The 457213-nt window shown below is 61.8% G+C and carries 423 protein-coding genes, 5 tRNA genes and 4 pseudogenes (2 of these 432 only partly in view); 224 read left to right on the forward strand and 208 right to left on the reverse strand.

From position 1 onward, the window contains the following. The 6 genes from BLS60_RS00265 to BLS60_RS00290 all read right to left on the reverse strand — a co-directional run. Positions 1-238, reverse strand: partial view of a ribose-phosphate pyrophosphokinase gene (locus BLS60_RS00265; RefSeq protein ID WP_070881187.1) — the start only. Its footprint begins 704 nt before the window's first position; the window shows 238 of its 942 coding nt (coding positions 1-238); it begins with the start codon at positions 236-238; its stop codon lies off the left edge, out of view. 44 nt (positions 239-282) lie between these two features. Continuing rightward, positions 283-357 (reverse strand) — tRNA-Gln (locus BLS60_RS00270). 59 nt (positions 358-416) lie between these two features. Next, positions 417-491, reverse strand: a tRNA-Gln gene (locus BLS60_RS00275). A 25-nt stretch (positions 492-516) separates the two neighbouring features. After that, positions 517-1389, reverse strand: a complete 873-nt coding sequence (gene ispE, locus BLS60_RS00280) for a 4-(cytidine 5'-diphospho)-2-C-methyl-D-erythritol kinase (protein WP_092363384.1) — start codon at positions 1387-1389, stop codon at positions 517-519. Positions 1390-1602: 213 nt separating this feature from the next. After that, positions 1603-2223, reverse strand: coding sequence for a lipoprotein insertase outer membrane protein LolB (gene lolB / locus BLS60_RS00285; RefSeq protein WP_070881189.1), 621 nt, complete (start codon positions 2221-2223; stop codon positions 1603-1605). Further along, the gene (locus BLS60_RS00290; RefSeq protein ID WP_092363387.1) at positions 2223-3953 is read right to left on the reverse strand and encodes a tetratricopeptide repeat protein; all 1731 of its coding nucleotides are present in this window, start codon (positions 3951-3953) and stop codon (positions 2223-2225) included. The genes lolB and BLS60_RS00290 overlap by 1 nt, the downstream gene beginning before the upstream one ends. Before the next feature lie 378 nt (positions 3954-4331). On the opposite strand from BLS60_RS00290, the gene hemA reads away from it, so the two are divergent. The 6 genes from hemA to BLS60_RS00320 all read left to right on the forward strand — a co-directional run bounded on the left by hemA (position 4332) and on the right by BLS60_RS00320 (position 9991). Beyond that, positions 4332-5612, forward strand: a complete 1281-nt coding sequence (gene hemA, locus BLS60_RS00295) for a glutamyl-tRNA reductase (protein WP_070881191.1) — start codon at positions 4332-4334, stop codon at positions 5610-5612. A 10-nt stretch (positions 5613-5622) separates the two neighbouring features. Further along, positions 5623-6705 carry a peptide chain release factor 1 gene (prfA, locus tag BLS60_RS00300; RefSeq protein ID WP_070881192.1) on the forward strand — a complete coding sequence of 361 codons (1083 nt, stop codon included), beginning with the start codon at positions 5623-5625 and terminating at the stop codon, positions 6703-6705. 119 nt (positions 6706-6824) lie between these two features. Continuing rightward, a complete protein-coding gene (gene prmC / locus BLS60_RS00305; protein WP_092363389.1) occupies positions 6825-7658 on the forward strand; it encodes a peptide chain release factor N(5)-glutamine methyltransferase in 834 nt (277 codons plus the stop codon). Next, positions 7651-8418 (forward strand): molybdopterin-synthase adenylyltransferase MoeB, encoded by a 768-nt coding sequence (locus BLS60_RS00310; RefSeq protein ID WP_092365214.1) that lies wholly within the window; start codon positions 7651-7653, stop codon positions 8416-8418. Before prmC ends, BLS60_RS00310 begins: the two co-directional genes overlap by 8 nt. Continuing rightward, the gene (murI, locus tag BLS60_RS00315) at positions 8411-9199 is read left to right on the forward strand and encodes a glutamate racemase (RefSeq protein ID WP_092365211.1); all 789 of its coding nucleotides are present in this window, start codon (positions 8411-8413) and stop codon (positions 9197-9199) included. The genes BLS60_RS00310 and murI overlap by 8 nt, the downstream gene beginning before the upstream one ends. Positions 9200-9472: 273 nt before the next feature. Further along, the gene (locus BLS60_RS00320; RefSeq protein ID WP_070881196.1) at positions 9473-9991 is read left to right on the forward strand and encodes an acyloxyacyl hydrolase; all 519 of its coding nucleotides are present in this window, start codon (positions 9473-9475) and stop codon (positions 9989-9991) included. 73 nt (positions 9992-10064) lie between these two features. Here BLS60_RS00320 and BLS60_RS00325 read toward each other — a convergent pair whose 3' ends face one another. From BLS60_RS00325 to BLS60_RS00360, 8 genes are all read right to left on the reverse strand, one after another. Next, complete coding sequence (locus BLS60_RS00325; RefSeq protein ID WP_070881197.1) at positions 10065-10382, reverse strand: YkgJ family cysteine cluster protein; 318 nt, start codon at positions 10380-10382, stop codon at positions 10065-10067. Between the two features lie 39 nt (positions 10383-10421). Then, positions 10422-10928: a DUF2878 domain-containing protein gene (locus tag BLS60_RS00330; protein ID WP_070881198.1), complete on the reverse strand. Its 507-nt coding sequence runs from the start codon at positions 10926-10928 to the stop codon at positions 10422-10424. 123 nt (positions 10929-11051) lie between these two features. Continuing rightward, a complete protein-coding gene (locus BLS60_RS00335; RefSeq protein ID WP_092363392.1) occupies positions 11052-11783 on the reverse strand; it encodes an SDR family NAD(P)-dependent oxidoreductase in 732 nt (243 codons plus the stop codon). A 142-nt stretch (positions 11784-11925) separates the two neighbouring features. Beyond that, complete coding sequence (phrB, locus tag BLS60_RS00340; RefSeq protein WP_092363395.1) at positions 11926-13377, reverse strand: deoxyribodipyrimidine photo-lyase; 1452 nt, start codon at positions 13375-13377, stop codon at positions 11926-11928. Between the two features lie 8 nt (positions 13378-13385). Continuing rightward, entirely contained in the window at positions 13386-14330 is a 945-nt protein-coding gene (locus tag BLS60_RS00345) for a MerR family transcriptional regulator (protein WP_092363399.1), read from the reverse strand. Then, complete coding sequence (locus BLS60_RS00350) at positions 14327-15295, reverse strand: YbgA family protein (RefSeq protein WP_092363402.1); 969 nt, start codon at positions 15293-15295, stop codon at positions 14327-14329. Before BLS60_RS00350 ends, BLS60_RS00345 begins: the two co-directional genes overlap by 4 nt. A gap of 130 nt (positions 15296-15425) precedes the next feature. Beyond that, the gene (locus BLS60_RS00355) at positions 15426-15653 is read right to left on the reverse strand and encodes a TIGR02450 family Trp-rich protein (RefSeq protein WP_092363405.1); all 228 of its coding nucleotides are present in this window, start codon (positions 15651-15653) and stop codon (positions 15426-15428) included. Then, positions 15650-16642, reverse strand: coding sequence for an NAD(P)/FAD-dependent oxidoreductase (locus BLS60_RS00360; protein ID WP_092363407.1), 993 nt, complete (start codon positions 16640-16642; stop codon positions 15650-15652). The genes BLS60_RS00355 and BLS60_RS00360 overlap by 4 nt, the downstream gene beginning before the upstream one ends. A gap of 273 nt (positions 16643-16915) precedes the next feature. Between BLS60_RS00360 and BLS60_RS00365 the strand changes: the two genes are divergently transcribed. Beyond that, complete coding sequence (locus BLS60_RS00365; RefSeq protein ID WP_092363410.1) at positions 16916-17815, forward strand: TIGR01777 family oxidoreductase; 900 nt, start codon at positions 16916-16918, stop codon at positions 17813-17815. A 14-nt stretch (positions 17816-17829) separates the two neighbouring features. Next, positions 17830-18852, forward strand: a complete 1023-nt coding sequence (gene hemH / locus BLS60_RS00370) for a ferrochelatase (RefSeq protein ID WP_092363413.1) — start codon at positions 17830-17832, stop codon at positions 18850-18852. A gap of 33 nt (positions 18853-18885) precedes the next feature. Here hemH and BLS60_RS00375 read toward each other — a convergent pair whose 3' ends face one another. Then, a complete protein-coding gene (locus tag BLS60_RS00375; protein ID WP_070881207.1) occupies positions 18886-20163 on the reverse strand; it encodes a uracil-xanthine permease family protein in 1278 nt (425 codons plus the stop codon). Positions 20164-20166: 3 nt separating this feature from the next. Next, positions 20167-20805 (reverse strand): uracil phosphoribosyltransferase, encoded by a 639-nt coding sequence (gene upp / locus BLS60_RS00380; protein ID WP_070881208.1) that lies wholly within the window; start codon positions 20803-20805, stop codon positions 20167-20169. Between the two features lie 326 nt (positions 20806-21131). Between upp and BLS60_RS00385 the strand changes: the two genes are divergently transcribed. Beyond that, positions 21132-21689, forward strand: coding sequence for a hypoxanthine-guanine phosphoribosyltransferase (locus BLS60_RS00385; protein ID WP_070881209.1), 558 nt, complete (start codon positions 21132-21134; stop codon positions 21687-21689). On the opposite strand, the gene dauA is transcribed toward BLS60_RS00385, so the two are convergent. Next, positions 21686-23392, reverse strand: coding sequence for a C4-dicarboxylic acid transporter DauA (dauA, locus tag BLS60_RS00390; RefSeq protein WP_092363416.1), 1707 nt, complete (start codon positions 23390-23392; stop codon positions 21686-21688). The two genes, BLS60_RS00385 and dauA, sit on opposite strands and share 4 nt — an antisense overlap. A 177-nt stretch (positions 23393-23569) precedes the next feature. Here dauA and BLS60_RS00395 point away from each other — a divergent pair, with 177 nt between their 5' ends. Then, positions 23570-23857 carry a PA4642 family protein gene (locus BLS60_RS00395; RefSeq protein ID WP_070881211.1) on the forward strand — a complete coding sequence of 96 codons (288 nt, stop codon included), beginning with the start codon at positions 23570-23572 and terminating at the stop codon, positions 23855-23857. Positions 23858-23908: 51 nt separating this feature from the next. On the opposite strand, the gene BLS60_RS00400 is transcribed toward BLS60_RS00395, so the two are convergent. The 22 genes from BLS60_RS00400 to BLS60_RS00505 form a co-directional block, all read right to left on the reverse strand. Continuing rightward, positions 23909-24214, reverse strand: coding sequence for a DUF2845 domain-containing protein (locus BLS60_RS00400; protein WP_092363419.1), 306 nt, complete (start codon positions 24212-24214; stop codon positions 23909-23911). Then, entirely contained in the window at positions 24211-24501 is a 291-nt protein-coding gene (locus tag BLS60_RS00405; protein ID WP_092365217.1) for a DUF2845 domain-containing protein, read from the reverse strand. Before BLS60_RS00405 ends, BLS60_RS00400 begins: the two co-directional genes overlap by 4 nt. A 7-nt stretch (positions 24502-24508) precedes the next feature. Continuing rightward, positions 24509-27451, reverse strand: a complete 2943-nt coding sequence (locus BLS60_RS00410; protein WP_092363422.1) for a DUF748 domain-containing protein — start codon at positions 27449-27451, stop codon at positions 24509-24511. Positions 27452-27528: 77 nt separating this feature from the next. Next, positions 27529-28545: a class I SAM-dependent rRNA methyltransferase gene (locus tag BLS60_RS00415; RefSeq protein WP_092363425.1), complete on the reverse strand. Its 1017-nt coding sequence runs from the start codon at positions 28543-28545 to the stop codon at positions 27529-27531. Positions 28546-28595: 50 nt separating this feature from the next. Beyond that, positions 28596-29471, reverse strand: coding sequence for an oxygenase MpaB family protein (locus tag BLS60_RS00420; RefSeq protein ID WP_092363428.1), 876 nt, complete (start codon positions 29469-29471; stop codon positions 28596-28598). 253 nt (positions 29472-29724) lie between these two features. Next, the gene (acs, locus tag BLS60_RS00425) at positions 29725-31662 is read right to left on the reverse strand and encodes an acetate--CoA ligase (RefSeq protein ID WP_092363431.1); all 1938 of its coding nucleotides are present in this window, start codon (positions 31660-31662) and stop codon (positions 29725-29727) included. 136 nt (positions 31663-31798) lie between these two features. Then, positions 31799-33463, reverse strand: a complete 1665-nt coding sequence (pgi, locus tag BLS60_RS00430) for a glucose-6-phosphate isomerase (RefSeq protein WP_092363434.1) — start codon at positions 33461-33463, stop codon at positions 31799-31801. Positions 33464-33587: 124 nt separating this feature from the next. Continuing rightward, positions 33588-34448 carry a pantoate--beta-alanine ligase gene (gene panC, locus BLS60_RS00435; RefSeq protein WP_092363437.1) on the reverse strand — a complete coding sequence of 287 codons (861 nt, stop codon included), beginning with the start codon at positions 34446-34448 and terminating at the stop codon, positions 33588-33590. Further along, positions 34445-35245, reverse strand: a complete 801-nt coding sequence (gene panB, locus BLS60_RS00440; protein WP_070881219.1) for a 3-methyl-2-oxobutanoate hydroxymethyltransferase — start codon at positions 35243-35245, stop codon at positions 34445-34447. The genes panC and panB overlap by 4 nt, the downstream gene beginning before the upstream one ends. Positions 35246-35474: 229 nt before the next feature. Continuing rightward, positions 35475-35954: a 2-amino-4-hydroxy-6-hydroxymethyldihydropteridine diphosphokinase gene (gene folK, locus BLS60_RS00445; protein ID WP_070881220.1), complete on the reverse strand. Its 480-nt coding sequence runs from the start codon at positions 35952-35954 to the stop codon at positions 35475-35477. A gap of 4 nt (positions 35955-35958) precedes the next feature. Continuing rightward, the gene (locus tag BLS60_RS00450; RefSeq protein ID WP_092363440.1) at positions 35959-37353 is read right to left on the reverse strand and encodes a polynucleotide adenylyltransferase PcnB; all 1395 of its coding nucleotides are present in this window, start codon (positions 37351-37353) and stop codon (positions 35959-35961) included. A 664-nt stretch (positions 37354-38017) separates the two neighbouring features. After that, a complete protein-coding gene (locus BLS60_RS00455; RefSeq protein WP_070881222.1) occupies positions 38018-39442 on the reverse strand; it encodes a sigma-54-dependent transcriptional regulator in 1425 nt (474 codons plus the stop codon). Positions 39443-39538: 96 nt separating this feature from the next. Next, entirely contained in the window at positions 39539-42493 is a 2955-nt protein-coding gene (locus tag BLS60_RS00460) for a sensor histidine kinase (RefSeq protein ID WP_164090923.1), read from the reverse strand. Continuing rightward, positions 42477-42653 carry a hypothetical protein gene (locus BLS60_RS00465; protein WP_042556252.1) on the reverse strand — a complete coding sequence of 59 codons (177 nt, stop codon included), beginning with the start codon at positions 42651-42653 and terminating at the stop codon, positions 42477-42479. Before BLS60_RS00465 ends, BLS60_RS00460 begins: the two co-directional genes overlap by 17 nt. Before the next feature lie 211 nt (positions 42654-42864). After that, positions 42865-43158, reverse strand: a complete 294-nt coding sequence (locus tag BLS60_RS00470; protein ID WP_143024560.1) for a hypothetical protein — start codon at positions 43156-43158, stop codon at positions 42865-42867. A gap of 244 nt (positions 43159-43402) precedes the next feature. Further along, positions 43403-44734: a DUF58 domain-containing protein gene (locus tag BLS60_RS00475; RefSeq protein ID WP_092363445.1), complete on the reverse strand. Its 1332-nt coding sequence runs from the start codon at positions 44732-44734 to the stop codon at positions 43403-43405. A 25-nt stretch (positions 44735-44759) separates the two neighbouring features. Next, the gene (locus tag BLS60_RS00480; protein WP_092363448.1) at positions 44760-45806 is read right to left on the reverse strand and encodes an AAA family ATPase; all 1047 of its coding nucleotides are present in this window, start codon (positions 45804-45806) and stop codon (positions 44760-44762) included. After that, the gene (locus tag BLS60_RS00485; protein WP_092363450.1) at positions 45803-47017 is read right to left on the reverse strand and encodes a DUF4350 domain-containing protein; all 1215 of its coding nucleotides are present in this window, start codon (positions 47015-47017) and stop codon (positions 45803-45805) included. The genes BLS60_RS00480 and BLS60_RS00485 overlap by 4 nt, the downstream gene beginning before the upstream one ends. Further along, positions 47014-48594 carry a DUF4129 domain-containing protein gene (locus tag BLS60_RS00490; RefSeq protein WP_092363453.1) on the reverse strand — a complete coding sequence of 527 codons (1581 nt, stop codon included), beginning with the start codon at positions 48592-48594 and terminating at the stop codon, positions 47014-47016. Before BLS60_RS00490 ends, BLS60_RS00485 begins: the two co-directional genes overlap by 4 nt. Further along, the gene (locus BLS60_RS00495; protein WP_092363456.1) at positions 48581-49561 is read right to left on the reverse strand and encodes a stage II sporulation protein M; all 981 of its coding nucleotides are present in this window, start codon (positions 49559-49561) and stop codon (positions 48581-48583) included. Before BLS60_RS00495 ends, BLS60_RS00490 begins: the two co-directional genes overlap by 14 nt. After that, a complete protein-coding gene (locus BLS60_RS00500) occupies positions 49558-50283 on the reverse strand; it encodes an RDD family protein (RefSeq protein WP_092363459.1) in 726 nt (241 codons plus the stop codon). Before BLS60_RS00500 ends, BLS60_RS00495 begins: the two co-directional genes overlap by 4 nt. Positions 50284-50370: 87 nt before the next feature. Then, positions 50371-51159 carry a DUF975 family protein gene (locus tag BLS60_RS00505; protein WP_092363462.1) on the reverse strand — a complete coding sequence of 263 codons (789 nt, stop codon included), beginning with the start codon at positions 51157-51159 and terminating at the stop codon, positions 50371-50373. Between the two features lie 189 nt (positions 51160-51348). Between BLS60_RS00505 and sbcB the strand changes: the two genes are divergently transcribed. Next, on the forward strand, positions 51349-52779 hold the full coding sequence (sbcB, locus tag BLS60_RS00510) for an exodeoxyribonuclease I (protein ID WP_092363465.1): 1431 nt from the start codon (positions 51349-51351) through the stop codon (positions 52777-52779). A gap of 155 nt (positions 52780-52934) precedes the next feature. Here sbcB and mvaT read toward each other — a convergent pair whose 3' ends face one another. Continuing rightward, positions 52935-53315, reverse strand: a complete 381-nt coding sequence (gene mvaT, locus BLS60_RS00515; RefSeq protein ID WP_070881232.1) for a histone-like nucleoid-structuring protein MvaT — start codon at positions 53313-53315, stop codon at positions 52935-52937. A 334-nt stretch (positions 53316-53649) separates the two neighbouring features. Between mvaT and purU the strand changes: the two genes are divergently transcribed. From purU to BLS60_RS00530, 3 genes are all read left to right on the forward strand, one after another. Next, a complete protein-coding gene (purU, locus tag BLS60_RS00520) occupies positions 53650-54501 on the forward strand; it encodes a formyltetrahydrofolate deformylase (RefSeq protein WP_070881233.1) in 852 nt (283 codons plus the stop codon). Positions 54502-54564: 63 nt separating this feature from the next. After that, a complete protein-coding gene (locus tag BLS60_RS00525) occupies positions 54565-54747 on the forward strand; it encodes a hypothetical protein (RefSeq protein WP_092363468.1) in 183 nt (60 codons plus the stop codon). A 175-nt stretch (positions 54748-54922) separates the two neighbouring features. Beyond that, complete coding sequence (locus tag BLS60_RS00530; RefSeq protein WP_092363471.1) at positions 54923-56407, forward strand: helicase HerA-like domain-containing protein; 1485 nt, start codon at positions 54923-54925, stop codon at positions 56405-56407. Positions 56408-56461: 54 nt separating this feature from the next. On the opposite strand, the gene BLS60_RS00535 is transcribed toward BLS60_RS00530, so the two are convergent. Both BLS60_RS00535 and BLS60_RS00540 read right to left on the reverse strand, forming a co-directional pair. Further along, the gene (locus BLS60_RS00535; protein WP_070881236.1) at positions 56462-56680 is read right to left on the reverse strand and encodes a hypothetical protein; all 219 of its coding nucleotides are present in this window, start codon (positions 56678-56680) and stop codon (positions 56462-56464) included. Positions 56681-56887: 207 nt separating this feature from the next. Beyond that, positions 56888-57760: an aldose 1-epimerase gene (locus BLS60_RS00540; protein WP_092363474.1), complete on the reverse strand. Its 873-nt coding sequence runs from the start codon at positions 57758-57760 to the stop codon at positions 56888-56890. 114 nt (positions 57761-57874) lie between these two features. Here BLS60_RS00540 and BLS60_RS00545 point away from each other — a divergent pair, with 114 nt between their 5' ends. Continuing rightward, positions 57875-58630 (forward strand): FadR/GntR family transcriptional regulator, encoded by a 756-nt coding sequence (locus tag BLS60_RS00545; RefSeq protein WP_070881238.1) that lies wholly within the window; start codon positions 57875-57877, stop codon positions 58628-58630. A 167-nt stretch (positions 58631-58797) separates the two neighbouring features. Here the strand turns inward: BLS60_RS00545 and BLS60_RS00550 are convergent, their stop codons facing one another. From BLS60_RS00550 to BLS60_RS00580, 7 genes are all read right to left on the reverse strand, one after another. After that, a complete protein-coding gene (locus BLS60_RS00550) occupies positions 58798-59709 on the reverse strand; it encodes an EamA family transporter (protein ID WP_070881239.1) in 912 nt (303 codons plus the stop codon). Positions 59710-59829: 120 nt separating this feature from the next. Continuing rightward, positions 59830-61110 (reverse strand): TRAP transporter large permease, encoded by a 1281-nt coding sequence (locus tag BLS60_RS00555; protein WP_070881240.1) that lies wholly within the window; start codon positions 61108-61110, stop codon positions 59830-59832. Then, positions 61110-61637, reverse strand: coding sequence for a TRAP transporter small permease (locus BLS60_RS00560; RefSeq protein WP_070881241.1), 528 nt, complete (start codon positions 61635-61637; stop codon positions 61110-61112). Before BLS60_RS00560 ends, BLS60_RS00555 begins: the two co-directional genes overlap by 1 nt. 61 nt (positions 61638-61698) lie before the next feature. Next, positions 61699-62673 (reverse strand): TRAP transporter substrate-binding protein, encoded by a 975-nt coding sequence (locus BLS60_RS00565; protein ID WP_070881242.1) that lies wholly within the window; start codon positions 62671-62673, stop codon positions 61699-61701. Between the two features lie 89 nt (positions 62674-62762). After that, positions 62763-63650 carry an SMP-30/gluconolactonase/LRE family protein gene (locus BLS60_RS00570; RefSeq protein WP_092365220.1) on the reverse strand — a complete coding sequence of 296 codons (888 nt, stop codon included), beginning with the start codon at positions 63648-63650 and terminating at the stop codon, positions 62763-62765. A 42-nt stretch (positions 63651-63692) separates the two neighbouring features. Continuing rightward, positions 63693-64520, reverse strand: a complete 828-nt coding sequence (locus BLS60_RS00575; RefSeq protein ID WP_092363477.1) for an NAD-dependent epimerase/dehydratase family protein — start codon at positions 64518-64520, stop codon at positions 63693-63695. Between the two features lie 275 nt (positions 64521-64795). Beyond that, positions 64796-65788: an NAD(P)-dependent oxidoreductase gene (locus tag BLS60_RS00580; RefSeq protein ID WP_092363480.1), complete on the reverse strand. Its 993-nt coding sequence runs from the start codon at positions 65786-65788 to the stop codon at positions 64796-64798. Positions 65789-66040: 252 nt separating this feature from the next. Here BLS60_RS00580 and kdgD (BLS60_RS00585) point away from each other — a divergent pair, with 252 nt between their 5' ends. From kdgD (BLS60_RS00585) to BLS60_RS00605, 5 genes are all read left to right on the forward strand, one after another. Then, positions 66041-66952, forward strand: a complete 912-nt coding sequence (kdgD, locus tag BLS60_RS00585) for a 5-dehydro-4-deoxyglucarate dehydratase (protein WP_070881245.1) — start codon at positions 66041-66043, stop codon at positions 66950-66952. Between the two features lie 202 nt (positions 66953-67154). Continuing rightward, on the forward strand, positions 67155-68285 hold the full coding sequence (locus BLS60_RS00590) for a mandelate racemase/muconate lactonizing enzyme family protein (RefSeq protein ID WP_092363483.1): 1131 nt from the start codon (positions 67155-67157) through the stop codon (positions 68283-68285). Positions 68286-68329: 44 nt separating this feature from the next. Then, positions 68330-69316, forward strand: coding sequence for a TRAP transporter substrate-binding protein (locus BLS60_RS00595; protein ID WP_167357632.1), 987 nt, complete (start codon positions 68330-68332; stop codon positions 69314-69316). A 56-nt stretch (positions 69317-69372) separates the two neighbouring features. Beyond that, complete coding sequence (locus tag BLS60_RS00600; RefSeq protein ID WP_092363489.1) at positions 69373-69858, forward strand: TRAP transporter small permease; 486 nt, start codon at positions 69373-69375, stop codon at positions 69856-69858. A gap of 28 nt (positions 69859-69886) precedes the next feature. Further along, on the forward strand, positions 69887-71164 hold the full coding sequence (locus tag BLS60_RS00605; protein ID WP_070881249.1) for a TRAP transporter large permease: 1278 nt from the start codon (positions 69887-69889) through the stop codon (positions 71162-71164). An 88-nt stretch (positions 71165-71252) separates the two neighbouring features. Here BLS60_RS00605 and BLS60_RS00610 read toward each other — a convergent pair whose 3' ends face one another. Genes BLS60_RS00610 through BLS60_RS00625 form a run of 4 tightly spaced genes read right to left on the reverse strand, consistent with a single transcriptional unit; the run spans position 71253 to position 75251 of the window. Beyond that, entirely contained in the window at positions 71253-72191 is a 939-nt protein-coding gene (locus BLS60_RS00610) for a 2-hydroxyacid dehydrogenase (protein WP_092363492.1), read from the reverse strand. A gap of 14 nt (positions 72192-72205) precedes the next feature. Then, positions 72206-73711 (reverse strand): tripartite tricarboxylate transporter permease, encoded by a 1506-nt coding sequence (locus BLS60_RS00615; RefSeq protein WP_092363495.1) that lies wholly within the window; start codon positions 73709-73711, stop codon positions 72206-72208. Positions 73712-73721: 10 nt separating this feature from the next. Further along, positions 73722-74222 carry a tripartite tricarboxylate transporter TctB family protein gene (locus BLS60_RS00620; protein WP_092363498.1) on the reverse strand — a complete coding sequence of 167 codons (501 nt, stop codon included), beginning with the start codon at positions 74220-74222 and terminating at the stop codon, positions 73722-73724. Positions 74223-74279: 57 nt separating this feature from the next. Continuing rightward, positions 74280-75251, reverse strand: a complete 972-nt coding sequence (locus BLS60_RS00625) for a tripartite tricarboxylate transporter substrate binding protein (protein WP_244153337.1) — start codon at positions 75249-75251, stop codon at positions 74280-74282. Between the two features lie 503 nt (positions 75252-75754). Between BLS60_RS00625 and kdgD (BLS60_RS00630) the strand changes: the two genes are divergently transcribed. The 5 genes from kdgD (BLS60_RS00630) to BLS60_RS00650 all read left to right on the forward strand — a co-directional run bounded on the left by kdgD (BLS60_RS00630) (position 75755) and on the right by BLS60_RS00650 (position 82087). Further along, positions 75755-76666: a 5-dehydro-4-deoxyglucarate dehydratase gene (kdgD, locus tag BLS60_RS00630; protein ID WP_070881253.1), complete on the forward strand. Its 912-nt coding sequence runs from the start codon at positions 75755-75757 to the stop codon at positions 76664-76666. 177 nt (positions 76667-76843) lie between these two features. Then, positions 76844-77887: a LacI family DNA-binding transcriptional regulator gene (locus BLS60_RS00635; protein ID WP_092363501.1), complete on the forward strand. Its 1044-nt coding sequence runs from the start codon at positions 76844-76846 to the stop codon at positions 77885-77887. A gap of 415 nt (positions 77888-78302) precedes the next feature. Further along, entirely contained in the window at positions 78303-79658 is a 1356-nt protein-coding gene (locus BLS60_RS00640) for an MFS transporter (RefSeq protein WP_092363504.1), read from the forward strand. Between the two features lie 77 nt (positions 79659-79735). Then, the gene (gene garD / locus BLS60_RS00645; protein ID WP_092363507.1) at positions 79736-81292 is read left to right on the forward strand and encodes a galactarate dehydratase; all 1557 of its coding nucleotides are present in this window, start codon (positions 79736-79738) and stop codon (positions 81290-81292) included. A gap of 348 nt (positions 81293-81640) precedes the next feature. Further along, positions 81641-82087, forward strand: a complete 447-nt coding sequence (locus BLS60_RS00650) for a YybH family protein (protein WP_070881257.1) — start codon at positions 81641-81643, stop codon at positions 82085-82087. A gap of 6 nt (positions 82088-82093) precedes the next feature. Here BLS60_RS00650 and BLS60_RS00655 read toward each other — a convergent pair whose 3' ends face one another. Beyond that, positions 82094-82654 carry a tetratricopeptide repeat protein gene (locus tag BLS60_RS00655; protein WP_092363510.1) on the reverse strand — a complete coding sequence of 187 codons (561 nt, stop codon included), beginning with the start codon at positions 82652-82654 and terminating at the stop codon, positions 82094-82096. Between the two features lie 290 nt (positions 82655-82944). Between BLS60_RS00655 and BLS60_RS00660 the strand changes: the two genes are divergently transcribed. Both BLS60_RS00660 and BLS60_RS00665 read left to right on the forward strand, forming a co-directional pair. Beyond that, the gene (locus tag BLS60_RS00660; protein WP_092363513.1) at positions 82945-83502 is read left to right on the forward strand and encodes a helix-turn-helix domain-containing protein; all 558 of its coding nucleotides are present in this window, start codon (positions 82945-82947) and stop codon (positions 83500-83502) included. A 19-nt stretch (positions 83503-83521) separates the two neighbouring features. Continuing rightward, entirely contained in the window at positions 83522-84862 is a 1341-nt protein-coding gene (locus BLS60_RS00665) for a glutamine synthetase family protein (RefSeq protein WP_092363516.1), read from the forward strand. A gap of 51 nt (positions 84863-84913) precedes the next feature. Here the strand turns inward: BLS60_RS00665 and BLS60_RS00670 are convergent, their stop codons facing one another. After that, positions 84914-85525 (reverse strand): Yip1 family protein, encoded by a 612-nt coding sequence (locus BLS60_RS00670; RefSeq protein ID WP_083328635.1) that lies wholly within the window; start codon positions 85523-85525, stop codon positions 84914-84916. Between the two features lie 430 nt (positions 85526-85955). Here BLS60_RS00670 and BLS60_RS00675 point away from each other — a divergent pair, with 430 nt between their 5' ends. The 8 genes from BLS60_RS00675 (at position 85956) to BLS60_RS00710 (ending at position 92604) form a co-directional block, all read left to right on the forward strand. Beyond that, positions 85956-86258, forward strand: a complete 303-nt coding sequence (locus tag BLS60_RS00675) for a hypothetical protein (RefSeq protein ID WP_092363519.1) — start codon at positions 85956-85958, stop codon at positions 86256-86258. Further along, entirely contained in the window at positions 86258-86866 is a 609-nt protein-coding gene (locus tag BLS60_RS00680) for a DUF6436 domain-containing protein (protein WP_092363522.1), read from the forward strand. The genes BLS60_RS00675 and BLS60_RS00680 overlap by 1 nt, the downstream gene beginning before the upstream one ends. A gap of 451 nt (positions 86867-87317) precedes the next feature. Next, the gene (gene cyoA / locus BLS60_RS00685; RefSeq protein ID WP_070881263.1) at positions 87318-88214 is read left to right on the forward strand and encodes a ubiquinol oxidase subunit II; all 897 of its coding nucleotides are present in this window, start codon (positions 87318-87320) and stop codon (positions 88212-88214) included. Between the two features lie 3 nt (positions 88215-88217). Beyond that, entirely contained in the window at positions 88218-90191 is a 1974-nt protein-coding gene (gene cyoB, locus BLS60_RS00690) for a cytochrome o ubiquinol oxidase subunit I (RefSeq protein WP_070881264.1), read from the forward strand. A 3-nt stretch (positions 90192-90194) separates the two neighbouring features. Beyond that, entirely contained in the window at positions 90195-90818 is a 624-nt protein-coding gene (cyoC, locus tag BLS60_RS00695) for a cytochrome o ubiquinol oxidase subunit III (protein WP_070881265.1), read from the forward strand. Then, positions 90818-91150 carry a cytochrome o ubiquinol oxidase subunit IV gene (locus tag BLS60_RS00700; RefSeq protein WP_070881266.1) on the forward strand — a complete coding sequence of 111 codons (333 nt, stop codon included), beginning with the start codon at positions 90818-90820 and terminating at the stop codon, positions 91148-91150. Before cyoC ends, BLS60_RS00700 begins: the two co-directional genes overlap by 1 nt. A gap of 10 nt (positions 91151-91160) precedes the next feature. Next, positions 91161-92105, forward strand: coding sequence for a heme o synthase (cyoE, locus tag BLS60_RS00705; RefSeq protein WP_206353754.1), 945 nt, complete (start codon positions 91161-91163; stop codon positions 92103-92105). A gap of 112 nt (positions 92106-92217) precedes the next feature. Beyond that, complete coding sequence (locus BLS60_RS00710) at positions 92218-92604, forward strand: 3-phosphoshikimate 1-carboxyvinyltransferase (protein WP_338061629.1); 387 nt, start codon at positions 92218-92220, stop codon at positions 92602-92604. Here BLS60_RS00710 and BLS60_RS00715 read toward each other — a convergent pair. Beyond that, positions 92591-93529: a class I SAM-dependent methyltransferase gene (locus tag BLS60_RS00715; protein ID WP_092363525.1), complete on the reverse strand. Its 939-nt coding sequence runs from the start codon at positions 93527-93529 to the stop codon at positions 92591-92593. The genes BLS60_RS00710 and BLS60_RS00715 overlap by 14 nt on opposite strands. Positions 93530-93681: 152 nt before the next feature. After that, on the reverse strand, positions 93682-94959 hold the full coding sequence (locus BLS60_RS00720; protein WP_092363528.1) for an OprD family porin: 1278 nt from the start codon (positions 94957-94959) through the stop codon (positions 93682-93684). Between the two features lie 538 nt (positions 94960-95497). On the opposite strand from BLS60_RS00720, the gene BLS60_RS00725 reads away from it, so the two are divergent. Beyond that, entirely contained in the window at positions 95498-95854 is a 357-nt protein-coding gene (locus BLS60_RS00725) for a 5-carboxymethyl-2-hydroxymuconate Delta-isomerase (protein ID WP_092363532.1), read from the forward strand. A gap of 41 nt (positions 95855-95895) precedes the next feature. Here BLS60_RS00725 and gcvT read toward each other — a convergent pair whose 3' ends face one another. The 5 genes from gcvT to BLS60_RS00750 all read right to left on the reverse strand — a co-directional run bounded on the left by gcvT (position 95896) and on the right by BLS60_RS00750 (position 101801). Next, a complete protein-coding gene (gene gcvT, locus BLS60_RS00730) occupies positions 95896-97017 on the reverse strand; it encodes a glycine cleavage system aminomethyltransferase GcvT (protein WP_092363535.1) in 1122 nt (373 codons plus the stop codon). 98 nt (positions 97018-97115) lie between these two features. Further along, positions 97116-99968 carry an aminomethyl-transferring glycine dehydrogenase gene (gene gcvP, locus BLS60_RS00735; RefSeq protein ID WP_092363538.1) on the reverse strand — a complete coding sequence of 951 codons (2853 nt, stop codon included), beginning with the start codon at positions 99966-99968 and terminating at the stop codon, positions 97116-97118. A 9-nt stretch (positions 99969-99977) separates the two neighbouring features. Continuing rightward, complete coding sequence (gene gcvH / locus BLS60_RS00740) at positions 99978-100361, reverse strand: glycine cleavage system protein GcvH (RefSeq protein ID WP_092363541.1); 384 nt, start codon at positions 100359-100361, stop codon at positions 99978-99980. A gap of 268 nt (positions 100362-100629) precedes the next feature. Next, positions 100630-101433, reverse strand: a complete 804-nt coding sequence (locus BLS60_RS00745) for a SirB1 family protein (protein ID WP_092363544.1) — start codon at positions 101431-101433, stop codon at positions 100630-100632. A gap of 104 nt (positions 101434-101537) precedes the next feature. Then, entirely contained in the window at positions 101538-101801 is a 264-nt protein-coding gene (locus BLS60_RS00750; protein ID WP_092363547.1) for a YebG family protein, read from the reverse strand. Positions 101802-102088: 287 nt separating this feature from the next. Between BLS60_RS00750 and BLS60_RS00755 the strand changes: the two genes are divergently transcribed. Continuing rightward, positions 102089-102562 (forward strand): phosphate-starvation-inducible protein PsiE, encoded by a 474-nt coding sequence (locus tag BLS60_RS00755; RefSeq protein WP_070881277.1) that lies wholly within the window; start codon positions 102089-102091, stop codon positions 102560-102562. Between the two features lie 9 nt (positions 102563-102571). Here BLS60_RS00755 and BLS60_RS00760 read toward each other — a convergent pair whose 3' ends face one another. From BLS60_RS00760 to yaaA, 7 genes are all read right to left on the reverse strand, one after another. Next, complete coding sequence (locus BLS60_RS00760) at positions 102572-105205, reverse strand: DEAD/DEAH box helicase (protein ID WP_092363550.1); 2634 nt, start codon at positions 105203-105205, stop codon at positions 102572-102574. Positions 105206-105316: 111 nt separating this feature from the next. After that, entirely contained in the window at positions 105317-105562 is a 246-nt protein-coding gene (locus BLS60_RS00765; protein WP_070881279.1) for a hypothetical protein, read from the reverse strand. 65 nt (positions 105563-105627) lie between these two features. Beyond that, entirely contained in the window at positions 105628-107046 is a 1419-nt protein-coding gene (locus tag BLS60_RS00770; protein ID WP_092363553.1) for a GGDEF domain-containing protein, read from the reverse strand. Between the two features lie 65 nt (positions 107047-107111). After that, positions 107112-107498, reverse strand: coding sequence for a hypothetical protein (locus BLS60_RS00775; RefSeq protein ID WP_070881281.1), 387 nt, complete (start codon positions 107496-107498; stop codon positions 107112-107114). Between the two features lie 53 nt (positions 107499-107551). Continuing rightward, on the reverse strand, positions 107552-108382 hold the full coding sequence (locus tag BLS60_RS00780; protein WP_092363556.1) for an SDR family oxidoreductase: 831 nt from the start codon (positions 108380-108382) through the stop codon (positions 107552-107554). A 36-nt stretch (positions 108383-108418) separates the two neighbouring features. Beyond that, a complete protein-coding gene (locus BLS60_RS00785; protein ID WP_070881283.1) occupies positions 108419-108883 on the reverse strand; it encodes a multidrug transporter in 465 nt (154 codons plus the stop codon). 95 nt (positions 108884-108978) lie between these two features. Next, positions 108979-109758: a peroxide stress protein YaaA gene (yaaA, locus tag BLS60_RS00790; protein WP_092363559.1), complete on the reverse strand. Its 780-nt coding sequence runs from the start codon at positions 109756-109758 to the stop codon at positions 108979-108981. 422 nt (positions 109759-110180) lie between these two features. Between yaaA and BLS60_RS00795 the strand changes: the two genes are divergently transcribed. The 4 genes from BLS60_RS00795 (at position 110181) to moaE (ending at position 112862) form a co-directional block, all read left to right on the forward strand. After that, positions 110181-111572 carry a PhoH family protein gene (locus BLS60_RS00795; RefSeq protein ID WP_092363562.1) on the forward strand — a complete coding sequence of 464 codons (1392 nt, stop codon included), beginning with the start codon at positions 110181-110183 and terminating at the stop codon, positions 111570-111572. A gap of 111 nt (positions 111573-111683) precedes the next feature. Beyond that, entirely contained in the window at positions 111684-112163 is a 480-nt protein-coding gene (gene moaC, locus BLS60_RS00800; RefSeq protein ID WP_070881286.1) for a cyclic pyranopterin monophosphate synthase MoaC, read from the forward strand. Then, positions 112160-112402, forward strand: a complete 243-nt coding sequence (locus BLS60_RS00805; protein WP_092363566.1) for a MoaD/ThiS family protein — start codon at positions 112160-112162, stop codon at positions 112400-112402. The genes moaC and BLS60_RS00805 overlap by 4 nt, the downstream gene beginning before the upstream one ends. Before the next feature lies 1 nt (position 112403). Beyond that, positions 112404-112862 (forward strand): molybdopterin synthase catalytic subunit MoaE, encoded by a 459-nt coding sequence (gene moaE, locus BLS60_RS00810; protein ID WP_092363569.1) that lies wholly within the window; start codon positions 112404-112406, stop codon positions 112860-112862. 3 nt (positions 112863-112865) lie between these two features. On the opposite strand, the gene BLS60_RS21425 is transcribed toward moaE, so the two are convergent. Then, complete coding sequence (locus BLS60_RS21425) at positions 112866-113030, reverse strand: hypothetical protein (protein ID WP_013790147.1); 165 nt, start codon at positions 113028-113030, stop codon at positions 112866-112868. Positions 113031-113311: 281 nt separating this feature from the next. Between BLS60_RS21425 and purT the strand changes: the two genes are divergently transcribed. Next, positions 113312-114493 carry a formate-dependent phosphoribosylglycinamide formyltransferase gene (purT, locus tag BLS60_RS00815; protein ID WP_092363572.1) on the forward strand — a complete coding sequence of 394 codons (1182 nt, stop codon included), beginning with the start codon at positions 113312-113314 and terminating at the stop codon, positions 114491-114493. A 100-nt stretch (positions 114494-114593) separates the two neighbouring features. Here purT and BLS60_RS00820 read toward each other — a convergent pair whose 3' ends face one another. Then, a complete protein-coding gene (locus BLS60_RS00820; protein ID WP_092363575.1) occupies positions 114594-115889 on the reverse strand; it encodes an HlyC/CorC family transporter in 1296 nt (431 codons plus the stop codon). A 20-nt stretch (positions 115890-115909) separates the two neighbouring features. Next, positions 115910-116710 (reverse strand): cytochrome C assembly family protein, encoded by an 801-nt coding sequence (locus BLS60_RS00825; RefSeq protein ID WP_092363577.1) that lies wholly within the window; start codon positions 116708-116710, stop codon positions 115910-115912. 192 nt (positions 116711-116902) lie between these two features. Between BLS60_RS00825 and ffh the strand changes: the two genes are divergently transcribed. The 10 genes from ffh to thrC all read left to right on the forward strand — a co-directional run bounded on the left by ffh (position 116903) and on the right by thrC (position 125719). After that, a complete protein-coding gene (gene ffh, locus BLS60_RS00830) occupies positions 116903-118279 on the forward strand; it encodes a signal recognition particle protein (protein ID WP_070881292.1) in 1377 nt (458 codons plus the stop codon). 144 nt (positions 118280-118423) lie between these two features. Then, the gene (rpsP, locus tag BLS60_RS00835; protein WP_042555419.1) at positions 118424-118675 is read left to right on the forward strand and encodes a 30S ribosomal protein S16; all 252 of its coding nucleotides are present in this window, start codon (positions 118424-118426) and stop codon (positions 118673-118675) included. Between the two features lie 7 nt (positions 118676-118682). Beyond that, a complete protein-coding gene (gene rimM, locus BLS60_RS00840) occupies positions 118683-119219 on the forward strand; it encodes a ribosome maturation factor RimM (RefSeq protein ID WP_092363580.1) in 537 nt (178 codons plus the stop codon). Between the two features lie 4 nt (positions 119220-119223). After that, positions 119224-119976 (forward strand): tRNA (guanosine(37)-N1)-methyltransferase TrmD, encoded by a 753-nt coding sequence (trmD, locus tag BLS60_RS00845; protein WP_070881294.1) that lies wholly within the window; start codon positions 119224-119226, stop codon positions 119974-119976. 41 nt (positions 119977-120017) lie between these two features. After that, on the forward strand, positions 120018-120368 hold the full coding sequence (gene rplS, locus BLS60_RS00850) for a 50S ribosomal protein L19 (protein WP_070881295.1): 351 nt from the start codon (positions 120018-120020) through the stop codon (positions 120366-120368). A 291-nt stretch (positions 120369-120659) separates the two neighbouring features. Continuing rightward, on the forward strand, positions 120660-121067 hold the full coding sequence (locus BLS60_RS00855; RefSeq protein ID WP_092363583.1) for an acyl-CoA thioesterase: 408 nt from the start codon (positions 120660-120662) through the stop codon (positions 121065-121067). Between the two features lie 42 nt (positions 121068-121109). Further along, a complete protein-coding gene (gene xerD, locus BLS60_RS00860) occupies positions 121110-122006 on the forward strand; it encodes a site-specific tyrosine recombinase XerD (protein WP_070881297.1) in 897 nt (298 codons plus the stop codon). 106 nt (positions 122007-122112) lie between these two features. After that, entirely contained in the window at positions 122113-122838 is a 726-nt protein-coding gene (locus BLS60_RS00865) for a DsbC family protein (protein ID WP_092363586.1), read from the forward strand. Positions 122839-122949: 111 nt separating this feature from the next. After that, positions 122950-124254 carry a homoserine dehydrogenase gene (locus BLS60_RS00870; RefSeq protein ID WP_092363589.1) on the forward strand — a complete coding sequence of 435 codons (1305 nt, stop codon included), beginning with the start codon at positions 122950-122952 and terminating at the stop codon, positions 124252-124254. A gap of 55 nt (positions 124255-124309) precedes the next feature. After that, positions 124310-125719: a threonine synthase gene (gene thrC, locus BLS60_RS00875; protein ID WP_070881300.1), complete on the forward strand. Its 1410-nt coding sequence runs from the start codon at positions 124310-124312 to the stop codon at positions 125717-125719. 244 nt (positions 125720-125963) lie between these two features. Here the strand turns inward: thrC and BLS60_RS00880 are convergent, their stop codons facing one another. The 6 genes from BLS60_RS00880 to BLS60_RS00905 all read right to left on the reverse strand — a co-directional run bounded on the left by BLS60_RS00880 (position 125964) and on the right by BLS60_RS00905 (position 132635). Beyond that, positions 125964-126686 carry an endonuclease gene (locus BLS60_RS00880; RefSeq protein ID WP_070881301.1) on the reverse strand — a complete coding sequence of 241 codons (723 nt, stop codon included), beginning with the start codon at positions 126684-126686 and terminating at the stop codon, positions 125964-125966. A 243-nt stretch (positions 126687-126929) separates the two neighbouring features. Continuing rightward, complete coding sequence (locus tag BLS60_RS00885; protein ID WP_092363592.1) at positions 126930-127970, reverse strand: DUF2157 domain-containing protein; 1041 nt, start codon at positions 127968-127970, stop codon at positions 126930-126932. 121 nt (positions 127971-128091) lie between these two features. Further along, complete coding sequence (gene rhlB, locus BLS60_RS00890) at positions 128092-129516, reverse strand: ATP-dependent RNA helicase RhlB (protein ID WP_092365226.1); 1425 nt, start codon at positions 129514-129516, stop codon at positions 128092-128094. A gap of 102 nt (positions 129517-129618) precedes the next feature. Next, entirely contained in the window at positions 129619-130782 is a 1164-nt protein-coding gene (locus BLS60_RS00895) for a dipeptidase (protein WP_092363595.1), read from the reverse strand. 60 nt (positions 130783-130842) lie between these two features. Next, entirely contained in the window at positions 130843-131781 is a 939-nt protein-coding gene (locus BLS60_RS00900) for a GGDEF domain-containing protein (protein WP_070881304.1), read from the reverse strand. A gap of 200 nt (positions 131782-131981) precedes the next feature. Further along, positions 131982-132635: an alpha/beta hydrolase gene (locus BLS60_RS00905; protein WP_092363598.1), complete on the reverse strand. Its 654-nt coding sequence runs from the start codon at positions 132633-132635 to the stop codon at positions 131982-131984. Positions 132636-133116: 481 nt separating this feature from the next. On the opposite strand from BLS60_RS00905, the gene BLS60_RS00910 reads away from it, so the two are divergent. The 8 genes from BLS60_RS00910 to BLS60_RS00945 all read left to right on the forward strand — a co-directional run bounded on the left by BLS60_RS00910 (position 133117) and on the right by BLS60_RS00945 (position 140185). Next, positions 133117-134145: an amino acid ABC transporter substrate-binding protein gene (locus tag BLS60_RS00910; RefSeq protein WP_070881306.1), complete on the forward strand. Its 1029-nt coding sequence runs from the start codon at positions 133117-133119 to the stop codon at positions 134143-134145. A gap of 64 nt (positions 134146-134209) precedes the next feature. Next, complete coding sequence (locus BLS60_RS00915; RefSeq protein WP_092363600.1) at positions 134210-135388, forward strand: amino acid ABC transporter permease; 1179 nt, start codon at positions 134210-134212, stop codon at positions 135386-135388. 12 nt (positions 135389-135400) lie between these two features. Next, entirely contained in the window at positions 135401-136498 is a 1098-nt protein-coding gene (locus BLS60_RS00920; protein WP_070881308.1) for an amino acid ABC transporter permease, read from the forward strand. An 11-nt stretch (positions 136499-136509) separates the two neighbouring features. Then, on the forward strand, positions 136510-137271 hold the full coding sequence (locus BLS60_RS00925; RefSeq protein ID WP_070881309.1) for an amino acid ABC transporter ATP-binding protein: 762 nt from the start codon (positions 136510-136512) through the stop codon (positions 137269-137271). 276 nt (positions 137272-137547) lie between these two features. Beyond that, positions 137548-138054: a nuclear transport factor 2 family protein gene (locus BLS60_RS00930; protein ID WP_092363603.1), complete on the forward strand. Its 507-nt coding sequence runs from the start codon at positions 137548-137550 to the stop codon at positions 138052-138054. A 105-nt stretch (positions 138055-138159) separates the two neighbouring features. After that, positions 138160-138870: a phosphatidylcholine synthase gene (gene pcsA / locus BLS60_RS00935; RefSeq protein ID WP_070881311.1), complete on the forward strand. Its 711-nt coding sequence runs from the start codon at positions 138160-138162 to the stop codon at positions 138868-138870. A gap of 9 nt (positions 138871-138879) precedes the next feature. After that, positions 138880-139185: a GIY-YIG nuclease family protein gene (locus BLS60_RS00940; protein WP_070881312.1), complete on the forward strand. Its 306-nt coding sequence runs from the start codon at positions 138880-138882 to the stop codon at positions 139183-139185. 64 nt (positions 139186-139249) lie between these two features. Then, entirely contained in the window at positions 139250-140185 is a 936-nt protein-coding gene (locus BLS60_RS00945) for a glutathione S-transferase family protein (RefSeq protein WP_092363606.1), read from the forward strand. A gap of 6 nt (positions 140186-140191) precedes the next feature. On the opposite strand, the gene eutC is transcribed toward BLS60_RS00945, so the two are convergent. The 4 genes from eutC to exaC form a co-directional block, all read right to left on the reverse strand. Beyond that, positions 140192-141004: an ethanolamine ammonia-lyase subunit EutC gene (eutC, locus tag BLS60_RS00950; protein WP_092363609.1), complete on the reverse strand. Its 813-nt coding sequence runs from the start codon at positions 141002-141004 to the stop codon at positions 140192-140194. A gap of 30 nt (positions 141005-141034) precedes the next feature. Next, positions 141035-142429, reverse strand: coding sequence for an ethanolamine ammonia-lyase subunit EutB (locus BLS60_RS00955; protein WP_092363612.1), 1395 nt, complete (start codon positions 142427-142429; stop codon positions 141035-141037). Positions 142430-142474: 45 nt separating this feature from the next. Then, complete coding sequence (gene eat, locus BLS60_RS00960) at positions 142475-143920, reverse strand: ethanolamine permease (protein ID WP_092363615.1); 1446 nt, start codon at positions 143918-143920, stop codon at positions 142475-142477. A 75-nt stretch (positions 143921-143995) separates the two neighbouring features. Continuing rightward, a complete protein-coding gene (gene exaC, locus BLS60_RS00965) occupies positions 143996-145516 on the reverse strand; it encodes an acetaldehyde dehydrogenase ExaC (protein WP_092363618.1) in 1521 nt (506 codons plus the stop codon). A gap of 343 nt (positions 145517-145859) precedes the next feature. Here exaC and qhpR point away from each other — a divergent pair, with 343 nt between their 5' ends. The 12 genes from qhpR (at position 145860) to BLS60_RS01025 (ending at position 158744) form a co-directional block, all read left to right on the forward strand. Next, a complete protein-coding gene (qhpR, locus tag BLS60_RS00970) occupies positions 145860-146951 on the forward strand; it encodes an AraC-like transcriptional regulator QhpR (protein ID WP_092363621.1) in 1092 nt (363 codons plus the stop codon). A gap of 311 nt (positions 146952-147262) precedes the next feature. After that, the gene (locus BLS60_RS00975; RefSeq protein WP_092363624.1) at positions 147263-147847 is read left to right on the forward strand and encodes a DUF1349 domain-containing protein; all 585 of its coding nucleotides are present in this window, start codon (positions 147263-147265) and stop codon (positions 147845-147847) included. Between the two features lie 444 nt (positions 147848-148291). Continuing rightward, the gene (locus BLS60_RS00980; RefSeq protein WP_092363627.1) at positions 148292-149155 is read left to right on the forward strand and encodes a LysR family transcriptional regulator; all 864 of its coding nucleotides are present in this window, start codon (positions 148292-148294) and stop codon (positions 149153-149155) included. A 122-nt stretch (positions 149156-149277) separates the two neighbouring features. After that, the gene (locus BLS60_RS00985; protein WP_092363630.1) at positions 149278-150318 is read left to right on the forward strand and encodes a putative 2-aminoethylphosphonate ABC transporter ATP-binding protein; all 1041 of its coding nucleotides are present in this window, start codon (positions 149278-149280) and stop codon (positions 150316-150318) included. An 11-nt stretch (positions 150319-150329) separates the two neighbouring features. After that, positions 150330-152024 (forward strand): putative 2-aminoethylphosphonate ABC transporter permease subunit, encoded by a 1695-nt coding sequence (locus BLS60_RS00990; RefSeq protein WP_420848381.1) that lies wholly within the window; start codon positions 150330-150332, stop codon positions 152022-152024. Positions 152025-152038: 14 nt separating this feature from the next. Continuing rightward, positions 152039-152866, forward strand: coding sequence for a phosphonoacetaldehyde hydrolase (gene phnX / locus BLS60_RS00995; RefSeq protein WP_092363636.1), 828 nt, complete (start codon positions 152039-152041; stop codon positions 152864-152866). Positions 152867-152932: 66 nt separating this feature from the next. Further along, positions 152933-153952 carry a putative 2-aminoethylphosphonate ABC transporter substrate-binding protein gene (locus tag BLS60_RS01000; protein ID WP_092363639.1) on the forward strand — a complete coding sequence of 340 codons (1020 nt, stop codon included), beginning with the start codon at positions 152933-152935 and terminating at the stop codon, positions 153950-153952. Between the two features lie 86 nt (positions 153953-154038). Next, complete coding sequence (locus BLS60_RS01005; RefSeq protein ID WP_092363642.1) at positions 154039-155196, forward strand: TIGR03364 family FAD-dependent oxidoreductase; 1158 nt, start codon at positions 154039-154041, stop codon at positions 155194-155196. After that, a complete protein-coding gene (locus tag BLS60_RS01010; RefSeq protein ID WP_092365229.1) occupies positions 155193-155807 on the forward strand; it encodes an HD domain-containing protein in 615 nt (204 codons plus the stop codon). Before BLS60_RS01005 ends, BLS60_RS01010 begins: the two co-directional genes overlap by 4 nt. A gap of 90 nt (positions 155808-155897) precedes the next feature. Then, the gene (locus BLS60_RS01015) at positions 155898-156578 is read left to right on the forward strand and encodes a TetR/AcrR family transcriptional regulator (RefSeq protein ID WP_092363645.1); all 681 of its coding nucleotides are present in this window, start codon (positions 155898-155900) and stop codon (positions 156576-156578) included. Further along, positions 156571-157815, forward strand: coding sequence for an alpha/beta hydrolase (locus tag BLS60_RS01020; RefSeq protein WP_092363647.1), 1245 nt, complete (start codon positions 156571-156573; stop codon positions 157813-157815). The genes BLS60_RS01015 and BLS60_RS01020 overlap by 8 nt, the downstream gene beginning before the upstream one ends. Next, on the forward strand, positions 157812-158744 hold the full coding sequence (locus BLS60_RS01025; RefSeq protein WP_092363650.1) for an NADP-dependent oxidoreductase: 933 nt from the start codon (positions 157812-157814) through the stop codon (positions 158742-158744). Before BLS60_RS01020 ends, BLS60_RS01025 begins: the two co-directional genes overlap by 4 nt. Positions 158745-158831: 87 nt before the next feature. Here the strand turns inward: BLS60_RS01025 and BLS60_RS21555 are convergent. Continuing rightward, positions 158832-159044, reverse strand: a pseudogene (locus BLS60_RS21555) (LysR family transcriptional regulator); the annotation flags it as partial. A gap of 14 nt (positions 159045-159058) precedes the next feature. On the opposite strand from BLS60_RS21555, the gene BLS60_RS01035 reads away from it, so the two are divergent. After that, positions 159059-159922, forward strand: coding sequence for an aldo/keto reductase family oxidoreductase (locus BLS60_RS01035; protein WP_092363653.1), 864 nt, complete (start codon positions 159059-159061; stop codon positions 159920-159922). 120 nt (positions 159923-160042) lie between these two features. Here the strand turns inward: BLS60_RS01035 and BLS60_RS21695 are convergent, their stop codons facing one another. From BLS60_RS21695 to BLS60_RS01075, 7 genes are all read right to left on the reverse strand, one after another. After that, positions 160043-161347, reverse strand: a complete 1305-nt coding sequence (locus BLS60_RS21695; RefSeq protein WP_092363656.1) for a methyl-accepting chemotaxis protein — start codon at positions 161345-161347, stop codon at positions 160043-160045. Positions 161348-161724: 377 nt separating this feature from the next. Further along, positions 161725-163044 carry an MFS transporter gene (locus BLS60_RS01045; RefSeq protein ID WP_092363659.1) on the reverse strand — a complete coding sequence of 440 codons (1320 nt, stop codon included), beginning with the start codon at positions 163042-163044 and terminating at the stop codon, positions 161725-161727. 107 nt (positions 163045-163151) lie between these two features. Further along, positions 163152-164204, reverse strand: a complete 1053-nt coding sequence (locus tag BLS60_RS01050; RefSeq protein ID WP_092363662.1) for a lactonase family protein — start codon at positions 164202-164204, stop codon at positions 163152-163154. A 347-nt stretch (positions 164205-164551) separates the two neighbouring features. Then, complete coding sequence (locus BLS60_RS01060) at positions 164552-165439, reverse strand: LysR family transcriptional regulator (protein WP_092363668.1); 888 nt, start codon at positions 165437-165439, stop codon at positions 164552-164554. A gap of 425 nt (positions 165440-165864) precedes the next feature. Beyond that, the gene (locus BLS60_RS01065) at positions 165865-167376 is read right to left on the reverse strand and encodes a tripartite tricarboxylate transporter permease (RefSeq protein WP_092363671.1); all 1512 of its coding nucleotides are present in this window, start codon (positions 167374-167376) and stop codon (positions 165865-165867) included. Positions 167377-167379: 3 nt separating this feature from the next. Continuing rightward, positions 167380-167835 (reverse strand): tripartite tricarboxylate transporter TctB family protein, encoded by a 456-nt coding sequence (locus BLS60_RS01070; RefSeq protein WP_092363674.1) that lies wholly within the window; start codon positions 167833-167835, stop codon positions 167380-167382. 88 nt (positions 167836-167923) lie between these two features. Continuing rightward, positions 167924-168904, reverse strand: coding sequence for a tripartite tricarboxylate transporter substrate binding protein (locus BLS60_RS01075; protein ID WP_092363677.1), 981 nt, complete (start codon positions 168902-168904; stop codon positions 167924-167926). Between the two features lie 203 nt (positions 168905-169107). Between BLS60_RS01075 and acnA the strand changes: the two genes are divergently transcribed. Continuing rightward, on the forward strand, positions 169108-171738 hold the full coding sequence (acnA, locus tag BLS60_RS01080) for an aconitate hydratase AcnA (RefSeq protein WP_092363680.1): 2631 nt from the start codon (positions 169108-169110) through the stop codon (positions 171736-171738). A 68-nt stretch (positions 171739-171806) separates the two neighbouring features. Beyond that, positions 171807-172550, forward strand: coding sequence for an ABC transporter substrate-binding protein (locus BLS60_RS01085; protein ID WP_092363683.1), 744 nt, complete (start codon positions 171807-171809; stop codon positions 172548-172550). Between the two features lie 13 nt (positions 172551-172563). On the opposite strand, the gene BLS60_RS01090 is transcribed toward BLS60_RS01085, so the two are convergent. After that, positions 172564-173457 carry a GntR family transcriptional regulator gene (locus BLS60_RS01090; protein ID WP_092363686.1) on the reverse strand — a complete coding sequence of 298 codons (894 nt, stop codon included), beginning with the start codon at positions 173455-173457 and terminating at the stop codon, positions 172564-172566. A gap of 417 nt (positions 173458-173874) precedes the next feature. Continuing rightward, positions 173875-175668, reverse strand: coding sequence for a sensor domain-containing phosphodiesterase (locus BLS60_RS01095; protein ID WP_244153338.1), 1794 nt, complete (start codon positions 175666-175668; stop codon positions 173875-173877). 272 nt (positions 175669-175940) lie between these two features. Between BLS60_RS01095 and BLS60_RS01100 the strand changes: the two genes are divergently transcribed. After that, positions 175941-177860 (forward strand): ATP-binding protein, encoded by a 1920-nt coding sequence (locus tag BLS60_RS01100; protein ID WP_167357634.1) that lies wholly within the window; start codon positions 175941-175943, stop codon positions 177858-177860. Between the two features lie 140 nt (positions 177861-178000). Here BLS60_RS01100 and BLS60_RS01105 read toward each other — a convergent pair whose 3' ends face one another. The 3 genes from BLS60_RS01105 to yjeH all read right to left on the reverse strand — a co-directional run bounded on the left by BLS60_RS01105 (position 178001) and on the right by yjeH (position 180740). Next, entirely contained in the window at positions 178001-178324 is a 324-nt protein-coding gene (locus BLS60_RS01105; RefSeq protein ID WP_092363692.1) for a glutaredoxin family protein, read from the reverse strand. A gap of 40 nt (positions 178325-178364) precedes the next feature. After that, on the reverse strand, positions 178365-179372 hold the full coding sequence (yejK, locus tag BLS60_RS01110; protein WP_070881328.1) for a nucleoid-associated protein YejK: 1008 nt from the start codon (positions 179370-179372) through the stop codon (positions 178365-178367). Between the two features lie 105 nt (positions 179373-179477). After that, positions 179478-180740, reverse strand: a complete 1263-nt coding sequence (gene yjeH, locus BLS60_RS01115; RefSeq protein ID WP_092363694.1) for an L-methionine/branched-chain amino acid transporter — start codon at positions 180738-180740, stop codon at positions 179478-179480. Positions 180741-180910: 170 nt separating this feature from the next. Here yjeH and BLS60_RS01120 point away from each other — a divergent pair, with 170 nt between their 5' ends. Further along, the gene (locus BLS60_RS01120) at positions 180911-181330 is read left to right on the forward strand and encodes an Lrp/AsnC family transcriptional regulator (RefSeq protein ID WP_070881446.1); all 420 of its coding nucleotides are present in this window, start codon (positions 180911-180913) and stop codon (positions 181328-181330) included. 162 nt (positions 181331-181492) lie between these two features. Next, a complete protein-coding gene (locus BLS60_RS01125) occupies positions 181493-181810 on the forward strand; it encodes a hypothetical protein (RefSeq protein WP_092363697.1) in 318 nt (105 codons plus the stop codon). A gap of 90 nt (positions 181811-181900) precedes the next feature. Here the strand turns inward: BLS60_RS01125 and BLS60_RS01130 are convergent, their stop codons facing one another. From BLS60_RS01130 to BLS60_RS01145, 4 genes are all read right to left on the reverse strand, one after another. Then, the gene (locus BLS60_RS01130; protein WP_092365235.1) at positions 181901-182596 is read right to left on the reverse strand and encodes a lipopolysaccharide kinase InaA family protein; all 696 of its coding nucleotides are present in this window, start codon (positions 182594-182596) and stop codon (positions 181901-181903) included. Further along, complete coding sequence (locus BLS60_RS01135; RefSeq protein ID WP_092363700.1) at positions 182596-183273, reverse strand: class I SAM-dependent methyltransferase; 678 nt, start codon at positions 183271-183273, stop codon at positions 182596-182598. The genes BLS60_RS01130 and BLS60_RS01135 overlap by 1 nt, the downstream gene beginning before the upstream one ends. 79 nt (positions 183274-183352) lie before the next feature. Next, positions 183353-184624 (reverse strand): sensor histidine kinase, encoded by a 1272-nt coding sequence (locus BLS60_RS01140; protein WP_208597269.1) that lies wholly within the window; start codon positions 184622-184624, stop codon positions 183353-183355. Then, positions 184614-185297, reverse strand: coding sequence for a response regulator transcription factor (locus BLS60_RS01145; RefSeq protein ID WP_070881333.1), 684 nt, complete (start codon positions 185295-185297; stop codon positions 184614-184616). The genes BLS60_RS01140 and BLS60_RS01145 overlap by 11 nt, the downstream gene beginning before the upstream one ends. A 105-nt stretch (positions 185298-185402) precedes the next feature. Here BLS60_RS01145 and BLS60_RS01150 point away from each other — a divergent pair, with 105 nt between their 5' ends. The 4 genes from BLS60_RS01150 (at position 185403) to BLS60_RS01165 (ending at position 188072) form a co-directional block, all read left to right on the forward strand. Beyond that, positions 185403-186068, forward strand: coding sequence for a dual specificity protein phosphatase family protein (locus BLS60_RS01150; protein ID WP_092363706.1), 666 nt, complete (start codon positions 185403-185405; stop codon positions 186066-186068). Between the two features lie 7 nt (positions 186069-186075). Further along, a complete protein-coding gene (locus BLS60_RS01155) occupies positions 186076-186450 on the forward strand; it encodes a hypothetical protein (protein ID WP_420848383.1) in 375 nt (124 codons plus the stop codon). A 134-nt stretch (positions 186451-186584) separates the two neighbouring features. Continuing rightward, on the forward strand, positions 186585-187781 hold the full coding sequence (chrA, locus tag BLS60_RS01160; protein WP_244153339.1) for a chromate efflux transporter: 1197 nt from the start codon (positions 186585-186587) through the stop codon (positions 187779-187781). A 60-nt stretch (positions 187782-187841) separates the two neighbouring features. Next, on the forward strand, positions 187842-188072 hold the full coding sequence (locus BLS60_RS01165) for a DUF6434 domain-containing protein (RefSeq protein ID WP_092363712.1): 231 nt from the start codon (positions 187842-187844) through the stop codon (positions 188070-188072). Between the two features lie 66 nt (positions 188073-188138). On the opposite strand, the gene BLS60_RS01170 is transcribed toward BLS60_RS01165, so the two are convergent. From BLS60_RS01170 to BLS60_RS01180, 3 genes are read right to left on the reverse strand one after another with little or no spacing between them, the layout of a single operon-like run. Then, entirely contained in the window at positions 188139-188825 is a 687-nt protein-coding gene (locus BLS60_RS01170) for an HAD family hydrolase (RefSeq protein ID WP_070881337.1), read from the reverse strand. A 49-nt stretch (positions 188826-188874) separates the two neighbouring features. Further along, positions 188875-190224, reverse strand: coding sequence for an APC family permease (locus BLS60_RS01175; protein ID WP_092363715.1), 1350 nt, complete (start codon positions 190222-190224; stop codon positions 188875-188877). Between the two features lie 3 nt (positions 190225-190227). Beyond that, on the reverse strand, positions 190228-191019 hold the full coding sequence (locus tag BLS60_RS01180; RefSeq protein ID WP_070881339.1) for a 50S ribosomal protein L11 methyltransferase: 792 nt from the start codon (positions 191017-191019) through the stop codon (positions 190228-190230). Between the two features lie 234 nt (positions 191020-191253). On the opposite strand from BLS60_RS01180, the gene sbcD reads away from it, so the two are divergent. After that, a complete protein-coding gene (gene sbcD / locus BLS60_RS01185) occupies positions 191254-192468 on the forward strand; it encodes an exonuclease subunit SbcD (RefSeq protein ID WP_092363718.1) in 1215 nt (404 codons plus the stop codon). A 59-nt stretch (positions 192469-192527) separates the two neighbouring features. Here sbcD and BLS60_RS21925 read toward each other — a convergent pair whose 3' ends face one another. Together BLS60_RS21925 and BLS60_RS01195 are read right to left on the reverse strand one after the other, a co-directional pair. Further along, on the reverse strand, positions 192528-194162 hold the full coding sequence (locus BLS60_RS21925; protein WP_092363721.1) for a methyl-accepting chemotaxis protein: 1635 nt from the start codon (positions 194160-194162) through the stop codon (positions 192528-192530). A gap of 293 nt (positions 194163-194455) precedes the next feature. Next, a complete protein-coding gene (locus BLS60_RS01195; protein WP_092363724.1) occupies positions 194456-195193 on the reverse strand; it encodes a GntR family transcriptional regulator in 738 nt (245 codons plus the stop codon). A 174-nt stretch (positions 195194-195367) separates the two neighbouring features. Between BLS60_RS01195 and BLS60_RS01200 the strand changes: the two genes are divergently transcribed. Continuing rightward, the gene (locus BLS60_RS01200) at positions 195368-196198 is read left to right on the forward strand and encodes an amidohydrolase family protein (protein WP_092363727.1); all 831 of its coding nucleotides are present in this window, start codon (positions 195368-195370) and stop codon (positions 196196-196198) included. Positions 196199-196230: 32 nt separating this feature from the next. Continuing rightward, the gene (locus BLS60_RS01205; protein WP_092363730.1) at positions 196231-197532 is read left to right on the forward strand and encodes an SLC13 family permease; all 1302 of its coding nucleotides are present in this window, start codon (positions 196231-196233) and stop codon (positions 197530-197532) included. Between the two features lie 116 nt (positions 197533-197648). On the opposite strand, the gene BLS60_RS01210 is transcribed toward BLS60_RS01205, so the two are convergent. The 3 genes from BLS60_RS01210 to BLS60_RS01220 all read right to left on the reverse strand — a co-directional run bounded on the left by BLS60_RS01210 (position 197649) and on the right by BLS60_RS01220 (position 200814). Beyond that, positions 197649-198776 (reverse strand): PQQ-dependent sugar dehydrogenase, encoded by a 1128-nt coding sequence (locus BLS60_RS01210; RefSeq protein WP_092363733.1) that lies wholly within the window; start codon positions 198774-198776, stop codon positions 197649-197651. A 344-nt stretch (positions 198777-199120) separates the two neighbouring features. Continuing rightward, positions 199121-199609 carry a cyclophilin-like fold protein gene (locus BLS60_RS01215; protein WP_206353751.1) on the reverse strand — a complete coding sequence of 163 codons (489 nt, stop codon included), beginning with the start codon at positions 199607-199609 and terminating at the stop codon, positions 199121-199123. 311 nt (positions 199610-199920) lie between these two features. After that, positions 199921-200814, reverse strand: a complete 894-nt coding sequence (locus BLS60_RS01220) for a LysR family transcriptional regulator (protein ID WP_092363736.1) — start codon at positions 200812-200814, stop codon at positions 199921-199923. Between the two features lie 158 nt (positions 200815-200972). Here BLS60_RS01220 and BLS60_RS01225 point away from each other — a divergent pair, with 158 nt between their 5' ends. From BLS60_RS01225 to BLS60_RS01295, 15 genes are all read left to right on the forward strand, one after another. Further along, the gene (locus tag BLS60_RS01225; RefSeq protein WP_092363739.1) at positions 200973-202172 is read left to right on the forward strand and encodes an MFS transporter; all 1200 of its coding nucleotides are present in this window, start codon (positions 200973-200975) and stop codon (positions 202170-202172) included. A gap of 45 nt (positions 202173-202217) precedes the next feature. Next, a complete protein-coding gene (locus BLS60_RS01230; protein WP_092363741.1) occupies positions 202218-203246 on the forward strand; it encodes an alpha/beta hydrolase in 1029 nt (342 codons plus the stop codon). Positions 203247-203403: 157 nt separating this feature from the next. Then, positions 203404-206817, forward strand: coding sequence for an AAA family ATPase (locus BLS60_RS01235; protein WP_092363744.1), 3414 nt, complete (start codon positions 203404-203406; stop codon positions 206815-206817). Next, complete coding sequence (locus BLS60_RS01240; protein WP_143024561.1) at positions 206807-207340, forward strand: ankyrin repeat domain-containing protein; 534 nt, start codon at positions 206807-206809, stop codon at positions 207338-207340. The genes BLS60_RS01235 and BLS60_RS01240 overlap by 11 nt, the downstream gene beginning before the upstream one ends. Positions 207341-207475: 135 nt before the next feature. Continuing rightward, positions 207476-209113 (forward strand): glucan biosynthesis protein D, encoded by a 1638-nt coding sequence (locus BLS60_RS01245; RefSeq protein ID WP_070881351.1) that lies wholly within the window; start codon positions 207476-207478, stop codon positions 209111-209113. A gap of 108 nt (positions 209114-209221) precedes the next feature. Then, positions 209222-209773 carry a YaeQ family protein gene (locus BLS60_RS01250; protein WP_070881352.1) on the forward strand — a complete coding sequence of 184 codons (552 nt, stop codon included), beginning with the start codon at positions 209222-209224 and terminating at the stop codon, positions 209771-209773. 62 nt (positions 209774-209835) lie between these two features. Continuing rightward, the gene (gene recJ / locus BLS60_RS01255; protein ID WP_092363750.1) at positions 209836-211548 is read left to right on the forward strand and encodes a single-stranded-DNA-specific exonuclease RecJ; all 1713 of its coding nucleotides are present in this window, start codon (positions 209836-209838) and stop codon (positions 211546-211548) included. A 392-nt stretch (positions 211549-211940) separates the two neighbouring features. After that, positions 211941-212672 carry a tellurite resistance TerB family protein gene (locus tag BLS60_RS01260; protein WP_092363752.1) on the forward strand — a complete coding sequence of 244 codons (732 nt, stop codon included), beginning with the start codon at positions 211941-211943 and terminating at the stop codon, positions 212670-212672. 344 nt (positions 212673-213016) lie between these two features. Further along, entirely contained in the window at positions 213017-214639 is a 1623-nt protein-coding gene (locus BLS60_RS01265) for a methyl-accepting chemotaxis protein (RefSeq protein ID WP_070881450.1), read from the forward strand. A 4-nt stretch (positions 214640-214643) separates the two neighbouring features. After that, on the forward strand, positions 214644-215159 hold the full coding sequence (locus BLS60_RS01270) for a chemotaxis protein CheW (protein WP_276325634.1): 516 nt from the start codon (positions 214644-214646) through the stop codon (positions 215157-215159). Next, entirely contained in the window at positions 215156-216406 is a 1251-nt protein-coding gene (locus BLS60_RS01275) for a CheR family methyltransferase (RefSeq protein WP_092363755.1), read from the forward strand. Before BLS60_RS01270 ends, BLS60_RS01275 begins: the two co-directional genes overlap by 4 nt. Next, complete coding sequence (locus tag BLS60_RS01280; protein ID WP_092363758.1) at positions 216396-217073, forward strand: chemotaxis protein CheW; 678 nt, start codon at positions 216396-216398, stop codon at positions 217071-217073. Before BLS60_RS01275 ends, BLS60_RS01280 begins: the two co-directional genes overlap by 11 nt. Next, complete coding sequence (locus tag BLS60_RS01285) at positions 217070-219361, forward strand: hybrid sensor histidine kinase/response regulator (protein WP_092363761.1); 2292 nt, start codon at positions 217070-217072, stop codon at positions 219359-219361. Before BLS60_RS01280 ends, BLS60_RS01285 begins: the two co-directional genes overlap by 4 nt. Continuing rightward, positions 219358-220359, forward strand: coding sequence for a chemotaxis response regulator protein-glutamate methylesterase (gene cheB, locus BLS60_RS01290; RefSeq protein WP_070881359.1), 1002 nt, complete (start codon positions 219358-219360; stop codon positions 220357-220359). The genes BLS60_RS01285 and cheB overlap by 4 nt, the downstream gene beginning before the upstream one ends. 63 nt (positions 220360-220422) lie before the next feature. After that, complete coding sequence (locus tag BLS60_RS01295) at positions 220423-221454, forward strand: response regulator (protein WP_070881360.1); 1032 nt, start codon at positions 220423-220425, stop codon at positions 221452-221454. Position 221455: 1 nt separating this feature from the next. Here the strand turns inward: BLS60_RS01295 and BLS60_RS01300 are convergent, their stop codons facing one another. After that, on the reverse strand, positions 221456-223108 hold the full coding sequence (locus BLS60_RS01300; RefSeq protein WP_092365244.1) for a sensor domain-containing diguanylate cyclase: 1653 nt from the start codon (positions 223106-223108) through the stop codon (positions 221456-221458). Between the two features lie 163 nt (positions 223109-223271). On the opposite strand from BLS60_RS01300, the gene prfB reads away from it, so the two are divergent. The 5 genes from prfB to BLS60_RS01325 all read left to right on the forward strand — a co-directional run bounded on the left by prfB (position 223272) and on the right by BLS60_RS01325 (position 228374). After that, positions 223272-224367, forward strand: a protein-coding gene (gene prfB, locus BLS60_RS01305; RefSeq protein WP_122983025.1) for a peptide chain release factor 2 whose coding sequence is annotated in 2 segments (ribosomal slippage) — positions 223272-223343 and positions 223345-224367 — 1095 coding nt in all. Because the reading frame shifts where the segments join, the coding sequence is not laid out codon by codon here. Between the two features lie 61 nt (positions 224368-224428). Further along, positions 224429-225931, forward strand: coding sequence for a lysine--tRNA ligase (gene lysS / locus BLS60_RS01310; protein ID WP_092363764.1), 1503 nt, complete (start codon positions 224429-224431; stop codon positions 225929-225931). A 150-nt stretch (positions 225932-226081) separates the two neighbouring features. After that, positions 226082-226633, forward strand: a complete 552-nt coding sequence (locus BLS60_RS01315; RefSeq protein ID WP_070881363.1) for a hypothetical protein — start codon at positions 226082-226084, stop codon at positions 226631-226633. 54 nt (positions 226634-226687) lie between these two features. Continuing rightward, positions 226688-227983, forward strand: a complete 1296-nt coding sequence (locus BLS60_RS01320; RefSeq protein ID WP_092363767.1) for a flavohemoglobin expression-modulating QEGLA motif protein — start codon at positions 226688-226690, stop codon at positions 227981-227983. Between the two features lie 91 nt (positions 227984-228074). Further along, a complete protein-coding gene (locus BLS60_RS01325; protein WP_092363770.1) occupies positions 228075-228374 on the forward strand; it encodes a PA3694 family proteiin in 300 nt (99 codons plus the stop codon). A gap of 292 nt (positions 228375-228666) precedes the next feature. On the opposite strand, the gene lptF is transcribed toward BLS60_RS01325, so the two are convergent. From lptF to BLS60_RS01340, 3 genes are all read right to left on the reverse strand, one after another. Then, entirely contained in the window at positions 228667-229452 is a 786-nt protein-coding gene (gene lptF, locus BLS60_RS01330; RefSeq protein ID WP_092363773.1) for a lipotoxin F family OmpA-related lipoprotein LptF, read from the reverse strand. 43 nt (positions 229453-229495) lie between these two features. Next, positions 229496-229930 (reverse strand): DUF4398 domain-containing protein, encoded by a 435-nt coding sequence (locus BLS60_RS01335; protein ID WP_092363776.1) that lies wholly within the window; start codon positions 229928-229930, stop codon positions 229496-229498. A gap of 250 nt (positions 229931-230180) precedes the next feature. Continuing rightward, positions 230181-230525 carry a pilin assembly protein gene (locus tag BLS60_RS01340; protein ID WP_092363780.1) on the reverse strand — a complete coding sequence of 115 codons (345 nt, stop codon included), beginning with the start codon at positions 230523-230525 and terminating at the stop codon, positions 230181-230183. Between the two features lie 199 nt (positions 230526-230724). Between BLS60_RS01340 and ppc the strand changes: the two genes are divergently transcribed. The 6 genes from ppc (at position 230725) to BLS60_RS01370 (ending at position 237688) form a co-directional block, all read left to right on the forward strand. Beyond that, complete coding sequence (gene ppc / locus BLS60_RS01345) at positions 230725-233361, forward strand: phosphoenolpyruvate carboxylase (RefSeq protein WP_092363783.1); 2637 nt, start codon at positions 230725-230727, stop codon at positions 233359-233361. 344 nt (positions 233362-233705) lie between these two features. Further along, positions 233706-234353: an adenylate kinase gene (gene adk / locus BLS60_RS01350; protein WP_070881370.1), complete on the forward strand. Its 648-nt coding sequence runs from the start codon at positions 233706-233708 to the stop codon at positions 234351-234353. Between the two features lie 264 nt (positions 234354-234617). Further along, positions 234618-235403: a 5'-nucleotidase, lipoprotein e(P4) family gene (locus BLS60_RS01355; RefSeq protein WP_070881371.1), complete on the forward strand. Its 786-nt coding sequence runs from the start codon at positions 234618-234620 to the stop codon at positions 235401-235403. 189 nt (positions 235404-235592) lie between these two features. Beyond that, positions 235593-236285, forward strand: coding sequence for a tRNA (adenosine(37)-N6)-threonylcarbamoyltransferase complex dimerization subunit type 1 TsaB (tsaB, locus tag BLS60_RS01360; protein WP_092363786.1), 693 nt, complete (start codon positions 235593-235595; stop codon positions 236283-236285). Positions 236286-236412: 127 nt separating this feature from the next. Further along, complete coding sequence (locus BLS60_RS01365; RefSeq protein ID WP_070881372.1) at positions 236413-236754, forward strand: hypothetical protein; 342 nt, start codon at positions 236413-236415, stop codon at positions 236752-236754. 70 nt (positions 236755-236824) lie between these two features. Next, positions 236825-237688: a DUF72 domain-containing protein gene (locus BLS60_RS01370; protein WP_092363789.1), complete on the forward strand. Its 864-nt coding sequence runs from the start codon at positions 236825-236827 to the stop codon at positions 237686-237688. Between the two features lie 159 nt (positions 237689-237847). Here the strand turns inward: BLS60_RS01370 and BLS60_RS01375 are convergent, their stop codons facing one another. From BLS60_RS01375 to BLS60_RS01410, 8 genes are all read right to left on the reverse strand, one after another. Then, a complete protein-coding gene (locus tag BLS60_RS01375) occupies positions 237848-238942 on the reverse strand; it encodes a DUF1513 domain-containing protein (RefSeq protein WP_070881454.1) in 1095 nt (364 codons plus the stop codon). A gap of 9 nt (positions 238943-238951) precedes the next feature. Beyond that, complete coding sequence (locus BLS60_RS01380; RefSeq protein WP_092363792.1) at positions 238952-240013, reverse strand: imelysin family protein; 1062 nt, start codon at positions 240011-240013, stop codon at positions 238952-238954. 10 nt (positions 240014-240023) lie between these two features. Beyond that, positions 240024-241442 carry a di-heme oxidoreductase family protein gene (locus BLS60_RS01385; RefSeq protein ID WP_092363795.1) on the reverse strand — a complete coding sequence of 473 codons (1419 nt, stop codon included), beginning with the start codon at positions 241440-241442 and terminating at the stop codon, positions 240024-240026. 158 nt (positions 241443-241600) lie between these two features. Further along, positions 241601-242938 (reverse strand): imelysin family protein, encoded by a 1338-nt coding sequence (locus BLS60_RS01390; protein WP_092363798.1) that lies wholly within the window; start codon positions 242936-242938, stop codon positions 241601-241603. Between the two features lie 151 nt (positions 242939-243089). Next, the gene (locus BLS60_RS01395; protein ID WP_070881377.1) at positions 243090-245153 is read right to left on the reverse strand and encodes a putative bifunctional diguanylate cyclase/phosphodiesterase; all 2064 of its coding nucleotides are present in this window, start codon (positions 245151-245153) and stop codon (positions 243090-243092) included. 289 nt (positions 245154-245442) lie between these two features. After that, complete coding sequence (locus tag BLS60_RS01400; RefSeq protein WP_092363801.1) at positions 245443-246024, reverse strand: superoxide dismutase; 582 nt, start codon at positions 246022-246024, stop codon at positions 245443-245445. A gap of 200 nt (positions 246025-246224) precedes the next feature. Further along, on the reverse strand, positions 246225-247064 hold the full coding sequence (locus BLS60_RS01405; RefSeq protein ID WP_092363804.1) for an EamA family transporter: 840 nt from the start codon (positions 247062-247064) through the stop codon (positions 246225-246227). A 72-nt stretch (positions 247065-247136) separates the two neighbouring features. Beyond that, positions 247137-247739: a LysE/ArgO family amino acid transporter gene (locus BLS60_RS01410; RefSeq protein WP_092363808.1), complete on the reverse strand. Its 603-nt coding sequence runs from the start codon at positions 247737-247739 to the stop codon at positions 247137-247139. A 153-nt stretch (positions 247740-247892) separates the two neighbouring features. On the opposite strand from BLS60_RS01410, the gene BLS60_RS01415 reads away from it, so the two are divergent. From BLS60_RS01415 to BLS60_RS01425, 3 genes are all read left to right on the forward strand, one after another. Beyond that, positions 247893-248786, forward strand: a complete 894-nt coding sequence (locus tag BLS60_RS01415; RefSeq protein ID WP_092363811.1) for a LysR family transcriptional regulator ArgP — start codon at positions 247893-247895, stop codon at positions 248784-248786. A 203-nt stretch (positions 248787-248989) separates the two neighbouring features. Further along, entirely contained in the window at positions 248990-249976 is a 987-nt protein-coding gene (locus BLS60_RS01420; RefSeq protein ID WP_092363814.1) for an NAD-dependent epimerase/dehydratase family protein, read from the forward strand. Between the two features lie 166 nt (positions 249977-250142). Then, positions 250143-251015: an ATPase gene (locus tag BLS60_RS01425; protein ID WP_092363817.1), complete on the forward strand. Its 873-nt coding sequence runs from the start codon at positions 250143-250145 to the stop codon at positions 251013-251015. 67 nt (positions 251016-251082) lie between these two features. On the opposite strand, the gene BLS60_RS01430 is transcribed toward BLS60_RS01425, so the two are convergent. Genes BLS60_RS01430 through BLS60_RS01440 form a run of 3 tightly spaced genes read right to left on the reverse strand, consistent with a single transcriptional unit; the run spans position 251083 to position 253658 of the window. Further along, on the reverse strand, positions 251083-252132 hold the full coding sequence (locus BLS60_RS01430) for an alkene reductase (protein WP_070881384.1): 1050 nt from the start codon (positions 252130-252132) through the stop codon (positions 251083-251085). A gap of 17 nt (positions 252133-252149) precedes the next feature. Continuing rightward, complete coding sequence (locus BLS60_RS01435) at positions 252150-253316, reverse strand: MFS transporter (protein WP_092363820.1); 1167 nt, start codon at positions 253314-253316, stop codon at positions 252150-252152. Positions 253317-253346: 30 nt separating this feature from the next. Continuing rightward, complete coding sequence (locus tag BLS60_RS01440) at positions 253347-253658, reverse strand: ArsR/SmtB family transcription factor (protein WP_092363823.1); 312 nt, start codon at positions 253656-253658, stop codon at positions 253347-253349. A gap of 156 nt (positions 253659-253814) precedes the next feature. On the opposite strand from BLS60_RS01440, the gene BLS60_RS01445 reads away from it, so the two are divergent. Continuing rightward, a complete protein-coding gene (locus BLS60_RS01445; protein WP_092363826.1) occupies positions 253815-254396 on the forward strand; it encodes an acyl carrier protein phosphodiesterase in 582 nt (193 codons plus the stop codon). Positions 254397-254402: 6 nt separating this feature from the next. On the opposite strand, the gene BLS60_RS01450 is transcribed toward BLS60_RS01445, so the two are convergent. After that, entirely contained in the window at positions 254403-255356 is a 954-nt protein-coding gene (locus BLS60_RS01450) for a GntR family transcriptional regulator (RefSeq protein ID WP_244153340.1), read from the reverse strand. On the opposite strand from BLS60_RS01450, the gene BLS60_RS21430 reads away from it, so the two are divergent. Both BLS60_RS21430 and BLS60_RS01455 read left to right on the forward strand, forming a co-directional pair. Then, positions 255349-255501: a hypothetical protein gene (locus BLS60_RS21430; protein ID WP_167357635.1), complete on the forward strand. Its 153-nt coding sequence runs from the start codon at positions 255349-255351 to the stop codon at positions 255499-255501. The two genes, BLS60_RS01450 and BLS60_RS21430, sit on opposite strands and share 8 nt — an antisense overlap. A 219-nt stretch (positions 255502-255720) precedes the next feature. Next, positions 255721-256767, forward strand: coding sequence for an AbrB family transcriptional regulator (locus BLS60_RS01455; protein WP_092363829.1), 1047 nt, complete (start codon positions 255721-255723; stop codon positions 256765-256767). A gap of 6 nt (positions 256768-256773) precedes the next feature. Here the strand turns inward: BLS60_RS01455 and BLS60_RS01460 are convergent, their stop codons facing one another. Together BLS60_RS01460 and olsB are read right to left on the reverse strand one after the other, a co-directional pair. After that, a complete protein-coding gene (locus BLS60_RS01460; RefSeq protein WP_092363832.1) occupies positions 256774-257553 on the reverse strand; it encodes a lysophospholipid acyltransferase family protein in 780 nt (259 codons plus the stop codon). A gap of 120 nt (positions 257554-257673) precedes the next feature. Beyond that, positions 257674-258432, reverse strand: a complete 759-nt coding sequence (olsB, locus tag BLS60_RS01465; RefSeq protein ID WP_070881390.1) for an L-ornithine N(alpha)-acyltransferase — start codon at positions 258430-258432, stop codon at positions 257674-257676. A 242-nt stretch (positions 258433-258674) separates the two neighbouring features. On the opposite strand from olsB, the gene BLS60_RS01470 reads away from it, so the two are divergent. Both BLS60_RS01470 and BLS60_RS01475 read left to right on the forward strand, forming a co-directional pair. Beyond that, positions 258675-258968, forward strand: coding sequence for a hypothetical protein (locus tag BLS60_RS01470; protein WP_070881391.1), 294 nt, complete (start codon positions 258675-258677; stop codon positions 258966-258968). A gap of 124 nt (positions 258969-259092) precedes the next feature. Then, positions 259093-260250: a phospholipase D-like domain-containing protein gene (locus BLS60_RS01475; protein ID WP_092363835.1), complete on the forward strand. Its 1158-nt coding sequence runs from the start codon at positions 259093-259095 to the stop codon at positions 260248-260250. Here the strand turns inward: BLS60_RS01475 and BLS60_RS01480 are convergent. From BLS60_RS01480 to BLS60_RS01510, 7 genes and pseudogenes are all read right to left on the reverse strand, one after another. Next, positions 260225-261538: a sensor histidine kinase gene (locus tag BLS60_RS01480; RefSeq protein ID WP_092363838.1), complete on the reverse strand. Its 1314-nt coding sequence runs from the start codon at positions 261536-261538 to the stop codon at positions 260225-260227. The genes BLS60_RS01475 and BLS60_RS01480 overlap by 26 nt on opposite strands. 118 nt (positions 261539-261656) lie before the next feature. After that, entirely contained in the window at positions 261657-262832 is a 1176-nt protein-coding gene (locus BLS60_RS01485; protein WP_092363841.1) for an MFS transporter, read from the reverse strand. Further along, positions 262829-263368: a TetR/AcrR family transcriptional regulator gene (locus BLS60_RS01490; RefSeq protein ID WP_092363844.1), complete on the reverse strand. Its 540-nt coding sequence runs from the start codon at positions 263366-263368 to the stop codon at positions 262829-262831. Before BLS60_RS01490 ends, BLS60_RS01485 begins: the two co-directional genes overlap by 4 nt. A 161-nt stretch (positions 263369-263529) precedes the next feature. Next, positions 263530-263889, reverse strand: a complete 360-nt coding sequence (locus BLS60_RS01495; RefSeq protein ID WP_092363847.1) for a hypothetical protein — start codon at positions 263887-263889, stop codon at positions 263530-263532. Continuing rightward, positions 263886-264215: pseudogene (locus tag BLS60_RS01500) on the reverse strand (FAD-dependent monooxygenase); the annotation flags it as partial. The gene BLS60_RS01495 and the pseudogene BLS60_RS01500, both read right to left, overlap by 4 nt. A 39-nt stretch (positions 264216-264254) precedes the next feature. After that, on the reverse strand, positions 264255-266879 hold the full coding sequence (locus BLS60_RS01505) for a bifunctional diguanylate cyclase/phosphodiesterase (RefSeq protein WP_092363853.1): 2625 nt from the start codon (positions 266877-266879) through the stop codon (positions 264255-264257). A 267-nt stretch (positions 266880-267146) separates the two neighbouring features. After that, positions 267147-268238 carry an NADH:flavin oxidoreductase/NADH oxidase gene (locus tag BLS60_RS01510; RefSeq protein WP_070881398.1) on the reverse strand — a complete coding sequence of 364 codons (1092 nt, stop codon included), beginning with the start codon at positions 268236-268238 and terminating at the stop codon, positions 267147-267149. Between the two features lie 54 nt (positions 268239-268292). Here BLS60_RS01510 and BLS60_RS01515 point away from each other — a divergent pair, with 54 nt between their 5' ends. The 8 genes from BLS60_RS01515 to BLS60_RS01550 all read left to right on the forward strand — a co-directional run bounded on the left by BLS60_RS01515 (position 268293) and on the right by BLS60_RS01550 (position 279077). Further along, the gene (locus BLS60_RS01515) at positions 268293-268628 is read left to right on the forward strand and encodes an ArsR/SmtB family transcription factor (RefSeq protein ID WP_083328638.1); all 336 of its coding nucleotides are present in this window, start codon (positions 268293-268295) and stop codon (positions 268626-268628) included. Positions 268629-268794: 166 nt separating this feature from the next. Beyond that, the gene (locus tag BLS60_RS01520; RefSeq protein ID WP_070881399.1) at positions 268795-269232 is read left to right on the forward strand and encodes a hemerythrin domain-containing protein; all 438 of its coding nucleotides are present in this window, start codon (positions 268795-268797) and stop codon (positions 269230-269232) included. 414 nt (positions 269233-269646) lie between these two features. Further along, entirely contained in the window at positions 269647-271251 is a 1605-nt protein-coding gene (locus BLS60_RS01525; RefSeq protein WP_092363856.1) for a histidine kinase famiy protein, read from the forward strand. A 198-nt stretch (positions 271252-271449) separates the two neighbouring features. Then, positions 271450-271680: a hypothetical protein gene (locus tag BLS60_RS01530; RefSeq protein WP_092363859.1), complete on the forward strand. Its 231-nt coding sequence runs from the start codon at positions 271450-271452 to the stop codon at positions 271678-271680. A 142-nt stretch (positions 271681-271822) separates the two neighbouring features. Then, on the forward strand, positions 271823-272362 hold the full coding sequence (locus BLS60_RS01535; RefSeq protein WP_092363862.1) for a thioesterase family protein: 540 nt from the start codon (positions 271823-271825) through the stop codon (positions 272360-272362). A 418-nt stretch (positions 272363-272780) separates the two neighbouring features. Continuing rightward, a complete protein-coding gene (locus tag BLS60_RS01540; RefSeq protein WP_092363865.1) occupies positions 272781-273875 on the forward strand; it encodes a DUF3182 family protein in 1095 nt (364 codons plus the stop codon). Further along, positions 273859-274629, forward strand: coding sequence for an alpha/beta hydrolase family protein (locus BLS60_RS01545; protein WP_092363868.1), 771 nt, complete (start codon positions 273859-273861; stop codon positions 274627-274629). The genes BLS60_RS01540 and BLS60_RS01545 overlap by 17 nt, the downstream gene beginning before the upstream one ends. 317 nt (positions 274630-274946) lie before the next feature. Then, positions 274947-279077: a CheR family methyltransferase gene (locus BLS60_RS01550; RefSeq protein WP_092363871.1), complete on the forward strand. Its 4131-nt coding sequence runs from the start codon at positions 274947-274949 to the stop codon at positions 279075-279077. Positions 279078-279271: 194 nt separating this feature from the next. On the opposite strand, the gene BLS60_RS01555 is transcribed toward BLS60_RS01550, so the two are convergent. Together BLS60_RS01555 and BLS60_RS01560 are read right to left on the reverse strand one after the other, a co-directional pair. After that, positions 279272-279736 carry a hypothetical protein gene (locus BLS60_RS01555; protein WP_070881406.1) on the reverse strand — a complete coding sequence of 155 codons (465 nt, stop codon included), beginning with the start codon at positions 279734-279736 and terminating at the stop codon, positions 279272-279274. 238 nt (positions 279737-279974) lie between these two features. Beyond that, a complete protein-coding gene (locus tag BLS60_RS01560; protein WP_070881407.1) occupies positions 279975-280193 on the reverse strand; it encodes a hypothetical protein in 219 nt (72 codons plus the stop codon). Positions 280194-280741: 548 nt separating this feature from the next. Between BLS60_RS01560 and BLS60_RS01565 the strand changes: the two genes are divergently transcribed. Both BLS60_RS01565 and BLS60_RS01570 read left to right on the forward strand, forming a co-directional pair. Continuing rightward, a complete protein-coding gene (locus tag BLS60_RS01565; RefSeq protein ID WP_244153358.1) occupies positions 280742-283567 on the forward strand; it encodes a PAS domain-containing hybrid sensor histidine kinase/response regulator in 2826 nt (941 codons plus the stop codon). 194 nt (positions 283568-283761) lie between these two features. Then, positions 283762-284418 carry a hypothetical protein gene (locus tag BLS60_RS01570; RefSeq protein ID WP_092363879.1) on the forward strand — a complete coding sequence of 219 codons (657 nt, stop codon included), beginning with the start codon at positions 283762-283764 and terminating at the stop codon, positions 284416-284418. Positions 284419-284509: 91 nt separating this feature from the next. Here BLS60_RS01570 and BLS60_RS01575 read toward each other — a convergent pair whose 3' ends face one another. Continuing rightward, on the reverse strand, positions 284510-285121 hold the full coding sequence (locus tag BLS60_RS01575) for a TetR/AcrR family transcriptional regulator (RefSeq protein WP_244153341.1): 612 nt from the start codon (positions 285119-285121) through the stop codon (positions 284510-284512). Positions 285122-285214: 93 nt separating this feature from the next. On the opposite strand from BLS60_RS01575, the gene BLS60_RS01580 reads away from it, so the two are divergent. Next, positions 285215-286219 (forward strand): saccharopine dehydrogenase, encoded by a 1005-nt coding sequence (locus BLS60_RS01580; protein WP_092363882.1) that lies wholly within the window; start codon positions 285215-285217, stop codon positions 286217-286219. Positions 286220-286283: 64 nt separating this feature from the next. On the opposite strand, the gene BLS60_RS01585 is transcribed toward BLS60_RS01580, so the two are convergent. After that, positions 286284-288098, reverse strand: coding sequence for a monovalent cation:proton antiporter-2 (CPA2) family protein (locus BLS60_RS01585; RefSeq protein ID WP_092363885.1), 1815 nt, complete (start codon positions 288096-288098; stop codon positions 286284-286286). Positions 288099-288222: 124 nt separating this feature from the next. Further along, positions 288223-289239, reverse strand: coding sequence for an alpha/beta hydrolase (locus BLS60_RS01590; RefSeq protein WP_092363888.1), 1017 nt, complete (start codon positions 289237-289239; stop codon positions 288223-288225). 154 nt (positions 289240-289393) lie between these two features. Here BLS60_RS01590 and BLS60_RS01595 point away from each other — a divergent pair, with 154 nt between their 5' ends. After that, complete coding sequence (locus BLS60_RS01595) at positions 289394-290278, forward strand: LysR family transcriptional regulator (protein ID WP_092363891.1); 885 nt, start codon at positions 289394-289396, stop codon at positions 290276-290278. 69 nt (positions 290279-290347) lie between these two features. On the opposite strand, the gene BLS60_RS01600 is transcribed toward BLS60_RS01595, so the two are convergent. Together BLS60_RS01600 and BLS60_RS01605 are read right to left on the reverse strand one after the other, a co-directional pair. Then, positions 290348-291220 carry a phosphate/phosphite/phosphonate ABC transporter substrate-binding protein gene (locus BLS60_RS01600; protein ID WP_092363895.1) on the reverse strand — a complete coding sequence of 291 codons (873 nt, stop codon included), beginning with the start codon at positions 291218-291220 and terminating at the stop codon, positions 290348-290350. Next, the gene (locus BLS60_RS01605; RefSeq protein ID WP_092365253.1) at positions 291208-293532 is read right to left on the reverse strand and encodes a putative bifunctional diguanylate cyclase/phosphodiesterase; all 2325 of its coding nucleotides are present in this window, start codon (positions 293530-293532) and stop codon (positions 291208-291210) included. The genes BLS60_RS01600 and BLS60_RS01605 overlap by 13 nt, the downstream gene beginning before the upstream one ends. A 210-nt stretch (positions 293533-293742) precedes the next feature. Between BLS60_RS01605 and BLS60_RS01610 the strand changes: the two genes are divergently transcribed. Next, positions 293743-294459, forward strand: a complete 717-nt coding sequence (locus BLS60_RS01610) for a tRNA (adenine(22)-N(1))-methyltransferase (RefSeq protein WP_092363898.1) — start codon at positions 293743-293745, stop codon at positions 294457-294459. A 46-nt stretch (positions 294460-294505) separates the two neighbouring features. Here BLS60_RS01610 and BLS60_RS01615 read toward each other — a convergent pair. Beyond that, positions 294506-294743: pseudogene (locus tag BLS60_RS01615) on the reverse strand (LysR substrate-binding domain-containing protein); the annotation flags it as partial. On the opposite strand from BLS60_RS01615, the pseudogene BLS60_RS01620 reads away from it, so the two are divergent. From BLS60_RS01620 to BLS60_RS01645, 6 genes and pseudogenes are all read left to right on the forward strand, one after another. Then, positions 294739-294942: pseudogene (locus BLS60_RS01620) on the forward strand (VOC family protein); the annotation flags it as partial. The pseudogenes BLS60_RS01615 and BLS60_RS01620 sit on opposite strands and share 5 nt — an antisense overlap. An 11-nt stretch (positions 294943-294953) precedes the next feature. Then, on the forward strand, positions 294954-295325 hold the full coding sequence (locus BLS60_RS01625) for a glutathione S-transferase family protein (protein WP_092363901.1): 372 nt from the start codon (positions 294954-294956) through the stop codon (positions 295323-295325). A gap of 268 nt (positions 295326-295593) precedes the next feature. Then, on the forward strand, positions 295594-296022 hold the full coding sequence (locus BLS60_RS01630; protein WP_092363905.1) for a DUF2231 domain-containing protein: 429 nt from the start codon (positions 295594-295596) through the stop codon (positions 296020-296022). Further along, positions 296019-297311: a PQQ-dependent sugar dehydrogenase gene (locus tag BLS60_RS01635; RefSeq protein WP_092363908.1), complete on the forward strand. Its 1293-nt coding sequence runs from the start codon at positions 296019-296021 to the stop codon at positions 297309-297311. Before BLS60_RS01630 ends, BLS60_RS01635 begins: the two co-directional genes overlap by 4 nt. Positions 297312-297514: 203 nt before the next feature. Further along, positions 297515-298339 carry an AraC family transcriptional regulator gene (locus tag BLS60_RS01640; RefSeq protein ID WP_092363911.1) on the forward strand — a complete coding sequence of 275 codons (825 nt, stop codon included), beginning with the start codon at positions 297515-297517 and terminating at the stop codon, positions 298337-298339. A gap of 49 nt (positions 298340-298388) precedes the next feature. Further along, entirely contained in the window at positions 298389-298772 is a 384-nt protein-coding gene (locus tag BLS60_RS01645) for a cupin domain-containing protein (protein WP_092363914.1), read from the forward strand. A 56-nt stretch (positions 298773-298828) separates the two neighbouring features. On the opposite strand, the gene BLS60_RS01650 is transcribed toward BLS60_RS01645, so the two are convergent. From BLS60_RS01650 to BLS60_RS01665, 4 genes are read right to left on the reverse strand one after another with little or no spacing between them, the layout of a single operon-like run. After that, a complete protein-coding gene (locus tag BLS60_RS01650; RefSeq protein ID WP_092363916.1) occupies positions 298829-299905 on the reverse strand; it encodes a polyamine ABC transporter substrate-binding protein in 1077 nt (358 codons plus the stop codon). A 41-nt stretch (positions 299906-299946) separates the two neighbouring features. After that, positions 299947-300288 (reverse strand): cupin domain-containing protein, encoded by a 342-nt coding sequence (locus tag BLS60_RS01655; protein ID WP_092363919.1) that lies wholly within the window; start codon positions 300286-300288, stop codon positions 299947-299949. Positions 300289-300319: 31 nt separating this feature from the next. Continuing rightward, the gene (locus BLS60_RS01660; RefSeq protein WP_092363922.1) at positions 300320-301726 is read right to left on the reverse strand and encodes an NAD(P)/FAD-dependent oxidoreductase; all 1407 of its coding nucleotides are present in this window, start codon (positions 301724-301726) and stop codon (positions 300320-300322) included. A gap of 45 nt (positions 301727-301771) precedes the next feature. Beyond that, positions 301772-302587 carry an AraC family transcriptional regulator gene (locus BLS60_RS01665; RefSeq protein WP_092363925.1) on the reverse strand — a complete coding sequence of 272 codons (816 nt, stop codon included), beginning with the start codon at positions 302585-302587 and terminating at the stop codon, positions 301772-301774. Positions 302588-302784: 197 nt separating this feature from the next. Here BLS60_RS01665 and metE point away from each other — a divergent pair, with 197 nt between their 5' ends. Further along, positions 302785-305082, forward strand: a complete 2298-nt coding sequence (gene metE / locus BLS60_RS01670; RefSeq protein ID WP_092363928.1) for a 5-methyltetrahydropteroyltriglutamate--homocysteine S-methyltransferase — start codon at positions 302785-302787, stop codon at positions 305080-305082. Positions 305083-305178: 96 nt separating this feature from the next. Here metE and BLS60_RS01675 read toward each other — a convergent pair whose 3' ends face one another. Next, positions 305179-305727: a cysteine hydrolase family protein gene (locus BLS60_RS01675; protein ID WP_092363931.1), complete on the reverse strand. Its 549-nt coding sequence runs from the start codon at positions 305725-305727 to the stop codon at positions 305179-305181. Positions 305728-305820: 93 nt separating this feature from the next. Here BLS60_RS01675 and BLS60_RS01680 point away from each other — a divergent pair, with 93 nt between their 5' ends. After that, complete coding sequence (locus BLS60_RS01680; RefSeq protein ID WP_092363934.1) at positions 305821-306792, forward strand: GlxA family transcriptional regulator; 972 nt, start codon at positions 305821-305823, stop codon at positions 306790-306792. A gap of 263 nt (positions 306793-307055) precedes the next feature. Here BLS60_RS01680 and BLS60_RS01685 read toward each other — a convergent pair whose 3' ends face one another. Next, on the reverse strand, positions 307056-307730 hold the full coding sequence (locus BLS60_RS01685; RefSeq protein ID WP_070881425.1) for a DUF1028 domain-containing protein: 675 nt from the start codon (positions 307728-307730) through the stop codon (positions 307056-307058). A gap of 156 nt (positions 307731-307886) precedes the next feature. Here BLS60_RS01685 and BLS60_RS01690 point away from each other — a divergent pair, with 156 nt between their 5' ends. The 3 genes from BLS60_RS01690 (at position 307887) to BLS60_RS01700 (ending at position 311972) form a co-directional block, all read left to right on the forward strand. Further along, the gene (locus BLS60_RS01690) at positions 307887-308474 is read left to right on the forward strand and encodes an RNA polymerase sigma factor (protein WP_070881461.1); all 588 of its coding nucleotides are present in this window, start codon (positions 307887-307889) and stop codon (positions 308472-308474) included. Then, a complete protein-coding gene (locus tag BLS60_RS01695; RefSeq protein ID WP_092363937.1) occupies positions 308471-309451 on the forward strand; it encodes a FecR family protein in 981 nt (326 codons plus the stop codon). Before BLS60_RS01690 ends, BLS60_RS01695 begins: the two co-directional genes overlap by 4 nt. A gap of 106 nt (positions 309452-309557) precedes the next feature. Next, positions 309558-311972 carry a TonB-dependent siderophore receptor gene (locus BLS60_RS01700; RefSeq protein WP_092363940.1) on the forward strand — a complete coding sequence of 805 codons (2415 nt, stop codon included), beginning with the start codon at positions 309558-309560 and terminating at the stop codon, positions 311970-311972. 288 nt (positions 311973-312260) lie between these two features. Here BLS60_RS01700 and BLS60_RS01705 read toward each other — a convergent pair whose 3' ends face one another. Further along, positions 312261-313784, reverse strand: a complete 1524-nt coding sequence (locus BLS60_RS01705) for a fumarate hydratase (RefSeq protein ID WP_070881427.1) — start codon at positions 313782-313784, stop codon at positions 312261-312263. A 224-nt stretch (positions 313785-314008) separates the two neighbouring features. On the opposite strand from BLS60_RS01705, the gene BLS60_RS01710 reads away from it, so the two are divergent. Together BLS60_RS01710 and BLS60_RS01715 are read left to right on the forward strand one after the other, a co-directional pair. Then, positions 314009-315136, forward strand: coding sequence for a GGDEF domain-containing protein (locus BLS60_RS01710; protein ID WP_092363943.1), 1128 nt, complete (start codon positions 314009-314011; stop codon positions 315134-315136). Beyond that, positions 315129-316067 (forward strand): iron-sulfur-binding ferredoxin reductase, encoded by a 939-nt coding sequence (locus BLS60_RS01715; RefSeq protein ID WP_092363946.1) that lies wholly within the window; start codon positions 315129-315131, stop codon positions 316065-316067. The genes BLS60_RS01710 and BLS60_RS01715 overlap by 8 nt, the downstream gene beginning before the upstream one ends. Positions 316068-316128: 61 nt before the next feature. On the opposite strand, the gene pyk is transcribed toward BLS60_RS01715, so the two are convergent. Beyond that, positions 316129-317580, reverse strand: a complete 1452-nt coding sequence (gene pyk, locus BLS60_RS01720; protein ID WP_070881430.1) for a pyruvate kinase — start codon at positions 317578-317580, stop codon at positions 316129-316131. Between the two features lie 478 nt (positions 317581-318058). Here pyk and BLS60_RS01725 point away from each other — a divergent pair, with 478 nt between their 5' ends. From BLS60_RS01725 to BLS60_RS01735, 3 genes are read left to right on the forward strand one after another with little or no spacing between them, the layout of a single operon-like run. Continuing rightward, positions 318059-318436: a tetratricopeptide repeat protein gene (locus BLS60_RS01725; protein WP_070881431.1), complete on the forward strand. Its 378-nt coding sequence runs from the start codon at positions 318059-318061 to the stop codon at positions 318434-318436. A gap of 30 nt (positions 318437-318466) precedes the next feature. Beyond that, a complete protein-coding gene (locus BLS60_RS01730) occupies positions 318467-318889 on the forward strand; it encodes a DUF4124 domain-containing protein (protein ID WP_092363949.1) in 423 nt (140 codons plus the stop codon). Positions 318890-318949: 60 nt separating this feature from the next. Continuing rightward, positions 318950-319306 carry a PilZ domain-containing protein gene (locus BLS60_RS01735; RefSeq protein ID WP_070881433.1) on the forward strand — a complete coding sequence of 119 codons (357 nt, stop codon included), beginning with the start codon at positions 318950-318952 and terminating at the stop codon, positions 319304-319306. Between the two features lie 567 nt (positions 319307-319873). Here BLS60_RS01735 and fdxA read toward each other — a convergent pair. After that, a complete protein-coding gene (fdxA, locus tag BLS60_RS01740) occupies positions 319874-320197 on the reverse strand; it encodes a ferredoxin FdxA (protein WP_070883870.1) in 324 nt (107 codons plus the stop codon). Positions 320198-320339: 142 nt separating this feature from the next. Next, positions 320340-322913 (reverse strand): DNA mismatch repair protein MutS, encoded by a 2574-nt coding sequence (gene mutS / locus BLS60_RS01745; RefSeq protein ID WP_092363951.1) that lies wholly within the window; start codon positions 322911-322913, stop codon positions 320340-320342. A gap of 266 nt (positions 322914-323179) precedes the next feature. Between mutS and BLS60_RS01750 the strand changes: the two genes are divergently transcribed. From BLS60_RS01750 to recX, 4 genes are all read left to right on the forward strand, one after another. Continuing rightward, the gene (locus tag BLS60_RS01750; protein WP_070883868.1) at positions 323180-323374 is read left to right on the forward strand and encodes a YqaE/Pmp3 family membrane protein; all 195 of its coding nucleotides are present in this window, start codon (positions 323180-323182) and stop codon (positions 323372-323374) included. A 199-nt stretch (positions 323375-323573) separates the two neighbouring features. Then, positions 323574-324086, forward strand: coding sequence for a CinA family protein (locus BLS60_RS01755; protein ID WP_092363954.1), 513 nt, complete (start codon positions 323574-323576; stop codon positions 324084-324086). 83 nt (positions 324087-324169) lie between these two features. Further along, complete coding sequence (recA, locus tag BLS60_RS01760; RefSeq protein WP_070883866.1) at positions 324170-325213, forward strand: recombinase RecA; 1044 nt, start codon at positions 324170-324172, stop codon at positions 325211-325213. Between the two features lie 10 nt (positions 325214-325223). After that, a complete protein-coding gene (gene recX, locus BLS60_RS01765) occupies positions 325224-325691 on the forward strand; it encodes a recombination regulator RecX (protein ID WP_092363957.1) in 468 nt (155 codons plus the stop codon). Between the two features lie 110 nt (positions 325692-325801). Here the strand turns inward: recX and BLS60_RS01770 are convergent, their stop codons facing one another. Next, complete coding sequence (locus BLS60_RS01770; protein WP_092363960.1) at positions 325802-326872, reverse strand: LOG family protein; 1071 nt, start codon at positions 326870-326872, stop codon at positions 325802-325804. 71 nt (positions 326873-326943) lie between these two features. Then, a complete protein-coding gene (locus BLS60_RS01775) occupies positions 326944-327345 on the reverse strand; it encodes a quorum-sensing-regulated virulence factor family protein (RefSeq protein WP_070883863.1) in 402 nt (133 codons plus the stop codon). Positions 327346-327593: 248 nt separating this feature from the next. Here BLS60_RS01775 and BLS60_RS01780 point away from each other — a divergent pair, with 248 nt between their 5' ends. Beyond that, positions 327594-328304, forward strand: coding sequence for a tRNA-uridine aminocarboxypropyltransferase (locus BLS60_RS01780; protein ID WP_092363963.1), 711 nt, complete (start codon positions 327594-327596; stop codon positions 328302-328304). On the opposite strand, the gene BLS60_RS01785 is transcribed toward BLS60_RS01780, so the two are convergent. Then, the gene (locus BLS60_RS01785; protein ID WP_092363966.1) at positions 328288-329184 is read right to left on the reverse strand and encodes a DMT family transporter; all 897 of its coding nucleotides are present in this window, start codon (positions 329182-329184) and stop codon (positions 328288-328290) included. The genes BLS60_RS01780 and BLS60_RS01785 overlap by 17 nt on opposite strands. Before the next feature lie 156 nt (positions 329185-329340). Here BLS60_RS01785 and erdR point away from each other — a divergent pair, with 156 nt between their 5' ends. Together erdR and BLS60_RS01795 are read left to right on the forward strand one after the other, a co-directional pair. Beyond that, the gene (gene erdR, locus BLS60_RS01790; protein WP_070883860.1) at positions 329341-329991 is read left to right on the forward strand and encodes a response regulator transcription factor ErdR; all 651 of its coding nucleotides are present in this window, start codon (positions 329341-329343) and stop codon (positions 329989-329991) included. A gap of 77 nt (positions 329992-330068) precedes the next feature. Beyond that, complete coding sequence (locus tag BLS60_RS01795) at positions 330069-330434, forward strand: diacylglycerol kinase (protein ID WP_092363969.1); 366 nt, start codon at positions 330069-330071, stop codon at positions 330432-330434. Here the strand turns inward: BLS60_RS01795 and BLS60_RS01800 are convergent. Further along, on the reverse strand, positions 330431-331357 hold the full coding sequence (locus BLS60_RS01800; protein ID WP_092363972.1) for a LysR family transcriptional regulator: 927 nt from the start codon (positions 331355-331357) through the stop codon (positions 330431-330433). The genes BLS60_RS01795 and BLS60_RS01800 overlap by 4 nt on opposite strands. 120 nt (positions 331358-331477) lie before the next feature. Between BLS60_RS01800 and fpr the strand changes: the two genes are divergently transcribed. Continuing rightward, positions 331478-332257 (forward strand): ferredoxin-NADP reductase, encoded by a 780-nt coding sequence (fpr, locus tag BLS60_RS01805; RefSeq protein ID WP_092363974.1) that lies wholly within the window; start codon positions 331478-331480, stop codon positions 332255-332257. A gap of 209 nt (positions 332258-332466) precedes the next feature. Here fpr and bfr read toward each other — a convergent pair whose 3' ends face one another. From bfr to pyrC, 5 genes are all read right to left on the reverse strand, one after another. Further along, positions 332467-332937, reverse strand: a complete 471-nt coding sequence (gene bfr / locus BLS60_RS01810; RefSeq protein WP_092363977.1) for a bacterioferritin — start codon at positions 332935-332937, stop codon at positions 332467-332469. A 203-nt stretch (positions 332938-333140) separates the two neighbouring features. Continuing rightward, the gene (locus tag BLS60_RS01815) at positions 333141-333359 is read right to left on the reverse strand and encodes a bacterioferritin-associated ferredoxin (protein ID WP_070883855.1); all 219 of its coding nucleotides are present in this window, start codon (positions 333357-333359) and stop codon (positions 333141-333143) included. A 301-nt stretch (positions 333360-333660) separates the two neighbouring features. Further along, the gene (gene argC / locus BLS60_RS01820; protein ID WP_092363980.1) at positions 333661-334593 is read right to left on the reverse strand and encodes an N-acetyl-gamma-glutamyl-phosphate reductase; all 933 of its coding nucleotides are present in this window, start codon (positions 334591-334593) and stop codon (positions 333661-333663) included. 5 nt (positions 334594-334598) lie between these two features. After that, positions 334599-335273, reverse strand: a complete 675-nt coding sequence (rnt, locus tag BLS60_RS01825) for a ribonuclease T (RefSeq protein ID WP_070883853.1) — start codon at positions 335271-335273, stop codon at positions 334599-334601. Further along, a complete protein-coding gene (gene pyrC, locus BLS60_RS01830) occupies positions 335270-336316 on the reverse strand; it encodes a dihydroorotase (RefSeq protein WP_092363983.1) in 1047 nt (348 codons plus the stop codon). The genes rnt and pyrC overlap by 4 nt, the downstream gene beginning before the upstream one ends. A gap of 150 nt (positions 336317-336466) precedes the next feature. Here pyrC and BLS60_RS01835 point away from each other — a divergent pair, with 150 nt between their 5' ends. Further along, entirely contained in the window at positions 336467-337399 is a 933-nt protein-coding gene (locus BLS60_RS01835; RefSeq protein WP_070883851.1) for a flagellar protein MotY, read from the forward strand. Positions 337400-337498: 99 nt separating this feature from the next. Beyond that, entirely contained in the window at positions 337499-338716 is a 1218-nt protein-coding gene (locus tag BLS60_RS01840; protein WP_070883850.1) for an argininosuccinate synthase, read from the forward strand. Between the two features lie 219 nt (positions 338717-338935). Here the strand turns inward: BLS60_RS01840 and BLS60_RS01845 are convergent, their stop codons facing one another. From BLS60_RS01845 to BLS60_RS01870, 6 genes are all read right to left on the reverse strand, one after another. Beyond that, positions 338936-339277: a HopJ type III effector protein gene (locus tag BLS60_RS01845; RefSeq protein WP_092363986.1), complete on the reverse strand. Its 342-nt coding sequence runs from the start codon at positions 339275-339277 to the stop codon at positions 338936-338938. Then, the gene (locus tag BLS60_RS01850; RefSeq protein ID WP_070883848.1) at positions 339274-339576 is read right to left on the reverse strand and encodes a DUF1244 domain-containing protein; all 303 of its coding nucleotides are present in this window, start codon (positions 339574-339576) and stop codon (positions 339274-339276) included. The genes BLS60_RS01845 and BLS60_RS01850 overlap by 4 nt, the downstream gene beginning before the upstream one ends. An 87-nt stretch (positions 339577-339663) precedes the next feature. Beyond that, on the reverse strand, positions 339664-340035 hold the full coding sequence (gene folX, locus BLS60_RS01855; RefSeq protein ID WP_092363989.1) for a dihydroneopterin triphosphate 2'-epimerase: 372 nt from the start codon (positions 340033-340035) through the stop codon (positions 339664-339666). Positions 340036-340037: 2 nt separating this feature from the next. Further along, positions 340038-340598 (reverse strand): GTP cyclohydrolase I FolE, encoded by a 561-nt coding sequence (gene folE, locus BLS60_RS01860; RefSeq protein WP_208597271.1) that lies wholly within the window; start codon positions 340596-340598, stop codon positions 340038-340040. A gap of 20 nt (positions 340599-340618) precedes the next feature. Beyond that, positions 340619-341329: a dihydromonapterin reductase gene (gene folM, locus BLS60_RS01865; RefSeq protein ID WP_092365259.1), complete on the reverse strand. Its 711-nt coding sequence runs from the start codon at positions 341327-341329 to the stop codon at positions 340619-340621. A gap of 154 nt (positions 341330-341483) precedes the next feature. Next, positions 341484-342056, reverse strand: a complete 573-nt coding sequence (locus BLS60_RS01870; protein ID WP_070883845.1) for an antibiotic biosynthesis monooxygenase — start codon at positions 342054-342056, stop codon at positions 341484-341486. A gap of 388 nt (positions 342057-342444) precedes the next feature. Between BLS60_RS01870 and BLS60_RS01875 the strand changes: the two genes are divergently transcribed. Beyond that, complete coding sequence (locus BLS60_RS01875; RefSeq protein WP_092363995.1) at positions 342445-343398, forward strand: MerR family transcriptional regulator; 954 nt, start codon at positions 342445-342447, stop codon at positions 343396-343398. A 10-nt stretch (positions 343399-343408) separates the two neighbouring features. Here BLS60_RS01875 and BLS60_RS01880 read toward each other — a convergent pair whose 3' ends face one another. Together BLS60_RS01880 and BLS60_RS01885 are read right to left on the reverse strand one after the other, a co-directional pair. Further along, on the reverse strand, positions 343409-343996 hold the full coding sequence (locus BLS60_RS01880) for a hypothetical protein (protein ID WP_143024563.1): 588 nt from the start codon (positions 343994-343996) through the stop codon (positions 343409-343411). A 76-nt stretch (positions 343997-344072) separates the two neighbouring features. Then, entirely contained in the window at positions 344073-344525 is a 453-nt protein-coding gene (locus BLS60_RS01885; RefSeq protein ID WP_070883842.1) for a PAS domain-containing protein, read from the reverse strand. Between the two features lie 139 nt (positions 344526-344664). On the opposite strand from BLS60_RS01885, the gene BLS60_RS01890 reads away from it, so the two are divergent. Beyond that, positions 344665-345117 carry a flavodoxin gene (locus BLS60_RS01890; protein WP_092364001.1) on the forward strand — a complete coding sequence of 151 codons (453 nt, stop codon included), beginning with the start codon at positions 344665-344667 and terminating at the stop codon, positions 345115-345117. Positions 345118-345235: 118 nt separating this feature from the next. Continuing rightward, on the forward strand, positions 345236-345619 hold the full coding sequence (locus BLS60_RS01895) for a hypothetical protein (protein WP_092364004.1): 384 nt from the start codon (positions 345236-345238) through the stop codon (positions 345617-345619). Positions 345620-345682: 63 nt separating this feature from the next. Here the strand turns inward: BLS60_RS01895 and BLS60_RS01900 are convergent, their stop codons facing one another. Further along, the gene (locus BLS60_RS01900) at positions 345683-347215 is read right to left on the reverse strand and encodes a sigma-54-dependent transcriptional regulator (protein ID WP_070883839.1); all 1533 of its coding nucleotides are present in this window, start codon (positions 347213-347215) and stop codon (positions 345683-345685) included. Between the two features lie 191 nt (positions 347216-347406). Here BLS60_RS01900 and mdcA point away from each other — a divergent pair, with 191 nt between their 5' ends. Genes mdcA through madM form a run of 9 tightly spaced genes read left to right on the forward strand, consistent with a single transcriptional unit; the run spans position 347407 to position 354692 of the window. Beyond that, the gene (mdcA, locus tag BLS60_RS01905; protein ID WP_092364007.1) at positions 347407-349068 is read left to right on the forward strand and encodes a malonate decarboxylase subunit alpha; all 1662 of its coding nucleotides are present in this window, start codon (positions 347407-347409) and stop codon (positions 349066-349068) included. After that, on the forward strand, positions 349068-349946 hold the full coding sequence (locus tag BLS60_RS01910) for a triphosphoribosyl-dephospho-CoA synthase (protein WP_092364010.1): 879 nt from the start codon (positions 349068-349070) through the stop codon (positions 349944-349946). Before mdcA ends, BLS60_RS01910 begins: the two co-directional genes overlap by 1 nt. Before the next feature lies 1 nt (position 349947). Beyond that, positions 349948-350247, forward strand: coding sequence for a malonate decarboxylase subunit delta (locus BLS60_RS01915; RefSeq protein WP_092364013.1), 300 nt, complete (start codon positions 349948-349950; stop codon positions 350245-350247). Beyond that, positions 350240-351094 (forward strand): biotin-independent malonate decarboxylase subunit beta, encoded by an 855-nt coding sequence (locus BLS60_RS01920; protein ID WP_092364016.1) that lies wholly within the window; start codon positions 350240-350242, stop codon positions 351092-351094. Before BLS60_RS01915 ends, BLS60_RS01920 begins: the two co-directional genes overlap by 8 nt. Further along, on the forward strand, positions 351094-351900 hold the full coding sequence (gene mdcE / locus BLS60_RS01925; RefSeq protein ID WP_092364020.1) for a biotin-independent malonate decarboxylase subunit gamma: 807 nt from the start codon (positions 351094-351096) through the stop codon (positions 351898-351900). The genes BLS60_RS01920 and mdcE overlap by 1 nt, the downstream gene beginning before the upstream one ends. Positions 351901-351910: 10 nt before the next feature. Further along, on the forward strand, positions 351911-352543 hold the full coding sequence (locus tag BLS60_RS01930; protein ID WP_092364023.1) for a malonate decarboxylase holo-ACP synthase: 633 nt from the start codon (positions 351911-351913) through the stop codon (positions 352541-352543). Then, positions 352540-353466: a malonate decarboxylase subunit epsilon gene (gene mdcH, locus BLS60_RS01935; protein ID WP_092364027.1), complete on the forward strand. Its 927-nt coding sequence runs from the start codon at positions 352540-352542 to the stop codon at positions 353464-353466. Before BLS60_RS01930 ends, mdcH begins: the two co-directional genes overlap by 4 nt. A gap of 30 nt (positions 353467-353496) precedes the next feature. Then, positions 353497-353922: a malonate transporter subunit MadL gene (gene madL / locus BLS60_RS01940; protein WP_092364030.1), complete on the forward strand. Its 426-nt coding sequence runs from the start codon at positions 353497-353499 to the stop codon at positions 353920-353922. A gap of 5 nt (positions 353923-353927) precedes the next feature. Beyond that, the gene (gene madM / locus BLS60_RS01945) at positions 353928-354692 is read left to right on the forward strand and encodes a malonate transporter subunit MadM (RefSeq protein WP_070883830.1); all 765 of its coding nucleotides are present in this window, start codon (positions 353928-353930) and stop codon (positions 354690-354692) included. Here madM and BLS60_RS01950 read toward each other — a convergent pair. Further along, positions 354670-355614, reverse strand: coding sequence for a LysR family transcriptional regulator (locus tag BLS60_RS01950; RefSeq protein WP_092364032.1), 945 nt, complete (start codon positions 355612-355614; stop codon positions 354670-354672). The two genes, madM and BLS60_RS01950, sit on opposite strands and share 23 nt — an antisense overlap. A 67-nt stretch (positions 355615-355681) precedes the next feature. Then, complete coding sequence (locus BLS60_RS01955; RefSeq protein ID WP_092364035.1) at positions 355682-355993, reverse strand: I78 family peptidase inhibitor; 312 nt, start codon at positions 355991-355993, stop codon at positions 355682-355684. A 281-nt stretch (positions 355994-356274) separates the two neighbouring features. Here BLS60_RS01955 and BLS60_RS01960 point away from each other — a divergent pair, with 281 nt between their 5' ends. The 5 genes from BLS60_RS01960 to BLS60_RS01980 all read left to right on the forward strand — a co-directional run bounded on the left by BLS60_RS01960 (position 356275) and on the right by BLS60_RS01980 (position 359393). Next, positions 356275-357201, forward strand: coding sequence for an ABC transporter ATP-binding protein (locus BLS60_RS01960; protein WP_092365262.1), 927 nt, complete (start codon positions 356275-356277; stop codon positions 357199-357201). Beyond that, complete coding sequence (locus BLS60_RS01965) at positions 357198-357959, forward strand: ABC transporter permease (RefSeq protein WP_070883827.1); 762 nt, start codon at positions 357198-357200, stop codon at positions 357957-357959. The genes BLS60_RS01960 and BLS60_RS01965 overlap by 4 nt, the downstream gene beginning before the upstream one ends. Before the next feature lie 93 nt (positions 357960-358052). Then, the gene (locus BLS60_RS01970; RefSeq protein WP_070883874.1) at positions 358053-358655 is read left to right on the forward strand and encodes a CoA pyrophosphatase; all 603 of its coding nucleotides are present in this window, start codon (positions 358053-358055) and stop codon (positions 358653-358655) included. A gap of 22 nt (positions 358656-358677) precedes the next feature. Further along, positions 358678-359202: a gamma carbonic anhydrase family protein gene (locus BLS60_RS01975; RefSeq protein ID WP_092364038.1), complete on the forward strand. Its 525-nt coding sequence runs from the start codon at positions 358678-358680 to the stop codon at positions 359200-359202. Continuing rightward, positions 359202-359393 (forward strand): DUF1289 domain-containing protein, encoded by a 192-nt coding sequence (locus BLS60_RS01980; protein WP_092364041.1) that lies wholly within the window; start codon positions 359202-359204, stop codon positions 359391-359393. Before BLS60_RS01975 ends, BLS60_RS01980 begins: the two co-directional genes overlap by 1 nt. A 258-nt stretch (positions 359394-359651) precedes the next feature. On the opposite strand, the gene BLS60_RS01985 is transcribed toward BLS60_RS01980, so the two are convergent. Continuing rightward, a complete protein-coding gene (locus BLS60_RS01985; protein WP_092364044.1) occupies positions 359652-360323 on the reverse strand; it encodes a COG3650 family protein in 672 nt (223 codons plus the stop codon). Between the two features lie 66 nt (positions 360324-360389). Here BLS60_RS01985 and BLS60_RS01990 point away from each other — a divergent pair, with 66 nt between their 5' ends. Continuing rightward, positions 360390-360785 (forward strand): DUF488 domain-containing protein, encoded by a 396-nt coding sequence (locus BLS60_RS01990; protein ID WP_092364048.1) that lies wholly within the window; start codon positions 360390-360392, stop codon positions 360783-360785. Positions 360786-360788: 3 nt separating this feature from the next. Here the strand turns inward: BLS60_RS01990 and BLS60_RS01995 are convergent, their stop codons facing one another. The 3 genes from BLS60_RS01995 to BLS60_RS02005 form a co-directional block, all read right to left on the reverse strand. Further along, positions 360789-361103 carry an NIPSNAP family protein gene (locus BLS60_RS01995; protein ID WP_092364051.1) on the reverse strand — a complete coding sequence of 105 codons (315 nt, stop codon included), beginning with the start codon at positions 361101-361103 and terminating at the stop codon, positions 360789-360791. Between the two features lie 71 nt (positions 361104-361174). Next, positions 361175-361486 carry a putative quinol monooxygenase gene (locus tag BLS60_RS02000; protein ID WP_092364054.1) on the reverse strand — a complete coding sequence of 104 codons (312 nt, stop codon included), beginning with the start codon at positions 361484-361486 and terminating at the stop codon, positions 361175-361177. A 71-nt stretch (positions 361487-361557) separates the two neighbouring features. Beyond that, positions 361558-362433, reverse strand: coding sequence for a LysR family transcriptional regulator (locus BLS60_RS02005; protein ID WP_092365265.1), 876 nt, complete (start codon positions 362431-362433; stop codon positions 361558-361560). 86 nt (positions 362434-362519) lie between these two features. Here BLS60_RS02005 and BLS60_RS02010 point away from each other — a divergent pair, with 86 nt between their 5' ends. From BLS60_RS02010 to guaA, 4 genes are all read left to right on the forward strand, one after another. Beyond that, positions 362520-362984, forward strand: coding sequence for a multidrug/biocide efflux PACE transporter (locus BLS60_RS02010; RefSeq protein ID WP_092364058.1), 465 nt, complete (start codon positions 362520-362522; stop codon positions 362982-362984). A gap of 118 nt (positions 362985-363102) precedes the next feature. Then, positions 363103-363639 (forward strand): sugar ABC transporter ATPase, encoded by a 537-nt coding sequence (locus tag BLS60_RS02015; protein ID WP_092365268.1) that lies wholly within the window; start codon positions 363103-363105, stop codon positions 363637-363639. 257 nt (positions 363640-363896) lie between these two features. Further along, the gene (gene guaB, locus BLS60_RS02020; protein WP_070883818.1) at positions 363897-365366 is read left to right on the forward strand and encodes an IMP dehydrogenase; all 1470 of its coding nucleotides are present in this window, start codon (positions 363897-363899) and stop codon (positions 365364-365366) included. Positions 365367-365577: 211 nt separating this feature from the next. Further along, complete coding sequence (gene guaA / locus BLS60_RS02025; protein WP_070883817.1) at positions 365578-367155, forward strand: glutamine-hydrolyzing GMP synthase; 1578 nt, start codon at positions 365578-365580, stop codon at positions 367153-367155. Positions 367156-367308: 153 nt separating this feature from the next. Here the strand turns inward: guaA and BLS60_RS02030 are convergent, their stop codons facing one another. After that, entirely contained in the window at positions 367309-369255 is a 1947-nt protein-coding gene (locus BLS60_RS02030; protein WP_092365271.1) for a putative bifunctional diguanylate cyclase/phosphodiesterase, read from the reverse strand. Between the two features lie 592 nt (positions 369256-369847). On the opposite strand from BLS60_RS02030, the gene BLS60_RS02035 reads away from it, so the two are divergent. Continuing rightward, entirely contained in the window at positions 369848-371995 is a 2148-nt protein-coding gene (locus BLS60_RS02035) for a TonB-dependent siderophore receptor (protein WP_070883815.1), read from the forward strand. A 176-nt stretch (positions 371996-372171) separates the two neighbouring features. Here BLS60_RS02035 and BLS60_RS02040 read toward each other — a convergent pair whose 3' ends face one another. Continuing rightward, complete coding sequence (locus BLS60_RS02040; protein ID WP_092364061.1) at positions 372172-372543, reverse strand: PH domain-containing protein; 372 nt, start codon at positions 372541-372543, stop codon at positions 372172-372174. 355 nt (positions 372544-372898) lie between these two features. On the opposite strand from BLS60_RS02040, the gene BLS60_RS02045 reads away from it, so the two are divergent. From BLS60_RS02045 to BLS60_RS02065, 5 genes are all read left to right on the forward strand, one after another. Further along, on the forward strand, positions 372899-373918 hold the full coding sequence (locus BLS60_RS02045; RefSeq protein ID WP_092364064.1) for an extracellular solute-binding protein: 1020 nt from the start codon (positions 372899-372901) through the stop codon (positions 373916-373918). Positions 373919-373920: 2 nt separating this feature from the next. Beyond that, positions 373921-375495 carry an ABC transporter permease gene (locus BLS60_RS02050; protein WP_070883812.1) on the forward strand — a complete coding sequence of 525 codons (1575 nt, stop codon included), beginning with the start codon at positions 373921-373923 and terminating at the stop codon, positions 375493-375495. A 274-nt stretch (positions 375496-375769) separates the two neighbouring features. Further along, the gene (locus BLS60_RS02055) at positions 375770-377146 is read left to right on the forward strand and encodes a multicopper oxidase family protein (protein WP_092364067.1); all 1377 of its coding nucleotides are present in this window, start codon (positions 375770-375772) and stop codon (positions 377144-377146) included. A 29-nt stretch (positions 377147-377175) separates the two neighbouring features. Next, positions 377176-377652, forward strand: a complete 477-nt coding sequence (tadA, locus tag BLS60_RS02060; RefSeq protein WP_092364070.1) for a tRNA adenosine(34) deaminase TadA — start codon at positions 377176-377178, stop codon at positions 377650-377652. A 122-nt stretch (positions 377653-377774) separates the two neighbouring features. Further along, the gene (locus tag BLS60_RS02065) at positions 377775-378425 is read left to right on the forward strand and encodes a tetratricopeptide repeat protein (RefSeq protein WP_092364072.1); all 651 of its coding nucleotides are present in this window, start codon (positions 377775-377777) and stop codon (positions 378423-378425) included. Positions 378426-378525: 100 nt separating this feature from the next. Here the strand turns inward: BLS60_RS02065 and BLS60_RS02070 are convergent, their stop codons facing one another. After that, positions 378526-378978, reverse strand: a complete 453-nt coding sequence (locus BLS60_RS02070) for a bleomycin resistance protein (protein WP_092364075.1) — start codon at positions 378976-378978, stop codon at positions 378526-378528. 161 nt (positions 378979-379139) lie between these two features. Next, positions 379140-380603: a membrane-bound lytic murein transglycosylase MltF gene (mltF, locus tag BLS60_RS02075; RefSeq protein WP_092364078.1), complete on the reverse strand. Its 1464-nt coding sequence runs from the start codon at positions 380601-380603 to the stop codon at positions 379140-379142. 211 nt (positions 380604-380814) lie between these two features. On the opposite strand from mltF, the gene purL reads away from it, so the two are divergent. Both purL and BLS60_RS02085 read left to right on the forward strand, forming a co-directional pair. After that, a complete protein-coding gene (gene purL, locus BLS60_RS02080; RefSeq protein WP_092364081.1) occupies positions 380815-384711 on the forward strand; it encodes a phosphoribosylformylglycinamidine synthase in 3897 nt (1298 codons plus the stop codon). 267 nt (positions 384712-384978) lie between these two features. Further along, the gene (locus BLS60_RS02085; RefSeq protein ID WP_092364084.1) at positions 384979-385296 is read left to right on the forward strand and encodes a YqfO family protein; all 318 of its coding nucleotides are present in this window, start codon (positions 384979-384981) and stop codon (positions 385294-385296) included. A gap of 81 nt (positions 385297-385377) precedes the next feature. On the opposite strand, the gene tatC is transcribed toward BLS60_RS02085, so the two are convergent. From tatC to tatA, 3 genes are read right to left on the reverse strand one after another with little or no spacing between them, the layout of a single operon-like run. Next, positions 385378-386127 (reverse strand): twin-arginine translocase subunit TatC, encoded by a 750-nt coding sequence (tatC, locus tag BLS60_RS02090; protein WP_092364087.1) that lies wholly within the window; start codon positions 386125-386127, stop codon positions 385378-385380. Then, positions 386124-386414 carry a Sec-independent protein translocase protein TatB gene (gene tatB, locus BLS60_RS02095; RefSeq protein ID WP_092364090.1) on the reverse strand — a complete coding sequence of 97 codons (291 nt, stop codon included), beginning with the start codon at positions 386412-386414 and terminating at the stop codon, positions 386124-386126. The genes tatC and tatB overlap by 4 nt, the downstream gene beginning before the upstream one ends. Then, positions 386414-386650: a twin-arginine translocase TatA/TatE family subunit gene (gene tatA, locus BLS60_RS21780; protein ID WP_208597279.1), complete on the reverse strand. Its 237-nt coding sequence runs from the start codon at positions 386648-386650 to the stop codon at positions 386414-386416. The genes tatB and tatA overlap by 1 nt, the downstream gene beginning before the upstream one ends. Before the next feature lie 144 nt (positions 386651-386794). Here tatA and gspK point away from each other — a divergent pair, with 144 nt between their 5' ends. Next, on the forward strand, positions 386795-387760 hold the full coding sequence (gene gspK, locus BLS60_RS02105; RefSeq protein ID WP_092364095.1) for a type II secretion system minor pseudopilin GspK: 966 nt from the start codon (positions 386795-386797) through the stop codon (positions 387758-387760). A 440-nt stretch (positions 387761-388200) separates the two neighbouring features. On the opposite strand, the gene BLS60_RS02110 is transcribed toward gspK, so the two are convergent. After that, positions 388201-390243 carry a PhoX family protein gene (locus BLS60_RS02110; protein WP_092364098.1) on the reverse strand — a complete coding sequence of 681 codons (2043 nt, stop codon included), beginning with the start codon at positions 390241-390243 and terminating at the stop codon, positions 388201-388203. Positions 390244-390485: 242 nt separating this feature from the next. Here BLS60_RS02110 and BLS60_RS02115 point away from each other — a divergent pair, with 242 nt between their 5' ends. From BLS60_RS02115 to BLS60_RS02170, 12 genes are all read left to right on the forward strand, one after another. Next, the gene (locus BLS60_RS02115) at positions 390486-392123 is read left to right on the forward strand and encodes a bifunctional UDP-sugar hydrolase/5'-nucleotidase (RefSeq protein ID WP_092364100.1); all 1638 of its coding nucleotides are present in this window, start codon (positions 390486-390488) and stop codon (positions 392121-392123) included. Next, on the forward strand, positions 392120-392545 hold the full coding sequence (locus tag BLS60_RS02120) for a pilus assembly protein PilZ (protein ID WP_092364103.1): 426 nt from the start codon (positions 392120-392122) through the stop codon (positions 392543-392545). The genes BLS60_RS02115 and BLS60_RS02120 overlap by 4 nt, the downstream gene beginning before the upstream one ends. A 21-nt stretch (positions 392546-392566) precedes the next feature. After that, on the forward strand, positions 392567-394501 hold the full coding sequence (gene gspD, locus BLS60_RS02125) for a type II secretion system secretin GspD (protein WP_420848418.1): 1935 nt from the start codon (positions 392567-392569) through the stop codon (positions 394499-394501). A gap of 5 nt (positions 394502-394506) precedes the next feature. Continuing rightward, the gene (locus tag BLS60_RS02130; RefSeq protein WP_092365274.1) at positions 394507-395955 is read left to right on the forward strand and encodes a GspE/PulE family protein; all 1449 of its coding nucleotides are present in this window, start codon (positions 394507-394509) and stop codon (positions 395953-395955) included. Between the two features lie 2 nt (positions 395956-395957). Then, positions 395958-397160: a type II secretion system inner membrane protein GspF gene (gspF, locus tag BLS60_RS02135; RefSeq protein WP_092364109.1), complete on the forward strand. Its 1203-nt coding sequence runs from the start codon at positions 395958-395960 to the stop codon at positions 397158-397160. A 14-nt stretch (positions 397161-397174) separates the two neighbouring features. Then, positions 397175-397609 carry a type II secretion system major pseudopilin GspG gene (gene gspG / locus BLS60_RS02140; RefSeq protein ID WP_092364112.1) on the forward strand — a complete coding sequence of 145 codons (435 nt, stop codon included), beginning with the start codon at positions 397175-397177 and terminating at the stop codon, positions 397607-397609. 91 nt (positions 397610-397700) lie between these two features. After that, a complete protein-coding gene (gspH, locus tag BLS60_RS02145; RefSeq protein ID WP_092364115.1) occupies positions 397701-398180 on the forward strand; it encodes a type II secretion system minor pseudopilin GspH in 480 nt (159 codons plus the stop codon). Beyond that, on the forward strand, positions 398177-398542 hold the full coding sequence (locus BLS60_RS02150; protein WP_092364118.1) for a type II secretion system protein: 366 nt from the start codon (positions 398177-398179) through the stop codon (positions 398540-398542). Before gspH ends, BLS60_RS02150 begins: the two co-directional genes overlap by 4 nt. Beyond that, on the forward strand, positions 398539-399129 hold the full coding sequence (locus BLS60_RS02155; RefSeq protein ID WP_092364121.1) for a prepilin-type N-terminal cleavage/methylation domain-containing protein: 591 nt from the start codon (positions 398539-398541) through the stop codon (positions 399127-399129). The genes BLS60_RS02150 and BLS60_RS02155 overlap by 4 nt, the downstream gene beginning before the upstream one ends. Then, the gene (locus BLS60_RS02160; protein ID WP_092365277.1) at positions 399126-400232 is read left to right on the forward strand and encodes a GspL/Epsl periplasmic domain-containing protein; all 1107 of its coding nucleotides are present in this window, start codon (positions 399126-399128) and stop codon (positions 400230-400232) included. The genes BLS60_RS02155 and BLS60_RS02160 overlap by 4 nt, the downstream gene beginning before the upstream one ends. Continuing rightward, positions 400229-400615, forward strand: coding sequence for a type II secretion system protein GspM (gene gspM / locus BLS60_RS02165; protein WP_092364124.1), 387 nt, complete (start codon positions 400229-400231; stop codon positions 400613-400615). Before BLS60_RS02160 ends, gspM begins: the two co-directional genes overlap by 4 nt. Beyond that, positions 400612-401271, forward strand: a complete 660-nt coding sequence (locus tag BLS60_RS02170; protein ID WP_092364127.1) for a general secretion pathway protein GspN — start codon at positions 400612-400614, stop codon at positions 401269-401271. The genes gspM and BLS60_RS02170 overlap by 4 nt, the downstream gene beginning before the upstream one ends. Before the next feature lie 6 nt (positions 401272-401277). On the opposite strand, the gene BLS60_RS02175 is transcribed toward BLS60_RS02170, so the two are convergent. From BLS60_RS02175 to BLS60_RS02185, 3 genes are all read right to left on the reverse strand, one after another. Then, positions 401278-401781, reverse strand: a complete 504-nt coding sequence (locus tag BLS60_RS02175) for a L,D-transpeptidase family protein (protein WP_092364130.1) — start codon at positions 401779-401781, stop codon at positions 401278-401280. 282 nt (positions 401782-402063) lie between these two features. Further along, entirely contained in the window at positions 402064-402786 is a 723-nt protein-coding gene (locus BLS60_RS02180; RefSeq protein WP_070883801.1) for a pirin family protein, read from the reverse strand. A 127-nt stretch (positions 402787-402913) separates the two neighbouring features. Further along, positions 402914-403801, reverse strand: coding sequence for a LysR family transcriptional regulator (locus BLS60_RS02185; protein ID WP_092364133.1), 888 nt, complete (start codon positions 403799-403801; stop codon positions 402914-402916). 106 nt (positions 403802-403907) lie between these two features. On the opposite strand from BLS60_RS02185, the gene BLS60_RS02190 reads away from it, so the two are divergent. Together BLS60_RS02190 and BLS60_RS02195 are read left to right on the forward strand one after the other, a co-directional pair. Beyond that, entirely contained in the window at positions 403908-405056 is a 1149-nt protein-coding gene (locus tag BLS60_RS02190) for a pyridoxal phosphate-dependent aminotransferase (RefSeq protein WP_092364136.1), read from the forward strand. 172 nt (positions 405057-405228) lie between these two features. Further along, on the forward strand, positions 405229-406011 hold the full coding sequence (locus BLS60_RS02195; protein WP_092364139.1) for an amidohydrolase: 783 nt from the start codon (positions 405229-405231) through the stop codon (positions 406009-406011). Between the two features lie 269 nt (positions 406012-406280). On the opposite strand, the gene BLS60_RS02200 is transcribed toward BLS60_RS02195, so the two are convergent. The 3 genes from BLS60_RS02200 to BLS60_RS02210 all read right to left on the reverse strand — a co-directional run bounded on the left by BLS60_RS02200 (position 406281) and on the right by BLS60_RS02210 (position 409623). After that, positions 406281-407228: an aldo/keto reductase gene (locus BLS60_RS02200; protein ID WP_092364142.1), complete on the reverse strand. Its 948-nt coding sequence runs from the start codon at positions 407226-407228 to the stop codon at positions 406281-406283. A gap of 150 nt (positions 407229-407378) precedes the next feature. Continuing rightward, the gene (locus BLS60_RS02205; RefSeq protein ID WP_092364145.1) at positions 407379-408443 is read right to left on the reverse strand and encodes an NAD(P)-dependent alcohol dehydrogenase; all 1065 of its coding nucleotides are present in this window, start codon (positions 408441-408443) and stop codon (positions 407379-407381) included. Positions 408444-408744: 301 nt separating this feature from the next. Further along, positions 408745-409623 (reverse strand): LysR family transcriptional regulator, encoded by an 879-nt coding sequence (locus BLS60_RS02210; protein ID WP_070883796.1) that lies wholly within the window; start codon positions 409621-409623, stop codon positions 408745-408747. A gap of 168 nt (positions 409624-409791) precedes the next feature. Here BLS60_RS02210 and BLS60_RS02215 point away from each other — a divergent pair, with 168 nt between their 5' ends. From BLS60_RS02215 to BLS60_RS02230, 4 genes are all read left to right on the forward strand, one after another. Then, positions 409792-411174 carry a glutamine synthetase family protein gene (locus BLS60_RS02215; RefSeq protein ID WP_070883795.1) on the forward strand — a complete coding sequence of 461 codons (1383 nt, stop codon included), beginning with the start codon at positions 409792-409794 and terminating at the stop codon, positions 411172-411174. Positions 411175-411249: 75 nt separating this feature from the next. Continuing rightward, positions 411250-412527: an NAD(P)/FAD-dependent oxidoreductase gene (locus BLS60_RS02220; RefSeq protein WP_092364148.1), complete on the forward strand. Its 1278-nt coding sequence runs from the start codon at positions 411250-411252 to the stop codon at positions 412525-412527. Positions 412528-412733: 206 nt separating this feature from the next. Beyond that, positions 412734-413489: a gamma-glutamyl-gamma-aminobutyrate hydrolase family protein gene (locus BLS60_RS02225; RefSeq protein WP_070883793.1), complete on the forward strand. Its 756-nt coding sequence runs from the start codon at positions 412734-412736 to the stop codon at positions 413487-413489. 167 nt (positions 413490-413656) lie between these two features. Next, the gene (locus tag BLS60_RS02230) at positions 413657-415189 is read left to right on the forward strand and encodes an APC family permease (protein ID WP_092364151.1); all 1533 of its coding nucleotides are present in this window, start codon (positions 413657-413659) and stop codon (positions 415187-415189) included. 299 nt (positions 415190-415488) lie between these two features. On the opposite strand, the gene leuA is transcribed toward BLS60_RS02230, so the two are convergent. The 5 genes from leuA to xseA all read right to left on the reverse strand — a co-directional run bounded on the left by leuA (position 415489) and on the right by xseA (position 422120). After that, positions 415489-417165, reverse strand: a complete 1677-nt coding sequence (gene leuA, locus BLS60_RS02235) for a 2-isopropylmalate synthase (protein WP_092364154.1) — start codon at positions 417163-417165, stop codon at positions 415489-415491. 334 nt (positions 417166-417499) lie between these two features. After that, positions 417500-418750 (reverse strand): mechanosensitive ion channel family protein, encoded by a 1251-nt coding sequence (locus tag BLS60_RS02240; protein WP_092364157.1) that lies wholly within the window; start codon positions 418748-418750, stop codon positions 417500-417502. A 224-nt stretch (positions 418751-418974) separates the two neighbouring features. Next, positions 418975-419643 (reverse strand): glutathione S-transferase, encoded by a 669-nt coding sequence (locus BLS60_RS02245; RefSeq protein WP_092364160.1) that lies wholly within the window; start codon positions 419641-419643, stop codon positions 418975-418977. A 102-nt stretch (positions 419644-419745) separates the two neighbouring features. Continuing rightward, positions 419746-420567, reverse strand: a complete 822-nt coding sequence (locus tag BLS60_RS02250) for a M23 family metallopeptidase (RefSeq protein WP_092364163.1) — start codon at positions 420565-420567, stop codon at positions 419746-419748. A 173-nt stretch (positions 420568-420740) separates the two neighbouring features. Next, on the reverse strand, positions 420741-422120 hold the full coding sequence (xseA, locus tag BLS60_RS02255) for an exodeoxyribonuclease VII large subunit (protein ID WP_092365280.1): 1380 nt from the start codon (positions 422118-422120) through the stop codon (positions 420741-420743). 184 nt (positions 422121-422304) lie between these two features. Here xseA and BLS60_RS02260 point away from each other — a divergent pair, with 184 nt between their 5' ends. After that, complete coding sequence (locus BLS60_RS02260; protein WP_092364166.1) at positions 422305-423057, forward strand: response regulator transcription factor; 753 nt, start codon at positions 422305-422307, stop codon at positions 423055-423057. A gap of 29 nt (positions 423058-423086) precedes the next feature. Beyond that, positions 423087-424412, forward strand: a complete 1326-nt coding sequence (locus tag BLS60_RS02265; protein WP_092365283.1) for a sensor histidine kinase — start codon at positions 423087-423089, stop codon at positions 424410-424412. A 156-nt stretch (positions 424413-424568) separates the two neighbouring features. Here the strand turns inward: BLS60_RS02265 and BLS60_RS02270 are convergent, their stop codons facing one another. Beyond that, positions 424569-425468, reverse strand: a complete 900-nt coding sequence (locus tag BLS60_RS02270) for a LysR family transcriptional regulator (RefSeq protein ID WP_092364169.1) — start codon at positions 425466-425468, stop codon at positions 424569-424571. Positions 425469-425723: 255 nt separating this feature from the next. Between BLS60_RS02270 and BLS60_RS02275 the strand changes: the two genes are divergently transcribed. Further along, positions 425724-426680 (forward strand): SDR family oxidoreductase, encoded by a 957-nt coding sequence (locus BLS60_RS02275; protein WP_244153360.1) that lies wholly within the window; start codon positions 425724-425726, stop codon positions 426678-426680. A gap of 22 nt (positions 426681-426702) precedes the next feature. Beyond that, positions 426703-428070 (forward strand): NTP/NDP exchange transporter, encoded by a 1368-nt coding sequence (locus BLS60_RS02280; protein WP_244153343.1) that lies wholly within the window; start codon positions 426703-426705, stop codon positions 428068-428070. Between the two features lie 100 nt (positions 428071-428170). Here the strand turns inward: BLS60_RS02280 and BLS60_RS02285 are convergent, their stop codons facing one another. The 3 genes from BLS60_RS02285 to BLS60_RS21240 all read right to left on the reverse strand — a co-directional run bounded on the left by BLS60_RS02285 (position 428171) and on the right by BLS60_RS21240 (position 431413). Beyond that, entirely contained in the window at positions 428171-430135 is a 1965-nt protein-coding gene (locus tag BLS60_RS02285; RefSeq protein ID WP_092365286.1) for a TonB-dependent receptor domain-containing protein, read from the reverse strand. A 270-nt stretch (positions 430136-430405) separates the two neighbouring features. Continuing rightward, positions 430406-430810, reverse strand: coding sequence for a hypothetical protein (locus tag BLS60_RS21235; RefSeq protein ID WP_143024564.1), 405 nt, complete (start codon positions 430808-430810; stop codon positions 430406-430408). A 261-nt stretch (positions 430811-431071) separates the two neighbouring features. Beyond that, entirely contained in the window at positions 431072-431413 is a 342-nt protein-coding gene (locus tag BLS60_RS21240; protein ID WP_143024565.1) for a hypothetical protein, read from the reverse strand. Positions 431414-431576: 163 nt separating this feature from the next. Here BLS60_RS21240 and BLS60_RS02295 point away from each other — a divergent pair, with 163 nt between their 5' ends. Further along, a complete protein-coding gene (locus BLS60_RS02295) occupies positions 431577-432620 on the forward strand; it encodes an IS110 family RNA-guided transposase (RefSeq protein WP_092364178.1) in 1044 nt (347 codons plus the stop codon). A 276-nt stretch (positions 432621-432896) separates the two neighbouring features. On the opposite strand, the gene BLS60_RS02300 is transcribed toward BLS60_RS02295, so the two are convergent. After that, on the reverse strand, positions 432897-433586 hold the full coding sequence (locus BLS60_RS02300; protein ID WP_143024566.1) for a competence protein CoiA family protein: 690 nt from the start codon (positions 433584-433586) through the stop codon (positions 432897-432899). Positions 433587-433733: 147 nt separating this feature from the next. Between BLS60_RS02300 and BLS60_RS21930 the strand changes: the two genes are divergently transcribed. The 3 genes from BLS60_RS21930 to BLS60_RS21940 are packed head-to-tail and all read left to right on the forward strand — an operon-like array spanning position 433734 to position 434622. Beyond that, positions 433734-434240 (forward strand): phage integrase N-terminal SAM-like domain-containing protein, encoded by a 507-nt coding sequence (locus tag BLS60_RS21930; protein ID WP_143024567.1) that lies wholly within the window; start codon positions 433734-433736, stop codon positions 434238-434240. Between the two features lie 2 nt (positions 434241-434242). After that, positions 434243-434470: a hypothetical protein gene (locus tag BLS60_RS21935; RefSeq protein ID WP_167357630.1), complete on the forward strand. Its 228-nt coding sequence runs from the start codon at positions 434243-434245 to the stop codon at positions 434468-434470. Continuing rightward, the gene (locus BLS60_RS21940; RefSeq protein WP_476742258.1) at positions 434467-434622 is read left to right on the forward strand and encodes a tyrosine-type recombinase/integrase; all 156 of its coding nucleotides are present in this window, start codon (positions 434467-434469) and stop codon (positions 434620-434622) included. Before BLS60_RS21935 ends, BLS60_RS21940 begins: the two co-directional genes overlap by 4 nt. Positions 434623-434693: 71 nt before the next feature. On the opposite strand, the gene rimO is transcribed toward BLS60_RS21940, so the two are convergent. Next, positions 434694-436019 (reverse strand): 30S ribosomal protein S12 methylthiotransferase RimO, encoded by a 1326-nt coding sequence (rimO, locus tag BLS60_RS02310; RefSeq protein WP_070881741.1) that lies wholly within the window; start codon positions 436017-436019, stop codon positions 434694-434696. Positions 436020-436226: 207 nt separating this feature from the next. On the opposite strand from rimO, the gene BLS60_RS02315 reads away from it, so the two are divergent. Further along, on the forward strand, positions 436227-437567 hold the full coding sequence (locus tag BLS60_RS02315) for a short-chain fatty acid transporter (RefSeq protein ID WP_092364184.1): 1341 nt from the start codon (positions 436227-436229) through the stop codon (positions 437565-437567). A 41-nt stretch (positions 437568-437608) separates the two neighbouring features. Here the strand turns inward: BLS60_RS02315 and BLS60_RS02320 are convergent, their stop codons facing one another. From BLS60_RS02320 to BLS60_RS02340, 5 genes are all read right to left on the reverse strand, one after another. Beyond that, entirely contained in the window at positions 437609-438877 is a 1269-nt protein-coding gene (locus tag BLS60_RS02320; RefSeq protein WP_092364187.1) for a virulence factor family protein, read from the reverse strand. Further along, complete coding sequence (mprF, locus tag BLS60_RS02325) at positions 438877-441507, reverse strand: bifunctional lysylphosphatidylglycerol flippase/synthetase MprF (RefSeq protein WP_092364190.1); 2631 nt, start codon at positions 441505-441507, stop codon at positions 438877-438879. The genes BLS60_RS02320 and mprF overlap by 1 nt, the downstream gene beginning before the upstream one ends. Before the next feature lie 242 nt (positions 441508-441749). Then, positions 441750-441826, reverse strand: a tRNA-Met gene (locus BLS60_RS02330). Positions 441827-441946: 120 nt separating this feature from the next. Beyond that, positions 441947-442023 (reverse strand) — tRNA-Met (locus tag BLS60_RS02335). A 119-nt stretch (positions 442024-442142) separates the two neighbouring features. Then, positions 442143-442219, reverse strand: a tRNA-Met gene (locus tag BLS60_RS02340). A 277-nt stretch (positions 442220-442496) separates the two neighbouring features. On the opposite strand from BLS60_RS02340, the gene dinB reads away from it, so the two are divergent. After that, positions 442497-443567, forward strand: coding sequence for a DNA polymerase IV (gene dinB / locus BLS60_RS02345; RefSeq protein ID WP_070881737.1), 1071 nt, complete (start codon positions 442497-442499; stop codon positions 443565-443567). A 146-nt stretch (positions 443568-443713) separates the two neighbouring features. Here the strand turns inward: dinB and BLS60_RS02350 are convergent, their stop codons facing one another. The 4 genes from BLS60_RS02350 to BLS60_RS02365 form a co-directional block, all read right to left on the reverse strand. Further along, entirely contained in the window at positions 443714-444115 is a 402-nt protein-coding gene (locus BLS60_RS02350; protein ID WP_092364193.1) for an META domain-containing protein, read from the reverse strand. Continuing rightward, the gene (locus BLS60_RS02355; RefSeq protein ID WP_092364196.1) at positions 444115-444552 is read right to left on the reverse strand and encodes a hypothetical protein; all 438 of its coding nucleotides are present in this window, start codon (positions 444550-444552) and stop codon (positions 444115-444117) included. The genes BLS60_RS02350 and BLS60_RS02355 overlap by 1 nt, the downstream gene beginning before the upstream one ends. A 79-nt stretch (positions 444553-444631) precedes the next feature. Beyond that, entirely contained in the window at positions 444632-445225 is a 594-nt protein-coding gene (locus tag BLS60_RS02360; RefSeq protein WP_070881734.1) for a biliverdin-producing heme oxygenase, read from the reverse strand. Between the two features lie 72 nt (positions 445226-445297). Further along, positions 445298-448048: an ATP-binding protein gene (locus BLS60_RS02365; protein ID WP_092364199.1), complete on the reverse strand. Its 2751-nt coding sequence runs from the start codon at positions 448046-448048 to the stop codon at positions 445298-445300. Positions 448049-448191: 143 nt separating this feature from the next. Here BLS60_RS02365 and BLS60_RS02370 point away from each other — a divergent pair, with 143 nt between their 5' ends. The 7 genes from BLS60_RS02370 to BLS60_RS02400 form a co-directional block, all read left to right on the forward strand. Then, complete coding sequence (locus BLS60_RS02370) at positions 448192-448899, forward strand: response regulator transcription factor (protein ID WP_092364201.1); 708 nt, start codon at positions 448192-448194, stop codon at positions 448897-448899. A 1-nt stretch (position 448900) separates the two neighbouring features. Continuing rightward, entirely contained in the window at positions 448901-450256 is a 1356-nt protein-coding gene (locus BLS60_RS02375) for a HAMP domain-containing sensor histidine kinase (protein WP_092364204.1), read from the forward strand. Between the two features lie 147 nt (positions 450257-450403). Beyond that, positions 450404-452695, forward strand: a complete 2292-nt coding sequence (locus BLS60_RS02380) for a TonB-dependent siderophore receptor (RefSeq protein WP_092364207.1) — start codon at positions 450404-450406, stop codon at positions 452693-452695. 65 nt (positions 452696-452760) lie between these two features. Then, complete coding sequence (locus tag BLS60_RS02385) at positions 452761-454263, forward strand: class I SAM-dependent methyltransferase (protein ID WP_208597272.1); 1503 nt, start codon at positions 452761-452763, stop codon at positions 454261-454263. Then, entirely contained in the window at positions 454263-455216 is a 954-nt protein-coding gene (locus BLS60_RS02390; protein ID WP_092364210.1) for an alpha/beta hydrolase, read from the forward strand. Before BLS60_RS02385 ends, BLS60_RS02390 begins: the two co-directional genes overlap by 1 nt. A 172-nt stretch (positions 455217-455388) precedes the next feature. Beyond that, on the forward strand, positions 455389-456312 hold the full coding sequence (locus tag BLS60_RS02395; RefSeq protein WP_092364214.1) for an ABC transporter substrate-binding protein: 924 nt from the start codon (positions 455389-455391) through the stop codon (positions 456310-456312). Beyond that, positions 456309-457213 carry the 5' portion of a FecCD family ABC transporter permease gene (locus BLS60_RS02400; RefSeq protein WP_092364217.1) on the forward strand. The gene runs 109 nt beyond the window's last position, so the window shows 905 of its 1014 coding nt (coding positions 1-905); it begins with the start codon at positions 456309-456311; its stop codon lies beyond the right edge, outside the window. Before BLS60_RS02395 ends, BLS60_RS02400 begins: the two co-directional genes overlap by 4 nt.

The following is a 457213-nucleotide window of genomic DNA, read 5'->3' on the forward strand; positions in this document are numbered from 1 at the left end:
AGCGGCGGAAGGCATCGGCCATCACTACCAGTTCCATCAGGTTGTCATTGGTTGGCGCGCACGTCGGCTGAATCAGGAATACGTCTTTACCGCGGACGTTTTCGTTGATTTCAATCATGATTTCGCCGTCGGAAAACTTTCCGACAGAGGCATCGCCGAGGGGGATGTGCAGCTGACGAACGATACGTCGCGCCAGATCGGGGTTAGCGTTCCCCGTAAAGACCATCATCTTGGACACGCGCAGTACCTGCCGGCTGAGGGTAACCTGGATGAGTATAAAAATGGCAGGGGCGGCTGGATTCGAACCAACGCATGCCAGGATCAAAACCTGGTGCCTTACCGCTTGGCGACGCCCCTGTATCGTGTGTGACGCAATGCTGCTCAATTCGGTAGTACGAGCCACCCTTGGGTGGTTATGGCAGGGGCGGCTGGATTCGAACCAACGCATGCCAGGATCAAAACCTGGTGCCTTACCGCTTGGCGACGCCCCTGTAACGTATAACCGATGCTACGCATTCACTTCCTGGCCAGTTCTTGCAACCTGTGATGCAACATCGAAACGTTGGCACCGCGTGCGACAAAACTTGGCAGTGTGGCTGGAAGTTGGCGGGCGACTTTATCAGCATCGTCCTTGTTTGGGAAGCTCCCAAACACACAAGCTCCAGTGCCGGTCAATCTTGTTGGAACAAATTTGTTCAGCAAGATCAGTGCGTTACGTACAGCTGGGTAACGCTTCTCGACGACCGGCTGGCAGTCATTACGACCACCCCCCTCAAGAAGGCTGCGAACTTTAATGGGCGGCGTATCGCGTGTCAACTCGCCATCGGAGAAAACTTCTGCTGTGCTGACAAGCACTTGCGGTACGGCAACGAGAAACCAGGGCTCGGGCAGCTCGACCGGTGTGAGTTTCTCACCGACGCCTTCGGCGAATGCGGCGCGGCCGCGCACGAATACCGGCACGTCCGCGCCCAGGCTCAGGCCCAGCGCTGCCAGGCGATCTTCACTCCAGTCCAGCTGCCAGAGGTGAGCGAGGCCGAGCAGGGTGGTGGCCGCATCCGAGCTGCCGCCGCCTATACCGCCGCCCATCGGCAGGCGTTTGTCCAGCCAGATATCAGCACCCAGCCGCGTGCCGCTGTGTTCCTGCAATTGCCGCGCCGCGCGTACGATCAGGTTGGCGTCGTGAGGTACGCCGTCGATCTCGGTGTGCAAGCGGATAACGCCATCATCGCGCTGGCTGAACCCAAGCTCGTCACCGTGGCTAAGAAACTGGAACAGGGTCTGCAGCTCGTGATAACCGTCATCGCGCCGGCCGAGGATATGCAGCATCAGATTCAGTTTGGCCGGAGCGGGCAGGACGAGTTCGGCGTGAGCAGGTATGGCGTCGGTCATGGGAGCAATGGCTGGCGAGGGGAGATAAGAGGTAGCGCAGGCTAACGCAGCCCGATGCCTGGGTCGAGCGCAGCGACATCCGGGAATACGCTCTGGGCATCGCTGCGTTCAACCGCAGGCTATGCGTGATGTAGGGTGATGACGCTTCACCCATCCACCATCGCCATATGCATGCATTTACCCAGGGCGCCATCCGCCCTGGCTGCAAGCGCTTTACTGGCCGAGCTGGCGCGGTTGCCAGTCCTTGATCACTAGCGTCACCTGGATGTCGTGGCCTTCGAGGCGCAGGCGTTCTGGCAGCCAGTAACCATTCTGTTCGACATAGCGGGTGTAGCTGACTTCCCAGCCGTCCTGGCTCAACTGTGCGAGCCGGCTGTCGGCATCGAGCGTCAGGCGGCTTTTGCTGTCCGGCGCGGGCAAGCCGCGAATCCACCAAAGCAAGTGGGAAACCGGCAAGTTGAGGCCCAGTTGCTGTTGCAGCAATTCCTCGGGGGATTCGGCCTGGTAGCGGCCCTGATTGGCGACCTCCAGTTGCACATCACCTGGCCGCCCGGTGAGGCGCGCCGCACCGCGACCCAGCGGGCCGGACAGGCGGATGTCCGCATAATCCTGGCGTTGCAACCAGAACAGCGTGCCGCTTCCGGAATCGCGCGGTGCGCGGATGCCGACCTTGCCGTTGATCTGCCAGCCATCGATGGTGCCGATCTGCTGTTTGTGCGCCTGCCAGCGAGCCGGGTCACCCAGGCCTTGTTCCACCGCCTCATGGGTTGCCAGGCCGGAACAGCCGGCCAGCAGGGTTACCAGAGCGAGTACGAGTAAGGGGCGAAACTGCATCAAGGCCTCTCTGATCCGGTCAGGCGCAGCACTGTGCTGCGCAGGATTTCACTGTCTGGTTGTTCCTTGAGCGCGTCGCGCCAGATTTTCCTGGCCTCGCGCTGCTTGTTCTGCGCCCACAGGGTTTCGCCCAAATGGGCCGCGACTTCATGGTCCGGGAAGCGCTCGAATGCCTGGCGCAGCAGTTTTTCCGCTTCGGCCAAGTTGCCCAGGCGAAAGTTTGCCCAGCCCAGGCTGTCGAGAATTGCCGGGTCTTCAGGGTTGAGATCATGTGCCTGCTGAATCAGCTGCAGGCCTTCCTGGTGGCGATCGGTGCGGTCAACCAGCGTGTAGCCGAGCGCGTTGAGGGCCATGGCGTTGTCAGGTTGGCGCTCGATGATGGTGCGCAGATCACGCTCCAGCTGCTTCAAGTCATTACGTGGCTCGGCGAGCATGGCGCGTGTGTACAGCAGATTCACGTCGCCAGGGTATTGCTTGAGCGCATCCTGGATGAGCGCCCAGGCCTGGTCCGGCTGGTTCTGCTTGGACAGTGCCTCCGCCTCGATCAGGTACAGCTGCAGGGCGTATTCCGGCTCGCTGTCACGAGCTTCTGCCAAGTGCTTGGAGGCTTCGGCGCCACGGCCGTTGGCGACCAGTAGATCGGTCAGGCGCGCCTGGGCGGGCAGGTAATCGTTGCCCCCACCCACCAGCGAGTAGGCGAGTAGCGCTTCGTCGACATTGCCGAGGGCTTCATGGGCACGGCCAAGGTTGTACTGCGCCGGATCGACGTGTGCGTCGCGCTGGATCAGCTCCTCCAGGTAAACGATGGCCTCGCGCCAGGCTTCGGCTTCCAGGCACACCAGTGCCAGGGAGAAACGCAGGTCGTCGTCTTCGGGAAACTGCTGCAGCAACGAGGAGAATTCGCTGCGTGCGTCGTCCATGCGGCCCAGCTCGACCAATTGGCGGGCGTAGGTCAGGCGCAGGCGCTTGTCGTTGGGGCTGCGCTCCATGCCTTTCTTGAGCAGTGGCAATGCTTCTTCGCCGCGACCCAGGCTCTGCAGCAGGCGCGCACGGAGTAGCAGCGGCGCCGACTGGTCATGCTTGGCGGTACTGGTTTCGAGCAGCTTCAGGGCTTCTTCGGGGCGGCCGTCCTGCTGCAGGAGCAGTGCCTTGCCGAACAGCAACTGGCCGTCGTTCGGGTACTTGCCAAGCAGGCGGTCGAAGCTTTGCAGCAAGCCGGCACGGGTGTCCGGGTCGGTGTCCGCTGCAGACAGCGCGAGGAAGTCGAAGTGGGTGTTGCCTTGGCGCTGCAGCACGCGCTCCATGTACACCATGGATTCGTCGTAGCGGCCGGCGCGCGCCAGTTGCAAGGCGGCGGCGCGTTGCGCGTCGACACTGGTAGGCGCGTTCTTGGCCCAGACCAGCGAGGTGTCCAGCGCTTCCTGCTCGGCACCCAGGTACTCGGCGATGCGGAAACCGCGCTCGGCGATGCCAGGGTCCTGCGTCGAGTTGGCCTGCTGGACGTAATTGTTCAGGGCAATGTCGAAGCGGTTGCGCTGGCCGGCCAGTTCGGCGGTCAGCAAGGCCAGCATGGTTTCCTGGCTGAACGAGCCGTACGCCTCAGGCGCCTCGGCCTGTGCTTCGCTGCCCGGTTCTTCAACAGGCACGTTGCCGTCCGGAGCGGACGGCGAGAAAGTCTGGCAACCGCCCAAAAAGGCAAGGGCGGTCAGCAACGCGATGGGTCTATTCATAAGGGAAAATGCGACTAACCTGCGGTTTTGGCCATCATGACACAAGCCGTTGGGCAAGCCCATGGGCAGGCCGTGTGTCCTGGCGATGAGAGCTTTGACTGTCTCAGGCGGGCTGTGTTGCATCGGATAAATGTCTGTCGTTTAACAGCAGTGGGCTGGCCGCGATGGCGGATTGATGGTGCCTTGCGCCGATACGTTCCCCGAGCCGCACTTACCGGTGTTGAGAGCTACCTGTAAAGCGCTGGCGTCAGCCAGGTTGAGTAATTCTCATTGCCTGCGATCAATGCGGACTATCGTCGCCATGCGCTGGCCAATGGTTGTCCTGCACCGATCGAAGTAGGACAATTACCGGCTTCCACCCCCCTGTCAGCGACGTGCATGGCCTTTATCGCCCTCGGTATCAACCACAAGACCGCTTCGGTGGACGTCCGCGAGCGCGTGGCGTTTACCCCAGAGCAGCTGGTGGAGGCCCTGCAGCTGCTGTGTCGGCACACGCCAAGCCGTGAGGCGGCGATTCTGTCGACCTGCAACCGCAGCGAGTTGTACCTCGAACAGGACGGGGAGGGTGTCGATGCGGTGCTCGGCTGGCTGGCCGATTATCACCATTTGAGTGTCGATGAGCTGCGTGCCTGCGCTTATATCCATGAAGACGATGCGGCAGTTCGTCACATGATGCGCGTGGCTTCCGGCCTCGACTCGATGGTGCTGGGCGAACCGCAGATTCTCGGCCAGATGAAGTCCGCCTTTGCCGTTGCCCGTGAGGCCGGCACCCTGGGCCCATTGCTCGGCCGCCTGTTTCAGGCCACCTTCAGCACCGCGAAGCAGGTGCGCACCGACACCGCCATCGGCGAAAACCCGGTGTCGGTGGCTTTTGCTGCCGTGAGCCTGGCCAAGCAGATCTTCACCGACCTGCACCGCAGCCAGGCGTTGCTGATCGGCGCCGGCGAGACCATCAGCCTGGTCGCCCGGCATCTGCATGACCAAGGCATCAAACGCATCGTCGTGGCCAATCGTACCCTTGAGCGCGCCAGCAGCCTGGCCGAACAGTTCGGCGCGCACGCCGTGCTGCTCTCGGATATTCCTCAGGAGCTGGCGCACAGCGATATCGTCATCAGCTCCACTGCCAGCCAGTTGCCAATTCTCGGCAAGGGCGCGGTGGAAAGTGCGCTGAAACAGCGCAAGCACAAACCGATTTTCATGGTCGACATCGCCGTGCCGCGGGACATCGAACCCCAGGTTGGCGAGCTGGATGACGTGTATCTGTATACCGTCGATGACCTGCATGAAGTGATCGCCGAAAACCTCAAAAGCCGTCAGGGCGCTGCTCAGGCCGCCGAAGAGCTGGTCGCCGTGGGCGCCGACGACTTCATGGTGCGCCTGCGTGAGCTGGCCGCGGTGGATGTGCTGCGTGCTTACCGTCAGCAGGCCGAGCGCTTGCGTGATGACGAGCTGGCCCGCGCCCAACGCATGCTCGCTAACGGCGCCGCTGCCGAAGAGGTATTGGCCCAGCTGGCCCGCGGCCTGACCAACAAGTTGCTGCATGCGCCCAGCGTGCAGCTGAAAAAATTCTCTGCCGATGGGCGCGTCGATGCGCTCGGCGTGGCCCAGGAACTTTTCGCCCTCGAAGAAGGCGCGTCGTCCGGCTTGGTCAATAAATAGAAGGCATGCAATGAAAGCTTCGCTGATCAATAAACTCGACGTGTTGCAGGATCGTTTCGAAGAGGTCACGGCCCTGCTCAGTGATGCTGACGTGATCGGTAATCAAAGCCAGTTTCGCGCCTATTCCAAGGAATACGCCGAGATTGAACCGGTGATCATGGCGTTTCGCGAGTTCCGCAAGGTGCAGGCCGACCTGGAGGCTGCCCAGGCGCTGCTCAAGGACAGCGACCCGGACATGCGTGAAATGGCCGAGGAAGAAGTCGACACCGCCAAGGCGCGCCTCCTCGAACTGGAAGACAGCCTGCAGCGCATGTTGCTGCCCAAGGACCCTAACGACGGGCGCAACGTGTTTCTCGAAGTGCGCGCCGGTACCGGCGGCGACGAGGCGGCGATTTTCTCTGGCGACCTGTTTCGCATGTATTCGCGCTATGCCGAGAAGCAGGGCTGGCGCGTCGAAGTGTTGTCCGCCAACGAGGGCGAGCACGGCGGTTTCAAGGAGGTGATTGCCCGGGTAGAGGGTGACAATGTGTTCGCCAAGCTCAAATTCGAATCCGGTGCGCACCGTGTGCAACGCGTGCCGGAAACCGAATCCCAGGGGCGCATCCACACCTCGGCCTGCACCGTGGCAGTATTGCCGGAGCCAGACGAGCAGATGGCCATCGAGATCAACCCTGCCGATCTGCGCGTCGATACCTACCGCTCTTCGGGCGCCGGTGGTCAGCACGTCAACACCACCGATTCGGCGATCCGCATCACCCACATTCCCACCGGCACTGTGGTGGAGTGTCAGGAAGAACGCTCGCAGCACAAGAACCGCGCCAAGGCCATGGCCTGGCTGGCGGCCAAGCTCAAGGATCAGCAGGAGTCCGCTGCGCACAAGGAAATATCCGACACGCGCAAGCTGCTGGTCGGTTCCGGTGATCGCTCCGAGCGCATCCGCACCTACAATTTTCCCCAGGGCCGGGTCACCGATCACCGCATCAACCTGACGCTGTATTCGCTCAACGAAGTGATTGCCGGCGGTGTCGACGCGGTGATCGAACCGTTGCTCGCCGAATACCAGGCCGACCAGCTGGCGGCACTCGGCGATTGAGCCGCGGCAGCGCAGGTCTGTTAGCCGTCGGATGATGAGGCGCGTAACCGACGCGTTTTTCGTCCGCCGCTGCTAGCGATCTGCGGCACGTCTCACCCGAGCTGCCCCGAGAGAGAACCATGGCGACCATCGAATCCCTGCTCCACGCCGCCTACCTGCCGGACTCGCCCAGCGCCCGTCTGGACGCCGAGCTGCTACTGGCCGATGCCCTCGGCAAGCCGCGCAGCTATCTGCGCACCTGGTCTGATCGTGAGGTCGAGGCCGATGCGGCTGCGCGATTCGCGGCCAGCCTGGCTCGCCGCGGCAACGGCGAGCCGGTGGCTTACATCCTCGGCCGGCAGGGGTTCTGGAGCCTGGACCTGGACGTCGCGCCGCACACTCTGATTCCGCGCCCGGACACCGAGTTACTGGTGGAGACCGCGCTCGCGCTGTTGCCTGGCAGCCCGGCCCGTGTGCTCGATCTGGGAACTGGCAGCGGCGCCATTGCTCTCGCGCTGGCCAGCGAGCGCCCGGTTTGGCAGGTGACCGGCGTCGACCGGGTCAACGACGCCGTGGCTTTGGCGGAGCGCAACCGCGTACGCCTGGGGCTGAGCAACGCCGTGCTGAAAACCAGCAACTGGTTCGACGCGCTGGCCGGCGAGCGTTATGGATTGATCGTCAGCAATCCTCCTTATATAGCCAGCGACGACCGCCACCTCGGCGAAGGTGACGTGCGTTTCGAGCCGAGCAGCGCATTGGTTTCCGGCCGCGATGGGCTGGACGATATCCGCTTGATCATCGACCAGGCGCCGGCGCATTTGGCCGCGCCGGGCTGGTTATTGCTCGAACATGGCTTCGATCAGGCCGAAGCGGTGCGCGAACTGCTTGTCACGCGCGGTTTCAGCGAGGTTCACAGCCGGCGCGATCTGGCCAATCATGAGCGCATCAGTGTGGGACGGTGGCCGCATGAATGAACAATTGAGTGACGACGAACTGCTGCGCTACAGCCGGCAGATCCTGCTGTCGCAGATCGATATCGATGGCCAGCTGCGCCTCAAGGGCAGCCGGGCGCTGATCGTCGGCCTGGGTGGCCTTGGCTCGCCAGTGGCGCTGTACCTGGCGGCCGCAGGGGTGGGCGAGTTGCACCTGGCGGATTTCGACACGGTCGACCTGAGTAACCTGCAGCGGCAGATCGCCCATGACACCTCCAGTATCGGCCAGAGCAAGGTGGACTCGGCACTGGCGCGGCTGGCCGCGATCAATCCGAGCATCACCCTGCGTGCTCATCGTCATGCATTGGACGCGGATTCCTTGGCCGGGGCAGTAAGTGCCGTCGACCTGGTGCTCGACTGTTCGGACAATTTCACCACCCGCGAAGCGGTCAACGCGGCCTGTGTGGCGGCCGGCAAACCGCTGGTCAGCGGCGCGGCGATCCGTCTGGAAGGGCAGTTGTCGGTGTTCGATCCGCGCGTCCAAACCAGTCCCTGCTATCACTGCCTGTATGGTCATGGCAGTGAGGCTGAGCTGACCTGCAGTGAAGCTGGCGTTGCCGGACCGCTGGTCGGCCTGGTCGGTAGCCTGCAGGCGTTGGAAGCCTTGAAGTTGCTGGCCTGTTTTGGCGAACCGCTGGTGGGCCGACTGCTGCTGATCGATGCCCTGGGCTCGCGCTTTCGCGAGCTGCGGGTCAAGCGCGATCCCGGGTGCGCCGTGTGCGGACACCATGCCGATGAGTGAGGCGCCGATCGGGGTTTTCGATTCCGGTGTGGGTGGCCTCACGGTGCTGCGAGAAATCCGCACATTGTTGCCCAACGAGTCGCTGCTGTACGTCGCGGACAGCGGACACGTGCCTTATGGCGAGAAAAGCGCCGAGTACATTCGCGAGCGTTGTCGGGCAATCGCCGAGTTCCTCCTTGCGCGGGGTGCCAAAGCGCTGGTGCTGGCATGCAATACCGCAACCGTGGCGGCTGTGGCAGAGCTGCGCGCGCTCTATCCACAACTGCCCCTGGTCGCCATGGAGCCAGCAGTCAAGCCGGCGGCTGCGGCAACTCGCTCCGGCGTGGTCGGTGTGCTGGCCACTACCGGCACGCTGAAAAGCGCGCGTTTCGCTGCGCTGCTCGACCAGTTCGCCAGCGATGTGCGAGTGGTCACGCAGCCCTGCCCAGGGCTGGTTGAATTGATCGAGGCGGGGGATCTGCACAGCCCGGCGTTGCATGCGCTGTTACGCGGTTACGTCCAGCCGCTGTTGGATGCCGGTTGCGACACGCTGATTCTCGGCTGTACCCATTACCCTTTTCTCAAGCCGCTGCTGAGGGAGTGGCTGGATCCGTCCATCAGCCTGATCGACACCGGTGCGGCCGTGGCGCGGCAGCTTCAGCGGCTGTTGAGCGAGCGCCAGCTACTGGCCAACGGCCCGGCCGCTCCTGAGCATTTCTGGTGCAGTGGCGAGCCGTTGCTGATGCAACGGGTACTGCCCACGCTTTGGGGCAGTGCTGCGTCTGTAAGCCGATTTTCCTGACGTGTCTTTGGAACGAGCTGCCAGGCAGGCGGCTAATCTTGCAAGGCTTGCTTGCCGTCCTCATCGATGCACTTCACTCAGATCCACTATGCGCAGCTAGCAGCGTTTGGCACGACGTTCGCTTGGCACTCTATATCCGTGGCGGGAGTAATGAGCGGAGCCATTGGCCATCAAATATTTTTAGAACAAATGGAACTTGGCTAAAGTCTGTAACTGTAGTTTTCACATGCACACACTTAACAAATCCCTGATCCATATAAAAAGGATATTTCGATGAAGAAGCTGGTTGGCTTGGCCGCTGCAGTTGCGTTGTCTTTTGGCTCGGTATCAGCAGTTCAGGCCGCAGGCTTGACCTTTTCCGTAGGTCAGTCTGGCGACTCCACCATGGTTTACCGCATCGGTACCCAGTTCGATTTCAACACTCGCTGGTTCGAAAGCAGCGTTGGCCATTTGGGCGGCTACTGGGATGCTGGCTACACCTATTGGCAGGGCGACGATACCGCCACTAACCATAGCGTGTCCTTTGCGCCGGTCTTTGTTTACGAATTCGCCGGGCAGAACGTCAAACCCTATCTGGAAGCAGGCATCGGCGTGGCGGCATTCTCCAGCACGCGTCTGGAGTCCAATGATTTGGGCTCGTCGTTCCAGTTCGAAGACCGTATTGGCGCTGGCTTGCGTTTCACCGGTGGCCACGAGATCGGTATTCGCGCCATGCATTACTCTAATGCGGGTATCAAACAGCCTAACGATGGTGTCGAGTCCTACGCGGTGCACTATCGCCTGAATTTCTGACCGTAACGCGCGGTTGGTCGCTTGCTGAGCCGGGCCTTGTGCCCGGTTTTTTATTGCGTGCGATAACCCGGGTTCAGCGGTAGATGTCAGCGATGCCGCGGCGTTCCTCGAGACACTCCGGGGCGCCCATTTCGAATTCACGGCAGATCAGAGGGCGCACCGCGTAAATGGTGCAGCGCATGGTGTCGCGATCCAATGCCGCGCACCAGCCATCGTCGAGTCGGCGCATCACTTCACCACCCCATTCGTCATTGTCGATAAAGCGCTCCGGCACGCCGGTATCGGTGATCAGCATCACTTCCAGCTGGCAGCAACAGGCCGCACAAGTGCTGCAGGTAACTTCGCTGGTTTCGGGGATCTGCGTGTGGGGAATATAGGGGCTGGCGCTCATGGCGTTAGTGTACGTCAGCTGGCGTTGCGTTGAGGGTATTCAAGCTGGGCGGTTATCTGGCGAGTACAACGTGGCGAAGCCATGCAGCACGGGCAGCAGCGCCGCCCAGATCAACCCCATCAGGAGCAATGTTGGCGCTGTGCCGTGAGGGAAGCTGAGGTCGGCAAAGATCGCGTTGGCATAGTAAGAAAGCGGTGCGCCGATGGCGCCCAGCACGCTTGCGCGCCACCAGGGCCGTGCTGACCAGGCCAGGCAGTGGCGCAACGTGGTGCCAAGCAACAGCCACTGTAGTGCCAGCGATGCCGGGACGAGCTGGCGGTGCTCGCCAAAATCGAACACGCCGAGCTGCAGCAGAAAACTGTCCAGTGCACTGCCGGCAAGAAACACGCTCACCAGCAACTTGCCTTCACGTTTCCAACTGCCGAAATACAACAGATGCACCAGCATGATCGCCGCGATCAGCCACAGCCAGGCGCCGCCACCCAGCACACAGACCGACCAGCCGATTACAACGAGCAGAGCGTTTAGCAGATTTTTCTTGGCCACAAATATTCCACAACACGATGAGCGAGCTTTTGCTTTGCTCGACAATTCGAAGGCCGCGATGGTGCCTGCCCAGGCATGATCCGCGCAACTGCAACGCACCCGAGGGTGTCTTCAGCGATCCGCTCAGGTCTGCTTCGAACGGCTTAACGCCTCTCGCAACCGGCGTAGAACATCCAGCGCGCCGTTGACGCGGGCAGGACAGACGATTTCCAGTGGTCGTGCCTCGAGCTTGCTGACGATACGGTTGGCAATCTGGCTTGCCGAGCGGTGCCTGGGCGCAAAAAAGGCTCTCTTCGCTCTAGGGGCAGTACCGATCACGCCGGGTTTGACCACGGTGACGGCGATGCCTTCGTGAGCAAGGTCCACGCGCAGGGATTCGAGCAGGTAACGTAGCGCGCGATCACTCGCGCCATGGTCGCCCGTGAACGACGGCATGGATGGGTCTGCGGGACTGGCGATTCCAACCAAGTGCCCTGACTTGGCCTGACGCAGCAGCGGCAGCGCGGCGATGATGCAGCGGCTGGCCGAGAACAGTTCACTGCGTACGGAGGGTTCGAGCGAGTCGGCCTGATCAGGTACCTGGCTGGCGCTGTCGACGTTGAGAATCATGCAATCGAGAGCACCCCATTGCTCGGCCAGATGAGCGCTGATGGCGGTAATCTCGAGTGTGTCATTGAGGTTACCGGGCAGGATCAGCGCCCGGCTCGGATAACGCCCGGCCAGCGCCTGTAGCGATGTGCCGTCGCAGGCGCTCAGCGCCAGGCAATGGCCGTCGCGCAACAGGCGCTCGGCAAGTGCCTGGCCTAGCGCGCCGGCTGCGCCGGTGAGCCAGATCCGCTTGCTGAAGGCGCTCATGGATGTCGGCCCTGGTGGTCAAGGCTTTCATCGCGCTGAGAGATGGCCATGCCAGGCACTGAATCACGTGTACCCAGCCAACCGGGCAGCGCACGCGGCATCTTCAGCAGACAGGAGCTGGCGAGGCGCCCACAGGCGCTGTTCATGCGAGCTGGCTTGCTGACGGCAGGTTCTTGAATGCATCCAGGGCGTGCTGACGGCTGGCGCGCAGGTCGACGATAGGCAGCGGATAGTCAGGGCTTGCACCGAACAGGCTGCTCTGGCCCTTACGCCCGGCGTGAGGATCGTGAATGGCTTTGTCACTGAGCGCTGCCAACTCCGGCAGCCACTGGCGGATAAAGCGGCCGTTCGGGTCGAAGCGCTGGGACTGGCTGACCGGATTGAAAATGCGGAAGTAGGGCACCGAGTCTGTCCCCGTCGACGCACTCCATTGCCAGCCGCCATTGTTGGCGGCGAGGTCGCCATCGATCAGGTGACGCATGAAGAAGCGCTCACCCTCGCGCCAGTCGATCAGCAAGTTCTTGGTCAGGAACATCGCCACCACCATGCGCAGACGGTTGTGCATCCAGCCGGTTTCCAGCAACTGACGCATTGCCGCATCAATGAGCGGGATGCCGGTACGCCCTTCCTGCCAGGCCTGCAGATCCTCGGCGGCATTACGCCAGGGCAGGGCTTCGGTTTCCGGACGGAACGCGCGGTGCATGGAAACCCGCGGATAGCCAACCAGGATGTGCGTGTAGAACTCGCGCCAGATCAGCTCGTTGACCCAGGTAACCGCGCCCTGGTTGCCGCTCTCGAACTCACCCTGATTGTGATTCAACGCGGTGTGCAGGCATTGCCGTGGCGATACCACGCCGGCTGCCAGGTAGGCGGATAGTTGGCTGGTACCCGGCCGGGCCGGGAAATCGCGGGCCTCGTGGTAATCCTCGATCCATTCATCGGCGAAGCGCTGTAACCGCTCGCGGGCGGCCTGTTCGCCGGCCGGCCAGGCATCCCGTAGTGCCTGGCTCGGCGGCTCGAAGCCGGTAGCGCAAGTGGGCACTTTGTCAGCGACGATGTCTAGCGCAGCCTGCGCTTTGGGCAGTGCCACAAGTGGCGGCAGGGCGCTGTGCAAGCGTTGGTAGCAAATGCCCCGAAACTGGCTGTACACCTTGAAGTAAGTGCCGGTGCGCGTCAGCACGCTGCCGGGTTTGAACAGCAACCGGTCGAGGTGGCTGCGAAACGCCACGCCAAGATCGTCCAGCGCCGCCGCGACCTGCTGATCACGGCGGGTTTCATGGACGCCGTACTCCTCGTTGGCGTGCAGCGCGGTCGCTTGCAGCTCTTCGGCCAACTGGCACATCACCTTCGGCGCCTGGCTCCAGCTATCCGCCTCGCGAATCAGCAACGGGACGTTGAGGCGTTGCAATTGCTCGCTCAGCTCAGCCAGGTTGCGCAGCCAGAAGTCCACCTTGCTCGGTGCATCATCATGCTGGCGCCATTGGCCGGGGCTCATCAGGAAGACCGCTACCGTCGGGCCAGCCTGCATCGCTGCGGCCAGTGCGCTGTTATCGGTGACGCGCAGGTCGGTGCGAAACCACATCAGTTGAAGCATGAGTCGTCCTATTCGAGCAGATGGCGATCGGCGAGCGTTTGCAGCGCGGCGAGAGGGTCGGCCATGAATGTGATATCGGCCCCGTTGGGTGCATTGGCCACCAACTGGCGGCCGCGCATTTCGTCTTCGATGCCGACCAACAGGCACGGTATGCGGTGATCGCTCAGCCAGTGGTGCAGCGACGACTCGGCGTTGGTATTGGAGTCCGCTTCGCAGAACAGCAACAGTGCACGCGGCTGCAGGCGGGCGATGGCCAGCGGCAGTTCGTTCACCGGAATCGGCCCGTCGAAGGCATCGACCGGGCAGCCGGCGGTGGCGATCAGCCAGGCGCACAGCCACAGCTGAGGCGACATCGGCATCTGGCACAGGTTGATCAACAGCAGCGGTTTGCCGGTGTGCTGGCGATTGTCGTGATAAACCCGAGCGCCGAGCTTGCTGCGCAGCCAGCTATGCAGGAACAGCCGTTCGGTGGTCGCGCCGGGGCGCTGCGACCAACGTTGTTCCAAGGTCACCAGCAGTGGCAGCAGCAGATGCTGGCAGAGGATTTGCGGTGGATAAAGCGCCAGCTCAGCGTTGAAGCGTTCGTCCAGCTGACGCTCGTCGAGCAGATGAATGGCGTGGCACAGCTGTTCGCGTTTCTCTTGCCATTGCGAGGCCTGGTCGGCAGGCAATGGCTGATCCGCACGCAGCAGCCCCTTGACCTGGCCCACCGAAACACCGCGGTTGAGCCAGCCCAGTACGGCGTGGATGGTCTGCACCTGATCCGGTGAATACAGGCGATGGCCTTTGGCGGTGCGATGAGGCACCACCAGGCCGTAGCGGCGTTCCCAGGCGCGCAGGGTGACCGGGTTGACGCCCGTCAGGCTGGCAACGTCGCGAATGGGCAGGTAACCGCCAGCCAGTGCGTCGCGATAGGCGTCCGCATCCGGCTCGGGAGAGGTTGGCTGGTTCATAGGGCGTTCCGCAGGCTGAGGTTTTCCGGGTGCGGTTGCAGGTAGACCTGCTGGGCGATATAGCGATCAGGGTGCTGACGGAAGTGGTGCTTGAGTAAGGTCAATGGCACGACCAGCGGCACGATGCCTTGGCGGTATTGGCCGATGAGCTGCTGCATCTCCTGCTTTTCCGCTGCGCTCAAAGCGCCTTTCAGGTAACCACTCAAATGCTGCAGCACATTGCTGTGGGTGCCGCGCGTGGCGCAGCGCTTCAAGGCAATCATCAGTTCGCTGATGTAGTGGGCTGCGAGGCTCTGCAGGTCTTCCCCGGACAGGTCACCCAGCAGCCGGCCAAGGCGCTTGTAGCGCAGCGGGTCAGTGGCCATCAGCAAGTATTTGTGGCGGGCGTGAAACTCGATCAGCTTGCCGCGGCTTAGCCCGGACTGGCAAAGCGTCTGCCACTGGTAGTAGGTGAACACGCGGGTCATGAAGTTCTCGCGCAACACCGGGTCGTTCAGGCGACCATCTTCCTCGATCGGCAGGTCAGGGTGACGCTCGCAGAGCACCGCGGTGTATAGGCCGCGGCCCTTGGGCTCACTCGGGTGGCCATTGTCCTGATAGACCTTGACCCGCTCCAGCCCACAGGAGGGCGACTGTTGCATGACGATGTAGCCGCTGATGGGCGGCAGCTCCGCCGCCACCTGCTCGCCATAGGCGATCAGCGCATCGGTATGGTCCTGATCAGGGTGTACGGTGCCCACCGCGCGCGGGGCGTCGGGGTCGCCAACAAGGCGAATCGGTTCACGCGGAATACCGAGGCCGATAGCAACCTCGGGACAGAACGGCACGAATTCGAAATATTCGCTCAGTTGATCCATGCACAACCGCGAGGCTTTATGCCCGCCGTTGTAGCGAACCTCTGCACCCAGCAGGCAGGCACTTACGCCAAGCTTGGGTTTGTCGCGGTGGGACAGGATGACTGACATGGACGCACCTTTGAAAAGATCTTGTACAAGGATTTATTTTTGTACAAGTTTGATTTCATCTTAAGCACGTTCTTGTACAAGTCAAATGCTATGTACAACAATTTCCGGGGTCGGCGGATGTGGCTGAGCGTCAACGCCAGCCCATTTTCCAGGCCTCGGCATTTTGAAGAACGCGCCAGTCGAGGCGCTGGACGCGCTTGCTAAGTACCGCCTGCAGTTCTATTTCCAGGACAGTGCCTTCTTCGTCGCAGAACAACTCGGTGACAAGAAAGTGCTTTTCGCGGTTTTGCGGCACGGCTGCGGTCCACTTGGACAGCAGCAGTTTTCGCGGGGTGAGGCGGTGCTTGGCGTTACTCACTGGTTATGCGCGATCAATTTGCGGGCCGCTTCCTGGCCGCTGAGCCAGGCGCCTTCGACACGGCCGGACAGGCACCAGTCGCCGCAGGCATACAGACCCAGGTCGGCATCCGCCAGTGCGCCGAGCTGGTGCGCCGCGCTCGGCCGCGCGTACAGCCAGCGGTGGGCGAGACTGAAGACTGGTGCGGGCACGGCGCAGCCGATCATTTCCGCAAAGGCGCCGTGCAAGTGTTCGATCACCTGTTCCTTGGAGAGATCAAGGTGCTGACGACTCCAGCTGCTGCTGGCGTGCAGCACCCAGGTGTCCAGCGTGGTGTCGCGGCCTGGTTTGCTGCGATTGCGTGCGGTCCAGTCCAGCACGTCATCCTGCACGAAGCAGCCTTCGAGTGGCGTATCCAGCGGCTTTTCAAATGCCAGGGCCACCGCCCAGGTCGGGTCCATGCTCACGCTGGCCACCGTGCCGGCAAGTTTCGGCGCGGCGGCTAATAGCGCGCTGGCCTGAGGTGCTGGTGTGGCAACGATGACGTGGCTGAACGGGCCGTGGCTCTCGCCCTCGGCATCGAGCAGGTGCCAGTGCTGCTCGCCGCGAAACACCTCGGCGATGCGGCAGGAAAATTTCACCGGCAGGGCACCCAGCATGGCGCGGGTAATGGCGCTCATGCGCGGTTTGCCGACCCAGCGAATCTGCTCATCTGCAGAGGGGTTGAGTGTGCCGTTGGCAAACTGATAGAGGCTGGGCGTCCACTCTTCGACCCATCCGCGTGCCTGCCACTGTTGGACGGTTGCGGCGAAACGGCGATCACGGGCGGTGAAATATTGTGCGCCCAGATCCAGGGCGCCCGCGTCGCTGCGCTTGCTGGCCATACGGCCACCGCTGCCACGACTCTTGTCGAACAATTGCACCGAATAGCCGGCGGCATGCAGCGCCTCTGCGGCAGAAAGCCCGGCGATGCCGGTGCCGATGATGGCGATGGGAGCTGTACTGGTCATCTCTACCTCTTGTGCTGTCGGGGCGCCGTCACTGCATCGGCATCCGCTGGGCCAAGGCTACGCTCTGGACATGGCTCGTACAATGTACAATTTCTGTATAAGCTCGCGTCCCGTGTCGACGGGTAACTGTGGCCAGGGCATCTATTCTTCAGAATAGGCACGGGCCGCAATAGTTTCCCCGTTTCTGTCGGCCGGCTGCTGGCCTGCATGAAGGTGCTGCAATCGTGCCATCCACAGCGTCGACCCCGGACATCACACAGTGAGGAATCTGCCATGCATATCCTGATCACCGGCGGCACTGGCCTGATTGGCCGCGCGCTCTGTCATTACTGGATCGAGCAGGGGCACCAGCTGACGGTATGGAGCCGCCGCCCCGAGCAGGTTGCGGTGCTGTGCGGCACCCGCGTGCGCGGTGTTGGGCGTCTGGAGGAAATTGGCGATGAGCCACTGGATGCCGTGGTCAACCTGGCGGGCGCGCCGATTGCCGATCGCCCCTGGAGCAAGGCCCGCAGGCAATTGCTGTGGGAAAGCCGTGTTCACCTGACCGAGACATTGCTGGCCTGGCTACAGGCCAGCGAGCAGAAACCGGGCGTGCTGCTGTCCGGTTCGGCGGTCGGTTGGTACGGCGATACCGGTGAGCGGCATGTTGATGAGCAGGCCGCCCCCGGTGCGGATTTCGCTGCGCAGCTCTGCGTTGCCTGGGAAGACACTGCGCAGCGGGCCGAAGCGCTGGGCATCCGGGTAATTCTGTTGCGCACGGGGCTGGTGCTGGCGAAAGACGGTGGCATCCTCAAGCGAATGGTCACGCCATTTCGTTTCGGTCTGGGCGGGCGCATCGGCAACGGACGCCAATGGATGCCATGGATTCATATCGCCGATCAAATCGCCCTGATTGATTTTCTCTTGCAGCAGGAGCAGGCACGCGGTCCTTATAATGCCTGCGCGCCGCAACCGGTGCGCAACGCCGAGTTCGCCAGCGAACTGGGCCACGCCGTGAATCGCCCCGCCATCGTGCCGCTACCGGCCTTCGCCTTGCGTGCCGGGCTCGGTGAAATGTCGCTGCTGTTGCTAGGCGGCCAGCATGCCCAGCCAGCCAGGGCGCTGGAGGCCGGCTTCGAATTTCGCTTCACGCATCTGGACGTGGCTCTAGTGGATTTGCTGAGCCTTCACTAACAGGACAACATTGCATGACCGATCACGCCTTACTGCTGGTCAACCTTGGCTCTCCAGCTTCCACGGAGGTCGCCGATGTGCGCAGGTATCTCAACCAGTTTCTGATGGACCCTTACGTAGTCGACCTGCCATGGCCGCTGCGACGACTGCTGGTGTCGCTCATCCTGATCCGTCGCCCTGCGCAGTCTGCCCATGCCTACGCATCAATCTGGTGGCCGGATGGCTCGCCGCTGATCGTGCTCAGCAAGCGCTTGCAGGAGGCGATGAAAACGCAGTGGACTCAGGGCCCGGTGGAGCTGGCCATGCGCTATGGCGAGCCGTCGCTGGAAACCGTGCTGACCCGCCTTGCCGGCCAGGGCATCAAGCAGGTGACGCTGGCACCGCTGTACCCGCAGTTTGCCGACAGCACCACCACCACCGTCATTGAAGAAGCCAAGCGCGTGGTACGCGAGCGCAAGCTGCCGATTCGCTTCTCGATTCTGCCGCCGTTCTTTCAGGACCCCGATTACATCGACGCCCTGGCCGATAGCGCCCGGCCGTACCTGGAGAAGGATTTCGATCACTTGCTGCTGAGCTTCCACGGCCTGCCGGAGCGGCACCTGCGCAAGCTTGACCCGAGCAACCATTGCTTGCGCGGCCCCGACTGCTGCCGTACGGCTTCGGCGCAAGTGCTTGCCACCTGCTACCGCGCCCAGTGCATGCGCAGCGCCGAAGCATTCGCCGCGCGCATGGGCCTGCAGCGCGAGCAATGGTCGGTGTCGTTCCAGTCGCGCCTTGGCAAGGACAAGTGGATCGAGCCCTACACCGAAGCGCGCCTCGACGAGCTGGCTGCTCAGGGCGTGAAGAAGCTGCTAGTGATGTGCCCGGCCTTCGTGGCCGACTGCATCGAGACGCTCGAGGAAATCGGCGATCGTGGTCGCGAACAGTTTCTGCAGGCGGGCGGCGAAAGTCTGGAGCTGGTGCCTTGCGTGAACGACCACCCGAGCTGGGTGGCAGCGCTCAAGCGACTGTGTGAGCGAGCGCCACAAAGCCTATGAAAAATGCCCGGCTAGAGCCGGGCATTTTCTTTCTCAGATGTCAGGCGCCTCGTCGGCGCTTTTCTTCTTCCAGCCATCGTTACCCGGCAGGATCAGGTTCAAGGCAATGGCGACGATGGCGCACAGGGCGATGCCCTTGAGGCCGAAGTCATCCGGACCATCACCGGTGCCGACCAGCACGCCGCCGATGCCGAATACCAGCGTTACCGAAACGATCACCAAGTTGCGCGCTTCGCTGAGGTCGACGCTGTGGCGGATCAGGGTGTTCATACCGACTGCCGCAATCGAGCCGAACAGCAGGCAGAGAATGCCGCCCATCACTGGCACCGGAATGCTCTGCAAGATGGCGCCGAACTTGCCGATGAACGCCAGGCTGATGGCGAAGATCGCCGCCCAGGTCATGATCTTCGGGTTGTAGGCCTTGGTCAGCATCACCGCGCCAGTAACTTCCGCGTAAGTGGTGTTCGGTGGGCCGCCGAGCAGGCCGGCCGCCGAGGTAGCCAGGCCGTCGCCAAGCAGGGTGCGGTGCAGGCCCGGCTTTTTCAGGTAATTCTTGCCGGTGACGCTGCCCACGGCAATCACACCTCCGATGTGCTCGATGGCCGGCGCCAGTGCTACCGGCACGATGAACAGAATCGCCTGCCAGTTGAACGCCGGAGCGGTGAACGCCGGCATCGCCAGCCAGGGAGCCGCGGCCACGTGGGCAAGGTCAAGGGCGCCGAAATAGATCGATAGTGCGAAGCCCACCAGAATGCCGGAGATGATTGGCACTAGACGGAAGATCCCGCGACCGAACACCGCGACAATTACCGTGGTGAGCAGCGTCGGCATGGAAATCCACATCGCCGTGCTGTAAGGCAGCAGCACGCTGCCGTCACCGGCTTTGCCCATCGCCATGTTGGCCGCGATAGGCGCCATGGCCAGGCCGATGGAGATAATCACCGGGCCGATGACCACGGGCGGTAGCAGGCGGTCGATAAAGCCCGTGCCCTTGATCTTCACGGCAAAGCCGAGAAAGGTGTAGACGAAACCTGCAGCGATGACCCCGCCCATCGTTTCGGCGAGGCCGAATTGGCCCTTGGCGAGGATGATCGGGGTGATAAACGCGAAGCTGGACGCCAGAAAAACCGGCACCTGGCGGCCTGTGACCATCTGGAACAGCAGCGTGCCCAGGCCAGCGGTGAACAGCGCCACGTTGGGGTCGAGGCCGGTGATCAGCGGCATCAGTACCAGTGCGCCGAAGGCCACGAAGAGCATCTGCGCGCCAGACAGCACCTGACGCCACAACGGGTCGTTGAATTCGTCGCGCATCGATCAGGCGTCCTTCTGCTTGGTGCCGAAGATCTTGTCGCCGGCATCACCAAGCCCAGGAATGATGTAGCCGTGTTCGTTGAGGCACTGGTCGATGGACGCGGTGTAGATCTGCACGTCCGGGTGCGCGTCGTTCACCGCCTTGATCCCCTCTGGCGCCGCGACCAGCACCATGGCGCGGATCTCCTTGCAGCCGGCCTTCTTGAGCAGATCGATGGTGGCGACCATGGAGGCGCCAGTGGCGAGCATCGGGTCGATGATCATCGCCAGGCGCTCGTTGATTTCCGGCACCAACTTCTCCAGGTAGGTGTGCGCCTGCAGCGTTTCCTCGTTGCGGGCAACGCCGACGGCGCTTACCTTGGCACCAGGAATCAGGCTGAGCACGCCGTCGAGCATGCCGATGCCTGCGCGCAGGATCGGCACCACGGTGATCTTCTTGCCGGAGATCTTCTCGACCTGCACGGGGCCTGCCCAGCCTGCGATCTCGTAGTTTTCCAGGCGCAGGTCCTTGGTTGCTTCGTAAGTGAGCAGTGCGCCCACTTCCTGGGCCAGTTCGCGGAAATTCTTGGTGCTGATATCCGCGCGGCGCATGAGACCGATCTTGTGGCGAATCAGCGGATGGCGGATCTCGAGGACTGGCATTGCGGTGGGTCTCCGGCAAAAGTGGGCAAAAAACACGCTAGATTAAAGCATTGCGCGGTGCTGTGGGCGCTGTAACGGCGGAACTTTTTGTTCTTGCCGATGATCCGCAGCCATTGCTGGGCTGTCTCGAGCATGGTCACGATCGGTACCCGCGGGCAACGTGCGCCGCGTGTCGAGCGCGCTCGGGCGCTTGCGCCACAGCGGCCGGATGCGTAACGTTGCGGCCTTTTTTCTGACCGGTGATGCGCTTGCGCGCCGGTGCCATCAACACCGCGGGTCGAGGCTCTCGTAGAGCCAACACTGTCACCCGCCAATGAGGACCTGATATGCCTGCCGATCTCGCTCACATCCGCCAGGTAATGGCCGAAGCCGATTGCCTGTACAGCGAAGCCGAGGTGGAGGCCGCCATCACGCGTGTGGCCGCTGCCATTAACGCTGAACTGGCCGACCGCAACCCGGTGGTGTTCTGCGTCATGAATGGTGGGCTGATCTTTTCCGGCAAGCTGTTGACCCAGCTCGACTTCCCGCTGGAAGCGTCTTACCTGCATGCCAGTCGTTATCGCAACCAGACCAGCGGCGGTGAGCTGTTCTGGAAGGCCAAACCGGAAGTTTCGTTCATCGACCGCGACGTGTTGATCATCGATGACATCCTTGATGAAGGGCACACCCTCGGCGCGATCATCGACTTTTGCCATCACGCTGGCGCCGCCAACGTGCATACCGCCGTGCTGATCGACAAGGATCACGACCGTAAGGCACGCCCGGATCTGAAGGCCGACTACGTGGGGCTGCCGTGCATCGACCGTTACATCTTCGGCTACGGCATGGACTACAAGGGTTACTGGCGCAATGCGCCGGGTATCTACGCGGTGAAGGGGCTTTAACCCACAGCACCCCAGACCTCGCAGATGGTTCGGGCGCGGCGTAGGTCGCGAGCGTAGCTCAAGCGATCATGGGCACTCTGCAGGCCGGCACGGCGCAGTTTCAGGCGCAGCGATGGCGAGGCGCCGCTGATGATCAGGGCGATGCCATGCCGGCGGTACTCCAGCACGATGCTGTGCAAGGCCGCTAGCGCGGTCATGTCGAGCATCGGCACGGCGCTGAGGTCGAGAATCACCACGCGAATATGCGGGTCGAGCCTACGTAGTGCGCCGAGCGTGCGTTCTGCCGCGCCGAAAAACAGCGGGCCGCGGATGGCCAGCGCCAGCACATGCTCTGGCAAGTCGTTCAAGGCTTGATAAGCGTGCCGTGGCAGGTTGCTGGTATCGGTCAGCTCACTCATGCGCTTTATGAACAGCCCGGCGGCCAGCAGCAGGCCGACACCCACTGCCAGCACCATGTCGAACAGCACCGTGAGCAGCAGGCAGGTCAGCAACACCAGCACGTCGCCGCGTGGTGCGATGCGCAGGGTGTGAACTACGTGGTGCGCCTCGCTCATGTTCCACGCGACCATCAGCAGCAGGGCGGCTAGCGCGGCCATCGGCAGGTAGCTGAACAGCGGGGCGAGAAACAGGATCGCGGCCAGCACCACCCCAGCATGGATGATCGCCGCCAGCGGCGAGCGCGCACCAGCCCTGACGTTGGCGGCGCTACGGGCGATGGCGGCGGTTGCGGTGATGCCGCCGAACAGCGGCGCGAGCAGATTGCCGATGCCTTGGCCGAGCAATTCCGCGTTGGGGTCGTGCTTGCTGTCGGTCATGCCGTCAGCGACTACCGCGCAGAGCAGCGATTCAATGGCACCCAGCATGGCGATGGCAAAAGCCGGAGCCAGTAGCTGGTGGATCAGTTCGAAGGACAGCACCAGAGGCTGGCCGTCCGCACCGGGCAACTGCCAAGGCCAGGCGAATGTTGGCAGGAAGGGCGGGATGCCGGGGTAATTAACGCCATCGACGCTGTAACTGAAACGCTCGCCCAGGGTTGCCACCGACAGGCCGCCACGCTCCAGCAACACGCCCAGCAATGCACCGACGGCCAGCGCCGCTAAGTGCCCGGGAACGCGCGGCACCAGCTTTGGCCATAGCAGCAACACGCCAAGGCTGGCCAGCGCCACCAAGCTGTCGCCAAGTTGGAGGCCCGGCAGCGTCTCGACCAGCAACTGCAACTGCTGCAGGTAATGGCTCGGCTGGGTTGCCAGGTGCAGGCCGAGCAGATCCTTGACCTGCAGCGTGGCGATGACGATACCGATGCCGGCAGTAAAACCGAGGGTGACGGGGTAGGGCACAAACTCGATCAGGCGGCCTGCTTTGAGCAAGCCCAGGGCGATCAGAATCACCCCGGCCATCACCGTACACAGCAGCAGGCCGCCGATGCCGAACTGCTGGGTGATGGGCAGCAGAATCACCACGAACGCCGCGGTAGGCCCGGAGATGTTGAAGCGTGAGCCACCGCACAGGGCGATCAGTGGGGCGGCCACCAGCACCGTGTACAGCCCATGCTGCGGCGCCACCCCGACGGCGATCGCCAGCGCCATGGCCAGGGGAATGGCGATGATACCGACGGTAATGCCAGCAGCCAGGTCACCGCGCAGGCTGGCCCAGGAATACCCGCCGCGCAGGCTTTGGCGGAAAGCGGCAAACAGGGTCGGCATCGGGGCGCTTCCTGAAAGGTTGCTGCCAGTATAGGAGCTGCAAGCGGGGGGCGATGTTGACTTAAGTCGCGTACCGAAGCGATGTGGCCGGTGCTAGAAAGGCCGGCCTGCGTTGAGCGCTTGTGGCGCCGGCGTTACACTGCCGGCCCCGTGTAGGCTGGTTTGCTGGAGTGAGCGATGCGTAAAGACAAGAAGCAGGTGATTGGCGATGACGTGAGCGATGAGCAGATCAAACTGTTTCTCGCTGTAGAGCCGGCTGATGCTACGCCGCCCTCGCTGCACAAGCTGGTCAAGGCCTATCGCGGCTTGCGCGACCATGACTTCGAGCGTTTCATTGGCTTCTTCGTCGAAGCCGGCTTTGACCTCGACGCGAAGGATGCCGACGGCAATGACTTCGTTGCCCTGATCAAGGATCAGCGTCAGGCCGAGCCCTATATTCAGGCGGTCAACGCCGCTCGCGGCTGATCGCTCTGATACCCGGGTAGCGGTGTCCTGCCGCTGCCCAGCGCGGACCGGCTAGTTGCCGCGTTTGCTGTCGATCTTCTCCAGGCGATTGCCCTCGAAGCGCAGAAAGTAGCTCATGCCGTTGCGCGGGCCGTAGCTCCATTCTTCCACCTGCACCTCATTGACGAACCCATACTGATCAGTGACTTCCTTGTAGCCGAGGAAGGCGCGGTTGTTGGGATCGCCGCATTTGGACTGGACTTCGCCCGAGCTGTCACCGGTGCTGACCAGCGCGCTGCCGCAGCGCCAGCTAGCCGCGTTTGCCGTGCCAGCCGCGAGCATAATCAGGATGCAGGAGAGGAGTGCTTTCATCGTCATTGGCGGCGTTTGCGCTCGATGCGCGTCAACCGATTGCCCTCGAAGGTCAGGATGGTGAACATACCGTTGCTGGGCTCATAGGCCCATTCCTCGATGTTCGTTTCACGCCGATTGTAGGGGCCAACGGTGTAACCCACCGGGTCGCGAAATGCCGGTTCGCCGCATTTCTGCATGACCTCGAAAGTGCGGTCACCGAGGTTCACCAGCTTGCTGCCACAACGCAGCGTATCGGCATGGCTCAGCAGCGGGCTGGCGCACAGCACCATTAGCAGACTCAATCGCTTCATACCCATTTCACTCACTGTCCAGGTGCAGCGGAGTTGCCACGTGACCATCCTTCTCGGCTTCGCCAAAGATGACGTCGAGCAGATAAAGGCGTTCACCTGCCAGTTGGCCACGGTCGACCAGATAACCCTTGATCATCGCCGCGCGGTCCTGGGCCAGCTGGCGCTGCAGGGCGCGGCTGTCGCCCCAGGATTGCAGCACCGCATCGCGCAGGCGCACCGTTCGCTCATCGTCGTCCAGGTCTGCCCATTCGGCCGGCGGTTGCTGTTTCAGGCGCGCGCGATAGATGCCTTCCAGCAGCGGCGCTTTGTCGTCATCCGGCACTGCCAGCAGATCGGCGCTGGCCGGCACTTCATCACCACGGCGCTGCATGATGCGGTACAGATAATTCTGGTACTCACGCTCCAGGCGCTGCTGGGCAAGGAGTGGGCCATCGCTGCTCTGGGCGCTGAGGCCTTCGATCTCCAGACGCAACGCCGGGCGTTCACGCAGTGCGTCGGCAAGCAGGTCCAGGGATTTCTGCGCCTGGCCATCAAGCTCCGCACTGCCGGGAGCGAACACCACGGAGCTCAGGTCCATTTCGCTGCCGCCGCTGACCAGGCCGCCGATGAATTTGAATGGCGCCTGGGCGGCACGCAGCACCAGGTTACGCAGGGTTTGCCAGACAATCGGCATCACGCTGAATTCGGGATTATTGAGATCGCCCTGCAGCGGCAGCTCCAGGGAAATCCGCCCCTGGGTGTCCTTTAGCAACGCCACGGCCAGGCGGATAGGCAGGTCGACGGCATCCGGGCTGTCGACCTTCTCGCCGAGCTGCAGCTGCTCGACCAAGACCTTGTTCTGCGCGTTCAGCTTGCCGTCGTTGATACGGTAATGCAGGTCGAGATTCAGCCGGCCCTTGCGGATGCGGTACCCGGCGAACTTGCCAGAGTAGGGCGTCAGGGTGGTCAGCTCGACCTGCTTGAACTGGGTTGCAATATCCAGGCTCTGCAGCGGGTCGAAGGGCGTCAGGCTGCCCTTGATGCTGACTGGCGCGTAGCGGTCGACCTTGCCACTGACATCAACGGTGGCCGGCTTGCTGCTGGTGCTGTCGAGCGTGCCGATCCGCCCGTTGAGTTGCTGCACGGCGGTGGCGAAGTTGGGCCTGAGACTGAAGTCGGCGAAGTTTGCCGAACCATCCTTCAGGTTGATCCCGCCGACACGAATGGCCAGCGGCTTCTCGGCAGCGGCTGAAGCCTGTGCTTCGCCGGCGTTGCCAGCGGGCTGCTTGACGATCAGCTCGTTGACGTTGGTGCTCAGGTCCTCGTTGATGATGAATCGGGCATAGGGCTGTTGCAGGTCGATGCGTTCGATATCCAGCCGATCGCCATGGCGGTAATCGACACCGCCGAGATCGAGCTGCTGCCAACGCAGGAAATCCCGGCCCTTGAGCGTGTCGAGGGTATGCAGTTGAGTGACCTGGGCCTTGCCATGTACACGCAGACCCAGAGGCTCGGTGGAGGCCAGTTCGACATCCAGGTCGCTGTTCAGCAGGCCGCTACGCAGCTCCAGGTGCATGAAGGGAGTGATGTAGGCCTGAGCCACGCGCAGGTCGATGTTGCGGGTAGTTACCTTGAGGGCCGCAGTGGTCGGGCTCATTTGCACCTGGCCTTCGGCCTGCAGCTTGCCCTGCTTGCCCACGCCGGTATCGACTTTCAGGGCGAAGGGCGAGGTGCCCAGGCTGTCGAAGTTCTGCACGTCGACGTTGAGTGGGCCGAGTTCTAGCGCTACTGCTTCGCTGGGTACCCGGTCGACGAGGTGCGCGTGATACTCACGCAGTTGCATGTCTTTGACCTGCACGCGCCAGGGCTTCGCCGGCTCGTCCGGCGTGCGTTGTACCGTAGCGGTCGAGTCGCCGGCAGGCTCCGCCGGCTCACCTGTGTGTGCTGGCGTCTGCGCCGGTTGATCGCCCGGCTTGCCGGCCAGCAGCTTCTGCCAGTCAAGCTCGCCATCGTTTTCTCGGGCGGCCCAGGCCTCCAGCTTCTGCCCACGCACCTTGCCGATCACCACCTGTTGCTTGGCAAAGTCGAGCGAGGTGTCGCTGACCTCGAAAGACTCCAGCTTGATCAATGGCTTGCCATCCGGCGACTGCATGGCGAAGGGCGCGATCTTGACGCGGGCATTGCTCAGTAACAGCTCGGTACCGTCACGCAGGTTCAGCTGGTAGTCGGTCGACAGGCTGACAGCGCCTTTCTCCAGGACTAGCGGTACGGCGTCGCGTACGTACGGCCAGAACGCCTGCATCGGCTCGTCGGTGATTTTCAAGGTGCCGCGGGAGCTGATCGGGCTCAGGCTCAGCTCGCCGATCCAGTCGATACGCCCGCCCGCCGGGCCGGTGGCGACCAGGGTCATGTCGGCGTTGTCGTCGGGTAGCGTGCTGAGGTTGTGCAGCTCCAGGTTGAGATCGTCGTAATGGATATCGATCGGCTCCTGCGGGCGCAGGTCCTGAAAGTGCAGATTGCCGCCCAGCAGCTCGATGCGATCGATGCGCAGCGCGAACGGCTCGCCGGGCTCCGGCTCGGGCTGCTCACTGGCGGGCAGCTTGAACAGCTGCGTCAGGTTGAGGGTGCCGTCCTTGCTGAAGCGCACCTCGGTATGCGGCTTCACCAGCGTGACGTCCGCCAGGTGCAGCGCGCCGCTCCACAGGCTGTCGATCTGCAGGTCCACGGCCAAGTGCTCGAAGGCTAGCTGTTCCTTGCCGGGCTCACCGATGTGCAAGCCCCACAGGTCCAGCTGCAGCGTGAAAGGATTGACTTGCAGGCGATCCAGCCGCGCCGGCTGTGTCGCGTACTGCTCCAGCTGCTGGTTGGCAATGCGCAGCGCGATGCCGGGCAAGACGAGAAAGCCGATCAGGCTGTACAGGCCGATGGCAATCAGCAGGGCGGTAACGGCGCGTCGCAATCCTTTGAGCATGGTCTTGCTTCATCTTCCTGGCGAGAGTGCCTTGGATTATGGCATGAGCCCCGGGTTCCGCGTGACGATGCGCCCGCTCAAAAATGCAGGACGAGGGTTTTTAGCGGAGGATTGTTATCCGACGACGGGAAATCCGCGGCAGGCAGCAGCTGTTCATGCTCGCGCACCGGTCGCCCGAGCTTGCTGGCGCAGCGCAGCACGTGCTCGCGCCACTCGGCCATTGGCACCTTTGCCAGGTTGTTGCAGCACACCAGGGTGCCATTTTCGGCGGTGGCGAGAATCGCCGGCTTTAGCAGGCTCTGGTAATCGCGCAGCAGATCGACAGTGCCAAAGGCGCTCTTGGCCCACGCGGGCGGATCGAGAAACACCAGGTCGAACTGGCGCTGTTCGAGGCGCGGGTAACTCGGCAGCTTCTGTCCGCGGCGCGCGGCGATGGGCAGTCCGGCCCACTGGCGGATCGCCGGGAAATAATCGGACTGCACGAATTGCATCGGCGCTAGCGCGGGGTTGAGCGCACCGTTCTCGCGGCCGACAGCCAGGTTGCCTTCGGCGAAGTCCAGGTTGATCACTTCGCTCGCGCCACCGGCCGCGGCATTTAGGCCGACACCGCAGGTGTAGGCGAACAGGTTAAGCACACGCTTGCTGGCGCTGTGGCGCTGGATCCAGCCGCGTGCGTTGCGCAGGTCGAGAAACAGCAGCGGGTCCTGACCTGCGTGGCGACCGCGTACCCGGTAGCTGAGGCCCCACTCGCGGCCAACCAGGTCAGCCAACGCCTCGTCGCTGGCGCTGTGCACGGCATCGTTGCGGTCGACCCGCGAATTACCTTTGCAGCGGTCGTTGTAGACCAGCAATGTTTGCACAGCGAGTGTTTCGTTGACCTGCTCATGCAGGGCCAGCAGCTCATCGCGGGTCAGCGACTGATGAAAACTCTGCACCATCAATTGTTGGCCGTAACGGTCAACGGTCAATCCGCCGGCCCCTTCCTGGCTGCCATGGAACAGGCGATAACAGTCGGTGTGCTGTTCATGCAGTTCGGCGATCAGGGCGTGGCGATTGGCAAGTGCGGCGCGCACTGCCTGGTCAAGAGACGGCATGCGCGGCGACTCGAATATGAGGGGCGCGCAGTTTATCACCTCTGCAGGCGTCAGTAGGGCGGCAGCCCCATGCGGATGCGCGAGCGGTGCAGCGAGCCGCTACGCACTGCCCAGCGGATAACCGGGGCGATGCTGTGCACGCCGGCGCGGGTCAGGCGGCTGCGCACGGGTGTCATCTGCTGATCCAGAAGGGCCTGCGCCCAGTCCGGCAGCAGGTCGATACCTGCGAGCAGAAACAGCTTGCCGACCGGCGCTGCCAACGCGCTTGGCGCCGGGGCGGCCAGCAGGATGCGCAGGATTTCCCGGGAGCGGTCATCGCACAGCAGCTGACCTTGCATGGCGCCAAGGTAGGCATCGATCTCTACCCGGCTGCGCGGGACGTCGCGTGCCCCCAGGCGTTCGGCGACCAGCGCGATCTCCGCGTAATAGCGATCCTGGTCGGCTGTGCTCAGCCGTGGGTTGAGGTAGCGCAGGTGCGCCTGCATGAAACTGTGTACTTCGGCGACGTGTACCCAGGTCAGCAGATCCGGGTCGCTGGCGGCATAGGGGCGGCCGTCCGGGGCGGTGCCAACCACCTGCAGGTGGATGCGCTTGACCTTGTCGATCAGCCAGTCAGCATCGGCGCGGCTGGCAAAGGTAGTGCCGGAGACGAACTGGCCGGTACGGCGCAGGCGGCCGAGCAGGTCGTCGCGGAAATTGGAGTGATCCCACACTCCTGCCAGTGCCAGTGGATGCAGGGCCTGCAGTAGCAGAGCGCTGACCCCGCCAATGAGCATGCTGGTGAAGTCGCCATGAATGCGCCAACAGACCGAATCCGGCCCGAACAGGCCGGGGTCGCCCTTGGGGTTTTCAAAATCGATCTGGCCCAGGGCGATGCCACTGAGGCTGAGGACCTGGCTTTCGATACGGCGGCGGATGACTTCCATGGCGCGAGCCTAAAGCGCCGGGCTGCGCACCACAAGTCATTGATGGCTCTCTCGCCTGGTGGCGCAGAGCGTCCTGAATGCATTCGACGCGGAGCGTGAGCAACGATCTGCATTCAGGGTTCGGGCCTAACGCGCCGGGCTGCTGTGATGCTGCTCGGGAATGCACCCGGGTATCGCTTCGCTCAACGCCGGGCTACAGGTCGTTGCCTGGCGTAGCCTGTGGTTGAGCGTATCGATACCCAGGGAGCCTGCGTCAGCTGTTGAGCCGTTCTGCCACCAGGCTGTCGACCACTGCCGGGTCAGCCAGGGTCGAGGTATCGCCGAGGCTGTCCAGTTCGTTGCAGGCGATCTTGCGCAGGATGCGGCGCATAATCTTGCCCGAACGGGTCTTGGGCAAGCCCGGCGCCCACTGGATCAGCTCGGGTTTGGCGAAGCTGCCGATCTCCTTGCCGACCAGGCTGAGCAGCTCCTTCTTCAGCTCGTCGCTCGGCTCCACGCCATTCATGGTGGTGACGAAGGCATAGATGCCCTGGCCCTTGACGTCGTGGGGGTAACCCACCACGGCCGCCTCGGCCACGGCCTCGTGCAGCACCAGCGCGCTTTCCACTTCGGCGGTGCCGATGCGGTGGCCGGAAACGTTGATCACGTCATCGACACGCCCGGTGATCCACCAATAGCCGTCCTCGTCGCGGCGGGCGCCGTCACCGCTGAAGTAGTAGCCGGGGTAGGCGGTGAAATAGGTTTCCAGCATGCGTTTGTGGTCACCGTAAACGCTGCGGATCTGGCTCGGCCAGCTGGCTTTGATTGCCAGCACACCCGCGCCCGCGCCGTGGATTTCCTTGCCTTGTTCGTCCAGCAGCACTGGTTGCACGCCAAAGAACGGACGAGTCGCCGAGCCGGGTTTGAGGTCGGTGGCGCCGGGCAATGGGGTGATCATGATGGTGCCGGTCTCGGTCTGCCACCAGGTGTCGACGATGGGGCAACGTTGTTCGCCGACCACATTGAAATACCACTCCCAAGCTTCCGGGTTGATCGGCTCGCCGACGCTGCCGAGCAGGCGCAAGCTGCTGCGCGAGGTTTTCTTCACCGGCGCTTCGCCTTCGCGCATCAGCGCGCGCAAAGCGGTGGGGGCGGTATAGAAAATGTTCACTTGATGCTTGTCGATTACCTGCCAGAAACGCGAGGTGTCGGGATAGTTCGGCACGCCTTCGAAGATCAGGCTGGTGGCGCCGTTGGCCAGCGGGCCATAAACGATGTAGCTGTGCCCGGTGACCCAGCCGACGTCGGCGGTGCACCAGTAGATGTCACCGTCGTGATAATCGAACACGTATTTGTGCGTCATCGCCGCCTGCAGGAGATAGCCGGCGGTGCTGTGCAGCACGCCCTTGGGCTTGCCGGTGCTGCCAGAGGTGTAGAGGATGAATAGCGGGTCTTCGGCGTCCATCGGCTCGGCCGGGCAGTCGGCGCCCACCTGTTGCACGGCCTCGTGGTACCAGAGGTCGCGCTTTGCTTGCCAGTCGACCTCTTTGCCCGTGCGCCGTACCACCAATACAGTGGACACGTTAGGGCAGCTGTTCAGGGCTTTGTCGACGTTGCTCTTCAGTGGAATCTGTTTGCCGCCGCGCACGGCTTCATCGGCGGTGATTACCGTGCGGCAATCCGCATCGAGAATGCGGTCACGCAGCGCATCCGGCGAGAAGCCGCCAAACACCACCGAATGCACAGCGCCGATGCGCGTGCAGGCGAGCATCGCATAGGCCGCCTCCGGCACCATCGGCATGTAGATGCACACCCGGTCGCCTTTCTTCACGCCGCGGTCTTTCAGCACGTTGGCCAGGCGACAGACCTGCTCGTGCAGTGCTTTGTAGGTGATCGTGGCGGATTCGTTAGGGTCGTCGCCCTCCCAGATCAGCGCGACCTGGTCGCCGCGCTTGGCCAGATGACGATCGATGCAATTGTGGCTGATGTTCAGTTCACCGCCGGAGAACCAGCGAATGTCGCCCTTGCTCAGGCTGCCGCTGCAGACCTCGTCCCAGGGTTTGAACCATTCGAGAAAAGCTTTGGCCTGCTCGCCCCAGAACGTTTCCGGATCATCGACGGATTGCCGATAGAGGCGCTGATAATCAGCGTCATCGAGATGAGCGCGCTGGCGTACGTCGTCACTGACCGGGTGGCGGCTGATCGTGAACATGGGCGGTTCCCCTTTTGTTGTTTGTCCGCATAGGACAATAAGGGTAGCAGCCAAGTTTTATAGGGCGACTCCAGCGACCCCCGGAGTGCCGCAAAGTATTGCAGGCGCCCGGCGGACAGCGGGCACCTGCACTCGATCAGCCGCGGTGACGGCCGCGGAAGTAGTTGATCAGCCCTTGGGTGGAGCCGTCTTCGGCGCCGCTGTGGTCGCTGCCGACCATGCGCGAATAGACCCCTTTACCCAACTCTTTGCCAAGCTCCACGCCCCACTGATCGAAGGCATTGATGCCCCAGATGGCGCTCTGGGCGAAGACCTTGTGCTCGTACATCGCCACCAACGCGCCAAGGCGACGTGGGCTCACGCGCTCCATGACTAGCGTGTTGCTTGGTCGGTTACCTGGAATCACCTTGTGCGGAGCGAGGCGCTGTACGTCATCCTCGCTCATGCCCTTGGCGCGCAACTCCACTTCGGCTTCTTCGCGGGATTTGCCGAGCATCAGCGCCTGGCTCTGCGACAGGCAGTTGGCATACAGCCATTGGTGATGGTCAGCGACCGGGTTGAAGCTGACCACCGGAACGATGAAGTCCGCCGGAATCAGCTGGGTGCCCTGGTGCAATAACTGGTGATAAGCGTGTTGGCCGTTGCAGCCGACGCCGCCCCAGATTACCGGCCCGGTTGCGCCGCTTACCGGGCTGCCGTCCTGGCGCACGCTCTTGCCGTTGGACTCCATGTCCAGCTGCTGCAAATGCTTGGTGATGTTACGCAGGTAGTGATCGTACGGCAGGATGGCCTGGCTCTGCGCCTCCCAGAAATTGCCATACCAGATGCCGAGCAGGGCCAGCAGCACCGGCATGTTCTGTTCGAAGGGAGCGGTCTTGAAGTGCGTGTCCATGCTGTAGGCGCCGGCCAGCAGCTCCTTGAAATTGGACATGCCGATCGACAGCGCAATCGGCAGACCAATCGCCGACCACAACGAATAGCGGCCGCCGACCCAGTCCCACATCGGGAAGATGTTCTCTTCGCGAATGCCGAACGCGACCGCCGCCTCGCGGTTGCTCGACACCGCGATGAAGTGACGATAAAGCTCGGTTTCCGAACCACCCTGAGCCAGGTACCAACCCCGCGCGGCCTGGGCGTTTTTCAGGGTTTCCAGGGTGCCAAAGGACTTCGACGAGACAATGAACAGGGTGGTCTCGGCGCGCAATTTGGCCGACAGCTCGTGGAATTCGCTGCCGTCGATATTCGCCAGATAGTGACAGCGTACGCCGCGCTGGGCGAACGGCAGCAGGGCCTCCGATACCAGCTGAGGGCCGAGGAAGGAACCGCCGATGCCGATGTTCACCACGTCGGTGATCGGCTTCTCGGTGTAACCGCGCCACAAACCATCGTGAATACGCCCGACCAGTTCGGTCATCTGCTGCAGTACGCGCTGCACGTGGGGCATCACGTCGACGCCATCGACCAGCACCTTGTCGCCCAGCGGCCTGCGCAACGCAGTATGCAGGGCCGGGCGGCCTTCCGAGGCATTGAGCTGCTCGCCGTCGAACATGGCGCGGATCGATTGCTCCAGGCCGACTTCGCGGGCCAGCGCCATCAGCAGGGCGATGGTCTCGTCACTGGCCAGGTTTTTCGAGTAATCGAGGAACAGGCCGCAACTGCTCAGGGAGAACTGCTCGAAACGCTGCGGGTTGCCTGCGAATGCCTCGCGCATGCTGAAATGCTGCATCGCCTGGCGATGCCGTTGCAGCGCCTGCCAGGTGGGGAGGGCGAGGACATCGAGCGGCTGCTGGTAATACGCCATGGGGCTTCCTTGTTGAGGCATCGGTGGGCAGGCTGCAATAGTGAAATGTCAGATACCAAAAAGCCCGGCGAATTGTCCGGGCTTTTGCAGTGTATCCGGGTTCTGAGGCCCTGTGCAGCTATCCTCAGTAGCCCTGATCCAGGGTGAAACTCAGGTTGTCGATCAGCCTGGTATTACCGAGGTAGGCTGCGACGAGCACCACCAGCTCACGATCACCGGCGCTGACCTCGCGCAGACTCTGTGCTTCGCGCACCTCCAGATAGTCGGCGCGCAACCCTGCCTCGGCATGCTGGCGCTGGGCATGCGCAATCAGCTCCGGCAGGTCCCGGCGGCCTGCCTGAATCGCCAGCGCGATGTCCTGCAGCGAGCGATACAGTACTGTGGCGGTATCACGCTGCTCATCACTCAGGTAACCATTGCGCGACGACAACGCCAGGCCGCTGTCGGCGCGTACGGTCGGCTCGCCAATGATCTGGATCGGCATGTTCAGGTCGCGTACCAAAGTACGAATGACTGCCAGCTGCTGAAAGTCCTTCTGGCCGAAGACGGCGAGATCGGGCTGCACCATGTTGAACAGCTTGGCGACCACAGTAGCCACGCCTTCGAAGTGACCGGGGCGGCTGGCACCGCACAGACCCTCGGAGACGCTGGGCACGGTGATACGGGTCTGCTCGCCCATGCCGCCCGGGTACATCTCCTCGACGTCCGGGTGAAACAGCAGGTGGCAGCCAGCATCGATCAGACGCTGTTGATCGGCTTGCAAGGTACGCGGGTACTTGTCGAGGTCTTCCGCCGGGCCGAACTGCATCGGGTTGACGAAGATACTGGCGACCACGAAGTCAGCCCGCTGGGCCGCTTTTTCCACCAGCGCGGCATGGCCGGCGTGCAGGTTGCCCATGGTCGGCACCAGGCCGATCTGCTTGCCTTCGGCACGCGCCTGGGCGACGGCAGCGCGCAACTCGCGCACGGTCTTTACGGTGTTCATGCGGAAAATCCATGCTCGGCGGCAGGGAAGGTCACGGCCTTGACCTCGTTCACGTAGGCGGCGAGGGCGTCCTGGATGCTTGCCTGGCCGGCCATGAAGTTCTTCACGAACTTGGGCACCCGGCCGCTCAGCGACAGGCCGAGCATGTCGTGCAGTACCAGGACCTGCCCGTCGGTTTGCGAGCCGGCACCAATGCCGATTACCGGCACCTTCACTGCGCGACTGATTTCGCCAGCCAGGTCGCTCGGCACGCATTCGAGCAGCAGCATGGCCGCGCCAGCCTGCTCCAGGGCTATGGCATCTGCCACCATCTGGCGTGCCTGAGCCTGTTCGCGACCCTGCACCTTGTAGCCACCCAGAATGTTCACCGCCTGAGGCGTCAGGCCCATGTGCGCGCACACCGGAACACCGCGTTCGGCAAGGCGGGTAATGGATTCGGCGAGCCACGCGGCGCCTTCGACCTTGATCATGTGCGCGCCAGCCTGCATCAGCAGGCCGGAATTGTGCAGCGTCTGATCCAGCGTGGCATTGGCCATGAACGGCAGGTCGGCAACGATCAGCGCGCCCGCATTGCCGCGTTTCACGCTGGCAGTGTGGTAAGCGGTGTCCGCCATGCTCACTGGCAGGGTGCTGTCATGTCCCTGGAGCACCATGCCCAACGAGTCGCCGATCAGCAGCACTTCGACGCCGGCCTCGCAGCAGGCACTGGCGAAGGTGGCGTCGTAGCAGGTCAGCATGGTGATCTTTTCACCCTTCTGCTTGAGCGCTCGCAGGGTGGTCAGGGTTACATCAGGCATGAACGTATCCTCACTCGGAACCGGTGCGGGCCTGTCGATTGCAGGCTCTTTGATGCAGGTTCTCTGGCATTCGAGAGGCGGCAAGGCTGCCTCGATTCGGCCTGTTTAGCGGCCCTTTCTCCCCGTTTGGGGGCAATGGGTGGCTATAGTCCCGATGGCGGGAGGGCAAGTCAATCGAAGTGTTACCGCATGGTTACGTGGCTGCCGTCTTCTACCGGAGTCGTCCGCTTCAGGGCGTCAGGCGTTCCAGGCCTTCGAAGGGGCAGGCCGCCAGCAGCGCGTCGAGGGTGCGGCCGTCGGGCAACTCGAGGCCCGTGGCGATTTCCGCGAGCGGGTAGAGCACGAAGGCGCGTGCCTGCAGGTGGTAATGCGGCACGCGCAGGCGAGGCTCGTCGATCAACCGTTCGCCGAACAGCAGAATATCCAGGTCGAGGGTGCGCGGGCCCCAGCGCTCGTGACGCTCGCGACCCTGGCCGAGTTCGATGGCCTGCAGGGCATCCAGCAACTGCAAGGGCTGCAGGTTGCTGTCCAGCGCGGCGACCGCGTTGGTGTAGCGCGGCTGGCCGGGGAGCAGCGAGTCGCTGGCATAGAATGAAGAGCAGGCCAGCAGGCGCGTGAGCGGCAGTTGTTCCAGCGCGGCGAGCGCCTGACGCAACTGCTCGGCAGGCTCGGCGAGGTTGCTGCCCATACCGATGTAGATGCGTTCCATGGGCTTACTCGGCGGCGCCGCCCTGAGGGCTGCGTTTGCGCTTGCTACCGCCACTGCGGCGACGTTTGCGCGGGGCGCCTGGACCATCGTCCTTGCTGGTGAGGTTACGGATCATCACGCGGCGATCACTGTCGCTGGCATCCTGGTACTCCGTCCACCAGTCGCCCAGGCCGTCGGTTTCCTCGCCGGCGCTTTCACGCAGCAGCAGGAAGTCGTAACCGGCACGGAAACGCGGATTCTCCAGCAGCAGGTCGGCGCGTTTGCCGCTGCGCCGTGGCAGGCGCTCCTGCATATCCCAGATCTCGCGGATCGGCAGGGTGAAACGCTTCGGCACGGCGATGCGCTGACACTGCTCAGCGATCAGTTCGTGAGCCGCTTCCTGCATCGCCGGGATTGCCGGCATGCCGCGTTCCTGCAGGCGAATTATCCGCGCGGGTAGTGCCGGCCAGAGCAGCGCCGCGAACAGGAAGGCCGGGGTGACCGGCTTGCCTTGTTGAATGCGCAGGTCGGTGTTGTCCAGCGCGTTGCGGATCAGCGTGTCGGTGTATTCGGGGTTGTGTTTCAGCGCTGCCGCGCTGGCCGGGAACAACTGGCCGAACAGGCCGTAGTCCACCAGCAGGTCATAGGTATAGATGGCATAACCGCTGAGAAACAGCTTGAGCACCTCGTCGAACAGGCGCGCCGCAGGAATGCCACCCAGCAGCGGGGCCAAATCGTAGATCGGGTCGGCGCTGTGCTTTTCGATATCGAAATCCAGCTTGGCCGCGAAGCGCACCGCGCGCAGCATGCGCACCGGGTCTTCCTGGTAACGCTGGGTCGGGTCACCGATCAGCCGCACCAGGTTGTTGCGAATGTCGTGCATGCCATTGGCGTAGTCGAGAATTCGCTCGGAAACCGGGTCGTAGTACAGCGCGTTGATGGTGAAGTCGCGGCGCTGCGCATCGTCTTCCAGCGTGCCGTAGACGTTGTCACGCAGGATGCGACCGCTCTCGTTGCGCGAGGACTGATTGGTGTCCTCTTCCTCGTCACCCTGAGGGTGATTGGCGCGGAAGGTCGCGGTTTCGATGATCTCGCGGCCAAAGTGCACGTGGACCAGCTTGAAGCGACGGCCAATGACCCGCGCGTTGCGGAATTCGGCACGCACCTGTTCCGGGGTGGCGCTAGTGGCGACGTCGAAGTCCTTGGGCTCGATGCCCAGCAGCAGGTCGCGAACACAGCCGCCGACCAGATAAGCCTCGTAGCCTGCGTTCTGCAGACGCTCGACCACGCTGATGGCGTAGCGGCTTATCTGCCCGCGCTGGATCGGGTGCTGGTTGCTGTTCAGCACGTGCGGCTTGCTATGAGGCTGGTGCGCGCGGCGCAGCGGAGAACGAAGGGACTTGAACAGCTTTTTCAGCATGGAGTGCACTGTATGACGAAATGAGTGGCCAGAATAATGTAAAGGCGCAGAAATAGCGCGGATTCTAGCATTGAGTCGTGCGAGGGTGTAAGCGGGGAGGGAGGCAGGCCGGGGTGGAAGCTACTGGGGGAGCCGAAGCTCCCCCATAAATGTTGCTGTGCGTTTTTCTTGTTATGCAGGCTGTTGTTTTTGTTTTCGCCTGTTCCGGTATCCATGCTGTCCGGAAATCTCCCGATACCGGGAGCAAGAGCAAACGGATTGCTTTGGATGCTGATGCTACCTCGGGCCCATGGCCCAACCAGAACGGGTGCTGTCTGCTGACAGTTTTATTGTTCTCTATCTGGCCACAGGGCGATGCCCGTGAGGCGATCCTTTCCAAAAAAATCAGTTAGCTGCGTCTCCTGCCATCTTGTTCTTATTGTGCTGGAGCCGTTACGTCTTATTTTTATTGTCGTGGGTCTTACTTGTTATTGTTGTTGTGCCAGACATGAAGCATTCGCCGTGCCAGTTTTATTTTTTCATTTAAAAACAAAGGTTTGAATGTGCTGCGTATTTTTGCGAGCAAAAAAAAGCCGGGATTCCGTTACCGTAAACCCCGGCTTTGTTACGTCTTGTCGTAAAGGCGGTAACACCCGCTCTAGAGCCCTCGCGGCTCCTGTCTTGGTTATTCGCTGGTGACGCTCGATTTGCGCCGTGGAATACCCAGGCGCTGACGACGCTCCCACAGGCACTTGCGGCTTATGCCCAGTTTGCGGGCCAGCTCCGTCTCGGTCATGTGATCCTGGTGTTCGAGCACGAAATGCTGGAAATAGTCTTCGAGCGACAGGTCCTCATTGGGGTCCTGGCTGGTGGCACTGACCGCGCCGCTCTGTGGTGGCAAGCCGGCAAAGGCATCGTCGTCCAGGTCTTCCAGTTCGATATCGATGCCCAGCAGCTCAGCGTTGATGGTGCTGCCTTCGCAGAGAATCACTGAGCGTTCGATGGCGTTTTCAAGCTCCCGCACGTTACCGGGCCAGCTGTAGTGATGGATCGCTTGTTCGGCATCCGGCGCGAAGTGCAGGTCATTGCGGCCCATACGAGTGGATTGGCGCAGCAGAAAGACGCGGGCAATTTCCAGCACGTCGCTGCCGCGCTCCCGCAGGGGTGGCAGCTTCAGGGCGATCACGTGCAGCCGATAGTAGAGGTCTTCCCGGAACTGGCCGGTTTTCGCCAGGGTTTTCAGGTCGCGGTGGGTCGCTGCGATCAAGCGTACGTCGACCTTCTGTGACTGCACCGAGCCGACCCGGCGAATCTCACCCTCTTGCAACACCCGCAGCAGGCGTGCCTGGGCTTCCAGAGGCAGTTCGCCAATCTCGTCGAGAAACAGCGTACCGCCGTCCGCAGCTTCGACCAGCCCGGCACGGCTGGCGCTGGCTCCGGTAAACGCGCCTTTTTCATGGCCGAACAATTCGGACTCGATCAGGGTTTCCGGAATCGCCGCGCAGTTGACCGAAATCAGCGGCGCTTTGGCGCGCTTCGACAGATTGTGCAGCGCGCGGGCGACCAGTTCCTTGCCGGTACCGGACTCGCCCTGCACCAGCACATTGGAGTCGGTGGGCGCGACCTTGCGGATCTTGCTGTACAGCTCCAGCATCGCCGGGCTTGAGCCAATGATGCCGATTTCACCGTTGCTGGCCTTGTCGCCTTTCTCGGCTGCGCGAGGCGCAGCGGGTGCACCGCCGGCCTGCGTGCGAAGCGTTTCGCGGTCACGCAGAATGCGCGCTACGGCTTGCAACATTTCGTCATGATCGAAGGGTTTGGCGATGTAGTCGACGGCGCCCATTTTCATCGAGTCGACGGCCGAGCGCAGGCTCGCGTAGCTGGTCATGATCAGCACCGGCGCGCCCTGGGCCAGCTTGATCAGCTCGGTGCCCGGTGCGCCAGGTAGGCGCAGGTCACTGACCACCAGGTCGAACCCGGGAATATCGAAGCGTTCCTGGGCTTCCTGCACCGAACCGGCCTCGCTGACCTGGTATTGGTTGCGCTCGAGCAGGCGGCGCAGGGCAGTGCGGATGATGGTTTCGTCTTCGACGATCAGGATATGAGGCATGTAATCGAATTCTCTCGACGGTCTCGGAACCTGCTTCCATGGTGCCCGTAGCCAAGCCGGGCCACGTGCGTCACCGGGAATGCGGTTCTTCGGTGTTTAGGTTGCCAGTGGCATTGCCTCGATATGCCGGGGCAGCGTCACCCGAATGCGGGTGCCACGTTGCTGCTCAAGGTCTATCGGGCTGTCGATTGTTATCTGTCCATAATGCTCTTCCACGATGGAATAGACCAGTGCGAGGCCGAGCCCGGTCCCTTTTCCAGGATCTTTGGTAGTGAAGAACGGCTCGAATAACTGATCCATTACACCCTTGGGAATACCGCTGCCTTCGTCCTCGACGATCAGGTCGACGGTATGCTCCGAGGCTTCGCTGCGCACGCGAATGGCGCCGCCGGCTGGTGTCGCGTCGCGCGCATTGCTCAGCAGGTTGATCAACACCTGAGCGAGGCGCTGCGGGTCGCCGTCCACCCAATGCTCGGGTGTGCAGAGGTTGAAGAACTGAACGTCCACGCTGCGCCGGTTGAGGGCCAGCAAACCAATGGCTTCCTGGGCAATTTCGGCCAGACACACCGGCTCATCGGTGTGCTGATGGCTACCGGAGTGAGCAAAGTTCATCAGCGAGTGGACGATGCGTGTAACCCGCTTGGTCTGTTCGAGTATCTGCTCACTGATTTCGGTCAGCTCGACGTCGCCTTCGCGTTCTTCGCGCAGGTTCTGCGCCAGGCAGGCAATACCGGTGATCGGGTTGCCGATTTCATGGGCCACCCCAGCAGCGAGGCGTCCGATGCTGGCCAGGCGCTCGGAGTGCACCAGCTTATCTTCGAGCATCTGGGTGTCGGTGAGGTCCTCGACCAGCAGCACCAGGCCGCTGTTACCGGGGGCCAAAGGCTCGTCGATGGCAGCTTTGTGCAGGTTGAGCCAGCGGGTTTGTCCGTCGAGGGCCAGGCGCTGTTTGTGCAAATGTTCGTCGGGGATTTCGGTAAAGCGTTGCAGCAGGTCGCGCCAGGGCTCGGCGAGGGTCGACAGCCGTGAGCCGACGATGCGCTGCGCAGGGATCTCGGTGAGTTCTTCCATGGCCTTGTTCCACATCAGGATCTCGTGATCCTTGGCCAGCGAGCAGACGCCCATGGGCAGCTCCTGCAGGGTCTGGCGGTGGTAGCGGCGCAGGGCATCGAGTTCGGCCGCGAGACCGGTGAGGCGCGAGTGATAATCCTCGAGGCGGCTCTCTATGAAGTGAATGTCCTCGGTCACGTAGCTCTCGCTGCCGGACTTATAGGGCAGGAAGGACTCGACAATATCCTGAGCCACGCTCGGCCCCATCAGGCCTGACAGATTGGCTTCCAGACGATCACGCAAGCGGCGAAGCGCGTAGGGGCGTCTTTCATCGAAGGGCAGATGCAGGTCGCGCAGGGCCTGCTCGACCTCGCGTTGTGCGGTTTTGGCGCCCAGCGGCTTGGCCAGCTGGGTGGCGAACTCCTGCGGTGACAACGCCAGCAGTTCACGGCGTTGAGGCCTGCGCACATTGTCCACTGCACAGGCTTCGGCGGCGCTGTCTTCCTCCTGGCTCGAGTCGGTGAATACCGAGACCAGGGTGAATACCAGCACGTTGGTGGCCAGCGAGGCGATGGCGGCAAGGTGCCAACTGCTGTCGTCGAGTACATAGACCAGATCGAGGATGGGCACATAGAGGCCGGGCAGCGTACCTAGCAGCGGCATGAGCATGCTCACCGCCCACACCGCGATACCTGCCAGCAGGCCGGCAATAAAGCCGCGCCGGTTGGCGGTCGGCCAATAGAGCACCGAGAGCACGCCCGGCAGGAACTGCAGGGTGGCGACGAACGAGACGATGCCCAGGTTGGCCAGGTCCTGCTGGGCGTCGAGCAGCGTGTAGAAGGCGTAACTGGCGAAAATGATCGCGACGATCAGCGCGCGGCGTGTCCATTTCAGCCAGCGGTAGATATTGCCCTCTGCCGGCGGCTGATAGAGCGGCAGCACCACATGGTTGAGCAGCATGCCGGACAGCGCCAGGGTGGTGACGATGATCAGGCCGCTGGAAGCCGACAGGCCGCCGATGTAAGCAATCAGCGCCAGCGTCGGGCTGTCGACGGCGATCCCCAGGCCGAGGGTGAAGTACTCCGGGCTGGTGGTCGATCCCAGGCGTAGGCCGGCCCAGAGAATCAGCGGAACGGCGAGGCTCATCAACAGCAGAAACAGCGGCAGGCCCCAGCTGGCGCTGACCAGCGCACGGGGATTGAGGTTCTCCGTGAAGGTCATGTGGTACATGTGCGGCATGACGATGGCCGAGGCGAAGAACACCAGCAGCAGGGTGCGCCATGGGCCTTCCTGCAGCGGTGTGTGCAGGCTGGCCAGGGCCGCCTGGTTGAGCACCAGCCATTGTTCCAGATCGCGCGGGCCGTCGAACACGGCGTACAGCGCATAAAGGCCAATGGCTGCCATGGCCGCCAGCTTGACCAGGGACTCGAAAGCGATAGCCAGTACCAGGCCCTGGTGTTTTTCCCGAGTGGCCAGGTGGCGTGCGCCGAACAGGATGGTGACCAGGATGAACAGCCCGCAGAACGCCAGGCCGACTTCTGGCTGCACCGGCTCGCGGGTGAGGATGCTGATCGCGTCGGTAACCGCCTGGATCTGCAGGGCCAGCAACGGCAGTACGGCGATCAGCATGCACAGGGTGCTCAGCGCGCCCGCCCAGGTGCTGCGAAATCGGAAAGCGAACAGGTCGGCGAGTGAGGAAAGCTGGTAGGTACGGGTGATGCGCAGGATGGGGTAGAGCAATACCGGCGCAAGCAAGAAGGCGCCGGTCACCCCCAGGTAGCTGGCGAGAAAACCGTAGCCGTACTGATAAGCCAGGCCGACGGTGCCGTAGAACGCCCAGGCGCTGGCATATACACCCAATGACAGGGTGTAGGTCAGCGGGTGACGAATCAGCTTGCGAGGGATCAGGCCGCGGTCGGCGCACCAGGCGACGCTGAACAGAACGAGCAGGTAAGCGGCACTGATCAGCATCAGCCCGCTGAGGCTAAAGCTCATCGGCATCACGTTGGCTCTGTAGGATGAAGGTCACCACGATAAGGATCAGCCACAGCATGTATGGCCGGTACCAGGCGCCGTTGGGGTCGATCCACCAATCCATGATGGCAGGCGAAAACAGGTAGATGCCCACTACCAGGATCAGAACCAATCGATAGATATACATGCCGCGTCTCGCTGCTGAGTGTGCCGATGGTAACGGAAGCGCTCCGCGCTGGCTAAAGAACTGCTCGGCTCCTTGCCGTAGCGATCAGCCCTTGCAACACGACTGATTGAGCAGCAGATAAGCGTCGCATCTGGCGCTATTGTCGGCCCTGCCTGGGCACGCAGCAGCATCCGATGCGCTGCGCGTTCTGCCGTTCGACGAGCCGCCTGCCTCAGCCGACTATTACCCGAATTACCGCGATCAGTTGAAAGGCACAGAAGAAACCCAGCGCGATACGCATCGGCTTCGACAGGTTGCTGCCCAGGCTTTCGCGCAACGGCTGCAGCATGAACCGCGGCGTTAGCGCCAAACCGATCACCAGAGACACCACCGCAAACATCGAAAAGAATTCGCTGCTCAACGGCGGTACACCCGAGGTGAAACCGTACAGCAGGCAGCCGATGGCCACGGCGAAGAATGCCCCGGAAATCAGGCGCTCCCTGGGTGTCCAGGAGGAAAAATTCACAGGCATGTGCTCCACAGGCGAAAAACGATGGAGCGCAGTATAAGGAATGGCGCGGCCGTAGGCAGTAGCTGGAAACAAACAGGCGATGGCCTCTGGCATCGACGATGCTAGGCTCCAGGCCAATGCCGCTGCGCTCGCCCCAGGCTACTGGGGTACTTGGAGCGCCGCAGCCTGCGGTCGAGCGCAGCGATATCCAGGACAAAGTTTTTGGGATATCACGGCAGCCAAACTACAGGGGCGCCGCTTACAGCACCCCAGCTTTTTTCCATGCGAGATAACGGTTTACCAGCTCGGGGCCAAGCTCGCCCGGCCGTGCGTCGAGCACCGGCACGTTGTGGGCAACCAGGCGCTCATGCAGCGTGTTGCGTGCGTTGAGGTAGTCCACGGCGCCGCAGTAGTTGAGGGCCGACTCGTAATCGCGTACCGGGGCGTGGCGCAGGTTGTCGAGGACGTCCTCACGCAGGCTGGCGATCAGCACCCGGTGGCGCCGTTCCAGGCGCTTCACGGCACCCAGCAGCTCTTCGTCGTCTTCGTCACGCAGGTTGCTGATCAGCACCACCAGGGCGCGGCGGCTTTGCCGGCTGAGCAGGGCATCTACCGCGGCAGCGTAGTCGGCGGGGCGCTGGGTACTCTGCAGGTCATACACCGCGTTGAGTAGCACGTTCACCTGCGCCTGGCCTTTCACCGGCGCCAGGTAGCGGCTGTGCTCGCCAGCGAAGGTCATCAGGCCGACGGCATCGCCCTGGCGCAGGGCCACGTAACTGAGCAGCAGGCTGGCGTTGAGGGCGTGATCGAAATGCGACAGCTCGCCATCCTGGCTGCGCATGCGCCGGCCACAGTCGATCAGGAAAACGATTTGTTGGTCACGTTCGTCCTGATATTCACGGGCGATTGGCATGCGCTTGCGGGCGGTGGCTTTCCAGTCGATCTGGCGAAGGGTGTCGCCGTCGCGAAACTCGCGCAACTGGTGAAATTCCTGACCCAGGCCGCGACGCTGCTGCTGGCGCACACCCAACTGGGCGAGCCAGTCATCCACGGCCATCAGCTGTGCGCCGTACAGGCGCGCGAAGTCCGGGTACACGCGGGCCTCGTCGTGGACTTCCAGGTAACGCCGTGACTGCCACAGGCGCAGCGGGCTGGGCAGGCTGATTTCACAGCGCGCAAAGACGAAGTGACCACGCACCAGTGGCCGCACACGGTAGCTGAAGGTGGTCTGTTCGCCTGGGCGCAGTTCGACCTGTTGCGGCAGGTGTTCGACGGCCATGCCCTGTGGCACGTGATCGATGACGCCGAGCTGCAACCCGCGCGAGTAGCTGTGATGAGCGGCCAACTGCACCTCGCTCCAGCGGCCCAGCGGCAGGTTGCCAGGCAAGTGCCGCTGCAGACGCGGCGAGGGGCGCCGGGAAAGCCGCAGGGCATCGACCAACGCAGCGCTTGCCAGCACCAGCAGGGCGCCCCACCACAGCGCGGTGAGGCGCTCCGGGACGGCGACCGACAGGGCATCCAGCGCGCCAAGGACGATGGCAACAAACAGCAGCCCGGTCAGCAAGCCGAGCAGAATGGAGGAGGGCTTCATGCCGCGCTATCCAGAGTCGAGGCGTTCATAGACGGGGCGCGGGAACCTGATCGAGCAACTGCAGCAGTACCTGATCGATGGACAGTCCTTCGATATCCAGCTCCGGCGACAGGCGCACACGGTGGCGCAGCACGGCCAGGGCACAGCCCTTGACGTCGTCGGGCAGCACGAAGTCGCCGCCGCGCAGCAAGGCGCGCGCCCGGGCACCACGGACCAGTGCAATCGAGGCGCGAGGGCCGGCACCGATGGCCAGGCCCGGCCAGCTGCGCGTGGCGCGGGCCAGGCGCACGGCGTAGTCGAGCACCTGCTCGTCGAGCGGTAGGTCGCTGGCAATTTTCTGCATGATCAGTACGTCTTTAGCCTGCAGCAGCGTGCGCAGCGGCGTGACCTCGAGCATGTCTGCCTTGGTCGAGCGGCTAACCTGGCGAACCATGCTCAGCTCCTCGTCCTGCTCGGGGTAGTCCATGTGCAGCTTGAGCATGAAGCGGTCGAGCTCGGCTTCCGGCAACGGATAGGTGCCTTCCTGCTCGATCGGGTTCTGAGTGGCCAGCACCATGAACGGCAGCGGCACTGCAAGCGGGCGGCCCTCCAGCGTTACCTGGCGCTCCTGCATGACTTCCAGCAGGGCTGCCTGGGTCTTCGCGGGCGCGCGGTTGATTTCATCAGCCAGCAGCAGGTTGGTGAAGATCGGGCCCTTGCGCAGCTTGAACTGTTCGCTCTGCAGGTCGTACACGGCGTGGCCGGTGATGTCGCTGGGCATCAGGTCCGGGGTGAACTGGATGCGTGCGAACTCGCCGCCGAAGCAGCGGGCCAAGGCACGTACCAACAGGGTTTTACCGAGGCCCGGCACGCCTTCGAGCAGCACGTGACCGCCGGCGATCAGGGCGGTGAGCACGTCGTCGATCACCGCTGTCTGCCCGATCACGGCTTTCTGCAGCTCCTGGCGCAGCGCCTGGGCGAGCTGGCTGGCACGCTGGCGCTGCTGGGCGATATTGCTGACGGCTGGTGCGGAGGTGCTGCTGGCAGGCTCGCTGATCGGATTGCTCGGCTGGTCGGGCGTATGTTCGCTCATAGGGCATTCCTGAGTGTTTGCAGGTGGGCGACCTGACGGGTGAAGTCGCTGGCGGAAAGGCGTTTCTTGCTCAGCGGGCGCATGGCCTGGCTGATGGCTGCGGAAGGCTGGCGGCTGAGGCGGCCGAGAATCTGCCACTGATCGGCGACGCCCAGGCGCTCGAAGCCGGGATGACGGCGTCGGGCGCGGCGCAGGATATCCTGCTGCAGGTTGCTCAGCAGGCGCTGCTGGCCACCGTGGCGGAGCAGGAAGTCGGCCGCGCCGCGCAGGTGTTCCTGTAGCTGTCGACGGCTGGCCGGCTGCGGTTGTAGCAGCGGCCCCTGGCGCTGGCCGACGTGCCATAGGACCAGCACCAGCAGCACGCCGAGAGCCAGCAGCGCGGGCGTGAAGTGGCGCTGCAGCAGGGTCAGCAGGTTGTCGCGATCGGCGTTGTACACCAGGGTCACGGCGCTGTCCTGGGTGAGGTACCAGAGCAACCAGGCGTTATCGACATTGCCGAGCTTGTCGTTCTGCCAGATCCAGGCGTCGGTGACGATGCTGATCAGCCCGTCGCCGTGATAGATCTGCAGCAGATGGGTGGCTTCGCCGCTGTTGGCCCAGACATGAGCCAGGTTGTTGGCGTCGTAGAGGTGGAAGTCGGTATCGAAACCGATGTACGCCGGGGCCTGTTCATTTTCCAGGTACAGCTTGGTCAGCTCGGGATAGGCATCCGGCGCTTCGTCAGTGCTTTCTTCGCCGCTTGGTTCAGCCGTTTGCGCATCGGCGGCACCGTCCGCTTCGTCCTCGTCGAGGGTTTCGACCGGATACTGCTGCACGTTCAGGGTATCGAGCAGCCGGTCGCCGCTCTTGCCTTCTTCCTCGTCCCACATGCGTTCGGCGATGAACAGCAGGTGGCCGCCCTTGGCCGTCCACTTCAGCAGGCGCTCGTTCTGCTGCGGCGTTAGATTGCTGCGGTTGGCGAGCAACAGCAAGGTCTGCCCGCGGCTGGGCAGGGTAGCGAGGCCTGCAAGATTATCGGCACGCGTTACCTCGATGCCCCGTTTGCGCAGGTAATATTCGGCGGCCAGGTATGGATTGGCCCGGGCTTCGGGGGACGGGCCGTGGTTTACCACCTCTTCGTAGGATTCGGCGCGGCTCAGTAGGTAGCTGCCCAACAGGCCAAGGCCCAGTACCAGCAGCGCGCCAAGGGCGAAACGGGTAGTGCGGTTCATGGCTGACCACCGTGTTCGATCAGCCGTCGCCAGTCATCGCATAGCAACGTGCGCAGCTCGGCCGGCGGCAGGCGATGGCCGTAGGCGAGATTCTGCCAATGGCGGGTGAGCGTCTGGCTGAAGTTGCTCAGCTCGGGGTCGTCGAGGCCATCAACCAGCGGCAATACTTCGGCTTCGGTGTGGGAGCTCTTGAGCGGCAGCTTGTGGTCATGAATCAGGCGGCTCAGCAGGGCGCGGTAGAGCAGACCTAGTGCGGCGCGGGGATCATCCAGCCAGAGGCGTTCCGCGGTGCTGGCAACGTCATCGGGCAGGCTCTGCGGTAGCACTTCCAGGCCAAACAGCTGGCTGGGAAGCTCGTGGTGCGTCGGTTTGCGCAAGCGAACCCGGCCGGCGAAGGTGCTCAGCCATTCACGGTAGCGCCAGATCACCAAGGCGATGATGCCAATGACCAGCGCCCACAAGAGGGCTTCGAAGAACAGGGCAAGGCCTTTCAGTGCGCTCCAGTTCTCGATCATTTCGAGCAGCGCCTCGACGGCCTTGGTTCTGTCTGCCGATGATTCGCTTTGGGCCTGTTCGGTGTCATCAGCAAAGCGCCAACGGGTTACCGTCTCGCGGTTCTCGAACGGCGGCTCGTCGAGAATCGCCAGCACCGACGTGCGCGAGGCCTCGCTGGTCAGCGGTTGGGCGAGCAGCCGCGCCGCTTCCGGGCCATGCGGGTCATTGTTGGGCAACGGGCAACTGTGCGACGTATCGGTATCGGCGAGCGCCGGTGTGGGCGCGTGCAACAACAGCATGCCGAAGCCCAGCAGCAGGGCGTAGGCAACGCCGGTGAGGCGTTGGCGCAGGCGGCGGAACGTTAGCTCGATGTCCCAGCCTTCCAATGCGGTGCGGCGGTTCAAGTACAGGGTAAACCCGCAGGCGACGTAGATCGGCTCCCAGAAGATCAGCAGCAGCACGTAGAACAGGTTGGACAGGTGCTCAAGCCAGAGCCACTCGCTGGTGTCGCCATTGATCAAGCTTTGCCAGTCCCAGTCCAGTTCCATCTGAGCGGGCAGAAACAGGTAGACCAGGCTGCCGAGGCCGATCCATAGGGCAATTTCCAGGTTAACGCCTATCAGTGTCAGCCAGGTCGCGGCGCCTGCGTCGCGCTGCGCCAGCACGTTCAGTCGCTGCGTGCGTGCCTGGCCCTTGAGGCCTTCGAGCTGCAGCACCGGCAAGTCGAAGCTGCGCGTCGGGCTGAAGCGGCGCCAGGTCAGGCTGGCCAGCAACTGCGGTTTGAGCAGACCGGGAAACGCCCTGAGGGCCTGCTTCACTGTTGGCGTATCGCCAAATAGCGAGCGCGACAGGACGTACAGCGGCAGCCGCTCATAGGCTGGCTTCAGCCACCAGAACACGAACATCGCCCAGGACGGGTACTGCCACAGCAGTGCACTGAGCAGAGCGAATACCGGCAACGTGACGGCAGCCCAGCTGGCCATCAGCAGGCCACGATGACGGGCCGCCATGAGCACACCCAGGTCGATGGCTTCCCAGGGGGTACGTGGGCGGATCGCCACGCTGGCGTCAGTCAGGCGCATGTTGCTCCCTACCGGCCAGGCACAGGTAAGCCAGCACCAGCGCCCAGAGCCCGGCGCCTACGGCATATTTGATATGAGGCGTGGCGAATGTCATGGAGGACCAATAGGCCTCTATAAAAGCCGCAATCAGCAAAAACAGCGCCGCGCCGCCGAGCAGCCGTATCGCGCGGACGGCAGCAAGGCGCAGCGCTTCGCCCCGGCGCAGGCGGCCAGGGGCGAGCAGTGCCCAGCCGAGTTTGAGGCCGGCAGCGCCGGCCAGGGCGATGGCCGTCAGCTCGAAGGCGCCGTGACCGATCACGAACGACCAGAAGGTTTCGCTGTAACCCAGTTGCGTCAGGTAACCGGCCACGGCGCCAATCATCAGGCCGTTGAACAGCAGGAAGAACAGGCTGCCGACGCCAAACAGCAAACCGCTGGCAAAGGTCTGAAAGGCGATGCCGATGTTGTTCATGATGTAGTAGCCGAACATCATCCAATCGTCACCGGAGTCGCGCTCGCCGAAACGGCCCAGGCGCGTGGTGTCCGGATCGTACATGAGCTCCATCTCGCTGACGCGGTCAGGATCCATGACGCTGTAGACCAGATCGGGGAACAGATAGACGAGGGTGCCCATGACGGCCAGGCTGCCGAAGAACAGCAGGCTGGCGAGGGTCACCAGGCGCCACTCCTCGCGAACCAGACGCGGAAAACCGGCCAGTATGAAGCCAATCAGCTGCGGACCAATGGCGCTGCGGTGCCGATAGAACTGCTGATGCCCGCGCAGGGCCAGCTGTTGCAGTTCGTCGATCAGGTGGTTGCTGTAACCACGCTCCCGGGCCAGGGCAAGGTGCTGACACAGGCGTCGGTAGTCGGCTGCGAAGCTGCGACTTTTTTCCGCATCGGCGTTGCCAGCCTCGAGGCGCTGGAGGTGCGTATTGAACGCTTGCCATTGAGTCTGGTGTCGGGCTTCGAAAAGGCTCTGTTTCATGTCGGCCCCAATAAGCCGCGGGCGATGCCGTTGATGTGGCGTTCGGCGTGCTCGGGATCGACGTGCAGCGGCTCGGCGAGAATGGCTGCCAGCTCTGCCCGGCGTGCGGTGGAAAGGCTTTCACCCCGTTCGGCGAAAGCGAGCATGGCGCGCTGTTCGGCAAAATCAAGAACGATGGGCGCGCGCAGCGCCTCGGCTTCGGGCAAATTGGGGCGCTCTATGGGCTGGTCCCGATACACCACCAGGGTGCCGGCGGCTATGTCACCGAGTCGTTTGAACGCGCGGTTGCTCAGGCAACTGATGATGCCCAGGGTATAGGCGAATGGCAGCAGGTCGACAAAGCGCAACAGGTTGCGAGTCAGCGAGGCGGGCCAGCCAATGGGTGTACCGTCGTCATGCACGACCCGCAGGCCGAGCATTTGTTTACCTGGCGAACGTCCCTGGTTGAGGACCTCGAACAGCACCATGTACCACCAGGTCACCAGAAATAGAATGATGGTCGCCAGCCCCATGCCGAATTGGCCGAGAAAGCCGAGCACAAGGTAAACGACGCCGAGAATCACGCCGCGTATCAGCAGGTCGATGGTGAACGCCAGGGCGCGCGGCACCAGGCCCGCCGGGCGTAATGCCAGGTCGATGCCTTCTGGAGTTTCCACCTGATAGCGCGTATCCAGCATGGGCTGCTGCAGTCGGTTGAGAGGCGAAGAGGAGGAGGGCGGCATCGTCACGTCATATGAGCAAAGCCCGATGCTAGCCAGCAGCGAGGCAGGAAGCAACTTGACCGCGCAAGCGTGGTCAGGTGCGAGGGATCAACGTGCGATAGAGCGCACACCAAAGATCGTGCGATACAGCACGCCACAGGCGATTACAAACAGCGGCATGCTCCAAATCAGGCCAATACCCAGCGGAATCGCGCTGATCAGGATGATCAGACCGAGCAACAGGAACAGGCCGAACGCCTTGAACCAATGCTGGGTGATTGCCTTGCGCGAGGCTTCAAGTGCTTGCCAAGGCGACAGACCACGCTCCACCACCAGTGGAATGGCCAGCATGTAGGCGACGCAGAGGTACGTGAAGGGGATGAAGATAAGGCCAAAACTGACGCTGCCAAGTGCAATGGCAAGAAGGGTCAGCACGAGGTAAACAACGCCAATGACCAGCAATGGCAAGGTCGAATTGAAGTGATTGAATATCTCGTTGAAGCTGAACGGCTGGCCGGCGGCGCGTCGAACTCCAATGATGCTGAGCCCAGCCAGAATAGGGTAGGTCACCAGTGACGAAATGATCCCGGAGAGAAGCTGGGAAGTAATGAAAATGATCAGGGCATTAGTCGTCAGCACATTGAAGAGCAGGCCGAGCACGAGATTGGCAATGAGCGATGTTACGAACATCGCCACATAGAACACCAAGAAACCCGCAACGATGATTCCTTTGGTGCCCTTCACCATAATCCATGCTTCGTTGATCAGCAGACCGATACTGAAGGTGTAACCACGGCTTAGCGCCTGTTCGATGCTCAGGTGCTCGCTCTCGGTAGCCTGCTCCTGCAGGTTGCTGGCGGGTACGGCGTAGGGGTTTTGCGACGTGGCGTCACTCATGGCTCTTCCTTGATGAGTGTGGATAAGATTGTTTCGCAATATTAATGACGTAGGGTGAATGCTACAAGCGGCGTGCATCTTGTGCTTAACCAGGTGTGCGGGCGATCAAGCTTTTGATCAGCCTTTGGTTTGTGATCAGGCAGTTTCAGGCCATAGACTGCGGCATCCATTCTTCACAGGGAGCTACACGTGCCTTCGAGCCTGTTCTGGTATGACTACGAAACCACTGGAATCGACCCGCGCCGCGATCGGCCGTTGCAGGTCGCAGGCATCCGCACCGACGAGCAGCTCAATGAAATCGAGGCGCCGCTCAACCTCTACTGCCAACCCAGTGACGACATCCTCCCGCATCCTGCGGCTTGCATGATCACCGGCATCGGTCCGCAGCGTCTGGCACGTGAGGGTCTTGGCGAAGCCGAGTTCATGACCCGTGTGCATGCCGAACTGGCGCGTCCTGGTACCTGTGGGGTGGGCTACAACAGTTTGCGTTTCGATGACGAGGTCACGCGCTACAGCCTGTATCGCAACTTCTTCGATCCCTATGCGCGAGAGTGGCAGGGCGGCAATAGTCGCTGGGACCTCATCGACATGGTGCGAACCGCCTATGCCCTGCGCCCGGAAGGCATCGAGTGGCCCCGGGACGATGCGGGTGTGAGCCTCAAGCTCGAACGCCTGACTGCGGCCAATGGCATCGACCATGGCCAGGCGCACGACGCGTTGTCCGATGTGCGTGCGACCATCGCGCTGGCGCGCCTGGTGCGAGAGCGCCAACCCAAGCTCTACGATTATCTGTATGGCCTGCGCAGCAAACAGCGAGTGCTCGATCAGATTCGTTTGCTGCAACCCCTTGTGCATGTATCCGGGCGTTTCGCCGGGGCGCGGCATTATCTGGGTGTGGTGCTGCCGCTGGCCTGGCACCCGCGCAATCGCAATGCATTGATCGTTTGCGACCTGCACCTCGATGCCGCACCACTGCTCAACGAAGACGGCGAGACGCTACGACGCCGGCTGTATACCCGACGCGATGACCTGGCGGCCGGAGAACTACCGGTGCCGCTCAAGCTGATACATATCAATCGCTGTCCGGTGGTCGCCCCGTTGAGCGTATTACGCGCGGAGGATTGCCAGCGGCTGCAACTGGACAAGACGGACTATCTGAATCGCGCCCGGATGCTGAGCGATTGTCAGTCAGAATGGCAGGACAAATTGTCGCAGGTATACCAGGAGGAAAGTTTTTCTGCAGTTAACGATCCCGAGCAGCAGTTATATGAAGGCTTTATCGGAGACCGTGACCGTCGATTGTGTGAACAAGTCCGCAGCGGTGATCCCCAGCAGTTCGATACGCAAAGCTGGCCCTTCGATGATCCTCGGTTACCCGAGTTATTGTTTCGTTATCGAGCGCGTAACTTTCCCGCCACCTTGAGTGCCGATGATCAGCAGCGCTGGCAACAATTCTGTCGGCAACGCCTCAGTCAGCCAGAATTTGGTGCGCCGAATACCTTGGCGAGTTTCCAGACAGACATGGCGCATTACCTGACCACTGCGACCGATGCGCAGCGAGTGATATTGCAGGCATGGGCCGAGCACGCCCAGCAAGTGGGTCAGCGTTATGGTTTGTAGATCAGAGTGATAGGGTGAAAGAAATCACTGTAAGACGAGGCGCGCCGGATTCACGGCGCTTGCGGTGCTGCTGATCATTTCCAGCCATTATGAGCGCCCATAAAAAACGCCAGCAGTGCTGGCGTTCTTCATGGACTCACAGCCCCGATTTTGTATCAGCCCAGCAGGGTAGCCCAGCCTTCAACAACGTCAGCGCCCCACTTGGCTTTCCATTCCTTGAGGGTCTTGTGATTGCCACCTTTGGTTTCGATGACTTCACCAGTGTTCGGATTCTTGTACTGCTTAACTTTGCGAGCACGCTTGCTGCCAGTCGGGGCCGCTTTGCTATTGCGTGCTGCTTTGCCTGCCTTGGCTTCTGGATCCAGCAGGGCAATGATGTCGCGCAGCGACTTCTGGTATTCGCCCATCAGGCTGCGCAGCTTGCCTTCGAACTCCAGTTCTTTCTGCAGCTTGTCGTCTTGCGACAGGCTTTTCAGACGCTCTTGCAGTTCTTTGATGTTTTCTTCGAGAGTACGGTATTCGCTAACCAGGGACATGTGTTTACCTTTAATGCGGTGGGGTGATAGCCATGTGTTGCTTATAGTAGACATCGCTAAGTTATAAGTAAACAGCTTTGCAAACCTGACGTTGTTTAGTAATTGAAGTTTCACTGCGTAACAGGAATTTACCTTTTTAGTGCCACTTCAAATTGGGTGGGAATTAATCGTGTTGGTGGCCGCTACAGAAAATTCAGCTAACAGTCCGCATTAGCGGTTCCAGTGGCTGGCGCATGCCATGTGCAGCGAAGGTGCAGCGAGGGGCGTCGAACTACTGCAGTTTTCCGGTAGTGCAGCTAAAATGCGCGCCTTCGCTAATTCTCTGGAGTTGTTCATGCGCACTTTTCGGCTGGTCATCGCCTGCCCTGACCGTACCGGCATCGTCGCCAAGGTCAGTAACTTTCTGGCGACCTACAACGGCTGGATAACCGAGGCGAGCCATCACTCGGACACGCAGAGCGGCTGGTTCTTCATGCGCCACGAGATCCGCGCTGATTCGTTGCCGTTCGATCTGGACGGCTTCAATCAGGCGTTCTCGCCGATCGCCCGGGAGTTCTCCATGGAGTGGCGGATCACCGATTCGGCGCAGAAGAAGCGTGTCGTGCTCATGGCCAGCCGCGAGTCCCATTGTCTGGCCGACCTGCTGCATCGCTGGCACAGCAATGAACTCGACTGCGAAATTCCCTGCGTGATTTCCAACCATGACGACCTGCGCAGCATGGTTGAGTGGCACGGCATTCCGTTCATTCACGTTCCGGTGGATGCACAGAATAAACAGCCGGCATTCGATGAAGTCGCACGTCTGGTTGCAGAGCACCGCGCCGATGTAATCGTGCTGGCCCGCTACATGCAAATCCTGCCGCCCGCGCTGTGCCGGGAATATGCCCAGCGCGTGATCAACATTCATCACAGCTTTCTGCCGTCCTTCGTGGGCGCCAAACCGTATCACCAGGCGTCGTTGCGTGGTGTGAAGCTGATCGGCGCGACGTCCCACTATGTAACCGAAGAGCTGGATGCCGGTCCGATCATCGAACAGGATGTCGTGCGTGTCAGCCACCGCGAGAGCATCGAAGAGATGGTGCGCCTCGGCAAGGACGTAGAGAAAATGGTGCTTTCCCGCGGCCTGCGCTATCACTTGGAAGACCGGGTATTGGTGCATAACAACAAGACGGTGGTCTTCGACTGATCCAGCGGGTCTGGTCCCGCGATGATCAGCGGTTCGCTTAGGCCAGGCCTGATGGAGTTAATGATGAGCAACGACGATCTGCCCGAGCCTGGCACGGCAACGCCGCCACCCACGTTGGGTGAGGGGTGCGTCAGGCGCTACGATTCCGAGGCATTGAGCGAGGAAGACGGTACCGAATTCGAGGGTGCCGAAGCGCTATGGCAGCGTCTGCAGCGTGAGCGACTAGACAAGTCAGGCGGTGAGTGAAGCTGAGAGGGCGCCATTGGCGCCCTTTTTATTGCGTCGATTTAACTGAGCAGGCAGTTGCCTCGACGCATCGCTGCCAGGTCCCTTTAGCTGGATGTATGCTGCTACGCTGAGGCTGTCGTTGGGCAGGCTGAATGCACCGAGGCGGTGAGGCTTTAATCCAGAGGATGGCGTTATGTCTGTGAACCGGCAATTCGTGTTGGGCGCTGCCAGCAATGGCCAGCCGATCGAGCAATCACTGCGCCTGGCCAACCGCCACGGTCTTATCGCGGGCGCTACGGGCACCGGCAAAACGGTAACGCTGCAGCGCCTTATCGAGAGTTTCAGCGATGCGGGTGTGGCGGTGTTCGCCGCCGACGTGAAGGGCGACCTATGCGGGCTGGGCGCTGCTGGCGTACCCCAGGGCAAAATCGCCGAGCGCATCGCCAGCATGCCTTGGCTGGCGCATAGCCCGGCGGCCTATCCGGTGAGCTTGTGGGATGTGCACGGGCAAAGCGGTCACCCGTTGCGCACCACCTTGAGCGAAATGGGGCCGCTGCTGTTAGGTGCCTTGCTGGAGCTCACCGACAGCCAGCAGGCGGCACTGTATGCCGCCTTCAAGGTCGCTGATCGTGAAGGGCTGCTGCTGCTCGACCTCAAGGATCTCAAGGCACTACTCGCTCACCTCAAAGCGCAGCCCGACGTGCTGGGCGCCGACAGCGCGCTGTTTACCAGCACTTCCGCACAGGCACTGCTGCGGCGCCTGGCCAGCCTCGAACAGCAAGGCGGCGACGTACTGTTTGGCGAGCCGGCCTTGCAGCTCGAGGACATCCTCCAGCCAGACCGTGATGGTCGCGGGCGTATTCACCTGCTCGACGCACGTCGGCTGGTTCACGAGGCGCCCAAAGTCTATGCGACCTTCCTGCTGTGGTTGTTGGCAGAATTGTTCGAGCAGTTGCCCGAGCGCGGAGATGCCGATAAGCCCGTGCTGGCGCTGTTTTTCGACGAGGCGCATCTGCTCTTCGCTGACACGCCCAAGGCGCTGCAGACGCGGCTGGAGCAGGTGGTGCGGTTGATCCGCTCGAAAGGTGTGGGCGTCTATTTCGTGACCCAGTCACCGAGCGATCTGCCGGACGAGGTACTCGCCCAGCTTGGGCTGCGCATTCAGCATGGCCTGCGCGCCTTCACCACACGTGAGCAAAAAGCACTGCGTGCGGTGGCTAGCGGATTTCGACCCAACCCGGACTTCGATTGCCTGTCGGTGCTGACCGAACTGGGCATTGGCGAGGCATTGGTGGGTACGCTGGAAGATAAAGGCACGCCGGCGATGGTGCAGCGCGTAGCCATTGCGCCGCCGCAATCGCGTGTCGGGCCGCTGTCGGATGCAGAACGGGCGATGCTGATTCGTCAGTCGCCATTGGCCGGCCGTTACGACAAGGCATTTGATCGCGAATCGGCCTATGAGGTGCTGACCGCACGTGCCACCGCGGCAAGCGAGCAGGTACAGGCGGGCAAGGAAACACCTTCCACCGTCAGTGTGGCAGGCGAGTTTCTCGGTGGCTTGGCTGGCCAGGCGGTAAAAAGCGCGGTGCGCCAGGTTGCCAATCAGCTGGGTAGGCAACTGGTGCGCGGCTTGCTGGGTTCTCTGCTGGGCAGTAAGTCGGCTTCCAAGCGTCGTTAGCGTAGGCGTGATTAATCACGTGCTAGTGCGGGTTGGTTGCGCTCGAGCGAAGGCTCAGGCGCTTTCGGCTCTGGCATCTGCCTTGCTGGATAGGTCTTTCTCGATCTTCTCGATTTCTTTATCGAATGCCTGATCGAGCAGGCTGGCTCGCTTGCGCCACGGCTTGCGTTCCGGATCCGGTTGAGCGGCGTAGGTGATGACTTCACCGCCGTATACATCCTTGTAACGCTGCGCCTGGCGCTCGAGTTCGGCGCGCAGTTCGTCTTTCGTCACGATAGTTTCCATAGTTTCTAATAGGAGAGGGCAACAACGTAAGACCGGGCGGTCTTACTGATACGGTTGCCACACCTGCTTTGAAGCGTTTGCCCCCATTAAAGTTCCGGCTATTCACTCACGTGCAGCTGGCAATGGGGGCAGACGGCTGATTATCACCAACGCGCCGCGAAAGTCCAGCGCCGTTGCAGGCCGCGATCGGACGTATCAGTGCATCGAACGGTATTGCAGGCTGAAGGTCAGGCTGTGGCTCTGGCCCTGATGAAGCAGAACCAAACCGGGCTTGCCAGGCATATGGTGGGCATTGACCGGATGGCTGACCGGTTCAAAGCAGAAGAATGGTTTCCGTTCGGGGCAGAACAACAAGTACAGCTCGCAGCCTTCGGCACTGATGTCCAGGCGGTAACCGGCATCGGGCTGGAGGATACTTGCCTGAGCGTTCCAGTTGGTAAAGGCATTGTCGGTGTGCCGTTCTGGCAGCTCGTTGGGTTCGGCGAACGTCCAGTCTGCCGGCAACTCGCTGAGCTGGGTTGGCATGCTGTCGCTGCCGCATTCCCAGACCTTTTGCGCACCTGCCTGCAGGCGCGTGTTGGCGAGCCTCGGGAAATACGGGTGCAGACCCAGGCCATGCCACATCGGTGTATCGGCCTGGTGGGTCACTTGCAGATGAATGTCCAGGCGGCCTTCATGCAGGCGAATGCGCTGTTCGGCGACATAGGCGAACGGTACGTGGCTATCGAGGCGCAACAGCGCTGAGTTGTCGCTGTGCTCAACCACCTGCCACGCTTGCTGCCAGGCGCTGCCGTGGATGGGCAATGGCGAGTTTTCCGCGTTGGCTTGCAACGCCAGCCAGCCGTCTGGATTGGCGAAGCCGCCGTCACTGATCCGGTTCGACCAGGGCGCCAGTGGATAGCAGCCAAGTTGACGAGGTGTACCCGCCAGCAAGGCCTGCTCATCGTTGTGGCGCAGCAGTGGTTGACCGGTGTCGATGGCCGTCCAGTTGGCGATGCTGCCGCCGATTTTCGGCGCCAGGGTAAGGCGAGTCAGGCGGTCCTGCAGGAGCAAGGTGTCGAGCGACATGGGAGGCGATACCTGTGGAGTTGGCGGTGACTTTTGAGAGACAACTAACAGCGTGTCATCATACAACCGCTGATATATGATGTGTTTTGGCCGTCCAGACGATAACGATCTTTTATGGAAAATCAGAATACGCAGCCACGTGCACGCCGCAAGCACCGCAGCCTGGCGCAAGAATTGGTTGCCGAGCTGTCCCAGCGCATTCGCGATGGCGTGATCAAACGTGGTGACAAGTTGCCGACCGAGTCGGCGATCATGGAAGAGCAGGGCGTCAGCCGCACTGTTGTGCGTGAAGCCTTGTCGCGTTTGCAGGCTTCGGGTCTGGTAGAGACCCGCCACGGGATCGGCACCTTCGTGCTGGACACGCCAAATCCCGGCGGTTTCCGTATCGATCCGGCGACCATCGTGACACTGCGTGAAGTGCTCGCGGTGCTCGAGCTGCGTATCAGTCTGGAAGTCGAATCCGCGGGCCTGGCAGCGCAGCGTCGCACCCCCGAACAGCTGGCGTCGATGCGCTCTGCCCTGGATGCTCTAAATGAAGGCGCGGCTCACGAAAGCGATGCGGTGTCGTCTGATTTCCAGTTTCACCTGCAGATCGCGCACGCCACCGGTAACCGCTACTTCACTGACATCATGAGCCACCTGGGCACCAGCATCATTCCACGCACCCGACTCAACTCGGCGCGTATTGCCCATGATGATCACGCCCATTACATGGCACGCCTGGAGCGCGAGCACGAGCAGATTTTCGAAGCCATTGCTCGCCAGGACTCGGATGCCGCTCGCGCCGCCATGCGTCTGCACCTGACCAACAGCCGCGAACGCCTTCGCCAGGCTCACGAGTCGGCGGAAGTTGCTGTCAAGCAAGCCTGAGCTGTTCATCCCGTTCACAGGCGTCTTTTGAATCTGTTTACGATCTTACACGCTAGAACACTGCAAAGCAGGAACAGGCTCGGACGCGGCGTTTACTTTCGTAAATAAGCGTCCGAGCCTGTTTCTAGCACAGCAGGGCTGACGCGCGGCTGCTTGTAGATGGATTCTCAGGCGTCTTTGCGATAGGTCAGCAGCACAATCCCCGCCAACACGATCGCGCCGCCGATCATCTGCATGCCGCTCAATACCTGATCCAGCAACAACCAGCCAAACAGCAGCGTGGCGATGGGCTCCATGTTCATCACCGGCGCGTTCTTGGCCATGTTCAGTCGTGGCACGGTAACGAACAGCATGCAGAAGGCGATGCCGTAGAGCAGCACCAGGGCGCCCAGTGCCAGCCAGCCAGTCTCGTTGCTCGGCAGGTTCATGCCGCCGGGAATCAGGTCGGCGCTGCCCGCCAGCGCCATGCTGCTGAACACGATCATCAGAGTCAGCATGCTGCGTACCGAACCGCGCAGGCTCGACAGCTTGTGGTCGGTGATCCACAGCGCACAGGCGAATACACAGGCTGCCAGGAACGACACGCTGACGCCGACGATCCACTCAGGGCCGGCTGGCTCGCTGGCGCCAAGGCGCGCCGGCAGGTCGAGGGCGAACACCAGGCCGAGCAGGATCAGCCCCATGAGCATCACCGTACGCCGCGTCGGCGCCGAGCCGCCCAGTGCCCAGGTGAGCAGGGCGAGCAGGATCGGGAAGGTGTTGCCAATCAGCAGCGCCAGCGCTACCGGAATACGTGCTACCGCTGAATACAGACAGATGCTCTGCGTGGCGATCAGCAGGCCTAGCAGCAACTGCCAGCGCCAGGCGCCAGCCGGCATCTGCAACGCCTGACGCTGCCAGAGCACGATGCCGACAAGCACCAGCATGGTCACGCCAGAGCGGCACAGAATCGCCAGTAGCAAGCCGGTGTCGTTGTCGAAGGCAATACGTGCAGCAATGTGGTTGCCGGCGAAGGAGCAGGCCAGCAAGGCCAGTAGCATTACAGCGATATGACGGGGAAACAGGGCAGGAGAAGTCATGGCAGCAATTTCCGTATCGGGTTTAGCCTAAAGCGCCTGACGGTCTGTTGGCCGTTCTGGTTGCGCTAAAAAAAACGGCGGATCGCGTTATGCACGCGACCCGCCGCGGGTGTAGCAGTATCAGAGTACGACGCTAGGCAACCACAGCGAGATTGCCGGGATGTAGGTAACGGCCATCAGTACCATGAACAGCGCTGCGTAGAACGGCAGCAGTGCTTTTACGGTTGCCTCGATGGTCACTTTACCGATCGCCGCACCGACGAACAGCACTGCGCCTACCGGTGGCGTGATCAGACCGATACCCAGGTTGACCAGCATGATCATGCCGAAGTGCACAGGATCGACGCCGAACGACGTCACCACTGGCAACAGGATCGGGGTCAGGATCAGGATCAGCGGCGCCATGTCCATCAGGGTACCGAGCACGAGCAGCATGAAGTTGACGCACATCAGGATCACGTAGCGGTTGTCCGAGAAGGTCAGGAACGCGGTGGTGATCTTCGACGGAATTTGCATCAGCGTCATGATGTAGCCGAACGCCGCAGCGAAGGCGATGAGTATCATCACGATCGACAGCGTACGGACGGTGCGATGCATCATCTTCGGCAACTCGTGCCACTTGTAGTCGCGGTAGATGAACATGGTCACGAAGAATGCCCAGATCACAGCCACGGCCGCCGACTCAGTGGCGGTGAATACGCCAGAGAGAATGCCACCGAGGATGATGAACATGGTCATCAGGCCCCACAACGCGTCAATACAGATCTTGATCGCCTGACGCAGCGGGATCACTTCGCCTTTCGGGTAGTTGCGCTTCTTGGCGAACCACAGGCACAGCGTCGCCATAGTGGCGCTCATCAGCAGGCCTGGACCGATACCCGCCATGAACAGCGCGGCAATGGACACAGTGCCGCCAGCGGCGAGGGAGTAGATCACCGAGTTATGGCTAGGCGGTGTGAGCAGCGCCTGCACCGAACCGGAAACGGTCACGGCGGTGGCGAACTCGCGTGGATAGCCCTTCTTCTCCATTTCCGGAATCAGTACCGAACCCACCGACGCGGTGTCGGCCAGGGACGAGCCGGAAATCGCGCCGAAGAAGGTGGACGCTGTGATGTTGACCAGTGACAGACCGCCGCGCACGAAACCAACCAGCACGCCAGCAAAGGCGACCAGACGACGAGCCATGCCGCCTTCGGCCATGATCGCACCCGCGAGCACGAAGAAAGGGATGGCCAGCAGGGAAAACTTGTTCACGCCACCCGCGATCTGAATCATCACGGCATGGAGTGGAATATCGATCCACCAGGCGCCAATCAGCGCCGAAATGCCAAGGGAATAGGCGACGGGGACGCGCAGCAGAATCAGGACGATGAAACTGCCTACGAGAATGGCGGCATCCATTACACGGCCTCCTTGGAGTCTTCGACCGCTTCGAAATCAACGACGCGACGCTTGTTCTGGTCGCCGTAAAGCAACTGTTCGATGACGAACATGAGCGTGATGAAACCCCCCAGCGGAATCGGCATGTAGCTAATGCCAACGCTGACCGAGGGGAGGGTGCTCAGGTACTGATGCCAGGTAGCAACGCAGAGTTTGTAGCCCCAGATCAGCATGAAAAGTGCGACTGTTCCCATGGTCAGGCGCACAAAAAGGGTGATCACCGGTGCGGTAACTTGCGGCAGGCGATCGGTCAGCGAAGTCACAGCCATGTGAGCGCCCGCGCGGTAGCTGGCGGCAGCACCAATGAAGGTGAACAGCACCATCAGCAGGATGGAGATGGGCTCGGGCCAGCCCAGTCCTTGTCCCAGCACATAACGGCTGAAGACGCCCCAGGGGATTATCGTGGCCATGATCACGATTGCCAGACCGGCAACTATGATGCAGGCGCGGTAAATGGCGTCGTTGACGCCTAGAACCAGGTTTTTCATGAGACTTCACCGGATGGCATGGAGCCGGCAGCAGCCGGCTCCATGCGCTTGCGCGAGAGGATTACTGGACGGCTTCGATGCGCTTGATCAGATCGGCGTACTTGGCACCGTACTTCTCACGAACCGGAGCGGTCGCTTCGTAGAACGGCTTGGTGTCAACTTCGATGAACTCGACGCCTTCGGCTTTGAGTTTCTCGTCGCTGGCCTTTTCTTTGGCTACCCACAGGTCACGCTCTTCCAGCTGTGCTTCCTTGGCCAGTTTCTTGACCAGGGTCTGCTGCTCAGGCGTCAGCTTTTCCCAAGCGGTCTTGGACATCAGCAGCGGCTCAGGCAGGATCAGGTGGTGAGTCTGGGTGTAGTACTTGGCTACACGGAAGTGGTTGTGCTCGAGCAGGGTTGGCGAGTTGTTCTCGGCACCGTCGATAACGCCGCTTTGCAGGGCGCTGAAGATTTCACCGGTATCCATGGCGATGCCGTTGGCACCCATGGCATTCAGAGTGTCGATGAACAGCGGGTTGCCGATCACACGGATCTTCATGCCCTTGAGGTCTTCCAGCTTACGCACTGGCTTCTTGGTGTAGAGGCTGCGGCTACCGGCTTCCATCCACGCCAGGCCGACCATGTTGAAGTCGGAGTTGGTGATGGCGTCGAGAATTTCCTGACCGATTTCACCGTCCACCACTTTGCGCATGTGGTCAATATCGCGGAACACGAAGGGCATGTTGAAGACGTTGGTGGCCGGAACAACTGGGCCGACCGAGCCGAGGCTGACGCGAGTCAGTTGAACGGCACCGATCTGGGTCTGTTCGATCACTTCCTTCTCGGAGCCCAGAACGCCACCGGCGAACATGCGGCCCTTGATTTCGCCGTTGGTGGCGGCTTCCAGTTTCTTGCCGAGGTTTTCCATGGCCACTACGGTTGGGTAGCCTGCCGGGTGGATTTCCGCAATTTTCAGGGTGGTGTCAGCCTGAACCAGGCCCGACAGGCCGATGGCCAGCGGGAGTGCAGCAATGAGCAACTTGCGCTTGAAATTCATGTGAATCTCCATTTTGTTGTTGTTGGTGTGCAGCGTTATGAAGCTCCAGAGTGACCCCGCGGGTAGCCGGGTTCCCCAGATGTTGGTAGTCAGAGTGGGAACGCGCTTTCCTCGAGGCCGCTAACACCGGGCTGCAGCGCGAACACGCCGCCTGCCAGCGGTTGATCGTCGAGATTGCCGCCCGGGCGAATCGACGTCACGTACAGGGTATCGAGGTTAGGGCCGCCGAAGGCGCACATGGTCGGCTTCTTCACCGGCACGGTCAGCGAACGGTCCAGCCGGCCATCTGGCGTGAAGCGGTGTATCTGGCCGGCGTCATTACCGCAGATCCAGTAGCAGCCATCCACGTCCACCGCGGCGCCATCGGGGCGGCCGGGGTAGTCGTTCATGTCAACGAACAGGCGACAGTTATGTGGGGTGCCGCTGTCGATGTCGTAATCGAAGGCCCAGATGGCCTGCACCGATGGGTGCGAGTCGGACAGGTACATGGTGCGGCCGTCCGGGCTGAAGCCCAGCCCGTTGGGGACGATAATGTCATCGAGCAGTACCGGGAGGGTGTTCTGCTGGGCGCCATCATAGCGATACAGCGCGCCGACATTGGCGCCTGCCGCCATGTCCATGAGCATGGTGCCGGTCCAGAAACGGCCCTGGCGATCGCAGCGGCCGTCGTTGAAGCGCATACCCTCGCGGGCATGGGCGACGTCGACCAGGCGCTTGCCGGTCAGCCGGCCGTCAGCAGTGGTGGTCAGCTGGAAAATTCCGCTTTCCATGCCGGCGATCCAGCTGCCGTCCGTCCCGCGGGCGATGCAGGCGAGCATTTCGTCCGCTTGCCAGCTTTGCGTGGTGGCATCGGCAAGGTTCCAGCGATACAGGCGCTTGTCGGGGATGTCGGCCCAGTAAAGGGCCTGTTCCTTTGCGCTCCACACCGGGCTTTCGCCCGTTGCGTTGCGGGCGTCGAGAATCAGTTCGGCTTGCATGGGCATGTCCGATCTCTTGTTATTGTTATCGAGCGTTGGTTATCAGTTGTCGCCGAACGGGCCAGCTGCCGTGAACGCACCGCCGTGATAGAGCGCGTTAGGGTCGTCGGCAGCCACTGGCGGCTGGGCTTCGACCTTGTCGCGGAATACCTCGGAGCTGTCTTTGGGCTCATAGCCCAGGTGAGCGGCTTTGCTGTTGTCCCACCACACGGTTTTGTTGGCCGATGCGCCGTACACCACGGTGTGGCCAACGTTCGGGGTGGTCAGGCCGCGCTCGATCAGCTGCATCAGGTCATCGTAGCTGAGCCAGGTGCTCATCATGCGACGGTTCAGCGGCTCGGTGAACGAGGAGCCAATGCGGATGCTTACGGTTTCGATGCCATAGCGGTCGAAGTAAAAGCTGGCCATGTCTTCGCCGTAGGACTTGGACAGGCCGTAGTAGCCATCCGGGCGGCGTGGGGCATTGGCGTCGATGGTGTCGGTCTGCTTGTGGAAACCGATAACGTGGTTGGAGCTGGCGAAAATGACGCGTTTCACGCCATGGCGACGCGCAGCTTCATAGATGTGGAATACGCCGCTGATATTCGGGCCGAGAATCTCTTCGAACGGACGCTCTACGGAAACGCCACCGAAATGCAGGATGGCGTCAACGCCTTCCACGAGCTGATGAACGGCCTGTTTGTCGGCCAGATCGCAGATTTGCACTTCGATGTGCTCACCTTCGGCAGGTGCCATTTCGGCGATGTCCGACAGGCGCAGAATCTTGGTTAGGGGTTGCAGGCGTTCGCGCAGCACCTTGCCCAGTCCACCTGCAGCGCCGGTGAGCAGCAGGCGATTGAAGGGAGGTTGGGTGTTGGAGGTTGTAGTCATGGGCGGGGCCTGTTCTCTGCTTGTTTTTATTTAGAGACTGTCATCTGTTGTCGTATGACATCGCTCGATTATCGACATCCTCGGATTCATTTGTCAACGCGCTCACAAAACACCGAGGACACTGTCGAAGATTGTTCAACAAGCCTATAAAGGGCAGATTAGACGGCTCGAGTGCTCAGGCTAGCAACAAACGAAGGCCGGCAGCGGAGCACCCTGCTTAAGTCTAAGGTTGTCTGATGACATCGCTTGGCCAGTACTGTCAGGTTGCTAATGCCCTACGGTGTTTGTCTCGCGAGGCGCCACGCATTCTCCGGGTTCACTGCACCCTCGGGAACACGTCCGGCGAGTATCGAACGTGCCTGCTCAACGGTGCGGTCTACCTGATAGCTAATCGCTTGCGGCACCATGCCGCCAATATGCGGGGTGGCGAGCACGCCGGGCTGGCGGGCCAGATCAAGGGTTGGCTGGTCATCATGGCCACGGCCGACATCGATTGCCGCTCCGGCCAAGTGACCGCTGGTCAGGGCTGCGGCTAGCGCGCGTTCATCCACCAGAGCGCCGCGTGATGCGTTGATGAAAAAGGCGCCGGGTTTCATTTGTGCAAGAAAGCGGGCGTCGACCATGTTTTCGGTCTCGGCGCTGTGGCGGGCCAGGCAGATAACGTGATCCGCCTTCCTCAGCAAGGTGGCAAGGTCCACTGCGGTCACGCCGTCTGCTGGCTGCGTCAGGTACGGATCATGGACGAGCACCTGGATGCCCAGCGCCCTCAGCACAGGCGCAAGCGTGGTGGCGATGGCGCCGAAACCGATGATGCCCGCCGTGCTGCCTGCCAATTGGCGGCCCATGCGCGGGGTGGCCTGCTGGCCATCTTGGTAGGTGCGGAAATACTGCGGCAGGCCGCGCGTGAGGTTGATCATCTGCGCCACAATCAGTTCGCTGACGGCGTGGACGAAGCCCGGCCCGGCCTGTGTGACCAGTACGCCGTGGCGCGACGCAGCCTCGATATCGATGCTGCGGGTATCCATGGCGCAGCGTATGAACGCGAGCAGGGCAGGCCTTTCTCTGAACAGCCGTTCGGTGCCCGCGGTGGGTTTGTCCGAAATGATCAGCTCGCACCCTGCGGACAGTTCGATCAGTTGGTCTTCACTGAGATCATCGTCCTGTTGGCGCAGGATCACTTCGCCAAGTTCGGCCAATTGCGCCAAAGCGTTTTCGCCGTACCAGGTATGCAGTTCAGACGGCGGGTAGGTGATCAGGATGCGTGCCATGGGTAGCCTCCAGAGTCATTTGCATAGCCATAAGCCGTTGAAAAATAGCCTGCCGTTATCGGTTGTCATATAACGGGGGAGATGATCGAATTCGACGTCCCTAGCGTCTTGACGCCAGGCTGAAGATCCCTGATATAGAGCGTCCGCCTCATTGTGGCAAGAAAAGTATGGCTTTCAATAATGTCGTACGATAACGTATCTCTCACAGCCTAGGCTGCTCCTTTTTCCATACGCGTTACAGGTGTTCGAAGAATGACCCCACAAGAATTAAAAACTGTCCTCTCCTCCGGTCTGCTGTCTTTCCCGCTGACCGATTTCGATGCCCAAGGCGAATTCAATCCAGAAGGCTACGTTCGTCGCCTCGAGTGGCTGGCCCCGTACGGCGCCACCGCCCTGTTCGCCGCTGGCGGTACCGGTGAGTTCTTCTCCCTGGCAGCTGACGAGTATTCGTCGGTGATCAAGACTGCCGTCGACACCTGCGCCGGTAGCGTGCCAATCCTCGCTGGCGTCGGTGGTTCCACGCGCCAGGCGATCCAGTACGCACAGGAAGCCGAGCGCCTGGGCGCCAAGGGTCTGCTGCTGCTGCCGCACTACCTGACCGAAGCCTCGCAGGAAGGCGTTGCCGCTCACGTCGAGCAAGTCTGTAAGTCGGTGAAGATCGGTGTGGTTGTGTACAACCGCAACGTCTGCCGCCTGACCGCTCCGCTGCTGGAGCAGCTGGCTGAGCGCTGCCCGAACCTGATCGGTTACAAGGATGGCCTGGGCGACATCGAGCTGATGGTGTCGATCCGTCGTCGTCTGGGCGACCGCTTCACTTACCTGGGCGGTCTGCCGACTGCTGAAGTGTACGCAGCTGCCTACAAGGCCCTGGGTGTGCCGGTTTACTCCTCGGCGGTGTTCAACTTCATCCCGAAAACCGCGATGGACTTCTACCACGCGATCGCCCGTGAAGATCACGCCACTGTTGGCAAGATCATTGACGACTTCTTCCTGCCGTATCTGGATATCCGCAATAAGAAATCCGGCTACGCAGTGAGCATCGTCAAAGCTGGCGCCAAGATTGCCGGTTACGACGCAGGCCCGGTCCGCGCCCCGCTGACCGACCTGCTGCCGGCCGAATACGAGCAGCTGGCTGCGCTGATCAAGGCGCAGGGCGCTCAGTAATCTCCGCGTGATGCTGTAACCCGAGGTGCCGCCCACACGCGGCGGCACCTCGGCGCTTCACCCGCTAAATCCCTGTCAAAAAGAAAAACCGGGGACACACCATGCTTCCTTTCTTTTGCCATGCCGCTCGCCGGGCAGGCTTCGTCGCACCTGCCATTTCTTTTTTCGGCGTTAACGCCCTCCAGCAGGGAGCGTGCCGCACATGACCATCCAGCGTATCGAGATCATCCGCGTCGCCATTCCGTTCTCGGCCGGTGGGCGCGTGAACGAGTCCGTCGAGGACGACGATGCCTTCAATGCGGCATCGCCGAATATCAGCCGCATGGAAAGCCTGCTGGTTCGCCTGCAAACCGATGATGGTCGGGTCGGTTGGGGCGAGGCCTTTGGCCACGGGCTCAATCCGGTCACCTTCAGCGCATTGCGCGATCTGGTCGGGCCATTCTTTCTCGGCACATTGCTGGCGGACCGTGAGGCCACCATGGAAAAGGCCATGCGCGCGTTCCACGGTTTCGGTCGTACCGGCGCAGTGCTGTACGCGTTGTCAGCCATCGATATCGCCCTTTGGGATCTGGCCGCTCAGCAAGCGGGCTTGCCGCTGTGCCGCTTCCTGGGTGGCGAGTCGCGGCAGCTGGAGTTGTACGCCAGCCTGGTCAGTTACGGTAACGACCCTGAGGAAGTGGCGCGCCAGGTTCGCCGCGTCTACGACCTCGGCTATCGCCGCCTGAAGCTGCACGAAACCGCACCCGCCGCGATTGCCGCCGCACGCGAGGCATTGCCAGCGGATGCCCAGTTGATGGTAGACACCAACTGCCCGTGGCGCGCTGACGAAGCGGTGCAGGTCGCCGAATCGCTGCGCGGCCTGAACCTCACCTGGCTCGAAGAGCCGGTATGGCCGCCGGATGACTTCGCTGGCCTGGCCCGCGTGCGGCAGACCGGCGTGCCGATTTCCGCAGGCGAAAATGCCTCCGGTATCGAAGGCCTGCGCCAACTGCTGGCCGCTGGCGCGGTGGATGTGGTGCAGCCCAGCGTCGCCAAGATCGGCGGGGTCAGCGGCATGCTGCAGGCCTTCGCCATGGCGCGCGATGCTGGCGTGCACCTGGTGCCGCACTGCTTCTATTACGGGCCGGGGCTGATGGCCGCTGCGCACCTGACCGCGACGCTGGGTGCCGATGTCGCGCTGGAAGTGCCACTCATCGAGTTCGAGCGCAACCTGCATGCCTGGCTCGACTTCCAGCCGCACATGCACCTGCCTGACCGACCCGGTCTGGGCTTCGAGCCCGATGCTCAGGTGCTGCGCGAAGCGACTATCGATAGCTACACGCTGACGCTGTAACAACACTAACCGACAACAATAAAAGGGCTTTACCTATGACTTCCATGAAGTGGATCCCAGCGCTCGGCCTGGCTGCGCTGTTCGCCGTGGGCAGCACTGCCGCTCACGCTGCCAAAACCATCAAGGTCGGCAACTTTTTCCCGGACAGCCATCCGGTCAATATCGCCCTCAACGAAACCTTCAAGAAGGAAGTGGAGGCGCGCTCCAACGGCGAACTGAAGGTACGCATCTTCTCCAACGCCGTGCTCGGCGGCGACGAGAAGCTGTACAACTCGGTGCGCGGTGGCACGCTGGAAATGGCCATTATCGGCAACATCATGGAGAACGAGGTCGAGCATGTCGGCATCATCCAGCTGCCGTTCCTGTTCAACAACTACGCCCACGCACAGGCCGTATTCGCCAGCCCGATCGGCGAAACCCTGGTCTCGGACATGACCGAGAAAACCGGCCTGCATTTCCTCGCATACGGCGTGCAGGGTTTCCGTGTCATCGCCAGCAATCGCAGCATCCAGAGCATGGATGACTTCAAGGGCCTGCGCCTGCGCTTTCCCGGCATCGAGAACATGATCGCCATCGGCAAGGGGCTGGGTGCCAACATCACTCCGCTGCCGATCTCCGAGGTGTTCAGCGCGCTGGAACAGCGAGTAGTCGATGGCGTGGAAAACCCCTACCCGAACATCGTGGCGTCCAAATGGTACGAAGTGACCAGCCATATTCTGGAAAGCAACCACGTGTTCACTCCGAACCTGTACATGATGAATGACAAGTTCTGGAATGGTCTGAGCGAGAGCGAGAAAACCATCGTCAGCGAAGCTGCCAAAGCCGCCGCAGAGCAGGAGTGGAAACTGCTGATCGCGTCCGAAGAGAAGGACAAGCAGGTGCTGAGCGACGCCAAGGTCGAGATCATCGTGCCGGACGCAGCCTTCAAACAGCAGATGATCGACGCTGTGCAAGGCTCGTACGACAACTTCTACTCGGGCCACCCGCGCGCCCGCGAGATCGTTGAAGAAATCCGCGCAATCAAACCCTGAACCAATGACGAGCGCCCACGACGGGCGCTTGTTCATTTCCTGTGAAGGTACGTTCGATGACTGAGCAAAAGATCACCCCGTTGCAGCGGCTTCTCGCCGTGTGCATGGCGGCCTGCCTGAGCGTCATGGCGTTGCTGGTATTCGGCAATGTGGTGCTGCGCTACGTGTTCAATTCCGGGATCACCTGGTCCGAGGAAATGTCCCGCTACCTGTTCGTGTTCATGATCTTTTTCGGTGCGGCGCTGGCGCTGATCCAGCACAAGCACCTGGCCGTGGACATGCTGGTGGAACGCCTGCCGCAACCGCTGCGCAAGGCGTGCATCCTGATCAGCAGCGCGTTGATGCTCTACGCCCTGTGGTTGATGGTCGATGGCGCCTGGACGCTGGGCTGGATCAACCGCAACAGCTACGGCCCGGCAACCGGGTTCCCGATCTGGGCCTTGTACGCCGGCTGCCTGGTAATGGGCATTCTCATGGCGGGCAGCATCCTCATGAGCCTGGTGCGCCAACTGGCCACCGAGCGTAACGACAGCGCCGACTAGCCGGACAACTCCGCAAGGTATAACAACCATGGAACTTGCACTCTTTCTTCTCGTGCTGCTGGGCTGCATCGCCATCGGCATGCCGATCGCCTTTGCGCTGCTGATGACCGGCATCGCGCTGATGCTGCAGATGGACATGCTCGACAGCCAACTGGTGACCGAGAACCTGGTCAGCGGCGCGAACAATTTTTCCCTCATGGCCATCCCGTTTTTCATCCTCGCTGGCGAGTTGATGAATGCCGGCGGCATCACCCGGCGCATCATCAACCTGGGGCTGGCCATCCTTGGGCACAAGCAGGGCGGAATGGGCTATGTGGCGATCGTCGCGGCCATTCTGTTCGCGTCGCTGTCCGGCTCGGCCGTGGCCGATACCGTGGCGCTGGGGCTGGTGATGATTCCGCTGATGGTCAAGGCGGGCTATGACCTCAACCGCTCCTGCGGGTTGATCGCCACCGGCGGCATCATCGCGCCGATCCTGCCGCCGAGCATCCCGTTGATTCTGTTCGGCGTGACCAGCGGTGTGTCGATTTCCAAGCTGTTCATGGCCGGTATCGCGCCCGGTTTGATGATGGGCGTGATGCTGGCGTTCACCTGGTGGCTGGTGACCCGCCGCGAGAAAACCGTGCTGCTGCCCAAGCGTGATCGCAAGGAAGTGCTGCAGGCAGCGCGCGATTCGATCTGGGCGCTGTTCTTGCCGGTGATCATTGTTGCGGGGCTGCGTTTCGGTATCTTCACGCCGACTGAGGCCGGTGTGGTTGCAGCGTTCTATGCGCTGTTCGTCAGCACGGTGATCTACCGTGAGCTGAGCCTGGTGGCGTTGTATGAAGTATTGGTGTCGTCGGCGAAAATGACCGCAGTGATCATGTTCCTGGTGGCTGCTTCGGCCGTCACGGCCTGGATGATCACCATGGCCGATGTCTCCGGTATCGTCACCGACATGCTCAGCGGGCTGACCAGCAACCCGATTCTGCTGCTGCTGGTGATCACCGCGCTGGTGCTGATCATCGGTACGGTGATGGACCTGGCTCCGGTGATCCTGATCCTCACGCCGGTGTTGATGCCGGTGGTGATGAAGGCCGGCATTGACCCGGTCTATTTCGGCGTGTTGTTTGTCCTCACGCTCAGCATCAGTCTGCTGACGCCGCCGGTCGGCACTGTGCTGGCTGCCATCAGCAGTGTCGGTAACAGCACCATGATCGCGGTGTTCCGCGGCATGTGGCCGTTTCTGATCGCGCAGCTGATCCTGCTGCTGCTACTCATCGTGTTTCCGCAGCTGGTGCTGTTTCCGTTGGGGCTGTTGCACTGACGCAGTAGGGAAGGGCGGGTGAGCGGGCGCAGATGCTCCGGCTCACCCGCAACGAGCGGCAGCCCCGGTGTGCGGGGCTGCTTCACGCTCAGAAGGCAGGAGTGCGCACCTGGCCCTCGTTGAAGAATGCACGCAGGTTTTCCAGTACCAAATCCTCCATCGCCTCGCGCGTTTCCACGGTGCCGCTGCCCATGTGCGGGGCCAACACCACGTTGTCCAGGCTCAAAAAAGCCTGCGCAATGTTCGGCTCGTGCTCGAATACGTCGAGCCCGGCGCCGGCGATTCTGCCCTCGAGCAAGGCCTCGAGCAGCGCCGCTTCATCGACCACCGAACCGCGAGAAACATTCACCAGATAGCCATTGGGGCCAAGGGCCTCTAGCACGCGCGCATCGATCAGGTGATGGGTGTCGGCACCGCCTGCCGCGGCAATCACCAGAAAGTCGCTCCAGCGCGCCAGCTCGACCAGTTCCGGCTCGAAGCGATATGCCACGCCGTCGGCGCGGCGGCGGTTGGTGTAGGCGACCTGCATGTCGAAGCCGCTGGCGCGCTTGGCCACCATGCGCCCGATCTGACCGAGGCCGACAATGCCCAGGCGTTTGCCGCTCAGGCGGGTGGTCAGCGGGTAGCGCGCTTGCTGCCATTTTCCGGCCCGTACGTAGCGATCAGCCGCGCTGAGTTGCCGAGCACAATCGAGAAGCAGCGCAAAAGCCAGGTCGGCGACGCAGTCGCTAAGGGTGCCAAAGGTGCCGGCGACCTGGATGCCACGTTGCTGCGCGGCCTCCAGGTCAATCTTGTCGAGGCCGACGCCGCGGCAGGAAACCACTTGCAGCGCCGGCAGGGCAGCCATGATCGAGGGCATCACACCGGTTGGCGCAGCGGTGGCGACCCCGGTGATTCGCTGCCCGTGTTGCTCGAGGTAGCCCGGCGCATCCGCCTGTTCCCACAGGCGGTGAATCTGGAAGTCGGCGGCCAGAGCGGCATCCAGTTTGGGAGAAAGCGGGCACATCTGCAGAATTTCAGGGGGCATGCGTGTTCCTCCGCTCAGGAGCCGATAACGGCGCGGTTGTTGGGGTTGCGGGACTTTGCAAATTCCTTGTAGGCGGTTACAGCCACGACAATCAGGGTGCCCAGGAGCACGAATCCGGAGATCGGCTCGGTGATGAATGGCATCAGGTCACCCTGGCTGCTCATCAGGCCACGGCGCAGGTTGACCTCGATGATCGGCCCCAAGATGAAGCCCAGCAGCAGCGGGGTCACCGGAATCGAGGCCTTCTTCATCAGCCAGCCGATCAGCCCGAACAGCAGCATGCAGCCCACGTCGAACAGGCGATTGTTGATCCCGTAGGCACCAATGACGCAGAGCATCATGATCAGCGGCAGGAGAATGTGCTTGGGCACCGAGAGCAGGCGCACGAAACCGCGCATGAAGCTGAACAGGCCTACCACCATTACCAGGTTGGCGATCACCAGCGCGGTGAAGATCCCGTAAACCAGCAATCCCTGGGTTTCGAACAGCATGGGCCCTGGGGTGATGCCATGGATCATGAAGCCCGCCAGGAGGATGGCGGCGGTGTTGTCGCCGGGGATGCCGAGCGTCATCAACGGCACCAGCGCGCCGCCTGTCGAGGCATTGTTGGACGACTCGCTGGCCACCAGGCCTTCGGTGACACCCGTGCCGAATTTCTCTGGGTGCTTGGAGTACTTCTTGGCAGCCCCGTAAGCCAGCAGGTTGCACACCGAACCACCCAGGCCGGGCAGAATGCCGATCGCGGTGCCGATGACCGAAGAGCGCAGCCAGTTACCAAAGTGGCCAAAGCCTGCGCGCAGTGAAAAGCCCATCTGACGCAGGTTGAAGTTGGCCGTGGCGGGCGCCTGGCTGCTGTCGCGAGATTCCGCTTCTTCCAGCACCTGCGACACCGCGAACAGGCCGATCAGTGCGGGGAGCAGGGCGATGCCGCCATCGAGCTCGGCCCAGCCGAAAGTAAAGCGCGGGAACGCGGTGATGGGCGCCATGCCGACGAACGCGATCACCAAGCCAATGGCCGCCGCGCCGAGGCCGCGGGCCAGCGAGCCGCCGCTGAGCCCGGCGACCAGTGTCAGTGAGAACAGGGCGATGGCGAAGTATTCGTAGGGGCCGAATTGAAGCGCCACCTCGGCGAGCTTCGGTGCGATCAGGAACAGCACGCCGAGGCTGAAAACACCACCGAAGAACGACGACAGGATCGACACCGACAGTGCTTTGCCAGCCTGGCCCTGCGCAGCCATCGGGTGGCCGTCGAAGGTGGTGGCGATGGAGGACGGCGTGCCGGGAATTTTCAGCAGGATCGCTGAAATCAAGCCACCGGAGGTGCCACCGATGTACAGGCCCATGAGCAGCGACAGGCCATCTACCGGAGACATGGCGAATGTCACGGGTAGGAACAGGGCGACGCCCATGGTCACCGTCAGGCCGGGTATCGCACCGATGATGATCCCCAGCAGCGTGCCGCCGGTAATCAACAGCAGGGTCTGCATGTTGAGTACGGAGAGAATGCCTTCTATAAGCATGTGGTGCTCCTCAGCCCAGGATTCCCGCGGGCAGGCTGATATCGAATAAATTGACGAACAGGTAGTAGAAGCACGTCGCCGGCAGCGCGGCGATCAGCGCGAACTTCAGGTAGGCACGCTTGGCATCCTTGGCCAGGATCAGCATCTGCGCGAACCCGTACAGCGCGGAGGCGGGCAGAAAGCCCAGCGGATCGAGCAGGGCCATGTAGATGACCATGCTGATGACGCTGGCCGCCACGGCGGGCAAACCCACTAAACCGGATGAGGTGGTCTGTTGTGATTCGGTCGTTTCGGCTTCGGCGGCGCGGGGTTGCCGCCAGCTATCGATCAGCAGGGCCAGGCCCACCACCAGCAGGAGCCCAGCGGTGAGGCGCGGCACGAAGGCCGAGCCGACGCCGATGGCTGCGAACTCCTTGATGTTCATGCAGGCCCAGAACAGCAGGGCGCTGATGGTCAGAAAAAAGATGCCGGTATACCGGTCCGGGCTGGGTAGTCGTTTCGCTACACGCATGTTTTCTTCCTCGTCATGACGGCCGCCTGGCCCACGGAGCCCAGGCGGCACGGCGCATCACTGCCCAGTGAACAGCTTCTGGAACTGCTGGAAGTAGCTGTACTGCTTGTCCGCGTAAGCGGTCGCTGCAGCCGGCGCCATGTAGGTAGGCGTGAGGAAGAATTTCTTGGCTTCCTGCTGATACTCAGGGTTCTCCACGACTCGTTTCACCGCCGCCGAGAACTTCTCGACAATTGGCTGCGGTGTGCCCTTGGGCATGGCGAAGAAGAAGAACTTGTTGAATTCCAGCGGGAAGCCCGCTTCGCCGGTCGTCGCGACATCGGGCATCAGCGGATTACGCTCCGGCGAGAGCAGGCCGAGGTTGATGAAGTCGCCGGAGCTGAAATAGTCCTTGGCGATGCCGTACTGCACGTTGATCAGGTTGATCTTGTGGCCACGCAGCGCGACGATCTTCGCCGAGTTGCCGCCGACGTCGACTAGGTTCATGTCGATGCCCAGTTGCTTCTGCATGGCAACGCCGACCAGGTGCGGATAGCCGCCGGTGAGCATGCCGAAATCCACCTTGCGTGGATTGGCTTTGGCGTACTCGACGAGCTCGGGCATTGTCTTGAACGGCGCGTCTTTATGGGTCGCCAGCACGGTGGTGTTGTCGAGCAGGGCGATGGCGACCATTTCCATGGAGTCGATGCCAACATCGACCAGCCCGGCGAGCTTGGGAACCATGGCCTCGCCATGGAAGAACATCGCGGTGTAGCCGTCTTTCTTGGCCGACATCACGCGGCGCATGCCGATCGTGCCTCCGCCGCCGTCGACGTTGACGACCACCAGCGATTGGCCCAGCTCTTTTTCCAGGTACTTGTTGAACAGCCGAGCATTGGTGTCGGTGTCCCCACCCGGAGCGACGGGGACCACGACCTGGACGGTTTTGTTGGGGTATTTGTCATCAGCCTGCACATAGCCGGCTGATGCGCTGAAGGTGAGGGCGGCCAGCAGGCCGAATGTGGTGAGTAGGGCATTGTTTCGCATCATCGTATTTTCCTTCTCTTGTTATTGTGCAGCGAGGATGGCGCTGAAGCGGGTTTCTGAATGGGCGGTTTACAGCAAGATTTTTGGGTGTTTTATCGGCTGCCTCTTCGAGGCGTTAGTGGGTGGAAGCAGGGGGCTTGCTTGACCAGATGGCGGTTGGCATTTGTGCTGAAGCGCCCCTCCGAATGTTCAATCTGCGATTGTTGTCATACGACTGGCAGGTCGCCGATGACTGCTTTAGCAGCCGCTACCTGCCATTTACTGGTTGGCGATAAGCAGCTTTCAGTCAATCTAAAGTAAGGATTTGCCAATGTAATTGGACATTTGCGCAGGTTTTTGCTGTTTTTTGGACAATTCATTGGATTCTGCAGTTATCCGCAGGACGACCCGGTAGCGACAATAAAAATGTCACAGAGGCTTGGATTATTTTTAGTTGTACGATAACGTATGACTTCAGGGCCAGCGTTGGCCGCCTCAAGCATTTGTCTCGAAAGGGTGTAAGAAGAATGACTCCACAAGAACTAAAAACCGTCCTCTCCTCCGGCCTGCTGTCCTTCCCGCTGACCGACTTCGATGCCGCTGGTGAATTCAACCCGGCTGGCTACGTTCGTCGTCTCGAGTGGCTGGCCCCATACGGCGCCAGCGCTCTGTTCGCAGCCGGTGGTACCGGTGAATTCTTCTCCCTGGCTGCTGACGAGTACTCGTCGGTGATCAAGACTGCCGTCGACACCTGCTCCGGTAGCGTGCCAATCCTCGCTGGTGTGGGTGGTTCCACTCGCCAGGCGATCCAGTACGCACAGGAAGCCGAGCGCCTGGGCGCCAAGGGCCTGCTGCTGCTGCCGCACTACCTGACCGAAGCTTCGCAGGAAGGTGTTGCCGCTCACGTCGAGCAAGTCTGTAAGTCGGTGAAGATCGGTGTGGTTGTCTACAACCGTAACGTCTGCCGCCTGACCGCTCCGCTGTTGGAGCAACTGGCCGAGCGTTGCCCGAACCTGATCGGTTACAAGGATGGCCTGGGCGACATCGAGCTGATGGTGTCGATCCGCCGTCGTCTGGGCGACCGACTCACTTACCTGGGCGGTTTGCCGACTGCTGAAGTCTACGCAGCGGCCTACAAGGCACTGGGCGTACCGGTTTACTCGTCGGCGGTGTTCAACTTCATCCCGAAAACCGCGATGGACTTCTACCACGCGATTGCCCGTGAAGATCACGCCACCGTGGCCAAGATCATCGATGACTTCTTCCTGCCGTACCTGGATATCCGCAACCTGACAGCCGGCTACGGCGTGAGCATCGTCAAAGCTGGCGCGAAGATCGCCGGTTACGACGCAGGCCCGGTTCGTGCACCACTGACCGATCTGCTGCCTGCCGAGTACGAGCAACTGGCTGCGCTGATCAAGAAGCAAGGTCCGCAGTAAGCGTTTAGCCTTTTCAGGCTGCACCGCAAAGCCCAGGCGCCATCGCCTGGGCTTTCTGCTTTCTGCTTTCTGCTTCTGGAGCTGGCGCTGATGACTCGGCGGTGAATGCCTGCCGCTAGTGGGTGGGGCGCTTGGCTGGTTAAGATGCAGTTTCTCTCACGCAACCCACGGCCCCTCATGGCAAAGAAATCCTCCCGCTCTGCATCCTCGTCCTCGCCAGTGAACAAGGGTGCGAGCATCACGCTGATCGACGTGGCCAAGGTGGCCGGCGTTTCGCCGATCACCGTGTCGCGCGCCCTGCACCGGCCTGACGTGGTCAGCGAGGATGCACGCAAGAAGGTCCTGGAAGCGGTGCGCGTGACCGGCTATGTGCCGAACATGCTGGCCGGCGGCCTGGCGTCGAACAAGAGCCGCCTGATTGCCATCTTCGTGCCGACCATCGCGCACTCGATCTTCGCCGAAACCGTGCAGTCGCTGATGGATCACCTGACCGCTGCCGGTTACCAGACCATGATCGGTCTGACGGGTTATTCCGCCGAGCAGGAAGAGCGATTGCTCGGCGCCGTGTTGGGTCGCCGGCCTGACGGCATCGTACTGACCGGTACGCTGCACACCGAGGAAAGCCGCCTGCGTTTACAGGCCGCTGGTATTCCGGTTGTCGAGGCGTGGGAGCTGGGGGTATCGCCGATCGACATGCAGGTGGGCTTCTCCCATGAGAAGGTTGGTCAGGCGATTGCCAGCCACCTGCACGGCAAGGGGTATCGACGTTTCGCCATCGTTTCGGTCGACGATTCGCGCGCGCTCAAGCGCGGCAGCAGCGTGGTCGCGCAGCTCAACGCGCTGGGCGTGGAAGAGGTGCCGATGGCGGTTCTGGCAGCACCGGCCACCTTGCAGAGCGGTAGGGAAGGGCTACGCCAGTTGCTCGACGCCGGGCATCAGCCGCAGGTGATCGTCTGCAGTTCGGACACGGTGGCCCAGGGAATCCTGGCCGAGGCGGCATGCCAGGGCATCGACATTCCCGGGCAACTGGCGGTGATGGGCTTTGGCGACCTGTCCAGCGCCGCTCATTTTCACCCGGCGCTGTCGACGGTGAATGTGGATGGTGCGCGCATGGGCAAGCTGGTCGCCAGTGCCCTGTTGCAGCGTTTTCGCGACGACTCGGAGCTGCAGCCGGTAAGCCTCGATACCGGGTTTACGCTGGTCGATCGGGCCACTACCTGACCTCTCATCAGACAACTGACAACGTAACAAGAAATTACTTGAATGATTGCGCAATCATAGTACAGTCGGCTCTGTAGCGAACTGCGTGGTGCCTTTTTAACTGCCGGATTGATTGCGCAATCATAGAATTGCCGGTTACCGAGCGGGGGCGCCGTCAGCCAATAAGGATAATAAAGCCGTGAATATCAGTATCCGCACACCGTCTCCATGCCCCGCCGCGGGCCGTTTCCGTCTGCGCGCGTGCGCGCCACATGCCTTGAGACCCAGCCCCGGTTTCAGGATGGCTGCTGCCGCGGGCTAACCCGCCAGCCGCGACCCTTTCAAGCATTCACGATCCGCCCACGGGCGGCCGGCGCGTCCGTACGCGCCTGTCGGCAACCGTTAGCAATAAAAACAACACTTGAGGTGAATCTCCATGGGAGACGCTAAGAAGACCCACGTCCGTTACCTGATACTGCTGATGCTGTTTCTGGTCACGACGATCAACTACGCGGACCGCGCGACCATTGCGATCGCGGGCTCCAGTATGCAGAAGGATCTGGGCATCGATGCGGTAACCCTCGGCTATGTATTCTCGGCGTTCGGCTGGGCTTACGTGATCGGTCAGATTCCAGGCGGTTGGCTGCTCGACCGTTTTGGCTCCAAGCGCGTATATGCCGCCGGCATTTTCATCTGGTCGCTGTTCACCCTGTTGCAAGGATTCGTCGGCATGATGCCGGTGGCCTGGGCCGTGGTGACGCTATTCGTGCTGCGCTTCATGGTCGGCTTTGCCGAAGCGCCCTCGTTCCCCGGTAATGCACGCATCGTCGCGGCCTGGTTTCCAACGGCAGAGCGGGGCACCGCTTCGGCCATCTTCAACTCCGCGCAATATTTCGCCACCGCGCTGTTCGCGCCGCTGATGGGCTGGATCGTCTACGCCCATGGCTGGGAGCACGTGTTCGTGGTCATGGGGGTGTTCGGTATCCTGTTCGCCGGGCTGTGGATGAAGACTATCTACAACCCCAAGGAACACCCACGCATCAGCGCCGCGGAGATCGAACACATCGCCAGCAATGGCGGCCTGGTGGACATGGACCAGACGAAAAAGAGCGACGGCGGGCCGAAGTGGAATTATATCGCCCAGTTGCTCACCAACCGGATGATGATCGGCGTTTATCTGGGCCAATACTGCATCAACGGCATCACCTATTTCTTCCTCACCTGGTTCCCCGTTTACCTGGTGCAGGAGCGTGGCATGACCATCCTCAAGGCCGGCTTCATTGCTTCGTTGCCGGCGATCATGGGCTTCGTGGGCGGCGTGCTTGGCGGGGTGATCTCCGACTGGCTGCTGCGCCGTGGCCACAGTCTGACCCTGGCGCGCAAACTGCCGATCATCGGCGGGTTGCTGTTGTCGACCAGCATGGTGCTGTGCAATTACGTGTCGGCCGAGTGGATGGTCGTCGGTTTCATGACCCTTGCATTCTTTGGTAAAGGTCTCGGTGCACTCGGCTGGGCCGTGGTATCGGATACTTCGCCAAAGCAGATCGCCGGCCTGTCCGGTGGCCTGTTCAACACCTTCGGCAACATCGCGTCGATCACCACCCCGATCGTCATCGGCTACATCATCAGCGCCACCGGTTCGTTCAAGTGGGCACTGGTGTATGTCGGTGCCAACGCGCTGGTGGCGGTGTTCAGCTACCTGTTCATCGTCGGCCGTATCCAGCGCGTCGTGCTGAAGGATGAAAACGGTCTGGCGATCAACGATCAGGCGTCGCCTACGCTGGCAACCTGACTCCGCTTATGGCCTTGCCTGGCACCGGCAGGCGAGGCCTCGAACATGTCAAGACAACAAGAAAAGGATTAGCCCCCATGGAACTCATTCAACATCTGGACTCCCCGCGTTACATCCGCCTGCACCCCGAAGACAACGTCGGCGTGGTGGTGAACGAGCAGGGCGTGGCAGCCGGTGGCCGCTTCGCCGATGGTCTGGAAGCGCTGGAAGGTATCCCGCAAAGCCACAAGGTGTCGCTGGTGGCGATTCCCGAAGGTGGCAACGTGGTGCGCTATGGCGAGGTAATCGGCTACGCCCTCAAGCCGATCGCCGCTGGCACCTGGGTGACCGAGGCCGTGCTGCGCATGCCCGAGCCGCCTGTGCTGGACAACCTGCCCAAGGCGACGATCAAGGCCCCTGCGCCGGCGCCGCTGGAAGGCTACACCTTCGAAGGCTTCCGCAACCCGGATGGTACGGTCGGCACGCGCAACATCCTTGGTGTGACCACCACCGTGCAATGCGTGGTCGGCGTGCTCGACCATTGCGTGGACCGCGTGCGCAAAGAACTGCTGCCCAAATACCCCAACGTCGACGACGTGGTCGCGCTGTCGCACAGCTACGGCTGTGGTGTGGCGATCAACGCGCCTGATGCCGTGGTGCCGATCCGCACCCTGTACAACATCAGCCGCAACCCCAACCTCGGCGGCCAGGCGCTGGTGATCAGCCTGGGCTGCGAAAAGCTGCAGGCCAACCAGTTGATGGATGGCGACCAACTCACCAACGGCATGAACGAGGAGGACTGGCTGTTCCGCCTGCAGGACTCCAGCACCGGCTTCACCGGCATGGTCGAAGAAATCATGGCGATGATCGAGACGCGCCTCAAGGTGCTCGATCAGCGTCGCCGTGAAACCGTCCCGGCCTCAGAGCTGGTTGTCGGCATGCAGTGCGGCGGCAGCGATGCGTTTTCCGGCATCACCGCCAACCCGGCGCTCGGTGTGGCATCGGACCTGCTGGTGCGGGCCGGCGCCACGGTGATGTTCTCGGAAAACACCGAGGTGCGTGACGGTATTCATCTGCTGACGCCACGGGCCGCGACCCCGGAAATCGCCGATGCGCTGATCCGCGAAATGGACTGGTACGACCGTTATCTGGAACGCGGCATGGCTGATCGCAGCGCCAACACCACGCCAGGCAACAAGAAAGGCGGCCTGAACAACATCGTCGAAAAGGCCATGGGTTCCATCGCCAAGTCGGGCAACAGCCCTATTGTCGGCGTCGTCTCGCCCGGCGAGCGGATTCGCGGCAAGGGCCTGTACTTCTGCGCCACACCGGCCAGTGACTTCATCTGCGGCACGCTGCAACTGGCGGCGGGCATGAACCTGCACATCTTCACCACCGGTCGCGGCACGCCCTACGGCCTGTCCATGGTGCCGGTGATCAAGGTGGCGACCCGCACGCAACTGGCCGAGCGCTGGCCGGACCTGATCGACGTCGATGCCGGGCAGATCACCTCGGGCCGCATGACCCTGGATGAAATGGGCTGGCACATCTTCCAGCTGTACCTGGATGTCGCCAGCGGCAAGAAGCAGACCTGGGCAGAGAAGCATCGCCTGCACAATGATCTGGTGCTGTTCAATCCGGCTCCTGTAACCTGATTACAGGCAGGCCTAAGACCCGTTACACCGCTGCTGCGGTGTAACGGGTTTCTGTTTATAGGCCGCAGTGGCATGCCGCTCGGCTTAGGCGCGATGGGTCAGAAGCCCTGATGCGTTCTCTACCTTGAGCAATACCCGGTGCGCCACAAGCGCGCCGGTCCTTCCTTATTACCGCCTCTTGCCGGTACGCGCGTTGAAAGCGCCTTGCCGTTCTGCAAGTCATCTGTACCGATCCCGGCCCGAGAGGGCATTGGTCGCCTTGAGCTATCCCGGTCACCCATAGGGCTAGAGTTGATTTACCTCGGAGCGAACATGCGCCCGAGCGTAATCAACGACTGGAGGATAGCGATGAATACCATCACCCAGAATGCGGCGGATCACGTCAGTATCGAACAGACGCTGAACCGTTGGAGCCAGGCCGTCAGCGACAAGGATCTGCCCCGTATCGGCGAGCACTACAGCAGTGATGTGTTGGCGTTCGATGCGGTAGGGCAATTGCAGTTCAAGGGCCGCGACGCCTACATGGCTCATTGGCAGGCGTGTATGGCCACGTGCCCGGGCCCGACCTTGTTCGATATGCAGCAACTGCATGTCGAGTTGGGGCAGGATCTTGGTTTCGGCCATTTTCTTTGCCACTGCGGCGGGACAAACGAGCAGGGCGAAATGCAGTCATCGTGGCTGCGGGTCAGCCAGGGCTATCGAAAGCAGAATGGCCAATGGCTGATCGCCCATGAGCATTTCTCCCTCCCTTTCGACATGCTCACGGGGCAGACGGCGTTCAATTTGCAGCCTTAAAGGCGGTCAGGCGCCTGGTTTGCTGTCCAGCGCTTTGCAGCTGGCCGCGTAGTTCTGCCGGCAAGCACTTTGGAACAGGCGGCGCGCCTGATTCGGGTCGCGCTCAACGCCCTGAATGCCGCGCATATAAAGGTTGCCAAGAATATGCTGGGCCATGGGGTTGCCGCTGCTGGCGGACTGGTTCAAGTACTTGAGCATGGCCTGCGGATTACCGAACTCCGGGTTGTCGCGCCCGGTGTACAGGTAGGCCAGGCTGACAGCCGCCTCGGCATGGCCGCGATCTGCCGCCTGCTTCCACCAATATTCGGCCTGCTTGAGGTCCTTCTGTGGCTTGCCCACGAAGTAGAAGCTGCCAAGCTTGAACTGGCTGTCCAGATCGCCGCGCTGTGCCAGGCTGCTCAGGCGCTGAAAATCGTCCTCGCTGGCCTGCTGTTCAGGAGTGGCGCCAGTGGCGGGCCCCTGGGTGGTGGGCGTTGTGGCAGCATCATCGCGGCTGGCGCAGCCGGCAATCAGAAACGTGGCGAATGCCAATAGCAAGGCGGTGGCGAGATGGGAAAGTCGGGTCATGCGAGGGCTCCTGGGCAACGCGAGCTGCGTTTTATCTGGCCGGTTACGTCATGTGCTGGCCAGCGTTTCGATTGTTGTCGATGTTCGACCCGTTCGCCGCTTAACCGTTCGTTCGCTTCGTAGCGGAGTCGTGACAGGCGATCCATGCCTTGCCTAATGAAATTAATGCTGTATTTTTTCACGGATGATAACGGCGCAGTCAGAGGCATCGGTTGGGGCAAGCTGATCGACCGATGGCCCCGTGCAGGGGCGTATTGTGAGGCTTGCGACAGCACAGCCAGGATGGTGGCATGGACATGCAGGAAGAAATCGAAGGTTTGGCGATCCTGATTCGCGACCTTCGCAAGCACAAGAACCTGACCCTGGGTGAGCTGGCGGCGCGGATCGGGCGTTCGGTAGGCTTTCTGTCCCAGGTGGAGCGCGGTTTGTCACGCCCGACCGTGGCCGACCTGACCGCCATTAGCGAAACCCTTGGCGTGCCGACTACTTACTTCTACAGCCCCAGCAAGCCGCGGGCGCTGCCCTGGGTCACCCGTCCCGCTGAGCGCCGAACGCTTTATTACGCCGGAGGCATCACCGATGTCCTGGTCTCGCCCAGCATGTCGGCCGGCTTCGCCATGCTGGAAAGCCATCTGGCACCCGGCGCCACCAGTGGCGAAGGCCACCTGGACGACAGCTCGGAGCAGGGCGGTTTCGTACTTGAAGGGCATTTGAGCATCTGGCTGGACGACCAGCCAGAGCCGGTCACCCTCGGCCCCAACGACAGTTTTCAGCTGCCGCGTCACAGCCATTTTCGTTATGCCAACCTTACCGACCAGCCCGCACGGGTACTCTGGGTGTTCCGCTGAGCGGGCACAGGATCTCCACATGACCACCGATAACCTGCTCGATGAAGTCCGTACCTTTCGCGCCGCACACCCTGACGTGCGTTATGTCGATCTGATATGCCTGGACATCCCAGGGCACTTCTACGGCAAACGCTACCCAATCGACATGCTCGAGAAAGTGGCGGCCGGCGGTCTGCTCAAGCTGCCGCAAAACTGCGTGCTGCTCGGCGCCCAGGGCGGCCTGCATCCGATTGGCGACTACTGCTTCAACGATGGTGACCCCGATGCGACCCGCCGTCTGATTCCCGGTACGCTCAAGCGTGTGCGCTGGGACAGCCAGCCGCTGGGGCAGATGCTGATCAGTTCCGACGGCACCGAGTCGCCAATCGAGTTCGAGCCGCGTGAGGTGCTTTCGCGGGTTTTGCAGCGTCTGGCCAGGAAGGGCATTCGCCCCGTCGTTGCCTTCGAGCTGGAGTTCTATCTGTTCGACCGCGTGCTCAAGGACGGGCTGCCGCAATACCCCCGTGACCCGCTGTGTGGCGACGAGGACGACCAGCCGAACCTGCACATCGATCGGTTATCGAAGTTTTCTGCTGTGCTGCACGAGATTGTCGAGGCTGCCAACGAGCAGGGCATCGACGCCAACGTGATCACCGCCGAAATCGGCCCAGGGCAGTTCGAAATCAACTTCAGCCATTGCGATGATGGTCTGCTGGCTGCCGACTGGGCGGCACTGTTCGGTCGGCTTACCCGTGGCGTCGCACTCAAGCATGGTCATCGCGCCAGCTTCATGAGCAAACCGTATCTGGATGCGCCCGGTAGCGGCATGCATGTGCACGTCAGCCTCTACGACGAGCAGGGCAATAATGTCCTGGCGCTCGACGAACAACGCCCATTGCGCCATGCGGTAGCCGGTTGTCTGGAATGGCTGCCGCATTGCATGCCGATCTTCGCCGCTCACCACAATGCCTATCGCCGTTACGGCTCTCGGGTGAATGCGGCGAGCCGTGCCAGCTGGGGATACGAAGACCGTGATGCCTGCGTGCGGATTCCTGATTCGGACGCTCGCAATCTGCGTATTGAACATCGCCTGGCGGGGGCCGATTCCAATCCCTATCTGGTGCTGGCGGCAATTCTGGCGGCTATGGAGCAGGGCCTGGAACAGCGGCTCGAACCCATCGCGCCGCTTAACGAGGACCGCCAGAGCGGCATCGACTTCCCCATGGACATACTCTCGGCAATCGCCGCGATGCGGCATCATCCGGCCGTGAACAGCGGGCTTGGCGAAGAGTTCGTAATGGTCTACTGCGAAAACAAGCGCCACGATCATCTGGCATTCATGGACAGCATCAGTGCCCGCGAGTATCGATGGTTTCTGTGAGCCGTAAAAGAAAACCCGCCAGCGGCGGGTTTCTTGTCATTGCAGCTGCGCTTATCGGAACAGCGACCAGCTCACCGCATAGTCGTCGAAGCCGAGGCCCCACAGGGCGACCGTCAGCGCGATTATCAATTCGAGTACCAATACGCCGATGGCCAGGGTGCCACCTGAAATGGTCAGCCCTTCATTGACTGGAATACGCAGGAATGCCGGCATGCCTACATAAAGCAGGCGGGCGCTGTAAGCCAGGGCGATAATGCCGACCATCAGCAACAACCAGGCTTTCGGATACAGCAGCGCAATACCTGCAATAAAAAGTGGCGTAGCCACGTAGCCGGCGAAAATGATGCAGCGACGACGGCTCGGGCGGCTTGCAAATGAATCCGACATCCAGTGAATGACGTTACCCATGATCGCGACGCCGATCAGCATCAGGATGTAGAACACGATGCCTAACGCCGCCGCCGTCGGCATTGCCACCTTGTACGCTTCGCCACCGAGGTGCCAACCGATTTGGGTGGTACCGATAAACGCACTGACGACCGGGATAAGCGCCATCAGCAGAACATGATGAGCATAGAGGCGAGTGATGCTCTCCTTTTCTCGGTCGATATTGCGCCACTCGCGGCCCGGATGGGCCAGCAGTCCCCAAATGTGATTGATCATGACTCTTCTCCTCTGGCTCCAGCTTTCCCGCTGGCATGAGTACCCGAGAGCTGATCAGCCATCAACGTGCGGCCATCATTACAATTCAGCCCTCACAGGATATGAGTGAAGCTCACCGCAATAGGTTTGACTAGAAATTTGCCGCTTGCCCCGTTCGGCTCTTTCACGGCAGGCATCCGGTTGAGCGAATGCGGCGGCTGACGGGCCGCTGGAGCCGTTGCGCCTGTCGCTGAGCGCCTCGTAACCGAGTATGTCGGAGCGGGAGTGATGTCGTATTTATCATGTATCGGCAGGGTGCAGTGTTGCTGGTCTAGACGGCCCCAGGGCAGGGGAGGGCTATAACCACTATTTTTGTATGTGCTTTTTTGGCCCTGCCGCCGTAGGGGCAAAAATGCTATGTTCCGCACCCTCTTCGGCGGGGGTGTAGACCATGAGCGACGACCAGGCATGCAATCAATCCACAGATCGAGCAGACACCGGCAAGCGCGGCGGCTGTCTGTGGCTGACGCTGCTCGGGCTGGCCTTTATCGTGCTGGTCTTCGGCATCATCATCTATTCGATCACCCGTGAGCAGACTGCTGATATCCAGGCCAACGAACTGGGCGCCATCCAGACGTGCTGGGACAAGGCTAACGACCCGTCTGCCACGCTGACCTCGCGCTCCTTCGCAACCGACAGCTGCAAGGAAATGGAAAAGCAGTTCCGTATCAAATACGGACGCGAGCCAAAATAATGAGCAAGATACAGACGGCCCCGTCCAAGCGCTTTCTTATAATCCTCTGCCTGCTGGCGTTGGCAGTCATGCTGGCAATCGGCGCCTGGGCCTGGGCACGTTTTGGTGTGGCCTATCTGCGGCCATTCAGCGATCAGGAGCAGGCGGTGTTCTTTCAGGGAGGCGGGCTCAAGCTTCCGGCCGAACTGGCCGGGCCGGGCAATATTCGCGTGGTGCATTTCTGGGACCCCCAGTGCCCTTGCCACAAGGAAACCGATGCCCACCTCAATTACCTGATCAGCCTTTACCGTTTCTCCGGGGTCGAGTTCTACAGCGTGCAGAAGCCGGGAAGCGAAGGTGAGATGCTGCCTTTTCTGCGCGGTAAGTTAACGCCGCTGGAGGCTCTGGAAGGGATGGAGTCAATCCCGGCCAGCCCGGCTATCGCCATTTGGGACCAGCAGGGCCGTCTGGCTTATGCCGGACCTTACAGTGAGGGCCTGGTGTGCAACTCGTCGAACAGTTTCGTGGAGCCGATTCTTGATGCGCTTTCCGACAATCGTAGCGTGTCTGCCGCCAACACTATGGCCGTTGGTTGCTACTGTGACTGGGAGCCTGTTGAAGGATCTTGATTTGTTGCAGTAGCGCTCATTGTCGAGCGTTTCGGCTCGTGCGACATATTGCCGCGCAATTTGTTCGATATGAGCCACTATTATAGGTCGCAACTCTCCTGTTTATTGGCAACCCGTCAGCTGGCCGAGGTATCACCTCGCGCTACAGGTACGGCCATCCGGGGGCTTTGCGAGCTTAGCGAGATGTCGTCAGTCGCAGGGTTGCGACTGGTGGTGTAGGGCTGGGGCAAGCCGGGGCAAGAGACACACCCCGACTATTTGTAGGCCCATCGTCGTTATGCGGTTGGTTTTTTTGGCTGCGTAACCGAAAATGACGCCCCCTCCGTTTAGTAGTTTCGATGCAGAAACGATTTCGGTGTGCGAATGCACCGTTTTCCTGGCATGCCCTGCGTATTGGGTATCAGGCTGAACAGAACGCTATGTGGGATATCACTTTGCTGAAGGTCGTGAAATGAGAGAAGAGAAGTACCACCGCTTGTTCCGCACGCTTCTGACGATTGTCGTGGCCGTCTCCCTGAGTGGCTGCGATTGGGTTCTTTTCGATTCGAAAGGACAGATCGGCATCGAGCAGCGCAACCTCATCATTACCGCCACCCTGCTGATGCTGATCGTGGTGGTTCCTGTCATCTTCATGACCATTCTGTTCGCCTGGCGCTATCGCTCCTCGAACAAGGACGCGACCTACGCGCCCGAGTGGGCTCACTCGCACAAGATCGAGGCCATCGTTTGGGGTGTTCCTTGCGTGATTGTTGTCGTGCTGGCAGTCATCACCTGGAAAACCACCCACGAGCTCGATCCGTACAAGCCGATCGAGTCCGAAGTCAAACCGCTGGTCGTCGAAGTGGTTTCGCTGGACTGGAAATGGCTGTTCATCTATCCGGAGCAGGGCATCGCGACCGTCAATGAGCTGTACATCCCGGACAACACGCCGGTCAGTTTCCAGATCACCTCGCAGTCGGTGATGAATACCTTCTTCATCCCTCAGCTGGGCGGCATGGTTTACGCCATGGGCGGCATGCGCACCCAACTGCACCTGATCGCCAACGAGCCAGGCGAGTTCTTCGGCCTGTCGGGTAACTACAGCGGTCACGGTTTCACGGGCATGAAGTTCGCTGTTCACGCGACCAGCAATGAAGAGTTCGAGCAATGGGTGGCCAAGGCCAAACAGTCGCCGAACACGCTGGACTTCAATGGCAGCTATCAGATGCTGGCCAAGGCGAGTGAAAACAACCCTGTCGAGTACTTCAACGCTCAGCCCGGTCTGTTCCGGCAGATCCTTGGTCAGTACATCGACTACAAGAGCACACATGTGAGCGGAGCCGCGCACGATTCAGGTGCGGAGGAATAAACGATGTTCGGAAAGCTGACACTAGACGCAATACCCCTGCACGAGCCCATCCTCGTGGTCACGATGATTGCCGTGGCCTTGGGCGGGTTCGGTTTGGTTGCCGCACTGACCTACTTCAAGAAGTGGGGTTACTTGTGGACCGAGTGGCTGACTTCGGTCGACCACAAGAAAATCGGCGTGATGTACATTCTCGTCGCCCTGGTCATGCTGCTGCGTGGCTTCGCTGACGCCATCATGATGCGTACGCAACAGGCGCTCGCGCATGGCGGCTCCGAGGGCTACCTGCCACCGCACCACTACGATCAGATCTTTACCGCTCACGGTACGATCATGATCTTCTTCGTAGCGATGCCGATGGTTATCGGGCTGATGAACATCGTCACGCCGCTGCAGATCGGTGCGCGTGACGTTGCCTTCCCCTTCCTGAACTCGCTGAGCTTCTGGCTTTTCGCGATCTCCATGGTGCTGATGAACATGTCGCTGTTCATCGGTGAGTTCGCCATGACCGGCTGGGTTGCGTATCCGCCGTTGTCAGGGATCGAGTACAGTCCGGGGGTAGGGGTCGACTACTACATATGGGCGCTACAGATATCCGGTATCGGTACGCTGCTCACAGGTGTCAACTTCTTCGTAACCATCATCAAGATGCGTGCCCCTGGCATGGGCCTGATGAAGATGCCGATCTTCACCTGGACCATCCTGTGCACCAGCGTGATCATTTGCGGCGCGTTCCCGATCCTGACCGTCACTTTGGCGATGCTGACCCTGGACCGCTATCTGGATTTCCACTTCTTCACCAATGAAGCCGGTGGCAACCCGATGATGTACGTCAACCTCATCTGGGCCTGGGGCCATCCTGAGGTGTACATCCTGATCCTGCCGGCCTTCGGTGTGTTCTCCGAAGTGACAGCAGTGTTCGCTCGCAAGCGTCTGTTCGGTTATGCCTCGATGGTCTGGGCTACCGTGGCCATTACCGTACTGTCGTTCGTGGTATGGCTGCACCACTTCTTCACCATGGGCTCTGGCGCCAGCGTCAACGCCTTCTTCGGTATCGCGACGATGATCATCGCCATCCCGACCGGTGTGAAGATCTTCACCTGGCTGTTCACCATGTACCGCGGTCGCCTGGAATTCACCACGCCGATCTTGTGGACCCTGGGCTTCATCATCACCTTCTCCATCGGTGGTATGACCGGCGTACTGCTGGCTGTCCCGGGCGCAGACTTCCTGCTGCACAACAGCCTGTTCCTGATTGCCCACTTCCACAACGTTATCATCGGTGGTGCGGTATTCGGCTACCTGGCAGGTATTACCTACTGGTTCCCGAAAGCCTTCGGTTTCAGGCTGCATGAGGGTTGGGGCAAGGCGTCGTTCTGGTGCTGGATCATCGGTTTCTACCTGGCGTTCATGCCGCTGTACATCCTCGGCTTCATGGGTATGACTCGCCGTCTGAATCAGGTGACCAACCCAGAGTGGGTGCCGATGACCTACGTGGCCGTTTGTGGTGCCGCGCTGATCGGTATCGGTATCCTGTGCACCCTGATCCAGTTCGTCGTATCGGTGATCAAGCGCAAGGAACTGGCCGACGTGACCGGCGACCCGTGGGACGCTCGTACGCTGGAATGGTCGACCTCGTCGCCACCTCCGTTCTACAACTTCGCGGTCACCCCGCGTGGTAATCGCATCGACGAGTTCCACGAGATGAAGCGTGACGGTCTGCCACCTGCGCCGACCAAGTACGCGCCGATCCACATGCCGAAGAACACCGGCGTTGGCCTGATCATGTCCATGGGCGCTCTGGTCTTCGGTTTCGCCCTGATCTGGCACATCTGGTGGCTGGCGGGATTGAGCTTCGTGGGTATCTTCGCCGTCCTGATCTACAACAGCTACAACACGGACGTCGATTACTACGTGCAGCCCGATGAAATCGAACGCATCGAGAAGGCACACATTCAAGCAAAGGCTAAGCAGGCGTAAACCATGTCCAGTGAAGTTTTGAGCAACCACGCTGCTCATGCCGATGAGCATGAGCACGAGCATCACCACGACGCGGGTGAGATGAAGGTCTTCGGGTTCTGGATTTACCTGATGACCGACTGCATCCTGTTCGCGACCTTGTTTGCTGGTTACGCGGTGCTGAGCACCGCGTACGCTGGCGGTCCTACACCGAAGGATCTGATCGACCTGAAACTGGTTCTGGTCGAGACCTTTGCCCTGCTGTTCTCCAGCATTACCTACGGCATGGCCATGTTGGCCATGTACCGTGGTGACAAAGGCAAGGTACTGGGCTGGCTGGCGGCGACCTTCCTCTTTGGTGCGGTGTTCCTCTCGATCGAGCTGTATGAGTTTCATCACCTGATCCACGAAGGCGCCGCTCCGCAGGTCAGCGCCTACTGGTCCGCGTTCTTCACGCTGGTCGGGACCCACGGTCTGCACGTCAGTGCCGGCCTGGTGTGGATGGCGGTGATGATGCACCAGGTCGCCAGCCGCGGCCTGACGCCAGTCACTCAGACCCGTCTGAGCTGCCTGAGCCTGTTCTGGCACTTCCTGGACGTGGTCTGGATCTGCGTGTTCACCGTTGTCTATCTGATGGGGGCTCTGTAATGGCTCATGATCACCACACTGCCGCTGGCGCTAGCCACGGCAGCACCAAGGATTACGTTGTCGGTTTCGTACTGTCAGTAATCCTCACCGTGATCCCGTTCGCGATCGTGATGAACCCCGTCATGTCGAAAGCGGCCACGTTGTTCACCATCGTCGCGTTCGCGGTCGTGCAGATCTACGTGCACCTGGTGTACTTCCTGCACATGAACACCTCGTCCGAGCAGCGCTGGAACACGGTTGCCTTCGCGTTCACCGTCCTGATCTCCATCATCGTCGTAGCGCTATCGGTCTGGATCATCTGGAGCATGCACTACTACATGATGGTCAACTAAAGAGAGCAGCCTGATGTTCAAGCAATACCTGCTCCTGACCAAGCCGGGCATCGTCTTCGGAAACATGATTTCTGTGGCCGGTGGCTTCTTCCTGGCTTCAAAGGGGGATATCGACCTGATGCTGTTCCTGGCAACAGCATTCGGCGTCGCTCTGGTGATTGCTTCCGGTTGCGTGTTCAACAACTACATCGATATGGACATCGATGTAAAAATGGAGCGGACCAAGAACAGGGTGCTGGTAAAAGGCCTGGTTCCGCCGACTTATGCCATTGTTTACGCCTGCCTCCTCGGGATTGCAGGCGTTGCCTTGCTCTATAAAGCCACGAATCTGCTTGCAGTCGCCTTGGTCCTGATGGGCTTCGTCGTCTACGTCGGGCTGTACAGCCTGTACCTCAAGCGCAATTCGGTTTATGGAACGCTGGTTGGCAGTCTGTCGGGCGCCGCTCCGCCTGTTGTGGGCTATTGCGCTGTAAGCAACGAGTTCGACATGGGGGCAGCCATCCTGCTGCTGATTTTCAGTCTCTGGCAGATGCCCCACTCGTACGCTATTGCCATCTTTCGCTTCAATGACTACCAGGCCGCCAACATTCCGGTGTTGCCGGTGATCAAGGGCATTCCTGCTGCCAAGCGCAGCATCGTCCTGTACATCGCCGCGTTCCTGGTCGCAACGCTGATGCTGACCCTCAGTGGTTACGCCGGCTACAGCTACTTTGTCGTAGCTGCGGTCAGCGGTGCCTACTGGCTATGGATGGGTGTGTCGGGCTACAAGGCAGTCGATGACAAGGTCTGGGCACGCAAGTTGTTCGTGTTCTCCATCGTCACCATTACCGCCCTTAGCGTGATGATGTCGGTGGATTCTCAGTCCACGCCTAGCCAGCTGCTGATGACATCGGTCAACCACATCTGTGGTGCCGATAATGTCAGTGGGTTCTGCGCGGCGTTCGCCTCGCGCTGAGCCTCGGCAAGCGAAACGAGCGGGCCCGGTCATCCTCGATGACCGGGCCCGTTTTCGTTCAAGGCTGCTAAGGTGTCTGCCATGAGGCATTCAGCTATTTGGAGAAGTAACCGTGAGTGAGCAAGATGCCTTCGTAAAAGGCCTCAAGGAACGTCTGCCTGATGATCTCAGGGATTCCTTTAGTAACGAGCAGCTCAGCGCGCTGAAGGTGGCTTTTGGGGCACGCCAGTGGGGACGCCATCCGGTGGATCTGCGCGGTACGCTCAAGCTGTGGCGTTGGCGCTATTATTTTGTACTGCTGGCCGGGCGTAACCAGCGCGATCTCAGCAGGGCACAGCAAGAGCTGTCGCTGACAGCCAAGGCGCTGGGCGTCAGCGTCTTTCTGATGATTTCGCTGCTGGTGGGGCTGCTGTTTCTCTATCTCATCAAGTCAGCCCTGGGTATCAATCTGTTTTCCGGCTATTCGCTGGGCCTGTGGGACTGGTTCAAGAGCGGCTGAACAGCAGCGCTTTGAGCCCGCCCTCGCGATCGGCATCCGGGAACTCGGGCGGGTTGTCCAGACGCCGCTCGAAGCGCAGCTCCGGCGCTTCGGCAGCCATACCGGTGATCAGGAAGTCGCTGCCGGTGTTTGGGTCATTGACGCAGGCCAGCACGCGACCTGTCGGGCTGAGCAGTTCAGGGAGCTTGCGCAGAATCTTCTGGTAGTCGCGAGTGAGGGCGAAGCTGCCTTTCTGAAAGGAGGGTGGATCGATGATGATCAGGTCATACGGGCCGAGCCGTTTCACCTTGCCCCAGGATTTGAATAGCTCATGGCCAAGAAAGCTGACCCGGCTCAGGTCGTGCTCATTAAGACGATGGTTATCGCGCCCGCGGCTCAAAGCCGCTTTGGCCATGTCCAGATTGACCACCAGCTCGGCGCCGCCAGCAATAGCCGCTATCGAGAACCCGCAGGTGTAGGCAAACAGATTGAGTACCCGTTGACCGTCGGCGTTCTCGCGCACCCAGTGCCGGCCCATGCGCATGTCCAAGAACAAGCCGGTGTTCTGTTTGCGGCCCAGATCGAGAAGAAAGCGCAAACCACCTTCCGTGATAACCCACTCGTCCGGGAGCTTTCCCACCAGGCACTGCATCGGGCTGTCGGCCTGATACCGATACTGCACCAGAAGGCTGTGGGCCTGGCTGCGCTGCCATTCGCCCGATTGGCTCAGCTGCTGCAGCATGGCTTGCAACGCTTCCAGCTCGTCTATCGGGGGTTCTCTGAACAGACAAACCAGCACGACGCCCTGTAGCCAGTCGACGGTAATGTGTTCAAGCCCTTCCCAGCAGCGGCCTCGGCCGTGAAACAGCCGCCGGGTTTCTGCTGGTGCCTCATTCAAGGCACGGGTCAGGTGTTGCTGAAGAAAGGCGAGGTTGGCGGGAGTCATGGAGGGATCTTTCGTTTGCCGAGGCCCAGCAGTTTAAAACAAAGCAGCGACCGCTGATGCCTGCAGTGCTTTTGCAGGGGGCATAAAAAGGCCCGTCACGAGGACGGGCCAAAGGTGTCATTACACTGGGGAAAAACGATGCGATGTAACGCTTACAGGATCGACAGCGGGTAGTTGATGATCAGGCGGTTTTCTTGTGCGTCGACGCCCACGCCCGTGTCACGACGGACGTCGGAGTTACGCCAGCGGATGTTCAGGTTTTTAAACGTACCGTCTTGCACGGTGTAGGCCAGTTCGGTTTCACGAGCCCATTCTTCGCCATCTTTATTGGTGGCGCTTACACGGACGTTGTCGCCTTTGGTGTAGCGGTTCATCAGGCTCAGGCCTGGAACGCCGAGAGCGGCGAAGTTGTAGTCGTGACGAATTGCCCAGGAGCGCTCGTTCACGCCGTCAAACGCACTTGTGAAACCATCGTTGACCAGCAAACCGCCGCTCGTGCCATCGACTTTGATGAACTTGTTGTCACCGCTTAGCTTTTGGTAGTTAACGGTGAAGGTGTTCATGCCGGTCTTGGCGGAGAAGCTGCCCTGGTAGACCTTGTTGTCGAGGTCGCCAGCTTTCGAGGAACCGTCGTCTTTGGTATTGACGTAGCCAAGGTTGGCGCCCAGCACCCAGTCACCGACTGGTTGGCTGTGGGTCAATTGTAGGTAGTTCTGCCGATAGATGTCGTTCAGCTCACCGCGCCACAAGCCAACCATAGTGCGTTTTTCGTTGAACTTGAACTCACCGCCTGCGAAATCGAAAGCGTTGGTATTGACACCGGAGTAAGACATGCGCTCAAGGCTGGCATCGTTACGCTGGCTGTTACCGTTGAAGCGACCGCCATACAGGGACAGGCCTTCAATTTCGTTGGAGGTGATCTGGCCGCCCTTGAACGTCTGTGGTAGGGCACGGCCGTCATCGGCGCGCAGGACCGGCAGTACGGCGAACCACTCACCAACCTTCAATTCGGTTTTCGACACCTTGGCTTTCGCAGCTACAGCTGTGCGACCAAACTCATCTGCGGCATGTCGATCGTTTCCGGCGCCGTGCGTAGGTAGCAAGCCGCTGCCGATTGTGCCCCGGCCGCCATCCAGCTTGACAGCGTACATGCCCAATACGTCGATACCGAAGCCGACGGTGCCAGCGGTATAACCGGAGCGTGCATCAAGAATGAAGCTCTGAGTCCACTCAGCTGCCTGGCCTTGATCATCGCCTTGGACGCTTGGGCCGGTGTGGTTGAGGAAGTTGCGGTTGTAGTAATAGTTACGCAGATTAAGGTTGACCTTGGCATCGTCAACAAAGCCTTCGGCGTGGGCCGTGAAGGGCAGGGCGAGGGCCATGCTGCCGGCGCTGATGAGGCCCAGCGAGATGATTTTGCGTGGTGTCATTGTTGTTGTGCTCCCGTTTTTTGAACAGACCGTTCTCTGCTGAGTAGTTATCAACATGCCGTGAGGACGGTATTAAAAGCCCTGTGCAGGGCGACAGACCAACGTGCGAACACGCGGGACTCTGCCTCAGGCCCTAGCCGTCGGCGAATAAGTGGCGCGCAGATATTGAGATGAGTGCGACCCGTTGGGCGAGGAAGCCCGGGTGAGATGACACGGTGCAAAGACGATGATTGTCTTCATGGTGCGACCTTTTTTGTTTTTATAAGGCTTTGTTGTCATACAACATTGCGCCGATTATCTGCAGCTCTGAATCGGCTTGTCAACGCACTCCGATGAAAAGTTCCTTCACCATCGATATTTAGCGCTCTGTCGAGCGCTCGACGGGCAAGAGGCCGCGGCGTTGCAGGCCGTGTGGCCAAGGTAATAATTCATTTTTACGCATCGCTATCGGGTTGCGTATACGACCTTGGCCGCAGACCATGCACGAGCCAAGTCGTGTGATAACGTATGACGATTATTCAGAGCTGTGAGGTTGCCCATGCCACATTGTCTTATCGAAGTCTCGCGCGCCTTGGAAAATGTTCTCGATCCGAAGGAGTTGGTGGCCTTGGTGCACGAGGCTGCGATGGGCAGCGAGCTCTTCAAGCCAGGCGAAGTGAAAGTCCGGCTCAGCCTCTATGACCACTACAGCGTGGGGGGCAGTCAGAGCGATTTCATCCACGTGATTTTCTATCTGCTGGCGGGGCGCACGGACGAGCAGAAGAAGGCGCTGTCGATGGCGGTCGTGGGGGCATTGGTGGAGCGTCTGCCCGACGTGGAAAGTGTGTCGATGGACGTGCGCGATATACGCCGCGAAGCCTTCAGCAATCGGCGCCAATACCTGGACGCTCGCTGATGGGAAACTTCGGGGCGGCAGAGCCACCGCCCCGATGCAACTTAACCGCGGTAGTAGCGCTGTTCCACGAACGGCGTCTTGCTGACTTTCATCGCTACGCGCTTGCCGCGTACCACGGCCCACACGTCACTGCCGACCGCCATGTGACTGCTTTGCACATAGCCCAGTGCCAGCGGCGCGCCCAGGCTCGGACCGAACCCGCCGCTGCATACCTGACCGATGCTCTCGCCGTCGGCATTCACCAACTCGGCGCCCTCTCGCACCGGTGTGCGTTCCTGCGGCAGCAGTCCGACACGCTTGCGGCTCACGCCCTCGCGTTGCTGCGCGAAGATCCGCTCGGCACCCGGAAAGCCGCCTGGACGTGCTCCATCAGCACGGCGAGCCTTGGAAATGGCCCACAGCAGGCTCGCTTCGATGGGCGTGGTTGCCTCGCTCATGTCATGCCCGTAGAGGCACAGGCCGGCCTCCAACCGCAGCGAGTCGCGGGCCCCCAGGCCAATCGCCTCGACTTCTGGCTCGGCCAACAGGCTGCGCGCCAGTGTTTCAGCCTGTGCGGCAGGTATCGATATTTCGAAGCCATCTTCGCCGGTATAGCCGGATCGGCTGACATAGCAGTCGACGCCGAGCAGGCGCACGGCCTGGAATTGCATGAAGGTCATTTTCGCCACTTCCGGTGCCAGGCGGGTAAGCACGTCGACGGCCTTGGGGCCCTGCAGCGCGAGCAGGGCGCGGTCGAAACGCGACTCGATCTGGCACTGGTTGGCGATGTGCTGCTGCAGGTGCATCAGATCCTGATGCTTGCAGGCCGCGTTAACGACCAGAAACAGGGTGTCATCGCCCAGGTTGGCGACCATCAGGTCGTCAAGGATGCCGCCGTTGTCGTCGGTGAACATGGCGTAACGCTGCTGGCCGACGGGCAGGTCGATGATGTCGACCGGTACCAGGCTTTCCAGCGCTTTGGCAGCGCCTGCGCCACGCAGAAGGATCTGGCCCATGTGCGAGACATCGAACAGACCTGCGGCCTCACGGGTGTGCAGGTGTTCCTTCATCACGCCCAGCGGGTATTGCACCGGCATCTCGTAGCCGGCGAACGGCACCATGCGGGCGCCCAGCTCCAGGTGCAGCGCGTGGAGTGGGGTTTTAGCGAGAATCTCGGAAGTCATTACGCTCTCCTGTATAGGTTGCGAGCGGCCTGCCGCAGCGGGCAGGCAGTTACGAGTCGGGGCTACGGCTGCCGAATCGACCGGCAGCCCTATAGCGATCAGGCGTCCTGGTACGCCTCGATTGGCGGGCAGGCACAGACCAGGTTGCGGTCGCCGAAGACGTTGTCGACACGACCGACTGGCGGCCAGTATTTGCCATCGATCAGACTGCGCGTCGGGTAGACCGCCTGTTCGCGGCTGTACGGGTGCGTCCACTCACCGACCAGTTCGGCGGCAGTGTGTGGCGCATTTTTCAGCGGGTTGTCATCGGCGTTCAGTTCGCCACGCTCTACGGCGCGAATTTCTTCACGGATGGCGATCATGGCGTTGCAGAAGCGATCCAGCTCTTCCTTGGATTCGCTCTCAGTCGGTTCGATCATCAGCGTGCCCGCCACCGGGAACGACATGGTCGGCGCATGGAAGCCAAAGTCGATCAGGCGCTTGGCCACGTCGTCGACGCTGATGCCGCTGCTGTCCTTCAACGGACGCAGATCAAGAATGCACTCGTGTGCCACCAGGCCGCCTTCGCCGCTGTACAGCACCGGGTAATGTTCTTCCAGGCGGCGGGCGATGTAGTTGGCATTGAGAATCGCCATCTGCGAGGCCAGGCGTAGGCCGGTGCCGCCCATCATGCGGATGTACATCCAGGTGATCGGCAGGATGCTGGCGCTGCCGAATGGCGCAGCACTCACCGCGCCTTCCTTGCGCTGCATGTGCGCGTGACCGGGCAGGAACGGCGCCAGGTGGGACTTCACGCCAATCGGGCCGACGCCCGGGCCGCCGCCGCCATGCGGGATGCAGAAGGTCTTGTGCAGGTTGAGGTGCGAGACATCGCCGCCGAACTTGCCGGGTGCGCAGAGGCCAACCATGGCGTTCATGTTGGCGCCGTCGATGTACACCTGGCCGCCATTGTCGTGGACGATGGCGCAGATCTCGCGGATGCCTTCCTCGAACACGCCATGGGTGGACGGGTAGGTGATCATGATGGCGGCCAATTGATCGCGGTGTTGCTCGGCCTTGGCGCGCAGGTCGTCAATGTCGACGTTGCCACGTGCGTCGCAGGCGGTCACTACCACGCGCATACCTGCCATATTGGCAGTCGCCGGGTTGGTGCCGTGGGCCGATTGCGGGATCAGGCAAATATCGCGCTTATCGTCGCCACGGCTGTGGTGATAGGCACGGATTGCCAGCAGGCCGGCATATTCGCCCTGGGAACCGGCGTTGGGCTGCAGCGAAACGGCGTCGTAGCCGGTTGCAGCGCAAAGCATGGCTTCCAGCTCGTCGGTCAGCTCCTGATAGCCGGCGCTCTGCTCGGCCGGCGCGAAGGGGTGCAGGTTGCCGAACTCGGCCCAGGTCACCGGAATCATCTCGCTGGCCGCGTTGAGTTTCATGGTGCAGGAGCCCAGTGGAATCATGCTGCGGTCCAGGGCCAGGTCCTTGTCGGCGAGCTTGCGCAGGTAGCGCATCAGCTCGGTTTCCGAGTGGTAGCGATTGAATACCGGATGCTCGAGGATCGCCGACTGGCGCAGTTGCGCCACTGGCAGGCCGCTGTCTGCCGTGTTGGCCAGGGCCTGGAAGTCCGGCAGGGACTTGTCGTTGGCGAACAGGCTCCAGAGCTGCTCGATGTCCGCCTGGGTGGTGGTCTCGTCGAACGACAGGCCGATGCGCTCGGCATCCATTTCACGCAGGTTGATCCCGGCTGCGCGGGCTTTTTCATGCAGGGCGGCGGTTTGCGCAGCGGTGCGCAGGGTCAGGGTGTCGAAGAACGCCTGCTGCTCGACGTGCAGACCTAGTGTCTGCACGCCGCGGGCGAAGATACGCGTCAACTGGTGAACGCGTTTGGCAATCCGGATCAGCCCCTCTGGGCCGTGGTAGACGGCGTACATGGCAGCGATGTTGGCCAGCAGCACCTGGGCGGTGCAAATGTTACTGGTGGCCTTCTCGCGGCGAATGTGTTGTTCGCGAGTCTGCATGGCCAGGCGCAGGGCCGGGTTGCCGAAGCGGTCCACCGAGAGGCCGACCAGTCGACCCGGCATGTCGCGCTTGAACGCATCGCGGGTGGCGAAGTAGGCCGCGTGCGGGCCGCCGAAACCCAGTGGCACGCCGAAGCGTTGCGCGCTGCCCAGGGCCACGTCAGCGCCGAACTCGCCTGGTGCCTGCAGCAGGGTCAGGGCGAGCAGATCGGCTGCGACAGCGACCAGGGCGTTGGCGCTATGGAAACGCTCGACCACCTGACTGTAATCAAAAATGTCGCCATTGCTTGCCGGGTACTGCAGCAGGGCGCCGAAGAAGGCGCTGGCGTCGTCGATGGCGGCTTCGTCACCGACCACCACCTCGATGCCCAGCGGCTCGGCGCGGGTGCGCAGCACGTCGAGGGTTTGCGGGTGGCAGTGCTGGGAGGCAAAGAAGGCGTTGGCGGCCTTGTTCTTCGACAGGCGTTTGCAGAAGGTCATCGCCTCGGCGGCGGCGGTACCTTCATCGAGCAGTGAGGCGTTGGCGATCGGCAGCCCGGTGAGATCGCTGATCAGCGTCTGGAAGTTCAGCAGTGACTCCAGACGGCCCTGGGAAATTTCCGGCTGGTAGGGCGTATAGGCGGTGTACCAGGCGGGGTTTTCCAGCAAATTGCGCAAGATCGGCGACGGCGTGTGGGTGCCGTAGTAACCCTGGCCGATGTAGTTGCGAAACAGCTGGTTCTTGGCTGCGATGGCTTTGATGGCCGCCAGCGCGTCGGCTTCGCTCTGGCCATCGCCAGCCGGCAATACGTTGGTGTTCTTGATGCTGCCCGGGATGACGCTGGCGGTCAGCGCGTCGAGGTCGCTGAAGCCCAGGGTTTCGAGCATCGCAGCGGTGTCTTGGTCACGCGGGCCGATATGGCGCGCGATGAATTCGTTACGGGTGGTCAATTCAGTCATGGTTCTCTCTCAAGCGTCGGCTTTGGCGTTGAGCAGGCGCTCGTAGGCGTTCTGATCGAGCAGGCTGGCCAACGCATTGGCGTCGGCAGGGCGGAAGCGGAAAAACCAGCCCTGTCCGAGCGGTTCGGCGTTGACCAGCTCGGGGCTGGCTTCGAGGTCTGCATTGACTTCGACCACTTCACCGTCGATGGGCATGCCGATGTTGCTGGCGGCTTTCACAGATTCCAGCACGGCCACTTCGTCACCTGCGACATAGGCCTGCAGGTCGGGCAGCTGAACGAACACCACGTCGCCCAGCGCGTCTTGAGCGTAGGCGGTGATGCCTAAAGTGACCAGCCCATCGGCTTCTTGACGCAGCCATTCGTGCTCGACGGTAAAACGCAATTCGCTCATGGAGACTCCTACGTGGTCGTTGTGCCCATCTATGCGGGCGCGGCTAATGGGTAAGCCGTTAGCAAGGGCAGTGCCAGTTTATTTTTATGTTATAAAACAATGGCTTACATGTATTAATGGAGATGCTTGCGAATCATCTGTATCGATATTGATACGCCAAAGATAGCGGTATACCGCAATGGCAGACGACGCGGGGATGTCGGCTTTAAGATATGGCGTGTCGTATTGAATACGATGTATTGAAATCAGTACGATTGGTGAGGGGCTTTCAATGCAACGCGGTTGCTGCGGTTAGCTGGCGCAGTCGGTCAGCGAGCCGCACGCGCAGAGCGGGGTCGTCGCACAGCAGCAGGGCGCGTTGTAAATCGAAACGCTCCGCTTGTGGGCAGTCGACCCGCTGGTACAGGTCCGCCCGGGCCAGGTGGTCAGCCACGTTCGGCGTGGCCAGTTGCAGCACGCGTTCGGCATCTTTCAGCGCGTACAGATAATTTTCATCCTGCAGGTGCAGGTGACGCAGGTTGCGTGACAGGCGAACGATCATGCTGCGTGCGTCGCACGCCTGCATGTGTTCCGCACCGAGCTGGGCCTGGGGGCCGATGTAGCGCAGCAACAACTCCCGGCAGTCACGGGTATACAGCCGGCGGCCGCCACAGGGGTCGAGCAAATGATCGGCGCCGGGCACGCGCAACAGAAAGTAACCGGGAAAGTTGACGCCTTGCAGTGGAATGTTCAGCCGCCGTGCCAGCTCCATAGCGATCAGCGCGATGCTCAGCGGTTGGCCGCGGCGTCGTTGCAACACGGTATGCAGCAGTGCAGCCTGGGGTCGCACCGGGCTGTCGTCGTCTTCATGGAAATCCAAGTCGTTGAGGCGGCGCAACAGCGGTTGTGCGAGCTCTTGCGGGGGCAGGCTGGGAAGACCGGAATCGACCTGATGCTTGAGACCGTCCAGTTCGTGCAGCAGTTGCTTGGGTTGTACCGTGGGGTCATGTTCGGCCGCGACCCACAGTGCAGCTTCAAAAAGGGCCGGCTGTTCGCTGTTCAGACAGGCAAGGCAGTGGTCGCGCGCACTCATGGTCACCTCCGATGGGTGACCCCTGTTTTAACTGTGCGCGCGCCTGCCGTCCAGAGCCTGTGGCGCAGATATGTTGCCGGCGATTTTCAGCTGCCGGCCAGCGGTCATTCGGCTTGCGGGTCGCTGCCTAGCTCCCCAAGCGCATCGGGCTGGTTCTTGAAGGCCTTGGCGAATACGTCGCGATTGCGAGCCATGTAGATGCCCAGCTCCTCTCCCTGCTCTTCACTGAGCGATGGCACGGCCTTTTGCAGCACATCGCTGAGCAGCTCGGCGAGCTCCAGCATCTTGTCGTGACGGTCGGCTTCGGCTTTATCCATAAATAAACGCTCCGGATCGCGACTGCTGCGGTACACCACTTCGACGGCCATTCATCACCTCTACGCCTTCACGCTAATGAGTAAAAATACTGTTCATGCATACAGTTTCGCCAAGCATAATCAACCCGGCTGCATTTGAACAGGGTAAACGCGATTGCCGAGGCGCGCGGCATCTTGTCACGTACCGCAATCGGGTATGAGCGTGCCTTTTCGGCAGCGCAAGGCTTCTCTGTGGCGTGGTAGCCATTCACGCTGGTCTTGTTCCTGCATGGGACTGTCATGCGGGCGCGCCATGATGGCTGCGTTTCGGCTGCATCAATCGTCAGAAGGGGAAGGGTATGAAGTGGATAGATAACGGCCGGAAGCAGATGCACAAGGGCGCGAACTCGATTGGTAATCTGTTCGTCGAAGGCTTCCACTATCTGGGCTTGTTCGTCATCGGCGGGGCGACGGCCTGGGCGTCGGTCGCGGCCTTTCTCGGCATGCTGGAAAAAGGCAGCGCCAGCGTGGACGACATTCTGCTGCTGTTCATCTACCTGGAGTTGGGTGCGATGGTCGGCATCTACTTCAAGACCAATCACCTGCCGATCCGCTTTCTGCTGTACATCGCCATCACCGCATTGACGCGCTACCTGATCGGCGACGTATCCCACCACAAGGCGCCGGATATCGGTCTGCTGTACCTGTGTGGCGGAATCTTCTTCCTGGCGCTCTCGGTACTCGCGGTGCGATTCGCCTCGCACAGATTTCCGTCCAGCAAAGCTATCGATTCCACCGGTGAAGTAGTCGGAGAAAACTATTCAGAGAAGTGAGGGTGCCGTTCAGTCACTCAGCGGAGCGAACAGCGCCTGCAGGTCGTCTTCGCTGAGTTGCCACTGCGCCTGGCTGCCGCCTTCCTCCAGCAGGCCGCGAGCTAGACTGGCCTTGGCGTGCTGCAATTGCTGGATTTTTTCTTCCACGCTGCCACGGGCGATCAGCTTGTAGACAAACACCGGCTTGTCCTGGCCGATGCGGTAGGCGCGGTCGCTGGCCTGGGCCTCGGCAGCCGGGTTCCACCAGGGATCGAAGTGGATCACGGTGTCCGCAGCGGTGAGGTTGAGGCCCGAGCCGCCAGCTTTGAGGCTGATCAGGAACACCGGAAACTGCCCCGCCTGGAACTGCTGCACCGGTGTGCGTCGGTCGCGCGTGCTGCCGGTCAGCTTGGCGTAGGCAATGCCGCGTGCCAGCAGTTCGGTTTCGATCAGCGCCAGCATCGAGGTGAACTGCGAGAACAGCAGCACGCGGCGGCCTTCGCCAATCAGCGCTTCGAGCATTTCCAGCAGGCTGCCGAGCTTGCCGGAATCGCTGCTGGCAAGGTCTTCTGGCGCGTCGTTGAGCAGGCGCAGGTCACAGCACACCTGGCGCAGCCGCAGCAGCGCCTCGAGAATCACGATCTGGCTGCGGGCCAGGCCCTGGCGGGTAATTTCCTCGCGCACCTTGCGGTCCATGGCCAGGCGCAGGATTTCGTAGCGGTCACGCTGCGCCGGGGTGAGTTCCACCCACTGAATGATCTCGGTCTTTGGCGGCAGTTCGCGGGCCACCTGTTCCTTCTTGCGGCGCAGCACGAAGGGCTTGATGCGTCCGCGCAGGTGCGCCAGACGCTGCTCGTTGCCGTGCTTTTCTATAGGCGTGCGGTAGTCGCGAGTGAAGCCTTTGCTGTCGCCGAGCCAGCCCGGCATCAGGAAATTGAACAACGACCACAGCTCGCCCAGGTGATTTTCCAATGGCGTGCCGCTCAGGCACAGGCGTTGGTTGGCAATGATCTGCCCAGCGGCGAGGGCCGCCTTGCTGCGTGGGTTCTTGATGCTCTGGGCTTCGTCGAGAATCAGGAGATGGAAACGCTGCGCGGCCAATGCCTTGAGGTCGCGTGGCAGCAGGGCGTAGGTGGTCAGCACGATGTCGTGCTCATCGATCCGTTTGAACAGGCTGCGCCGCTTGCTGCCGTGCAAAGCCAGCACCTTGAGCGTGGGGGCGAAGCGTGCAGCTTCGTCCTGCCAGTTGGGGATCAGGCTGGTGGGCATGACGATCAGGGCCGGCTGTTGCAAGCGCCCGTGCTGTTTTTCCAGCAGGATGTGCGCGAGGGTCTGCAGGGTTTTGCCCAGGCCCATATCATCGGCCAGTACGCCGCCCACGTTGAGTTCACGCAATGCCTGCATCCAGCCCAGCCCCTGGAGCTGATAGGGGCGCAGTTGTGCCGCCAGATCGTCCGGCGCGGTGACCGTCTGTACCGTGGTGTGCTGCAGGCGCTCAGCGAAATCGCGTAGATCGGCGCCGCCCTGCCAGCTCAGCGCTGGGCCTTGCTGCAGCACATTGAGCCGCGTTGCGTCTGCGCGTGGTAGGCGCACGCGCGTGCCGATATCGTCGCCGTCGCCTATGAACAGTTCGCCCAAGGCTGCCAGCAGTGGCTTGAGTCGCGCATAGGGCAGTGCTACGCGGCGCTGGCTGTGGGGCAGGGTGACCAGGAGCATTTCTTCGTCCTGGCGCTGGGCCAGGGCTTCTCCAGACAGAAGCCAGGGCGTGCGACGAATGGCCACCAGCAGAATCGGCAGCAGGCTGATGCGCTGCCCTTCGACTTCGATGCCCAGCTCCAGGTCGAACCAGCCGTGCTCCGGCACCTCGTCGACATCGGCGTACCAGTCATCGATCTGTGCCAGGTTGTAGTGGAAGTCAGGCTGCACCTCAATCCGCCAGCCTTCTTCGCGTAATGCGAGTACCTGCTGTTGCATGAAGGCCAGCCAGGCAGCGTCGCCCTGCAATTCGAAGTGCTCACCGGGATGCTGGGCCAGTGCCTCACTCTGCCGCAGAGCGGTACGCAGACCTGTATCCTCCAGGCGATGACGCAGCTCGGCTTCACGGCCGGCATCGCGGACGATGCGCAACTGATGGGTGGGTCCCAGGCGATACAGCAGGTCCTTGGCCGGCTTGCCCGCGGCGCTGTGGCCCTGGTAGTCGAAGGCCAGCGCTGCGCGGTGCTGGGTCTGCTCAAGCATACGGCCCTTGCGTGCATCGAAGTGCACACGCACATGGCTGCCCAGCGTCAGCACCGGAATCGGTGGAACATCGTCGATGCGGGTTTCTTCCATCGGTTTTTCGACGACGATCAACGAGCCGAGGTCTTCGCCGGAACGCTGACGGGCTTCCAGCGTGAGCAGGGCGGCGGCGACGTGCTTGCAGTTGAAGCCGACCGGGCAGCTGCAATGGCCCGTCACGCCCCAGCCCTGGCCATAAGGGTGCAGGGTGATGCGCTGCTGGTAAGGGCGCTCGCCGCTGCCCAGGCAACTGGCGAGCAGCGATAGGTCCTTGAGGCTGAGCAGGCGGCTGAGGCCTCGTGTGGCGTAATCCTGGCCGCGGCGCATTGCACCGTCATCGAAGTCGCCGCGCCAGTCGGCCTGCTGCAGGTGCAGGATGTCTGGCATCAGGCAAGCTCTCTGAAGTCAAAAACGCGGTTCGGCATGGCAGGACAGAAACGATGGCAAGCCGCCGATAGTCTCATAGCCCGGTGCCGATTGGCAGCACTGGGGTGGCCGTTACGCCGCTCGCTTATCGGTTTCAGTCTTGATCGCGCCGCGAATGTTCATCGCGCCCAGGCACAGCTGCAGCACGATCAATGCGTACGCGTGGCTGTACAAACCCCAGATGATCCACAACACATTGCTGACCATGAACACCCAGAAACCCAGGTTGCGACGTCGCAGCTGCTTGGACGCGACCAGCCAGGCCGCGGCGACGGTGATCAGCATGGCCGGCCATTGCAGCCAGTCGATGTACTCCATGAAAGCGCCCGTTTAACGAGGATGACAGGGAGTGCGACTGGTCTGGCGAGCGAGCGTTCGACCTTTCAGACCGGCTCACTCTCGCGCTGGGCCTTGTCGGCGTACATCTCGGCATCGGCCATGCGCAGCAGCTCGCTGGCGGTTTCACCGTCCTGAGGGGCGATGGCGATGCCGACGCTGATACCGATTTGCAGGGTGTGCTGGTTGAACGTGATGGGCTCGCTGAGCGCTTCCTCGATACGCTGGCCGAAACGAATCGCCGCGGCGCGATCGAGGCCGGGTAGCAGGACGGCAAACTCGTCACCGCCAAGCCGCGCCGGCATGTCGATCCGCCGGAGCAGGCTGCGCAAACGATTGGCGCTGATCTTGAGCACTTCATCGCCAGCGGCATGGCCGTAGCGGTCGTTGATCAGCTTGAATTGGTCGAGGTCGATCATCATCAGTGCGAACGGCGTGCTGCGTCCTTTGTCGCTCAGGGCATTGGCGACGCTGCGGTCGAAGAGACGGCGATTGGGCAACTCGGTCAGCGAATCCAGATGAGCCAGGGCGTTGAGCGGGCGCAGCAGATGGCGGCTGATCAGCACAATCACCAGCGCCGAGAGCAGCAGGCTGGCGATTAGCAGGTAAAGCTGCAGGGTTTCGATGCGCTGGTAGGCAGCCACGCTCTGGCCCAGGGATTTGCCCATGATCAACAGCACCTCGCGGGTGCCTTGGGCATTGACGCGGCTGAGCGATACCGAACGCATCTGATAGTCACCGCGCTCGTCCTGTAGCGTCCATGTGGCGCCATCGGTCAGTGCTGCCGGGTTGCCGAGCAGCCGGTCGAAGGTGCTGCTCAGGGTGTTGCCATGCAACTGCCAGGCGCCATTTTCACCGCGCGAAAGCAGCACGAATTCGGTGTCGGTAACCCGCTTCAGCTCTTCGGCCAATGCATCGTCAATGGCGAAGCCCAGAGTCAGTTCGGCCTGGGGAGTCGGCATGTTCACCACGCTGTGGACCAACTGATAGAGCATGCCGCTCTGGGTGCGCAGCATGGCGATGGGCATCTGGCCGTCGACGCTGCCGGACAGCGCTGCGGCTTTGAGCAGCGGGGCTATGTCCGCCTGCTGCAACTCGCGGGGCACGCTGGCGATCAATTGGCGATCGAGGGTGTTGAGCACGGCGATGTCGGCCTGCAGGCGGCTGCCGTGGTTCTGCAGCATCGACTCGATGGTCGCCCGTTCTCCAATGGCGATGGCTTCCTTGAGGCCATAATCTGCGGCCAGTACGGCAGCGCCCTGGGTGAGCTGGCGCTGGCGCAGTTCGAGCAGTTGGTCGACCACTTGGGCGGTGGTCTCCAACTGGGTGCTGACGGTGTCTTCGACGATACGGCGGTTGCTTTGCACACTCACCAGATAAATCACCACCTGAACTGTCAATAGCGCAGCGAGCAGGGCCAGAATGATGCGCCGCTCCTGGTTTTTGATGTGCCGGCTGATTCTCATCTACTACCCGATCAGGTTTATTAATGTCGAGTGTAGAACAGCGTTTTCCCCGCAAGTGCCGCAGGCTATGGCATTCGCTTGAATATTCGCTCCGAAAACAGCAGCTGCGCGAGCAGCGGATAGCTCAGGTAATGCAGTGCGAAGATCACCACGCCCATCGGGCTGGGCTCGTTCTGCAGGGTCATCATGGCCAGCAGGCCGGCGTACAGGATGGCCAGCATGCCGCCGTATAGCCATACCAGCCGACGGCGTTCACCGCGCGTCGGCGGGCGGCGCTGTTGCCAGGCGAACAGCAATGCCATCAGCGCGGCGACGCTGGCGGCGATCACCAGCGTTGCCAGCACCCCGCCGAGCTTGACGAAACTGCGCAGCAGCAGGTTGATCAAGATGGCTGCCACGACCCCGACGACAGCGTAGCGGGTCATGGCGACGGGTACGGGAGATGCAGGCATGGCGGTGCTCGGTCAAGAGGTTGATAGCTGAGTCTCGCCGCTGATGCTGGCTTCTACAAGTTCCGATCAAGGCCAAAGCGACGGCTCAGCACACGGTCCAGCAGTGCGCCAGGCAGAAGCGCAGCGAGCAGCGGCAGGGCACGGCTGCCATTGCCGATGCGCAGCACCCGCGGGTGCTTGCCGCTGCTGACCGCAGCGAACACATTGCGCGCGACGTGGCTGGCCGGTGTCGGGTTGTCCTGAGACGCGGTGGCACGCGCGCGGATACCGTCGCGCATCGGCCACCAGGGCGAATGCTCGCTGATCAATTGTTCGGCCTGGTGGCTGGCATGGCGGCCGAAACTCGACTCGATGGCGCCGGGCTGCACCTCCAGCACGCCGATACCGAAGGGCGCGAGTTCCAGACGCAAGGCATCACTGAGCGCATGCACGGCGGCCTTCGAGGCGCAGTAGGCGCCGGCGAAGGGGGTGACCAGCAGCGCCGAGACGCTCCCGATGTTCACCACCTGCCCCTTGTTCTGCCGCAGCAGTGGGAACAGCGCGCGCGTTACGCTGACAAGCGAAAACACATTGGTTTCGAACTGTTGGCGCATCGCTATGGCGCCGCCATCTAGCAGCGGGCCCATGGCACCATAGCCCGCATTGTTGATCAGTATGTCCAGGCCACCGATGTCGTCCTTGAGTCGTGCGGCCAGCCGCTCGACTGCTGCGTCGTCGTTCACGTCGAGCAGCACGGCGTTGAACCCAGCTGCGCTCAGGCGTGCCACGTCTTCCTCGTTACGGGCACTGGCCCAGACCTGATAGCCCTGTTGCGCAAAGGTATCAGCCAGCGCCCGACCGATACCACTGGAGCAGCCGGTGATCAGAACCGAGGGAGAACTCATGGGCGAATCCTTGTGCTTGTTGTCATCGGATCTGATTTAGCGGCTGAACGTGCCCTGCAGTTTCTCCGCACGGAACTCCAGCGTGCTGGCGCGATAACCGCTACGCAGGGTAGGCAGAGGCAGGCACGTTTGCCAGTCGGCGCCTGGCAGCAAATCACCGGGGCCGCTATAGCGTGGGGTTTCATAGAACCGCTGCGCCAGGTTGACGCTGTCGCCGGGGCGGTAGGCGGCGACCTGCCAACGCAGGTCGACCAGCGCCGAGTCACTGCCGTTGTGCAACTGCACGCTTAGCGGGCGATCTGCCGGGCAGCTTTCGGGGGCGTGTGACAGGCGTATCTCGAGGTGGGCAAGATGACGATTTTCACGACTTTCCTGCCACAGCACCCAACTCGCCACCAGACCCAGGCCGACCAGCGCGGCGAGGGAAATGGGCAGGGCCTTGGCGGGGTAGCGAATCAGCAGGATGAACCAGCTGAGCACCAGAATCGCACCGAAAATCATCTCAATTCCTTGGGCAACAGAATGTCCGGTAATCCTACACAAGCCAGGTTGTGTGGGCACGCATGCAGGGATTGGCGGATGTTTCCGGCTATCGGTCAGTCTGGCGCGTGGTCGCGCAAAAACACCAGCTTGTCGACGCTGGAATCCTTGGCCGAGAAGCGATAGCCCTGGTCGTCGAACGCCTTGAGGTCCTGTGGGTTTTTCACGCGTTCCTTAATCACATGGCGGGCCATCATACCGCGGGCCTTTTTGGCGTAGAAGCTGATGATCTTGTATTGGCCGTTTTTCAGGTCCCTGAATTCGGTATCGATGACGCGCGCCTTGAGCACCTTGCGTTTCACCGCCCCGAAGTACTCGTTGGAGGCCAGATTGAGCAGCACATCGTCGCCCTGAGCCTGCAGCGCCTCGTTCAGCCATTCGCTGATGTGCTCGCCCCAGAATGCATAAAGATCCTTGCCGCGCGCGTTGGCCAGCTTGGTGCCCATTTCCAGGCGGTAGGGCATCATCAGGTCCAGTGGACGCAACAGGCCGTAGAGGCCCGAGAGCATGCGCAGGTGCTGCTGGGCAAAGTCGAAGTCCGCTTCCTTGAAGCTCTCTGCGTCCAGGCCGGTGTACACGTCGCCCTTGAAGGCCAACAGCGCCTGTTTGGCGTTGTGCAGATCGAAGGCCGGCGTCCAGCTGCCGAAACGCGCGGCATTGAGGCCGGCGAGTTTGTCCGACAAGTGCATCAGTTCGGCGATCTGCGCGGGAGAAAAGTCGCGCAGTTGGGCAATCAGCTGCTGGGAGTGGTCGAGGAATTCGGGTTGGGTGAAGCGTGACGTCACCGGCGCGGTGTCGTAGTCGAGGGTCTTGGCGGGTGAAATCACCATCAGCATGAGTCGTCTCCTTCAGCGAAGCGCCGATTCTAGCCGATTCGATAACTGGAGCAGTGTCCCGGTTGAGCTGAGAGCGAAGCGCTTCGCCTGGCGGCGCGATGCTGCAGAACTTCTGACTGTAGCGGTGGGATGCAGGAGCGCCAAGGGTCATTCGTCTAACCGAAAAATAAACTTCAAAAATCTGAAAAGATCATTTTCCTGTCATATCTTTTGGAGTATCAACACGGTGTGGTTTGCCGCGAATCGATCAGTTTGATCGTCGCCGCAGGCCTCGTCTGAATGACCGCCGAACCCTGCAGACAGGTGGCGGCCCTTGGCCCTCATCGGTGTGCACCTCTCCGCTCAGGCGGGGAGTCGGTGGCCCTGTGTGGCGGAGCGCCGTCCTGGCATTCCGTCGCTGGATCCGACCTGAGGTGACGAGTATGGATGACCACGGACGCATCAAGCCCACCGCCCCAACCTTGTATGCCCTCGACACCAATGTCCTGATTCACGACCCCAACGCGTTACTCAACTTCCAGGAGCACCACGTCGCCATTCCGATGACGGTGCTGGAGGAGCTCGACAAGCTGAAAACCGGCAAGCAGGGCGTTGCCGCCGAATGCCGTCAGGCGATCCGCCTGATCGACAAGATCCTCGACGGTGCCAGCCCTGAGGAAGTCGAGCACGGCGTGCCGATTCAGCGTGGCAAGGGCGATCCCAGCGGTTTTCTGTCGATTCTCATGAGCAAGAGCGCGGCGCCGGTTACCTGGCTGCCGGAAGACCTCAATGACAACAAGATCATCAACCAGCTGGTCGAGCTGAAATCACGCCGGCCGGGCATGTCCGTGGTGCTGGTGACCAAGGACATCAACATGCGCCTGAAGGCGCGCGGCTGCGGGCTGGATTCGGAGGATTACCATACCGATCAACTGGTCGACGATATCTCGCTGCTCTCCAAGGGCTACCACAACGTCGAGGGTGCTTTCTGGGATCGCGTCGCCAAGGTCGATACCCGCCAGGGGCACGGCCGCACCTGGCACCGCGTGCAATTGAGCGAGGAGCTGCCAGGGGTCAACGTCAATGAGTTCATCATCGACGAGCAGGGCTTCGTCGGCTGGGTCAAGGAGGCCGAAGGCGGCGAGCTGCTGATTCTCGATCTGCACCAGGAGCCGCTGTTGCACCAGGAAGCCTGGGGCCTCAAGCCGCGCGATATCTACCAGGCGCTGGCGCTCTACGCGCTGCTCGACCCGGATATCCACCTGGTCAACCTGACCGGCGCTGCCGGTTCTGGCAAGACCATTCTGGCTCTGGCGGCGGCCATCGAGCAGACCATGGTCAACAAGCGCTATCGGCGCATCATTGCCACCCGCTCGGTGCAAGGGCTGGATCAGGAGATTGGCTTCCTGCCGGGTACCGAAGCCGAGAAGATGGAGCCCTGGCTGGGCGCCATCACCGACAACCTCGAAGCCCTGCACATGGACGACGAGAACACCCACGGCAGTGTCGATTACATCCTGCAGAAGGTGCCGTTGCAGTTCAAATCGCTGAACTACATTCGCGGGCGCAGCTTTCAGCAAAGCCTGATCCTTATCGACGAGTGCCAGAACCTCACCCCGCACCAGATGAAAACCATCATCACCCGCGCGGGTAGCGGCTCCAAAGTCATTTGTCTGGGCAACCTGGCGCAGATCGACACGCCCTATCTGTCCGCGCCCAGCTCCGGCCTGACTTACCTCACCGAGCGTTTCAAGGGGTTCGAGCACGGCGTGCACATCACCCTGCAGGGCGTCCCGCGTTCGATCCTCGCCGAGTACGCAGAAAGCCACATGTAACCCCTATGTCCGGAGCCGCTGAGCGGTTCCGGGTGTTTCTCTCCGCGCTCGCGGTTTGCACGGGCGGGCGCGGGGCCTACAATCGCCAGGTTTTCTACTTGGAGATTGCCCGTGCTGACCCATCTCGATTCCCAGGGACGCGCCAATATGGTCGACGTCAGCGACAAGGCGCTGACCGTGCGCGAAGCCGTGGCCGAGGCCCGTGTGCGCATGCGCACCGAGACCCTGCAGATGATCGTCGACGGCGAGCATCCCAAAGGCGATGTGTTCGCCGTGGCGCGTATCGCCGGCATTCAAGCGGCGAAGAAAACCTCGGACCTGATCCCGCTGTGCCATCCGCTGATGCTGACCAGCGTCAAGGTCGAGCTGCAAGCCGACGGTGACGACGCCGTGCTAATTCGTGCGCGCTGCAAGCTCACCGGCCAGACTGGCGTGGAAATGGAAGCGCTGACCGCTGCCAGCGTCGCCGCGCTGACCCTCTATGACATGTGCAAGGCGGTTGATCGCGGCATGGTCATCGAGCAGGTGCGCCTGCTGGAAAAAGTTGGCGGCAAGAGCGGCCATTTTCTGGCTGAAGAGGGCGAGCGATGATCCGCGTGCAGTACTTTGCCCGCTATCGAGAAGCTCTTGGACTGGACGCCGAAGAGCTGCAGCTGGGCTTTGCGACCCTTGATGAACTGCGTCAGCACCTGCTGGCGCGTGGCGGCGCGTGGGAGGTGCTCACCGAGCGTGGTTTGATGTGCGCGCGCAATGAAGAGCTCTGCGCGCTCAGCGAGCCACTGGTCGACGGTGATGCAGTGGCGTTCTTCCCGACCGTCACCGGAGGCTGAGATGGGCATTCGCGTGCAACAGGCGGTGTTCGATCCGGGGCTGGAAACCAATGCCGTGCATGCGGCCAATACCGGAGTGGGCGCGGTGGCCTGTTTCGTCGGCTATGTGCGTGATTTCAACGATGGCCAAGACGTGTCCGGCATGTTTCTCGAACATTTTCCCGGTATGACGGAAAAGGCGCTCGCCGGCATCGAGGTTCAGGCACGAGAACGCTGGCCGCTGCTCGGCGTCGAGGTGATTCACCGTGTCGGCCGGCTGGAACCGGGCGAGCCGATCGTCTTCGTCGGTGTGGCCAGTGCCCACCGGCAAGCAGCCTTCCAGGCATGCGAATTCATCATGGACTACCTGAAAACCCGCGCGCCGTTCTGGAAGAAGGAAGACACCGCCGACGGCCCCCGCTGGATCGAGGGGCGCGACAGCGATCAGGCTGCCCTGCAGCGCTGGCAGGCCGGCAGCTAGGGCTTAGCCAAACTCGATAAATACCTTGAAGAACAGCGGCGCGAACATCGACAGCGCGCCGAGGCCGGTCAGCCAGATGCCCCACTCCTGTTCACGGTTATTGAAGCCGATGCCCAGCAGCAAAAAACCGCTGATCAACAGCACGATCATGATGTGGAACGCGTCCATGGCGACCCCTCCTTTGCAAATGTGCCAGGAGCTGCGCCGCTGCATCTGCGGATGATGCCGCGACGACATCTACCTTGAGCGTAGTCGAGGCCTCGCCACGGCGCCCTGATCCACGGCAATTCGCAGCATCAATAATGGGCGCTCGGAGCTGTCGTCGTCGGCGCCCTGGAGTACCGCGCGCCGATGAGTGTGATGGCTGGCGCGCCGATTTAAGTCGCGGTCGGCGCCCGCGGTGATTAAAATCCCCGCCTGAATTCTTCCTGCTACCCAAGGATCCTGTTATGCCCCGTATCGGAACCCCCCTGTCGCCCAGCGCGACCCGCGTGTTGCTGTGTGGCTCGGGCGAGCTCGGCAAGGAAGTGGTGATCGAGCTGCAGCGCCTCGGCGTCGAAGTCATCGCTGTCGACCGTTACGCCAACGCGCCGGCCATGCAGGTGGCCCATCGCAGCCACGTGATCAGCATGCTCGATGGCGCAGCGCTGCGTGCCGTGATCGAGCTGGAGAAGCCGCACTACATCGTGCCGGAGATCGAAGCGATTGCCACCGCGACTCTGGTCGAGCTGGAGAACGAAGGCTACGCCGTGATCCCCAGCGCTCGCGCCGCTCAGCTGACCATGAACCGTGAGGGCATCCGTCGCCTGGCGGCCGAAGAGCTAGGTGTGCCGACTTCGCCGTATCAGTTCGCTGACTCCTTCGAAGAGTTTCAGACCGCCGTCAGCGCCATCGGCTTCCCCTGTGTGGTCAAGCCGATCATGAGCTCGTCGGGCAAGGGGCAGTCGGTGCTCAAGGGCGCCGATGACGTGCAGAAGGCCTGGGATTACGCCCAGGCTGGCGGTCGCGCCGGCAAAGGTCGGGTGATCGTCGAAGGCTTCATCGACTTTGATTACGAAATCACCCTGCTGACCGTGCGCCACGTCGGCGGCACCACCTTCTGTGCGCCGGTTGGTCACCGTCAGGAGAAGGGTGATTACCAGGAATCCTGGCAGCCCCAGGCAATGAGCCCGGCGGCACATGCAGAGGCCGAGCGTATTGCCCTGGCGGTTACTGGTTCGCTGGGCGGGCGTGGCTTGTTCGGCGTCGAACTGTTCGTCAAGGGCGATCAGGTGTGGTTCTGCGAAATTTCGCCGCGTCCTCATGACACCGGCCTGGTGACGCTGATTTCTCAGGATCTGTCCGAGTTCGCCCTGCATGCGCGGGCCATTCTCGGTCTGCCGATCCCGGCGATCCGTCAGTTCGGCCCGTCGGCTTCCGCAGTGATTCTGGTGGAAGGTGAATCGCAGCAGGTCAGCTTCGGCAACCTGGGCGCGGCACTCACCGAGCCGGATACCGCGCTGCGTCTGTTCGGTAAGCCGGAAGTCAGTGGTCAACGCCGCATGGGCGTGGCGCTGGCACGCGACGAGTCGCTGGATGCTGCGCGGGCCAAAGCGCTGCGTTCGGCGCAAGCGGTCAAGGTCGAGTTGTAACTGCTGGGCGCGGGCTGCGGCCCGCGCCTGATGCTCAATGCGCCAGGCGATGCCCGATCTGGGATTGCCTGAGCGCTGACAGCAGCTGACTAGCCTTCGCTCAGTCGCTCACATCAGTCGGCGCATGGTTTTCCGGCAGGTCACTGGCCTTCCAGATGCGCACGCTCTTCACCCGGTTTTCCGACGATTGCAGAATCTCCAGCCGGTAGATACCCATTTTCAGGCATACCGCACTTTCCGGAATGCTTTCCATGGCTTCGGTGATCAGCCCGTTGAGGGTCTTGGGGCCGTCGACCGGCAGATGCCAGCCCAGTGCCTTGTTGATCTCGCGAACATAAGCCGCACCGTCGATGACTTGAGTGCCGTCGTCCTGGGGCTGGATCTCCGGGCTGCGCGAAGTGTCCTGTTCGTTGAAATCGCCGACGATCTCTTCAAGGATGTCTTCTAGGGTGACGACGCCAAGCACATCACCGTATTCATCGACGACCATGCCGATGCGCAGCTTCTGCTTCTGGAAGTTGAAAAGCTGGGTCGACAGCGGTGTGCTTTCCGGGATGAAGTAGGGTTCGCTGCACGCGCGCAGCAGCGACTCTATGGTGAGTTCATCGTGGGTCAGCAGCTGCGTAAGCTCTCGCATGTGCACGATGCCTTCGACCTGATTGATGTCCTGCTTGAACACCGGCAGGCGGGTGTGGGTCGTCGTGCGCAGCTGTTCAATGATGGTCGTCAAGTCATCCTGCAGGTTGATACCCACGACCTCGTTGCGCGGGATCATGATGTCGTTGACCGTGACCCGCTCCAGGTCGAGGATGCCCAGCAGCATGCTCTGGCGATTTTTTGGCAGCTCATGGCCCGATTCTCTCACCACGCTGCGCAGCTCCTCGGTGGTCAAGGCGTCATCGCTTTTACTGGCCGGGTCGACACCCAGCATGCGCAGCAGCCCATTGCTGATCCAGCCGAGCAGAATCACCAGCGGATAGAACACCTTGAGCAGCAGTTGCAGCGGCAGGCTGGCGGGGTAGGCGACCTTTTCCGGGTGCAGTGCGGCGAGGGTCTTGGGGGTGATTTCGCCGAAGATCAGCAGGACGATGGTCAGGCCGATTGTGGCAATGGCGATGCCCGCTTCGCCATATAGCTTGATGGCCAGTACCGTTGCGATCGATGAGGCGAGGATGTTGACGAAGTTGTTGCCAATCAGAATGGTGCCCAGCAACCGGTCGGGGCGGCTGAGCAGGCTGCTAACGCGCTTGGCGCCGCGGTGCCCTTCCTTGGCCATGTGGCGCAGGCGGTAGCGGTTAAGGCTGAGGATGCCGGTCTCGGAACTGGAAAAGAATGCCGAGCAAGCCAGCAAGAAAATCAGCAGGCCGATCAGCAGGCCAGGGTGTACGTTATCCACGAAATTGCCTCGTGCTCGGATCAGACGTGCAGGATGAATTCGCGGACCAGTTTGCTACCGAAGAACGCCAGCATCAGCAGGCAGAATCCGGCAAGCGTCCAGCGAATCGCCTTTTGCCCGCGCCAACCAAGCTGATGGCGGCCCCACAGCAGCACGGCGAAAACTACCCATGCAAAGCAGGACAGGATGGTCTTGTGCACCAGATGCTGAGTGAACAGGTTATCGATGAAGATCGCCCCGGACAGCAGCGACAGCGACAGCAGCGCCCAGCCGCACCACAGGAAGCCGAACAGCAGGCTTTCCATGGTCTGCAGGGGCGGGAAGTTGCGGATCAGCCCGGACGGATGCTTGTGCTTGAGCTGATGGTCCTGCACCAGCAGCAGCAGCGACTGGAACATGGCGATGGTCAGCATGCCGTACGCCATGATCGACAGCAGAATATGGGCGAGGATGCCTGGGCCTTCCTCCAGGGGCTGAGTGGTGCCGCTGGGCATGAACTGCGCGCACAACACCGTCAGGCCGCCGAGCGGAAACAGGAACAGCAGCAGGTTATCGACCGGCATGCGCTGGCTGGCCAGCAGGATGAGCACGATGACGGTGTAGGCGATCAGGCTGGCGGCGTTGAAAAAATCCAGGGTCAGGCCGACGCTGTCATACATCTGCATGAACAGGCTACCGCCATGAAAGAAGATGGCGATCACACCAAGCAGCGCCAGCAGGCGTTTGCTGGGCGTGCTGCGACGGGTCAGGTGCAGGCCTTGATAGCTGGCGGCGCCAAAATAGAAAACGGCCGCGGCGAGGCTGGGCAACAGAGGGTGCATAGATCCTGGATTACAAGGCCTGAAAGGCGCTGAGTGTGGCACACAACCGTGGCCGTCAAAAGACCGCAAGTGCTATCAGCTCTCATATGTCGCAGGGCTCCGATAAAGAAGCCTCAACAGCGCGACAGTCTCCGTTATAATCCGCCGTTTGCTGCCAGCCCATCCCGGCCCGACGGCCTGAAAGGAACGCGCATGTTCGAAAATCTAACAGATCGCCTCTCGCAGACCCTGCGCAGCGTCACTGGCAAGGCCAAGCTGACCGAGGACAATATCAAGGACACCCTGCGCGAAGTGCGCATGGCGTTGCTCGAAGCCGACGTGGCATTGCCCGTGGTGAAGGACTTCGTTTCCCGCGTCAAGGATCGCGCGGTCGGCACTGAAGTGTCGAAAAGCCTGACCCCAGGCCAGGCGTTCGTGAAGATCGTGCGTCTGGAGCTGGAAAGCCTCATGGGCGCGGCCAACGAAGACCTCGACCTGAGCACCACGCCACCGGCGGTCGTGCTGATGGCCGGCCTGCAGGGCGCGGGCAAGACGACCACGGTCGGCAAGCTGGCGCGCTTCCTCAAGGAGCGCAAGAAGAAGAGCGTGATGGTGGTGTCTGCGGACGTCTACCGTCCTGCGGCGATCAAACAGCTGGAAACCCTGGCGGGCGACATCGGCGTGACGTTCTTCCCGTCCGACATCAGCCAGAAGCCAGTGGCCATCGCTGAAGCGGCCATCCGTGAAGCCAAGCTCAAGTACATCGATGTGGTGCTTGTGGATACCGCCGGTCGCCTGGCTATCGATGCCGAGATGATGGCTGAGATCCAGGCCCTGCACGCGGCGGTCAAGCCGGTGGAAACCCTGTTCGTGGTCGACGCCATGACTGGCCAGGACGCCGCCAATACTGCCAAGGCCTTCAACGACGCACTGCCGCTCACTGGCGTGGTGCTCACCAAGGTCGACGGTGATGCTCGTGGCGGTGCGGCGCTGTCTGTTCGCGCGATTACTGGCAAGCCAATCAAATTCATTGGTATGGGCGAGAAGAGCGAAGCGCTCGAGCCGTTCCACCCCGAGCGGATCGCCTCGCGCATTCTCGGCATGGGCGACGTGCTCAGCCTGATCGAGCAGGCCGAGCAGACTCTCGACCGTGACAAGGCCGAGAAGCTCACCAAGAAGCTCAAGAAGGGCAAGGGCTTCGACCTCGAAGACTTCCGCGACCAGCTCGTGCAGATGAAGAGCATGGGCGGCCTCGGTGGCCTGATGGACAAGCTGCCGCAGATGGGCGGCGTCAACCTGTCGCAGATGGGCGGCGCTCAAGGTGCAGCGGAGAAGCAGTTCAAGCAGATGGAGGCGATCATCAACTCGATGACGCCCGCCGAGCGCCGCGACCCAGACATCATCAGCGGCTCGCGCAAGCGGCGCATCGCCATGGGTTCCGGCACGCAGGTGCAGGACATCGGCCGGCTGATCAAGCAGCACAAACAGATGCAGAAGATGATGAAGAAATTCACCGCAAAAGGCGGCATGGCCAAGATGATGCGCGGCATGGGCAGCATGATGCCGGGCGGCGGCATGCCGAAATTCTGACCTGTCTGTGGCGGCCTATCGACGGTCGGCGGAAAAAGAGATTTGCAAACAGTCGCATAATCCTTAGAATATGCGGCCTTTCGGGCCTAGGCCCATTTTTGATGTGTGCCTCAAGTTAGCACCGACTACAGGAACGATGTTCACATGGTAACTATTCGTCTCGCTCGTGGCGGCTCCAAAAAGCGCCCCTTCTACCACCTGACCGTGACCAACAGCCGCAATGCGCGCGATGGTCGCTTCGTAGAGCGTATTGGCTTCTTCAATCCGGTCGCTTCGGGTGCTGAAATCAAGCTGTCCGTGAATCAAGAGCGCGCTACCTACTGGCTGGGCCAGGGCGCACAGCCGTCTGAGCGTGTTGCTCAGCTGCTGAAAGAAGCTGCCAAGGCTGCTGCCTAAGCACTTTATGAGCACGACGCCGGCTCCCGCCGAGGATTTCATCGTTCTCGGCAAGATTGTCTCGGTGCATGGCGTCAAAGGTGAGGTGAAGGTGTTTTCCTTTACCGACCCTATCGATAACGTGCTCGATTACCCTCGCTGGACGCTACGGCGCGACGGTGAGGTGAAGCAGGTTGAACTGGCTGGTGGACGCTTGCAGGGCAAGGTTCTGGTCGCCAGGCTGAAAGGGCTCGATGATCGTGAAGTGGCGCGTACTTATGCGGGCTTCGAGATCACCGTTGCGCGCAGTCTGCTGCCCGAACTGGACGACGGCGAGTTCTACTGGTACCAGCTGGAAGGTCTCAAGGTTATCGATCAGGCGGGGCAACTGCTCGGCAAGATCGATCATCTGTTCGAGACCGGTGCCAATGATGTGATGGTGGTCAAGCCGTGCATCGACAGCCTCGATGATCGCGAACGCCTGTTGCCGTATACGCAGCAGTGTGTGTTGTCGATCAGCCTCGAGGCTGGCGAGATGCGGGTCGACTGGGATGCGGACTTCTGACGCCATGCCGAGCTTGCGCGTCGATGTCATTACGTTGTTCCCGGAAATGTTCGCCGCCATCGGCGATTACGGCATCACCAGCCGTGCGGTCCGCCAGGAGCTGTTGCAGCTTACCTGCTGGAACCCACGCAGTTACACCACGGATCGTCATCACACGGTTGACGACCGCCCCTTCGGTGGTGGTCCTGGCATGGTGATGAAGATCAAGCCGCTCGAAGATGCTCTGGCTGATGCCAGGCAGGCCAGCGGCGGTCAGGCGAAGGTGATCTACCTCTCGCCGCAAGGCCGCCCGCTGACGCAGGCGGCGGTACGCGAGCTGGCGAAGGAGGAGCGTTTGATCCTCATCGCCGGCCGCTACGAAGGCGTCGACGAGCGTTTCATCGAAACGCATGTCGACGAGGAATGGTCGATTGGTGACTACGTCCTGTCCGGCGGTGAGCTGCCGGCCATGGTGCTGATCGATGCGGTAACGCGCCTTTTGCCTGGTGCATTGGGTCATGCAGATTCGGCCGAGGAAGACTCCTTCACGGATGGCTTGCTCGACTGCCCGCACTACACCCGTCCGGAGGTGTATGCGGATAAACGTGTTCCTGAGGTGCTGCTTGGCGGTAACCACGAACACATCCGGCGCTGGCGTTTGCAGCAGTCCCTGGGACGTACCTGGGAACGCCGTGTCGATCTTCTGGATAGCCGCTCGCTTTCTGGAGAAGAGAAAAAGCTGCTGGAGGAATACATCCGCCAGCAGGACGATAACTAAATATCGATGGCCGGCCTGACGGCCCGTCTTAGGAGCGCAGCATGACCAACAAAATCATTCAGCAGATCGAAGCTGAGCAGATGAACAAAGAGATCCCGACCTTTGCACCGGGCGACACCGTAATCGTCCAGGTAAAAGTAAAGGAAGGTGACCGTCAGCGTCTGCAGGCGTTCGAAGGTGTGGTAATCGCCAAGCGTAACCGCGGTCTGAACAGCGCTTTCACTGTGCGTAAGATCTCCAGCGGCGTCGGCGTTGAGCGTACTTTCCAGACCTACAGCCCGCTGGTTGATAGCCTGTCCGTGAAGCGTCGTGGTGACGTTCGCAAGGCCAAGCTGTACTACCTCCGCGACCTGTCCGGCAAGGCAGCACGCATCAAGGAGAAGCTGGCTTAAGCCACGCTTCCCTCTCGAAAAAAGCAGCCTTGAGCTGCTTTTTTCGTTTCTGGTGTTTGTTCGTTCGATCATCGAGGTGTCGTTTCATGAGTCCCAGAGAGCAGGAAATCCAGTTCGTAGGGTGGACGACGCCTCATCCGTCCACCGCTCTACTATCGCAATGGTGGACAAAAAGAGCGTTGTCCACCCTACGGGGATGAAAGGCTGCTTCCGCCTTGTAGAGGCCCTTCTTATTAGGTGCGATTTTTGTATCTACTACGCACGACCAAAGTCGTGAGCAGGTTCTGAGTGATGACTCCCAGAGAGCAGGAAATCCAGCGGCGTACCGAGCTGTCGGAAACACGGGTGGCCAAGGCAGTATTCCCACCGACTACCAATCATCACAACACGCTGTTTGGCGGCACGGCCATGGCCTGGATGGATGAAGTCTCTTTCATCGCCGCCACGCGCTTCTGCCGGTTGCCGCTGGTCACGGTTTCGTCCGACCGTATCGACTTCAATCATCCGATTGCGGCCGGCACCATCGTCGAGCTGGTTGGTCGCGTCAGCGCGGTCGGCAACACCAGCATGAAGGTGCAGGTAGACGTGTTCGTCGAGGACATGTACGGCGCGGGCCGCGAACTGGCCATCCAGGGTGCCTTCAGCTTTGTCGCCATGGGCGAGGATGGCAAGCCGTTAGCGGTGCTGCCGGGTTTCTAGGCGCACATGCCGCTCACCGATTCGCAGTTGCAGGGGTAACCGATGTCCGCAGTCGACCATCCGCTGATCGAGCGTTTTATCGAGACGCTCTGGCTGGAGAAGGGCTTGTCTGTCCACACCCGTGCGGCGTACCGCAGTGACTTGGCGTTGCTCAATGGCTGGCTACAGAGTCGCGGCGTCGAGCTTCCCTCGGTGGGCCGTGAGGTGTTGCTCGATCATCTGGCCTGGCGCATGAATGAAGGCTACAAAGCGCGCTCCACGGCTCGGCTGATCTCCGGCATGCGCGGCTTCTATCGGTTTCTGCTGCGCGAGGGCGTGATCGAAACCGACCCCACCTTGCAGGTGGACATGCCGCAGCTGGGGCGACCGCTGCCCAAGTCATTGTCCGAAGCGGATGTCGAGGCGCTTCTGGCAGCCCCCGATCTGGATGATCCCATCGGCCTTCGTGACCGTGCCATGCTCGAGGTGCTGTATGCCTGCGGGTTACGGGTCAGCGAGCTGATCGGCCTGACGCTCGAGCAGGTCAACCTGCGCCAAGGTGTGCTGCGTGTGTTCGGCAAGGGCAGCAAGGAGCGCCTTGTGCCGATGGGCGAGGAGGCGATCAGCTGGGTCGAGCGCTATTGCCGCGACGCGCGCCCATTGTTGTTGGCCGGCCGTCCGGGCGATGTGCTGTTTCCCAGCTTGCGCGGCGAGCAGATGACCCGGCAGACCTTCTGGCACCGCATCAAGCACCAGGCCAAAGTGGCCGGCATCGCCAAGTCGCTGTCGCCGCACACACTGCGCCACGCTTTCGCGACCCATCTGCTCAACCACGGCGCGGACTTGCGTGTGGTGCAGATGCTCCTGGGGCACAGCGATCTGTCCACCACACAGATCTATACCCATGTGGCGCGGGCGCGTCTGCAGGCGCTCCATGCCCAGCATCATCCGCGTGGATAATTGCCCGCCTGCGGTCCTCGCTTTGCGTTGTCGGTCTAAGGCCCGGGCCGCCGGTTATGGTAGTCTTCGCTCTTCCCTCGTTACCCGTCGCTCGATAGGAGTACTCATGCGTGTGACCCGCATTTTCGCGGCCATGGCCCTCGGTCTGGTCAGCACCCTCGGCCACGCTGCCGATCCGGACAAGACGATCCGCGAGAACCTGTTGTCGATCCAGCCTGATCTGCCAATCGAAGCCATTGCCGAAAGCCCGATGCCTGGCGTCTATCAGGTGCAACTCAAGGGCGGGCGTCAGCTGTATGCCAGCGCTGACGGGCAATTCGTCATGCAGGGCTACCTGTTCCAGTTCAAGGACGGCCAGGCGGTGAACCTCACCGAGGTCGAAGAGAGCCGCGCGGTGGCCAAGCAGATCAACGCCATTCCTGCCAAGGACATGGTGGTGTTCGCGCCCAAGGAGCCGAAGGCCCACATTACCGTCTTCACTGACACCGACTGTGGTTACTGCCAGAAGCTGCACAGCGAAGTGGCGGAACTCAACAAGCAGGGCATCGAAGTGCGTTACCTGGCCTTCCCGCGTCAGGGCCTGGGCAGCAAGGGCGCCAAGGATCTGGCCAGCGTCTGGTGCGCGAAAGATCGCCAGGCAGCCATGAATCAGGCCAAGTCGCGTCAGTCGGTGGCCGAAGCCACCTGCGATAACCCGGTAGCCCAGCAGTATCAGCTCGGCCAGACGATTGGGGTCAATGGCACGCCGGCAATCATCCTCGAGAACGGCAAGATGATTCCGGGTTATCAACCCGCCGCGCAGCTGGCAAAGCTGGCGCTGGAAGCCAAATGATTTGAACGGCTAGTCGATTGACTATCCATTGGCCGCTTCGTAATGTGCGGCCTCTTTTTCACGGCTGGCGCCGGCGCTAGCCGTTTACGCAGTGCAGTTTGGGAGTCTAGTGTGAATCCGGTCAAAGTAGGCATCTGTGGGCTGGGCACCGTCGGTGGCGGTACCGTTAATGTGCTCAAGCGCAACGCCGAGGAAATCGCGCGTCGTGCCGGGCGTGGCATCGAGGTGGTACAGATTGCCACCCGTACACCCAAGCCCCAGTACCAGACGACCGGCATTACCATGACCGATGATGTCTTCGCGGTGGCCAGCAACCCCGAGATCGACATCGTCGTTGAACTGATTGGCGGTTACAGCGTGGCCCGCGAGTTGGTGCTCAAGGCCATCGATAACGGCAAGCATGTAGTCACCGCTAACAAGGCGCTGATCGCTGTGCACGGCAACGAGATTTTCGCTCGCGCCCGCGAGAAGGGCGTCATCGTCGCCTTCGAAGCTGCGGTAGCCGGCGGTATTCCGGTGATCAAGGCGATCCGCGAAGGGCTCGCCGCCAACCGCATCAACTGGCTGGCCGGGATCATCAACGGCACCGGCAACTTCATCCTCAGCGAAATGCGCGAGAAGGGTCGCACCTTCGAAGACGTGCTGGCCGAAGCCCAGGCGCTGGGTTATGCCGAAGCCGATCCGACCTTCGATGTGGAAGGTATCGACGCCGCCCACAAGCTGACCATTCTGGCGTCCATCGCCTTTGGTATTCCGCTGCAGTTCGACAAGGCCTACACCGAAGGCATCACCAAGCTGACCACCGCCGACGTCAACTATGCCGAAGCGCTGGGCTACCGCATCAAGCACCTCGGCGTGGCGCGTCGCACCGACGCCGGCATCGAACTGCGCGTGCACCCGACGCTGATTCCGGCCGACCGCTTGATCGCCAACGTCAACGGCGTGATGAACGCGGTGATGGTCAATGGCGACGCCGCAGGCAGCACGCTGTTCTACGGCGCTGGCGCCGGCATGGAAGCCACCGCTTCGGCGGTCGTCGCCGACCTAGTGGACGTGGTGCGGGCTTTGACCACCGACCCGACCAACCGCGTGCCGCACCTGGCCTTCCAGCCGGATTCGCTGTCGGATCATCCGATCCTGCCGATCACCGATTGCGAAAGCGCCTACTACCTGCGCATTCAAGCCAAGGATCGTCCCGGCGTGCTGGCCCAAGTGGCAAGCATCCTGTCGGAACGCGGCATCAACATCGAATCGATCATGCAGAAAGAAGTCGAAGAACAGGATGGCCTGGTGCCGATGATCTTGGTCACTCATCGCGTTGCCGAACAGCGCATGAACGACGCCATTGCCGCGCTGGAAGCGTTGAACGACGTGGTTGGCAACGTCGTCCGTATCCGCGTCGAACAACTCAACTAATTCAGCCGCACGCCGCGATTTGGCGGCGTGACGCTCAACCGAAGGTTTGCAGACAATGCGTTATATCAGCACTCGCGGCCAGGCACCGGCCCTGAATTTCGAAGAGGTTCTGCTGGCAGGCCTGGCTACCGATGGTGGCTTGTACGTGCCGGAAAACCTGCCGCGCTTCACCCAGGAAGAAATTGCTTCTTGGGCCGGCCTGCCGTATCACGAGCTGGCTTTCCGGGTGATGCGCCCATTCGTTACCGGCAGCATTCCGGATGCCGATTTCAAGAAGATTCTCGAAGATACCTACGGCGTGTTCGAACACGCCGCCGTGGCGCCATTGCGCCAGTTGAACGGCAATGAGTGGGTGCTCGAGCTGTTCCACGGCCCAACCCTGGCGTTCAAGGATTTTGCCCTGCAGTTGCTCGGCCGCCTGCTTGATTACGTGCTGGCCAAGCGCAACGAGCGCGTGGTGATCATGGGTGCGACCTCCGGTGACACCGGCTCGGCGGCCATCGAAGGCTGCAAGGCCTGCGATAACGTGGACATCTTCATCATGCACCCGCACCAGCGTGTGTCCGAGGTGCAGCGCCGGCAGATGACCACCATCTTCGGCGACAACATCCACAACATCGCCATCGAAGGCAACTTCGACGACTGCCAGGAGATGGTCAAGGCCAGCTTCGCCGACCAGGATTTTCTCAAAGGCACCCGCCTGGTCGCGGTCAACTCGATCAACTGGGCGCGGATCATGGCCCAGATCGTCTACTACTTTCATGCGGCCTTGCAGCTTGGCGGGCCGGCACGTTCAGTGGCCTTCTCGGTGCCGACCGGCAACTTCGGCGACATCTTTGCCGGTTACCTGGCGCGCAACATGGGTCTGCCGATCAGCCAGCTGATCGTCGCCACCAACCGCAACGACATCCTGCACCGCTTCATGAGCGGCAATCAGTACGCCAAGGGCGAGTTGTACCCGACGCTGTCGCCGTCGATGGACATCATGGTGTCGTCGAACTTCGAACGTTTGCTGTTCGACCTGCACGGTCGCAACGGCCCGTCGATCGCCGCGTTGATGACCGAATTCCGCCAGACCGGCGGCTTTACCGTCGAAGATGATCGCTGGACCGAAGCGCGCAAGCTGTTCGATTCGCTCGCGGTGAGCGACGAGCAGACCTGCGCCACCATTGCCGACGTGTACGCCGCCACTGGCGAGCTGCTCGACCCGCACACGGCTATCGGCGTGCGGGCTGGCCGCGAATGCCGCCGCAGCCTGACGGTGCCGATGGTGGTACTGGGCACCGCGCACCCGGTCAAATTCCCGGAAGCGGTGGAGAAGGCTGCTGTCGATCAGTCGCCTGCACTGCCGCCGCACCTCGCCGATCTGTTCGAGCGTGACGAGCGCTGCACCGTGTTGGCCAATGACCTGGCGACTGTGCAGCAATTCGTCGCCGCACACGGGAACCGCGGCAAGCCGCTTTAAGCGATAGCGCTGCAGTTCGAAAGGCCGGTCACCGTGAGGTGCCGGCTTTTTGCGTTTTCAGAGGTAAACAGATGGCGGGTGTAGAGCTGAGTAGAGGTGCACCGTCGTAGCCTGTGGTCGAGCGAAGCGATACCCAGGTTGTATTTGCGGTGCAGCCGGCCTTGTGATCGCTCCCGGGTTTCGCCTCGCTCAGCACGGGCTATAAAGGCGAGACGCGGGGATCGTCTGTCACGTCGCGACGCGTTCAGTGCCGGTTGAGTGCGGCCATCGGCGCTTGCTGGCAGAGGCGCTTGTCGAGCTGCCCGACGTAGGGGTTGGCCCAGCCCATCACACAGCCCACCAATTGATTGCGCTGGCGTTCCCAGGCCTGAGCCGGGTAGGTCTTGTTCCAGGCGGCGAAGAGCTGCCGATTCTGCTTCGACAGGCGCAGCCCGTAGCGGTCACCCATGTACAGGTAGGTGCGGGCGATCATGCCGCGAATTTCCTTGCGCGGCATGACCTTGCGCGCCTTGAAGTCGACTACCGTCGGGCAGGCGCCGTACTGGCTGGGCGCTTGAGGTAGCCAGCCGAAGTCATAGTTGCTGCGATCGCCATTGACCTCGCCGATTGCCGGCACCAGATTGTGCAGATCAGCCTCGGCACGGCGATAGACACTGTCATTCTTGCTGCAGTTCTTGCGCCCGCCATTCTGCCAGCACTGTCGCTGGTGGCCGATTTGCCAGGCCGGCACGATGTGCTCCCACTCGATACGCGCTGCACGGTTGGCGTTCTTGCGTGGGGTGTAGCCGCAGCTTTTCAGGTCGACGCGATTGCCATTGAAATTGCAGCCGCAGTAAAACTCTACCGACTGCCGCTCGTAGAGCTTCCAGCCGATTTTCTTGGCCTGGCTGAACGATTGTGGTGGTGCTGCGGCGAGAGGCGTGGAGAGGAAGAGGCAGAGCAGAACGAGGAGGTGGCGAGACAGCATGCGACTTTCCGGAAAAGTGCCGCATCATACCGATTCGCTTGCAGATGCCAAGGCTAGCCATTTGATGGCTCGGCGTGGCCGTGTGCTTTCTCTAACTCATTGTTTGCGGGGGCAATTTAACTATCAGCTCGATACCCGCTCAAGCGGGTACCCGAAGCCCGCGACCTGCTGACGACCTGGGCCTGGTTGTCGATGATGTAGATGCATCGCACACCCTATGCGCCCGCTGCCCACTCGCTGTTATCAGCGCCGTAGTGCGGGCAGGATCGCTTGCCAGCTAGCCGGGATGCGCTGGCGCAGGGCGTGGGTCATGGACTCACGATGTTTCTGGTAGAGCATGCCCATGCCGATCACGCCCAGGCCGATCAGGCTGACCACCACCGGGAACAGCAGCGAATCCTCGAACACATCGTGGGCCAGGTAGCCGAGGTAGCCCGCGACCCCGATGGCGCCGAATACCATGAACAACGGTCGGCGTAGCAATACGGCGAGACCGATCAGCCCCAGATTGATCAGGCAATAGAGCGCCTTGCCCAGCTCGCTGCCGCTGTCCATCAGGCTCAGGCCGCCCCAGAAGGCAATGAGGCCGGCCAGGTAGCCCCAGAAAGCGAAGTCCTGTTTGCTGCGGCCGTCGACCAGAAGGCTGCCGAGGAGGATCAGCAGGCCGAACCACAGAGACACCTCGCGGCGCTGTTCCCAGTTGAAATACTCGCCGTGAAGCAACTCGCTGAGGTCCATCGACATGAACCAGAGAGCCACAGCCACCGGCATGACGATGAAGGGGAAGGGCGTTAGTCGCAGCACCAGTAGACCAACGATGACAGTAGCCACCTCCATCACCAGCCAGCCGCCTTGTACGTACCGGTAGTAATCGACGTAGTTGGTTTGCGTGTCGTCCATCGGCCAGAGACCGAACACGCGTTGTACAGCGAACGCCACCAGTGGCGTGAGACTTACCGCCACGGCTGCCAACAGGCCGCCGGGAATTGTCTGGCCGCGTTGCCAGAGGCTGCGGCCACCGAGCAGGAACAGCAGCAGATAGGCACCGCTGATCAGCAGCAAGGCGACGTCGCCGATGCTCATCCAGGCTTCGGTCATCAGCCAGCCCATAGCGCCAATGATCAGCAGGGCGCCGAAATAGTAGGCCACGTGAGACAGCTGAAAACTCGGGCGGTCGTGTGGGGCATGCTGAAGGAAGTCGAGCAGCGCCTGGTCCTGACCCGGTTGCAGAACGCCGGCCTGTACGGCGCGGGTCAGGTCACTGCTGTCGATCTTGAGTGTCATGCACGAGTCCCTGTTATGGCAACGCCCTGTCGGCCATTCCCGGACAGGGCGTTAAGTGGTGGCGCTGTGGTTGGGTCAGTGGCTAGAGCCTGACCAACGCGGGGCGGCAAACGGCATGCCGTCAGTGTTTACGCGGCACAGGCCTGAGCAGCGTTTCGGGCGGCATTTCGCACTGGATCTTGCGGCCCATCAAGGCTTCGATGGCGGGCAGGGCATAGGCGTCGTCTTCACCCGCGAAACTGATCGAAGTACCGCTGGTGCCGGCACGACCCGTACGGCCGATACGGTGCACGTAGTCATCCGGAGTTTCTGGCAAGGTGAAGTTGATCACGTGGCTGATCGCATCGACGTGGATGCCACGGCCAGCCACATCGGTGGCGACCAGTACGCGAATGCTGCCCTCGCGGAAGCCTTCCAGCACCTTGATGCGCTTGTGCTGCGGCACATCGCCGGACATCTGCGCGGCGCTGATGCCGTCGCGGGTCAGGCGCTCCTCGATGCGACGTACTTCGTCCTTGCGGTTGGCAAAGACCATCACTCGAATCCAGTCGTTCTGGGCAATCAGGTTGTAGAGCAACTTGTACTTGTCGGCCGAAGCGACGGCGTAGACGTGCTGTTCGACGGTATCGCTGGCGACGTTTTCCGGTTCGATCTCGACGATGGCTGGGTCGGTAGTCCACTGCTTGGCGAGGTTCATCACGTCCTCGGTGAAGGTCGCGGAGAACAGCAGAGTCTGGCGTTCACCTTTCATCGGCGTCTGGCGAATGATCTGCCGGACCTGCGGAATGAAGCCCATGTCGAGCATGCGATCGGCTTCGTCGAGCACCATGACCTCGACCATGTCCAGGTGGACCTCACCGCGCTGGTTGAAGTCCAGCAGGCGGCCCGGTGTTGCCACCAGGATGTCGCAGAAGCGCGATTCGAGCAGCTTGAGCTGCTTGTCGAAATCCATGCCGCCGACGAAGCTCATGACGTTGAGGTCGCAATACTTGGTCAGCTCGGCAGCGTCCTTGGCAATCTGCACCACCAGCTCGCGGGTCGGCGCGATGATCAGCGCACGCGGCTCGCCCATGTAGCGGTCTTTCGGCGGCGGGGTTTGCTGCAACTGGGTGATGATCGAGATTAGGAAGGCTGCGGTCTTGCCGGTGCCGGTCTGGGCGCGGCCAATGGCGTCGCGGCCCTTGAGCGTGTAGCCCAGTACGCCGGCCTGGATCGGCGTGCAGTAAGGGAAACCCAGATCATGGATGGCGTGCATCAGCTCCGGCGACAGTTTGAAGTCGTGGAAACGCGTCTTGCCGGGGGCGGGCTCGACGTTGAAATCTTCGAGTTTCCAGGTGTCGACCGGCTTGGGGGCGCGTTCTCGGCGCGGTTTTGCGGGCTTGTTGTGGGGCTTCTGGGCCGCAGGTGCCGGCTCTTGCGGCGGCATTGGCTGGCGTTCCTCGCGAGCCGGGCTGGCGCTAGGCGAAGTGGGCTCGATGGCCGCGGAGACTGAGCTGTGTGGCTCATTTTCGGTTTTGCCGAATATTTTTTTGAGTGCTTTGAGCACGGTCATCTCGTCGGTTGGCTAAGGGATTAACGACGATCAGTGTAAAGCAAGACGCGCGCAGGGCGAAGTACCCGGCGGGCGCCGCGATTACGGGGCTCACGATCAGCCTGGTGGCAGGCTGGCGAGCAACAGACGCTGGACGTTGCCGCCCATTATCGCGGCGATATCTGCATGGCTGAAACCTGCGCCGAGCAGCCCGTCGGTCAATTGGGCGAGCCCGGTGACGTCGAAGGGCGCATGAATGGTGCCGTTGAAATCGGAGCCGAGGGCTACGTGATCCAGGCCCACCAGATCCACGATGTAGCGAATCGCTTTGACGATAGCGGCAACCGAGGTGGCGCAGACGGCGGTGTCCCAATAGCCGATGCCGATCACCCCGCCGGTGGCGGCTATCGCGCGTAGGTGCCTGTCGCTCAAATTGCGGGTGCCAGGGCAGGTGCCTTCCACGCCGCCGTGAGACACCAGCACCGGACGCGTGGCCATAGCCAGTACGTCGTCCATCAACGGGCGCGAGGCGTGGGCGAGGTCGATCAACATGGATTTCTCTTCGAGACGGGCAATCACCTGCCGACCCAGCGGCGTCAGGCCTCCCTTCTTCAGGCCGTGGGCTGAACCACCCACCTCGTTGTCGAAGAAGTGGGTCAGGCCGGCCATGCGAAAGCCTGCGTCATACAGACGATCGAGGTTTGCCAGTTGCCCTTCCAGTGGATGCAGACCTTCGGTCGCCAGCAGGGTCGCGACGCGCCGTGGATCTTCATTCCAGGCATGCAGGAAGTCAGTCAGGTCGGCTCGCGTTCTGATCAGCACCAGGCGGCCATCGCTGCCGTCAGCGGCTTCACGCAACTTGTCGGCCTGATACAGGGCGCGCTGCAAGAGGCTGCTCCAGGTCGCGCGCGGCCAGCGCTGGGCCATGGCAAGCAGGGTGATGGTGTCGCTGTCGGCGCCGTTGCTCTCATAGTTCAGGCCGCGCGGTGACTTGGTTACGGTGGAGAACACCTGCAACCCGACTCGGCCATCGAGCATGCGCGGCAAATCTGAATGACCGTAGTCATAGCGCTTGAGCAGGCCGCGCTCCCAGAGCAGCGCGTCGTCATGCAGATCGGCGATGAACAGCGTGTCGTGCAGGCGGGTGGCGGCTTGGCTGGCTGGGTAGGGCGCCGGTGACTCGACGCTGTTCATGTGCCGGTCGAGCAGGCTGGGTAGGGTGAAGAAAATGCCCGCGGCGACGATCAGGAGGGTGGCAACGATGAGCAAGCGCTTACGCATGAAGACGGTATCCGCAGTGGACGGCAAGGTTTCAACAGCGTGTCATGTGGCCGCGGCATTTCAATGACAGAGGCGGTTGCGACCTTCGTCCTTGGCCCGATACAACGCCTGGTCGGCGCGTGCGATCAGGCTGTTCAGGCTGTCCTTCGGCATCATCTGAGTCAGCCCGAGGGAAATGGTCACGCCGGGTTGGGCGCCCAGCGGCGAATAGAAAGCGCCGATTCTTTCCAGGCTTTCGCGCAACCGTTCGGCCACGTCCGCCGCTTGCTGCAAGGTCATTTCCGGCAGCAGGACGACGAATTCCTCGCCACCGAAGCGCACCAGGCTATCGCGGGCACGCAACTGCCGGCGCAGGGTGTGGGCGACCAGGCACAGCGCATAGTCGCCAGCCAGGTGGCCGTGCAGGTCGTTGTAGTCCTTGAAGTAATCGACGTCCAACATCAACAGGCTGAGCGGCTGGCAACTGAACAGACAGCGCGTGCGCTCGCGCTCGAATACATGCTCCAACCAGCGTCGATTGAAGGCGCCGGTGAGTTTGTCGATATTGGCGTTCTGTTCGCTGTCGATCAATTGCCGATTGCCTTGGCGAACACGGCTGCAGAGCATCTCCAACAGGTTTTGCATCAGTTGCGGAGACTGCTGAAACAGCGTGCTCAGCGCGTCACGGTGCAGGCGCAAGGCACTGCTCGGCTCGTTTGCCACGACGTAAGCGCAAGGGTGTTCGTTGTCGATAAAGCTGACCTCCCCAGCGCAATCGCCGACTCGCAGGGTCGTGACCGGCTGATTGTCCAGGGAGCCGAGGTACACCTTGAGGCTGCCGGTGATCACTATATAAAGGTATTGATTGCGGTCGAAGGGTGACAGCAGCACCTCGCCGGTATCCAGTTCGCAAGGCCGAAAAGAGTCGAGTAGCTTTGCCAGGCTGCCGAGGGCGACGTTGTTGAACAGTCGCAGATGACGGATCTGGTGGAGGTCGGTTTGCCAGTGGGCTGCCTTCATGGCATCAGCATCCTTGCGTGAAAAGCTTAACGATTGGCACCGCTAACGCTCTCATGGGCGATAACCCGACTTGGGGCCTCAGTCGCGAAACAGTATCCGTAGGTCTTGAAGCTTACAATGCTCTCATGTTACAGCGACGACAGACGGCATGCACGGTGGTAATAGGTGGGCACCATCCGGCATGCCGCCACCATTTGCCCTTACAGACGGGCTGCCAACCAGTTGCCGATATCGCGTATCTCCTCCGGTAACACTTCGTGGCCCATGGGGTATTCCTGCCATTTCACGGTGACCTCATGGCTCTGCAGCCAGTCATGAGCGGCGCGGCCCATGCTCGGCAGCACCACGCCATCCTGATTGCCGTGTAGGCACAACACGGGTATTGCGCGTTGCAAGTCGCTCAGCTGCGCCTGATCTGAAAAGGTTGGGGCGTAGGTCGACAGCGCCAGAACACCGCCCAGCGGGCCTTGCCAGCGCAGAAAGCCGGTGTGCAGCACGACCGCGCCACCTTGCGAGAAGCCCGCCAGGAAGATGCGCGACGGATCGACGCCGGCGTCGCGCTGCGCTTCGATTATGTCGATGACCTGTTGCGCGGACTGCTCCAGTTGCTCGCGATTGATCGCTCTGGCAGGGCTCATTGCCAAAATGTCGTACCAGCTCGGCATCTGATAGCCGCCGTTGATGCTCACTGCTCGTGTCGGCGCCTGGGGCAACACGAAGCGTGTGCTGCCTAGCGACTGTTGCAAGGCTTCGGCTACCGGCTGGAAATCGAAACGGTCTGCACCCAGGCCATGCAGCCATATGACACAGGCGTCTGCGGGAAGTGGGGGCTCAAGTACCAATGTGGTGTCCATGTACTGCTCCAATGTGGGGCTGTTGCTCTGTTTTGGTGCGGCACGATTTTAATGTGCCATGCGAATCCGTGAACAAGATGTCGCAAGGTTACAAGTTCTGCCCTTGACCTGCCCATGCTGCAGGCCAAATTCAAGGATGGTATGGGCTTTGCTATAAACATAAAGACTGATGTCGTTGGCCGTGGGCGGTAACACCGCTTACGGTTACGGAGCAGACGGGGAAGCCGATTTGATGGGGTTTCCAAAAGGTTCGTTGGGGCGCTGCATGCCTCCGCGATGTGCAAATTAGCTATCCGTCTCAGGCTCGTCTACCGACGGGCTGGTGCGAGAGTTGATGACCCACGATCGAATAGGTCGCTACACTCGTGCCGAGGTCTGGTCACCGGTCACACCGTTGCTGCCGACAGTGCTGACATGCCCCAAAAGAGTACGGCGATCCGTCCGAGACTCCAACACAACAAAAGCAACCGGAGAATGTTCAATGAAGATGGTTAAAACCACCCTGGCGATGTTGACCGCCGCTGCTGTACTGGGCGTAGCTGGCATGGCCAACGCAGGCGCCACCCTGGACGCCGTGCAGAAGAAAGGTTTCGTACAGTGCGGCGTCAGCGATGGCCTGCCTGGTTTCTCGGTTCCCGATGAAAAAGGCAACTACCAGGGCATCGACGTCGACATCTGCCGCGGCGTAGCTGCAGCGGTATTCGGTGACGCGACCAAGGTCAAGTACAGCCCGCTGACCGCCAAAGAGCGTTTCACCGCGATCCAGTCCGGTGAAGTCGACATGCTCTCGCGCAACACCACCTGGACCAGCTCCCGCGACGGCGGCATGGGCCTGGTATTCACCGGCGTGACCTACTACGACGGCATCGGCTTCCTGGTTAACAAGAAGCTGGGCGTTGCCAGCGCCAAGGAACTGGATGGTGCGACCATCTGTATCCAGGCCGGCACCACCACCGAGCTGAACGTCTCCGACTACTTCCGTTCGAACGGCCTGAAGTACACCCCGATCACCTTCGACACCTCCGACGAGAGCGCCAAGTCGCTGGAAGCTGGCCGTTGCGACGTGCTGACCTCCGACCAGTCGCAGCTGTACGCACAGCGCATCAAGCTCGGCGCGCCGGATGATTGGGTAGTACTGCCGGAAGTGATCTCCAAGGAGCCTCTGGGCCCGTTGGTTCGTCGTGGCGACGAAGACTGGATGGCTATCGTCAAGTGGACCCTGTTCGCCATGCTCAACGCCGAAGAACTGGGTGTCGACTCCAAGAACGTCGAAGCCCTGTCTAAGGAAACCAAGAACCCTGACGTCGCCCGTATGCTGGGTGCCGATGGCGAGTACGGTAAAGATCTGAAGCTGCCGAAAGACTGGGTCGTCCAGATCGTCAAGCAGGTCGGTAACTACGGCGAAGTCTTCGACCGTAACATCGGCAAAGGCAGCGAGCTGAAAATCGAGCGTGGTCTCAACGCTCTGTGGAACAAAGGCGGTCTGCACTACGCTCCTCCAGTGCGTTGATTGACCTGTCGCCCGGCAGTGCACTGCCGGGCGATTTTCGTTCCGTTATACCTGGGGCATTCCCATGCAGAAAAACATCGGCGCACCGCAGGGGTTCTCCCTTAGCGATCCACGTGTGCGTGCCTGGCTATTTCAGATCCTCACCGTCGTTGGGGTGGTCGCGCTAGGCTGGTTCCTGTTTCACAATACGCAAACCAACCTGCAACACCGGGGCATCACGTCCGGTTTCGACTTTCTCGAGCGCAGTGCCGGTTTCGGCATCGCCCAACACCTGATCAGCTACACCGAAGCGGACAGCTATGCCCGCGTCTTCGTTATTGGCCTGCTCAACACCCTGCTGGTGTCCATCATCGGCATCGTGCTGGCGACCATCCTCGGCTTTATCATCGGTATTGCCCGGCTCTCGCCAAACTGGATGATCAGCAAGCTGGCAACCGTCTACATCGAGGTTTTCCGTAACATCCCGCCATTGCTGCAGATTCTCTTCTGGTACTTCGCCGTGCTGTTGCCGTTGCCCGGCCCGCGGGCCAGTATCAATGTTGGCGATAGCTTCTTCCTCAGCAACCGTGGCCTGAACATGCCGGCAGCCGAAGGGACGGGCGCGTTCTGGCCGTTCGTGGTGGGGCTTGTGCTGACCGTGGTTGCCATCGTGCTGATGACCCGCTGGGCCAACAAGCGCTTCGAAGCTACTGGCGTGCCGTTCCACAAGTTCTGGGCAGGTCTGGGCCTGGCAATCGTCATCCCGACGCTGTTCGTGTTGATTTTCGGCAGCCCGCTGCACTGGTCGTTCCCGGAGCTCAAGGGCTTCAACTTCGTTGGCGGCTGGGTGATGATCCCGGAACTGCTGGCGCTGACCATCGCGCTTACCGTCTACACCGCGGCCTTCATCGCCGAAAACGTGCGCTCCGGGATCAACTCGGTCAGCCACGGTCAGACTGAAGCGGCCCGCTCTCTGGGCCTGCGCCCGGGCCCGACGCTGCGTAAGGTGATCATTCCTCAGGCCATGCGGGTGATCATTCCGCCGCTCACCAGCCAGTACCTGAACCTCGCGAAGAACTCGTCTCTGGCGGCCGGTATCGGCTATCCGGACATGGTATCGCTGTTCGCCGGTACGGTACTCAACCAGACGGGGCAAGCCATCGAAGTGATTGCGATCACCATGAGCGTGTACCTGGCGATCAGTATCAGCATTTCCCTGCTGATGAACTGGTACAACAAGCGCATCGCGCTGATCGAGCGGTGAGGACCTAGCGCAATGAGCACACATATTTTCAAACCTGACCAGCCACCACCCAGCGCCAGCGTTGGCGTGGTGGCCTGGATGCGCGGCAACCTGTTCTCCAGCTGGCTCAATACCCTGCTGACCTTGTTCGCCATCTACCTCATCTGGCTGATAGTGCCGCCGCTGCTCAAATGGGCGTTCATCGACGCCAACTGGGTAGGCAGCACTCGCGCCGATTGCACCAAGGAGGGCGCCTGCTGGGTGTTCATCCAGGCGCGCTTCAGCCAGTTCATGTACGGCTTCTACCCCAGCGAGCTGCGCTGGCGTGTCGACTTGACTGCGGTTCTGGCCATCATCGGTGCCGCACCGCTGTTCATTTCACGCTTCCCGCGCAAGGCGGCGTACGGCATTGGTTTCCTGGTGATCTACCCGGTCGTCGCCTGGTGCCTGCTGCACGGTGGCGTGTTCGGCCTGGAAACCGTGCCGACCAGCCGTTGGGGCGGGCTGATGCTGACGCTGGTGATCGCCGCCGTCGGTATTGCTGGCGCGCTGCCGCTGGGCATTCTGCTGGCGCTGGGGCGACGCTCCAACATGCCCGCGGTGAAAGTGGTCTGCGTGACGTTCATCGAGTTCTGGCGTGGCGTGCCGCTGATCACCGTGCTGTTCATGTCATCGGTCATGTTGCCGCTGTTCCTGCCGGAAGGCATGAGCTTCGACAAGCTGATGCGTGCGCTGATCGGGGTGATCCTGTTCCAGTCGGCCTATATCGCCGAAGTGGTACGCGGTGGTCTGCAGGCGATTCCCAAAGGGCAGTACGAAGCAGCCGGTGCCATGGGCCTGGGCTACTGGCGGATGATGGGTCTGGTGATCCTGCCGCAGGCGCTCAAGCTGGTGATTCCGGGTATCGTCAATACCTTCATTGCTCTGTTCAAGGACACCAGTCTGGTGATCATCATCGGCCTGTTCGACCTGCTCAACAGCGTCAAGCAGGCGGCTGCCGACCCGGCTTGGCTGGGCATGGCCACCGAAGGCTACGTGTTCGCCGCCCTGATTTTCTGGATTTTCTGTTTTGGTATGTCGCGCTACTCCCTGCACTTGGAGAGAAAGCTAGACACTGGCCACAAGCGTTAGGAGTCACTTAGATGAGCGAAGCAAACAAGCAACCCAGCGCCGAGCCGATCATTCAGTTGCAGGGCGTGAACAAATGGTACGGGCAGTTCCATGTACTCAAGGACATCAACCTGGACGTGCGCCAGGGTGAGCGTATCGTGCTGTGCGGGCCGTCGGGTTCGGGCAAGTCCACCACCATCCGCTGTATCAACCGTCTGGAAGAGCATCAGGCCGGGCGCATCGTGGTCGATGGCACCGAGCTGACCCGTGACCTGAAGCACATCGAAACTGTGCGCCGCGAAGTGGGTATGGTGTTCCAGCACTTCAACCTGTTCCCACACCTCACCGTGCTGCAGAACTGCACGCTGGCGCCGATGTGGGTGCGCAAGATGCCCAAGCGCAAGGCCGAAGAAATCGCCATGCACTTCCTCGAGCGCGTGCGTATTCCGGAGCAGGCTCACAAGTTTCCGGGGCAATTGTCCGGGGGCCAGCAGCAACGTGTGGCCATCGCCCGCGCGCTGTGCATGAAGCCGAAGATCATGCTGTTCGATGAGCCGACCTCGGCGCTCGACCCGGAAATGGTCAAGGAGGTACTCGACACCATGATCGGTCTGGCGCAGGACGGCATGACCATGCTCTGTGTAACCCATGAAATGGGCTTCGCGCGGACCGTGGCGGATCGGGTGATCTTCATGGACAAAGGCGAGATCGTCGAGCAGGCCGAACCCAACGCCTTCTTTGATAATCCACAGAACGAGCGTACCAAGTTGTTCCTCGGTCAGATCCTGCACTGAGAACGCGCTTACGATCTGCTGCGCGTCGGCCCTGCGGCGTTAAAAACAGGCGAGGAAGCGGCGTGTACTTTTGCACATGAGCATTCCGAGCCAGTTTTTGCCTTGCAGGCCTCTAGCTCGCTGGATCAAAAGTGCGTTCTTGATGATGGGCGCGTATTAAAAGGGAGCCTTCGGGCTCCCTTTTGCATTTTGATGTGAACGTATCAATGGCCGATATGCCCATCGTCGGCGCGGTGTTTTGCGGCGATACTTGGCGCCTTGCCAAGGAGGTCAGCCATGTCCCACCCGAATGTCGATGTGATCACTCGTTTCTACCAGGCTTTTCAGCGGCTGGACGCCGAGGAAATGGCGCGCTGCTACGCGCCGGATGTGCGTTTCAGCGATCCGGCCTTCGGTACCCTGATCGGTAACGATGCAGCTGACATGTGGCGCATGCTGACCACCCGCGCAAAGAACTTCTCGCTGACCTTCGATGATGTGCAAGCCGACGCCAATGGCGGCAGTGCCAATTGGGTGGCCACCTACCTGTTCAGCCAGACCGGCCGCACGGTGGTCAACCGCATCCACGCCTCCTTTGTGATTCGTGACGGGCTGATCGTCGAGCACCACGATCACTTCGATATGTGGCGCTGGTCCAGCCAGGCATTAGGTTTCAAGGGCATCCTGATCGGCTGGACGCCGCTGCTGAAAAACGCCGTGCACAAGCAGGCCAGAAGTGGCCTACGGCAGTTTCAGGCTGCCCGCGCGTCAGACGGGCTGCACGGCGTAGAAGCGCGCGGGTGAACGGAGTGGTAGGCTCTCCGGTCTCAATCTTCATCGACGAATAGCCGAGCCTATGTGAAGGCTGCATTCGTTGCGTGAAAGTCCGTCCGTCAGAGTATTTCGATCATGAGTGTTATGTCGCTATCACCCAGTAAAGCCAAGGCATGGAGCGTGCACGCAGTAACCGCCAGTGGAGTGATCCTCGGCATGTTGGCCTTGCTTGCGCTCATCGATGGGCGGGCCGAAAGCTGCCTGCTTTGGTTGGGGCTGGCACTATTGGTCGATGGACTGGATGGCACCCTGGCACGCAAATATGACGTCAAGGTGGTGTTGCCGCATTTCGACGGCTCGACCCTCGACCTGGTGATCGACTACCTCACCTACGTGTTCATTCCGGCGATCTTCGTCTACCGCTTCATTCCATTGCCCGAATACACGCTGCTGCTATCGGTCGGCATCATTCTGCTGTCGTCGCTGTTCTGCTTCTGCAACACCAACATGAAGAGCAAGGACAACTACTTCGTCGGTTTCCCGGCGGCGTGGAACGTGGTGGTGGTGTACCTCTATCTGCTCGACTTCGAGCCGTGGGTGACGTTCCTCGTCATTCTGGTGCTGGCGGCTCTGACGCTGACCCGCATGAAGTTCCTTCACCCATTCCGGGTCAAGCAGTTCATGCCGTTGAACATTGCCGTGACCATGGTGTGGATGTTCGCCTGTGCGCTGCTGATCGTGCAGTTCCCGACCCAGCCGCTGTGGCTGCTGGCGCTATGGGGGCTGTCATCGGCGTATTTCGTCGGCATGTGCGTATGGCGCTCTGCCCGCGAATGGTTCGCCTGATCGTCGGCAATGAGCGTCACGCCGGATAAAACCTGGTTTGTCTACCTCGTGCGCGCCGCCAATGGCGCGCTTTATTGCGGGATCAGCGATGACCCGCAACGCCGCTTCGCCCAACATCAGAGCGGCAAAGGTGCGCGTTTCTTCTTCTCCAGTCCGGCAGTGGCCCTGGTCTACAGCGAACGCTGTGCCGGCAAGGGCGACGCCTTGCGCCGTGAGCGGGCTATCAAGCGACTCGGTAAAGGCGCCAAGGAAGCAATGGCCGCCGCAGGAAGCCTGATGCACCTGCCTGATGAGTTGCCATCACCGACAGGCTGACGGGCTGGGCCGCAGGCTTTATGGGGCGTAAGCTGCGCCTTCATTCGGTTGCCGGAGGCCCACCATGCACGATTTGATTCTGCACCATTACCCCACGTCACCCTTTGCCGAGAAGGCACGCCTGCTGCTGGGCTTCAAAGACCTGGCCTGGCGTTCGGTGCAGATCCCGCCGGTGATGCCCAAGCCGGACCTGACCGCCCTGACTGGCGGCTATCGCAAGACACCGGTGCTGCAGATCGGTGCCGACATTTACTGCGACACCGCATTGATCGCCCGTCGCCTGGAAGCGCATCAGGCGCGGCCGGCTCTGCTGCCCGATGACCGCAGCTTTGCTATCGCTACGTTCGCCCAGTGGGCCGATTCCGTAGTGTTCCAGCACGCAGTCAGCCTGGTGTTCCAGCCGGAGTCGATTGCTGTGCGCTTCTCCAAGGCGTCGCCTGAATTCCTGCAGACGTTCGTCGCCGACCGCTCCAAGCTGTTCTCTGGTGGTCAGGCCACCCGCATGCCGGCCGAGCAAGCCAAGCATCAGTGGCCCGTCTTGATGGCGCGCCTGCAGGCGCAACTGCAGGCCGGTGGTGGCGAGTTCCTGTTCGGCGAGGCGAGCCTGGCCGATATCGCCATGGCGCACCCGCTGTGGTTCCTGCGCGGCACGCCAGTGACCTCGCCGCTGGTCGATGATTATCCGGCTGTCGCCTCTTGGCTGGATCGCGTGCTGGCGATCGGGCATGGCAACGCCGAGCCGATGAGCAGCGAGGACGCCGTCGAGGTGGCGCGTCAGGCGAGCCCCGCAGCGCTGCCGGACGATACGACCAGTGACCCCAATGGTTTCGTCGCCGGCCAGGCTGTGGCGATTTCCGCTGTGGATTACGGTGTGGAAGCTGTTGAAGGCGAGTTGCTGTTCGCCGGCGTGGAAGCGCTGATTCTGCGCCGTGAGGATCCCCGTGCCGGGATCGTGCACGTGCACTTCCCGCGGCTGGGGTTTCGTCTCGAGGCGCGCTAAGCCGACTCAGCTATTGTCCGGCAGTAGGAAGTTGCCCGGCCCGGCGTTGTCCAGGGTCGGCACTTCGGCTTCATCCTTGAGGTCGACACCCGACAGCTGGCGCCGGCAGGCCTCACGCATCAGGTACAGCAAGCGGAAGGTCGCCATGCTGTAGCTGAGGCCCTCCAGGCGCACATTGGAGATGCAGTTGCGGTAGGCGTCGTTGAGGCCGACCCGGGGCGCATAGGTGAAGTACAGGCCCAGGCTGTCGGGCGAACTCAGGCCTGGGCGTTCACCGATCAGGATCACCGTCATCTTGGCGCCCAGCCGCTCGCCGACTTCGTCCGCCACCGCGACCCGGCCCTGTTCGACCAGGGTGATGGGTGCCAGCTTCCAGCCTTCTTCGCCAATCTGTTCGAGCAGTCGTTCCAGAAATGGCAGGCTGTGGCGGCGCACGGCCAGGGACGACAGGCCGTCGGCGATGACGATGGCCAGGTCATAACCGCGGCCCTTCTCGCTGGCGTAGTCATCCAGGGCCTGTGCCGATTCCTCGTTGAGGCGGCGGCCCAGATCCGGGCGCTGCAGGTAGATATGCCGGTCCGCTGCCGCGCTTTGCACCAGCAGGGTGTCGAGCCCGCGCCCCTGCAGCTCCTCGCGCAGACCTTCATGGTCGAACGGCAGGTGCACGGCGTCACGGGCCTGGGCGTGGGCGAACTGGAAATCCAGCTGGGCAGCGGTCGGCAGGCTGGTACCCGCCCGCCCCAGGGCGATACGCGCCGGCGTGAGTTGCCGCAAGTGTTGCCAGGGGTTTTCGGTAGCAGGGGATTTGTCGTCTGGCATGGAAACCTCGAGGCGAGCGAGAAGGGTGAGTCAGGCGAGTTGCGCCAGGGCCTTGCGGAAGGCCGGCGGCAGTTCATCGCCCATGCGCAGGCGGCCACCCTGTTGCTGGAAGATGCCCATGCGCGCCAGCCACTCTTCAAATTCCGGGGCGACGTGCAGGCCAAGCACCTTGCGCGCATACAGCGCGTCATGGAACGAGGTGGTCTGGTAGTTGAGCATCACGTCGTCGGAACCGGGAATACCCATGATGAAGTTGATGCCGGCGGCGCCGAGCAATGTCAGCAGTGTATCCATATCGTCCTGGTCGGCCTCGGCGTGGTTGGTGTAGCAGATGTCGCAACCCATCGGCACGCCAAGCAACTTGCCGCAGAAATGATCCTCCAGGCCCGCGCGGATGATCTGTTTGCCGTTGTACAGGTACTCCGGCCCGATGAAACCGACCACCGTGTTGACCAGAAACGGATTGTAGTGGCGGGCCACCGCATAGGCGCGGGTTTCGCAGGTCTGCTGGTCGACGTTGTGGTGAGCGTTGGCGGACAGAGCACTGCCCTGGCCGGTTTCGAAGTACATCAGGTTGTTGCCCACGGTGCCGCGCTTGAGGCTCAGGCCAGCTTCGTAACCCTCCTGCAGCACCTTGAGGGTGACCCCAAAGCTGGCATTGGCCGCCTCGGTGCCGGCGATCGACTGGAACACCAGGTCCAGCGGCGCACCACGCTCGATGGCCGCGATGGAACTGGTGACGTGGGTCAGTACGCACGACTGGGTGGGTATTTCATAGCGCTGGATGATCGCGTCGAGCATCTCCAGCAGGGCGCGGATCGAGCTTGCGCTGTCGGTGGCCGGGTTGATGCCGATCATGGCGTCGCCATTACCGTACAGCAGGCCATCGAGGATGCTGGCGGCGATGCCGGCCGGGTCGTCGGTGGGGTGGTTGGGCTGCAGCCGCGTGGACATCCGTCCGCGCAGGCCAACGGTGTTGCGAAAACGGGTAACCACCCGGGTCTTTTGAGCCACCAGTATCAGGTCCTGCACGCGCATGATCTTCGACACCGCGGCTGCCATTTCCGGCGTCAGCCCGGGAGCCAGGGCGCTCAGGCTGGCCTCGTCGGCGGCTTCACCGAGCAGCCAGTCGCGCAGGCCGCCCACCGTCAGGTGGCTAACGGGGGCGAAGGCGGCGATATCGTGGGTGTCCACAATCAGCCGAGTGACTTCATCCTGTTCATAGGGAATCAGCGCTTCCTGCAAAAAATGTTTGAGCGGCACGTTGGCCAGCGCCATCTGCGCCGCGGCGCGTTCGGCATCGCTCTGCGCGGCGACCTCCGCCAGGTAATCGCCGGAGCGTGCCGGGCTGGCCTTGGCCATCAGCTCGCGCAAGCTGTCGAAGCTCCAGGTCATATTGCCGATGGTATGGGTAAAGCGAGCCATAGCATGTCTCCTGTCGTGGCCGCCGGAGCGGCCACTTGGGGTGGATCAGCGCAGGGAGCGTTCGGCGGCCTGGATGGCAGCGAACTCTTCCTCCGGCGTGCCGGAAACCAGATGGTGACGGCTGTACAAAGCGAAGTAAGCGATAAACAGCGCGTAAATGACCGCAGCGCCGATCACGACCCGTGGGTCGACCAGGAAGCCGGCGACCAGTGCCACGGCAGCCAGTACCAGTGCCACACCCGAGGTCAGGGCACCGCCAGGCGTGCGATATGGGCGCGGCATGTCCGGGCGACGCACGCGCAGGGTGATGTGCGCAGCCATCATCAGGACATACGACAGCGTTGCGCCGAATACCGCCACCAGAATCAGCAGATCGCCCTGGCCGCTCAGCGACAGGCCGAAGCCGACGATGCCCGGGACGATCAACGCCATCACCGGCGCCTTGTTGCGGTTGGTCAGCGACAAGCCGCGTGGCAAGTAACCGGCGCGCGACAGGGCGAAGATCTGCCGCGAATAGGCGTAGATGATCGAGAAGAAGCTGGCGATCAGGCCGGCCAGACCAACCAGGTTGACGAACTGGCTCATCCACGTCGAGCCGCCGTAGACCTTGACCAGCGATTCCACCAGCGGGTTGCCCGAAGCGATCAGCGACTGGGCGCCGGCCGCGCCAGGGCCAACCAGCAGGATCAGGCCGGCGAAGGCCAGCAGCACCAGCATGGCGCCGATCAGGCCGCGGGGCAGGTCGCGTTTCGGGTCTTTGGTTTCTTCAGCGGCCAGGGGCACGCCTTCGACGGCCAGGAAGAACCAGATCGCGTAGGGCAGGGCAGCCCAGATGCCCAGGTAGCCAAACGGCAGGAAGCTGCTGGCGCCGGTGGCCTCGGTGGCCGGGATGTCGAACAGGTTGGCAACCTGGAAGTGCGGAATCATGGCAACGATGTAGACGCCCAGCGCGATTGCCGCCACGGCGGTGATGGCGAACATCAGCTTCAGGGCCTCACCGGCACCGAGAATGTGAATGCCGATGAACACCACATAGAAGACCAGGTAGATGATCCATCCGCCGATGCCGAACAGCGACTCGCAGTAGGCGCCGATAAAGCAGGCGATGGCTGCGGGGGCGATGGCGTATTCGATGAGGATCGCCGTACCGGTCAGGAAGCCGCCCCAGGGGCCGAACGCGGTACGGGTGAAGCCGTAGCCGCCACCCGCTGTCGGAATCATCGAAGACAGTTCGGCCAGCGAGAAGCACATGCACAGGTACATCGTCGCCATCAGCAACGTGGCGATGAACATGCCGCCCCAGCCGCCTTGCGCCAGCCCGAAGTTCCAGCCGGCATAGTCGCCGGAAATCACATAGGCCACGCCGAGGCCGATCAACAGGATCCAGCCGGCGGCGCCTTGCTTCAATTGCCGGTTGGCAAAGTAGTCGGCGCTGACTGCTTCGGTTTCCACACCGCCCTGAGAGGGTGTGGTCAGTGTCTCTTTGGACATTTCAGACTCCTTCATGCCCGCCACGCGGTGGCGGGCTCTGCTTTATGGGTTGGCTAGCTAGGGCAAATCGGCAGATCAGAAGAAGCCCAGTGGGTTGATGTCGTAGCTGATCAGCAGGTTCTTGGTCTGCTGATAGTGGTCGAGCATCATCTTGTGGGTTTCGCGCCCGACCCCGGACTTTTTGTAGCCGCCAAAGGCAGCGTGCGCCGGGTACAGGTGATAGCAGTTGGTCCATACGCGGCCGGCCTTGATGCCACGGCCCATGCGGTAGGCGCGGTTGATGTCGCGCGTCCACACGCCGGCGCCCAGGCCAAACTCAGTGTCGTTGGCGATGGCCAGAGCCTCGGCTTCGTCCTTGAAGGTGGTCACGCCGACCACTGGGCCGAAGATCTCCTCCTGGAATACGCGCATCTTGTTGGTGCCCTTGAGCAGGGTCGGCTGGATGTAATAACCGCCTGCCAGGTCCCCTTCGAGTTTCTCGGTGGCGCCGCCCGTGAGCAGCTCGGCGCCCTCCTGCTGGGCGATCTCCAGGTAGCCGAGGATCTTGTCGTACTGCTGCTGCGAGGCCTGGGCGCCGACCATGGTTTCGGTGTCCAGCGGGTTGCCGCGCTTGATGGCCTTGATCTTCTTCATCACTTCGACCATGAACGGCTCGAAGATCGACTCCTGCACCAGCGCACGCGACGGGCAGGTGCACACCTCGCCCTGGTTGAAGAAGGCCAGCACCAAGCCTTCGGCAGCCTTCTCGATAAACGCCGGCTCGGCCTGCATGATGTCTTCGAAGAACACGTTCGGGCTCTTGCCGCCCAGCTCCACGGTGCTCGGGATGATGTTGGCGGCGGCGCATTTCATGATGTGCGAGCCGACCGGCGTGGAGCCGGTAAAGGCGATCTTGGCGATGCGCGTGCTGGTGGCCAGGGCCTCGCCGGCCTCACGGCCAAAGCCCTGGACGATGTTCAGCACGCCCGGCGGCAGCAGGTCGCCGACCAGTTCGGCGAACACGCTGATCGACAGCGGCGTCTGCTCGGCGGGCTTGAGTACCACGCAGTTGCCGGCAGCCAGGGCCGGAGCCAGTTTCCAGGCGGCCATCAGCAGCGGGAAGTTCCAGGGGATAATCTGCCCGACCACGCCCAGCGGCTCGTGGAAGTGATAAGAGGCGGTGTGTTCGTTGATCTCTGCGGCGCTGCCTTCCTGAGCGCGGATGCAGCCAGCAAAGTAGCGGAAATGATCGGCAGCCAGCGGCACGTCGGCATTGAGGGTTTCGCGTACGGCCTTGCCGTTGTCCCAGGTTTCGGCCACGGCGAGCAGTTCGAGGTTGGCTTCGATGCGGTCGGCAATTTTCAGCAGCACCAGCGCACGGTCCTGCACGGAGGTTTTACCCCAGGCATCGGCGGCGGCATGGGCGGCGTCCAGGGCCTTGTCGATGTCCTTGGCGTCGGAACGGGGAAATTCACCGATCACCGACGCATCCACCGGGCTGGTGTTGGTGAAGTACTGGCCGGCGACCGGCGCGACGAACTCACCGCCGATGTAATTGCCATAGCGCGGCTTGAGGGTGACGACGGCGCCTGCGGTACCGGGTTTGGCATAGATCATAAAATTCTCCCAAGGACGATTTCTTGTAGTTGTGCCGCCGAGCAGGCCGGCTGGGGTCTCGCTCGAACTATGAGACGAATTCATGTGGCCGACTTGACGCTAGGCGAGGCTGGCTGTTCTGCAAAGTCAAATTTCACTTATGACCTGCACCGTGTCGTGGTGGGTCAATTGGTGTGCGCCGTTTCGGTGCGAGTGTTTCCGAACGACTCGTTTTAGGGCCATAAATCGCGTCGCTGTTTACTGCCTGTCGCCCGCTGTTGCTCCATCAGCGGCCATGCGGGCATCTTCGGAGTAGCGGCGTGTTTCTTGCTTCAAGACATAAATTGTCACGAAGGAGGCGCCGATGAGCTCCGTTCTCACCCAGCCTGATTGCTCTGCCGGCTTGTCGTTTCTCGCGGGCGGGCAGACCAATACGGGCGTACTGGCGGCAGCCGCCAGCGGCCTGTGTGGTTTCATCGAAAAGCACGGCGGCGACCCGGATCGCATCCTCGGCGTATCGGGCATTGACCCGGAGTCCTTGCGCCACCCGACGCTGAGCCTGGCCCTGCCCAATTACTGCCAAGTGCTGGAAGAGGCCTCGCGGCAGTCCGGCTGCGACAACTTCGGGCTCTATTACGGGCAGCAGTTCAAACCACAGGCGCTGGGGCTGCTGGGCTATATCGGTTTGTGCTCGGCGACTGTCGAGCAGGCGTTGATCAACTTCGCGCGCGCTTTCCCGCTGCATCAGCGCAACAGCCTGATCCGCCTGGTGGACGAGGGCGAGTGCTACCGCTTCGACTATCAGGTTCGCCACGGTGCGATCCTGTGCCGCCGTCAGGACGCCGAGCTGACCCTGGGCATGGCCCTCAACCTGGTGCGTCACGTACTGGGCAGCCAGTGGGCGCCGCGCGCGGTGCACTTCGAGCATCCGCGGCCCGAGCACTGGCACGAGCACTGCAAAGTCTTCGATGCACCGGTGTATTTCGAGCAGCCATTCAATTCCCTGGTCATCCCCAAACGCGGCCTGGACCGCGCCATGCCCCAGGGTGACGCGGTATTGCTGCTGGTGATGCAGGACTCCCTCAGCCAGCTGAGCAACCTGAGCGGTCGCGGTACGCGGGATATCGTCGATGACGTGCGCGAGCAGATTCGCCAGCAATTACTGTCTGGCGAACCCGTGCTCGAGCAGGTGGCCGAGCAGTTGGGCATGAGCAACTGGTCATTGCAGCGGCGGTTGCGTGAGCAGGGGCTGAATTTCTCCGCGGTGGTGGACAAGCTGCGCTGCGAGCTGGCTACGCATTACCTGCGCCAACACCAACTGCCCATCTCCAACCTGGCGCCGCTGCTCGGCTACTCGGAAGTCAGCGCATTTTCACGCGCTTTCCGCCGCTGGTTCGGCGTCAGCCCGCGGCAGTGGAGACACGACAGCGATGGCGTAGGTGGGCGCCGGCACTGAGTGACTGGCTGTGTGGCCCTCCGATGGGCATCTCGCAAAAGAGCTGGCTTGGTTTTGGCTGCTAGTGACCAGAAGGCCAATACGCCAGCCCCCTCTATATATGGCACCCGTTACAAACGGTGCATCTAACCGGCTCCCGTCCAGAAGTGGGAAAGGAAGTCCCCTTGCCTCGAGTCTGAACCCTGCTCGGCAAATGTTGGCAGCGAGTCTTGACCGAAGTGCGCCGTTCAGCCGGCTTTGCGATGGCTTACGGGTCGCTTTTTCGAGCGTCGCGATCAACGCCGTTATCTCGTGGCCCATGGAGCCTGCGCATGAATATCGATTTTCGACGTGGCGAATGGCTGAATCGTCCCGACACCTCAGAGGTTTCGGAACACAGCCTGACGATGACCACCGAGCAAAAAACGGATTTCTGGCGCGAGACCCATTATGGCTTTACCCGCGACACGGCGCATTTTCTAGGTATTGCTACCACCGACGGATTCACGGCGACAATCCGCATTCAGGGCGAATTCCGCTCCTTGTACGACCAGGCCGGCCTGATGGTGCGGATCGACGAGAAACGTTGGGTGAAGACCGGGGTGGAGTTCACCGACGGGCAAGCGTTTCTCAGCACTGTCGTCACCGACGGAAAATCGGATTGGTCGGTCTCGCAGCCATTCAAAGAGTTGGAAGACTTCTATATCCGCGTCACGCTTTCCAATGGCGCGATGCGTATCCAGGCATCCCGCGACGCAAGCTTCTGGCCACTGCTGCGGCTGGCCCCGTTCCCGCTTGCCAATACTTACCAGGTTGGCCCCACGGCCTGTACCCCGGAACGAAGCGGGCTTGTCGTGCGCTTCTCGGAATTTGCAATTGACCCGGCCACCAGCAAAGATCTTCACGACCTGACGTGATGGCTCCGTGCGGCCACCGCGACCCTTTACGCCTAGAAAAGCGAGCAGATTATTTATTGGCACTGTCGGCTCTTGGCGCGAGGCGCGAGGCGCGTTTCATGACCGGCAGTAAACGGCCAAAAACGGGCCAAAGTAGGGGCTGCAGGGCTGGGCGAACGTCTACTCGACGCAGGCATTGGATGATGAAGGTTGCGGTTTGGGAGTCTGCTCGCATCTGCGTGCCATACCCTCAGGCTGCAAACAACTGGGGGAGATAGCCCGAAGGCGGACGGTCGCAGGGTTTGCTCAGTGCTGTCCTGCCGTTATGCCATCGGTGCCTCGCCCACTCACCGAGGTTTGTCGCGGCCACTTCTATGTCATTGCCACTGCGCTGTTGTGTCAACATTGGTTAATGTCGCCTCACTTATTGCCTGTCAGATGATCCGCCTCCATTAGGGCCTGTGCATGCTATCAGCTGAACTCAAGTCGTTTCACATGGTGGCCCGCGTGGGGAGCATCACTCACGCGGCGAAGAAGCTCGGACTCAGCCAGCCCACCGTCACTACGCAGATTCGTAACCTCGAGTCGCAGTATGGGGTCGAGCTGTTCTACCGCGGCGGCAGACGGCTGACCGTCAGCGAGGAAGGCGCACGCTTGTTGCCGATGGTGCAGAAGCTGTTGGAGCAGGAAGCCGATATCGAATTTTTCCTGCGCAACAGCGGACACATGCAGGGCAGTTTGCGCCTGGCGGCCACGGCTCCATATTACGTGCTGGATCTGGTGCGTCGCTTTCGCGAAGCCATGCCGCAGATTCAGGTGACATTGGAGATTGGCAACTCCCAACAGGTGATCGAAGCGCTGGAGGAATACCGGGTCGACCTGGCCGCCTCGTCGCAACTGGAAGAGGATGCACGCTTTAGCCGGCTGACACTCGGCCACGACCCCTTGGTGCTGGCCGTCCACCGCAGCCACCCGCTGGCGATCCATTCGCGCTTGCTGCCATCGGCATTGGCGGGGCATGCCCTGCTGATGCGTGAAGCCGGCTCGACGACGCGCACGCTCACCGAGGGGATACTCCAGCGGGCGGGCGTCGCTCCTGGCCCGCTGCTTGAGATTGGCAGTCGCGAGTCGATTCGCGAGGCGGTGTTGCGCAATATCGGAATCAGCGTCATTGCCCGCCATGAAGTGCCGGACAACCCAGATCTGCGGGTTATCGAACTCGAGGATGCGCCGGTGATACCGGAGTATCTGTATTGCCTGCGGGAGCGAAAGCAGGCTCGCCTGCCAGCCGCGTTCCTTAGCATCGCCCGTGAGGTGGCTGAGGGCTGAGTCGGCCTCCATCGGTCACAAATATACTGATGCCACTATCGGCAGCTTTTGCCCAACTGCCATAAAGCCTTAGTACACCTCGCCCAATATGGACCTCGTTCGAATCAAACGAGGTTCCGCTGATGGCCACCGTCGATCTGCAACTGCACGATATACAAAAGGGCTTCGGCACGTTCAAAGCACTCGATGGCGTCTCGCTGGATGTGGCCGCAGGTGAATTGGTCTGTCTGCTCGGCCCGTCCGGCTGTGGCAAGACCACGCTGCTTCGCTGTATCGCCGGCCTTGAGCGGCAGGACCAGGGTCGCATCCTTTTCTCCGGCCGTGACGTCTCCCTGCTGCCGCCACAAGCGCGCGATTACGGCATCCTGTTTCAGTCGTATGCGCTGTTTCCGAATCTGACCGTCTCCCAGAACATTGCCTACGGCTTGACTGCGCTGGGGCGCGAGGCGAGTAGAAAGCGGGTTGCCGAAATGCTCGATCTGGTTGGCCTGACCGGCAGCGAGCACAAATATCCCGCGCAGCTCTCCGGCGGCCAGCAACAACGGGTAGCGCTGGCACGCGCACTGGCGCCAAGCCCGTCTCTGCTACTGCTCGACGAACCCATGTCTGCGCTTGACGCACAGGTGCGCGAGCACCTGTGCGGTGAGCTGCGCAGCCTGCAACGCCAGCTCGGCATCACCACCCTGATGGTCACGCACAATCAGGATGAGGCCATGCTGATGGCCGACCGGATCGCGGTGATGAATCAGGGCCGGGTCGAGCAGTATTCAACGCCTCAGGCGATCTACGATGCGCCGGCGACGCCCTTCGTCGCCGAATTCGTTGGCCAGGGTAACTGGCTGCCGTACCAACGTGATGGTGCCCATGCGCGTGTCGGCGGGCTTAGCCTGCGCCTGACCACACCCGGGCAGAGCGAGCAAGGTCGCCTTTTCTGCCGGCCTGAGGCGGTGCTGGTCAACCCCGTGTCGGAACAGGACAACCTGTTCTCGGCGCGGATGCGGGACATAACTTTTCTGGGCAACCGCTGCCGCCTGAGCTTCGAGCTGGATGATCTGCCAGGCCATGCCCTGTTAGCCGAAATGGCGCCCGAGGCCATGCCGCCGCTGCACGGCAAGCAGATTCGCGTCGCCCTGCCGCCGCACTCCCTGCAAGTGTTTGCCTGATGGAACAGGTGATGGCGATGATTCGCGGCTCGGCACGCCAGCGCCCGGCAGATCGGGCTGATAGCGTGTTCGTTCAGGGCGGCCAGTGGCTGATGCTCGCGTTGCTGTTGTTGGCGGTGCTGCTGCCGTTGCTGGCCATGCTCTGGCGCGGCATTTTCGGCGACCCGTCACAGGGCGGAGGGCTTGCCGCCGCTGCCGAGTTGTTCGGCAGCGCCAATTTCCGTTGGTTGCTGGGCAATAGCCTGAAAAGTGCCTTGGCGGTTGTATTGATTGTGGTGCCGCTTGCTTACGGGTTCGCTTATGCACTGCAGCGTACGTGTGTGCCGGGTAAAGGTGTGTTCCGTGGCATCTCCCTGCTGCCTCTGTTTGCGCCTTCGATGCTGCCCGGCATCGCGCTGATCTACCTGTTCGGCAATCAGGGCGTGCTGCGGGAAATCTTCCCGGACAGCATTTACGGTTTCTGGGGCATCGTTCTGGGGCAGGCTATCTACACCTTTCCTCACGCACTGATGGTGCTGCTCAGCGCCTTGGCGCTGGCTGATGCTCGTTTGTTCGATGCGGCATCAAGCATGGGTGCCTCACCCTGGCGTGCCTTTCGCAGCATCACCTGGCCGGGCAGCCGCCAGGGCGTATTCGCCGCCGGGTGCCTGGTGTTCACCCTGTGCATCACTGACTTTGGTGTGCCGGTGGTGGTGGGTGGTGACTATCAAGTGCTTGCACTGGAAGCCTACAAAGCAGTGCTTGGCCAGCAGCAGTTCGGGCGAGGCGCGCTGATCGGGCTGTTCCTGTTGTTGCCAGCCCTGTTGAGCTTCACGGTCGACCTGTGGCTGCGACGTCGCCAGCGCGATGCCATGGGCGGTCGTGCTCAAGCCTATGTTGCCAAGCCGCATCGCAGGCGTGACGGCGCCTTCATGCTGCTGGTGTTGTCCGTGTGCGCCGTGCTGCTCGGGGTTTTCGGCATGGCGGTGTATTCATCGCTGGTGAAGTTCTGGCCCTACGATCTGTCGCTTTCGCTGCACAACTATGCCTTTTCCGAGCTGCCTGGCGGTTGGCTGGCCTACCGCAACAGCCTGACGCTGGCGATTGCGTCTGCCGTGTTCGGCAGTGCCTTGATCTTCACCGGCAGCTACCTGCTGGAGAAGACCCGGCAGAGCCCGCTGACGCAAACCCTGCGTCTGCTGTGCTTCATCCCCATGGCGGTACCGGGCTTGGTGCTTGGGCTTGGCTACGTGTTCTTCTTCAACCTCCCGAACAACCCGTTGAACGGTCTGTACGGCAGCCTGACGCTGCTGGTGATCTGCACCGTTGCGCATTTTCTGACCACAGCGCAGATGACCGCCGCCACCGCCCTGCGCCAGCTCGACAGTGAATTCGAGGCCGCCGCCCTGTCGCTGAAGGTGCCGCTGTTCAGCCACTTTCTGCGGGTGACCTTGCCGATGTGCCTGCCGGCCTTGCTGGACATCGTCCGCTACTTGTTCGTCTCGGCGATGACCACCGTGTCGGCGGTGATTTTCCTCTACAGCCCAGACAGCCTGGTGGCCTCGGTCGCCGTGCTGAACATGGACGACGCCGGCAACGTTGGCGGTGCCGCGGCCATGTCCACCCTGATCCTGCTCACGTCCACTGGCGTCTCGCTGCTGCTGGCCGGGGCCTCGCGCGGCTTGCTGCGCCGGTCCCAGGCCTGGCGCGGCGCTGCCAATCATTGATCCCGGAGAATCCCATGCGCTATCAGCACCCTGACCGGCTACAAGCCGCCATCCTCGATTGGGCCGGCACCGTCGTGGATTTCGGCTCCTTTGCGCCGACCCGCATCTTCGTTGAAGCCTTCGCTCAGTTCGATATCGAGATCAGCCTGGAAGAGGCACGGGGGCCCATGGGCATGGGCAAGTGGGATCACATCCGCACGCTGTGCGACCAGCCGGCCGTGACCGAGCGCTTCATGCATCGCTTCGCTCGGCTGCCGACCGACGAGGATGTCACCGCGATCTATGAGCGCTTCATGCCCCTGCAGATCGAAAAAGTCGGTGAGCATTCGGCGCCCATACCTGGCGCGCTGGAAGCGGTGGCGGATCTGCGCGAGCGCGGTTTGAAGATTGGTACGTGCTCCGGCTATCCGCAGGTGGTGATGCAAAAGGTCGTGGAACTGGCCGCAGCCGCCGGCTACCAGCCCGACCACGTGGTCGCCACCGACGAGGTACCCAAAGGGCGCCCCAGCCCGGCACAGGCGCTGGCCAACGTCATCGCTCTGGGGCTCGACGATGTCGCCGCCTGCGTCAAGGTCGACGATACCGAGCCCGGCATTCTCGAAGGGCGCAGTGCCGGCATGTGGACCGTGGCGCTGCGTTTTTCCGGCAACTTCCTCGGGCTGAGCTGGGCGCAATTCCAGGCGCTGCCTGCTGAGCGTCTGGCCGCTGAGCGCGAGCGCATCGATGCGCTGTTCGAGGACAGCCGACCGCATTACCTGATCGACACCCTGGCGGATCTGCCGCCGGTGGTGGATGCCATCAACCAGCGCCTTGCACGGGGGGAAAGCCCGCAAGGCTGCTGACCTGATTCATGGGCCGTCTCTGAGCCGGCCTACCCAGACAACCAACGCCGTTCCAGGAGCTTCATCATGTCCAAATTCACTGTACTGGCCGCCGCATTGCTCGCCGCCGGCGCACTGCACGCTCAGGCCGCAACCGAGCTGACCGTTTACACCGCTTTGGAAGTGGAGCAGCTGAACACGTACCAGAAAGCCTTCGAAAAGCAGAACCCGGACATCCGCATCAAGTGGGTGCGTGACTCCACGGGCATCGTGACCGCCAAGCTGTTGGCCGAAAAAGACCGTCCGCAGGCTGACGTGGTATGGGGGCTGGCTGGCTCCAGCCTGGCCGTGCTCAAGCAGCAGGACATGCTCGTGCCCTACGCGCCGGCCAACCTCGACAAGATCGGCGCAAACTACCGCGACCCGGCCAACCCACCAGCCTGGGTGGGCATGGACGTCTGGGCTGCGACCATCTGTTTCAACACCATCGAGGCTGAAAAGCAGGGCTTGCCCAAGCCGGTCAAGTGGGAAGACCTGACCAACCCTGTCTACAAGGGCAAGATCGTCATGCCCAACCCGGCGTCGTCCGGCACTGGCTATCTGGATGTCAGCGCCTGGTTGCAGACCTTTGGAGAGGACGGCGGCTGGGCCTACATGGACAAGCTGCACCAGAACATCGGCCAGTACACGCACTCCGGCTCCAAGCCCTGCAAGCAGGCGGCGGCAGGTGAATTTCCCATCGGAATTTCCTTCGAGTACCCGGCCGTGCAGCTCAAGCGCAAAGGCGCGCCGCTGGACATCGTGCTGCCTAAAGAAGGCTTGGGCTGGGAGATCGAGGCCACTGGCATCGTCAAGGGCACCGATAAGCTTGAAGCCGCCAAGAAGCTTGCCGATTTCTCGGCCAGCCGCGAGGCAATGGACCTGTACAAGGTCAACTTTGCGGTACTCGCCCAACCGGGCATCGCCGAACGCTTCCAGGAGCTCCCTGCCGACTACGAGCAGCGCCTGATCAACAACGACTTTGCCTGGGCCTCGGAGAACCGTGAGCGGATTCTGGCCGAGTGGCGCAAGCGTTATGACGGCAAGTCCGAGCCCGTCGCCAAGTAACCGTACCGGGCGGTATCTGCGGGTACCGACACGGTTTTGTAGCGGGCCGCTCATTGCGGCCTCTGGTTTGGATTCAGGAGTTTTCTATGAGTCAGCAAGATTGTGACCTGCTGATCGTTGGCGCCGGCATGCTGGGGCTCGCCCACGCCTGGGCTGGTGTTAAACGCGGCCTCAAGGTTCGCGTGTTCGAGCGCACCGACACGCCACGTGGCGCATCCATTCGCAATTTCGGTCAGGCATTGGTCACTGGCCAGGCACCGGGTGTAATGCTCGATCTAGCCCGTCAGTCACGGGGGCTATGGGGCGATTTGGCCCAGGCAGCGGGTCTGTCGCTCAAGCAGAAAGGCTCGCTGCTATTCGCCCGCAGCGAGGCTGAAGAGGCACTGCTCGACGCTTTTTGTGCCGGCCGCGCTCGGGAAATGGATTACCGTGTCGACCTGCTGCGCGGTGCTGAGCTGGAGCAACTGTACGACGGCCGTTTTGCTCACCATCGGGCTGCGCTGCATGGGCTCGATGATCAGCAACTCTACTCACGCGAGGCGCTGCCGCAAATCGTCGAGCACCTGAGCAGCCTGGGCGTGCAGTTTCACTTTTCGACCCTGGTGCGTGACGTCGAAACGGGAAGCGTACTGACCACCGCAGGCCGATTCCGCGCGCCACGGATCCTGGTCTGCTCGGGGCATGACTACCAGACGCTGCTGGCCGAGCCCTTGGCGGCGCTCAAGCCGCAGGTATGTCGTTTGCAGATGCTGCGTGCGCGCCTCAAGCAGCCGCTGGCGCTGGAGCACGCCGTGCTCACCGGGCTCAGCTGCGTGCATTACAACGCCTTCGCCGACCTGCCGGAAGCCGAGGCGATACGTGCCGAGATCCGCCGCCAGCAGCCGGCCTTGGAAACCTACGGCATTCACTTGTTGGTCAGCCCAACTCCCTATGGTGAACTGATCATCGGCGATTCTCATGATTACGGCAGTGATGTAGGGCCGTTCAACGGCGAAGAAGTCGACCGTATGCTGATCGACCTCGCTGAACAAACGTTTGCAGGCGAACTTGAGGTAGTGGAGCGCTGGCAGGGCGTTTACGGCGCTCGCGGGCCAGGGCCGTTCAGCGTGCTCAAGGCAGCCGAAGGCGTTGCTGCCGTTCTGATGCACACCGGCGTCGGCATGAGCGTTGGTCTTGGCTTGGGCGAGCGAACCGTTGCTGCGCTGCTGGGCGAAGGCCAATGGCCAAACGCGCAGGCCGCATGACTGCCGAGGCGGCGGTGGCCGAGCTGTTCGCGCTGCGCCGTCTGCAAGCCGACCTGGATTACATCGGTGAGCCGATCAGCCAGCTCGAACATATGAGCCAGGCTGCCGAGTTGGCCCTGGCAGAAGGGGCAGATGATGAGCTGGTGCTGGCTGCCTTTTGCCACGACATTGGCCACTTCTGCACCCCGCCGGCGGATCACATCAACATGGCTGGGCTCGGCCGCGTGGGGCATGAGCACGTCGGCGCCCATTGGCTTCGCCAGCGGGGTTTCCCTGACCGGCTCTGTGGTCTGGTCGCGCGGCACGTCGATGCCAAGCGCTACCTGTGCCTGCGCGAAGCAGGTTATCTGGCCAGGCTGAGCCCGGCTAGCTGCCAGACGCTGGCATGGCAGGGTGGGGCGATGAGTGATGCCGAAGCGGATGCCTTCGAGCGCAACCCGTTATTTAACGACAGGCTACAACTACGCCGTTGGGATGAGGCCGCGAAGATGACTGGCAGACCCTTGCTGGATCTTTCTGATTTTGAGCGCACAGCGGTGAAGGTTTTCATTTGTGCTGCCAGAGGCGGGTCAGCCGATCTTGCAGCGCTAGCGTCAAATTCCTCTGACTGATTGCCAAACATTGCAAGGCAGTGAAAATCTCTTTTCATCCTAAAAAGGTATGATACGGTACCGTACCAATTGAGGTGAGGAGCCTATTGAATGTCTGTCAGATTGGTTCAGCAAAGCGCTGCTCATCGCACCGCCAAAGGGGCGCAGCGAATTAACGACTTGGTGGTGATCGCCGCGCAGATGTTTCTCGACAAGGGCTTTGAGGCGGTTGCCGTTGATGACCTGATTGCACGAGCAGGTGGCTCGAGGCGCAACGTGTACAGCCATTTCGGTGGCAAGGAGGGGCTGTTTGAAGCAGCGATGTTGCATGTCTGCGCTGAAATGGCCAAACCTTTGGAAAACCTCAATATCAACGGACTGGACCCGGCCGATGTGCTCCCGGAGTTCGGTCGGGAGCTAGTAGCAACCGCGCTCTCGCCTCGCACGCTTGCGGTGCACCGGCTGCTTACCACCGAAGGCAAGCGTTTCCCGAAAATTGCCCAGGCGATGCTGGCGGCCAGCTACGAGAAAGTGATCGATATTCTGGCGACCTGGATTACCGCGCATCAGCAGTCGACGAACCGCAAACTCACTGCCGAAATACCAGCCAAGGTGCTGGCGGTGCAGTTCGTGAGCATGATTTCAAGCGATCTCAAATTGCGCGCCATCGTCGGTTTGCTCGGTGACGACCTGCCCGCTGCGAAAGTGGATGAAGTGGTGTCTAGCGCCGTGCATACGCTTTTGTACGGAGCCGCCTCGCGCCCGCCGGTATCCGGGTCCCGCAATGCGTAGCGATAACTCCCGGGTCAGGATAGTAGCGCTGGTGCGGGCGTTGCTGACCCTCAGCGTTGCCGTGCTACTTGGCGCGTGTGTGTTGCCGCAGAAACAGGCCAACGCCGCTACGGATTTTGCCAACTATCGGCTTGCAACCCTCGAGCAGCTGCGCCTGAAACGTAATTATCAAACCGCAGATCCTCGGGCCGAAACGGAGTGGAATGCACCACGGGAATGGCGCGCGGCAACTAATGTCCTTCCCAGCAGGGGCATCCTGTTGGTTCACGGTTTGGGAGACTCGCCATGGTCGTTCAATGACCTCGCTCCGGTGCTAGCTGCTCAGGGCTTTCTGGTGCGCACGGTGTTATTGCCCGGTCATGGGACCCGCCCGGAGGACTTACTGGATGTCGACATTTCGCAATGGCGCGACGTGGTCCGTGAGCAGGCGCAAATACTTCAGCGCGAAGTCGAGCTCGTGTACCTGGGTGGCTTTTCCACGGGCGCCAATCTGGCGCTCGAGTATGCCTACGCCAATCCCGATATCGCTGGACTCCTGCTGTTTTCACCGGGGTTTCGCTCGTCCAGCCAGTTGGACTGGCTGGCGCCGATGGCCGTTCACTTCCGGTCCTGGCTGATCGCGCCTGATGAACAACGGCCGATGCAGAACAGCGTTCGTTATCTCAATACCCCTACCAACGGCTTCGCTCAGTTCTACCGCAGCAGCCACGCGGTACAGCGACTGCTTGATGAGCGCTTTTACGACAAGCCAGTGTTGATGGTGGTTGCTCAACACGATTCGGTGCTCGACACGCGGTATCTGCTGGAAGAATTCCAGCATCGCTTCACCCACCCCGCCAGCCGGCTGGTCTGGTATGGAACAGAGCCTATCGAGCTGTTCGACCGCAGGCGAGTATTGGTGCGTGAGGACCACCTGCCATTGCTGCGTATCAGCCAGTTCTCCCACATGAGCCTGCTTTTCGCGCCAAGCAATCCGTTGTACGGCGAACGGGGCAGTTTGCGGATATGCCTGAATGGCCAACTGGCCGAGGTGACGCAAGCCTGTGAGGAGGGTGCTCAGTCGTGGTACTCGGATTGGGGCTACCGCGAGGAAGGCAAGATTCACGCGCGGTTGACGTTCAATCCCTATTTCGATTGGCAGGCCTCGGTCATGGCAACCGTGCTCGCTGTGCAACCTGCTGACTCTTCGTCGGAGTTGGCGCTTTCTTCCCGTTCCTTACAAGAGAGCCAACCATGAAAGCTGTCCGTATTCACGCTTACAAGCAAACCCCTGCTGTGGAAAACATACCCATGCCCGAGGTCGCTGCGGACCAGGTGCTAGTGCGTATTGAAGCAGCCGCGCTAAATCCACTCGATGCTCTGGTGGTATCCGGTGGGGCCGCGCAATTCTTCAATATCCAGTTGCCGATCACGCCGGGTACCGATTTTGCGGGCATGATCGTCGAGGTAGGTTCCGCCGTGGAAAACTGGCAAGCAGGTGACCGGGTCATCGTCTGGACGGATGCCGGCTCGGGCGGAGGCTTCGCTCAGTTTGCCGCCGTGCCTGCTAGCGCCTGTGTGACATTGCCGCTGAAGCTTTCCGCCGCTGAAGGCGCGGCCATTCCCATCGCTGCAACAACCGCGTGGCATTCGCTATTTTCCACCGCTGGCCTGAAGGCTGGCGAGACGGTGCTCATCCATGCAGCAGCCGGAGGTGTGGGGACCTTTGCGATTCAATTCGCCAAACGTGCTGGTGCTCGGGTGATCGCCACTGCGTCGGGCGACGGTATCGAACTGGCGGCGCGGTTGGGCGCCGATCAGGTGATCGATTACACGTCGCAGGATTTCGTGGAGCTTGTGCATGATGTCGACCTAGTGCTGGATCTGGTCGGAGGTGAAACGCAGCTGCGTTCCTTTGAGGTGCTGCGCAGAGGCGGGCGGCTGATATCTACCGCCATGCCTCCGGATACCTCGATTGCACAATCTTTCGGCGTCTCGGCAAGCATCTTCTATGCAGCGCCTTATGCAGAGCGGCTAGGGGAGCTGGTCTCGGCAGTCATCGAGCAGGAGGTAACGGTGGTCATTGATCGTGAGGTGCCACTGACTGCCTTTGCTGACGCATGGGCACGGCTGACCTCCGGACATGCACGAGGAAAGATCATTCTCAAATCCGAAATCTTCAACTGATTTGTGGGTTCGTGACGGCTGATCGTTAGCCAGCCGGAGGGCGTAGAGGCACGCCCTCTTTTCATCGATACTCGACTGCGCAAGTTTTCACCGCGAGCCGTGCGGTTCTAGTTTGATGTAGTCAATCAGTGCTTTAAGAGGCGAGGGTAGGTGCCGTCGGCCCGGGTAGTAAAGATAGGGCCCGGAAAAGTCCTGCCACCAGGGCTCCAAGATCGGCACCAGGGCTCCGCTGTCAATGTGTGGACGCAGCCACTCTTCGAAAAGATAGATGATACCCAGGCCGTCTATAGCGGCATAAACTTGAGGCATACGGTATGAGTAACGCGGAAATAGCCGGTACGTTCAAATTAGGCAATCGGATGGTCAATCGTATGGGTTACGGCACCATGCAGTTGGCCGGCCCCCATGTATACGGCCTCCCGAAAGACCCAGAGGCAGCTGTTGCTGTGCTCCGGGCGGCGATTGATGCGGGCGTTAACCACATCGATACAGCCGACTTTTACGGCCCTCACGTCACCAATCAGTTGATCCGTGAAGCGCTGGCTCCTTATGCGGAGCAGTTGGTTATCGTCACCAAAGTGGGTGTGTCACGCGGTACGGATGGCTCCTGGAATCCGGCACTGACCCCTGAAGCCCTTGTCAGCAGTATCCACGACAACCTGCGCAATCTGGCTTTGGATGTGCTGGACGTGGTGAACCTGAGAGTCTGGGGTACGCAGGGCGCGCCTTGTGAAGGATCTATCGAAGAGGCTTTCACCGCACTAGCCGAATTACAACAGCAAGGTCTCATACGTCACCTGGGTGTGAGCAACGTTACTGCAAATCAGGTCAGGGAGGCTCAGGCCATTGCCCCAGTCTCCTGCGTGCAGAACCATTACAACCTTACCCATCGCGACGATGAGGCGTTGATCGCCGAGCTGGCGAAGCAGGCCATCGCCTACGTGCCGTTCTTTCCATTGGGTGGGTTCAGCCCGCTGCAATCGGATGCGCTTTCAGCGGTGGCCAAAGAGGCTGCTGCTTCGCCCTTGCGAGTCGCGCTGGCATGGCTGCTACAACGCTCGCCCAATATCTTGCTGATTCCGGGTACGTCCTCGATTGCCCACCTTCACGAGAACATATCCGCAGCTCAATTGACGCTTACCCCCGAGTGGTTGGCCAGACTCGACGGTCTTGCTTGAGGGCTTGGCTACACGACCGCAGAATGGCAGCAGGTTGACTGCCTGGAAGGACGTGTGCGGAAGGCCAGCCGATAGGCGGCGCGGGCTTTCCCTGCCGCCAGTGCTGCGTTAAGACTCGGTTTAGCGATTGATCATGCTGGTTGCTTGCAGTGTGGCTTCTGTAGTGCGCGTGGCGAGTTTGCGCACCTCGTCGGCCACGACTGCGAACCCGCGTCCTGCTTCGCCGGCCCGTGCTGCTTCAATAGCAGCATTGAGTGCCAGCAGGTTCGTCTGGGTGGCGATGCTCTGAATGGTGCTGACTATCTGAGTCAGTTTGGTGATGCTTTCTTCAAGCGTGCGTTGGTGTTCGGCCTCTTGCTCACGCCTGGCCTCCTGCTCGTGCAGAAGATTGATGTCGACGAGCGCACCAACCACGCGCAACGGCGTGCCTTGGCGGTCTCGGCGAGTTTGGCCGCGGGCTCGGAACCACCTATATTCGCCGCTTTTCATCTTGAGCCTGTACTCGATATCGAACGGCGTTTTACCGCTACGATCAGTCAGGTGCGCGCCGAACGCGGCCAGGCTTCGTTCCTTGTCGTCAGTGTGCAGGCGTGAGGCCCAGCTATCCAGAACATCGGGGAATTCTTCGACCGTTTCAAATCCCAGAAGGCGCCTGAACTGCGGAGACCACCAGAAGGGATTGCGGGGGTTGATCGGGTCCCCGGCGATGACTTCCATGTCCCACAAGCCGTCCGACAGCATCTCCCGAGCAAGTTCGAACCGGGTGAGCATCACCTCATGTTCGGCGTTTCGCTCCAGCTCGTCGTGGATATCGCGCAGGGAGCCAGCCACCCTCAGAGGTACGCCCCTCGAGTCGCGTAGCGTCTCGCCCTGCGCATAGAACCAGCGATACGTGCCGTCCTTCATCATCAGTCGGTTCTTCACGCGGTAGGGCGTCATGCCGGACTTATCATTCAAGTGCCTGGCAAATGCATCGAGCGAGCCCTGCTTATCTTGAGGGTGCAGACGATCGGCCCAGCTCGCCAGGACGTTGGGGAAGTCCCTTTCGTCATGGAAACCCAGCAAGCTACGAAACTGCTGGGACCACCAGAAGCGATTCCTGGGGTTGATAGGATCGCCCGCGATAACCTCCATGTCCCACAGACCTTCACTCGAGGCTCTGTTCACCAGGTCAAAACGAACTTCCGCGGTAGCGGTAGATGAAGCGGCTTCGCCAAGCTGACTCTGGGCTGCCTGGAGCTGGTGTTCAAGCTCCTCAATGCGAGTCTGTTGACTCTGCTCGCGCGATTGCAAGGCCCGCCATGCCTCATTGACTGCGGGTTCTTCAACGCACCCTTCAAGATGCATCTTCTCGCCGCTGGTGAGACTCTTTAGAAGTTGCTGCAGTGCTCGCCGGTCGTTGCGCGGGCGGAAAATGCCAAGCATGGGTGTGCTCTCTGGATGGACTGGGAGGCTCGATCATGGGGCCTTGACACGTATATCGTCAGAGCCTGGGAAACCTGTACAGCTCCTATACAAAAATAAATCAGTGGATTTAACGGCGCGATTCTCTATCTGCACGCAACTCAACGATTGCCTACACAGGACGGTGGTGGAAAGGGTTGCTGCGTACGCGTCTACTGGCTTTCTGAATAGGGCTAAGCAGCGGTTGAAGCAGGCTGCCTGAAGAGCGTCGGCATTTCCTCGGTAGCTGTCGACTGTAAAGAGCTTGCATAGGTTTGGGCGTTTCTATGGCAATACAAAAATGCCCAGCCACTTTAGGGATGGCTGGGCATTGCGAGTATCGGCACGGCTGGGCGTGGTCAGGACTGCTGTGCTGCTCCAGCGGTCTGCTCGTCATCCTGACTGTTGATGCGCATCATCAGGGTCATGATGAAGGCTATGGCCAGTAATACGCTGAGGAACATCAGGCCAGCGGCTGCGCTGTTGGTTGTGCCTTTAACCATCCCGATCACGAACGGGCCAACGAAGCCACCCAGGTTACCGATGGAGTTGATCACAGCAATGGAAATGGCAGCGGTGGATCGGCTCAGAAACAGTGTCGGCAGTGCCCAGAAGGGTGATTTGAAACTATACAGGCCGGCCAGCGCCAGGCTGATCATGGTGATGGCAATTACCGGGCTGGTGACCAGGCCGGCGCCAAGCATCGCCACGGTGGCAACCGCCAGTGGGATGGCCGAGTGCAGCTTACGCTCACCGTGACGATCCGAGCTGCGTGACCAGCCAATCATCACAACGGTCGCAACGATGTACGGCACCATGGCGATAAGGCCAATCTGCGTATGGGTCAGCGATTCCGAGAAGCCTTTGATGATCTGCGGCATCCAGTAACCGACACCCAAGCTGCCGCACTGATACACAAAGTAGATGAAGGAGAGATACAGCACCTTCGGGTTAGTCATCGCCTTCATGACCCCGAAGTGCTTGACGTTTTTGCGCGATGTGCGATCACGCTCGAGTTCCGCGAGCAGCCACTCGCGTTCCTCACCCTTGAGCCACTTAGCCTGCTCTGGCTTGTCGGTCAGGTAGAAGAAGCACACCACGCCCAAAAAGACGGCGGGAATACCTTCGAGAAACAACATCCAACGCCAGCCACTCCAGCCGTACCAGTGAATGTTATCCATGATCCAGGTGCTCAGTGGTGCGCCGATAATGTATGAGACCGGGATTGCTGCAGTGAACAGCGCTACTGTGGTCGCCAGCTCCTTGGAGCGGAACCAGTAGGTCAGGTAAACGATGATGCCTGGAAAAAAGCCCGCTTCTGCGACGCCGAGCAGGAACCGAAGAATGTACAAGTGCGTGGCGGTTTCCGCAAAGGCGGTAGCTGCGGCAATTACCCCCCAGGTCACCAGGATTCTGGCTATCCACACGCGTGCACCGTAGCGATTGAGTAGTACGTTGCTAGGCACTTCGAAGAGGAAGTAGCCAATGAAGAATATTCCTGAAATGAACCCGAACGCCTCGGCACTCAGAGCGAGCTCGGCATTCATCTGCAGGGCCGCGTAGCCGATATTGGCGCGGTCCAGATAGGACACGATGTACAGCAGGAAAACGAAAGGGATGATGCGCAGAGTAACCTTGCGTACCACGGTCTTTTCCAGACCGTAACTCTCAGTTGTCATACGGGCCTCGCTTGGCCGTTGGACGCGGCCAGTATTGTTATTGTGGGTTAGTTGGTGCCGAATCGTGATGAACGCCTGTTAGGCAGGCAGGTGCTTGGAAGCCTTGATCAAGGCGCGAATACCATGCAGACGGGGCTGCCGCTGATGGTCTCGAACCCGGTCGCTTCCAGCGTGCCGAACTCCTGATTGACTGCGAATGCGGCAATGCTGTCGCTGTCCTCGTTAAGGGCAAACAGATAGCGGCCGTTAGGCGTCAGGGTGAAGAAGCGCGGTGTTCGTCCGGCGCTTGGTGTTGCCTCGATGAAACTAAGCAACGCGGTTTGTGGGTCGATGGAAAACACCGCAATGCTGTCGTGTCCCCGGTTCGATGCGTACAGAAAGCGCCCTCGTTGATCGACCTGAATGCCTGCGGCTCGGTTGTTCCCGGTGTAGCTCGCTGGCAGCGAAGATAAGATCTGAAGCGCTGACAGCTCACCGGTTCTGGCCTGATAACGGTAGGTGGTCACTGTCGAGTCCAGTTCGTTGATCACGTACGCCATGGCTCCTTGCGGATGAAAAGCCATATGGCGTGGCCCTGCAGTTTCACGCGTAGCAATCGATGGCTCGTCTGCAGCACTCAGGTGACCGGCATCGAAGCGAAAGCTGAAAATTTGATCTAGACCTTTATCGGGCACCAAGACGTGCTGTCCATCGACCGAGAAAAGGTTGTAATGCGGTTTGGCATGTGGCTGCTCGATACGATGCGGACCAGGCTCGCCGCTGAGTTCGAGCAACTGGCTCAGTTCTCCTAGACAGCCATCGCTGTTGATTGGAAAGACGGCGAGGCTGGCACCGATGTGATTGGTCACGACCAGATGCTTCCCAGCTGGTGCGATGGCCAGGTGGACCGGATTCTTGCCCTGGGTGTCCTGGGTGTTCAAAAAACTCAGGCGGCCGCTGCTGCTATCGATGCGAAACGCACTGACATCGCTCTCGTCACCGTGTACGGCATACAGCACGTCAGCTCGTTCATTGAGGGTCAGGTATGAAGGATTGACGTGCCCCTTGAGCAGCTGCACCAGCTCCAAGATGCCGCGTTCCTGATCCAACCAATACACGCTGATTCCTTCACCGCGCGCATTGCGGTCGCGGGTTGTGCGGCTACCGACGTAGGCGTACATAGCATTCTCCGCAGTCATATTGATAAAAGGTCAGGCGCTGCCGCGGTGCTCAGGGAGCTCGGTCAGCCTGGTGTCGCTGGAGGGTCGGCAGGATTGGAGGAGGCTGTCTTGCTTGAAACGCTGCTGAAGATGGCGAGCGACTGAGTCCGCTGCGGGCGCGTTGCAGCTGATGGTCCTGGCCTGCATGCCGATGTAGAAGACGTTCACGGTCATATCGCTCCAGGTTCTTATTGGACGCGCCGGCAGATCACGCAGCGCTCTATGGCCAACATCCTAGGGCGATAGCAGGTAAGGGGAAATTGACGATTCGGCAAGCTAGCGTTCTTGAAGCGAGAACGCTGTTGGCGCTATCGGCCTTGTTCGAGGTGCTCCACGAGCGTTCTGACAGTGGGCGACAGCAGACTCATATTGCGCACGCCGATGACCAGCTTGCGTGTTGCCCAGTCTTCGTCGAGCAGTGTCATCTTCAACTTCAGGGGTTGCAGATACTGACCGATCGCAGCCTTGGGGAGGATCGCGATTCCAACTCCGGCCGCCACCAAACGGCACATGCACTCGAAGCTGCTTACCCGAATGCGCACGCGCATCACCGCTCCTGACTCCGCCTGCTTTTGCGCGAACAGGGTGTACAGCGAGCTATCCAGGTGCGGGCCGATGAACTCATGGGCGAGGGCATCGCGGAAAGAGACCTTGGCATTGCCAGCCACCAGGTGATCGCGGGAAGTAACCACTACCAACTGGTCCTGACGGTAGGGCCGCACCTCCAGCCCTGGAGCCTGGGTGTGCTCAGCAAATATGCCGAGGTCTGCCCTACCTTCGATTACCGCTCTGGCGACGGCAGAGCCGACCCGCTCTTCAATATCGAAATTGATCAGCGGGTAGCTGGCCAGGAAACGCTCGAGATCGGAAGGTAGAAACTGCGCGAGTACCGACGTAATCGCGTGGATGCGAATGTGTCCTTTGACACCCGCCGCGTAGCTGGCCAGTTCATCTTCCATCTGTCCCAGCACCAGCCGCAGTTCGTGAGCGTAATGAAGCAGCGATTGGCCCGCAGGCGTCAGTTCTACACCGCGGGCATAGCGCAACAGCAGAGGCGAGCCGACCTGTTCTTCGAGCTCGGCAATCCGCTTGCTCACTGCAGATACTGCGAGATGTAGGCGCTCGGCCGCTCGGGTCAGGTTGCGTTCTTCGGCGACGACGATGAAGACATCGAGTGTGATCAAGTCATAGCGCATGAGTTAGCTCTGGCAAGGGGCATGCTCGAGGATTCCGGTGCAGTGGTGCAAAGATGGTGGAGCCTGTTTATGGCTTCGCAGATACCAACCCCCGTAGACATCTATGTACCGGCTCCAAGCCAATGGCACTATCTGGCTGCGGTGATTGATCTTTATGCGCGTCGCGCAGTGGTCTGGAATCTCCCAAAGCCAGATGCCGACTTGGCTATCAGGGCGCTAGACATGGTCCAACGCGTCGCTGGCGCAACAGCGTGTCAATCGCCATAGCTGGTCGAAAACTACCTCTTACAGGAAGCCCTCTAAGATCACCGCTTTGAGCAGCATCGTCAAAAGTGCGCTGCGCTTATTCTAAGATTGCAGTATGCAAAGGTCGGCTCTTACAGCTGACCTTTGCACCCTGACTTGGAGATCTCGATCCCGACCTTTTACAACACCGCGTCGGCTTTGCGCTGAGCGCGCTTACGCCAGGTGCGGTAGAAGGGAAGGGCGATCATCAGCACGATCAGTGCCCACACACCCCAGGTGATCGGGCTTGCGAACAGGATGCCCAGCTCGCCGTTGGAGATCGACAGCGCACGGCGCAGGTTCTGTTCCATCAGACCGCCGAGGATGAACCCGAGCAGAATCGCCGAAAGCGGGAAGTCCATCTTGCGCAGGATGTAGCCAGCCACCCCGATACCGATCATCAGGAACAGATCGAACGCCGTGGCATGCACCGCGTAGACGCCGATCGAGGTGATGATGGCGATAGCCGGCACCAGCGCCCAGTACGGCACGGCAAGGATCTTGGTGAAGATCTTGATCATCGGCACGTTAATGACGATCAGCATGATGTTGGCCACGAACAGCGAGGCAATCAGACCCCAGACGATATCCGGTTGATCGCGGAACAACAGCGGGCCGGGCGTGATGTTGTACAGCGTCAGCGCGCCGAGCATCACCGCCGTGGTGCCGGAGCCGGGCACACCCAGCGTCAGCATCGGCACCATGGAGCCACAGGCCGATGCGCTGTTGGCGGTTTCCGGTGCGGCCAGGCCACGCAGGTCACCATCACCGAACTTGTTGTCTTTGACCGCCAGGCGTTTCTCGGTCATGTACGACACAGCACTGGCCAGGGTTGCGCCGGCGCCGGGAAGAACACCCATAAAGAAGCCCATGACGCCGCTGCGCAGGTTGGTCGCCAGTACCGACATGCCTTCCTTGAGGTTGAACAGCATGCGGCCGCTGGTATCGAGGGCCTTCTGGCCGTGGTGGGTACGCTCCAGCAGAACCAGAATTTCGCTCACCGAGAACAGGCCCAGCACCAGCACCACGAACTGAATACCATCGGCCAAGCCCAGGCTGCCGAAGGTGAAACGGTACACGCCGCTGTTGGAGTCGATGCCGACACAGGACAGGAACAAGCCGATACAGGCGGCAATCGCGGTCTTCATCGGTTTGTTGCCGGCCATGCCAGCCAGGCAGACGATGGCGAACACCATCAGCACGAAATACTCAGCCGGCCCAAATGCTACAGCCCATTTGGCCAGCAGAGGGGCGAAGATCACCACGCCGCATGTGGCCATAAGACCGCCGACGAACGAGCTCCACGCCGAGATCGACAGGGCCACGCCAGCTTTGCCCTGACGGGCCAGTGGGTAGCCGTCGAGGGTGGTCATCACCGCCGAGGCTTCGCCCGGGATGTTCAGCAGAATCGAGGAAATACGACCGCCGTATTCACAACCCAGGTACACAGCCGCGAGCAGGATCAGCGCGGTTTCCGGCGGCAGGCCAAGGGCGAAGGCGATCGGGATCAACAGCGCCACGCCGTTGATCGGGCCCAGGCCCGGCAGGAGGCCGACGACGGTACCGATCAGGGTGCCGCACAGGGCGGTGAACAGGTTGTAGGGGCTCAGGGCAACACCGAAGCCCTGGCCGAGGTAGCTAAAAGTATCCACGGATCAGATCTCCAGGCTGGAAAGGATGCCGAGCGGCAGCGGGACATCGAGGATCTTGTCGAACAGCACGAACAGGCCAACGGCCAGCACCACACCAGAGATCACGCTGGTCTTCCAGGTGCCCTCGTAAAGGCGTGCCATGGCGATACCGAAGATCAGGCTGGCCGGAATGAAGCCCAGCGGTTCGAACAGCGCGGCGTAGACGGCGAAGATCACCACGCAACTGGCCACTTTGCGGACCACGTGGCGGTCCAGTGGTGGCTCGTCATCCTGAGAAACGCTGCTGGATGGTTTGATCAGCAGGTAGATGGCGCCCAGGCCCATGAGCGTCAGCAGTAACAGCGGGTAGGCACGTGGGCCGACGGGCTCGTAGGAGAAAGGCGCGTGATAGCCCCAGGCGACGATGCCCAGCCCGGCACACGCCAGCAGCAACACCACGCCGAAAATGCGTTGAGACATGAGGAGGTCCTCGTAATGTTGCCGGCCTCGCTGCAGGGCAAGGCCGGTGGTAGTGCCCTCGCCTAATAGGGGGCGGGGCTGCTTGCGTTTACTTGACCAGCCCGAACTCTTTCGCCAGTTCCGTATATTCAACGGTTTGCTTTTTCACGAACGCGTCGAGTTCTTCACCCGTCATGGCGAACGGGTAAAGCTGACGCTGCTTGCGCAGCTTGGCGAAGTCCTCGGAGGCGAGCAGTTGATCGAAAGCGCTTTTCCACCAGTTGTAAGCCTCGTCGCTTACATCTGGCCCCACGTAGAAACCGCGGATCACCGGCCAAGTGACGTCATAGCCCTGCTCCTTGGCGGTAGGAATGGCTGATACCACATCACCTTCGAGGCGCTCGTCGGACAGCACAGCGAGAATGCGCATGTCGCCGCTCTCGATATAAGGAACAGAGTCAGCGATGTCGGTACTGCCAACCTGGATATGCCCGCCCAGGAGCGACGTTGCGATCTCGCCACCACCTTCCATCGCGACGTTGCGCATCTTGCCAGGGTCGACCCCGGCTGCGCGGGCAATCAATGCAGTCTGCATCCAATCCTGCCCACCCACCGAGCCGCTGGTACCAATGACCACTTTGCTGGGATCGGCCTTGAACGCAGCGATCAGGTCGTCGAGGTTTTTCAGCGGTGAGTCGGCACGCACAGCCAGCGCCCCATAACTGGTTCCCAGCCCCACTAGCCACCTCACCGAATTGACGTCGTAACGGCCGTATTTGCCCTGCGCCATGCTCAGTAACGAACCGCTGGAAAAAGCGGTGATAGTGCCGGGCTCGGCAGAACGTTGAGCCGCTACGGCGTTATAGGCGACCGCGCCACCACCGCCTGGCATGTAGGTCACGCGCATAGGCGATTTCAGCAGTTTGCTTTCTACCAGCGCGCTTTGCGCCAGCTTGCAGGTCAGGTCAAAACCACCGCCCGGCGCAGCCGGGGCGATGCATTCGGGGCGACGTGGCTCATCCGCCATCACCGGCCCAGCGAGCAGCAGACAGGATGCGGTGAGCAGAAGGGTACGCAGGGATGTTTGCATGGGTGTTCTCCAGTGGAGTCTTTATTGTTCGGTGCTGGCGAGCAATCCTTCTGCATCCATATCGATGCGGTGTTCATGGCCTCACTGCCAGCATTTGCGTTCACTGATCGTTGTCTTATCAGGTTGAAAACAGATGATTGATCTGTGCCTTCAATCCCAATAGGATTACATTTCTATCACAAGAAATGTAATCCTGGTATCCCATGGAAAACACAAATAGCTATCCGAGCGAGCATCTTGATATCGGCGCAGACCGGTATCGATACATCGATTTGCCTGCTATCTGCGGGGATCGCCTAGAGAAATTGCCGGTGGTTCTGCGCCTGATGCTGGAAAACGTTGTGCGCAACAACGACGGTGCAGAGCGCGATGCTTACGTAGCAGCCATTTTCGACTGGCTCGAAACCGGCACCAGTGAGGCTGAGATTGCATTTCGCCCTGCACGAGTGCTCATGCACGACACCACAAGCACGCCTGCGCTGGTCGATATTGCTGCAATGCGTGATGAGCTAGCGGAGGCGGGCGCCGATCCTGCGCTACTCAATCCGACCCTGCCAGTCGATGTATCGATTGATCACTCGCTGGCGGTGGAAGCGTATGGTCGCCCCGATGCCGCAACCATCAACATGAGCTACGAGATCCGCCGTAATCAGGAGCGCTACCGATTTTTGCGTTGGGCATCGCAATCGCTCGACGGCGTTCGCATCAACCCGCCAGGTACCGGGATCATGCACACCATTAACTTGGAACAACTGGCGACCGTGGTGTGCACCAGCAGAGCCGCGAGTGGCGAACTCTGGGTGATGCCAGACATGATGATCGGCACCGACAGCCACACGCCGATGATCAATGGTATTGGCGTATTGGGCTGGGGCGTGGGCGGGCTGGAAGCGCAGACCGTAATGTTCGGCATGCCGACAATGCTGCGTGTGCCGGATGTAATCGGTGTCGAGCTGACCGGACGCCTACCTCCAGGTGTGTTGGCAACCGATCTGGCGCTAACAGTGACTCATCTGCTGCGCGGTATAGGCGTATCCGGTGAGTTCGTGGAGTTTTTTGGCACCGGTGTACCCACTCTGAGTGCTGGAGAAAGAGCGGTGGTCGCTAACATGGCCCCCGAATACGGAGCCACTACTGGCTACTTCCCGGTAGATGAACGGACACTCGATTACCTGCGGCAGACGGGGCGCAGCGAGCGGGCTATCGAACTCGTTCGCACGTACCTGCAACGCAACGGGCTGTGGCTGAACCCGCAGGCTCGCCCGCGATACACCAAGTTGCTGCATATCGACCTGAACAGCATCGGTATGCATGCCGCCGGGCCTCGCCGGCCTCAGGATCTCCTGGCCTACAGCGATATTCCAGCTTCCTTGGAGACGCTGAATTTTCATCCCAGCAGCACTTCACAATTACCGCGGTACCCGGTTGCGGTCGCCGCGATCACCAGTTGCACCAATACGTCCGATCCTGCCTTGTTGATCGCCGCCGCGCTGGTCGCACGCAAGGCCAGGGCATTTGGACTGAAGGCCCCCGCTTGGGTGAAGACTTCGCTGGGCCCGGGTTCTCCAGCGGCGGCGGCCTATCTGGAGCGCGGTGGTTTTCTCGAGGATCTGACAGCAACAGGCTTCGACATCGTCGGTTATGGCTGCACCACCTGCATAGGTAACTCGGGGCCGTTGCCCGAGGTGATCGTCGATGAGGCAAAGGCTGGCCGCATCCATCCCGTCGCGATGCTTTCGGGAAATCGTAATTTTACCGGGCGAATTCACCCTGATCTTGATCTGGGCTTTCTAATGTCTCCTCCCTTGGTGGTTGCCTACGCCTTGGCGGGTGATGCTCTGCGCAACTTGGAGAACGAGCCTGTCGCGCATGGTCCTGACGGACAACCGGTATTTTTAAAGCAGTTGTGGCCATCGCACGAGGAGGTCGCTGATGCACTGGCGCAGTCTGTTGTGCCGGAGGATTTCAAGCGGTGTTTCGAGGCTGCGCAACGTAATCCTTTATGGCATCAGCTGATTGTCGGCAACACGCCACAATTCCCTTGGGAAGAAAAATCCACAACCTTGCGCCGCCCGCCCTTCGCTTCGCTGAAGTACGGCTCGCAATTGGGTGACTACAGCGCCACCCCGTTAATGGTCTTGGGCGACGACGTAACCACTGACCATATTTCGCCGGCCAGCGCTATTCCATCTGACAGTCTGGTAGCGGACTTTCTGGTCGAGCGCGGTGATGCTCGTAACGATCTCAACGTATTCGCCTCACGCAGAGGCAACTGGGAAGTCATGTTGCGCGCTGCCTTTCACAGCAAATCGCTGGTCAACCTGCTGGCGCCTGAGGCCGCGGTTGCACATACCCTGCACGCGCCCTCAGGGCAGCTAATGCCGATCTGGGAGGCGGCGCAGCGATACCGGGACGAGGGCGAATCCATCGTGTTGGTCGCCGGCGAACGCTATGGCACAGGATCATCACGTGACTGGGCTGCGAAAGGGCAACGGCTGCTTGGTGTTCGCGCGGTACTGGCGCTGAGCTTCGAGCGAATCCATCGCTCCAACCTGATCGGCATGGGCGTTCTCCCGCTGCGTCTGCCGGCGGGCTCGGGTCCCGAGGTGCTGAAACTGCAAGGCGGTGATCGCATCCACATCAAGGCTCAAGAAATTCAGCCACGCACTGCTGTCGAAGTGACCATTCTCAGGCGCAATGGCACGCAGGTCGAACTGTTGGCGACAGCAGCTGTGGAGACCCAGCTGGAGGTCGAGTTGTTGCGCCGAGGCGGCGTGATCCCCGCCATTCTGCGCAAAACCCTGGCCGAAGCAGGGCACTCCGTAGAGACCTGATACTGTCAACAAAGGGGCAGGTAAGTGGGCCCAATCCGATCATCAAGCAATTCTGAGTGAGGCAGGCGATGAGTGTTTCTGCATCCCTACGACAGGCCTTCGCGCCTTACGGGTGTCTAAGGGCTTCGATCAATCTAGGCAATCCTATTCTGGCCGGACTTGATCCGGCCAACGGCAAACCATGCGGTGTCTCCGTCGATATTGCGAGGGCTCTGGCCGAACGACTTGGCGTGGAGCTCGAGTTGGTGGTTTGGGACGCCGCAGGCAAGTCTGTAGAAGCCGTTCAGCTTGATCAGGCCGATTTTGGCTTCTTCGCCATCGATCCCAAGCGTGGTGAGCAAATCGCTTTCACTGATGCCTATGTGCTGATCGAAGGTGCCTACTTAGTCAGCGAGCATTCGTCTCTGCGTAGTAATGAGGAAGTGGATCGGCCGGGTACTCGAGTGACTGTCGGCAAAGGTAGCGCCTACGACCTTTACCTCAGCCGCGAGCTGCAACAGGCGAGTATCGAGCGGGCACCCACATCGCCTGCTGTGGTGGAGCATTTTCTCACCCATGGCCATGAAGTGGCAGCTGGAGTACGCCAGCAATTGGAGGCCGATGCCTTGCGTTTCGGCGGTTTGCGCCTGTTACCGGGTCGCTTCATGGTGATTCGCCAAGCCATGGGACTGCTGCGGAACCGTGGAGACGAGGCCCAGAGCTTTCTTGCAGGTTTTGTAGAGGAAATGAAGGCCTCAGGATTCGTTGCCGATGCCCTGAACCGGCATGGCATTAAAGGCGCGTCGGTTGCGCCTCTTCAAGAAGCGGGGTAGCGAAAAGCCTGGTCTAGTTACCTTCGGGCCGAAGAATGTCGTTTATCTCGCTGAGATTCCTCAGCGTCGCGTGCAAGTGATCCCTTAGCGCATCAGAGGCCTGCTGCGGCTTGCTCTTTTCGAGCAGTGCGAGTATTTCCAGGTGCTGCTCGCAGTGCTCGACGTAGCGTGCACGGTTCTTCATTGAACGGTAGGAGAGTAGGCGGCGTACTTTGTTGATCCGCTTGATGGTGTCAATGAAGAAAGGGTTGCCCGAAGCCTCAACCAGGGCTTCATGAAAACGTACGCCACGGTCGTGCAGCTCATCGGCGCTGGCGGTTTCGATACCGCCGTTGATCAGTTCCAGTTCGACAGCACGGCAACGTTCGATAATAGCGGGCTCTATGTAATACCCCGGCTCTAGGAGAGCTGCTGGTTCAAGGGCCAGACGCATTCGATAGGACTGCAACAGGCTGTCGGGCGTGGTTAGCATCGACGAAAATTCCCAGCCGTAACCGGGCTTTCGGTTCACCCAGCCTTCGCTGGATATTCGCGCCAGCAGCGTTTGTAACTGCGTACCCGTCAACTTGTAGCGCGCCTTCAGTGCACTTTCAGATACGGCCATCGGCAGCTTGCCAGTAAGCAGATCATCCGCTACGGCAAAATATGCTTGGCCAACCAGGTTTTGCGTGGCCGGCTCGCGTGGCGGGCTGTGGACCTCAGGATCTTGAGCCAGGAAATAGCCACGATTTTTCATGCGTACCAGCAAGCCTGATTCGCAAAGCGATTGCAGCGCGTCGTTCACTGGCGAGCGAGAGACGTTCAAACGGTCTGCAATCTTTTGCGCCGCCAGGTGACTACCAACGGGCAGCTGTTCTTGGGCAAGCAGTTCGACGATTTTGGGGATGATGGCTTGTGCCGTATTCATTTGGGTGCTGCCTCGATCAAGCTGGACACTGTAATAGGCTGTCCCGCTGCGTTCAATCGGCAGGCGATCTAGCCCACGTGTGCCTTGATGAGATAGATGAGCCAGAGGCTGGGCAGGGACTGGGCCCATTTACTCCCTGCGAGTGCGTGCTCTAGAAGGCGTCAGGAGTCATACAGGATGAATAAGAAAAAATGAAAGGAGGATTTGGTTTCCAGCGACTGCTCGTAGTTGGTAGCGGAAACTGGTGACGCTATCCGCTAGACGCAGCCGGTCATGACCATCCGCTCCGCTATCAGCAACGGCTTTATTTCGCATCCCCGGCAGATGACAGCGACAGTCACCTGCTCTCGGTCACCGGTAGGTGTGCATGTGGCCCGAGTTGGTGCTTGTGCAGGACTGCTTTTACAAATACCAACCTCAACCCTGTCTGGTACTCGCGCTTTTGTCCTTCAGCCAAGCCACCAAATCCGCTGGTGGCAGCGGCTTGGCGAAGTAATAACCCTGACCTTGCTGGCATCCCCAGCCGCGCAATAGGTGGTAATGCAGTTCGGTTTCGATGCCTTCGGCCACCACCGTCAGACGCAGGTCTCGCACCAGGCTGATCAGGCCGCGGATGATGTGCCATTCGCTGTTGCCCGGTTGCAGGTCGGCCAGCAGCGAGCGGTCGAGCTTGACGGTGGTGGCGGGGATCTGCCGCAGGTATGCCCAGTTACTGTAGCCGCTTCCGAAATCATCGATGCCGATGGCCACACCCAGGTCACGGAATCGTTGCAGTTGCACGTGCACCAACTGGAAGTCGGTGACCAACACGCTTTCGGTAAATTCGAGCTCGACGTGCTGAGGCGCTAAATCGAACTCGTGCATGGCCGCGACCAACTCATCGAACAGCAGACCATCGGTCAGATCCAGGGCCGAGACGTTCAGCGATGTGGTCATTTCCAGGCCCTGGCCACGCCATTGAGCCAATTGCTCGCAAACATGCCTGACCACCCAGCGAGTGATGTTGCGTATCGATGCGGTGGTTTCGGCGAGCGGGATGAATTCGGCGGGGCTGATTTCCCCCAACGTTGGGTGGGTCCAACGCAGCAACGCTTCGACCGCCACGCAGCGATTGCTCGCCAGGTCCACGCGCGGTTGGTACACCAGCCTGAGCTGGTCGGGGGCCACTAGCGCCGCTTCGATGGCGTTTAGCAATGCCGTGCTGCGGCGCAAGCTGGAATCGATCACCGGGTCGTAATCGAGCCAGCGGCGTTCGCTCCTGCGTGCTGCGTCGGTGATGCTGGCCATCAGGCGCAAAATATCCATTGGCGTACCGGCTTCACGATCAAGCTGCAGCACGCTGATCCCCACATCGGGAAATACGGGTACGTCCGCGCTATACAGCGGCCGCTTGAAGGCCGTGACGACTGCGTTGAGTAACTGTTGCACCGGCAGCGCTGGGGAGGGCTCGAATAGCGTCACGAAACCCAGGGTGCCAGAGCGATACAGCCGCGCGCCCGTGGGGAGTGTTTCCACCAGCAGCTCTTTGACAGCCAGCATGAAGTTGGCGAAGAACTCCAGCCCCAACGCCTTGACCAGCCCATCCATACCGGATGCGGATAGCGGCTCGACGAGGATGGCTACCCGGTTAGCCGTTGACGGTTCATTGAGGATGTCCGCCTCGAAGCGCTGCCGGTTGGGCAGGCCGGTCTGGGGGTCGGAGAAATGTTGCCGATGAATCGATTGCAGGCGCGCCACTACCACCTTGGCCGCGTCCAGCAACAAGGTTTTGCCTTGCTCGTCCATCGGGCGGCGTGTCTGATTGTCGATGATGCACAGTCTGCCAAGGCTCAGCCTGGGCGTGATAATCAGCGGCGCGCCGGCGTAATAGCGGATAAAGGGCTCGCCCGTGACCAGTGGGTTGCTAGAAAAGCGCGGGTCACCGACTGGATCGCATATCTCCAGCACCGCCCCGGTTTCGAGGTTGTGCGCACAGAATGACATCTCCCGCGGCGTGCACTCGGGCTCCATGCCAACCCGTGCTTTGAACATCTGGTAATCACGATCAATGATGCTGACCAGTGCAGTCGGCACGCCAAAGTAGGCAGAGATCATGTTGACGATACTATTGAGCACCGGATCCGATCCACTTTGCAGGTCAGACGTCAAACGGTCCACTTCAGCCAGACGTGCTCGTTCTTCTTGCGGGGAAATGAGATTGCACAGGGTCATATCAGCTACTTACCGCGAAATGGCAGGGAATCAGCGAGTTGCGGGCTCCCTTTGTATGCTTGAGCTTAGCCATACTAGTTGGCTCTCGACAATTTAGCGTGCCCCAACCTCGGGCAGACAGATGCTGCGGTGCGCTCGGCCGCTCAGGCTAAAGCGGCCTGGGTATTTGCCGATAGCCTTATATAATGGCAGTTCGAGCGGTTATCCTCACGCTCACAGTCTGCCAGCTCTTGCGCATCCGAGATTCCGGATCTGGCCCCATGGAGCCACACTTGATCAGTATTTTTTCCCGGAGCCTTGAGCGAGTCCGCCGGCTTACGCGTACTCAGCTAAGCCTGCCGGTGCGCTATGCAGGCGCCGCCGTTGTGGTCGCGCTGTGTTGCGCGCTGCGCGTGCAGCTGCCGTTTACCGAGTTGCCGTACCTGTTTTTCATACCGGGCCTGATGTTCATCGGCTTCTGGGTTGGCGTCGGGCCGTCCCTGCTGGGATGCGTATTGGCAGTATTGGCGGCGCATTATTTCTTTATCGGCGAAATCGGCCTTCAGGACCCTTTGCACACCTGGGCCAGCAGCGCGAGTTTCGGGCTGGTGACTTTCGGCATGGCGGTGGTCTGCGCACTTTTCCGGAAAAGCCTGGACGCACTCTCCGATATTAACGAGCGCCTGGAGCACGAGGTTGAGCGCCGTACGCTGGAACGCGACGGCATCTGGAACGTATCGCCCGACCTGATCTGCGCCTTGTCCGCAAGCGGGGAAGTGCTGGCGATGAACCCGGCCTGGCAAACCGAAACCGGGCACAGCGATCAAGCACTCAAGGATGGCGCGTTTTTCAGCTTCATCTCTCCGTCACAACTGTCCGATGCCCTGCGCAGCCTGGGCGAGGGGCCCATTGCCGAACTCAATACCCAGGGTGCTCGTAGCAATGGTCTGCCGCTGCATCTGAACTGGCGAATTGCACGCCGCCAGGGGCATTACTTCGCGGTCGCCCGGGACATCACGCTGCACAAGGAGCGCCAGGAGGCATTTGAGCAGGTCAGGTCGCAATTGCAGCAAAGTCAGAAAATGGAAGCGGTGGGTCAGCTGACGGGCGGCCTGGCTCACGATTTCAACAATCTGCTCACCGTGATCACCAGTAGCTTGGACATGCTCGAGCAGCGCCTTGCGCAAGGCCGGCACGGGGATCTTCAGCGATACGTCGGGCTGGCCCGCAATGCTTCCGGGCGCGCCGCCTCCCTCACACACCGTCTGCTGGCCTACGCCAGGCGTCAGACATTGGCGAGTACGGTTGTCGACCCGGTGTCGCTGGTCCAGGACATGAAGGAGCTGATCAGCCGCACGCTCACGCCGCGTATCGAGCTGGAAGTGTTGCCACCCGAGCAGGCGGTGTTGTGCTTCTGCGACGCTCATCAATTGGAGAATGCGCTGCTAAATCTGTGTATCAACGCACGCGATGCCATGCCTCAAGGCGGTCGGTTGAAGATCGAGGTCAGCCAGCTGCGTATCGAGCCTGCGCAAGCTACCGCTACGCTGAACGTCGGAGATTACGTGCGCTTCCGCGTGACGGATACCGGCGTGGGTATGCCAAAGAGCGTGCTGGAGCGTGCGTTCGATCCGTTCTTCACGACCAAGCCGCTGGGCTCCGGCACGGGCCTGGGGCTGTCGATGGTGTATGGCTTTGCCCGGCAATCCGCCGGGGACGCGCAGATCGAATCAACGGTAGGTGAAGGCACCACCGTGAATCTGTTTCTGCCATTGCACCACGGCGTGCAGACAGCCACCGAGGTCGCTGCGCCATTGATTGCGGAAGAGGCTGCGCCTGCGCCAAGTGGTTTGATCCTGCTGGTGGACGATGAAAAAGCCATTCGCGATCTTGTCGGCGAAACCCTGGAAGACATGGGTTATCAGGTCGTGAAAGCGGCAGCCGCCGCGGATGCGTTGCAACAGCTGGAACGGCTGCCTCAGGTGGGATTGCTGATCACCGATATCGGGCTGCCGGGCGGCATGAGCGGCGATGAACTCGCGGTGGCTGCGCTGCAGGCGCGGCCGACGCTCAAGGTGTTGTTCATTTCCGGTTTTGCCGAAAACAGCGTGCCTGCGATCGCATTCAAAAGCGGCCAGACCGAACTGCTCCTCAAACCATTCGCCGTCAAACAACTCAAGACGATGGTTCGGCAACTGCTGGTTCCACGCTGAATGCTCCGCTTCCGTTCGTAGGCAGCTCACACTCATGCCGGAGCGCTGCATATCAGAAAAGGCGAACGGCGCCTCTGCACATGGCTGGCGTGTCTGTTGAGACGGCTAACGCTGTCAATGTTGACGGTTGCCAGCGATGTTCAGTAAGCGGCCAGAATCCCCTGTGGGTCATAGCCGTGGATCACCTTGCCGTTGACCTTGAGCACCGGCACGCCACGGCCACCGAGTGCGTCGTAGGCGCGGCGTGCGTCGGTGGACGTTTCGATGTCCCGTTCGGTGTAGGCAATGCCGCGCTCGTCGAGGAACTCGCGGGTCTTGGCGCAATAGCCGCACCAGCTGGTGGCGTAGAGGATGACCTCACCGTGGCCGGCGACCTGCTGGTTATTGCCAAACAGCATCGGCTCGATGCGATCCCATTGTTGCCAGGTCGCCAGTACCGCAAGAATCAGCAAAATCCGTTTCATGGTGCAGTCCTCTTTGGCATAGGCAACCTTACGCGATGGCTCAATCCTTGCGACGTTTCAACTGATCAGTCAACTGAGTCGGTAGGTTGCGGATGGTCAGCGTGTCTGACGCTTCATCGTATTCAACCTTCGAGCCCAGCAGGTGGGCCTCGAAGCTGATCGACAGGCCTTCGGCACGGCCGGTGAAGCGGCGGAACTGACTCAGGGTACGTTTATCGGCGGGGATTTCCGGCGACAGCCCGTAGTCCTTGTTGCGGATATGGTCGTAGAACGCCTTGGGGCGCTCTTCGTCAATCAATCCCGACAGCTCTGTCAGGGTCATTGGCTCGCCCATCTTGGCCTGGCTGGTGGCGTAGTCGACCAGGGTGTCAGTCTTGGCGCGCGCCTGTTCTTCGGGCAAGTCCTCGCTTTCGACGAAGTCGCTGAACGCCTTGAGCAGAGTGCGCGTCTCGCTCGGCGAGTCGACGCCTTCCTGGCAGCCGATGAAGTCGCGGAAGTATTCCGAGACCTTCTTGCCATTCTTGCCCTTGATGAACGAGATGTACTGCTTGGACTGCTTGTTGTTTCGCCATTCGCTGATGTTGATCCGCGCCGCCAGGTGCAGCTGGCCGAGGTCCAGGTGTTTGGCGGGTGTCACGTCCAGCGCGTCGTTCACGGCCACGCCTTCGCTGTGGTGCAGCAGGGCGATGGCCAGGTAATCGGTCATGCCTTGCTGGTAGTGGGCGAACAGCACGTGGCCGCCGGTGGACAGGTTGGATTCCTCCATCAGCTTCTGCAGATGCTCAACCGCCTGGCGGCTGAACGCAGTGAAATCCCCGCCTTCTTCCAGATAGGCCTTCAGCCAGCCGCTGAACGGGTAGGCGCCGGATTCTTCGTGGAAGAAGCCCCAGGCTTTGCCCTGCTTGGCGTTGTAGCTGTCGTTGAGGTCGGCGAGCATGTTCTCGATGGCTTGGGAGGCCGCCAGTTCGCTGTCGCGGGCATGCAGTACGGCAGGGCTGCCATCAGGCTTCTTGTCGATCAGGTGGACGATACAGTGACGGATCGGCATGGAGGGTCTCTTCCGGCGTTACGCAAAAAAAATGGGGCCGGCAGAGGCGGCCCGCGTTGCGCAGAGTTTACCCGACTGGCATCACTGCGGTCGCCCGTCGCGCAGTCAACCGAGGGCGATCGCCGTGCGACGCGCCTGGCGCCGACGGTCGAGCAGCATGAGAATGCCGAGTAGACCGATGGCGTACAGCGCATCGAGCCCGAGCATCAGCAAAATGCCGATGCACAGCAGTGCGCTGATGCCGGCCAGCCAGCGCCAGAAGCCCTCCAAAAGCACCCAGCCGGCGGCCATGCTGAACAGGTAAATGACGATGAAATTGCCGTTGGCATAGCGGATCAGCTGATCCAGTGGCAGCGACAGGCACCAGATCACCGTGGTACTCAGCGCGCAACTGAGCACCACCACCAGCAAGGCACTGGCCGGCACGCCATTGCTGTTGCGGCTGGCGAGGCGGCGTGGCAGCTTGCCTTCGTCGGCCAGGCTCCAGATCAGCCGCGCGAAGCCCTGGATATACACGTTCATCGAGGCGAAACAGGCCAGGTAGCCGATGCTTGCACTCAGCCAGCGCGCCTCGTCGCCCAGCAACAGATCGAGCATGCGTGGTAGGGATGCCGCATCGGTGCGCACATCGCCGTAGGCATGGAAGCTCAGCACCGCCACCGAACACGCCCAGTACACCAGGCCCGCCAGCAGCACGCCGAGTAGCAGCGCCAGGGGGAAATCGCGCTGCGGGTTCTTGAACTCTTCGCCCAGGTGCGTGAAGGCCTCGATGCCGACGAAACACCAGAACATCACCCCGAGCGCCACCGGCATCAGTTGCCAGTTGCCGGCCAGCGGCGGCAGCAACGGCTGCTCGGCGTGCGGCAGGTCGCCCTTCCACCAGATCAGCGCGATGGTCGCGATAATTGCCAGGGCGATGGCGATCTGTACGCCGCCCGAGGTGCGTGCCGGTCGCTGACCGAGTAGCAAGATGATGCCCAGGGTGACCAACTGGACGGCCAGCACCGCCACGTCACTCAGTGTGAAGAGCGCGTGCCAGAAGCCGCTGGCGATATTCAACGCTGCCGGCAGCCCTACTGGCAGAACGGCCAAAAACAGAAAGGCACTCAAACGCTCCATGCGCCCGCCGAAAGCGCGACCGATCAGGTGAGGCGCCCCGCCGGCATGCGGGTAGTGGCGGCCAAGCTGAGCGAAGGTGAACGCCATCGGCAGGATCAGCACGATGAGCAGCAGCCAGGCCCACAGGGATATCTCGCCAGCGGCCGTGGCGGCCAGCGCCGGGATCACGAAAATACCGGTGCCCAGCAGCGAGGTGGACAACAGGCCGATGCCCTGCAGCAGCCCCAGTTCCTTGTTCAATCGACTCATGTTGTATGCTCTCGCTCGTCCTGACGCGCCATTGGCAGAGCGCCTGCTGGCCCATGCCGCCATGGTAAGGCCGCCTCGCCTGTGCGGCTGCTGGCGAAGCGTCGTCGATGACCGACGAAACGGCGGGAATACCCGTCATCCTGTTTGTGCAGAGTGGTGCAGAGAGCCCAGTGGATAAGTTCGATCAACGCATCATCGCCCTGCTGCGCGCCGACGCGCGCCTGAGCGTCACCGAAGTGGCCCGCCAGGTCAGCCTGTCACGCTCAGCTGTGAGCGAGCGCATCCGTCAGCTGGAAGCATCCGGCGTGATTCAGGGCTACCACGCGCGCATCGCCGAACCCACCAGCGTCGCGGTGCGCGCCTACCTGGAATTGTTCTATACCGGCGGGCGCTGCGAGCAGTATGTAGAGCGCATGCGCGTGTTTCCGGAAGTGCGCCGCTGTTCGGGTATCAGTGGCGAGACCGACATGATGGTCTACGTGGAGGCGCCTTCCATGCAGCGGCTGGCCGAGGTGCGTGGCGAGATCGAGAACTTTCCCGGCGTCTACAAGGTGAAGACTCATGTGCTGGTCAAAGACTGGCTGATGTGAAGCCAGGCAGGCGGTGGATCACGCCTTTGATCCATCAGGCACTCGCTACCCTAAACGAGGGCCCAACCACCGTGCCCATGGCAGACGGTTGAAAACCACCATCCGGCCTCTGGATCGAGGCACGCCACGGGCGAGGCAGGGCTCAATGGGCAGGTGCGGGCAGTGGCCCAACAAAAAGACTTCAAGCGGGATGGCACCATGAGCAAAGCAATCGCAGCCGCCTATGTCGTGGCAGTTCTGATACTGATGGTCGCTGCCAGCCGTATTGGGTGGCTTCGCTGCGAAAATTTCGGCTGCATGGGCATTGGCGTCGCCTGGTTTGCCTGGAGCATGGCGTTTATGCCTGTCCTGGCCGTTGGTGCTGCACTGCGGTGGCGCTGCGCACTCGGTCCAACCCTTGGCAAGGTCGTGCGCGTGTTTCTATGGGCCCAGGTAGCGGTAGGCGTTGCGCTGTTGGCTACCTGGGTGGCACGCGCATAGCGGCCTGATTGCACTGGAAAACGCTGCCTTTACGCGAGGCGCAGGTGCGTTGCAGTGACCAGTCAATCAGCCAGCGGCGTGCACCGGCGTTTAGGGGCGCATCAACGCTGCATAGGTCTCCATCAGAAGGCTCCAGTCCCCGTCGGGCATCGCACCAGAATGGCGTCGCAACTGGCGCATGTCATGGCGGGAGGCATTGCCCGCGCGCCAGCGACGGCGACTTTTTTCCAGATCGAGGAGGGCGATTTCGGCGGCAGGCGGCGCGCCGTCATTGCTGCTGACCTTGACGAAGATGTGCTTGGCATAACAGCAGCCATGTTGCCATCGGCCGTGGTGCAGGCGCGCCAGGGTGTTGGCCAATGCCGTCAGCATAACTGTCACGTGCTCGGCGCTTCGCTCCACGGCGTACCACTGCTCAAGGCTGATAAAGCCTGGCAAGGCCTGGGTGATCAGCAGCGCTTGCCAGTCGCCTTCATGCTTTCTGGCTGCGCCATAGACGATCTTGGGCACGCTGATGCCGAGCCGCGCGAAGGCCCGGTAGGCCTCCAGCTCGCGCATGATGGTCGGGCGGCCCAAGGGGTGGCGAAGGCAGCGGTACAAGTGGCCGGTCTGGCGTTTGCTATACAGGGCTGGATAAGACGGATTGCGCGGGTGCAGCAGCTGCACACCGCTTTCACCGTCGCGGCGCTGGTTGAGGGGCTCCACCCACGCACCGTTGCATTGCCACCAGCGGTCGAAGGTCGAGCTGGCCTGTACCGCCGAGTGATAGCCGATTAGCGTTGCCATCATTGCACCTCACGCTTGCGCAATGTGTAGGTACGCCACATGGCGTAGCCAGGCAGGAAATCGCTGTAGCCGAGTACCTGGAAACCGGCCGTGAGAAATTCAAGCTCGATTGCCTGGCGTCTCACCACGAAACGGTTTTCGCCGCCCCCGCGCCGCTGTTCCAGTCGGTTGCGCCGCCATGCCTTGTAGTTACCGTCGACCCACAGGGAAACGATCACCGTGTCCCTGGTAACCCGGTGAAATTCGCGCAACGCCGCGAGGCGGTGCTCTGAAGACTGGAAGTGGTGCAGCAAGCGAATGCAGAACACGCAGTCGACCGAGTTGTTGCCCAGTGTGATATCGAACGCTGACGTCTTGAAGGTTCGTACCCGCCTGACCACCTCGGGTGGCTGGGCGGCGAGGGCGGTTGCAATCATGTCGGCCGAGTTGTCGGCTGCCAGGATCACTCGGTTGGGGTGCTCGGCAAGCATCGGCCAGAAGCGCCCGGCGCCGCAGGGAAGATCGAGCACCAAGTTCGGGTCACCGGCCATGCGCAGCGCGGCGCGCCCGACCTGCACGTCACGCCAGTGAGACAGGCGCCGGGCCGGGCCGGCCTGGTGCTTGTGCAGGTAATGTTGCGCATGTTGCTGATCGTATTTGCTGGAAAAGGGCAGAGCGACGGGGCGCGGCTTGGACATGGCGAGGCACCTGGATGGAAGTGCCTCGATGTTACGAAGCGGATTCTGATGAACCCGTTAAGCGAACGTGAAAAAAGCGTTAGGTCGGCGCCGCGAGCGACACCTGAAAACAGCTACCAGTAACGGGCAGGCTGTGCACCGAAATCTGCCAGCCCTGATGAGCGCAGATGCGTTTTACCAGCGACAAGCCCAAGCCCAGCCCTTCTCCGCGGGCCTGCTCGCCGCGCACGAAGGGATCGAAGATCTGCTCATGCTGTTGTTCGGGAATGCCCACGCCGCTGTCGTCGACGCGAAAGCCGTCGGCCAGCAGGGTCAGGGTCACGAAGCCGGTTTCGGTGTAATGCAGCGCGTTGCGCAGCAGGTTGGCCATCACCGTGCGCAGCAAGGTTGGGTTGTAGACGGCATCGTTCTGCGCCTCCACAACCAGGCGGAAATCGAGACCTTTCTCGCGCATCAGCGGTGACCAGATATCGACCTGCTCATCGGCGATTTGCCGCAGGCTGGCGCTGCCTGCGAACAGGCTTTCGTTGCCCTTGACCCGAGCCAGTTGCAGGAACGTCTGCACCAGATCCTGCATTTCGGCGCTGGCTCTTTCGATGCGCTCCAGTTGTTTGCGTTGGGTGGGTTCGAGGGCGACCTGGGAAAGCAACTCGCACGAACTGGCGATGACCATCAATGGCGTGCGCAGCTCATGGCTGACGTCGCTGGTGAACAGCCTTTCGCGCTCCAGAGATTGGCGCAGTCGCCCCAGGGTGCTGTCGAACGCAGCGGCCAGTTGGCCGACTTCATCGTCCGGGTACTCGGGTGCCAGAGCGGGTGCCAGCGGCAGCAGCTGGTCGCGGTGACGCACCTGGTTGGCCAGCTTGCTGACTGGCCGCATCACCCGCTCGGACATGAACCAGCCCAAGGCCAGAGCACCAAGCACGGAGAGCAGGAAGCCGGCCAGCACGACGTTGAACAACACCTGCTCGCGTTTTTCGAATTCGCTCTGCTCCTGTACCAGCAGGTAGCGCTCACCGTTACTGATCTGGGTAAACAGGTAATAGGCGCGTTCGCCCTCGACCTGCTCGCTGAACCCTTTCGGCAGGTCGGCGTAGCGATCAGGAATCCTGTATCCAGGGTAGCTAGATGCGTAGAAACGGGTCTTTGCGTCCAGGCGTGGAGCCTGCCCGTTCTTCAGATCCTGCTCGATTACGGTGTCCAGTTCGAGCGCGAGCTCTTCGGAAACCAGATGCTCTTCGATCAAGTGAACGATGGCGACGATGCTCAGGGAAAATATGCCGCTGACCAAGATGGTCATGGTGACGAACGCGATAAGGATGCGCCGGCGGAACGGCTGTTTAGTTTCCATCACGATTCGCTGCCAGGCGATAACCGACGCCATGCAAGGTGTGCAGCAGCGCTGTGGTGAACGGCTTGTCAATGGCCTGGCGCAGTTGGTGAATGTGGCTGCGCAGGCTGTCGCTGTCAGGGCAATCGTCGCCCCACAAGGCCTCTTCAAGCGCCTCGCGGCGCACCACGGCAGGTGAGCGCTGCATCAGCACGCCGAGCAGCTTCATGCCGAGTGGGTTAAGTTTGATGAGCGCCCCGGCGCGGGTCACGCTGAGGGTGTCGAGGTCGTAGCTCAGGTCGGCGACTTCCAGCACGCGACGCCGATTACCTTGGGAGCGCCGCAGAATGGCTTCGATGCGCGCGACCAACTCTGACAATGCGAAGGGTTTGATCAGGTAGTCATCGGCCCCGGCGCTCAGGCCCTGCAAACGGTCTTCGAGCGCGTCACGGGCGGTCAGCATGAGAATCGGAATGCTGCTGCGCGCTTCCTCGCGCAGGCGCCGGCACAGCTGGTAGCCATCGAGGCCGGGCAGCATGATATCCAGCACGATCAGGTCGTAGTGGCCTTGAGTAGCCAGATGCAGACCGGACAAACCGTCCTGCGCACAATCGGCCGTATAGCCCTTCAACTGCAGGTAATCCAGGATATTGGCCAGGATGTCGCGGTTGTCTTCGATCACCAGAATGCGCATTGCTACGTTCTCTTCACAGAATTGACGCTTTTTTCACGAAGCGATGACGATGCCCTCACAGGGCAGCCGCGAGACTGTGCTCGTTCATCCAGCCAGGATCATACGATGCCACAGCTCCGATACGCCTCACCACGCCCGTTGTCTTTTATCTGCTGGTTGTTGGTGGCCGTACTCGGCATGCCCACAACGGCTGCCTGGAGCGCAGTTCGGCAAGCGGGCGCCGATCCGCACTGGGCACAGCCAGTGGACCAAGCCTTCAACCTCTATCGCATGCAGCCCGACCTGTATCGCAGTGCCTTGCCCAGTGCCGAGCAACAGGGCGAACTGCAGCAGTTGAAGATCGCCACCGTGATCAATTTTTACCAGCGCAGCGATGCGGACTGGCTGAGCGTGCCGAGCATCCGCCAGATCCATCAGCCGCTACATGCCGACCGCATGGACGACGCCGATGTGCTGCAGGCGCTGCGCAGTATTCGTCAGGCCCAGGCGGACGGCCCAGTGCTGATTCATTGCAAGCACGGGCAGAACCGTACCGGGATGATCGCGGCCATGTACCGCATCGTTTACCAGGGCTGGAGCAGGCAGCAGGCCATCGACGAAATGCGCGAGGGCGGTTTTGGCGGAAGAGAGCGGTTCGAGGATGCCGAGCGCTACCTGCAACAGGTCGACCTGGTGCGCTTTCGCGCGGCGCTGGACAGTGGAGCCTGCAGTACAAGCCCGTGGGCTTATTGCGTGTTGAAGGAGAAAGTGTTCCAGGCACTCAACGAGTGAGGTAATCATGACCGTGATGATGTGGCGTCGATTGCTGCTGCCAGCAGTACTGATCGCATTACTGGGCGGTTGCCAAAGTACCCGCGACTACATGCTCGCGCAGGGTTACTCGGCCGCGTTCGCGTCGGGCTATGCCGACGGTTGCACCAGCGGCGATAGCGCCGCCAAGGCACTCGGCGCGTTCCGCAAGAATGTGCCGGTGTACCTGGCGGACGCGCAATACGCGACTGGCTGGGACGACGGATTTAGACAGTGTCAGGCCAGTGCGAACGCTGACATTGATCGTCGCCTGCAGCCTGACAGTCGAGAGGACCGTGCCTGGCGCAGGCAGGTTGATCAGGACATGGCCAAGGCGCTGAGCCATTCGAGGAAGAAAGGCTAGAAAGCGCAGATGCCTTAAAATTGTCATGCAGCTGTCGCAAACTTACTCGTTTGGTAGGTGATCGGCTGGCAATGGCTGGCGGTTACCCACATTTGCGCAGCCCGCGTGTCGATCTGTTGCCTGGAACCCTTTGCGTGCCTGAAGCCTCGCGTACCCCCGCCACCTCGTGGTCGATCTTTCTGATTTTCCTGCGCCTGGGGCTGACCTCCTTTGGTGGCCCGGTCGCGCACCTGGGCTATTTTCGCGAGGCGTTCGTCACGCGTCGCCGCTGGCTGAGCGAGCAGGCGTACGCTGAGCTCGTTGCGCTTTGCCAGTTCCTGCCTGGTCCGGCCAGTAGCCAGGTGGGTATGGCGATCGGCTTGTCGCAAGCCGGTTACCGCGGTGCGCTGGCGGCATGGGCTGGCTTCACGTTGCCGTCCGCTGTGCTGCTGATGCTGTTTGCACAAAGCATCGTCGATCAGGGCGATTCGCTCGCCTCGGGCGCCCTGCATGGGCTGAAGATCGTCGCCTTCGCGGTAGTTGCCCAGGCTGTGTGGGGCATGGCCCGCACGCTCTGCCCGGACGTTCCGCGGCGCGGGATGATGCTCGCCGCGGCCGTTCTGGCATTGCTGATGCCCGGCGCCTTGGGGCAGGTTGCAGTGATCGTCGGCGCCGGGGTGCTGGGCTGCATATTCTTCATGCCCGCGGCCAACAGCGGTGCAAACTCGCTGCCCGTCGGCATCACTCAGAAAACCGGTGCGCTCTGGCTGGCCCTGTTCGTCGCGTTACTGCTAGGCCTGCCGGTGCTCGCGTACAGCCTGCAGAGCACGACCCTCAACGTGCTGGATGCGTTCTACCGGGCCGGAGCCCTGGTGTTTGGCGGTGGCCATGTGCTGTTACCGCTGTTGCAGGCCGAGGTGGTGCCGAGCGGTTGGGTCAGTAATGATCTGTTCCTTGCCGGCTACGGGGCCACCCAGGCGGTGCCCGGCCCGCTGTTTACCTTCGCGGCATTTCTCGGCAGCGCGATGCAGGCGCCGTTATCCGGCTGGACCGGCGGGTTGTTGTGTCTGCTGGCGATCTTCCTGCCATCGTTTCTGATCCTCGCCGGCGTATTGCCGTTCTGGGCGCGCTTGCGCGGCCGTCCGCGTATTCAGGCGGCGATGCTCGGGGTGAACGCCGGCGTGGTCGGCCTGTTGCTGGCCACGCTGTATCAGCCGGTCGGTACCAGCGCCATACACGGTTTACTGGACCTTGCCCTGGCGATCATCGCGCTGATTGCCCTGATGGCCGGCAAACTGCCGCCCTGGCTGGTGGTGCTGGGTGGTGCGGTTGTGGGATGGTTGGCGCTCTGAGCCGCCCGGCAGTGACTGCCGCAGTGGATTTGCCTTTTCTTTGGTTAAAGGAAGCAGCTGATGGCGTTTGACTGGCATAGCGGCACGATCGAGCGCGACACGGTGATTGACGGCACGTATCGCAATACCCAGAAAGTGCGACGCTTCATGCTGCAGCAATGCGGTGCTGATTTCCGCTTCGACCGACCGTTCATGGCATGGATTAGAAGCGGTGCGCCGAGCACCATGGGCGATGTGGTGGATGAGTGGAAGCGCCGCCACGGCAGCTCATCTACGCGGCCCGCTATCTGACGCCGCAGTCCAGCGGGGTATCGGTGAAAATGCCAGGCACTGCTTTAGCAGCGTTGGCATCGCCGCTTAGGTTTCACCGTTCTGAACACGCTGCACGAGGCCCGGCAATTCATCCATACGCCCGATAAGGTGCTCGACACCCAGCTGGCGCAGGGTTTCGCCATGTTCTGGCGGAATATGACTGGCGCCGAGGAAGCCGATCACCTGCATACCCGCGGTAAGCGCAGCAGTAGCACCCGTAACGCTGTCCTCCACGACCAGGCAATTGCGCGGGTCGACGCCAGCGGTTTCCGCGGCCAGCAGGTAGAGGTCAGGGGCGGGTTTGGGGCGTTCGACCTGATCGGCGCTGAACACGCCACGGTTGACGCGCTCGACCAGCTCGCAACGCTGCAGAGCGAAAGCCACAGCATCTGAAAGACTGTTGGACACCACCGCCAGCGGCAGGTCGATCTTCATCAATGCATCACGCACGCCAGCGATGGGCTGCACTTCAGCGCGAATACGCGCCTTGATGATGTTGCGGTTCTCTTCAAGAAACCCGGTGGGCAGCGGCTTGCCGAAATGCGCTTCGACGCGTGCCAGGATGTCGCGGCTCTGCAGCCCGAAAGTGCCAGCCAGGACCACGTCCAGCTCGTGAGCCGGGTAGTATTCGGCGAGCGCTGCGTGCAGGTGGCGCTCGGCGATGATCTCGCTATCGATCAATACGCCGTCGCAGTCACAGATCAGCAATTCGATAGAGGGTTTCGGCTGCATGGCGACAATCTCCAAAAAGCGGGAGGGCTTGTTTATCACAGAACTGCTGTCAGTTAGAACCGGGTGCCAGCGCGCCTGCCGGCCGCTGCAGCAGCAACAGCGGCAGCCCCGCGCCAAGTATCACCAGCCCCAGCAGTGCGCCAGCGCCGGCGTACAGCGTGCTCGCCCAGAACAGACCGAGGCAGCTGGCAGCGAACAGCAAGGGCATCAGTGGATACAGCGGCACACTGAAGGGACGCATGCGATCGGGCTGCAGGCGACGCAGACGCAGCAGTGAAAGGGCAGTCACGCACATGAACAGCCAGAACACTGGGGCGGTGTAGGCGACCATGCTTTGCACGCCGTTTTCGCTGAGCGCGCCGAACAGAATCAGCGGCAAGGTGATCAGGCATTGCGCCAGCAGCGCACGCACCGGAGTGGCCGCACGGTCGTTCCAGGCGCCAAGCATCGACAGCTGCGGCACGTCGCGACCCAATGCGTAGTACACCCGCGATCCAGTGAGAATGGTGGCGTTCAGCGTGCTGATCGCGGTGATGCAGATCAGCACGCTGAGCAGTACGCCACCCCACGGGCCCGCGACGATGGTCATCAGGTCGGCACCGATCGCGCTCGACTGGCGCAGGCCTTCGAGCCCGAAGATGTTGATGAACACCAGGTTGGCCAGCAGGTACACAGCGGTCACCACCAGCGTGCCGAGCAGTAGCACACGGCTCATGTTGCGGCCCGGGTTGCGCAGCTCGCCAGAAAGATAAGCCGCCTCGTTCCAGCCGCCGTAAGTGAGCAGCACGAACACCATACCCATGCCGAGCATGCCGGCCAGGTTACCGCTGAACTCGTTGTCGACCGGCGCGACTGCTTCAATCGGTTCGGCCAGCAGCAGGCCGGCGAGAATCACAGTGATCAGCGCCGCGAGGGTGATGCCGGTGAACAGCACCTGCAGGCGCTTGGATTCGTGGGTGCCGAGGATATTCAGCGCGGTCAGCGCCACCACCACCATGGTCGCGTGCCAGGCGCTGCCGTACTCACCCAGCGGCAGCAGACGCTGCGCATAATCGCCATAAATGAACGCCACCACGGCGATCGCGCCGGTCTGGATCACCGTGCCTCTCGCCCAGGCGAACAACAGGCTTAGCTGCCGCCCCCAGGCCAGGTGCAGATAATGGTATTCACCACCGCGATCCGGGTAGCAGGCGCCGAGTTCGGCGTAGCACAGCGCGCCGACCAGCATCAGCAGGCCACCGGCCAGCCACAGGGCGATATACAGCACGCTGTTGTCGGCGTGCTGAGCCACCAGCGGCGGGAAACCGAAGATGCCCACGCCGATCACCACGCCGACCAGCAGGGCAACGCCGTCGATGACCGACAGGCCGGGTTGTCGTGTCGTTGTGCGTGCGTTCATGGCTTAGCTCCGTCGCGCGCTCCAGCCGGGCACCGCGCCCTCGGCGGAGATCGGCTCGATGCGATCGCCGTTGACCTGGCCGACATACAGTTTGCCGTCGATCTCCAAGCGCAGTTCAGTGCCGTTCAGGCGACCGCGCAGCCTCTCCTGATGCTGGGTGACGCCGGTGATTTCCTGAAAGCTCTGCTGCAGATCGACATTGAAGGTTTCGCCCTCGCTGTCGATCTCCCAGTTACCTGCCACCTTGGCCGGCACGATCCATAGGTAGATGCGCGCGCCTTCGACGATGTCGCTGCGATCAGGCTCCCAGTCATCCATGCTGAACGCGTGCGATACCACGCGGGTGCCGGGCTTGAGTGTGTCGAGAATCACCGGGCGCAAGCGCATGTTGACGGTGTTCAGCAGGTACATGGTCAGCACATCGGCGTCGGCAATGTCCTTTTTGAACAGGTCACCCTGCTCGAACACCACCTTGTCCGCGACCCCTGCCTGCTGCGCGTTGGCCTCGGCTTCCTCGATGCGCTGCGGGTTCAGGTCGATGCCGTAAGCCGCCTTGGCGCCGCGATCCTTCACCGCCGAGATGGCGATGCGGCCATCGCCCGAGCCGAGATCGACCACGTAGTCATCAGGGCTGACGTTGGCCATTTCCAGCATGCGCGCCACCACCGGCTCGGGCGTTGGCACATAAGGCACATCCAGAGCGATGGTCTGAGCGTGGGCGGCGCTGTGCAGCAGGCCACACAGGGCCAGCGCTGTGGCGCACAAGGACAGCGGGCGGGCGGACGCGGTGCTCATCGGCGTTTACTCCTCAACAGGGTCGGTAAGGGGAAGGGCAACGAATTTTCCGACCGAGGCCTTTTCGCAATGGTTCGACCCGTGGAACGGCCAGTGCCAGACGGACGGCCGTAAAGTGCCGCTCAGGGCAGTCAATACGCCGCCTGCAGGTGTGTTACCTGATGTGAAACCATTGCCTTGATGGCGGTGAGAAGGCATGGTGATCGGATTTTTCAGTCACGGGATCGGGCCGTCATGCGCCTTCTGCACACCTCCGACTGGCACCTGGGCCAGCACTTCATGGGCAAGACGCGTCAGGCCGAGCATCAGGCGTTCTGCGCCTGGCTGATCGAGCAGGTGCGCGAGCACCAGGTGCAGGTGGTGCTGGTCGCGGGCGACATTTTCGATACGGGTTCGCCGCCCAGCTACGCCCGCGAGCAGTACAACCATTTCGTCGTCGCCCTGCGCGACACCGGTTGCCAGTTGGTGGTGCTCGGCGGCAACCACGATTCGGTGGCCATGCTCGGTGAAAGCCGCACCCTGCTGGCCCAACTCGGCACCCGGGTGATTCCAGGTGTCGGCGTGCAATTGCAGGATCAATTGCTAGTGCTCGACGGCGCCGACGGCGAGCCGGCGGCGCTGCTCTGCGCCATTCCCTTCATCCGCCCGCGCGACGTGCTGCGCAGCGAAGCGGGGCAGAGCGCGGCGGATAAACAACTGTCGCTGCAGCAGGCCATCCACGGGCATTACCAGGCGCTCTTCGAGCTGGCCCTGGCGCGGCGGGGCGAACTCGGCGGCAGCGTGCCGATCATCGCCACCGGGCACCTGACCACCGTGGGCGCCAGTGCCAGCGAGTCGGTGCGGGAAATCTACGTCGGCGCGCTGGAAGCCTTCCCGACGGCGTCTTTTCCAGCCGCCGATTACATCGCCCTGGGGCATATTCACCGGCCTCAGAAGGTCGGCGGCCTTGAGCACATTCGCTACAGCGGATCGCCGATCCCTCTGAGTTTCGACGAAGCCCGCCAGCAGAAGGAAGTGCTGCTGGTCGAGGTCGACGAGACGGGCTTGCGAGATGTAAGCGCGTTGCCGGTGCCGCGCTTCCAGGTGCTGCAATCGCTACGCGGCACGCTCAAGACCCTGCCCGCTGCGCTGGCCGAAGCGGCCGCTGAAGGCAGCGCTGAGCGACCAGTGTGGCTGGAAGTGCAAGTCGAGGGCGACGATTACCTCAGCGATCTGCAGGTGCGTATCGCCGCACTGTGTGAGGGGTTGCCGGTGGAAGTGCTGCGCATTCGCCGCGCCCGCGGCAGCGCAGTCGCCAGCCTGCAGAGCGAGCAGGCGACCCTCGACGAGCTGACGCCGGAGCAGGTGTTCGCTCAACGCGTGCAGCAGGAAACTCTCGACGAAGCGGATGTGCAGCGGCTTGGAACGCTCTATCGCGGGGTGCTGGAAAGCCTTCGCAACCAAAGCTGATGGCGGGCGCTGCATCAAAAACGCCACCTGAGCAGGTGGCGTTTTTGCTGGGGGCACTGTTAGATGCGGAATTGCCCCAGCAGGCGGCTGAGCTGCTCGGCCAGTTGCTTGAGGTGCTGGCTGGCAGCACTCGACTGCTCGGCCGACTCGGCGGCGCTGTGAGCCAGCGCTGCGGTGTGGGTGACGTTCTGGTTGATGTCGTCGACCACGTGGGACTGCTGCAGGGTGGCACTGGCGATGGAGGCATTGAGGCCGGTCAGGTTGCGCAGCGACTGGGCGATCTGCGCCAGGCTTTCGCCGGCCTGGCTGGCCTGGTCGACCGTCAGTTGCGACGCGCGGCTGCTGTCACTGATTGCTTTCACAGCGGCCTCGGAATTGCCCTGCAGACGTTCGATCATGCCCTGGATTTCCGCGGTGGATTTTTGCGTGCGCTGGGCCAGCAGGCGCACCTCGTCAGCGACCACGGCAAACCCGCGGCCCTGTTCGCCGGCCCGCGCGGCTTCGATGGCGGCATTGAGTGCCAGCAGGTTGGTCTGTTCGGCAATCGAGCGGATCACTTCCAGAACACCGCCGATCTGCGTGCTTTCCGTGGCCAATGACTGAATTACCGTCACGGCTTTATCGATGGTCCCGGATAGCTGATCGATCTGCTGCAGGCTGGCGTCGATATTGCGCTGGCCTTGTTTGGCCTGCTCTTCGGCGGTGTGCACTTCGCTGGAGGCATGTTCGGCGTTCTTTGCCACGTCCTGCACGCCGTATGTCACCTCGTTGACGGCGGTCGCAACCAGCTCCATCTGCTGGGCCTGCTGCTGGCTGTGCTGTTGGGCCGCCGTGGAAATATCGCCCAGCGAGCGCGCGGCCTGATCGAGCGAGCCGGCGGATTCGAGCAACTGGCGGATCACCTGGCGCATCTTGCCGGTGAACGCGTTGAAATGACCGGCCAGCGCCGCCAGCTCATCACTTCCCTGATCATCCAGGGCGTGGGTCAGGTCGCCGTTGCCGCTGGCAATGTTCGACATTGCCGTCACCGCTTGTTGCAAGGGCAGGGCGATACTGCGCGAGATCATCACCACCAGCGCGATCAGCAGCAGGGTCGCGGGTATGCCAATAGCCAGCGCACGCAGCGCCTGGGATTTGAACTCGGCCTGCACGTCATCGACATACACGCCCGAGCCGATGATCCAGCCCCAGGGCTGGAACAACTCGACATAGGAAATCTTCGGTACCGGCTCGCTGCTGCCCGGCTTGGGCCAACGGTAGTTGACCGCGCCAGCACCTTGAGCACGCGTGATGGCGACCATGTCGTTGAATAGCGCCTTGCCGTCCGGGTCCTTCAGGCCAGAGAGGTGCTGCCCTTCGAGCTTGGGATTGGTCGGGTGCATGATCATGGTCGGCGTCTGGTCGTTGATCCAGAAGTACTCCTGGCCGCCGTAGCGCAACCCGCGGATCACTTCCATCGCCTGCTTCTGCGCCTGTTCGCGGCTCAGGCTGCCGTTGGCTTCCAGGCCCTGGTAGTGCTTGAGCAAGCCAACCGCACTCTGCACCACGTGCTGGGTTTTCTCGGCCTTGCCGGCATACAGGCCGAGGCTGATCTGGTTGAGCATGTAACCGCCCAGTAGCATCAGCATGAGGACTGGCAGCACTATGATGAGCCACAGACGACGATTTATGGGCAAGCGACGCAAGCTGTTCATGGGCGCATTCCTGATTATTTTTATTGTCGATGTTGCAGCGCGACATCTTTCTTTCAGCACGTGATAGCACTTCGGCAGCAGCGCGTAAATCTAAATAGTGGCACTTCGAGAGTTGGCTGCGCAGGCAGGGATTCAAGCCGCGGGTGAGCCTCAATATGATGAGTTTTGCGCAGGCGCGGATGCGCTGCTTGGCAGCGCATCCGCGTGTTGTGCGAGCAACGCCCAAAGCGTCGATGCAGGGAGCAGGACGGTTGCCCGTTTGCGCGCCACAGGCATGGCGCCGAGCTGGTCTGTCAGCAGATATCGATCTGGTAGTGGAAGTTGTTCGCCGCTGCCCGCGACAGGCGATATTCCAGCGGGCTGCGATCGTAACCCAGCGCCGTGCGTTCGATTATCACGATGGGATTGCCGGGCTCGATTGAAAGTGTCCGTGCAACTTCGGCATCGGCCGAGCCGACCGTGAGGGTCTCCCGCGCCGAGGCGATGCATTGGCCGCACTGCTTTTCGTAGAAGGGATAGAGCAGGTCACCAAAGGTGGTCGAGTCGATATCCAACAGCACGATAAAGCGCGAAGCGGGCAGCCAGATTTCCTCATGAAACAAGGTGCGGTCATCGATCACCCGCAGGCGTTCCATGCGCAACACCTGTTCGCCGCTCTTCAGCGCCAGTGCCTTCGCCACCGCCTTGGAAGGCTTCTGCAACTCCTTGGAAAGAATCCGGCTGCTGGGGATTTCCCGGCCCCCGCTGGCGTTCACCTGGCGGAAGAAGCGTGCCAGCGACGCATCGAAATTAGGCCTGCGCACGAAGGTGCCGCGGCCCTGGCTGCGTAGCAGCAACCCTTCGCTGACCAGCGCATCCACTGCCTTGCGTACCGTACCGATGGCCACGCCGTAGAGCTTGGTCAGCTCCGCTTCGGTGGGAATGGGCGCGCCGGGCGACCACTCACCCGCAGCGATCTTGGCGAGCATTTCCTCGCGCAGGCGCTGGTACAGCGGCAAGCGTTGATCGTATCCGAGTGTTGAAGGCTTCATCGCGTGTTCATGTCCGGTTGCCACAAGCAGGCGCCACTCTACCACTGGCGTATCGATTGACAGAATGTCCAACGCAGATATATGGTCAACTATTCATATATATGACTGCATGTCGTAATAACAACCGGCGGCTTCGATGCCGACCGCTACAACAATCGATCAGGTACCGCTTTCATGAGCACCCGCAGCCTTGCCATCACCGGCATCGACACCCATGCCCATATCTTCCGCCAGGACTTGCCGATGGTGCCCAACCGTCGTTACAGCCCGCATTACGACGCGCTGGTGGAGCAGTACCTGGCGCATCTGGACCGCCACGGCCTGTCCCATGGCGTGCTGATCCAACCGAGCTTCCTGGGTACCGACAACAGTTTCCTGATGGAGGCGCTGCGCCGCTTTCCCGAGCGCCTGCGCGCCGTTGCAGTGGTGGATGTAGCAGTCAGCGACGAGGAGCTCGACGAGCTGGCCGAGGCCGGTGTCGTGGGCATTCGGTTGAATCTGATCGGCAAGACGCTGGCGGATTACACCGGGCCGCGGTGGAGCGCGCTGTTCAAGCGTCTGGCGAGTCGAGGCTGGCAGGTGGAAATTCAGCGCGGCATTGATGATCTGGCGCTGATCGTGCCGGCCATCATAGCCACCGGAATGAACGTGGTGATCGATCATTTCGGCCTGCCAACCGGCGGTATCGACCCTCGCATCGCCAATCACCAGGCACTCCTCGAGCTGCTGGGCAATCCACGTGTTTGGCTCAAGCTCTCGGCCGCCTACCGCAGCAAATCGGATCCGCTCGTGGCCGCTGCATTGCTGGCCCAGGTTCGCCAGGCGGCCGGCGGTGTCGAGCGCTTCCTGTGGGGCAGCGATTGGCCCAACACCCAATTCGAAGATCAGACAAACTATGTCGAGCAGTTCGAATTGATCGAGGCGCTGTTGCCGGACGCGGCCGAGCGTCACCAGGTGCTGGTCGAGAACCCCTCCCGCCTTTTCGGCTTTTCCAGCACGCGCTGAGCCCATTCGAACAACAACAGGAAACCTTCATCATGATGAGCATGCTCGTCGTCGCGGCCATCGTCGTCGCGGTCGCCCTCGGCTACAAAACCAAGATCAACATCGGTTTGTTCGCCATCGCCTTCGCGTACCTGATCGGTTGTTTCGGCATGGGCCTGAGCCCGTCCGAGGTCATCGGCATGTGGCCGGTGAAGATCTTCTTCATCATCTTCTCCGTGTGCCTGTTCTACAGCTTTGCCACCGTCAACGGCACGCTGGAGAAGCTATCCGAACATCTGATTTACCGCTGTCGTAGCGTGCCGCAGTTGCTGCCGTTTGCGGTGTTTTTCACTGCGACGGTGATCTCGGCGATGGGGGCGGGCTACTACACCGTGCTGGCGTTCATGGCGCCAATCACCTTGCTGCTCTGTCAGCGCACCGGCATGAGCCTGATCGTCGGCGGCATGGCGGTGAACTATGGCGCCCTGAGCGGCGCCAATTTCATGTCCAGCCAGAGCGGCATTATCTTCCGCGGGCTGATGACCAACGCCGGCCTCAGTGACAACGATGCCTTCATCAACGCCATCGGCATTTTCGCCAGCACGCTGATCATCCCGTTGTTGGTGATCTCCGCCTTCGTTTTTCTGACCCAGCAGGGCCGAGCGATGAAAACCTCGGTGTTCGATGTCAGTGAGCCAACACCACTCAATCGCGAGCAGAAGATTACCCTCTGGCTGACCCTGGCCATGATGGCCATCGTCCTGGCTGCACCCATCGCTCACATCGCACTGCCGGCCAATGCCACCATCAGCTTCATCAACGCCAAGATGGACATCGGCCTGATCGCCAGTATTTTCTCGGTAATCGCGCTGCTGTTGAAACTCGGCGATGAGCGCAAAGCGATGGCCTCGGTGCCCTGGGGCACACTGATCATGATCTGCGGCGTTGGCATGCTGATTTCGGTGGCGATCAAGGCCGGCACCATCGATGTACTGGCCTCGTGGATCGGCGGCAGCATTCCGCCCATTCTGGTGCCGCTGGTATTCGGTATCGTGGCGGCGTTCATGTCGCTGTTTTCCAGCACCCTTGGCGTTGTGACCCCCGCATTGTTTCCCATGGTGCTGCCGATTGCCTCGGCTCTGGGGCTGGAGCCGATGGTGCTGTTCATCGCCATTGTGGTCGGCGCTCAAGCCACCTCGATTTCGCCATTTTCGTCGGGCGGTAGCCTGATTCTTGGCTCCTGCACGTCGGAGCAGAGCCGTGCTTCGCTGTTCCCGCAACTGCTGTTCAAGGCCGCGCCCATCGGCTTCGTCGCCGCCCTGGTGTTCAATGTGCTGCTGACATTCGTCTATTGAAGCCAGCGTCAGGCATAAAAAAACCGCAGCCAGGGCTGCGGTTTTTTTGTGTGCGACGTATTTATGTAGGCAGGTGTTGAGCGCAGCGATACCCAGGGGCGGGCCGCGCTATTTAGCTACTTGGGCTGCAGCTCCAGCAGCCGGCCGCCGCTGCCATCCTCCAGCAGCCACACGCTGCCATCCGGGCCTTGCTCCACTTCACGGATGCGTGCGCCCATGTCGTAACGCTCGGCTTCACGGGCGTTGTCGCCGTCGAAGGCAACCCGCACCAGTGCTTTTGAGGACAGCCCGCCGATCAGGCCGGCGCCGTCCCAACCGGGGAAATGCTCGCCCTGATAGATGACGAAACCGGCGGGGGAGATGACTGGCGTCCAGGTGATTTTCGGCGCTTCGAACTCGGGGCGAGTGTCGTGATCCGGGATCGGCTTGCCGCCGTAGTGATCGCCGTTGGAAACCTCCGGATAGCCGTAGTTTTCGCCACGCACGATCAGGTTCAGTTCGTCACCACCGGCGGGGCCCATCTCGTGCACCCAGAGTTTGTCCTGCGCGTCGAAGGCGATACCGAGCATGTTCCGATGGCCCAGCGACCAGACCTGAGCGGCAACGCCGCCTTGGTCGGCGAACGGATTGTCGCCCGGCGGGCTGCCGTCGTCGTTGAGGCGCAGCAGTTTGCCGAGGTTGGCCTTCATGTCTTGGGCCGGGGTGAATTTCTGCCGCTCGCTAGAGGTGATCCACAGCTTGCCATCGGGGCCGAAGGCCAGGCGATGACCGTAGTGGCCGGCGCCGCTGACCTTTGGTGTCTGCTGCCAGATCACGCTCAGTTCGGTCAGTGCGCCGCTGCCGTCTTCGTTCAATTGCAGCTTGGCGCGGGCGACTGCGGCGCCGCGGGTGTCACCATCACCGGCCTCGGCGTAGCTGATGTAGACCCAGCCGTTGTCGGCGAAATCCGGGTGCAAAATCACGTCGCCAAAGCCGCCCTGACCACCGTAGGCGACCTCCGGTACACCGGCGATATCACTGGTTTTGCCGCTTTTCGGGTCGACATGCTTGAGCGCACCACGCTTCTCGGTCACCAGCAGCGTGCCATCGGGCAGGAAGGTCATGGCCCAGGGTTCGTCGAGCGTGGCACGCGGTTCTGCGGTAAACGGCCACTGCGCCTGGGGCAGTGCCTCGGTGGCCTGAGCGCTAAGGGTGGCGAGACTGAGTGCGATGCCACCGAGCAGGTGGTGAACGGGACGGACCATGGCGAATCTCTCTCCTTGTGAGCGGATCTCACACGTTACCCGCGCGTAGCGGGGGGCGGCGGAACGTTTTTGTTACTGCCCGCGACATGGGGCGATTTACCCGAGTCGCTGGTGAGTTCGGGCGCTGCCTGGCAAGAGCGTGATTTTAGAAAACAATCTCCGTTAGGGCATCGAGGGAAAGTCGGTTGTACAGAGTATTGATTAGCTGCATGTAGGAACTTACACCGCTACCGTCTCTCCTTAATGCCAGCAAGTTCAACGCATGATGGTGCGTGATCTTTCTTCAGCTGAAAGGAATTCTGTCTGGTTGTGTATGACTGCATCGCCTGATGCACACCTAACGTTCAGTGATTGATTAGTTCGAACCTGACGTTCAGCGGGCTTGGCTGGCGAATGATGTCTAGATTTGTTTCGAGCGCGCCAAGTTTTATAAGCCCGGGCGAGTACGTGAAGCCTTTGTAGAAAATCGCAATATTGCCCCATGGGGCGTAATAGGCGAAATCTCCCGTTACCGGCGTTATACCTGGTGCTGCGTCTTGAGTGCTCAACTTGCGAGATAGCGTGGTGATCTTCTCGCTGCCGGCATAGTCTTCCAGCGTTAGGTCGAGTGGCAGCAGAGCGACGAAGTCTCTGGAGGTCTGATTATTTTCGAGGCTGATGGTCACGGACTCACCATTGACTAGCATTGCAACACGCATGGCTTGTTCTCGGTTGGTGGGCTGAGCTGTTTCTGCATAGGCCTGAGGCTGCAGGGTTGCGGCAAAAACACTGAGCCGCAGCAGGATAGTCAACCATCTCCCGGCACAGTGTGTGCTCAGTGTTTTTTCGATCATAGGGCGTACCCTGAAGCATGAGCGCTAGGAGGACGCAGCATATGTCACTACTGAGTAATTCATTACCTCGCCGGTCTTGTATGAGTATGTGAGGGTTACTCAATAATCACCCATACAGTGATAGTCAACATGCTCTGCGTACTGTCGTAATGTCGCCTCGCAGGTTAAGCAATAGTCACACTTGTTGCGATGACGCCCATCCACTAAAGGTGTGGCTACGCTGGGCTATCTATTTTCCCTGCCCTGGCCCGAGTTCAAACGGCTTGCGAAACCCGGACAAGTTCTCGGCAAGGCCAGCGCCGAAGTTCCTGTCATCCCCGATATCTGATTGCATCCACAAATGCCGTGAACGCGGGGGATGCCTGGCGGCGATTGGGATAATAGAGGTGAAAACCTTCGAAGTAGGGACTCCAGTCGGCGAGTACTTCCTTGAGGCGTCCGCTGGCCAGATGCGGTTCGGCTAGAAAATCCGGTACATAAGCCAGCCCTACGCCATCAAGGGCAGCGTTCAGGACGTGGATCATGCTGTTGGAGGTGAACTGGCCGCTGACCCGCGTGTTCAGCTTGCGGCCGTCCTTTTCGAATTCCCAGGCATAGCAGTTGCCATTCGGTGAGTGGCGGATGTTGATGCAGGTGTGCTGGGTCAGGTCTTGGGGCTGCTGCGGTGCGGGGTGCTTCTCGAAATACTCGGGGGTGCCGACGACCGACAGGCGCCAGTCCGGCCCCAGGCGTACAGCGATCATGTCCTTGCTGATCGACTCCCCGAGACGTATCCCCGCATCGAAACGCTCGCTGACGATATTGGTGAACCCGTAGTCGATGCACACCTCGACGTGAATGTCCGGGTACTGGGCCAGAAAACCCGTCAGCTTGGGGCGGATTATGTTCTCGGCGGCGTCATCGGAGCAGGTCACACGGATGGTGCCCGCGGGCTTGTCGCGCATCTCGCCCAGCACTGCCACTTCTGTAGTGATCTGATCCAGCAGCGGTCCGATTGCATTCATCAGCTTCTCGCCCGCTTCGGTCGGCGCCACGTTGCGCGTAGTGCGAGCCAGCAAGCGCACCCCCATTTTTTCTTCAAGACCGCGAATGGTGTGGCTCAAGGCCGAGGCGGTGACGCCAAGCTTCACGGCTGCGCGAGTGAAGCTCTGATCCCGCGCCACTGCGAGGAAGGCTTGCAGGTCATTTAGTCTGGGTGTGCTCATTGTTGAGTTTCTCTCACAATCGCATGGAAATTGTGTCGTCTAATCATGGTAATCCCTTTGCTCTAGCCTGTGCTTCACATTTTTACGGTCGTCGGGCTGGCAGCGGATGGCATGCGTTGCGTCAGTTTGTCGGCCGGGTTCAGACAGGTCATTGGTGCATGAAAACAATTGCTTCATCTACGGGACACAATGCGGCTGCGGCCTATCCTCCTGCTTGGGGTGCAGTCTTTTCGATGGCGCTGTGTGTGGTCGTGCTGATTGCCTCGGAGTTCATGCCGGTCAGCCTGCTGACGCCCATCGCGCAGGACCTTGGCATCAGCCAGGGGCAGGCAGGTCAGGCGATTTCCATTTCCGGCTTCTTCGCGGTGTTGACCAGCCTGCTCAACACGCCGCTGACCGGTCGCTTTGATCGCAAAAGAGTGCTGCTCGGTTTCAGCTTCCTGCTGCTGTTATCGGGTGTGACGGTGGCGTTTGCGCCCAACGGCGTGGTGTTCATGACCGGTCGGGCCTTGCTGGGTGTCGCCATCGGTGGCTTCTGGTCGATGTCGACTGCCACAGTCATGCGTCTAGTACCGAAGGATTCGGTCGCCAAGGGACTGGCGTTGATCAATGGCGGTAACGCGTTAGCCGCGACTGTCGCCGCGCCGCTGGGCAGTTTTCTGGGGCAGTACATTGGCTGGCGTGGCGCGTTCTTTCTGGTGATCCCGCTCGCGGTGCTGGCCTTCGCGTGGCAGTGGTTGAGCGTCCCGGCGATGAGCAGCCCGCAGAACAGCCGGGCGACCAATCCTTTCAAGCTGCTGCGCAATCCGCAGGTGGCCATCGGCATGCTCGCGATCATGCTGCTGTTCATGGGCCAGTTCGCGGTCTTCACCTACCTGCGTCCGTTTCTGGAAAGCATCACCGGCGTGAGCGTGACCACGTTGTCGCTGATGTTGCTGCTGCTGGGCCTCTGCGGTCTGGCAGGGACCTGGATGATCGGAGGGCTGCTGCAAAAACGCATTTACGCCTACCTGATCGCAATCCCGCTGGCAATGGCCGTGCTAGCTGCTGTGTTGATTGCGCTGGGGCATTCGCCTGTGGCCGTCGCTGTTGTGCTCGGTGTCTGGGGACTGGTGGCCACGCCTGCGCCGGTGGCCTGGGGTTTGTGGCTCAGCCGCACGCTGCCAGACGACGCCGAAGCCGGTGGCGGCCTGATGGTTGCGGTCATTCAGATGGCGATCACCGTGGGTGCTGGCGTGGGTGGCGCGTTGTTCGATCACCTCGGCTGGTGGAGCCCTTTCGCATTTGGCGCCGTGGTGTTGTCCGGTTCGGCCGCCTTTGCCCTGGCCGCAATGCGTCACGCTCGATTCAGCGCATGAAGCAATAAAGAACCTTTGTTTATCCCTCGATTCAGGAAACCGCAAATGAAGAGACTTCTGGTGATGCTTGGGCTTTTAGTGGGCTCCCATGTGGCAATGGGAGCAGATATGTCCAACGGCGCAAACAACTTCTACAAGAGCGACACCCTCATTCAGCAGAAGGTGACGTTCAACAACCAGTACAAGATGCGCGTGGCCGGGAACCTGTTCATTCCGAAAGGCTGGGACCCGGACGTAAAGGGGCCGGCCATCATCGTCGGCCACCCCATGGGGGCAGTGAAAGAGCAGAGTTCCAACCTGTATGCACAGAAGCTGGCCGAACAGGGTTTCGTGACCCTGTCCCTGGACTTGTCGTTCTGGGGCGAGAGTGAAGGCCGACCACGCAATGCCGTATCACCGGACCTCTACGCCGAAGACTTCAGCGCGGCAGTGGATTTCCTCGGCACCCAGACCTTCGTCGACAAAAACCGCATCGGTGTTCTGGGTATCTGCGGCAGCGGCAGCTTCGTCATCAGCGCTGCCAAGATCGACCCGCGCATGAAAGCCATCGCCACCGTCAGCATGTACGACATGGGCGCTGCCAACCGTAACGGACTCAAGCACTCGCAGACGCTGGAGCAAAGAAAGAAGATCATCGCCGAAGCGGCGGCGCAGCGTGACCTGGAATTTGCGGGCGGCGAGACCAGATACACCAGCGGCACCGTGCACGAGATCACCGAAAAATCGCATCCGATCGAGCGCGAGTTCTACGATTTCTACCGTACGCCGCGTGGCGAGTTCACGCCTGAAGGCCAGTCGCCCAAGCTGACGACGCACCCGACGCTGACCAGCAACGTCAAGTTCATGAACTTCTATCCATTCAATGACATCGCCTCGATCTCGCCGCGACCGATGCTGTTCATCGCAGGCTCCGAAGCGCACTCGCTCGAGTTCAGCCAGGAAGCCTTCAAGCTCGCTGGTGAGCCTAAACAACTGGTGATTGTGCCAGGGGCTGGTCATGTCGATTTGTACGATCGGGTCAAACTGATCCCATTCGACTCGCTGAGCGAGTTCTTCAGAAAGAACCTGAAGTAACAGGCTCGACCGACCAAAACCCTGCTGGTGAGACGCGTATTGAGCCGATATCCCAGCTGATCACTCTCCTCAACAAGCAGGGTCCCCGGCATGGGCGACAGCCTCGCAACGGTGCGACAATAGCTGTTCTGCCGTGACCCGAGCTCAGTCCCCGTCCATGAAAATCCTCAGCCTGCGCCTGAAGAACCTCAACTCGCTCAAGGGCGAGTGGAAGATTGATTTCACCGCCGAGCCGTTCGCCAGCAATGGGCTGTTCGCCATTACCGGACCAACAGGCGCTGGCAAGACGACGTTGCTCGATGCCATCTGCCTGGCGCTGTATCACCGCACGCCGCGTATGGAACGGGTCGGCGGCGAGAATGAGCTGATGACCCGGCACACCGCAGAATGCCTGGCCGAGGTCGAGTTCGAGGTGAAGGGGCAAGGTTATCGGGCGTTCTGGAGCCAGCGCCGCGCGCGGGATAAATCCGACGGTGCGCTACAAGGCGCCAAGGCCGAGCTGGCGCGGCTGGATGGCGAAATCATCACCGACAAACTCAGCGAAAAGCCCCGCGAAGTGGAGCGCCTGACCGGCCTGGATTTCGGCCGTTTCACCAAGTCGATGCTGCTGGCGCAAGGTGGTTTTGCCGCGTTTCTCGAAGCCTCGGCCAACCAGCGCGCCGAGCTGCTGGAGGAGCTGACCGGCACCGATATCTACGGGCTGATCTCTCAGCGTGTGTTCGAGGACACCCGCGAGGTGAAGACCCAGCTCGATCAGCTGCGCGCCCGTGCCGATGGTGTCGAACTGTTGAGTGATGAACAGCGCCAGGCCCTCGCAGACGAATCCGCGCAGTTGGCGGTCGAGGAGGGCGAGACGCAGCACGCCTGTGCCGAGGCCGGCCGGCAACGGCAATGGTTGACCGATCTCGCACGCGTGGCAGGGCAGGTCACCACCGCCGCGGCGCAGCTTGAGGCGGCCGCTCAGGCCGAGCAGCAGGCGGCAGGCGAGTTGATGCGTTTGCAGCAGAGCGAGCCGGCGCAGCGGCTGCAGCCGATGTATCAAGCCAAACGCGAAGCGGGCCGTGCACTGGCGGCCAGTGAAGAGGAACAGCAAGCGCATCAGCGTGAGTGGGTCGAGGTCAATGCGCGTTTGCACGCTAGCCTGAAGCAGGCGGCGCAGGCCAGCGCCGCCGTCGCCCTGGGCAAACAGCAGACGCTGCAGCAGCTGGAGGATGAATGCAGCACCCTCGATGCGCAGTTGCAGGCCTCTGCCGATCACCAGCGGTTGGCCGCGCAACTCAGCGGTTGGCAGCACGCCTTCGAGGTGCGCGAGCAGGCGCAGCACGCCATCGCCGCGCTGCAGGCACGTCAGCAGACGGGCGCCGAGCAGGTGCAAAGGCTTCAGCTCAGCCTGGGCGGCGTCGCTCAGTCGGTTCAGGCTGCGGCGCAAGCCAAGGCCGATGCCGAGCAGCGGGTTGCCGATGTCGAGGCGCGCTGGCAGGAGGCGCTCGCCGGGCGCACTGAAGCGGACTGGCGGGACCACTGGCAACAGGTTCATGCCCGCGGCAGCGCGCTGGAGCAGCTGGCGCAACTGGCTGAGCGGCGCGCTCAGCTCACCCGGCAACAGCAGCGCGTAGCCGCCAATCTGGCTCGCCAACAGCAAGGCCTGAGTGAGCGGGAGACCGAGCGCATGGCGTTGCGCGAGCGTTATCGCGAGGTGAAGCAACGGCTGACCGATCAGGACAAGTTGCTCGAGCAGGAGCAGCGTATCCAGGCGCTGGAGGCGTACCGGGCGCAGCTTCAGGCCGAAGAGGCTTGCCCGCTGTGCGGCTCCACCGAGCATCCGGCCATCGCGGCGTATCGGGCGCTGGATGTCTCGGCTACCCAGCGTGAACGTGACGAGGCGCGGCAGACGCTCGATGCACTGACCGAACAGGGACAGAACCTCGGCAATCAGGTCGCGACCTTGCAGGCTCAGGTGGCGCAGTGTCAGGAGCAGGCGCAGGAACTGCAGCAGCACCTCGACGCGATCACTACCGCCTGGCAGCGCCAGGGCGAGGTGCTGAAGCCGTTGCCCGAAGACGAACCGGCGCTTGCCGCCGCACAGACCCGGCAGATCGCCGAGCGAGTCGAGGTTGACGGCACGCTGAAGAAACTCGATGGCCTCAAGCTGGAGCTCGACCGCGCCCGCCAGGCCGCCAATATCGGCAATCAGAAGCACACCGCCGCCCAGCAGCAACTTGGCGCCGTCGAGCGGGATCGCGACCTCGCGCAAACCACGCTGCAGGCGCTGGACGAGCAACTGGACGCACAGCGCGCGCGGCAGCAGCAGGTCGAGGCGGAGTTGACGACGCAACTGGCCGCCTTCGGTCATTCCCTGCCCGTTGACGGCGCCGCCTGGCTGGCCGCGCGCCAGGCCGATGCCGAGTGCTGGCAGGCGGCGCAGCAGCGGCGTCAGGCGTTGGCGCAACAGCAGCCTACTCTGCAGCACCAGCTCGGCGAGGCGCAGAAACAATCACAGCAATGGCTGGCACGCTGGCAGGCCGCAGGCGGTGAAGCATTCGACGCGCAGCGGCTGGAGCAGGCCGAGACACAGCTCGACGCGGCCGAAGCCGACTGGCAAAGCGCGGAGCGGCGCGGTATGGAACTGCGCATCACCCTCGATAACCTGACTCAGCGGCAGGTCGGGTTGCGCGTCGCCGAGCAGGCCGCCGCCGCGCAGTGGCAAGCGGCCCTGACCAGCAGCCCGTTCAGCGATGAACAGGCGTTTCTCGATGCGTTGCTCGATGACAACCAGCGTGAGCAGTTGCAAGCACTCAAGGAGCGCCTGCAGACATCGCGCACCGAAGCCCAGGCGCTGCACGCCGCGGCGCATGCGCAAGTGGCCGAATTGCAGGCTGCCCCGCAGACCGAGCACAGTGCCGCGTACCTGGACGAGCACCTGCAGGCGTTGCAGGCGACGTTGAAGCAGCTCGGTCAGCGCCAGGGCGAAATTCGCGGACAGTTGCAGGGCGATGACGCACGGCGGCTGAACCAGCAGGCGCTGTTCGAAGCCATCACCCGCCAGCAAGGTGAATACGACAGCTGGCAGCAGCTCAATAGCCTGATCGGCTCAGCCGATGGTGCCAAATACCGACGCTTCGCCCAGGGGCTGACCCTCGGCCACCTGGTGCACCTGGCCAATGGTCAGCTGCAGCGTCTGCACGGGCGCTACCAACTGGCGCGTAAATCCCAGGGCGAGCTGGAGCTGGAGGTCATCGACACCTGGCAGGGCGACGTGGCGCGCGATACCCGCACGCTGTCCGGCGGCGAAAGCTTTCTGGTCAGCCTGGCGCTGGCGCTGGCGCTGTCCGATCTGGTCAGCCACAAGACGCGCATCGACTCGCTGTTTCTCGATGAAGGCTTCGGCACACTCGATGGGGAAACCCTGGAAGTGGCTCTCGATGCACTCGACAACCTCAATGCCAGCGGCAAGATGATCGGCGTGATCAGCCACGTCGAAGCGCTCAAGGAGCGCGTGGCGGTGCAGCTCAAGGTGAGCAAGGGCGTGGGCATGGGCTACAGCACACTGGAGAAACGTTATGCGCTTTGACAAGCCACTGATACCTCACCGTGTTCGCCGGACCTTGTCTGCCTCGCCTGGATTTTTCCAGCTGCCTGTTGGGTTAATGGGGCTGTGCCTGCTGGTCGGCGTTGCCCAGGCCGAAGATGTGCAGAACGATCACGGCCTGCAAGTGATGGATGAACGCGGTTGTGTGCTCGGTAACGCATCGATGCAGGCGCCGACCCTGACGCTGATGGCGGCAGCCTACGGCGAGTCCGAGGCGCGCAAGGACATGGCACTGGCGCAGATGACTCAGGCGCTCGATGCCGGTTGTCCGGTCGATGAACCTGACCAGATGGGTTTATCTGCGCTGAATGGTGCGATTCTCTATGGCGAACCGGCGCTGGTCACCTTGCTGCTGGAGCACGGCGCCGATCCGCGGCGCAAGATCGTCAGCCCGAAAACCACCCTCAACGGCCTCGACTCGTTCGCCTTCCTCGCCATGCTTACCCAGCGTGACGGCAAGCGTGACCGCACCGCTATCAGGGCGCTGCTGGAAAAGAAACGCTAGCCGTTTCGCTTGTGATCGCGCGGCGCAACACCAATGGTTGCAAATACGCCGTGGAACCATCTGGCGAGTAGGGCTCTCTGTTGTAGGTCTTTTTAATCGCCTTCGTGCAGATTCCTTACCGACTCAGGGATGCCCATGCAACGACGTAACCTCCTTAAAGCCTCCATGATGCTGGCCGCCGTCAGTGGCCTGCCAGCTGGCCTGTTCAGCCTGCGCAGCTTCGCCGAAACCGCTGATGGCAAGGCCGAACCGTTCGATTTCAAACAGCTGCAGGCTCGGGCCAAAAGTATGGCCGGCCGCGCCTACCAGAGTACTGCCGAGGTGCTGCCCAAGACCCTCGCCGAGCTGACGCCGCAGCAATTCAACGCCATCCAGTACGACCCGGCGCATTCGCTGTGGAACGAACTGGACGGACAGCTCGACGTGCAGTTCTTCCACGTCGGCATGGGTTTCCGCCAGCCGGTGCGCATGCACGCCGTCGACGCCAAGAGCCGGGTGGCGCGCGAAGTGCATTTCCGCCCTGATCTGTTCGAATACGGCAAGAGTGGTGTGGAGGTCGATCAGCTCAAGGGTGACCTGGGTTTCGCCGGCCTGAAGGTGTTCAAGCAGCCGAATATCGACAAATACGACATCGTTTCCTTCCTCGGTGCCAGCTACTTCCGTGCGGTGGATAACACCGGCCAGTACGGCCTGTCGGCCCGCGGTCTGGCGGTCGATACCTTCACCGACAAACCCGAGGAATTCCCCGACTTCACCGAGTTCTGGTTCGAGACGCCGGACAAGGATGCGACCCGTTTCGTGCTCTACGCACTGCTTGATTCGCCCAGCGCCACTGGTGCCTACCGCTTCGACATCGACTGCCTGGAAGACCGTGTGGTGATGGACATCGACGCGCACATCAATGCGCGCAAGGCGATCAAGCAGCTGGGCGTTACGCCGATGACCAGCATGTTCGCCTGCGGTAGCCACGAGCGTCGCATGTGCGATTTCGTCGCCACGGCGATCCACGACAGCGATCGCCTGTCCATGTGGCGGGGCAACGGCGAGTGGTTGTGCCGGCCGTTGAACAATCCGGAAAAGCTGCAGTTCAACGCGTTTGCTGACAACAACCCGAAAGGCTTCGGCCTGGTGCAGTTCGACCACGACTTCAAGTCCTACCAGGACACCGTGGTCTGGTACAGCCGCCGGCCGAGCCTGTGGGTCGAGCCGACCACCCAATGGGGCGAGGGCAGCATCGATCTGCTGGAAATTCCCACCACCGGCGAGACCATGGATAACATCGTCTGCTTCTGGAATCCCAAGCAGGCCATCGAGCCTGGCACCTCGCTGAACTTCGGCTACAAGCTGCACTGGGCAGCGCTGCCGCCGGTCAAGCCGACCCTGGCGCAGGCCCAGGCTACCCGATCCGGCATGGGTGGTTTCACCCTCGGCTGGGCGCCGGGCGAGCATTGGCCGAAACAGTGGGCACGACGCTTCGCCATCGATTTCGGCGGCGGCCCACTGGCCAAGATGGATGCCAAAGCCCAGGTCGAAGTGGTGGTCGAGGCGTCGCATGGCGAGGTCAAGGATTTCAGCATTCTTGCCTTGTACCCGGATGTCGAAGGCTTCCGCGCTCAGTTCGACTGGTTCCCGACCAGCGACAGCGTCGAGCCGGTGAACATGCGTGCCTACCTGCGCCGCGTCGACAACAAGGAAGTGCTCAGCGAAACCTGGCTGTACCAGTACTTCCCACCGGCGCCTGCAGAACGTCGCTACCCGGACTGGAAGGCCTGAGAGTCAGGCAAGTGAGCCGTGGCAGACGCCCCTTTGGGCGGCGCTCTGCCCACGGTTCCGGCCGGCCTGATAGACTGGCGCACTTTCCCGAATTCCAAGAAGTGCGCAATGGCCCAGCCGTCCACGACCTACAAGATCGATCTCAACCTCACCGATATCGATCGCAGCATCTATGAAAACCTGCGTTTCACCGTGGCCCGCCATCCTTCGGAAACCGAGGAGCGTCTGGCGTCGCGGCTGATCGCCTATGCGCTGTTCTATCAGGAAAGCCTGGCCTTCGGGCGCGGCCTGTCGGATGTCGACGAGCCGGCGCTGTGGGAGAAAAGCCTGGACGGTCGTGTGCTGCACTGGATCGAAGTCGGCCAACCGGACAGCGAGCGCATCACCTGGTGCTCGCGACGTACCGAAAAATTCAGCCTGGTGGCTTACGGCAACCTGCGCGTGTGGCAGACCAAGTGTCTCGACCCGGTGCGCACCCTGAAAAACATCAATGTCGTCGCCCTGGGCCAGGAAGCGCTCGCCGATCTCGCTCAGGATATGCCCCGTGCGCTGAGCTGGAGCGTGATGATCAGTGATGGCGAGCTGTTCGTGACTGACGAGCGCGGCCAGCATGAAATCCCCATCGAGTGGCTGGCTGGCGAGCGCACTACAGGCAATTGATCCACAGGCGTCCGTTCGGCTGGCGCCTCCCGTTTTAACCGCACGAGTAGAATCCGACCTCCATGCGTATCGAGTCCCGCCCGCTTCCTGCTTCGCTGCCCGACCTGGGTAACCTGCCACCGTTGTTGACCCGGCTTTATGCGGCCCGCGGGGTGCTGTCGGCAGTTGAGCTGGAGAAAGGCCTTGCGCGGCTGATCCCGTTCACGCAGCTAAAAGGCATCGAGGCCGCAGTGGGCTTGCTGGTCGAGGGCTTGCGCCTGCGCCAGCGCCTGCTGATCGTTGGTGATTTCGATGCCGACGGTGCCACCGCCAGCACCGTCGGCGTGCTTGGCCTGCGCATGCTCGGCGCCGCCCATGTCGATTACTTGGTGCCAAACCGCTTCGAGTACGGCTACGGACTGACCCCGGAAATCGTCGCCGTGGCGCTGACCCGCGAGCCTGAGCTGCTGATCACCGTCGATAACGGCATTTCCAGCATCGAAGGCGTGGCCGCTGCCAAGGCGGCCGGCCTGAAGGTACTGGTCACCGACCATCACTTGCCGGGCAACGAATTGCCGGCTGCCGATGCCATCGTCAATCCCAACCAGCCGGGCTGTACGTTCCCGAGCAAGTCGCTGGCGGGCGTGGGGGTGATTTTCTACGTGCTGCTGGCGCTGCGCACGCGGCTGCGCGAGCTGGGCTGGTTCACCGCCGAGCGCCCCGAGCCCAATCTCGGCGAGCTGCTCGACCTGGTGGCTCTCGGCAGCGTCGCCGACGTGGTGCCGCTGGACGCCAACAATCGTATTCTCGTGCACCAGGGCCTGGCGCGCATTCGTGCTGGCCGGGCGCGGCCGGGGCTGCGCGCATTGCTGGAAGTCGCCGGCAAGCAGCATGGGCGCATTACTTCGACCGACCTGGGCTTCATTCTCGGCCCGCGCCTGAATGCCGCCGGCCGCCTTGACGACATGAGCCTGGGCATCGAGTGCCTGCTCTGCGAAGACGAAGCTCTGGCGCGCGACATGGCCGTGCAGCTCGATCAGTTCAACCAGGACCGCAAGGCCATCGAGCAGGGCATGCAGCGCGAGGCGCTGGCTCAGCTTAAAGACCTGCCGCTGGAAAACCTGCCGTTCGGGCTCTGCCTGTTCGAGGCGGATTGGCACCAGGGCGTGATCGGTATCCTCGCCTCGCGGCTCAAGGAGCGCTATCACCGCCCGACCATCGCCTTCGCCGATGCTGGCGATGGCCTGTACAAGGGCTCGGCGCGGTCGGTACCGGGGTTTCACATCCGCGACGCACTGGACGCTGTGGCGTCACGCCATCCGGGGCTGATCAGCAAGTTCGGCGGCCACGCCATGGCCGCCGGTCTGTCGTTGCCAGCCGAGCACTTCGAGACCTTCGCGGCGGCGTTCGATGAAGAAGTTCGCCGCCAGCTCTGCGAGGATGACCTGACCGGCCGGCTGCTGTCCGATGGCGTATTGAGTATCGATGAATTCAACCTGCCGTTGGCCCGCGAGCTGCGCAATGCCGGCCCGTGGGGCCAGCATTTCCCGGAGCCGCTGTTCCATGGCGCGTTCCAGCTGGTGCAACAGCGCATCGTCGGTGAGCGCCACCTCAAGGTGGTGCTGAAGAGCGAGTGCGGCAGCCTGCAACTGGACGGCATCGCCTTTGGCGTCGACCGCGAGGTATGGCCCAACCCGACCGTGCGCTGGGTGGAGCTGGCCTACAAGCTGGACGTCAACGAATTCCGTGGCCAGGAGTCGGTGCAGTTGTTGATCTCCCATCTGGCGCCGCGCTAGCAGGTCGTTGAAAAACTACTTCGGCTTTGGCGTCCTGCGTCGCTCTACCTTCTGCATCCATGCAGTAGTGCGTTGCCATCGCTGCGTTAAAAACAGGCTCGGTAAGCCGCTTGCGGCTAACGCGCTTTAGCGCGGCCCGAAGGGCGAGCGAAGCGAGTCATGCTCATGTACAAAAGTACATTCCGCTTCCTCGCTTATTTTTGCCTTGCGCTGGCTGCCTCGCCTACGTTTTTAAACGGCCTGCTGGTACGAGCTTGAACGACGCTTGCTCTGACCGGTCTATTTGACGAGGCTTGAGGCGCTTGCCTGCGCAATATCTTGACGCAATCTGTAACCAACGGCGGCCAGGCTTCGCAGTAGATTCGTTCGTTCTTGAACCATTGGAGATTTCCATGAATACGCGCGGCTTGCTCGATCAACTGCTGAAGTCCGGGCAGGAATTGCTGCAACAGAAAACCGGCGGCAAGTCTTCCTCGTCGGGGCTGGGCGGTGCGCTGGGTGGATTGCTGGGGAGTAGCAGTGGCGGCCTTGGCAAAAGCGACAATGGCGGTATCGGCTCGATGCTCAAGGGTGCTGGTGGCGGCGCGGCGCTGGCCATGCTGCTGGGTAACAAGAGCGCCCGCAAGATCGGCGGCAAGGTCATCACCTACGGCGGCCTGGCTGCACTCGGCGTGATCGCCTACAAGGCTTATGGCAATTGGCAGGCCAAGCAAGCCGGCGCACCACAGGGCGAGCCACAGACCCTCGACCGATTGCCTGCTCCACAGGTCGAACTGCACAGCCAGGGCATCCTCAAGGCGCTGGTAGCCGCGGCCAAGGCCGATGGTCATGTTGACGAGCGTGAGCGCGAACTGATCGAAGGCGAATTCAGCAAGCTGGCAAGCGACGCTGAAACCCAGCGCTGGCTGCAGGCCGAGCTGAACAAGCCACTGGACCCTGCCGATGTGGCGCGTTCAGCCACTACGCCGGAAATGGCCGCTGAGATGTACGTCGCCAGCGTGCTGATGGTCGATGAGGAACACTTCATGGAGCGCGCCTACCTTGAAGAATTGGCGCGCCAGTTGAAGCTCGATCCGGCGCTCAAGGCAGAACTCGAAGCCCAGGTTCGCCAGGATCTGCAGTAACCCCGCCTTAGTCAGCTGCCGACGGCATGATCGCCGTCTGGCAGCGACATTCCCCTTTTCGCTGACAGCGAGACGCCTGTTGCTACAGTAAATAGGTTCGGTCTCGCTTGCGCTGCAATCGCAACGCCCATAGAGTCCGGCGCATGACCTGCGGGCATTGCTCGCAGGCTCCGTTGAGAACCTTTTCACGATCTGCATCGCGTCGGTCCTACTGCGTAAAAAACACGCTCGGAATGCTCATTTACAGCTCGTAAACTCCGCATCCTCGCTCGTTTTTGCCTTGTATGCCTCTAGCTCGCACGATCCTGAACAGGCTGTCAGAGTCTCGGTAGATGGGGTTGAATGTGAAGAACTGGACTGTTCGCCAGCGTATCCAGGCAAGTTTCGCGATCATTATTGCGATCATGCTCATGATGGCCGCTGCATCCTTCGAGCGTCTGCTCAAGGTCGAAGGGGGCGCGACTCGCCTGCTGGACGATGCCATGCCTGGCATGTTCCACATCACTCAAGTGCGCAGTGCCTGGACGGAAATGTTCCACCAGACCATCGTGCAGGTCAGCATTCAGGAGCAGCATACGCTTACCGATGACGACCGGAAGTCGATCAAGGCGGCCGGCGATATGCTGCTCGGCTCCCTGGCTGATTACCATCGCACTATCGGCGTAGACGCTGATCGCAGTGCTCTTGAGGCATTCGAGCAGACCCGCCAGCGCTTTGCCGAGCAGCAGGCCAGCGTGCTCGGTCTTTACCAGGAGGGTCGCCAGAACGAAGCGAGGGCCGAGCTGGCCGGGCCGCTGACCGATACCTGGAACGCCGGGCGCGCCCAACTCACCTCAATGATCGAACTCAACCGAGACGTGGCCTACACGTCTGCGGCCGGCATCGTCTCCGCGGTCAACCTCGCCGAGGTGAGCATGGCCATTTCGGTGGTGCTGGCGATCGTCGCTGCGTTCGTTTGCGGCTACTTCCTGATGCAGGCGATAACCCGCCCGGTGCAGCAGGTCGTGCGCACCTTGCAAGCCCTCGCCAGTGGCGACCTGACTGCGCGCCTGGATCTTGGCCGGCGCGACGAATTTGGCGCCATCGAGACGGGCTTCAATGGCATGGCCGAAGAGATCAAGACACTGGTTGCCCAGGCGCAACGCTCTTCCGTACAGGTCACCACGTCGGTCACCGAGATTGCCGCCACCTCCAAGCAGCAACAGGCCACTGCCACAGAAACCGCCGCGACCACCACGGAAATCGGCGCGACTTCGCGCGAGATTGCCGCCACGTCGCGGGATCTGGTGCGCACCATGACCGAGGTGTCCGGCGCTGCCGAGCAGACCTCGACCCTGGCTGGTGCCGGACAACTGGGCCTGGCGCGCATGGAAGACACCATGCATCAGGTGATGAGCGCCGCCGAGCTGGTCAACGCCAAGCTGGCGATCCTCAATGAGAAGGCCGGCAACATCAATCACGTGGTCACCACCATCGTCAAAGTGGCCGATCAGACCAACCTGCTGTCGCTCAATGCCGCCATTGAAGCCGAGAAAGCCGGTGAATACGGTCGCGGCTTCGCGGTGGTCGCCACCGAAGTGCGCCGCCTGGCCGACCAGACTGCGGTCGCCACCTACGACATCGAACAGATGGTCCGCGAGATTCAGTCTGCAGTGTCGGCCGGCGTGATGGGCATGGACAAGTTCTCCGAAGAAGTGCGCCGCGGTATCGGCGAAGTCGGCCAGGTCGGCGAGCAGCTGGCACAGATCATCCATCAGGTGCAGGCGCTGGCGCCACGCGTGTTGATGGTCAACGAAGGCATGCAGGCGCAGTCCACCGGCGCCGAGCAGATCAACCAGGCGCTGGTGCAGCTCAGCGAAGCCTCGTCGCAGACCGTGGAATCGCTGCGTCAGGCCAGTGCCTCGATCGACGACCTCAATCTGGTGGCGAACGGTCTGCGTACCGGCGTCAGCCGTTTCAAGGTCTGAGCCGGTGAGTGAAACGTCCAGGTCAACGCCGGGGCGGCGCAGCCCTGGTCAGCTGTTCCTGTTGTTCAGCATGGGCACGGATCGCTATGCCCTGGATGTACGCGAAGTGATCGAGGTCATGCCGCTGCGCCGCTTGAAACACATTCCCGCTGCGCCTGACTGGGTGGCAGGTCTATTCGCCTTTCGCGGCAAGCCGGTGCCGGTGCTCGACCTCTGTGCTCAGGCGCTGGGGCGGGCTGCCACCGTGCGTACCAGCACTCGGCTGGTCGTGGTCAATTACCAGCCGCAGGCGAGTGAGCCGGCGCGCTGGCTCGGGCTGATTCTCGAACAGGCCAGCGACACCCTGCGCAGCCCGGTCGAGGCGTTCGCCGATGCCGGGGTCAGCGTGCCCAATGCCCGCTACCTGGGGCCAGTGCTCAAAGCTGAGCAGGGGCTGGTGCAATGGGTGCGAGTGGCCGACCTTCTTGATGTGACGGTGCGCGAGCTGCTGTTCACCGCCGCAGCCGAGGTCAGCGTATGAATGGCCGTTTCGAGCAGCTGCTGCACGGTTTGATCGGCCTGGACGCCGAGTCGGTGGGCCAGGTGGTGATCGAGCGCGCGGTTCGCCAGCGCGTCGCCGCTCTGGGCTGTGCCGATGAAGACGCCTACTGGCTGCAGCTGAAGGCTTCCGCTACCGAACAGCAGGCGCTGGTCGAAGCGGTGGTGGTACCCGAAACCTGGTTCTTCCGCTACCCGGAATCCTTCGTCGCCCTGGTACGGCTGGCCCGTGAACGTATCGGCCAGATCATGGGTGTGCGCCCGCTGCGCATTCTCAGCCTGCCGTGCTCCAGCGGCGAAGAACCGTATTCGATTGCCATGGCGCTGCTCGATGCCGGCCTGCCGAGCGAGTCGTTTCGTATTGATGCCATGGACATCAGCGAGCTGATACTGGTGCGCGCCCAGCGAGCGTTGTACGGGCGAAATTCGTTCCGGGGTGACGACCTGAGTTTCCGTGACCGCCACTTCGTTGAGACGCCTGAAGGCTTTCAGCTGAAGGATGAGGTCTGCCGCAAGGTGCGCCTGCTCGCCGGCAACCTGCTGGCGCCCGGGCTATTGGCCGGCGAGGCGCCTTACGATCTGGTGTTCTGCCGCAACCTGTTGATCTATTTTGACCGGCCGACCCAGCACGCGGTGGCCGCCGTGTTGCAGCGGCTGATGCGCGAGGATGGTGCATTGTTCATTGGCCCGGCCGAGGCCAGCCTGTTCAGCCAGGTCGGCATGCGGGCGCTGAACATTCCGCTGGCCTTCGTCTTTCGCCGCGGCACTGCCACGCTGCCGAGGCTAGTCGCTTCGCAGAGCACCGGCCTGGCGGCCACGCCCGTTCGTGCGCGAGCCGCGCTGCCCGTTACCCCTGTGGGCAAGCCGCCAGTTCCTCGTGCGCCGTCGGCCACGCCACTGCCACGCGCCGGGGCTGGTGATGCCGCACTGGATGAAATCGCCGGGCTGGCCAACGCCGGGCGTAGCGATGAGGCGCGCGCCGCCTGCGAGCGCTACCTGGCGGCTCATGGCCCGACGGCGCAGGCCTTCTACTGGCTGGGCCTGCTCAGCGATGTTGCCGGGCGCAGTAACGAGGCTCAGGACTATTACCGCAAAACCCTGTATCTGGCGCCCAAGCACGCCGAGGCGCTGGCGCATCTGTCGGCGTTGCTTGCCGCTCGGGGCGACCTGGCCGGAGCCAAGCGCCTGCAACAGCGTGCTGGACGTGGAGTGAGCCGCGATGACCGATAGCCTTCTGCCGTTGAGCGATGTCGAGCGCGAGGCTGTCGACGACTGCTGGAACCGTATCGGTGTACAGGGTGACAAGTCCTGTGAGCGGCTGGTCAAGCACATCCATTGCCGTAACTGCGAGGTGCATGCCGCCCTCGCGACCCAGCTGCTGGATCGTTTCGCGCTGCAGCGCAGCCAGGAGCCCGAGCACGAGTGGGTAGAGGAGGCGGATTGCGAGCGCCGCTCGCTACTGATTTTTCGTGTCGGCGAAGCCTGGCTAGCAGTGGCGACCCGGGCGTTGAGCGAGGTGGCGACGCGCTCGGCGATTCATTCGCTGCCGCATCAACGCTCGCTGGGCCTGATGGGCGTTACCAACGTGCGCGGTGCGCTGGTGGCCTGTGTCTCATTGGCGGAAATGCTCGGCCTGGATAGCGCCGAAGCCGCCACCGAAAGGCGTGTGGTACCCCGGATGTTGATTTTCAACCTGGTTGACGGCCCAGTGGTAATGCCGGTCGATGAGGTCGAGGGCATCGAAGCCGTCGAGGTCAGTCAGGTGGTAGAGGCCGGCAATGGCAGCGTGCCGATGGCACGGCGTTTCGCATCCGGCGTTTTGCACTGGAAGGGCCGCAGCGTGACTTTGCTCGATGAGCAGATATTGCAGCAAACCATCGCCAGGAGCCTCGGATGACGCCCGATCAGATGCGCGACGCGTCGCTGCTGGAGCTGTTCAAGCTCGAGGCCGAAGCGCAGACCCAGGTTCTCAATAGCGGCTTGCTGGTGCTCGAACGCGATCCGCGACATGCCGACAGCCTTGAAGGCTGCATGCGCGCTGCCCATTCGCTCAAGGGCGCTGCGCGCATCGTTGGTCTCGATCTGGGCGTGAAAGTCGCCCATGTGATGGAGGACTGTCTGGTCGAGGCGCAGGAGGGGCGCCTGTTGCTGCAGCCCGAGCACATCGATGCGCTGCTGCAGGGCGCGGACATCCTGTTGAGCCTGGGTTCGCAATCGAGCGGGCCGGGCGCCGCCGTCGATGAACTGATCGAGCGCCTCGGCATCCTCGCCCGCGGCGGGCATGTGCCGAGTCGGCCTTCGGTAGCACTGTCGACGCAAGCGCTTCTGCCTGAGCCTGAACTGCCGGAGGCCCCTTCACTTCACGCCGAGCCCGAGGCAAAGGCGGTGCCTGGCACTGCTCTGAAGGCCGAGAACAGCGATGTAACCAGCGAAGGGCGAGGGCGCATTCTGCGCGTCAGTGCCGAGCGCCTCGACCATCTGCTGGATATTTCAAGCAAATCGCTGGTCGAGTTCCAGCGTATCAAGCCGCTAGGTGAAGGCCTGCAGCGTCTCAAGCGTCTGCAAACCACCGCGCGGCGGGCGCTGGACGTGGCGCGTGAAGCGCTGCCCGAAGGCAGCATCGACGCCCAGGCCGAGGCCATGCTGGTGGAGACCCGCCAGGCACTCGCGGATTGTCAGCAAGTGTTGGCCCAGCACATGACCGATCTGGACGATTTTGGCTGGCAGGGCGGCCAGCGTGCCCAGTCCTTGTACGACGCGGCGCTGTCGTCGCGCATGCGCCCGTTCGCCGATGTGTTGTCGGGCCATGAGCGCATGTTGCGCGACCTGGCCCGCGCGCTCGGCAAGCAGGTGCGGATGGTGATCGAGGGAGAAGGCACTCAGGTCGACCGCGATGTGCTCGAACGTCTGGAAGCGCCCTTGACTCATCTGCTGCGCAACGCGCTGGATCACGGTATCGAGTCGCCCGAGACGCGCCTCGCTCACGGCAAGACGGCCGATGGGCAAATCCTCATTCGCGCCCGTCATCACGCCGGCATGTTGTTGCTGGAGCTGAGCGACGACGGCGGCGGGGTCGATCTGGATAAGCTGCGTCGTGCAGTGATAAGCCGCGGTTTCGCTACCGAGCAGACCGGCGAACAGCTGACCGAAGACGAGCTGCTGGCCTTTCTGTTCCTGCCGGGTTTCAGCATGCGCGATCAGGTCACCGAGGTGTCTGGCCGTGGCGTCGGCCTCGATGCAGTGCAGCACATGGTGCGCCAACTGCGCGGTGGCGTGCGTATGCAGCAGCTCGAGGGCAAGGGCTCGACGTTTCATCTTGAGGTGCCACTGACGTTGTCAGTGGTGCGCAGCCTGGTGGTCGAGGTCGGCGGCGAAGCCTACGCCTTGCCCCTGGCGCATATCGAGCGGATGACCCGCCTGCAGGCCGAGGATATCGTTCAGCTCGAAGGCCGTCAGCATTTCTGGAGCGAAGGGCAGCACGTCGGCCTGATCGCCGCCAGCCAGATTCTCCAGCGCCCGGAGGGCAAGCCCAGCGACAACGGCATCCCGGTGGTGCTGATTCGCGACCGGGACAGCCTGTTTGGCCTGGTGGTCGAGCGTTTCGTCGGTGAGCGCACCCTGGTGGTGATGCCGCTCGACCCCCGCTTGGGCAAGGTGCAGGACGTGTCCGCCGGTGCGCTGCTCGACGATGGCACTCCGGTACTGATTCTGGATGTCGAAGATATGCTCATGTCGGTATCCAAGCTGCTCGGCAGCGGCCGTCTGGAACGCGTCGATCGTAGTGTCCGCCAGCTCGCCGGTGCTCAGCGCAAGCGTGTGCTGGTGGTCGATGATTCGCTGACCGTCCGCGAGCTGGAGCGCAAACTACTCCTCGGTCGCGGCTACGACGTGGCAGTGGCGGTCGACGGCATGGATGGCTGGAACGCTTTGCGCGCCGAGCACTTCGACCTGCTGATCACCAATATCGACATGCCGCGCATGGACGGCATCGAACTGGTCACTCTGGTGCGGCGCGACAGCCGCCTGCAAGCCCTGCCGATAATGGTGGTGTCTTACAAGGATCGTGAAGAAGACCGCCGGCGTGGCCTGGATGCTGGCGCCGACTATTATCTTGCCAAAGCCAGTTTCCATGACGAGGCGTTGCTCGACGCCGTGGTTGATCTGGTAGGGGAACCACACGAATGAGGATAGCTATCGTCAACGATATGCCGCTGGCCGTCGAAGCCTTGCGCCGTGCGCTGGCTCTCGAGCCTGAGCATCGCATCGCCTGGATTGCCGGCAACGGCGCAGAGGCGGTGCAAAACTGCCAGGTCGATCTACCGGACCTGGTGTTGATGGACCTGCTGATGCCGGTCATGGATGGGGTCGAGGCGACCCGGCTGATCATGGCACACACCCCCTGCGCGATCCTGATCGTCTCGGTGGACATCGAGCAGCACATCAGCCGTGTATTCGAAGCCATGGGCCACGGTGCGCTGGACGCCGTCAACACGCCCTCGCTGGGCACTGACAAGTCAGCCGACGCGACCGCGTTGCTGCGCAAGATTCAGAACATTGGCTGGCTCATCGGCCAGCACAGCAACCGCAAGCGCAGTGCATCGGTGCCGACGCCGGGGACGGCAGCCCGCCGGCTGGTGGCGATCGGCGCCTCGGCTGGCGGGCCGGCTGCGCTGGCTGCGCTGCTCAAGCAGCTGCCCGGCAATTTCAATGCGGCGGTGATGCTGGTGCAGCATGTCGACGAAGTGTTTGCCGCCGGCATGGCCGACTGGCTGGCCGGCGAGTCGGCCATGCCGGTGCGTCTTGCCCGGGCCGGCGAGCAACCGCAGCCGGGCGTGGTGCTGCTGGCGGGCACCAACAACCACATGCGCCTACTGCGCAATGGCGAACTGGACTATACGGAAGAGCCTCGCAGCCATGTTTATCGCCCATCGATCGACGTGTTCTTCGACAGTGTCGCCGAGCACTGGCGGGGTGAGGCGATTGGCGTTCTGCTCACCGGCATGGGAAGAGACGGCGCGCAGGGACTGAAAAACCTGCGCGGTCACGGCTTTACCACCATCGCCCAGAGTCAGGCCAGTTGCGCGGTATACGGCATGCCCAAGGCGGCTGCCGAGCTCGACGCGGCGAAGGAGATCCTCGCGCTAGAGCGCATTGCTCCGCGTATCGTTGAGCTATTCGGCTGATAGACTTACCCTGCATCCAGTTTCTTTGGAAACGTGCCTTCAACCCCAGGTCTGGAGACCTACATGCAAGCCCCCCTCAACTCACCTGAAGAACGTGGCTCCCCCAAGGATGGCGCAGTCATGGTGCTGCTGGTCGACGATCAGGCCATGATCGGCGAGGCCGTTCGCCGCGAATTGCTGGGCGAGGCGGGCATCGACTTCCACTTCTGCTCCGATCCGACCCAGGCAGTCGCCGTGGCCGAGCAATTGCGCCCGACGGTCATTCTTCAGGACCTGGTGATGCCCGGCATTGACGGCCTGACATTGCTCGGTGCCTACCGTGCGCGACCTTCGCTGCGCGATGTGCCGATCATTGTGCTGTCGACCAAGGACGACGCCACGGTGAAGAGCACTGCCTTTGCCAGCGGCGCCAACGATTACCTGGTTAAGCTGCCGGACACCATCGAACTGGTGGCGCGCATTCGCTATCACTCGCGCTCCTACACCGCGCTGCAGCAGCGCGACGAAGCCTATCGCGCATTGCGCGAAAGCCAGCAGCAGTTGCTGGAAACCAACCTGGTGTTGCAGCGCCTGATGAATTCCGATGGCCTGACCGGGCTGTCCAATCGCCGGCACTTCGACGAATACCTGGAAATGGAATGGCGTCGCGCGCTGCGTGAGCAATCGCCAATGTCCTTGTTGATGATCGATGTCGATTTCTTCAAGAGTTTCAATGACAGCTTCGGTCATGTGGCGGGTGATGATGCGCTGCGTCGCGTCGCAGAATCCTTGCGCGCCAGCTGCAGCCGTTCCACCGATATGCCGGCCCGTTACGGTGGTGAAGAGTTCGCCATCGTGCTGCCGAGCACCTCGGCCGGCGGCGCGCGTCTTCTTGCCGAGAAGGTGCGCCGTGCGGTTTCCGATCTGGGCATTCCCCATGACCAACCCGCGCCCGGCTCGGTGTTGACCACCAGCCTGGGCGTTGCGACGTTGGTGCCGCGCGCTGGCCAGAGCATACTGCAACTCGTCAATCTGGCGGACCAAGGCCTGTATATGGCCAAACAAGCGGGCCGTAACCAGGTTGGCCTGGTCAACGACACCAGCTCGCTGGCCTGAATCACGCCAGCGGGGCGTTGGGCTGCGGTTCGCCGTGAAAGGCCGCACGGCCACGGCCCGCCTGTTTGGCCCGATACAGCGCCTGGTCGGCTAATTCCACCACCTGCTCCAGGCTGCCATCGTCGCGTGGCCACAGCGCGCCGCCGATACTGCAGCCCACCTGCAGGTGCTTACCATCCCACTCGATTACCGATTCCAGCGCGCGGATCGCCCGCTCGGCAATCTGCCGTGCTTGGCCGGCGGCTCCATCGAGCGGTACCTGCAGGATCATCAGAAATTCATCGCCGCCCAGGCGTACCACCAGATCGCCTACGCGCAGGCAGCCGCGCATGCGTAAAGCAGCTTCGCGTAGCACCTGATCACCAGCGCCGTGTCCGTAGCGGTCGTTGACTGGTTTGAAGCCATCGAGGTCCAGATACAGCACCGCCAGCCCAGTGCTTCCGGCCTGGCTGCGTTGCTGTGCCAGTGGCAGGTACCTGGCCAGAGCGGCGCGGTTCGGTAGCCCGGTCAACGGGTCATGGTGGGCGCGGTTCTCCAGGGCGTCGAGTTCGGTATGCTGGCGCGTCAGACTTTCCACCAGATGACGGATTGACTGGCTGAGCTGGGCGACCTCCCGCGGGCTGCGTACCTCCGGTATCACGGTGATTTCGCCATTGGCAAGCCGGTCGGCTGCCTTGGCTATGGTGCGCAGCGGGCGGGCGAGGTACAGCGTCAGCACCCAGCCGCAGGCCGCGAACAGCACTGCCAGCGAGATACCCCAGAGCATGATGGTGGTGTGCATGTCCTTCACGGGCGCATCGGCCTGTTGCACATCGCGGCGGGCGACTACCATCCAGCCCAGCCCCGGGTAATCCAGATGGCCCTGGCTGCGGGCCAGACCGGTCAGGTAAAGCTCGCCGTCCGGCCATTGCTCCACGGCCCAGCCGATGTTGCTGCCCGGCAGATTATCCATCATCGACAAATGCAGGCGCTTGCCTATCAGATTGGCCGGGGCCAGCAGCATGGTGCGATCCTGGCCAACCACGAAGAACTCGATCTGTCGGCGGTCCTCGGTGGGTTTGAGGATTGCCTGGCGTACCTCATCGGCCCATGACCAGGACAGGTGCGCGGCGAGCACGCCGGTGAGACCGCCGTCCTGCGCATACACCGGCAGGCTGATGTCGACGAACTTCATCGCTTCGCCGGTCGGGTTGGGCAGCAGCTTGGCGAGCAGCACCGCCTCGTGCACATCGCCGATGAACAGGCGCTTGCTACCCTCCAGAAAGACCGGGCGTTGGGCGATGCTGGCGCCCTCCAGTACGCGGTTGCTGGATGCCAGTACGTTGCCCTGCGGGTCGGTGAAGCCGATCCAGGCGATGCTCGGGAACTGACCCTGCAGGTGATCGAGCAGCCGCCGGATGTCGTCGACGTCGTCCGGTTGGCGCAGTACGCGCAGGCTGCCGATTACCTGCAGCATGCTGGCGCGGCTCTGCATGTCACGATCTAGACGGTCGAGCATCATGTACGAAGCTTCAGCCAGTTCCCGGCCCGCTTCCTCGCGGATGCGCTGGCCGGCGTCATGGCTGATCAGGCTGCCGAACAACCAGCTCAGCATGCTCACCAGCAAGGCGATCAACAGGGCATAGCGGCTGCGCAGGCTTTGGACGGGAAACATGATGCGGTAGTCCTCAGGCGGCTGTGGCGGGCTGGCCTTCAAAGTATAGATGGCCGTCGGTCTGTGGCAGGCTGATTGATACGCCTGATCCTGCTGCCAGCGAATTCGGAGTCAGGTATACTCAGCGGCTTTTCCGAAGTTTTACCTGCGAGTGCCGACAGCCATGGAAATCAACCCGATCCTGAACAGCATCAAGGACCTGTCCGAGCGCACCCAGACTATTCGGGGGTATCTTTGACTACGATCACAAGCATGATCGTCTCGTCGAAGTAAACCGCGAACTCGAAGACCCGAACGTCTGGAACAAGCCGGAATACGCCCAGAGCCTGGGCCGTGAGCGCTCCGCCCTGGCGCTGATCGTCGAGACCATCGATGACCTGACCGGCAGCCTGGCCGATTCCCGCGACCTGCTCGATATGGCCGTCGAAGAAGACGACCAGAGCGCCGTCGACGATGTCGCCAGCGAGATTGAGCGCCTGCGTGGCATCCTCGAGAAGCTCGAATTCCGCCGCATGTTCAGCCACGAAATGGACCCGAACAACTGCTACCTGGATATCCAGGCCGGCTCCGGTGGTACCGAGGCGCAGGACTGGGCCAACATCCTCCTGCGCATGTACCTGCGCTGGGCCGACAAGCGCGGCTTCAGTGCCGAAATCGTCGAGCTGTCCGAAGGCGAAGTCGCTGGTATCAAAGGCGCCACCGTGCACATCAAGGGCGAGTACGCCTTCGGCTGGCTGCGCACCGAAATCGGCGTGCACCGTCTGGTGCGCAAGAGCCCGTTCGACTCCGGCGCTCGTCGCCACACGTCGTTCTCGGCGGTGTTCGTGTCCCCCGAGATCGACGACAAGGTCGAGATCGACATCAACCCGTCCGATCTGCGCATCGACACCTACCGCTCCTCCGGTGCGGGTGGTCAGCACGTCAACACCACCGACTCGGCAGTACGTATCACCCACGTACCCACCAACACCGTGGTGGCGTGCCAGAACGAACGCTCCCAGCACGCCAACAAGGACACCGCCATGAAAATGCTGCGGGCCCGGTTGTACGAGCAGGAGATGCAGAAGCGCAACGCCGCTTCCCAGGCGCTGGAAGACACCAAGTCCGATATCGGCTGGGGTCATCAGATCCGCTCCTACGTGCTCGATGATTCGCGCATCAAGGACCTGCGAACTGGCGTGGAGCGTAGCGACTGCCAGAAAGTTCTCGATGGCGACATTGACCAGTACCTCGAAGCCAGCCTGAAACAAGGCCTGTAATACCTTTTGGTTCCGCCCCAACGAGGGGCGGCGACTACCCCGTGATGGAATCCCGACGAACATGAGCGACCAACAAGCCGACCAGCAGCAACTGCAACAGGAAGAAAACAAGCTGATTGCCCAGCGCAAGGAAAAGCTTGCAGCCATCCGCGAGCAGGGCAATGCCTTCCCCAATGACTTCCGTCGCGACAACCTCTGCGCCGACCTGCAGAAACAGTACGCCGACAAGACCAAGGAAGAGCTCGAAGCCGCTGCCATTCCGGTCAAGGTTGCCGGTCGCATCATGCTCAACCGTGGCTCCTTCATGGTCATCCAGGACATGAGCGGGCGCATCCAGGTCTACGTCAACCGCAAGACCCTGCCCGAAGAAACCCTGGCCGCAGTAAAAAGCTGGGACATGGGCGACATCATCGCGGCTGTCGGCACCCTAGCGCGTAGCGGCAAGGGCGACCTGTACGTTGAGATGACCGACGTGCGCCTGCTGACCAAATCGCTGCGCCCGCTGCCGGACAAGCACCATGGCCTGACCGACACCGAGCAGCGCTATCGCCAGCGCTACGTCGACCTGATCGTCAACGAAGAAGTGCGCGAAACCTTCCGCGTGCGTTCCCAGGTGATCGCTCATATCCGCCGTTTCCTCGCCGAGCGCAACTTCCTCGAAGTGGAAACGCCGATGCTGCAGACCATTCCCGGCGGCGCCGCAGCCAAGCCGTTCGAAACCCACCACAACGCGCTGGACATGGCCATGTTCCTGCGCATCGCGCCGGAGCTGTACCTCAAGCGGCTGGTGGTTGGCGGCTTTGAAAAAGTCTTCGAGATCAACCGCAACTTCCGTAACGAAGGCGTCTCGACCCGGCACAACCCCGAGTTCACCATGCTCGAGTTCTACCAGGCTTACGCTGATTACGAAGACAACATGGACCTGACCGAGGAGCTGTTCCGCGAACTGGCGCAGAGCGTGCTTGGCACCACCGACGTGCCATACGGCGACAAGGTGTTCCACTTCGGTGAGCCGTTTGTGCGCCTGTCGGTGTTCGACTCGATCCTCAAGTACAACCCGGAGATCACTGCGGCCGATCTGCAGGATCTGAACAAAGCGCGGGAAATCGCCAAGAAAGCCGGCGCCAAGGTGCTGGGCTTCGAAGGCCTGGGCAAGCTGCAGGTGATGATTTTCGAAGAGCTGGTCGAGCATAAACTTGAGCAGCCGCACTTCATCACCCAGTACCCGTTCGAAGTGTCGCCGCTGGCGCGCCGCAACGATGACAACCCGAACGTCACCGACCGCTTCGAACTGTTCATCGGTGGCCGCGAAATCGCCAACGCCTACTCCGAGCTGAACGACGCCGAAGATCAGGCCGACCGCTTCCAGGCCCAGGTGGCTGACAAGGATGCCGGCGACGACGAAGCCATGCACTATGACGCCGACTTCGTGCGTGCGCTCGAATACGGCATGCCGCCGACGGCGGGCGAGGGCATCGGTATCGACCGCCTGGTGATGTTGCTGACGAACTCACCGTCGATTCGCGACGTGATTCTGTTCCCGCATATGCGCCCGGAACTCTAAGGGTTTACCAGAGCCGCCTTCGGGCGGCTTTTTATTGTCTGCGATTCAACGCCTATCCTGTTCAAAGACGTCCAGCGGGATGCTTGACGCGCCGCGTCGCCGGAATGGACTATCAGCCCGGCAGCCCACGATTGTCTCAAGGAGAGCAAGATGAAAGCCTGGCGTGCACTGATGGTGCTGTCGTTTCTGCTGTTGAGTGGCTGTCTGGTGACCTTCAAGGAGCCGATCCCGGCCAATGAAGCGGCGCCGATTCCGCTGCTCGGGGTCTGGTCGCGTACCGATGAGTGGGGCGAACTGCGCTACCTGGACGTGACCCGTTCCGGCTCCAACCTGTACAAGGCCGACACCTATGTCGACAGCCCCGATAATGTGGCCAGCCTGCAAAGCTTCAGTTTCACCGTCGCCCACCATGGCCGCCGCTGGTACCTGTCGGCAGGCGTGCCCAAGCGCATGGGCGCGAATTTCGCCATCGGCGGCTTCGAGCTGACCCACAACAACGAGCTGGTACTGTTCAAACTGGACGTCGGGCAAATTCTGCAGGCCATCGACAGCGGCGAACTCAAAGGCAGCGGCGTGGACATGCCGCAAGGCGAGGGTGTGTTGGTGTCCAGCAAGCTGGAGCAGGTGTTCGCGTACCTTAACGACCCTGCCAATTCCGATGTATTTGTCGAAGTGGCACGCTATCAGCGATCCGCTCCTTGAGAATCGCTTAGGCAATTTCAATGAACAATCAGCAGTGACGCAGAGAGGATCTCCATGAACAGCCACACAGGACTCGACGGTTACCAACTGGTCGTGCGCGCGCTGTCCGATCGTATCGTCGAGGCGCAGACGCCGATCCGCGTACTCGACGCGGTGAAATGGGACGACTCCATTCGCCAGGCTTTTCTCAAGCACAAGGGCCGCGAGCTGCCGGCCGTCGACCGCGCCTACTACGACAGCCGCCCGCTGGCCTTCGACCCGGCCGCAAAGAAGCTCGAATTCCAGAACATCGAGCGCGACATCACTCGCCAGCTTGGCCAGTTCAACCCGGTCGGGCAGATCATGCGGCGCATGTGCCGCGAATACCGCATGGTCATCCGCATGCTGGAGGCTCGCGGCACGGCGGATTTCGGGCTGATTTCCCAGGAGCTGTACGGCGCCGCCTCCGACGCTTTCCACGCCGGCGATCCAACCCTGGCGGACCTTGGGCTGATGTTCTCCGGCTACCTGAACAACATCGACAGTCGCGGTGATCTCAAGGATGAACCCAAGACGCTCAGCGCCAAGGACGCGGTGGCGTTACTGCAGAGCCGGCTGAACTTGGTGTTCGGCGAGAGCGACAGCACCATCCGGGTGTTCGAGTCGGACGGGATTCTGGCCGACGCGGCGGCGGGCGCTGACTACATCAAGATTCGCACCGACGCGATGTTCAACGAGCGCGACGTCAAGGCGCTCGAAGTCCATGAAGGCCTGGTGCACGTGGCGACCACGCTCAATGGCCAGAACCAGCCAATCTGCACGTTCCTTGCCAAGGGGCCGCCCTCGTCGACGGTTACCCAGGAAGGGTTGGCCATTCTCATGGAAGTGATTGCCTTCGCCTCTTATCCGAGCCGTCTGCGCAAACTCACCAACCGCACCCGCGCTATCCACATGGCCGAGCAGGGCGCCGATTTCCTGCAGGTCTGCGAGTTCTACCGCGAGCAAGGCTTCAGCCTGGAAGACAGTTACAGCAACGCCAGCCGGGCCTTTCGCGGCTCTGCGCCGGATGGCCTGCCCTTCACCAAGGATCTGTCCTACTTGAAGGGTTTCATCATGATCTACAACTACATCCAGCTCGCCGTGCGCAAAGGCAAGCTGGAACAGATCCCTTTATTGTTCTGCGGCAAAACTACGCTCGAGGATATGCGTACGCTACGCCAGCTGGTCGATGAAGGCCTGGTAAGCCCACCGAAGTATTTGCCGCAGCAGTTTCGCGATCTCAATTCGCTGTCGGCCTGGATGTGCTTCTCCAACTTCCTCAACCACCTGAGCCTGGACCGGATCGAAGCCGACTACGCCAACATTCTCTGACTGTGCAGTGGAGGAGGGCGGCGTTGCGGTTTGCCGGCCCTCCCTTCACCGATCCGGGTCGCTGCGGCCTGATCGCTTTCGAGATGTTTAGATGAGCGAGCGCAACCCCATTCCCCTGATTCTCACCGCGATCGGCAGCATCGCCGGCACCGTTGCGGTGCTCGGTTTCTATGGGTATCTGCACGTCGCCAAGCCGCAGGATGCCCTGCTGCTGTCGGAGTTCACCATGCTCAAGACCATTCCCAGCGAGGATTATCGGGTCAGCTTGAAGGCCGCCGATCAGTCAGCTCAGTGCATCGACGGCGTGCTGGTGTTATTCGATCTGCAGCAGAAGGGGCTCAGCGGCGTGCTGGTGGATGACCGCAAGCGCGCGGTTCGTTGCAACGGATAGGATACCGCTGGCGTCCAGTGTGGAGCGGCAGGAGAAAGGCGCAAGCAGACGTAGGGTGGATGACGCTCTTTTCATCCACCATTGCGATCGCAGAGCAGTGGGCGGATCGGGCCGCGTAGGTGAGGCGTCGTCCACCCTACGAACGGCCGCTTGCGCCACGCAGCTGTCTTTTACTGGCGCGGCATTCTCCAAAAACAGCGAACCCCGCCGAGGCGGGGTTCGCTGTTTTTGGGTTGTCTGCCTCTAATGAAAGCAGGCAACCCAGGCAGGCCGGAGCCTTAAAGGGTGGCGCTTAGTTGCTCATCGAAGAGCGCGGAGCAACCGGCTTGTTGTCGTTGGAAATGGTGACTTCCACGCGACGGTTCATGGCACGGCCGGCAGAATCAGAGTTGCTGGCAACTGGGTATTCCTTGCCATAACCCTGAGCGACGATGCGCTCCGGGCCTACACCCTGACGTACCAGCGCGGCACGTACGGAGTTGGCGCGACGCTCGGACAGGCCCTGGTTGTAGTCAGCCGAACCGGTGCTGTCGGTGTAGCCTTCGACAATCACCTTGCGGTCCGGGTTTTCCTGCAGGAACTGGGCAAGTTTGGTGATGTTGTGCATGCCGCCTGGCTTCAGCTCAGCACGGTTCAGGTCGAACAGTACGTCACCGAAGGTTACCAGGGTGCCTCGTTCAGTCTGCTTGGCGTTGAGGCTGTTCTGCAGCTGCTTGATCTGTGCGTCACGGGCTTCCAGGCGAGCCTGGGCGCGCTGGGCGCCGCTTTTTTCCAAGTTCTGCTCGGTGGTGCGCAGCGCGATAGTCTGCTGAGCGAGTTCGATGCGCTTGTTGGCCAGGTAGGCGAGCTGGTCGACTTTCTTCTCGTCTTCCTTCTCACGGAAAGCACGTTCGGCTTTCTCGAGTGCTTCGCCTGCATCCTTGGTTTCCAGCGCCGCCACTTTCACCGACTCTGGGTCAGTTTGCAGGCTGGAGTAGCTGCTGCGCGCCTGTTCCAGGTTCACGTTAGGTTGGGTGGAGCAGGCAGCGAGGCCAACGCTCAGAGCCAGCAGAGCTGGAATCATCACTTGTTTACGCATGATCGTTCATCCTTTATTCAATTGGCGAAGTCTGACGAGGCTGTTACTGACCCTGGGTAGGGGTCTGTTGAGCGCCGCGCATACCTTCCTGACGCAGCTCTTCGATACCTTGCTGGGCATCCTTGAGAGCTTTGTCGGCTTTTGCTGCCTGAGTCTTGCGAACGGCGACGCGGGCGTCCCACTCGGCTTGTTCAGCCAGGCGCTTGGCTTCTTCGTAATTCTTCTCGACGACTTCCAGCTCGGCCTGCTTCAGCTTGTCCTGAGCGGCTTTGGTTTCAACGGCAGCGAATTCGGTACCGCCGGAACTTACAGCTTCGTTGACGGCAGACTTGGTCACAGCGAGTTGTTCACTGGGCGGGTTGCCTGCGCAACCGGCGAGCAGCAGGCTGCTGCCGATGGCCAGTGCCGCGACCTTCCAGCCGGCCAGTTGAGTACGAGCGTTTGGGGCAGTTTTAGTGGTCATGGTGTGCAACTCCATTGGTAAATTCCTGGCAAACAGTGGGTTTCCACGTGGGTCACCTGCCGTGCGGAGACTCAGGAGCAAACGCGGCTGAGTAAGTTTTTCTCCGGCGACCAGTGGTCATAACGGCATAACTCTGTGAGTTGACTGGGCAACGAAACGTTCAGCAAAAAAAAGCCTCACGCCAGGAACGCGTCGTCAGAAAAACGACACAGGCCGCGTGATTCGCTGCTTTGCCGGTCTCTGATGAGTTGCGCAGAAATGCGTTTCATTGGCCCGTTTCGCTCGCTCCAGCGGTCATTTCCTGCAGGTAATGACGCGCCAGTTCGAGAAAACGCGGGGTCGGGCCGATGTCTTCGTAGACCGGGTTACCTTCCTCGTCAGTCGCCACGACCTGGGTGCCCTGCACATAGGGCAGGCTCGCCTCGAGGTCTTCCAGGGCAGCGCCCAGCAGCTCGGCCAGCAGTTCTTCCGGCCGCCGCTTGGGATACATGTGGCTGAGTGCGGACAGCCGTGCGGCAGCCTCGACATCCAGATGCACTTGGTAGGGTGTGCTGACCATGCGGCCGGTCGCATTCTGTTCCCATTGCTGGACGAGTTCGCGGATCTTCATAGGTACCTCGGGTGGGGCGGGTTCTCTGTTACTGACCTGAGCCTCCGGGCTGCGTTCCGCTTGTTCGCAGGGCGGCGAGAGGCCGTCAGATAACGACAAGGTCCCAGGGGTGATCTGCTGCTTTGGTCGCAGGCCGGCTTGTCAGGCGCGCCAAGGCTGGGCACTCTGCAGGCTCATGCAGCGGCGCAGGGGCACTGGTATGACGCAAATCGACGCACGTCTACGCGAGGACGTTCACCAGCTCGGTGAGCTGCTCGGCACCACCATCCGCGAGCAATACGGCGATGCCTTTCTCGACAAGATCGAGCGCATCCGCAAGGGCGCCAAGGCAGCACGACAGGGTTCTGCCGATGGCGCTCGGCAGCTCAGCGAGACGCTCGATCAGCTGAACGACGGCGAACTGCTGCCCGTGGCGCGCGCGTTCAATCAGTTCCTCAATCTGGCCAACATCGCCGAGCAGTACCACCGCGTACGCCGGCGTGATCCCGGTGAAGCGAAGCCTTTCGAGAACCGCATTCTCGACGAGCTGCTGCAGCGCCTTCTCGCTGATGGTCACGACCGCGAAGCCCTGGCGCGTCAGGTCGGCCAGCTGGATATCGAACTGGTACTGACCGCGCACCCGACCGAAGTCGCGCGGCGTACCCTGATTCAGAAATACGACGCCATCTCCGCGCAATTGGCCGAACAGGATCATCGCGATCTGTCGGATGCCGAGCGCGACGCCATCGCTGGCCGCCTGCAGCGGTTGATCGCCGAGGCCTGGCACACGGAGGAAATCCGCCGTGTACGCCCGACTCCGGTGGACGAGGCCAAGTGGGGCTTTGCGGTGATCGAGAACTCGCTGTGGCAAGCGGTGCCGACGGTGCTACGCAAGGCCGATCAGACGCTGCAGCGGGAAACCGGGCTGCGTTTACCGCTGCAGGCTGCGCCGATTCGTTTCGCCTCGTGGATGGGCGGCGATCGGGATGGCAATCCCAACGTGACCGCCAAGGTAACCCGCGAGGTGCTGTTGCTGGCGCGCTGGATGGCCGCCGACTTGTATCTGCGCGATATCGACAGCCTGGCTGCCGAGCTGTCCATGCAGCAGGCCAGCGATGAATTGCGCACCCGCGCCGGTGATAGCGCAGAGCCCTATCGCGCATTGTTGAAAGGCCTGCGCGAGCGGCTGCGGGCGACACGCGCCTGGGCGCACGAGTCGCTTGCCGGCCCGGTCAAGCCATCTGCGGCGGTACTGAGCCACAACGACGAACTCTACGAGCCATTGCACCTGTGCTATCGCTCGCTGCATGACTGCGGCATGGGGGTGATCGCCGATGGGCCGCTGCTCGACTTCCTGCGCCGAGTCAGCACCTTCGGTCTGTTTCTGGTGCGCCTGGATGTGCGTCAGGACGCTGCCCGTCATGCCGCCGCGCTGGGTGAAATCACCGAGTACCTGGGTCTCGGGCGATACCAGGAGTGGGACGAGGAGCAGCGCCTGGTTTTCCTGCAAACCGAACTGAGCAGCCGACGGCCTTTGCTGCCTGCCGACTTCTGCCCGGCTGAAGACACGGCCGAGGTATTGGCTACTTGTCGCGAAGTCGCTGCGGCGCCAGCGGCCTCTCTCGGCTCGTACGTGATCTCCATGGCCGGTGCCGCTTCCGACGTGCTCGCGGTTCAGTTACTGCTCAAGGAAGCCGGGCTGCGGCGTGCGATGCGTGTAGTGCCGTTGTTCGAGACGCTGGCGGATCTCGATAACGCACCCACGGCGATCGAGCGTCTGCTGGCGCTGCCGGATTACCGTGCGCAGCTGCAGGGGCCGCAGGAGGTAATGATCGGCTACTCGGACTCTGCCAAAGACGCCGGTACTACTGCCGCCGCGTGGGCGCAGTACCGTGCCCAGGAGAGCCTGGTGGATATCTGCCAGCGGCACGAGGTCGAGTTGCTGCTGTTTCATGGCCGCGGCGGCACGGTCGGGCGAGGCGGTGGCCCCGCTCATGAGGCGATTCTGTCGCAGCCGCCGGGTTCGGTGAACGGGAGTTTTCGCACCACCGAGCAGGGCGAGATGATCCGTTTCAAATTCGGCATGCCGGACATCGCTGAGCAAAACCTCAATCTCTATCTGGCAGCGGTACTGGAAGCCACCTTGATGCCGCCACCGGCGCCAGAGCCGGCCTGGCGGGCGCAGATGGATCGGCTCGCTGCCGACGGCGTGGCGGCCTACCGTGGCGTGGTGCGTGAACATCCGCAGTTTGTCGAGTATTTCCGCCAGGCTACGCCGGAGCAGGAACTCGGGCGCTTGCCGCTGGGAAGCCGCCCGGCCAAGCGCCGTGAGGGTGGCGTGGAAAGCCTGCGGGCGATCCCGTGGATTTTTGCCTGGACGCAAACGCGCCTGATGCTACCCGCCTGGCTCGGCTGGGAGGCGGCGCTTAGCGGCGCGCTGGAACGTGGCGAAGGCGAGCTGTTGCAGGATATGCGCGAGCACTGGCCGTTTTTCCGTACCCGCATCGACATGCTTGAAATGGTTCTGGCCAAGGCCGACGAGTCGATTGCCAGCCTGTATGACGAGCGGTTAGTTGACGCTGAGCTGCGTCCATTAGGTGCGCATTTGCGCGACCTATTGTCGCAGGCCGGCGATGTGGTACTGGGCCTGACCGGACAGACGCAGTTGCTCGCTCATAGCGCGGAGACGCTCGAGTTCATCACCGTGCGTAATACCTATCTGGATCCACTGCATCTGTTGCAGGCCGAACTGCTTGCCCGTTCCAGACGGCGTGAGCACGAGGCGGGAAGCGCTCTGGAGCAAGCCTTGCTGGTCAGCGTGGCAGGTATCGCGGCGGGATTGCGTAACACCGGCTAGAAAAAGAGCAGCTGGGAAACGGCAATTAGGTTTCACCAAGTATCTTGTCGCCAATAGCGGCGAAAATCGGTTAAAAGATGATGTTTAGTCAGCATGTTGAAGGTTTCGAGGCGTTTTCAGTTAGTCGTTCTCTCCATTCGCAGGCCGTGACAGGGGTTGGCGCCTGGAAATGCGGCCTTGGTCGCATTTGTCTGCGACTTTCGACGGCTTGTGCGGCATTGGGGCGCTGTGTATCTTGATCGACCTTCTGGCAGTTCAGCCCTGGCTGGCCTGCCGAAACTTTTTTGAGATTGGCCCCACGAGGCGAGTCCACCATCACTACCAAGAACTTGAGGAGCACATCGATGCGCGTGATTCTGTTGGGGGCGCCCGGTGCCGGCAAAGGTACTCAGGCTGGTTTCATTACCAAGAAATTCTCGATTCCACAGATCTCCACCGGTGACATGCTGCGCGCCGCGGTCAAGGCCGGCACCGAGCTGGGCCTGGCTGCAAAGAGCGTGATGGATTCCGGTGGCCTGGTCTCTGATGATCTGATCATCAACCTGGTCAAGGAACGCATCGCTCAGCCAGATTGTGCCAACGGCTTCCTGTTCGACGGCTTCCCGCGCACTATTCCCCAGGCTCGGGCCCTCAAGGACGCTGGCGTACAGATCGACCACGTGATCGAAATCGCTGTCGATGACGAAGAAATCGTTGGCCGCATCGCCGGCCGCCGTGTGCACCCGAACTCCGGTCGTGTGTACCACACCGAGCACAACCCACCGAAGGTCGCCGGCAAGGATGACGAAACCGGTGAGGAGCTGATCCAGCGCGACGACGACAAGGAAGCTACCGTGCGTCATCGCCTGTCGATCTACCACTCGCAGACCAAGCCGCTGGTGGATTTCTACCAGAGGCTGTCGGCTGCCGAAGGCACCCCGAAGTACAGCGCCATCGCGGGTGTCGGCTCGGTCGAGCAGATCACCGCCAAGGTCCTCGAAGCGCTCAGCTGAGTGCAACTGACCTGACATCAACGGCCCGCTTGCGGGCCGTTGTCGTTTCCGGGGCTATTCAGAGGCTATATGAGCGCGATTGGACCTTTATCCGCTGATCTATCTGGTTAGTATGTGTAGCCAGCAGCGGCTGGCCGGTTACCGGAACCGCAATATCTGGCTCATCGCGCACAGTCGCTTTCGGCTTTCAAACGTCACTTCAGCGCCTCGCTTACACGCGAGGAAGGCAGCTTTACATCATCAACCCGCAATAGAGTGCATTCCATGACCAAGAACAGAAGATTTGCCTGCTTGCCCATCGCCTTTGTGGCATCGGCATTGAGCGCATCCGTCGCATTGGCCGACGGCGCCCCTGAGAAAAAGGGCGAGTGCTCGGTGGCCGAGTTCACCATGGGGCTGCGTTACCAGCAGCAATCAGCGGAAGTTCGCGCCTTGCAGATGCAGGCTTACAACATTGCCACCGAGAAGCTGGATGCAGCGGTGGCCGCAGCAGAGGACCCGTCGAAACTGGCGATCGTCACCGACGTCGATGAAACGGTGATCGATAACTCCGCGCTGCTGGCGCGTGACCTCGCCAATTGCCACACCTACGACGGCTGGGACACCTGGCTGCCCTGGGAGCGTGACGGCAACCCGGTGTTGATTCCAGGCGCCAAGAAATTCCTCGAGCACGCCGACAAGCTGGGCGTGGTCATTCGTTATGTGTCCGATCGCTCGGAAGAGCAGAAGGACTACACCCTCAAGGCGTTGAAGAAGCTCGACCTGCCGCAGGTCAGCGCAGAAAGCGTGATGCTGCTCGGGCCACCGAAGATCGAGCGCCGCGCGATCGTTGCCAAGGACTACCGCATCGTGATGCTGCTCGGCGATACCCTGCACGATTTCGATGCGCGGTTTCGCAAGACGCCAGTGGCTGAGCAGCGCGCGACGGCCGAAGCAGAGTCAGCGAAGTGGGGCACCGAGTGGATCGTGTTCCCGAATTCCGGCTACGGCACTTGGTCGAAAGAGCCGCTGAAGGGCTGGGACGCCAAGCCTGTCATCGAGAAGTGGTAAACGCGTTGGTCCTTAGCCACACCGGCTGACTTGCGATGCGCCGCTGCTTTCCTCAGGCAGTGGCGCTCGACTGTATCGCCCATATGCTTATTCTCTGACGCTCTGGCCAGCCGCTGGACCTGCCATGCTGGAAAAAACCGCCTCAAACCGTTTTAATGCCCGCCCGCTCAGCCACCTCGTTAGATCACCATGACCACTCTGCTGGCCCTCGATACCGCCACTGAAGCCTGTTCCGTCGCCTTGCTGCATGACGGTCGGGTAACGAGTCACTACGAGGTGATTCCGCGCCTGCATGCGCAGCGTTTGTTGCCGATGATCAAGGCGTTGCTCGACAGCCAGGGCGTGACGTTGTCCGCGCTGGATGCCATCGCCTTCGGCCGCGGCCCCGGTGCGTTCACCGGTGTGCGTATCGCCATTGGCGTGGTGCAGGGGCTGGCGTTCGCGCTGGATCGTCCGGTGCTGCCGGTGTCCAACCTGGCGGTGCTGGCGCAGCGCTCCCTGCGTGAACACGGCGCCAGTCAGGTCGCCGCTGCCATCGATGCACGAATGGATGAGGTCTACTGGGGCTGTTACCGCGCCGAGCAGGGCGAGATGCGCCTGGTCGGTGCGGAGGCCGTGCTGGCTCCAGAGCAGGCGCAATTGCCGACTGATGCGACCAGTGAGTGGTTCGGCGCCGGCACCGGTTGGGGTACCTTTGCGCCGCGAATCGCTGCGCAGGTTTCAGCGCGCGATGACGGCATGCTGCCCCACGCAGAAGACCTGCTAAGCCTGGCCCGTTTCGCCTGGGCGCGTGACGAAGCGGTGGTGGCCGACCAGGCGCAACCGATCTATTTACGTGACAAAGTGGCCACACCGAAGATGCCACCACCGGCTGGTTTTTAAGTCACCGACCGACGGCGCCCTTAAAGCCGTCCTTTTGTCGTCAACTTCCCGACATTAGATTGCCAATGGCCTGCGGTGCGGCTAAATTGCCAGCACTTCCGCACGTCTTCCTGCCGAGCCTGCATTGATGCGTATCGACGGTAACATCGCGCCTTACTCACCGGATCGTGGCCCCCGCTCGGGGACTGCGGTCACGCCCTATCGTGAGGCGAACCGTGAGCAGGAAGTAAAGCGCGAACAACCGACCCCCGCGTCGGCCTCTCAAGGCTTCGAGCAAACTCCGCAAATACGTCGCGTGCAGCAGACCAACGCCAGCACTGATTATTTCCCAGTGCGTTCACAGGACACCAGCTACCAGCCTGCCATGAGCAACCGTGCTGCCCAGGCCATCGCCAGCTACAGCAGTACCGAGGCTTACCTGCGCGACATGGATGCACAGCAGGTGCTGGGCCTCGATCTCTACGCCTGATCGACTGGCGGCCTGCGCCATCGCGTCACACAAGGCACAATAGCGGCCTGTGACCTATCAGCGAATTGCAATGCTTCCCTATTTTCTTGGCTGCCCCTCCTGGCATGAAGCCGCCTGGCGCGGCGGCTTCTATCCTCCCGATCTCAACCTGAGCGACAGCCTCGAGCACTATTGCCGTGTGTTCAATACCGTGGAAGGCAATACCACGTTCTACGCTCGCCCCAAGCCGGAGACGGTAGCCAGCTGGGTGCAACGCATGCCCACAGACTTTCGCTTCTGCGCCAAGGTGCACAAGGACATTAGCCACGACGGCGATCTGCGCGGCCAACTGGACAACACCCAGGCTTTTCTCGACGAGCTCGCGCCATTGGCTGAGCGGATAACTCCGTTGTGGTTACAGCTGCCGGCGATATTCGGCCCGTCGCGGCTGGGTGAGCTGGCGGTGTGGCTGGATCAGTTCGCTGATCGGCGACTGGCTGTGGAAGTGCGTCACCCGGCATTTTTCGACAAGGGTAATGAAGAGCGCATGCTCAATCGGCTGCTTCATGAACGGGGGGTTGAGCGTATCTGCCTGGACTCGCGCGCGCTGTTCAGCTGCCAATCGAGAGACCCGGCAGTGCTGCATGCGCAGTCGAAGAAACCGCGTCTGCCGGTTCGTCCGGCGGCGTTCAGCGAGAGCCCGCAGGTACGTTTTATCGGCGGGCCGGATCTCGACGCCAATCAGCCGTTCCTCGAACCCTGGCTGGACAAGGTGGCGGCGTGGATAGAGCAAGGCCTGACCCCTCATGTGTTTTTGCACACCCCGGACAACCAGCTCGCCGCCGCCCAGGCGTTGCGCTTTCACCAGGCCTTGAGCGAACGCCTGCCAGGTTTGCCAGCGCTGGCCCCGTATACCGACAGCGAACCGCGAGCCGAGCAGCTCGGTCTGCTCTAAACAGCAGGGCAGGCAACGCAGAGACAGGGCGAGAGCAGCCTCTCGTAGGGGGGACGACGCTTGCCTGCGTAGCCCGATCCGTCCACCGCTCTGCGATCGCGATGGTGGATGAAAAGAGCGTCATCCACCCTACGTCTGCTTCCGTCTTTTTTTTGCTGCTCAAGCCAAGCGCAGGTGGTTGTCCCAGAGCCCTGCGGGCAGCTCCAGTGGCTGCATGGCGATGCGCTCACTGCGGCAGTCATACAGGCGGCAGCGGCCGATGCCAGCGCTGACCACGAAACCATTTTCCACCGCGCCGACGCCGGCGCAGTCGGGCAGGGCGGCATCCAGACGCACCGCGCCGCTGTCGAGGTCCCAGATGAACAGACGATTACCGCGCGGCGCGGTCATCGCCAGCAGGCGCAGGTCGCTGTGCACGGCCACACTGGCGGTGTACTGGCTCATCATCTGTCGTTGCGCATCGGCCATCGGAAAATGCTGGAAGGGCTGGCCTGGCCGTTTGATGGCGACCAGCGGCACGATATCCATGGCATCACCCATGTACTGCTGGCCGCTGACGATGGTGCCGTCGCTGGCCACCGCCAAATGGCGCACGCTGTTCATCCGTTCGGGCAATTGCTCCTTGCTGTGCAGCGTGCCGTCGCGCGCCATCAGCACCAGGCTGGCTTCCATGGCGTCGAGGTTCATCTCTACCCGGCTTTCCGCCTCGGTACGGATGCCGCCATTGGCCACCACCAGGGTTTCGCCATCGGGCATCCACAGCACCTGGTGCGGGCCCAGGCCATGGGTGGACAGCTCGGTACGGCGCACAAGGCGCTCGCCTTCCAGCTGATAGGCACCCATCACGCCGCGACCGGGGTCGGTGGTGTCGTTCTCGGTGGCGTACAGCCACTGGCCGTCCTTATGGAACACCGCATGGCCGTAAAAGTGCCGATCCTGTGCGCTATGCAGTGTCTGCAGCAGGCGGCCGTCTCGTGTGTCGATCAGGTAGCTTTCGGTGCTCGGGCGGCGACCCACGAACAAGGCCATCGGCTGGCTCGGGTGTGGCACGACATCATGGCAGCGCTCGCTGACCTGAGTGGCGAAGGCGCGCTGGCCATCAAGCCGGTAGCCGACCGCATAGTGCTTGCCGCCTTCATCATTGCGCGCCGACAGCAGCAGCGGCTGGCCGCCGTCGTGGCTCAGCTTCCAGCCGCCCACAGCGCCAGCGGCCAGAACCGCTGCGCTCAGGCCGAGAAAGGCTCTGCGTTTGATCGCCATGAATCAGTCTCCGTCGTGCGCGTTGAAGCCCAGCTGGATGCCCAGCGCCCGTGCCAGCTCGCCTTCATGCAGGCGATGCAGCACGTTGAGGCTGTCGTAGAAGGTGTTGAGCGCCTGCCTGCCGGCATCGTCTGCGAGCAAATCGCTGAGCGGTTGCTTCAGGCCCGCGAGCTTTTGCCGGGCATCGGCGTAAGCGGCATCGATGCGCTGCTTGAGCGCGTCCTGATCGCTATCGAGCAGGGCTTGGATGCCGTCCTTGTTGGCGCCATGCCAGAGTTGTTCGGCACTGGACAGCGCTGCGCCCAGGTTCGCCAGGCTGGCTTGGCTGCGCCAGGCCTCGGCCTGGTAAGGCTGCGGCGCGCCCTTGCTCTGCCGGCCCAACGGTGCACCGAGCTTTTTCTTCAGGCCGTCGAGGGCGCTGACCTGGGTGCGCAACAGATCGGATATGGCTTCGCCGGCCTCCGCGTAACGATCGTTGGGGAACAGCTTGAACTGGTTCAGCGCGCCCGTTTCGCCCTGCCATTGCGCGACGACGGTACTTGCCAACGCCTGCTGATGTTCGCCGATGGCCACCAGCAGCGGGCAGTAGCGGGATTTTTGCGTGGCGTCTTGCAGGTTGATGTCAGGATCGAACATCAGGTACTCGTAGGCCGTCAGCCCTTGAACGACGACACTGGATTTCTCCAGATCAGCGGCAGTGAGCGCAGGCTTGGTGTTGATCAGCGCCTGCACCTGGCGGGCTACCAGATTTTTCTTGTCCGGCCAGAACTGCACCTGCCAGGCGCGGTTGCCCTCGGTAAGCGGGCCGACAGCCAGCGGTTGCAGGCTTGCCCAGGCGCTCTGGGCAGTGAGGAAGGCCTGGCGTGCGGTAGGCAGATCCTCTTCGCCCGCGCAGAACGCCTTGGCGCTGGTGGCCAACGCAACGTCGGCTTCCTTCCAGACCGTGTGGGAGGGCAGCAGCACGCCATCGGCGAGTGCGCCACTGACCGTGGTTTGCGGATCGGTGGGTGAGCAGGCTGCCAGAGCCAGGCCCAGCAGGGTGATGGTCAGCGGAGAACGGATCATGCGCGACTCCTTACAGTGAGTTCAGAAACGCCAGAAGCGCGGCGCGCTCCTCGCTGGAAAATGTCAGTACGTGGCGCTTGGCCGCTTCAGCTTCACCGCCATGCCAGGCGATGGCTTCGAGCAGGTTGCGTGCGCGGCCGTCATGCAGAAACTGGTTGTGGCCGCTGATCGTCTTGGTCAGACCGATGCCCCACAACGGCGCGGTACGCCATTGTCTGCCGTTAGCGCGAAACTCGCTGCGGCCATCGGCCAACCCATCGCCCATGTCGTGCAGGAGCAGATCGGTGTAGGGGCGAATGGTCTGGTTGGCCAGCTCCGGCTCAGCAGCGTCGGCGGCGGTGACGAAGCTCGGCGTGTGGCAACCCTGGCAGCCTGCACGGTGGAACAGCGTCTTGCCGACCAGCACCTCGGTGTCGTCCACTTTACGCCGCGTCGGTACGCCGAGGTTGCGGGTGTAGAACAGCACCAGGCGCATGATGTTGTCGCTGACCTCCGGTTCGCCGCCGTTGGGCGCCTGGCCACAAGCCGTCTGCGCCTCGGTGCACTGATCCTTTGGCACCAGGCTGCTGGTCAGGCCCATGTCATGGGCGAAAGCATGCGCATTCTGCTGATTGAGGGTCGGCTGGCCGGCCTTCCAGCCGAAACGGCCTAGTACGGTCTTCTGCTGCGCATCGTCCCAGACCCAGTTGGGTTGGCCGGCAATACTGTCGCCGTCCCGGTCTTCAGGGTCTGCATGGGCCAGAATGGCCGACTCGGGTATCGCTTCAAGCAGCCCCAGCCCGATCATCGGTGGCGCGATTCGCGCTGAGAACAGCGTATCCGGGTGCATCGGCCCGTAGCCCAGCTGGGTGATAGTCAGCTGCGGCGTGCGCAGCTCGACGTTGAAGCCATCGGCGAACTGTACGTTATGCGTGCTGTACTCGACGCGCACCTTGCCCTCGGGCGCGACGCCAGGGTTGGCCATATCCTGCAATTGCGCGCCGTACTTGGGCTCGGGCAGAACACCCTGGCGCTCGATGATCCACGCATCGACATCACCAGCTGGAATCGACAGGCGCACCAGCATTGACACCGCATTAACGCTGCCAGGTTCGGGCGGGTGGCCACGGCCGTCGCGAATGTGGCAGTTCTGGCAGGCGTTGGTATTGAGCAGCGGGCCCAACCCGTCTCGTGCCGTAGTGGTTGACGGTGCGATTACCCAAGGGCTGCGGAAGAAGCTATTGCCTACGCTGAAATCCAGGCGGCGTTCGGCCTTGAGGTTGGCCGAGGGCAAGGAGAAGGCGTTGTGGTCGTTGCGTGACACGCTGGCCGTACCGGCGGACAACGCTTCGCCAGGCTCGGCAGCAGTAAAGGTCGGGGATTGGTCGCAAGCGGCCAGCGCACAGGACAGTGCCAGTAGCGACAGCAGACGACTGGGTGACGCAGGCATCAAGAGACCTGAAACAGCTGATCAGAAGGGCGAGAATCTTAGCAGCCTATGGAGATTTAAATAAGATGGATTTGCATGTGCAGCGGTAATGGGCACATAAAAAAGCCGATGCGAGGTGAGTCGCATCGGCTTGTTACGTTACAGCTGAGCGTTTTCGATCAGAACTCGTGATCGGCGGTGTCCGGGTTCAGATCGCTGATGCCCAGTTTGCCGGCAGCCTGCTCGATGGCGCCGGTCTGCTTGACCAGAGCAGCAATGGCGTCACGTACCAGTTGCTGGCCTTCGGCATTATCAGCAGCAATCAGCTGGTCGAAATGCTGGCCTTTCTCGGCGCTGTCGACCAGAGCCTGCAGCTTGGCTTCGGTGGCTTCCAGGTCTGCTTTCAAGGTGCTGTCGGCTGCGGCGTCTGCCTTGGCGACCAGCGACGACAGGCCCGGGCCGCTCAGGGTGCTGCCGTCGGCCTTCTTGTACTCGCCCAGGTAGACATTGCGAATGCCTTTGCCGTTGTAGAAGTGCGAGTTGTGGGTGTTGTCGCTGAAGCAGTCGTGCTCGTCTTCAGTGGAGTTGGCTTCCAGCGCGACCTTCATGCGTTCGCCAGCCAGCTCGCCGAGGGACAGGCTGCCCATGCCGAAGAGCATCTTGCGCAGACCGTTCTCGGCGGATTCGCTTTCCAGCGTGGCGCGGTAGTTGTCGGCAACGCCGGCTTTCCACTGGCCGGCCATCTCGTCGAGGTCGGCGACCAGCAGCTCGGTAGCGGCCTTCAGGTAGGCACGACGACGCTCATTGTGACCGCCGGTGGCACCATCGCCTACCACGTAGTCGGTAGCCGGACGCTCGCCTGCACCTGGGCCGGTGCCGTTCAGATCCTGGCCCCAGAGCAGGAATTCGATGGCGTGGTAACCGGTGGCGACGTTCGCTTCGGAGCCGCCCAGCTCGTTCAGGCTGGCGAGCAGATCGGGGGTGATTTCAGTGACGTCGAGTTTGTCTTCGCCAACCTGAATCTCGGTGTTGGCGATGATGTTGGCGCTGGCGCCCGGGTTGCCCAGCGCGTGCTGGTAGTCGCTATCCACATAGTCGATCAGGCCTTCGTCCAGGGGCCAGGCGTTAACCTGTCCTTCCCAGTCGTCGACGATGGTGTTGCCGAAACGGAACACTTCGCTCTGCATGTACGGCACGCGGGCTGCCAGCCAGGCTTGGCGGGCAGCCTTGAGGGTTTCGTCATTCGGCGTGGCGAGCAGGGCGTCGACCGCCTGCTGCAGGGTCTTGGCGGTGCTGGCGGCGTCGTCGAACACAGCGGATGCGATGTCGGCGTAGTGCTTGACCACGGCCTGTGCAGCGGCTTCGTCGAAAGCGCTGGCTGCTGCTGGCGCGCTGCTGGTGCTCGCTTGCTCGGCCGGGGCGGCGGCTTGGTTGGCAGGCGCTTTGTCTTCGCCGCAGCCCGCCAGAGCGATGGCGATGGTCAGCAGGCTGGCAGAGGCCAGGGGCATACGAATCATGACGAAATCCTTTGCTGTTAATGGGGAGCGCGAGTGGTAGGCCACGCGAGCTGCGACATAATGCGAAAGATTTTCATTTTACGCAAAGGCTTGATGTGCGACCGCCCATTCAGCGCCCGCTGATTCTTGGTCAGCAGGCGCGGCGCTGGTATTACAGGGTGGCGGGGTTAATGCGTTGCAACGTGCGGGTGGACTGCTTGAGGTATTGGGTCAGTTCGCGAGCCGGCAACGGTCGGCTGTAGAAGTAGCCCTGACCTTCGTGGCAACCCTGGGCGATGATGTACGCCTCCTGCTCGGCGGTTTCCACGCCTTCGGCAATGACCTGCATGCCCAGGCTTTTGCCGAGCTGAATGATGGCGCGAACGATGGTCGCATCGTCCTCGTCGTCGAGCAGGTCCTGCACGAAGCTCTTGTCGATCTTGATCTTGTCCAGCGGCAGGCTCTTCAGGTAACTCAGTGACGAATAGCCAGTGCCGAAGTCGTCGATGGCGATCAGCGCGCCGGAGCGGCGCAGGCTGAGCAGGTGTTGGGCCGCTGTGCTGATGTCTTCCATCAGGCCGGTTTCGGTGACTTCCAGCTCGAGGCTGCGCGCCGGCAGGCGGTACATCTGCATCAGGTTGTGAACCACCCGCGGCAGCTCGGCGTGATGAAGCTGCACGGTGGACAGATTGACTGCCATGCGCAGGTCGTCGTAACCCTGATCGTGCCACTCACGCAACTGCCGGCACGTCTGGTCCAACACCCACTCGCCAATCGCGATGATGCTGCCGTTCTGCTCGGCCAACGGAATGAACAGATCCGGCGCCACCAGGCCATGCTGCGGATGCTGCCAGCGCAGCAGCGCCTCGACACCCACCACGCGGTGATCGGCATAGCTGACCTGCGGCTGGTAGACCACGTGCAGCTGGTTCAGCACCAGCGCATCACGCAGATCCTTTTCCAGCTCGCGGCGGCGACGCATTTCACTGTCGACGCTGGCGATATAGAACTGGTAACGGCTGCGCGACCGGCTCTTCGCCAGGGTCATGGTCTGCTCGGCTTTCTGCAACAGCTTCTCGGGGCTGTCGCCGTCCTCCGGGAACAGGGTAATGCCGATGGTGGCGCGCAGCTGCACCTGATGGTCATCGAGCACGAATGGCGCCTCGAGATCGTCCAGCACGCTCTGCGCCAGTTCCGCTGCCTCGTAGGGCTGCTCGATATCGGCCTGAACCAGAACGAATTGGTCGCCACCCAAACGTGCCAGGGCACCCAGCCGACCGCTGTGGCTGCGCAAACGGTCAGACAGTGCCAGCAGCAACTGGTCGCCGGTCTGGTAGCTGAACTGTTCGTTGATGCCTTTGAAATCGTCCAGCCCGACACACAGCACCGCGACGCGGCGCTGCAGGCGCCCGGCATCTTCGAGGATCTGATCGAGCTGCTGCTGCAGCTGTTGGCGATTCGGCAGGCTGGTGAGGAAGTCGTACTGGGCCATGCGCTGCAGGCTGTTCTCCGCATCGTGGCGCAGGCGGGTGTTGCGTTCGATCGAGGCGAGCAGCTGGTTCGCCGTGTTGATCCATAGCCCAAGCTCGTTCTTCTCGTTGCCAGCGAGCATCGGCAGCTTGTGCTCGCTGGGGCGGTCCGGGTTGATACGGCTCAGGTGTTCGATGATCTTGGTCAGCGGCTTGGTAAGCAGCCAGTAATACACCAGGTACAGCACTAGGCCCATGGCAAGTGCGCGCAATACGCCGGAAATGAAGATGATCACCGAGTTGGTGACGAAGCTCTCGCCGTACAGAGCGGTGTCGAGTGTGATGTTCAGGTCGCCGTAGTATTCGTTGTATGGCTCGCGGCCGACCAGGCGAATGGAGAAGTGCTGTTCTTCACCGAGGATGGGGTCAGTAAGCCAGCGAGTGGGCAGCTCGGCCAACGGCCGGTCTCGCTGCGCGAGCATCTGTTCGCCGGGGTGGCCGATTGAGGCCTGGCGCACCGATTCGTGTTGAAACAGGCCTTCGACGACCTGCATGCCCATTTCCCGGTCCAGGCTGTAGACCGCTTGCGTCGAGGGATCGCGGAACATGCCGAGAATGCGCTGGGCATCGCTGGTGATCGAGTGGCGGGTCTTGTAGACATCGAAGACGATCTGCCCAAGGCTCAGCAGCACACCGACCGCAAGCGCGGACAACAGCACCACGCGAAGCAGTTTCACGGACAGGCTGTGCTTGAGTTCCAGCTTCAAATGGCAGTTCCTTATGCGTTACCTGATCGCGTGATTGAGTTGAGTATTGGCAAAGTCGCGGTGGCAGTCAAAGACTTGAGTGGTTGCGCATGCTGGTGCGTCCTCTTGACCACGCCAACCCGCATTGTTTCGGAGACTGTAACCAGTACTTGAGGACCGTCTGTCGATACTTTCAGATCACCACCTGTCGCACCCTGTAACCCCTCAGGCAAAAATGCCCCCCTGACTCGCATCAGGAGGGCATCTCTATGTAACACCGCGGGCTTGCTGGCAAGCGTTGCGGCTGGGATCAGGCCGTAAAGTTCTTCGCGACGAAGTCCCAGTTGACCAGATTCCAGAACGCCTCGACATATTTCGGACGGACGTTGCGGTAGTCGATGTAGTAAGCGTGCTCCCACACATCGCAGGTCAGCAGCGGGGTGTCGCCAGCGGTGAGCGGGCAACCGGCGCCGATGGTGCTGGACAATGCCAGGGAACCGTCAGCTTTCTTGACCAGCCAGCCCCAGCCGGAACCGAAGGTACCGATGCTGACCTTGCTGAACTCTTCTTTGAATTTGTCGAACGAGCCGAAGGCCTTGTCGATCGCCGCGGCCAGTTCGCCGGTAGGCTGACCGCCACCGTTGGGGCTCAGGCAGTTCCAGTAGAAGGTGTGGTTCCACACCTGGGCAGCGTTGTTGAAGATGCCGCCGGAAGAGGTCTTGACGATTTCTTCGAGGCTCTTGCCTTCGAACTCGGTGCCAGGCACGAGGTTGTTCAGGTTCACGACATAGGTGTTGTGGTGCTTGTCGTGGTGGAACTCCAGAGTTTCCTTGGAGATGTGCGGCTGCAGAGCATCGTGTGCATAAGGCAGCGGCGGCAATTCGAAAGCCATGGTGATTCTCCTAATCAGGTCAGTTGCGATGAGCGCAAGGCCGATCACGGGCGGCCAAACATGCGTCGGCGGGTTTATACCCTTTGCGACGCAGGGCAGCGATCATAGCACCGGGGCTAGCGCATAACCACGCGGCAACTGTGCGGGAAAGCGGTGCTAGAGGGCTCGACGACGACTTAAGCGTTTCGCTTGTCAGGCCCTCAGGCGAGCTTCATCAACGCGACACCCGCAAGGATGATCAGGCAGGCGAGCAACCGAATCGGCGGCAGGCTTTCGCCCAGCCACAGGCGACCGATCAGCAACGCGAACACCACGCTGGTTTCGCGCAAGGCGGATACCAGCGCCACAGGCGCCTGAGTCATTGCCCAGATGACGATCGTGTAGGCAAGCATTGACATGCCGCCGCCCACCAGCCCGGCGCGCCAGTGCGGGCCCAGTTCGCGAACGACACGTGGGCCGCGCTGGCCGAGGATCACCAGCGCCATCACCAAGCCGTTCACGGTGAACAGCCACAGCGAATAGGACAGTGGATCACCATTGGCACGCGCGCCACTGGCATCGGCGAGGGTATAGCTGGCAATGAACAGGGCGGTCATAAGCGCACACAGCAGCAGGCCGCGACTGGCCTTGCCGCTGCCGCCACGTACCGCCATCAGCCAGATACCGGCAACCAGCACAGCCAGCCCGAACAGTTGCCCGCCTGGCAGCACCTCACCAAGCAGCAGAACCGACAGCCCGGCCACCAACAGTGGCGAGCTGCCGCGCGACAGCGGGTAGACCTGACCGAGGTCGCCGTACTGATACGCGCGGCTGAGAAATACGTTGTAGCCGATGTGTAACAGCGCCGAGAGCACGATCCACGGCCATGCCGCGGCATTAGGCATGGGCACGAAGGGCAGGGCGAGCAGCGCGATGGCACCCGCGCCGATCTGGATCAGCGAGGCGGTGAGGAAGCGATCCAGACCGATTTTCAGCAACGCGTTCCAGCCGGCATGCAGCGCGGCCGAGGCGATCACCATGACAAAGACGCTGGTTGGCACAGGCACTCCGGCAGGTTTCGACGGGGCCGCAGCATATCACCGGCGTGCACGCCGGGCCTGCCCCGGCGCCGGTTACAGCGGGTTGGCGATCAGCTGCCAGGCGATGGCGAACATCATCGCCGCCACGCTCAGGTCGATGATTCGCCAGGTCAGCGGGCGGGCCAGCCAGGGTGCCAGCCAGGCCGCGCCAAGCGCCAGGCACGAAAACCACACCAGCGACGCGCTGGCTGCACCGGCTGCATAAGCCTCGGGGACACTCTGCTGAGCGCCGAGCGAGCCAATCAGCAGCACTGTATCCAGATAGACGTGCGGGTTGAGCAACGTCACGGCGAGCGTTGCCAGCAACACGGCGCGCAGCGAACGCGGCGCGGCACCCTCGACCTGCAGTGCGCTAGGCCGGCAAGCGCGGTGCAGGGCCTGGGCGCCGTACCAGAGCAGAAACGCCGCGCCGCCCCAGCGGGCAACGCTCAACAGCAGCTCGCTCTGCAGCAGCAGGGTGGCCAGGCCAAACACGCCGGCGCTTATCAGCAGCGCGTCGCAGACGATGCACAGCAGCGCCACCGGCAGATGGTGCTCGCGGCGCAAGCTCTGAGCGAGGACGAAGGCGTTCTGCGCCCCGAGGGCGACGATCAGGCCGGCGGTGATCAACAAGCCATTGCTGTAGCTCTGCCACATGTTCAGTGCCCCTGTAGCGGAGTGGAAAATACGAAGTTGCCGAAACCTGACATGCGCGATGACATCCTGAGCAGAAATGAGATGGCTGTCAGTCTGCGAGGATTGCTTGTATAAGGAAAAACAATATTGCTGATCACGCATTAGGAAAATCGATTGCTCGATTACAAGTTGCTGGCCGCCCTTGCGGCGGTCGTCGAACAAGCCGGCTTCGAGCGCGGCGCCCAGGTGCTGGGTCTTTCGCAGTCGGCGGTGTCGCAGCGCATCAAGCTGCTGGAAGCACGTGTTGGCCAACCGGTATTGCTGCGCGCGATGCCGCCGACGCCTACCGATGTCGGTCGGCGTCTGCTTAACCACGTGCAGCAGGTGCGACTGCTCGAGCGTGACCTGCAGGAGCAGGTACCCGCTTTGGAGGCCGAGGGTGAAACCCAGCGGCTGCGCATTGCGGTCAATGCTGACAGTCTGGCCACTTGGTGGGCGAAGGCCGTAGCGGAGTTCTGCGCGAGCCACCGCGTGCTGCTGGAATTGGTCGTCGAGGATCAGCAAGTCGGCCTCAAGCGCATGCGCGCTGGCGACGTCGCCGCCTGTGTGTGCGCCGCGGAGCGACCGGTGTCCGGTGCGCGCAGCCTGGCGCTCGGCGCCATGCGCTATCGGGCCATGGCCAACCCGCAGTTTATCGCCCGGCACTTTCCACAGGGCGTGACGGCCGAACGATTGGCGCGGGTGCCGGCTATCGTGTTCGGCCCGGACGACCAGTTGCAGCACCGCTACCTGAATGAACTCGGCCTGACGGGCAGCTTTCTGCATCACCTGTGTCCGTCCTCGGAAGGCTTCGTTCGCCTGACTGCCGAAGGGCTCGGGTGGGGCATGGTGCCCGAGCCACAAGTGCACGAAGCGATGGCCAGCGGCGCGTTGGTCGAGCTGCTCGCCGACCGGCCCATCGACGTGCCGCTGTACTGGCATCACTGGCGCAATGGCGGCGAACTGCTCGACCGCCTGACCGGGCATTTGCATCGTCATGCCGGCGATTATCTGGTGCCGTTGGCGTAAGAGCCTGCTCGATGCCTGCTGCACGTCGGTGATGCTGCGTTGATGTCGGGCTCAGAAAGCTCGGTATAACAAGCAACTGCACTTCTTCGCCCGCTTTCGCCTCGCCGGGCGCCGGCTGTGGCTCGCGAGGCTTGGACAGGTTGTACTTGGTCTGCCCCGTAGCGATAGTTTTATAGTGCGCCGACGAGCGAGCGGAGAATGTAATGAAGATTTTAGTCACCGGAGCAAGCGGTTTCATCGGCGGGCGCTTTGCTCGGTTTGCCCTGGAGCAAGGGCTCGACGTGCGTGTGACCGGGCGCCGCGAAGACGCGGTGGAGCACCTGGTGCGCCGCGGCGCGCAGTTCGTGTCCGGTGACCTGAGCGATCCAGAAGTAGCCCTGTCGCTGTGCAGCGACGTCGAGGCTGTGGTGCATTGCGCCGGGGCCGTCGGCGTTTGGGGCCGCTACGACAGCTTCCACCGCGGCAATGTACTGCTGACCGAGAATGTCATCGAGGCGTGCCTCAAGCGCCGGGTCCGCCGGCTCGTTCACCTGTCGTCGCCGTCGATCTATTTCGATGGACGCGATCATGTCGGCCTGCGCGAAGAACAGGTGCCCAAGCGTTTCTCCAGCCATTACGCACGCACCAAGTTCCTGGCTGAACAGCGGTTGTTTGGTGGGCAGGAGTTCGGTCTGGAAGTAATCGCGTTGCGCCCACGCTTCGTCACCGGCGCGGGTGATGTGAGCATCTTTCCGCGGTTGATCGCCATGCAGCGCAAGAAGCGCCTGGCGATCATCGGCAACGGGCTGAACAAGGTCGACTTCACCAGCGTGCACAACCTCAACGAGGCACTGTTCAATGCGTTACTGGCCGCCGGGCCGGCGCTAGGCAAAGCCTATAACATCAGCAACGGCGCGCCAGTGCCACTCTGGGATGTGGTCAATTACGTGCTGCGCCAGCTCGAACTGCCAGTGGTCACCCGCCATGTGCCGATCAGCCTGGCGCGCAGTGTGGCAACGCTCAACGAAGGCCTTTGCAGCGTGCTGCCAGGGCGTCCCGAGCCTGCGATATCGAGGCTGACGGTGGACGTCATGAGTCGCAACTTCTCTCTCGATATCAGCCAGGCGCGGGAACAGCTGCACTACGAGGCCAAGGCCGATCTGTGGTCGGCGCTGGACGAGTTCTGCCGCTGGTGGCGGGCGCAGAGTTAGGCAATGCCGTTCCGGTCGGCAGGCTGCCACGGAACCTCAGCGGCTCCATGCAGGTCTTGTGGCATTGCCGCGCTTCCTTCGCGAGGTGCGACACTGAAGCGCCCCGTGCGAATCGGTATACTGCGCGGCAATCTGCCCCCACCGTGGTTTTCTCAAGGTCTTTCTCATGCGTAACGATGCCCACGACGACTTCGATGACGTGCCCAGCCTGAAGCCGGATCCGCGTGATCAGGATGATTTCGACCCCGAGCCGCAGCCCTACGCCCGTGCCGCGGCGCCCGCCAAGGCGGCAGCCGCACCGCGTGCGCCCAGCACTGGCCCGCTGTGGGCGCTGGTCGGTGCGCTGAGCATCGCGCTGGGCGCCGTAGGCTGGTGGAGCTTTCAGCAGATCAACCTGATGGAACAGCAACTGGTCGCCACCCAGGAGAGCTTCGCGCGTATCAGCGAGGAGGCGGCAGGCCGCATTCAGGACATCTCCGGCAAGGTGGTGGCAGCTGAATCCAACGTCACCACCGGCAGCGAGGCCTTGCGCCTGCAAGTGCGTCAGCTGGAGAACAAGGTCGCCGAACTGACCAAGCAGCAACAGGCCGCGGGTGGTCAGCAGAGTGGCCAGGACAAACGCATCGAACAGTTGGTCGCCGACCTCAAGGCGCAACAGGGCGACAGCGGCAAGTACGACGACAGCCTGAAAACGCTGAGCACCGAGCAGGGCTCGCTGAAAAGCGAACTGGCAGCCGTTAAGAGCGAGCTGGCCACGTTGAAAAGCGTCCAAGGGGACGCCGGCAAGCTGGCCGCTCAGGTCAAGAGCCTGACGGGTGAAGTCGACGCCTTGAAGAAAGCCGGCAACGCAACCAATCCGGCCGTCGACCGCCTGGAGCAGGACTTGCTCGTGCTCAAGAGCCAGCTGGATAATCGCCCGGCGCCCAGCAACAACAGCGGCACGGCCGAGTTCGATGCGTTCCGCGCGCAGACCACGCGCAGCGTGAATACCCTGCAGGCGCAGATACAGAACCTGCAGCAGCAAATCGACGCTCGCTAAGTCGGATTGGCGCCGATACGAAAAGGCCCGCGTGAGAACGCGGGCCTTTTTTATTGCGCAGTGAATGTCACAGGCGCGGGTAGTCGATATAACCAACCGGGCCGGGGGCGTAGAAGGTATCACTGTGTGCTTCGTTCAACGGCGCGTCCTGGCGTAGGCGCTCGGGCAGGTCCGGGTTGGCGATAAAGGGCACACCGAATGCAACGGCATCCGCTTTGCCGCTGGCCAGCCAGGCATTCGCTTGCTCCTTGGAGAAGCGCTCGTTGGCGATGAATACGCCGCCAAAGGCTTCTTTCAGGCTTGGCGACAGGCTGTCGTCGGCTTCCCGTTCGCGGGCGCAGAGGAAGGCGATGTTGCGTTTGCCGAGCTCACGGGCCACGTAGGTGAAAGTTTTCGCGCGGTCGGAGTCGCCCATGTCGTGGCTGTCCGCACGTGGCGCCAGGTGTACGCCGACACGGCCCGGTTGCCAAACGCTGAGCACCGCATCGGTGACATCCAGCAGCAGGCGTGCACGGTTTTCCAGCGAGCCGCCGTAGTTGTCGGTGCGCTGGTTGGTGCTGTCCTGCAGGAACTGGTCGAGCAGGTAACCGTTGGCAGCATGGATTTCCACGCCATCGAAACCGGCCGCCTTGGCATTTTCCGCACCCTGGCGGTAGGCCTCGACGACATCGGCGAGTTCTTCGCTTTCCAGGGCGCGCGGGGTCACGTAATCCTTCATCGGACGAATCAGGCTGACGTGGCCGGAGGGCTTGATGGCGCTCGGCGCGACGGGTAGCTCGCCGTCCAGGTAGGACGGGTCGGAAATCCGCCCGACGTGCCACAGCTGCAGCACGATCTTGCCGCCGTTGGCATGCACGGCCTTGGTCACCGCGCTCCAGCCGCGCACCTGGTCATCGGACCAGATGCCCGGGGTATTCGGGTAGCCCACACCCATCGGCGTGACCGAGGTGGCCTCGCTGATGATCAGGCCGGCCGAGGCGCGCTGTACGTAGTACTCGGCCATCAGCGCATTGGGCACGCGGCCTTCGTCGGCGCGGCAGCGGGTCAGAGGCGCCATGATGATGCGGTTGGCGAGTTCCAGGTCGCCGATCTTGATCGGGTCGAACAATGTGGTCATAGCCTTGATCCTCGGGGTTATTCGTTGAGTACGGTGTGCAGAGCGGGTGTTCGGGTGGAAAAGGTCAGCAAGGTGGCGATCAGCGCCAGGCCGGCCAGCAGGGCGGCGGCCAGCGGCACGCTGGTAAGGCCGTAGCCACCGGCGATCACCAGCCCGCCGACCCATGCGCCCAGGGCATTGCCTAGATTGAAAGCGCCGATGTTCAGGGTCGACACCAGGGTCGGCGCAGCGGCGCCGTAGGTGACCACGTTGACTTGCAGAGCAGGCACGGCAGCAAAGGCGGCCACGGCCCAGAGAAACAGGGTGATTTCTGCCGGGATCAGTGCCTGGCTGCTCCAGCTGAATAGCGTGGATATCACCGCCATCGCGAGGAACACACCGAGCAGCGTGCGCTTCAGGTTGCGGTCCGCCAGGCGGCCGCCGAGCACATTGCCGAGCGTCAGGCCGAGGCCGATCAGTAGCAGCGTCCAGGTCACCCCGCGCGGCGATACGCCGGTGACTTCACCGAGCAGTGGCGCGATATAGGTGAACAGCGTGAACATCGAGGCGGCGAACAGCGCTGTGGTGCTCAGCGCCAGCCACAAGCCGCCGCCGCGCAGTGCTGCAATCTCACGGCGCAGGTTGGCGCGCGGCTCGTCGGTACGGCGCGGCAGGGCCAGCCACAGGCCGATCAAGGCAATCACGCCGATCAGGGTCACCGCCCAGAAGGTCGAGCGCCAGCCGGCTGCCTGGCCGAGGGCCGTGCCCAGCGGAACGCCCAATACGTTGGCCAGGGTCAGGCCGGTGAACATCATCGCCACCGCCGAGGCGCGGCGGTTGGCCGGTACCAGGCTGGCGGCCACCACCGAGCCGATGCCGAAGAAGGCGCCGTGGCACAGGGCGGTAATCACCCTGGCGACCATCAGCATCTGGTAGTCGCTGGCCATGGCACAGAACAGGTTGCCGGCGATGAAGATGCTCATCAGTGTCAGCAATGCGGCCTTGCGCGGCCAACTGGAGGTGACCAGGGCCATGAACGGTGCACCCAGCGCTACGCCCAGGGCGTAACCGGTGACCAGCCAGCCGGCGCCAGGAATCGACACGCCCAGGTCGGCGGCGACTTCAGGCAGCAGGCCCATGATGACGAATTCGGTGGTGCCGATCGCGAATGACGACAAGGCGAGGACGAGTAGGGCGGCGGGCATGCCATCAGCTCCTTGAGTAGGGGGCGTGGTTCAGAGTTGTTCGCCGAGCAGGCGAAGGAAGGCGGCGATGGTGGCGTCGTTGCGCTTGAAGAAATTCCACTGGCCGACCTTGCGGCTGGTCACCAGGCCAGCGCGCTGCAGGGTGGCCAGGTGCGCCGATACCGTGGATTGCGACAGCCCGGTGCGTTCGTCGAATTTGCCGGCACACACGCCGATGTCGAACGCGTGGTCCTGCTGGACGAAGTACGCCTCCGGCTCCTTGAGCCAGCGCAGGATGTCCCTGCGTACGGGGTGGGCAATGGCCTTGATCACCTCGTCGAGATCGATGTCGGCAGCGCTCATGAACTCTCCTGATATCGGTGCAACGCAATATCGCGATGCGGCGAACTGTATATCGGAGCTTGGCGATATACAGATCGTTCAGGCAGATAGTGCCTATCGACCGGCGTGATGGACGGGCACTCGCTACGCGCAGCCTGAAGATTTAAGCTGCCCGACATGAATTACCTCGCACACTTGCACTTGGGCGGCGACGCGCCCGCCGAGCTACTCGGCAGCCTCTATGGCGATTTCGTCAAAGGGCCGCTGGCCGGGCAATGGCCGGCCGCCATCGAGGCGGGCATCGCGCTGCACCGGCGAATCGACGCTTTTACCGACAGTCACCCGCTGCAGGCGCAGGCCCGTGCGCGTTTTCCGGCACAGCGTCGGCGCGTTGCCGGAATTTTCCTCGATTTGTTTTTCGATCACTGCCTGGCGCGCGATTGGCAGCAGTACAGCGATCAACCGCTGCAGCGTTTTACCAGCCGTGTGTATGGTGTGCTGGCCGCCGAGGCGCAGTTGCCGGGCAACCTGCAGCACATCGCCCCGCGCATGGCTGCGCAGGACTGGCTCGGCAGCTACCGGGATTTCGAGGTGTTGGAGCAGGTGATCGCCGGCATGTCGCGGCGTTTGTCACGACCGGGCTTGCTGGACGGTGGGCTGGAAGATCTGCGTGGTCTGTATGAGCCGCTCAGTGATGACTTCAGCGCGTTCTATCCAGCGCTGATGCGCTTCGCTCGCGAGCAGCGCGCCCAGCTGTAGAGCACTTCAGTCCTCGCTCTGCAGGCCGAGCCGTTCCAGTAGCGCCGGATTGAGCTTGTTACGTCTGGCACCTTCGAGGTGGGCGCGCAGCCTATCTGCTGCGCCAAGGCGATCGCCACGTTCGATCAGGTCGAGGATTTCCAGGTGCTCCAGCACCTGTTTGCGGCGCGTCGGGCGCGGCAGATCAACGCGGTACTCCACCAGCCTGCGCAGGCCGTTCAGGCGTTTCAGCGATTGCAGCAGAAAGCGGTTGCCCGAGAACCCGGCAAGGATTTCGTGGAATTTCGAGTTAGCCTCGAACAGCTCCTGGGTGGTCATGCTCAAATAGCCCGTCTCGGCGATGTATTCCTGCTGCTGGCGACACAGCGCCAGCACCTTCTGGTCGACCTGGAAGGTCGGTGACAGCAGGCCCGCCGGCTCGATGGTCACGCGAAAGGTGAAGCTTTCCTCGTAGGCTTCCACCGAGTCGATCACCGGCAGCATCTTCCAGCCCTGGCCGGTGCGTTGCTCTGCCCAGCCTTCTTGCTGCATGCGCAGCAACGCCGAACGCAGCTCGCTGCGCGACACATCGAACTGGCGCATCAAGTCGATTTCGCTGATGTGCTCTGGGAGCTGCCGCGCCACGCGCAGCTCGACGAATTTCATGTACACCGAATGCTCTTCGGCCTCGGCGATTTCCAGCACCAGATCGTTGAGGTCGTCCGCGGCGCGGGCGAGGAAGAAGCCGCGGTTGCGGTCATGTTTGAGCATGCCGCGTTCGGTGAGGTGGCCCAGCACTAATTTCACCGGTGTACGCGAGGTGTTCAGCGTTTGCGCCAGCTGTGATTCGGCAAGGTGGTGGCCCACCGGCAGCCGCTCGTGGCGAACGTAGGCGATGATCTCGCGGGCGACACGTTTTTGCAGGGCAGTGAGCGTCATCGAATGGGTGCTGTCCTGGGCCTTGGCGTGGGAAGTGAGCATTGCCGCATGGCTGATCGTCACCACGCAGGGACAGCATTCTGCTACGGAATCAGCGCTTCGCAAAGTGGCAGTGGTGGCAAGATTGCTCGGTCTTTTATTGTTTTATATTTCAATTAAGAGCAATATTGTTGCCGTCGATCACTGATCGAAACGCTCTATATCGATGATCCGGTTCGATATGGCGGATTCCGACCTGAACGATATTGCGACAAAGATCAGCAAAGTTATTGGTCAAGGTGCTTTCAAATCCCCGCCGCGCCCGATCAGCCTGAGCACCCTCGCGCTCGGGCCCCGATCAGCAACACCAGACAAGCGCGCCTGAGCGCAAGGCCAGGCCGCAGCACACACCATCTGAGAGGACTGCATGCACAAAAGCCACTGGCTGAACTACCTCGGAACGCCTCTGGTAGGCGCACTTGGCGCGTTGATCGCCAGCGCCATCGGTTGGCCGCTGCCGTGGATGATCGGCTCGCTGGTGGCGGTGATTGTGCTGCGCTGCATGACGCCCTGGCAGCTGCAGCCGTTCCCCGGTGGCCGCAAGTTTGGCCAATGGATTATCGGCATCGGCATCGGTCTGCACTTCACGCCCGCACTGGTGGCGCAGATCGCCGGGCACTTGGTGCCCATCGTCATCGGTGCGTTGATCACCGTACTCAGCAGCATCATCGGCGTGTGGTTCATGCGCCGTACCGGCGAGACCATGGCCACCGCCTATTTCTCCAGCATGCCCGGTGGTTCGGGGGAGATGGTCAATCTGGGTGCCCGCAATGGCGCCGAACTTACTCGCGTCGCTGCGGCGCAAAGCCTTCGCGTGGTTGCCGTGGTGTTGCTGGTGCCGGCGCTGTTCAAGTTTCTGGTGGGCGAGGGCGAGGTATACCAGCATGCCGCCCACGCGGACTGGCCGTGGCTGGCGCTGATCCTGCCGTTGGCAGCAGGGGCAGGCTGGATCATGCATCGCTGCAAGCAGCCGAACCCCTGGCTGTTCGGGCCGCTGCTGGTCAGCGCCGCGTTCAGTATCGGCTTCGATCTGAGCAGCACGCTGCCCGCAGGTGCCAGCCAGGCCGGGCAGTTGATGATCGGCAGCGCCCTGGGCTGCTTCTTCAATCGCGCGTTCTTCCGCTACGCGCCTTCATTCCTGGCGCGCACCCTGATCACTACGCTGGCGATGATGTTGGTGGCGTTTCTGGCGGCGCTGCTGATCGGCTGGTTGAGCGGGCTGGATTTCCAGTCGCTGACCCTGGGCATGATGCCGGGCGGCATTGCCGAGATGAGCCTGACCGCAGAAACCCTGCAATTGGCAGTGCCGTTGGTGACCGCCATGCAGGTGATCCGGCTGTTCCTGGTGTTGTTTTTCGCCGAGCCGATCTACCGGCGCTGGCTGCGCGCCGACAACCCGTTGCCCGCGCGCTAGCGTAGCTCAGGCGGCCTGGGCGGCTACCTCTGGACTGTCTGCCGGGCCATACAGCGCGGCGTTGATCGCTGCATGGGCACGGCGGGCCAGCTCGTTGCGATTGCCCGACTGGCTGTCGATCGGCTCCAGCAACTGGATCTCCACCTCGGCAACCTCACTGTTCATCAGACGCAGCAGGTGCGAGAGCATGTCATCGTCACCGATGAAGGGCGCCACGGTGCACACCTTGCCATCGCGCAGATACCGAATGGCCACGGGCTGCAGTTCGATACCGCTTTCGATGGCGCTGCTCAACAGGCGGCCATGGAACGTGCGCAATGCTGTGCCGTCGCAGGTGGTGCCTTCCGGGAAGATCAACAGGTGCCGGCCACTGTTCAGGTGGCGGCCCAGCTGTTGATTGAGCAGGCCGCCATCGCCGGCGCCGCGGCGGATAAACAGCGTGCCGGCCTTGTGCGCCAGCCAGCCGGCCACCGGCCAGGTGCGCACCTCGGCCTTGGAGAGGAACGACAGCGGCGCGAGCCTGCCGATCAGTGGAATGTCCGTCCAGGAAATATGGTTGCTCAACCACAGCATCGGCTTGTGCGGGACTTGCCCGTGCACGCTGACGCGAAAGGGAAGGGCGTTGCTCAAGCGTGCCATGAACCAGCGAGTCATGCGCTGGCGCACGCCCATCAGTTCACGATGGCTCAGGCGCTCCATGGGAACCAGCAGAGCCGCGAGCAGGGTGCCCAGTGCGATCACCGCCAGCAGGCGGATCAGGCGCGAATACAGACGCAATTTGCTCATCGGGGCGGAACCTGCACGAACTGAATAGATAAAAGGGCCCAGCGCTGGCGCTGGTCAGGCAGTCGCTGCGACCGGCGCGGCATTATTTACCGCGCCCAGCCGCTGTCGGCAAGCCTGCGCTCAGACCGCCGCCTTGAAATGCCTTGCGTAGCGCGGGCACAACTCGTCGCGCTTGAGCAGGATGAACACGTCGGCGACCTGGAAGTCCTTGTCCCAGCACGGCTCGCCGCACACCTTGGCACCCAGGCGCATGTAGGCCTTGAGCAGCGGCGGCATTTCGGCGATGACGTTGCCGGCCAGCTCCAGCGCGGGCAACGGCGTTTTCGGTTCGGCGCGCAGGTTCTCAGTACACAGGTGGCGTTCGCGCAGGCGTTGCATGATGGCTTGCGCCTGGATGCCGCCGTCCTGCATGGGGATGCTGGCGCAGCCCATCAGGTAGCGGTAGCCGCCCTCGTTGAGCACCTCGGCCAGCTCGGCCCACAGCACGGCGATAGTGCCGCCATTGCGGTAGGCAGTGTCCACGCAGGTACGGCCAATTTCCAGAATCGGCCCTTGCAGGTGACGCAGACCGTGCAGGGCGAACTCCTCTTCGCTGTAGAAACGGCCAAGGCCTGCAGCCGCGTGGTGATCGAGCAGTCGGGTGGTGGCGACCAGCTCGCCGCTGCTCAGGTCGCGTACGCCGATGTGTCGGCAGTGCAGGTCATAGTCATCCATGTCCAGGCCCAACTCGGCGCCTTTCAGCTTGGCGTTGAACTCGGCGCTGAACACACGGAAGCGCAGCGCCTGAGCTTCACGCAGGGCGTGAGGGCTGGTCAGGCGCTCTGCCTGCAGGCGACGGGGAGCGGTGCTGCGCGCGGGTGCGATGGCGTTCTGGGTCATGCCTTACCTCCGTTGCCGGTCGGGGCAGCGCTGCTGCGCACGCGAACCGGTTAGCCTGCTGACCTGAGCACACTCAGGAAACAACTGCAGGCTAGGCAGGGCGAGTGTCACCACTGTGAAGCTTCGGTGATGCTTGTGTGACAGGCATTCAGGTACAGATGGATGGTTTAAATCAGCCCGTGGGTTCAGTCCGCTGGCGACCTTGCTTACCATGTGCGCCCGATTGCCCACGAGTGCGTCATATGTTCTTCATCAGAAACCTGGGGTTGCCCTTCATCCTCATCTTCGCCGGGCTGGTCGCGATGATGGGTTTGCTGGTGCTGTCGCAGCAAGGCGGCTCGCTGGCAGGCTGGGCACAGGCTGCACGGGCGATCTTTCCGTGGATGATCGTGCTGCCTGCCAGCGGGGCGTTGTGGGTGGCACTGCGGTTGCTGCAAATCTGGCAATGGCGTCGCGGCACCTTGAACGGTGGCTGCCCGCGCTGCACGGGGGTGATGGCTGGCGATCGCTGTCGTATGTGCGGCCATCGCCAGTGAACCATCACCCGCACACAGGCGGCCTTTGCAATGCGCACGTAGGCAGCTATCGTGGCGCATCCCCAGCACCCGGCCGAGATGTCATGCGCCTGTCGTTCTACTTTTTGCCTTCTGTGAGTGATTGATGCCCGGTCAGGTATTTCCCTGGCGGGAAGGTAATCGCTTCACCCTGCTCAACGACGGCCCGGCCTTCTTCCCGCGGATGATCGCCTGCATCGACGCAGCCAGCGCGACCATCGAACTCGAGCAATACCTGGTGATCAGCAGCGGCTGTACCGATGCCCTGTTGCGCGCCCTGTGCGCGGCAGCGCAACGCGGCGTGGCGGTGCGCTGCCTGTTCGACGCGTTCGGCAGTCAGGGTCTGAACAGCACTGATCGACAGGCCATGCTCGATGCCGGCGTGCAACTGCGTTGGTACAACCCGCTGCGTTGGCAGCGTGGCGGGCGCAACCTCTACCGCGACCACCGCAAATTATTGGTGGTCGACGACCACGTGGCGTTCGTTGGCGGCACCGGTTGCACCGATGATTTCTGGCTGCCTGGCGAACCAGAGAGTGCATGGCACGAGGTGATGGTGGAAATCGACGGCCCGCTGGTGGCTGACTGGCTGCAGCTGTTCGACCGCCAATGGCAGGCCAATAATGCTCGATTCGCCTGGCGGCCCTATCTCACGCCGCACCGCAAGCCGCTGCCGCGCTTACCCGCCGCCGGGTCGGGCTGGGGCAGAGTGGCCTACGCCGACTCCCGTCAGCACCGCGATATTCTGCAATCGCTGATCCGTGCACTGAACGCAGCCGAGCAGCGGGTATGGGTGGCTACGCCGTATTTCCTGCCGACCTGGAAGGTTCGCCGCGCCCTGCGCAAGGCCGCCGCGCGCGGCGTGGACGTGCGCCTGCTGCTCAGTGGCCGGCACACCGACAACCCGCCCGTGCGTTTCGCTGGCCAGCGTTATTACCCGCGGCTGCTCAAGGCCGGTGTGCGCATCTTCGAATTCCGCCCGCGCTTTCTGCACCTGAAGATGGTGCTGGTGGACGACTGGACCAGCGTAGGCTCCTGCAACTTCGACCACTGGAACCTGCGTTTCAATCTCGACGCCAACGTCGAAACCGTGGATGCGGATTTCACCCTGGCCGTGCAGCAGAGCTTTGAAAACGATTTTCCGCAAAGCCGCGAAGTCGACCTCGACATGTGGCAGGCCAGGCCATTGTGGCAACGCCTGCGTCAGCGCCTGTGGGGCTGGCTGGATCGTGTGGTGGTCAACTTGCTTGATCGGCGACGCTGATGCGGCCCAGCACCCGCAGGTAGATATTCATGGTGGTGCCGGCACCGGGCGCGGTGTCGACGCGCACGTCACCGCCGGTGTTGTTGGCGAACTCGCGGGCTTGCGCCAGCCCCAGCCCTGTTCCGTGGCCGGCCTGCTTGGTGGTGAAGAACGGCGCGAAGATCTTGCTGGCCAGCTCCGGCGACATGCCGGGCCCATCGTCTTTCACGCTGAGGATCAGGTAAGCGCCATCGTTGAGCTGTAAATCACTGCTGACCTGTTGCAGGCGCGTGGCGATATGCACCTGGCCGCGGCCGTGCATCGCATCACGCGAGTTGCTCAGCAGGTTGAGTAGCACGGCCTGCAGCTGCACCTCATCGCACATCACGCCGACGTCCCTGGCAGCGAGGTCGAAGCTCAGCTCGATGGCCGCGCCCACGGTGCCCGCCAACAGGCTACGGGAGCTTTCAATACGCTCGCTGATGTCGATGCAGACCAGCTCCGGTCCGTCCTGACGCACATTGGCCAGCAGTTGGCGGATCAGCTCACCACCTTGCTCCACCGCCTTTAGGCCGGTCTGGCAGAAGCGCTCTACATCCGCAGGGCGCCGTGCGCGCAGATTGGCCATCTGCAGGCTGGCGCTGAGCACCTGCAGCAGGTTGTTCACATCATGGGCGATGCTCGCCGTGAGCATGCCCAGCGACGATACGCGGCGAGCATGGCGCAGCGATTGTTCGGCCTCGCGGTGCTGGGCCTGAGCGTGTTCCAGTTGCTCAAGCAGCTCGCTGGCGCGCTGCTCGCGGTGCGCTTCGTGCAGGCGCAGCTGGAGCAGGGCAGCGGTCTGCCGCGCCAACGCCTGCAGGGCCTTGCGCTGCGAATCGCTAAGCGTGCGCGGGCGCGTATCTATCACGCAGACGGTGCCCAGCGGATGGCCTGTATCGGTGCAGATCGGCGCGCCTGCATAAAAACGGATATAGGGAGGGCCTAGCACCAGCGCGCTGTGCTGGAAGCGCGGGTCGATGGCCGCATCCTCGATTATCAGCACCTCGTCTGGTTCCAGAATCGCATGGGCACAGAACGCCAGGTCACGGTGAGTCTCGCTGACCGGCAGGCCGATGCAGGCCTTGAACCACTGCCGTTCCCGGTCGACCAGGGAGACCAGCGCAATGGGCGTATCGCACAAGGTGGTCGCCAGCAGCACGACATCGTCGAAGCCTTGCTCCGGGGCAGAGCCGAGCACATCGAGGTGCTCGAGCGAGAGCGCACGCTCTTCCTCATTAAGCGGGAAAGGGGCTGGGCGATGAGGCATCGAAGGGGGACCGCAGATAAGGGGTGGCGGCATGATGCGCCGTGCCCAAATCGACAGCAAGCGACTTATTCCGCGAGGCAGCGGGCAACGCTGTTACCTGCGGCGACCGACGGACGACTCACTGGCGGTGGCTGCATGGCTCCGGGTGGGCAGCGCTGCCGGCGTCAGGTGCTGATCGCGGCCGAACGTAGATGGCCAGGCACGCCGCAACGGCAAAGATCGCCAGCGCGCCGACTGTGCCGGTCACGCTCAGGGTTGCGCCGAATAGCGGCGTACCGACAGCCTGGCCGAGCGCCAGGCTGAGAAACGGGATGCCCAGCCCCAGGTCCGGGCGATCGGCGAGCAGCTTGATGCCCTGAATCAAAAACGTCCCGGACGACACGATATAGGCCGCGCCGAACAGGCCCATGGCGGCAAAGCCGTACCCCGGCGAGAAGGCGGTCGCCGCCAGGCCCAGGGTTCCAAGGGCAATTCCGAGTAGCGCGCAGCCGTGTACCCGTGCGGCGCCAAACCGATTGGTCAGCACGCCGGTGAGCGAGCCGCTGATACCGGCCGCGCCCACGACAACCCAGACCCAGGCCAGGCGCTCATCACTAAAGCGAAAGTCATTGCGCAGGATGTCAGCGCCAAACGTCCAGATAGCGGTGCTCGACAGTCCCATCAACGCTGCGCTTGCGCACAGGGTAAGTACGCCAGGCCGGCGCAGAATTACCAAGGAAGGCTTGCTGGCACCTTGCTCGCTCTTGCACGACGGCACCGCGAACCAGATCCATACCGTGACTCCTGCGCCGATCAGCGCAAACAGGCCATACAGCTCGCGCCATGCACCTGCAGCCAGCAGCGCCGCCATGCCGGAAAAAACGATCCCCGCGGCTGTGCCGGCGTTGATGGTGCCGTTGGCCTTGGGGCTGTCGCGATCATTGAACCGGGCAGCGACGGCGGTCGCCAACGGTGGTGAGGTCAATCCCGTGCTCAACCCGGCCAATCCGATGCCCATGCCCAGCGTCCACCCTGAGGATGCGACGGTCACCAGGCCCATGCCCAACGTGGCCGCCACGCCAGCTGACAGCGCGATGCAACGAGCGCCTACTACACCGATGGCGTAGAAGGCCAGCATGATTCCCACGCAATAAGCCGCGAAGGCGCTACCGCCAATCCACCCTGCGGTGGTGACGTCCAGCGACAGTTCATTGCGAATCTGCGGCAGCAGCAGCCCGTAGGCGAACCGTGCCAGCCCATAGGACAGCGCCGTCAGGGCAAAGGCTGCCGCGACGAGGTTCAGGCCGCGTTTCATGGTCGACCTGCTTTGGCGAGAGCCAGCAGGGCAGATGCAGCGTCCCTGGCATCGTCAATGACCGATGCGCCGGCCACGCTGGCCGCAGCCGTGGCGCCTTCGAACAACAGCCAGAGCTGCGTGCACAGGCGCTCATCGTTTCGACCCAGGGCGAGCTCCACGCGTTTTGCGATGTCCTCGCGGAACTCGACTTTCTGGCCCTGCACCAGTGAAACGATCTCGGTGCTCGCTTGAGCATATTCGGCGCGAGCGCGCAGCAACATGCAGCCAAGCGTGCCGTGTTCTATCACCCAACCGCGCAGCGCGTTGAACAGCGTCTCGATGTCGCCTGGCTGCGCTTCGAGCCGTTCCATGAAAGCACGGTGGCGCGCTTCAAGAACGGCGAGAACCAGTCCGTCACGCGAGCCGAAGTGCTTGTAGAGCGTGCGGGTCGAGACGCCGGAAGGCGCGATCACCCGGTCGACACCGATGCCTCGGAACCCCTCTGCCTCGAACAGGCGGGTAGCCCCTGCGATTATTTCAGTACGTTTATCCATGGCTTGAGTGTAAAACGATCGCTTTACTTGTCAAGCGCATGGCTACCCACTCCGGCACCGGGTCGATACGTGGTGGGTAATCTGTCCCGCTCGATCTTTGAAGTTGTACGGTACGGTCAGGCTCGGGAAATCCTGCCGCGGACTCGGGCACGCTGCGTCGTTCATAGCTCTGACCTGACCTCGACACTGCTATCCGTGACGACAGCCGTGACGGTGGTGGCGGTGGTGAAATAAACCGGCTTGCTACTTATCTGTCGGCCGTCGGGATAATTCACCACGAACCCCATGGCCGACTCACCGGCTACTTTGAAGCGGCGCTTGGCACCCGGTGAAAGGGCGGGAAGCTGTTTTCGCTGAGCATCCCACCGCGCTTCAACCTGCACCTCGACGCCTGAATGGTTGTGAATGACCATGGTCGGCGTTGCCCAGTAGAGCGCGCCCAGGAACAGCGCGGCGTAGACGGCTGACAGGGTGAGGAGGACGACGGCAAGCCGCCGCAACAGTGTCCATGATCGGGTCATATCGGGTCCGTTAACGGTGCATAGCTTCGCTTGTACAGCTTATTGCCTGCCAACTTCAGCAGGGGAATACGCCCCCAGGCGGGTAAGCCGCGCATCTTGTCGCGCGCGACACATTGCTTCTGTACCCAGTCGACGCGGGGCTTGCGGCGGCGCATATAGGCGGCGAATGCGTCCTTGAGGGTTGCCGTGGTAGCCAGCGTCTCGGCCAGCACCAGCGCATCCTCCATGGCCATCGCTGCACCTTCCGCCATATTCGGCGAGGAGGCGTGTGCCGCATCACCGATGAGCACCACCCGGCCCTTCACCCAATCGTCCATGACCACCTGCTCTACACGACTGAAATGGACCTGAACGTGAGCGGGGTTTCATGTATCGATGGCGGCGCTCGGGCCCGGCGCAATGGCCACTGCGGCATGCTGATGGCGCGCCGCAATAAGTGCGTTGAACTGTTGTAACGACTGCGGGCGGCCCAGGTAGTGACCCTGCGCTTCGTCGCAGCGGATGCTGGCGAGATCCTTTAGCTGGCTTTCCGATTCAATGCCTTCCGCTGTCACCGTCATTGCCAGCGCCCGGCCAAGCCCGATGATCGATTCGAGAATAGCGATCGCCGTGCTCTTGGTTTCCCCCTGCAGATCGGCAATAAAGCTGCGATCGATCTTGATCGCATCAAAGGGATAGGTGCGCAGGTAACTGAGCGACGAATAACCCGTGCCGAAATCATCCATCGACAAACGAACCCCCAAACGCTTGAGGCCGATCATGATCTCCAGCGCAGAAGCAGAGTCCCTGAGCATCACGGTTTCGGTGATCTCGAGTTCCAGGCGGCCGGCATCCAGGCCTGTTGCTTCGAGCACACGACGAACGCGCGTGATGAGATCGCCTCGCTGGAACTCGACGGATGACAGGTTGACGGAAATCAGCAGCTCGGCAGGCCATTCGGTTGCCGCTTTGCAGGCTTTTTCCAGCACCCAATCGCTGAGCGCAATGACCAGCCCGGTCTCTTCGGCGACGGAGATGAAGTGGTCCGGCATCGTTCGTCCCCGTACCGGGTGTTGCCACCGCACCAAGGCCTCTGCTCCTGAAACCACCTTCGCGCCAACCGAGAAGCGGGGCTGAAACTCCAGAAAAAACTCGGACCGGCGCAGTGCATTGCGCAGGTCGGTTTCGATCAGGCGGCGGTCAATCACACGTTGATTCATTTCTGCCGCATAGAACTGCCAGTTGTTCCTTCCCGCGGCCTTGGCTTCGTAGAGCGCAATGTCCGCGTAGCGCAACAAATCACCGGCATGCACGGCATCCTTCGGTGCGATTGCCACCCCGATGCTTACGCCCAGGGAAATTTCATGGGCTCCACTGACGATAGGTTCGCCGATAGCCTCACAGACCTGCGCGCATAACCTTTCGAGACCGCGCTCATCAGCCAGCCCTTCGATGACCAGAACGAACTCATCGCCACCCAGCCGCGCAACCACATCCCCTTCGCGCACGCAGTGTTTCAAGCGTAGCGCTACTTCACAGAGCACCTGATCGCCGATCGAGTGGCCGAAGGTATCGTTAACCGGCTTGAATCGGTCCAGGTCGAGACTGAGCAGGCACAGCGGGCGGCTGGTGACCCCGAGCCGCGTGTCCAGGTAGGTGTGGAGATAGCGACGATTGGCCAGGCCAGTCAGCGCGTCGTGCTCAGACATGTGGGTTATCTGCCGCTTGGCTTCGACCTCTTCGGTGATATCCGTGACGGTCCCTCGGTAACCACACACGTCTCCATCCTTGAGAATGCTGCGAATCGAGAGCAGGCAGTGGTGCATGCTGCCCAGGGCGTCAGCGTATGAGCACTCGATCTGCTGCCGTGCCGCTGGCGCGTGCTCGGCCGAAACGGTTGGAGCACTGCAGGCAGCAATATCCACCCCCAGCAGATCGCCGAGCTTTTTGCCTGCCCATTCGCAGCTTTGCAACCCGGTCATGACCGAGAAACGTCCCGACACGAAGGTGAGGCGGCCGTGCGTGTCAGTTTCCCAAATCCAGTCCGATGAAGACTCAGCCACCGATCGGAAGCGTTCCTCACTGAGAAGCAGCGCGTCCTGGCCGGCATCAAACAGTCCTGATGCGCGTAGCAGCCGCCGCTGCAGGGCCCAAAGGAGTACTGCGAACAATACGGCCGTCAGCACTAGCAGCGGCAATAGCGCCAGCAGGAAGGCATCACCGGGTCGTGTCGGCGTCCAGGTGAGGAGCAGCTCTTCACCGAATGCTGACTGGAGCGACACGAACAGCAGGCCATCCTCTCGCTGTTGAAGGGTACGCAGATCAGCCACTTTGGCATCGAGCCCGAGCGCTTCGATATCCAGAATATCTACAAAAAGCATCACCGAGGTATTGGCAAGAGCTGCCCTGCCAACCACCTCATCCGATTTGATCGATGCGGCGTAGACGAGAGCCTCCGCGCCGTTGACCAGGTAATAGCCGTATACGGCTTGGTCGAGGTCAGCGCGATCTCGGGCCGCCGCCAGGAGAGGCGTCAGGTCAGCGGAAACGTACTGGGTGGCAGTCACCGAGCTCAATTCGCCTTCGACCACTGCATAGCGAGTGTCCTGGGCGGGGCCCACGATGAACACCCCGTCGATGGAGTAGCTGTTGAACAGCGAGCCCCCCATATTGTCTCGCTCATAGGCCCAGTCGACGTCCACGGTATCGCCACCCGCGGATGCATAGGCATCGTTCCAGAAGGCGTAGTCCTTCAACGCAGTTCCGGTCGACTGCACCTTGGAGCTGACGGAGCGCAATATGGAGGACGTGTTCAGCTCAACTTGCGCAACGTTCTGTTTGAGAGCGATCGAGATCAGTGCCGCGCAGGCGATAACCAGCAAGCTGGCCATCAGTATCGCGAAGCCAACAGCGTATCTTCTGGTGACGTCCGTGTAGCTACGCATGGCGCCGAAATCTTCAGGCATTGTGATGACCACCTTGTACTGTGCAACCAGAGCCTGGATCGACATCGCCGGGCAGCTTGACGTTGTCGGCGGCTAGCCGGATTACATGAGTCTAGTGTGGTTATCGGCTCGTTCGTGTGCTGATTTCGGAGCATTCATCAGGTGCGCTGTCGCCAAGTGTCATTGACGCGCGAGCGACGGCCGCGACGGCGCTGGTGGGCAGGGTAAACAAAGGGTGGGTCGTGGACTGATCCACCACTGGCTGGCGCAGCCTGCTCTCTGCACAAACGAGTTCGCCGGCTACCAGGTAGCCGGCGAGTTTACTGCCACCCGTTAGCGGTAGCGTTCAAGCCAGTGTGCGTAGGGCGCGGGCAGCGTCCAGGAGGCCTTGTCGACGCCCAGTTCCTTGGCAGCGAAGTACGGCCAGTGCGGGTCGGCGAGGTGGGCGCGGCCGATCGAGACCAGGTCGAGGTGACCGGCTTTCACTGCTTCTTCCGCCAGTTGCGGCGTGCCGAAGCCCCAGGCCGAGGTCACCGGGATGCCGGCTTCGCGGCGCACGCGCTCGGCGATCGGGCCCATGAAGGCCGGGCCCCACGGAATGTTGGTATCGGGGATGGTGAAGCCGACGCTGACACTCAGCAAATCCAGGCCGCCGGCCTTGAAGCGGCGAGCCAGTTCGATGGACTCTTCGAGGGTTTGCTCGTCGCGGCCGTCGTACTCGATCACGCCGAAGCGGGCGGTCAGCGGCAGGTGCTCCGGCCACACTTCACGCACGGCAGCGAGGGTTTCCAGCAGGAAGCGGCTGCGGTTGTCGAAGCTGCCGCCGTAGGCATCGGTACGCTGGTTGGAGTGCTCTGAGAAGAAACTCTGGCCGAGGTAGCCGTGAGCAAAGTGCAGCTCGATCCATTCGAAGCCGGCATCGCGGGCGCGGCGGGCGGCGTCGACGAAGTTCTGGCGAACCCGTGCGATGTCTTCCAGGGTCATGGCGCGCGGTACTTTCGGCAGGTTGGCGCCGAAGGCAATCGCCGATGGGGCGATGGTTTCCCAGGCACGTGCATCGTTGTCGGCGATGTGGTCGTCACCTTCCCACGGGCGGTTGGCGCTGGCTTTGCGGCCGGCGTGAGCGATCTGGATGCCGGGCACCGAGCCGGCCGCCTTGATGGCTTTGACCACCGGCACGAACGCCTGGGCGTGCTCATCGCTCCAGATGCCCGCGCAGCCTGGGGTGATACGGCCTTCTGGCGCCACGGCGGTGGCTTCAACGACCAGCAGGCCAGCGCCGCCGCGTGCCATGCCGGCCAGGTGAACCTGATGCCAGTCATTGATGATGCCGTCTTCGGCCATGTACTGGCACATCGGCGGGATGGCGATGCGGTTGCGGAGGGTGACGTCTTTCAGTTTGAAGGGTTCGAACAGCGCAGACATGGGTTAACTCCGAGTGGATATCGTTCGTTACTGTTGTTCGATCATAATCGAACTATGGCAAATAACGATAGCCCCGTTATCATGTGCAGCATGCGAGCCTTCAAACATCCCGATCCCAGCGACCTGACCCTTGAGCGTCTGCTTTACGCCTTGAGCGATCCGGTGCGCATGGAAATCGTCCGCTGCCTGGCCGGCGTGCCGGAAGCCACCTGCGGTGAGCTGGACGGCGGCCGCCCAAAGTCGAGCATGTCGCACCATTTTCGGGTGTTGCGCGATGCCGGCCTGGTGCACACGCGCAACATCGGCACCACGCACATGAACTCGCTACGGGCCGATGAACTGGACACACGCTTTCCCGGTCTGCTGAGCGCCATTCTGGCGCAGCATTGAGCCGACGGCTTCTTCTGCATCTCGCCAATTGCCTCGGCGGATGGTCGGTCATCAGGCGTGGCGCAGCGCCACTAATTGGTTGAACCACAATTTCGCCGCTTCGGTCAGAACCCTTCAGAGGGCCTCGAAAGGCCACGGACAGCCCGTAATCTGATGAGGAAACTCCATGCAAATTTTCGAAGCCTTGCGAGAAAGCCACGACCGCCAGCGTGAACTGGCCGAAGCGCTGGTCGGCACCCAGGGCGACTCGCCCGAGCGTGCCCAGTATTACAAGGATCTCAAGGAAGAACTGCTGGCCCACGCGCGCGCAGAAGAGCGGTTTTTCTATTCGCCGCTGATGAAGCACGACGCTGGTGTCGACCTGTCTCGTCATGGCGTTGCTGAACACCATGAAATGGACGAGCTGCTGGAGACTCTGGAAGAAACCGACCCGTCCAGCCCGTCGTGGATTGCCACCGCCCGCAAGCTCAAGGACAAGATCTTTCATCACTTGGAAGACGAAGAGCACACCTTCTTCCAGCAGGCCGGAAAGATGCTGACCCAACAGCAGAAAACCTCGTTGGCCACCGACTACGTAAAGGATTACCAGGACGCCCTGAGCTGAGCGGTGCGCCGCTAGCCAAACGCTAGAATGACAAACGCCGTGCAGGTTTTCTGCACGGCGTTTTTTATTGAGGCGTCGCCAGCGCTTGGCTTGAAGGTGCCTGGATTCATGCCTCTGGAGAGGAGGTTGTCGGGGTGTATCCGCTCAGGCTCTCTTCATGCCCGAGCAAGCATTACCCGGTGTGAACGGGTAAGCGCGATCGATGCAAGACAGCTAACCTGCACGTGACGCCGATGATCATGCCGCTCATTGGCGGCGGTCTCTCCAATACCGCAATTGCTGACGGCTGGCGCTCCCCACAAGCACTTGCAAAGTTGTACAGGTTGCTAGACTTGTAGAACTTTCTGATGGCCATTTGCTCGAATTATACAGAGCGGCCGTGTACTGGCTGCGCCCTCTATATAGGTAATGCCGATGTCTACGAGCGGCAAACAGAACTTCCGCGTCGACAACACTTCATCTGGCGACATCACCGGTTCCGGCAAGAACATTTTCTTCGCGGCGGTTGAAACCACGCGGATGCCGATGATCATCACCGACCCGAATCGTGATGATAATCCGATCATCTTTGCCAATAACGCGTTTCTGGAGATGACCGGCTATGACGCCGACGAGATCGTTGGCACCAACTGCCGTTTTCTGCAGGGGCCGGAGACCGATCGTTCGGTGGTTACGCAGGTGCGTGACGCAATCGCCCAGCGCCAGGAAGTCTCGGTCGAGCTGATCAATTACCGCAAGGATGGCTCGACGTTCTGGAATGCGCTGTTCATATCGCCGGTCTACAACGACGCTGGCGAGCTGATCTATTTCTTCGCCTCGCAGCTCGACATCAGCCGTCGCCGCGATGCTGAAGAAGGCCTGCGCCAAGCGCAGAAGATGGAAGCGCTGGGGCAACTTACCGGCGGCATTGCCCACGACTTCAACAACCTGCTGCAGGTGATGATCGGTTATCTCGAAGTGCTTGACCGCACGGTGGCCAAGCCCGAGTACGATCAAGTGCGTATGCAGCGCTGCGTGGGTAACGCACGCAATGCCGCTGACCGCGCCGCCACGCTGACCCAGCAACTGCTGGCATTTTCCCGCAAGCAGAAGCTCGAGGGCCGGGTACTCAACCTCAATGGGCTGATTACCGGCTTTCAGGAGCTGGGCGAACGTACGCTGGGGCGCACCAACATGCGCCTGAAGCTCGATCAGGCGCTGTGGAACTGTCGCATCGACCCAACCCAGGCCGAGGTTGCGTTCCTCAATATCCTGATCAATGCCCGCGATGCGCTGGAAGGGCGCGATCAACCAACGGTGCATATCGAGACCAAGAACGTGCTGGTCGAAGACCTCGGCAGCATGGCATACGACGGTCTGATGCCAGGGCGCTATGTCAGTGTGGCGATTACCGACAACGGTATCGGCATGCCGGAAAGCGTGAGTACGCGGGTGATGGACCCGTTCTTCACCACCAAGGAGGAGGGCAAGGGATCGGGGCTCGGCTTGTCGATGGTCTATGGCTTCGTCAAACAGTCCGGAGGGACCGTACGGATCTACACCGAAGAAGGGGTTGGCACCACGTTGCGCCTGTATTTCCCGGCCGACGACAGCCAGATCGTCCACAACCTGACGAAAGAGCGGCTACACGAGCGCAACGGCACCGAGCGTGTGCTGGTTGTCGAAGACCGTCCCGATGTAGCGGACCTGGCGAAGATGATTCTTGAGGACTATGGCTATATGGCCGAGATCGCCCTGAACGCCCGTGAAGCGCTGCAGATGCTGGAGGTCGCCGATTACGATCTGCTGTTCACTGACCTGATCATGCCCGGCGGCATGAACGGCGTAATGCTCGCCCGCGAAGCCAGACGCCGTAAGCCCGGATTGCGGGTGCTGCTGACCACCGGCTACTCCGAAAGCTCCCTGGAGCGCACCGACGCCGGCGGCAGCGAGTTCGACGTGATATCCAAGCCCTATGTGCCAACCGATCTGATACGCAAGGTGCGCCAGGTGATTGAAGGCCCGACCGGCGTCGGCTGAAGATAGGCCCGCGGCGGGCAGGGCGCACGCAGCTCGCCTCACCTAAACAAGCGAATGACGAGACGAGCGGTCTGAATACAATGCGAACGGATGTGCCTGTATTCGCCTCACAAGGTTATGGACAAATATATAAATAGATTCATCGCGGACACCGGCTGCCAGCTTGACCTTGATAGAGGCCCAACTGGCATATGCTTCATGGCCATGTCTGATGAGGGGCAGTGCATTGGACGCCGCTACCTCAGTACCGCTCAGCTGGCCAACAACTCATTGGTGCAGGCGGTGATGCTCGATTTCATCGCGCAGACCAAGCGTCTGTTAGAGTCCGGTGGCGCGAATATCAGCAGCAATCTGCACCCCTGTGAGAACCATGTTGATGGGGTGGCAGTGCCTACTGCACATCGCGACGGGATCAGTGATCAGATTTGATCCTGAAAAAGTAGAGCGGGGCGCTCGACCGGGCGCGGTGTTCTTTCGCATAAACCCCCTTGAGTAAGGCAGTTCTGCAACTACTTGGCTGGGAAGGGCATTGATACAGTGGATGCCTCTTACTCAATCAGGTACTGGCCCGATGAACCTCTGGTTTCGCCTTCTGCTCATGCTTCTCCGCCGCCCATGGCGTAAGCCGGTCTCTGCGTTCGATACCACGGTTGTGCGCATGCGTGTGTGGCCGCTGGACCTGGACCTCAATCGCCACGTTACCAATGGCCGCTATTTCACCCTTTCCGATGTCGGTCGCATGGACTATGTGCTGCGCAGTGGCGCGTTTCGCGTGGCTCTGCGCCATCGTGCCGTGCCGATTGTTGGCGATGTATGGGGCAAGTTCCGCCGCGAATTGAAGCTGTTTGAAACGTTCGAAATCCATACCCGCATGCTGGGCTGGGATGAAAAATGGAGCTTCATCGAGCACCGTTTCGTGAAGGATGGCCGCGTGCTCGGCATAGTTATCATGCGCGGCCTGTTCCGCAGCTCGAAAGGCACCGTCTCGCCTGCTGAGTTCGCGGTGGAGCTGGGGTTGCCGGAGCAGTCCCCAGCCTTGGCAGATTGGTTGGCCGCCTGGTCTGCCAGTTGTGACCAGTTAAGTGGCCAGCTGCGTGCCGAAGAGCAATAGCGTTTTACCCATGCAGCACGACCGCGCTGCATGTGTAGCAAGCACATCGAGGCGTCTTCTCCCGCTGATTAATCACCGTCTCGCTGCAGATAAGCGAGGCGGTGAGCCTGCCGCTCATCTTGGATCGTGATTGTTACTGGCGTTTCATAACTTCAGACATCGTCCGCAATATGGGTTGGCCTGACAGTACCGCCAGTACATGACGCCGTACCGTTACTCCAAACGGTTGAACTTCATTTCGACGGTTCGCTTCCTAACTTAACGTAAGTAACGCTGGTGCCTGTCGGCGCTTATTCAGTGTGCCTCGCGTCAGCGCTCGCGAACATTGCTTGCGCTATGAGTTATGGACGGTGCATGCCCAGTGTCGTCCCCATTGAATGGGGAAGGCTTTATTCAATCAGGTACTGGACGGTTACCGATGAGCAGAAAAGCAGCTGTTGCATTGATCGCCATGGGCACGCCGGTGCCTGAGCACGATGCGGCAATACAGTACGTGCTGGGCGAGAAGATAGCGGCGTTGCTGGCGATACCGTTTCTCGGCTGGCAGCGCCCAGGTGATCGGCAAGACTGCTATTGGGTGCCCGACGAAACCGTAACGAGCGAGCAGAGCAGGGTCGATCTGGGCATAGCGGATGCGGAGGATTTCTTCGGCGGCGCGGTGCCCCATGCCTTCATGGCGACCAAGGCGATCAGTCACCCCTTGATAGACAAACCGGCGCGAGCGCCCGAGGGATGGTGTGCAGCGTTCCATCAGCGCGTCGCCTCGGCGGTGCTGCAGGGCTACACGGTATTCGACCTACAGGACGCCCAGCGGGCTGCGACATTGCTTCTGCGCGATGGCCCGGTGAGGGTCAAGGCGGTGCGCGGCAAGGCCGGACGAGGCCAGTCGCTGATCACCGACGAAGCGCAGTTGGCCGCCTGCCTGGCCGGCCAGGATGCCGCGGAGGTCGCTCAGTGGGGGCTGGTTATCGAAGAGCACTTGCAGGAGGTGGCGACGTACAGCGTCGGTCAGGTGACCGTCGCGGGCATCACCGCCAGCTACTTCGGTACCCAGCGGTTGACCGAAGATGACGACCACCAGGAGGTGTACGGCGGCTCGGCACTGACTGTGGTGCGTGGCGATTATCAGGCGCTGCAGTTGCTGCCGCTCGACGCCGCGGCGCGCCAGGCCATCAGCCAGGCACAGCGTTACGAGCAGGCGGCGCTGGCGTGCTTCGGGTTGATCGCCTCTCGGCGTAATTACGATATCGCCCAGGGGCTCGGTGCTGATGGTCGCCCGCGCTCCGGTGTGCTTGAACAATCCTGGCGCCTTGGCGGCGCCAGCGCAGCCGAGCTGTTCGCTGTGCAGGCGCTACTGGGCGACCCGCAACTGCACAGCCTGCGCGCCAGTACCTATGAATCTTTTGGCGACGATGCCCCTGACGGCGCGCACCTGCTGCAGCGATGCCAGGTGAAGCCCCACGGCACGCTCAGCCGGTATGTAAAGGTGGAAACCGATGCCCGCGCACAGTGAAGTCATCACCATCGCAGTCGATAACGAACGTATTGCCGGCACGCTGATGTCCCCGGAGCGCAAAGTGCCGGGCGTGCTGTTCGTGCATGGCTGGGGCGGTAGTCAGCAGCGCGATCTGGCCCGTGCCAAGGGCATTGCCGGGTTCGGCTGCGTGTGCCTGACGTTCGATATGCGTGGCCATGAAAACACCGCCGCCAGCCGGCAGATGGTGTCACGCGAGCATAGCCTGGCGGACATCGTTGCGGCCTACGACAAGCTGGCGAGCCAGCCTGGCATTGATCCCGACAAGATCGCAGTGATCGGCACCAGTTATGGCGGTTACCTGTCGGCGATTCTCACCGAGCTGCGTCCGGTTCGCTGGCTGGGCCTGCGTGTTCCGGCACTCTACTGGGACGAAGAGTGGGACCGGCCCAAGCAGGCACTGGACCGGGCCGGCCTGGCAGATTATCGACGTACCGCCATGGGGCCGTTCGAGAACCGCGCGCTCAATTGTTGTTCACGATTCAACGGTGATGTGTTGTTGGTGGAGTCGGAGTTCGATGACTTCGTGCCGCACACGACATTGATGAACTATCGCGCTTCGTTTGATCAGGCACACTCGCTCACGCACCGCATCATGAAAGGTGCCGATCACGCATTGAGCGAAGACAGCGATCAAAAAGCGTATACATCGATTCTGACTAGTTGGTTGAGCGAGATGATTATCGGCGCGCGTACTGCCGAGTATCCGTATTACTCGCCTTATTATTCATGAGTACATGATTTTTTGAGAAGTTATGCAAAAAGTTGGGCTGTACAACATTATTTAAAGGCTAAATGTAGTGCTGTTTTGATATCGCGCTAAGCGTAACTTGGCGCCGGGTAAAGTTGGCGTTTAGTGGCGCCGTACCCCGCGCCAATGCTCATTGAGTGTGATAAAGTCGACACACTTGATCCCGCGCAATGATGCAGTCTCCGCTGCCTATTCGGTGTAAAAAAGACGGCAAAGAAGTTCGCTGATAGCTGCCATCAATCAGGTAAACGTGGTCCACCCTGGATTCCTCCTCTCAGGACAAAAAATTAGGACGATTGATGAGCAAGCCCACTCGATCCAAAAGCAGCTCAGTAGCGCCAGTCGAGCCCAGTCATTTGAAGTTTCCCATCGTTGGCGTAGGCGCGTCTGCGGGTGGCTTGCCTGCGTTGTTGCGCTTGTTCGAACAGATGCCCAGTAAAAACGGCATGGCGTTCGTGGTGGTGATGCACCTGTCGCCGACCCATGAAAGCAACGCCGACAGCATCTTGCAGAAAGTCACCAAGATGAAGGTGCGACAGGTCACTACGCCGGTGCCCATTGAGCAGAATTGTATTTACCTGATATCGCCGGCCATGCAGTTGACCATGAGCGATGGCCATCTGCGCGTGACGGAAGTGGGCACGACGCAGCCTCGGCATATCGCCATCGATCTGTTCATGCGCACCTTGGGTGATGCGCACCAGGAGCGCGCCATCAGCGTGATTCTCACCGGCAGTGGCAGCGATGGTTCGGCCGGCCTGGTGCGAGTGAAGGAACAGGGCGGCGTGACCATTGCGCAAGCCCCTGACGATGCCGAATACGACAGCATGCCGCGTAGCGCAATTGCGACTGGTCAGGTGGATTTCGTGCTGCCGCTCTCGGACATACCGCAGAAGATACTGGAACTGTGGGAAACCATGCGTAGCATCCAGCTGCCGTCGGATGCCGACTTACAGGCGCCGATCCAGGGCATCCAGGACCCGCAACAGGCTAGTGCTGCCGAGGCGGCACTCAAGGACATTCTGACCATTCTGCGTACGCGCACCGGTCACGACTTCAAGCATTACAAGCGGGCCACGGTGCTGCGGCGTATCGAGCGGCGCATGCAGGTCAATCGACTCAGCGATCTGCCGGCTTATCGCACATTTCTGCAGGAACACAGCGACGAACCCAAGAAACTGCTCGACGACATGCTGATCGGGGTGACCAACTTCTTTCGCGATCGTGAGGCCTTCGAGGCACTGGAGCGCGACATCATTCCCCGCCTGTTCGATATTCCCTGCGACAGCGAGAACGGCGTGCGGGTATGGAGCGCCGGTTGCTCGACGGGCGAGGAAGCCTATTCCATGGCCATGCTGCTGGCCGACCAGATCGAATACAGCCAGCGCGATTGCAAGTACCAAGTGTTCGCCACCGACATTGACGAGCACTCGATTGCTGCCGGCCGTATCGGCCTGTACCCCGAAGCGTTGCTGCCGGACGTTTCGCCGCCGCGCTTGCGCCAGTATTTCACCAAGGAGCAGTCGCGCTACCGGGTGAAGAAGGAGATCCGCGAGCGGGTGCTGTTCGCCATGCACAACCTGCTGCGCGACCCGCCGTTTTCCAAGCTGCAGCTGATTTCCTGTCGCAACCTGCTGATCTATCTGGACCGTGAAGTGCAGATGCAGATTCTGCAAATGTTCCACTTTGCGCTGTTGCCCGGTGGCTATTTGTTTCTCGGCAGCTCCGAGTCGGCCGACATCTGCCTGGAGCTGTTCACCCCCGTCGACAAGAAGAACCGCATCTACCGGGCCAAGCCCGGCGCTGCGCAGATTCGCCCCAGCACGCCGATGCCGTTCGAGTCCTACACGACGTCGCAGCGTGCCAGCCCTGGCATTGCCCCGGAGCGTCGCAAGATATCCTTCGCCGACCTGCACCAGCGGGTGTTGGAGCAGTACGCGCCGCCCAGCGTGATCGTCAATCACGAATCCAACATCGTGCATATGTCCGATCAGGCCGGGCGCTTCCTGCGTTATGTCGGCGGTGAGCCGTCGCACAATCTGCTGTCGCTGATCCATCCGTCATTACGCCTGGAGTTGCGCACCGCCCTGTTCCAGGCGTTCCACACCGGCAAAAGCGTCGAGGCGCGCCGGGTGCACCACAGCCGTGGCGAGCGCAGCTATTACATCAACATGATCGCCCGGCCGTTCCGTGACATGGATGCCGACTTTGCCCTGGTGCTGTTCGACGAAGTCGAAGAAACCATGAGCAACGACGCCGCCTCCCCGCAGAAGGAAGCCAAGGATAGCGTGCTGTCGCAGCTGGAAAGCGAGCTGCAGAGCACCAAGGAACAGTTGCAGGCAACGGTTGAGCAGGCGGAAACCTCGACCGAGGAGCTGAAGGCCTCCAACGAAGAATTGCAGGCCATCAACGAGGAGCTGCGTTCGACCACCGAGGAGCTGGAAACCAGCAAGGAAGAGTTGCAATCGATCAACGAAGAGCTGATCACCGTCAACCAGGAGCTCAAGTCCAAGGTCGAGGAAACCGGCAAGATCAACGATGACCTGCAGAATTTCATTGCCTCGACCGACATCGCCACGGTGTTCGTCGACCGCCACATGCGCATCAAGTCGTTTACGCCGCGGGCGACCGAGATCTTCAGCATCATCAATTCGGATACCGGGCGTTCGCTGCTCGACATCACCCATCGCCTCGATTATTCCGATATGGCCGACGATGCGGCGACCGCCTTCGAGTCGCTGCGGGTCATCGAGCGTGAAGTACCAAGCTCCGACGGGCGCTGGTACATCACCCGCATGCTGCCGTACCGCACCACCGACAACCTCATCGATGGCGCGGTATTGACGTTCATCGACATCACCCAGCGCCGCCTCGCCGAAGATAAAGTACGCGAAGGCGAGGAGCGCCTGCGCCTGGCCGCGGAAACCACTCAGGACTACATCATCATCACCATGGACCCCAAGGGCCAGGTGACCGGCTGGAACCTGGGCGCCGAACGCACCTACGGCTACAGCGAAGCCGAAGTGCTGGGGCTTTCGGCCGATCTCATCCTCAGTGAGGAGGATCGCCGCGGCGAGGTTCTCGCCCGTGAACTGCAGATCGCCTCGCGAGAAGGGCGCGCCGAGGACGACCGCTGGCACGTGCGCAAGGACGGCTCGCAGTTCTTCTGCAGCAGTGTCACCACCAGCCTGGCCAACGGTGGCTCGCATGGGTATGCGCGAATTGGCCGCGACATCACCGACAAGAAGCGTCGTGAGGCCGAGCAGGAGAACCTGCTGGTGGAAAACCAGGCCAACGACAAACTCAAGGATGAGTTCTTCGCCATGATGTCCCACGAGCTCAAGCACCCGCTCAACCTGATCCAGCTCAATGCCGAGTTGATGTCACGCTTGTCGGTGGTGAAGACCCAGGCTATCGCGGCCAGAGCCGTGGACACCATCCTCGCCTCGATTCGCAGCCAGGCGCGGATCATCGACGACCTGCTCGACCTGTCACGCATCAACACCGGTAAATTCAAGCTCAACCACGCGCCGGTGATGCTGCAGCCGTGCATCGAAGAAATTGTCGGTGTGCTGCAGGCCGAGGCCACCGAGCGCGACATCGTCATCGAAATGCACATGCCGCCGGCCTGCAACGATCCGCTGGTAGCGGACGCCGATCCGATCCGTGTTGAACAGATCATCTGGAACCTGCTGAACAACGCGATGAAATTCAGCGATGACGGCGGGGTCATGCATGTCGGCCTCAGCCAGGACGGCGATTACGTGAAGTTCTTCGTGCAGGATCAGGGCGAAGGTATTCCAGCGCAATCGCTGTCGAAGATCTTCGACCTGTTTGGCCAGGTGCCCGAACACCGCCGCTCGGCCCGCAAGAACGGCCTGGGTATCGGCCTGGCGTTGGTCAAGGAGCTGGTCGACGCGCATCAGGGCCGCATCGAGGTGGTGTCTCCTGGCGTGGGTCTCGGCACGACCTTCAGCGTGTGGCTGCCGCTGTATCAGATGGAAGGTGAACCACTGCTTCTCGAGGACATCACCGACGGGGTGTTTACCGACCTGAGTGTGCTTATCGTTGATGATTCGGCGGAAATCTGCACGATCATGGAGGCCCTGCTGGAGATGGAAGGCGCCGCCGTCACCGTCGCTGACAGCGGTGCGGCAGCCTTGGCCCTTTTGGAACACAAGGCCTTCGATCTGATCCTCTCCGACATCGGCATGCCGGTGATGGACGGCCACGAGCTCATGCGTGCCGTGCGCAGTCTGCCCCAGCACGCTAGAACGGCGGCCGTGGCGTTGACCGGTTACGGCGGCGCAAGCGATATCGACAAGGCCTACGAGGCGGGTTTCAACGCCCACGTGAGCAAGCCGGTGTCTCTCGATGCGTTGGAAAAGCTGCTGGTAAAGCTGGACCTGCGCAAGGGCAAGACCTCGTAAGCCCGGGGCAGGGGCGCTTGCGGGGATGGAAACAGCAGCCGCCCAGTATCTTGCGGGCAGCCTTTTGGTACTCGCTGCCGGTAGTGGGCTGCTATCAGCAGGCGTTGGCTTGGGTGGTGTTGCGGGTTGGCGCCGTTTTCCGGCGCCTCGCTGCGTAAGCGCAGCGGCCGCTTGGCTGAGGACGTGGCCTGCTGTCAGTTACCGGGGCGCTGCTTGGTGGAGTCCAGCTCTGACTTGGCGGCGGTGGTGAGTTCGGTGATCTGCGCAGACTTGGCAATGGCGTAGTCGAAGGTGTCCTGCATCTTGGCGATCGCCTCGGTTGGCGTACCCTTCAGCCCGCCTTCGGCTGCCCAGTCGAAATTCCACACGCCCGACAGGTCGTCGGCACCCGCCACATCATGGGTTTCGATCGCGGTGAATACATCCGGGTGGCGCTGCATGTACTTGGCCGCCTCGATGACTTCACCAGGCACCTTGCCGGAAGTGTCGTTGGCCAGCTGCGTGATCTCGCGCCCGGTGATCGCCGATTTGCCGTTCTGGCGCAGGTAATCGGCGATGGTCTTGCTGGACTTGGCGATATCGAGCTTGGCATCGAATGCCGTACTCGGTGAGTGCTGTGTGCTCGGATTGCCGCCAGTGGGTGATACGGTCGTGGACATCGGCTGCTCCCTCAGTGGATGCATGTGGCGCGTGGATGTTGCCTTCCTGGCGAACGTTAGCAGCAAGCAAATGGCCAGTGCGCAGCGCCTTCACAGCAATTCGCAACTTCTTGAAGATTTCACGGCGTTTCACAAGGCGGGGTGCGTTGCCGGGGAAGCAGGCAGGCAATTTCGTGTGGCGAGGACGTCTGGGGTCGGGCGGCTATTGGAGCTGCATAGCCGCACCGCGCACATCAGGTCAAAGGCGTGGGGCGCTTTTCACCGTCGACAGCGCGCGTTCCAGCGCCTCGTGCGGGGTGGAGGCCTGAGGTTGCTCGACGTGGTTGTACTTGCTGTTGTCGAGAATCAGCATCTGCGCGTGCTTGGCCAGCTTGTCGACGTCATAACCCAAGTCGATACATGCACCCAAAACAGCCAACATGGCCTGTTCCAGCACCATCTCACTATGCGTCGCCATATCTGTACCTCGGTCATGGCCTGTAGCCGGCCGGAAGAAGATCGATGTATCTGCTGCTACTGGTGAGGTATGACTGTGCGGGAGGCATAAGGATTCCGCTGATATGAGCCCGCAAAGCGCTTCGCCGATGAAACGACATGCCCGCGCTGTGTAAAGTGCGCTACGGCTGTTTTTCAGGGGCCTCATGAGCGTGTCGCCGATGGGCTGTGCGAGAATCGCGCGAACGGCTGTCGATATCATCGCGTTGGCAGCCAGCGCCGCATCCTGTGCAGCGCAAGGTGCGATTCATGGGGCATTCAATGCCCACGAGCAGGGTCCTGTCAGGCATCTGGTTCGAGCGGTGGCAAGCCCGAAGTGCAAGGCGTCGCGTAGCAGATCAGCGTTGGAGTAGCAGGAAGACCATGGATAAGTGTGAGGCAGAACTGAAAAATCTCGATCGGGACGCGCTCGAAGCCGAAGTCGTCCGCTTACGGTCGACGCTCGCGGGCATCGATGCGGCTGATGCCTCGGGCGAACTCGCATTGCATGCTTTTGACGCTTCTCCAGTGATGCCGACCAGCCGAGACGCACAGGCCAGGAAAGCAGCGCGTCAGCGCGCGATATTCGAGAGCGACATCGACTTCGCCATCATCCTCAGCGACCCAGCCGGGGTCATCACCGACTGGAATGCCGGTGCTACTTATGTGATGGGCTGGACTGCAGAAGAAGCCTGTGGGCAGAGCTCGGCGTTTTTCTTTACGCCGGCAGACCGAGCCAATGGGTGGGTCGAGCGTGAAATGCACCAGGCCTTGCAAAACGGTCGGGCCTCGGATGAGCGCTGGCACCTGCGCAAGGACGGCCGCCAGTTCTGGGCCTCTGGCGATACAACGCCGCTTTACGGTGACGACAACCTGCACCTGGGCTTCATGAAGATCGTCCGCGATCGCACCAGGGAGCACCTGGCAGATCAAGCCATCGAGGAAACCAAGGAGCGCTACCGACTGGCGGCCAAGGCCACCAACGATGCGATATGGGACTGGGACCTGGCCGGCAACCACGTGCTCTGGAACGAAGCGCTCGAAGAGGCTTACGGTTATCCCGTGGCGAGTACGGAAACCAGTGGTGACTGGTGGATGGCGCAGATTCACCCCGATGACCGGGCGCGTGTCAGCGCGTCGATCCATGCGGTTATCGACGAAAAGGGCAGCGACTGGACCGACGGCTATCGCTTCAGGCGCGCCGACGGCACATACGCCGAAGTGCTTGATCGCGGCCACGTGATTCGTAACGCCAAGGGCCGAGCCGTGCGGATGATCGGCGCCATGCTCGACCTGACCACGATGCGCAGCGCCGAGACCGCACTGCGCGAAAGCGAGGAGCGCTTCCGGACCATTCTGGAAACCATCGAGTCCGCGTTTGCCATCGTGCAGGTCAAGTTCGATGCCGACGACGTACCGGTGGACTACCAGTTTGTCGAGGTGAACCCCGCATTCGAGCGGCAGACCGGCGTGGATTTGCGCGGCAAGTGGGTCACCGAATTTGCGCCGAACCTGGAGAAATTCTGGTTCGAGGTGTACGGGCACGTGGCCAAGACCGGTGAACCGGCCAACTTCGAAAACTACGCCGAGGCGTTCCAGCGCTGGTTCGATGTGCGCGCGGTGCGTGTCGGCGCGCCCGAGGACCGCAGAATCGGGATCTTTTTCAACGACGTGACCGAAAGGCGCAACGCTGAAGATCGCCTGCGCGTCAGTGAGCGGATCGCTCGCGAGAATATCGAGCGCGTGCAGCTTGCCTTGGCGGCGGGCGCGATCATCGGTACCTGGCACTGGGACATGCAGGCCGATCTATTTTCTGTCGATGAAGCGTTCACGACCGCGTTTGGGCTCGATCCAGCGCTCGCCGAGCAAAGGCTCAGCCTCGAGCAGGTGGTCGTCAACGTTCACCCTGACGACCGGGACGAGTTGACCCGGAAAATCAACGAGGTCGCCGATCGCGGCGGTGCCTTCGCCCATCAGTATCGGGTACGGCGCGCCGACGGCAAGTATTACTGGATCGAGGCGAACGGGCGCGTCGACCATGCGGCGGATGGCACGCCGCAGAACTTTCCGGGCGTGTTGATCGATGTTGAGGAACGGCGCGCGGTGGAGGCGGAACGCGACCGTGCCATCAGCGCCCTGCGCACGCTCAATGAAACCCTCGAACAGCGCGTGGTGGAGCGGACCGATGAGCTGATGCAGGCAGAGGAAAAGCTGCGTCAGTCGCAGAAAATGGAAGCGGTCGGCCAGCTGACCGGCGGCCTGGCGCACGATTTCAACAACCTGCTGGCCGGCATTTCCGGCTCCCTGGAGATGATGGGCATTCGAATCGCCCAGGGGCGGTTGAACGATATCGACAAGTACATGACGGCCGCCCAAGGTGCCGCCAAGCGCGCGGCGGCGCTGACCCATCGCCTGCTGGCGTTCTCTCGGCGGCAGACACTGGATCCGCAGCCCATCGACGTCAACCGGCTGATGACCGGCATGACCGAGCTGATCCAGCGCACGGTCGGGCCGAGCATCGTGCTCGAGACGGTCGGTGCAGCGGATGTCTGGGTCGCGCTGGCCGACGCCAGCCAACTCGAGAACGCCCTGCTGAATCTATGCATCAATGCACGTGATGCCATGGCCGATGGCGGCCGTATCACCATAGAAACCGCTAACCGCTGCATGGACCGCGGGACCGCCCGCACCCACGATCTGCCGGAAGGCCAATACCTGTCGCTGAGTGTCACTGACACCGGTAGCGGGATGACGCCCGAGGTGATCGCCAAGGCGTTCGATCCGTTCTTCACGACTAAACCTATTGGGCAGGGCACCGGCCTCGGCCTGTCGATGATCTATGGCTTCGCCAAGCAATCCGGTGGGCAGGTGCGCATCCAATCCGGGGTAGGGCAGGGCACCACCGTGTGCATCTACTTGCCGCGCTATCACGGTGAGCCGATCGAGGACCGCAGTGAGGTCGACAGCAAGTCGCCGCTGCCGCTGGAAACCGGCGAAACGATCCTGATCGTCGATGACGAATCGACCGTGCGCATGCTGCTGTCAGATGTGCTCAGCGAGTTGGGTTACACCGTTCTCGAAGCAGCCGACAGTGTTGCCGGGCTGAAAATCCTGCGCTCCAACGTGCACCTCGATCTGCTGATCAGCGATGTCGGGCTGCCGGGTGGCATGAACGGGCGGCAGATGGCCGATGCCGGGCGCGAGATTCGCCCGAGTCTGAAGACCCTGTTCATCACTGGCTACGCGGAAAAGGCGGCTATCGGCAATGGTCAGCTCGGGCCCGGCATGCAGGTGCTGACCAAACCGTTTGCGGTCGACATACTGGTGGCTCGCGTGCAGGAATTGATGAAGTCATAGGGCCGGGCAGCGGCAGAACCAGGTGCTGACCAGGCGCTGCGAGCGCTGTTCATCACGGGCAGCCATGAGGCCGTAACGGCTGCCGCCAGCGCCCCGGCACGTGCTGGCCCAGGGTTCGAATGATGACCATCGCCGGCGCATATCGAGTAGCCTTGCAGCTCTTTTGGGTTGGATCGGTTGGTAGGAGTCGAGCATTGAGTCACAAAAGCAAAGCGATCATCTGGGGCAGCATGGGTTTGAGCCTGCTGTTGCTGGTTGTCGTGCTTCGTTTGTTTTTCGTATGGGCCACCACGCTTCCGCTGGACGTACCGGTGCGTCTCGACAAGGGCGACACCCTGGATCTGCCGGTCAAGGTGCGAACACTGGAGTTCGATACGCTGGCTGTGGTGTTCTCCACCGGTGAGCTGCCGCTGTTCACGGTGCGCAAGCTGTCCGGCGGGCCGATCTGGGAAAACGAGCAATGGGTGGAGTATCCGCCCGCACCCATGACCCTGGCCTGGAAGCTGCTGACTCCGGGTGGTGAGCTGCTGTCCGAAGGGCAGAGCGATGTCGGCAAGGAATTGATCAGCTATGGCAGTGACGAGATCACCCGTGCCGTGACACGTATACCCATGCAGCCTGGCGATTATCGGCTGCAGGTGACGGTGCTGAACCCGGATGCCCGCTTTGGCGAGGTCGCCACACGGCTGGTGTTCGTGGCGGAAGGCAGGGGCAAGACCTGGCAATCAGGCGTCGCCTGGTGGGGCTCGGTGCTCTCCGGCGTGCTGCTGATCCCGCTAATCCTCATCTGCGCGCTGCTCACCCTGCATCACTACACGCGCTGGCGTTACGGGGCCCCGACGGCGGATTGAACGCGAGCGAGGCGCTTTCGGCTTGCCCGGGCGGGTAACCTCAAGCAGGCGAGCGGGCAGCTCGCCGCGCCTTCGGCTGGTGCAGTGATCGTCAGCTCTCGGCGTCGCTCAGGACGCCGCGAATGAGCGAGGTGAAGGCTCTGATGGCCTCGGATTCGCTTACGCTGCCCCTGACATTGGCGGCCGATAGGCTTTCTCCGGCACCTACCAGCCCCAGGCAACGGTGCTCGAGTTCCAGGCGGGGTATCCGGCAATACGGCTCGAGTACGGTCAGGAACATCTGAACGCTGTTATCCAGCAACTCCTGGAAAACCAGCGCCTTTTCTTCGCTGCCTGCCAAGGCAGCGCCCACCGCATGGAACTCCCCCTCGGTGTCGCTGGCGCAACGGATGTAGGCCGCGGCCAGCACCTCAATGGTTTCTTCCCGGCTGGCGCCGCTGGTCACCAGCGCCTGGCCGAACGCGTTCACCACTTGCGTATCCAGCCACCGATACAGCGCGATCAGTAACCCCGAACGGGTGTCGAAATGATCATACGCAACCGGCTTGGAGACGCCGGCCCGTACCGCCAGATGGCCCAGTGTGAGCTGATCGGCACCTTCCTCGCGAACGATAAGCCGCGCTGTGTCAAGCAGTTGCTCGCGTCGCTCGTCCCGCGTTAGCCGGCGCCGCCCACCGCTATCTGCACGCTCGGTAACCTTCACTTCGTCGGACTCCCGTTGAAAAACTACCAATAGTAACTTACGTTGAATTTAAACCTACCTTTGGTAGGTAACGTCAATGTGAGGAGATTGATCATGGTACAGAATCCTGTCTTGCTCGTCGGTGGCTCCGGTGTGATCGGTGTGCAAACCGCGCAGTTGCTGAGAGCCCGCTACCCCAACTTGCCGCTGCTGATCGGCGCCCGCAATCTCGACAAGGCCAAGGAAGTGGCGCAACAGCTGGGCAACGCCGAAGCCCTGTGCATCGACCTGAACGCCGAAGACCTCGGCGTCGGGGAGCGGGCGATCAGTGCCGTGGCGGTGTTCTTCATGGACGAACGCATGACCACGCTGCGCTACGCATTGTCGCGGCGAGTGCCCTACGTGAGCATTTCTTCGGGGATTCAGGAAATGTCCCTGGAAGTTGCCTCCTACCTGCATGCGCGCGACGCTGCGCCGGTGGTGCTGGGTACCGAGTGGCTGGTCGGCGCCACGACCCTTCCTGTGCTGCATCTGGCGAAAACCTTCAAGCGCATCACTGATATCACGGTCGGTGCGCTGGTCGATGAACAGGACATCAGTGGCCCGACGACGCACGCGGACCTGGACCGGCTGGCCAAGATACATCCCGCGGCATTGGCTCGCCGTGATGGCGTGTTCTATTGGCGGCTCGGTGACGGCCCAGCGCCAAAATTCCGCGCCATCGATGGTATTGAAATTGACGCAGCACCGTTCTCGGCCTACGACGTGGCAGGGCTGGCGGCGGCGACCAATGCACCCAACATCCACTTCAATCTGGCGACTGCAGTGACCTCGTCACGCCGCCGTGGTGAGCCGGCATCGACGGAAATCATCATTGAACTGCGCGGCATCGATCATCAGGGCCAACCGCGCCAGACCCGCCATGCGGTATTCCACCCCGAGGGGCAGCGCAAGGTCACCGGCAGCGGGGTCGCCATGCTCATCGAGCGCATCCTCGGTCTGGAGGGCGAGCCGGTGCCTGAGCCCGGCCTGTATTTTCCTCACCAACTCATCGATACCCAGCGGTACCTCGATCGCCTTGGCGAGGTTGGCGGAGAACTGCTCGAACTGCAGCCGTGAGGAACTGCAAAGGCAGCGTCGGGTTACAACCCATCGCTATCCGGCAGCCCGGCTAGCCGCCTGTTCAGGCTTTCTGCTGGGCTGGGTCGGTGATGCGATCCTCATCGAACAGTCGGGATAATTCCAGCCGCGCCTCCTGGGCCGTTTGCAGCACTTTGGCGCGGTCTTCACGCACGGCGTGCTGAGCGGCGAGCAACTGTTCGTCGTGCTTGATGAACTGCTGGATCTTGTGTTCCACATCGGCAGCCTCAAGGCCCAGGCCTTCGAGGGCGCGCCGGGTGATTTCCAGGCTCGAATAGAGCATTTCGCGCACCGGCTCGGCGCCTGCATCGAGCAATTGATGCACATGCTGTCGATTGCGCGCGCGGGCGATGATTTTCAGGTGCGGATACAAGCGCTGCACCACGGCTGCCGTCCGGGTTGCCTGCTCGGCATCGTCTATGGCGATGATGAAATACTTCGCCTGGCCGACCTTGGCTGCGCTGAGGATTTCCGGCCGCGTCGGGTCGCCGTAGAACACCGGCACCTGCTCGAAGGAGCGGGTCATTTCGATGGTTTCGACCGAGGTATCCAACGCCACATAGGGAATGTCCTGAGCACGGAGGATGCGCGCAACGATCTGCCCCATCCGGCCCATACCGGCAATGACCACCTGCGGCCCGTCGCTCTCGATGGCCCTGAGATTTTCAGGGACGACCTTGGCCGGCTGCGGCCTGGTTTTCAGCCATTGGCTGATCGCCAGCAGCAGCAACGGGGTGATGGCCATGGACAGGGTGATGGTCATGACCAGCGTGTCGTAGCTGCGGCTATCGAGCAGGCCATTGTTCTGCGCCAGCTTGAACACCACGAAAGCAAACTCACCGCCAGCAGCGAGTACGGCGCCCAGGCGTAACGCCGACAGGGTTGGCAGGCCACCCAGGGTGCGCCCGAGCAGCATGAGCAATGGGAATTTGATGGACACCAGCAGCAAGGTTAGGCCGAGGATCAGCCCAGGTGACTCGAGCAGCAGGCTCAGGTTGGCGCCCATGCCTACGCTGATGAAGAACAGCCCCAGCAGCAGGCCTTTGAACGGCTCGATCTGCGATTCCAGTTCATGCCGATACTCAGAATCGGCGAGCAGCAAGCCTGCCAGGAACGCCCCGAGCGCCATGGAAACGCCTGCCGTTTCCATCAACCACGCCGTGCCGATGACCACCAGCAAGGCTGTAGCGGTGGAGACTTCCGGCAGCCCGGTCTTGGCGACGATACGAAACACCGGCCGTAGCAGGTAGCGGCCACCGATAACCACGATGGCAATGCTGCCGAATACCTTCAAACCGGCTACCAGCCCGCTGTCACCACCTTCTACGGCGCCGCCGATGGCCAGCAGTGGAACCAGCGCGATCAGCGGAATGGCGGCGATGTCCTGAAACAGCAGAATGGCGAACGCGAGACGGCCATGGGGGCTGTTCAACTGCCGGCTCTCCGCCAGGCTTTGCAGACCAAGCGCGGTAGACGACAGGGCAAGGCCCAGACCGAGCACCGCCGCAGTCGCCAGTGACTGACCGAACGCGACAACTGCCAACACGCCGATAATCAACCCGGTCACGGCCACCTGTGCAAGGCCGACGCCAAACACAGCTTTGCGCATTAGCCACAGGCGTTTCGGCGACAGCTCCAGGCCGATGATGAACAGCAGCAGCACGACACCCATTTCAGAGAAGTGAGCGACGCTTTCCGGGTCGCCGACCAACCGCAACACTTGCGGGCCGATGATTACCCCGGCCAGCAGGTACCCAAGCACCGCCCCCAGCTGCAGGCGTTTGGCGAGTGGGACGGTAATCACCGCGGCTAGCAGGAAGATTACCGAGGCCTGGAGAAGGCCGCCTTCATGGGGCATGTCGAGTTCCTTGTCATGACGAATCCCGGGCGCTGCCGGGCTGTAAGCATCTAGGCAGATGTGCGTGGCAAACGAGCACGTTCCCGACAGCGGGCCACGCCGCTGCGGGAAAGCACTCGGTCATTCAGTTCAGGTGAGCTTTCAGTTCACCGGCGGCCTGGCGCATGGCCGCCTTGACCTCGGGGATGTCGCTCAACGGGTTGAGCAGGCCGTAGTCGTGAATCATGCCGTTATACCGCACTGCCGTGACATCGACGCCTGCCGCATCCAGTTTTTGTGCGTAGGCCTCGCCTTCGTCGCGCAGCACGTCCAGGCCGGCGGTCTGTACCAGGGCTGGCGGCAGCCCCTTCAGCTGTTCAGCGCTCGCCCGCAGTGGAGAGGCATGGATCTCGGCACGTTGCTTGGGATCGGTGGTGTAGTTGTCCCAGAACCACTTCATCATCCCCGTAGTAAGGAAGTGCCCCTCGCTGTACTGACGGTACGACGCGGTGTCGAAGTTGGCGTCCGTGACCGGCCAGAGCAGCAGCTGGAAGCGCAGTTTGGGCGTGTTGCGCTCCTTGGCCATCAGGCTGACCACCGCTGCCATGTTGCCGCCCACGCTATTGCCTGCGACTGCCAGGCGGCTGCCGTCGACGCCAATTGCCTTGCCATTCTCCGCGACCCAGCGGGTTGCGGCGTAAGCCTGATTGATGGCGGTCGGGTATTTCGCTTCCGGCGATGGCGTGTAATCGACATACACCGCGACGGCGCCAGAGCCGACCACCAGATCACGGATCAGTCGAGCGTGGGTGGGGTAGTCGCCCAGTACCCAGCCGCCGCCATGGAAGAACATGAACGCAGGCAGGTCGCCGGTCTGCTTCTCGGGGCGAACGATGGTCAGTTTGATGGTCTGGCCATCGGCGTTGATGCTGCGCTCGCTGACGTCGGTGCCGGACAGGTCCACGTTGACCGAGGCCTGGGCACCGGTCAGAACGGCACGCGCCTCTGTCGGGCTCATCTGCTCGATTGGCTTGCCGCCGCCGGCGTTAAGCGCATTCAGAAAGGCCTGGGTCTGGTGCTCGGCGACCGGCTCGGCGGCATAGGCATTGCCGATGGAGACGGCGAGCGCAAGGGCGGTCAGGGTGGTTCTCATGGCGTTCATCGCAAGTTCCTTCAAGGCGTGGGGTTCTAGTGAGTAGCAGCAGTGCCGGTAAGCGTTGGCCTGTACCAGCGGTATGGACGCTACTTTAGAGCTGGCCTTGATTAGGGACAATTGCCTAAAATAGGGAATCATTGATTCTTAATTGGAAACAGTCGTGGACCGTATCGATTGCATGCGCACCTTTGTGGCCACGGTAAATGCCAATGGCTTTGCGGCAGCGGCTCGGGTGTTGGCGGTGCCGCGCTCGAAGGTCAGCAAGCAGATCCAGGCGCTTGAAGAAGCGCTCGGTGTACAGCTGCTGTTGCGCACCACCCGTAGCCTGCACCTGACGGAAGCCGGCAGTGATTACTACGACGCCTGCCGCGAGCTGCTCGCCTCGCTGGATGAAGCGGAGCAACGGGCACGCAGCGGGCTGGCCGAAACCCAGGGCGTGCTGAGGATCAATGCGCCGATGTCGTTCGGGTTGTGTCGGCTTGGGCCGCTGATCCCGACGTTTCACAAGCTGCACCCGAAGGTCGAGCTGCAACTGGTGTTCAGTGACCAGCAGGTTGACCCGGTGAAGGGCGGCTTCGATGTGACGATCCGTATCGCCAGCCTGGCGGACTCATCGCTGGTGGCCCGGCACCTGGCTCCCGCGCCGCGCGTGCTGGTCGCCTCGCCCGGTTATCTGGAGGCCCACGGCACGCCACGGGTGCCGCGAGATCTGGCGGCTCACCAATGCCTCAATTACGGCTACCTGCAAGGTGGCGTCAGCCTGCAGCTGAGCAACGGACGAGAGACGCAGAGCGTGCTGGTAACGGGGCCGTTGCATGCCAATAACGGTGACCTTCTCGCCCAGGCGGCTGAGGCGGGTATGGGCATTGCGCTGCTGCCGACATTCATCGTCGAGAAAGCGCTTGAAGAGGGCCGCTTGGTCGCGGTGATGTGCGACTGGCACGCGCCGCCCATTTCCATCAATGCGGTCTATCCCTCGGCCCGCCGAGTGCCATTGAAAACGCGGGTTTTCCTGGATTTTCTCGCCGAGCAGTTGCGCACTTGAACCACGCGGCCTGACGCTGATACCGCCCGCTGACCTGCTATCGGGCTGATGACCGCAACGCTACCCGTCTCAGCGTGTCGGCGTGTTTTGCATCAGGCGTTGCAACGGCGCGTATTCGACATGGCTGACAGGCGTTATACCCGAAGCATTCTGGGACGCCAGGAAGGCGGCAAGGCCTTCCGGCTCGGTGAGCATGGCGGTCCGAATACGCGCTTTCAGTTCGGGGCACAGGCTGCCGCTGAAAACGTAGGGGTCGTAATAGATCGGCTCGGAGCGCCACAGCACATTGAACGTGTCGCGCTCGATCTTGGCGCTGCTCAGGTAATCGTCTGCACGCACACTGGCGACAAACGCGGCATCGACCTTGCCGTCGAGCAGGGCGTCCAACGATTTGTCGTGCGAGCCGGTGTAGATCACGGTCGCGAAGAAATCCGCCAGCGCTGCGCCTTGTTGGGCGCTGAACTCGACGTTGGGCACCAAGCTCCCGGAGGTACTGGCCGGATCGCTCAGGGCGACACGCTTGCCGCGCAGTGCGGCCAGGTCGGCAGCGGTTTCTCGGCGTGCCAGCAGCAACGCCTGGTAATGGTGCCCGGCGGGTGTGAAGTAGCCGCGGTTGATGGTCAGGCTGGCGAACGGCTCGATACGTAGGTCGCGCTGGTGGGCCAGCAGGTAGGACGCCGGGCCCAGCCAGGCGATATCCACGCCACCGGAGACGATGGCGTCGACCACGCTTTCATATGAAGAAGCCGGAACGATCTCCACCGCCATGTTCACGGCCGCGCGCAAACGATCGATCAATGGCTGATGTTCCTCAATCAGCACAGCCATGCTCTTTTTGGGGATTACCCCAATCCGCAGGCCGTGCTGCGAACACTGGGCCTGCACCTGGGTGGTCAGGGACCAGGCCAGCAACAGGCCGAACAGCAATTTCAGGGCTCGCATGGCAGCTCCGCAGCGTTGCTGAAAGGGGCGTATTCGCGCAGTTGCGCGGAGGTCAGCGGGCGGCTGAAGTGGTAGCCCTGCGCCAGATCACAGCCTGCCAAGCGGAGGCATACCAGTTGCTCGCGTGTTTCCACGCCCTCGGCGACGACCTCCAGCCCCAGGCGTTTGGCGAGGATGATGGTGGAGGTGACGATAGGGCTGTCGTCGTGGCTGTTGGAGAGCTGGGCGATCATCGTTCGGTCGATTTTCAGGCGGTTGAGCGGCAGTGCCTGCAAGTGCGAGAACCCGGCGTATCCCTGACCAAAATCGTCCAGGCTGATACTCAGGCCGGCGGCCCGCAGCCGGGTGAGGTTTTCGATCGCCTGGCCTTCATAATCCAGCACGGCGGTCTCGGTTATTTCCAACTCCAGGCTGTTCTCGCGGATGCCGTAACGCTGCAGCTCTTGCAGCAGACGGTGACTGAAGTCGGCATGGCGCAGTTGCAGCGGCGAGACATTCACCGCCAGCCAGGCCTGTACCCCCAGCGCGTTCCAGCGAGCCAGTTCCTCACAGGCCAGGCGTAAAACCTCCCAGCCCAGCGCCACGATGAAGCCGCTGCGTTCGGCCAGAGGAATGAAACGGTCCGGGTAGAGCAGGCCGAATTCGGGATGTTGCCAGCGCACCAGCGCCTCGTAGCCCTCGACGCGCATCGAGTCGAGACGGATCTGCGGTTGATAGTGCAGAACGAACTGGCGCTCCTTCAGCGCCTGGCCGAACGCCTGCTCCAGCGAGAACTCTTCGATATCCACCTTGTTCAGCGACGGGTCGAAGAAGCGGTACTGCCCGCGCCCGGCCTGCTTGGCCGAGTACATCGCCGCGTCGGCGCAGCGGATCAGCTCGTCGACGGCCTGCCCATCGCGCGGGCAAATGCTCACGCCAATGCTGGGGCTGGTGTTCAGCTCATGTTCGTCGAGGGAGAACGTCTCCGAGAGCTTGTTCACCAGGGCGCGTACCCAGGCGCGTATCTGTTCCTCGCTGCGCTCGCCGGCCAACAGCACCACGAATTCGTCGCCACCAAAGCGCGACGCTTCATCGCCCGGCTCCAGAGCACGGCTGATGCGGCCCGCTACCGCCTGCAAAAGCAGGTCTCCAACCTTGTGGCCGAGGGAGTCGTTGATCGACTTGAAGCGGTCCATGTCGATGAACAGCATGGCCATCAGGCGCCGCTTGCCGCGCTGCTCCGCCAGCACCCGCGCGGCCACTTCCATGAACTGTCGGCGGTTGTGCAGGCCGCTGAGGTGGTCGGTGGCGGCGGCGTGGCTGCTGCGTCGGTGCTCCTCTTCCAGGCGGTGGATCAGTTGCTGGTTGATCTGCTGGGCGTGTTCCAGGGCGCTGAAGGCCTCCTGGCGCCTGCCGAGCGCACGCCAGGTCCAGAACAGCCCGGTGAGAATCAGCAGCGTCATGCCCACGTTCAACCATAATTGCCGCGCGTAGGTGAGCTGCGAGGGGGCGAGAATTTCCTCTTTGCGCTGGCTCATGGTGATGCTGAAACCGCGTTGTGGCACGCGGCGGTACAGGCTCTGGTACTCGTCGCCGGCACTGAACTGGGTGTGCTTGCCGGACAGTGCCGTGCCAGCCGGCAGACCGGGGCTCAGTGGTGAGCCCGCTACCACTACGCCACTGCTGCTGACACGCAGGCGCTCTTGCCCTTCAGCGTCGAGCAGGCGCATCAAGCCGCTGCCGCCGAGGTCGATGTTCTGGATCAGCACGGCCAGATAACCAATATCCAGCTGCACCAGCAGGACGCCATCGAGCGTGTCTGTTGCCGGGTTACTCAGCGGTAGCAGAAAGGGCAGGCGCCAGTGGGGCTGAAGAGAGGCCGGTGAATCGATCTCCTCGAGCGGCAGGAGTGGTTTGAAGCCATATTGAGCGATGTGTTCGTGCAGGCGTGACAGCCATTGCTCGGGCAGCTGCGCAGGCTCGTCGCTGTGGCTGGAGGACAGTTCCTGACCGGCGCTGTCGTAGAGGCTCATGCGCTTGAGCACTGGGTCTTCGGCGAGCATTCGCACCAGGCTCCAGTGGCTTTGCCCGGGGTCACGCAGGTCGATCTGCGCGACTCGGCCGATCGCCTGCGCGCGATCCACCAGTTGCGTGAGGTTTTCCGCGGCCATGGTCGACAGGTTCAGGTGCTCGGCAACCTTGGCCGCGAGAGCGTCTTGCTCGGAGGTGGCTTGCTGCTGGAAGTACAGGCCCCAGAGAAAAACCAGGGTGGTGGCGCACAACGACAGCAGCAGGAGCTGCAAAAAGATCAGGGATGATAAAAAACGCCGGATCGTCACTGCTCATCCCCGCTAATCGATAGTGGCAAATTAATGTCATTGGATGACAGTTTGGTGACAGGGAATGGGCCCGCGAGGTAAGCGCCGAAATGGTGGATGACGCGCACGCGCGCTCGCGGCCATTTGAAATGCGCCCGCAGGCTCGCCACAATCGCCGCCCACGCGGCCCGTAGAGGTCGATGTCTTCGCAGAGAGGGGCGGCAGTTGAGCCAACAGGTTTTGTCCAAACGCCTGGAGCGGGTGGCCGCGCAGGTGCCAGCGAATGCTCGGCTGGCCGATATCGGCTCGGATCACGGGTACCTGCCGGTAGCGTTGGTAAACCGTGGCGTTATTGCGACTGCGGTGGCCGGTGAGGCCGCGCTGACGCCTTATCGTGCGGCTCAACGCAGCGTTCGCGAGCACGGTCTTGAGCAGCGAATCAGCGTGCGCCTGGCGGATGGCCTGGCGGCAATCGAAGCGGGCGACGGCATTACCGCGGTCAGCCTGTGTGGAATGGGCGGGGAGACCATTCGCGACATTCTCGAGTGCGGCAAAGCCCGTTTGAGCGGCGAAGAGCGCCTGATCCTGCAGCCCAACGGCGGTGAGCAACCGTTGCGCCACTGGCTGATGGACAACGGCTACTGCATCGTCCACGAGGAAGTGCTACGCGAAAATCGCTTCTTTTACGAAATCATCGTCGCCGAGCCCCGCGGGCCAGTGAGTTACACGGCTGGGGAGCTCTACTTCGGCCCTTTGCAACTGCAGGAGCGCAGCCCTGCGTTTCTGGCCAAGTGGCAACGCCTGTTGCGCCTCAAGCAGCGGACCCTGACCAACCTTGCTCAAGCGCGGCAGGCGGTACCCGAGGCGAAGGCGCAAGTCCTCGCGCAGCAGGTGCGCTGGATAGCCGATTTGCTGGCAGGCGAGCCGGGTTCGGCGGATTAGCTCTGCGGCCCTCCATGCGACTTTTATTTGCCAGCTGGATCAGGGATCAGTTGCTCAGTTGTGGGCAGGCCCATTCAACGAAGGCGCGAACCCGTGGCGATAATTGCAGGGTGTGGGGATAGACCCGTTGAATCGGCAGGTCCGCCGGTTCGAAGGCCTCGAGAACTCTCACCAGGCTGCCGTCAGAAAGCTCGTCGGCCACCTGATATTGCATCAGTCGGGTGATGCCGACACCCGTGCACACACGCCAGGCTGGCGGCCCTGATCTGGTTGCACACCAACCTGATCTTCAATGGTGTGCGCGTTCCCCGCGCTCGCAACGCCTTGCTGGATGTACCGCTCAAACTGCCCGGCATGACCCACCCGGCGTTCATCGTCGACGATCTCAAGGCGCTGCAGCATTGGCTGGAAGCGCAGGGAATCCTCATCACCGAGGGGCCGCACCACATCGGCCCCCGGCGCATCGCGCTGTTCATCCGCTAAGGAGACGCCGCATGAAACTCCATGATCTCGATGCTTCTGGTAACTGCTACAAGGTCCGTCTGTTTGCTGCGCTGGCCAACATCGAGTTGGATATCGAAGCGGTAGACATGGCCAACGGCGCGCACAAGCAGCCGACGATAGTCGACCTGAACCCGCTGGGGCAGCTGCCTATCCTGCAGGATGGCAAGCACGTGCTGCGCGACTCCCAGTCCATTCTCGTCTACCTGGCTGGGGCCTACGGCGGTCTGGCCTGGTGGCCGGCGCATCCACAGGGCCAGGCAGAAATCGTTCAGTGGCTGGCGTCTGCCGCTAACCCCGTACCGCATTTGGCGCGCTGGATGCAGCGCATCGAAGAGCTGCCGGGCTATCTGCCCAAGCCCTGATCCGGGCTGCTGCTTGCGCGGATGATGCCGCAGTATCGCGGCTGTAAACGAGTGGCAGACTGGTGCGGTTGCGCTTCAGACTGCCCTGCATCGACCAGCGCTCCGCTTAGGGGGATCGCCGTTTTGCAAAATATTTCGGCCCAGAAATGGAGGTGAACTAACGCTCGGCGCTCACGATCCGTTTCTATGCGCAGTCAGCGCGAGCCTGAGGGGCCGATGCATCCGCGCCGAGCCTTAGTCCAGGGTTGCTGAATGATAAGGAGCCGCCGTGACCGTTACCGCCCACCCCGTCTATCGACATACGCCAAGCCCGCTGCATGCGATCTTGCTTGGCGGCACTGTCCCCCTGTTTCTCGGCGCCTTGCTGAGTGACATCGCCTACTACAAGACCTTCCAGATTCAGTGGAGCAACTTCGCCTCCTGGCTGATCGCCGGCGGCCTGCTGTTCGCCGGCCTCGCGCTGTTGTTCGCGCTGGCCAACCTGATCCGCGCCGACCACAAGTCGGGGCGCCCGGTCATGTATTTCCTGTTGCTGCTGATCACCTGGGTGCTCGGGTTGGTCAACGCTTTCGAACACGCGAAAGATGCGTGGGCGATCATGCCGGCCAGCCTGGTGCTGTCGGTGATCACCACCGTGCTGATCAGCATTACCGCCTGGATTGGCCTCAGCAACCTGCGTTCGGGAGGCGAGCGATGAGAACTGCACGTGCACTGACAACCTTGAGCGTGGCGCTGTTGCTGAGCGCCTGTGGTGGCGAAGCGGAAACAACGCTGGACCGCGGCCCCGATCCCAAGCTGCCGGACCCGCAGCGCGGCCTGCTGCCCAGCATGAAAATCGCCGAGCCGGCAGAGTGGGGCGATCAGAAGCCCACAGTGCCGGACGGTTTCAGCGTGACGGCCATCGCCACCGACCTGAAGATCCCACGCCAGACCCTGGTGCTGCCCAATGGCGACATCCTGGTGGCCGAAGGCCGCGGTGGCAACGCCGCCAAGCTCAAGCCCAAGGACGTGATTGCCGGCTATATCAAGGCCCAGGGCAACACCCAGGTCAAAGGTGGTAATCGCCTGACCTTGCTGCGTGACGCCGACGGCGATGGCACTTACGAGACGCAGGCGGTATTCGCCGACAACCTGAATGCGCCGTATGGTCTGGCCTTCTTCGAAGGCAAGCTCTACGTGGCCAACCAGGATGCGCTGGTCAGCTTCGATTATCAGGATGGCCAGACTGAAGCCGGCAGCCCGCCAACCACGGTCACCAAACTGCCCTCCGAGATCAACCACCATTGGACCAAGGCGCTGACCATCAGCCCCGACGGTCGCTATCTGTATGTGGGCATCGGCTCCAACAGCAATATCGGCGAGCGCGGCATGGAAGTCGAAGCGGACCGCGCACTGGTCTGGCAGATCGACGCCGAGACGGGCGCGCACAAGCCGTATGCGACTGGCCTGCGTAACCCGACGGCGCTGACCATCCAGCCGGAAACCGGGCAGTTGTGGGCGGTGGTCAACGAGCGCGACGAGCTGGGGCCTGACCTGGTACCCGACTACCTGACCTCCGTGCAGGAAGGCAAGTTCTACGGCTGGCCTTATAGCTACTGGGGCACCACCGTGGACACTCGCGTAAAACCCGGCAACCCGGACAAGGCGGCAAGCGCCATCAAACCGGATTACAGCCTGGGCTCCCACGTCGCCGCACTGGGCGTCGACTTCTCCATACCGGAGATGGGCGAGCAGTTCGCCAACGGTGTGTTCGTCGGCGAGCATGGCAGCTGGAACCGCAAGGACCCCGTCGGCTACAAGGTAATCTTCGTGCCATTCGACGCAGGGCGCCCTGCTGGCGAGCCGATCGACTTCGCCACCGGCTTCCGCGATGACAACGGCAAAACCCGTGGCCGCCCGGTTGGCGTCACCGTCGACCCGAAAGGCGCGCTGATCATCGCCGACGATCTCGCCAACACCGTGTGGCGCGTGACCCGCGATCAGTAACCCATGACCCGAGGCGGGCAATCCGCCTCGGGAGTTATCGGCAAGGCTACCGCTCACCCCGACAGGGGTTTCCTGCGAATGCCAGGTTGCCTGCCAACGCTGCTTATCGGCCTTGGCTACTCTCCGACTCAAGTATCGAAAGACTTCCTCCCCAAGGCGATTTACTGTTGTTGCGTTAGCCGTGCGACAGGAGAGAGCGGGCAATGGGCATGACGATCAACGGCCGCGACTGGGTGCTGCGCAGCCGCGCGCCGGGCCGGGTGGAGCGCATCGAGGCGTTTTTCAGCGGTCACGGGTACGATCCGCATCGCCATGATTCCTACGCGATTGGCCGCACGCTGTCCGGGGTGCAGAGCTTTTGTTACCGGCGCGCGATGCGTCATAGCGTTCCGGGCGGCACACTGGTCCTGCACCCGGATGAGCTGCACGATGGTATGGCGGGTACCGAGGACGGTTTTCGCTACCGCATGCTGTACATCGATCCGGTGCTGATCCAGCAGGTTCTGGGTGGTAAGCCGCTGCCTTTTGTTGCGGGCGGGTTGTCCGATGATGTGCGCCTGCAACGCGCCATCGGGGCATTCATGCAGGCGGTGGATCACCCCCTTGAGGCGCTCGAGGAGGATGACGCGATCTACGACCTGGCGCACGCACTCAACGCCGTCGCTGGCACCAGGCGTGGTCGCCGCGCGTTCGATTATCCGGCAGCACAACGCGCCCGCGAGTACATCCACAGTCGCAACGGCGCGAGCATTACCCTGGAGGAGCTGGAGCATGTCAGCGGGCGCGACCGTTGGAGCCTTTCCCGGGACTTTCGCGCGTTGTTCGGCACCAGCCCTTACCGCTACGTGACGATGCGTCGACTGGATCGCTGCCGCGAGCTGGCGTTGGCGGGGATCGGCTTGGCCGATGCGGCGTTGATTGCTGGCTTTTTCGACCAGAGCCACATGACACGTCATTTCGTCAGCAGCTTCGGCCTGCCGCCGTCGCGCTGGCTGGGCATGGTGAAGTTGCAGGATCGTACAAGATAGCGCTCGCGGCTCCTCGCTAAGGTGATGAAAACCAACCGAGGAGTCTCTTGTGAGCCAGCCGACCCCATCCACCCAGCACGCCATCAACCTGATCCGCAAACTCGATCTGCTCGCCGAGCAATGGCAACCTCGCGTGGTCGCGGAAATGAACGACTACCAATTCAAGGTGGCGCGCCTGCAGGGCGATTTCATCTGGCATTCCCATGCCGAAACCGACGAAGCCTTCCTGGTTCTTGATGGCACGTTGCGCCTGGATTTTCGTGACGGATCGGTGACGCTTGGCAGCGGCGAGCTGTACGTGGTGCCCAAAGGTGTCGAGCACAAGCCTTGCGCCGAGGAAGAGGTCAAGCTGCTGCTCATCGAACCACGGGGTGTATTGAATACCGGTGAACAGGGCGGCGAGCGTACGGCGCTCAATGACCTCTGGATCTGAGCGCGAGGCCAGGCGTTCATTGCGAACGCCTGGCCTCCACCGTTACGTAAGCTGCCTCAGGTGCCGCTCTTCACTTTCGTCCAGATCCGCGTGCGGATGCGGTCAACCTTCAGCGGCATGGCTTCCAATGCGTAGAGCTTTTCCATGACGTCATCGGGCGGGTAGACGGTGGGGTCTGCCTTGAGGGCCGGGTCGACCAGGCTGTCGGCCTTGCTGTTGCCGTTGGCGTAGTGCACATGGTCGCTGATGCCGGCGATTACCTTGGGCTCAAGCAGGTAGTTCATGAAGGCGTAGGCGGCCTTCTCGTTGGGCGCGTCCTTGGGGATGGCGACCATGTCGAACCACATCGGCGCGCCTTCCTTGGGAATCACGTAGGCGATGTCGACGCCATTGCCGGCCTCTTTCGCGCGGGCGCTGGCCTGCATGATGTCGCCGGAGAAACCGACCGCCATGCACACGTCGCCGTTGGCCAGTTCACCCACGTACTTGGAGGAGTGAAAATAGGCGACGTTCTTGCGCATCTCCATCAGCAGTGCTTCGGCTTTCTTGTAGTCCTCCGGGTTCTGGCTGTGGTGCGGCAGCCCCAGGTAATGCAGGGCGATGGGCAGCATTTCCGGGCCATTGTCGAGAATCGCCACGCCGCATTTGCTCAGCTTGGCCATCAGCTCGGGCTTGAAGATCAGGTCCCAGGAGTCCAGCGGCACGTCGTCGCCGAGCACCGCCTTGACCTTCTCGACGTTGTAGCCGATGCCGGTGCTGCCCCACAGATAGGGGAAGCCGTGCTGGTTGCCCGGGTCGTTACCCTCCAGGGCCTTGAGCAGCGTCGGGTTGAGGTTCTGCCAGTTGGGCAGTTGGCTCTTGTCCAGCTGCTTGAGCGCGCCGCCCTGGATCTGTCGAGCCATGAAGTGGTTGGAGGGAAACACCACGTCGTAGCCGGAGCGCCCGGCCATCAGCTTGGCATCGAGGGTTTCGTTGCTGTCGTAGACGTCGTAGTGGGGCGTGACGCCGCTGGCCTGCTGGAAGTTCTTCAGCGTGTCGGGGGCGATGTAGTCCGTCCAGTTGTAGATGCGCACGTCTTGCGCCGCCTGGCTGACCGAGGCGACGAGCATCAGCGGGATGAGCGATTTCAGCATGAGAGACCTCAACGATTGTTGTGATGTTTTGGAGGCAGCAGTCAGAAAATCAGTACATAGGTTTTGCGCAGCGTTTCTTGTATGTCCCAGATCCCCGTTGTATTTGCCGGAAAGAGGATTGCGTCGCCGGCCTTGATGTCGATGGGCTCGCCCACGTCGGGAATGAAGGTGCAGCGCCCGGCGATGAAGTGGCAGAACTCCTGTTGCACGATCTGTCGGCGCCAGCGCCCCGGTGTGCATTCCCATATGCCGGTTTCCACGCCGTCGTCGCGCTCCACGCACGTTACCGAGGTGATGGCGGCAGGCTCGCTGAGCGGGACCGCGACCGGGTTGTGTTCGTCGAGTGCGACGCTGGCGGTATTACGAAAATGCGTGATGGTCATGGCATGCAACCTGAATGTCGGATAAGGGCGTTCATTTCATGAAACCTTCCATCAGGCTGGCCACGCGCTGCGCCATATAGCGCTGCCACGGGCGGCTGGATGGATCGGCAAGCAGCTTGTCTTCACGCACGAAACTGCGAATCACCGCGTTGTAACCCAGCCAGCGGCAAGGCTCTGGCTCCCAGCGCGGCAGGTCCTGCACGCGGGTGTCGTGGCGCACCCAGGGCTGGCGGGTGAGCAGGCTGTCGGTGCCGAGAATCAGGTCGGCCAGGGTGCGCCCACCCAGGTTGCTGGCGCCAACGCCCTCGCCACCGTAGCCACCGGACAGGGCGATGCCGTTGCCGCGGTCGCAGAGCATGTGCGGATGAAAACGCCGTGCCATGCCCAGGTTGCCGCCCCAGGCGTGGGTGATGCGCACGTTGCGCAGTTGCGGGAACAGTTCGCTGAACAGGTAGCGGCGCAGGCCGCGTTCTTCATCGTTGAGGTTGAAGTCATTACGCAGGCGGCTGCCGAAGCGATAGCCACCGCGGGCACCGAAGATCAGCCGGTCATCGCGGCTGCGCTGGCCATAGGTGACCTGGCGGCTGGTTTCACAGAACGCCTGGCCGCGCTCCAGGCCGATCTCGGCCCAGGTCGAGGCCGGTAGCGGTTCGCTGGCGACGATCAGGCTCTGCACCGGAATCTGGTGGCGGCCGAGTGGCGGCAGGTTGGCGGCATAGCCTTCCACGGCCGGCACGATCCAGTTGGCGCGCACCTCGCCGGCCTCGCAGCGCACGCTGCCGGCCTGCCAGCTCAGGGCTGGGGTGCTTTCATAGATGCTCACGCCCATGGCTTCGACGCAGCGCGCCAAGCCGCGCACCAGGCGCGCCGGCTGGATGGTCGCGCAGTGGGGCGTGTACAGCGCGCCATAGGCGCCGGGAATGCGCAGCTGTTGCGCCAGCTCTTCGGCGGGCAGCCAGCGGTAATCGTCCTCGCCCAGGCCCTCTTCGCGGTAGCCGCGCAGGTACTCGCGCAGGCGCAGTTCCTGCTCCGGGTAGCGGGCTGCGCAATACAGCACGCCGCCTTTGCGGTAGTCGCAGTCGATGCCCTCGCGCTGCAGCACCTGGCCGACTTCATCGGGAATGCCGTGCAGCAGGTCGTAGGATTGACGCCGCGCTTCGGGGGAAAGGCCGGCGAGCAGGCGATCCTCGCCGAGCAGGTTGCCCATCAGCCAGCCGCCATTGCGTCCGGACGCACCGAAGCCGGCGATCTTCGCCTCGACGATGACGATGCGCAGCTCGGGAGCCTGGCGCTTGAGATAGTAGGCCGTCCACAGCCCGGTATAGCCCGCGCCGATGATGGCGACATCGGCCTGGATATCGCCTTGCAGCGATGGGCGCGGTGACAGCGGCTCATCCAGTTGGTCCATCCACAGGCTGATGTTGCGCCAGTCGTTCATGCACCGCTTCCACGCAGAATGTATGCGCCAAGACTAGAAGCCCAGTCAGCCGTTGTCTTGCGTGCGTGCCCGCGCGTAGAGGTCTTTCAAGTAGGCTTTGGGCGAAAGGCCGGTGTGGCGGCGGAAGGTGCTGTAGAACGCGGTCAGGGAATTGAAGCCGGCCTCGAAGGCCAGTTCGTCCATGCGCCGCAGGTCATTGCCGGCCTGCAGGTGTTGCAGCAGATGCTGCAGGCGCGCCTGATTGACGTAGCGGTAGAAGCTCTGGCCGAGCACCTGGTTGAGCAGGTAGGAAATCTGGTTGCGGCTGTAACCGGTGGCCGTCGCCACCTGCTGCAGGCTCAGCGCCGGGTCGAGAAAGGGTTGGCGGCACTGGAAATAGTCCTGCAGGTCCTGCGCCATGAAGCCCAGTTGCCGCGTTGACAGCCCTAGCTTGCTGATCGCTGCGCTGGCCTGGCTCGGTGGGCGGGTGTCCTGGCCTTCATGCACCAGCGAGGCGTACTCGTTGACCCGCCAGATCAGCCCGTCGCGCACGGTGATGGCTTCAGCGGTACGAAACGACACCAGGCCCTCGCCGCCATGCAGTGTGGTGCGGTACTGGATGAACGCGGTGTGGCCGTCGATACGGATGCGATCGGTGTGCTCCAGCGCTTCGTCCGGGTGGCGTGGCATGGTGCTGAGCACGTACTCGCGCAGCTCGGCCAGGCCCATGCTGCGGTTGAGGAAGAAGTCGTGGTACTCGACCTCGGGATGATAGAGCGCCATCACCGCGTCCAGGTCGCGGTACTTCCAGCTGTAGTGGTAGCGCAGCACGGTCTCGCGGGTGCGTTCGGTCTGGGCGGGGTCATCGGGGAGCTCAGGCATGCCGGTTTCGTCCAGGAAGCAGGGCTCAGCTTGCCCGACTGTGCCCGCCACCTCAAGTCGACGGTTTTGGCGAGACACATGAACAGCACGTCTTCAACATGAGGGAAACTTGTTATTAACGTTAGTACGTTGAGTTTGTTTCATTCGGCAGGGATCTCGACAATGCACGCCATCATTTATGCATTGGAGATAGCGCCATGGCCCTGGCACACAGCCTCGGATTCCCCCGAATCGGACGTGACCGCGAACTGAAGAAAGCCCAGGAAGCTTTCTGGAGAGGCGACCTGGACGAAGCCGGCCTGCGAGCAGTGGGCCGTGAACTGCGCGCACGCCACTGGCAGGTGCAGAAGGATGCCGGTATCGAGCTGCTGCCGGTCGGCGACTTCGCCTGGTACGACGGGGTGCTGGCGCATTCGCTGACCTTCGGGGTGATACCCGAGCGTTTCCGCCCGGCCAGCGGCAAGCCGACTCTGGATACGCTGTTCGCCATGGCGCGAGGGGTGAGTGGCGACAGCTGCTGCGCCGGCGCCCATGCGCAAGAGATGACGAAGTGGTTCGATACCAACTACCACTACCTGGTGCCCGAATTCAGCGCTGACCAGCAGTTCGCCCTGAGCTGGGAACAGCTGTTCGAGGAAGTGGCTGAAGCCCACGCGCTCGGCCACAGCGTCAAACCGGTGGTGATCGGTCCGCTGACCTACCTGTGGCTTGGCAAGCTCAAAGGCGACGCCCAGGGTGTCGACAAGCTGGAGCTGCTCGAACGCCTGCTGCCGCTCTACGGGCAGATATTCCAGCGCCTGGCCGAGCAGGGCGTGGAGTGGGTGCAGATCGACGAGCCTATTCTGGTGCTCGACCTGCCGCAGGATTGGAAGAACGCCTTCGAGCGCGCCTACAACAGTTTGCAGCGCGAACCGCTGAAGAAGCTGATCGCCACCTACTTCGGCGGCCTCGAAGAGAACCTCGGCCTGGCTGCCAACCTGCCGGTGGACGGCCTGCACATCGACTTGGTGCGCGCGCCACAGCAGTACCCGACCATTCTCGACCGTCTACCGGCCTACAAGGTGCTGTCCCTCGGCGTGGTCAATGGCCGCAACGTGTGGCGCTGCGATCTGGAAAACGCCCTGGCGGTGATCGGCCATGCCCACAGCCGGCTTGGCGAACGCCTGTGGATCGCGCCGTCCTGCTCGTTGTTGCACAGCCCGGTCGACCTGCAACGTGAAGATCAACTGGATGCCGAGCTGAAGGGTTGGCTGGCCTTCGCCACGCAGAAATGCGCCGAGGTGGCGCTGCTGGCGCGTGCCGTGAATCAGCCGGACGCCCTCGAAGTACGTACGGCACTGGCTGAAAGCCGCGCCGTGCAGGCTAGCCGAGCGGCGTCACCACGCATCCACAAGCCGCAGGTGCAGGCGCGACTGACAGCAGTGAGCGCAGGCGATTGCCAGCGTAGCTCGCCATTCGCTCAGCGCATCGCCAAACAGCGCGCTGGCCTGGCCCTGCCGCCGTTCCCGACCACCACCATCGGCTCGTTCCCGCAGACCTCGGTGATCCGCCTCGCGCGCCAGGCTTTCAAGCAGGGCAAGCTGTCGCTGGGTGATTACACCGACGCCATGCACAGCGAGATTCGCCATGCGGTGGAGATTCAGGAGCGTCTGGGGCTCGACGTGCTGGTGCACGGCGAGGCCGAGCGCAACGACATGGTCGAGTATTTCGCCGAGCAGCTCGATGGCTACCTGCTCACCCGCTTTGGCTGGGTGCAGAGCTACGGTTCGCGCTGCGTGAAACCAGCGGTGATCGTTGGCGACCTGTGCCGCCCCCAGGCGATGACCGTGGAGTGGATCCGTTATGCGCAGAGCCTCACGGGCAAGGCGATGAAGGGCATGCTGACTGGCCCGGTGACCATGCTGATGTGGTCGTTCCCACGTGAAGACGTCAGCCGCGACGTGCAGGCGCGGCAACTGGCGCTGGCGCTTCGTGACGAGGTGGTGGACCTGGAAGCGGCTGGCATCAAGATCATCCAGATCGACGAAGCGGCATTGCGCGAGGGACTGCCGCTGCGCAAGGCCGACTGGCAAGCGTACCTAGATTGGGCGACCGAGGCGTTCCGCCTGTGCGCCAGCGGCGTGCGCGACGAAACGCAGATCCATACCCATATGTGCTACAGCGAATTCAACGACGTGATCGAGTCCATCGCCGCCATGGATGCTGACGTGATCACCATCGAGACGTCGCGCTCGGACATGGAGCTGCTGCAGGCTTTCGAGGCCTTCGAGTACCCCAACGAGATCGGCCCGGGCGTCTACGACATCCACTCACCGCGGGTGCCGGACACGGCCGAAATGGTCAAGCTGATGCGCAAGGCGGTGCAGCGCATCCCGGCCGAGCGCCTGTGGGTCAACCCGGATTGCGGTTTGAAAACCCGCGGCTGGCCCGAGACCGAAGCGGCGCTGGTCAACATGGTCGCCGCAGCGCGGCAGCTGCGCAAAGAGCTGGCGTGAGTCTGGTCGCGAGGATTGCCTATTCGGTAGCGCAGCGACACCCGGGACGGTTGCCCTGGGTATCGCTGCGCTCAACCACAGGCTACGGGGTGCCGTTTAGCCAGCCAGGTATTGTTCGGTCGAGGTGACGGTCGCATAGGCGAATGCCAGTGCGGCCATGTAAGCCGCCTGCACCTGAGTTGCCGCCACATGGCTGCCTTCGAATTCCTGGTCGCGGGTCGCGCAGGCGTCGTGAATCACCGTGGTGGTGTAACCGTAGTCGGCGCTGGCCCGAGCGGCGGCGTCGATGCACATGTGGCTCATGGCGCCGACCAGGGTGATCTCCTTGATACCCGCGTTGTCGAGCAGGGCCTTCAGGTCGGTGCCGATGAACGCGTTGACCTTGTGCTTGAGCACCTGGCTTTCGCCCTCCAGGGGTTTCACGCTGGTGTGGATATGCGCGCCTTGCGAACCGGCGACGAAGAAGGGTGCGCCATCGCCTTCGAATTCATGGCGCACATGAATCACCATCAGGCCGGTCTGGCGGGCGGCAGCCAGTACCCGTGCGGCGTTCTGCGCGGCTGCGTCCATGTCGTGCAGCGGCCATTTGCCGCCTGAGAAGTAGTCGTTCTGGATGTCGATGAGGATCAGGGCGCGCGTGCTCATGGTGTTCTCCGTGGGATATATGCGATACACCTTAGCCCTGACGCGCTCAGCTGGGCATAGGCAGGGCCGACATTCTGCAGGGAAAAACTGACAATGAAACGATACGTGGAGATCGGGCTGCTGCTGTATCCCGGTGTTCAATTGGCGGCGGTTTATGGCCTGGGCGACCTGTTCACGGTGGCCAACCGCATGGCGGCCAGCCAGGGCCGCGAGGGTGTGCCGGAGCTGCGCGTCAGCCACTGGCAGGCAAACGATCAGGGATCGCTGCAGCGCGTCTATGACAGCGCTCCACAGCAGACCGGTTGCCCGCAGGTGGTGATCCTCGCGCCGAGCCTGGAACCCGTGCACGGCCGGCAGGTGGGCGAGCCATACTGCAGCTGGCTACGTGAGCGCCACGCCGCCGGCGTCACCCTCGCATCGGTGTGTGCGGGGGCTTTTCCGCTGGCAGAAGCGGGGTTGCTCGATGGCCGCTCGGTCACCACCCACTGGGGGCTTGGCGCCGAGCTGTCGGCGCGCTATCCAGCGCTGCGTGTGCTGCCGGAGCGGATGCTCGTGGATGACGGCGACGTGATGACCGCCGGGGGGCTGATGGCCTGGACCGATCTCGGCCTGGCACTGGTGACGCGTCTGCTGGGGGCGACCATTGCAGCGGAAACCGCGCGCTTTCTGGTAGTCGACCTGAACCGCACATCACAGCGACACTTCAGCAGTTTCACCCCGGTCTTCGACCACGGCGATGCACCGATACTCGCCGTTCAGCATTGGTTGCAGGGACAGGCGGTGGTAGAGGCCAGCCTGGGCACCATGGCCGAACGGGCCGGCCTGGGCGAGCGCACGTTCCTGCGCCGCTTCCGCGCCGCCACCGGCTTCAATCCCACGCAGTATTGCCAGCAGCTGCGGGTCGCCAAAGCGCGGGATCTGCTCGAATTCACCCGGCAGAGTATCGATCAGGTGGCCTGGCAGGTCGGCTACCGGGACAGCGGCGCCTTCCGTACCGTGTTTGCGCGCCTGGTCGGGCTCTCGCCTGGCGATTACCGTAAACGCTTTGCGGCAGCGGCGCGCTAGGGTCTGTTGACGTTTCACGCACGGCCGCGCCGGAGCCAGTTTTATCGCGAGGCAAGGCACGAGGTGCGAAGTTTGGCTGGCCAAATGAGTCACCGAGAAACGCAGCATCGCGATAAAACTGGCCCGGCCCTGCGGGTTGCGCGGGAAATCTCGCCATGCGTTGTTGGAGGACTTGGCAAGGGAACAACCATTCCCTGCGTCCTCCGCCTAGCCTGGCGAGATTTCTCGCAGCAACGCGGCTCGCGCTGAAACGTCAACAGACCCTAGACCGAGTCTTCGGCGGCCTTGCCTGCCGGATTGTCACGGGTCGGCATGGCGAGAATTTCCGGCAAGACGTCGCGGGCGAATACGCCATGCAGGCGCCACAGTTCGGCGACCGGGTCGCGGTGGTGGTCGACGCGGATGTCCCACAGCGGGTATTCCTCTTGATCGACGATATAGATGACTGCCGAGGATTCGCCATGGCGATCCCCGCCGCGGTCATCGCCGGCCTCCAATGCGTCGATCAGGCGCTCGACCAGTGCCCGATCCTCGCCGAGGCGAAAAGCATCGGCCACGGCATCCAGCACCTGCGGTCCTGCCAGGCGATTGCCCTGCACGGAGAACTGTTCGCCGGATAGCGAACCCGCCCACGGAATGCATTCATCACCTGTCCAGCACACGCTGTCACCGTTGCGATCGATCAACGCCAACTGGCGCAACTGCATGCACGGGTCGGTGTCCATCAGGCGTTTCAGAGCGGCAGGTGCCGAATGGCCCTGACGCAACAGCGCCAGCCCATCGAGCCCCAGGTACGGGTTGACCTGGGCCTGGGTCGCCACGGCGCCTGCTCCGGCGGCGGCATGGCTAAGCAGTTTGCCCACGGCCGGCATGGCGGTAGCGGCCGCAACCCCGAACTGGCCGGTGCGTGGGCAGCGAGCAACGATGGAAAAGGTCATGGGCAACTCCTGTGTGCGCGTGTGGCTTAGGCCACAGGCGGGCCAGTATCGTTCCGCTTGCCTGAGGTCGTGCTGCTATCGGCTTTGTTTGATAAGCATTATCATTCGCTGCTTGCGGCCAGGCGTCTGGCGCATCGTCACGAGCAATTCACCCCGATGGTCGATCTCCCGTCTTCGCCCGAGCCTCGCCAGCCCGACCCGTCCGCAACGGAGCCGGTGCAGCGCGACGCCTTTTTGCGCACTTTTCTGGCCCGGCGTGAGCAAATGGAAGCGGTGCTGCGCCGGCGCGTCGGTTGTCGGGCGACCGCTGCGGATCTGATTCAGGAGCTGTTTCTGCGTTTCTGGCGCCGGCCAAGTGCACCCCTCGAGGATCTCGGCAGTTACCTGATTCGCAGCGCCCACAACCTGGCAATCGACCACTTGCGCAGCGAGGGTGCCCGCAATCGCCATGAGGCCGGCTTGCATGCCGAGCAGTGCGGTGAGCGGAGCGCCTCGCCAGACGCGGGGTTGGAGGCGAGCAGCGATCTGCGCCGCGTTGATGCGGCACTGCGGGCACTGCCCGAGCGAACCCGGCACATCTTCCTGCTCAACCGCATCCACGGGCAAACCTACGGGCAGATAGCCCGCAGCATGGCGCTTTCCCAGAGTGCGGTGGAAAAACATATGATGCGCGCCCTGGAAGCCTGCAAGGCCAGCGTTATCGACACGCCGGCCGGCCCCTCACACGGAAACGTCGCCCCATGAGCCACGAGCCACCTCGTCAGGAGGGGTCACTGTCGACCCTCGAGCAGGACGCCTGGCTGTGGCTCGGCCGTTTGCAGGGGCAGCCAGGCGACAAGGTGCAGATGGCCTTCGAACAGTGGTTGGCCGCGGCGCCCGAGCATGTCGACACGTTCGTGCGCATGCAGTCGCTCTGGCACCTCAGCCGCCCGACTGCTCAGCGCCTGGCCCAGGAAGAGGCTGTCGCTTTGCAGCGGTACTTGCATCCGCCGGCGAGTAAACGCCCCTACTGGTCCGCCGCACTGGCGATGGCCGCCTGCCTGCTGATCGTAGTGTGGGGCGGCGGTTGGCAGCCACTGCGCTGGGCCGACGACCTGGGCGCAGATGTGGTGTCAGCGCCCGGGCAGGTGCGCAGCGTGACGCTGGACGACGGCTCCACCGTGGTGCTGGATGGCGACAGCGCCATCGCCGTCGATTACGGTGCAGGCGAGCGGCATGTCGAGCTGCGCCGTGGCGCGGCGTATTTCAGCGTAGTGCCAGGAGAAATTCCCTTCACCGTGGCGGTTGCCGGTGGCGAGGCACGCGTACTCGGCACCCGTTTCGAAGTCCGCCGCATCAATCAAGGCGCCCGGGTTTCGGTGTTGCAGGGTCGGGTCGCCGTGCGCGGCGGGCCGCTGGAGGCGCCACGGGTGTTGGCCGCTGATCAGCAGCTGAGCTTTGCCGATGGCGCCAGCGCCAACCTGCGCAGTGTCGACGCCGAGGCGCTGACGGCGTGGCGTGATGGCCGCTTGAGTTTTTATCGCGCGCCGTTGGGCGAGGTGCTGGATGAACTGCGTCGCCACTACCCGGGCCGCATTCTGCTGCTCAATGATGAGCTGCGTGAGCGGCGAGTCAGCGGCAGCTTCGCCAGTCACGACCCGCTGGCGATTCTCGATGTGCTGCAGAGCGTGGTCGGTTTCGAACAACACCGTGTTCTGGGGCGACTGGTCATCCTGCGTTGAAAATATTTCGCCAGTTCGCTGAGGTAAATCCCTCTGGCGTTCGTGTAGTGCTTGAAATGCGAGAAGTTCGCAGATGAGAGCCACTACAGCTGGGGTTGAAACCACGATGAATGATCGCACGACGCGCCGGCAGGATGCCTTCTGGAAACGCCTGAGCCTGGCAGTGCTGCTCAGTACCACGAGCCTGCCGCTGGTGCAGCCAGCCCTGGCTCAGGCTGCGACCGACCAGGCCGCGACCTACGCGTTCGCCATCCCGGCGCAGGCCCTGCCGCAGGCGCTGGATGCCTTCAGCCGGGCCACCGGCATCAATGTGGTGTACACCGATGAAGCGCCATACCGCATGCAGGCGCCCGCACTGAATGGGCGCATGACTGCCGAGCAGGCGCTGGCCCGATTGCTGGCCGGCTCCGGCTTTAGCTACCGCCAGCCTAACGCCGGCACCGTGACGCTGCAGGTATTGCGCACCGAGGGTGCGGTCAACCTGGGCGCCGTGAACATCCAGTCGCAGCGCGCCCCGAGCTACAGCTACCAGCCGCCGGAAACTACCTCCCTGACGCGCAGCGATACGCCGCTTTTGGAGATTCCCCAGGCCGTCGCCGTGGTACCGGCACAGGCGCTGCAGGATCAGCAGCCGCAGAACCTCGACGACGCCCTGGCCAACGTCAGTGGTATCACCCAATCTAATACCCTGGGCAGCACACTGGATGCGGTGATGAAGCGTGGCTTTGGTGATAACCGCGACGGCTCCATCCTCCGTGACGGCATGCGCACCATTCAGGGCCGCAATTTCACCGCCACCGCCGAGCGCGTCGAAGTGCTCAAGGGCCCCTCGTCGATGCTCTACGGCATTCTCGATCCGGGCGGCGTGATCAACGTGGTCAGCAAGAAACCGCAGTTGGAAAGCTACCGCGCCATTACTGCCCGGGCTTCGACTTTCGGCCATGGCAAGAACGGCAGTGGTGGCACCCTCGACCTCACCGGCCCACTGGGCGATTCCGGCCTGGCCTATCGGTTGGTCGCCGATTACGACGACGCCGACTACTGGCGCAGCTTTGGTAATAACCGCGACAAGACCTTTGCGCCGTCCCTGGCCTGGTACGGCGAAGACACCACGGTGACCCTCAGCCACGAGTACCGCGAGTACTCGGTGCCCTTCGACCGTGGCACGCTGTTCGTCAATGGTAAACCGTTGAATATTCCCAGCGAGCGCCGCCTGGATGAGCCCTACAACGTTACCGAAGGCCGTTCCAATCTGAGCATCTTCGACCTGTCTCATCAGCTCAGCGAGGAGTGGAAGGCGCACTTCGCCTACAGCTATAACCGCGACACCTACGATGACTATCAGGCGCGGGTAACCAGCGTGAACACCAATAACGGTACCGTTGGGCGCCGCCTGGATGGAACCCGGGGCGCGGTCAGTACCTCGCATTTCGCGACCTTCGATCTGGACGGCAAGGTGGCGTTTGGCGGTATGCAGCACGACCTGTTGATGGGTGTGGATCACGAGTACCGCAAGTTCTACCGCGAAGACCTGATCCGGCAGACCACCACGCGCCGGCTCGACTACAACCAGCCGGTTTACGGGCTTGATCCGGTGCCCACCACGGTGGTTGCCAGCGACAGCGACCAGACCGACCGCGTCGTGACGCAATCGGCTTTCATCCAGGATTCGATTCACCTCAATGAACAGTGGATCTTCGTGGCAGGTGCGCGCTATCAGCTGTATGACCAGCTTGCCGGGCGCGGCCGACCGTTCACCAAGAACACAGATATTGATGGCCAGGTCTGGGTGCCGCGCGTTGGGCTGGTGTACAAGCTCAGCGACGAGTTGTCGCTGTACGGCGGCTACACCGAGTCGTTCAAGCCCAACTCGACCATCGCCCCGTTGAGCAGCGGCGCGACGATCAATGGCGTGCCATCGGAAGAGGGTACGTCCTGGGAGCTCGGCGCCAAGCTGGATATGCCGGGGCGCATTACCGGCACCCTGGCGCTGTTCGACATCGTTAAGGAAAACGTGCTGGTGACCCAAACCATTGGCGCTGAAACCTTCGCGACCGGAGCCGGTGAAGTGCGTTCTCGCGGCGTGGAACTGGACGTTACCGGACAACTGACCGACCGCCTCAGCCTGATCGGCACCTTCGCGCTGACCGATGCCAAGGTGACCAAAGACCCGGACCTCAAGGGCAACGGGTTGCAGAACGTCGCCCGCCAGGCAGGCTCACTCTCCGCAGTGTACGATTTTGGCACGCTGTTCGGCGCTGACCGCTTGCGCGCGGGCGCCGGTGCTCGTTACGTTGGCGAGCGAGAAGGGGACGCCGGCAATACCTTCACCCTGCCTTCCTACACGGTGGCCGATGCCTTCGCCAGCTACGACACGCGCCTGGGCGAAAACAAGCTCAAGCTGCAGCTCAACGTAAAGAATCTGTTCGACAAGACCTACTACAGCTCTTCGGTGAACAGCCTCAACGTCTCCATCGGTGATCCCCGCCAGGTGCAGTTGTCCAGCACCCTGGAGTTCTGAACCCGCTCATTCCCCGAGAGCCAGGTAGCCGGCGAATGGTGGTCGTGACGCGATGTTGCGGTACGGCTGCAATCGTTCGCGCCGAGGGCGGCGCTCCTACGCGAGCGGTGGTGATGCCGCTATCCCCTGTAGGAGCCGCGACCCCGCGGCGAATGGTGGCCGTACCGCGATGGTGCGGTACGGCTGCAATCTGTCCCGCAGGGGAACGCTGCTACGCGATAGGATCGAACGCGCCAAAACGTAAAAGCCCGGCACTAGGCCGGGCTTCTGGTTACTGCTGCGCGGTGCTTACTGCACTTCCACCGCCAGGCTTTCACTGATCTTTTTCTGCCAAATGGCAGGACCGGTGATATGGACGGATTCGCCGTTGCTGTCGACGGCAACGGTGACCGGCATGTCCTTCACGTCGAACTCGTAGATTGCTTCCATGCCCAGTTCGGCGAACGCCAGGACCTTGGACTTCTTGATCGCCTGAGCCACCAGGTAGGCGGCGCCGCCGACGGCCATCAGGTACACGGCCTTGTTGTCCTTGATCGCTTCGATGGCGGTCGGGCCGCGCTCGGATTTACCGATCATGCCCAGCAGGCCGGTCTGCTCGAGGATCTGACGGGTGAACTTGTCCATCCGCGTGGCGGTGGTCGGGCCGGCTGGGCCAACCACTTCGTCGCCGATCGGGTCGACCGGGCCGACGTAATAGATGAAGCGGCCTTTCAGGTCGACCGGCAGTTCTTCACCCTTGTTGAGCATCTCGACCATGCGCTTGTGTGCGGCGTCGCGGCCGGTGAGCATCTTGCCGTTAAGCAGGATGGTCTCGCCCGGCTTCCAGCTCTGCACGTCTTCCGGGGTCAGGGTGTCGAGGTTGACACGACGCGCCGACGGGCCGGCTTCCCAGACGATTTCCGGGTAGGCGGAGAGGTCCGGCGCTTCCAATTCGGCCGGGCCGCTGCCGTCGAGCACGAAGTGGGCGTGGCGGGTAGCGGCGCAGTTGGGGATCATGCACACCGGCAGGGATGCGGCATGAGTCGGGTAATCCATGATCTTCACGTCGAGCACGGTGGTCAGGCCACCCAGACCCTGGGCGCCGATGCCCAGTTGGTTGACCTTCTCGAACAGCTCCAGGCGCATCTCTTCGATACGGTTCTGTGGGCCGCGCTTTTTCAGCTCGTGGATGTCGATGGATTCCATCAACACTTCCTTGGCCATCACCGCAGCTTTCTCGGCGGTGCCGCCGATGCCGATGCCGAGCATGCCCGGCGGGCACCAGCCAGCGCCCATGGTCGGCACGGTCTTGAGCACCCAGTCAACGATCGAGTCGGACGGGTTGAGCATGGCCATTTTCGACTTGTTCTCGGAACCGCCGCCTTTGGCTGCGACATCGACCTCGACCTTGTTACCGGGGACGATGGAGTAGTGGATCACCGCCGGGGTGTTGTCCTTGGTGTTTTTACGCGCACCGGCCGGGTCGGCGAGGATCGAGGCGCGCAGGACGTTTTCCGGCAGATTGTAGGCGCGACGTACGCCTTCGTTGATCATGTCGTCGACGCCCATGGTGGCGCCGTCCCAGCGCACATCCATACCCACACGGACGAACACGGTGACGATGCCGGTGTCTTGGCAGATCGGGCGGTGGCCGGTGGCGCACATGCGCGAGTTGATCAGAATCTGTGCCATGGAATCGCGGGCGGCAGGCGACTCTTCCTTCAGGTAAGCCTCGTGCATGGCCTGAATGAAGTCGACGGGATGGTAATAAGAAATGAACTGCAGGGCGTCGGCGACGCTCTGGATCATATCGTCCTGTTTGATCACGGTCATGCGGGGCGCTCCTTTATAGGGCAGGAACTTCATGGGGCACCGGAACCTGGCCGGGGCCGTCGAAAAGGCGCGGCATTATACCGCGGGGCTTGCACACCGGACACCCGTACAGTGAAGGCCTCAGGTCGCTGATCGGGTGTTGTATCGGGCGAATAAACGCCCGCTAGGCAATTGTTCGAGGCGCGAGTACAGTGACGGCTAGTTGCCACTATGGGATGGAGCCCATGACCTCCAGCAATCGCCGGGTGACCCAGAAGACCTTGCAGAGCCTGTTGCTTAAACGCTTCGGGATGGCTGTCGCCACCTACTTCATGATTGCAGCCCTGGCAGCCGTTGCGCTTTACCAGGAACTGTTCGCGGTCTCCGCTTCCGCGGTATTGGTTTTGCTCTGCATTACCGTGGTCAGTCAGCTGGCATTTCTCGGTCTGTTCGTCTCGGGTCGCAACCTGCGCCTTGGCGATCCCAGCCTTACCGAGGCCCAGGTATTGGTTGGCCTGGGGCTGCTGACCATCTTGATCGCCATGCTCGACAAGGGGCGCGGCAGCTTCTTGGTGATCTATCCCCTGACCTTGCTGTTCGGCATGTTCCAGCTGCCGCCGCGGGTGTTCTTCCGCTGCACCGCGCTGGCCTTCTTCGGCTTCGTCGCCATCAATCTCTACGATGCCTATGTTTTTAGCATGAGTGATCCTGGCATTGCGACGTTGCAGGTGTGTTCGCTGGGGTTGGTACTGTTCTGGCTGAGCCTGTTCGCGTCTTACATGCAGAGCATGCGCCAGCGTATGCGTCAGCGGCGCCTCGCGTTGCAGGCTCATCAGGAAACCTTGCGCGGAATGATGCGCCAGCTGGAAGACCTTGCGGCGACCGACGAGCTCACCGGGCTGTACAACCGCCGGCACTTCCTGCGCATCGCCGCCCGCGAGCTGGAAGGGCTGACAGCCAAACGCAGCCACGGCCTCGCGCTGATCGATCTTGACCATTTCAAAGGCATCAACGACAAGCATGGTCATGCCGTAGGCGACCGCGTGCTACAAGCGTTCGCCGGCATCGCCAGTGCATGCTTGCGCGAGGGCGACATCATTGCCCGCTATGGCGGCGAGGAGTTTGTGCTGATGGTGCCGAATACCGACGCGGATGCCTTTATGGCCTGCTGTGAGCGGGTGCGCCTGGCCTTCGGTGAGACCGAGCTCGCGGGTGTTAAAGTGCAGAACCTCAGTCTTTCGGTGGGAATGACCCTGGTGTCCATGCACGATGATCTCGATGAAGCGCTGCAGCGCGCTGATCAGGCGCTGTACCGAGCCAAGCGCACCGGGCGCAACCGCTGTATCGCGACCTGGGAACAGGCGGATGCCTGAGCTGCAAGTCGGTGATCGGCGGATAATGGTGGAAACGGGCAGCAACCTGCTCGATGCGCTTTTAGGCGCAGGCATCGCGGTGCCTTACAGCTGCCGCGCCGGCAGTTGCCAGGCGTGTCTGCTGCGTTGCCTGGCGGGCGAGCCGCTGGATGGCAAGCCTGAGGCGCTGGATGAAAGTCGGCGGCAGCAAGGGTGGCGTCTGGCCTGCCAATGCCGAGTGGTAGGGGACTTGCAGGTGGAGGTCTTCGACCCGGCGACGGATGGAATACGGGCAGACATCCAGGCGTGCGACTGGCTCAGTGATCACGTACTACGCCTGCGCTTACTGGCGCAGCAACCCTTACGCTACCAGGCGGGCCAGCACCTGCTGCTGTGGACTGATGGCGGCATCGCCCGGCCTTATTCGCTGGCCAGTTTGCCTGCGGAGGACGCGTTTCTCGAATTCCACATCGATTGCCGGCAAAAAGGCGTGTTCAGCGATGCCGCTCGGCAGTTCAAGGTAGGCGAGTCGTTGCGCCTGGGAGCACTGAGTGGCGGCGCGCTGCGTTACGACCCGGACTGGCAGGCCTGCCCGTTGTGGTTGCTCGGCGCCGGTACGGGGTTGGCTCCGCTGTATGCGGTATTGCGTGAAGCGTTGCGTCAGGGGCATCAGGCGCCGATTCGAGTCATGCACGTGGCGCGATCGAGTGACGAGCATTACCTGGCCAATAGCTTGGCCGAGTTGGCCCACTCTCATCCACAGGTCCAGCTCGAATTGATCGAGGCTGCCGCCTTGCTGGATTTCCTGGCGACCCTGCGGCCTGCCTCGCGGCAGACAACCGCCTTGCTATGTGGTCGCCCTGAAACCATCGAAACCGTCGCCAAGCGGCTGTACCTCGCCGGCCTGCCGCGCAGCCAGTTGTTCACCGACCTGTTTCTGCCTCACGCCTGACGCGCGATGCAAACGAAAAGGCCCGCGATCAACGCGGGCCTTTTGCTTGAGCGGCGGGTGCTTAGACCAGCGCGTCACCGACATGCAGGATCTTCATGCCGTTGGTGCCACCGATGGTGTGGTAGCTGTCGCCCTTGGTAAGGATGACCCAGTCGCCTTGCTGCACGAGGCCGCGCTTGAGCAACTCGTCCACCGCCGCCTGGCTGACTTCGCCCGGTGGCAGCGCCGCCGGATCGAACGGGATGGTGTACACGCCACGGAACATTGCCGAACGAGCCTGGGTGTCGCGGTGCGGGGAGAACGAGTAGATCGGCACCGAGGAGCGGATGCGCGACATGATCAGCGGCGTGTAGCCACTTTCGGTCAGCGCGATGATCGCCTTCACGCCGGGGAAGTGGTTGGCCGTATACATGGCCGCCAGGGCGATGCTTTCGTCGCAACGCTCGAAGGTCTTGCCGATACGGTGGCTGGAGCTCTTGCCGGTCGGGTGACGTTCGGCGCCCAGGCAAATGCGCGCCATGGCTTGCACCGCTTCCAGCGGATAGGCGCCAGCGGCGCTTTCTGCCGAGAGCATGACCGCGTCGGTGTAGTCGAGCACGGCGTTGGCCACGTCGGACACTTCGGCACGGGTCGGCATCGGATTCTGGATCATCGACTCCATCATCTGGGTCGCGACGATCACCGCCTTGTTGTGGCGGCGGGCGTGCAGAATGATCTTCTTCTGAATACCCACCAGCTCGGCATCGCCGATTTCCACACCCAGATCACCACGGGCCACCATCACCACGTCGCTGGCCTTGATCAAACCGTCGAGGGTTTCGTCATCGGCAACGGCTTCGGCGCGTTCGATCTTGGCGACCAGCCAGGCCTTGCCGCCGGACTCGTCACGCAGCTGGCGGGCATATTCCATGTCCGCCGCATCACGCGGGAAGGAAACGGCCAGGTAGTCCAGGTCCATTTCTGCCGCGAGCTTGATGTCGGCCTTGTCTTTCTCGGTCAGTGCCGGCGCAGTCAGGCCGCCGCCACGGCGGTTGATGCCTTTGTGGTCGGACAGCGGGCCGCCGATCAGCACCACGCAATTGAGGGTGTCGGCAGTGGTGGTTTCCACGCGCATGACCACACGGCCATCGTCGAGCAGCAGCTCGTCACCCACGCCGCAATCCTTGACCAGGTCCGGGTAATCGATACCCACGATGTCCTGGTTGCCGTCAGTCAGCGGATGGCTGGTAGAGAAGGTGAAACGATCACCGACCTTCAGCTCGATACGCTTGTTGGCGAATTTTGCGATACGGATCTTCGGCCCCTGCAGGTCACCCAGCAGCGCCACGTGTCGACCGTGCTTGGCAGCGATGTCACGAACCAGCTTGGCACGTGCCTTGTGGTCTTCTGGCGAGCCATGGGAGAAGTTCAGGCGGGCAACGTCGAGCCCTGCAAGAATCAGTTGTTCCAGCATTTCCGGGGAATTGCTGGCTGGGCCGAGGGTGGCGACGATTTTGGTGCGGCGAGCGGTCATGCGCGGACTCCTAAGTTGAAGCAGACCGCGAGGCTACTACGCCGCCGTGTTGTAGTCATTGTTCCTCTGCACTACTTTTCGCCTGCCAACTTGATCACAGGCGTATCGCAGCTCAGCATTTCGAGCAGGCTTACAGCCGTGTGGCCGATGTACAGACTGCCCCTGCGCCCGCGGGGGAAGGCGCCTGTGTCTGGCATATCGTTTGCTGCTTTTGCACTAGCCGCACAGCGTGTTGGGACCAGAAGACTCCGTCTCGTCAGCCCGGCAGCGTGGGCCAGAGCAGTGTGGTTATCCTGATTCACGACCAATCGCTCGGCGTGCTTGATCGCCATGGCCTCACATAAAGCAGCGCAGCACTGAGCGCATGCTGGATTGCCCACGGCTGGTCCTGTCGAACCGGTGTTCGTAATCAGCATGAGCTTGGCTGTTCAGTTTTTTCAGGCTGCGCCGATACGCTGCTCACTGAAGGAGAAAACCCATGCGTATTCTGTTGCTGCTGTGCTGTGTGCTGGTCGTTGGCGGGTGCACCCGCATGTCACTCGATCATCATCTCAACAAGGCCTATCAAGCCTATGACCTGGGTGACTGCGAGGACGCGCTGCTCTACCTGTCCCAGGCCGAGCGTTCGAGCCGATCGCGCAGCTACATCCAACCGGAAATCTCCCTGCTGCGCGGCCAATGCCTGGAGCGTCAGAACCTCTACATCGATGCGGCGCAGACCTATTTGTTCATCATTGGCCGTTATCCCACCAGCGAGTACGCATTTCGCGCCCGCGCCAGGCTGGAAACCCTGCGTCAGCTCGGCCATCATGGCTTGCCGGAGCCCGCCAAGGTATCGCCTGCTGGAGCGCTTTGACGGCCTTGGATGAGCGAAAGGACTGTCGCGATGCGTGTCTGGATTGGTCTCTTGCTGCTGCCCACTTTGGCGTTTGCCGAGGTCTATCGCTGGGTAGATGAACATGGGCAGGTGCACTATGGGCAGCGGCCACAGGCGGCTGATGCCCAGGTCGTCGACATTCGCCCGCAGGTGATTGAACGCGATTCAGCTACCCAGGAGCGTGAGCAAAGCAGTCAGCGCTTCTTCCAGGCCCGTCGTGAAGAGCAGGCCCAGGCCGCTCAGGCGCGACGCCAGCAACAGGCGGAGGAGGTGAAGGCGTGCACTGAGCTGCGCAGTCGTCTGGCATCCATTCCCGAGGGGCGGCGCTATTACCAGCCGACCGCCAACGGAAAGCGCCGCTATTACAGCGATGAGGAGCTCGATGCAGGCCGCGAGCAGCTGCGCAGCCAGTTGTCTGAGCGGTGCAAATGAGGCTGGTCAGTTGCAAAGGCTGACGCCATACTCACCGGAAACTCATAGCGCTTCGCCATTATGAATGCCAATCGCCATATAGAACGGCACCAGCTGCCGTATTATCTCAACGTTTTCAATGCCTTCACTGACAAGCCAATAGGCTATCTGGGAAATGTCTCGCTGGATGGCCTGATGTTGATCAGTCAGTTACCGGTGCTAGTGGGTGGCTGCTTCGACATGCGCCTGAAAATTCCGGGAACGGAAGCCGTGCGCTACATCGACTTCAGTGCCACTTGTTTGTGGTGCCGAGAAGACGTCACGCCAGGTAGCTTCGACTCCGGTTTTTCTCTCCTCGCCCCTCCGCTTGATTACCTTGAGATGGTTGAAGCGCTGCGCCATTACTTCAGCTTCCATCCGCTCGCCACGTCGGCCTGATTTCTCCTGACTGTCAGCCCACTCTCTTACGTGAATGGGCGCGCCTGCGGTACCTCGCCTTTTATCCATTCGCCTGTGAGCATTTGCTTACAGAGACTGTAAGCATTAATGGCGAATTGCCGCTTGGAAACTGGCGTATAGCTGTAATGAATTTTTAAGTAGATGAAATGTATAGATATTATTTTAGACGGCAAGCGGTGAGGCAGTCGTCGGCCCGTTGTACCTGTCGTTGTGATTAATACGCTGGGCGTTACTATCTCAACCGTGCTTACGGACAAGCACAGGTTGTTAAGGAATACGGCCAGGACATCGCGGGACGCGATTCATCAGGATGATGAGTTGGGAGTATCAGGGAATAGGGACAAAAGAGTGGGCGGGTAAAACCGCCCCTTTTTTTGCCTGCAGAAAAGTACCTGAGCCATCGCCACGAGGCGACGCCTGGTGCAACAGCATTCAGTCAAGGCCCGCTGCAGCCAGTACATCTGCATTCAGCTGCGCCATAAAAAATGCCGCAACCCTTTCGGGTGCGGCATTTTAGTAACGGTCGGTGCCGTTCAGCCCCTGAGCTTAGCGCTCCAGATGCTGCAGCTTGTCTTTCACACCATCCCACTCTTCAGCATCAGCCAGCGCTTCTTTACGCTCGGTGATGTTCGGCCAGATTTCCGCCAGCTCGGCGTTCAGCTCGATGTATTCCTGCATGCCATCCGGTATCTCGTCTTCGGAGAAAATCGCCTGCGCTGGGCACTCCGGCTCGCAGAGCGCGCAGTCGATGCATTCATCCGGATGGATCACCAGGAAGTTCGGGCCTTCGTAGAAGCAGTCCACCGGACAGACTTCCACGCAGTCGGTGTACTTGCACTTGATGCAGTTGTCGGTGACGACGAAGGTCATTTCTAATTTTCTCCTCGGGCTACGGCAGCGAGCCGCTGTTCGGTTCAGCGACTCTCAGGCTCGGGCGTTGGGCTGTCAGGCCAGGCTAAGGCTGCAGCGCTCCCGGAGCGCGCGGGATTCTAACAGCTTGTTTGCTCTGGCGTTAGACTCGCGCCTTCCATGCATATAACAGTTCGAGTGCTTTACGGGGGCTGAGATCATCTGGATTCACCTTTTGCAGCTCTTCCAGCACCGGGTGCGGCAAGCTGGCAAACAGATCGCTTTGCATCGGCGCAGCAGGCAAAGTCTGTCCTTGTGGTGGCAAATCGTGGGGTAGGCTGGTGGTTTCCAGCCGTGCCAGATGCTCGCGAGCCCGCAAAATTACCGTATCAGGTACGCCTGCCAGCTGCGCCACTGCCAGGCCGTAACTCTGGCTCGCCGGGCCCGGCAATACATGGTGCAGGAAGACGATGCGTTCGTTGTGCTCGGTGGCGTTGAGGTGCACGTTGGCGACCACTGGCTGGCTTTCCGGCAATACCGTCAGCTCGAAGTAATGGGTAGCGAACAGCGTGTAGGCGCGTAGGTTGGCTAACTGCTCGGCAGCGGCCCAGGCCAGCGACAGGCCGTCGAATGTGCTGGTTCCGCGGCCGACTTCATCCATCAACACCAGGCTGCGCTCGCTGGCGTTGTGCAGGATGTTGGCGGTCTCGCTCATCTCCACCATGAAAGTCGAGCGGCCGCCCGCCAGGTCATCACTTGAGCCGATACGGGTGAAGATGCGATCAACCATCGACAGCTCGCAGCGCGCCGCGGGTACGAAACTACCGATGTGGGCAAGCAGCACGATCAGCGCGGTCTGGCGCATATAGGTCGACTTACCGCCCATGTTCGGGCCGGTGATGATCAACATGCGCGTGGCGTCGTCAAGTTTCAGGTCGTTGGCGACGAACGGCGTGGTCAGCACCTGCTCCACCACCGGGTGGCGGCCTTGCTCGATCAGCATGCACGGCTCGTCGACGAAACGCGGGCGATTCAGGTCCAGGCTCAAGGCGCGCTCGGCCAGGTTACTCAGCACGTCCAGCTCGGCCAGGGCAGCCGCACTGTCCTGCAGGGGGCCGAGGTGACCGATCAACTCCTCCAGCAGCGCGTCATACAGCTGCTTTTCCCGCGCCAGCGCACGACTCTTGGCCGACAGTGCCTTGTCTTCGAATTCTTTGAGCTCGGGAGTGATGAAGCGTTCGGCACCTTTGAGCGTCTGGCGACGGATATAGTCAGCCGGCGCCGATTCGGCCTGTTTACTGGGCAGCTCGATGAAATAGCCGTGCACGCGGTTGTAGCCGACCTTGAGGTTGGCCAGGCCGGTGCGGGCTTTCTCGCGTGTTTCCAGATCCATCAGATACTGGCCGGCGTTCTCGCTCAGCGACTGCAGCTCGTCCAACTCGGCGTCGTAGCCGGTTTTCAGCACGCCGCCATCGCGAATCACCGCGGGTGGGTTGTCGATGATGGCTTTGGCCAGCAGTGCGGCAAGTTCCGGATACGTGCTCACCGTGCGCGCCAGACCGGCCAGGTGCGGTGATTCCAGTTCGGCCATTGCGCCTTGCAAGGTGGGCAGGGCGGCGAGGGCATCACGCAAACGCGCCAGGTCACGCGGACGGGCGTTGCGCAGGCCGATACGGGCGAGGATACGCTCCAGGTCGCCGATCTCCTTGAGCTGCGGTTGCAGGTTCTCGAAACGGTAGCGATCCAGCAGGCAGGCAATCGATTCCTGGCGCGCCTCGAGCACCGCGCGGTCACGCAGCGGACGGTTCAGCCAGCGGCCGAGCAGGCGGCTGCCCATCGCGGTCTGGCTGCGATCGACCACCGACTGCAGGGTGTTGTCGCGCCCGCCCGCCAGGTTGACGTCCAGTTCCAGGTTGCGGCGGCTGGCACCGTCGAGAATCACCGTGTCGTCAATGCGTTCGTGGCGCAGGCTGCGCAGGTGCGGCAGGGCGGTGCGCTGGGTTTCTTTGGCATAGGCCAGCAGGCAGCCGGCAGCACCGATGGCCAGGGTCAGCGTTTCGCAACCAAAGCCTTTAAGGTCCTGAGTGCCAAACTGCTGGCAAAGGCTCTTGAGGGCGGTATCGCGCTCGAAATCCCAGGGTGCGCGGCGTCGTGAACCGCGGCGCTTTTCTGCCGGCAGGCCCTGAGGCCAGTCATCGGGGATCAGCAGCTCGGCAGGGTTCAGGCGCTCGAGCTCGGCCAGCAGGTTTTCCCAGCCGGCGATCTCCATCACACTGAAGCGGCCGCTGGTGATATCCAGCACGGCAAGGCCGAACAGGCGCTCGTCGCCCAGTACGGCGGCCAGCAGATTGTCGCGATGCTCATCCAACAGCGCTTCGTCGCTGACCGTGCCCGGCGTGATGATGCGCACCACCTGACGTTCCACCGGCCCTTTACTGGTGGCCGGGTCGCCGATCTGCTCGCAGATGACCACCGACTCGCCCAGCTTGACCAGTTTGGCCAGGTAGCCTTCGGCAGCATGGTAGGGAATGCCGCACATCGGGATGGCCTGGCCAGCGGACTGGCCGCGGGCGGTCAGGGTGATGTCGAGCAGCTTCGCGGCCTTTTTGGCGTCCTCGTAGAAGATTTCGTAGAAATCGCCCATGCGATAGAACATCAGCTGATCGGGGTGCTGATTCTTCAGCCTCCAATATTGCTGCATCATCGGCGTGTGGGAACTGAGGTCGCTTTGGCTCATCGTGTCGAGTGTCCGGCTGAATAGCAAAAGCGCCTAGTGTACGGTATCGACCCCACCGCCTTTAACCCCGCAGTGCCGATCAATTACGCAGTGCAGCATTGCTCGGCTCACTGATTCCTTCTATGGAAGGAGGGCGCTTCATCGGCGGCGTCAGGGACCATGGCTGAGCCATGAAGGCTGCAGCGGTGTTTGCAATGCACAGTGAGCATCGCCGAAAATATCGCGCTCATGGAGAACCATCTCTGACTCGTAAAGGAACCGCCGATATGCGCTTGCTGATTGCCCTGATTCTGCCGTGGTTGACGTTTTTCACCATTGGTCGACCGATTGCAGGAATCATCTGCCTGATTCTTCAGATAACCCTGATTGGCTGGCTGCCGGCGACGATATGGGCCGTGTATGCCGTGAGCCAGTACAACACCGACCGCAAGATCGAGAAGGCGCTGGGTCAACGAAACTGATTCAGGCGAACGCGCTGCCTTTCTATTGAAGAGTTTCTGCGCAGCCTACGAAGGTTTCATCCGAAGCCGCGAAACTCGATGTTTTGCGGCTTTTTTACACCTTAACGAAACTGATGCCTGCAATACGCTGAGTCATCGGGCCTGCGCTGGTGCGGGACCAATGTAGGCTGTCATTCTTCGAACCCAAGGGGAGCACGTCATGAACGCCGAATTTCCATCTCTAACCCAACTGGCTGCCCGTCTTGGTGAAATGCTGTCGGCGTCGGGCGCTCAGGTCACCACCGCCGAATCCTGCACGGGAGGCGGTATCGCCGAAGCCATTACCCGTATCGCCGGTAGCTCGGCTTGGTTCGAAGCGGGTTTCGTTACCTATTCCAATCAGCAGAAAAGCCGCCAGCTGGGCGTGCCGGAAGGGCTTTTTGCAACGGTGGGGGCAGTCAGCCGTGACGTGGTGGAAGCCATGGTGCGTGGCGCCCAGGCACAAAGTGAGGCGCGTTACGCCACTGCGGTTAGCGGTGTAGCAGGACCCGGAGGCGGCAGCGCAGACAAACCGGTCGGCACGGTATGGATCGCCTGGGGCGATGGGAAGCAGCTGTTCAGCAGGCGTTTCCAGTTTCCCGGCTCGCGTGATGACGTACGTGCGCAGACCGTGGCGGCTGCCTTGAGCGGGCTATTGCGACTGCTGGAGCAAGAAAATCCATCAGCGGGGTAGGCGAGTGAGGAACCCTGTGGAATAATACTGTCTACTTATACAGTTATTGGCCGTCAGGCCCTTCTGATCACGTGAGGAATGTAATGGACGAGAATAAGAAGCGCGCTTTGTCGGCTGCACTGGGCCAGATCGAAAAGCAATTCGGCAAGGGCGCGGTCATGCGCATGGGCGATCACGATCGCCAGGCGATCCCCGCTATTTCCACCGGCTCGCTGGGCCTGGACATTGCGCTGGGTATTGGCGGTCTGCCGAAAGGCCGTATCGTCGAGATCTACGGTCCGGAATCTTCGGGTAAAACCACGCTGACCCTTTCGGTCATCGCCGAAGCGCAGCGTATGGGCGCCACCTGCGCGTTCGTCGATGCCGAGCACGCACTGGATCCAGACTACGCTGGCAAGCTCGGTGTCAACGTCGACGACCTGCTGGTTTCCCAGCCGGACACCGGCGAGCAAGCGCTGGAAATCACCGACATGCTGGTGCGCTCCAACGCCATCGACGTGATCATCGTCGACTCCGTTGCGGCCCTGGTGCCCAAGGCGGAAATCGAGGGTGAGATGGGCGACATGCACGTCGGCCTGCAGGCGCGTTTGATGTCTCAGGCATTGCGCAAGATTACCGGCAACATCAAGAACGCCAACTGCCTGGTGATTTTCATCAACCAGATCCGCATGAAGATCGGCGTGATGTTCGGCAGCCCGGAAACCACCACCGGTGGTAACGCCCTGAAGTTCTACGCTTCGGTTCGTCTCGACATTCGTCGTACCGGCGCAGTGAAAGAAGGCGACGAGGTGGTCGGTAGCGAAACCCGCGTCAAGGTCGTGAAAAACAAAGTGGCGCCGCCGTTCCGCCAGGCCGAGTTCCAGATTCTTTACGGCAAGGGCATCTACCGTAACGGCGAGATCATCGATCTGGGTGTGCAGCACGGCTTTGTTGAAAAAGCTGGCGCCTGGTATAGCTACCAAGGCAACAAGATCGGTCAGGGCAAGGCCAATGCGGCCAAGTACCTGGAAGACAACCCGGAAGTGGGCCGCGCTATCGAGGGCATGATCCGCGAGAAGCTCCTCGTTGTCAGCCCTACGGTCAAAGCCAACTCGGCTGCTGAAGCAGGCGCCGAAGCCGATATCTGATCGTTAAGCCATGCCGGTAATTCTGGATAACCTGCAGGCGGTGCGCCACACCGCAATGGATTTGTTGGCGCGCCGTGAGCATGGTCGTGTCGAGCTGGCGCGCAAACTGCGCCAGCGCGGCGCCAGCGACGAGCATATCGAGGTTGCCCTTGATCGCTTGAGTGAAGAAGGGCTGCTGTCCGAAGCACGTTATCTGGAAAGCTTCATCGGTTATCGGGCACGCTCGGGCTTTGGCCCGCAGCGTATCCGGGATGACCTGTCCCAGCGTGGCCTGGCCCGCGCCGATATTGAACAGGCATTGCGCGACAGCGGTATCGACTGGCGCAATGGCTTGCAGGAAACCTGGCAACGCAAGTTTGCTGGGCAGTTACCGTCCGATGCCCGCGAACGGGGCAAACAAATGCGCTTTCTGGTTTACCGCGGCTACCCGATGGATCTGGTCGGTCAGTTGCTACGCGGTTCGCTGATGGACGACTGACGCTTCTCTTCAGCACTTCGCAATGTGTTTCACCTTTGCTCGGTCGCTGCGCAAAAAAGCCTGGTGCTGTTAACTGAGCAGCGCCATATCCCCTTTACATGATTATCCGCTCAGGCCTGCCAGTGTTGCGGCAGATTGATCAGGTCGAGCAGCTCGCGCAATCGCCCCGCGCTACGGCCTGTGAACGCGAAGACCAGTCTTGGCAAGTCGCTCAGCTCGGCTGCTTCCGGCTCCTCACTGCTGCTCAATTGCTGAATGTCACCCGTTTTGCAGAGATCACTGAAGCGCTGGTTCAATTCGCTCAGTGCTTCATTTGTCAGCGCGTGCCGCATGCGAATGACGAATCGATCCTTCATCCAGCGGCTGGAATGGAAGTTGGCATAGAAACGGGCGATTTCCTCGGCAGCTTCTTCGGCGCCGTGCACCAGATGCAGCAGGTTCATGTCACTGGCCAGGATATAGCCATTGCTGTCGAGGTTCTGCTGGATGTAGTCGAGCAGCCCCTGCCAGAACGTGCCGTCAGGCTCGTCGAGCAGTATCACCGGTACCAGTGGGCTTTTGCCGGTCTGGATCAGCGTGATGACTTCCAAGGCTTCATCCAGCGTGCCAAAACCGCCTGGGCAGAGCACCAGCGCATCGGCTTCCTTAACGAAGAACAGCTTGCGTAGAAAGAAGAAGTGAAACGACAGCAGATTGTCGCTGCCTTGCATGGTTGCGTTGGCCGATTGCTCGAAGGGCAGGGTGATGTTGAAGCCTAGGCTATGGTCCAGGCCCGCACCCTCATGTACCGCGGCCATGATGCCGCCGCCAGCCCCGGTAATGGCCATAAGGTCATAGCGGGCCAGGGTAGCACCCAGGTCCCGCGCCAGCGCATAAACCGGATGCCCAGGCTGGGTGCGCGCCGAGCCGAATACGGTGACCTTGCGTCGGTGCCTGAAGCGATCCAGTACGCTGAAGGCCCGCTCCATCTCGCGCAATGTTTGCAACATGATCTTGGCGTCCCAGCGGTTGCGGTCTGCCTGAGCCATGCGCGCTACGGTCGCGAGCATTTCCCGGTACAGCGCGAGGTTGGGGCTGTCAGCGGGGGTGATTTGGGCGGCCAGTTCGTCGAGGCTGTCCGCCAGGTGTGTGCTGGTGCTGTGAGGGTGACGGGAAAGATGGGCGTTCGCGTGATCATCCATTGCGCTTCTCCTTTACCTCAAAACGCGCCCGTTGCCCGACGCGCCTCGTTGCGTCTTGCCACGCGGCTGGCTTACAGCCGGCAATCGGCTTTGCCAAACCGTTCGGTGGTAACCGGGCGATTGTTCTCGATGTCGCTGAACTCATAACGCAGGACCGCACCATCGACCAGTAGCTTGCGAAAGCCCGGGTTGCTGCACACGCTGTTGGTCAATTGCGCGCGCACACTGTCGGCGTTGTCACGCATCTGTGCGGCGTGCCCAGGGCGGACGCTGAGGTGATTGATCAACTCGTTGCCTTCGACGGTGTAGCCGCGGTCGAGAATGTCTTCATTGATGGCGCGTGGTGTACCAACACTGCTTTCGCGCGCCACTTTTTCCAGCGTCTGGGTCAGCTCATAGCCTTTTAAGGAAGCGGCCTGTGCGGTCGGCAACAGCAGACTGACGAGAAGGGCGGAAAGGGCGAAACGCTGCATGGCTGACTCCTGAAGACGGTAAGCGGTTATAGACCCGGCTCGTCTCTTTATGTTCGCTTGGTGAAGCGGTTAGGCGGGCAATGGTAAATGTTACCAAGCCTCGCGGTTGCGTGGAGATTAGCAGGGGCAATGGGGGCTTTTTTACCTGCGCAATTGATAGACTACACGCCCTCATAGCTCGACCCTTTGCCCACCATGTCTTTACCCGCCTGTCACTGCACTCGTTCGGCCTCGCCAGGCCTGCGTTCATGAGTCACGCCGTTGCCAAATTACGCGCTGAGCGCCTGGCTCGTAGCGTCAAGCCGTTCCTGGCCAGAGGGTCACGGGCCGAGCGTTGCCTGAATTGTCGTCTGGCGCGCACGCATTGTCTGTGCGCATGGCGACCGCAGGTCGTGGCGAATGCTGGCGTCTGCCTGCTGATGCACGACGTCGAGGCATTGAAGCCCAGCAACACCGGCTGGCTGATTGCTGATGTGGTTGCGGAAACGTCGGCGTTCGGCTGGTCGAGAACCGAAGTCGACCCCCAACTGCCGTCGCTGCTGGCCGAGCCCCAATGGCAGCCGTATCTGGTGTTTCCAGGGGAATACGCCGCGCCGGAGCGCGTGGTAAATGCGGTTGAGGTGGAAGCCGGTAAGCGCCCAATGTTCGTGATGCTCGATGCGACCTGGACCCAGGCTCGCAAGATGTTCCGCAAGAGCCCATACTTGGACCAATTGCCTGTGCTCAGCCTGCAGCCGGAGGCGCTCTCACGCTATCGGCTGCGCCGCTCCAAACGCGATGATCACCTGTGCACCGCCGAGGTGGCGGCGCTGTGCCTCGAGCTGGCCGGTGATGAGCGCGCCGCCGATGCATTGAACGCCTACCTCGACGTGTTCAGCGAGCATTACCTGGCTTCCAAGGCGCCACACGCGGTCGACCTGAGCAACGCGTTGCATCAACGGCTCAGGGCTTTCCTGTAACGGTCGCCGGTTTCGGCCAGAGCTGTGCCAGCAGCATGCCGGCGAACATCAGCGCGCAACCGAAATAACCCCGCGCGGATAACGACTCGCCGAGCAGAATGGCGCCAGCAATGGCGGCGAACACTGCCTCCAGAGACAGGATGATCGCAGCGTGGGACGCGATGGCGTGTTTCTGCGCAACTACCTGCAGGGTAAAGCCAATCGCGACGCCGAATATGCCACCGTACAGAATTGCTGGTAGCGCCTGGACGATATCCGCGCTCGGCAGGTGTTCGAATATCAAGGCCAGCGCCAGGCTGATGATCGCGCAAGTGACGAACTGCACCAGTGCCAACAACAGCGCATCGTGACGCGCGGCGAAAACACCGACCAGCAGCACGTGTACGCCCCACACAAAGGCGCCAGCCAGCTGCAGCCAGTCGCCTGAGGCCACCTGGAAGCCCTCGCCGACACTCAGCAGGAACATGCCGAGCACCGCCAGCGAGGCGCCCAGCCAGATGCCCAGGCCGGTCTTATGGCCCAAAGCCAGGCCGAGCAATGGCACCACGATCACATAAAGTCCGGTAATAAAGCCCGAGTTGGTAACGCTGGTGAACAGCAAGCCGACCTGCTGCAGGTTGATGCCCAATGCCAGTACCGCTCCCATCAGGCAGCCGCCGAGTAATAGCGGCCTGCTCATGGGGGAAGGCGGCTGTTTACTACGTCGACGCAACAGAACCAGTATCGGCAGCAGCACGACAACGGCCAGGCAGAAACGCAAGCCGCTGTAGAGGTAGGGGCCGATGGCGTCCATCCCCAGGCGCTGGGCGACGAACGACGAGCCCCAGATCATTGCAGTCAGCAACATCAGCAGATCGGCGCGCAGTGCTTGGTTGACCATCATCGGGCTCCTGGTGAGAAGGGCGCAGACTTTGCCGTAAAGCGTCGCGCTTGACCACCCCGCTTGCGCTGGGCATGCTGGTGGGTGCCGTACGCTGCGCCGTCAGGCAGATGGAGTGTGCAGTACGGTCTGCCTATAAAAAGAACAGGATCTGCCATGGTCGCTTACGAAATCCTGATAGCTGATGATCACCCCCTGTTTCGCAGCGCGCTGCAGCAGGCCCTGACAATGGGGCTTGGCGCTGGCGTGCGACTGGTCGAAGTGGCCAGCATCGCCGAATTGGAAGCGCGGCTCGCGGAAAAAACCGATTGGGATCTGGTGCTGCTTGATCTCAACATGCCCGGTGCCTATGGCTTCTCCGGGTTGGTGCTGCTGCGTGGGCAATACCCGCAGATTCCCGTGGTAATGATCTCTGCTCAGGAGGAGGCGGCCGTCGTGGTGCGTTCTCGCGAGTTCGGCGCCAGTGGCTTTATTCCCAAATCCAGTTCACTGGAAGTCATTCAGCAGGCAGTTCGGCAGGTGCTTGACGGTGAGGTCTGGTGGCCGCCGCAGAGCGAAGAAGCGATCAGCCTGTCTGCCGAGGCAAAGGCCGCCAGCGCCGGGCTGGCCAGCCTGACACCACAGCAGTTTCGCGTGTTGACCATGGTGTGCGAAGGGCTGCTGAACAAGCAGATCGCCTACGAACTGAGTGTTTCCGAGGCGACGGTCAAAGCCCATGTGACGGCAATCTTCCGCAAGCTGGGCGTACGCACGCGCACCCAGGCGGCGTTGCTGCTTCAGCAGCTGGAGTCCGTGCCCGCCGCCTGATGGCGACCGATTGTGCGGGATTTTTTTTGGCCTCTGGCGTACCCTGCCGGCCTTTTCCATCTCGCGGTTCGCTGTCTATGTCGCCTTTCAAAGGACAAACCGGGTTCAAGCGCATTCTCAATGCCGCAGGCTACTCGCTGGACGGGCTGCGCGCTGCCTTCGTTGGCGAGGCGGCGTTCCGCCAGCTGGTGCTGCTCAACGTGGTGCTGATTCCTGTCGCATTGCTGCTCGACGTCAGCCGTGGCGAGCGCGCGTTGATGATTGCCGTGTGCCTGCTAGCGTTGATTGTCGAGCTGCTCAACTCGGCGGTCGAGGCCGCCATCGACCGTATCTCCCTGGACCTGCATCCGCTATCGAAAACCGCCAAGGACATGGGCAGCGCTGCGCAGCTGGTGTCGCTGACGCTGATCGCCAGCGTGTGGGGGATCATTCTGCTCGGCTAACGCACTTCCGGCAGCACGATCTCGTCGCTGCGGCGGATGCCGGCAGTCAGCGCACGGCACATTTCGAGAAACTCGCGCATGGCAGCGGTCTGGTATTTCTGCCGGTGCCAGATGAAGTAGAACTGCCGGCGCAGGTCCAGGTCCGGCGTCTCCACCGGCACCAGGCTGCCACGGCGAAAGGCATCGCGCAGAGCCAGGCGCGAAATACAGCTGATGCCCAGGCCAGACTCCACGGCGCGCTTGATCGCCTCGGTGTGCTCCAGCTCCAGGCGGATGTTCAGCGCGTCAGAGTGGTGCCGCATGGCCTGGTCGAACGTCAGGCGCGTGCCAGACCCCTGTTCGCGAAGGATCCAGTCCTCGCCGCTCAATTCGCGGATACTGGCGTGGCCTCGCTTAGCGAGGGGATGCTGAGGGGCGCAGAACACCACCAGTTCGTCCTCGACCCAGCTTTGCACTTCAATGTCCGGATGATTGCAGTCGCCTTCGATCAGGCCCAGGTCAATTTCGTAGTGGGCGACTTGCTGCACAATGTGCGCAGTGTTCTGCACATGCAGCTTCACCTGGCTTTCCGGATGTTCCTTCATGAAGCCGCCGATCAGCAAGGTCGCCAGGTAATTGCCAATGGTCAGGGTGGCGCCCACTGCCAGCGAGCCGAAACCGGACTTGCCCTTGAGCAGGTCTTCGATTTCCTTGGCCTGGTCCAGCAGTGCGACCGCCTGGGGCAGTAGCTGGCGCCCCAGGGCATTGAGGCTCAGGCGTTTGCCAGCACGGTCGAACAGCTGGCAGCTGGACTGGCGTTCCAGTTCGGTGATCGAGGTGCTGGCGGCTGACTGTGACAGGGCGAGGAGGGTAGCGGCTCGGGATACGCTCTCCTGCTGGGCGACGGCGACGAAGACTTGGAGCTGACGGAGAGTAAATCGCATATCTATATAACCGATAACCTATATCTTGATAATTCATTTAACAGATATTGTGGCCGCGATTAGAATGCCGCGCAATTGCGCTTAAGAATCAGCGCGTCTGAAGTTTTTAGGAGCCGGTAAATGAGCAACATGAATCACGAACGCGTCCTCAGTGTTCATCACTGGAATGACACGCTGTTCAGCTTCAAGTGTACCCGTGATCCGGGCCTGCGCTTCGAGAATGGCCAGTTCGTGATGATTGGTCTGCAACAGGAAAGCGGCCGCCCGCTGATGCGCGCCTACTCGATCGCCAGCCCGAACTGGGAAGAGCACTTGGAGTTCTTCAGCATCAAGGTGCCGGACGGTCCGCTGACCTCGCAGCTGCAGCACCTCAAGGAAGGTGACGAGGTCATCATCAGCAAGAAGCCCACCGGCACGCTGGTGCTCGACGACCTGAATCCGGGCAAGCATCTGTATCTGCTCAGTACTGGCACTGGCCTGGCGCCGTTCATGAGCGTCATTCAGGATCCGGAAACCTACGAGCGTTTCGAAAAGGTGATCCTGGTCCATGGCGTGCGCTACGTAAACGAAGTGGCCTACCGTGAGTTCATCACCGAGCACCTGCCACGCAACGAGTTCTTTGGCGATGCGTTGAAGGAAAAACTGATCTATTACCCTACCGTGACCCGCGAGCCGTTCGAGAATCAGGGCCGTCTGACCGACCTGATGCGCAGCGGCAAACTGTTCGCGGATATCGGCCTGCCGCCGATCAACCCGCAAGACGACCGCGCGATGATCTGCGGCAGCCCGAGCATGCTCGACGAGACGAGCGAAGTGCTCGACAGCTTCGGCCTGAAGATCTCGGCACGTATGCGTGAGCCGGGTGATTATCTGATCGAGCGCGCCTTCGTCGAGAAGTAAGCGTCAGCGAAAATAAAAAACGGGAGCCTAGGCTCCCGTTTTTTATTTTCGTAATTAGTCCCTAGTCGATACTGCGGATTGGAGCTTGCGAGCTAGAGCCATGCAAGGCGAAAACGAGCGAGAAAGCGGAGTGTACTGGAGTGTACTTTTGTACATGAGCATTTCGAGCTTGTTTTCAACGCGGCAGGGCCGACGCGCAGCTGCTCCCATCACTCGTCTATCTGCGACTGCAGGTAGTTCTGCAGACCAACTGCCTTGATCAGGCTGAGCTGGGTTTCCAGCCAGTCGATATGCTCTTCCTCGGACTCAAGGATTTCTGCAAGCAGTTCGCGGCTGGCGTAGTCACCGATAGTTTCGCAGTAGGCGATGGCTGCCTTCAGGTCGATGTGCGCCTTGTGCTCGATCTTCAGGTCGCACTCGAGCATTTCTTGAGTGTTTTCGCCAATCAGGATCTTGCCCAGATCCTGCAGGTTAGGCAGACCTTCGAGAAACAGGATGCGCTTGATGAGCTTGTCAGCGTGTTTCATCTCATCAATGGATTCGTGGTATTCGTGCTTGCCTAGCTTGGTCAGGCCCCAATCTTCATACATGCGGGCGTGCAGAAAGTACTGGTTGATCGCGACCAACTCGTTACCGAGGATCTTGTTCAAGTGCTGAATTACTGTCTTATCGCCTTTCATGGTGAAGCCCGCCTGCCTAGAAATGAGTTACCGATGGCGAATTCTGGGCTTGCAAAATAAGACTGTCAAACGTAAGTTATTGAAATATAAGTGAAAATAAATATAAATACGAATGTTTAAGTTGTGCGTTTTGGCGCTAACTCATTGAATTAAAGGCATAAAAAAACCGGATACGCGATCCGGTTCTTCAAAAACTTGGCTATTCACGCCGCAACAAAATTTCCGGGGTAGGCCATCGCTACCTGACTTTGTTGCACTTCACCCAAGGTTTCACGAACGACTTGCTTGGCAAGGCATGCGCATTTGCCGCATTGGCTGGCAACACCCAGTGTTTCGCGAACTTCACGGTAGCTACAGCAACCTTCGTAGATTGCTTCGCGGATCTGACCGTCGGTGACACCTTCGCAGAGGCAGACGTACATGGCTTGGCCCGTCGTTTGGCTGAGGCTGATGGCAACGGATACTAATGTTAATGAGAATGCGTGTCAAAGATTAACTGGCTGCCAATTGGCATGAATTCGCAACTTTGGATGAGTGGTAATTTTGTCTGTCCAGTAGCGCGTTGACTCCTATATTGCCTGGTTCGCAGGCACGCTTTGTTGTTAGCCACGGCAGCTGAGAAACAGACATAAACGCCGCGTCGCCCGGCTCAGGAGGCCGCTGCGACGAATCGCAGGCATAAAAAAACCGGCTAAAGAGCCGGTTTTTTGTCATGCCGCAGGGTCAGTCAATCTGCGTGCATAGCCCTTCGTCCAGGCCGAGCATGATATTCAGGTTCTGCACCGCAGCTCCCGAAGCCCCTTTGCCTAGATTGTCGAGTTTGGCGACCAGAAGTGCCTGCTTGCCGCTGCTCGCGCCGTAAACCTGCAACTCGGCCCGATTGCTGCCGTTTAGACCGTGTGGGGTAATGAACGGCGCTGTATCAGCCGGGATTTCGTTGTAGGGCAGGACCTGCACGAACTGCTCGCCCTGGTAATAGGCGCTCAAGGCTTTTTGCAGGTCGACGCCGTCGCTGTCTTGCAGTGGAATCATCACCAGCATGCCCTGGTCATAGCTGCCGACCGCAGGCTGGAAGATCGGTCGCGCTTGCAGTCCGCTCCAATGCTGAATTTCCGGGATGTGCTTGTGATCGAAGCCCAGGCCGTAGGCAGCGTAGACCGGTGCGTCATCCTGCTGATAGCGCTCGACCATCTTGGTGCCGCCGCCGGTATAGCCCGATATGGCGTTGATGCAGAGTTCGCGATTCGCGCCCAGCAGGCCTGCTTCGATCAGCGGCCGCAGCAGCAGGATGGCGCCAGTGGCGTAGCAGCCCGGGTTACTCACCGCCGCGGCTTTGGCGATGGCTTCGCGTTGACCCTTGGCCAGTTCCGCCATGCCGAACACCCAGTCGCTCGCCGTGCGGTGTGCGGAACTGGCATCCAGCACCCGGCAACCGACTTCGCGGGCTTGAAGAGCGGTTTCCTTGGCGGCATCGTCCGGCAGGCACAGTACGGTTACGTCGACCGAGCGCATCAGCGCGAGCTTGGCGTCTGCATCGCGGCGTTTGTCATGGTCGATGGTGACCACGTCGATCTGCGGGTGGTTGGCCAAGCGCTGACGAATCTGCAGACCCGTGGTGCCGGCCTGCCCATCAATGAAGATCTGATATTTTTTCATGGCACTCACTCGTCGAAGTCTTCCCAGCCGCCCATTTCCTTCCAGCGATTGACGATGCCGCAGAACAGCTCGGCGGTCTTCTCGGTGTCATAGCGGGCGGAGTGGGCTTCACGGCCGTCGAACTCGATGCCGGCGGCCTGGCACGCCTTGGCCAGCACGGTTTGCCCGTAGGCGAGGCCGGCGAGGCTGGCGGTATCGAAGCTGGAGAACGGGTGGAAGGGGTTGCGCTTGAGGTCGCAGCGAGCAACCGCGGCATTCAGAAAGCCCAGGTCGAAGCTGCTGTTGTGGCCGACTAGAATCGCGCGCTTGCAGCCATTGGCCTTTAGCGACTTGCGCAGACCACGGAAAATCTCGGTCAGCGCGTGCTCTTCGCTCACTGCCATGCGCAGCGGGTGATCGAGTTTGATGCCGGTGAACTCAAGCGCCGCCTGCTCGATATTGGCGCCTTCGAACGGCTCGACCCGGAAGAAATGCGTGTGGTCCGGGTACAGGAAGCCGCTCTCGTCCATGCCGATGGTGGTGGCAGCGATTTCCAGCAGGGCATCGGTGGCGCTGTTGAAGCCACCGGTCTCGACATCCACGACCACCGGCAGGTAACCGCGAAAACGCGCCGCCATGGGGTGGCGCGGGCCGCTGCTGCCTGATTGTTCCTGATCGTCTTCGTACTGTTCTTCGCTCATTGACCAGCCTCCAGCAGGCGCCAGCGCAGCGATTCGCCTGCTCGCAAGGGGATTACCGTCTGCTCGCCAAAAGGCAGGCTGGCCGGTGCGTTCCACGCTTCACGCACCAGGGTAATGGTGTCGGTGTTGCGCGGCAGAGCATAGAAGTCGGGGCCAAAGTGGCTGGCAAAGGCTTCCAGTTTATCCAGCGCGCCGCGTTGCTCGAAGGCTTCGGCATACAGCTCGATGGCGGCATAGGCGGTGTAACAACCGGCGCAGCCGCAGGCGTTTTCCTTGGCATGGCGCGCGTGCGGCGCAGAATCGGTGCCGAGGAAGAACTTCGGATTGCCGCTGGTGGCCGCGTCGAGCAGCGCTTCCTGATGCGTATTGCGCTTGAGGATCGGCAGGCAATAGAAGTGCGGGCGAATGCCGCCAACCAGCATGTGGTTGCGGTTGTATAACAGGTGCTGGGGCGTGATGGTGGCACCGACGTTAGCGGGCGCCTCCTTGACGAACTGCGCAGCGTCGCCGGTGGTGATGTGTTCGAACACCACTTTCAAGGTCGGGAATCGCTCGACCAGACGGCGCATGTGTTCGTCGATAAAGGCCTTCTCGCGGTCGAAAACGTCGACCTCGGCGCGGGTAACCTCGCCGTGCACCAGCAGCGGCATACCGGTTTCCGCCAGGGCTTCCAGCGCACCCGTGATGGTGTCCAGGCTCGTGACGCCGGAATCGGAGTTGGTGGTCGCGCCCGCCGGGTACATCTTGGCGGCATAGACGAAACCGCTGGCCTTGGCCGCACGGATGTCGTCACCGGTGGTGCGGTCGGTGAGGTAGAGCACCATCAGCGGTTCAAACTGGCTGCCGGATGGCCGCGCGGCGAGGATGCGCTGACGGTAGTCGCCAGCCTCGGCGGCATTGCGCACCGGCGGCACCAGATTGGGCATGATGATCGCGCGGGCAAAGGTGCGGGCAACATCGGCGACGGTGTGCGGCAGTACCGCGCCATCGCGCAGGTGGATGTGCCAGTCGTCAGGACGCAGCAGGGTGATGCGGTCGGTCATTGAGGCTTCCAGGCGGGGGCGAAACATGCCCGGAATGCTACCGGAAAAGGCCGGCGGGGGCACGCCGCAGATCGGCTCCCTCGCCGCTCAAGTTTTCCTCGCGGCCACCGATACCCACAGGGAACGTTGTATTTTCTTGTGGAGCCCGCTGTGCGCCAGCCCTTTTTCCTTATCGTCGGTTTGCTAGCCGGCGCAGGCCTGAGTCTGCCTGCGACCGCGATCAGCTTCCAGACTCGTCTGGAAAAGGTCGAGTGGCAGGTCGCCGGTGACCAGTTCGAATGCCGCCTGATCCAGCCGATCACCGATTTCGGTGCCGGTGAGTTCGTGCGCCGCGCGGGTGAGCAGGCGACCTTTCGGTTGCAGGCGCGTGAGCGCTGGCTCGGCAATGGGTCGGCAACGCTGCTGGCAGCGGCAGCGCCATGGCAGCCGGGGCGCGGCGATATCAACCTCGGGGTAGTCAGCTTGGGCAGCGGCGAGGTTGCGTTCAATAGCAACCAAGAGCAGGCCGGACGCTTGTTGACCGGGTTACTAGAGGGGCGCAGCCCGCTGGTACGTCATCGCAGCTCGATGGGCGGTGAGAGCCTTGAAGTGCGCCTGCTGCCGGTGCGTTTTCGCAAAGCGTACGACGATTATCTGAATTGCACCGCCAAGCTACTGCCGGTTAATTTCGATCAGGTGCGGCAAACCGTCGTCGGCTTTCCTGATGGCGGGGCAGAGCTCGATCCCATGGCCAAGGCCAAGCTGGAAATCATCCTTGATTTCATGAAGGCCGACCCGGCTGTTAACCGTATCGAGCTGGATGGCCACTCTGACAACAGTGGCAACCGCCTGACCAATCGGGACCTGTCACGCCGCCGCGCGCTGGCGGTGCTGGAGTACCTCAAGGCCCAGGGCGTGCCCGAAGAGCGCATCGTCATGCGTTTCCATGGTGAGCGTTATCCGCTGGCGCCCAACAACACCGCGGCCAATCGCAACAAGAACCGTCGGGTCTCGATACGCCTGGAAAAGGTTCCGCAAGCGCCTGTGCAGCCTACCGAGCAGGCGGCCCCAGCGGTGCCTGCCACACCCGCGGCGACGTCCTGATTCTGTCGCCTTAGTGCCATAGCCTGTCGCACCCCTGTAAATCCTGGGCCATGGGCAGTAGAATCACGGGCTTTTCGCACAACCCGTGGAGTGGATGGCATGGCGGACGTCAAAAAGGTAGTTCTGGCCTATTCCGGTGGCCTGGACACCTCGGTGATCCTCAAGTGGCTGCAAGATACCTATAACTGTGAAGTGGTGACCTTCACCGCCGATCTCGGTCAGGGCGAAGAGGTCGAGCCGGCCCGCGCCAAGGCCAAGGCCATGGGCGTCAAGGAAATCTACATCGACGACCTGCGCGAAGAGTTCGTACGCGACTTCGTCTACCCGATGTTCCGCGCCAACACCGTTTACGAAGGCGAGTACCTGCTGGGTACTTCCATCGCCCGTCCGCTGATCGCCAAGCGCCTGATCGAGATTGCCAACGAGACCGGCGCCGACGCCATCTCCCACGGTGCGACCGGCAAGGGCAACGACCAGGTCCGCTTCGAACTCGGTGCCTATGCGCTGAAGCCTGGCGTGAAAGTGATCGCGCCGTGGCGCGAGTGGGACCTGCTGTCGCGCGAGAAGCTGATGGACTACGCCGAGAAGCACGCCATCCCGATCGAGCGCCACGGCAAGAAGAAGTCGCCGTATTCCATGGATGCCAACCTGCTGCACATCTCCTACGAAGGTGGTGTGCTGGAAGACACCTGGACCGAGCACGAAGAGGACATGTGGAAATGGACTGTCTCTCCCGAGGCAGCGCCGGACGCACCGACCTACATCGAGCTGACCTACCGTAAAGGCGACATCGTCGCTATCGACGGCAAGGACATGAGCCCGGCCACCGTGCTGGCTGAGCTGAACCGCATTGGCGGCGAGAACGGCATCGGTCGTCTGGACATCGTCGAGAACCGTTTCGTCGGTATGAAGTCCCGTGGCTGCTACGAAACCCCAGGCGGCACCATCATGCTGCGTGGCCACCGCGCCATTGAGTCGATCACCCTGGACCGCGAAGTCGCTCACCTCAAAGACGAGCTGATGCCCAAGTACGCCAGCCTGATCTACAACGGCTTCTGGTGGAGCCCTGAGCGCCTGATGCTGCAACAGATGATCGACGCATCCCAGGCCAGCGTGAACGGCGTGGTTCGCCTGAAACTGTACAAGGGCAACGTCACCGTGACCGGCCGCAAGTCCGACGACTCGCTGTTCGATGCCAATATCGCTACCTTCGAAGAAGACGGCGGCGCGTACAACCAGGCTGACGCGGCGGGCTTCATCAAGCTCAATGCGCTGCGCCTGCGCATTGCTGCAGGCAAGGATCGCAAGCTGCTGTAACGGCTAGCGTCTCGATCCACACCGGGCCCTGCAATCGTCAGGGCTGCGGTGTGTGATTGTTCTAACGTCGTTCACCCACATTCCGACTATTCGGCTCCCTTGGCGGTTTCGCTACAGGGCCGCTGGCGCGTGGGCAGAAGATTTTTACAGGTGAGTGGCGGGGCGTGCGGAGCCAGTCGCACCAGGCCAGGCGCTCGCCCGGCTGCTGGTGCAAGGGGATCAGGCGTTGCGGGTGAGCGGTTGCTGGTCGAACTCGACGCCGGCCAGGCCGTTGCTGATAAGCGCGCGGATATTGGCGTGGTCAGTGCCGTCCGGGGTGGCCAATACACTGCGATAGTGTTCGCCGAAGCACTGCAGGGCTTCCTGGTCACTCAGGCCTTCGAGCAGGGCCAGGCCAAGGGTCTTGCACGAACCTTCGTTTTGCCCGGCAGCGTTGGCTACTTCACCGTTACGAAAAGCGCTGGGCTGGTACGCGTAGTGTTCGGCGACGAAGGCCAGGGTTTCGGCAAAGGCGAAGTGCTCGCCGCTCAGGCGGGCACGGAAGTCGTTCAGGTGGCTCATGCGGTTCCTTTCGGGTTCTTGGCGTTGAAAGCGGCCTTTTGATCGGCGCTGGCTTCGGTCTGATACTTGGCCTTCCACTCGGCGTAGGGCATGCCGTACACCTCTTCGCGGGCTTGATCCGGGGTGATGGCAATATCCAGATCGTCGGCTGCGGCCTTGTACCACTTGGACAGGCAGTTGCGGCAGAAGCCAGCCAGGTTCATCAGGTCGATGTTCTGTACGTCTGGCCGTTCGCGCAGGTGTTGAACCAGGCGGCGGTAGGCGGCAGCTTCCAGTTCGAGGCGTTCTTGATCATTCATGGCGATGCTCTCTGCGGGGAGTGGCTGCGATGATAAAAGCCCGCACGCAGGTCGGCAACCGGGCCGGCCTGCGGTGCTGTGCAAGCGTCAGCGGTGGCCGGCTAGGGTGATCGACACCGACTCGGCGAAGCGCAGCGCGTGAGGCTTGTCGACTTCCACTTCCGCGTAACGCACCGAGTCGTGCGCCATCACCAGGTCAAGGATCTCCTGAGTCAGGCGCTCCAGCAGGGCGAAGCGGTTGCCCTCGACGTGGCTGATGATGGCCTTGGTGATGGTGCGATAGTTGAGGGCGTGATCGATGTCGTTGTCGCGTACCGCATCGACCGCTGGATAGAGGATGGTCAGGTTGATCAACACGTCCTGCTTGTTGTTGATCTCCTCTTCCTTGATACCGATGAAGGTACGCAGGCGCAAATCCTTGACGCGAATGCGCGCCATGCCGGGTTCCAATCTGGGCATCGTTACTTGCTCCGTCCGATCAGTTGCAGGAATTCGTGACGGGTATTGTAGGACTCACGGAACGCACCGAGCATCACCGAGGTGCTCATTACCGAGTTCTGTTTCTCTACACCGCGCATCATCATGCACATGTGCTGTGCCTCGATCACCACTGCAACGCCGGCTGCCTGGGTGACTTCCTCGATGGCACTGGCGATCTGCCGAGTGAGATTTTCCTGGATCTGCAGCCGGCGCGCATACATGTCGACGATGCGCGCGATCTTCGACAAGCCCAGCACCTTGCCGGTGGGGATGTAGGCCACATGCGCTTTGCCGATAAAGGGCAGCAGGTGGTGCTCGCACAGCGAATACAGTTCGACGTCCTTGACGATCACCATCTCGTCACTCTCGGAGCTGAACAACGCACCGTTGACGACTTCCTGCAGGCTTTTCTCGTAGCCGTTGCACAGGTACTGCATGGCCTTGGCAGCGCGCTTGGGCGTATCCAGCAGGCCTTCGCGTTCAGGGTTCTCACCGATGCCGAGGAGGATTTCGCGGTAATGGTTGGGCAGTAATGGGTTCATCTTCATATCCTCGCGGCGCCTCACTTGAGGTGGCGGCCGCCGTTCACGGTCAGGGTGGTGCCAGTGATGTACGGGGTATCCAACAGATAACGCAGGCTCTGGTAAACCACATCGGGACCTGGCTCGAAGCCCAGCGCGGATTTTTTCAGGGCTTTGCTTCGGTATTCGGCATCGTCGTCGGGGTTGAACATCAGCAAGGCCGGGGCGATGCCGTTGACCTTGATGTGCGGTGCGAAGCGCGCCGCGAACGACAGGGTGAGGCTGTCCAGCCCGGCTTTGGTGGCGCAATAGGCGGGGCGATTGCCGCTGCCCTTGCGCACCACGTCATCGCTGATGTGGATGATGTCAGCACGTTCGCTTCGCTGCAGCAGCGCGGCGCCATGCAGGTTGATCAGGTACGGCGCAAGCATGTGCACGGTGAACAATTGCTGGAAAGCCGCGGCTTCTTCACCGGGGGCTTCGGCGAACCAGGCCGAGGCGTTATGAACGATCGCGCGCAGTGCATCGGTGTGGGCCTTCAGCTGCTCGATAAAGGCGAGAATGCTGGTTTCGTTGGTGAAGTCGGCATGCAGTGTCAGCGCACCGCGCGCGCGCAACGTTTCCAGCTCGGGCTTTTCGCTGCGGTAGGTGACGATCAGTGAATGGCCGTCATCGAGTAGCCGCTCGGCACAATGCAGGCCGACACGTTGGCTGGCGCCGGTGATCAGGATCGGGGCGTTGGTAACGCTCATGGGCAATTCGTCGAGAGTGAACGAGGGAAAGGCGCCGCGATAGAGGTCGTTGGCCTGGCTGTACAAAGTTATAGCAGCGGCGAAAGCTGTACAACCCTTCGTATAATGTGGGAATGCGAGGCGCCATGGCCTTAATGGCCATGGCGCTGCCAGCTCAGCGGCTGGTGGAGGGGATGATGCGACGCAGAATGCCGGCCGGGCGGCTGCCTTGCAGCCAGGGAGCCAGCAAGCGAGTGACCAGGGGAATGAACAGATAGGTCATCAGCGGCGTCAGCGCCAGGGTGCTGAGCAGAACGCGCGTCACCAGCGGCACGTCCGACAGCAGATCGCCGAACAGCACGTTGAAAGCCAGGGACACAGGGAAGAATGCCAGCCAGATGGCGATGGTCTGCTTCCAGCGGGGCGGCTGGCGTTGCCCGCTACCGAACCAGGCGTCTATACCGAGGGCGCGCTGCTCATGGGGCTGCGCAAACAAGCCCTTGCCGCGATCAAGCCAGGCACGACGGGACGCCGAATGCTCCCAAGCCGCCATGGTCTGTTCGTCGGTAAACCGGAACACCATCTGGAACTCGTCGTCACCTGCAGGTGGGGCGAGAACGCCTGAGCCCAGGTAACCCGGAAAATCGGTGGCCAGTTGTTCGCCCTCACGCAGCCAGGCGATGAAATCGTGATAACGCCCGTTAGCAACACGGCGCGCCACCATTAGGGTGACCGGTTCGGTAGACATCGTGTATCTCCTGCTGCTGAGCACCTGACCCGGGTAGGGTCGAGGCGAAGTCCGCGACTCGGGGTGGTGAGTCGTGGCTTGTTTGCAGCAAGGATTATTCCTGTTTTTGGAAAATAAGCCAGGGCTGTCTAAAAGTGTGATGGCGGGCTGCTCAAAGCCGCCATTTACAAGGGGTACAGGGCTATACCGCTGATCATCGGGTCGCGCGGGATTGGGCGGCAGTGGTGCGTTGATCGGGCTCTTTGCGGTGCGTCTTTAGGGGCGCGTTGCACGATAGCCGATCACAACCGCGATGCTGTGTCGTTGTACAGGCTTTGTATAAGTAACGGGTAGGTACTCGAAAGCTGGAGTAGACTTGAAAAATTCTGATCCAAAAACGGTTTTCTCTATGTCCAATGTGGTTGGCGCTGCGCCATTGGTAACCGTCGCGATGAAGGAAGAAGAGCTCTTCCCAATCCGTGAAGTGGCCCGTTTGACCGGGGTAAACCCGGTGACGTTGCGTGCTTGGGAAAGGCGCTACGGCCTGATCCAGCCGGTGCGAACCGACAGCGGTCATCGTCTGTACTCGCAGGCTGACGTCGAGACAGTACGTAGTGTGCTTGCCTGGATCGAGCGCGGCGTTCCGGTTAGCAAGGTGGGGCGTATCTTTGCCCGTCACGGCGCGAACGAGGGTAACGCAGCGCCTACCTACGAATCGGCCACGTCGGGTGAGTGGTCGCAGTGGCAGAGCCGCCTGCTGGACGCTGTGCAGGCATTCGATGAAGTGGAGCTGGATCGGGTCTATGGGCAGGTATTTTCCAGCTACCCGCTTTCGGTGACGTTCCAGGACGTGATCATGCCGCTCTGGCGCCAGCTGCTATTGCGCTACGGCCGCCCCGGATACGGCAGCGAGTGGTTGTTTCTCGACACCTTCCTGCGCGGTCGGGTGCTGCAGCGGCTGCACAATCTGCGTGACCAGGCTGCCGAGCGGATCCTCCTCGTCGCATTGCCCGGCCGCTGCCGTGAGCTGGAATTGCTGGTCACCGGTCTGCTACTGAGTCCGCTGGACGCCGCGGTTCATGTGCTTGGAATCGGCCAGTCGCTTGAAGAGCTGTCGCATGTTTGCAGCAAGTTGCGGCCCCAGGCGGTGTTGGTATTTTCTAATCAGGCGCCGGCAGCCGAAACCCCGCAGACCCTGGAGCGCCTAGCCCTGACGTTGGATTGCCCGTTGGGACTTGTGGGCGAGGGTGCTGACTTGCTGGAGGATAACTTCCGTGGTTCGCCAATCGCATGCCTGGGTAGTGAGGGCCGTTTGATGCGTCAGCGCCTGCGCCAGTTGCTGACGGGGCGTCTCGATACCTGAGCGTGGCGCCCTACACCCTGTCAATTGGCCCGTAGAGGCTGCGATGCTGCTGATACAGGTAGTGCCGCAGCCCTTTGCCGTTGTCTTCATCGAGGGTCAGCTCGTAGGCAAGCAGGCCGTCGTCGGTCACGCGCACCAGGCTGCCTTGCAAAATGATCGGTGCCGGCTCGTCGATATCCATCGCCAGGCTGAAGCGCTCTGGCGGCGAGGCGTCTGCCATCTGGGCGGCCAGCAGGCCACTAAGCGACAGTTCGTGAATGAGCAGGCTGGTCGGCTGACCGTCACGCGCCAGCAGTGCACGCGGTGGGTCGAGTGGCAGTCGCCATGAGCGATCAAACGAGCCTTCCTCGAAGATCTGCGGCACGCCGAGTTCCAGATGTGGGGTGTTTTGCTCGTCAGTTACCAAATGCGGCGTGAACGACAGACGCTGATTGTCGATATGAGCCTCGATGGTCAGCTGTTCCTTGGCGGCGCAGCTGGCGAGCAGCTCGGCGGTTTGCCGCGCGGCATCGACCTGCAGGCCCGGATCGGTTTCGACCGGGGCAGGGCTGCTTTCGGTAAGTTGTTGTATGAATTCCATTTCGAGGGGAGTTAACAACGACGAATCTTGCATGACGGCTTTCTACGCGCATTGAAGGCCAAGTTATGACAACTGGCCGCGTGTTTAGTTACCGTTACGAGCGCTTTTTCAGTTCGGCCAGTTCCGCCTGCAGCGTAGCCACCTGGGCTTCCAGCTTTTTAACTCGTTCTTGGTTTTGCACATGCTCACTGACGTTCTTCTGGATGCCGATGTAGTAGGTCAGCTGATCGCCTTCGTTGAACACCGGCGTGATCGATAATTCGTTCCAGAAGGGGCTGCCGTCCTTGCGAAAATTGCGAATTACCTGGCGGCATGGCTGATGGGTTCGCACGGCTTCGCGGATCAGCGCCAGAGCCGGCTGGTCACGATCGCCGGCTTGCAGGAAGCGGCAATCCTGGTAGAGGATTTCTTCGCTGCTGTAGCCCGTTAGGGCTTCGAATGCCGGGTTGGCGTAAATGAGGATGTTGTCCTCTCCCTCCTGCTCAGCGACCACGATGCCATCACTCGAGGCGTCGATGACCAATTGCAGCAGTTTGGCGTTGATCATTTTCTACGTCCCCCAAGCATTTTCAGCAGTCTACCAGAGGCGTGGCCGGCTACCGTTTTATGCGCGTGAAACGGCAGAAAACGCCACGCCGGGCAATGCGGCATAATAGCCTGCGAAGCCCTCAAGACATGGAGTTTTAATGAAAGTCGCGATACTGTCCGGTTCAGTTTACGGCACCGCCGAGGAAGTCGCCCGACACGCTGAAGGCGTGCTGAAAAAGGCAGGCCTCGAGGCTTGGCACAATCCGCGGGCGAGCCTGGAAGACGTGTTGGCATTCGGCCCCGAGAGTTTTCTGGTCGTGACCTCGACCACGGGCATGGGTGAGTTGCCGGATAATCTGCAACCGCTTTACTACGCTATTCGCGATCGCTTGCCTGCATGGCAGGGCCAGCCGGGAGGCGTGATTGCCCTGGGTGATTCGAGCTATGGCGACACCTACTGCGCGGGTGGTGAGCAAGTGCGCGAGCTGTTTGCCGAACTGGGCGTGCTTGAGGTTCTGCCGATGCTGCGCGTAGATGCCAGCGAAAGCGTCACGCCCGAGCAGGACGCAGAACCGTGGCTTGCCGAGTTGGTTAACGCGTTGCGTAGTTAAGACCGTTCGTCCTACTTAACGAACAATGTGGAATTTCATCCGGTCGGGTATAGGGAGCGCTGGCTTCTTCAATGAAAGCCAGTGAGATTCTCCACCAACTTGGATGAAAGGTGACCCCATGAACAAGATGAAGATTCCTGCCCTCGTACTCAGCGGCCTGCTGGCCGGTGCTGTATTGCCTGCGGCAGCGGACACCACCGCTCCGCAAACTGGCCCGACCAATCCGTCGTCACCAGCCGTGCCGACAGAGGATCCTGGGATGGGTAGCGACGACGGCAACACCTTGCCAGGTGGCACCACCAATCCAGGCCCCAACGGCTCCACCGTTCCGGGTACCGGTACGGGCACGGGCAATGGAACTGGCATGGGCACTGACCCGATGCCTGGTGGAACCACTAATCCCGGCGGTACGGGTAGCGGCGGCTCTGGCGGCTCGCAAGGTATGGGCGGCGGCGAAGGTGGTGGCGCCGGCGGTACCGGCGGCGGTAGCGGTAGCCAGTAACCTGTGAACGTTCTATGGGTGTCCCGGTGTTCAGCGCGGTGACACCCATATGTCCGCAGTGTGTTAGCGAGTATTTTTGATTCCGTATTTGCGCAGCCGAACAGCGATCGCGCTATGAGACGTTTGCAGTCGAGCGGCCAACTGGCGGGTCGATGGATGACTCACGTACAGCCCTTCCAATAACTGCTTTTCAAAACTGGCAATCGCCGCGTCCAGACTCACGGTTTCGCCGCTCACGCCTTGTTGAGCGACAGCCGTCCCCGCAATATCCAGATCGCCTATCTGTACGAGATTGCTCTCACAGATCGCCGCAGCCCGGAAGATCACGTTTTGCAGTTGCCGCACGTTGCCCGGCCAGCGATTGCCGAGCAGGGCAGGGTAGGTGTCCGGAGTCAGGCGGCACTGAGTGCGCTGTATCTGCGCGCAGGCGTGCTGCATGAAGTGGCGAGCCAGCAACAGGATGTCCTGGCCGCGTTCGCGTAGCGGCGGCACTTGCAGGTTGAGCACATTCAGGCGGTAGAACAGGTCTTCACGAAACTCCCCCTCGCTGACCATCCGTTCAAGGTTGCGGTGGGTGGCGCTGATGATGCGCACATCGACTTTTTCTTCCCGATCACCGCCCACTCGGCGGAACGTGCCGTCGCTGAGAAAGCGCAGGAGTTTGGCCTGCAGGTAAGGCGACATCTCACCGATCTCGTCGAGAAACACCGTGCCGTGATTGGCCAGTTCCAGCAATCCGGGTTTGCCGCCACGTTGAGCGCCGGTGAAGGCGCCAGGTGCATAACCGAACAGTTCGCTCTCGGCGAGGCTTTCCGGCAGCGCCGCGCAGTTCAAGGCCAGAAACGGGGCGCTGTGACGTGGGCTGAGGGCATGGCAGGCGCGCGCTACCAGCTCCTTGCCGGTGCCGGTTTCGCCGTGGATCAGCAAGGGCGCATCCAGGGTGGCGACGCGTTGGGCGCGGGCCTTGAGGGTACGAATAGGCAGTGAGTCGCCGAGCAGCGAGTCGAAACCTTCTGCATAGTCGTGGTGCAGCGCCGCCAGTCGAGCGCCAATGCGGCTGGGCTCGTAAAGCGTCAGCAGCGCCCCGGCCAGGTGCCCGGTTTCGGCGGTCTCGCGAATGGGCGTGGCATCCAGCAGCAGCGCCTGACCATTCAAGGTCACTTCACGCAGCGGCAGGCGGAAATGCTGATCGAGCAGTGCCTGCTGCAAGTCGGCTTCGCCGAACAACTCACCCAGCGCTTCGCCTTCAGGCTCCCGACCGCACAGTGCGATCAGCGCCGGATTGGCCAACAGCACCCGGCCTTCACCATCTACCGCCAGCACCGGGTCGCTCATCGCTGCCAGCAGGGCGTCGAGTTGCAACCGGCGGCGCTGGCCGGGAAGGATGTCGACCACGGTCACCGCCTGTACGCCGCGCACCTTGAACAGCGCATCACGCAACTCGTCGAGCACCGCTGCGCTCAGGGTAGGGGCGTCAATATAGACGTTGGGCGGCACCATCTCGACGGCGTCGAGATTGAGGTTGCGGCCGCCCAGCAGGGCGAGCACCTCCTGGGTGATGCCAACGCGATCAATAAAGGTGACGTGAATGCGCATGTGAAGACTGGCGACCAAAACGGGGATGCCAGTATGCCCGGTATGTCAGGCGTAGTTAACCGATGGCCTCGACGGGCATCGCTTTGTTGATCGTTAACCTGAGCGTAAGGAAACGGCCGCTTGCTTGATTGATGCCGCACTTGCCACGGTCCTACTGTGCCCTCACGACAGCGGAACTCGTGGAGTCTTCAATGACAACAATAATATCCCCACCGCCGCAGTGGTCGCGTCGTCGCGCTGAAAAAGCGCGGCGCCTCGATCAGGTGCGCACCCTCGCCGACGGCGTGGTTCTGCCCAGCGACAAGATCGTCTCTGCCCTGGAGCTGCTGATCGCTCCCGGTGACCGGGTGGTGCTCGAAGGCAATAACCAGAAGCAGGCGGACTTTCTCTCCCGCTCTCTGGCCGAAGTCGATCCCGGCCGGTTGCACGATCTGCACATGATCATGCCCAGCGTCAGCCGTGCCGAGCACCTCGACCTGTTCGAACGCGGCATCGCCCGCAAGCTCGACTTTTCCTTCGCCGGCCCGCAGAGCCTGCGCATCGGCCAGTTGCTCGAAGACGGGCAGATGGAAGTCGGCGCTATTCATACCTATATCGAACTCTATTCACGGCTGCTGGTGGACCTGATCCCCAATGTGGCGCTGGTCGCCGGTTTCCAGGCCGACCGGCACGGCAACATCTACACCGGGCCGAGCACCGAAGACACCCCGGCGCTGGTCGAGCCGACCGCCTTCAGTGACGGCATCGTGATCTTCCAAGTCAACGAAATCGTCGACGAACTGCCGCGGGTGGATATCCCTGCGTCATGGGTCGACTTCGTGGTGGTGGCCGACAAGCCCTTTTACATCGAGCCGCTGTTTACCCGCGACCCGCGCCACATCAAGCCGGTGCACGTGCTGATGGCGATGATGGCGATCCGCGGCATCTACGAAAAACACAATGTGCAGTCGCTCAATCACGGCATCGGTTTCAACACCGCGGCCATCGAGCTGATTCTGCCGACCTACGGTGAGTCGCTCGGCCTGAAAGGCAAGATCTGCCGTAACTGGACGCTCAATCCGCACCCGACGCTGATTCCTGCTATCGAGACCGGCTGGGTGGAAAGCGTGCACTGCTTTGGTACCGAGCTGGGCATGGAAGGCTATATCGCGCAGCGCCCCGATGTGTTCTTTACCGGCCGTGATGGCTCGATGCGGTCCAACCGCATGATGTGCCAGCTCGCCGGCCAATATGCCGTCGACCTGTTCATTGGCGCGACGCTACAGGTGGATGGCGATGGCCATTCGTCCACCGTGACGCGGGGTCGCCTGGCCGGTTTTGGCGGCGCACCGAACATGGGCCACGATCCGCGCGGCCGCCGCCACGGCACCCCGGCCTGGCTGGACATGCGCCCGGCGGACAGCGCCGCGCCGCTGCTTGAGCGCGGCAAGAAGCTGGTAGTGCAGATGGTCGAAACCTTCCAGGAGGGCGGCAAACCCACCTTTGTCGAGCAACTCGACGCCGTGGATATGGCGAAGAAGGTCGGTATGCCGTTGGCGCCGGTAATGATCTACGGCGACGACGTCACCCACCTGCTCACCGAAGAGGGTATTGCCTATCTCTACAAGGCACGCTCGCTGGAAGAACGCCAGGCGATGATCGCCGCCGTCGCCGGGGTGACCGCCATCGGCCTGCGTCACGATCCGAAAAATACCCAGCGTATGCGCCGTGAGGGCCTGATCGCGCTGCCGGAGGATCTGGGCATCCGCCGCGCTGATGCCAGCCGTGAATTGCTGGCGGCCAAGAGCATCGCCGAGTTGGTCGACTGGTCCGGTGGGCTGTACCAGCCACCTGCCAAATTCAGGAGCTGGTGATGAACGCAGCCCATTCCAAGCGAGCGCCCCTTGCGCTCAGCGATTACCTGGCGGATCTCGCGGTAGAAGCCCTGATCGACGAGGCCGATCTATCACCCAAACCCGGTCTGGTCGACCGCCGTGGCAGCGGAGCCCATAGCGATCTGCATCTGGGCTTGATGCACGCATCGGCCATGTCGTTGTGGCCCTGCTTCAAGACGATGGCCGAGGCCGCACTGGCCGAAGGCTGTGTGAGCCAGTCACTGCGCGACACGCTTGGCCGCATTGGCCGTGAGGGTGAGCAGGAAATGTTGCGCGTCACCGGTGGCGTCAACACTCATCGCGGGGCCATCTGGGCGCTGGGTCTGCTCTGCGCCGGGGCGGCGCTGGATAGACGGGAGCTTGGCGCCGGCCCGGTGGCGACTCGCGCCGCGCAGATCGCCCTGTTGACGGATAGCGCGCTACCGGCGAGTGCTGTCAGTCATGGCACCGAAGTCTGCCGTCGTTACGGCGTTCGGGGCGCTCGCGAGCAAGCCCAACTCGCCTTTCCGGCGGTGCTCCAGCATGCCTTGCCGCAGCTGTCGCGCAGCCGCGCCGCCAGTACTGGCGAGCAGAACGCTCGGCTAGACGCCTTGCTGGCAATCATGAGTCAGCTGGCGGACACCTGCGTGCTGTATCGCGCGGGTCTGCAGGGGCTGCGTTGCATGCAGGCCGGTGCGCGCGCGGTGCTCGACGCTGGTGGCGTGGCCAGCCTGGCAGGGCGGCGGCGCCTACGTGAACTGGAACATGACATGTTGAGGTTGCGTGCCTCGCCTGGCGGTGCGGCGGATCTGCTCGCCGCGGCCTTGTTTCTCGACCGCTTGCAGCATGGCCTGCCAGCGCAGATTGGGAGTCACTGAAATGGAAACTCTGTCTTTTCAATTCCCGGCAGGGCCGCCCGCGAGTGGCCGTGCACAGGTTGGCTGCGTCGGCTCGGGGGATCTTGAAGTACTGCTTGAACCCGGCACCGATGGCGCCCTCACGATTCAGGTGGTGACCTCGGTAAACGGCAGCGCCCCGCGCTGGCAGCAACTGTTCGAGCGCATGTTTCGTGAGCAGCAACTGCCGGCGCTGAATATCGCCATTCACGATTTCGGCGCCACGCCAGGGGTGGTTCGCCTGCGCCTGGAGCAAGGCCTGGAGGAGCTGTCCCATGACTGATGCCACGATCCAACGCCTGCTCGAACAGCGCAGCTTTACCGAACTTGGCGCCCGGCAACGTGCCCGCGCGTTGCTCGATGAAGGTAGCTTTCGCGAACTGCTCGATCCTTTCGCCAGGGTGGTTTCGCCGTGGTTGCCCCGGCAGGGCATCGTGCCCCAGTCCGATGACGGAGTGGTGGTCGCCAAGGGCCTGATCGACGATCAGCCGGCGGTGATCATCGCCATCGAGGGTGCCTTTCAAGGCGGCAGTCTCGGTGAGGTGGGTGGCGCCAAGATTGCCGGCGCCCTCGAATTGGCGGCCGAAGACAATCGTAATGGCACGCCGACCCGCGCCGTGCTGCTGTTGGAAACTGGCGGCGTGCGGCTGCAGGAGGCCAACCTGGGACTGGCCGCCATCGCCGAGATTCAGGCGGCGATCATCGACCTGCGTCAGCACCAGCCGGTGATCGCCGTGGTTGCCGGGCCGGTCGGCTGCTTCGGCGGCATGTCCATTGCGGCGGGGCTTTGCAGCTACCTGCTGGTAACCCGCGAGGCGCGCCTGGGGCTCAACGGCCCGCAGGTGATCGAGCAGGAAGCCGGTATCGCCGAGTACGACTCCCGTGATCGGCCATTCATCTGGAGCCTCACCGGCGGCGAGCAGCGCCATGCCAGTGGCTTGGTCGATGGCTACGTCAGCGATGACGTGGCTGCGATCCACAGCCAGGTACGCGACCTGTTACGGCGCGGTAAGCCGGCGCAGGAGCGCAGCCGTCGACACGCCTGGTTTCTCGAGCGTCTGCAAGGGGTCGATACCAGCGCCCAGGCTGATGCCGCTGCCGTGCGCAGCCTCTATCAGGGAGCACAATGATGAGCCACATTACTGAACAACGTGGGTTGAACTGGTTCGAGGCCCTGGCTGGCGATGCGCAGCCGGTAACCGGGCTACCTGGCTCATTGCGCGTTGCCGATGGCGAACTTGCCGGTCAGGCGGTGCGTTATATCGCTGTGGTCGCCGACGAACACAACCCTTTTCCACGCGCCCGCAGTGGCGAAGTGGGGCTGCTCGAGGGCTGGGGGCTTGCCCGGGCAGTAGATGCTGCCATCGAACTGGATCGCGACAGCACGCACAAACGCGCACTGATCGCCATTGTCGACGTACCCAGCCAGGCCTATGGCCGCCGTGAGGAGGCCTATGGCATCCATCAGGCGCTGGCTGGCGCGGTTGACGGTTATGCACGAGCCCGTCTGGCCGGACATGCGGTAATCGGCTTGCTGGTCGGCAAAGCCATGTCCGGTGCGTTTCTCGCCCATGGTTACCAGGCCAATCGCCTGATCGCCCTGCGCGATCCCGCCGTGATGGTGCATGCCATGGGCAAAGCCGCGGCAGCGCGTATCACCTTGCGCAGCGTCGAGGATCTGGAAAGCCTCGCTGCCAGCGTTCCGCCCATGGCCTACGACCTGGATAACTACGCCTCGCTCGGCCTGCTCTGGGACGTTCTCGATGTCGAGCAGGCTGCCACGCCTGCTCGGCACGATGTGGCGACAGTGCAAGACAGCCTTGCCCGTGCGATGGCCGATATCGCCCAGAGCCCGCGGGATCTGCGCTCACGGTTGGGGGCCGAGAACCGCGCGGCCTCCAGCCAGGTGCGTGAGCTGCTTCGGGCTCAGTGGTAAGGCAGCGGCGATGAAACAGCCATTACCTCACGACCTGCTTTGGGGCCTGCGCCCCGAGCAGCTGCCAGCGGACGCTCCCGCTTGGGCTCGCGGCGCCCTGGCTGGGCGTGTGCCAGTGGTGGTGCGGCGCGCGCCTGCCGAGCCTGGCTGGGTCGCGATTGGTGTGCGCGGCGAGCAGCGTGGGCAACGCTTCGCGACGTGGATGCGCGTCGCTGACGTGGCCCGTCATGTGAGCCCAGAAGCCGTGGCACGAGCCGGGCGCTGGCGAGCGCATCATCAGCCTCATTGGCCAGCCGTGCAGGCATTGACGCAGCTGGCACCCTTATTGAACGAGCAGGGCATGGCATGGGGCGTGACCGGCAGTCTCGGCTTCGAACTGGCCAGCGGCGTAGCGGCCACGCATCCGGACAGCGATCTCGACCTGTTGCTGCGCGCGCCTTACTTCCTGTCGCACGACCGCGCGCGCACCTTATGTTCGCTGCTGGAAGGCGTTTTCGCGCGGGTCGATGTGCAGCTGGAAACTCCAGTGGGGGCCGTGGCGCTGCGCGAGTGGGCCGCCGGCAACGGTCGGGTGCTGGTCAAGACCCAGGCTGCCCCTTTGCTGCTGGCTGATCCTTGGTCTGCGCAGGGAGCGGCGGCGTGAGCAGTCTCTGGGCATTTCCCGGCCAAGGTGCGCAGCGGCCCGGCATGCTACAGGCATTGCCGGAGGCGGCCGTAGTGCGCGAATGTGTCGAGGAGGCCAGCGACGTACTCGGCGCTCCCGTCACCGACCTGGATTCGCCGCAGCAACTGCGTGACACCCGAGCTGTGCAGCTGTGCCTGCTGATCGCCGGCGTGGCCTGCGCGCGGCTGCTGGCCGAGCGCGGCAACCGTGCCGATTATATGGCCGGGCTGTCTATCGGCGCCTACGCCGCAGCAGTCGCCTGCGGTGCGCTGCAGTTTGCCGATGCTGTTCGCCTGGTGGCGCTGCGAGGCCAGTTGATGCAGCGTGCCTATCCCAGCGGCTATGGCATGACTGCCATTGTCGGGCTGGATCAGCGCAGCCTGGAAGGCTTGCTCGAACAAGCAGATGGGCCGGTCTACCTGGCCAACATCAATGCTGACAATCAATTGGTCATCGCCGGCAGCGACGCGGCCATGGCCGCAGTCGCAGGGCAGGCACGCGCGCTGGGAGCCGGCGCCGCGAAGCGCCTGGCGATGAGTGTGCCGTCACATTGCGAGCTGTTGGCTGCCCCTGCGAGCGAGTTGCGCGCTGCCTTCGCTGAGGTGACGCTGCAGCGCCCGCGTATCGCGTACCTCAGCGGCAGCTCGGCGCGGCTGATCAACGACAGCGAGCGACTACGCGACGACCTGGCAGGCAATATGTGCCGCGTCGTCAACTGGCAGGCAACGCTGCACACCGCCTACGAGCGCGGCGTGCGTCTGCATCTGGAATTGCCTCCCGGCACGGTATTGAGCGGCCTGGCGCGGCGTGTGTTCGAGCCAGGGCAGGTGATCGCGTTCGAGGGTGCACGCCCCGACACGTTGGACGCCTTGTTGCGTGAGGAGGTGAGCCGCAGCCGATAGCATCGGGTCGTTTACCGAAGGACAACAACAATGATTATCTACGGCGTCGCCTTCCTGGCGTTCTGTACCCTTGCGGGCATCTTTATCGGCGAATTACTGGGCAAACTGATCGGCGTACCGGCCAATGTCGGCGGTGTCGGTATTGCCATGCTGTTACTGATCTTTCTCGGCAGCTACCTGTACAAGCGCGGCCTGTTCACCGGTAAATCGGAACAGGGCGTCGAGTTCTGGAGCGCCATCTACATCCCCATCGTGGTCGCCATGGCCGCTCAGCAGAACGTATACGGCGCACTCAGTGGCGGCCCCATGGCGATCCTTGCCGGCACAGCGGCAGTCGTCATCGCCTTTCTGCTGGTACCGGTGCTCAGCCGCATCGGCCAACAGGCACCGCTTGAGCCGGCCGAGCCGGTCGATGCGCCTGTCAGCACGACTCCCCTGACCAAAACCCCACGGTGATCAGCATGTACGAATCCTTGATGAAAGTGATCACCAGCTACAGCCTGCTCAGTGGTTTCGCCATCATCGGCATCACCATGTGGGTGTCCTACTGGATTTCCAACAACTTCACCAAAGGCCGCCTGCATGGCTCGGCCATTGCCATTCTGCTCGGCTTGTTGCTGTCATATATCGGCGGCGCGTACACGGGCGGTCAGAAGGGCCTTGTGGACATTCCACTGTTTGCTGGTATCGGCTTGCTTGGCGGCGCCATGCTGCGTGACTTCGCCATCGTCGCGACAGCGTTCGGCGTCAGTGTCGAGGAGCTCAAGCGCGCTGGCTTTGCAGGTGTGCTGGCGCTGTTCATGGGAGTGTTTTCATCGTTCATTGCCGGTGTCGCCGTGGCCATGGCCTTCGGCTATACCGATGTGGTCAGCCTGACCACCATCGGTGCCGGTGCGGTGACCTATATCGTTGGCCCAGTGACCGGTGCCGCACTGGGCGCCAGCTCCGATGTGATGGCCCTGTCGATTGCTGCCGGTTTGATCAAGGCGATTCTGGTGATGGTGGCCACACCGTTCGTGGCGCCTTACATCGGCTTGAACAACCCTCGCAGTGCGGTGATTTTCGGCGGTTTGATGGGCACCTCCAGCGGCGTGGCCGGTGGGCTGGCGGCTACCGATCCGAAGCTGGTGCCCTACGGTTGCCTGACGGCTGCGTTCTACACCGCACTGGGTTGTCTGCTGGGCCCATCGCTGCTGTATGTGATCATGCGCGGCCTGTTCGGTTAGCATCATCGGGATGCTGGCCGATGCTGTACATACGGCATTCGGCCAGGAGCGCGAGCAAGTTCGGGTCGCGCTCCTTGGCCTTTAGAAACACCACCCCGATATGCTGCTGCAGGTGGTATTTCGCCTGCAGCGGAATCAGCCGCACGCGGTTCTCGTAGACCGCCGCCACGCGCCCCGGTAGCAGCGCGTAGCCCACTCCGGAGCTGACCATGCTCAGCAGGGTGAAGATGTCTTTCACCTGCATCGCCACATTGGGCTCGAAGCCCGCCTGCCTGAACACCCGTTCGCCGTCGCGAAAGGTCGCGTAGCCCTGGCTCAGGGTAATGAACGTGGAGTCGCGCAATTCGGCCAGGTCGACTTCCGGTTGTGTGGAGAATGGCGAATCGTTGGGCACGGCGAGAAAGATATCGTCGGCGAACAGCGGCAACTGATCGCAATCGGCATCGCAGACGCTCTCATCGAGCGACACCAGAATGGCGTCCAATTCCATGTTCTTGAGCTTGTACATCAGGTCGGCGTTGGAGCCGAGGATCAGGTCGATATTCAGCTCGCTGCGGCGGATCTTCAGGCCCATGATCAGCTGCGGTACGGTTTTCACCGTCAATGAGTACAGTGAGCCGAGCTTGAATCGCTCGGCCGAGAACCCGGCTGCCTCGCGGGTCAGGCGAACTGTTTCGACGACCTCATGGATCAGCTTCTGCGCCTTTTCTTCCAGCACGTAGGCGCTTTCCAGCGGAATCAGGTTGCGCCCTTCGTGCTTGAACAGCGGGCAGCGCAGGGCGCTTTCCAATGAATGGATAGCGCGATGAACACTGACATTGCTGGTTTCCAGTTCGCTGGCGGCTCGCGACAGGTTGCCGCTACGCATGAAGGCTAGAAAGATTTCCAGCTTCTTGAGCGTCAGCTCTTCATCTATCTGCATGGGCCAGATCCGATCCTTGGCAGGGGAGTGGCCCGATTGTGCCGCAGAAGGTCAGCGCTGTGTCGACTCAACCGCAGGCGATGCGCTCGATCACTTCCGCTTCGGTGATGTCGATGTTCAGGCGCTGGGAATTGTATTCCAGGGTCACCATGTCACCGGGCGACAGCACGCGTGCGGTGCGAGCACCGGACTGCTGGCGTGCCTGTTCGACGATTTCGGCGGTGGCCACCTGGCCGAGCAGGCCCTGTGCGGCCGCGGCACTGCAGGTGCCGTCGCTGTGAGCAGGTTTCGCGGCCTGGGTGGGCGCTGTGTCGGTCGAACTGCAGCCGGCGAGCATGGCGAGTAGAGCGGCGCCGCCAATCAGGTGTTTGAAAGCCATTGCATGATCCTTGTATCTGGAGAAAGCACTGTGAAGTGCATCAGTGTGCCGTGTATCCGACTGCCTTGTCGTGCCCGTGTTCCGAATTCAGCGTGGCCGACGCTGAATAGGCCGACCGCAGGCGCACAGTGCTGACAGCGCCCATTTCGTTGCAGCGCTCTGCCGCACCAGGGCCGCGGCTGATTGACCGAGTGAGATTGGCCGCGCGGCTGCCAAGCGGGCAGCACGAGCGGTAGCATTTCTTTACAATGGCCGACTGTTTTCAGGACCAAGGCCGCGCCGTGCAACCTGTCATTTCCATTCAGCAATTGAACAAAACCTACGCGTCCGGGCACCCGGCGCTGAAATCCATCGACCTGGACATCCACAAGGGCGAGATTTTCGCGCTGCTTGGTCCCAACGGGGCGGGCAAGACCACGCTGATCAGCATCATCTGCGGCATCGTCAATCCGGGCAGCGGCTCGGTGACGGTCGGCGGTCACGACATCCTGCGCGACTACCGCGCGGCGCGTTCGAAGATCGGCCTGGTGCCGCAAGAGTTGTTCAACGAAGGCTTCGAAAGCGTCTGGGCAGCTGTGCGCTTCAGTCGCGGGCTATTTGGCAAGGCGCCTGACAACGCGTATCTGGAGCAACTGCTGCGCGACCTGTCGCTGTGGGACAAGAAGGATGCACGCATCTTCGAATTGTCCGGTGGCATGAAGCGCCGCGTGATGATCGCCAAGGCGTTGTCTCACGAGCCGGAGATCCTCTTTCTAGACGAACCGACCGCGGGCGTCGACGTCGAGCTGCGCCGCAACATGTGGGAAATGGTGCGCAAGCTGCGCGAGCGTGGCGTGACCATCATCCTCACCACTCACTACATCGAGGAGGCCGAGGAAATGGCCGACCGCATCGGTGTGATCCGCAAGGGCGAGATCATCCTTGTGCAGGACAAGGACACGTTGATGCGTCAGCTCGGCAAGAAACAGCTGACCCTGCACCTGCAGCAGCCGTTGAGCGAACTGCCGCCTGCTTTGCAGCGCGACGACCTGCAACTGCGCGACGACGGCTTTGAGCTGGTCTACAGCTTCGATGGTCAGCAGGAGGACACCGGCATCGCCGCGCTGCTGCAGACCCTGGCGCAGCACGGTATTGCCTTCAAAGATCTGCAGTCGAGCGAGAGTTCGCTGGAAGACATCTTCGTCAGTCTGGTGAGGGATCGGACATGAATTTCTACGCGATCCGCGCCATCTACCTGTTCGAGCTGGCGCGCACCTGGCGCACCCTGTTGCAGAGTATCGCCACCCCGGTGATCACCACCTCGCTGTACTTCGTGGTATTCGGTTCGGCCATCGGTTCGAGCATGACTCAGGTGCATGGTGTCAGCTACGGGGCCTTTATTATCCCCGGCCTGATCATGCTCGCGCTGTTGACCGAGAGCATCTCCAACGCCTCGTTCGGCATCTACATGCCCAAGTATTCGGGCACCATCTACGAAGTGCTGTCGGCGCCGATTTCCTACCTGGAAATTCTCCTCGGCTACGTCGGCGCGGCGGCCACCAAGTCCATCGTGCTTGGCCTGATCATTCTCGCCACGGCGCGGCTGTTCGTCGATTTCGAGATTCTCCACCCGTTCTGGATGCTGGCGTTCCTGGTGCTCACGGCGCTGACCTTCAGCCTGTTCGGCTTCATCATCGGCGTGTGGGCCGATGGCTGGGAAAAGCTGCAGATCGTGCCAGCGCTGATCGTTACGCCGCTGACCTTCCTAGGCGGCAGCTTCTACTCGATCAGCATGCTGCCACCGGTGTGGCAGACGGTGACCCTGTTCAACCCGGTGGTGTACCTGATCAGTGCATTTCGCTGGAGCTTCTACGGCGTGTCGGACGTCAACGTGCTGGTCAGTCTGGGGATGATCCTGGGCTTCCTGCTGGCGTGCATCCTGACCGTGGCGTGGATTTTCAAAACAGGCTATCGCCTGAAAAGCTGATGTAGCGGGCGGGCTCACGTTCAGGCGGCGCGGGGTTGGGCAGCGCCGCGCTTTCATGCCATTATCCGGCGCAGAAGAATTCCGAGAATGGTCATGCTGGACGAGTTACTCCAACGCGTTCGTGGCTACAGCCCACACGTCCTGGAAAGCCATGAGGGCTTTCCCGAGGCAGCGGTGCTGGTGCCCATCACCCGTAGCGATGAACCGGAAGTGGTGCTCACGCTGCGCGCCAGTGGTTTGTCTACCCATGGCGGCGAAGTTGCCTTTCCGGGCGGCCGTCGCGACCCGGAAGACCGCGATCTGATCGACACCGCCCTGCGTGAGGCCGAAGAAGAAATCGGTCTGCCGCCCGGGCTGGTGGAAGTCGTCGGGCCGCTCAGTACGTTGGTGTCGCGCCACGGTATTCAGGTCACGCCCTATGTCGGCGTAGTGCCCGACTTCGTCGACTACCAGGCCAACGACGGCGAGATCGCCGCAGTGTTTTCCGTGCCGCTGGCGTTTTTCCGCGACGATCCCCGTGAAGTCACCCACCGTATCGATTACCTCGGGCACAGCTGGTACGTACCGAGTTACCGCTATGGCGAGTACAAGATCTGGGGCCTGACGGCGATCATGCTGGTGGAACTGGTCAATCTGGTTTACGACGCTGGCATCGACATGCAGCGCCCGCCCGAGTACTACATTCACCTCAAGTGAGCATGGCTCCGAGACCTCCGCTATGAAATACCGCCTGGGCAATGCCCGTGTCGAGCTGCACCCGCAAAGCTGGGTCGCCCCCAACGCCACCCTGATCGGCAAGGTGCGCCTCGAGGCAGGTGCCAGCGTCTGGTTCGGTGCGGTGCTGCGCGGCGACAACGAACTGATTCATATCGGCGAGAACAGCAACGTGCAGGACGGCGCGGTGATGCACACCGACATGGGCTCGCCGCTGACCCTCGGCACGGGCGTAACCGTTGGCCATAACGCCATGCTGCACGGCTGCACGGTGGGCGATTACAGCCTGGTCGGCATCAATGCGGTGGTGCTCAACGGTGCGCGCATCGGCAAGCATTGCATCATCGGCGCCAATGCGCTGATCGCCGAAGGCAAGGAAATTCCCGACGGTTCGCTGGTGGTGGGCTCGCCCGGCAAGGTGGTGCGTGAGCTCAGCGAGCAGCAGAAAAAACTGCTCGAAGCCAGCGCCGCGCACTATGTGCAGAACGCCAGGCGTTATGCCGCCGACCTCGCCGAGCAGGACGACTGATGCACGCCGCCGAACGCCCGGTCGCCTCGCCCTGTGTGCATGTCTGCGCGCTGGATGAAGAAGACATCTGCATCGGTTGCCAGCGCAACGTCGACGAGATCACGCGCTGGAGCCGTATGGAAAACACCGAGCGCCGCCAGGTGTTGCAGCTGTGCCATGAGCGCGCCCGCGACAAGGGCATTCTGCTCTAACAAGCTGTTCACGATTTATCTGCGGTTTTCGCTGGATATAGGCGAAAAAGTGAGGCGCAGGGCTGCCTGTAGATACCGCCTTGATCGTTGCCCTGCAATCAGACCGTTAACCTGTGGGAGCGTCGACCTCGGCGCGATGCTATAGCCATCATCCTGGAAGATTCAGGGTGCGGCCACACATCGCCGCGAGGTCGCGACGCCTACAAAAGCGTGCCTGTTCGTAGCGCGTAACCCGCCGGGCAATGCCATGCTCACTGGTCAGTTGTCGCGCGCGCCGCCGAACGATGCGCAGCCGCGCATCAGTTTGCCGTTGAGGCGCAGCTCGGCGCTGAGGTGTTGTACGGCGCCGCTCATGTCGTTGACGCAGCGCTGCGGCGCGATCCACAACTCGACGCGCTGGCCGTTGGCTTCGCTGGCCAGGTTCAGCCGACCTTCCGGCAACTGCTCTTCCATATAGGGCAGCGCCAGCGGCTCGCTGTCCGGGCTGCTGAGCACCATTCCCTGATTGCTGACGGTCACGCTCCAGAACGGCTCCTGGCCGCTGGCTCGCAGCACGGTGCGTTTGAAGTTCGGGTCTTCGCAGCCGTTGCCCTCGGGTTGCAGGCGGTAGACACGGCTCAGCTCGTAGCCGCCGTCGGCGCCGCTGACCTTGGTCGAGCCCATGCGCCCGCGCAGGTCGGCGAACAGCGCCGAATGGCCATCGCCGAGCAGCTCGCTGCTGTCCTGAGCGATACCAGTGTCGCCCTCGCTGATCGCAAAGCGGCGTGGGTCGTTGCACGGAGAGAACCATAGCTGGCCGGCTTGGCGGGTCAGTTCACCTTGCAGGCGAGTCTGCGACTTTTCCGGGTCCACGGGTTTGCCGGTGTACACCGCGCAACTGGCGAACAGCGGCAACAGGGTGAACACTAAGAATTTGCGGCTGATGTGCATGGGGCTCTCCGTTTGACGAGCGGCCACGTTACCGAGGCGGCAGGGCAATCTCAAGGGACGTTACCGATGATCCAGTGCAAGCGTGTTTACGAATCCGCGGAGGAGGGCGACGGCTACCGCGTGCTGGTCGATCGCTTGTGGCCACGTGGCTGTCGCAAGGAGGTGCTGCAGCATGACGAATGGCTGCGTGATGTGGCGCCGTCGGATGAGCTGCGCCGCCGCTTCGGACACCAGCCCAGCGAGTACGCGGCGTTTTGCGATGGCTATCGCCGCGAACTGGCCGCGCACCCCGAGTATTGGCAGGGGCTGCTGGCACGCGCTGCGGCCGGCCACCTGACCTTGCTCTATGCCGCACGAGACACCGAGCACAACAATGCCAGGGCGCTGCAGGATTTTCTCGAGGATGAGCTGGAACGGCGCGGGTCGAGCAGCTCACCAGTCTGTTATGCCGGTGAGCTGTGAACGCTAGCGGGGCGCTGTGCCCACCGGGCGCATGAAGCTGCGCTCGTAGCTGAGGATGCAACGGTTTTGCTGGGCGTAGGCGAAGGCGGCCAGGCATTCGTCATCCTGCATGGAGCGTTCGCGGTATTGCTCGTACGCCGCCAGGCTGGGGAAGCTGAACAGCGCCAGGGCTACGTTATTGGCGCCCTCCGACGGCAGGAAATACCCGTGATGCTGGCCGCCGAACTTCTCCACCAGCGGAATCCATAGCTTGGCATAGTGCTCGAATTCGGCGAGTTGGTAGGGGTCGATGATGTAGCGCAGGTAGCAGGTGATCATGGGCGTCTCCTTGACGAGGTGTGTAGCAATCGGGCTTGTTGCGGGTTTGCGGGTGAGCACACTTGTGCCGCTCAGTGCTCGGCTTTGCTGGGCTTTTCGGTAAAGGCGTCCATTAACAGAAAGGTGCCAGGCTGGCGCCGGTAGCTGTCGATTTTCGGCACTAACGTCCTGAAATGTTCGGTCTTGCAGTGCGTGTCCAGCGCCGCTTTGTCTGGCCAGGTCTCGATGAAAACGAAGTGGCCCGAATCCTTTTGATCGATATGCAAATCGTAAGACAGGCATAGGGGTTCTTTGCGTGTTTTACGAACCAGTTCGGCGTAAAGCGGCAGTACGTCCTCGATGTGTTCAACCTTGATGAAGTCTTGGGCGATGACCGTGAGCATGGCGATGGGCTCTTGTTGGCAAGTGAGATATACGGGGTGCAGGCGAAGCGCGTTGTGATGCGAAAGAGTGTTCAACTGCTCAGGAGGCGTTCCAGCAGCCAGGCGGCAGCCGGGCCCAGCGATCGTTCCCGCGACCAGACCACGTCAACCCGAACCTGCTTGGGCCAGCCATTGATGGCCAGTTCCTGGAGGCGTCCATCGCCGTGGCCCGTCACCAACTGTCGGGGCAGCGCCGCCCAGCCAAACCCCAGGGTGGCCATTTCCAGCAATAGCAAATAGTCCGGCGCCGACCAGCAGCGTCCGCCGCTGCCTGGCAGGTCATCCAGCTCGGCGCCCTGGTCGGCCACGGTGCTCAGGCGCAGCACGCGCCAGGGGAGCAGGTCTTCGGTGGTGACGCGCGGCAACTGGGCAAGCGGATGCCCCTTGGCCACGAACAGGCCGAAGTCCGCGCAGTCCGCCAGGCTGGCGTGGGCCAGCTCCGGCGGGTAGCTGGCCTGGGCCGCCAGCAGGCCCAGGTGGCCGCGGCCTTGGCCGACCAAGTCGAGCACATCGGCGTGCTCGGCGAAAAAACATTCGAATTCCAAGTCCGGATAGCGCTGATCCAGCTCCACCAGGCGCGCCTGGTATTGGCTGGCCTGGTAGGCGTCCGAGAGTATCAGGGTCAGCTTGGGCTCCAGGCCGGCGGCAAGCTGGCCGGCCTGGCGCAGCAAGCGATCAGATGCCGCCAGAACATCCTGCACGCGACTGAGCAGGCTGCTGCCCGCTTCGGTCAGGGTGAGCTGGCGTGCGCCACGCACGAACAAGCTGACGTTGAGGTCGATTTCCAGGCGAGAAATCGCCTCGCTGATCGTCGACTGGCTTTTCCCCAGCCGTCTGGCCGCAGCGCTGAACGAACCCATAGCAGCAGCTTGGGCAAAGGCTTGGAGCGATTCTGGGGATAGGTTCATATCGGTTTTGCCGATGGCTGGCAACTTTGCTCTGGCAGTTTTTCCGATGAGGATAGCGCCATTGACGTTATCCAGCGAGTTTGAAAATGAGCCAGTCCAAACACCTTGTCCGCCGCTCTTTCAAAGAGCGCGTGCTGCACGCCACCCTGTTCGAAGTCATCGCCGTGGTGGTGTGTGCGCCATTGCTGGCTTGGGCCATGGGTAAATCCCTGGCGCATATGGGCGCATTGACGCTGATGTTCTCGGCCATCGCCATGCTCTGGAACATGATTTTCAACGTCCTGTTCGACGCCGCTCAGCGGCGTATGGGTTTCGAGCGCGGCCTGTGGGCGCGGATCAGTCATGCCTTGCTGTTCGAGGCCGGCCTGATTCTGGTGCTGGTGCCCTTGGCGGCCTGGTGGTTGTCGATCAGCCTGCTGGCGGCGTTCTTCCTGGACATTGGCCTGATCCTGTTCTTCCTGCCTTACACCCTGGGCTACAACTGGGCGTACGACAGCCTGCGTGAGCGCCATTTCAGCCGTCGCCAGGCCAGCACCTTGGCCTGCCGCTAATCACGGGTTGATGCCCTGGTCGACAAGGGCAGCCTGTCGGCCAGGCGCGTTGTGGCTTGTGATCGATTGCCAGCAGCCCCTAAGCTTCGCGGTTTTACAGTTCCTCGAAGGCAAGGCCATGGCCACTCAAAGCATCGTCGTCCCACGGATTTCCACCTTCCCTGGCCACGAGCGCAAGGCGCAGCAAATTCTCCGTTGGCTGGCCAAGCGCGATATCGTCGAGGCGCTGCCCACCACCTGCGGGCGCAGCGGCATGGCCTACGCCATCGCGCCGGGGGCGAGCAGGGTGGTCGAGTCTGCTGAACGGCTGCCGTTCGGTCAGCCCATCAATGGCCTGGAAGTGATTTATCGGCGCTGCATCTATACGCCCGTGGGCGATTTTCTTGAAGAAGCCGGCTGCCCCGAGTGCCGCCGGGAAGTCGGCGAGGCGCTGTTCGAGAGCCTGGATGAGTGGATGCCGGGGGACACCGATAACTTCACCTGCCCCGAATGCCGGCACGAAGATGACATCAACGGTTTTCTGTTTCTGCAGCCTTGCGGGTTTTCCAACCTGGGATTCATCTTCAATGGCTGGGCCGAGGCGCGCTTCACGTCGGCCTTTCTCGAAGAGTTTGCCGAGCGGCTGGGCTACCCGGTGGCACTGGTGCAGGCATGAAAGGAGGGTGTTGCTGAAGCAGCGCGTGCCCGTGGTGGCCTGGAGATCGACCGGTGGAACGGCGCTGCCGCGAGGAAAGGGGAGCTCTTCCTTGAGCCTGAATAGATCAGGCTACATGAATGCGCTTCGGTTCCCCGCTTATTGAGAATCGCTGATATTAATTGCCAAACGGTCGATCCCGATTCTTTACATTGAGTGACAGGGGCTGACTCGGTATAATGGCGCGCTTCCAATTTTCCCGTCTGGGAGCCCCCGCCATGCTGCGTATTAGTCAAGAAGCTCTTACCTTCGACGACGTTCTACTTATTCCCGGTTTCTCCGATGTTCTGCCGAAGGACGTCAGCCTCAAGACTCGCCTCACCCGTGGCATCGAGTTGAATATTCCGCTGCTTTCCGCGGCCATGGATACCGTGACCGAAGCCCGCCTGGCCATTGCCATGGCGCAGGAGGGCGGCATCGGCATCATCCACAAGAACATGACCATCGACCAGCAGGCGGCCGAAGTCCGCAAGGTCAAGAAGTTCGAATCCGGTGTGGTCAAAGACCCGATCACCATTGAGGCCGACGCCACCGTGCGTGACCTGTTCGAGCTCACCCGCATGCACAACATCTCCGGTGTTCCGGTGCTGCACGATGGTGATCTGGTCGGCATCGTCACCTCCCGTGACGTGCGCTTCGAGAACCGCCTGGACGCTCTGGTTCGTGACGTGATGACGCCTAAAGAGCGTTTGGTCACCGTCCGCGAAGGTGCGGACAAGAACGAAGCCCGCGAATTGCTGCACAAGAACCGCATCGAGCGCGTGCTGATCGTCGACGACAAATTTGCCCTCAAGGGCATGATGACGGTCAACGACATCGAAAAAGCCAAAGCCTACCCGCTGGCCAGCAAGGACGATCAAGGTCGTCTGCGCGTTGGCGCTGCCGTGGGCACGGGCGCTGACACCGGCGACCGCGTTACCGCCCTGGCCAATGCCGGCGTGGACGTGATCATCGTCGACACCGCTCACGGCCACTCCAAGGGCGTGATCGAGCGCGTGCGCTGGGTCAAGCAGAACTTCCCGGACATCCAGGTGATTGGCGGCAACATCGCCACTGGCGCCGCTGCACTGGCGCTGGCCGAAGCGGGCGCTGATGCGGTCAAGGTCGGCATCGGCCCAGGCTCGATCTGCACCACCCGTATCGTCGCAGGCGTTGGCGTGCCGCAGATTTCCGCAGTCGCCAATGTGGCCGCGGCGCTGGAAGGCACTGGCATCCCATTGATCGCCGATGGCGGCATCCGCTTCTCCGGTGACCTGTCCAAGGCCATCGTTGCCGGTGCTTCCTGCGTGATGATCGGCTCCATGCTCGCTGGTACTGAAGAAGCGCCGGGCGAGATCGAGCTGTTCCAGGGCCGTTCTTACAAGGCTTACCGCGGCATGGGCTCGCTGGGCGCCATGTCCCAGGCGCAGGGCTCCTCGGATCGCTACTTCCAGGATTCCGCTGCCGGTGCCGAGAAGCTGGTGCCGGAAGGCATCGAAGGCCGCGTGGCCTACAAGGGCGCCATGGGCTCGATCGTCCATCAGCTGATGGGCGGCCTGCGTGCCTCCATGGGTTACACCGGCTGCGCAACCATCGAAGAGATGCGCACCAAGCCCGAGTTCGTGCGTATCACTGGTGCCGGCATGGCCGAATCTCACGTTCATGACGTGCAGATCACTAAAGAGGCCCCGAACTACCGCGTAGGCTGAAAAATCGATTTGACGCTGCTGCGCTTGAGCATGCTGCGTTGGAGAGAAGCTCGAAATGCTCATTTGCTCCAGCAAACTCCGCTTTCTCGCTTCTCTCCGCCTTGCCTGCTCATCGCTCGCGACGCGGCAAATCGATTTTTGCACTGTATGAAGAACGGGGCTGTATCGACAGCCCCGCGTTGTTTCTGCTTTCCACTGACGAGAACTAGTCATGGCCCTCGACATCCACGCTCACCGCATCCTGATCCTCGATTTCGGTTCCCAGTACACCCAGCTGATCGCCCGCCGCGTGCGCGAAATCGGCGTGTACTGCGAGCTGCACCCATTCGACATGGACGATGAGGCGATTCGCGAATTCGCCCCGCGCGGCGTCATCCTCGCCGGTGGTCCGGAGTCGGTACACGAAGCCGACAGCCCGCGTTGCCCGCAAGCGGTGTTCGACCTCGGCGTGCCGGTGTTCGGCATCTGCTACGGCATGCAGACCATGGCCGAGCAGTTGGGCGGTCGCGTCTCCGGTTCCGACCTGCGCGAATTCGGCTACGCCCGCGTTGATGTGGTCGGCAAGAGCCGCATCCTCGACGGCATCGAAGACCACGTCGACGCCGATGGCGTTTTCGGCCTCGACGTGTGGATGAGCCACGGCGACAAGGTCACCGAAATTCCGGCTGGCTTCCACGTGCTGGCCAGCACACCAAGCTGCCCGATCGCCGGCATGTTCGACGACGACCGCAACTACTACGGCGTGCAGTTCCACCCGGAAGTGACCCACACCAAGCAGGGCGAGCGCATCCTGTCGCGCTTCATCCTCGACATCTGCGGCTGCGAAGCCCTGTGGACGCCGTCGAAGATCGCCGAAGACGCCATCGCCCAGGTGCGCGCCCAGGTGGGCGACGCCAATGTGCTGCTCGGCCTGTCCGGCGGCGTGGACTCCTCGGTGGTTGCGGCGCTGCTGCACAAGGCCATCGGTGATCAACTGACCTGCGTATTCGTCGACAACGGCCTGCTGCGCCTGCACGAAGGCGAGCAGGTGATGGCCATGTTCGCCGAGAACATGGGCGTCAAGGTGATCCGTGCCAACGCCGAAGCGCAGTTCCTCGACAACCTGGCCGGCGAAGCCGACCCGGAGAAGAAGCGCAAGATCATCGGCCGCACCTTCATCGACGTGTTCGATGCCCAGGCCAGCCAGCTCGACAACATCCAGTTCCTGGCGCAAGGCACCATCTACCCGGACGTGATCGAGTCCGCGGGCGCCAAGAGCGGCAAGGCCCACGTGATCAAGTCGCACCACAACGTTGGCGGCCTGCCCGAGGAAATGAACCTCAAGCTGGTCGAGCCGTTACGCGAACTGTTCAAGGACGAAGTGCGGCGCCTCGGCCTCGAGCTGGGCCTGCCGTACGACATGGTCTACCGCCACCCATTCCCGGGCCCGGGCCTGGGCGTGCGTATCCTCGGTGAAGTGAAGAAGGAGTACGCCGACCTGCTGCGTCGCGCCGACCACATCTTCATCGAAGAACTGCGCAAGGCCGACTGGTACCACAAGGTCAGCCAGGCGTTCGTGGTGTTCCAGCCGGTGAAATCGGTTGGCGTGGTCGGTGACGGCCGCCGTTACGCCTGGGTCGTAGCCCTGCGTGCGGTGGAAACCATCGACTTCATGACCGCCCGCTGGGCACACCTGCCGTACGAACTGCTGGAAACCGTCAGCGGCCGCATCATTAACGAAATCGACGGCATCTCCCGCGTCACCTACGACGTATCGAGCAAGCCGCCAGCGACCATCGAGTGGGAGTGATCCCGCGTCCGGCGTAAGCCGGTAGTAAGTGGTCAGGAAAACCCAAAGCCCGCGTAATTGCGGGCTTTTGGCGCTTTGAGGCTGGCAAACTCGAGTAGCGTTTGTGTGGCTCTCAGGGCGTGAGCTCGAGTTGCGCCTTGCCCTATCGGTAAATTAAACCGCCAGCACCTTGGCCAGGTGCTCGCCTTCAAGCCAGGTGCTGATGTCGCTGGCGTGCATGGGTTTTGAGAACAGGTAGCCCTGGGCCCAAGTGCAGCCTAGGTTTTTCAGGGCGTCCAGTTCTGCGGCGGTTTCCACGCCTTCCACGATGCATTCCAGCTGCATGTCCTGGCACAGGGCAATCAGCGACTTGACGATCTTGAAGCTGGACGGGTCGAGGTGGATATTGGCCACGAAGGTGCGATCCACCTTCAGTTTGGTCAGTGACAGCGCGTGGATCTGGCTCAGGCTGGAATAGCCGGTGCCGAAATCATCGAGGGAAATGCCGCAGCCCAGCTCGCGAAACCGGCTGATTGCTCGCTGGGTTTGAGGCAGGTCCTGGATGGCTGCGGTTTCGGTGATTTCCAGATCGAGGCAGGCGGGGTCGAAACGGCTGCTCTTGATCACCTCGACGATCTGCTGGGCGGCGTCCTCCGAACCACAGTCGTGGGCGGACAGGTTGAATGACAGGCGGATACCCGCAGGCCAGCTCGCGGCCGCGTCCAGTGCCTTGCTCAGCAATGGCACCGTGAGGCGATTGACCATGCCGACGCGCTCGGCAATCGGGATGAACTCACTGGGCGGCACGTTACCCAGCTCTGGGCTTTCCCAGCGTGCCAGTGCCTCGAACGCCATCGTTCGCCCACGGAGAACATCCACGATGGGCTGGAACACCACGTGAAATTCACAATCCAGATCGGCCCTGCGCAGGGCCTGTTCGGTCAGCCCTTCGCGATTGAGCTGCTGGCGATGGGCAGCGCTGAACAGGCAGACCGTACCGGGGCGATGGCGCTTGCTCTGATACAGGGCATAGTCGGCGTACTCATACACTTGCGTGGCGCAGGATGCCTGATCCGGGAAGGTCGCGATGCCCAGTGACGCACTGATCTGAATTGGGATGTCCACCAGCAGAAACGGCTCGCGCATGCTAGCGCAGATTTTCTCGCCAAACGTCCGCAACTGGTCGTCGCTCATGGCCTGAGTGATGATCAGTGCGAACTCGTCGCCTCCCAGCCGCGCCAGGTGCACATCGTCCTCAAGCAGCCCGGTCAGGCGCTGGCCAACCTGATAGAGCAGCTTGTCACCAATGCTGTGGCCATACAGATCATTGACTGGCTTGAAGCCATCCAGGTCGATCAGCCCCACGGCCAGGCGAGTCTCCTGTTCACTGGCGCGGGACAGTGCCGCATCGAGGCGGGAAAAGAACTGCCGCCGATTGGCCAGCCCGGTCAGGCTGTCCTGATTGGCCAGGTGAAGGTTTTCCTCGCTGAGATTTGCCGTATGCGCCTGCATGTTCACCAGTCGAGTGAAGTCGGCGTACTGCGCCTTGAGAATGACCAGCATGGCGATGGACACCAGCAGGACGTCAACCGCAGTGGCGATAAAGGTAATGATGTTGGTGGATGCGAAGAACACCACGAATGCGGTGTTGACCACTGCGGTGGTGGCCAGGGCTGCTGGCAGCAGGTGCATCATGCAAAAGATGCAGCCAATGACGGTGATCGCCATATAAAAGGCGACATGCGCCTGGGCATAGCTGTCGCCATAGGGGAACAGCGCCAGCGACCAGGCGGTGAACGCCACGGCCACAAACGGCGCGAGCATATTGGTGCGCTTAAGCGCCGTCAGCATCTGCGCCGGGCTGCGCGTCTGCCTGCGTGTGCGTATCCATTCCGCCGTACGAATTACTGCGAAAAGCGTCATGAGCAACGGGCAATAGACCACCAGCCAGCGCGGCGCGACCGCAAAGTGGGTGCCCGCCAACATCAGGGTGTTGATCAGGAGGATGAAATACATCATGGGCAATTGGCGAGACAGCGCGATGTATTGCGCCTTGACCAGACCGGGATTGTCTTTAGGCACGGACATCAACGCTCGCACGCCGAGCAGTGTTTTCTTCATCAGGACGCTCTGAAAATACAACCAGATAAATAACCGAGCGGATTATCCTTTCCAGCCTGGACCGAGCAGAGCTGAACGCTGCTCTCATGAGATTGTTTCGGCCGATCCTCAGCTTTTTGCACTCTTTACGACTAGTGGCACTTTGCTTTCGTTCCGTCAGTCGCTCGTAATTGCTGAAGCCAGGCAAGCGCCGTCGAACAGCATCGATGATTACCGCCCATGGGCCGTCCTCTGCCATTGGCGCTTTTCCTGAGGCGGGATGGTTTTTGCTCTTGGCTTAAGCGCGAGGGCATTCGAGGTTTTGCCAGAAAATGATCCATGCGTAAGGCCTAAAAAGGGGCGCTGCACAGACGGCGCCCCTTTTTTATGCGCGTTGGTAGAGAGGGTGTTTATCTGAATGTCACCCACGAGGGACTCGACAGCCCGTGCGGTCTGTCGGTTTTTGGAGGTGTTTCGGTTCTTATTTGTTAATGACTATCGTTGTGATAGGTATTTTCGAATATGATTGAGGTTGTACGACCTCCGCGTGAGCGTCGCGATAAAAACGAAGGGCTAACGGCGGAAGCCTTCTAAGAATCCAAGGATCTTGAGCATGACTGAGAGTAAACCCGGGGTAATCAACGCATCTGTCCATTGGCAGCGTGCCGCTACGGCAGCGCTGTTCTGCGCCCCGCTGGTGGCGGTTCCGCTCGGCGCTAGTGCCCAAGAAGCGATTACCATCGGTGAAGAGGAGAGCTACCGCCTCGCACCGATCATCGTCAACTCCCAGGCTGCTGCGGGTGACGATGCCAGCTCGGTGGTTGCTCAAGAACTGTGGGTTGGCGGGAAGGTCGCTACCAGTATCCTCAATACGCCTGCTTCCGTTTCGGTGATCACGCAAAAGGAAATCGAGCAGCGCAGCGTCAACACCACCGAAGAGCTTCTGCAATACACGCCTGGCATCATTACTGATTACTACGGCACTGATGACCGTAACGACTATTTCAAGATTCGTGGCTTTCAGGCCACCACCTATCGCGACGGCTTGACCCTGGGCTCGATGCGCGGTGTTCGTGAAGAGCCATTTGCCTACGAGCGTGTCGAAGTGCTGCGTGGGGCCAACTCCACGTTGTTCGGTGCGGCCGATCCAGGTGGCTCGGTAAACTTCGTTACCAAGAAGCCGCGTTTCGAGAAGCACGGTCAGGTCTTCGCCACTTATGGTTCTTTCAACCATAAAGAAACTGGCATCGACGTCGGCGACTCGCTGAACGCTGACCAGACCCTGGCTTACCGCTTCACCGGCAAGCTGCAAGACAGCGACCGTGAGTACGACCACTCCCGGGACGACAACGGTTTCGTCATGGGTGGCCTGACTTGGGCGCCTACTGCCTTTACCTCGGCGACTTTGGTTGTGGATCATCTCAAGACCAAGAGCACGCCCAACAGTGGTGGTTATCCGTTGGATCGGGAATATGACCGCAGCGATTTCTTCGGAGAGCCTGGCTACAACTTCCACGATGTCGAACGCACCAATATCAGTGGTGGTTTCAGTCACGACTTTGACAATGGTTTCGTTCTGCGTAGCAATCTCCGTTACAGCGAGTTAACGGATGATTTTGCTTACCTTTATTTGAACGGTACCGGCACAGGAACCGTGCGCAATCGTGACGTTTTTGGTACTGATACCGACTCCGAGCAGGTCAATGGCAACCTGATGCTGCAGTACGATGCTCGCTTCGAGAATGTCGACAGTAGTACTATGGTCGGAGTGGAGTATGGTGACTCGTCAACTGATGCTCGTTCCATTTATCGCCAAAATGTGGCGTCCATCGATATTGCTAATCCGATTTATAGCGGTGCTCCGTTAGGACTGCAGCCTACGAGTCTCGAGACGCGGGACTACACCACCAAGTCGGTATTCCTGCAGCAAAATCTATCGCTCTATGAGCGCTTTATTATCACCGGTGGTGTACGCAACGACTCCATGGACTTATCTAGCAAAGGGGCCAATATCTCCAATAGTGGAGTCGTTACAAGATTTGACGACAGCGACAGTTTCTCTGAAACCTCCTACCGTGGCGCGTTGACCTATATCGTTACTGATGAGGTTTCAACTTACGTCAGCATGGTGGAGTCAGTATCGCCGCCGGTAATCGGTGCCACTCCCAAGCGCGGTAAACAGTATGAGGTTGGTGTGAAGTATTCCCCGTTGGGAATGAATGCACTGTTCTCGGCTGCCGTTTACGACCTTACCCAGGAAAATGTCACTATCGCTGTCGTCGTCCCAGGCGGCGGTATCCAGCAGCAAAATGTCGGTGAGACAAAGGTGCGCGGCCTCGACTTAGAAGCTAAGGCTGAGCTGACTGATAATCTAAGCGTGGTTGGTGGTTATTCCTTCATGGACTCGGATGTCGTCCGTGGCACGCTGCGCAACGGTACTTCCTTAAAGGGAAATGATTTTGAGGTCACGCCAGAGCACTCCGCATCGCTCTGGACCTATTACGATCTGCCAGGCACAAGCATGAGTGTGGGGTTGGGGGCACGTTACGTGGGCTCCTATTACTTTGACGCCGCCAATACGAGCAAAAGTGATGGCACAACATTGTTTGATACGGCGTTCAACTACAACATCACCAAAGGCACCGACCTGGCCATTAACGTCAGCAATCTGTTGGATGAGCAGCATGTGGTTGGCTCTGGTACAGCCAACTACTACAACCCCGGCCGCGAGGTGACAGCGAAAGTTAGCTACAACTGGTAAAACAGTAGAGCGACGCCCGAGCGGTTTCGTACCAATCGGTCAACGCGCCGTGATAGGCGAGGCCTTTCTGGGCCAGGCAATCACGGAATACACCGCTAATGAAAAAGGCGCGAATCGCCAGTCGATTCGCGCCTTTTCAGTTTTGAATACCTCGAAAATAGCGCATCTCTCTGGCATCAGCCAAATACATGCGCCGAAATAAGCTTCGAAATTTCCACTATCGCGGTCTTGCCGGTGAATTCGAATTTCACTTTGCCGAGTGACGAGAAATGGATTTCCAGTTCCGAGTCGAGATCGAAGGTGCCCGAGGTTTCGATCGAGTAGGCGACGATGTTCTTGTAGGGCAGGGAAGTGAAGTCCTTCTTGCTGCCGGTCAGGCCCTGTACGTTTACGGCGATGATGCGTTTGTTGGTAAATACCACGCCGTCGCGCATGGACTTGTAAGCGTCGATAACGTGTTCGTCTTCCAGCAGCAAGGCGGCGACGCGCTGGGCGTATTCGTCGTTCTGCTTGAGTTTGAAAAAGCCCTTGTTGTTGAAGTCGATCATTCGCGTGTCCCGCTGTGAGGTTCAAATTTTCGTGTAGCAGAAGGCCGCAGCGCGTTTTTGGCAAGCTGTAAATCATGGGCACCACCTGCGTCCTGCGCGTCCTGCTCCTGAGAGGGCGCAGAACGGGAGTGGATCGTCCGCAATCGCTTCGCGCGATTATTTCCGGACGTGCAGCTTGGCCAGCGGAAGCAGTTCGACCGTCAGCACACCCTAGGGATTGCTCGCGTCGCTGATGCGAGCCGTTTGCAGGCCCGCAGCGACGGTGCAAAGCAGCGGTAAAGGATTACTTGAGAATCAGGTGCAATTGGCCGGTATAATCCCCTGGTAACTTTTTGTTTCAGAGAGGGTGACTTTTATGTCGGCACAACGAGTAACCGTTCTAGCGCGCGCGATTGGTGTAGGTGTTCTGTCTTGCGGGTTGCTGTTCGCCAGCGCTGTTCGTGCCGATGATGCGGTATCCCTGACGCTGTACAACGGCCAGCACGAGTCGACCGGCAAGGCTGTGGCTGCTGCTTTCGAGAAGAAGACCGGCATCAAGGTGCTGATCCGCAAGGGCGGCGGCGGCCAGTTGGCCAACCAGATTGCCGAAGAAGGCGAGCGCTCACCAGCGGACATCATTTACACCGAAGAAGCGCCGCCGCTGATCAAGCTCGGCAGCCAGGGGCTGTTGGCCAAGGTGGATGACAGCACCCTCAAACAGATCGATGCCAAGTTCTCCGACGACAATGGCAACTGGATCGGCATCACCTCGCGCGTGCGTGTGCTGGCCTACAACCCGGATCTGGTAAACGAGGCCGAACTGCCTAAAAGCGTGCTGGAAGTGGCCGATCCCGAGTGGGCTGGCAAGATCGCCTTCGTGCCGAGCAGCGGCGAGTTCCTTGGTCAGACGGCAGCCGTCATCCGCCTCAATGGTCGCGAGGCAGCCGAAGAATGGCTGACGGGCCTCAAGGCGTTCGGCGGTACCTACACCAATAATGTCATCGCCATGAAAGCCGTTGAGAATGGTGAGGTAGGCGCTGCGCTGGTCAACAGCTACTACTGGACGGCGTTGAAGAAAGAGAAGGGCGAGCTGAAATCCAAGCTGCACTACTTTGCCGATGGCGATGCCGGCGGCCTGTCGAGCGTATCCGGTGCGGCCGTGGTCAAGGCCAGCAAGCACCCGAAAGAAGCTCAGCAGTTTCTTGCCTTCATGATCAGCGAGGAAGGGCAGCAGGCCATCCTGAGCAAATCCGCCGAGTACCCGGTCAACCCGAAGGTGCAGGCCGATCCGCTGCTCAAACCCTATGACCAGCTCAAGCCGCCGGCCATCACCGCCGCGCAGATCGGCCTGGCCGAAGATGCGTTGGAGCTGCAGCGCGAAGTGGGTATGAACTGAGCATGCAACCCCAGGCAGTAACCCCGGAACTGCCGTTGCCGCCAGTGGCCGCCACCACGCGGCGGCGCAAGGCACCGCCGATCTGGCTGCAGCTGCCGATCCTGGCCCTGCTGCTGCTTGCCGCATTGCCGCTGTTCTTCGTGGTCGCCCGTGCCGCGCAGGTCGGGCTGCACGAGGCCTTGGCGTTGCTCTGGCGACCCTTTGTGTTCGGCTTGTTGGCCAATACCCTGAAGTTGATGGTGCTGGTCACCCTCGGCTGTGCGTTGCTTGGCCTGGCGCTGGCTTGGTTGGTAGAGCGCAGCGATCTGCGCTGGCGCCGGCACTGGAACGTGCTGCTGTGCCTGCCATTTGCGATTCCTTCGTTTGTCAGCGGCTTTACCTGGGTGTCGATCAGCTCGATGTTCGAAGGCCTGGGCGGCACAGTGCTGGTGATGATCCTGTCGAAGTACCCGCTGATCTACCTGCCTGTGGTGGCAACGTTGCGCGGCCTCGATCCTGCTTTGGAGGAGTCGGCGCGGATGCTTGGCTGCAGCCGCCGCCAGGTGTTCTGGCGCGTCACGCTGCCGCTGCTGCGCCCGGTGCTGATGGCGACCAGCCTGCTGGTGGCGGTGCACATGCTGGTCGAGTTCGGTGCGCCATCGATCATGCGTTACCAGACCTTCACCACTGCGATCTATCAGCAGTTCGAACTGGAATTCAGTGGCAGCAACGCGGCGATGCTCTCCGCGCTGCTGTTGGCGCTGTGCATGGTGTTGTTGTGGGGCGAGTTTCGCCTGCGCGGGCGTGGCTATGCACGCACCGGTCAGGGGGTGGCGCGCAGTGCGGCACGGTTGCCACTGGGGCGTTGGAGCATTCTGGCGCAGCTGCTTTTGGCGGCGCTGGTGGCCGTCGGTTGCGGGGTGCCGCTGGTGATGCTGGGCTTCTGGATCGTCCAAGGCAGTTCGGCCAGCTTTCCGGTGGCGGAAATTGCCCAGACGCTGTGGTCGTCGCTGACCTATTCCTTTGGTGGCGCCTTACTCAGTTGCCTGTTGGCGCTGCCGGTGTGCCTGGTCGTGGTGCGCTACTACGGGCGCATGGCCACGCTGGCGGATCGCTTGCCGTACCTGCTGCATGCGTTGCCTGGCCTGGTGATCGCCCTGTCGCTGGTGTTTTTCGCCCTCGGTTATGTGCCGGCGCTGTATCAGACCAGCATTCTGCTGCTGCTGGCCTACGCGTTGCTGTTCATGCCCATGGCCCAAGGGCCGATCCGCGTGGCGCTGGAGAAGGCATCGCCGCAGCTGGAAGAGGCCGCGCGCACCCTCGGGCATACGCCGATTGCCACCTTCGTGCGAGTGACGCTGCCAATCATCTCGCCGGCCATCGGGGCCGGCTTCGTGCTGGTGTTTCTCGACTGCATGAAGGAACTCACGGCGACCCTGATTCTCGGCCCGACCGGCCTGGAGACCTTGGCGACCAAGGTCTGGTCGCACACCGGCAACCTCGAGTACGCCGGCGCTGCGCCTTATGCCGCGCTGATCGTGCTGGTGTCGGGGTTGCCGGTGTATTTACTGACCACGCGCGCGTATCGGCGGACGTGAAGGTTGCTTTGGAGGATGGGCTGGGGCACCTAGATGATGCTTCATCCGTCCACCGTCTCGCGACCGCGATGGTGGATGAAAGGAGCGTCATCCACCCTACTGCCATACCGACATGCCTGATCATGCGAAGACATTCGGTCGGGCACATTCCAAAGGCGCAGCCTTAACGCCCTCGCTTTCAAGGTGTATCGTTCGCAGCTTTCTAGCGCTCGCAGAGGCGCGTGCGACCAACCTGATTTAGCGTCACCGCAGTCCCGTTTCTGGAGCAGGCTTCATGAGTTTCACCCGTAGACAGGTTTTGGGCGGCTTGATCGGCCTTGGCGTCGTCGGCCTTGGCGCTGGCGGCGCGCGTTATTGGCTGGGGCGCCCGTTCGACCGCAAGACCCACGACTACGAATTGATCGCCGCGCCCCACGACATCGAGCTGGTGCCCGGCCATGTGACGCCGGCCTGGGCGTTTGGCGGTCAGGCGCCAGGTGTCGAGCTGCGTTGTCGGCAGGGCGACGAGCTACGGGTGCGCTTCATCAATCATCTGCCCGAGGCGACCACCATCCATTGGCACGGCATCCGCCTGCCGCTGGAAATGGATGGCGTGCCTTATGTGTCGCAGTTGCCAGTGCTGCCTGGCGAGTACTTCGACTATCGCTTCATCGTCCCGGATGCCGGCAGCTACTGGTACCACCCGCACCAGTCCAGCGCCGAGCAACTGGGGCGTGGACTGGTCGGCCCGCTGATCATCGAGGAGCGAGAGCCCAGCGGCTTTCTGCACGAACGTACGCTGTGTCTGAAAAGCTGGCACGTGGACAAGGAGGGCGCCTTCACGGCATTTAGCGTACCGCGCGAGGCGGCGCGTGAAGGCACACGCGGGCGGCTGTCGACCATCAACGGCGTGTCGCTGCCGACTCTGGAATTGCCTGCCGGGCAGGTCGTGCGCCTGCGACTGATCAACGTCGATAACACCGTTACTTACCGCCTCAACCTGCCAAAAGGTGAGGCGCGCCTCTATGCACTGGATGGCAACCCGATCGCGCCGCGGCCATTGGGCAAGGAGTACTGGCTGGGGCCGGGCATGCGCATCGACCTGGCGCTCAAGGTGCCCGAGGTCGGCGCGGATGAACTGTCGCTGCGCAACGGACCACTGCGTCTGGCGACCATCAAGGCGGTCGCCAGCAACGATGCGGCGGGTGAGTGGCCGCCCGCGTTGCCGGCCAACCCGGTCGCCGAGCCGGACCTGAGCCGCGCCGAAACCCTGCGCTTCAATTTTGAATGGGCCGCCGCCCTGGCATCACCTGCAGACGAAGCTGCCGGGCGCTACAAATACTGGCAGATCAACGGCGAAGCCTGGGACATCAACGATAAGACCTGCGCGGATCGACCTATCGCCAAGTTGAAGAAAGACGGCCACTACATCTTCGTGCTGCGCAACATGGCCCAGTACCAGCACCCGATCCACCTGCACGGGCTGATCTTCAAGGTGCTGGACTCCAACCGCCGCAAAATCGAGCCGTACTACACCGACACCTTTCTACTCGGCAAGAACGAGACCGCGCGCATCGCCTTCGTGGCCGATAACCCCGGCGTGTGGATGTTCCATTGCCACGTCATCGACCATATGGAAACCGGCCTGATGGCCGCTATCGAGATCGCCTGACGTGAGTGCCCTGATTTGAGAGCTTTAGCTTGAGAGCCCCGCTGATCATTGACCGCAGCCAGGACCAGCGCTTCATGCGCGAAGCGCTGGAGTTGGCCGCCGAAGGCGCTGCCCGTGGTGAAGTGCCGGTCGGCGCCGTGCTGGTGCAGGACGGCGAGGTGATTGGCCGCGGCTTCAATTGCCCGATCTCCACCAGTGATCCCAGTGCCCATGCCGAAATGGTCGCCATCCGTGCCGCCTCCCAGGCCGTCAGTAACTACCGTCTGCCAGGCAGCACCCTGTACGTGACACTGGAACCCTGCGCTATGTGCGCCGGCCTGATCGTCCACTCGCGCGTACAGCGCATTGTCTTTGGCACCAGCGAACCGCGTGCGGGCATGGCGGTGAGCCGCGGCCAGTTCTTCGACCAGGCCTTCCTCAACCACCGTGTGCTGGTCGAGGGCGGGGTGTTGGCGGAGGAATGCGGGGCGATGTTGAAGGCCTTTTTCAAGGCGCGGCGGGGTTAATGCCGGCTCAGAAAGGGCGCCATAGGTCCACTACGGCAATCGTCGCGTAACAGGTAGCGATTGTTTCGCCGTTCTGCAGCGGCGCTGTATATGATCGCTCTCTTTTTCAGTGGTGAACTCACATGCGCGATTCTGCGAAGCGGCTCTTGGCGCTGTGCCTCTTTCTGGCCCTTTGCGTGTTCCAGCCGGTGCATTTGATGGCACAGCCGGCAGCCTTCGATGAGCACAGCGACCTCGCCTCTGTGGTCGAGTTTGCCAACAAGGGCGATGCCGGTGCCCAGTTCGAACTGGGCAATCGGTACTACATGGGCAAGGGCTTCAAGCAGAGCTTTGAGCAGGCCGCACAGTGGTACACCAAGGCAGCCGAGCAAGGTCACTCGGATGCAGCCGTTTGGCTGGGGCGTATGCATGAGTTCGGCTGGGGGGTGGAGAAGCGCGCGGACCTCGCATTCGCGTGGACGCTCAAGGCCGCCGAACAAGGCAATGAAACGGCAGCAACTGCAGTAGCCGCCAAGTACATCACGGGGGACGGAGTGGCAAAAGATCCCCAGCAGTCTTTTAACTGGACCAAGAAGCTGGCCGAAAAGGGAGTTCCCGGGGCGCAGAAGCTGATGGGGATCATCTACGACGGTGGCAGGATCGTCCCTCGTGATTATCAGCAGGCGTTGTATTGGTATCGAGCTGCTGCGAACCAGACCCAAGACCCTGACGAGGCGCAGAGTGCGCAGCAGTATCTGGATTCGCTGCTCAGCCGGATGGAAGAGAACAAGTAAAGCCAGTGCGCTGCCATCCCAGGCAGGTTTCTGCCACGTTGCGCGCGCTCATGAGATTAGGAAAAGTATTTCCAGGTAGGCAGTTATGTTGCGCAGGCGCTTATCGCGGCTGTCCGGCGGGCTCCGCAACTTGCTGATCTCTGACACCTAGGCGCTCTACCAACCTGACGAGATAGCCGTCAGGGTCCTGGACGAGAAATTCGCGCTGCCCCACCTCGGATTCGTCGGCCCGGTACCAGACGTCTTTGCAAGCGCGGAACAGGGGATGCCCGACTTGTTGGAGCTTCTCGATGATGGGTTGCACAGCGCGAACATCGATTTGCAGATTAAGACCGCGGCCCAGGGGCGGTTGCAGCGGGCCGGTAATCCATTGTCCGGCATGCGGGGCGATCTGCTCCAGCATGATCTGGGCGCCGTCCATATCCAGGTACGCGAAGCCTTCATCATTGCGCTGATAGGCAACAGTGAACCCCAGGCATGCCACCCAAAATTCCAGGCTTCGATCTAGCTCGGTCACCATCAACTCGGGAACCAGTTTGCTTCTGTTCAGCATAAGCTGGCTTCCGTCGATGGCGAATGGCTGAGGCTGCCCCAGGATGAACAGCGCTCTAGTGAAACGGTTGGCTGCGTAAGACGGTCAACACTCAGAACGTAGCCTGGGTCGAGCGAAGCGACACCCAGGGACGAGAATCGGTTTGAATGGTGGGCAAGCACTCAGAGCGGCGTCTTGTCCTGCTGCTCGGGGTGATCATTGGCGACGCCCGGTACGTGCAGCCCGCTCTCGGCAACCTGGCTGCCTTCCAGCTGCGGTTGGGTCACCCAGGTGAGAATGTCGTAATAGCGGCGGATGTTGCGCACGAAGTGCACCGGCTCGCCGCCGCGGGCATAGCCGTAGCGGGTCTTGCTGTACCACTGTTTCTGCGACAGGCGCGGCAGGATCTTCTGCACGTCGAGCCATTTGTTGGGATCAAGGCCCTCGGCTTCGGTCAGCTTGCGTGCATCTTCCAGGTGCCCGCCGCCGACGTTGTAGGAAGCGAGGGCGAACCAGGTGCGATCCGGCTCCTGAATACTGTCCGGTAGCTGTTCCTTAACGTGAACCAGATATTTGGCGCCGCCTTGGATGCTCTGCTGCGGGTTGAGGCGGTCGGAGACGCCCATCGCCTGTGCGGTACGCAGGGTCAGCATCATCAGGCCCCTTACGCCGGTCTTGGAGGTGGCGCCGGGTTGCCACAGCGACTCCTGGTAGCCCACTGCGGCGAGCATGCGCCAGTCCAGGCCATGTTCCTGGGCCGCCTTGCGGAAGTGTTTTTCGTAACGCGGCAGGCGCTGCTGCAAGTGCTGCGCGAAGGTGTAGGCGCCGACATAACCGAGTACGTCGACGTGCCCGTAATAGCGTTCTTTCAGGCGTTGCAGGCTGCCGTTGTCCTGGGAACGGCGCAGAAAGCCGTCTACCTGATCCAGCAGGCTGCTGTCTTCGCCGGGTGCAATGGCCCAGCCGAGATTGCGCGAGTCGCCAAGGTCGAAGCCGACACGCACATTGGGGAAATACACCTGATTCATCGCCAGTTCGTTGGAGTCGACCAGAGTCAGGTCGATCTGTCCTTCATCCACCATGCGCAGCAAATCGACCACTTCGACATCCGCCGATTCCTCGTACTGCAGCTCTGGCACCTCGACCTTCAACGCGGCCAATTGCTCCGCATGGCTGCTACCCTTGAGCACCAGAATGCGCTTGCCGACCAGATCGGCGGGGCGGCTCGGGCGACGCTGGCCGTTGCGGTAGACAATCTGCGGGGTGACTTCCAGATAAGGAATAGAGAAGCGCGCGCTCTGCTGGCGGCCCTCGCTTTCTACCAGACCAGCAGCAGCGAGCACTGGGCCGTTGGGTTGGCCGAGGCGTGAAAACAGGTCATCGAGGTTGTCGGCGGTCTGGATTTCCAGCTTCACGTCGAGGTCGTCGGCGAAGCGTTTGACCAGCTCGTACTCAAAGCCGGTTTCGCCGTTACGGTCTTGAAAGTACGTGGCCGGGCTGTTGCGGGTTATCACGCGCAACACGCCTTCCTCCTTGATCCGCTCAAGGCTGCTGGGAGGTTCCGCGCAGCCGCTGAGCATCAGGAGTAATCCGATCGCCGAGAGCCAACCGGCGTAGCGCTTGCCAATCAGGTAAGGGGAGGGCATCGCGGCAGTATACGCCAACCTCTTGCCGTTCCATATCTGGACAGCTCAGCTGCGCTCTGCTAGGCAAATACGGTTTTTTCATTGCAAGTCGGTTGTTCTACGGATGTAGCCCCGGCGCTGACCGCGCGGCACGAGCGGGCGTGCCGCGCACGACGCTTTAGGCTAGAATACGCGGCCTCAAAGTACACCCCCTTCCCAGAGGCTGTCCCCGATGTTGATCCTGCGCGGCGCTCCCGCCCTTTCTGCTTTTCGCCACGGTAAATTGCTCGAGCAACTGACCAGCAAGGTGCCTGCTGTGACCGGCCTTTACGCCGAGTTCGCACACTTTGCCGATGTCGACGGTGCGTTGACTGCCGACGAAGAGCAGGTGCTGGCCCGTCTGCTGAAGTACGGCCCGAGTGTGCCGGTGCAGGAGCCCAGCGGCCGTCTGCTGCTGACCATCCCGCGTTTCGGCACCATTTCGCCCTGGTCCAGCAAGGCCAGCGACATCGCCCGCAACTGCGGCTTGGGCAAGATTCGCCGCCTGGAGCGGGGCATTGCCTACTACGTGTCTGGCGCGCTGAGCGATGCCGATGCCCAGCAGGCCGCGGCTGTGCTGCACGACCGCATGACCCAGCTGGTGTTGAGCAACCTTGAAGATGCCGCTCAGCTGTTCAGCCATGCCGAGCCCAAGCCGCTGACCGCCGTGGATATCCTTGGTGGCGGCCGCGCTGCGCTGGAAAAGGCCAACGCCGAGCTGGGCCTGGCCCTGGCCGAAGACGAAATCGATTACCTGGTCAGCGCCTTTCAGAATCTTGCGCGCAACCCGCACGACATCGAACTGATGATGTTTGCTCAGGCCAACTCCGAGCATTGCCGCCACAAGATCTTCAATGCCAGCTGGGACATCGACGGCGAAAGCCAGGAAAAGTCGCTGTTCGGCATGATCAAGAACACCTACCAGATGCACAGCGACAACGTGCTGTCTGCTTATAAGGACAACGCGTCGGTCATCGTCGGCCACACCGCCGGGCGCTTCTTCCCCAATCCTGAAACCCGCCAGTACGGCGCGGTGCAGGAGCCGGTGCACATCCTGATGAAGGTGGAAACCCATAACCACCCGACGGCCATTTCGCCGTTCTCCGGTGCATCCACCGGTTCCGGCGGCGAGATCCGCGACGAAGGCGCTACTGGCCGCGGCGCCAAGCCAAAGGCCGGCCTGACCGGTTTCACTGTCTCCAACCTGAACATCCCCGGCTTTGAACAGCCGTGGGAGCAGGCCTATGGCAAGCCTGAGCGGATCGTCACGCCGCTGGACATCATGATCGAAGGCCCGCTGGGCGGCGCCGCGTTCAACAACGAATTCGGTCGACCGGCGCTGACCGGCTACTTCCGTACGTTCGAGCAATCGATCAGCACCCCCCACGGCGACGAAGTGCGCGGCTACCATAAGCCGATCATGCTCGCCGGTGGCATGGGCAACATCCGTGAAGACCACGTGCAGAAGGCCGAAATCACCGTTGGCGCCAAGCTGATCGTGCTCGGCGGCCCGGCCATGCTGATCGGCCTCGGCGGCGGTGCAGCATCCTCGGTCGCTACCGGCGCCAGCTCGGCGGATCTGGATTTCGCTTCGGTACAGCGCGAGAACCCGGAAATGGAACGCCGTTGCCAGGAGGTCATCGACCGTTGCTGGCAGCTGGGCGACCAGAACCCCATCGCCTTCATCCATGACGTCGGCGCCGGTGGCATCTCCAACGCCTTCCCGGAGCTGGTCAACGATGGCGGCCGTGGCGGCCGTTTCGAGCTGCGCAACGTGCCCAACGACGAGCCGGGCATGGCCCCGCACGAGATCTGGAGCAACGAGTCCCAGGAACGTTACGTGCTGGCCGTCAGCGCTGTCGATTTCGACCGCTTCCAGGCAATTTGCGAGCGCGAGCGTTGCCCGTTCGCGGTGGTCGGTGAAGCCACCGAAGAGCCGCAACTGACCGTCACCGACAGCCATTTCGGCAATACCCCAGTCGACATGCCGCTCGAAGTGCTGCTCGGCAAGCCGCCGCGCATGCACCGTTCGGTGACGCGTGAAGCCGAGCAGGGCGATGATTTCGACCCGAGCACCCTGGACATCAGCGAAGCCGCCGAGCGCGTGCTGCGTCATCCAGCTGTGGCCAGCAAGAGCTTCCTGATCACCATCGGCGACCGCACCATTACCGGCCTGGTTGCTCGCGACCAAATGGTCGGCCCGTGGCAGGTGCCGGTGGCAGACGTGGCCGTCACCGCCACCAGTTTTGACGTGTATACCGGTGAAGCGATGGCGATGGGCGAGCGCACGCCGCTGGCGCTGCTCGATGCCCCGGCCTCCGGGCGCATGGCCATTGGTGAAACGCTGACCAACATCGCGGCGTCGCGCATCGAGAAACTGTCTGACATCAAACTGTCGGCCAACTGGATGTCCGCTGCTGGTCACCCGGGTGAAGATGCGCGCCTTTACGACACGGTGAAAGCCGTTGGCATGGAGCTGTGCCCCGAGCTGGGTCTGACCATTCCGGTCGGCAAAGACTCGATGTCGATGAAGACCAAGTGGAGTGAAAAGGGCGCCGAGAAAAGCGTTACCTCGCCGCTGTCGCTGATCATCACCGGTTTCGCACCGGTGACCGATATCCGCAAGACCCTGACCCCCGAACTGCGCATGGACAAGGGCGAGACCGATCTGATCCTGATCGACCTCGGCCGTGGCCAGAACCGCATGGGCGCTTCCATCCTTGCCCAGGTGTACAGCCAGCTCGGCCGCCAGGCGCCGGACGTCGATGACGCCGAAGACCTCAAAGCCTTCTTCGCGGTAATCCAGGGGCTCAACGCCGACGGTCATCTGCTGGCCTACCACGACCGCTCCGACGGTGGCCTGCTGGTCAGTGCGTTGGAAATGGCCTTCGCCGGTCATTGCGGCCTGAACCTGCAGCTCGACGGCCTGGCCGAAAGCCGCGAAGAGCTGGCGGCCATCCTCTTCAACGAAGAGCTTGGTGCGCTGATCCAGGTTCGCCAGGATGCCACCCCGGACGTGCTGGCGCAGTTCAGCGCGGCCGGCCTCGGTGACTGCGTCGCGGTGATCGGCCAGCCGGTCAATAACGGCGACGTCGCAATCAAATTCAACGACCAGCCGGTGTTCACCGGCCAGCGTCGCCTGCTGCAGCGTCAGTGGGCTGAAACCAGCCACCGCATCCAGCGTCTGCGCGACAACGTCGACTGCGCTGATCAGGAATTCGATGCGCTGTTGGAAGAAGACAATCCCGGCCTGAGCGTCAAGCTCGGCTTCGACGTCAACGACAACATCGCCGCGCCGTATATCAAGAAGGGCGTGCGTCCACAGGTTGCCGTGCTGCGTGAGCAGGGCGTCAACGGTCAGGTGGAAATGGCCGCCGCGTTCGACCGCGCTGGCTTCGCTGCGCTGGACGTGCACATGAGCGACATCCTCGCCGGTCGTGTCGACCTGAACGACTTCAAGGGCCTGGTCGCCTGCGGTGGCTTCTCGTACGGCGACGTACTTGGCGCCGGTGAGGGCTGGGCCAAGTCGGCGCTGTTCAACACCCGTGCCCGTGATGCCTTCCAGGGCTTCTTCGAACGCAAGGACAGCTTCACCCTTGGCGTGTGCAACGGCTGCCAGATGCTATCCAACCTGCATGAGCTGATTCCGGGCAGCGAGTTCTGGCCGCACTTCGTGCGCAACCGTTCCGAGCAGTTCGAAGCCCGCGTCGCCATGGTTCAGGTGCAGGAGTCGGCATCGATCTTCCTGCGCGGCATGGCCGGTTCGCGCATGCCGATTGCCATCGCTCACGGTGAAGGCCATGCCGAGTTCGAAAGCGAGGAGGCACTGCTGGAAGCCGACCTGTCCGGCACCGTCGCGCTGCGTTTCGTCGACAATCACGGCAAGGTTACCGAAAGCTACCCGGCTAACCCCAACGGTTCGCCGCGCGGCATTACCGGCCTGACCAGCCGCGACGGCCGTGTGACCATCATGATGCCGCACCCGGAGCGCGTGTTCCGGGCCGTGCAGAACTCCTGGCGCCCGGATGACTGGCAGGAAGATGGCGGCTGGCTGCGCATGTTCCGCAACGCGCGCGTGTGGGTGGACTGATCGCTGACTCACGACAGCAGCAAGCCGGCCTGCCATTTTTGGCAGGCCGTTAAAACGCCAGGCAATGCCTGGCGTTTTTGTTCTTACCAGCCGATAAAGACGCGAATTAATAATGCCGAATGGTCGAAGCATCCGGGAACGGTAGCCCCGGCAGCCCAGTCGAATATTCCGTAGTGTCGCCTGCGTCACGAACCTGGGGCGGCACGGTGCCATCATGCTATGGCATGATTAGCCGATAGTTTTCAGCGACTTGCAGCGGAGTAGTTGATGTACAAACTGTGTTTCTACGTGCCGGAAGATCATCTCGAAAGCGTAAAGTCTGCGGTATTTACGGCTGGTGCCGGGCGTATCGGTAATTACGAGCAGTGCTCCTGGCAAACGCTCGGCCGTGGCCAGTTTCTTCCGCTCGAAGGCAGCTCTCCGTTTATTGGTCAGAGCGGGGAGTTGACGACTGTCGCCGAGTGGAAGGTCGAACTGGTGGTCGCCGATGAGCTGATCCACAACGCGGTTAAGGCAATGAAGAAAAGCCACCCTTACGAGGTGCCCGCTTTTGAAGTGTGGCGTTTGTCCGATCTGCAGTTCTGACTCAGCCTGCCGCCCGCCAGCAGGCTATCGATAGATCAACTTCCGCAATCTTTGCCGCGCTCGAGGCGCCCATTTCGAGCCTTAATCAGTGACTGCCAATTCCTGCTCGCTTTCTTGCTCGGGCCGACGCTGGATGCTGCCGCAGGCGAGCAGGCCGACTTCGAACAGCAACCACATCGGCACCGCCAGCATGGTCTGCGAGAACACGTCGGGCGGGGTGAGCATCATGCCCACCACGAAGCAGCCGACGATCACGTAAGGCCGGCTGCGGCGCAGGGTGTCGACGTCGGTCAGCCCGGCCCAGACGATGATGAAGGTGGCCACCGGAATCTCGAACGCCAGCCCGAATGCCAGGAACAGCGCCAGGATGAAATCGAGGTACAGGGCGATGTCGGTCATCATCTCCACGCCGTCCGGCGTGACGCTGGCAAAGAAGCCGAACATCATCGGGAATACCGCGAAGAATGCGAAGGCCATGCCGGCATAGAACAGCAGGATGCTCGACACCAGCAGCGGCACTGCGATGCGCCGCTCGCGGCGATACAGCCCCGGTGCCACGAAGCCCCAGGCCTGATGCAACAGTACCGGCATCGAGATGAACACGGCGACCATCAGGGTCAGCTTGAAGGGCGCCAGGAACGGCGAGGTTACGCTGGTGGCGATCATGCTCGCGCCTTCGGGCAGGTAGCGGCGCAGCGGTTCGGAGATCATCGTGTAAAGCGTCTGTGCGAACGGAAACAGGCCCAGGAATGCCAGCAGGATCACCAGCAGGCAGCGCACCAGGCGTTTGCGCAGTTCGCCCAGGTGAGCGGTCAGCGGCATGTCGCTCATGTGGTGGCCTCCGGCTTGCCCGTTGCTGGCTGCGGTTGTGCCTGCAGGTTGATCCCGCGACGCAGTTCCTGCTCCAGTTGTCGCAACGGTGCGGCGTCCAGTTCCTTGCCCACGGCTTCGGCATCCAGCTCACGCTCGACCTGGTCGCGCAGCATACGCATTGCCCGTTTCGCCTGCCCCAGGCCGCGCCCCAGGGTACGGGCGGCGACCGGCAGGCGCTCCGGGCCGAGCACCAGCAGCGCCACCACGCTCACCAGCAGCAATTCGGTGAAACCGACCTCGAACATCAGGCCTGGCGATCCGCGTGGGCGTGAGACTGTTGGGTGCCATGCACAGGCGTGCTCTGCTCAACCTGCGTCGGCGCCTCGTCGGGTGCATTGCTGCTGGCCATGGATTTGCGGAAACCCTGGATGGTTTCGCCCAGATCGCCACCCAGTGTCTTGAGGCGCTTGCTGCCGAACAGCAGGAACACGATCAACAGCACGATCACCAATTGCCAGATACCGATGCCGCCCATGAAAATTCTCCAACGCTATGAAATTGAAGGGCTAATCTGCCTGGGCTTTATGACGCTACGGTGACGCGGCGATGACCGGAAGTGCGTTTTGCCACGTCGCTGCAACATTCGACCTGTTGACTGTCGGCTCTTTGGTTCGGGGTGCGAGTGATGGGATGCAGGCGGCAACGTGGCGCGGCGTTATTGATGGTGCTGGTGGCCCTGGCCATGCTCGCCGGCGGGCTGGCGTGGATGGTGCAACAGGGACGGCAACAGGTCGATGCGGTGCGCCTGCAGCAGCAGCGGATCCAGGCGCGGGCCCTGGAAGTCGCCGGCTTGGCCTTCGCCGAGCAAGCTCTGAGGGATCCGGCTTGGCGGCAGAGCCCGCTTTTCTGGCAAGCCCTGCGTGGGCAGCCGCTGCGTTACGATTTTGCTGGCGGTGCGGCGACCTTGCGCATCCGCGATCTGCACAGCTGCTTCAACGTCAATGCGCTGGCCGGCCAGGAGGCTGAGCGTGCCGAGCGCCAGTTGCAGTATCTGCTCGGTGACGATCTGGCTGCCGAGCAGCTCGTACAGGCTCTGGCCGACTGGATCGACAGTGATGGTCAGAGCCGCCTGCACGGCGCCGAAAGCGATCAGTACCTTCGGCAGACGCCGCCTCGGCTCGCTGCCAACCAGCCGATGGTGGACATGAGCGAGCTGAACCTGCTGCTCACGCCGCAGTCTGGGCGACAGCAGCGTTATCCTCAGCTCTGTGCGCTGCCGCAGACATCGGGCTGGCGCTTGAATGCCAATGCGCTGAGTCTGGAGCATTTGCCCCAGCTTGATGCGCTCTACGAGGGCGAGTTCTCGCGTTCGCTGCTGGCCCGCATCGTCACCGGCCGACCCGCCAACGGTTACCGTGATGCGGCTGCCCTGCGTGAGGCCCTGGGCTCCGTCGACGACGCGACTTTTGAACGCCTGAGCGAAGGGCTGCTACTCAACAGCGGTGATTTCATGCTGCAACTCGAGTTCGAGCCGGATGGTCGGCCGATCACCAGCCAGTTTCAGGTGCAGGCCCAGGGCGTGGTGCGCTGGCACGCCCAGGTGCCCGCTCAGCGGGTGCAGGTGATCAGCCGTGAACCCTTGCCGTTCTAGGGGCTGTTGCCGTTTCAACGCGACAGACCCTAGGGCACTGAAAGAAAACCTGTTCACGATCTTTGGGTTTCTGGGCGCCTGTATTCTGTGATTCGAGGGCAGTAAGGCAAAAGCGGCCACTCAACTGATCGTTCCTCACGCTCTGCGTGGGAATCCATCCAAGGACGCTCCGCGTCCGCTGTTGCATGCAGTGCGCAGTCGGAGCAGGCGCAGAGCGCCTGGGGCTTAGCTACCACGCTGGAGCGTGGGAGCCATCGTAATGGGGTGGGCATTCTGAAAACTGCGGGTCGCGGGGCGCGGCTCCTACAAGGCGTGGTGATTTTCATCTTACGCAGCAGGTGCTTTGTCGCTGGCGATACAAGGGAGAAGGGCCTGGGTGTCGCGCAGCTCGATCTAGGTAAAGAGGGGTGGCACGGGATGACCCCGTGCCGTGGGGCGGGTTAGACGCCGATTTCGCCTCCGTCGTTGCGCTGGATCACCACCGTTGAGGCCCGTGGGCGAACGGTGGTGCCGGATGGCGTCTCGTCCGTGGCAACGTCGGTGGACGGCCAGTTGCTGGGGTGCTGGATGTTGACGAAAATCGTCTTGTTGTCCGGCGTGAAAGTGATGCCGGTGACCTCGCTGCCGTTGGGGCCGACGAAGAAACGGCGTAGGTCCACCTGGTTCTGGGCGTTGACCGGTACCTGCTTGCCAGTGGCGTCAACCAGATTAGTGGGGATTACCGCCAGCATCTGGTCGTTGGTGTAGCTGGTCACGCTCGATTCACCGTTGTCGGTCTGGATCCAGAGGATGCCGCGACTGTCGAAACTCATGCCATCCGGGCTGGCGAACTGGTTGAGTTCGGTCAGGCCGGAGCGGTTGATGTCGGGCGTGCCCGAGGCGTTGGCACCGAATACGAAGATGTCCCAGGCAAAGCTGAGTTGATCGTCGCTGTCGTGCCAGCGGATGACGTGACCGTGACGGTTCGGGCCGCGCGGGTTGGCTGCGTCTACGGCTGCTGCGGTGCGCGCGCTGTTGTTGGTCAGGGTCAGGTAAACGTCGCCATTGAGCGGGTTGACGGCGGTCCACTCCGGTCGATCCATCGGCGTTGCGCCCACTGCATCGGCTGCGCCCCGCGTGTTGAGAATGATCCCCGGCAGGTCGGTGAACACGGCGCCCAGGGTGCTGCCATTGGTCGTCGGTGTGGCGGCTACCAGAGGGATCCACGCACCTGTGCCGTCGGCATCAAAGCGGGCGACGTACAGAGTGCCGCTGTCCATGTACTTGGCACCGGTGGCCAGGCGGTCGCTCGGGTTGGCATCGGCTGCGTCCCACACTGCATCGGAAACGAATTTGTACAGATACTCGTTGTTCGAGTCATCACCGGTGTAAAACACTACCGGTTTGCCGACTACCGGCAGCGCCGGCCAACAGCCTTCGTGGCGGATGCGGCCCAGGGCGGTACGTTTCACCGCGCGGGTGCTGGAGTCGTACGGGTCGATCTCGACGATGTAGCCATAGGTGCTGGCTTCGTTGCGGTAGTCGTCGATCGCCGAGGCGCCGCTTGGAGTGATGTTGAAGCGGGTGAATTCGTCGTTCAGTTCCGAGGCATCCCCGGCCGCGGTTTCCCAGCTATAGCGGCCAGCGCCAGTGCTGACACCGATGCGCGACTGATCGGCAGGGCGACTGCCAGTGTTGATGAAGATCGACGGCCAGTTCTCTTCGCAAGTCAGGTAGGTGCCCCACGGGGTGTAACCGTTACCGCAGTTGTTGTTGGTACCGCGGGTCTGGGTACCGGTGGGGGAAAACTTGGTCTTGAGGTGATCCGTGCCGCTCAGCGGGCCGGAAATATCCATGACGGTGGCCGTGGTGAAACGACGGTTCAGTGGATCGTTATCGACCACCTGCCAGCGGCCGCTGACCTTGCTGATGCGGATAACACCCGCGCCGTGTGCATTTATTTCCTTGCGTACTTCTTCGGCCGGACGCTGACCATTGACGAAAGTCTGGCCGTTCGGGTGCAGGGCGTCTTCGTCGATGTACTCGTAGTTGATCGCCAGCAGGCCATCATCGGAGCGGCCGTTGATGGGGAAGAAGTGCATGCCGTCGTGGTGCATGCCTGCCGAGTTTTCCTGCTCTATGGAGGTGTTGCTGCCATCGGCTTGCCAGGTACCACCGGCGCTGTTGAACGGCGTTCCCCAGGGGGCCAGCACATAGGCGCTGTAACCGGCAGCTACCACACAGGCATCGGTGCGCGAGCCGGCAATGGACTGGAAGCCGAGGGCCAGTTTCGGCTCGACGGGTGGCTCGGTGGAAGGGCTGTCGTTGCTGGAACCGCCGCTGTCGAAACAGCCGGTGAGGCCGGTGCCCGCGATCATGGCGATCGCGGCGCCCAGGCCACCGCGCATAACGCTGCGGCGGCTCAGGTACGAATCCAGAACCGACGCCATCGGCAGGTTGCCACTGGGGTTACGGTCCAGGTTATCGCCGGTATCTCGACTCATCAGGTCATGTCCTTTTTCTGTTGAAGCGGCTTGAGGAAACCGGGACTTTAGAGACCGAATGTGATGATTTTCTGGCAGTTCTGTTAACGGCTATTGAAAGCTTTGTGACGCTACCTTTCTGATTTATCTGATTTTTTCGATTGAAGGTCGAAGTGTGGCTGTCGAATAACCGCCATTAAACTGTCACATAAGCTGCCCAGTATCCCGCCCCGACAATGCATAAAGGTGAGGCGGGTGGGGCGATGACAGACATCGGCAGACGTGAAGTGATGAGCTGGATGGGCATCGGTGCAATGGCGCCTTTGCTGAGTGCCTGCTCGGGCTTCGCGACCCCGCGTCAGGACGGACAATCCGAACTGGAATTGCTGTATTTCGCCGATACCCTGGATGCACGCCAGCCCGGGCAACCGGTAGTGCCGGCCACTCGGCTGGGGCCAGTTTCGCATCTTGGGCGAGCGCCATGGCTGAGTGGCAGCAATGCCCATCAGTCGCGTAGCGAACTTAATCCACTTCTCGACGCGCGTCTGGCCGAAGGTGTCACCACGGGCGGCTATGCAGTGCTGGGTGCCTTGCTAGAAGATCTACGCCAGCGCCACGGTACCGAGCGCTGCCTGACCCTGGAAAACGGCCAGGGCTGGAACGGCAGTGGCCTGGCTTACCTGACGCAGGGAAGCAGCGGCGCACAGGGTAGCCAACTGCTTGGCAGTGAGGTGCGGGTCAGCAGCGATGAGCGCGTGCTGTGGCCACAACGCTGCGCCGGTCTTTATCGACATTTCGCCCGGCCCGTCGTCGGCGCCGGCCTCGCACAAACCCAGGCCGAGGCGCTGGGCACCGAGCCTTTCACCATCATCCGGCGCGCCGGGTTGCGGATCGCGGTCGTCGGGGTGACCGACCCTTATGCCGCCGATCAGAACGCCTCCCTGAAGCAGTGGTACCAATCGCTGCTACCGGCCTTCAAGGAAGCGCGTGCCCAGGCCGATCTGGTCATTGCCCTCGCCGATGTGGGGACCGGGCCTGGCCTGTGGCTGGCCGAGCGCTTGAGCGATGCCGACCTGCTGCTATGCGCCCGCGGCCAGGATTTCTGGCCAGCGCCGATCGAGGTGCTGCAGACCAGCGGCAGACTGGTGCCGGTAGTACTCGGTGGTTGTCGGGCCAGCGGTGCCTTTCATATCGGGTGTCAGCGGCACGCCGGGCGATGGCAGTTCGTTGCGCGCTTTCACCCCGCGTTCGAGCAGTTGCTTTCACCAGCTGGCCAGGCGCACGCCGCACGCCTGCGTACACAGCTGCAAGGCCAGCGAGCGCCTCACGCCGCTTGGCTCGATCAGCCCCTGGCAACGGCGCCACAAGCGCTGTGGCGTCGCGATACCCGCGGTGGTAGCTGGGACCGCCTGTTGCACCAGGCACTGTCCGATGACGGCCAGATGCAGGTGCTGTTGCCCGGTCTGCGTTATGACAGCCCGGTTGCCGCCGGCCAGGCGATCACCCGTGAACACCTGATCAGCCTGACTGGCGGCTATCCGGCTCCCGTCGTGGACGCGCCGCTCAAGGCTCTCGAAGGCGTGTTGGAGAGTGCTGCCGACCAGCTGTTCGGCAACCCTCTGTTGCTCGACAGCAGTCGTGATCTGCCGCGTTGGCAGGGGCAGACCTGGCAGGTCAATTACAGCCCGACCGGCAAGCGCGTTTCCGGCCTGGCTCCGCTCGACGGCATGTGCCGCAGTATTTCAATGGCCTACGACGCCAACGCGAGTGAACCGCTGTGGCAGCGCGTCGAAGCGTGGTTGGCCACGCAACCGAGCGGTTGGCAGTTACCTGCTCTGCATCTGCCCAGCGTGCGTTATGTACAAGGGCATCCCGGCTGGCATCCCAGAGGCGTCAGTTGATCAGCGCCCAGCGATTGTGGGGCGGCCTGTGGCTGACCCTCGGTGCCTGGCTGGCGGCGCAGTGCGTGCTGCAACTCAGCCGTGAACCGCAGCCGGCCCGTGCCGTTGCTGTCGATACGGCTGCGCTGCCGGGGCTGCTGGTGGGCCACTGGCAAGTGACCGCCGACAGCGGTGCATTGCCGTTGACGCGCCTGCCGGTTCAGTACCTCGGCAGCCTGCGTGCCGTGCCCCTGAGCGCCTCGGTGGTGGTGCTGCGCTACGGCCAGCAAGTGCGCAGCTTCAGCCGTGGGCAACGCCTGGGGCCCGGCGTCGTGCTGCAGGACATCGACGAGACGGGGCTGATTTTCGATAACCAGGGGCGGCGCGAGCGCTTGCCCTGGCCGCCACGGCCTGCCGTGACCGGCTTCAAGCGGCAAGGATAAGAGATGATCGTTCGCTACTGCCTGGCCGCTCTGCTGGCCCTGGGCGCTACCCAGATTCTGGCCGATGACGTGTTGGATCTGCCGGTCGCCGAGTCGCCGCTGTACGAGGTGAATTTCGTCGACACCGAGCTCAGCGAGTTCATCGACAGCGTGTCGCAGATCACCGGCACCACCTTCATCGTCGACCCGCGGGTCAAGGGCAAGGTCACCGTGCGCACGGTCGAGCGCCATGACAGCGAAGCGATCTACGACATATTTCTCGCCCAGTTGCGTGCCCAGGGATTTGCCGCGGTCAACCTGCCCAACGGCAGCGTGAAGATTCTCCCTGATCAGGCGGCGCGCCTGGAGCCAGTGCCCGTGGACCCCAGTGGCGGGCAGCAGGCCGGCGGCGACGGTATCGCCACCCGGGTGTTCAGCGTGCGCAATGCGGCCAGCGAACAGTTGCTCGGCATTCTCAAGCCGCTGATCGACCCGCGGGTGGGCGTCATCACCCCGTATCCGGCCGCCAACCTGCTGGTCATCACCGACTGGCGCAGCAACCTGGCGCGTATCGACCGCCTGCTCGCCGAGCTTGATCAGGTCAGTGACGAGCCGCTGCAGGTGATGCCCCTGCAGCACGCCAGCGCCGCCGACACCAGCGTGCTGATCACTCGCCTGCTGGCCAGCGAGAAGGGCGGTGACAGCGCCCAGGTAATCGCCGACCCGCGCAGCAACGCCCTGCTGGTACGCGGCAGCGCCGACAGCCGTGAGCGGGTGCGCGCCCTGCTGACGCAGCTGGACCGCCCCGGTGGCGAGCTGCGCAGCTCCAACACCCAGGTGATCTACCTGCGCCATGCCAACGCCGCCGAGGTGGTCAAGGTGCTACGCGGGCTCAGCCAGGAGGCGCCACAGGCACCCGGCGAGGGGGCGGAGGGCGCCCAGGCTGCGCGCTTGCCGATCAGTGATTCGGGCGTGCGCCTGGAGTACGAGGAGGGCACCAACGCGGTGGTGATGGTCGGCCCGGACAGCGAGCTGGCGGCCTACCGCTCCATCGTCGAGCAACTGGACATCCGCCGCGCCCAGGTGGTGGTCGAGGCGATCATCGCCGAGGTCTCCGACTCCCGTGCCGAGGAGCTGGGCGTGCAATGGTTGTTCGCCGACGAGAAACTTGGCGCCGGGGTGGTCAACTTCAGTGCGGGCGGCGCGAACATCGCGGGTATCGCCGGTGCCGCGGCCAGTGGTGACAACGCGGCCCTTGGTGAGCTGCTTTCGGGTGTCAGCGGCGCGACCGCCGGCATCGGCCATTTTGGTGGCGGGTTCAATTTCGCCGTGCTGCTCAACGCGCTGAAGAGCAAGAGTGGCTTCAACCTGCTGTCCACACCGACCCTGCTGACCCTGGACAACGCCGAGGCGTCGATTCTGGTCGGCCAGGAAGTGCCCTTCGTCACCGGCTCGGTGACCCAGAACAACAGCAACCCGTACCAGACCATCGAGCGCCGCGAAGTCGGTGTGAAGCTGCGCATCAAGCCGCAGATCAATATCGACAACAGCGTGCGCCTGGATATCGTCCAGGAAGTTTCGTCGATCGCCGACTTCGCCTCGGCCAGCGACGTGATCACCAACAAGCGCGAGATCAAGACCAAGGTGATGGTCGAGGACAACGGCCTGATCATTCTCGGCGGGCTGATCAGCGATGAAGTCAGCAGCAGGGATCAGAAGGTGCCGTTGCTAGGCGACATTCCCGGGCTTGGCCGGCTGTTTCGCTCCACGGGCAAGAGCGGCGTGAAGCAGAATCTGATGGTGTTCATTCGTCCGCGCATTCTGCGTGACGGGCCGAGCATTGCCAGTTTCAGTGCCGACAAATACCAGAACCTGCAACGCGAAACGGCGCTCAAACTACCCGCATTGGACGGCGACGCCAGGCTGCAGCAGCTCTTTCCGGCCAGCCGCGCGCGCCTCGACGAGGGCGTCTGGTAATGAGCCTGTTGCCCTATCGCCTGGCTCGTCAGACCGGCGTGGCTTGGGTGCCGGCTGATGACGGCTGGAGCCTGTGGCTGTGCGATGACGCCGATAGCGATCAACTGCAGGAGTTGCTGCGTGTCGAAGGCGCGCCCGGATCGGTGTGTCGCTTGCCACGGGCCGAGTTCGAGCAGCGCCTGGGCCTGCTGTATCAGGCTGGCGAGGGGGCGAATGCGGCGCTGATCGAGGGCATCGGCGAGCAGGTCGATCTCGACAGCCTGATGAACGACATGCCGCGCATCGAGGACCTGCTCGAGAGCGATGACGAGGCGCCGGTCATCCGCCTGATCAACGGCCTGTTCGCCCAGGCGCTGCGGTTGCAGGCCTCGGATATCCATATCGAAACCTTCGAGCAGAGCCTGGTGGTGCGCCTGCGCATCGACGGCCATCTGCGCGAAGTCCTGCGCCCGCCACGGGCGTTGTCGGCCATGCTGGTGTCGCGGATCAAGGTTATGGCGCGGCTGGACATCGCCGAAAAGCGTCAGCCCCAGGATGGACGTATCACCCTGCGTGCTGCTGGTCGCGAAGTCGACGTGCGGGTTTCCACGCTGCCGGGCATTCACGGCGAGCGGGTGGTGATGCGCGTGCTGGACAAGCAGGCCAGCCTGCTGGCGCTGACCAATCTGGGCATGCCGCCTGCGGTGGAGCAGGGCCTGCGTGCCTGTCTGGGCCGCCCCAACGGCATCGTGCTGAGCACCGGGCCAACCGGCTCGGGCAAGACCACCACCCTGTACGCCAGCCTCAACAGCCTGAATGACGGCAGCCGCAATATCCTCACCGTCGAAGACCCGGTGGAATACGCCATCACCGGTATCGGCCAGACCGCCATCAACCCGCGTGCCGGGCTGACCTTCGCCACTGGCCTGCGAGCGATCCTGCGCCAGGATCCGGACGTGATAATGCTCGGCGAAATCCGTGATCGGGAGACCGCGCAGATTGCCGTGCAGGCCAGTCTCACCGGGCATCTGGTGTTGTCGACCCTGCATACCAACAGTGCAGTGGGCGCCGTGACGCGGCTGCGCGACATGGGTATCGAGCCCTTCCTGATCGCCTCCTGCCTGCGTGGCGTGCTCGCCCAGCGCCTGGTGCGCCGCCTGTGCAGCTGTGCCGAGCGTCGACCCTTGCAGGACGCCGAACGGCAGTTGCTGCCGGAGCTGGCCGACCTCGAACACAGCTTTCATCCAGTCGGTTGCGAGCAGTGCCAGGGTAGCGGTTATCAGGGCCGCCTGGGGCTCTACGAATTCATCGAGCTGGATGCCGGGCTGATCGCGCTGCTGTACAGCGGCGCCAGCGAGGTAAGCATGCACGTCTACCTCGAGGATCGACGGCAGAGCCTGTCGGCCATGGCCTGCGACTGCCTGGCACGCGGCGACACCAGCCTCGCCGAAGTGCTGCGCGCGGTGCAGGGCTGAGTATGCCGACCTATCGCTATCACGCCGTCGACCTGGCCGGCAAACCGCACAAGGCCAGTCTGCAGGCGGACAGCGAGCGCCACGCCCGGCAGCTATTACGCGAGAGTGGTCTGTTCGCCCGTGAACTGCACCGTCACGATCCGCAAAGCCGGCAGCCACGTCGTCAGCGGGTCAGCCGCGCACAGCTATGCGAGCTGACCCGGCAACTGGCGACCCTCACTGGCGCAGGCATTCCGCTGGTCGATGCGCTGGGCACTCTAGAGCGGCAGCTGGTCCAGCCAGCGCTGCGCAGCCTGCTGGTGGCGGTGCGCGGCTCCCTCGCCGAGGGCGTTGGCCTGGCTCGTAGCCTGGCACGTCAGGGCGGGGTTTTCTCGACCCTGTATTGCGCGCTGGTCGAGGCCGGTGAACGTTCCGGGCGCCTGGCCCAGGTGCTCGAACGCCTGGCCGAGCACCTCGAACAGGTGCAGCGCCAGCAGCACAAGGCGCGCACCGCGCTGATCTATCCGGCGGTATTGATGGGGGTCTCCCTGGCCGTGGTGATCGGCCTGATGACCTTCGTGGTGCCCAAGCTCACCGAGCAGTTCGCCCATGCCGGACAGAGTCTGCCATGGATCACCACCTTGCTGATCGGCATCAGCAACACCCTGGTGCTGCTCGGCCCCTGGCTGCTGGGGGCGGCACTGCTGGCGGCGTTGCTCGCCAGGCTGCTGCTGCGCAAACCGCACTGGTGCCTGCGCCGCGACGATCTGTTGCTGCGCCTGCCGCAGGTCGGCGTGCTGTTGCAGGTGCTGGAGAGCGCGCGGCTATCGCGCAGCCTGGCGATCCTCGCCGGCAGTGGTGTGCCGCTGCTCGAAGCTCTGCAGGTGGCGACTGCAACGGTCAACAACCGGCGTATCCGCCTGGCGCTGGAGCGGGTCGGCAGCGAGGTGAAGGGCGGCGTCAGCCTGCACCGCGCCCTAGAGGCCAGCGGCCATTTTCCTCCGTTGCTGCTGAACATGGTCGCCAGTGGCGAAGCCAGCGGCACTTTGCCGGACATGCTCGAACGCGTGGCGGACAACCAGGAGCGTGGCTTCGCCCGCCAGGTGGACACCGCCATGGCGCTATTCGAACCCCTGATGATTCTGGTGATGGGCGGCGTGGTGCTGTTCATCGTAATGGCCGTGCTGCTGCCAATCATGCAGCTCAATCAGGGCCTGACACTGTGATGAGGAGAGCCATCATGCGCAGCAATCGTTTCACTCAACGGGGCTTCACCTTGATGGAAATCATGGTGGTGATCTTCATCATGGGGCTGCTGATAGCCGTGGTCGCGCCCAGCGTACTGGGCAGCCAGGACAAGGCCATGAAGCAGAAGGTGATGGCCGACCTGTCGACCTTCGAGCAGGCCCTGGACATGTACCGCCTCGACAACCTGCGCTTCCCCAGCAACGAGCAGGGGCTTGCGGCATTGGTGACCAAGCCCACCGTCGAACCGCTGCCGCGCTCCTGGCGCGCCGACGGTTACATCCGTCGCCTGCCGCAGGATCCCTGGGGCAATGCTTACCAGTACCGCAGCCCGGGAGAGCATGGCCGGGTCGATATCTATTCGTTGGGCGCCGATGGTGTCGATGGCGGCGAAGGCATCGATGGCGACCTGGGCAACTGGAATCTTTGAGCTGCGGCTTATGACCCTTTGCCAGAACGCGATGGTAGTCAACCAACGTAGGGTGGACGACGCTTCACCCGTCCACCGTTCCACTGCCGCCATGGTGGATGAAAAGCGCGTCATCCATCCTACGCCTGCGCAGCGCGGGTTCAGCCTGCTGGAGTTGCTGGTCGTGCTGTTCATCGCCGGCCTGCTGACCAGCCTCAGCGTGGCCTGGCTCGACAGCGGCCAGGCGCCGGCGCAGCAGGCGCTGGAACGCCTTGCCGCCGCCAGCCGCGCCCAGGCGGGAGTGGCGCTGCACGCTGGGCAGATTCATGGCCTGCGCTGGAACGGCCAGCGCCCGGAGTTCGTGCGCCAGGTGCGGGAGAACGATCAACTGCGCTGGCAGGTCGAGCCGGTAGCGCTGGGCGAGTGGCCGGCGGCGCTGAGACCTGACTGGCCGGCTGCTGGTGAGCCGCGTCTGGTCTTTACGCCAAACGGTGTCGGTCGTCCGCAGGCGCTGCGCTGGCAATCGCCGGAGGGCGGTGAACAGTGGCAGTGGGACAGCGCCGGTCGCTTGCAGCGGACGTCCCTGCCATGAAGCGCCAACGGGGTTTCACCCTGCTTGAAGTGACGGTCGCCCTGGGTATCGCCGCCACGCTGGCGGTCATGACCAGCCAGGTCCTGCGCCAGCGCCTGGCCGTGCAGCAGAGCGTCCAGCAGCATCAACTGGGGGCGTTGTGTGCTCGTGAGCTGGAGGCACGTTTCGCGGTCGAGCAGCTATGGCCTGCGCAGAACAGCCTCACCGGGGTTCTCGTCCAGGGCCACGGGAACTGCCACTGGCAACTGCAAATGCAGGGCACCGGTGTACGGGATCTGCGGCGTGCCGAACTGAGCCTGTTCGCTGATGGTGATCGCCGTGAGTCGCTGGGTTTGTATCAGCTGTTTCTGGTGCGCCCGTGATGAGCAGGCAGCGTGGCCTGACCCTGGTGGAGCTGCTGGTCGCCTTGGCGCTCACCGCCTTGCTCGGTGTGCTGCTGGCTGCCCTGGTCAATGGCTGGATCAACGTTCGCGAGCGCTTGTCACAGGGCTCACCAGGCATGCCGGTACTGGATTTCTGTCTGGCACTGGAGCGTCGTTTCGATACCACCGTGCTGCGTCAGTTGCATGAGCAGCGGTTACCGCTCGCCTTGAACTGGCTGGACTGGAAGCCGGATGAACTGCAACTACAGTGGGTGGCGCTGGGCGCCTGGCCAAGCGCTGAAGGTGGCGCACGCCTGCAGCGTCAGCGCATCGCTTACGATCGCCGCAGCCAGCGTCTGCTGCTGCATACGAGCAGCGATCTGTATGCCGCAGCCGCACCGGTCTGGACACTGCGCGAGCAGTTGGATCAGGTGGAATCGGTGAATTTTACCTTTCGCCAGGACAGCCGCTGGCTGACCTGGCCATCGACGGACAGGTTGCGCCCGGACAGGGGCGTGCGCCTGACTTTTCAGCGTGATGGAGCACCCTATGTTTGTACGTTCGCCTTGCCCTGGGGCCGCTCATGAAGCGTGAACGCTGGCGCCGCCGTGCGGCACGTCCCTGGCTGTTGATGCGCCCAGGTACCCATGGCGAGGCCTGGCAGTGGGCGCGGATTGAGCTGGGGCACGTGCAGGCCTCTGGTTCTGGCGCGCCGCCCCCGATAGCTGGCGCGCGGGTGGCGCTGGTGCTGCCAGGTGAGCTGTGCAGCCATTTTCAGGTGCCCGCGCCGCCTGGGCTCAAGCGTCACGAGTGGCCGTTGTTGCTTGAGGATCGCCTGCTGCAGATTGCTCAGACGATGGCCTGTGGTTGCCTGGGCCGAGAGCCCGGGTGCATGCAACTGGTCTGCGTCGACCAGGCGCTGCTGGATGGCTGGCTGGACCAGTGTGCGGCGTGGCAGCTCGATGTGCAGCGCTGCTGGCCGGAGTTCCAGTTGTTGCCGGCGCCGTCCCCAGGCACAGCGTGGTGCTGGCAGCGGGACGCGCGCTTGAGCCTGTTCGTGGGTAGCAGCGCCGAGGCACGTCAGCACTGGCTGGCTTGGCCCATCGAGCTTCAGGCGGCAGCACCTGCCGGTATTTGGCGCGAGCTCGAGATACAGGCGTTCGAGGGGGCTTGGCCTGAGCGCTTCGCCGCGCTGGATGGCCTGCCTACTCTGTTCGAGCGCCGCCGCGCTAAGCGCCAGGCCCGGCAGATGAGCCCTGGTCTATGGCGCCTGCCTGCCGCCTGTCTGGCCCTGGCCTTGCTCTGGGTTGGCCTGTGGACCAGCCAGCAGTGGCGGCAGCAGGGCATCTATCAAACGCAGGTGGAAGAAATGGTCGGGCCAGTCGCTTCCTTCCGTGAAGCGGCGCAACGGTTGAAGCAGCAACGCCAGGGGGCAGATGAACGACAGCTTCGCTTGCGGCAACTGGAGCACCTGCAGAGCGAGCTCGATGGCTGGCTGCGCGCCAACGGTAGCTGGCAATTGAGCGCTGCTCACTTCGACGGTCAGCGTTGGACGCTGCGCCTGCAAGGGTATGAGGTCATCGACGAGTCACCCTGGCAGGCGATGGCCAGCGCCATAGGCGTAGCGGTGCAGGTGAGCGAGGCAAACGACGAGCTCAATCTGACCTTCGACCTGGGAGCAGCATCATGAATCTAAATCTTGAGCGCCGCGGTATGCGGTTGCTGGCGGTCGTGATCGTCGCCGTGTTGCTGGCGCTGCTGACCTGGCGTGAAGGCCGGCAGCACTGGCAGGCGTTCGGCCAGTGGCAGACGCTGGCGCAGTCGGCCCTGGCGCTGCGTGCCGAGAGGACGTTGACCGCCGATGACCTGCAGCAGGCCGCCAAGGCCCGGGAAATCAGCATCGAAACCCTGGAGCCCGGCAGCGAAGAGTGGCTGGTGCGCGGCCAGCTGAAAGATGAGCGCGTGCTGCAAGATTGGCTTCTGCAACTGGAACGAGAAGGCGCACGGCCGCTGCGCTGGGGCCTGCAGCGTGGCGAGTCGGCGTTGCACTTCGAACTGGCGTTGCAACGATGACGCGGCTTCGTTGGCTTTGGGCGTTACTGGTCTTCGTCATGACGCTGCTGGTCGAGTTGCCCGCCCGCTGGCTGTTGGCGCCGTTGCCCGTCCCGCTGGCCGGTATCAGCGGCAGCATCTGGCAGGGGCAAGTCGAGCGCCTGGGCGATCTCGGCCCGTTGCGCTGGAATTGGCAACCCTGGCGGCTCAGCGCGCAGGCGAGTGCTGGATATCAGGGGCAGCGCTGGCAACTGCAGGTGTCCGGCTGGCCCTGGGCCTGGCATGCCTCGCTGCAACCGGCCAGCGATCCACATACGTTCGCGACCGGTTACCGCTTGGCAGGGCAGTGGCAGGGCAGCATCGAGTTGCAAGGCAGGGGAACACGCTGCCTGTCAGCCAACGGGAATTTACAGGGAGAGGGTCTAGCGCTGCTGGCGCCCTGGCAGCTGGACCTGGGACAAGCGCGTGTGACGCTCGATTGCCGCGCCGGCTGGAAGTTGGCTGGGCAGTTGAGCCTGGCTGGTCAGCATCAGGCCGACCTGGCGGCTGATCTGCTCGCCCGGCAAGCCCGCCTGACGGGGCGAGTCGAGCCTGGCGCGGCACTGCAACCGGTGCTGGTCAGTGCGCAATGGCTGGCTCCGGGCAGTAACGAGGTGACGCGAAGCATTCGCTGGTAGATCGCCTCAGGGACGGATCTCGATCAGCGTGCCGTCTTTCACCAGCGCCCAGAACTCGCGCATGTCGGCATTCTTCATGGCGATACAGCCTTCGGTCCAGTCCAGGGTGTGGAAGAACCACTCGGGGTATTCGTCGTCCAGCGGCGTGCCGTGGATCATGATCATGCTGCCCGGCTTCACGCCTGCTGCCTTGGCCTGTGCCTGGTCACGGGCGTTGGGGTAGGAGATGTGCATGGACAGGTTGTACTTCTCGCTCTTGCGGCGCCAGTCGATCCAGTAGAAGCCTTCCGGCGTGCGCAGGTCGCCTTCACGCTGCTTGGCGCCGACCGGCTGTTTGCCCAGGGAGATGCGGTACGACTTGACGGTTTTACCGTCACTGATCAGAAGCAAGCGGCGTTGGGCTTTCTCCACCAGAATCTTGTCGACGGTGGCTACAGCAGAGGCGGGCGCGGTGGCGGCTTGGCCAGCCAAGGCCAGCGAAAAGAGGGTGAAGACGAGCAACCAACGCATGGGATTTTCGACTGAGCAGATGGCCGGCGAACGGCGGAGGCTCATTCTAAGGCAGGCGTATAGGGGCGCCTAGGGATAAGGGCATCGATATGCGGTGGTAGCCTGGCGTAGAGCGAAGTGAAACCCAGGAAGCGCTATCCGCTCTGCCCAAACCAGCAAGGCCGACCACCGCTCCCCGTGCATCGCTTCGCTCAGCGACAGGCTATGAAAAGCGAGCAGCGATACCTGGGACATCTCTTCCCGGGTATCGCTGTGTTCAACGCTGGGCTACCGACTTCCCTATCAGGAAAGCGACGGCAGCTCATTGGGCCGCAGGTCGAACACCAGCACTTCGGCCTGCTCGCCGTTGCTCAGGCGGATGTCGCGCACATCGCGCAAGCGCACACCGTCACCGGCCTGCAGCTTCTCGCCGTTCAGTTCGACGCTCCCGCTGGCCACGTGGACGTAGGCATAGCGGTTCTCGTCGAGTTGCAGGTGGGCCTGCTCGGCGCCGTCGAACAACCCGGCATATACACGAGCGTTCTGACGTACGGTCAGCGAGCCCTCAGCGCCGTCCGGCGAGATGATCAACTGCAGGCGGCCGCGTTTTTGCGCCTCGCTGAAGTGCTCCTGCTGGTAGCGCGGCTCGGCCTGACGCTCGCTGGGCACGATCCAGATCTGCAGGAAGTGCACCGATTCGCTGCGCGAGTGGTTGAACTCGCTGTGCGACACACCGGTGCCTGCGCTCATCAGCTGCACGTCGCCGGGGCGAATCACCGAGCCGGTACCCAGGCTGTCCTTGTGCTCCAGCGCGCCTTGCAGCACATAGGAGAAAATTTCCATGTTGCGGTGTGGGTGCTCGCCGAAGCCCTGGCCGGCACTCACGGTGTCGTCGTTGATCACCAGCAGGTCGGAGAAGCCGCGCTCTTTCGGGTTGTTGTAACTGGCGAAAGAGAAGGTGTGGAAGGAGTTGAGCCAGCCATGGTTGGCGTGGCCACGATCGGTTGATTTACGGATAGCCAGCATGATGATTCTCCTGTCGAAAGTCGCTGCCTTTATCGGCGGCATGGGGAGAGTCTACTGACTATCTATGGATTGATTAACCAGCTGAAAATGGATTGATTGTCGCCTTTGGGTTGACAGATTTCGTCGGTTATCCGGTCATGTGCTGGACGTGTTCCTTGATGAAATCCGAGAACACCTGCACCGCTCGCGCCGACTGCCGATGTTGGGGATACACGGCGTACACCGCTGCGGGCGCCGGCCAATGTTGATCGAGTACCGGCAGCAGCGCGCCGCTTTCCAGCGCCTGGCCGATGATAAAGGTTGGCAGGTAAGCGATCCCCATGCCGGCGATGGCGGCATCGCGGATCAGCTCGCCGTTGTTGGCGCGCATCTGGCCGCGAACGCTGAGGTTTTTGTTCTTGCCGTGCTCGCGCAGTCGCCACTCGACGTGCCGGCTATGACCATAAAGCAGACAGGCATGATGCTGCAGCTCGTCAAGGTTTGCCGGTGTGCCGTGTTTATCGAGATAGCCGGGGCTGGCGCACAGAATGGTCTGCATGTCGGTCAGCCGTTTGGCGATCAGGCTCGAATCTTCCAGGGTGCCGATGCGTATCGACATGTCGTAGCCGTCCGCGAGCAGGTCGACGGCGCGGTCGTTGAGGTCGATTTCCAGGTTGATGTGCGGGTGCTGCTGCATGAACAGGGGCAACAGGTGGCTCAGGTGCAGGGTGGCGAAGGTCATCGGCGCGCTGACTCGCAAGGTGCCGCGCAGTGACGCACCCTGGGCAGACACCAGCTCCTGGGCATCGCGTAGGTCAGCCAGAATTACCGTGGCCTTGTCGTGCAACAACACGCCCAGCTCAGTGGCCTGCAGACGGCGGGTAGTACGGTTGAGCAAGCGCACGCCGAGTAATGCCTCAAGCGCGGCAACGCGGCGGCTGACGTACTGCTTGGTCACCCCTAACGCATCCGCGGCGGCAGTGAAACTGCCGGTGTCCAGGGTGGTAACGAATAGGCGCAGGTCTTCGACGTTCATGGTCTTCTCATCAGGTAGGCCGTGATTATTACCGGAACCTGGTGGGTGCGCACGCTTCACGCCATCGGCTATCCTCGGCGTCTGCCCCCTAGCTCAGGACGCGTCGATGTTCGCCAGCAAGTTGCCCTCTGTCGGCACCACGATCTTCACCACCATGTCCCAGCTCGCTGCCCAGACCGGCGCCATCAATCTGTCCCAGGGCTTTCCTGATTACGATGGCCCCGAGGCGCTGCGCGAAGCACTGTCGCGGCACGTGGCGGCGGGGCACAACCAGTACGCGCCGATGACCGGGCTGCCGGCACTGCGCGAGCAGATCGCCGTCAAGGTCGAACGACTCTATGGCCGGGCCGTCAATGCGGACAGCGAGGTCACCGTGACGCCGGGCGCCACCCAGGCTGTTTTCTGCGCGATCCAGGCGTTGATTCATCCTGGTGACGAAGTGATCGTCTTCGACCCGTGCTACGACAGTTACGATCCTGCCGTCACCCTGGCTGGCGGCCGTTGCGTTCACGTGCCACTTGCCAGCGGCGACTTCGCCATCGACTGGCAGCTGCTGGAAGCGGCACTGAGCCCAAGCACCCGACTGATCATCCTCAATACCCCGCACAACCCCAGTGGTGCGCTGATCAGCCGTGCCGAGCTGGATCGCCTGGCGACGCTGATCCGCGACCGCGACATTTATCTGCTTAGCGACGAAGTCTACGAGCACCTGGTGTTCGACGGTCGTGAGCACGCCAGCGTGCTGGGGCATGACGAGCTCTACGCGCGGGCCTTTGTGGTCAGCTCGTTTGGCAAGACCTATCACGTGACTGGCTGGAAGACGGGTTACGTGGTGGCGCCGCCTGCGCTGAGCGCCGAGCTGCGCAAGGTGCACCAGTACGTGAGCTTCTGTGGGGTCACGCCGCTGCAGTGTGCGCTGGCAGATTTCATGGCTGCCTGCCCTGAGCATGTGGACGAGCTGCCTGCCTTCTATCAGGCCAAGCGCGACCTGTTCTGTGACCTGCTTGCGGCGTCACGCTTCAGTTTCAGACGCACGCCGGGGACCTATTTCCAACTGGCCGATTACTCGGCGATCCGCCCGGACCTGGACGACGTGGCGATGGCCCAGTGGCTGACCCGCGAGCACGGCGTGGCGGCGATTCCCGTGTCGGTGCTGTGCAAGCAGCCAGATCCGAGTCAACGCCTGCTGCGTTTCTGCTTTGCCAAACGCGAAGACACCTTGCGCCAGGCCGCGGAAAAGCTACGGCAGGTATAAGTGCGCCGCGGGGAAGACGAACTGTAGGAACGCCGCCCCCGGCGCGATGATGGTGGTCATCACGCAGAATCGTGAGTGTGATCGGTAATCGCTGCGGGGTCGCAGCTCCTACAGCTGGGCAGCGCAGCTTTAATCACGTCGCACGGATTCGCATCCAGAAAGAGAGGCATCAATGAGCGAAACAACCGATCTTCAACTGGCGCTGATCCAGAGCGACCTGGCCTGGCATGACCCCGAGGCCAATCGCGCGCACTTCGACACCCAACTGCAGCAGGCCGCGGGCGCCGATCTTGTGATCCTGCCGGAAATGTTCAGCACCGGGTTCTCCATGCAGTCGGCCGAGCTGGCCGAGCCGGAAGACGGCCCCACCAGCCGCTGGCTCAGCGAGCAGGCACAGCGCATCGGCGCGGTGATCACCGGCAGCCTGATCATTCAGGCCGCCGATGGCAGCTATCGCAACCGCCTGCTATGGGCGCGACCCGATGGTTCGCTGGCACATTACGACAAGCGCCACCTGTTCCGCATGGCCGGGGAGCATGAGCACTATGCCCCCGGTGAGCGGCAGGAGGTGTTCGAGGTCAAGGGCTGGCGAGTGCGACCACTGATCTGCTACGACCTGCGTTTCCCGGTCTGGAGCCGTGATCCCCAGGGCACCGACCTGCTGCTCTACACCGCCAACTGGCCCGGGGCGCGACGCCTGCACTGGAACCGCTTGCTACCGGCGCGGGCGATCGAAAACCTCTGCTACGTGGCAGCGGTGAACCGCATCGGTGTGGACGGCAAGAGTCACCCCTACAGCGGCGACTCCCAGGTGCTGGATTTCCAGGGCGATAGCCTGCTCGATGCACACGACAAGCCCGGCGTGTTCCATCAGCGCCTGGATGGTGCCGCATTGGCTGCCTATCGCGAGCGTTTTCCTGCTTATCAGGATGCCGATCCGTTTGAGTTTCGCTGAGCGAGGGCAGCGGCAGCGAGCACCCGGGATGGCGGGCGATCATGATTGAGCGGTGGACGGATGAAGCGTCGCTCGCTCTACAACGTTTGGGTGGGCCGGGCGGCGATCCGCTTTAGCCTTCCAAACCGGACATTTGCAGGATGGGGCGGGCCGCGTAGGTTGAGGTGCGAAGCAACGATACCCATCAGGCTTTGCAAGTAGCCTCTTGATGGGTATCGCTTCGCTCACGCCATCCTACGACGACGGTCGCTTTTACCTTATTGCTTTGCCTAGTACGCGCTGGCCTGGTTGAGCATGGTCACTTCGTCGTCGCTCAAGTGCAGGCGGGTGGCGGCAACCAGATCAGCTAGCTGCCGGCTCGACGTGGCACTGGCGATGGGCGCGGTGATGCTCGGGCGGGCGATCAGCCAGGCCAGGGCGACCTGGGCCGGTGTTGCGTCACGGGCGGCGGCGACCTCGTCGAGCGCCGAGAGGATAGTTACCCCGCGTTCGTCCATATAGCGCTCGACCATCCTGGCGCGGGCGCCGGTGATGTCGTCGCGGGTACGGTACTTGCCGGTGAGAAAGCCGCTGGCCAGCGAGAAGTAGCTGATCACGCCGATGCCGAGTTCCTGCACCACCGGCTCCAAGTCTTCCTCATAGGTTTTGCGCTCATGCAAATTGTAGTGTGGCTGCAGGCTCTGGTAGTGCGGCACGCCGAGGCGCTGCGCCACCTGATGAGCTTCCCGCAGACGCTCGCCGCTGTAGTTGGAAGCGCCGATTACCCGCACCTTGCCCTGATCGATCAGGCGGGAGAAGGCGCCCAACGTTTCTTCCAATGGCGTATCGGCGTCGTCCTGGTGAGCCTGATAGAGGTCGATATAGTCGGTCTGCAAGCGCTTGAGCGAGTCTTCCACCGCTTTCTGAATGTAGGCCGCCTTGAGGCCTTTGTCGCCGTTGCCCATTTCCATGCCGACTTTAGTTGCCAGCACGATGCGCTCGCGCTTTCCGCTGCGCTTGAGCCACTTACCGATGATGGCTTCCGACTCGCCACCCTGGTGACCGGGTGCCCATGCCGAGTACATGTCGGCGGTGTCGATGAAGTCCAGGCCACTGTCGACGATGGCGTCGAGCATGGTGAAGGATTGCGCTTCATCCAGTGTCCAGCCGAATACGTTGCCGCCGAAGGCGATGGGCGAAACCTGCAGGCTGGATTGACCCAGAGTGCGTTTGGACATCGTGTGCTCCTCGAATGGATGGGGCGTCAGGCTGTGACCGCCTGAGCGCCAACGAGGTTCGACTGGCAAGTCCGTTGCCGCAGGCAAAACGACACCGGCCCGGTTCGCGAGGGCGAAACCGGGCCGGTGGCTTGTTACGGTTGACGAGCGTTATGCGGCGTGTTCGTCCTTGGCCAGGGAGGCCATGTCGATCACGAAGCGGTACTTCACGTCACTCTTGAGCATGCGCTCGTAGGCTTCGTTGATGTTCTGGATATCGATCATCTCGATGTCCGAAACGATGCCGTGCTCGGCGCAGAAATCCAGCATCTCCTGGGTCTCGGCGATGCCGCCGATCAACGAGCCGGCCAGGCGGCGGCGCTTGAAAATCAGCCCGAATACTTCCGGCGACGGGTGCGGGGAGTCCGGTGCACCGACCAGGGTCATGGTGGCGTCGCGCTTGAGCAGTCCAAGGAAGGCGTCCAGGCTATGCGGCGCAGCAACGGTGTTGAGGATGAAGTCGAAGCTGTTTGCGTGGGCGGCCATCTCGTCGGCGTTCTTCGATACCACCACTTCGGCAGCGCCGAGGCGCAGGGCGTCTTCGCGCTTGTTCGGCGAGGTGGTGAACAGCACCACGTGAGCGCCCATGGCGGCGGCGATCTTCACGGCCATGTGGCCTAGGCCACCGAGGCCGACAATGCCTACCTTGTCGCCGGGCTGCACATTCCACTGGCGCAGCGGCGAGTAGGTAGTGATGCCGGCGCACAGCAGCGGCGCGACGGCGGCCAGGTTGTCGGTGTGGCTGATGCGCAGGACGAATTTCTGGTCGACGACGATGTTGTCGGAGTAGCCACCAAAGGTGTTCTCGCCACCGAATACCGGGCCGTTGTAGGTGCCGGTGAAGCCGTTCTCGCAGTACTGCTCCAGCCCCTCGGAGCAGGAAGGGCAGCTCTGGCAGCTGTCGACCATGCAGCCGACGCCGGCCAGGTCTCCGACCTTGAAGCCGGTCACGTCACTGCCTACTGCGGTGACCTTGCCGACGATCTCGTGGCCCGGTACCGACGGATAGAGGGTGTTCTTCCATTCGTTGCGCGCGGTGTGCAGGTCGGAGTGGCAGACGCCGCAATAAAGGATGTCGATCTGTACGTCATGGGCACCGACGGCGCGGCGCTCGAAGCGATAGGGCGCGAGAGGTTTGCTGGAGTCCTTGGCGGCGTAGCCGAGAATAGTGGTCATGGGCAATTCCTGTCGTGTGCAAGGCGGCACTGGCGGCCGCTGGGGATGTTAAGCGTAGTGCAGAGTGGGCGACGACCGATTGCACAATCCTGCTGCGCTCTGTCCCGATCCTCCACCGATACTTCCTCAAGCTTTGCGTCGGCGGGGCCAGAGACGCGCTTCAGATCGTTCCTCACGCTCCGCGTGGCACCGCCTTTTCAGGGCGCTCTGCGTCCGGTTTCCGGCAGGCCACACGCTGCGGATCAGGGCGCGGAGCGCCCAAGGCCGCGTTACCACGCGGAGCGTGGGAACGATCAACTGGCTATCGGCTGTTGAGGCGATCACGCAGCAACGGGGTGAGTTGATCGAACAGTGTCTGTACCGAGCGCAGGGCCAGGCAGTCCGGGCGGGTCAGCAGCCACAGGTCGGTGTCGCAATCGACCAGCGCTTCGCTGAGGCGTTCCACGCCGTCCAGGCTGTGGGCCATGAAGTCGGGCAGGGCGGCGATGCCGAGGCCCGCCTGCACCAGTGTGGCCACCGCCGACATGCTGCTGCAGCGGTAGCGCGGCACCAGGCTGGGGTAGACCTGGTGCCGCCATGCCACGGTGATGTGGTCGGGCATCGAATCGTCCGGCGCGATCCAGGGCGCTGATGTGGGCGCCTGCAGGAACAGTTCACGGTGCTCGGGGCGCCCATAGATGTAATAGGCGGTGTGCCCGAGCTGGCGGCCAACCAGATACTCGGGCGGGGCGTTGGACAGGCGCAGGGCGATGTCGGCGTCACGGCGGCTGAGGTTGGCGAAGGTATTGGTAGTCGCCAGTTCCAGCGACAGTGCCGGGTAACGGGGCATCAGATCGGCCAGGCTGGGCAGCAGCAAATTTTGTAATACCGCGTCGGTGCAGGTCAGGCGTACCGTTCCGCTAAGCACCTTCTCGCCATGCTGCATGGCAATGCGCGCGGCATCCAGCGCCTGCTCGGCGCGTTCCGCCTGTTCGGCCAGGGCCTGAGCGCTCTGAGTCGGCATGTAGCCTCGACGGCTCTTTTCAAACAACGCGACGCCGAGGCTGGCCTCCAGCTTGCGGATCGCGCGGAACACCGTGGAGACGTCCACATGCAGCTGTTCGGCAGCTCTTGCCAGGGAGCGCCCGCGGACCAGAGCGAGCACCAGGGCGAGGTCGGCATGGCTGATCTGATAGTGCATCGATGCAATCATGAATTGTCTGAATGCCAGTATCGGTTGCGTATGCGCCCACTTATACTCAGGGCGTTGCCTTGAATCAAATCCGCCTTGCGGATACCCAGAATAATGAGGCGCCAGGCTCGTGAGATGTCTTCCGCGGGCGCGCCGAACTAAAAGGAATGTTTTTCCATGACTTCGGTAACCCCCCGTGTCGTCCAGCTCAACGAGGCGAACACCTTTCTCAAGGATCATCCGGAGATCCAGTACGTCGACCTGCTGATCACCGACATGAACGGCATCGTGCGCGGCAAGCGCGTCGAGCGTGCCAGCCTGCACAAGGTGTATGAAAAAGGCATCAACCTGCCGGCCTCGCTGTTCGCCCTGGACATCAACGGCTCGACCGTGGAAAGCACTGGCCTGGGCCTGGACATCGGCGACTCCGACCGCATCTGCTACCCGATCCCCGACACCCTGTGCAAAGAGCCCTGGCAGAAGCGCCCAACCGCGCAGTTGCTGATGACCATGCACGAGCTGGACGGCAAGCCGTTCTTCGCCGACCCGCGTGAAGTGCTGCGCCAGGTGGTGGAGAAGTTTGACGAGCTGGGCCTGACCATCTGCGCGGCCTTCGAGCTGGAGTTCTACCTGATCGACCAGGAGAACGTGAACGGTCGTCCGCAGCCACCGCGTTCGCCAATCTCCGGCAAGCGGCCAATTTCCACGCAGGTCTACCTGATCGATGACCTCGACGAATACGTCGACTGCCTGCAGGACATGCTCGAAGCCGCCAAGGAGCAGGACCTGCCGGCCGACGCCATCGTCAAGGAAAGCGCCCCGGCGCAGTTCGAGGTCAACCTGCACCACGTCGAAGACGCCATCAAGGCCTGCGACTATGCCGTGCTGCTCAAGCGCCTGATCAAGAACATCGCCTACGACCATGAAATGGACTCGACCTTCATGGCCAAGCCCTATCCGGGCCAGGCGGGCAACGGTCTGCATGTGCACATCTCGCTGCTCGACAAGAAGACCGGCGAGAACATTTTCGCCACGGATGATCCGGAGCAGCATGCGCCGTTGCGTAATGCCATTGCCGGCATCCTCGACACCATGCCCGCGTCGATGGCCTTCCTGTGCCCGAACGTCAACTCGTACCGCCGTTTCGGCGCGCAGTTCTACGTGCCTAACGCGCCGAGCTGGGGCCTGGACAACCGCACGGTCGCCGTTCGTGTGCCGACCGGCAGCAGCGATGCTATCCGTATCGAGCATCGCGTGGCCGGCGCCGACGCCAACCCGTACCTGATGATGGCGTCGATCCTTGCCGGCATTCACCACGGCCTGACCAACAAGCTGGAGCCGGGCGAGCCGATCGAAGGCAACTCCTACGAGCAGCTGGAGCAGAGCCTGCCCAACAACCTGCGTGATGCGCTGCGTCAGCTGGACGACAGCGAAGTGATGAACAAGTACATCAGCCCTGCCTACATCGACATCTTCGTCGCCTGTAAGGAAGCGGAAATGCACGAGTTCGAAACGACCATTTCCGACCTCGAATACAACTGGTACCTGCATACGGTCTGATGGCCGAAAAGTACGTCGAGACCCGACCTGTCGGGCTCTTGAAGATTTGGCGCATTGCAGGTTAGGGAGTTGCACATGACTCAACACGTCGACAGTTACTACGCCGCCTCGCGCAACCCGCGGGTCGATTACCCCACGCTCGGCGAATCGGTCGAGACGGATGTCTGCGTCATCGGCGCCGGCTATACCGGCCTGTCCACGGCGCTGTTTCTGCTGGAAAACGGTTTTCGGGTGACCGTGCTGGAGGCCGCCAAGGTCGGTTTCGGTGCCTCGGGTCGTAATGGTGGGCAGATCGTCAACAGCTACAGCCGCGATATCGACGTCATCGAAAAGCAGGTCGGCGCGCGCCAGGCGCAGCTGCTCGGCGAGATGGCCTTCGAAGGTGGGCGCATCATTCGCGAGCGGGTCGCCAAGTACAACATCCAGTGCGACCTGAAAGATGGCGGCGTATTCGCTGCCATCACCCCCAAGCAACTGGGCCATCTGGAAGCGCAGAAGAAACTCTGGGAGCGCTACGGCCACACCCAACTGGAGCTGATGGACGAACGACGCATCCGCGAAGTGGTTGGCACTGACCGTTACATAGGCGGCATGCTGGACATGAGCGGTGGCCATATCCATCCGCTCAACCTCGCTCTTGGTGAAGCCGCAGCGGTGGCTTCCCTGGGCGGCGCGATCTACGAGCAGAGCCCGGCAACCCGTATCGACCGTGGCCCGCAGCCCGTGGTGCACACGCCGAACGGGCAGGTTAAGGCCAAGTTCGTGGTGGTGGCGGGTAACGCCTACCTGGGCGGACTGATGCCGGAATTGGCTGCCAAGTCGATGCCATGCGGCACGCAGGTACTGACCACCGAGCCGCTGTCGGACGAGATGGCGCACAGTCTGCTTCCCCAGGATTACTGCGTGGAAGACTGCAATTACCTGCTCGATTACTACCGCCTGAGCGCCGACAAGCGCCTGATCTATGGCGGCGGCGTCGTCTATGGCGCGCGTGATCCTGCAGACATCGAAGCGGTCATCCGCCCCAAGCTGCTCAAGACCTTCCCGCAGCTCAAGGACGTGAAGATCGATTACACCTGGACGGGCAACTTCCTGCTGACCCTGTCGCGTCTGCCGCAGGTGGGTCGCATCGGCGACAACATCTATTACTCCCAGGGCTGTAGCGGCCACGGCGTGACTTACACGCACCTTGCCGGCAAGGTGCTGGCCGAGGCGTTGCGCGGCCAGGCCGAGCGTTTTGACGCCTTCGCCGGCCTGCCGCATTACCCGTTCCCGGGTGGGCAGTTGCTGCGGGTGCCGTTCAGCGCTCTGGGCGCCGCGTACTACCAGCTGCGTGATCGCCTGGGGATTTAGCCTGTTGGTGGGAGGCGCTTTCGTAGGGTGGACAACGCTCTTTTTGTCCACCGTTGCAAGGGTGAACGGATCGGGGCGCGTAGGTGAAGCGTTAGCTACGCGCCCCGGCCCACCCTACGTAGCGCCCAATTTGTCGTTCTATCCCGAGCTTCACGAGCCGCTACAGGTTCGTGAACAGGCTTCAAGTCACATTGCGGAGAGTCAACATGTCCCGTATGCCTCTGATCGGCGTTACTGCCTGCCGGCAGCAACTTGGTAAATATGATTCGCATACCGTCGGCGACAAGTACGTCGAGGCGGCGGCCTATGCCGGCCTGCCGCTGGTGCTGCCGGCGCGCAGCACGCCGAGTGACCCGCATCAGTTGCTCGAGCAACTGGACGGCATCCTGTTCACCGGCTCGCCTTCCAATGTCGAACCGCGCCATTATCAGGGCGCGCCTAGCCTGGAAGGCACCCAGCACGACCCGCGCCGCGACGCCAACACCTTGCCGCTGCTGCGTCTGGCAATCGACAAGGGTGTGCCGGTGTTCTGCATCTGCCGCGGCTTCCAAGAACTCAACGTGACGCTGGGTGGCACCCTGCATCAGCGCGTGCAGGAACTGCCGGGCTATCTCGACCACCGTGAGCCGCAGCGCGACTCGGTAGCCGAGCAGTACGCGCCGCAGCACGCAGTTACCGTGCAGCCGGGCGGCGTGTTCGAGCGTATCGGGCTACCGGCGCAGTTCGAGGTCAACTCGCTACACAGCCAGGGCATCGACCGCCTGGCCGAGCGCCTGCGTATCGAAGCTAAGGCGCCGGACGGTCTGGTGGAGGCAGTGTCGATTCCAGACGCACCCGGCTTCCTGATCGGTGTGCAGTGGCACCCTGAGTGGCGCTTCACCGAGAACCCGGAGTCGCTGGCGCTGTTCCAGGCGTTTCGCGATGCCTGCCAGGCCTATGCCGAGAAGCGCCAGCGGGATTGATCGCTGGCGTTGCCTCCGGTGCAAGAGGACGTGCTGATGGACCATCACGGCGGCTCCATGCGCTCTGCGATGCGTCGCACCTTTCACTGGCAAACACGCTGAGTGCGCCCTGAGCCCCGCGCGGTTCGGGGCGCTCTGACGAACAATTACAACGATGGCAGAGGCTTATGAGTGAAACATCGACCGTTCAGGGAAACCCCGTAGCGGCTGCGACCCCGGTGGTTTCCGGCAAAGGCCTGGCGCAGGGCAAAGTGGGACTGCTGGCCTGTGTGGTGCTGGGCATTTCCACCATCGCGCCGGTCTACACGCTGACCGGCGCCCTGGGGCCAACCGTGCGCGAGGTCGGTGTCTACCTACCGGCGGTGTTCATCGTCGGCTTTCTGCCGATGCTGCTGGTGGCCCTGGGGTATCGCGAACTGAATGCGGCAGAGCCGGACAGCGGCACCTCGTTCACCTGGTCGGCGCGGGCCTTCGGGCCGATGATCGGCTGGATCGGCGGTTGGGGCCTGGTCACCGCCACGACCATCGTGCTCTCCAACCTGGCGGGCATTGCGGTGGACTTTTTCTACCTGTTCCTCGCCCAGCTGACCGGGCTGGATTGGCTGGCAGCGCTGACCCAGAACCTGCTGGTGAATATCGTCACCTGTTGCACCTTCATCGCCCTGGCGGTGTGGGTGTGCTGCCGGGGCATCGGCATGACCATGGGCGTGCAGTACACCCTCGTGGCGCTGCAACTGGTGGTGCTGATCGGTTTCGCGCTGGCCGCGTTTGCCGCCGCGCCAGCCAGCTCTCCGGTGGTCTTCCATCCCGAGTGGTTCAACCCGTTCAACATCGACTCGTTCTCTGCTTTTGCAGCCGGCCTGTCGCTTTCGATCTTCATCTTTTGGGGCTGGGACGTGTGCCTGACGGTCAGTGAGGAATCGGTGGGCAGCGAGAAGGTGCCGGGGCGCGCGGCGACCATCACCGTGCTGCTGATCCTCGCCCTCTATCTCTTCACCGCGGCCGCCACCCTGCAGTTCGCAGGTACCGGCGATACCGGCCTAGGCCTGGGCAATGCGCAGATCCAGGAAAACGTCTTCGCCCACCTGGCCGGCCCGGTCATGGGGCCGCTGGCGATTTTGATGTCCATCGCGGTACTGGCGAGTACGGCGGCATCGCTGCAATCCACCTTCATTTCGCCGGCGCGCACGTTGCTCGCGATGGGCTACTACCGGGCAGTGCCGAAGCGTTTCGCCAGCGTGCATCCGTTGTCGCAAACGCCGCGTTACGCGACCATCGCTGCGGGTATCGCCACTGCGGTGTTCTACGTGACCATGCGCACCCTGAGTGAAAACGTGCTGGCCGATACCATCACTGCGCTGGGCATGATGATCTGCTTCTACTACGCGCTGACCGCATTCGCCTGCGTCTGGTATTTCCGCCACAGCCTGTTCGACAGCGTGCGCCACTTCTTGATGCGCGGGCTGTGCCCGCTGGTGGGCGCGGTGATGCTGTCGATCATCTTCTGGCAGACCACCTTCGACAGCATGTCGCCGGACTTCGGCAGCGGCTCGCACATCGGTGGCCTGGGCCTGGTGTTCGTGATCGCCGTGGTGATTCTGCTGTTGGGCCTGGTGCTGATGTTCATCGCCCGCTGGCGCTCACCAGCGTTCTTCCTCGGTAACACCCTGCAGCGGCAGGTGAAGCCGGTACGGGCGTAGCCGTAGTCATCGAGCGCCGGCTGGCGCGAACGGAGGTGGCCCAGCCGTGACTAAGACGGTGCCACCTCCATTCGCCGCGGGATCACGGCTCCCTCGGGCGCTGCAATCGCGTAGGAGCGTCGCCCCCGGCGCGAACCAACGTAGCCATGCTGCAACATGGCGGTGCTACCACCACTCGCCGCGGGGTCGCGGCTCCCACGGACGCTGCAGTCGTGTACGAGCGTCGCCTCGGCGCCGATCTAGCGCGCTGATAATAAAAAGGGACGCCGAGGCGTCCCTTTTCCGTTCCAGCTTGGCCGTCAGGCTGCCTGGGTTTTTCCATCAGCCTGTTTCACCGCGCGGTTGAGCGCGCTGAACAGGGCGCGGAAGCTCGCCGTGGTGATGTTCGCGTCGATGCCGATACCGTGCAGCGGGCGCTGGCCGTCGAGACGGATCTCGATGTACGAGGCCGCCTTGGCGTTGGCGCCACCGCCGATGGCGTGCTCCTGATAATCCATGATTTCAACGGATACCGGCAGGCTCGACACTAACGCTTCCAGCGGGCCTTTACCGGCGCCGCGCCAGCTTTCCAGCTGGCCGCCAACTTGTACCTGAACCTCGACATTGCTGTCGCCGTTCTCTTCCTGCAGACGATGGCCTTTCAATTCGTAAGGCGCATTGGCCTGCAGGTATTCGCGCTCGAGCAGGCCGTGAATCTGCCCAGCGGTCATTTCCAGGCCCAGGCGATCGGTCTCGCCCTGAACCACCTGGCTGAACTCGATCTGCATGCGGCGCGGCAGGTTGATGCCGTACTCCTGCTCGAGCAGGAAGGTAATGCCGCCCTTGCCGGACTGGCTGTTGACGCGGATCACCGCCTCGTAATCGCGGCCGATATCGGCCGGGTCGATCGGCAGGTACGGCACTTCCCAGACCTGGCCTTCCTTCTGCTGGGCGAAGCCCTTGCGGATGGCGTCCTGGTGGGAGCCGGAGAACGCGGTGTGTACCAAGTCACCGACGTAGGGGTGACGCGGGTGCACCGGAATCTGGTTGCAGTCTTCGACCACCTTGCGCACGGCGTCGATGTCGGAGAAGTCCAGCAGCGGGTCGATGCCCTGGGTGTAGAGGTTCAGCGCCACGGTCACCAGGCAGACGTTGCCGGTGCGCTCGCCATTGCCGAACAGGCAGCCTTCGACACGGTCGGCGCCTGCCATCAGGCCCAGCTCGGTCGCCGCTACACCGGTGCCACGGTCGTTGTGGGTGTGCAGGCTGATCAGCACGCTGTCGCGCTTGTCGACGTGACGGCCAAACCACTCGATCTGATCGGCGTAGTTGTTTGGCGTGGCGTTTTCGATGGTCGCCGGCAGGTTGAGGATCAGCTTGTTCGCCGGAGTCGGCTGGAACACCGCGATCACCGCGTTGCACACCTCGACGGCGAAATCGATTTCGGTGGAGCTGAACACTTCAGGCGAATACTCGAAGCCCCATGCGGTGTCCGGCGCGGCATCGGCGAGACGCTTGATGGTCGCACCGGCGGAAACGGCAATGGCTTTGACGCCAGCCTTGTCCTGGTTGAAGACGATCTTGCGGAAGCTCGGCGCGCAGGCGTTGTAGTAGTGAACGATGGCTTTCTTGGCGCCCTTGAGCGATTCGAAGGTGCGCTCGATAAGGTCATCGCGGGCCTGAGTCAGTACCTGAATGGTGACGTCATCGGGGATGTGGCCACCTTCGATCAGCTCGCGCACGAAGTCGAAGTCAGTCTGCGAGGCGGACGGGAAGCCCACTTCGATTTCCTTCAGGCCCACATCCACCAGGCATTTGAAGAAGCGCATCTTCTTCTCGGCATCCATCGGCTCGATCAGCGACTGGTTACCGTCACGCAGGTCAGTAGACAGCCAGATCGGCGCCTGGTCGATGATCTTGTCCGGCCAGGTACGATCCGGAATGTTGATCGGGGTAAAGGCGCGGTACTTGTTCGATGGGTCTTTGAGCATGCTCATGAAGAATTCCTGAAGGCGAAGGCCGGCAACGGCCGTACTGATGCAAGAAGATAAAGAGGAAATTAACGGAGAGCGGGTTTGCCGACGTGCTTCACGCCAACAGACCCTAACGCAGTCGCTGAGCGACCAGGCAGAGGTTGGCGTGTTGCCGGAGCAGGATGAGGGTTTGCGAGATGTTCATGTGGCTAACCCTACCCAGTGAGGGGAAAGCTGGCAAGCCTGTCTTGGAAATTGGTAAAAACCACCAAGGGCTAATCCGTGGTGGTTTTTTATTGCGCTAATCCGATTTTTTGAGCGTCTGAATTGCTCCGGTCACTCTTGCGCTTTTTCCAGATCACTCTGGAGCGTGCAGCGCGGGGCGCAGTTCACGCATATCGGCACCGCTCGGGTGCTGGAACACGCGCAGGCCGAACTCCGGAAGGATCGCCAGCAGATGGTCGAAGATGTCCGATTGGTAACCCTCGTACGGCACCCACGCCACCGTGTTGGTGAAGCAGTACAGCTCCAGGGGCAAGCCATCGGCGGTCGGCTGCAACTGGCGAACGATCTGCGTCATGTTCTGATTGATGCCCGGGTGCTGGCGCAGGTAATGCTCCACATACGCGCGGAAGGTGCCGAGGTTGGTGACGCGGCGCGTGTTGGCCGGCTCCTGGGCGGCTTCGGCCAGCTCGGTGTTCCAGCTCAGCAATTCGCTCTGCTTGTTGCTCAGGTATTGGCCGAGCAACAGAAAACGCTGCAGATGGGCGATTTCCTCGGGGCTGAGAAAGCGCACGCTGGTTTGGTCCAGATACAGGGCGCGCTTGATCCGTCGGCCACCGGATTCCTGCATGCCACGATAATTCTTGAACGGGTCGCTGATCAGCCGCTTGGTCGGGATGGTGGTGATGGTCTTGTCCCAGTTCTGCACCTTGACCGTGTGAAGGGCGATATCGATCACGTCACCATCGGCATTCAGTTGCGGCATTTCGATCCAGTCACCCACCCGGACGATATCGCTCGACGAGATCTGCACACTGGCGACGAGCGAAAGCAGCGTGTCCTGGAAGATCAACATCAGCACCGCAGCCATGGCGCCCAGGCCGGACAGCAGGATCAGCGGGGAGCGATCGATCAGCGTCGCGATCATCAGGATGGTGGCAATGGCGTAGATGACGATGGTCACTACCTGGATATAGCCCTTGATCGGCTTCAGGTTCGCATTGGGGCGGCGCTGGTAGAGCGTGTTGACCAGGTTCAGCACGCCGCCAATCGCCAGGGCGATAGTCAGAATGATGAACGCGCTGCAGACGTTGTCCACCACGGTAACCACGGCGCTGGGCAGGTGAGGAACCACCTTGATGCCGCTGGCCAGGATCAGTGCCGGTACGATATTGGCCAGGCGGCGCACCACGTGGGAATCGGCCAGCGCCTTGTCCTGCCCCATAGCGGTCGAACGCAGCGCACGGTACAGGCCGCGCACCAGAATTCGCTTGACGATCCAGTTGGCCAGCCAGGCGCCGATCAACAGCACGCACAGGCTGATCAGGGTGTGCAATTCGGGGTAGTGCTGCAGCCACTCGACGGTGGACAGGTAGTGCTCTTTCATCGGTTCTCTCGCTTGCTTCATGACTGCCCGCGGCGAGGCTTGGATCGCAGCGGGCGCGTACCATAGCAAACCCAGGCTGCAGGCGGGCAAGTGTGCATCGTTGCAGCCCGGTCGGGCTTCAGCGCGGGCGATGCCAGCCGCGTGCGAGGGCTGCGCCCAGCGGCTGCCGGCGCGCTGGATGATTGCCTGTCAGTAAGGCCTGTCGCACTTTCCGGGCCGCGGCCTCAGTTGGCGTAGGCGTATTCCCCGCCTTTTTCCAGCGCGCGCCGGTAGGCGGGGCGGGTATGGATACGTTCCAGGAAAGCCTTCAGCAGAGGGCGACTGGCATCCAGACCGCCTCGCGAAGTGGCTGCCTCCAGTGGGAAACTCATCTGAATATCGGCAGCGCTGAATTGCTCACCCGCGAACCAGGTGCTCTTGCCCAGCTCGCCTTCCAGATAATCCAGATGCAGCTTCAGCTGTGGAGTGATGAAGGCATTCTTGACCTTCTGGGCGATGCCGCGGGCAACCGGTTTGACGAAGAAGGGCATCGGGCTGTTTTCCACCTTGTCGAACACCAGCTTGAGCAGCAGCGGCGGCATCGCCGAGCCTTCAGCGTAGTGCAGCCAGTAAGTGCAGCGCAGGCGCTCGGGACTGCCTGCGGGCGGCAGCAGATCGGGGCCATAGCGGTTGGCGAGGTAGTCGATGATCGCGCCGGACTCAGCCAGGGTCAGGTCGCCGTCGGTGACCACCGGTGACTTGCCCAGTGGATGCACGGCGCGCAGTTCTGGCGGTGCGAGCATGGTCTTGGGGTCGCGGTCGTAACGCTGGATCTGGTACTCCACGCCCAGTTCTTCGAGCAGCCAGAGGATGCGCTGCGAGCGCGAGTTGTTCAGGTGGTGGACGGTGATCATCGTGGCTCCTGCTGGGCGGGGAAGACGACTCCCCCTGCACAGCGCTGCGCTCGTGGAAGTCATCGGCAATCGTCACGTTATACACCAGTGCCCCGAATTGATTCAGGGCTTGAACGCACCGATGAAGATCGCCGGGTCGACCCGTGCATCGTTGAGGCTGACGTTCCAGTGCAGGTGCGGCCCGGTTGCGCGGCCAGTGGCGCCGACCTTACCGAGCACGCCGCCGCGTGGCAGCTCGTCGCCGACCTTCACGCCAATCTCCGACAGATGGCAGAACATGCTGATCAGGCCCTGGCCGTGGTCAACGAAAACCGTCTTGCCGTTGAAGAAATAGTCACCCACCAGAATCACCTTGCCCGCTGCTGGCGCCTTGATCGGCGTGCCACGGTTGGCGGCGAAATCCAGGCCTGAGTGCGGGTTGCGTTCCTCGCCGTTGAAGAAGCGGCGCAGCCCGAACGGGCTCGACAGCGGTCCGTTGACCGGCTTGTCGAACAGCAGATTGCTCGGCTGGCGAGGGCTGAACTGCTGGTAAGCGCGGGTCTGTTCGGCCAGTTCCCGCTCGATGCGTGCGAGGTTCTTGGCGTTCGGGTTGACTTGTTGCTGGTTCTTGATGGTGATGCGCTGTTCGACGTAGGTCTTGCTGCCCACCTGAAAGCTCAGGCGCTGGCCGCTCGACTCGATCTGCTGGGTGCCGGGTTTGACGCTCAGCGGAATGCCGACGATGGCGATCCAGCGCTGCCCATCTTCATGCACCACCAGCACCGGTTTGCCCTGGTAGGTAGCGCTGGGCGCACTGGCCGAGGCGCCGAGGTCGACCACGGCAACGCCACCGGGCACTGGTTTGTTCAGCAGACGGCTGATGAAGCCCTCGGCGTGAGCGGGCAGGGCGAGGCACAGGGTGAGCAGAAACAGCAGGGAGCGCATTGATTTTCCTTTTTATCGAGGCCTGAGAAGGGCTCTGTCAGGGTGAGCGTGGGCATTCTGTGAAAGCCCGGTATGGCTGCCATTCGCCGGCAAGCCGGCTCCTACCTGGGGATGTGGGTTCTCCGCATTGTGTAGGAGCCCGCCTGCGGGCGAGAGGAGGGCGGCCATGATGCTCAGTCCAGCAGCGAAAGTGTGGCGGGCGCGACGTGGTTGTCTTCAACGCGCACGTCCAGTTCGCCTTCGCCCAGGCGCGCCTTGAGGCGTTGCCCCGGCTGGGTGGCGGCTGCGCTGCGGATCGCCCGGCCACGGTCGTCGAGCAGAATGCTGTAGCCGCGGCCCAGGGTCGCCAAGGGGCTGACCACATGCAGCGTCTGCATCTGGCTGTGTAGCGCCAGACGGCGGGCCTTGAGGCCTTCATTCATGGCTCTGGGCAGGCGTTCGGCAAGGCTGTCGAGGCGCTGGCGCAGCAGCTTCAGATGACGGCCCGGGTGCTGGCCGGCCAGGCGTGCCTGCAACTGCGCCAGCTTGTGGGCACGCTGATTGACCTGCTGTGCATAGGCGCGGCGCAGGCGCATGTCGAGATCGTCGAGGCGCTGAGCCTGCTGACGCAGCCGCTCGCCAGGATGGCGCATGCGCCGGGTCAGGCCGTCGAGGCGCATGCGCTCGCGGGCCAGGCGGCCATTGATGGCCAGCGTCAGGCGGCGCTGCAGCACGGTAACGCGCTGCACCAGATCATCGCTGTGCGGGGCCAGCAACTCAGCCGCTGCAGAGGGCGTAGGGGCGCGCACATCGGCGACGAAATCGCTGATCGATACATCGGTCTCATGGCCCACTGCGCTGACGATGGGCGTGATGCAGGCATCCACGGCGCGCGCCACGGCCTCTTCGTTGAAACACCAGAGGTCTTCCAACGAACCGCCGCCACGGGCCAGGATCAGCGCATCGAAGCCCTGTGCGTCGGCCAGTTTCAGAGCGCGGACGATCTGCGCTGTGGCCTCGCGGCCCTGCACGGCGGTGGGAATCAGGCTTAGTTCGACCTGCGGCGCGCGGCGGCGAAACACGCTGATGATGTCGCGAATTACCGCACCCGTGGGCGAGCTGATGATGCCGATGCGCCGCGGGTGAGCGGGCAGGGCGCTCTTGCGCTCGGCGGCGAACAGGCCCTCAGCGCCGAGCTTCTCTTTCAAGGCCTCGAAGGCCAGGCGCAGCGCGCCATCGCCGGCGGGCTCCACGGCGTCGAGAATCAACTGATAGTCGCCACGGCCCTCGAATAGCGAGACCTTGCCGCGCACCTTGACCGCCAGCCCGTCGCGCAGCGCCTGGCGCACTTTGGCGGCGTTCTGCCGGAACAGTGCACAGCGCACCTGGGCTTGGCTGTCTTTGAGGGTGAAATAGATATGCCCGGAAGCCGGCCGTGCGAGGTTGGAAATCTCGCCCTCGACCCAGATGCCGCCGAAGACATCTTCGAGCAGCAGGCGTGCGCGGTTGTTGAGCTGGCTGACGCTGAGCACCTCGCGGTCGAGGTTCAGGCGTTGGAACGGGTCTTTGATCATGGCCGGCATGATAAGCCGAGGCGCGTGTGGCCGAAACCGTGTGTCAGCAAATGCAGCCGATGCCGCAAGCCGCTGTGTGATGTCACTGCAAGCGAGGCGGGCTCTCGGGTATTATCGGCATGCAAATGATTATCCTCTGCATAAGCAGCCCGAGCTGTACAGGCGGCGCCTGCCGCGAGCCATCATGAATCCACCGACTACACATTCCGCACCGCGCATTCTGGTGGTTGATGACCACCGCAAGATTCGCGAGCCGCTTGCCGTTTACCTGCGCAAGCATGGCTTCGACGTGCGCACCGCGGAAAGCGCCGAGGGCATGTGGCAGTTGCTCGAGGCGCAGCCGTTCGATGGGGTGGTGCTGGATGTGATGCTGCCCGACGGCGACGGCTTCGAACTGTGCAGCCGCTTGCACCGGCGCAATGGCGTGCCGGTGATTCTGCTCACGGCCCGTGACACCGCCAGTGACCGCGTTCGGGGGCTCGATCTGGGCGCCGACGATTACCTGACCAAACCCTTCGAGCCGCGCGAGCTGGTCGCGCGCATCAACAGCGTGTTGCGCCGGCGCGGCCCGTTGGGCAGTGTGCCCGCCACGGCCGAGCCATCGGTTCAGTCTGTGCAGCGACACTATCAGTTCGCCGGCCTGGCGTTCGCCAGCGGCAGTGGCAGTCTGAGTGATAGCAACGGGCAGGCGACCCGTCTGAGCACGGCAGAAGGGCGCTTGCTGCAGGTCTTTCTCGACCACCCGAATCAGGTGCTCGATCGCTCCCGACTGATCGACCTGACGGCTCGCCCGGACAGCGATGTGTTTGATCGCACCATCGACCGCCAGGTCAGCCGCCTGCGTCGCAAGCTGACCGACAGCGCCGGTTGTGACGACCTGCTGCGCACCGTGTGGGGCGGCGGTTACATGCTGGTCGCGGAGGTGACGCGCTCATGAGGTTGCTGGCGCGCCTGTGGCCGCAGCGGCTGGTTCATCAGTTGGCGGTGTTGCTGATCGTCGCGTTGCTGGCATCCCATGCTATTGCCGTCCTGCTGCTGCAGCGCACCGGCGCTTTGGTGCATCCGCTGTCCCGTGCCCAGGTACTGGAGCGCCTTGGTACCGCTTACCACGCGGCTGTGGAATTGAATCAGGGCGATGGCGAGCGCTTGCTGATATCGATGGGCGGCGTCGAGGCGCGTTTCTGGATCGCCGCCGAGGCGGATGTTCCGGGCTTCGAGATGCACCCGGAAGAGTTACGGCTGACCGCCGAGTTGGCCAATGAACTGCAGGCTCCTGCAGATCTGATCCACATGCAGCTCGAACGCATCGGCGGCGGGCCCGCTCGCGAAGATGTGCTGAGCCCCGCCGGCTGGGAGCCGTTGCGCCTGCGCAGCAGTATCAGGCTGCCGTCGGGGCAGTACCTCAATGCGTTGCAGCATCCATCCGGCGCCTATGAATGGAGCCGCCTGCTGGCGTACGCCTTGCCGGTGAGCATCGTGCCGATTCTGTTGATCCTGCTGTTCTTCATGGCCCGAGTGGTGCGCCCGTTCAGGACGCTGGCCGCGGCCACCGAGCGCATCAGCCGGGGTGAGCGCATCGCACCGCTGTCGCTGTTCGGCCCGCGCGAGGCGCAGGAACTGAGCCAGGCCTTCAACCTGATGCAGGAGCGGCTGGCGCGGCACGTGGAAGGGCGTACGCGGATGCTCGCGGCGCTCAGCCATGACCTCAACACGCCTTTGACCGAGCTGCGCCTGCAGCTCGAGTTGCTCGATGACGGCCCCTTGCGCGAGGACTTGCTCGACAGCCTCGACGAGCTACGCGCGATGGTTGCCGAGACGCTGGACTTCATCCGCGACGATGCCGTGCAGGAACCGACGGCGCGGCTGTCCTTGACCGGGTTGCTCGATGACTTGGCGCGGCGTTATCGCACCCTGGGTCAGCCGGTCAGTTGGCAGGCGGGGCCCGAGGTTTTCTGTCGTTGCCGACCGCTGGCGCTGAAGCGGGCGCTTACCAATCTGATCGACAACGCTTTGCAACACGGTGGTGATGCAGTGATCAGCCTGGAACGTACCGAAACGGGCGAGATTAGCCTGGAGATCCTCGACCACGGGCCGGGCATCGATCCCGGACGGCTGGATCAGGTGTTCGAGCCGTTCGTGCAACTGAGTGCGGAGAAAAGCGCGAGGGGGCTAGGCCTCGGTCTGGCCATCGCCCGCGCGTGCGTGCAGGCCCACGGTGGCGAACTGACCCTGGAAAACCGCCCGCCCGCTGGCCTTTGCGCGGTGTTGCGTTTACCCGTGGAGGGTCGTTGAATTGCGCCGCCAGGCTGCGCTCCGATCGTTCCTCACGCTCCGCGTGGGAATGCCTCCGCAGGACGCTCTGCGTCCAATCCGGGTGCAGTGGCGGGCTCGGAGCGCCCAGGGCCGAGTTCCCACGCGGAGCGTGGGAACGATCAAACATTGATGCGCTCAGCCTTGGTTTTCGGCCTTGAGAAAATCCACGAATGCCCTGAGCGGCGAGGGCACGTGGCGGCGGTCGTTGTAATACAGGTAGGGACCATCGAATGCCTGCCACCAGTCTTCCAGTACCGGCAATAGCGTTCCCTGCTCGAACAGTGGCCCGAGGTATTCCTCGAAGGTGTACATGATGCCCACGCCACCGATAGCGGCGCCCACTTCAAGATCCTGGGACGATGAGAGCAGCGGCCCTTGCGGCGGAACACGCACGACGGCACCGTCTTTTTCGAACTCCCACACGCCCAGCTTGCCGCTTTCGAAGCGATGACCGATCAAGCGGTGGTTGAGCAGGTCTCTGGGGTGCAGCGGTGTGCCGTATTTTTGCAGATAAGCAGGCGATGCGGCTGCCACGAAGCGCTGCCGGCGAGGCCCGATGGGCACCGCGATCATGTCCTTGGCGACACGTTCCTCATAGCGCACCCCCGCGTCGTAGCCGGCAGCGATGACGTCGATGAAGGTGTTGTCCATCGTCACTTCCACGCTCACACCGGGATAGCGTTCAAGAAAGGTGGGGATCAGCCGCGGCAGCACGAAGCGGGCAATCGGCACCGGGACGTTGAGGCGTAGCGTACCGACCGGGTGTAGCGCATCGTCATCGAGGTCGCTGAAGGCTGCGCCGATTTCGTCGAGGGCAGGGCGCAGCCGCTCCAGTAGCCGAGCACCCACATCCGTCGGAACTACGCTGCGCGTAGTGCGGTTGAGCAAGCGCACGCCCAGGTCGCTTTCCAGCCGGCGGACGCAATCGCTGATCGATGACGCCGACATACCACGCTTTTGCGCCGCTACCCGAAAGCCGCCGGCCTCCACGACGGCTGCAAACAGTGCGACATCCGTGAGGTTGGGCTGGCGCATGGCTGTGCTGCTCCGCAGAGAAAATTGGATTGTACGAATGGTCGTACATAGCGTCCATTTTTATACGGCTTATCGCAGGTAATTCCAGGGTGAACAATGCCTCACGTCGACGCATCGCTTCGCAGCGGCTCGTCAGATCATTACCTACGTGAGGATCGAACAATGACAAACACAACCCTGCAGATGAACCCATTGAGCGCCGTCAGCGCCGCCTGGCGCAAAGGTCTGGCAACCGTTGGCCTCGCCCTCAGTTGCATGCTGGAAACGGGTGTCTCCAGCGCCCAGAGTCAACCAAAACCGGATTGGAGCCTGGCTGACATGCCCTCGCAGAGCGGGCGTATCTTCCTCGTTACCGGCGGTACCAGCGGCATGGGCTATGAAGATGCCAAGGCCCTTGCAGCGGCTGGTGCCGAGGTGGTGATTGCCGCACGCAACCCAGAGCGCGGCAAGGAAGCCATTGCCCGCATCAAGCAGGAAGTTCGGGGTGCCCAGGTGCAGTTCGAGGCGGTCGATCTGGCTGATCTGGCGTCGGTCAAAGCGCTGGGCGAACGCCTCAATGCGACCTTGCCGCGCCTCGATGGCCTGATCAATAACGCCGCCGTGATGGCGCCCCCAGAGCGAGCCACTTCAGCAGATGGCTTCGAGCTGCAACTGGCCACCAACTATCTGGGACATTTTGCCCTGACTGGCCATGTGCTGCCGCTGCTGCGCAAGAGCAACTCCCCTCGTGTCGTCACGCTGTCCAGCATTGCGGTCGGGCGCGGCAGCATCAACTTCGCGGATCTGCAGTCCGAACAGGCCTACAACCCTTACGCATCCTATGCCCAGTCCAAACTGGCCGTTCTGATGTGGGCCTTCGAACTGCAACGCCGCAGCGAGACGCAAGGTTGGGGCATCCAGAGCATTGCCGCGCACCCAGGTGTTGCCGTGACCGAGCTGATCAAGCGTGGCCCAGGTCTGGATAGCGACTTTGGACGCGAATGGGCCAAGGATCGCGAGCGCTATCACTCCGCTGCCCAAGGCGCATTGCCGACCCTGTATGCAGCCACTGCGCCGAACGCGCGGGGCGGTGCTTACTACGGACCGATCGGTGAGGAGGAGAAGCGTGGGCCGCTGGGCCTGGCTACCGTACCAGCCGCGGCGAAGGACGCCGAAGCAGCGGCCCGTCTGTGGCAGGTAGCCGAACAGTTGACCGGTGTCAGCTACCGTTGAGCCTCGCGGCAGGAGTGTCATCATGCTCTCAGCAACTCTGGTGCGGCGCCTCGGCGTCGCCATCAACGCCGAACGCCACGAACTGAGTCCTGCACTTGCGGGGTTCGCCCTGTTTTTCTGCCTGTTCTCCGGCTATTTCATGCTGCGGCCCATTCGTGAGTCGATGGGCATCATGGCAGGTATCGAGAACCTGCAATGGCTGTTCACCGCCACCTTTGTGGTCATGCTCGTGGCTGTGCCGCTGTTCGCCTGGCTCAGCTCCCGTGTGCCACGCATCCACTTCGTCGACTGGGTCTACGGATTCTTCTGCCTGAACCTGCTGGCCTTTGCCGGGCTGTTTCAGCTAAGCGATGACAACGTCTGGCTGGCGCGGGTGTTCTACGTGTGGATCTCGGTCTACAACCTGTTCGTGGTGTCGGTGGCCTGGAGCTTGATGGCCGACGTGTTCGACGGGCATCAGGCCAAGCGGCTGTTCGCCTTCATCGCGGCTGGCGCCAGTGTTGGCGGCCTGGTCGGCCCGGCGATGAGTGCGCTGCTGGTCGGCGTGGTTGGCGAGTCCGGGTTGATGCTGCTGGCTGGCGTACTGCTCGGCATCGCCCTGGCGCTCAAGGCACCGCTGATGCGCTGGCGGGAGGTCGGCGGTGCTGGCAGGCCGGGCGCTGCATTGACGGAGAGCACTCGCAAGCCGGTGACGGGCAATCCATTCAGCGGCCTGACTCGTGTTCTGCAATCGCCTTACCTGTTGGCGATCGCCGGCTTCGTGGTGCTGCTCGCGACCGTGACGACCTTTCTGTACTTCGAGCAGGCGCGCCTGGTGGCTGAGCGCTTTCCTGACCGCGAGTCGCAGATCCGCGTATTCGGCATCATCGATGTGATCGTGCAGGCTGGCGCCTTGCTGTCGCAGTTGTTCATCACCGGGCGTATCGCTCAGAAACTGGGTGTGCGCATGTTGTTGGCGATCGTGCCGATATTGGTCTGCGTGGGCTTTATCGGACTTGCCCTGGCGCCGACGTTCGCCATGTTGGCGGGGCTGATGATCGTCAGGCGCATTGGTGAGTACGCTTTCGTCAGGCCTGGGCGTGAAATGCTCTTCGCGCCGCTGGATGCCGAGAGCAAATACAAGGCGAAGGGCTTTATCGACACCGTCGTCTATCGGGCCGGCGATGCGATTAGCGGTTGGGTGAAGAGTGGCCTGGATATGCTCAGCCAGGGCGCAGTGCTGGTGGCAATCGTGGGTGCGCTCTGCGCATTGGTCTGGGGAGCACTCGGCTGGTACCTGGGCAGGCAGGCCGACGAGATGAGCAAACGCGCCACGCCGGAGGCGAAAGAGGGGACGAGGTGGTGCTTGCCAGTCACTAATGATCGTTCCTCACGCTCTGCGTGGGAATGACTTTGCAGGACGCTCCGCGTCCGACTCAGGTGCGGAAGCGGGCTCGGAGCGCCCGGGGTTGCGTTCCCACGCGGAGCGTGGGTACGATCAGCACATCAGATCAGAAGTCCAGCGACGCGCCCAGCCAGTAGGTACGGCCATAGTTGACCGTGCCGTCGTCCTCGTCGTTAAGGCGTTTGTTGCCCAGGTTGTAGACGGCCGAGTTGAGTGTCAGGTTCTGCGTCAGCTTGTACGAGCCACCGATGTCGGCAGTGGTGTAGGCGCGGGACGATTGGCCGGTCAGCGTGGCGCCATATTCCTCGCCGCTGTAGTTGGTCGCAGCCCAGGCCAGGGTTCTGTCGTTGATGTCCCAGTCGGCACGCAGGCTCGCCTTGCGCTTGGGGGTCAGCGACAGTGGCCGGCCCTTGTCGACGCCGCTTTTCTGCTCGGAATCCAGATAGGTGAAGTTACCTTTGATCGCCACGTTGGCCAGTGCCTGCCAGCTGCCGCTCAACTCCAGACCGCGGATCACCGCTTTGTCCACGTTGACTCGCTCCATCACCGTCAGGCCCTGCCACTGTTCGGCGGTGGTGACGGTGGACAGCTTGTCCTTGAAGTCGTTGTAGAACAGCGTGGCGCCGGCCGACAGGTCGTCACGGTTCGACCACATCGCGCTCAGCTCGTAGTTGGTGCTGCTCTCGGGCTTGAGGTTGGAATTACCGAACTGCACGAAGCGGTTGCGGCGCACCACGGCGTAGTCGTCGATCACTGCGCGCAGTTCGGGCGCCTTGAAGCCGCGGGCCACGCCGCCTTTCAGCGTCCACTCGTTATTCAGGTGCCAGACGCCATAGACGCGTGGGTTGATGTGACTGCCGTACTGCTCGTGATGATCCAGGCGCACGCCAGTGGTGAGGGCGAAGTCGTCAGTGATCGACCATTCGTCTTCGGCGAACAGGGCCTTCTGCACCACCGAGTATTCCTCGTTCTCGCGCTCGCGGGCGGTGCCGCGATTGGCCTGGTTCCAGTCGGTCAGCGTGGCTTCGTTCCACTGCACGCCGGTGGTGGTGACGTGGTAGTCGGTTGGAATCACCAGTTTGCCGTCCAGCACGCGGTTGCGGATCTCCGGCTTGCGCCCGAACACGTCGGCCTGCGCCGGGGTCGCCTTGCCCTCGCGGCTGGTGGTTTCCTCGGCGAAGGACAACGTCGAATCCGCCCAGCCCCAGCGACCGTCATGGGTCAGCGACCAGTGATCACGGCTGTTCTTCTGCTCGCGAGTCGACCAGTTGGCGCTCAGGCCATCGCCATTCTTCAGGCGTGAGGCGCCGGCTTCGAGCAGAAATTCATGGTTCTCGCTCGGCGTCAGGGCCAGGCGCGCGGTCAGGCTCTTGTTGTCGGATTTGGCGAAGCCTTCGTTGGCTTCGGCGTTGTCATCGGCCTGGCGGTCGAGGTAGTTACCCCACACCTGCAGGCCGAGCACCTCGTTGATCAGCGGGCCATTGAGGTAGAACTGGGTGTTGCGGGCATTGCCTTGGTCGCTGTTCGGCCGTGCCGAATAGTCGTAGGACACATTACCCCCCCACCCGGGCGACACCTTGCGGGTGATGATATTGATCACCCCGCCGATGGCATCCGAACCGTACAGCGACGACATCGGCCCACGCACCACTTCGATACGCTCGATGGCCGCCGCCGGCGGCACGAAGCTCTGCTCGTAGCCCCGGTTGCCATTGACCCGCGAATCCCGCCCGCTCTGGCGTTTGCCATCGACCAGGATCAGCGTGTAATCACCCGGCATGCCACGGATCTGAATATCGGTCTCGTTGGCACCGCCGTTGACCACCACGCCCTCCACATTGCGCACCGCATCGGCCAGGTTCTGCACCGAGCGTTTGCGCAGGTCATCACCACTGATAACCGTGACCGACGCCGGAGCATCCTCCAGGTTCTGGGCAAAGCCGGAGGCGGTCACCACCATATCGTCCAGCTCGACCGTGTCGGCCTGGGCGAGGGCGCTGCCAGTGGCCAGGCATAAAGTCGCCAGGCGGATCAATGTGCCGACAGGGCGGCGAGGGAAGGGCGCGTGCATGGAATAGTCCTTACGAATCGTTTGCAGGCGCGAATCGTATGCATCCATGGCGGGGAAGGTTGGACAAAGTGAGACAGCGGGAGCGCGGTGCTTGGGAACTTGAAAGGCCTGTGAGAAAGCACGCGCCCTGTAAGCGCGTCGGATTTTGCACTTGTGCGCGGCTTTTTTGGCATCACGTATTAGGCATAACGTTTGGTTAAGGGCGGGCCTTAGTTCGTCCCAGTGAGCGCAGCGAACGATCGGGAGCTATTTATTAGACTTTAGAACGTGCTAGCTAAGAAAGTAGCTATTTAGTAACGCTATCGAGGTCGGTATTTTGTATGAAATCCAGCATGCGTTTACGATAACAATAAACCTTGCTGCTAGTGAAGCTGATTTGCTAGCGGTATTTTTTGCGCAACGTAAAACAGAAATAAGACAATATATAAAATAGATAAGATATGCGCTGACAATAACTGTGATTGCCAAAACTAAAAAATACTCTGTTGATACACCCATGAGGCTTGCCATTTGTGAGGGCAGCCTATTGGATGAGGCAACTTTCAATACAGTTAATGCCGTGATTGTAAAAGCAAAGCCTCCCAAGAAGTACAGGATCCAAAATGCTTTCCATAGAGGCTGGCTGCCGCTCAAAAAGCTGTTTTTATGGGCTTGCGACATTGGTGAGGCTTTCATGAGTATCACCTGACGTTTAGTTAAGAGGCGGGCTTTAGCCCGTCCTAGTGGGCGTAGCGACAATTGTTATGTTTTTTAACGGCTTGCTATGTATTTGTTCAGCGCCCCTTCGAGGGCTAGAAGCTTTTCTTTTTCATCGTTCCAAAGCACTCCGTAATCACGAATTCTTACCTTAGGCATGAATAATAATTGCTTCATAATTAGAATTTCTTCGCTCGGGTGGATTTGTCTAGATAAAATTGCAAGTTCTCTATCTAGGCTTTAAGCGACTTCATATAGCTCTTCTTTTTCCTCGCCCATTGAACTGGTTGTTCTATCTAGAAATTCGCAGCACAAAATCGAGACTTTTTCTTGGCAGGCAAGCAGCCGCTTTAGAGTAGACTCACCTTTAGATTGGTGTTTCCAATTGCTTAGCGCAAGATAGGCAATATACACCGCTGCAACTGTCCCGGCTCCACTTAAAAAAGCTCCAAACTCAACTAGGCGTAGCCGGATTAAAGTCGCTGCATTCTGATCGAAGAATTCGCAATAAAAGTATCCGCCCAGTAAAAGTAAAAATATAAATAGAGCCGCATATTGCGATATTAACTTTACTAGTTTCAAGCTGCAGACCTCGCTTTTCAGGAAAGAACATAACGTTTGGTTAAGGCGCCGGCTTTAGCCGGTCCCAAGTGAGTGAAGCGAACGACTTGAATGCTGTAATGGACTCTCCTCGCACCACCGTTCTATACCGAAAACGGTGTTGACTGAAATTGGGAGAGCCGCGATGAAGCGTATAGCTGTTGATTTGGCCAAGTCCGTTTACCAGGTTGCCGAGAGTGTCCGTTCCGGCAAGGTGGTGCAGCGCAAGCGGCTGAACCGGGAGGCGTTCAGGCGATATATACAGGAGCAAGCCGAGCCGGTCGAGTGGGTGATGGAGGCCTGCGGCACGGCGCATTACTGGGGGCGTGTGGCACAGTCCCTCGGCCATCAAGTAAGGCTGCTGCACCCACGCTATGTACGGCCTTACCGCCGTCGCAACAAGACCGACCGTAATGACTGCGATGCCATGCTGGAGGCGGCGCGCTGCAAGGATATTTATCCCGTCCCTGTGAAAACTCACGAGCAACAATTGCTGCAGCAGCTGCACGGGCTGCGTGAAACTTGGAAAAAAAGCCGTACCCAGCGCATCAACCTGCTGCGCGGTATTTTGCGCGAAGCGGGTATCGAAGCCCCAGCGTCTGGCGCCGCGTTTATCCGAGCAGCCCACGAGCTGGTCGACCGCCCAGAGCTCGCGCCCTTGAGCGCTCTACTGCATATCGTTCTGACAGAAATAAACCTCTACGAACAATGCATGGCGGAATGCGAACAGCATCTCAAGCGCTGGCATGCCGACGATGACGTGGTGAGCAAGCTGGATGAAATCAGCGGTATTGGCGTACTGACGGCCAGCGCTCTGACAGCGGCTGTCGGTAAACCTGAGCGCTTTGCCAATGGTCGCCAGCTCAGTGCGTGGCTGGGCATGACGCCGCGAGAGTTCAGCAGCGGCGACCGCCGCAAACTGGGCCATATCAGTCGGCAAGGCAATGTCTATGTGCGCACATTATTTATCCATGGCTCCCGAGCAGCCTTGCTCGCCGCGCAACGCTGCCAAACCCGCACGCCGGAGAAATTGACCCAGTTACAGCGCTGGGCAGTCGAGACGGCAGCACGGATCGGGCACAACAAAGCGGCCGTGGCCCTGGCCAACAAACTGGTACGGATCTGCTGGGCGGTGTGGTGCCACGAACGGCGTTTCAGCGGTAACTGGCAGAGTACAAAGCCCGCCTGACGGCGGAGTAATCAGCAAGAGCAAAAGGTGAATGGTTTCTTGTGGTAGTGGTGAGTAGCAGCACTGTCGGAACAGGCGAGTCCTGCAGCGGAATAAGGCCGATAACAATCATGATCTTCGTGATCGATTGAACGCTTGGCCACCGCTGCGCGAACTACAGAATGGCCAGGGCCAAGCGCCCATCACAGGCCGGATATACGAATGCAACCGCGCTGACGACAGGTGCATAAGAAAGGCTTTGCTCACTGCTTGTGGGGAGAGTCCATATACGCATTGTTAGGCTAAGCCCTGCAATATATTGAGCGCTCCACCTTGAAAGCCACGGAATTGGGCGCGCGCAACACTATCTATGTATTGCATAAAGAATTGTTCCTTAGGGATATACTTACAATACATCTCTGCTTTGTGTATCCAGCAGTGGAGTAGCTTGTCATTGCGCTGGTTAAATTCAAGGTACAGGTGTGTGTCTGGTGTTTTCGCTATGTCCCATAGCCAAGTTCTTTTAGGCTTCCAGTCGGCTTTGAATTGACCTTTTTGCTTAGTGGGGGCCAGAAAAAATCTTTTATTCCAGAATTCTTGGATGTCAACCACCCATATCATTCGCTTATTGGATTGCTTAAAGTAAAAGTCTGTTCTGTCTCTTACGTCACGTATATCGATAATGCTTCTTTGGATTTCAATTATCGTGTCGTTGCTTCCGAGTATGTCGGCTCTATGTTCTCTTTGTTGACCCATAACAACTTCGCAGTGGGCTTCATCAATGAGCTCCTTCCAGGAAAGATGCCAGTCTGATTCCGGCTCGTATCCTGGCGGTAGTTTTGGTTGCCCACCAATATATGCCCAAAACTGTCTAATGGCGCCTACATGCGCTTTAACATCAAGCCCTGTCCAAGGGCACTTTCCGATCTCTCCGCGACCTGCTATCTCGGCTCGTTTGCGTTCGTTGTCATGGATGGCGATTAACATCTTGCTTGGCCTAACTATAATTAGACGACATTGCTGTCGCATAATATCCGACAGCATGTCGGATAACGTTCCTTGTTGTCGCGCATTTCCTTGTCTAGTGTGAGGTAGATCGCAGTAAGCGCGACATCACTCAGGGAGCAATACGACATGGATGACGGCAAGCCAAAATTGCTGGTGCAGGTGCGCGAGCAGATTCGGGTTAGAAATTATTCGATTCGTACCGAGTCTGTCTATGCCGAGTGGGTGAAACGTTATATTCGCTTTCATCACTATCGGCATCCTGCCGAGATGGGCGGTGCGGAGATTGAGGCTTTTCTGACCCATTTGGCGGTTGCCAGGAATGTGTCGGGCTCTACGCAGAATCAGGCGTTGGCGGCACTGTTGTTTCTCTATAAGCATGTTCTGGATGTGCAGCTGCCCTGGCTTGATGACATCGTCCGCGCCAAAAAGCCAAAGCACTTACCCGTGGTGCTGACGCGTGATGAGGTGGCCAGGGTGCTGGCAGAGATGTCTGCGGTGCAGTGGATTGTGGCAAGTTTGCTGTATGGCGCCGGGCTGCGGTTATTGGAAGCATTGCGTCTACGCGTCAAGGATGTTGATTTCAGCCGTGGTGAGGTAGTGGTGCGCGACGGCAAGGGCAGAAGGATCGCGTGACCATGCTGCCGCAACGTGTGGTGTTGCCGTTACAGGCGCATTTGCAGACGGTCGCGGCTTTGCACCGTAGCGATTTGGCTGAGGGCTTTGGCCGAGCAAACCTGCCGTTTTCTCTTGCGCGCAAGTACCCCGAATGCCGCGGCAGAGTGGGGTTGGCAATTTGTGTTTCCGTCAGTCAGTCGCTCGCAAGATCCGCGTTCCATGGGGATATTTCGTCATCACTTGCATGAGAAAATCTTTTGCCACGCATTTGTTGGAAAGTGGTCAGGACATTCGCACGGTGCAGGAGCTACTGGGCCATGCAGATGTGAAGACAACGCAGATCTATACCCATGTGCTCAATCGCGGTGGGTTCGCGGTGATCAGCCCGCTTGACCGGTAGAGGCAGGTTTCGCTGTGGGGGCGCAGGCAATAAAAAGCCCCGCACGTGGCGGGGCTTTTAGCGTGTAACGGTCAGACCCGCTCAGCCCACATATCGTATTCATCGGCATCGACGATGCGCACACGTACCTTGTCGCCCGGCTGGAAGTCGGTGCCTTCGATGAACACGCTGCCGTCGATTTCCGGGGCGTCGGCCCAAGAGCGGGCTACCGCGCCCTGGTCGTCGACTTCGTCGATCAGCACGTCCATTTCGCGGCCGATCTTCATCTGCAGGCGTGCGGTGCTGATGGCCTGTTGGTGGGCCATGAAGCGATCCCAGCGATCCTGTTTGACGTCATCGGGCACGATGTCCACGTCCAGGTCATTGGCCGGCGCGCCTTCCACCGGCGAGTATTGGAAGCAGCCGACGCGGTCAAGCTGGGCTTCGGTCAGCCAGTCGAGCAGGTACTGGAAGTCTTCTTCGGTTTCACCCGGGAAGCCGACAATGAAGGTCGAGCGGATGGTCAGGTCCGGGCACTGCTCGCGCCAGGACTTGATACGCGCCAGGGTGCGGTCTTCGAAGGCCGGGCGCTTCATCAGTTTGAGGACGCGCGGGCTGGCGTGCTGGAAGGGGATGTCCAGGTACGGCAGCAGCTTGCCGGCGGCCATCAGCGGGATGATGTCGTCGACGTTGGGGTACGGGTAAACGTAATGCAGGCGCACCCACACGCCCATGCTGGAGAGTGCTTCGCAGAGCTCTTTCATGCGCGTCTTGACCGGCTGGCCGTTCCAGAAGTCGGTCTTGTACTTGAGGTCGACGCCGTAGGCGCTGGTGTCCTGGCTGATGACCAGCAGTTCCTTGACGCCGGCCTTGACCAGCCGCTCGGCCTCGCCCAGCACGTCGCCCACCGGGCGGCTGACCAGCTTGCCGCGCATCGACGGGATGATGCAGAAGCTGCAACTGTGGTTGCAGCCTTCGGAAATCTTCAGGTAGGCGTAATGACGCGGCGTGAGCTTGATGCCTTGCGGCGGCACCAGGTCGATCAGTGGATTGTGATCCTGGCGCGGCGGCACCACGTCGTGCACGGCGTTGACCACCTGCTCGTATTGCTGCGGGCCGGTGACCGACAGCACGCTGGGGTGCACGTCACGGATGCTGCCTTCTTCGACGCCCATGCAGCCGGTGACGATCACCTTGCCGTTTTCCTTGATCGCCTCACCGATCACTTCCAGCGACTCGGCCTTGGCGCTGTCGATGAAGCCACAGGTGTTGACCACCACGACGTCGGCGTCCTGGTAGGTCGGCACGACCTCATAACCTTCCATGCGCAGCTGGGTGAGAATGCGTTCGGAATCGACCAGGGCTTTTGGGCAGCCGAGCGAAACAAACCCTACTTTAGGGGCGGTGGTGGTGGTCATGCGGGCGAACCTCAGGGCTAAGACGGAGCGGGCGCTGGCACGCCTCTGATCAAAAAGTGCGCAATTCTAGCGGCGTGCGCGCGACTTTGCCAGCACTGCCGGTGGCCGTGCCGCCCGTGCGTCGGCAGGGCCTGGGTACGTGGGCGAATTGCATGACTAGACCTTTGCTACGCTGTGCTCACAACAACCACAAGAGAAGACTCGCCCATGTTCGCCAGAATCACTTCGCTGAGTGTCAACCTGGTTCAGCGCTACTTGCCATCGCCGTTCGTGTTTGCCCTGCTGCTGACGTTGCTGGTGCTGCTGCTTGGTATGGCCACCACTGGCCAGAGCCTGGTGCAGATGACGCGGCATTGGGGCAACGGCCTCTGGGGCCTGCTGATGTTCACCATGCAGATGGCGCTGGTGCTGGTTACCGGCCATGCCTTAGCGAACGCGCCGGCGGTCAGTCGTTTGCTCGATCGCTTGGCGCGCATTCCGCGCTCACCGGGGCAGGCGATCATATTCGTCACGCTGGTGGCCATGCTCGCCTCGCTGATCAACTGGGGCTTCGGCCTGGTCGTCGGTGCGGTGTTCGCGCGGGCCTTGGCGCGTCAGGTCAAAGGCGTGCATTACCCATTGCTGGTGGCCGCTGCCTATTCGGGTTTTCTGGTCTGGCATGGCGGCTTGTCGGGTTCGATCCCGTTGTCACTGGCCACTGGCGGCGCTGATCTTGAGCGCATGACCGGCGGCGCGCTGACCGCAGCGGTCGGCGTGGAACACACGCTGTTCTCCACGTTGAACCTGGCGATTATCGCCATGCTGGTGATTGGCGCGCCGCTGTTGAATCGCGCCATGCAGCCTGCCACACCGACGGTTGCCGACCCTGCGTTGCTGGTCGACCCGCCGGCGCCGCACGTGCCCCGGGAAACGGGCGCCCAGCGCCTGGATGACAGCCGCATTCTTGGCCTGCTGCTGGTGGCCATGGCGGCCGTCTACTTCGGTTTTCATTTTGCCGAGAATGGTTTTGGGCTTACGCTCAATCTGGTGATCGGCATGTTCCTGTTCGCCGGGCTGCTGGCCCACGGCTCGCCGGAGCGCTACGCCCGTGCGGTGCAGGAGAGCGTCAGCGGCATCAGCGGGATCATCATCCAGTTTCCGTTCTATGCCGGCATCATGGGCATGATGGTGGGCGCCAGCCCCGAGGGTGAAATATTGGGCCGGCAGATCACCGACCTGTTTATCACCTGGTCGACGGCTGACAGCTTTCCGGTGTTTGCTTTCCTGAGTGCCGGGCTGCTGAACGTGTTCATCCCGTCCGGTGGCGGCCAATGGGCGGTGCAAGGGCCGATCATGCTGCCGGCCGGTCAAGCGCTCGGTGTAGCGCCGGAAGTCACCGCGATGGCGATTGCCTGGGGCGACGCCTGGACCAACATGATTCAGCCGTTCTGGGCCTTGCCGCTGCTGGCCATTGCCGGCCTGGGCGCGCGGGACATCATGGGCTACTGCCTGATCATGCTGCTGTATTCCGGCGTGGTCATCGCGGGAGCGTTTTACTTTCTGGGTTGACGACACAGCCGGTAGCCGAAGGATTTTTGGCTACCGGCTTGCTACGGCGTTGCCTGCTGGCGTTTCTGAATGGCGGCAATGAGCCGCTGGGCCAGGGCCGGGTAATCCTTGTCGTAGTGGTGCCCACCGGGCAGTTGCAGGTTTTCACCGGTGGCTTGAGGTTGGGTGCAGCCGCTTTCGGGCGCTTCTTCCGTGCCATACACGCACAGCACTTTTTCAGCCGGTAACTTGACCAGCTCGGGACCGGTGGCCGCTTCGCTGGCATCCTTGCCAAGCCAGCCGTCGACATGAATCTCGAACGCACCACTGCGGGCAAGCGCCAACAGCAGAACGGCGTCGACTTGTTGTTTGTCGCTGTTGGGCAGGCGGTTGTAGAGCGCAGGCATTACATCCGCGCCGAAGGAGTAGCCGATCAGCACGAAGCGCTTGGCATGCCATTTCTCGCGGTATTCACGCATCAACTCGGACAGGTCGCTGGCGGCTTGCTCGGGGCTCTTGCGCTGCCAGAAATAACGCAGGGTATCGACGCCGACCACCGGGTAGCCGCGCTCGGCCATCTGCTCGGCCACGGCTTTATCCAGATCACGCCAACCGCCGTCGCCGGAGTAGAACAGGCTGACCGTATCGCCAGGCTGGGCAGCCGGCACTTCGACCACCGGCAGATCATCGCTGGCACCTTGCAGCAGACGGCGCAACTGCGTCATCAGCAGCGTCTTGGGTTCGGTCTGGTAGTCACCGATCAGGGTTTCGGCAGTGGCCTGCTGGCGCACGAAACGGGCGCTGGCGTCATCCGGGTTGTCGTTCCATGCGACGAGCCAGTGACCGTGTGCACTGCTGGCCGGAGGCGGCGCGTCGCAGTCGGGCTTGCGGAGCGAGAAGCCGACCGACAGCGCCTGAGCCTTGCTGTCGTTCTGTGCGGCCAGCCAGCGCCAGGCGAGCATGGCGCCAGTATCGCTGCCAGCCACCAGATCGACCGACCCGCCGAGCGTTGCGCTCGCTTCTTGCAGACGCTTGGCCTGGTCGTCACAGCTCTGTTGTGTGGGCTGATACTGGCCGATCACGGCGTGGTTGGATTGCGCCAGTTCCAGCAGCTCGGCCTCGCTCAGTTGCTGATCGGCAGGCACGGCCAGCAGCACGCGACGTTGCACGGTGCCGCCGGGCGTTGCGAGCACCAGGTCGCCGCCGGAGGCCAGTGGATGGCGCGCCAGGCTGGCTTCAGGCGCGGGCCGCAGCCAGTAATAAAGGCCGCCCGCCACCATGGCGAGCAGCACAAGGAGGATCGGTAGCAGGCGTTTGGCTGTGCGGGTCATCAACGTTTCACCAGTCCGGTAAAGCCGCCGGCGATCAGCGCGGCGGTGTCGGTCAGCGCCACCAGCGGGTCGAGCCCGGCGGGTACGGCCATGTAGCGAGGCTCCCAGTCCGGCTGGAACTTGTCCTTGAAGCGGCGCAGGCCCTGGAAGTTGTAGAACGCCTCACCGCGCTGGAATACCAGTGCGCCAAGTCGCTGGGCCAGCGGCGCGCCACGACGAGGCTGCAGGCCGGACAGCGGCACCATGCCCAGGCTGAAGCGGGCGAAGCCGGCTGCTTTGAAATGCAGAATCAGGCCGAGCATCAGAAATTCCATGGTCAGCTTCGGTGCATCCGGCAGCACGCGCATCAGGTCGAGGGTGGCGAGGTCGCGGCTGTCGGTTTCCAGCAAGTTGGCAAACGCCACGGCACGGCCTTCGACCCGCGCCACGACAATACGGAAGTGACGCAGGTAGGCGGGGTCGAAGCGGCCCAGGGAGAAGCCTTTCTCGCGCATCTGCTTGCCGTTCAGCCAGGCATCGGAGATCGCGCGCAGTTCGTCGAGCGGGGCTTCACCGGGTTCGAAGAACTCCAGTACCAGGCCATCGCGCTGCCCGCGGTTCCAGGTGTAGCGCAGGTCCTTCATGGTCTTGCCGGTGCTTTCCAGGTCGAATCGGTTGAGGTCGACCCGGGCTTCTTCACCGAGCTTGATGGCGGTCAGGCCGATGTCCATATACAGCGGCAGGTTTTCGGCGCGCACCTGGTAGAACACCGGACGGGTATGGTGGCGGTCGCAGAGGTCGCGGAATTGCCAAACCAGCTCGGCACGCCGCTGCGGCGTACCGATGGGGTCGAACAGCGCGATCATGCTGCGGGCGCGGCGCGAATACATCAGAAAGGCGTCACCTTGCGGGTGCACCAGCAGTGCCTTGTCGCCGGTCAGCGCCAGGCCGCCATCAGCCTGATCGGACGCCTTGACGATTAACGCGGCACGATCCAATTCCTCACTGCTGGGCAGCGCCACGGCCGGCGGCGCGGCGCGCAGTAACCAGGCGAGAAACACCACGCCGAGCACCAACACACAGCCCAGTGCAGCACGCAGGCCGCGAGGCGCATCGGCGTTTACCGCAAACTGCCACCACAGCTGGCGTTCGTAGGGCACATCCTGATAGGCGAAGAACAGTAGCCAGATCGAGGCGCCGAGCACGCACGCGCTGGCCGCCAGGTGCCAGGGTGAGAAGGGCAGTTCCATGATCCGGCTGGGGCGGTAGAAGTACGGACGGAACAACGCCAGCAGGCCCGCGGTGATGCTCAGCAGCAGCGCTTCCTCCCAGTCGAAGCCCTTGAGCAACGACAGCACCGCGCCGGTGATCAACAGCCCCAGGGTCATTGCCCAGGCGGCAGAGAGTCGGCGACGCAGCCCTTGTGCCAGCAACAGGCAGAGCAGGCCGATCAGGCTAGCGCCAAAGTGCGAGGCGTCGATCAGGCGATGCGGAATGAGGAAGTCGAGAATTTCCAGGCGCTCATCCAGGCTTGGCGTGGCGCCAGAAAACAGCAGCACCATCCCGGAGATGAACACCAGCAAAGCCAGGATAGGCGCCGCCAGGCCACTCGCCGCGCGGATGGCCTGGCGTGTGTCGACCAGCCGGCGCAGTTCCATGGCCAGCAACAGCAGGCAGGCCACCAGCAATGGCAGCACGATATAGATGAGGCGATAGAGCAGCAGGGCTGCGGCAAGGGGCGCGGCACCCAGTTCGTTGGCGAAGGCTGCCAGCAGTACCGCCTCGAATACGCCGACACCGCCCGGCACATGGCTGAGTACGCCGGCTGCCAGTGCCAATAGATAGACGAGCAGGAAGGTAGTGAAGGGCGGCGCTTCGGGTAGCAACAGATACAACACGCCAGCGGCAGCGCTGACGTCGACCAGGGTGATCAGCACCTGCAGCAGCGTCAGCCGCGTATCGGGCAAACGCAGCAGGTGCCTGCTCACGCGCACGGTCACGCAGTCCGGCGCGGGGCGCTCTGCAAGTCGGGCGCGATGCACTACCACCACCAGCGCGGCGCCGATTGTCAGAAGCATCACGCAAATGGCGATCAACAGCGGTTGTGGCAGGTGCAGGGCAGCAGCAGCGGCCGCCGGATCGGCGAGCGCCGCGAGTGCCGCCAGCAAGGGCAGGGCGCAGCCGAGTGACAGGCTGGCGAACACGGTCATGCGCGCGATCTCGCCGCCGCCAATGCCATGGCGGGCGTACAGGCGATAGCGGATCGAACCACCCGAGAGCATCGACAGGCCGACCGCATTGCCGATGGCGAATGCGCAGAAGCCGCCAGTGGCCAGCGTGCGAGCCGGCAAGCTGACCGCTGCGTAGCGGCTGGCCGACCATTCATAGCCGAGCAGGGCGATGAATCCCAGAACTGTCAGGCCAACGGCGCCGAACAGGTTCACGCCCGGCACGGCCAGAATGGATGCATGCAGCGCACTGGGATCCAGCTCATCGAGCAAGTGTCGACAGGCAAGCAGCGCGATCACGAAAAGCAACAGGGCAACACTCAGCCCCAGCGGCTGGCGGTATCGATCCAGGCGCTGTCGCCATAGCAGGAGTTGAGATTTGGGCAGAGAAGGTGCGGCAGTAGCGTCGGAGCTGGCGCGCATCGGATACCTCTTGGGTAGTGCGGCGCAGATTGGAAGGCGTAAGCCAAGTTTCTTTGTATTACAAATAATGTATGGGTACAGGCGAGCCGCTTCAAGATGTCCGTGGCTGACGTCATGAAAGATTTATCTGCAAGAGAGAATAGTGGCTTACGTGCATGGCGCTGAGGGAGCGCTGGAATATTTCGTATGCCCATAAAACAAAAGCCCCGACAGCTAGGCTGTCAGGGCTTTCGTTTCGAAGGTGGTTGCGGGAGCCGGATTTGAACCGACGACCTTCGGGTTATGAGCCCGACGAGCTACCAGACTGCTCCATCCCGCGCCGGCAATTCTATACAAAAACAGACTTCTGTCAATCGATTTATGCTTTTCAATCAATTAGTTAAATCGACAAAGCAGAAAAACAAAAAGGCCACTCGATTGAGTGGCCTTTTTGAGTATCTGGTTGCGGGAGCCGGATTTGAACCGACGACCTTCGGGTTATGAGCCCGACGAGCTACCAGACTGCTCCATCCCGCGCCGACAATTCTATATAAAACCGCGCCTCTGTCAACCACTTTGTGCTTTTCAATCAATTAGTTAGTCGACAGGGCAGAAACAAAAAAGGCCACTCGATTGAGTGGCCTTCTTTGAGTATCTGGTTGCGGGAGCCGGATTTGAACCGACGACCTTCGGGTTATGAGCCCGACGAGCTACCAGACTGCTCCATCCCGCGGTCGCCATTCTATTCATCTGAGGCATGCTGTCAACGCTTATCGTGGAAAAAACTGTTTTCCGTTCAATCGGTTAGCGTTGGTAAGCAAGCGATTTAAGCGACGTAACCCATGCCATGCGGGGCTTTCAGGCGGTTTCCCGGCGTTGAGACGCATGACAGATAAAAGACACCCAGTTGGCGGGGCAGGCTGGAAGGCTGTTCTTTTATACAGTAAGGTGGCCATCCCCTCGTCGCTCGGCCGCCTGTGTGGCCGTCCAGCTCTCTCGTTTTCAGGTTTATGGCGCAGCGAAAGATCATTCACGTCGACTGTGACGCCTTTTATGCCTCGGTCGAAATGCGCGACAACCCGGCGCTGGCCGACAAGCCGATGGCAGTGGGGGGCTCGGCGGATCGCCGTGGGGTGATCGCGACGTGCAACTATGAGGCACGTGCCTACGGGGTGCGCTCGGCGATGGCGTCGGGGCACGCGCTGAAACTGTGCCCGGATCTGCTGATCGTCAAACCGCGCTTCGATGTATACCGCGCCGTCTCGCGAGACATTCACGCGATCTTTCGCGATTACACCGACCAGATCGAGCCGCTGTCGCTGGACGAGGCCTTTCTCGACGTGTCCCATTGCGAACATTTTGGTGGCAGCGCCACGCGTATCGCCCAGGACATTCGCCGTCGGGTGTCCAGCGACCTGCATATCACCGTGTCGGCAGGCGTGGCGCCGAACAAGTTCCTGGCCAAGATCGCCAGCGACTGGCGAAAACCCAACGGGATATTCGTCATCACGCCGGATCAGGTCGAGGATTTCGTTGCCGAGTTGCCCGTCAACAAGCTGCATGGCGTCGGCAAAGTCACCGCCGACAAGCTGACACGCCTCGGTATACGCACCTGCAGTGACCTGCGCGAATGGAACAAGCTGCGCCTGGTGCGTGAGTTCGGCAGCTTTGGTGAGCGCTTGTGGAACCTCGCCCACGGCATCGACGAGCGCGTGGTGCAGACCGACAGCCGCCGCCAGTCGATGAGCGTGGAAAACACCTACGATCAGGATCTGCCGGACCTGCAGGCCTGCCTTGAACAGTTGCCCGCATTGCTGGAAGAACTGGAGCGGCGCATGACCCGCCTGGACGGCAGCTATCGAGCGGGCAAACCTTTCGTCAAGGTCAAGTTCCACGACTTCACCCAGACCACCTTGGAGCAGGCCGGTGCCGCCCGTGATCTGGAGAGCTATCGCGTTCTGCTGGCCAACGCTCATGCGCGCGGCAATCGCCCGGTGCGCTTGTTGGGCGTGGGCGTGCGGTTGCAGGATTTGCGTGGCAAGCATGAGCAGTTGGATCTGTTTACGCCGCGAGAGCCCTAAATCGGCAAGGCCACATCCGTTCGCCCAGGGGGCACGCCCCTACGTGATTGCGATTTGTAGGAGCCGCGCCCCTGCGGCGAATCTTGGCATCCCCACCGTCAGTAGATAGAAACTGCTACTGCCGCAGCGAACTCGACCTTTGTTGCTTATTCGTCAGGCCACAGCCGGATCGGCTTGCCGCTGGCCGGCCACAGGCGCAGTTGCTCGGTCGGTGAAATATCCCAACGCTCGACGGTACCGAGGCTCTGTAGGAAACGGCTTTCCTGTTCCATCAGCGCCGGTGCGCACATCATGCGGGTGCTGCCGGCGTTACTGAAGGTCAGTTTGTCTCCGTCACGCTGGTAGCCTGCGAACCAGTGGTTGCAGCCGGCGTTGCCGTAGGCGCGGCCGTCGTCACCCAGGGTGATGGTCAGGTGGCTGCTGTCGATCAGCGGGCGTTCGCCAATCCATTCGACGCGATAGACACGTTCGGTTTCCAGCTGCACCGGCTTGCCGGCGCAGCCAGCAAGGGCAGCAGTCAGCAAGCCAAGGGCGAGAAACGGTTTCATCAGGCCTCCTTCTTCAGGCACGCGGGGCAAAGGTGCTTGCCCTCCTGTTTGCGCCAGCCGAGTTCCGCAAGACGCGCATCGGCGGCAGGTGTCTGGGCTTTCTTGCCCAGTGCACTGTCGACCGCAAATTCGAAGTCCAGTTGCTTGCCGCAGCTGTCGCAGGTGACCTGCCAATTGAAGATCGACAGTTCGGTGAACGCCGGGCCGTGAGCCACGGCGACCCACTGGCCTGGCGGGTTGATCAGGTGACGAACCTTGTCGACCTGCAGGCGCATGCTCAATTCGCGGCTGCCTTTAAGGCTGACCACCAGGGTATCGCTGTTCTTGATCGAGCCGCCGTTGCCGGTGACCTGGTAACGGCCGGGAGCCAGGGCGCGGCACTCGATCAGCGTGTGTTCGGGATTGAGCAGGTTGTAGCGGAAATCGTGTTCGGCCATGGTTCCTCCGGATAAGGAGCGCATTCTAACAGGCCGCGATAGAGGAAGGCGGGCAGCGAGGTCTCCGGCCCGCAGGTGATCATGCCGCCGGAAAAATCTCCCGCAGCGCTGCCCGATAGAAATCGAAGGCTGCGACAGCGCCACTGACGGCTTCATCGCGCTGCGCCTCGCTCAAATCCAGACCATCGAGCAGGGCAACGAACTGACGCCAGTGCAGGCCGCGCCCTTGCGGGTGAGCCGCCAGGTGGCGCGCCCCATATTGAGCATCAAGGCCGATCCGCTGAGTTTCCTTGAACAGATAGGCAGCGCCCAAGTTTGAGCCTTCGCTGCAGTACAGCCAGCCCAGCGCCGCGTGGGGGCTGCTGGGGATTACCGCTGGCGGGACAGGCGGTACTGACAGGTCCAGGGCCGCCAGATCGGCGCACACGGCCTCGAACCGCGGCAGCTCGCTCAGGCCCGGCAGCAGGCGATTGAGCGCTATGTCGTCATACAGTGCGTCGATGGCGCCATGAAAACGGTGCTGCACGCGCAGGAAGTAACCGTAGCGCTCCAGGCTTTCAAACGGTCGGGAATGCATGACCAGTGTGTCGACGCTGTCGTGGTCGCGGCTGGTGCCGGCTTTCAGGCGTTTGCTCAGGGGCAGTTGCGCGGTGGGTTGAGCAATGGCGGTCATCGTGGCGCTTCCGGATAACGTTTACTAGACATCGATAGTGGGCTGCCGGCTGCCCGGCATATGCATGTCAGCCTATATGCCAACGCGTGCCTCTTCACTCAAGCGTTCGATCGCCTGCTCCAGTTCATCGAGCCCGCTACTGCGAATAGGCTGGTCCTGCTTGAGCTGGGTTTCGCTGTACTGGCAGGTGGCGCGCAGCTGCGGCACGCCACAATATCGTGTGGCGCCATGCAGGCGGTGGATGCGTTCGATCAAGGCGTTGCGGTCGCCATCGGCGCGGGCCTGGCGGATGGCTTGCAGGTCGCCGGGCAATCCGGCGAGCAGCATGTTCAGCATCTCGGCTGCCAGGTCGGCCTTGCCCGCGGCGAGGCGCAGGCCTTCTTCATTGTCCAGAACCGCAGTGAGCGCTGTCTGGTTGCTATCCGGGAGCTGATCCTGAGCGTTGTCCTGCAGCGGCAAGCCTGTCCACTTCAATACCACCTGGGCCAATTGTCGCTCGCTGATCGGCTTGGTCAGGTAGTCGTCCATGCCGCTCTGCAGCAGGGTGCGTTTCTCATTGGCCAGGGCGTGGGCGGTCAGCGCGACGATGGGCATCGGCGCACGCCCGCTGTCCTGTTCCCACTGGCGGATGGCCTCGGTGGTCTGGCGGCCATCCATGCCCGGCATCTGCACGTCCATGAAGACCAGGTCGAAATCCTGTTCACGGGTGATCGCCAGCGCATCGAAACCACTGCAGGCGACCGTCACTTGCGCGCCCATGCCGTCGAGCAACGTTTGCACCAGCAGGAGGTTGGCGGCGTTGTCATCGACACACAGGATGGCCGGTGACCGCGTGGCGCTGCGGCGAGGCTGCTGGCGTATCTGCCTGGGCACGATCAGCTCGATCAGGGTGCGCTGCAGTTTGCGCGTGCAGGCGGGTTTGGCCTGCAGCTGGCTGTGCCAGTCGGGCACGCTGTCCTGGTAGTGCGTCTGTTCGGTGGTCGGGCACAGCACCACGGCCTTGCAGCCAAGATGCTCGAGATCCCAGACGCGCTTACCGAGCTGTTCAGCGGGCATCTGCCTGGCGGTTACGCCGAGTACTGCGCAATTGAATGGCTGCGCAGTATGGCTAGCCGTGCTGACCGCCTCGCAGAGCGCGTCGAGGTCGCTGAACACGCTTACCAGCAGCCCGCAGTCTTCAAGTTGATGCTGCAGCGCCTGGCAGGCCAGTTCGTGGGCTTCGAGCATGGCGGCGCGGCGGCCCGAGAGCGCTTTGGGCTGGTCTTCGGCGTCGCTGCGGGCTTTGGGCAGGTTCAGGCTGACCCAGAATTCAGAGCCTTCACCGGGCGTGCTGTCGACGCCGATTTCGCCGCCCATCTGCTCGATCAGGCGTTTGGATATCACCAGGCCAAGGCCGGTGCCGCCTGCCTGGCGGGACATCGAATTGTCGGCCTGACTGAACGCCTGGAACAGCGCGCGCAGGTCTTCCTCCGCGAGACCGATGCCGGTGTCACGCACGCTGATACGCAACTGGGCGCGGTCGGCGGTCTCTTCCTCGAGCATGGCGCGGATGACGATGCTGCCTTGACGGGTGAACTTGATCGCGTTGTTGACCAGGTTGGTCAGCACCTGCTTGAGGCGCAGCGGATCGCCGGACAGCGACACCGGCGTGTCGCGGTAGACCAGCGAGAGCAGCTCCAGCTGCTTCTCGTGGGCGGACGGCGCAAGAATGGTCAGGGTGTCCTGCAGCAGGTCGCGCAGGTTGAACGGAATGTTCTCCAGCACCAGCTTGCCGGCCTCGATCTTGGAGAAATCCAGAACCTCGTTAATGATCCCCAGCAGGCTATCGGCGGACTTTTCGATGGTGCTCAGGTAGTCCTGCTGGCGCGGGCTCAGCTCGCTTTTCTGCAGCAGGTTGGTGAAGCCGAGAATGCCATTGAGCGGGGTGCGGATTTCGTGGCTCATGTTGGCCAGGAATTCGGACTTGATGCGGCTCGCTTCCAGGGCTTCCTTGCGGGCGAAATCCAGCTCGATGTTCTGAATCTCGATGGTTTCCAGGTTCTGTCGCAGGTCTTCGGTGACCTGGTCGATGCTGTGCTGCATCTCTTCCTGGGCGTTCTGCAGCGATTCGGCCATGCGGTTGATGCCCGACGCGAGCTCATCCAGCTCGTGGCTGCCCAGCGGTGGCAGGCGGGTTTCCAGATGGCCGTCCTTGAGCAGGGCGACGCCGTTCTTGATGCGCAGCAGCGGGTCGTTGATGCTGCGGCTCATGCGCAAGGCCAGCAGCCCGGTGATGATCAGGCCGGTCACCACCAACAGCAAGCTGGTCAGAAGGCTGCGGTAGCCGCTTAGCAGGGTGTTGTGGTGCGACAGTTCCAGTTCTACCCAACCGATCGGGCCTGCTGCGACCTCGGGCTGCTCCTCGCCACTCAAGGTCAGGTGCTGGGCCATCACCGGCAACAGAAAGCGGGTGGCGTCCTGGCTGCTGTGCTGGGCGACGTCCACGGTGTCGCTGTCGATCACCGGGCGGTCGTTGAGCATGCTCGGGCCGGCGTGGGTCAGCCGTTCGCTCTGCGCGGTCATGAAACTCACCGCGCGCACATCGGGCTGCTCCAGGGCTTCGGTGGCGATACGCTGCAGCAACGACTTGTCGCTGTGCAGCAGGGCGGGGGCCGCCAAGGGTGCCAGTTGCTCGGCAATCATGTGGCCGCGCTGCAGCAGTTGCGCTTGCAGCCCGGACAATTGCATCCAGATGAAGTAGCCGCCCAATACCACCGCCAGCAGGCTGGTGGGCAGCAGGGTAAGCATCAGTACCCGGCCCTTGATGCCGATATTCGTTAGCACGCGACGTCCCCTTCCTACGATGCCGGCAGTGTAGCGATTCCGTTGCCTGGGTGCTTGCCTGGGATGGGCTGGGCGGCGCAGTTGCTCACCGGACACGTCGAATAGGTAGAATAGTTCACATTAGCTTTCAGAGTCTCATCGTCATGCAACACTCAGCCCCTAACGCCCCTCGTATTCTCGCGGTCGAAGACGATCCCGCGCTGGCCTTCCACCTGCAGGCTCATTTGCGTGGCTGTGGCTACGATGTCACCGCCAGCGCTGACGGTAATGAAGGGCTGCGCCTGGCCGAAGAGGAGGATTTCGACCTGATCCTCATGGACATTCTGCTGCCAGGCAGCAATGGCCTGGACGTGCTGCAGCGCTTGCGCGAGCGACGCCGGGTGCCGGTGATCCTGATGTCCGCCCTGGGCGCCGAGCAGGATCGCATCGCCGGGTTCAGCAAGGGCGCCGACGATTACCTGCCCAAGCCCTTCAGCCTCGGTGAGCTGAGTGTGCGGATTGAGGCGATTTTACGCCGCGTGGCGTACGAACGCTGTGAACAGCCTCCTTTGCAGGAGGATACGTTGATCTTTGACGAGGATCGTTCCGATGTCTGTCACGGCGGGCAGTGGGCGCAATTGACCTCTACCGAGTATCGCCTGCTGGAAACCTTCTCGCGGCATGGCGAGGAGGTGCTGAGCAAGGCCTTCCTGTATCAGCACGTGCTGCATCGCGGTTACGCCCAGCATGATCGCAGCCTCGATATGCACGTCAGCAACGTGCGCCGTAAGCTGAAGAGCATCGCCTATACCAGCACCCGGCTGGAGTCGGTATGGGGCAAAGGTTACGTGCTGACCGGCCGGGAATACTGAGGTGCCCGGTCGTCATTCACTGTTCTGGAAGTTGATCGTCGGGCTGGCGCTGTTCTGCCTGCTGATCGTCAGTCTGCACGTGGACCTGGACAAACGGGTGTACGAGGCGATGTCCACCTTGTCGATGTCCAGCCGGCAGGCACTTACCCATTTTGCCGAAGAGGCTGAAACCGCCTGGAAACAGCAGGGAACGGCAGGGCTCGATCGTTACCTGAGGGATCTGCGTGAGCGGGAGCAGGTGTGGGCCATGGTGGTCAACAGCGACCATCAGTCATTGTCGTCGCAGCCGCTGGGCCCGTCGGATTTACTGCGGCTGGACTTCGTGCGCAGCCTGGATCAGAAGGTCGGTCGTCCAGGCGGACGGCCGACCTTTTACGTGCCCTTCAGCGACGGCAATATCCGTCTGGTGATGGAACTGCCACCGCGTCTCGACCCGCGTTATTACCAGGCCCAGTGGGAGTTTGTCGTACAGAAGGTGTTGCCGGCATTGCTGGCGATTCTGCTGGGTACCTTGCTGTACCGCTTGTTTATCGCGCCGCTGGTCATCCTGCGCCGCCAGGCCAATACCCTCAGCGCTGGCGACCTGAGCGCCCGCATTGGCCCGCCAGTAGCAGCGCGCAAGGATGAGCTGGGCGAGCTGGGCCGGGCATTTGACCACATGGCCGAGCGCCTTGAAGGCACCGTTGCCTATCAGCGGCGCCTGCTGCGCGACCTCTCGCACGAGTTGCGCACACCGCTGAGTCGCCTGCGCGTGGCGGCTGATGGCGAGAGCGACCCGCTCGTGCTGCGCCAGCGGCTGGATCGGGAGATCAGCATCATGCAGCGGCTGGTGGGAAATTCGCTGGAACTGGCCTGGCTGGATTCCGAGCGACCGCAGTTCGCCCGCGAGCCGATTTGCCTGGTGCAACTCTGGGACATGCTGGTCGAAGACGCCTGTTTCGAAACCGGCTGGTCAAACCAGCAATTTCAGTTCGAGGTGGACGAGCGTTGTCTGGTGGCTGCCAACCTGACCAGCCTCGCTCAGGCGTTGGAAAATCTGCTGCGCAACGCCATTCGCCATTCACCGCCCGCTGGCTGTGTGCGTTTGGCGGGCGAGTTGGAGGGCGAGTACTGGCACCTGCGATTGATCGATAGCGGGCCTGGCATCCAAGTTCGCTATCTGGAAACCATTTTCGAACCGTTTGCTCGGCTGGATAGTGCTCGCCCGGGGGACGGCGGTTTCGGTCTTGGCTTGAGCATCGCGCGCAGCGCCATCGCTTTGCAGGGAGGCCGTTTATGGGCGCAAAGCCCGCCAGGCAGCGGCCTGCAGATGCACGTGTTGCTGCCAGCCGGCCAGCTGGCAGAGCAAACTGTATAGAATGTAAATGACGTTTACTCTCATATGATATTAACTATCATTTGCGCCGTTATGCGGCGGGGGTGGCTCTAGCCAGCCCATTCGACACAGTCGGTACCGCCGCCTTTGCCCCATTCGGGCCTGGACCTTCGCGGTATAGGGACGTCAATGAATCCAAAATACAAACCGAACCTGCTGGCCACGGCCATCATGCTGGCGTTCAGTACGCCGGCGGCGGTATATGCGCAAGTGGCCGAAATTACCCTGGATGAAGCCGCAGCCAGCGGTGAGGGCGCCACGCCTGCCGAGGGCATGCGTGCGCTGGAAATCGGCGAGACGCGTGTCATCGGCACGGCCGAGCAGGAGCTCAAACAGGCCCCCGGGGTATCGGTGATTACCGCTGACGACATCCAGCGCCATCCGCCAGCCAACGATCTCTCCGAACTTATCCGGCGCATGCCGGGGGTCAATCTGACGGGAAACAGCGCCAGCGGGCAATTCGGCAACAGCCGGCAGATCGACCTGCGTGGCATGGGCCCGGAAAACACCCTGATTCTGATCGACGGCAAGCCAGTCACGTCGCGTAATTCGGTGCGCATGGGCCGTTCCGGTGAACGCAATGGCCGCGGTGACAGCAATTGGGTACCGGCTGAAGCGATCGAGCGGATCGAGGTATTGCGCGGCCCGGCCGCGGCGCGCTACGGCTCGGGGGCGGCAGGCGGGGTGGTCAATATCATTACCAAAGCGCCCGGCAAGACGGTTTCTGGCTCGGTGACCGCCTACACCAACATCCCAGAAAATAACGACGAGGGTGCAACCCGTCGGCTGAGCTTCAATACTGCGGGGCCGCTTGCTGATAGCGTGTCGTTTCGCGTCTACGGCAACCTGAACAAAACCGACGCCGACGATGCAAGCCTCAATCAGGCGTACGCCGCGGGCACCAACCCAGGGCCGGCCGGGCGTGAAGGGGTACGCAACAAGGACCTCAATGCGCTGCTGCGCTTCGACCTGAGCGATGAACAAACGCTGGAGCTGGAAAGCGGCTTCAGTCGGCAGGGCAACATCTATGCCGGTGAGCGTGCCCAGGATCACAGCACCACGCTGACCAACACCAGCGCTCTGCTTGGGCGCGAGACCAATACCATGTACCGGCAGACAGCCGCCGTAACTCACCGCGGTGATTGGGAATTCGGCACGTCCCAGCTCGGGTTATCGTATGAGAACACGCGAAATCGACGCATGGCCGAAGCGTTGGCAGGTGGCCCGGAGACGGGCATCAGCGGGCAGGACAAGTCGACCTCAGAGCTGGATAACTACCGCCTGTTTGGCGAACTCAACCTGCCGCTCGAACTTGGCTTCCATCAGACGCTGACAGTGGGTGGCGAATACATCCGTGAAGAGCTCGACGATCCATACTCCAACGGTCAGGCCGCGTCATATGGCGGGATCAGCGTGCCACGTTTCACCGCCGGTGAGCGCAGCGGCAAGTCGGACGCCGACAACTATGCCCTGTACCTCGAAGACAATATCGAGCTGACCCCGGACTGGACCCTGACTCCGGGCCTGCGCTTTGATGACAACAGCATTTTCGGCAGCAACTGGAGCCCGAGCCTGAACAGCTCCTACCGGCTGACCGACACCGTCACCCTGAAAGGCGGCGTGGCCAAGGCGTTCAAGGCGCCCAACCTGTATCAGTCCAATCCGAATTACGTGTACTTCACCAAGGGTAACGGTTGCCCGGATGGTTCGGGTGGCGGTGGTGGCTGCTACATCCTTGGCAACCAGAACCTGGATGCCGAAACCAGCATCAATAAAGAGCTCGGTATTGCCTTCGATGATGCTGGCTGGGTGGCTGGGTTGACGTACTTCCACAATGACTACAAGAACAAGGTCGTTGCCGGCATGGGCGATGGTTCCGACCCTAGTCAGGTATTGCCGGGCGCTGGTGGTACCTACGCAGAGGTTTATCAGTGGGTGAATGCGCCCAAGGCCGTCGTTTCGGGTTGGGAAGGCAACGTCACCATCCCGCTGCTGGGCAACAATGGTGAAACGCTGAGCTGGAACAACAATTTCACCTATATGATTCAGAACAAGAACAAGACCACCGGCGAGCCGCTGTCGGTGATCCCCAAGTACACGGTCAATTCGATGCTCGACTGGACTGTCACCGACGCTCTGGACCTGTCGCTTATCGTCACGCATTACGGCAAGCAGGAGCCACGGCGTCTGACCAGTCAGGGCAGTGCGGCAACCGGAGATGCGTTGCGGGCCCGTGACCCTTACACGCTGGTCGGCCTCGGGGCCAACTACGAACTGAATGACAACTGGCGCTTCGCCGCTGGCATCAACAACCTGTTCGACAAGCAGATACGCCGCGAGAGCATTGCCGGCGGCGAGGGTGCCAACAACTATAACGAGCCGGGGCGAGCGTTCTATGTCTCCGCTACCACCTCGTTCTAGCTAGCGGCAAGCCCAGCCATCGCCCTTGGGGCGGTGGCTTTTTGCGTTTAGACGGATTGATAGCCATGGCTGCCGATTACATCACCGACATTCCCTATCCGCATTTCTTCCAGCGGGAAACCACGCCGATCTGGCTGAGCTTCGCGGCCCGTGCCCTGGGCCGCGCGAGCCCTGACCTGCGTGGGCCGTTCGTGTCCTGTGAGCTTGGGTGCGGTCAGGGCTTCGCCAGTGTGTTGCAGGCCGTCGCCAACCCGAATGGACAGTTCGTGGGGGTGGATTTCAACGGCCAGCACATCGCCCATGCCCGGGAGCTGGCGCGTGTGGCGGGCGTCAGCAACGTGACGTTCATCGAGGACAGTTTTCAGGGCATGCTGGACAACTGCAGCGCTGAGCCACCGTACGATTTCATCATCTTGCATGGGGTGTATTGCTGGGTCTCGGCTGCTGATCGACAACGCCTTCTGCACTTCGTCGATCGCCAACTGAAGCCCGGCGGGATCGTGTTCGTCGGCTACATGGCGCAGCCTGGGCTGGACTTTTTTGCGGCGCCACGGCGTTTCGTTCAACAGTACGCGCAAACCCTCTCCGGCACGTCGGCAGAGCGCGTTGTCGAGGCGCTCCATGCATTGCGACGTCTGTGTGCGAGTGGCGCCGGGTTGGTCGGCCATGCCCCGCAGCTAGCGGCTTACGTCGAGCGCAGCCTGCAGGACGATCCTTTTTACCTTGCCCACGAATTGCTCAACGAACACTGGTCGACGCTGCCGGTCGCCGATGTGATAGCCGCCTTCGCGGCGTCCGGGGCGGGTTATATCGGCAGTGCCAGCCTGATGGACAACATCGACGAGCTATCGCTGCCGGCAAATGTGATCGACCAGCTTGGCGACCTTGCAGGCACCGCATTGCGCGAAACCTTCAAGGATCTGGCGCGTAACCAGACGCAGCGCCGCGACCTCTATCAGCGCGCTACCTGCGCGCTGGACGAGCATGCGCACAAGGCTGCTCTGTTCGATCAGGTCATAGCCGCGTTGCCTGGCGCGCCGACCGCCGGCAACCTGACGTTCGAGACGCGCATCGGTGCGGTCGAGGGCAGCGCGAGCCTGTTTTCGCCGATCCTGCAAGCCTTGGCGCAGCGCCCACAGAGTTTCCCAGGGTTACTGCAGTTGCCGGCGCTGGCAGGGCAGGCGGGGAGTATCAGCCCGGCTTTGCAGGCCTTGGCGTCGGCCGGGCATGTGCATCCTTTGCTGCCAGGGCAGGTCAATGTCGCAGGCTGTCGTGCATTCAACCGGGTCATCTGTGAGCGTGTGCTGGCCGGTGCCCGCTATTCGCACCTGGCTGCGCCAAGCCTGGGCTCAGGGATCGCCGCGGGCTTCCTGGAAATGGCCGCCGCCCGAGTGTTGTTCGACCATCCCGAACTGCGCGGCGCCATGCTATGCCGGACCGTGGACGCTTTGTTGCGCAAGTTGGGTTGGCAGCCGCTGGCCGACCCGGTCGATTCTTTGCAGGCGCAGTTGAGCCGCTTCGAACGCGACACGTTACCGATCTGGCGGCAACTCGGCGTGGTCGGTTGATGAAAACCTGGCTGAGCAGCTTCGTCCTGTTGCTGACCGTGAGTGGAGTCGCCATGGCCAAACCTGACCTCTCCCAGCCACTGGGGCCGACGCTGGCAGACCGTGGCTCGGCTCATTATCAGTTCACCCAGCACACGCTCTCGTCGGCTGACCGTCACCGTCATTACCGCATCTGGGTCGCTGTCCCCACGCGTGCGGCGCCGGTAGCGGGCTACCCGGTGCTTTACCTGCTCGATGGAAACGCCGCACTGGGCGCCCTGCAGGAGGAACAATTGGCCGATCTGGATCGCCTCGGCCCACCGGTGCTGGTGTTTGTTGGTTATGCCACCGCGCTGCGCTTCGATCCCACCGCCCGCGCCTATGACTACACGCCCCCGCTGCCCGGTGGCGAACCGGTGATCGACGACATCAACCGGCAGCGCCTCGGCGGCGGGGCAGATATGTTTCTCGACCTGCTCGAGGAGCGCATCAAGCCGCTGGCGCAGTCACAAGCGAGGATTGATCTGCAGCGGCAAAGTCTGTGGGGGCATTCCTATGGCGGCCTGCTGACGCTGCACGCGCTGTTCACCCGACCTGACAGCTTCCAGCGCTATATCGCAGCCGACCCTTCGTTGTGGTGGCAGGGTGGCTTCATTCTTCAGGAGGCTCAGGCATTTATCACCCGCGACCAAGCGTTCGACCTGACGCTGCTGACGGGTGGCGCAACGCGCAAGCACTCGCCTGCTGGCTGGGACGATCCGGATGTGCGTGCGCGGCGCGAGGCGATTGCCGCAGTGCCGGCCAATGCGGCCGAGCAACTGGCCGGCCGGTTGGCGGCAATCGCGCACGCCATCGTCCGCTATCGGCGCAATCCCGAGCTGAGCCATGGCGCCATGCTCCCGGCTTCGCTGGGCCCTGCACTGCGCCTGAGCGCCGGAGACGATGCCGCTGTCGCCCGAGTAATTGCGCAATGAGCGGTTTCGGCGCGCCAGCGAAGGCCTCTGAATTTACATGTGTAAATGAAATTCCCGAGCATTTTTGCCGCAGTATGGCTGCCGCCGCGCAATCAGCACTGTGCCCTGTCATTCCGTGCGGCCGGCTGCTAGATCGCAGCCGTTCGTTTTACCGTAAAGAAAGGATATTCCGATGATTGCTAGCCTATCCCGACGCTCACGCCTGCTGGCGTTTTCCGGCTTGGTTGCGCTGCTGCCACTGGGCACTGCGCTGGCCGAATCGCGCACCCTCGATACCGCCTATGGTGAGATCAAACTGGAGGGCACGCCGCAGCGAGTGATCACCCTGGGCGAGAATGCGCTGGATGTGGCGCTCTCGGTCGGTGTAAAGCCTGTGGGTAGTGTCGCCACGCGCGGCGGCAGCGACGTATCGGATTATCTCAAGGACAAGGCGGGCGCTATCAAGATTGTCGGCACGGCGCGGGAAACCAACCTGGAGTCGGTGTTCGCCCTGCAGCCTGACCTGATTCTGGCCTCTCCGGAATTGACCAAGGATCAGTACCAGAAACTCAGCCTGATCGCGCCGACTGTGGTGCCGAAGGGCAGCTCATTCGAAGACTGGCGCAACAACGTCGAATTCTACGGTGAGGCCTTGGCCAAACCCGCCGATGCCAAGGCTGCAATCGCCGCTGTCGACACGCGCATCGAAAGCCTCAAGGGCAAGATTGAGCCGGGTCAGGTGGCGTCCGTGGTGCGCTGGAGCCCTCAAGGCCCGGGCGTGATGTCCCAGCACTTGTTCGTCGGCCAGTTACTCAGCCAGCTCGGCTTCAAAGGCACGGCGATGGCGGCGGCACTGACCAAGAAGCCGCACAGCGACGCCTTGAGCCTGGAGAACCTGTCGCGCATCGACGGCGACTGGCTGTTCCTCGCCACCCTCAACGCCGATGGCGACAAGGCGCTGGAGCAGGCGCGTCAGCAGCCAGCGTTCGCCCGTTTGAAGGCGGTCAGCAGCGGCCATGTGCAGAGTGTCGACGGGCAGATCTGGAGCAGCGGCAGCGGGCCGTTGGCGGCCAACGTGATTCTCGATGACGTCGAGAAGGCCATCGCCTCGCAATGACTGCGCAGGTACAGGGCGGACGCCTGGCACTGACCCGTGCGTTGTCGTGGGTGGCCGTGGCATTGGCGCTGCTGTGCCTGGCCAGTCTGTTAGTCGGCGCGGGTGAGGTCGGCATTTTGCGCAGCCTGGCAGCACTGCTCGGCAACGTGGATGACGAAGCACGTTTCGTGCTGCTCGAACTGCGCCTGCCGCGTACGCTGCTGGGGTTGCTGGTCGGCGTCGCGCTAGGTGCCGCCGGCGTAGTGCTGCAGTCGGCGACCCGCAACCCGCTCGCCGAACCTGGTTTGCTGGGTGTCAGCGCCGGGGCGTCCTTCGCCGTGGTGGTGGCGATCAGCCTGGGCGCCAGCGCGGCCACCCTCAATCTCGGCGTGGCCATCGCAGGCGCCATGGCGGGTTGCCTGCTGGTTCTGCTGGTCACCCAGGTGCGTGGTGTCGGAGACGACCCGGTGCGCCTGGTGCTGGCCGGCGCAGCCTTTTCGGGCATTCTCACCGCCATCAGCACCTTGATTCTGCTTCACGACCAGCGCAGTTCTGACGAGATACGTTTCTGGATCATCGGCGCCTTGGCCGGCAGGCCACAGGACGTATTGACCTGGAGTACGCCGGGCCTGCTCCTGGGCTTGCTGCTGCTCGTGCCATTAATCCGTCCACTGGCAGCCCTTGCCCTCGGCGAGAAGATGGCTACCGGCCTCGGCCACCATCCAGGTCTGACTCGGCTCGGCGCCTTGCTGGGCGTCGCCGTGCTGGTCGGTACCGCCACGGCGGCGGCCGGGCCGATGGCCTTCGTCGGCCTGGTGGTGCCGTTCGTGGCGCGCCGCCTGGTGGGGCCGGATATCCGCCGAACCATCGGATTGTCGCTGTTGCTTGGGCCGATTATCGTGTTGTTCGCTGACATTCTTTC

Source organism: Phytopseudomonas seleniipraecipitans (assembly GCF_900102335.1).
Lineage (GTDB): Bacteria > Pseudomonadota > Gammaproteobacteria > Pseudomonadales > Pseudomonadaceae > Aquipseudomonas > Aquipseudomonas seleniipraecipitans.

Excerpts from the sequence above, each read along its gene's own strand:
- ispE (WP_092363384.1), bottom strand. The coding sequence starts at position 1,389 with ATGACCGACGCCATACCTGCTCACGCCGAACTCGTCCTGCCCGCTCCG.
- lolB (WP_070881189.1), bottom strand. The coding sequence starts at position 2,223 with ATGCAGTTTCGCCCCTTACTCGTACTCGCTCTGGTAACCCTGCTGGCC.
- BLS60_RS00290 (WP_092363387.1), bottom strand. The coding sequence starts at position 3,953 with ATGAATAGACCCATCGCGTTGCTGACCGCCCTTGCCTTTTTGGGCGGT.
- hemA (WP_070881191.1), top strand. The coding sequence starts at position 4,332 with ATGGCCTTTATCGCCCTCGGTATCAACCACAAGACCGCTTCGGTGGAC.
- prfA (WP_070881192.1), top strand. The coding sequence starts at position 5,623 with ATGAAAGCTTCGCTGATCAATAAACTCGACGTGTTGCAGGATCGTTTC.
- prmC (WP_092363389.1), top strand. The coding sequence starts at position 6,825 with ATGGCGACCATCGAATCCCTGCTCCACGCCGCCTACCTGCCGGACTCG.
- BLS60_RS00310 (WP_092365214.1), top strand. The coding sequence starts at position 7,651 with ATGAATGAACAATTGAGTGACGACGAACTGCTGCGCTACAGCCGGCAG.
- murI (WP_092365211.1), top strand. The coding sequence starts at position 8,411 with ATGAGTGAGGCGCCGATCGGGGTTTTCGATTCCGGTGTGGGTGGCCTC.
- BLS60_RS00320 (WP_070881196.1), top strand. The coding sequence starts at position 9,473 with ATGAAGAAGCTGGTTGGCTTGGCCGCTGCAGTTGCGTTGTCTTTTGGC.
- BLS60_RS00325 (WP_070881197.1), bottom strand. The coding sequence starts at position 10,382 with ATGAGCGCCAGCCCCTATATTCCCCACACGCAGATCCCCGAAACCAGC.
- BLS60_RS00335 (WP_092363392.1), bottom strand. The coding sequence starts at position 11,783 with ATGAGCGCCTTCAGCAAGCGGATCTGGCTCACCGGCGCAGCCGGCGCG.
- phrB (WP_092363395.1), bottom strand. The coding sequence starts at position 13,377 with ATGCTTCAACTGATGTGGTTTCGCACCGACCTGCGCGTCACCGATAAC.
- BLS60_RS00345 (WP_092363399.1), bottom strand. The coding sequence starts at position 14,330 with ATGAACCAGCCAACCTCTCCCGAGCCGGATGCGGACGCCTATCGCGAC.
- BLS60_RS00350 (WP_092363402.1), bottom strand. The coding sequence starts at position 15,295 with ATGTCAGTCATCCTGTCCCACCGCGACAAACCCAAGCTTGGCGTAAGT.
- BLS60_RS00360 (WP_092363407.1), bottom strand. The coding sequence starts at position 16,642 with ATGACCAGTACAGCTCCCATCGCCATCATCGGCACCGGCATCGCCGGG.
- BLS60_RS00365 (WP_092363410.1), top strand. The coding sequence starts at position 16,916 with ATGCATATCCTGATCACCGGCGGCACTGGCCTGATTGGCCGCGCGCTC.
- hemH (WP_092363413.1), top strand. The coding sequence starts at position 17,830 with ATGACCGATCACGCCTTACTGCTGGTCAACCTTGGCTCTCCAGCTTCC.
- BLS60_RS00375 (WP_070881207.1), bottom strand. The coding sequence starts at position 20,163 with ATGCGCGACGAATTCAACGACCCGTTGTGGCGTCAGGTGCTGTCTGGC.
- upp (WP_070881208.1), bottom strand. The coding sequence starts at position 20,805 with ATGCCAGTCCTCGAGATCCGCCATCCGCTGATTCGCCACAAGATCGGT.
- BLS60_RS00385 (WP_070881209.1), top strand. The coding sequence starts at position 21,132 with ATGCCTGCCGATCTCGCTCACATCCGCCAGGTAATGGCCGAAGCCGAT.
- dauA (WP_092363416.1), bottom strand. The coding sequence starts at position 23,392 with ATGCCGACCCTGTTTGCCGCTTTCCGCCAAAGCCTGCGCGGCGGGTAT.
- BLS60_RS00395 (WP_070881211.1), top strand. The coding sequence starts at position 23,570 with ATGCGTAAAGACAAGAAGCAGGTGATTGGCGATGACGTGAGCGATGAG.
- BLS60_RS00400 (WP_092363419.1), bottom strand. The coding sequence starts at position 24,214 with ATGACGATGAAAGCACTCCTCTCCTGCATCCTGATTATGCTCGCGGCT.
- BLS60_RS00405 (WP_092365217.1), bottom strand. The coding sequence starts at position 24,501 with ATGAAGCGATTGAGTCTGCTAATGGTGCTGTGCGCCAGCCCGCTGCTG.
- BLS60_RS00410 (WP_092363422.1), bottom strand. The coding sequence starts at position 27,451 with ATGCTCAAAGGATTGCGACGCGCCGTTACCGCCCTGCTGATTGCCATC.
- BLS60_RS00415 (WP_092363425.1), bottom strand. The coding sequence starts at position 28,545 with ATGCCGTCTCTTGACCAGGCAGTGCGCGCCGCACTTGCCAATCGCCAC.
- BLS60_RS00420 (WP_092363428.1), bottom strand. The coding sequence starts at position 29,471 with ATGGAAGTCATCCGCCGCCGTATCGAAAGCCAGGTCCTCAGCCTCAGT.
- acs (WP_092363431.1), bottom strand. The coding sequence starts at position 31,662 with ATGTTCACGATCAGCCGCCACCCGGTCAGTGACGACGTACGCCAGCGC.
- pgi (WP_092363434.1), bottom strand. The coding sequence starts at position 33,463 with ATGGCGTATTACCAGCAGCCGCTCGATGTCCTCGCCCTCCCCACCTGG.
- panC (WP_092363437.1), bottom strand. The coding sequence starts at position 34,448 with ATGAACACCGTAAAGACCGTGCGCGAGTTGCGCGCTGCCGTCGCCCAG.
- panB (WP_070881219.1), bottom strand. The coding sequence starts at position 35,245 with ATGCCTGATGTAACCCTGACCACCCTGCGAGCGCTCAAGCAGAAGGGT.
- folK (WP_070881220.1), bottom strand. The coding sequence starts at position 35,954 with ATGGAACGCATCTACATCGGTATGGGCAGCAACCTCGCCGAGCCTGCC.
- BLS60_RS00450 (WP_092363440.1), bottom strand. The coding sequence starts at position 37,353 with ATGCTGAAAAAGCTGTTCAAGTCCCTTCGTTCTCCGCTGCGCCGCGCG.
- BLS60_RS00455 (WP_070881222.1), bottom strand. The coding sequence starts at position 39,442 with ATGCCTCATATCCTGATCGTCGAAGACGAAACCATCATCCGCACTGCC.
- BLS60_RS00460 (WP_164090923.1), bottom strand. The coding sequence starts at position 42,493 with ATGCCGATGAGCTTTAGCCTCAGCGGGCTGATGCTGATCAGTGCCGCT.
- BLS60_RS00465 (WP_042556252.1), bottom strand. The coding sequence starts at position 42,653 with ATGTATATCTATCGATTGGTTCTGATCCTGGTAGTGGGCATCTACCTG.
- BLS60_RS00475 (WP_092363445.1), bottom strand. The coding sequence starts at position 44,734 with ATGAAGCCCTCCTCCATTCTGCTCGGCTTGCTGACCGGGCTGCTGTTT.
- BLS60_RS00480 (WP_092363448.1), bottom strand. The coding sequence starts at position 45,806 with ATGAGCGAACATACGCCCGACCAGCCGAGCAATCCGATCAGCGAGCCT.
- BLS60_RS00485 (WP_092363450.1), bottom strand. The coding sequence starts at position 47,017 with ATGAACCGCACTACCCGTTTCGCCCTTGGCGCGCTGCTGGTACTGGGC.
- BLS60_RS00490 (WP_092363453.1), bottom strand. The coding sequence starts at position 48,594 with ATGCGCCTGACTGACGCCAGCGTGGCGATCCGCCCACGTACCCCCTGG.
- BLS60_RS00495 (WP_092363456.1), bottom strand. The coding sequence starts at position 49,561 with ATGAAACAGAGCCTTTTCGAAGCCCGACACCAGACTCAATGGCAAGCG.
- BLS60_RS00500 (WP_092363459.1), bottom strand. The coding sequence starts at position 50,283 with ATGCCGCCCTCCTCCTCTTCGCCTCTCAACCGACTGCAGCAGCCCATG.
- BLS60_RS00505 (WP_092363462.1), bottom strand. The coding sequence starts at position 51,159 with ATGAGTGACGCCACGTCGCAAAACCCCTACGCCGTACCCGCCAGCAAC.
- mvaT (WP_070881232.1), bottom strand. The coding sequence starts at position 53,315 with ATGTCCCTGGTTAGCGAATACCGTACTCTCGAAGAAAACATCAAAGAA.
- purU (WP_070881233.1), top strand. The coding sequence starts at position 53,650 with ATGCGCACTTTTCGGCTGGTCATCGCCTGCCCTGACCGTACCGGCATC.
- BLS60_RS00525 (WP_092363468.1), top strand. The coding sequence starts at position 54,565 with ATGAGCAACGACGATCTGCCCGAGCCTGGCACGGCAACGCCGCCACCC.
- BLS60_RS00530 (WP_092363471.1), top strand. The coding sequence starts at position 54,923 with ATGTCTGTGAACCGGCAATTCGTGTTGGGCGCTGCCAGCAATGGCCAG.
- BLS60_RS00540 (WP_092363474.1), bottom strand. The coding sequence starts at position 57,760 with ATGTCGCTCGACACCTTGCTCCTGCAGGACCGCCTGACTCGCCTTACC.
- BLS60_RS00545 (WP_070881238.1), top strand. The coding sequence starts at position 57,875 with ATGGAAAATCAGAATACGCAGCCACGTGCACGCCGCAAGCACCGCAGC.
- BLS60_RS00550 (WP_070881239.1), bottom strand. The coding sequence starts at position 59,709 with ATGACTTCTCCTGCCCTGTTTCCCCGTCATATCGCTGTAATGCTACTG.
- BLS60_RS00555 (WP_070881240.1), bottom strand. The coding sequence starts at position 61,110 with ATGGATGCCGCCATTCTCGTAGGCAGTTTCATCGTCCTGATTCTGCTG.
- BLS60_RS00560 (WP_070881241.1), bottom strand. The coding sequence starts at position 61,637 with ATGAAAAACCTGGTTCTAGGCGTCAACGACGCCATTTACCGCGCCTGC.
- BLS60_RS00565 (WP_070881242.1), bottom strand. The coding sequence starts at position 62,673 with ATGAATTTCAAGCGCAAGTTGCTCATTGCTGCACTCCCGCTGGCCATC.
- BLS60_RS00570 (WP_092365220.1), bottom strand. The coding sequence starts at position 63,650 with ATGCAAGCCGAACTGATTCTCGACGCCCGCAACGCAACGGGCGAAAGC.
- BLS60_RS00575 (WP_092363477.1), bottom strand. The coding sequence starts at position 64,520 with ATGACTACAACCTCCAACACCCAACCTCCCTTCAATCGCCTGCTGCTC.
- BLS60_RS00580 (WP_092363480.1), bottom strand. The coding sequence starts at position 65,788 with ATGGCACGCATCCTGATCACCTACCCGCCGTCTGAACTGCATACCTGG.
- kdgD (WP_070881245.1), top strand. The coding sequence starts at position 66,041 with ATGACCCCACAAGAATTAAAAACTGTCCTCTCCTCCGGTCTGCTGTCT.
- BLS60_RS00590 (WP_092363483.1), top strand. The coding sequence starts at position 67,155 with ATGACCATCCAGCGTATCGAGATCATCCGCGTCGCCATTCCGTTCTCG.
- BLS60_RS00595 (WP_167357632.1), top strand. The coding sequence starts at position 68,330 with ATGAAGTGGATCCCAGCGCTCGGCCTGGCTGCGCTGTTCGCCGTGGGC.
- BLS60_RS00600 (WP_092363489.1), top strand. The coding sequence starts at position 69,373 with ATGACTGAGCAAAAGATCACCCCGTTGCAGCGGCTTCTCGCCGTGTGC.
- BLS60_RS00605 (WP_070881249.1), top strand. The coding sequence starts at position 69,887 with ATGGAACTTGCACTCTTTCTTCTCGTGCTGCTGGGCTGCATCGCCATC.
- BLS60_RS00610 (WP_092363492.1), bottom strand. The coding sequence starts at position 72,191 with ATGCCCCCTGAAATTCTGCAGATGTGCCCGCTTTCTCCCAAACTGGAT.
- BLS60_RS00615 (WP_092363495.1), bottom strand. The coding sequence starts at position 73,711 with ATGCTTATAGAAGGCATTCTCTCCGTACTCAACATGCAGACCCTGCTG.
- BLS60_RS00620 (WP_092363498.1), bottom strand. The coding sequence starts at position 74,222 with ATGCGTGTAGCGAAACGACTACCCAGCCCGGACCGGTATACCGGCATC.
- BLS60_RS00625 (WP_244153337.1), bottom strand. The coding sequence starts at position 75,251 with ATGATGCGAAACAATGCCCTACTCACCACATTCGGCCTGCTGGCCGCC.
- kdgD (WP_070881253.1), top strand. The coding sequence starts at position 75,755 with ATGACTCCACAAGAACTAAAAACCGTCCTCTCCTCCGGCCTGCTGTCC.
- BLS60_RS00635 (WP_092363501.1), top strand. The coding sequence starts at position 76,844 with ATGGCAAAGAAATCCTCCCGCTCTGCATCCTCGTCCTCGCCAGTGAAC.
- BLS60_RS00640 (WP_092363504.1), top strand. The coding sequence starts at position 78,303 with ATGGGAGACGCTAAGAAGACCCACGTCCGTTACCTGATACTGCTGATG.
- garD (WP_092363507.1), top strand. The coding sequence starts at position 79,736 with ATGGAACTCATTCAACATCTGGACTCCCCGCGTTACATCCGCCTGCAC.
- BLS60_RS00650 (WP_070881257.1), top strand. The coding sequence starts at position 81,641 with ATGAATACCATCACCCAGAATGCGGCGGATCACGTCAGTATCGAACAG.
- BLS60_RS00655 (WP_092363510.1), bottom strand. The coding sequence starts at position 82,654 with ATGACCCGACTTTCCCATCTCGCCACCGCCTTGCTATTGGCATTCGCC.
- BLS60_RS00660 (WP_092363513.1), top strand. The coding sequence starts at position 82,945 with ATGGACATGCAGGAAGAAATCGAAGGTTTGGCGATCCTGATTCGCGAC.
- BLS60_RS00665 (WP_092363516.1), top strand. The coding sequence starts at position 83,522 with ATGACCACCGATAACCTGCTCGATGAAGTCCGTACCTTTCGCGCCGCA.
- BLS60_RS00670 (WP_083328635.1), bottom strand. The coding sequence starts at position 85,525 with ATGATCAATCACATTTGGGGACTGCTGGCCCATCCGGGCCGCGAGTGG.
- BLS60_RS00675 (WP_092363519.1), top strand. The coding sequence starts at position 85,956 with ATGAGCGACGACCAGGCATGCAATCAATCCACAGATCGAGCAGACACC.
- BLS60_RS00680 (WP_092363522.1), top strand. The coding sequence starts at position 86,258 with ATGAGCAAGATACAGACGGCCCCGTCCAAGCGCTTTCTTATAATCCTC.
- cyoA (WP_070881263.1), top strand. The coding sequence starts at position 87,318 with ATGAGAGAAGAGAAGTACCACCGCTTGTTCCGCACGCTTCTGACGATT.
- cyoB (WP_070881264.1), top strand. The coding sequence starts at position 88,218 with ATGTTCGGAAAGCTGACACTAGACGCAATACCCCTGCACGAGCCCATC.
- cyoC (WP_070881265.1), top strand. The coding sequence starts at position 90,195 with ATGTCCAGTGAAGTTTTGAGCAACCACGCTGCTCATGCCGATGAGCAT.
- BLS60_RS00700 (WP_070881266.1), top strand. The coding sequence starts at position 90,818 with ATGGCTCATGATCACCACACTGCCGCTGGCGCTAGCCACGGCAGCACC.
- BLS60_RS00715 (WP_092363525.1), bottom strand. The coding sequence starts at position 93,529 with ATGACTCCCGCCAACCTCGCCTTTCTTCAGCAACACCTGACCCGTGCC.
- BLS60_RS00720 (WP_092363528.1), bottom strand. The coding sequence starts at position 94,959 with ATGACACCACGCAAAATCATCTCGCTGGGCCTCATCAGCGCCGGCAGC.
- BLS60_RS00725 (WP_092363532.1), top strand. The coding sequence starts at position 95,498 with ATGCCACATTGTCTTATCGAAGTCTCGCGCGCCTTGGAAAATGTTCTC.
- gcvT (WP_092363535.1), bottom strand. The coding sequence starts at position 97,017 with ATGACTTCCGAGATTCTCGCTAAAACCCCACTCCACGCGCTGCACCTG.
- gcvP (WP_092363538.1), bottom strand. The coding sequence starts at position 99,968 with ATGACTGAATTGACCACCCGTAACGAATTCATCGCGCGCCATATCGGC.
- gcvH (WP_092363541.1), bottom strand. The coding sequence starts at position 100,361 with ATGAGCGAATTGCGTTTTACCGTCGAGCACGAATGGCTGCGTCAAGAA.
- BLS60_RS00745 (WP_092363544.1), bottom strand. The coding sequence starts at position 101,433 with ATGAGTGCGCGCGACCACTGCCTTGCCTGTCTGAACAGCGAACAGCCG.
- BLS60_RS00750 (WP_092363547.1), bottom strand. The coding sequence starts at position 101,801 with ATGGCCGTCGAAGTGGTGTACCGCAGCAGTCGCGATCCGGAGCGTTTA.
- BLS60_RS00755 (WP_070881277.1), top strand. The coding sequence starts at position 102,089 with ATGAAGTGGATAGATAACGGCCGGAAGCAGATGCACAAGGGCGCGAAC.
- BLS60_RS00760 (WP_092363550.1), bottom strand. The coding sequence starts at position 105,205 with ATGCCAGACATCCTGCACCTGCAGCAGGCCGACTGGCGCGGCGACTTC.
- BLS60_RS00765 (WP_070881279.1), bottom strand. The coding sequence starts at position 105,562 with ATGGAGTACATCGACTGGCTGCAATGGCCGGCCATGCTGATCACCGTC.
- BLS60_RS00770 (WP_092363553.1), bottom strand. The coding sequence starts at position 107,046 with ATGAGAATCAGCCGGCACATCAAAAACCAGGAGCGGCGCATCATTCTG.
- BLS60_RS00775 (WP_070881281.1), bottom strand. The coding sequence starts at position 107,498 with ATGCCTGCATCTCCCGTACCCGTCGCCATGACCCGCTACGCTGTCGTC.
- BLS60_RS00780 (WP_092363556.1), bottom strand. The coding sequence starts at position 108,382 with ATGAGTTCTCCCTCGGTTCTGATCACCGGCTGCTCCAGTGGTATCGGT.
- BLS60_RS00785 (WP_070881283.1), bottom strand. The coding sequence starts at position 108,883 with ATGATTTTCGGTGCGATTCTGGTGCTCAGCTGGTTCATCCTGCTGATT.
- yaaA (WP_092363559.1), bottom strand. The coding sequence starts at position 109,758 with ATGCTGATGGTGATTTCACCCGCCAAGACCCTCGACTACGACACCGCG.
- BLS60_RS00795 (WP_092363562.1), top strand. The coding sequence starts at position 110,181 with ATGGATGACCACGGACGCATCAAGCCCACCGCCCCAACCTTGTATGCC.
- BLS60_RS00805 (WP_092363566.1), top strand. The coding sequence starts at position 112,160 with ATGATCCGCGTGCAGTACTTTGCCCGCTATCGAGAAGCTCTTGGACTG.
- moaE (WP_092363569.1), top strand. The coding sequence starts at position 112,404 with ATGGGCATTCGCGTGCAACAGGCGGTGTTCGATCCGGGGCTGGAAACC.
- BLS60_RS21425 (WP_013790147.1), bottom strand. The coding sequence starts at position 113,030 with ATGGACGCGTTCCACATCATGATCGTGCTGTTGATCAGCGGTTTTTTG.
- purT (WP_092363572.1), top strand. The coding sequence starts at position 113,312 with ATGCCCCGTATCGGAACCCCCCTGTCGCCCAGCGCGACCCGCGTGTTG.
- BLS60_RS00825 (WP_092363577.1), bottom strand. The coding sequence starts at position 116,710 with ATGCACCCTCTGTTGCCCAGCCTCGCCGCGGCCGTTTTCTATTTTGGC.
- ffh (WP_070881292.1), top strand. The coding sequence starts at position 116,903 with ATGTTCGAAAATCTAACAGATCGCCTCTCGCAGACCCTGCGCAGCGTC.
- rpsP (WP_042555419.1), top strand. The coding sequence starts at position 118,424 with ATGGTAACTATTCGTCTCGCTCGTGGCGGCTCCAAAAAGCGCCCCTTC.
- rimM (WP_092363580.1), top strand. The coding sequence starts at position 118,683 with ATGAGCACGACGCCGGCTCCCGCCGAGGATTTCATCGTTCTCGGCAAG.
- trmD (WP_070881294.1), top strand. The coding sequence starts at position 119,224 with ATGCCGAGCTTGCGCGTCGATGTCATTACGTTGTTCCCGGAAATGTTC.
- rplS (WP_070881295.1), top strand. The coding sequence starts at position 120,018 with ATGACCAACAAAATCATTCAGCAGATCGAAGCTGAGCAGATGAACAAA.
- BLS60_RS00855 (WP_092363583.1), top strand. The coding sequence starts at position 120,660 with ATGACTCCCAGAGAGCAGGAAATCCAGCGGCGTACCGAGCTGTCGGAA.
- xerD (WP_070881297.1), top strand. The coding sequence starts at position 121,110 with ATGTCCGCAGTCGACCATCCGCTGATCGAGCGTTTTATCGAGACGCTC.
- BLS60_RS00865 (WP_092363586.1), top strand. The coding sequence starts at position 122,113 with ATGCGTGTGACCCGCATTTTCGCGGCCATGGCCCTCGGTCTGGTCAGC.
- thrC (WP_070881300.1), top strand. The coding sequence starts at position 124,310 with ATGCGTTATATCAGCACTCGCGGCCAGGCACCGGCCCTGAATTTCGAA.
- BLS60_RS00880 (WP_070881301.1), bottom strand. The coding sequence starts at position 126,686 with ATGCTGTCTCGCCACCTCCTCGTTCTGCTCTGCCTCTTCCTCTCCACG.
- BLS60_RS00885 (WP_092363592.1), bottom strand. The coding sequence starts at position 127,970 with ATGACACTCAAGATCGACAGCAGTGACCTGACCCGCGCCGTACAGGCC.
- BLS60_RS00895 (WP_092363595.1), bottom strand. The coding sequence starts at position 130,782 with ATGCGTAAGCGCTTGCTCATCGTTGCCACCCTCCTGATCGTCGCCGCG.
- BLS60_RS00900 (WP_070881304.1), bottom strand. The coding sequence starts at position 131,781 with ATGAAGGCAGCCCACTGGCAAACCGACCTCCACCAGATCCGTCATCTG.
- BLS60_RS00905 (WP_092363598.1), bottom strand. The coding sequence starts at position 132,635 with ATGGACACCACATTGGTACTTGAGCCCCCACTTCCCGCAGACGCCTGT.
- BLS60_RS00910 (WP_070881306.1), top strand. The coding sequence starts at position 133,117 with ATGAAGATGGTTAAAACCACCCTGGCGATGTTGACCGCCGCTGCTGTA.
- BLS60_RS00915 (WP_092363600.1), top strand. The coding sequence starts at position 134,210 with ATGCAGAAAAACATCGGCGCACCGCAGGGGTTCTCCCTTAGCGATCCA.
- BLS60_RS00920 (WP_070881308.1), top strand. The coding sequence starts at position 135,401 with ATGAGCACACATATTTTCAAACCTGACCAGCCACCACCCAGCGCCAGC.
- BLS60_RS00925 (WP_070881309.1), top strand. The coding sequence starts at position 136,510 with ATGAGCGAAGCAAACAAGCAACCCAGCGCCGAGCCGATCATTCAGTTG.
- BLS60_RS00930 (WP_092363603.1), top strand. The coding sequence starts at position 137,548 with ATGTCCCACCCGAATGTCGATGTGATCACTCGTTTCTACCAGGCTTTT.
- pcsA (WP_070881311.1), top strand. The coding sequence starts at position 138,160 with ATGAGTGTTATGTCGCTATCACCCAGTAAAGCCAAGGCATGGAGCGTG.
- BLS60_RS00940 (WP_070881312.1), top strand. The coding sequence starts at position 138,880 with ATGAGCGTCACGCCGGATAAAACCTGGTTTGTCTACCTCGTGCGCGCC.
- BLS60_RS00945 (WP_092363606.1), top strand. The coding sequence starts at position 139,250 with ATGCACGATTTGATTCTGCACCATTACCCCACGTCACCCTTTGCCGAG.
- eutC (WP_092363609.1), bottom strand. The coding sequence starts at position 141,004 with ATGCCAGACGACAAATCCCCTGCTACCGAAAACCCCTGGCAACACTTG.
- BLS60_RS00955 (WP_092363612.1), bottom strand. The coding sequence starts at position 142,429 with ATGGCTCGCTTTACCCATACCATCGGCAATATGACCTGGAGCTTCGAC.
- eat (WP_092363615.1), bottom strand. The coding sequence starts at position 143,920 with ATGTCCAAAGAGACACTGACCACACCCTCTCAGGGCGGTGTGGAAACC.
- exaC (WP_092363618.1), bottom strand. The coding sequence starts at position 145,516 with ATGATCTATGCCAAACCCGGTACCGCAGGCGCCGTCGTCACCCTCAAG.
- qhpR (WP_092363621.1), top strand. The coding sequence starts at position 145,860 with ATGAGCTCCGTTCTCACCCAGCCTGATTGCTCTGCCGGCTTGTCGTTT.
- BLS60_RS00975 (WP_092363624.1), top strand. The coding sequence starts at position 147,263 with ATGAATATCGATTTTCGACGTGGCGAATGGCTGAATCGTCCCGACACC.
- BLS60_RS00980 (WP_092363627.1), top strand. The coding sequence starts at position 148,292 with ATGCTATCAGCTGAACTCAAGTCGTTTCACATGGTGGCCCGCGTGGGG.
- BLS60_RS00985 (WP_092363630.1), top strand. The coding sequence starts at position 149,278 with ATGGCCACCGTCGATCTGCAACTGCACGATATACAAAAGGGCTTCGGC.
- BLS60_RS00990 (WP_420848381.1), top strand. The coding sequence starts at position 150,330 with ATGGCGATGATTCGCGGCTCGGCACGCCAGCGCCCGGCAGATCGGGCT.
- phnX (WP_092363636.1), top strand. The coding sequence starts at position 152,039 with ATGCGCTATCAGCACCCTGACCGGCTACAAGCCGCCATCCTCGATTGG.
- BLS60_RS01000 (WP_092363639.1), top strand. The coding sequence starts at position 152,933 with ATGTCCAAATTCACTGTACTGGCCGCCGCATTGCTCGCCGCCGGCGCA.
- BLS60_RS01005 (WP_092363642.1), top strand. The coding sequence starts at position 154,039 with ATGAGTCAGCAAGATTGTGACCTGCTGATCGTTGGCGCCGGCATGCTG.
- BLS60_RS01010 (WP_092365229.1), top strand. The coding sequence starts at position 155,193 with ATGACTGCCGAGGCGGCGGTGGCCGAGCTGTTCGCGCTGCGCCGTCTG.
- BLS60_RS01015 (WP_092363645.1), top strand. The coding sequence starts at position 155,898 with ATGTCTGTCAGATTGGTTCAGCAAAGCGCTGCTCATCGCACCGCCAAA.
- BLS60_RS01020 (WP_092363647.1), top strand. The coding sequence starts at position 156,571 with ATGCGTAGCGATAACTCCCGGGTCAGGATAGTAGCGCTGGTGCGGGCG.
- BLS60_RS01025 (WP_092363650.1), top strand. The coding sequence starts at position 157,812 with ATGAAAGCTGTCCGTATTCACGCTTACAAGCAAACCCCTGCTGTGGAA.
- BLS60_RS01035 (WP_092363653.1), top strand. The coding sequence starts at position 159,059 with ATGAGTAACGCGGAAATAGCCGGTACGTTCAAATTAGGCAATCGGATG.
- BLS60_RS21695 (WP_092363656.1), bottom strand. The coding sequence starts at position 161,347 with ATGCTTGGCATTTTCCGCCCGCGCAACGACCGGCGAGCACTGCAGCAA.
- BLS60_RS01045 (WP_092363659.1), bottom strand. The coding sequence starts at position 163,044 with ATGACAACTGAGAGTTACGGTCTGGAAAAGACCGTGGTACGCAAGGTT.
- BLS60_RS01050 (WP_092363662.1), bottom strand. The coding sequence starts at position 164,204 with ATGTACGCCTACGTCGGTAGCCGCACAACCCGCGACCGCAATGCGCGC.
- BLS60_RS01060 (WP_092363668.1), bottom strand. The coding sequence starts at position 165,439 with ATGCGCTATGACTTGATCACACTCGATGTCTTCATCGTCGTCGCCGAA.
- BLS60_RS01070 (WP_092363674.1), bottom strand. The coding sequence starts at position 167,835 with ATGTCTCAACGCATTTTCGGCGTGGTGTTGCTGCTGGCGTGTGCCGGG.
- BLS60_RS01075 (WP_092363677.1), bottom strand. The coding sequence starts at position 168,904 with ATGCAAACATCCCTGCGTACCCTTCTGCTCACCGCATCCTGTCTGCTG.
- acnA (WP_092363680.1), top strand. The coding sequence starts at position 169,108 with ATGGAAAACACAAATAGCTATCCGAGCGAGCATCTTGATATCGGCGCA.
- BLS60_RS01085 (WP_092363683.1), top strand. The coding sequence starts at position 171,807 with ATGAGTGTTTCTGCATCCCTACGACAGGCCTTCGCGCCTTACGGGTGT.
- BLS60_RS01090 (WP_092363686.1), bottom strand. The coding sequence starts at position 173,457 with ATGAATACGGCACAAGCCATCATCCCCAAAATCGTCGAACTGCTTGCC.
- BLS60_RS01095 (WP_244153338.1), bottom strand. The coding sequence starts at position 175,668 with ATGACCCTGTGCAATCTCATTTCCCCGCAAGAAGAACGAGCACGTCTG.
- BLS60_RS01105 (WP_092363692.1), bottom strand. The coding sequence starts at position 178,324 with ATGAAACGGATTTTGCTGATTCTTGCGGTACTGGCGACCTGGCAACAA.
- yejK (WP_070881328.1), bottom strand. The coding sequence starts at position 179,372 with ATGCCGATCCGTCACTGTATCGTCCACCTGATCGACAAGAAGCCTGAT.
- yjeH (WP_092363694.1), bottom strand. The coding sequence starts at position 180,740 with ATGAGTCGATTGAACAAGGAACTGGGGCTGCTGCAGGGCATCGGCCTG.
- BLS60_RS01130 (WP_092365235.1), bottom strand. The coding sequence starts at position 182,596 with ATGGCAACGCTAATCGGCTATCACTCGGCGGTACAGGCCAGCTCGACC.
- BLS60_RS01135 (WP_092363700.1), bottom strand. The coding sequence starts at position 183,273 with ATGTCCAAGCCGCGCCCCGTCGCTCTGCCCTTTTCCAGCAAATACGAT.
- BLS60_RS01140 (WP_208597269.1), bottom strand. The coding sequence starts at position 184,624 with ATGGAAACTAAACAGCCGTTCCGCCGGCGCATCCTTATCGCGTTCGTC.
- BLS60_RS01145 (WP_070881333.1), bottom strand. The coding sequence starts at position 185,297 with ATGCGCATTCTGGTGATCGAAGACAACCGCGACATCCTGGCCAATATC.
- BLS60_RS01150 (WP_092363706.1), top strand. The coding sequence starts at position 185,403 with ATGCCACAGCTCCGATACGCCTCACCACGCCCGTTGTCTTTTATCTGC.
- BLS60_RS01155 (WP_420848383.1), top strand. The coding sequence starts at position 186,076 with ATGACCGTGATGATGTGGCGTCGATTGCTGCTGCCAGCAGTACTGATC.
- BLS60_RS01165 (WP_092363712.1), top strand. The coding sequence starts at position 187,842 with ATGGCGTTTGACTGGCATAGCGGCACGATCGAGCGCGACACGGTGATT.
- BLS60_RS01170 (WP_070881337.1), bottom strand. The coding sequence starts at position 188,825 with ATGCAGCCGAAACCCTCTATCGAATTGCTGATCTGTGACTGCGACGGC.
- BLS60_RS01175 (WP_092363715.1), bottom strand. The coding sequence starts at position 190,224 with ATGAACGCACGCACAACGACACGACAACCCGGCCTGTCGGTCATCGAC.
- BLS60_RS01180 (WP_070881339.1), bottom strand. The coding sequence starts at position 191,019 with ATGAGCACCGCGTCCGCCCGCCCGCTGTCCTTGTGCGCCACAGCGCTG.
- sbcD (WP_092363718.1), top strand. The coding sequence starts at position 191,254 with ATGCGCCTTCTGCACACCTCCGACTGGCACCTGGGCCAGCACTTCATG.
- BLS60_RS21925 (WP_092363721.1), bottom strand. The coding sequence starts at position 194,162 with ATGAACAGCTTGCGTCGCTTGCCCATAAATCGTCGTCTGTGGCTCATC.
- BLS60_RS01195 (WP_092363724.1), bottom strand. The coding sequence starts at position 195,193 with ATGAAGCCTTCAACACTCGGATACGATCAACGCTTGCCGCTGTACCAG.
- BLS60_RS01200 (WP_092363727.1), top strand. The coding sequence starts at position 195,368 with ATGAGCACCCGCAGCCTTGCCATCACCGGCATCGACACCCATGCCCAT.
- BLS60_RS01205 (WP_092363730.1), top strand. The coding sequence starts at position 196,231 with ATGATGAGCATGCTCGTCGTCGCGGCCATCGTCGTCGCGGTCGCCCTC.
- BLS60_RS01210 (WP_092363733.1), bottom strand. The coding sequence starts at position 198,776 with ATGGTCCGTCCCGTTCACCACCTGCTCGGTGGCATCGCACTCAGTCTC.
- BLS60_RS01215 (WP_206353751.1), bottom strand. The coding sequence starts at position 199,609 with ATGATCGAAAAAACACTGAGCACACACTGTGCCGGGAGATGGTTGACT.
- BLS60_RS01220 (WP_092363736.1), bottom strand. The coding sequence starts at position 200,814 with ATGAGCACACCCAGACTAAATGACCTGCAAGCCTTCCTCGCAGTGGCG.
- BLS60_RS01225 (WP_092363739.1), top strand. The coding sequence starts at position 200,973 with ATGAAAACAATTGCTTCATCTACGGGACACAATGCGGCTGCGGCCTAT.
- BLS60_RS01230 (WP_092363741.1), top strand. The coding sequence starts at position 202,218 with ATGAAGAGACTTCTGGTGATGCTTGGGCTTTTAGTGGGCTCCCATGTG.
- BLS60_RS01235 (WP_092363744.1), top strand. The coding sequence starts at position 203,404 with ATGAAAATCCTCAGCCTGCGCCTGAAGAACCTCAACTCGCTCAAGGGC.
- BLS60_RS01240 (WP_143024561.1), top strand. The coding sequence starts at position 206,807 with ATGCGCTTTGACAAGCCACTGATACCTCACCGTGTTCGCCGGACCTTG.
- BLS60_RS01245 (WP_070881351.1), top strand. The coding sequence starts at position 207,476 with ATGCAACGACGTAACCTCCTTAAAGCCTCCATGATGCTGGCCGCCGTC.
- BLS60_RS01250 (WP_070881352.1), top strand. The coding sequence starts at position 209,222 with ATGGCCCAGCCGTCCACGACCTACAAGATCGATCTCAACCTCACCGAT.
- recJ (WP_092363750.1), top strand. The coding sequence starts at position 209,836 with ATGCGTATCGAGTCCCGCCCGCTTCCTGCTTCGCTGCCCGACCTGGGT.
- BLS60_RS01260 (WP_092363752.1), top strand. The coding sequence starts at position 211,941 with ATGAATACGCGCGGCTTGCTCGATCAACTGCTGAAGTCCGGGCAGGAA.
- BLS60_RS01275 (WP_092363755.1), top strand. The coding sequence starts at position 215,156 with ATGAATGGCCGTTTCGAGCAGCTGCTGCACGGTTTGATCGGCCTGGAC.
- BLS60_RS01280 (WP_092363758.1), top strand. The coding sequence starts at position 216,396 with ATGACCGATAGCCTTCTGCCGTTGAGCGATGTCGAGCGCGAGGCTGTC.
- BLS60_RS01285 (WP_092363761.1), top strand. The coding sequence starts at position 217,070 with ATGACGCCCGATCAGATGCGCGACGCGTCGCTGCTGGAGCTGTTCAAG.
- cheB (WP_070881359.1), top strand. The coding sequence starts at position 219,358 with ATGAGGATAGCTATCGTCAACGATATGCCGCTGGCCGTCGAAGCCTTG.
- BLS60_RS01295 (WP_070881360.1), top strand. The coding sequence starts at position 220,423 with ATGCAAGCCCCCCTCAACTCACCTGAAGAACGTGGCTCCCCCAAGGAT.
- BLS60_RS01300 (WP_092365244.1), bottom strand. The coding sequence starts at position 223,108 with ATGTTTCCCGTCCAAAGCCTGCGCAGCCGCTATGCCCTGTTGATCGCC.
- lysS (WP_092363764.1), top strand. The coding sequence starts at position 224,429 with ATGAGCGACCAACAAGCCGACCAGCAGCAACTGCAACAGGAAGAAAAC.
- BLS60_RS01315 (WP_070881363.1), top strand. The coding sequence starts at position 226,082 with ATGAAAGCCTGGCGTGCACTGATGGTGCTGTCGTTTCTGCTGTTGAGT.
- BLS60_RS01320 (WP_092363767.1), top strand. The coding sequence starts at position 226,688 with ATGAACAGCCACACAGGACTCGACGGTTACCAACTGGTCGTGCGCGCG.
- BLS60_RS01325 (WP_092363770.1), top strand. The coding sequence starts at position 228,075 with ATGAGCGAGCGCAACCCCATTCCCCTGATTCTCACCGCGATCGGCAGC.
- lptF (WP_092363773.1), bottom strand. The coding sequence starts at position 229,452 with ATGCGTAAACAAGTGATGATTCCAGCTCTGCTGGCTCTGAGCGTTGGC.
- BLS60_RS01335 (WP_092363776.1), bottom strand. The coding sequence starts at position 229,930 with ATGGAGTTGCACACCATGACCACTAAAACTGCCCCAAACGCTCGTACT.
- BLS60_RS01340 (WP_092363780.1), bottom strand. The coding sequence starts at position 230,525 with ATGAAGATCCGCGAACTCGTCCAGCAATGGGAACAGAATGCGACCGGC.
- ppc (WP_092363783.1), top strand. The coding sequence starts at position 230,725 with ATGACGCAAATCGACGCACGTCTACGCGAGGACGTTCACCAGCTCGGT.
- adk (WP_070881370.1), top strand. The coding sequence starts at position 233,706 with ATGCGCGTGATTCTGTTGGGGGCGCCCGGTGCCGGCAAAGGTACTCAG.
- BLS60_RS01355 (WP_070881371.1), top strand. The coding sequence starts at position 234,618 with ATGACCAAGAACAGAAGATTTGCCTGCTTGCCCATCGCCTTTGTGGCA.
- tsaB (WP_092363786.1), top strand. The coding sequence starts at position 235,593 with ATGACCACTCTGCTGGCCCTCGATACCGCCACTGAAGCCTGTTCCGTC.
- BLS60_RS01365 (WP_070881372.1), top strand. The coding sequence starts at position 236,413 with ATGCGTATCGACGGTAACATCGCGCCTTACTCACCGGATCGTGGCCCC.
- BLS60_RS01370 (WP_092363789.1), top strand. The coding sequence starts at position 236,825 with ATGCTTCCCTATTTTCTTGGCTGCCCCTCCTGGCATGAAGCCGCCTGG.
- BLS60_RS01380 (WP_092363792.1), bottom strand. The coding sequence starts at position 240,013 with ATGATCCGTTCTCCGCTGACCATCACCCTGCTGGGCCTGGCTCTGGCA.
- BLS60_RS01385 (WP_092363795.1), bottom strand. The coding sequence starts at position 241,442 with ATGCCTGCGTCACCCAGTCGTCTGCTGTCGCTACTGGCACTGTCCTGT.
- BLS60_RS01390 (WP_092363798.1), bottom strand. The coding sequence starts at position 242,938 with ATGATTCGTATGCCCCTGGCCTCTGCCAGCCTGCTGACCATCGCCATC.
- BLS60_RS01400 (WP_092363801.1), bottom strand. The coding sequence starts at position 246,024 with ATGGCTTTCGAATTGCCGCCGCTGCCTTATGCACACGATGCTCTGCAG.
- BLS60_RS01410 (WP_092363808.1), bottom strand. The coding sequence starts at position 247,739 with ATGTGGCAGAGCTACAGCAATGGCTTGTTGATCACCGCCGGCCTGATC.
- BLS60_RS01420 (WP_092363814.1), top strand. The coding sequence starts at position 248,990 with ATGAAGATTTTAGTCACCGGAGCAAGCGGTTTCATCGGCGGGCGCTTT.
- BLS60_RS01425 (WP_092363817.1), top strand. The coding sequence starts at position 250,143 with ATGCGTAACGATGCCCACGACGACTTCGATGACGTGCCCAGCCTGAAG.
- BLS60_RS01430 (WP_070881384.1), bottom strand. The coding sequence starts at position 252,132 with ATGACCACATTGTTCGACCCGATCAAGATCGGCGACCTGGAACTCGCC.
- BLS60_RS01435 (WP_092363820.1), bottom strand. The coding sequence starts at position 253,316 with ATGCCCGCCGCCCTACTCGTCCTCGCCTTGTCGTCATTCGCGATCGGC.
- BLS60_RS01440 (WP_092363823.1), bottom strand. The coding sequence starts at position 253,658 with ATGAGCGCTGCCGACATCGATCTCGACGAGGTGATCAAGGCCATTGCC.
- BLS60_RS01445 (WP_092363826.1), top strand. The coding sequence starts at position 253,815 with ATGAATTACCTCGCACACTTGCACTTGGGCGGCGACGCGCCCGCCGAG.
- BLS60_RS01450 (WP_244153340.1), bottom strand. The coding sequence starts at position 255,356 with ATGCTCACTTCCCACGCCAAGGCCCAGGACAGCACCCATTCGATGACG.
- BLS60_RS01455 (WP_092363829.1), top strand. The coding sequence starts at position 255,721 with ATGCACAAAAGCCACTGGCTGAACTACCTCGGAACGCCTCTGGTAGGC.
- BLS60_RS01460 (WP_092363832.1), bottom strand. The coding sequence starts at position 257,553 with ATGAGCAAATTGCGTCTGTATTCGCGCCTGATCCGCCTGCTGGCGGTG.
- olsB (WP_070881390.1), bottom strand. The coding sequence starts at position 258,432 with ATGACCCAGAACGCCATCGCACCCGCGCGCAGCACCGCTCCCCGTCGC.
- BLS60_RS01470 (WP_070881391.1), top strand. The coding sequence starts at position 258,675 with ATGTTCTTCATCAGAAACCTGGGGTTGCCCTTCATCCTCATCTTCGCC.
- BLS60_RS01475 (WP_092363835.1), top strand. The coding sequence starts at position 259,093 with ATGCCCGGTCAGGTATTTCCCTGGCGGGAAGGTAATCGCTTCACCCTG.
- BLS60_RS01480 (WP_092363838.1), bottom strand. The coding sequence starts at position 261,538 with ATGCCTCATCGCCCAGCCCCTTTCCCGCTTAATGAGGAAGAGCGTGCG.
- BLS60_RS01485 (WP_092363841.1), bottom strand. The coding sequence starts at position 262,832 with ATGAAACGCGGCCTGAACCTCGTCGCGGCAGCCTTTGCCCTGACGGCG.
- BLS60_RS01490 (WP_092363844.1), bottom strand. The coding sequence starts at position 263,368 with ATGGATAAACGTACTGAAATAATCGCAGGGGCTACCCGCCTGTTCGAG.
- BLS60_RS01495 (WP_092363847.1), bottom strand. The coding sequence starts at position 263,889 with ATGACCCGATCATGGACACTGTTGCGGCGGCTTGCCGTCGTCCTCCTC.
- BLS60_RS01505 (WP_092363853.1), bottom strand. The coding sequence starts at position 266,879 with ATGTCGATCCAGGCTCTGGTTGCACAGTACAAGGTGGTCATCACAATG.
- BLS60_RS01510 (WP_070881398.1), bottom strand. The coding sequence starts at position 268,238 with ATGTCTGCGCTGTTCGAACCCTTCAAACTGAAAGACGTCACCCTCCGC.
- BLS60_RS01515 (WP_083328638.1), top strand. The coding sequence starts at position 268,293 with ATGGCAAATAACGATAGCCCCGTTATCATGTGCAGCATGCGAGCCTTC.
- BLS60_RS01520 (WP_070881399.1), top strand. The coding sequence starts at position 268,795 with ATGCAAATTTTCGAAGCCTTGCGAGAAAGCCACGACCGCCAGCGTGAA.
- BLS60_RS01525 (WP_092363856.1), top strand. The coding sequence starts at position 269,647 with ATGTCTACGAGCGGCAAACAGAACTTCCGCGTCGACAACACTTCATCT.
- BLS60_RS01530 (WP_092363859.1), top strand. The coding sequence starts at position 271,450 with ATGGCCATGTCTGATGAGGGGCAGTGCATTGGACGCCGCTACCTCAGT.
- BLS60_RS01535 (WP_092363862.1), top strand. The coding sequence starts at position 271,823 with ATGAACCTCTGGTTTCGCCTTCTGCTCATGCTTCTCCGCCGCCCATGG.
- BLS60_RS01540 (WP_092363865.1), top strand. The coding sequence starts at position 272,781 with ATGAGCAGAAAAGCAGCTGTTGCATTGATCGCCATGGGCACGCCGGTG.
- BLS60_RS01545 (WP_092363868.1), top strand. The coding sequence starts at position 273,859 with ATGCCCGCGCACAGTGAAGTCATCACCATCGCAGTCGATAACGAACGT.
- BLS60_RS01550 (WP_092363871.1), top strand. The coding sequence starts at position 274,947 with ATGAGCAAGCCCACTCGATCCAAAAGCAGCTCAGTAGCGCCAGTCGAG.
- BLS60_RS01555 (WP_070881406.1), bottom strand. The coding sequence starts at position 279,736 with ATGTCCACGACCGTATCACCCACTGGCGGCAATCCGAGCACACAGCAC.
- BLS60_RS01560 (WP_070881407.1), bottom strand. The coding sequence starts at position 280,193 with ATGGCGACGCATAGTGAGATGGTGCTGGAACAGGCCATGTTGGCTGTT.
- BLS60_RS01565 (WP_244153358.1), top strand. The coding sequence starts at position 280,742 with ATGCCGACCAGCCGAGACGCACAGGCCAGGAAAGCAGCGCGTCAGCGC.
- BLS60_RS01580 (WP_092363882.1), top strand. The coding sequence starts at position 285,215 with ATGGTACAGAATCCTGTCTTGCTCGTCGGTGGCTCCGGTGTGATCGGT.
- BLS60_RS01585 (WP_092363885.1), bottom strand. The coding sequence starts at position 288,098 with ATGCCCCATGAAGGCGGCCTTCTCCAGGCCTCGGTAATCTTCCTGCTA.
- BLS60_RS01590 (WP_092363888.1), bottom strand. The coding sequence starts at position 289,239 with ATGAACGCCATGAGAACCACCCTGACCGCCCTTGCGCTCGCCGTCTCC.
- BLS60_RS01600 (WP_092363895.1), bottom strand. The coding sequence starts at position 291,220 with ATGCGAGCCCTGAAATTGCTGTTCGGCCTGTTGCTGGCCTGGTCCCTG.
- BLS60_RS01625 (WP_092363901.1), top strand. The coding sequence starts at position 294,954 with ATGAAACTCCATGATCTCGATGCTTCTGGTAACTGCTACAAGGTCCGT.
- BLS60_RS01635 (WP_092363908.1), top strand. The coding sequence starts at position 296,019 with ATGAGAACTGCACGTGCACTGACAACCTTGAGCGTGGCGCTGTTGCTG.
- BLS60_RS01640 (WP_092363911.1), top strand. The coding sequence starts at position 297,515 with ATGGGCATGACGATCAACGGCCGCGACTGGGTGCTGCGCAGCCGCGCG.
- BLS60_RS01650 (WP_092363916.1), bottom strand. The coding sequence starts at position 299,905 with ATGCTGAAATCGCTCATCCCGCTGATGCTCGTCGCCTCGGTCAGCCAG.
- BLS60_RS01655 (WP_092363919.1), bottom strand. The coding sequence starts at position 300,288 with ATGACCATCACGCATTTTCGTAATACCGCCAGCGTCGCACTCGACGAA.
- BLS60_RS01660 (WP_092363922.1), bottom strand. The coding sequence starts at position 301,726 with ATGAACGACTGGCGCAACATCAGCCTGTGGATGGACCAACTGGATGAG.
- BLS60_RS01665 (WP_092363925.1), bottom strand. The coding sequence starts at position 302,587 with ATGCCTGAGCTCCCCGATGACCCCGCCCAGACCGAACGCACCCGCGAG.
- metE (WP_092363928.1), top strand. The coding sequence starts at position 302,785 with ATGGCCCTGGCACACAGCCTCGGATTCCCCCGAATCGGACGTGACCGC.
- BLS60_RS01675 (WP_092363931.1), bottom strand. The coding sequence starts at position 305,727 with ATGAGCACGCGCGCCCTGATCCTCATCGACATCCAGAACGACTACTTC.
- BLS60_RS01680 (WP_092363934.1), top strand. The coding sequence starts at position 305,821 with ATGAAACGATACGTGGAGATCGGGCTGCTGCTGTATCCCGGTGTTCAA.
- BLS60_RS01685 (WP_070881425.1), bottom strand. The coding sequence starts at position 307,730 with ATGACCTTTTCCATCGTTGCTCGCTGCCCACGCACCGGCCAGTTCGGG.
- BLS60_RS01690 (WP_070881461.1), top strand. The coding sequence starts at position 307,887 with ATGGTCGATCTCCCGTCTTCGCCCGAGCCTCGCCAGCCCGACCCGTCC.
- BLS60_RS01695 (WP_092363937.1), top strand. The coding sequence starts at position 308,471 with ATGAGCCACGAGCCACCTCGTCAGGAGGGGTCACTGTCGACCCTCGAG.
- BLS60_RS01700 (WP_092363940.1), top strand. The coding sequence starts at position 309,558 with ATGAATGATCGCACGACGCGCCGGCAGGATGCCTTCTGGAAACGCCTG.
- BLS60_RS01705 (WP_070881427.1), bottom strand. The coding sequence starts at position 313,784 with ATGACCGTGATCAAACAGGACGATATGATCCAGAGCGTCGCCGACGCC.
- BLS60_RS01710 (WP_092363943.1), top strand. The coding sequence starts at position 314,009 with ATGACCTCCAGCAATCGCCGGGTGACCCAGAAGACCTTGCAGAGCCTG.
- BLS60_RS01715 (WP_092363946.1), top strand. The coding sequence starts at position 315,129 with ATGCCTGAGCTGCAAGTCGGTGATCGGCGGATAATGGTGGAAACGGGC.
- pyk (WP_070881430.1), bottom strand. The coding sequence starts at position 317,580 with ATGACCGCTCGCCGCACCAAAATCGTCGCCACCCTCGGCCCAGCCAGC.
- BLS60_RS01725 (WP_070881431.1), top strand. The coding sequence starts at position 318,059 with ATGCGTATTCTGTTGCTGCTGTGCTGTGTGCTGGTCGTTGGCGGGTGC.
- BLS60_RS01730 (WP_092363949.1), top strand. The coding sequence starts at position 318,467 with ATGCGTGTCTGGATTGGTCTCTTGCTGCTGCCCACTTTGGCGTTTGCC.
- BLS60_RS01735 (WP_070881433.1), top strand. The coding sequence starts at position 318,950 with ATGAATGCCAATCGCCATATAGAACGGCACCAGCTGCCGTATTATCTC.
- fdxA (WP_070883870.1), bottom strand. The coding sequence starts at position 320,197 with ATGACCTTCGTCGTCACCGACAACTGCATCAAGTGCAAGTACACCGAC.
- mutS (WP_092363951.1), bottom strand. The coding sequence starts at position 322,913 with ATGAGCCAAAGCGACCTCAGTTCCCACACGCCGATGATGCAGCAATAT.
- BLS60_RS01750 (WP_070883868.1), top strand. The coding sequence starts at position 323,180 with ATGCGCTTGCTGATTGCCCTGATTCTGCCGTGGTTGACGTTTTTCACC.
- BLS60_RS01755 (WP_092363954.1), top strand. The coding sequence starts at position 323,574 with ATGAACGCCGAATTTCCATCTCTAACCCAACTGGCTGCCCGTCTTGGT.
- recA (WP_070883866.1), top strand. The coding sequence starts at position 324,170 with ATGGACGAGAATAAGAAGCGCGCTTTGTCGGCTGCACTGGGCCAGATC.
- recX (WP_092363957.1), top strand. The coding sequence starts at position 325,224 with ATGCCGGTAATTCTGGATAACCTGCAGGCGGTGCGCCACACCGCAATG.
- BLS60_RS01770 (WP_092363960.1), bottom strand. The coding sequence starts at position 326,872 with ATGGATGATCACGCGAACGCCCATCTTTCCCGTCACCCTCACAGCACC.
- BLS60_RS01775 (WP_070883863.1), bottom strand. The coding sequence starts at position 327,345 with ATGCAGCGTTTCGCCCTTTCCGCCCTTCTCGTCAGTCTGCTGTTGCCG.
- BLS60_RS01780 (WP_092363963.1), top strand. The coding sequence starts at position 327,594 with ATGAGTCACGCCGTTGCCAAATTACGCGCTGAGCGCCTGGCTCGTAGC.
- BLS60_RS01785 (WP_092363966.1), bottom strand. The coding sequence starts at position 329,184 with ATGGTCAACCAAGCACTGCGCGCCGATCTGCTGATGTTGCTGACTGCA.
- erdR (WP_070883860.1), top strand. The coding sequence starts at position 329,341 with ATGGTCGCTTACGAAATCCTGATAGCTGATGATCACCCCCTGTTTCGC.
- BLS60_RS01795 (WP_092363969.1), top strand. The coding sequence starts at position 330,069 with ATGTCGCCTTTCAAAGGACAAACCGGGTTCAAGCGCATTCTCAATGCC.
- BLS60_RS01800 (WP_092363972.1), bottom strand. The coding sequence starts at position 331,357 with ATGCGATTTACTCTCCGTCAGCTCCAAGTCTTCGTCGCCGTCGCCCAG.
- fpr (WP_092363974.1), top strand. The coding sequence starts at position 331,478 with ATGAGCAACATGAATCACGAACGCGTCCTCAGTGTTCATCACTGGAAT.
- bfr (WP_092363977.1), bottom strand. The coding sequence starts at position 332,937 with ATGAAAGGCGATAAGACAGTAATTCAGCACTTGAACAAGATCCTCGGT.
- BLS60_RS01815 (WP_070883855.1), bottom strand. The coding sequence starts at position 333,359 with ATGTACGTCTGCCTCTGCGAAGGTGTCACCGACGGTCAGATCCGCGAA.
- argC (WP_092363980.1), bottom strand. The coding sequence starts at position 334,593 with ATGAAAAAATATCAGATCTTCATTGATGGGCAGGCCGGCACCACGGGT.
- rnt (WP_070883853.1), bottom strand. The coding sequence starts at position 335,273 with ATGAGCGAAGAACAGTACGAAGACGATCAGGAACAATCAGGCAGCAGC.
- pyrC (WP_092363983.1), bottom strand. The coding sequence starts at position 336,316 with ATGACCGACCGCATCACCCTGCTGCGTCCTGACGACTGGCACATCCAC.
- BLS60_RS01840 (WP_070883850.1), top strand. The coding sequence starts at position 337,499 with ATGGCGGACGTCAAAAAGGTAGTTCTGGCCTATTCCGGTGGCCTGGAC.
- BLS60_RS01845 (WP_092363986.1), bottom strand. The coding sequence starts at position 339,277 with ATGAGCCACCTGAACGACTTCCGTGCCCGCCTGAGCGGCGAGCACTTC.
- BLS60_RS01850 (WP_070883848.1), bottom strand. The coding sequence starts at position 339,576 with ATGAATGATCAAGAACGCCTCGAACTGGAAGCTGCCGCCTACCGCCGC.
- folX (WP_092363989.1), bottom strand. The coding sequence starts at position 340,035 with ATGCCCAGATTGGAACCCGGCATGGCGCGCATTCGCGTCAAGGATTTG.
- folE (WP_208597271.1), bottom strand. The coding sequence starts at position 340,598 with ATGAACCCATTACTGCCCAACCATTACCGCGAAATCCTCCTCGGCATC.
- folM (WP_092365259.1), bottom strand. The coding sequence starts at position 341,329 with ATGAGCGTTACCAACGCCCCGATCCTGATCACCGGCGCCAGCCAACGT.
- BLS60_RS01870 (WP_070883845.1), bottom strand. The coding sequence starts at position 342,056 with ATGTCTACCGAACCGGTCACCCTAATGGTGGCGCGCCGTGTTGCTAAC.
- BLS60_RS01875 (WP_092363995.1), top strand. The coding sequence starts at position 342,445 with ATGTCCAATGTGGTTGGCGCTGCGCCATTGGTAACCGTCGCGATGAAG.
- BLS60_RS01885 (WP_070883842.1), bottom strand. The coding sequence starts at position 344,525 with ATGATCAACGCCAAACTGCTGCAATTGGTCATCGACGCCTCGAGTGAT.
- BLS60_RS01890 (WP_092364001.1), top strand. The coding sequence starts at position 344,665 with ATGAAAGTCGCGATACTGTCCGGTTCAGTTTACGGCACCGCCGAGGAA.
- BLS60_RS01895 (WP_092364004.1), top strand. The coding sequence starts at position 345,236 with ATGAACAAGATGAAGATTCCTGCCCTCGTACTCAGCGGCCTGCTGGCC.
- BLS60_RS01900 (WP_070883839.1), bottom strand. The coding sequence starts at position 347,215 with ATGCGCATTCACGTCACCTTTATTGATCGCGTTGGCATCACCCAGGAG.
- mdcA (WP_092364007.1), top strand. The coding sequence starts at position 347,407 with ATGACAACAATAATATCCCCACCGCCGCAGTGGTCGCGTCGTCGCGCT.
- BLS60_RS01910 (WP_092364010.1), top strand. The coding sequence starts at position 349,068 with ATGAACGCAGCCCATTCCAAGCGAGCGCCCCTTGCGCTCAGCGATTAC.
- BLS60_RS01915 (WP_092364013.1), top strand. The coding sequence starts at position 349,948 with ATGGAAACTCTGTCTTTTCAATTCCCGGCAGGGCCGCCCGCGAGTGGC.
- BLS60_RS01920 (WP_092364016.1), top strand. The coding sequence starts at position 350,240 with ATGACTGATGCCACGATCCAACGCCTGCTCGAACAGCGCAGCTTTACC.
- mdcE (WP_092364020.1), top strand. The coding sequence starts at position 351,094 with ATGAGCCACATTACTGAACAACGTGGGTTGAACTGGTTCGAGGCCCTG.
- BLS60_RS01930 (WP_092364023.1), top strand. The coding sequence starts at position 351,911 with ATGAAACAGCCATTACCTCACGACCTGCTTTGGGGCCTGCGCCCCGAG.
- madL (WP_092364030.1), top strand. The coding sequence starts at position 353,497 with ATGATTATCTACGGCGTCGCCTTCCTGGCGTTCTGTACCCTTGCGGGC.
- madM (WP_070883830.1), top strand. The coding sequence starts at position 353,928 with ATGTACGAATCCTTGATGAAAGTGATCACCAGCTACAGCCTGCTCAGT.
- BLS60_RS01950 (WP_092364032.1), bottom strand. The coding sequence starts at position 355,614 with ATGCAGATAGATGAAGAGCTGACGCTCAAGAAGCTGGAAATCTTTCTA.
- BLS60_RS01955 (WP_092364035.1), bottom strand. The coding sequence starts at position 355,993 with ATGGCTTTCAAACACCTGATTGGCGGCGCCGCTCTACTCGCCATGCTC.
- BLS60_RS01965 (WP_070883827.1), top strand. The coding sequence starts at position 357,198 with ATGAATTTCTACGCGATCCGCGCCATCTACCTGTTCGAGCTGGCGCGC.
- BLS60_RS01970 (WP_070883874.1), top strand. The coding sequence starts at position 358,053 with ATGCTGGACGAGTTACTCCAACGCGTTCGTGGCTACAGCCCACACGTC.
- BLS60_RS01975 (WP_092364038.1), top strand. The coding sequence starts at position 358,678 with ATGAAATACCGCCTGGGCAATGCCCGTGTCGAGCTGCACCCGCAAAGC.
- BLS60_RS01980 (WP_092364041.1), top strand. The coding sequence starts at position 359,202 with ATGCACGCCGCCGAACGCCCGGTCGCCTCGCCCTGTGTGCATGTCTGC.
- BLS60_RS01985 (WP_092364044.1), bottom strand. The coding sequence starts at position 360,323 with ATGCACATCAGCCGCAAATTCTTAGTGTTCACCCTGTTGCCGCTGTTC.
- BLS60_RS01990 (WP_092364048.1), top strand. The coding sequence starts at position 360,390 with ATGATCCAGTGCAAGCGTGTTTACGAATCCGCGGAGGAGGGCGACGGC.
- BLS60_RS01995 (WP_092364051.1), bottom strand. The coding sequence starts at position 361,103 with ATGATCACCTGCTACCTGCGCTACATCATCGACCCCTACCAACTCGCC.
- BLS60_RS02000 (WP_092364054.1), bottom strand. The coding sequence starts at position 361,486 with ATGCTCACGGTCATCGCCCAAGACTTCATCAAGGTTGAACACATCGAG.
- BLS60_RS02005 (WP_092365265.1), bottom strand. The coding sequence starts at position 362,433 with ATGAACCTATCCCCAGAATCGCTCCAAGCCTTTGCCCAAGCTGCTGCT.
- BLS60_RS02010 (WP_092364058.1), top strand. The coding sequence starts at position 362,520 with ATGAGCCAGTCCAAACACCTTGTCCGCCGCTCTTTCAAAGAGCGCGTG.
- BLS60_RS02015 (WP_092365268.1), top strand. The coding sequence starts at position 363,103 with ATGGCCACTCAAAGCATCGTCGTCCCACGGATTTCCACCTTCCCTGGC.
- guaB (WP_070883818.1), top strand. The coding sequence starts at position 363,897 with ATGCTGCGTATTAGTCAAGAAGCTCTTACCTTCGACGACGTTCTACTT.
- guaA (WP_070883817.1), top strand. The coding sequence starts at position 365,578 with ATGGCCCTCGACATCCACGCTCACCGCATCCTGATCCTCGATTTCGGT.
- BLS60_RS02030 (WP_092365271.1), bottom strand. The coding sequence starts at position 369,255 with ATGAAGAAAACACTGCTCGGCGTGCGAGCGTTGATGTCCGTGCCTAAA.
- BLS60_RS02035 (WP_070883815.1), top strand. The coding sequence starts at position 369,848 with ATGACTGAGAGTAAACCCGGGGTAATCAACGCATCTGTCCATTGGCAG.
- BLS60_RS02040 (WP_092364061.1), bottom strand. The coding sequence starts at position 372,543 with ATGATCGACTTCAACAACAAGGGCTTTTTCAAACTCAAGCAGAACGAC.
- BLS60_RS02045 (WP_092364064.1), top strand. The coding sequence starts at position 372,899 with ATGTCGGCACAACGAGTAACCGTTCTAGCGCGCGCGATTGGTGTAGGT.
- BLS60_RS02050 (WP_070883812.1), top strand. The coding sequence starts at position 373,921 with ATGCAACCCCAGGCAGTAACCCCGGAACTGCCGTTGCCGCCAGTGGCC.
- BLS60_RS02055 (WP_092364067.1), top strand. The coding sequence starts at position 375,770 with ATGAGTTTCACCCGTAGACAGGTTTTGGGCGGCTTGATCGGCCTTGGC.
- BLS60_RS02065 (WP_092364072.1), top strand. The coding sequence starts at position 377,775 with ATGCGCGATTCTGCGAAGCGGCTCTTGGCGCTGTGCCTCTTTCTGGCC.
- BLS60_RS02070 (WP_092364075.1), bottom strand. The coding sequence starts at position 378,978 with ATGCTGAACAGAAGCAAACTGGTTCCCGAGTTGATGGTGACCGAGCTA.
- mltF (WP_092364078.1), bottom strand. The coding sequence starts at position 380,603 with ATGCCCTCCCCTTACCTGATTGGCAAGCGCTACGCCGGTTGGCTCTCG.
- purL (WP_092364081.1), top strand. The coding sequence starts at position 380,815 with ATGTTGATCCTGCGCGGCGCTCCCGCCCTTTCTGCTTTTCGCCACGGT.
- BLS60_RS02085 (WP_092364084.1), top strand. The coding sequence starts at position 384,979 with ATGTACAAACTGTGTTTCTACGTGCCGGAAGATCATCTCGAAAGCGTA.
- tatC (WP_092364087.1), bottom strand. The coding sequence starts at position 386,127 with ATGAGCGACATGCCGCTGACCGCTCACCTGGGCGAACTGCGCAAACGC.
- tatB (WP_092364090.1), bottom strand. The coding sequence starts at position 386,414 with ATGTTCGAGGTCGGTTTCACCGAATTGCTGCTGGTGAGCGTGGTGGCG.
- gspK (WP_092364095.1), top strand. The coding sequence starts at position 386,795 with ATGGGATGCAGGCGGCAACGTGGCGCGGCGTTATTGATGGTGCTGGTG.
- BLS60_RS02110 (WP_092364098.1), bottom strand. The coding sequence starts at position 390,243 with ATGAGTCGAGATACCGGCGATAACCTGGACCGTAACCCCAGTGGCAAC.
- BLS60_RS02115 (WP_092364100.1), top strand. The coding sequence starts at position 390,486 with ATGACAGACATCGGCAGACGTGAAGTGATGAGCTGGATGGGCATCGGT.
- gspF (WP_092364109.1), top strand. The coding sequence starts at position 395,958 with ATGCCGACCTATCGCTATCACGCCGTCGACCTGGCCGGCAAACCGCAC.
- gspG (WP_092364112.1), top strand. The coding sequence starts at position 397,175 with ATGCGCAGCAATCGTTTCACTCAACGGGGCTTCACCTTGATGGAAATC.
- gspH (WP_092364115.1), top strand. The coding sequence starts at position 397,701 with ATGGTGGATGAAAAGCGCGTCATCCATCCTACGCCTGCGCAGCGCGGG.
- BLS60_RS02150 (WP_092364118.1), top strand. The coding sequence starts at position 398,177 with ATGAAGCGCCAACGGGGTTTCACCCTGCTTGAAGTGACGGTCGCCCTG.
- BLS60_RS02160 (WP_092365277.1), top strand. The coding sequence starts at position 399,126 with ATGAAGCGTGAACGCTGGCGCCGCCGTGCGGCACGTCCCTGGCTGTTG.
- gspM (WP_092364124.1), top strand. The coding sequence starts at position 400,229 with ATGAATCTAAATCTTGAGCGCCGCGGTATGCGGTTGCTGGCGGTCGTG.
- BLS60_RS02170 (WP_092364127.1), top strand. The coding sequence starts at position 400,612 with ATGACGCGGCTTCGTTGGCTTTGGGCGTTACTGGTCTTCGTCATGACG.
- BLS60_RS02175 (WP_092364130.1), bottom strand. The coding sequence starts at position 401,781 with ATGCGTTGGTTGCTCGTCTTCACCCTCTTTTCGCTGGCCTTGGCTGGC.
- BLS60_RS02180 (WP_070883801.1), bottom strand. The coding sequence starts at position 402,786 with ATGCTGGCTATCCGTAAATCAACCGATCGTGGCCACGCCAACCATGGC.
- BLS60_RS02185 (WP_092364133.1), bottom strand. The coding sequence starts at position 403,801 with ATGAACGTCGAAGACCTGCGCCTATTCGTTACCACCCTGGACACCGGC.
- BLS60_RS02190 (WP_092364136.1), top strand. The coding sequence starts at position 403,908 with ATGTTCGCCAGCAAGTTGCCCTCTGTCGGCACCACGATCTTCACCACC.
- BLS60_RS02195 (WP_092364139.1), top strand. The coding sequence starts at position 405,229 with ATGAGCGAAACAACCGATCTTCAACTGGCGCTGATCCAGAGCGACCTG.
- BLS60_RS02200 (WP_092364142.1), bottom strand. The coding sequence starts at position 407,228 with ATGTCCAAACGCACTCTGGGTCAATCCAGCCTGCAGGTTTCGCCCATC.
- BLS60_RS02205 (WP_092364145.1), bottom strand. The coding sequence starts at position 408,443 with ATGACCACTATTCTCGGCTACGCCGCCAAGGACTCCAGCAAACCTCTC.
- BLS60_RS02210 (WP_070883796.1), bottom strand. The coding sequence starts at position 409,623 with ATGCACTATCAGATCAGCCATGCCGACCTCGCCCTGGTGCTCGCTCTG.
- BLS60_RS02215 (WP_070883795.1), top strand. The coding sequence starts at position 409,792 with ATGACTTCGGTAACCCCCCGTGTCGTCCAGCTCAACGAGGCGAACACC.
- BLS60_RS02220 (WP_092364148.1), top strand. The coding sequence starts at position 411,250 with ATGACTCAACACGTCGACAGTTACTACGCCGCCTCGCGCAACCCGCGG.
- BLS60_RS02225 (WP_070883793.1), top strand. The coding sequence starts at position 412,734 with ATGTCCCGTATGCCTCTGATCGGCGTTACTGCCTGCCGGCAGCAACTT.
- BLS60_RS02230 (WP_092364151.1), top strand. The coding sequence starts at position 413,657 with ATGAGTGAAACATCGACCGTTCAGGGAAACCCCGTAGCGGCTGCGACC.
- leuA (WP_092364154.1), bottom strand. The coding sequence starts at position 417,165 with ATGAGCATGCTCAAAGACCCATCGAACAAGTACCGCGCCTTTACCCCG.
- BLS60_RS02240 (WP_092364157.1), bottom strand. The coding sequence starts at position 418,750 with ATGAAAGAGCACTACCTGTCCACCGTCGAGTGGCTGCAGCACTACCCC.
- BLS60_RS02245 (WP_092364160.1), bottom strand. The coding sequence starts at position 419,643 with ATGATCACCGTCCACCACCTGAACAACTCGCGCTCGCAGCGCATCCTC.
- BLS60_RS02250 (WP_092364163.1), bottom strand. The coding sequence starts at position 420,567 with ATGCGCTCCCTGCTGTTTCTGCTCACCCTGTGCCTCGCCCTGCCCGCT.
- xseA (WP_092365280.1), bottom strand. The coding sequence starts at position 422,120 with ATGATCAAAGACCCGTTCCAACGCCTGAACCTCGACCGCGAGGTGCTC.
- BLS60_RS02260 (WP_092364166.1), top strand. The coding sequence starts at position 422,305 with ATGAATCCACCGACTACACATTCCGCACCGCGCATTCTGGTGGTTGAT.
- BLS60_RS02270 (WP_092364169.1), bottom strand. The coding sequence starts at position 425,468 with ATGCGCCAGCCCAACCTCACGGATGTCGCACTGTTTGCAGCCGTCGTG.
- BLS60_RS02275 (WP_244153360.1), top strand. The coding sequence starts at position 425,724 with ATGCTGGAAACGGGTGTCTCCAGCGCCCAGAGTCAACCAAAACCGGAT.
- BLS60_RS02280 (WP_244153343.1), top strand. The coding sequence starts at position 426,703 with ATGCTCTCAGCAACTCTGGTGCGGCGCCTCGGCGTCGCCATCAACGCC.
- BLS60_RS02285 (WP_092365286.1), bottom strand. The coding sequence starts at position 430,135 with ATGCACGCGCCCTTCCCTCGCCGCCCTGTCGGCACATTGATCCGCCTG.
- BLS60_RS21235 (WP_143024564.1), bottom strand. The coding sequence starts at position 430,810 with ATGAAAGCCTCACCAATGTCGCAAGCCCATAAAAACAGCTTTTTGAGC.
- BLS60_RS02295 (WP_092364178.1), top strand. The coding sequence starts at position 431,577 with ATGAAGCGTATAGCTGTTGATTTGGCCAAGTCCGTTTACCAGGTTGCC.
- BLS60_RS02300 (WP_143024566.1), bottom strand. The coding sequence starts at position 433,586 with ATGTTAATCGCCATCCATGACAACGAACGCAAACGAGCCGAGATAGCA.
- BLS60_RS21930 (WP_143024567.1), top strand. The coding sequence starts at position 433,734 with ATGGATGACGGCAAGCCAAAATTGCTGGTGCAGGTGCGCGAGCAGATT.
- BLS60_RS21935 (WP_167357630.1), top strand. The coding sequence starts at position 434,243 with ATGCTGCCGCAACGTGTGGTGTTGCCGTTACAGGCGCATTTGCAGACG.
- BLS60_RS21940 (WP_476742258.1), top strand. The coding sequence starts at position 434,467 with ATGAGAAAATCTTTTGCCACGCATTTGTTGGAAAGTGGTCAGGACATT.
- rimO (WP_070881741.1), bottom strand. The coding sequence starts at position 436,019 with ATGACCACCACCACCGCCCCTAAAGTAGGGTTTGTTTCGCTCGGCTGC.
- BLS60_RS02315 (WP_092364184.1), top strand. The coding sequence starts at position 436,227 with ATGTTCGCCAGAATCACTTCGCTGAGTGTCAACCTGGTTCAGCGCTAC.
- BLS60_RS02320 (WP_092364187.1), bottom strand. The coding sequence starts at position 438,877 with ATGACCCGCACAGCCAAACGCCTGCTACCGATCCTCCTTGTGCTGCTC.
- mprF (WP_092364190.1), bottom strand. The coding sequence starts at position 441,507 with ATGCGCGCCAGCTCCGACGCTACTGCCGCACCTTCTCTGCCCAAATCT.
- dinB (WP_070881737.1), top strand. The coding sequence starts at position 442,497 with ATGGCGCAGCGAAAGATCATTCACGTCGACTGTGACGCCTTTTATGCC.
- BLS60_RS02350 (WP_092364193.1), bottom strand. The coding sequence starts at position 444,115 with ATGAAACCGTTTCTCGCCCTTGGCTTGCTGACTGCTGCCCTTGCTGGC.
- BLS60_RS02355 (WP_092364196.1), bottom strand. The coding sequence starts at position 444,552 with ATGGCCGAACACGATTTCCGCTACAACCTGCTCAATCCCGAACACACG.
- BLS60_RS02360 (WP_070881734.1), bottom strand. The coding sequence starts at position 445,225 with ATGACCGCCATTGCTCAACCCACCGCGCAACTGCCCCTGAGCAAACGC.
- BLS60_RS02370 (WP_092364201.1), top strand. The coding sequence starts at position 448,192 with ATGCAACACTCAGCCCCTAACGCCCCTCGTATTCTCGCGGTCGAAGAC.
- BLS60_RS02380 (WP_092364207.1), top strand. The coding sequence starts at position 450,404 with ATGAATCCAAAATACAAACCGAACCTGCTGGCCACGGCCATCATGCTG.
- BLS60_RS02385 (WP_208597272.1), top strand. The coding sequence starts at position 452,761 with ATGGCTGCCGATTACATCACCGACATTCCCTATCCGCATTTCTTCCAG.
- BLS60_RS02390 (WP_092364210.1), top strand. The coding sequence starts at position 454,263 with ATGAAAACCTGGCTGAGCAGCTTCGTCCTGTTGCTGACCGTGAGTGGA.
- BLS60_RS02395 (WP_092364214.1), top strand. The coding sequence starts at position 455,389 with ATGATTGCTAGCCTATCCCGACGCTCACGCCTGCTGGCGTTTTCCGGC.